This window comes from Ruegeria sp. CDSC051 (assembly GCF_059610665.1).
On sequence record NZ_JBXWOC010000001.1, the window covers coordinates 1 to 451,311 of the forward strand.

444 protein-coding genes, 2 tRNA genes, 1 pseudogene and 2 riboswitches (1 of these 449 only partly in view) are annotated in these 451,311 nt (G+C 57.0%); of the genes and pseudogenes, 234 read left to right on the top strand and 213 right to left on the bottom strand.

The window, feature by feature from the left end; translation table 11 throughout:
• Positions 1–254: pseudogene (gene glyA / locus AC2FH0_RS00005) on the bottom strand (serine hydroxymethyltransferase); the annotation flags it as partial.
• Between the two features lie 165 nt (positions 255–419).
• Between glyA and AC2FH0_RS00010 the strand changes: the two are divergent.
• A complete protein-coding gene (locus AC2FH0_RS00010) occupies positions 420–1,181 on the top strand; it encodes an NAD kinase (protein ID WP_142632779.1) in 762 nt (253 codons plus the stop codon).
• 262 nt (positions 1,182–1,443) lie between these two features.
• Here AC2FH0_RS00010 and AC2FH0_RS00015 read toward each other — a convergent pair whose 3' ends face one another.
• From AC2FH0_RS00015 to AC2FH0_RS00025, 3 genes are all read right to left on the bottom strand, one after another.
• Positions 1,444–2,883: an amidase family protein gene (locus AC2FH0_RS00015; RefSeq protein ID WP_496788223.1), complete on the bottom strand. Its 1,440-nt coding sequence runs from the start codon at positions 2,881–2,883 to the stop codon at positions 1,444–1,446.
• A gap of 73 nt (positions 2,884–2,956) precedes the next feature.
• On the bottom strand, positions 2,957–4,846 hold the full coding sequence (gene prpE / locus AC2FH0_RS00020; protein WP_496708666.1) for a propionate-CoA ligase PrpE: 1,890 nt from the start codon (positions 4,844–4,846) through the stop codon (positions 2,957–2,959).
• A gap of 265 nt (positions 4,847–5,111) precedes the next feature.
• Positions 5,112–7,385, bottom strand: a complete 2,274-nt coding sequence (locus tag AC2FH0_RS00025; RefSeq protein ID WP_142632785.1) for an NADP-dependent malic enzyme — start codon at positions 7,383–7,385, stop codon at positions 5,112–5,114.
• Between the two features lie 186 nt (positions 7,386–7,571).
• Here AC2FH0_RS00025 and AC2FH0_RS00030 point away from each other — a divergent pair, with 186 nt between their 5' ends.
• From AC2FH0_RS00030 to upp, 7 genes are all read left to right on the top strand, one after another.
• Positions 7,572–8,264: a hypothetical protein gene (locus tag AC2FH0_RS00030; protein ID WP_496692455.1), complete on the top strand. Its 693-nt coding sequence runs from the start codon at positions 7,572–7,574 to the stop codon at positions 8,262–8,264.
• Positions 8,239–9,330 carry a cupin domain-containing protein gene (locus tag AC2FH0_RS00035; protein WP_142632789.1) on the top strand — a complete coding sequence of 364 codons (1,092 nt, stop codon included), beginning with the start codon at positions 8,239–8,241 and terminating at the stop codon, positions 9,328–9,330. Before AC2FH0_RS00030 ends, AC2FH0_RS00035 begins: the two co-directional genes overlap by 26 nt.
• A 102-nt stretch (positions 9,331–9,432) precedes the next feature.
• Positions 9,433–9,825, top strand: coding sequence for a cytidine deaminase (locus AC2FH0_RS00040; protein ID WP_142632791.1), 393 nt, complete (start codon positions 9,433–9,435; stop codon positions 9,823–9,825).
• Positions 9,826–9,829: 4 nt separating this feature from the next.
• A complete protein-coding gene (locus AC2FH0_RS00045) occupies positions 9,830–11,137 on the top strand; it encodes a thymidine phosphorylase (protein ID WP_496788225.1) in 1,308 nt (435 codons plus the stop codon).
• The gene (locus AC2FH0_RS00050; protein ID WP_496788227.1) at positions 11,134–12,345 is read left to right on the top strand and encodes a phosphopentomutase; all 1,212 of its coding nucleotides are present in this window, start codon (positions 11,134–11,136) and stop codon (positions 12,343–12,345) included. Before AC2FH0_RS00045 ends, AC2FH0_RS00050 begins: the two co-directional genes overlap by 4 nt.
• Positions 12,342–13,328, top strand: coding sequence for an adenosine deaminase (locus AC2FH0_RS00055; RefSeq protein ID WP_496788229.1), 987 nt, complete (start codon positions 12,342–12,344; stop codon positions 13,326–13,328). The genes AC2FH0_RS00050 and AC2FH0_RS00055 overlap by 4 nt, the downstream gene beginning before the upstream one ends.
• Positions 13,325–13,957: a uracil phosphoribosyltransferase gene (upp, locus tag AC2FH0_RS00060; RefSeq protein WP_142632797.1), complete on the top strand. Its 633-nt coding sequence runs from the start codon at positions 13,325–13,327 to the stop codon at positions 13,955–13,957. Before AC2FH0_RS00055 ends, upp begins: the two co-directional genes overlap by 4 nt.
• 6 nt (positions 13,958–13,963) lie before the next feature.
• Here the strand turns inward: upp and AC2FH0_RS00065 are convergent, their stop codons facing one another.
• Positions 13,964–14,977 carry a hypothetical protein gene (locus tag AC2FH0_RS00065; protein ID WP_496692449.1) on the bottom strand — a complete coding sequence of 338 codons (1,014 nt, stop codon included), beginning with the start codon at positions 14,975–14,977 and terminating at the stop codon, positions 13,964–13,966.
• A gap of 152 nt (positions 14,978–15,129) precedes the next feature.
• Here AC2FH0_RS00065 and AC2FH0_RS00070 point away from each other — a divergent pair, with 152 nt between their 5' ends.
• The 3 genes from AC2FH0_RS00070 to AC2FH0_RS00080 all read left to right on the top strand — a co-directional run bounded on the left by AC2FH0_RS00070 (position 15,130) and on the right by AC2FH0_RS00080 (position 17,625).
• Entirely contained in the window at positions 15,130–16,065 is a 936-nt protein-coding gene (locus AC2FH0_RS00070; RefSeq protein WP_496696044.1) for a DMT family transporter, read from the top strand.
• Positions 16,062–16,709 carry a sulfotransferase family 2 domain-containing protein gene (locus tag AC2FH0_RS00075; RefSeq protein WP_496696042.1) on the top strand — a complete coding sequence of 216 codons (648 nt, stop codon included), beginning with the start codon at positions 16,062–16,064 and terminating at the stop codon, positions 16,707–16,709. The genes AC2FH0_RS00070 and AC2FH0_RS00075 overlap by 4 nt, the downstream gene beginning before the upstream one ends.
• A 187-nt stretch (positions 16,710–16,896) precedes the next feature.
• On the top strand, positions 16,897–17,625 hold the full coding sequence (locus AC2FH0_RS00080) for a Hint domain-containing protein (RefSeq protein ID WP_496692446.1): 729 nt from the start codon (positions 16,897–16,899) through the stop codon (positions 17,623–17,625).
• A 67-nt stretch (positions 17,626–17,692) separates the two neighbouring features.
• Here AC2FH0_RS00080 and AC2FH0_RS00085 read toward each other — a convergent pair whose 3' ends face one another.
• From AC2FH0_RS00085 to AC2FH0_RS00120, 8 genes are all read right to left on the bottom strand, one after another.
• Positions 17,693–19,894 (bottom strand): 3-hydroxyacyl-CoA dehydrogenase NAD-binding domain-containing protein, encoded by a 2,202-nt coding sequence (locus AC2FH0_RS00085; RefSeq protein WP_496788231.1) that lies wholly within the window; start codon positions 19,892–19,894, stop codon positions 17,693–17,695.
• Positions 19,887–20,375, bottom strand: coding sequence for a cupin domain-containing protein (locus tag AC2FH0_RS00090; RefSeq protein ID WP_142632807.1), 489 nt, complete (start codon positions 20,373–20,375; stop codon positions 19,887–19,889). Before AC2FH0_RS00090 ends, AC2FH0_RS00085 begins: the two co-directional genes overlap by 8 nt.
• Complete coding sequence (locus tag AC2FH0_RS00095; protein ID WP_142632809.1) at positions 20,375–21,586, bottom strand: acetyl-CoA C-acetyltransferase; 1,212 nt, start codon at positions 21,584–21,586, stop codon at positions 20,375–20,377. Before AC2FH0_RS00095 ends, AC2FH0_RS00090 begins: the two co-directional genes overlap by 1 nt.
• 10 nt (positions 21,587–21,596) lie before the next feature.
• Positions 21,597–22,235: a glutathione S-transferase family protein gene (locus AC2FH0_RS00100; RefSeq protein WP_142632811.1), complete on the bottom strand. Its 639-nt coding sequence runs from the start codon at positions 22,233–22,235 to the stop codon at positions 21,597–21,599.
• A gap of 79 nt (positions 22,236–22,314) precedes the next feature.
• Positions 22,315–22,527 carry a hypothetical protein gene (locus AC2FH0_RS00105; RefSeq protein ID WP_142632813.1) on the bottom strand — a complete coding sequence of 71 codons (213 nt, stop codon included), beginning with the start codon at positions 22,525–22,527 and terminating at the stop codon, positions 22,315–22,317.
• 51 nt (positions 22,528–22,578) lie between these two features.
• Positions 22,579–24,360 (bottom strand): acyl-CoA dehydrogenase C-terminal domain-containing protein, encoded by a 1,782-nt coding sequence (locus AC2FH0_RS00110; protein WP_496788233.1) that lies wholly within the window; start codon positions 24,358–24,360, stop codon positions 22,579–22,581.
• Between the two features lie 48 nt (positions 24,361–24,408).
• Positions 24,409–24,810 (bottom strand): MerR family transcriptional regulator, encoded by a 402-nt coding sequence (locus AC2FH0_RS00115; RefSeq protein WP_142632817.1) that lies wholly within the window; start codon positions 24,808–24,810, stop codon positions 24,409–24,411.
• A 298-nt stretch (positions 24,811–25,108) separates the two neighbouring features.
• The gene (locus AC2FH0_RS00120; protein WP_142632819.1) at positions 25,109–25,477 is read right to left on the bottom strand and encodes a MerR family transcriptional regulator; all 369 of its coding nucleotides are present in this window, start codon (positions 25,475–25,477) and stop codon (positions 25,109–25,111) included.
• A 113-nt stretch (positions 25,478–25,590) separates the two neighbouring features.
• Here AC2FH0_RS00120 and AC2FH0_RS00125 point away from each other — a divergent pair, with 113 nt between their 5' ends.
• Genes AC2FH0_RS00125 through AC2FH0_RS00135 form a run of 3 tightly spaced genes read left to right on the top strand, consistent with a single transcriptional unit; the run spans position 25,591 to position 27,851 of the window.
• Complete coding sequence (locus AC2FH0_RS00125) at positions 25,591–26,010, top strand: PaaI family thioesterase (RefSeq protein ID WP_142632821.1); 420 nt, start codon at positions 25,591–25,593, stop codon at positions 26,008–26,010.
• Positions 26,010–26,528, top strand: a complete 519-nt coding sequence (locus tag AC2FH0_RS00130; RefSeq protein ID WP_271948008.1) for a PaaI family thioesterase — start codon at positions 26,010–26,012, stop codon at positions 26,526–26,528. The genes AC2FH0_RS00125 and AC2FH0_RS00130 overlap by 1 nt, the downstream gene beginning before the upstream one ends.
• A gap of 6 nt (positions 26,529–26,534) precedes the next feature.
• A complete protein-coding gene (locus AC2FH0_RS00135; protein WP_142632825.1) occupies positions 26,535–27,851 on the top strand; it encodes an MATE family efflux transporter in 1,317 nt (438 codons plus the stop codon).
• Here the strand turns inward: AC2FH0_RS00135 and arsC are convergent.
• Genes arsC through AC2FH0_RS00155 form a run of 4 tightly spaced genes read right to left on the bottom strand, consistent with a single transcriptional unit; the run spans position 27,848 to position 30,007 of the window.
• On the bottom strand, positions 27,848–28,189 hold the full coding sequence (arsC, locus tag AC2FH0_RS00140) for an arsenate reductase (glutaredoxin) (RefSeq protein WP_142632827.1): 342 nt from the start codon (positions 28,187–28,189) through the stop codon (positions 27,848–27,850). The two genes, AC2FH0_RS00135 and arsC, sit on opposite strands and share 4 nt — an antisense overlap.
• Entirely contained in the window at positions 28,186–29,244 is a 1,059-nt protein-coding gene (locus AC2FH0_RS00145; RefSeq protein ID WP_496788235.1) for a quinone-dependent dihydroorotate dehydrogenase, read from the bottom strand. The genes arsC and AC2FH0_RS00145 overlap by 4 nt, the downstream gene beginning before the upstream one ends.
• Entirely contained in the window at positions 29,241–29,672 is a 432-nt protein-coding gene (locus tag AC2FH0_RS00150) for a DUF1330 domain-containing protein (RefSeq protein ID WP_496692442.1), read from the bottom strand. The genes AC2FH0_RS00145 and AC2FH0_RS00150 overlap by 4 nt, the downstream gene beginning before the upstream one ends.
• Positions 29,669–30,007 carry a DUF952 domain-containing protein gene (locus AC2FH0_RS00155; RefSeq protein WP_496692441.1) on the bottom strand — a complete coding sequence of 113 codons (339 nt, stop codon included), beginning with the start codon at positions 30,005–30,007 and terminating at the stop codon, positions 29,669–29,671. Before AC2FH0_RS00155 ends, AC2FH0_RS00150 begins: the two co-directional genes overlap by 4 nt.
• Positions 30,008–30,114: 107 nt before the next feature.
• On the opposite strand from AC2FH0_RS00155, the gene AC2FH0_RS00160 reads away from it, so the two are divergent.
• Positions 30,115–31,692: a bifunctional metallophosphatase/5'-nucleotidase gene (locus AC2FH0_RS00160; RefSeq protein WP_496788237.1), complete on the top strand. Its 1,578-nt coding sequence runs from the start codon at positions 30,115–30,117 to the stop codon at positions 31,690–31,692.
• Positions 31,693–31,757: 65 nt separating this feature from the next.
• On the opposite strand, the gene AC2FH0_RS00165 is transcribed toward AC2FH0_RS00160, so the two are convergent.
• Complete coding sequence (locus AC2FH0_RS00165) at positions 31,758–33,416, bottom strand: tetratricopeptide repeat-containing sulfotransferase family protein (RefSeq protein ID WP_496788239.1); 1,659 nt, start codon at positions 33,414–33,416, stop codon at positions 31,758–31,760.
• Positions 33,417–33,471: 55 nt separating this feature from the next.
• On the opposite strand from AC2FH0_RS00165, the gene AC2FH0_RS00170 reads away from it, so the two are divergent.
• On the top strand, positions 33,472–34,137 hold the full coding sequence (locus tag AC2FH0_RS00170; RefSeq protein ID WP_281994370.1) for an SOS response-associated peptidase: 666 nt from the start codon (positions 33,472–33,474) through the stop codon (positions 34,135–34,137).
• 44 nt (positions 34,138–34,181) lie between these two features.
• Positions 34,182–35,234, top strand: a complete 1,053-nt coding sequence (gene mnmH, locus AC2FH0_RS00175) for a tRNA 2-selenouridine(34) synthase MnmH (protein ID WP_496788241.1) — start codon at positions 34,182–34,184, stop codon at positions 35,232–35,234.
• Here mnmH and selD read toward each other — a convergent pair.
• Genes selD through AC2FH0_RS00210 form a run of 7 tightly spaced genes read right to left on the bottom strand, consistent with a single transcriptional unit; the run spans position 35,225 to position 43,320 of the window.
• Positions 35,225–37,384 (bottom strand): selenide, water dikinase SelD, encoded by a 2,160-nt coding sequence (gene selD, locus AC2FH0_RS00180; protein ID WP_496788242.1) that lies wholly within the window; start codon positions 37,382–37,384, stop codon positions 35,225–35,227. The genes mnmH and selD overlap by 10 nt on opposite strands.
• A 5-nt stretch (positions 37,385–37,389) precedes the next feature.
• On the bottom strand, positions 37,390–37,776 hold the full coding sequence (locus tag AC2FH0_RS00185) for a Na+/H+ antiporter subunit G (RefSeq protein WP_496692435.1): 387 nt from the start codon (positions 37,774–37,776) through the stop codon (positions 37,390–37,392).
• Positions 37,777–37,783: 7 nt separating this feature from the next.
• Positions 37,784–38,053, bottom strand: coding sequence for a K+/H+ antiporter subunit F (locus tag AC2FH0_RS00190; RefSeq protein ID WP_142632846.1), 270 nt, complete (start codon positions 38,051–38,053; stop codon positions 37,784–37,786).
• Positions 38,050–38,550: a Na+/H+ antiporter subunit E gene (locus tag AC2FH0_RS00195; protein ID WP_496692434.1), complete on the bottom strand. Its 501-nt coding sequence runs from the start codon at positions 38,548–38,550 to the stop codon at positions 38,050–38,052. The genes AC2FH0_RS00190 and AC2FH0_RS00195 overlap by 4 nt, the downstream gene beginning before the upstream one ends.
• Positions 38,547–40,091, bottom strand: a complete 1,545-nt coding sequence (locus AC2FH0_RS00200) for a monovalent cation/H+ antiporter subunit D (protein WP_496692433.1) — start codon at positions 40,089–40,091, stop codon at positions 38,547–38,549. Before AC2FH0_RS00200 ends, AC2FH0_RS00195 begins: the two co-directional genes overlap by 4 nt.
• Positions 40,088–40,447 carry a Na+/H+ antiporter subunit C gene (locus AC2FH0_RS00205; protein ID WP_142632852.1) on the bottom strand — a complete coding sequence of 120 codons (360 nt, stop codon included), beginning with the start codon at positions 40,445–40,447 and terminating at the stop codon, positions 40,088–40,090. The genes AC2FH0_RS00200 and AC2FH0_RS00205 overlap by 4 nt, the downstream gene beginning before the upstream one ends.
• Complete coding sequence (locus tag AC2FH0_RS00210) at positions 40,447–43,320, bottom strand: monovalent cation/H+ antiporter subunit A (protein WP_496700641.1); 2,874 nt, start codon at positions 43,318–43,320, stop codon at positions 40,447–40,449. Before AC2FH0_RS00210 ends, AC2FH0_RS00205 begins: the two co-directional genes overlap by 1 nt.
• 226 nt (positions 43,321–43,546) lie before the next feature.
• On the opposite strand from AC2FH0_RS00210, the gene AC2FH0_RS00215 reads away from it, so the two are divergent.
• Together AC2FH0_RS00215 and AC2FH0_RS00220 are read left to right on the top strand one after the other, a co-directional pair.
• A complete protein-coding gene (locus tag AC2FH0_RS00215; protein ID WP_496788243.1) occupies positions 43,547–44,020 on the top strand; it encodes a rhodanese-like domain-containing protein in 474 nt (157 codons plus the stop codon).
• Positions 44,017–44,832 carry a CE1 family esterase gene (locus AC2FH0_RS00220; RefSeq protein ID WP_496788245.1) on the top strand — a complete coding sequence of 272 codons (816 nt, stop codon included), beginning with the start codon at positions 44,017–44,019 and terminating at the stop codon, positions 44,830–44,832. Before AC2FH0_RS00215 ends, AC2FH0_RS00220 begins: the two co-directional genes overlap by 4 nt.
• Here AC2FH0_RS00220 and mdoH read toward each other — a convergent pair whose 3' ends face one another.
• The 7 genes from mdoH to AC2FH0_RS00255 form a co-directional block, all read right to left on the bottom strand.
• The gene (gene mdoH, locus AC2FH0_RS00225) at positions 44,833–46,701 is read right to left on the bottom strand and encodes a glucans biosynthesis glucosyltransferase MdoH (RefSeq protein WP_281971812.1); all 1,869 of its coding nucleotides are present in this window, start codon (positions 46,699–46,701) and stop codon (positions 44,833–44,835) included. It abuts the gene before it with no gap.
• Positions 46,698–48,197, bottom strand: a complete 1,500-nt coding sequence (locus AC2FH0_RS00230; RefSeq protein WP_281971813.1) for an OpgD/OpgG family glucan biosynthesis protein — start codon at positions 48,195–48,197, stop codon at positions 46,698–46,700. Before AC2FH0_RS00230 ends, mdoH begins: the two co-directional genes overlap by 4 nt.
• Positions 48,194–49,411 carry an OpgC family protein gene (locus AC2FH0_RS00235; RefSeq protein ID WP_281994375.1) on the bottom strand — a complete coding sequence of 406 codons (1,218 nt, stop codon included), beginning with the start codon at positions 49,409–49,411 and terminating at the stop codon, positions 48,194–48,196. Before AC2FH0_RS00235 ends, AC2FH0_RS00230 begins: the two co-directional genes overlap by 4 nt.
• A 34-nt stretch (positions 49,412–49,445) precedes the next feature.
• A complete protein-coding gene (locus tag AC2FH0_RS00240; protein ID WP_271947985.1) occupies positions 49,446–50,816 on the bottom strand; it encodes a tetratricopeptide repeat protein in 1,371 nt (456 codons plus the stop codon).
• 181 nt (positions 50,817–50,997) lie between these two features.
• Positions 50,998–52,182, bottom strand: coding sequence for a CaiB/BaiF CoA transferase family protein (locus AC2FH0_RS00245; RefSeq protein ID WP_142632866.1), 1,185 nt, complete (start codon positions 52,180–52,182; stop codon positions 50,998–51,000).
• On the bottom strand, positions 52,169–53,788 hold the full coding sequence (locus tag AC2FH0_RS00250) for a thiamine pyrophosphate-binding protein (RefSeq protein ID WP_496788246.1): 1,620 nt from the start codon (positions 53,786–53,788) through the stop codon (positions 52,169–52,171). The genes AC2FH0_RS00245 and AC2FH0_RS00250 overlap by 14 nt, the downstream gene beginning before the upstream one ends.
• A 77-nt stretch (positions 53,789–53,865) precedes the next feature.
• Positions 53,866–54,324 (bottom strand): DUF302 domain-containing protein, encoded by a 459-nt coding sequence (locus AC2FH0_RS00255; protein ID WP_271947979.1) that lies wholly within the window; start codon positions 54,322–54,324, stop codon positions 53,866–53,868.
• A gap of 68 nt (positions 54,325–54,392) precedes the next feature.
• Between AC2FH0_RS00255 and AC2FH0_RS00260 the strand changes: the two genes are divergently transcribed.
• Positions 54,393–54,806 carry a DUF1636 domain-containing protein gene (locus AC2FH0_RS00260; RefSeq protein ID WP_271947977.1) on the top strand — a complete coding sequence of 138 codons (414 nt, stop codon included), beginning with the start codon at positions 54,393–54,395 and terminating at the stop codon, positions 54,804–54,806.
• Here the strand turns inward: AC2FH0_RS00260 and AC2FH0_RS00265 are convergent.
• The 9 genes from AC2FH0_RS00265 to cbiE form a co-directional block, all read right to left on the bottom strand.
• The gene (locus tag AC2FH0_RS00265) at positions 54,803–55,297 is read right to left on the bottom strand and encodes a hypothetical protein (RefSeq protein ID WP_496749456.1); all 495 of its coding nucleotides are present in this window, start codon (positions 55,295–55,297) and stop codon (positions 54,803–54,805) included. The two genes, AC2FH0_RS00260 and AC2FH0_RS00265, sit on opposite strands and share 4 nt — an antisense overlap.
• A gap of 66 nt (positions 55,298–55,363) precedes the next feature.
• Complete coding sequence (locus tag AC2FH0_RS00270) at positions 55,364–56,062, bottom strand: CbtA family protein (RefSeq protein ID WP_496692423.1); 699 nt, start codon at positions 56,060–56,062, stop codon at positions 55,364–55,366.
• A 4-nt stretch (positions 56,063–56,066) separates the two neighbouring features.
• Positions 56,067–56,237 (bottom strand): CbtB domain-containing protein, encoded by a 171-nt coding sequence (locus tag AC2FH0_RS00275; RefSeq protein ID WP_142632876.1) that lies wholly within the window; start codon positions 56,235–56,237, stop codon positions 56,067–56,069.
• A 37-nt stretch (positions 56,238–56,274) separates the two neighbouring features.
• Positions 56,275–56,483, bottom strand: a riboswitch (cobalamin riboswitch).
• A 43-nt stretch (positions 56,484–56,526) separates the two neighbouring features.
• Positions 56,527–57,270, bottom strand: coding sequence for a precorrin-6A synthase (deacetylating) (gene cobF / locus AC2FH0_RS00280; RefSeq protein WP_496788247.1), 744 nt, complete (start codon positions 57,268–57,270; stop codon positions 56,527–56,529).
• Positions 57,263–57,991 carry a uroporphyrinogen-III C-methyltransferase gene (gene cobA / locus AC2FH0_RS00285; RefSeq protein ID WP_496788248.1) on the bottom strand — a complete coding sequence of 243 codons (729 nt, stop codon included), beginning with the start codon at positions 57,989–57,991 and terminating at the stop codon, positions 57,263–57,265. Before cobA ends, cobF begins: the two co-directional genes overlap by 8 nt.
• Positions 57,988–59,310: a cobyrinic acid a,c-diamide synthase CobB gene (locus AC2FH0_RS00290; RefSeq protein WP_496788249.1), complete on the bottom strand. Its 1,323-nt coding sequence runs from the start codon at positions 59,308–59,310 to the stop codon at positions 57,988–57,990. Before AC2FH0_RS00290 ends, cobA begins: the two co-directional genes overlap by 4 nt.
• Entirely contained in the window at positions 59,297–60,091 is a 795-nt protein-coding gene (cobM, locus tag AC2FH0_RS00295) for a precorrin-4 C(11)-methyltransferase (RefSeq protein WP_496788251.1), read from the bottom strand. The genes AC2FH0_RS00290 and cobM overlap by 14 nt, the downstream gene beginning before the upstream one ends.
• Positions 60,088–60,456, bottom strand: coding sequence for a cobalamin biosynthesis protein (locus AC2FH0_RS00300; RefSeq protein WP_496696105.1), 369 nt, complete (start codon positions 60,454–60,456; stop codon positions 60,088–60,090). Before AC2FH0_RS00300 ends, cobM begins: the two co-directional genes overlap by 4 nt.
• Positions 60,453–61,652 carry a precorrin-6y C5,15-methyltransferase (decarboxylating) subunit CbiE gene (cbiE, locus tag AC2FH0_RS00305; RefSeq protein WP_496788252.1) on the bottom strand — a complete coding sequence of 400 codons (1,200 nt, stop codon included), beginning with the start codon at positions 61,650–61,652 and terminating at the stop codon, positions 60,453–60,455. Before cbiE ends, AC2FH0_RS00300 begins: the two co-directional genes overlap by 4 nt.
• Between cbiE and AC2FH0_RS00310 the strand changes: the two genes are divergently transcribed.
• Positions 61,651–62,400, top strand: a complete 750-nt coding sequence (locus tag AC2FH0_RS00310; protein ID WP_496708649.1) for a cobalt-precorrin-6A reductase — start codon at positions 61,651–61,653, stop codon at positions 62,398–62,400. The genes cbiE and AC2FH0_RS00310 overlap by 2 nt on opposite strands.
• On the opposite strand, the gene cobJ is transcribed toward AC2FH0_RS00310, so the two are convergent.
• The 8 genes from cobJ to AC2FH0_RS00350 all read right to left on the bottom strand — a co-directional run bounded on the left by cobJ (position 62,373) and on the right by AC2FH0_RS00350 (position 72,093).
• Positions 62,373–63,125, bottom strand: coding sequence for a precorrin-3B C(17)-methyltransferase (cobJ, locus tag AC2FH0_RS00315; RefSeq protein WP_496708648.1), 753 nt, complete (start codon positions 63,123–63,125; stop codon positions 62,373–62,375). The genes AC2FH0_RS00310 and cobJ overlap by 28 nt on opposite strands.
• Positions 63,122–63,850 carry a precorrin-2 C(20)-methyltransferase gene (locus AC2FH0_RS00320; protein WP_496692416.1) on the bottom strand — a complete coding sequence of 243 codons (729 nt, stop codon included), beginning with the start codon at positions 63,848–63,850 and terminating at the stop codon, positions 63,122–63,124. Before AC2FH0_RS00320 ends, cobJ begins: the two co-directional genes overlap by 4 nt.
• A complete protein-coding gene (locus tag AC2FH0_RS00325) occupies positions 63,847–64,476 on the bottom strand; it encodes a precorrin-8X methylmutase (protein WP_496788254.1) in 630 nt (209 codons plus the stop codon). Before AC2FH0_RS00325 ends, AC2FH0_RS00320 begins: the two co-directional genes overlap by 4 nt.
• Positions 64,476–65,603, bottom strand: a complete 1,128-nt coding sequence (gene cobG / locus AC2FH0_RS00330; RefSeq protein ID WP_496708645.1) for a precorrin-3B synthase — start codon at positions 65,601–65,603, stop codon at positions 64,476–64,478. Before cobG ends, AC2FH0_RS00325 begins: the two co-directional genes overlap by 1 nt.
• Positions 65,600–68,893, bottom strand: coding sequence for a cobaltochelatase subunit CobN (gene cobN / locus AC2FH0_RS00335; protein ID WP_496788255.1), 3,294 nt, complete (start codon positions 68,891–68,893; stop codon positions 65,600–65,602). Before cobN ends, cobG begins: the two co-directional genes overlap by 4 nt.
• A 3-nt stretch (positions 68,894–68,896) precedes the next feature.
• The gene (gene cobW, locus AC2FH0_RS00340) at positions 68,897–69,952 is read right to left on the bottom strand and encodes a cobalamin biosynthesis protein CobW (RefSeq protein WP_496788257.1); all 1,056 of its coding nucleotides are present in this window, start codon (positions 69,950–69,952) and stop codon (positions 68,897–68,899) included.
• 2 nt (positions 69,953–69,954) lie between these two features.
• Positions 69,955–70,329 carry a DUF1636 family protein gene (locus AC2FH0_RS00345; RefSeq protein ID WP_142632902.1) on the bottom strand — a complete coding sequence of 125 codons (375 nt, stop codon included), beginning with the start codon at positions 70,327–70,329 and terminating at the stop codon, positions 69,955–69,957.
• A 94-nt stretch (positions 70,330–70,423) separates the two neighbouring features.
• Positions 70,424–70,630: riboswitch (cobalamin riboswitch) on the bottom strand.
• A 482-nt stretch (positions 70,631–71,112) separates the two neighbouring features.
• Positions 71,113–72,093, bottom strand: coding sequence for a hypothetical protein (locus AC2FH0_RS00350; protein WP_496708643.1), 981 nt, complete (start codon positions 72,091–72,093; stop codon positions 71,113–71,115).
• A gap of 494 nt (positions 72,094–72,587) precedes the next feature.
• Between AC2FH0_RS00350 and AC2FH0_RS00355 the strand changes: the two genes are divergently transcribed.
• The 5 genes from AC2FH0_RS00355 (at position 72,588) to AC2FH0_RS00375 (ending at position 77,034) form a co-directional block, all read left to right on the top strand.
• A complete protein-coding gene (locus AC2FH0_RS00355) occupies positions 72,588–73,457 on the top strand; it encodes a hypothetical protein (RefSeq protein WP_496788258.1) in 870 nt (289 codons plus the stop codon).
• Positions 73,458–73,609: 152 nt separating this feature from the next.
• A complete protein-coding gene (locus AC2FH0_RS00360; protein WP_496788259.1) occupies positions 73,610–73,933 on the top strand; it encodes a plasmid mobilization protein in 324 nt (107 codons plus the stop codon).
• Positions 73,933–75,477, top strand: a complete 1,545-nt coding sequence (locus AC2FH0_RS00365; protein ID WP_496788260.1) for a relaxase family protein — start codon at positions 73,933–73,935, stop codon at positions 75,475–75,477. Before AC2FH0_RS00360 ends, AC2FH0_RS00365 begins: the two co-directional genes overlap by 1 nt.
• A complete protein-coding gene (locus AC2FH0_RS00370; protein ID WP_496788261.1) occupies positions 75,461–76,009 on the top strand; it encodes a hypothetical protein in 549 nt (182 codons plus the stop codon). The genes AC2FH0_RS00365 and AC2FH0_RS00370 overlap by 17 nt, the downstream gene beginning before the upstream one ends.
• Positions 76,006–77,034: a TrbL/VirB6 family protein gene (locus AC2FH0_RS00375; RefSeq protein ID WP_496788263.1), complete on the top strand. Its 1,029-nt coding sequence runs from the start codon at positions 76,006–76,008 to the stop codon at positions 77,032–77,034. The genes AC2FH0_RS00370 and AC2FH0_RS00375 overlap by 4 nt, the downstream gene beginning before the upstream one ends.
• A 377-nt stretch (positions 77,035–77,411) precedes the next feature.
• Here AC2FH0_RS00375 and AC2FH0_RS00380 read toward each other — a convergent pair whose 3' ends face one another.
• Positions 77,412–78,179 (bottom strand): hypothetical protein, encoded by a 768-nt coding sequence (locus AC2FH0_RS00380; protein WP_496788264.1) that lies wholly within the window; start codon positions 78,177–78,179, stop codon positions 77,412–77,414.
• Positions 78,180–78,862: 683 nt separating this feature from the next.
• Here AC2FH0_RS00380 and AC2FH0_RS00385 point away from each other — a divergent pair.
• From AC2FH0_RS00385 to AC2FH0_RS00395, 3 genes are all read left to right on the top strand, one after another.
• Positions 78,863–79,834: an ABC transporter substrate-binding protein gene (locus AC2FH0_RS00385; RefSeq protein WP_058274113.1), complete on the top strand. Its 972-nt coding sequence runs from the start codon at positions 78,863–78,865 to the stop codon at positions 79,832–79,834.
• A 67-nt stretch (positions 79,835–79,901) separates the two neighbouring features.
• The gene (locus AC2FH0_RS00390) at positions 79,902–80,930 is read left to right on the top strand and encodes an ABC transporter permease (protein WP_496788267.1); all 1,029 of its coding nucleotides are present in this window, start codon (positions 79,902–79,904) and stop codon (positions 80,928–80,930) included.
• A gap of 12 nt (positions 80,931–80,942) precedes the next feature.
• Complete coding sequence (locus tag AC2FH0_RS00395; protein WP_074738238.1) at positions 80,943–82,001, top strand: quaternary amine ABC transporter ATP-binding protein; 1,059 nt, start codon at positions 80,943–80,945, stop codon at positions 81,999–82,001.
• Positions 82,002–82,034: 33 nt separating this feature from the next.
• On the opposite strand, the gene AC2FH0_RS00400 is transcribed toward AC2FH0_RS00395, so the two are convergent.
• Positions 82,035–82,958, bottom strand: coding sequence for a LysR substrate-binding domain-containing protein (locus tag AC2FH0_RS00400; protein ID WP_074738240.1), 924 nt, complete (start codon positions 82,956–82,958; stop codon positions 82,035–82,037).
• Between the two features lie 237 nt (positions 82,959–83,195).
• On the opposite strand from AC2FH0_RS00400, the gene AC2FH0_RS00405 reads away from it, so the two are divergent.
• The 6 genes from AC2FH0_RS00405 (at position 83,196) to AC2FH0_RS00430 (ending at position 91,315) form a co-directional block, all read left to right on the top strand.
• Complete coding sequence (locus tag AC2FH0_RS00405) at positions 83,196–84,800, top strand: fatty acid--CoA ligase (RefSeq protein WP_496788268.1); 1,605 nt, start codon at positions 83,196–83,198, stop codon at positions 84,798–84,800.
• Positions 84,797–85,483 (top strand): dimethylsulfonioproprionate lyase family protein, encoded by a 687-nt coding sequence (locus tag AC2FH0_RS00410; RefSeq protein ID WP_282170680.1) that lies wholly within the window; start codon positions 84,797–84,799, stop codon positions 85,481–85,483. Before AC2FH0_RS00405 ends, AC2FH0_RS00410 begins: the two co-directional genes overlap by 4 nt.
• 11 nt (positions 85,484–85,494) lie before the next feature.
• A complete protein-coding gene (locus tag AC2FH0_RS00415) occupies positions 85,495–87,615 on the top strand; it encodes a 3-hydroxyacyl-CoA dehydrogenase NAD-binding domain-containing protein (protein WP_496788270.1) in 2,121 nt (706 codons plus the stop codon).
• A complete protein-coding gene (locus tag AC2FH0_RS00420; protein ID WP_496788271.1) occupies positions 87,612–88,796 on the top strand; it encodes an acetyl-CoA C-acyltransferase in 1,185 nt (394 codons plus the stop codon). The genes AC2FH0_RS00415 and AC2FH0_RS00420 overlap by 4 nt, the downstream gene beginning before the upstream one ends.
• Before the next feature lie 128 nt (positions 88,797–88,924).
• Positions 88,925–89,944, top strand: coding sequence for an AraC family transcriptional regulator (locus AC2FH0_RS00425; protein WP_496788272.1), 1,020 nt, complete (start codon positions 88,925–88,927; stop codon positions 89,942–89,944).
• A gap of 192 nt (positions 89,945–90,136) precedes the next feature.
• Complete coding sequence (locus AC2FH0_RS00430; protein WP_496788273.1) at positions 90,137–91,315, top strand: acyl-CoA dehydrogenase family protein; 1,179 nt, start codon at positions 90,137–90,139, stop codon at positions 91,313–91,315.
• Between the two features lie 369 nt (positions 91,316–91,684).
• Here AC2FH0_RS00430 and AC2FH0_RS00435 read toward each other — a convergent pair whose 3' ends face one another.
• The 5 genes from AC2FH0_RS00435 to AC2FH0_RS00455 form a co-directional block, all read right to left on the bottom strand.
• The gene (locus AC2FH0_RS00435; RefSeq protein WP_496788275.1) at positions 91,685–91,978 is read right to left on the bottom strand and encodes a hypothetical protein; all 294 of its coding nucleotides are present in this window, start codon (positions 91,976–91,978) and stop codon (positions 91,685–91,687) included.
• Positions 91,979–92,766: 788 nt separating this feature from the next.
• Positions 92,767–94,551 (bottom strand): response regulator receiver domain, encoded by a 1,785-nt coding sequence (locus tag AC2FH0_RS00440; protein WP_496788277.1) that lies wholly within the window; start codon positions 94,549–94,551, stop codon positions 92,767–92,769.
• A complete protein-coding gene (locus tag AC2FH0_RS00445) occupies positions 94,526–97,522 on the bottom strand; it encodes an ATP-binding protein (protein ID WP_496788278.1) in 2,997 nt (998 codons plus the stop codon). Before AC2FH0_RS00445 ends, AC2FH0_RS00440 begins: the two co-directional genes overlap by 26 nt.
• On the bottom strand, positions 97,519–98,655 hold the full coding sequence (locus AC2FH0_RS00450; RefSeq protein ID WP_496788279.1) for a DNA cytosine methyltransferase: 1,137 nt from the start codon (positions 98,653–98,655) through the stop codon (positions 97,519–97,521). The genes AC2FH0_RS00445 and AC2FH0_RS00450 overlap by 4 nt, the downstream gene beginning before the upstream one ends.
• Positions 98,656–98,699: 44 nt before the next feature.
• Positions 98,700–99,032, bottom strand: coding sequence for an Arc family DNA-binding protein (locus AC2FH0_RS00455; RefSeq protein ID WP_496788280.1), 333 nt, complete (start codon positions 99,030–99,032; stop codon positions 98,700–98,702).
• Positions 99,033–99,130: 98 nt separating this feature from the next.
• Between AC2FH0_RS00455 and AC2FH0_RS00460 the strand changes: the two genes are divergently transcribed.
• Together AC2FH0_RS00460 and AC2FH0_RS00465 are read left to right on the top strand one after the other, a co-directional pair.
• On the top strand, positions 99,131–99,277 hold the full coding sequence (locus tag AC2FH0_RS00460; RefSeq protein WP_496788282.1) for an Arc family DNA-binding protein: 147 nt from the start codon (positions 99,131–99,133) through the stop codon (positions 99,275–99,277).
• Between the two features lie 239 nt (positions 99,278–99,516).
• Complete coding sequence (locus AC2FH0_RS00465; protein ID WP_496788283.1) at positions 99,517–100,593, top strand: tyrosine-type recombinase/integrase; 1,077 nt, start codon at positions 99,517–99,519, stop codon at positions 100,591–100,593.
• A gap of 62 nt (positions 100,594–100,655) precedes the next feature.
• Here the strand turns inward: AC2FH0_RS00465 and AC2FH0_RS00470 are convergent.
• A tRNA-Cys gene (locus tag AC2FH0_RS00470) sits at positions 100,656–100,729 on the bottom strand.
• 228 nt (positions 100,730–100,957) lie between these two features.
• Here AC2FH0_RS00470 and AC2FH0_RS00475 point away from each other — a divergent pair.
• The 3 genes from AC2FH0_RS00475 to AC2FH0_RS00485 all read left to right on the top strand — a co-directional run bounded on the left by AC2FH0_RS00475 (position 100,958) and on the right by AC2FH0_RS00485 (position 103,917).
• On the top strand, positions 100,958–101,611 hold the full coding sequence (locus tag AC2FH0_RS00475) for a protein-L-isoaspartate O-methyltransferase family protein (RefSeq protein WP_142635071.1): 654 nt from the start codon (positions 100,958–100,960) through the stop codon (positions 101,609–101,611).
• A 95-nt stretch (positions 101,612–101,706) separates the two neighbouring features.
• On the top strand, positions 101,707–103,125 hold the full coding sequence (locus tag AC2FH0_RS00480) for a TolC family outer membrane protein (RefSeq protein WP_496692410.1): 1,419 nt from the start codon (positions 101,707–101,709) through the stop codon (positions 103,123–103,125).
• Positions 103,126–103,200: 75 nt separating this feature from the next.
• Positions 103,201–103,917, top strand: a complete 717-nt coding sequence (locus tag AC2FH0_RS00485; RefSeq protein WP_271947944.1) for a hypothetical protein — start codon at positions 103,201–103,203, stop codon at positions 103,915–103,917.
• Between the two features lie 3 nt (positions 103,918–103,920).
• On the opposite strand, the gene AC2FH0_RS00490 is transcribed toward AC2FH0_RS00485, so the two are convergent.
• Both AC2FH0_RS00490 and AC2FH0_RS00495 read right to left on the bottom strand, forming a co-directional pair.
• A complete protein-coding gene (locus AC2FH0_RS00490) occupies positions 103,921–105,378 on the bottom strand; it encodes a cobyric acid synthase (RefSeq protein WP_496788284.1) in 1,458 nt (485 codons plus the stop codon).
• 204 nt (positions 105,379–105,582) lie between these two features.
• Positions 105,583–105,903, bottom strand: coding sequence for a DUF6280 family protein (locus tag AC2FH0_RS00495; protein WP_108785849.1), 321 nt, complete (start codon positions 105,901–105,903; stop codon positions 105,583–105,585).
• Positions 105,904–106,121: 218 nt separating this feature from the next.
• Here AC2FH0_RS00495 and efp point away from each other — a divergent pair, with 218 nt between their 5' ends.
• The gene (efp, locus tag AC2FH0_RS00500) at positions 106,122–106,685 is read left to right on the top strand and encodes an elongation factor P (RefSeq protein WP_142632922.1); all 564 of its coding nucleotides are present in this window, start codon (positions 106,122–106,124) and stop codon (positions 106,683–106,685) included.
• A 62-nt stretch (positions 106,686–106,747) separates the two neighbouring features.
• Here efp and AC2FH0_RS00505 read toward each other — a convergent pair whose 3' ends face one another.
• Together AC2FH0_RS00505 and ygfZ are read right to left on the bottom strand one after the other, a co-directional pair.
• A complete protein-coding gene (locus tag AC2FH0_RS00505) occupies positions 106,748–107,686 on the bottom strand; it encodes an ABC transporter transmembrane domain-containing protein (RefSeq protein WP_142632924.1) in 939 nt (312 codons plus the stop codon).
• 106 nt (positions 107,687–107,792) lie between these two features.
• Entirely contained in the window at positions 107,793–108,530 is a 738-nt protein-coding gene (gene ygfZ, locus AC2FH0_RS00510) for a CAF17-like 4Fe-4S cluster assembly/insertion protein YgfZ (protein ID WP_496701424.1), read from the bottom strand.
• A gap of 73 nt (positions 108,531–108,603) precedes the next feature.
• Between ygfZ and AC2FH0_RS00515 the strand changes: the two genes are divergently transcribed.
• Positions 108,604–109,278: a TIGR04283 family arsenosugar biosynthesis glycosyltransferase gene (locus tag AC2FH0_RS00515; protein WP_496701422.1), complete on the top strand. Its 675-nt coding sequence runs from the start codon at positions 108,604–108,606 to the stop codon at positions 109,276–109,278.
• 838 nt (positions 109,279–110,116) lie between these two features.
• Here AC2FH0_RS00515 and AC2FH0_RS00520 read toward each other — a convergent pair.
• Positions 110,117–110,986, bottom strand: coding sequence for a MurR/RpiR family transcriptional regulator (locus tag AC2FH0_RS00520; protein WP_142632930.1), 870 nt, complete (start codon positions 110,984–110,986; stop codon positions 110,117–110,119).
• Between the two features lie 156 nt (positions 110,987–111,142).
• Here AC2FH0_RS00520 and AC2FH0_RS00525 point away from each other — a divergent pair, with 156 nt between their 5' ends.
• From AC2FH0_RS00525 to AC2FH0_RS00560, 8 genes are all read left to right on the top strand, one after another.
• Entirely contained in the window at positions 111,143–111,898 is a 756-nt protein-coding gene (locus AC2FH0_RS00525; RefSeq protein WP_496708610.1) for an N-formylglutamate amidohydrolase, read from the top strand.
• Between the two features lie 8 nt (positions 111,899–111,906).
• The gene (locus tag AC2FH0_RS00530) at positions 111,907–112,479 is read left to right on the top strand and encodes a TRAP transporter small permease subunit (protein ID WP_496677919.1); all 573 of its coding nucleotides are present in this window, start codon (positions 111,907–111,909) and stop codon (positions 112,477–112,479) included.
• Positions 112,476–113,795 carry a TRAP transporter large permease gene (locus AC2FH0_RS00535; RefSeq protein ID WP_281971849.1) on the top strand — a complete coding sequence of 440 codons (1,320 nt, stop codon included), beginning with the start codon at positions 112,476–112,478 and terminating at the stop codon, positions 113,793–113,795. Before AC2FH0_RS00530 ends, AC2FH0_RS00535 begins: the two co-directional genes overlap by 4 nt.
• A 52-nt stretch (positions 113,796–113,847) precedes the next feature.
• On the top strand, positions 113,848–114,882 hold the full coding sequence (locus tag AC2FH0_RS00540; RefSeq protein WP_142632938.1) for a TRAP transporter substrate-binding protein: 1,035 nt from the start codon (positions 113,848–113,850) through the stop codon (positions 114,880–114,882).
• 146 nt (positions 114,883–115,028) lie between these two features.
• Positions 115,029–116,714 carry a Na/Pi cotransporter family protein gene (locus AC2FH0_RS00545; RefSeq protein WP_142632940.1) on the top strand — a complete coding sequence of 562 codons (1,686 nt, stop codon included), beginning with the start codon at positions 115,029–115,031 and terminating at the stop codon, positions 116,712–116,714.
• A gap of 57 nt (positions 116,715–116,771) precedes the next feature.
• A complete protein-coding gene (locus AC2FH0_RS00550; RefSeq protein WP_271947924.1) occupies positions 116,772–118,133 on the top strand; it encodes a glutamine synthetase family protein in 1,362 nt (453 codons plus the stop codon).
• Positions 118,134–118,263: 130 nt separating this feature from the next.
• Positions 118,264–119,646, top strand: coding sequence for an aldehyde dehydrogenase family protein (locus AC2FH0_RS00555; RefSeq protein WP_496788286.1), 1,383 nt, complete (start codon positions 118,264–118,266; stop codon positions 119,644–119,646).
• Positions 119,643–120,788 (top strand): iron-containing alcohol dehydrogenase, encoded by a 1,146-nt coding sequence (locus AC2FH0_RS00560; RefSeq protein ID WP_496788287.1) that lies wholly within the window; start codon positions 119,643–119,645, stop codon positions 120,786–120,788. Before AC2FH0_RS00555 ends, AC2FH0_RS00560 begins: the two co-directional genes overlap by 4 nt.
• Before the next feature lie 210 nt (positions 120,789–120,998).
• Here the strand turns inward: AC2FH0_RS00560 and AC2FH0_RS00565 are convergent, their stop codons facing one another.
• The 3 genes from AC2FH0_RS00565 to AC2FH0_RS00575 form a co-directional block, all read right to left on the bottom strand.
• Positions 120,999–121,838 carry a hypothetical protein gene (locus AC2FH0_RS00565; RefSeq protein ID WP_496788288.1) on the bottom strand — a complete coding sequence of 280 codons (840 nt, stop codon included), beginning with the start codon at positions 121,836–121,838 and terminating at the stop codon, positions 120,999–121,001.
• Between the two features lie 10 nt (positions 121,839–121,848).
• Positions 121,849–123,807: a DNA topoisomerase IV subunit B gene (parE, locus tag AC2FH0_RS00570; RefSeq protein ID WP_496700591.1), complete on the bottom strand. Its 1,959-nt coding sequence runs from the start codon at positions 123,805–123,807 to the stop codon at positions 121,849–121,851.
• A gap of 214 nt (positions 123,808–124,021) precedes the next feature.
• The gene (locus tag AC2FH0_RS00575; RefSeq protein ID WP_496788768.1) at positions 124,022–124,462 is read right to left on the bottom strand and encodes an NYN domain-containing protein; all 441 of its coding nucleotides are present in this window, start codon (positions 124,460–124,462) and stop codon (positions 124,022–124,024) included.
• 385 nt (positions 124,463–124,847) lie between these two features.
• On the opposite strand from AC2FH0_RS00575, the gene AC2FH0_RS00580 reads away from it, so the two are divergent.
• Positions 124,848–125,456, top strand: a complete 609-nt coding sequence (locus AC2FH0_RS00580; RefSeq protein ID WP_496788289.1) for a carboxymuconolactone decarboxylase family protein — start codon at positions 124,848–124,850, stop codon at positions 125,454–125,456.
• A 3-nt stretch (positions 125,457–125,459) separates the two neighbouring features.
• On the opposite strand, the gene AC2FH0_RS00585 is transcribed toward AC2FH0_RS00580, so the two are convergent.
• A complete protein-coding gene (locus AC2FH0_RS00585; RefSeq protein WP_496677910.1) occupies positions 125,460–126,335 on the bottom strand; it encodes an alpha/beta fold hydrolase in 876 nt (291 codons plus the stop codon).
• 110 nt (positions 126,336–126,445) lie between these two features.
• On the opposite strand from AC2FH0_RS00585, the gene ppk2 reads away from it, so the two are divergent.
• The gene (gene ppk2, locus AC2FH0_RS00590; protein ID WP_281971857.1) at positions 126,446–127,372 is read left to right on the top strand and encodes a polyphosphate kinase 2; all 927 of its coding nucleotides are present in this window, start codon (positions 126,446–126,448) and stop codon (positions 127,370–127,372) included.
• 104 nt (positions 127,373–127,476) lie between these two features.
• A complete protein-coding gene (locus AC2FH0_RS00595; RefSeq protein ID WP_496705857.1) occupies positions 127,477–128,841 on the top strand; it encodes an MATE family efflux transporter in 1,365 nt (454 codons plus the stop codon).
• Between the two features lie 7 nt (positions 128,842–128,848).
• On the opposite strand, the gene AC2FH0_RS00600 is transcribed toward AC2FH0_RS00595, so the two are convergent.
• Both AC2FH0_RS00600 and AC2FH0_RS00605 read right to left on the bottom strand, forming a co-directional pair.
• Positions 128,849–129,250, bottom strand: a complete 402-nt coding sequence (locus AC2FH0_RS00600) for a hypothetical protein (protein WP_271947903.1) — start codon at positions 129,248–129,250, stop codon at positions 128,849–128,851.
• An 11-nt stretch (positions 129,251–129,261) separates the two neighbouring features.
• Positions 129,262–130,464 (bottom strand): pyridoxal phosphate-dependent aminotransferase, encoded by a 1,203-nt coding sequence (locus AC2FH0_RS00605; RefSeq protein WP_496788291.1) that lies wholly within the window; start codon positions 130,462–130,464, stop codon positions 129,262–129,264.
• Between the two features lie 92 nt (positions 130,465–130,556).
• Here AC2FH0_RS00605 and AC2FH0_RS00610 point away from each other — a divergent pair, with 92 nt between their 5' ends.
• From AC2FH0_RS00610 to AC2FH0_RS00620, 3 genes are all read left to right on the top strand, one after another.
• Positions 130,557–130,946, top strand: a complete 390-nt coding sequence (locus AC2FH0_RS00610) for a helix-turn-helix domain-containing protein (protein ID WP_142632968.1) — start codon at positions 130,557–130,559, stop codon at positions 130,944–130,946.
• 32 nt (positions 130,947–130,978) lie between these two features.
• A complete protein-coding gene (locus tag AC2FH0_RS00615) occupies positions 130,979–131,203 on the top strand; it encodes a succinate dehydrogenase assembly factor 2 (RefSeq protein WP_496788769.1) in 225 nt (74 codons plus the stop codon).
• A 77-nt stretch (positions 131,204–131,280) separates the two neighbouring features.
• A complete protein-coding gene (locus AC2FH0_RS00620) occupies positions 131,281–131,778 on the top strand; it encodes a MarR family winged helix-turn-helix transcriptional regulator (protein WP_271947897.1) in 498 nt (165 codons plus the stop codon).
• Here the strand turns inward: AC2FH0_RS00620 and AC2FH0_RS00625 are convergent.
• From AC2FH0_RS00625 to AC2FH0_RS00635, 3 genes are read right to left on the bottom strand one after another with little or no spacing between them, the layout of a single operon-like run.
• Entirely contained in the window at positions 131,772–132,500 is a 729-nt protein-coding gene (locus AC2FH0_RS00625) for a DUF1194 domain-containing protein (protein ID WP_496788293.1), read from the bottom strand. The genes AC2FH0_RS00620 and AC2FH0_RS00625 overlap by 7 nt on opposite strands.
• Positions 132,497–133,201, bottom strand: a complete 705-nt coding sequence (locus tag AC2FH0_RS00630; RefSeq protein ID WP_281994409.1) for a DUF1194 domain-containing protein — start codon at positions 133,199–133,201, stop codon at positions 132,497–132,499. Before AC2FH0_RS00630 ends, AC2FH0_RS00625 begins: the two co-directional genes overlap by 4 nt.
• Complete coding sequence (locus AC2FH0_RS00635) at positions 133,198–133,626, bottom strand: VOC family protein (protein ID WP_142632976.1); 429 nt, start codon at positions 133,624–133,626, stop codon at positions 133,198–133,200. The genes AC2FH0_RS00630 and AC2FH0_RS00635 overlap by 4 nt, the downstream gene beginning before the upstream one ends.
• A gap of 175 nt (positions 133,627–133,801) precedes the next feature.
• Between AC2FH0_RS00635 and thyX the strand changes: the two genes are divergently transcribed.
• Positions 133,802–134,713 carry an FAD-dependent thymidylate synthase gene (gene thyX, locus AC2FH0_RS00640; protein WP_281971864.1) on the top strand — a complete coding sequence of 304 codons (912 nt, stop codon included), beginning with the start codon at positions 133,802–133,804 and terminating at the stop codon, positions 134,711–134,713.
• A 435-nt stretch (positions 134,714–135,148) separates the two neighbouring features.
• Here thyX and AC2FH0_RS00645 read toward each other — a convergent pair whose 3' ends face one another.
• The gene (locus AC2FH0_RS00645) at positions 135,149–135,355 is read right to left on the bottom strand and encodes a cold-shock protein (protein WP_142632979.1); all 207 of its coding nucleotides are present in this window, start codon (positions 135,353–135,355) and stop codon (positions 135,149–135,151) included.
• A 216-nt stretch (positions 135,356–135,571) separates the two neighbouring features.
• On the opposite strand from AC2FH0_RS00645, the gene AC2FH0_RS00650 reads away from it, so the two are divergent.
• Together AC2FH0_RS00650 and AC2FH0_RS00655 are read left to right on the top strand one after the other, a co-directional pair.
• Positions 135,572–135,889: an ArsC/Spx/MgsR family protein gene (locus AC2FH0_RS00650; protein ID WP_142635075.1), complete on the top strand. Its 318-nt coding sequence runs from the start codon at positions 135,572–135,574 to the stop codon at positions 135,887–135,889.
• Positions 135,890–135,930: 41 nt separating this feature from the next.
• On the top strand, positions 135,931–136,299 hold the full coding sequence (locus AC2FH0_RS00655; RefSeq protein ID WP_496788294.1) for a hypothetical protein: 369 nt from the start codon (positions 135,931–135,933) through the stop codon (positions 136,297–136,299).
• 1 nt (position 136,300) lies between these two features.
• Here AC2FH0_RS00655 and AC2FH0_RS00660 read toward each other — a convergent pair whose 3' ends face one another.
• The 5 genes from AC2FH0_RS00660 to thrS form a co-directional block, all read right to left on the bottom strand.
• Positions 136,301–136,819: a hypothetical protein gene (locus tag AC2FH0_RS00660; protein ID WP_496695928.1), complete on the bottom strand. Its 519-nt coding sequence runs from the start codon at positions 136,817–136,819 to the stop codon at positions 136,301–136,303.
• Positions 136,816–137,577 (bottom strand): HvfC/BufC family peptide modification chaperone, encoded by a 762-nt coding sequence (locus AC2FH0_RS00665; protein ID WP_496695926.1) that lies wholly within the window; start codon positions 137,575–137,577, stop codon positions 136,816–136,818. The genes AC2FH0_RS00660 and AC2FH0_RS00665 overlap by 4 nt, the downstream gene beginning before the upstream one ends.
• On the bottom strand, positions 137,574–138,431 hold the full coding sequence (bufB, locus tag AC2FH0_RS00670; protein ID WP_496695924.1) for an MNIO family bufferin maturase: 858 nt from the start codon (positions 138,429–138,431) through the stop codon (positions 137,574–137,576). The genes AC2FH0_RS00665 and bufB overlap by 4 nt, the downstream gene beginning before the upstream one ends.
• Positions 138,432–138,505: 74 nt before the next feature.
• Positions 138,506–138,808 carry a BufA1 family periplasmic bufferin-type metallophore gene (locus AC2FH0_RS00675; RefSeq protein ID WP_142632987.1) on the bottom strand — a complete coding sequence of 101 codons (303 nt, stop codon included), beginning with the start codon at positions 138,806–138,808 and terminating at the stop codon, positions 138,506–138,508.
• A gap of 220 nt (positions 138,809–139,028) precedes the next feature.
• Complete coding sequence (thrS, locus tag AC2FH0_RS00680; RefSeq protein WP_496708598.1) at positions 139,029–140,987, bottom strand: threonine--tRNA ligase; 1,959 nt, start codon at positions 140,985–140,987, stop codon at positions 139,029–139,031.
• A gap of 218 nt (positions 140,988–141,205) precedes the next feature.
• Here thrS and AC2FH0_RS00685 point away from each other — a divergent pair, with 218 nt between their 5' ends.
• From AC2FH0_RS00685 to AC2FH0_RS00700, 4 genes are all read left to right on the top strand, one after another.
• A complete protein-coding gene (locus AC2FH0_RS00685) occupies positions 141,206–141,955 on the top strand; it encodes an alpha/beta fold hydrolase (RefSeq protein WP_282021849.1) in 750 nt (249 codons plus the stop codon).
• The gene (locus AC2FH0_RS00690) at positions 141,955–142,935 is read left to right on the top strand and encodes an alpha/beta hydrolase (protein WP_496692389.1); all 981 of its coding nucleotides are present in this window, start codon (positions 141,955–141,957) and stop codon (positions 142,933–142,935) included. The genes AC2FH0_RS00685 and AC2FH0_RS00690 overlap by 1 nt, the downstream gene beginning before the upstream one ends.
• Positions 142,936–142,963: 28 nt before the next feature.
• Positions 142,964–143,578: a hypothetical protein gene (locus AC2FH0_RS00695; protein WP_496692460.1), complete on the top strand. Its 615-nt coding sequence runs from the start codon at positions 142,964–142,966 to the stop codon at positions 143,576–143,578.
• Between the two features lie 84 nt (positions 143,579–143,662).
• Positions 143,663–144,379: an alpha/beta fold hydrolase gene (locus AC2FH0_RS00700; RefSeq protein WP_142632994.1), complete on the top strand. Its 717-nt coding sequence runs from the start codon at positions 143,663–143,665 to the stop codon at positions 144,377–144,379.
• Here AC2FH0_RS00700 and AC2FH0_RS00705 read toward each other — a convergent pair.
• Together AC2FH0_RS00705 and phaZ are read right to left on the bottom strand one after the other, a co-directional pair.
• On the bottom strand, positions 144,370–144,954 hold the full coding sequence (locus tag AC2FH0_RS00705) for a DUF6151 family protein (protein ID WP_496692388.1): 585 nt from the start codon (positions 144,952–144,954) through the stop codon (positions 144,370–144,372). The genes AC2FH0_RS00700 and AC2FH0_RS00705 overlap by 10 nt on opposite strands.
• A gap of 5 nt (positions 144,955–144,959) precedes the next feature.
• Positions 144,960–146,231, bottom strand: a complete 1,272-nt coding sequence (gene phaZ, locus AC2FH0_RS00710) for a polyhydroxyalkanoate depolymerase (RefSeq protein ID WP_271947865.1) — start codon at positions 146,229–146,231, stop codon at positions 144,960–144,962.
• A 111-nt stretch (positions 146,232–146,342) separates the two neighbouring features.
• Here phaZ and AC2FH0_RS00715 point away from each other — a divergent pair, with 111 nt between their 5' ends.
• The 3 genes from AC2FH0_RS00715 (at position 146,343) to phaR (ending at position 149,417) form a co-directional block, all read left to right on the top strand.
• Complete coding sequence (locus tag AC2FH0_RS00715) at positions 146,343–148,145, top strand: PHA/PHB synthase family protein (protein WP_496788296.1); 1,803 nt, start codon at positions 146,343–146,345, stop codon at positions 148,143–148,145.
• Between the two features lie 134 nt (positions 148,146–148,279).
• Positions 148,280–148,726, top strand: coding sequence for a phasin family protein (locus AC2FH0_RS00720; protein WP_142633002.1), 447 nt, complete (start codon positions 148,280–148,282; stop codon positions 148,724–148,726).
• A 136-nt stretch (positions 148,727–148,862) separates the two neighbouring features.
• Positions 148,863–149,417: a polyhydroxyalkanoate synthesis repressor PhaR gene (gene phaR / locus AC2FH0_RS00725; protein ID WP_496749494.1), complete on the top strand. Its 555-nt coding sequence runs from the start codon at positions 148,863–148,865 to the stop codon at positions 149,415–149,417.
• A 62-nt stretch (positions 149,418–149,479) separates the two neighbouring features.
• On the opposite strand, the gene AC2FH0_RS00730 is transcribed toward phaR, so the two are convergent.
• Positions 149,480–150,694 (bottom strand): DegT/DnrJ/EryC1/StrS family aminotransferase, encoded by a 1,215-nt coding sequence (locus AC2FH0_RS00730; protein ID WP_496788297.1) that lies wholly within the window; start codon positions 150,692–150,694, stop codon positions 149,480–149,482.
• Between the two features lie 212 nt (positions 150,695–150,906).
• Here AC2FH0_RS00730 and AC2FH0_RS00735 point away from each other — a divergent pair, with 212 nt between their 5' ends.
• Positions 150,907–151,884 carry a formylglycine-generating enzyme family protein gene (locus tag AC2FH0_RS00735; RefSeq protein ID WP_496788299.1) on the top strand — a complete coding sequence of 326 codons (978 nt, stop codon included), beginning with the start codon at positions 150,907–150,909 and terminating at the stop codon, positions 151,882–151,884.
• A gap of 20 nt (positions 151,885–151,904) precedes the next feature.
• On the opposite strand, the gene AC2FH0_RS00740 is transcribed toward AC2FH0_RS00735, so the two are convergent.
• The 6 genes from AC2FH0_RS00740 to AC2FH0_RS00765 all read right to left on the bottom strand — a co-directional run bounded on the left by AC2FH0_RS00740 (position 151,905) and on the right by AC2FH0_RS00765 (position 159,397).
• A complete protein-coding gene (locus AC2FH0_RS00740) occupies positions 151,905–153,209 on the bottom strand; it encodes an NAD(P)/FAD-dependent oxidoreductase (RefSeq protein ID WP_496788300.1) in 1,305 nt (434 codons plus the stop codon).
• Positions 153,210–153,215: 6 nt separating this feature from the next.
• The gene (locus AC2FH0_RS00745) at positions 153,216–154,574 is read right to left on the bottom strand and encodes a glutamine synthetase family protein (RefSeq protein WP_496705872.1); all 1,359 of its coding nucleotides are present in this window, start codon (positions 154,572–154,574) and stop codon (positions 153,216–153,218) included.
• Positions 154,574–155,254, bottom strand: a complete 681-nt coding sequence (locus tag AC2FH0_RS00750; RefSeq protein ID WP_142633014.1) for a type 1 glutamine amidotransferase — start codon at positions 155,252–155,254, stop codon at positions 154,574–154,576. The genes AC2FH0_RS00745 and AC2FH0_RS00750 overlap by 1 nt, the downstream gene beginning before the upstream one ends.
• Positions 155,255–155,312: 58 nt before the next feature.
• Positions 155,313–156,632 carry a glutamine synthetase family protein gene (locus tag AC2FH0_RS00755; RefSeq protein WP_496708590.1) on the bottom strand — a complete coding sequence of 440 codons (1,320 nt, stop codon included), beginning with the start codon at positions 156,630–156,632 and terminating at the stop codon, positions 155,313–155,315.
• Between the two features lie 110 nt (positions 156,633–156,742).
• A complete protein-coding gene (locus AC2FH0_RS00760; RefSeq protein ID WP_496788301.1) occupies positions 156,743–158,929 on the bottom strand; it encodes a molybdopterin cofactor-binding domain-containing protein in 2,187 nt (728 codons plus the stop codon).
• A 3-nt stretch (positions 158,930–158,932) separates the two neighbouring features.
• Positions 158,933–159,397, bottom strand: a complete 465-nt coding sequence (locus AC2FH0_RS00765) for a (2Fe-2S)-binding protein (RefSeq protein WP_142633020.1) — start codon at positions 159,395–159,397, stop codon at positions 158,933–158,935.
• Positions 159,398–159,536: 139 nt separating this feature from the next.
• Between AC2FH0_RS00765 and AC2FH0_RS00770 the strand changes: the two genes are divergently transcribed.
• The 5 genes from AC2FH0_RS00770 (at position 159,537) to AC2FH0_RS00790 (ending at position 163,676) form a co-directional block, all read left to right on the top strand.
• Positions 159,537–160,148, top strand: coding sequence for a TetR/AcrR family transcriptional regulator (locus AC2FH0_RS00770; protein ID WP_496788303.1), 612 nt, complete (start codon positions 159,537–159,539; stop codon positions 160,146–160,148).
• A gap of 126 nt (positions 160,149–160,274) precedes the next feature.
• Complete coding sequence (gene dusA / locus AC2FH0_RS00775) at positions 160,275–161,270, top strand: tRNA dihydrouridine(20/20a) synthase DusA (RefSeq protein ID WP_496788304.1); 996 nt, start codon at positions 160,275–160,277, stop codon at positions 161,268–161,270.
• A gap of 38 nt (positions 161,271–161,308) precedes the next feature.
• Positions 161,309–162,133 carry a sulfite exporter TauE/SafE family protein gene (locus AC2FH0_RS00780; RefSeq protein WP_281971883.1) on the top strand — a complete coding sequence of 275 codons (825 nt, stop codon included), beginning with the start codon at positions 161,309–161,311 and terminating at the stop codon, positions 162,131–162,133.
• Between the two features lie 23 nt (positions 162,134–162,156).
• On the top strand, positions 162,157–162,912 hold the full coding sequence (locus AC2FH0_RS00785; RefSeq protein ID WP_496788305.1) for a hypothetical protein: 756 nt from the start codon (positions 162,157–162,159) through the stop codon (positions 162,910–162,912).
• Positions 162,913–162,947: 35 nt separating this feature from the next.
• On the top strand, positions 162,948–163,676 hold the full coding sequence (locus AC2FH0_RS00790) for a SpoIIAA family protein (RefSeq protein ID WP_281994425.1): 729 nt from the start codon (positions 162,948–162,950) through the stop codon (positions 163,674–163,676).
• Positions 163,677–163,933: 257 nt separating this feature from the next.
• On the opposite strand, the gene AC2FH0_RS00795 is transcribed toward AC2FH0_RS00790, so the two are convergent.
• Genes AC2FH0_RS00795 through ccmI form a run of 3 tightly spaced genes read right to left on the bottom strand, consistent with a single transcriptional unit; the run spans position 163,934 to position 165,868 of the window.
• Positions 163,934–164,167, bottom strand: coding sequence for a DUF1289 domain-containing protein (locus tag AC2FH0_RS00795; protein WP_142633031.1), 234 nt, complete (start codon positions 164,165–164,167; stop codon positions 163,934–163,936).
• A 16-nt stretch (positions 164,168–164,183) separates the two neighbouring features.
• The gene (ruvX, locus tag AC2FH0_RS00800; RefSeq protein WP_142633033.1) at positions 164,184–164,648 is read right to left on the bottom strand and encodes a Holliday junction resolvase RuvX; all 465 of its coding nucleotides are present in this window, start codon (positions 164,646–164,648) and stop codon (positions 164,184–164,186) included.
• Positions 164,645–165,868 (bottom strand): c-type cytochrome biogenesis protein CcmI, encoded by a 1,224-nt coding sequence (gene ccmI / locus AC2FH0_RS00805; RefSeq protein WP_142633035.1) that lies wholly within the window; start codon positions 165,866–165,868, stop codon positions 164,645–164,647. Before ccmI ends, ruvX begins: the two co-directional genes overlap by 4 nt.
• Positions 165,869–166,063: 195 nt before the next feature.
• On the opposite strand from ccmI, the gene AC2FH0_RS00810 reads away from it, so the two are divergent.
• The 4 genes from AC2FH0_RS00810 (at position 166,064) to AC2FH0_RS00825 (ending at position 171,343) form a co-directional block, all read left to right on the top strand.
• Positions 166,064–167,308 (top strand): sarcosine oxidase subunit beta family protein, encoded by a 1,245-nt coding sequence (locus AC2FH0_RS00810; protein WP_142633037.1) that lies wholly within the window; start codon positions 166,064–166,066, stop codon positions 167,306–167,308.
• Positions 167,309–167,396: 88 nt separating this feature from the next.
• The gene (locus AC2FH0_RS00815; protein WP_142633040.1) at positions 167,397–167,726 is read left to right on the top strand and encodes a sarcosine oxidase subunit delta; all 330 of its coding nucleotides are present in this window, start codon (positions 167,397–167,399) and stop codon (positions 167,724–167,726) included.
• A gap of 43 nt (positions 167,727–167,769) precedes the next feature.
• A complete protein-coding gene (locus tag AC2FH0_RS00820) occupies positions 167,770–170,784 on the top strand; it encodes a sarcosine oxidase subunit alpha family protein (protein WP_496788306.1) in 3,015 nt (1,004 codons plus the stop codon).
• Complete coding sequence (locus AC2FH0_RS00825; RefSeq protein WP_281994429.1) at positions 170,777–171,343, top strand: sarcosine oxidase subunit gamma; 567 nt, start codon at positions 170,777–170,779, stop codon at positions 171,341–171,343. The genes AC2FH0_RS00820 and AC2FH0_RS00825 overlap by 8 nt, the downstream gene beginning before the upstream one ends.
• 60 nt (positions 171,344–171,403) lie before the next feature.
• Here AC2FH0_RS00825 and AC2FH0_RS00830 read toward each other — a convergent pair whose 3' ends face one another.
• Together AC2FH0_RS00830 and AC2FH0_RS00835 are read right to left on the bottom strand one after the other, a co-directional pair.
• Positions 171,404–171,799 (bottom strand): hypothetical protein, encoded by a 396-nt coding sequence (locus tag AC2FH0_RS00830; RefSeq protein ID WP_142633046.1) that lies wholly within the window; start codon positions 171,797–171,799, stop codon positions 171,404–171,406.
• 100 nt (positions 171,800–171,899) lie between these two features.
• Positions 171,900–172,661, bottom strand: coding sequence for an FkbM family methyltransferase (locus tag AC2FH0_RS00835; protein ID WP_496707907.1), 762 nt, complete (start codon positions 172,659–172,661; stop codon positions 171,900–171,902).
• 102 nt (positions 172,662–172,763) lie between these two features.
• Here AC2FH0_RS00835 and AC2FH0_RS00840 point away from each other — a divergent pair, with 102 nt between their 5' ends.
• From AC2FH0_RS00840 to AC2FH0_RS00850, 3 genes are all read left to right on the top strand, one after another.
• The gene (locus AC2FH0_RS00840; protein ID WP_142633050.1) at positions 172,764–173,363 is read left to right on the top strand and encodes a superoxide dismutase; all 600 of its coding nucleotides are present in this window, start codon (positions 172,764–172,766) and stop codon (positions 173,361–173,363) included.
• A gap of 4 nt (positions 173,364–173,367) precedes the next feature.
• On the top strand, positions 173,368–174,249 hold the full coding sequence (locus AC2FH0_RS00845) for a metallophosphoesterase (protein WP_496701366.1): 882 nt from the start codon (positions 173,368–173,370) through the stop codon (positions 174,247–174,249).
• A gap of 210 nt (positions 174,250–174,459) precedes the next feature.
• A complete protein-coding gene (locus tag AC2FH0_RS00850; protein ID WP_496692372.1) occupies positions 174,460–174,912 on the top strand; it encodes a host attachment family protein in 453 nt (150 codons plus the stop codon).
• Positions 174,913–174,948: 36 nt separating this feature from the next.
• On the opposite strand, the gene AC2FH0_RS00855 is transcribed toward AC2FH0_RS00850, so the two are convergent.
• The gene (locus AC2FH0_RS00855) at positions 174,949–175,512 is read right to left on the bottom strand and encodes an LOG family protein (protein WP_496692371.1); all 564 of its coding nucleotides are present in this window, start codon (positions 175,510–175,512) and stop codon (positions 174,949–174,951) included.
• A 126-nt stretch (positions 175,513–175,638) separates the two neighbouring features.
• Here AC2FH0_RS00855 and AC2FH0_RS00860 point away from each other — a divergent pair, with 126 nt between their 5' ends.
• From AC2FH0_RS00860 to AC2FH0_RS00870, 3 genes are all read left to right on the top strand, one after another.
• The gene (locus tag AC2FH0_RS00860) at positions 175,639–176,916 is read left to right on the top strand and encodes a LysM peptidoglycan-binding domain-containing protein (protein WP_496700559.1); all 1,278 of its coding nucleotides are present in this window, start codon (positions 175,639–175,641) and stop codon (positions 176,914–176,916) included.
• Between the two features lie 77 nt (positions 176,917–176,993).
• Positions 176,994–178,799, top strand: coding sequence for an ABCB family ABC transporter ATP-binding protein/permease (locus tag AC2FH0_RS00865; protein ID WP_496688505.1), 1,806 nt, complete (start codon positions 176,994–176,996; stop codon positions 178,797–178,799).
• Positions 178,800–178,850: 51 nt separating this feature from the next.
• The gene (locus AC2FH0_RS00870; protein WP_496708582.1) at positions 178,851–179,255 is read left to right on the top strand and encodes a DUF2147 domain-containing protein; all 405 of its coding nucleotides are present in this window, start codon (positions 178,851–178,853) and stop codon (positions 179,253–179,255) included.
• Between the two features lie 32 nt (positions 179,256–179,287).
• On the opposite strand, the gene AC2FH0_RS00875 is transcribed toward AC2FH0_RS00870, so the two are convergent.
• Both AC2FH0_RS00875 and AC2FH0_RS00880 read right to left on the bottom strand, forming a co-directional pair.
• Positions 179,288–183,067, bottom strand: a complete 3,780-nt coding sequence (locus AC2FH0_RS00875; RefSeq protein WP_496788308.1) for an efflux RND transporter permease subunit — start codon at positions 183,065–183,067, stop codon at positions 179,288–179,290.
• On the bottom strand, positions 183,064–184,296 hold the full coding sequence (locus tag AC2FH0_RS00880) for an efflux RND transporter periplasmic adaptor subunit (protein ID WP_271947728.1): 1,233 nt from the start codon (positions 184,294–184,296) through the stop codon (positions 183,064–183,066). Before AC2FH0_RS00880 ends, AC2FH0_RS00875 begins: the two co-directional genes overlap by 4 nt.
• A 225-nt stretch (positions 184,297–184,521) precedes the next feature.
• On the opposite strand from AC2FH0_RS00880, the gene AC2FH0_RS00885 reads away from it, so the two are divergent.
• The 5 genes from AC2FH0_RS00885 (at position 184,522) to AC2FH0_RS00905 (ending at position 189,797) form a co-directional block, all read left to right on the top strand.
• A complete protein-coding gene (locus AC2FH0_RS00885) occupies positions 184,522–185,193 on the top strand; it encodes a hypothetical protein (protein WP_142633066.1) in 672 nt (223 codons plus the stop codon).
• A gap of 38 nt (positions 185,194–185,231) precedes the next feature.
• Positions 185,232–186,554, top strand: a complete 1,323-nt coding sequence (locus AC2FH0_RS00890) for a PQQ-like beta-propeller repeat protein (RefSeq protein WP_496788310.1) — start codon at positions 185,232–185,234, stop codon at positions 186,552–186,554.
• Between the two features lie 48 nt (positions 186,555–186,602).
• Positions 186,603–188,066, top strand: coding sequence for a ribosome biogenesis GTPase Der (gene der, locus AC2FH0_RS00895; RefSeq protein ID WP_142633070.1), 1,464 nt, complete (start codon positions 186,603–186,605; stop codon positions 188,064–188,066).
• A 165-nt stretch (positions 188,067–188,231) separates the two neighbouring features.
• Positions 188,232–189,218, top strand: coding sequence for a fatty acid desaturase (locus tag AC2FH0_RS00900; protein WP_496788311.1), 987 nt, complete (start codon positions 188,232–188,234; stop codon positions 189,216–189,218).
• A gap of 39 nt (positions 189,219–189,257) precedes the next feature.
• A complete protein-coding gene (locus AC2FH0_RS00905; protein WP_496708576.1) occupies positions 189,258–189,797 on the top strand; it encodes a helix-hairpin-helix domain-containing protein in 540 nt (179 codons plus the stop codon).
• A gap of 57 nt (positions 189,798–189,854) precedes the next feature.
• On the opposite strand, the gene serS is transcribed toward AC2FH0_RS00905, so the two are convergent.
• Complete coding sequence (serS, locus tag AC2FH0_RS00910) at positions 189,855–191,147, bottom strand: serine--tRNA ligase (protein WP_496692364.1); 1,293 nt, start codon at positions 191,145–191,147, stop codon at positions 189,855–189,857.
• Positions 191,148–191,219: 72 nt separating this feature from the next.
• Complete coding sequence (locus AC2FH0_RS00915; protein ID WP_496692363.1) at positions 191,220–192,881, bottom strand: mechanosensitive ion channel family protein; 1,662 nt, start codon at positions 192,879–192,881, stop codon at positions 191,220–191,222.
• A gap of 202 nt (positions 192,882–193,083) precedes the next feature.
• Here AC2FH0_RS00915 and yajC point away from each other — a divergent pair, with 202 nt between their 5' ends.
• The 10 genes from yajC to AC2FH0_RS00965 all read left to right on the top strand — a co-directional run bounded on the left by yajC (position 193,084) and on the right by AC2FH0_RS00965 (position 200,047).
• On the top strand, positions 193,084–193,371 hold the full coding sequence (yajC, locus tag AC2FH0_RS00920; protein WP_142633080.1) for a preprotein translocase subunit YajC: 288 nt from the start codon (positions 193,084–193,086) through the stop codon (positions 193,369–193,371).
• Between the two features lie 33 nt (positions 193,372–193,404).
• Positions 193,405–195,066, top strand: coding sequence for a protein translocase subunit SecD (secD, locus tag AC2FH0_RS00925; RefSeq protein ID WP_142633082.1), 1,662 nt, complete (start codon positions 193,405–193,407; stop codon positions 195,064–195,066).
• Position 195,067: 1 nt separating this feature from the next.
• A complete protein-coding gene (gene secF, locus AC2FH0_RS00930) occupies positions 195,068–196,042 on the top strand; it encodes a protein translocase subunit SecF (protein ID WP_496676195.1) in 975 nt (324 codons plus the stop codon).
• A complete protein-coding gene (locus AC2FH0_RS00935; RefSeq protein ID WP_496676192.1) occupies positions 196,035–196,781 on the top strand; it encodes a sulfite exporter TauE/SafE family protein in 747 nt (248 codons plus the stop codon). Before secF ends, AC2FH0_RS00935 begins: the two co-directional genes overlap by 8 nt.
• Positions 196,782–196,790: 9 nt before the next feature.
• Positions 196,791–197,144 carry an Mth938-like domain-containing protein gene (locus AC2FH0_RS00940; protein ID WP_142635082.1) on the top strand — a complete coding sequence of 118 codons (354 nt, stop codon included), beginning with the start codon at positions 196,791–196,793 and terminating at the stop codon, positions 197,142–197,144.
• Positions 197,145–197,257: 113 nt separating this feature from the next.
• Complete coding sequence (gene ccmA / locus AC2FH0_RS00945) at positions 197,258–197,872, top strand: heme ABC exporter ATP-binding protein CcmA (RefSeq protein ID WP_142633088.1); 615 nt, start codon at positions 197,258–197,260, stop codon at positions 197,870–197,872.
• Positions 197,869–198,525, top strand: coding sequence for a heme exporter protein CcmB (ccmB, locus tag AC2FH0_RS00950; protein WP_496705895.1), 657 nt, complete (start codon positions 197,869–197,871; stop codon positions 198,523–198,525). Before ccmA ends, ccmB begins: the two co-directional genes overlap by 4 nt.
• A gap of 61 nt (positions 198,526–198,586) precedes the next feature.
• The gene (locus AC2FH0_RS00955) at positions 198,587–199,360 is read left to right on the top strand and encodes a heme ABC transporter permease (protein WP_496788312.1); all 774 of its coding nucleotides are present in this window, start codon (positions 198,587–198,589) and stop codon (positions 199,358–199,360) included.
• Positions 199,357–199,515 (top strand): heme exporter protein CcmD, encoded by a 159-nt coding sequence (gene ccmD, locus AC2FH0_RS00960; RefSeq protein WP_185956600.1) that lies wholly within the window; start codon positions 199,357–199,359, stop codon positions 199,513–199,515. The genes AC2FH0_RS00955 and ccmD overlap by 4 nt, the downstream gene beginning before the upstream one ends.
• Positions 199,508–200,047 (top strand): DsbE family thiol:disulfide interchange protein, encoded by a 540-nt coding sequence (locus tag AC2FH0_RS00965; RefSeq protein WP_142633094.1) that lies wholly within the window; start codon positions 199,508–199,510, stop codon positions 200,045–200,047. Before ccmD ends, AC2FH0_RS00965 begins: the two co-directional genes overlap by 8 nt.
• A 199-nt stretch (positions 200,048–200,246) precedes the next feature.
• Here AC2FH0_RS00965 and acnA read toward each other — a convergent pair whose 3' ends face one another.
• Positions 200,247–202,937: an aconitate hydratase AcnA gene (gene acnA, locus AC2FH0_RS00970; protein WP_496692359.1), complete on the bottom strand. Its 2,691-nt coding sequence runs from the start codon at positions 202,935–202,937 to the stop codon at positions 200,247–200,249.
• A 227-nt stretch (positions 202,938–203,164) separates the two neighbouring features.
• Here acnA and AC2FH0_RS00975 point away from each other — a divergent pair, with 227 nt between their 5' ends.
• Positions 203,165–203,866 (top strand): DUF1223 domain-containing protein, encoded by a 702-nt coding sequence (locus AC2FH0_RS00975; protein WP_142633098.1) that lies wholly within the window; start codon positions 203,165–203,167, stop codon positions 203,864–203,866.
• Here the strand turns inward: AC2FH0_RS00975 and AC2FH0_RS00980 are convergent, their stop codons facing one another.
• From AC2FH0_RS00980 to purB, 4 genes are all read right to left on the bottom strand, one after another.
• Positions 203,867–204,790, bottom strand: coding sequence for a lysophospholipid acyltransferase family protein (locus AC2FH0_RS00980; RefSeq protein WP_142633100.1), 924 nt, complete (start codon positions 204,788–204,790; stop codon positions 203,867–203,869).
• A 106-nt stretch (positions 204,791–204,896) separates the two neighbouring features.
• Positions 204,897–205,988 (bottom strand): flagellar motor switch protein FliG, encoded by a 1,092-nt coding sequence (locus AC2FH0_RS00985; protein ID WP_496692357.1) that lies wholly within the window; start codon positions 205,986–205,988, stop codon positions 204,897–204,899.
• Positions 205,989–206,057: 69 nt separating this feature from the next.
• Positions 206,058–206,603, bottom strand: a complete 546-nt coding sequence (locus AC2FH0_RS00990) for a tetratricopeptide repeat protein (protein ID WP_142633104.1) — start codon at positions 206,601–206,603, stop codon at positions 206,058–206,060.
• Positions 206,604–206,785: 182 nt separating this feature from the next.
• Positions 206,786–208,090, bottom strand: coding sequence for an adenylosuccinate lyase (gene purB / locus AC2FH0_RS00995; protein WP_271947679.1), 1,305 nt, complete (start codon positions 208,088–208,090; stop codon positions 206,786–206,788).
• Here purB and AC2FH0_RS01000 point away from each other — a divergent pair.
• From AC2FH0_RS01000 to AC2FH0_RS01020, 5 genes are all read left to right on the top strand, one after another.
• The gene (locus AC2FH0_RS01000) at positions 208,081–208,512 is read left to right on the top strand and encodes a hypothetical protein (RefSeq protein ID WP_496688471.1); all 432 of its coding nucleotides are present in this window, start codon (positions 208,081–208,083) and stop codon (positions 208,510–208,512) included. The genes purB and AC2FH0_RS01000 overlap by 10 nt on opposite strands.
• The gene (locus AC2FH0_RS01005) at positions 208,509–208,931 is read left to right on the top strand and encodes a DUF6314 family protein (protein WP_496788313.1); all 423 of its coding nucleotides are present in this window, start codon (positions 208,509–208,511) and stop codon (positions 208,929–208,931) included. Before AC2FH0_RS01000 ends, AC2FH0_RS01005 begins: the two co-directional genes overlap by 4 nt.
• 75 nt (positions 208,932–209,006) lie before the next feature.
• The gene (locus tag AC2FH0_RS01010; RefSeq protein WP_142633110.1) at positions 209,007–209,594 is read left to right on the top strand and encodes a biotin transporter BioY; all 588 of its coding nucleotides are present in this window, start codon (positions 209,007–209,009) and stop codon (positions 209,592–209,594) included.
• A gap of 136 nt (positions 209,595–209,730) precedes the next feature.
• Positions 209,731–210,288: a hypothetical protein gene (locus AC2FH0_RS01015; RefSeq protein ID WP_496788315.1), complete on the top strand. Its 558-nt coding sequence runs from the start codon at positions 209,731–209,733 to the stop codon at positions 210,286–210,288.
• A 10-nt stretch (positions 210,289–210,298) separates the two neighbouring features.
• Complete coding sequence (locus tag AC2FH0_RS01020; RefSeq protein ID WP_271947672.1) at positions 210,299–210,637, top strand: hypothetical protein; 339 nt, start codon at positions 210,299–210,301, stop codon at positions 210,635–210,637.
• Between the two features lie 6 nt (positions 210,638–210,643).
• Here AC2FH0_RS01020 and AC2FH0_RS01025 read toward each other — a convergent pair whose 3' ends face one another.
• Positions 210,644–211,858, bottom strand: a complete 1,215-nt coding sequence (locus AC2FH0_RS01025) for a bifunctional alpha/beta hydrolase/OsmC family protein (RefSeq protein ID WP_496788317.1) — start codon at positions 211,856–211,858, stop codon at positions 210,644–210,646.
• Positions 211,859–212,090: 232 nt separating this feature from the next.
• Here AC2FH0_RS01025 and AC2FH0_RS01030 point away from each other — a divergent pair, with 232 nt between their 5' ends.
• Complete coding sequence (locus AC2FH0_RS01030) at positions 212,091–212,273, top strand: hypothetical protein (protein WP_496688461.1); 183 nt, start codon at positions 212,091–212,093, stop codon at positions 212,271–212,273.
• A gap of 4 nt (positions 212,274–212,277) precedes the next feature.
• Here AC2FH0_RS01030 and dddP read toward each other — a convergent pair whose 3' ends face one another.
• Positions 212,278–213,621, bottom strand: coding sequence for a dimethylsulfonioproprionate lyase DddP (dddP, locus tag AC2FH0_RS01035; protein ID WP_496788319.1), 1,344 nt, complete (start codon positions 213,619–213,621; stop codon positions 212,278–212,280).
• A gap of 122 nt (positions 213,622–213,743) precedes the next feature.
• Here dddP and AC2FH0_RS01040 point away from each other — a divergent pair, with 122 nt between their 5' ends.
• Positions 213,744–214,487: a heme-dependent oxidative N-demethylase family protein gene (locus AC2FH0_RS01040; RefSeq protein ID WP_496692349.1), complete on the top strand. Its 744-nt coding sequence runs from the start codon at positions 213,744–213,746 to the stop codon at positions 214,485–214,487.
• 37 nt (positions 214,488–214,524) lie between these two features.
• Here the strand turns inward: AC2FH0_RS01040 and AC2FH0_RS01045 are convergent, their stop codons facing one another.
• The 5 genes from AC2FH0_RS01045 to AC2FH0_RS01065 form a co-directional block, all read right to left on the bottom strand.
• Positions 214,525–215,439 carry a hypothetical protein gene (locus AC2FH0_RS01045; protein ID WP_246097123.1) on the bottom strand — a complete coding sequence of 305 codons (915 nt, stop codon included), beginning with the start codon at positions 215,437–215,439 and terminating at the stop codon, positions 214,525–214,527.
• Positions 215,440–215,636: 197 nt separating this feature from the next.
• Positions 215,637–216,425 carry a lytic murein transglycosylase gene (locus AC2FH0_RS01050; RefSeq protein ID WP_496692348.1) on the bottom strand — a complete coding sequence of 263 codons (789 nt, stop codon included), beginning with the start codon at positions 216,423–216,425 and terminating at the stop codon, positions 215,637–215,639.
• Between the two features lie 65 nt (positions 216,426–216,490).
• Complete coding sequence (locus AC2FH0_RS01055; RefSeq protein WP_496692347.1) at positions 216,491–217,135, bottom strand: MSMEG_1061 family FMN-dependent PPOX-type flavoprotein; 645 nt, start codon at positions 217,133–217,135, stop codon at positions 216,491–216,493.
• Positions 217,136–217,240: 105 nt separating this feature from the next.
• Positions 217,241–218,647 carry a type I glutamate--ammonia ligase gene (gene glnA, locus AC2FH0_RS01060; protein WP_142633127.1) on the bottom strand — a complete coding sequence of 469 codons (1,407 nt, stop codon included), beginning with the start codon at positions 218,645–218,647 and terminating at the stop codon, positions 217,241–217,243.
• A gap of 35 nt (positions 218,648–218,682) precedes the next feature.
• Positions 218,683–219,021: a P-II family nitrogen regulator gene (locus AC2FH0_RS01065; protein ID WP_142633129.1), complete on the bottom strand. Its 339-nt coding sequence runs from the start codon at positions 219,019–219,021 to the stop codon at positions 218,683–218,685.
• Positions 219,022–219,190: 169 nt separating this feature from the next.
• Here AC2FH0_RS01065 and AC2FH0_RS01070 point away from each other — a divergent pair, with 169 nt between their 5' ends.
• The 3 genes from AC2FH0_RS01070 (at position 219,191) to tig (ending at position 223,889) form a co-directional block, all read left to right on the top strand.
• On the top strand, positions 219,191–220,978 hold the full coding sequence (locus AC2FH0_RS01070; RefSeq protein ID WP_496692346.1) for an NAD(P)H-hydrate dehydratase: 1,788 nt from the start codon (positions 219,191–219,193) through the stop codon (positions 220,976–220,978).
• A gap of 271 nt (positions 220,979–221,249) precedes the next feature.
• A complete protein-coding gene (locus tag AC2FH0_RS01075) occupies positions 221,250–222,374 on the top strand; it encodes a porin (protein ID WP_496708571.1) in 1,125 nt (374 codons plus the stop codon).
• Positions 222,375–222,557: 183 nt separating this feature from the next.
• On the top strand, positions 222,558–223,889 hold the full coding sequence (gene tig / locus AC2FH0_RS01080; protein WP_271948081.1) for a trigger factor: 1,332 nt from the start codon (positions 222,558–222,560) through the stop codon (positions 223,887–223,889).
• Between the two features lie 97 nt (positions 223,890–223,986).
• Here tig and AC2FH0_RS01085 read toward each other — a convergent pair whose 3' ends face one another.
• The 6 genes from AC2FH0_RS01085 to rpsF form a co-directional block, all read right to left on the bottom strand.
• On the bottom strand, positions 223,987–224,844 hold the full coding sequence (locus AC2FH0_RS01085; protein ID WP_142633135.1) for an acyl-homoserine-lactone synthase: 858 nt from the start codon (positions 224,842–224,844) through the stop codon (positions 223,987–223,989).
• A gap of 96 nt (positions 224,845–224,940) precedes the next feature.
• Positions 224,941–225,642 carry a helix-turn-helix transcriptional regulator gene (locus AC2FH0_RS01090; protein ID WP_185956601.1) on the bottom strand — a complete coding sequence of 234 codons (702 nt, stop codon included), beginning with the start codon at positions 225,640–225,642 and terminating at the stop codon, positions 224,941–224,943.
• Between the two features lie 191 nt (positions 225,643–225,833).
• Positions 225,834–226,310, bottom strand: a complete 477-nt coding sequence (locus AC2FH0_RS01095; RefSeq protein WP_281994455.1) for a transglycosylase SLT domain-containing protein — start codon at positions 226,308–226,310, stop codon at positions 225,834–225,836.
• 152 nt (positions 226,311–226,462) lie between these two features.
• The gene (gene rplI, locus AC2FH0_RS01100; RefSeq protein ID WP_496701325.1) at positions 226,463–227,083 is read right to left on the bottom strand and encodes a 50S ribosomal protein L9; all 621 of its coding nucleotides are present in this window, start codon (positions 227,081–227,083) and stop codon (positions 226,463–226,465) included.
• Between the two features lie 12 nt (positions 227,084–227,095).
• Entirely contained in the window at positions 227,096–227,323 is a 228-nt protein-coding gene (rpsR, locus tag AC2FH0_RS01105) for a 30S ribosomal protein S18 (protein WP_005608650.1), read from the bottom strand.
• Between the two features lie 28 nt (positions 227,324–227,351).
• Complete coding sequence (rpsF, locus tag AC2FH0_RS01110) at positions 227,352–227,705, bottom strand: 30S ribosomal protein S6 (protein WP_142633142.1); 354 nt, start codon at positions 227,703–227,705, stop codon at positions 227,352–227,354.
• Between the two features lie 285 nt (positions 227,706–227,990).
• Between rpsF and AC2FH0_RS01115 the strand changes: the two genes are divergently transcribed.
• Together AC2FH0_RS01115 and AC2FH0_RS01120 are read left to right on the top strand one after the other, a co-directional pair.
• Positions 227,991–228,509 (top strand): hypothetical protein, encoded by a 519-nt coding sequence (locus AC2FH0_RS01115; protein WP_496691047.1) that lies wholly within the window; start codon positions 227,991–227,993, stop codon positions 228,507–228,509.
• A gap of 126 nt (positions 228,510–228,635) precedes the next feature.
• A complete protein-coding gene (locus AC2FH0_RS01120; RefSeq protein WP_281971916.1) occupies positions 228,636–229,208 on the top strand; it encodes a YceI family protein in 573 nt (190 codons plus the stop codon).
• A 58-nt stretch (positions 229,209–229,266) separates the two neighbouring features.
• Here AC2FH0_RS01120 and AC2FH0_RS01125 read toward each other — a convergent pair whose 3' ends face one another.
• Positions 229,267–230,493, bottom strand: a complete 1,227-nt coding sequence (locus AC2FH0_RS01125) for a cytochrome b/b6 domain-containing protein (protein ID WP_496784886.1) — start codon at positions 230,491–230,493, stop codon at positions 229,267–229,269.
• 171 nt (positions 230,494–230,664) lie between these two features.
• On the opposite strand from AC2FH0_RS01125, the gene fabD reads away from it, so the two are divergent.
• The 7 genes from fabD to mltG all read left to right on the top strand — a co-directional run bounded on the left by fabD (position 230,665) and on the right by mltG (position 236,984).
• Positions 230,665–231,603, top strand: coding sequence for an ACP S-malonyltransferase (gene fabD, locus AC2FH0_RS01130; RefSeq protein ID WP_496691049.1), 939 nt, complete (start codon positions 230,665–230,667; stop codon positions 231,601–231,603).
• Between the two features lie 27 nt (positions 231,604–231,630).
• The gene (fabG, locus tag AC2FH0_RS01135) at positions 231,631–232,368 is read left to right on the top strand and encodes a 3-oxoacyl-[acyl-carrier-protein] reductase (RefSeq protein ID WP_496788321.1); all 738 of its coding nucleotides are present in this window, start codon (positions 231,631–231,633) and stop codon (positions 232,366–232,368) included.
• A 209-nt stretch (positions 232,369–232,577) separates the two neighbouring features.
• Positions 232,578–232,811: an acyl carrier protein gene (locus tag AC2FH0_RS01140; RefSeq protein WP_005982462.1), complete on the top strand. Its 234-nt coding sequence runs from the start codon at positions 232,578–232,580 to the stop codon at positions 232,809–232,811.
• A gap of 177 nt (positions 232,812–232,988) precedes the next feature.
• The gene (locus AC2FH0_RS01145; RefSeq protein ID WP_496691339.1) at positions 232,989–233,489 is read left to right on the top strand and encodes a GNAT family N-acetyltransferase; all 501 of its coding nucleotides are present in this window, start codon (positions 232,989–232,991) and stop codon (positions 233,487–233,489) included.
• A 120-nt stretch (positions 233,490–233,609) separates the two neighbouring features.
• On the top strand, positions 233,610–234,353 hold the full coding sequence (locus tag AC2FH0_RS01150) for a 1-(5-phosphoribosyl)-5-[(5-phosphoribosylamino)methylideneamino]imidazole-4-carboxamide isomerase (RefSeq protein ID WP_496691050.1): 744 nt from the start codon (positions 233,610–233,612) through the stop codon (positions 234,351–234,353).
• 204 nt (positions 234,354–234,557) lie between these two features.
• The gene (gene fabF, locus AC2FH0_RS01155; RefSeq protein WP_496691051.1) at positions 234,558–235,823 is read left to right on the top strand and encodes a beta-ketoacyl-ACP synthase II; all 1,266 of its coding nucleotides are present in this window, start codon (positions 234,558–234,560) and stop codon (positions 235,821–235,823) included.
• Positions 235,824–236,984: an endolytic transglycosylase MltG gene (gene mltG / locus AC2FH0_RS01160; RefSeq protein WP_496708569.1), complete on the top strand. Its 1,161-nt coding sequence runs from the start codon at positions 235,824–235,826 to the stop codon at positions 236,982–236,984. It begins immediately after the preceding gene.
• A gap of 33 nt (positions 236,985–237,017) precedes the next feature.
• Here mltG and AC2FH0_RS01165 read toward each other — a convergent pair whose 3' ends face one another.
• A complete protein-coding gene (locus tag AC2FH0_RS01165; protein ID WP_142633162.1) occupies positions 237,018–238,280 on the bottom strand; it encodes a DEAD/DEAH box helicase in 1,263 nt (420 codons plus the stop codon).
• Positions 238,281–238,597: 317 nt separating this feature from the next.
• Positions 238,598–239,134 carry a winged helix-turn-helix transcriptional regulator gene (locus AC2FH0_RS01170; RefSeq protein ID WP_496788323.1) on the bottom strand — a complete coding sequence of 179 codons (537 nt, stop codon included), beginning with the start codon at positions 239,132–239,134 and terminating at the stop codon, positions 238,598–238,600.
• Positions 239,135–239,174: 40 nt separating this feature from the next.
• Between AC2FH0_RS01170 and AC2FH0_RS01175 the strand changes: the two genes are divergently transcribed.
• The 20 genes from AC2FH0_RS01175 to AC2FH0_RS01270 all read left to right on the top strand — a co-directional run bounded on the left by AC2FH0_RS01175 (position 239,175) and on the right by AC2FH0_RS01270 (position 254,829).
• The gene (locus AC2FH0_RS01175) at positions 239,175–239,552 is read left to right on the top strand and encodes a VOC family protein (RefSeq protein ID WP_496688437.1); all 378 of its coding nucleotides are present in this window, start codon (positions 239,175–239,177) and stop codon (positions 239,550–239,552) included.
• Between the two features lie 206 nt (positions 239,553–239,758).
• A complete protein-coding gene (locus AC2FH0_RS01180) occupies positions 239,759–240,103 on the top strand; it encodes a hypothetical protein (protein ID WP_496688435.1) in 345 nt (114 codons plus the stop codon).
• Positions 240,012–241,382: a DNA-packaging protein gene (locus AC2FH0_RS01185; RefSeq protein WP_496788326.1), complete on the top strand. Its 1,371-nt coding sequence runs from the start codon at positions 240,012–240,014 to the stop codon at positions 241,380–241,382. Before AC2FH0_RS01180 ends, AC2FH0_RS01185 begins: the two co-directional genes overlap by 92 nt.
• A gap of 104 nt (positions 241,383–241,486) precedes the next feature.
• Positions 241,487–242,098, top strand: a complete 612-nt coding sequence (locus tag AC2FH0_RS01190) for a hypothetical protein (protein ID WP_496700538.1) — start codon at positions 241,487–241,489, stop codon at positions 242,096–242,098.
• A 197-nt stretch (positions 242,099–242,295) separates the two neighbouring features.
• A complete protein-coding gene (locus tag AC2FH0_RS01195) occupies positions 242,296–243,459 on the top strand; it encodes a phage portal protein (RefSeq protein WP_496788328.1) in 1,164 nt (387 codons plus the stop codon).
• A complete protein-coding gene (locus AC2FH0_RS01200; protein ID WP_496691057.1) occupies positions 243,452–243,670 on the top strand; it encodes a GTA head formation protein, RCAP_rcc01685 family in 219 nt (72 codons plus the stop codon). The genes AC2FH0_RS01195 and AC2FH0_RS01200 overlap by 8 nt, the downstream gene beginning before the upstream one ends.
• Positions 243,671–243,684: 14 nt before the next feature.
• Positions 243,685–244,242, top strand: coding sequence for an HK97 family phage prohead protease (locus AC2FH0_RS01205; protein WP_496700536.1), 558 nt, complete (start codon positions 243,685–243,687; stop codon positions 244,240–244,242).
• Between the two features lie 35 nt (positions 244,243–244,277).
• Complete coding sequence (locus tag AC2FH0_RS01210) at positions 244,278–245,456, top strand: phage major capsid protein (protein ID WP_496788330.1); 1,179 nt, start codon at positions 244,278–244,280, stop codon at positions 245,454–245,456.
• A gap of 173 nt (positions 245,457–245,629) precedes the next feature.
• On the top strand, positions 245,630–246,229 hold the full coding sequence (locus AC2FH0_RS01215) for a head-tail connector protein (protein WP_496691059.1): 600 nt from the start codon (positions 245,630–245,632) through the stop codon (positions 246,227–246,229).
• A complete protein-coding gene (locus AC2FH0_RS01220) occupies positions 246,226–246,564 on the top strand; it encodes a phage head closure protein (RefSeq protein WP_142633184.1) in 339 nt (112 codons plus the stop codon). Before AC2FH0_RS01215 ends, AC2FH0_RS01220 begins: the two co-directional genes overlap by 4 nt.
• Positions 246,561–246,974, top strand: a complete 414-nt coding sequence (locus tag AC2FH0_RS01225; protein WP_142633186.1) for a DUF3168 domain-containing protein — start codon at positions 246,561–246,563, stop codon at positions 246,972–246,974. The genes AC2FH0_RS01220 and AC2FH0_RS01225 overlap by 4 nt, the downstream gene beginning before the upstream one ends.
• 20 nt (positions 246,975–246,994) lie before the next feature.
• Positions 246,995–247,408: a phage major tail protein, TP901-1 family gene (locus AC2FH0_RS01230; RefSeq protein ID WP_142633188.1), complete on the top strand. Its 414-nt coding sequence runs from the start codon at positions 246,995–246,997 to the stop codon at positions 247,406–247,408.
• Between the two features lie 2 nt (positions 247,409–247,410).
• Positions 247,411–247,731, top strand: a complete 321-nt coding sequence (locus AC2FH0_RS01235) for a gene transfer agent family protein (RefSeq protein ID WP_496708563.1) — start codon at positions 247,411–247,413, stop codon at positions 247,729–247,731.
• On the top strand, positions 247,728–247,937 hold the full coding sequence (locus AC2FH0_RS01240) for a rcc01693 family protein (protein WP_496708562.1): 210 nt from the start codon (positions 247,728–247,730) through the stop codon (positions 247,935–247,937). Before AC2FH0_RS01235 ends, AC2FH0_RS01240 begins: the two co-directional genes overlap by 4 nt.
• Positions 247,924–248,586 carry an RcGTA-type gene transfer agent tail tape measure protein gene (locus tag AC2FH0_RS01245; RefSeq protein ID WP_496688416.1) on the top strand — a complete coding sequence of 221 codons (663 nt, stop codon included), beginning with the start codon at positions 247,924–247,926 and terminating at the stop codon, positions 248,584–248,586. Before AC2FH0_RS01240 ends, AC2FH0_RS01245 begins: the two co-directional genes overlap by 14 nt.
• Before the next feature lie 15 nt (positions 248,587–248,601).
• The gene (locus AC2FH0_RS01250; protein WP_281971926.1) at positions 248,602–249,234 is read left to right on the top strand and encodes a DUF2460 domain-containing protein; all 633 of its coding nucleotides are present in this window, start codon (positions 248,602–248,604) and stop codon (positions 249,232–249,234) included.
• Complete coding sequence (locus AC2FH0_RS01255) at positions 249,234–250,121, top strand: phage/gene transfer agent baseplate hub protein (protein WP_496788332.1); 888 nt, start codon at positions 249,234–249,236, stop codon at positions 250,119–250,121. Before AC2FH0_RS01250 ends, AC2FH0_RS01255 begins: the two co-directional genes overlap by 1 nt.
• Positions 250,118–250,564 carry a C40 family peptidase gene (locus tag AC2FH0_RS01260; RefSeq protein ID WP_496700530.1) on the top strand — a complete coding sequence of 149 codons (447 nt, stop codon included), beginning with the start codon at positions 250,118–250,120 and terminating at the stop codon, positions 250,562–250,564. Before AC2FH0_RS01255 ends, AC2FH0_RS01260 begins: the two co-directional genes overlap by 4 nt.
• Positions 250,565–254,527, top strand: a complete 3,963-nt coding sequence (locus tag AC2FH0_RS01265; protein WP_496788334.1) for a baseplate multidomain protein megatron — start codon at positions 250,565–250,567, stop codon at positions 254,525–254,527.
• A 5-nt stretch (positions 254,528–254,532) separates the two neighbouring features.
• Positions 254,533–254,829 (top strand): DUF7742 family protein, encoded by a 297-nt coding sequence (locus tag AC2FH0_RS01270; RefSeq protein WP_496691065.1) that lies wholly within the window; start codon positions 254,533–254,535, stop codon positions 254,827–254,829.
• Here AC2FH0_RS01270 and AC2FH0_RS01275 read toward each other — a convergent pair.
• Positions 254,810–255,148, bottom strand: coding sequence for a TraR/DksA family transcriptional regulator (locus AC2FH0_RS01275; RefSeq protein ID WP_496701292.1), 339 nt, complete (start codon positions 255,146–255,148; stop codon positions 254,810–254,812). The genes AC2FH0_RS01270 and AC2FH0_RS01275 overlap by 20 nt on opposite strands.
• 84 nt (positions 255,149–255,232) lie before the next feature.
• On the opposite strand from AC2FH0_RS01275, the gene cysE reads away from it, so the two are divergent.
• Entirely contained in the window at positions 255,233–256,042 is an 810-nt protein-coding gene (gene cysE, locus AC2FH0_RS01280; protein ID WP_496676121.1) for a serine O-acetyltransferase, read from the top strand.
• A gap of 61 nt (positions 256,043–256,103) precedes the next feature.
• Here the strand turns inward: cysE and AC2FH0_RS01285 are convergent, their stop codons facing one another.
• The 5 genes from AC2FH0_RS01285 to AC2FH0_RS01305 all read right to left on the bottom strand — a co-directional run bounded on the left by AC2FH0_RS01285 (position 256,104) and on the right by AC2FH0_RS01305 (position 261,591).
• Entirely contained in the window at positions 256,104–257,408 is a 1,305-nt protein-coding gene (locus tag AC2FH0_RS01285) for a pyruvate dehydrogenase complex dihydrolipoamide acetyltransferase (protein ID WP_496691067.1), read from the bottom strand.
• A gap of 15 nt (positions 257,409–257,423) precedes the next feature.
• The gene (locus AC2FH0_RS01290; RefSeq protein WP_142633211.1) at positions 257,424–258,794 is read right to left on the bottom strand and encodes a pyruvate dehydrogenase complex E1 component subunit beta; all 1,371 of its coding nucleotides are present in this window, start codon (positions 258,792–258,794) and stop codon (positions 257,424–257,426) included.
• Positions 258,795–258,809: 15 nt separating this feature from the next.
• Positions 258,810–259,799 (bottom strand): pyruvate dehydrogenase (acetyl-transferring) E1 component subunit alpha, encoded by a 990-nt coding sequence (pdhA, locus tag AC2FH0_RS01295; RefSeq protein WP_142633213.1) that lies wholly within the window; start codon positions 259,797–259,799, stop codon positions 258,810–258,812.
• A 175-nt stretch (positions 259,800–259,974) separates the two neighbouring features.
• Complete coding sequence (locus AC2FH0_RS01300; RefSeq protein ID WP_185956602.1) at positions 259,975–260,274, bottom strand: FtsB family cell division protein; 300 nt, start codon at positions 260,272–260,274, stop codon at positions 259,975–259,977.
• Positions 260,275–260,400: 126 nt separating this feature from the next.
• The gene (locus AC2FH0_RS01305; RefSeq protein WP_496708557.1) at positions 260,401–261,591 is read right to left on the bottom strand and encodes a phosphoglycerate kinase; all 1,191 of its coding nucleotides are present in this window, start codon (positions 261,589–261,591) and stop codon (positions 260,401–260,403) included.
• 133 nt (positions 261,592–261,724) lie between these two features.
• Here AC2FH0_RS01305 and AC2FH0_RS01310 point away from each other — a divergent pair, with 133 nt between their 5' ends.
• Complete coding sequence (locus AC2FH0_RS01310) at positions 261,725–262,231, top strand: peptidylprolyl isomerase (protein ID WP_271947577.1); 507 nt, start codon at positions 261,725–261,727, stop codon at positions 262,229–262,231.
• A complete protein-coding gene (locus AC2FH0_RS01315) occupies positions 262,224–262,772 on the top strand; it encodes a peptidylprolyl isomerase (protein WP_142633219.1) in 549 nt (182 codons plus the stop codon). The genes AC2FH0_RS01310 and AC2FH0_RS01315 overlap by 8 nt, the downstream gene beginning before the upstream one ends.
• A gap of 59 nt (positions 262,773–262,831) precedes the next feature.
• On the opposite strand, the gene aqpZ is transcribed toward AC2FH0_RS01315, so the two are convergent.
• On the bottom strand, positions 262,832–263,518 hold the full coding sequence (gene aqpZ / locus AC2FH0_RS01320; protein WP_271947574.1) for an aquaporin Z: 687 nt from the start codon (positions 263,516–263,518) through the stop codon (positions 262,832–262,834).
• Between the two features lie 177 nt (positions 263,519–263,695).
• Between aqpZ and AC2FH0_RS01325 the strand changes: the two genes are divergently transcribed.
• Positions 263,696–264,469, top strand: coding sequence for a hypothetical protein (locus AC2FH0_RS01325; protein ID WP_496691068.1), 774 nt, complete (start codon positions 263,696–263,698; stop codon positions 264,467–264,469).
• A 77-nt stretch (positions 264,470–264,546) separates the two neighbouring features.
• Here AC2FH0_RS01325 and AC2FH0_RS01330 read toward each other — a convergent pair whose 3' ends face one another.
• From AC2FH0_RS01330 to AC2FH0_RS01345, 4 genes are all read right to left on the bottom strand, one after another.
• Positions 264,547–265,047 carry a bactofilin family protein gene (locus AC2FH0_RS01330; protein ID WP_271947570.1) on the bottom strand — a complete coding sequence of 167 codons (501 nt, stop codon included), beginning with the start codon at positions 265,045–265,047 and terminating at the stop codon, positions 264,547–264,549.
• Positions 265,037–266,362: a DUF5930 domain-containing protein gene (locus AC2FH0_RS01335; RefSeq protein ID WP_496708555.1), complete on the bottom strand. Its 1,326-nt coding sequence runs from the start codon at positions 266,360–266,362 to the stop codon at positions 265,037–265,039. The genes AC2FH0_RS01330 and AC2FH0_RS01335 overlap by 11 nt, the downstream gene beginning before the upstream one ends.
• 210 nt (positions 266,363–266,572) lie before the next feature.
• Entirely contained in the window at positions 266,573–267,445 is an 873-nt protein-coding gene (locus AC2FH0_RS01340; protein ID WP_496788336.1) for a ferritin-like domain-containing protein, read from the bottom strand.
• Between the two features lie 28 nt (positions 267,446–267,473).
• The gene (locus tag AC2FH0_RS01345) at positions 267,474–267,935 is read right to left on the bottom strand and encodes a peroxiredoxin (protein ID WP_496705946.1); all 462 of its coding nucleotides are present in this window, start codon (positions 267,933–267,935) and stop codon (positions 267,474–267,476) included.
• A 68-nt stretch (positions 267,936–268,003) separates the two neighbouring features.
• Between AC2FH0_RS01345 and AC2FH0_RS01350 the strand changes: the two genes are divergently transcribed.
• The 4 genes from AC2FH0_RS01350 (at position 268,004) to AC2FH0_RS01365 (ending at position 274,551) form a co-directional block, all read left to right on the top strand.
• On the top strand, positions 268,004–271,387 hold the full coding sequence (locus AC2FH0_RS01350; protein ID WP_496788338.1) for a YhdP family protein: 3,384 nt from the start codon (positions 268,004–268,006) through the stop codon (positions 271,385–271,387).
• A gap of 44 nt (positions 271,388–271,431) precedes the next feature.
• Entirely contained in the window at positions 271,432–272,478 is a 1,047-nt protein-coding gene (queA, locus tag AC2FH0_RS01355) for a tRNA preQ1(34) S-adenosylmethionine ribosyltransferase-isomerase QueA (RefSeq protein ID WP_496788342.1), read from the top strand.
• Between the two features lie 111 nt (positions 272,479–272,589).
• Positions 272,590–273,864, top strand: a complete 1,275-nt coding sequence (locus AC2FH0_RS01360) for an MFS transporter (protein ID WP_496784913.1) — start codon at positions 272,590–272,592, stop codon at positions 273,862–273,864.
• A gap of 108 nt (positions 273,865–273,972) precedes the next feature.
• A complete protein-coding gene (locus tag AC2FH0_RS01365; RefSeq protein ID WP_142633241.1) occupies positions 273,973–274,551 on the top strand; it encodes a DUF924 family protein in 579 nt (192 codons plus the stop codon).
• Here the strand turns inward: AC2FH0_RS01365 and AC2FH0_RS01370 are convergent.
• Positions 274,548–274,982, bottom strand: a complete 435-nt coding sequence (locus AC2FH0_RS01370) for a hypothetical protein (RefSeq protein WP_496788344.1) — start codon at positions 274,980–274,982, stop codon at positions 274,548–274,550. The two genes, AC2FH0_RS01365 and AC2FH0_RS01370, sit on opposite strands and share 4 nt — an antisense overlap.
• 214 nt (positions 274,983–275,196) lie before the next feature.
• On the opposite strand from AC2FH0_RS01370, the gene lpdA reads away from it, so the two are divergent.
• Entirely contained in the window at positions 275,197–276,591 is a 1,395-nt protein-coding gene (gene lpdA / locus AC2FH0_RS01375; protein ID WP_271947557.1) for a dihydrolipoyl dehydrogenase, read from the top strand.
• Positions 276,592–276,700: 109 nt separating this feature from the next.
• Here lpdA and AC2FH0_RS01380 read toward each other — a convergent pair whose 3' ends face one another.
• A complete protein-coding gene (locus AC2FH0_RS01380; protein WP_496688386.1) occupies positions 276,701–278,086 on the bottom strand; it encodes a M20/M25/M40 family metallo-hydrolase in 1,386 nt (461 codons plus the stop codon).
• Positions 278,087–278,410: 324 nt separating this feature from the next.
• Between AC2FH0_RS01380 and hemA the strand changes: the two genes are divergently transcribed.
• From hemA to AC2FH0_RS01400, 4 genes are all read left to right on the top strand, one after another.
• Entirely contained in the window at positions 278,411–279,634 is a 1,224-nt protein-coding gene (gene hemA / locus AC2FH0_RS01385; protein ID WP_496788345.1) for a 5-aminolevulinate synthase, read from the top strand.
• Between the two features lie 128 nt (positions 279,635–279,762).
• Positions 279,763–280,974 (top strand): helix-turn-helix domain-containing protein, encoded by a 1,212-nt coding sequence (locus AC2FH0_RS01390; RefSeq protein WP_496701273.1) that lies wholly within the window; start codon positions 279,763–279,765, stop codon positions 280,972–280,974.
• A gap of 70 nt (positions 280,975–281,044) precedes the next feature.
• On the top strand, positions 281,045–282,166 hold the full coding sequence (ispG, locus tag AC2FH0_RS01395; protein WP_142633254.1) for a flavodoxin-dependent (E)-4-hydroxy-3-methylbut-2-enyl-diphosphate synthase: 1,122 nt from the start codon (positions 281,045–281,047) through the stop codon (positions 282,164–282,166).
• 305 nt (positions 282,167–282,471) lie between these two features.
• Positions 282,472–283,893 (top strand): pectate lyase family protein, encoded by a 1,422-nt coding sequence (locus tag AC2FH0_RS01400; protein ID WP_496708549.1) that lies wholly within the window; start codon positions 282,472–282,474, stop codon positions 283,891–283,893.
• 39 nt (positions 283,894–283,932) lie between these two features.
• Here the strand turns inward: AC2FH0_RS01400 and AC2FH0_RS01405 are convergent, their stop codons facing one another.
• The gene (locus AC2FH0_RS01405) at positions 283,933–284,691 is read right to left on the bottom strand and encodes a DsbA family protein (protein WP_142633258.1); all 759 of its coding nucleotides are present in this window, start codon (positions 284,689–284,691) and stop codon (positions 283,933–283,935) included.
• Positions 284,688–286,070, bottom strand: a complete 1,383-nt coding sequence (locus AC2FH0_RS01410) for a M48 family metalloprotease (protein WP_142633260.1) — start codon at positions 286,068–286,070, stop codon at positions 284,688–284,690. Before AC2FH0_RS01410 ends, AC2FH0_RS01405 begins: the two co-directional genes overlap by 4 nt.
• On the opposite strand from AC2FH0_RS01410, the gene AC2FH0_RS01415 reads away from it, so the two are divergent.
• The 3 genes from AC2FH0_RS01415 to AC2FH0_RS01425 all read left to right on the top strand — a co-directional run bounded on the left by AC2FH0_RS01415 (position 286,069) and on the right by AC2FH0_RS01425 (position 291,104).
• Positions 286,069–287,232 carry a pyridoxal phosphate-dependent aminotransferase gene (locus tag AC2FH0_RS01415; protein WP_496701265.1) on the top strand — a complete coding sequence of 388 codons (1,164 nt, stop codon included), beginning with the start codon at positions 286,069–286,071 and terminating at the stop codon, positions 287,230–287,232. The two genes, AC2FH0_RS01410 and AC2FH0_RS01415, sit on opposite strands and share 2 nt — an antisense overlap.
• A gap of 66 nt (positions 287,233–287,298) precedes the next feature.
• Positions 287,299–288,519, top strand: a complete 1,221-nt coding sequence (locus tag AC2FH0_RS01420; protein WP_496788346.1) for an N-acetylmuramoyl-L-alanine amidase — start codon at positions 287,299–287,301, stop codon at positions 288,517–288,519.
• A gap of 95 nt (positions 288,520–288,614) precedes the next feature.
• The gene (locus AC2FH0_RS01425) at positions 288,615–291,104 is read left to right on the top strand and encodes a penicillin-binding protein 1A (protein ID WP_496691081.1); all 2,490 of its coding nucleotides are present in this window, start codon (positions 288,615–288,617) and stop codon (positions 291,102–291,104) included.
• Here the strand turns inward: AC2FH0_RS01425 and AC2FH0_RS01430 are convergent.
• Positions 291,098–291,931, bottom strand: coding sequence for an aminoglycoside phosphotransferase family protein (locus AC2FH0_RS01430; RefSeq protein WP_496788348.1), 834 nt, complete (start codon positions 291,929–291,931; stop codon positions 291,098–291,100). The two genes, AC2FH0_RS01425 and AC2FH0_RS01430, sit on opposite strands and share 7 nt — an antisense overlap.
• A 77-nt stretch (positions 291,932–292,008) precedes the next feature.
• On the opposite strand from AC2FH0_RS01430, the gene prfB reads away from it, so the two are divergent.
• From prfB to AC2FH0_RS01450, 4 genes are all read left to right on the top strand, one after another.
• Positions 292,009–293,136 (top strand): peptide chain release factor 2, encoded by a 1,128-nt coding sequence (gene prfB / locus AC2FH0_RS01435; RefSeq protein WP_142633271.1) that lies wholly within the window; start codon positions 292,009–292,011, stop codon positions 293,134–293,136.
• A 14-nt stretch (positions 293,137–293,150) separates the two neighbouring features.
• Positions 293,151–293,843 carry a M50 family metallopeptidase gene (locus AC2FH0_RS01440; RefSeq protein ID WP_496691084.1) on the top strand — a complete coding sequence of 231 codons (693 nt, stop codon included), beginning with the start codon at positions 293,151–293,153 and terminating at the stop codon, positions 293,841–293,843.
• Between the two features lie 94 nt (positions 293,844–293,937).
• The gene (locus AC2FH0_RS01445; protein WP_496788350.1) at positions 293,938–295,332 is read left to right on the top strand and encodes an amidase; all 1,395 of its coding nucleotides are present in this window, start codon (positions 293,938–293,940) and stop codon (positions 295,330–295,332) included.
• Positions 295,333–295,361: 29 nt separating this feature from the next.
• Positions 295,362–296,141 carry a DUF2189 domain-containing protein gene (locus tag AC2FH0_RS01450; RefSeq protein ID WP_496695758.1) on the top strand — a complete coding sequence of 260 codons (780 nt, stop codon included), beginning with the start codon at positions 295,362–295,364 and terminating at the stop codon, positions 296,139–296,141.
• Positions 296,142–296,157: 16 nt separating this feature from the next.
• Here AC2FH0_RS01450 and AC2FH0_RS01455 read toward each other — a convergent pair whose 3' ends face one another.
• The 4 genes from AC2FH0_RS01455 to AC2FH0_RS01470 all read right to left on the bottom strand — a co-directional run bounded on the left by AC2FH0_RS01455 (position 296,158) and on the right by AC2FH0_RS01470 (position 299,906).
• Complete coding sequence (locus tag AC2FH0_RS01455) at positions 296,158–297,000, bottom strand: helix-turn-helix domain-containing protein (RefSeq protein WP_496691086.1); 843 nt, start codon at positions 296,998–297,000, stop codon at positions 296,158–296,160.
• A gap of 186 nt (positions 297,001–297,186) precedes the next feature.
• Positions 297,187–297,747, bottom strand: coding sequence for an acetolactate synthase small subunit (gene ilvN / locus AC2FH0_RS01460; RefSeq protein WP_142633282.1), 561 nt, complete (start codon positions 297,745–297,747; stop codon positions 297,187–297,189).
• Between the two features lie 6 nt (positions 297,748–297,753).
• Positions 297,754–298,146: a hypothetical protein gene (locus tag AC2FH0_RS01465; RefSeq protein ID WP_142633284.1), complete on the bottom strand. Its 393-nt coding sequence runs from the start codon at positions 298,144–298,146 to the stop codon at positions 297,754–297,756.
• Between the two features lie 8 nt (positions 298,147–298,154).
• The gene (locus tag AC2FH0_RS01470) at positions 298,155–299,906 is read right to left on the bottom strand and encodes an acetolactate synthase 3 large subunit (protein ID WP_496688368.1); all 1,752 of its coding nucleotides are present in this window, start codon (positions 299,904–299,906) and stop codon (positions 298,155–298,157) included.
• Positions 299,907–300,328: 422 nt separating this feature from the next.
• Here AC2FH0_RS01470 and AC2FH0_RS01475 point away from each other — a divergent pair, with 422 nt between their 5' ends.
• Positions 300,329–301,174 carry a HalD/BesD family halogenase gene (locus tag AC2FH0_RS01475; RefSeq protein ID WP_496788352.1) on the top strand — a complete coding sequence of 282 codons (846 nt, stop codon included), beginning with the start codon at positions 300,329–300,331 and terminating at the stop codon, positions 301,172–301,174.
• A gap of 78 nt (positions 301,175–301,252) precedes the next feature.
• On the opposite strand, the gene AC2FH0_RS01480 is transcribed toward AC2FH0_RS01475, so the two are convergent.
• Both AC2FH0_RS01480 and AC2FH0_RS01485 read right to left on the bottom strand, forming a co-directional pair.
• Positions 301,253–301,900 carry a response regulator transcription factor gene (locus AC2FH0_RS01480; RefSeq protein ID WP_142633290.1) on the bottom strand — a complete coding sequence of 216 codons (648 nt, stop codon included), beginning with the start codon at positions 301,898–301,900 and terminating at the stop codon, positions 301,253–301,255.
• Positions 301,897–303,330 carry a cache domain-containing protein gene (locus tag AC2FH0_RS01485; RefSeq protein ID WP_496788353.1) on the bottom strand — a complete coding sequence of 478 codons (1,434 nt, stop codon included), beginning with the start codon at positions 303,328–303,330 and terminating at the stop codon, positions 301,897–301,899. Before AC2FH0_RS01485 ends, AC2FH0_RS01480 begins: the two co-directional genes overlap by 4 nt.
• Before the next feature lie 245 nt (positions 303,331–303,575).
• Here AC2FH0_RS01485 and AC2FH0_RS01490 point away from each other — a divergent pair, with 245 nt between their 5' ends.
• From AC2FH0_RS01490 to AC2FH0_RS01500, 3 genes are all read left to right on the top strand, one after another.
• Positions 303,576–304,658: a TRAP transporter substrate-binding protein gene (locus AC2FH0_RS01490; protein ID WP_142633295.1), complete on the top strand. Its 1,083-nt coding sequence runs from the start codon at positions 303,576–303,578 to the stop codon at positions 304,656–304,658.
• Between the two features lie 119 nt (positions 304,659–304,777).
• Positions 304,778–305,704, top strand: coding sequence for a TRAP transporter small permease subunit (locus AC2FH0_RS01495; protein ID WP_142633297.1), 927 nt, complete (start codon positions 304,778–304,780; stop codon positions 305,702–305,704).
• Between the two features lie 17 nt (positions 305,705–305,721).
• Positions 305,722–308,076 (top strand): TRAP transporter large permease, encoded by a 2,355-nt coding sequence (locus AC2FH0_RS01500; RefSeq protein ID WP_281971950.1) that lies wholly within the window; start codon positions 305,722–305,724, stop codon positions 308,074–308,076.
• Between the two features lie 134 nt (positions 308,077–308,210).
• On the opposite strand, the gene AC2FH0_RS01505 is transcribed toward AC2FH0_RS01500, so the two are convergent.
• The 4 genes from AC2FH0_RS01505 to AC2FH0_RS01520 all read right to left on the bottom strand — a co-directional run bounded on the left by AC2FH0_RS01505 (position 308,211) and on the right by AC2FH0_RS01520 (position 310,424).
• Positions 308,211–308,600 carry a VOC family protein gene (locus tag AC2FH0_RS01505; RefSeq protein WP_496691094.1) on the bottom strand — a complete coding sequence of 130 codons (390 nt, stop codon included), beginning with the start codon at positions 308,598–308,600 and terminating at the stop codon, positions 308,211–308,213.
• 6 nt (positions 308,601–308,606) lie between these two features.
• Entirely contained in the window at positions 308,607–309,431 is an 825-nt protein-coding gene (locus AC2FH0_RS01510) for an arginyltransferase (RefSeq protein WP_496688360.1), read from the bottom strand.
• Between the two features lie 75 nt (positions 309,432–309,506).
• Complete coding sequence (locus AC2FH0_RS01515; protein ID WP_142635100.1) at positions 309,507–309,938, bottom strand: RDD family protein; 432 nt, start codon at positions 309,936–309,938, stop codon at positions 309,507–309,509.
• Positions 309,939–310,001: 63 nt separating this feature from the next.
• Complete coding sequence (locus AC2FH0_RS01520; protein ID WP_496691095.1) at positions 310,002–310,424, bottom strand: DUF2852 domain-containing protein; 423 nt, start codon at positions 310,422–310,424, stop codon at positions 310,002–310,004.
• Positions 310,425–310,706: 282 nt separating this feature from the next.
• Here AC2FH0_RS01520 and AC2FH0_RS01525 point away from each other — a divergent pair, with 282 nt between their 5' ends.
• Genes AC2FH0_RS01525 through AC2FH0_RS01540 form a run of 4 tightly spaced genes read left to right on the top strand, consistent with a single transcriptional unit; the run spans position 310,707 to position 315,535 of the window.
• Positions 310,707–313,496, top strand: coding sequence for a [protein-PII] uridylyltransferase family protein (locus AC2FH0_RS01525; protein ID WP_496788355.1), 2,790 nt, complete (start codon positions 310,707–310,709; stop codon positions 313,494–313,496).
• Complete coding sequence (locus AC2FH0_RS01530) at positions 313,483–313,755, top strand: hypothetical protein (RefSeq protein WP_281971953.1); 273 nt, start codon at positions 313,483–313,485, stop codon at positions 313,753–313,755. The genes AC2FH0_RS01525 and AC2FH0_RS01530 overlap by 14 nt, the downstream gene beginning before the upstream one ends.
• 38 nt (positions 313,756–313,793) lie before the next feature.
• Positions 313,794–314,996 (top strand): RSP_2647 family RNA methyltransferase, encoded by a 1,203-nt coding sequence (locus AC2FH0_RS01535; RefSeq protein ID WP_496701246.1) that lies wholly within the window; start codon positions 313,794–313,796, stop codon positions 314,994–314,996.
• Positions 314,993–315,535 (top strand): RSP_2648 family PIN domain-containing protein, encoded by a 543-nt coding sequence (locus tag AC2FH0_RS01540; RefSeq protein ID WP_496701244.1) that lies wholly within the window; start codon positions 314,993–314,995, stop codon positions 315,533–315,535. Before AC2FH0_RS01535 ends, AC2FH0_RS01540 begins: the two co-directional genes overlap by 4 nt.
• A 71-nt stretch (positions 315,536–315,606) precedes the next feature.
• Here the strand turns inward: AC2FH0_RS01540 and AC2FH0_RS01545 are convergent, their stop codons facing one another.
• A complete protein-coding gene (locus AC2FH0_RS01545) occupies positions 315,607–316,293 on the bottom strand; it encodes a M48 family metallopeptidase (RefSeq protein ID WP_496788356.1) in 687 nt (228 codons plus the stop codon).
• 171 nt (positions 316,294–316,464) lie between these two features.
• Between AC2FH0_RS01545 and AC2FH0_RS01550 the strand changes: the two genes are divergently transcribed.
• Complete coding sequence (locus AC2FH0_RS01550) at positions 316,465–317,949, top strand: inorganic phosphate transporter (RefSeq protein ID WP_496788357.1); 1,485 nt, start codon at positions 316,465–316,467, stop codon at positions 317,947–317,949.
• 36 nt (positions 317,950–317,985) lie between these two features.
• Here AC2FH0_RS01550 and AC2FH0_RS01555 read toward each other — a convergent pair whose 3' ends face one another.
• From AC2FH0_RS01555 to AC2FH0_RS01575, 5 genes are all read right to left on the bottom strand, one after another.
• On the bottom strand, positions 317,986–319,170 hold the full coding sequence (locus AC2FH0_RS01555; protein ID WP_281971955.1) for a vWA domain-containing protein: 1,185 nt from the start codon (positions 319,168–319,170) through the stop codon (positions 317,986–317,988).
• A gap of 3 nt (positions 319,171–319,173) precedes the next feature.
• Positions 319,174–319,344 carry a hypothetical protein gene (locus AC2FH0_RS01560; protein WP_185956603.1) on the bottom strand — a complete coding sequence of 57 codons (171 nt, stop codon included), beginning with the start codon at positions 319,342–319,344 and terminating at the stop codon, positions 319,174–319,176.
• A gap of 16 nt (positions 319,345–319,360) precedes the next feature.
• Positions 319,361–320,713, bottom strand: coding sequence for a DUF2927 domain-containing protein (locus AC2FH0_RS01565; protein ID WP_496788358.1), 1,353 nt, complete (start codon positions 320,711–320,713; stop codon positions 319,361–319,363).
• Entirely contained in the window at positions 320,710–321,159 is a 450-nt protein-coding gene (locus AC2FH0_RS01570) for a GNAT family N-acetyltransferase (protein WP_496788360.1), read from the bottom strand. Before AC2FH0_RS01570 ends, AC2FH0_RS01565 begins: the two co-directional genes overlap by 4 nt.
• A 115-nt stretch (positions 321,160–321,274) precedes the next feature.
• Entirely contained in the window at positions 321,275–322,120 is an 846-nt protein-coding gene (locus tag AC2FH0_RS01575) for an AAA family ATPase (protein ID WP_496705978.1), read from the bottom strand.
• A gap of 373 nt (positions 322,121–322,493) precedes the next feature.
• Here AC2FH0_RS01575 and dksA point away from each other — a divergent pair, with 373 nt between their 5' ends.
• Together dksA and AC2FH0_RS01585 are read left to right on the top strand one after the other, a co-directional pair.
• Positions 322,494–322,916, top strand: coding sequence for an RNA polymerase-binding protein DksA (gene dksA, locus AC2FH0_RS01580; protein ID WP_142633326.1), 423 nt, complete (start codon positions 322,494–322,496; stop codon positions 322,914–322,916).
• A 70-nt stretch (positions 322,917–322,986) separates the two neighbouring features.
• A complete protein-coding gene (locus AC2FH0_RS01585) occupies positions 322,987–324,138 on the top strand; it encodes an FAD-dependent monooxygenase (RefSeq protein ID WP_496708541.1) in 1,152 nt (383 codons plus the stop codon).
• 4 nt (positions 324,139–324,142) lie between these two features.
• Here the strand turns inward: AC2FH0_RS01585 and xth are convergent, their stop codons facing one another.
• Complete coding sequence (xth, locus tag AC2FH0_RS01590; protein WP_496691102.1) at positions 324,143–324,922, bottom strand: exodeoxyribonuclease III; 780 nt, start codon at positions 324,920–324,922, stop codon at positions 324,143–324,145.
• 290 nt (positions 324,923–325,212) lie between these two features.
• Complete coding sequence (locus tag AC2FH0_RS01595; protein ID WP_496691103.1) at positions 325,213–325,536, bottom strand: HesB/IscA family protein; 324 nt, start codon at positions 325,534–325,536, stop codon at positions 325,213–325,215.
• A 75-nt stretch (positions 325,537–325,611) separates the two neighbouring features.
• Here AC2FH0_RS01595 and AC2FH0_RS01600 point away from each other — a divergent pair, with 75 nt between their 5' ends.
• Positions 325,612–326,784, top strand: a complete 1,173-nt coding sequence (locus AC2FH0_RS01600; RefSeq protein ID WP_496788361.1) for a deoxyguanosinetriphosphate triphosphohydrolase — start codon at positions 325,612–325,614, stop codon at positions 326,782–326,784.
• Here AC2FH0_RS01600 and AC2FH0_RS01605 read toward each other — a convergent pair.
• On the bottom strand, positions 326,766–327,317 hold the full coding sequence (locus tag AC2FH0_RS01605; RefSeq protein ID WP_496701233.1) for a putative pterin-binding protein: 552 nt from the start codon (positions 327,315–327,317) through the stop codon (positions 326,766–326,768). The genes AC2FH0_RS01600 and AC2FH0_RS01605 overlap by 19 nt on opposite strands.
• 131 nt (positions 327,318–327,448) lie before the next feature.
• On the opposite strand from AC2FH0_RS01605, the gene argS reads away from it, so the two are divergent.
• From argS to AC2FH0_RS01635, 6 genes are all read left to right on the top strand, one after another.
• On the top strand, positions 327,449–329,194 hold the full coding sequence (gene argS, locus AC2FH0_RS01610; RefSeq protein WP_496788362.1) for an arginine--tRNA ligase: 1,746 nt from the start codon (positions 327,449–327,451) through the stop codon (positions 329,192–329,194).
• 87 nt (positions 329,195–329,281) lie between these two features.
• Complete coding sequence (locus AC2FH0_RS01615; RefSeq protein ID WP_496788363.1) at positions 329,282–330,346, top strand: SPOR domain-containing protein; 1,065 nt, start codon at positions 329,282–329,284, stop codon at positions 330,344–330,346.
• Positions 330,343–331,350, top strand: a complete 1,008-nt coding sequence (gene nagZ, locus AC2FH0_RS01620; protein ID WP_496788365.1) for a beta-N-acetylhexosaminidase — start codon at positions 330,343–330,345, stop codon at positions 331,348–331,350. The genes AC2FH0_RS01615 and nagZ overlap by 4 nt, the downstream gene beginning before the upstream one ends.
• Complete coding sequence (locus AC2FH0_RS01625; protein WP_142633343.1) at positions 331,340–332,134, top strand: segregation and condensation protein A; 795 nt, start codon at positions 331,340–331,342, stop codon at positions 332,132–332,134. Before nagZ ends, AC2FH0_RS01625 begins: the two co-directional genes overlap by 11 nt.
• Positions 332,127–332,774, top strand: a complete 648-nt coding sequence (gene scpB, locus AC2FH0_RS01630; protein WP_281994496.1) for an SMC-Scp complex subunit ScpB — start codon at positions 332,127–332,129, stop codon at positions 332,772–332,774. Before AC2FH0_RS01625 ends, scpB begins: the two co-directional genes overlap by 8 nt.
• Before the next feature lie 64 nt (positions 332,775–332,838).
• A complete protein-coding gene (locus AC2FH0_RS01635) occupies positions 332,839–333,081 on the top strand; it encodes a hypothetical protein (protein ID WP_496788366.1) in 243 nt (80 codons plus the stop codon).
• On the opposite strand, the gene AC2FH0_RS01640 is transcribed toward AC2FH0_RS01635, so the two are convergent.
• The 8 genes from AC2FH0_RS01640 to AC2FH0_RS01675 form a co-directional block, all read right to left on the bottom strand.
• Positions 333,082–334,161, bottom strand: a complete 1,080-nt coding sequence (locus tag AC2FH0_RS01640; RefSeq protein WP_496788368.1) for a 2'-deoxycytidine 5'-triphosphate deaminase — start codon at positions 334,159–334,161, stop codon at positions 333,082–333,084.
• A gap of 61 nt (positions 334,162–334,222) precedes the next feature.
• Positions 334,223–334,299: transfer RNA gene (locus tag AC2FH0_RS01645), tRNA-Pro, on the bottom strand.
• A 61-nt stretch (positions 334,300–334,360) separates the two neighbouring features.
• On the bottom strand, positions 334,361–334,960 hold the full coding sequence (locus AC2FH0_RS01650; RefSeq protein ID WP_496705992.1) for a MerR family transcriptional regulator: 600 nt from the start codon (positions 334,958–334,960) through the stop codon (positions 334,361–334,363).
• 18 nt (positions 334,961–334,978) lie between these two features.
• Complete coding sequence (ihfA, locus tag AC2FH0_RS01655) at positions 334,979–335,281, bottom strand: integration host factor subunit alpha (RefSeq protein ID WP_037316145.1); 303 nt, start codon at positions 335,279–335,281, stop codon at positions 334,979–334,981.
• A 96-nt stretch (positions 335,282–335,377) separates the two neighbouring features.
• Positions 335,378–336,349: a beta-ketoacyl-ACP synthase III gene (locus AC2FH0_RS01660; protein WP_271947477.1), complete on the bottom strand. Its 972-nt coding sequence runs from the start codon at positions 336,347–336,349 to the stop codon at positions 335,378–335,380.
• Between the two features lie 21 nt (positions 336,350–336,370).
• Positions 336,371–337,459, bottom strand: a complete 1,089-nt coding sequence (gene plsX, locus AC2FH0_RS01665; RefSeq protein ID WP_496788370.1) for a phosphate acyltransferase PlsX — start codon at positions 337,457–337,459, stop codon at positions 336,371–336,373.
• A gap of 22 nt (positions 337,460–337,481) precedes the next feature.
• Positions 337,482–337,688, bottom strand: a complete 207-nt coding sequence (rpmF, locus tag AC2FH0_RS01670) for a 50S ribosomal protein L32 (RefSeq protein ID WP_037316137.1) — start codon at positions 337,686–337,688, stop codon at positions 337,482–337,484.
• A 206-nt stretch (positions 337,689–337,894) separates the two neighbouring features.
• Positions 337,895–338,431 carry a YceD family protein gene (locus tag AC2FH0_RS01675; protein ID WP_271947473.1) on the bottom strand — a complete coding sequence of 179 codons (537 nt, stop codon included), beginning with the start codon at positions 338,429–338,431 and terminating at the stop codon, positions 337,895–337,897.
• 85 nt (positions 338,432–338,516) lie between these two features.
• Here AC2FH0_RS01675 and AC2FH0_RS01680 point away from each other — a divergent pair, with 85 nt between their 5' ends.
• The 3 genes from AC2FH0_RS01680 (at position 338,517) to AC2FH0_RS01690 (ending at position 341,676) form a co-directional block, all read left to right on the top strand.
• A complete protein-coding gene (locus AC2FH0_RS01680; protein ID WP_271947471.1) occupies positions 338,517–338,993 on the top strand; it encodes an outer membrane protein assembly factor BamE in 477 nt (158 codons plus the stop codon).
• Positions 338,994–339,091: 98 nt separating this feature from the next.
• Positions 339,092–339,826: a GNAT family N-acetyltransferase gene (locus AC2FH0_RS01685; RefSeq protein ID WP_496700494.1), complete on the top strand. Its 735-nt coding sequence runs from the start codon at positions 339,092–339,094 to the stop codon at positions 339,824–339,826.
• Positions 339,827–339,867: 41 nt separating this feature from the next.
• A complete protein-coding gene (locus tag AC2FH0_RS01690; protein ID WP_496788371.1) occupies positions 339,868–341,676 on the top strand; it encodes an ABC-F family ATP-binding cassette domain-containing protein in 1,809 nt (602 codons plus the stop codon).
• Between the two features lie 81 nt (positions 341,677–341,757).
• On the opposite strand, the gene AC2FH0_RS01695 is transcribed toward AC2FH0_RS01690, so the two are convergent.
• On the bottom strand, positions 341,758–342,513 hold the full coding sequence (locus AC2FH0_RS01695) for a 3-hydroxyacyl-CoA dehydrogenase (protein WP_271947465.1): 756 nt from the start codon (positions 342,511–342,513) through the stop codon (positions 341,758–341,760).
• 197 nt (positions 342,514–342,710) lie between these two features.
• On the opposite strand from AC2FH0_RS01695, the gene AC2FH0_RS01700 reads away from it, so the two are divergent.
• On the top strand, positions 342,711–343,466 hold the full coding sequence (locus AC2FH0_RS01700) for a hypothetical protein (protein WP_496788372.1): 756 nt from the start codon (positions 342,711–342,713) through the stop codon (positions 343,464–343,466).
• An 81-nt stretch (positions 343,467–343,547) separates the two neighbouring features.
• On the opposite strand, the gene tyrS is transcribed toward AC2FH0_RS01700, so the two are convergent.
• Positions 343,548–344,795 (bottom strand): tyrosine--tRNA ligase, encoded by a 1,248-nt coding sequence (gene tyrS / locus AC2FH0_RS01705; protein ID WP_496788374.1) that lies wholly within the window; start codon positions 344,793–344,795, stop codon positions 343,548–343,550.
• 231 nt (positions 344,796–345,026) lie between these two features.
• On the opposite strand from tyrS, the gene AC2FH0_RS01710 reads away from it, so the two are divergent.
• The gene (locus AC2FH0_RS01710; protein ID WP_496788376.1) at positions 345,027–346,103 is read left to right on the top strand and encodes an anhydro-N-acetylmuramic acid kinase; all 1,077 of its coding nucleotides are present in this window, start codon (positions 345,027–345,029) and stop codon (positions 346,101–346,103) included.
• On the opposite strand, the gene AC2FH0_RS01715 is transcribed toward AC2FH0_RS01710, so the two are convergent.
• A complete protein-coding gene (locus tag AC2FH0_RS01715) occupies positions 346,069–346,959 on the bottom strand; it encodes a fatty acid desaturase (RefSeq protein WP_281994507.1) in 891 nt (296 codons plus the stop codon). The genes AC2FH0_RS01710 and AC2FH0_RS01715 overlap by 35 nt on opposite strands.
• Before the next feature lie 3 nt (positions 346,960–346,962).
• Positions 346,963–347,382 carry a cupin domain-containing protein gene (locus AC2FH0_RS01720; RefSeq protein WP_496788378.1) on the bottom strand — a complete coding sequence of 140 codons (420 nt, stop codon included), beginning with the start codon at positions 347,380–347,382 and terminating at the stop codon, positions 346,963–346,965.
• Between the two features lie 85 nt (positions 347,383–347,467).
• Between AC2FH0_RS01720 and AC2FH0_RS01725 the strand changes: the two genes are divergently transcribed.
• The 6 genes from AC2FH0_RS01725 (at position 347,468) to AC2FH0_RS01750 (ending at position 353,066) form a co-directional block, all read left to right on the top strand.
• Complete coding sequence (locus tag AC2FH0_RS01725) at positions 347,468–348,886, top strand: protein adenylyltransferase SelO (protein WP_496788380.1); 1,419 nt, start codon at positions 347,468–347,470, stop codon at positions 348,884–348,886.
• 127 nt (positions 348,887–349,013) lie between these two features.
• Positions 349,014–349,718, top strand: a complete 705-nt coding sequence (locus AC2FH0_RS01730) for an endonuclease/exonuclease/phosphatase family protein (protein ID WP_142635102.1) — start codon at positions 349,014–349,016, stop codon at positions 349,716–349,718.
• Positions 349,719–349,791: 73 nt separating this feature from the next.
• Positions 349,792–350,205, top strand: coding sequence for a Fur family transcriptional regulator (locus tag AC2FH0_RS01735; protein ID WP_142633379.1), 414 nt, complete (start codon positions 349,792–349,794; stop codon positions 350,203–350,205).
• A gap of 136 nt (positions 350,206–350,341) precedes the next feature.
• Positions 350,342–351,223 (top strand): DMT family transporter, encoded by an 882-nt coding sequence (locus AC2FH0_RS01740; RefSeq protein WP_496708532.1) that lies wholly within the window; start codon positions 350,342–350,344, stop codon positions 351,221–351,223.
• Between the two features lie 124 nt (positions 351,224–351,347).
• Positions 351,348–352,625, top strand: coding sequence for a phosphopyruvate hydratase (gene eno / locus AC2FH0_RS01745; protein ID WP_496708531.1), 1,278 nt, complete (start codon positions 351,348–351,350; stop codon positions 352,623–352,625).
• Positions 352,626–352,898: 273 nt separating this feature from the next.
• On the top strand, positions 352,899–353,066 hold the full coding sequence (locus AC2FH0_RS01750) for a hypothetical protein (RefSeq protein WP_185956604.1): 168 nt from the start codon (positions 352,899–352,901) through the stop codon (positions 353,064–353,066).
• Between the two features lie 52 nt (positions 353,067–353,118).
• Here the strand turns inward: AC2FH0_RS01750 and AC2FH0_RS01755 are convergent, their stop codons facing one another.
• The 3 genes from AC2FH0_RS01755 to mazG form a co-directional block, all read right to left on the bottom strand.
• Positions 353,119–353,568, bottom strand: a complete 450-nt coding sequence (locus AC2FH0_RS01755) for a GNAT family N-acetyltransferase (protein ID WP_142633385.1) — start codon at positions 353,566–353,568, stop codon at positions 353,119–353,121.
• Positions 353,565–354,506, bottom strand: a complete 942-nt coding sequence (locus tag AC2FH0_RS01760) for a nucleoside hydrolase (RefSeq protein ID WP_496788381.1) — start codon at positions 354,504–354,506, stop codon at positions 353,565–353,567. Before AC2FH0_RS01760 ends, AC2FH0_RS01755 begins: the two co-directional genes overlap by 4 nt.
• Before the next feature lie 63 nt (positions 354,507–354,569).
• Positions 354,570–355,427, bottom strand: coding sequence for a nucleoside triphosphate pyrophosphohydrolase (gene mazG, locus AC2FH0_RS01765; RefSeq protein WP_282027368.1), 858 nt, complete (start codon positions 355,425–355,427; stop codon positions 354,570–354,572).
• 66 nt (positions 355,428–355,493) lie between these two features.
• On the opposite strand from mazG, the gene AC2FH0_RS01770 reads away from it, so the two are divergent.
• The 4 genes from AC2FH0_RS01770 to AC2FH0_RS01785 all read left to right on the top strand — a co-directional run bounded on the left by AC2FH0_RS01770 (position 355,494) and on the right by AC2FH0_RS01785 (position 359,120).
• Positions 355,494–356,657 carry a M20 aminoacylase family protein gene (locus AC2FH0_RS01770; RefSeq protein WP_496788384.1) on the top strand — a complete coding sequence of 388 codons (1,164 nt, stop codon included), beginning with the start codon at positions 355,494–355,496 and terminating at the stop codon, positions 356,655–356,657.
• 12 nt (positions 356,658–356,669) lie between these two features.
• On the top strand, positions 356,670–357,635 hold the full coding sequence (gene speB / locus AC2FH0_RS01775) for an agmatinase (protein ID WP_142633391.1): 966 nt from the start codon (positions 356,670–356,672) through the stop codon (positions 357,633–357,635).
• A gap of 63 nt (positions 357,636–357,698) precedes the next feature.
• Entirely contained in the window at positions 357,699–358,646 is a 948-nt protein-coding gene (gene speB, locus AC2FH0_RS01780) for an agmatinase (RefSeq protein ID WP_496691120.1), read from the top strand.
• A 69-nt stretch (positions 358,647–358,715) separates the two neighbouring features.
• Positions 358,716–359,120: a DUF1499 domain-containing protein gene (locus tag AC2FH0_RS01785; protein ID WP_185956634.1), complete on the top strand. Its 405-nt coding sequence runs from the start codon at positions 358,716–358,718 to the stop codon at positions 359,118–359,120.
• Here AC2FH0_RS01785 and AC2FH0_RS01790 read toward each other — a convergent pair.
• Complete coding sequence (locus AC2FH0_RS01790) at positions 359,061–359,348, bottom strand: hypothetical protein (protein ID WP_142633397.1); 288 nt, start codon at positions 359,346–359,348, stop codon at positions 359,061–359,063. The two genes, AC2FH0_RS01785 and AC2FH0_RS01790, sit on opposite strands and share 60 nt — an antisense overlap.
• A gap of 63 nt (positions 359,349–359,411) precedes the next feature.
• Here AC2FH0_RS01790 and prfA point away from each other — a divergent pair, with 63 nt between their 5' ends.
• The 3 genes from prfA to AC2FH0_RS01805 all read left to right on the top strand — a co-directional run bounded on the left by prfA (position 359,412) and on the right by AC2FH0_RS01805 (position 362,122).
• Entirely contained in the window at positions 359,412–360,467 is a 1,056-nt protein-coding gene (gene prfA, locus AC2FH0_RS01795; RefSeq protein WP_271947444.1) for a peptide chain release factor 1, read from the top strand.
• Positions 360,464–361,309: a peptide chain release factor N(5)-glutamine methyltransferase gene (gene prmC, locus AC2FH0_RS01800; RefSeq protein WP_496788386.1), complete on the top strand. Its 846-nt coding sequence runs from the start codon at positions 360,464–360,466 to the stop codon at positions 361,307–361,309. Before prfA ends, prmC begins: the two co-directional genes overlap by 4 nt.
• A 237-nt stretch (positions 361,310–361,546) precedes the next feature.
• A complete protein-coding gene (locus AC2FH0_RS01805) occupies positions 361,547–362,122 on the top strand; it encodes a DUF4167 domain-containing protein (RefSeq protein WP_496691122.1) in 576 nt (191 codons plus the stop codon).
• 58 nt (positions 362,123–362,180) lie between these two features.
• On the opposite strand, the gene rsmA is transcribed toward AC2FH0_RS01805, so the two are convergent.
• The 5 genes from rsmA to lptG all read right to left on the bottom strand — a co-directional run bounded on the left by rsmA (position 362,181) and on the right by lptG (position 368,573).
• Positions 362,181–363,023, bottom strand: a complete 843-nt coding sequence (gene rsmA / locus AC2FH0_RS01810) for a 16S rRNA (adenine(1518)-N(6)/adenine(1519)-N(6))-dimethyltransferase RsmA (RefSeq protein WP_496788388.1) — start codon at positions 363,021–363,023, stop codon at positions 362,181–362,183.
• Positions 363,024–363,107: 84 nt separating this feature from the next.
• Positions 363,108–364,070: a 4-hydroxythreonine-4-phosphate dehydrogenase PdxA gene (gene pdxA, locus AC2FH0_RS01815; protein WP_496788390.1), complete on the bottom strand. Its 963-nt coding sequence runs from the start codon at positions 364,068–364,070 to the stop codon at positions 363,108–363,110.
• Positions 364,067–365,320: a peptidylprolyl isomerase gene (locus AC2FH0_RS01820; protein WP_142633410.1), complete on the bottom strand. Its 1,254-nt coding sequence runs from the start codon at positions 365,318–365,320 to the stop codon at positions 364,067–364,069. The genes pdxA and AC2FH0_RS01820 overlap by 4 nt, the downstream gene beginning before the upstream one ends.
• A complete protein-coding gene (locus AC2FH0_RS01825) occupies positions 365,311–367,473 on the bottom strand; it encodes an LPS-assembly protein LptD (protein WP_496788394.1) in 2,163 nt (720 codons plus the stop codon). The genes AC2FH0_RS01820 and AC2FH0_RS01825 overlap by 10 nt, the downstream gene beginning before the upstream one ends.
• On the bottom strand, positions 367,473–368,573 hold the full coding sequence (gene lptG, locus AC2FH0_RS01830) for an LPS export ABC transporter permease LptG (RefSeq protein WP_496691125.1): 1,101 nt from the start codon (positions 368,571–368,573) through the stop codon (positions 367,473–367,475). Before lptG ends, AC2FH0_RS01825 begins: the two co-directional genes overlap by 1 nt.
• Positions 368,574–368,819: 246 nt before the next feature.
• Here lptG and AC2FH0_RS01835 point away from each other — a divergent pair, with 246 nt between their 5' ends.
• Genes AC2FH0_RS01835 through AC2FH0_RS01845 form a run of 3 tightly spaced genes read left to right on the top strand, consistent with a single transcriptional unit; the run spans position 368,820 to position 371,825 of the window.
• Positions 368,820–370,286 carry a leucyl aminopeptidase gene (locus tag AC2FH0_RS01835; RefSeq protein ID WP_271947431.1) on the top strand — a complete coding sequence of 489 codons (1,467 nt, stop codon included), beginning with the start codon at positions 368,820–368,822 and terminating at the stop codon, positions 370,284–370,286.
• A gap of 4 nt (positions 370,287–370,290) precedes the next feature.
• Positions 370,291–370,749, top strand: coding sequence for a DNA polymerase III subunit chi (locus AC2FH0_RS01840; protein ID WP_142633423.1), 459 nt, complete (start codon positions 370,291–370,293; stop codon positions 370,747–370,749).
• A gap of 29 nt (positions 370,750–370,778) precedes the next feature.
• Positions 370,779–371,825, top strand: a complete 1,047-nt coding sequence (locus AC2FH0_RS01845; RefSeq protein ID WP_496788396.1) for an aldo/keto reductase — start codon at positions 370,779–370,781, stop codon at positions 371,823–371,825.
• A gap of 70 nt (positions 371,826–371,895) precedes the next feature.
• On the opposite strand, the gene AC2FH0_RS01850 is transcribed toward AC2FH0_RS01845, so the two are convergent.
• The gene (locus tag AC2FH0_RS01850) at positions 371,896–372,882 is read right to left on the bottom strand and encodes a GlxA family transcriptional regulator (protein WP_496695666.1); all 987 of its coding nucleotides are present in this window, start codon (positions 372,880–372,882) and stop codon (positions 371,896–371,898) included.
• 131 nt (positions 372,883–373,013) lie between these two features.
• On the opposite strand from AC2FH0_RS01850, the gene bcoG reads away from it, so the two are divergent.
• From bcoG to AC2FH0_RS01870, 4 genes are read left to right on the top strand one after another with little or no spacing between them, the layout of a single operon-like run.
• Positions 373,014–373,928: a 3-dehydrocarnitine:acetyl-CoA trimethylamine transferase BcoG gene (gene bcoG / locus AC2FH0_RS01855; protein ID WP_142633428.1), complete on the top strand. Its 915-nt coding sequence runs from the start codon at positions 373,014–373,016 to the stop codon at positions 373,926–373,928.
• Between the two features lie 7 nt (positions 373,929–373,935).
• Positions 373,936–374,493 carry a lipocalin/fatty acid-binding family protein gene (locus tag AC2FH0_RS01860; RefSeq protein WP_496788398.1) on the top strand — a complete coding sequence of 186 codons (558 nt, stop codon included), beginning with the start codon at positions 373,936–373,938 and terminating at the stop codon, positions 374,491–374,493.
• Complete coding sequence (locus tag AC2FH0_RS01865; protein WP_496788399.1) at positions 374,490–375,956, top strand: carnitine 3-dehydrogenase; 1,467 nt, start codon at positions 374,490–374,492, stop codon at positions 375,954–375,956. Before AC2FH0_RS01860 ends, AC2FH0_RS01865 begins: the two co-directional genes overlap by 4 nt.
• Positions 375,953–376,711 carry an SDR family oxidoreductase gene (locus tag AC2FH0_RS01870; RefSeq protein WP_496700478.1) on the top strand — a complete coding sequence of 253 codons (759 nt, stop codon included), beginning with the start codon at positions 375,953–375,955 and terminating at the stop codon, positions 376,709–376,711. Before AC2FH0_RS01865 ends, AC2FH0_RS01870 begins: the two co-directional genes overlap by 4 nt.
• 1 nt (position 376,712) lies before the next feature.
• On the opposite strand, the gene AC2FH0_RS01875 is transcribed toward AC2FH0_RS01870, so the two are convergent.
• Positions 376,713–376,895, bottom strand: coding sequence for a hypothetical protein (locus AC2FH0_RS01875; RefSeq protein ID WP_142633436.1), 183 nt, complete (start codon positions 376,893–376,895; stop codon positions 376,713–376,715).
• Between the two features lie 79 nt (positions 376,896–376,974).
• A complete protein-coding gene (locus AC2FH0_RS01880; protein WP_142633438.1) occupies positions 376,975–377,844 on the bottom strand; it encodes a helix-turn-helix domain-containing protein in 870 nt (289 codons plus the stop codon).
• A 107-nt stretch (positions 377,845–377,951) separates the two neighbouring features.
• Between AC2FH0_RS01880 and AC2FH0_RS01885 the strand changes: the two genes are divergently transcribed.
• Genes AC2FH0_RS01885 through AC2FH0_RS01895 form a run of 3 tightly spaced genes read left to right on the top strand, consistent with a single transcriptional unit; the run spans position 377,952 to position 379,956 of the window.
• Entirely contained in the window at positions 377,952–378,155 is a 204-nt protein-coding gene (locus tag AC2FH0_RS01885; protein ID WP_142635106.1) for a DUF2061 domain-containing protein, read from the top strand.
• Complete coding sequence (locus tag AC2FH0_RS01890) at positions 378,148–379,032, top strand: fatty acid desaturase (protein ID WP_496788401.1); 885 nt, start codon at positions 378,148–378,150, stop codon at positions 379,030–379,032. The genes AC2FH0_RS01885 and AC2FH0_RS01890 overlap by 8 nt, the downstream gene beginning before the upstream one ends.
• Positions 379,033–379,053: 21 nt before the next feature.
• Positions 379,054–379,956, top strand: coding sequence for an EamA family transporter (locus tag AC2FH0_RS01895; RefSeq protein ID WP_496788403.1), 903 nt, complete (start codon positions 379,054–379,056; stop codon positions 379,954–379,956).
• On the opposite strand, the gene AC2FH0_RS01900 is transcribed toward AC2FH0_RS01895, so the two are convergent.
• From AC2FH0_RS01900 to AC2FH0_RS01910, 3 genes are all read right to left on the bottom strand, one after another.
• Positions 379,953–381,326 (bottom strand): DEAD/DEAH box helicase, encoded by a 1,374-nt coding sequence (locus AC2FH0_RS01900; RefSeq protein WP_496691135.1) that lies wholly within the window; start codon positions 381,324–381,326, stop codon positions 379,953–379,955. The genes AC2FH0_RS01895 and AC2FH0_RS01900 overlap by 4 nt on opposite strands.
• A 184-nt stretch (positions 381,327–381,510) precedes the next feature.
• Positions 381,511–382,452: a glycosyltransferase family 2 protein gene (locus AC2FH0_RS01905; protein WP_496788404.1), complete on the bottom strand. Its 942-nt coding sequence runs from the start codon at positions 382,450–382,452 to the stop codon at positions 381,511–381,513.
• A gap of 18 nt (positions 382,453–382,470) precedes the next feature.
• Complete coding sequence (locus AC2FH0_RS01910; protein ID WP_281971993.1) at positions 382,471–384,078, bottom strand: peptide chain release factor 3; 1,608 nt, start codon at positions 384,076–384,078, stop codon at positions 382,471–382,473.
• 109 nt (positions 384,079–384,187) lie between these two features.
• On the opposite strand from AC2FH0_RS01910, the gene AC2FH0_RS01915 reads away from it, so the two are divergent.
• The 8 genes from AC2FH0_RS01915 (at position 384,188) to AC2FH0_RS01950 (ending at position 391,588) form a co-directional block, all read left to right on the top strand.
• The gene (locus tag AC2FH0_RS01915) at positions 384,188–384,550 is read left to right on the top strand and encodes a SnoaL-like domain-containing protein (protein ID WP_496788406.1); all 363 of its coding nucleotides are present in this window, start codon (positions 384,188–384,190) and stop codon (positions 384,548–384,550) included.
• A gap of 74 nt (positions 384,551–384,624) precedes the next feature.
• On the top strand, positions 384,625–385,404 hold the full coding sequence (locus AC2FH0_RS01920; RefSeq protein WP_496788771.1) for an SDR family oxidoreductase: 780 nt from the start codon (positions 384,625–384,627) through the stop codon (positions 385,402–385,404).
• Between the two features lie 2 nt (positions 385,405–385,406).
• Positions 385,407–386,519, top strand: coding sequence for a YhaZ family DNA alkylation repair protein (locus AC2FH0_RS01925; protein ID WP_496788409.1), 1,113 nt, complete (start codon positions 385,407–385,409; stop codon positions 386,517–386,519).
• 90 nt (positions 386,520–386,609) lie between these two features.
• Entirely contained in the window at positions 386,610–387,656 is a 1,047-nt protein-coding gene (locus AC2FH0_RS01930; protein ID WP_496788411.1) for a methyltransferase domain-containing protein, read from the top strand.
• An 80-nt stretch (positions 387,657–387,736) separates the two neighbouring features.
• Positions 387,737–388,822 (top strand): ABC transporter ATP-binding protein, encoded by a 1,086-nt coding sequence (locus tag AC2FH0_RS01935; RefSeq protein ID WP_185956606.1) that lies wholly within the window; start codon positions 387,737–387,739, stop codon positions 388,820–388,822.
• A gap of 121 nt (positions 388,823–388,943) precedes the next feature.
• Positions 388,944–389,726 (top strand): 5'/3'-nucleotidase SurE, encoded by a 783-nt coding sequence (gene surE, locus AC2FH0_RS01940; protein WP_271947395.1) that lies wholly within the window; start codon positions 388,944–388,946, stop codon positions 389,724–389,726.
• Positions 389,723–390,373, top strand: a complete 651-nt coding sequence (locus AC2FH0_RS01945; RefSeq protein WP_142633458.1) for a protein-L-isoaspartate(D-aspartate) O-methyltransferase — start codon at positions 389,723–389,725, stop codon at positions 390,371–390,373. The genes surE and AC2FH0_RS01945 overlap by 4 nt, the downstream gene beginning before the upstream one ends.
• A gap of 63 nt (positions 390,374–390,436) precedes the next feature.
• The gene (locus AC2FH0_RS01950) at positions 390,437–391,588 is read left to right on the top strand and encodes a peptidoglycan DD-metalloendopeptidase family protein (RefSeq protein WP_496712948.1); all 1,152 of its coding nucleotides are present in this window, start codon (positions 390,437–390,439) and stop codon (positions 391,586–391,588) included.
• Positions 391,589–391,651: 63 nt separating this feature from the next.
• On the opposite strand, the gene AC2FH0_RS01955 is transcribed toward AC2FH0_RS01950, so the two are convergent.
• Together AC2FH0_RS01955 and AC2FH0_RS01960 are read right to left on the bottom strand one after the other, a co-directional pair.
• Positions 391,652–392,323, bottom strand: coding sequence for a helix-turn-helix transcriptional regulator (locus AC2FH0_RS01955; RefSeq protein WP_496693449.1), 672 nt, complete (start codon positions 392,321–392,323; stop codon positions 391,652–391,654).
• 21 nt (positions 392,324–392,344) lie between these two features.
• Entirely contained in the window at positions 392,345–392,650 is a 306-nt protein-coding gene (locus tag AC2FH0_RS01960; protein ID WP_142633465.1) for a hypothetical protein, read from the bottom strand.
• 218 nt (positions 392,651–392,868) lie between these two features.
• On the opposite strand from AC2FH0_RS01960, the gene AC2FH0_RS01965 reads away from it, so the two are divergent.
• The 4 genes from AC2FH0_RS01965 to AC2FH0_RS01980 all read left to right on the top strand — a co-directional run bounded on the left by AC2FH0_RS01965 (position 392,869) and on the right by AC2FH0_RS01980 (position 395,423).
• Positions 392,869–393,084 carry a twin-arginine translocase TatA/TatE family subunit gene (locus tag AC2FH0_RS01965; protein WP_142633467.1) on the top strand — a complete coding sequence of 72 codons (216 nt, stop codon included), beginning with the start codon at positions 392,869–392,871 and terminating at the stop codon, positions 393,082–393,084.
• Positions 393,085–393,090: 6 nt separating this feature from the next.
• Complete coding sequence (tatB, locus tag AC2FH0_RS01970) at positions 393,091–393,549, top strand: Sec-independent protein translocase protein TatB (protein ID WP_281971998.1); 459 nt, start codon at positions 393,091–393,093, stop codon at positions 393,547–393,549.
• A complete protein-coding gene (tatC, locus tag AC2FH0_RS01975) occupies positions 393,546–394,463 on the top strand; it encodes a twin-arginine translocase subunit TatC (RefSeq protein WP_281971999.1) in 918 nt (305 codons plus the stop codon). Before tatB ends, tatC begins: the two co-directional genes overlap by 4 nt.
• A 117-nt stretch (positions 394,464–394,580) precedes the next feature.
• The gene (locus tag AC2FH0_RS01980; protein ID WP_281972000.1) at positions 394,581–395,423 is read left to right on the top strand and encodes an ATP-binding protein; all 843 of its coding nucleotides are present in this window, start codon (positions 394,581–394,583) and stop codon (positions 395,421–395,423) included.
• 60 nt (positions 395,424–395,483) lie between these two features.
• On the opposite strand, the gene AC2FH0_RS01985 is transcribed toward AC2FH0_RS01980, so the two are convergent.
• From AC2FH0_RS01985 to AC2FH0_RS02015, 7 genes are all read right to left on the bottom strand, one after another.
• Positions 395,484–396,128, bottom strand: a complete 645-nt coding sequence (locus AC2FH0_RS01985) for an SDR family NAD(P)-dependent oxidoreductase (protein ID WP_496701166.1) — start codon at positions 396,126–396,128, stop codon at positions 395,484–395,486.
• Positions 396,129–396,170: 42 nt separating this feature from the next.
• Entirely contained in the window at positions 396,171–396,419 is a 249-nt protein-coding gene (locus tag AC2FH0_RS01990) for a hypothetical protein (protein WP_496788413.1), read from the bottom strand.
• Between the two features lie 252 nt (positions 396,420–396,671).
• Entirely contained in the window at positions 396,672–398,195 is a 1,524-nt protein-coding gene (gene purF, locus AC2FH0_RS01995) for an amidophosphoribosyltransferase (protein ID WP_281994533.1), read from the bottom strand.
• A 616-nt stretch (positions 398,196–398,811) separates the two neighbouring features.
• Positions 398,812–399,417 (bottom strand): CvpA family protein, encoded by a 606-nt coding sequence (locus tag AC2FH0_RS02000; RefSeq protein ID WP_496788415.1) that lies wholly within the window; start codon positions 399,415–399,417, stop codon positions 398,812–398,814.
• A gap of 41 nt (positions 399,418–399,458) precedes the next feature.
• Positions 399,459–400,820 (bottom strand): DNA repair protein RadA, encoded by a 1,362-nt coding sequence (gene radA / locus AC2FH0_RS02005; RefSeq protein WP_142633484.1) that lies wholly within the window; start codon positions 400,818–400,820, stop codon positions 399,459–399,461.
• Between the two features lie 121 nt (positions 400,821–400,941).
• Positions 400,942–401,721: a DNA repair protein gene (locus AC2FH0_RS02010; RefSeq protein ID WP_142633486.1), complete on the bottom strand. Its 780-nt coding sequence runs from the start codon at positions 401,719–401,721 to the stop codon at positions 400,942–400,944.
• 148 nt (positions 401,722–401,869) lie between these two features.
• Positions 401,870–402,322: a paraquat-inducible protein A gene (locus AC2FH0_RS02015; RefSeq protein WP_271947376.1), complete on the bottom strand. Its 453-nt coding sequence runs from the start codon at positions 402,320–402,322 to the stop codon at positions 401,870–401,872.
• A gap of 118 nt (positions 402,323–402,440) precedes the next feature.
• Here AC2FH0_RS02015 and AC2FH0_RS02020 point away from each other — a divergent pair, with 118 nt between their 5' ends.
• Entirely contained in the window at positions 402,441–402,851 is a 411-nt protein-coding gene (locus tag AC2FH0_RS02020; RefSeq protein ID WP_281994537.1) for a hypothetical protein, read from the top strand.
• Here AC2FH0_RS02020 and AC2FH0_RS02025 read toward each other — a convergent pair.
• From AC2FH0_RS02025 to alr, 3 genes are read right to left on the bottom strand one after another with little or no spacing between them, the layout of a single operon-like run.
• Positions 402,848–403,594 carry an ABC transporter ATP-binding protein gene (locus AC2FH0_RS02025; RefSeq protein WP_282021912.1) on the bottom strand — a complete coding sequence of 249 codons (747 nt, stop codon included), beginning with the start codon at positions 403,592–403,594 and terminating at the stop codon, positions 402,848–402,850. The genes AC2FH0_RS02020 and AC2FH0_RS02025 overlap by 4 nt on opposite strands.
• Positions 403,591–404,373, bottom strand: a complete 783-nt coding sequence (locus AC2FH0_RS02030) for an MlaE family ABC transporter permease (RefSeq protein ID WP_496691147.1) — start codon at positions 404,371–404,373, stop codon at positions 403,591–403,593. The genes AC2FH0_RS02025 and AC2FH0_RS02030 overlap by 4 nt, the downstream gene beginning before the upstream one ends.
• Positions 404,370–405,404 (bottom strand): alanine racemase, encoded by a 1,035-nt coding sequence (gene alr, locus AC2FH0_RS02035; RefSeq protein WP_496691148.1) that lies wholly within the window; start codon positions 405,402–405,404, stop codon positions 404,370–404,372. The genes AC2FH0_RS02030 and alr overlap by 4 nt, the downstream gene beginning before the upstream one ends.
• Before the next feature lie 232 nt (positions 405,405–405,636).
• Between alr and AC2FH0_RS02040 the strand changes: the two genes are divergently transcribed.
• Complete coding sequence (locus AC2FH0_RS02040) at positions 405,637–406,179, top strand: GNAT family N-acetyltransferase (protein WP_496788416.1); 543 nt, start codon at positions 405,637–405,639, stop codon at positions 406,177–406,179.
• A 3-nt stretch (positions 406,180–406,182) separates the two neighbouring features.
• Here the strand turns inward: AC2FH0_RS02040 and AC2FH0_RS02045 are convergent, their stop codons facing one another.
• The 6 genes from AC2FH0_RS02045 to AC2FH0_RS02070 form a co-directional block, all read right to left on the bottom strand.
• The gene (locus AC2FH0_RS02045; RefSeq protein ID WP_142633499.1) at positions 406,183–407,673 is read right to left on the bottom strand and encodes a replicative DNA helicase; all 1,491 of its coding nucleotides are present in this window, start codon (positions 407,671–407,673) and stop codon (positions 406,183–406,185) included.
• A gap of 225 nt (positions 407,674–407,898) precedes the next feature.
• The gene (locus AC2FH0_RS02050; RefSeq protein ID WP_142633501.1) at positions 407,899–408,579 is read right to left on the bottom strand and encodes an orotate phosphoribosyltransferase; all 681 of its coding nucleotides are present in this window, start codon (positions 408,577–408,579) and stop codon (positions 407,899–407,901) included.
• Positions 408,580–408,706: 127 nt separating this feature from the next.
• Entirely contained in the window at positions 408,707–409,888 is a 1,182-nt protein-coding gene (locus AC2FH0_RS02055; RefSeq protein ID WP_496788418.1) for an ammonium transporter, read from the bottom strand.
• A 148-nt stretch (positions 409,889–410,036) separates the two neighbouring features.
• Positions 410,037–410,516 (bottom strand): CinA family protein, encoded by a 480-nt coding sequence (locus AC2FH0_RS02060; protein WP_496695626.1) that lies wholly within the window; start codon positions 410,514–410,516, stop codon positions 410,037–410,039.
• On the bottom strand, positions 410,513–411,010 hold the full coding sequence (locus AC2FH0_RS02065; RefSeq protein WP_282021915.1) for a phosphatidylglycerophosphatase A family protein: 498 nt from the start codon (positions 411,008–411,010) through the stop codon (positions 410,513–410,515). Before AC2FH0_RS02065 ends, AC2FH0_RS02060 begins: the two co-directional genes overlap by 4 nt.
• Positions 411,007–412,137, bottom strand: coding sequence for a bifunctional 2-C-methyl-D-erythritol 4-phosphate cytidylyltransferase/2-C-methyl-D-erythritol 2,4-cyclodiphosphate synthase (locus AC2FH0_RS02070; protein WP_496788420.1), 1,131 nt, complete (start codon positions 412,135–412,137; stop codon positions 411,007–411,009). The genes AC2FH0_RS02065 and AC2FH0_RS02070 overlap by 4 nt, the downstream gene beginning before the upstream one ends.
• Before the next feature lie 184 nt (positions 412,138–412,321).
• Here AC2FH0_RS02070 and dusB point away from each other — a divergent pair, with 184 nt between their 5' ends.
• The 5 genes from dusB (at position 412,322) to ntrX (ending at position 419,573) form a co-directional block, all read left to right on the top strand.
• On the top strand, positions 412,322–413,305 hold the full coding sequence (gene dusB / locus AC2FH0_RS02075) for a tRNA dihydrouridine synthase DusB (RefSeq protein ID WP_496788422.1): 984 nt from the start codon (positions 412,322–412,324) through the stop codon (positions 413,303–413,305).
• Positions 413,302–414,369 (top strand): two-component system sensor histidine kinase NtrB, encoded by a 1,068-nt coding sequence (locus AC2FH0_RS02080; protein WP_496700460.1) that lies wholly within the window; start codon positions 413,302–413,304, stop codon positions 414,367–414,369. Before dusB ends, AC2FH0_RS02080 begins: the two co-directional genes overlap by 4 nt.
• 42 nt (positions 414,370–414,411) lie before the next feature.
• Positions 414,412–415,779, top strand: coding sequence for a response regulator (locus tag AC2FH0_RS02085; protein ID WP_282021919.1), 1,368 nt, complete (start codon positions 414,412–414,414; stop codon positions 415,777–415,779).
• Between the two features lie 99 nt (positions 415,780–415,878).
• A complete protein-coding gene (locus AC2FH0_RS02090; RefSeq protein WP_281972011.1) occupies positions 415,879–418,167 on the top strand; it encodes a sensor histidine kinase NtrY-like in 2,289 nt (762 codons plus the stop codon).
• Positions 418,164–419,573, top strand: coding sequence for a nitrogen assimilation response regulator NtrX (gene ntrX, locus AC2FH0_RS02095; RefSeq protein ID WP_142633520.1), 1,410 nt, complete (start codon positions 418,164–418,166; stop codon positions 419,571–419,573). Before AC2FH0_RS02090 ends, ntrX begins: the two co-directional genes overlap by 4 nt.
• Positions 419,574–419,584: 11 nt before the next feature.
• On the opposite strand, the gene AC2FH0_RS02100 is transcribed toward ntrX, so the two are convergent.
• Positions 419,585–420,064 carry a hypothetical protein gene (locus tag AC2FH0_RS02100; protein WP_281972012.1) on the bottom strand — a complete coding sequence of 160 codons (480 nt, stop codon included), beginning with the start codon at positions 420,062–420,064 and terminating at the stop codon, positions 419,585–419,587.
• Positions 420,065–420,160: 96 nt separating this feature from the next.
• On the opposite strand from AC2FH0_RS02100, the gene trkA reads away from it, so the two are divergent.
• The 4 genes from trkA to hflX all read left to right on the top strand — a co-directional run bounded on the left by trkA (position 420,161) and on the right by hflX (position 424,712).
• On the top strand, positions 420,161–421,537 hold the full coding sequence (gene trkA / locus AC2FH0_RS02105) for a Trk system potassium transporter TrkA (protein WP_142633524.1): 1,377 nt from the start codon (positions 420,161–420,163) through the stop codon (positions 421,535–421,537).
• Complete coding sequence (locus AC2FH0_RS02110) at positions 421,537–423,075, top strand: TrkH family potassium uptake protein (protein WP_142633526.1); 1,539 nt, start codon at positions 421,537–421,539, stop codon at positions 423,073–423,075. The genes trkA and AC2FH0_RS02110 overlap by 1 nt, the downstream gene beginning before the upstream one ends.
• Before the next feature lie 126 nt (positions 423,076–423,201).
• On the top strand, positions 423,202–423,441 hold the full coding sequence (gene hfq / locus AC2FH0_RS02115; RefSeq protein WP_010440340.1) for an RNA chaperone Hfq: 240 nt from the start codon (positions 423,202–423,204) through the stop codon (positions 423,439–423,441).
• Positions 423,441–424,712: a GTPase HflX gene (hflX, locus tag AC2FH0_RS02120; RefSeq protein ID WP_496691157.1), complete on the top strand. Its 1,272-nt coding sequence runs from the start codon at positions 423,441–423,443 to the stop codon at positions 424,710–424,712. The genes hfq and hflX overlap by 1 nt, the downstream gene beginning before the upstream one ends.
• A gap of 52 nt (positions 424,713–424,764) precedes the next feature.
• Here hflX and AC2FH0_RS02125 read toward each other — a convergent pair whose 3' ends face one another.
• The 4 genes from AC2FH0_RS02125 to hemB all read right to left on the bottom strand — a co-directional run bounded on the left by AC2FH0_RS02125 (position 424,765) and on the right by hemB (position 429,615).
• A complete protein-coding gene (locus tag AC2FH0_RS02125) occupies positions 424,765–425,157 on the bottom strand; it encodes an SgcJ/EcaC family oxidoreductase (RefSeq protein WP_496691158.1) in 393 nt (130 codons plus the stop codon).
• 106 nt (positions 425,158–425,263) lie between these two features.
• Complete coding sequence (locus tag AC2FH0_RS02130; RefSeq protein ID WP_496788424.1) at positions 425,264–427,726, bottom strand: penicillin acylase family protein; 2,463 nt, start codon at positions 427,724–427,726, stop codon at positions 425,264–425,266.
• A gap of 173 nt (positions 427,727–427,899) precedes the next feature.
• On the bottom strand, positions 427,900–428,475 hold the full coding sequence (locus AC2FH0_RS02135; RefSeq protein WP_496691160.1) for a lipid-binding SYLF domain-containing protein: 576 nt from the start codon (positions 428,473–428,475) through the stop codon (positions 427,900–427,902).
• Between the two features lie 147 nt (positions 428,476–428,622).
• The gene (gene hemB, locus AC2FH0_RS02140) at positions 428,623–429,615 is read right to left on the bottom strand and encodes a porphobilinogen synthase (RefSeq protein ID WP_496691161.1); all 993 of its coding nucleotides are present in this window, start codon (positions 429,613–429,615) and stop codon (positions 428,623–428,625) included.
• A gap of 119 nt (positions 429,616–429,734) precedes the next feature.
• Between hemB and AC2FH0_RS02145 the strand changes: the two genes are divergently transcribed.
• The gene (locus AC2FH0_RS02145) at positions 429,735–430,262 is read left to right on the top strand and encodes a component of SufBCD complex (RefSeq protein WP_142633539.1); all 528 of its coding nucleotides are present in this window, start codon (positions 429,735–429,737) and stop codon (positions 430,260–430,262) included.
• An 18-nt stretch (positions 430,263–430,280) separates the two neighbouring features.
• Positions 430,281–433,736, top strand: coding sequence for a transcription-repair coupling factor (gene mfd, locus AC2FH0_RS02150; RefSeq protein WP_496691162.1), 3,456 nt, complete (start codon positions 430,281–430,283; stop codon positions 433,734–433,736).
• On the opposite strand, the gene AC2FH0_RS02155 is transcribed toward mfd, so the two are convergent.
• The 5 genes from AC2FH0_RS02155 to AC2FH0_RS02175 form a co-directional block, all read right to left on the bottom strand.
• Positions 433,733–434,401, bottom strand: a complete 669-nt coding sequence (locus AC2FH0_RS02155; protein ID WP_496691163.1) for an SH3 domain-containing protein — start codon at positions 434,399–434,401, stop codon at positions 433,733–433,735. The genes mfd and AC2FH0_RS02155 overlap by 4 nt on opposite strands.
• Entirely contained in the window at positions 434,398–436,062 is a 1,665-nt protein-coding gene (locus tag AC2FH0_RS02160) for a hypothetical protein (protein WP_496788426.1), read from the bottom strand. Before AC2FH0_RS02160 ends, AC2FH0_RS02155 begins: the two co-directional genes overlap by 4 nt.
• A gap of 57 nt (positions 436,063–436,119) precedes the next feature.
• Positions 436,120–437,328: a multidrug effflux MFS transporter gene (locus AC2FH0_RS02165; protein WP_496788428.1), complete on the bottom strand. Its 1,209-nt coding sequence runs from the start codon at positions 437,326–437,328 to the stop codon at positions 436,120–436,122.
• A 75-nt stretch (positions 437,329–437,403) separates the two neighbouring features.
• On the bottom strand, positions 437,404–438,063 hold the full coding sequence (locus tag AC2FH0_RS02170; protein ID WP_142633547.1) for a DsbA family oxidoreductase: 660 nt from the start codon (positions 438,061–438,063) through the stop codon (positions 437,404–437,406).
• Positions 438,060–439,577 (bottom strand): class I adenylate-forming enzyme family protein, encoded by a 1,518-nt coding sequence (locus tag AC2FH0_RS02175; protein WP_496788430.1) that lies wholly within the window; start codon positions 439,575–439,577, stop codon positions 438,060–438,062. Before AC2FH0_RS02175 ends, AC2FH0_RS02170 begins: the two co-directional genes overlap by 4 nt.
• A gap of 65 nt (positions 439,578–439,642) precedes the next feature.
• On the opposite strand from AC2FH0_RS02175, the gene AC2FH0_RS02180 reads away from it, so the two are divergent.
• The gene (locus AC2FH0_RS02180) at positions 439,643–440,266 is read left to right on the top strand and encodes a helix-turn-helix domain-containing protein (protein ID WP_142633550.1); all 624 of its coding nucleotides are present in this window, start codon (positions 439,643–439,645) and stop codon (positions 440,264–440,266) included.
• On the opposite strand, the gene AC2FH0_RS02185 is transcribed toward AC2FH0_RS02180, so the two are convergent.
• Entirely contained in the window at positions 440,255–440,491 is a 237-nt protein-coding gene (locus AC2FH0_RS02185) for a hypothetical protein (protein WP_142633552.1), read from the bottom strand. The two genes, AC2FH0_RS02180 and AC2FH0_RS02185, sit on opposite strands and share 12 nt — an antisense overlap.
• A 561-nt stretch (positions 440,492–441,052) precedes the next feature.
• The gene (locus AC2FH0_RS02190) at positions 441,053–442,879 is read right to left on the bottom strand and encodes an extracellular solute-binding protein (RefSeq protein ID WP_496788432.1); all 1,827 of its coding nucleotides are present in this window, start codon (positions 442,877–442,879) and stop codon (positions 441,053–441,055) included.
• A gap of 291 nt (positions 442,880–443,170) precedes the next feature.
• On the opposite strand from AC2FH0_RS02190, the gene AC2FH0_RS02195 reads away from it, so the two are divergent.
• Together AC2FH0_RS02195 and AC2FH0_RS02200 are read left to right on the top strand one after the other, a co-directional pair.
• Complete coding sequence (locus AC2FH0_RS02195; protein ID WP_142633555.1) at positions 443,171–443,944, top strand: 3-hydroxybutyrate dehydrogenase; 774 nt, start codon at positions 443,171–443,173, stop codon at positions 443,942–443,944.
• 18 nt (positions 443,945–443,962) lie between these two features.
• The gene (locus AC2FH0_RS02200) at positions 443,963–444,988 is read left to right on the top strand and encodes a patatin-like phospholipase family protein (protein WP_496691168.1); all 1,026 of its coding nucleotides are present in this window, start codon (positions 443,963–443,965) and stop codon (positions 444,986–444,988) included.
• Here AC2FH0_RS02200 and AC2FH0_RS02205 read toward each other — a convergent pair whose 3' ends face one another.
• From AC2FH0_RS02205 to AC2FH0_RS02220, 4 genes are all read right to left on the bottom strand, one after another.
• Positions 444,989–445,666, bottom strand: a complete 678-nt coding sequence (locus AC2FH0_RS02205; RefSeq protein WP_142633557.1) for a DUF502 domain-containing protein — start codon at positions 445,664–445,666, stop codon at positions 444,989–444,991. It abuts the gene before it with no gap.
• Between the two features lie 64 nt (positions 445,667–445,730).
• Entirely contained in the window at positions 445,731–446,645 is a 915-nt protein-coding gene (locus AC2FH0_RS02210) for a pseudouridine-5'-phosphate glycosidase (protein ID WP_496788433.1), read from the bottom strand.
• Entirely contained in the window at positions 446,642–447,535 is an 894-nt protein-coding gene (locus tag AC2FH0_RS02215; RefSeq protein ID WP_281972023.1) for a PfkB family carbohydrate kinase, read from the bottom strand. The genes AC2FH0_RS02210 and AC2FH0_RS02215 overlap by 4 nt, the downstream gene beginning before the upstream one ends.
• Positions 447,536–447,591: 56 nt before the next feature.
• Positions 447,592–448,212, bottom strand: a complete 621-nt coding sequence (locus AC2FH0_RS02220) for a thiamine phosphate synthase (protein WP_496788435.1) — start codon at positions 448,210–448,212, stop codon at positions 447,592–447,594.
• Positions 448,213–448,365: 153 nt separating this feature from the next.
• Here AC2FH0_RS02220 and AC2FH0_RS02225 point away from each other — a divergent pair, with 153 nt between their 5' ends.
• The 3 genes from AC2FH0_RS02225 to AC2FH0_RS02235 all read left to right on the top strand — a co-directional run.
• Positions 448,366–449,109 (top strand): RNA methyltransferase, encoded by a 744-nt coding sequence (locus tag AC2FH0_RS02225; RefSeq protein WP_281972025.1) that lies wholly within the window; start codon positions 448,366–448,368, stop codon positions 449,107–449,109.
• Positions 449,110–449,171: 62 nt separating this feature from the next.
• A complete protein-coding gene (ctaA, locus tag AC2FH0_RS02230) occupies positions 449,172–450,317 on the top strand; it encodes a heme A synthase (RefSeq protein ID WP_496788437.1) in 1,146 nt (381 codons plus the stop codon).
• A gap of 5 nt (positions 450,318–450,322) precedes the next feature.
• Positions 450,323–451,311 carry the 5' portion of a carboxypeptidase M32 gene (locus AC2FH0_RS02235; RefSeq protein WP_496788439.1) on the top strand. It continues 481 nt past the right edge of the window, so only the first 989 of its 1,470 coding nucleotides appear in the window; it begins with the start codon at positions 450,323–450,325; its stop codon lies off the right edge, out of view.

Below are 451,311 nucleotides of genomic sequence, written 5' to 3' on the forward strand. Positions count from 1 at the left end.
GCCATATTTTCAGCGATATCAACAAATTGACACCCGCCATAGTAACGCCTGCCGGGGTATCCTTCGGCGTATTTGTTAGTCATCACCGAGCCCTGCGCTTCCATCACGGCAGCAGAGACGATGTTCTCGGACGCGATCAATTCGATCTCGTCGCGCTGACGGCCCAGCTCGGACGTGATCGAGCCGAACAGCTCTGGGTCGCGCGCTGAGAGAGACTGGGTGAAAAAACCGGTATCACGTAGATTGGCGTTCATGGGGGCTCCACAATGCTGGGATTTCTTGCGGATTTCCTATCGGAAACGGGACATCGGCAAAAGGCTTAAAGCGACGATTTGGCCAGCGGTGGCGTCAAGTCTGGTCTATAGGGGAAAGGTATGATTGTTTCGGAACCAAATGTGCAGCACTGGAAACCACAATAGATGATTCAAAGAATCGCTTTTCTTGCCAGCGACGCCAAGGTGGCTCAAACCGCACGCGACAAACTGGTCAGGCGCTATGGCAATGCGGCGCCGCGTGATGCAGGTGTAATTGTCGCGCTGGGTGGGGACGGCTTTATGCTGCACACTTTGCACAACATGCAGCACCTCGATACGCCCGTATATGGCATGAATCGTGGAACAATCGGGTTCCTGATGAACGAGTTCCACGAAGAAGATCTGATGGACCGTCTTTCCGCCGCTGAAGAAGAGGTCATCAACCCGCTGGCGATGCGCGCGATGGATCAGTCCGGAAAGATCCATGAGGCGCTAGCCATCAATGAGGTCTCTTTGCTAAGGGCAGGCCCTCAGGCGGCGCGGCTGAGGATCAGTGTGGACGGTCGCGTGCGCATGGATGAATTGGTTTGCGATGGCGCTTTGCTGTCAACGCCAGCAGGATCGACGGCTTATAACTATTCCGCGCATGGGCCAATCCTGCCGATTGGATCGGATGTTCTAGCCCTGACAGCGATTGCAGCCTTTCGTCCGCGACGCTGGCGGGGGGCGCTGCTGCCCAAAATCGCCCAGGTGCGCTTCGATGTGTTGGATGCGGATAAGCGGCCGGTCATGGCGGATGCGGATTCAAATTCATTTCCGGATATTGATTGGGTCGAAATTCGATCTGAACCGGCGATTCGGCACCGTATCCTGTTCGACCCGGGCCACGGCCTGGAAGAGCGTCTGATTTCGGAACAGTTCACCTAAATGAAAGGCCAGGTACGAATTAATCGCGCTTGTGTGAACCAGTTCACACGAATCCGATTAACATTAAGGTAGTGTGAACTTGCCTGGAGAACACGCCATGGTGGAAGTGAGTGGCCATCAACGGCGGTTTCGAAATGAACGTGCAGTTTATGTGCGGGCGAGGGTAGGTGGTGCTACGCTCGTTATCGGATTTCTAGGCATATTTTAGAAAGCGGACCCCGGGTACAAAACCCCGGGGTCTATTTTTTTGGACAACGTCTATTTAGAAGGACGTCCCCATTTTCTTCCACAATGGCAGGCACATTTGCCCTACCCGGTCTTCTATCGCCGCGGCGGCGTCTACGGCCATATCCTCGCGCCATCTGCGGGCTGCGATCTGGATGTTGATCGGCTGCGGCCCACGCGGCAGCTCGGCCAGCCGCGCCGGAACACATGCCGCGGGCAGGCCGATGAAGTTCATCGCATAGGAATAGACCGCACAGCCCAGAACTTCATGCACGCCCTCGGCGCCCTCGGTATCTCGGTCCGGTTTGAAGAACGGCTGTGGCAGGAATGGTGACAGGACCAGAGGATAGTTTTGCATGAACAGAGACCACTCGCGCGCATAGTGGCTGCGCTTGGCCAGCATTTCGATAAGGTCTGTGCCAACTATGGGTGGGAATTCCTGAAAGTAGACCTCGAATATGTCGCGGATTGTTTTTGATCCCGCAGCCTCGATATCGGCTTTCAACAAGGTCAGAACTTCACCCATCAGGGCGCGGTACCCACCACGACCAGCTTCAAAGATATCGGGTGGTGCGACCTCTTCCACTACATAGCCTGCATCGATCAATGCATCGCATGCAGTATCCAGAGCCTTGTCGACTTCGGGATGCAAATCGTATCCAAAGGTCTGCTTGGTGAAGGCGACCTTGATCGGGCCGGTTTGGTCCTCACCCCGCCACGGCATCGGCACGTGAAACGGATCGCGCGGATCGGGCGCGATCAAGCTGGGCATGGACAGGTGCAGGTCCGCTGCGGAGCGCGTGATCAGTCCCTGCACCGACATCGATTGTGCCAGTATGCCCCGTTCTGCCGATTGGCTGGGATTCCACGCCGGAACACGACCCAAACCCGGTTTGACGGTGACCGCCCCATTGGCGGCGGCAGGAAATCGCAGACTGCCCCCTATATCGTTGCCATGGGCCAGCGCACCGATCCCAGCCATCACAGCCGCGCCCGCGCCACCAGAAGATCCCCCGGGCGAGATATGACGCCCCCAGGGGTTATACGTGCGGCCGTGCAGTTCGTTGTCTGTGTCAGCACGGAACGAAAACTCGGGCGTGTTGGTGCGACCGATGACGATGGCGCCCGCCTTTTGCAGGTTGGAAACAACCGGCGCATCATCCGGGGCGATCACGTCTTTCAGGGCAACGACCCCATTCGAGGTCGCATGTCCTTTTTGATCGACGTTGATTTTGATGGTGACCGGCACACCATGCAGGGGGCCGGGCTGCTCTCCGCCACCGACCGCCTTGTCCAGATATCGCGCACGGTCCAGCGCCTGCAGGCTCAGATCTTCGACAACCGCATTCAGCGCAGGATTGACCCGTTGCATCCGGTCGATGGAGGCTTTGACGGCCTCTTCCGCGCTGATTTCCCTGTTGCGCGTCAACGCGGTCAGATCTGTGGCGTTCAGACGCCAGATGTCGGTTTCTGTCATGGGGCCTCACTGTCTTGGTCAGACAGTAGAGGCCCGGTGTCAGGTTGCAAGAGGCGGCAGGCGCACCGATTTTCTACTGGGCGTAGCCGATGGATTTCAGCGCCTCGGTGATCTCGTCCAGAATCGCCGGGTCGTCGATGGTGGCGGGCATCTTGTAGTCCTTGCCATCCGCAATCGAGACCATGGTCCCGCGCAAGATCTTGCCCGACCGCGTTTTGGGCAGCCGGTCAACAACCACGGCCAGTTTGAAGGCAGCGACCGGTCCGATCTTTTCGCGCACCAGCTTGACGACATCCTGAACGACGTCACCGTGGTCTCGATCACAGCCCGCGTTCAGACACAGGAAACCAACCGGCATCTGGCCTTTCAACTGGTCCGACACGCCGATCACGGCGCATTCGGCAACGTCAGGGTGCGCGGCCAGAACCTCTTCCATGCCGCCGGTGGACAGACGATGGCCCGCGACGTTGATCACGTCATCGGTGCGCGCCATGATGTAGAGGTACCCGTCCTCATCAACCATGCCCGCATCGCCGGTTTCATAATATCCGGGAAAGTGATTCAGGTACGAGCTTTTGAACCGGTCTTCGGCGTTCCACAGCGTTGGCAGAGTGCCAGGCGGCAGGGGCAGCTTTACCGCAATCGCGCCCAGCTCTCCGGGTTTCATCGGATGCCCGCCTTCGTCCAGGATCTGCACGTCGTAACCGGGCATCGGCTTGGCAGGTGAGCCCAGCTTGGTTGGCAGCTCTTCAATCCCCAGCGGATTGCCCGCGATGGTCCAACCGGTTTCGGTTTGCCACCAATGGTCGATGACCGGAACGTTCAGCGCGTCTTTGGCCCATTCGATCGTGTCGGGATCCGCCCGCTCTCCGGCCAGAAACAGGGCTCGCAGGCAAGAGAGGTCGTATTCAGGGATTAATTCCCCCTTGGGATCTTCACGTTTGACCGCGCGGATTGCAGTGGGAGCAGTGAAGAAACTGCGAACATTATGCTCGGATATCACCCGCCAGAAGGTGCCCGCGTCTGGGGTTCCTACCGGCTTGCCCTCGAACACTATCGTGGTGTTGCCGTGGATCAGCGGCGCGTAGCAGATATATGAGTGGCCAACGACCCAGCCGACATCAGAAGCCGCCCAGAACACGTCGCCGGGATCCACGTTATAGATGTTCTTCATGGTCCAGTTCAGGGCGACCAGATGGCCGGCCGTCGGCCGTACGACTCCTTTGGGCGCTCCGGTCGTGCCCGATGTATACAGGATATAAGCTGGATCATTGCCATCGACAGGAACACATTCCGCAGGCTCAACACCGTACTGGAACCCGTGCCAGTTGAAATCACGCCCCTCGATTAAATGCGCAACCTCTTGTTCGCGCTGGAATATCACGCAGAAATCGGGCTTGTGGCTGGCAAGTTCGATGGCACCGTCAAGCAGCGGTTTATAATGCACCACACGGCCCGGCTCCATCCCGCAAGAAGCGGCGATGATTGCTTTTGGTTTGGCGTCATCAATACGGACCGCCAATTCGTTGCTTGCAAAGCCACCAAACACAACCGAGTGCACCGCACCCAGTCGGGCACAGGCCAACATCGCCTCAAGCGCTTCGGGGATCATCGGCATATAGATGATAACCCTGTCGCCCTTTTCGACACCTTTTGCCCGCAATGCCCCGGCCAAAGTAGCGACCCGATTGCGCAGTTCGACATATGAGATCTCGCGCTTGGTGTGGGTGATTGGGCTGTCATAGATGATGGCCGTCTGTTCACCGCGACCATTCTCGACATGGCGATCAACCGCATTCCAGCAGGTGTTGACCCTGGCATCACAGAACCATTCATAAAGAGGAGCATTGTCGTCAAACAAAGCCTTGCTGGGTGGCCGAACCCAATCAATTCCTTTTGCAGCTTCCATCCAGAATGACTCCGGATCGGATTTCCAGCTCTGGTAAACGTCCTGATATGCCACTTTGGTCTCCTCCGAAAAATCCCTGCACCGTGTCTAGGGCGGGGTATAGGGGGCAGACAAGCGGTCGAAGTGACGGGGCGTCACTTTATCGCAAAATATTTGCAGATGTATAAGAATTTCCCTGCTAATTTTTGCAAACCTGTTGGCAATTTATGGATTTTGCGCGCCGAATTCACATTTTTGCAAAACTGCAAATGTATTGGTGCAAATATGAAGGAATCAGTCCGGGCACCTGTTTCGGTGCCCGGAGGGGATCCGTGACCCTTTACCCGTAATGAGCGACAGGTGTTCCTGCGATCGCCGCCATGTTCAGTAACCCGCGTGCGGTGATCGAGGGGGTCACGATATGTGCCTTGTTGCCCATACCCATCAGGATCGGGCCAACTTCCAGCGCGTTGGCCTTCATCTTCAGGATGTTGCGCACACCGCTGGCGGCATCTGCGTGGGCAAATATCAGGACGTTGGCGACACCTTCTAGACGTGAATGCGGGAAGATGCGCGACCGCAGTTCAGGGTCAAGCGCTACGTCCAGATTCATCTCACCCTCATAGGTGAAATCGCGCGGCTCCGAGTCCAGAATCTCCAAAGCGGCCCGCAGGCGCTTGCCCGAGCCTTCGGCCTGATTGCCGAATTGAGATTGCGAACAGAATGCGATTTTTGGCTCCAACCCGAAACGCCGGACATGACGGGCCGCGCCCAGGGTGGTTTCGGCAAGCTCTGCAGGCGTTGGTAATTGCCGCACATGTGTATCGGCAATGAACAAGGGGCCGTCCTCAAGAACCATCAGAGACAAAGCGCCATGTGCGCGCAGGTCGCCATTGGCCAACACCTGTTCGACATAGCTTAGGTGCCAGCGGTATTCGCCAAAGGTTCCGCAGATCAGGCTATCGGCCTCGCCACGCTGGACCATGATCGCCCCAATGGCTGTGCTGTTGGTGCGCATGATGGCCTTGGCCAGATCAGGGGTGACACCGCGGCGCTGCATGATCTGGTGATATGAGGTCCAGTAATCATAGTAGCGATTGTCATGTTCCGGGTTCACGATCTGAAAATCCTCGCCGGGACGCACGGTCAGGCCCAGGCGCTCGCATCGCGCTTCGATGACTTCGGGACGTCCGATCAGGATCGGTGTCTCCGTGGTTTCTTCCAGAATGGCCTGAGCGGCGCGCAGCACACGTTCGTCCTCGCCCTCGGCAAATACTATTCGGCGCGACGCAGCTGCTGCGGCCTCGAAAACCGGGCGCATGATCAGGGCGGATTTGAAAACCGTCTGGTTCAGGCGCTCTTTATAGGCCTCCATATCTGGAATCGGACGCCTGGCAACGCCACTGTCCATAGCCGCCCGGGCCACTGACGAGGACACAACAGCGACGAGGCGCGGGTCAAAAGGTTTTGGGATCAGATAGTCAGGTCCGAATGTCAGTTGCTCGCCCTTATAGGCGGCGGCGGCTTCTGCACTGGTCGTTGCCCGGGCCATATCAGCGATACCGTCTACGCAGGCGATCTGCATAGCGTCGTTAATTTCGGTCGCACCAACATCCAGGGCGCCCCGGAAGATGAAAGGAAAGCACAGAACGTTGTTCACCTGATTGGGAAAATCACTGCGACCCGTTGCGATGATCGCATCGGGGGCCACTTCGCGAGCTGCGTCCGGCAGAATCTCGGGCGTCGGGTTGGCCAGCGCGAAGATGATTGGTCTGTTGGCCATTTTCGCGACCATTTCGGGTTTCAGGACATTCGGTCCGCTAAGCCCCAGAAACAGATCGGCATCCCCGATCACGTCATCCAGCGTGCGCAGATCAGTCTTTTGCGCGAATTGGCTCTTGTGCGGGTTCATGTCCTCGGCTCGCCCTTCATAGACAAGCCCGTGAATGTCACACAGCCAGATGTTTTCGCGTTTCACACCCAGCTTCACCAGCATGTTCAGGCAGGCGATCCCAGCCGCGCCTCCGCCGGTCGAGACGATTTTGATATCCTCGAACTTTTTCCCGGCAACGTACAGCGCGTTCTTGGCAGCGGCGCCCACGACGATTGCGGTGCCGTGCTGGTCATCGTGAAAAACGGGGATGTTCATCCGCTCGCGGCACAGTTTTTCGACAATAAAACAATCGGGTGCCTTGATGTCTTCAAGGTTGATCGCACCGAACGTGGGTTCCAGCGCGCAAACGATATCGGCCAGCTTTTCGGGGTCGGATTGGTCAACCTCGATGTCGAAACAGTCGATCCCTGCGAATTTCTTGAACAGAACCGCTTTGCCTTCCATCACCGGCTTTGAAGCCAGAGCGCCTATATTGCCCAGGCCCAGCACTGCTGTTCCGTTCGAGACCACGCCAACAAGATTGCCCCGCGCAGTGTAAAGCTCGGCGTTGGATGGGTCGGCCTTGATTTCCAGGCTGGCCTCGGCGACGCCAGGCGAGTAGGCGCGCGCCAGATCCCGACCGTTGGCCATGGGTTTCGTAGCCCTGATTTCGAGCTTTCCAGGCTTTGGGTGAGCGTGATAATCAAGCGCGGCCTGTCGCAGGTTGGGAGTGTCAGACATAGGCAATTCATCTCCGTTCCGAATTTGGTTGAAGGGTTAAACTATTTCTGGCGCCTTGGCTACGTGACGTCACTTCATAAATGGATTTTTGCCAAACACGGCCGTAGGTTGAATTTTGTTCCAATATGGTTACGGTCTCGCATCTTCATATTCGGCACCGCTTCCACAGGAGATCGAAGGCCCAAGATGACCCCGGAAAAACAATCTCAGTCGATACCCGTCACAACCGATACCAAGCGGTCCTTTGGGCTGGACCAGCCGCTGTTTCGTGCAGCGATTGGTGTTGCGTTGCTGATCTTGGTGGTCCTCTGTATCTGGCCAGTGCAGGCGATGTCCCTCAGCCATGAGGGCGGCCCGTTCGAATCCATTTCGGCCGCGGCGCTTGTTCTGGCCGGGGGCATTGCGCTTTTCCGGTATCGCGGGATTTCCCGTCTCTATATCGGTCTCGTCTGTTTGCTGCTGGCAGAGCGCGAACTAGCTGCGGATATCTATGCCGTAGATAGCCTGCCATATGGGATTCTGAATGGGCTGGACACGCTGCTTGATATGAACGCGGTTCGCGTCATCCTGGCTGTTTTGGTTCTGGGAGGCTTGCTCTGGCACGGGGTGCCAAACGGGTGGCGTGCGTTCAAGCAACGGGTCCCGTTTCTAATGGTGTTCTTTCTGGCCGGTATGTGTGCGGTGGTTGCACAGGGGTTGGAAGAGGTCAGTGGCGCACTGAAAGACGACCTGTCGGACCAGATGATCATGCGTTTGTTTGTGTTGGAAGAAACGCTTGAGATGTTCTTTTCGATTGGCATTTTGGCTTCTGTTCTGATCGGATGGCCCAAAGCCACGACCGAAGAGAACTTGAATGACCAGCAATCAGACCAAAGCTGAGATTCGTCTGCCGACGCAGGAATTACGTGACGACATCCCGTTTTTTACCAAGGTACTGGGGATGCGGATGGATATGATCTATCCGGCTGATGATCCTCGGGTCGCCGTGTTCTCGGGGCATGGATTGCGATTACGGATCGAACAGGATGCACCCGAGGCGCCCGGAATGTTGCGCATTCTGACCGAAAATCCGGATGAGTTTGCGGCTGGCCAGCGCAGTTTGGTCGCGCCGAACGGGACGCGTGTCGAAATTGATGAGCTGAACCCGCCGATGGTGATGCCGGATACCGTGCATTCCTTTGTCGTGCGCAGACTCAAGGATCAGGCCCCGTGGGTCATCGGGCGCGCCGGAATGCATTATCGCGATTTGGTACCCGATCGCTTGGGCGGGTCGATCATTGCCAGCCATATCCGCATTCCTGATGGCGGTCCGGTTCCAGACATGGTGCATTTCCACAAGGTCGGGTTTCAGTTGATTTTCTGCATCCATGGCTGGGTTGATGTGGTTTACGAGGATCAGGGCGACAAGATGCGCCTGACCGCCGGCGATTGCTTTATCCAGCCGCCCGAAATCCGTCATCGTGTGTTGGAAGCATCGGACAATGTGCAGGTGATCGAAATTGGTGTTCCTGCCGAACATGTCACCGAAATCGACCACGAAATGCAGTTGCCGACCCCGCAATACCGCCCGGATCGCGAATGGCAGGGCCAGCGCTTTGTCTACAACCGGGCCGAGGGGGCAGAATGGGGGCCGTTCCGTTTGCCGGGCTACATCTGTCGCGACACCACGATTGCCCAGAACACGATGGGTGTCGCAGGCGTTCAGGTGGTGCGTCGGGGGCAGGGTGACACCGCCTGGGCTACACATGATACCGATATTCATTTCACTTTCGTTATGAACGGTGAGTTGACGCTCGAAGGCGAGGGGCGCGACCCCTATCGGCTGGAACAGGGCGATGCCTTTGTCATCCCACCGGGTATGCGCACACGCCTGTCTGATCCGACCGATGATGTTGAACTGCTTGAGGTCACGCTGCCTGGCGTGTTCAATACGGTTCTGGATTAAGCATTTTGGCTCAGGAATTCTGCGCTCGGGGCTTCAATTCCCCGGGGGCTTTCATTTAGGGTATGACTTTCTGACCAGATGATCAAAAAATGGGGAATCGCCATGAGCTTGAAAGACGCAGCCTTGTCCGTGCGGGAAAACGCCTATGCGCCTTATTCCAATTTCAAGGTCGGCGCGGCGATCCGGTCCCTGTCGGGGCAGATCTACTCCGGTTGCAATGTGGAAAACGTGGCCTATCCCGAAGGCACTTGCGCCGAGGCCGGAGCCATTGCCGCTATGGTCGCTGCTGGCGAGCAGGAACTGACCGAGGTTTACGTGGTCGCGTCGTCTCCTCAGCCAGTACCGCCGTGCGGGGGGTGCCGCCAGAAACTGGCCGAGTTCGGCAAGCGTGACGTCAAGGTGGTATTGGCCAGCTTGGACGGGGCGGAGTTGAAAACCACTATCGGGGATCTGCTGCCAGGCGCATTTGACGCCTCGCATATGGAGGATGTGTGACCCCATGGACGCCCGCTCGATCATCGCAAAGTTGCGCCGCAAGGATATACCCTCCGCCGAGGAACTGCACTGGTTTGCGCAGGGGCTTGCCGATGGTGGGGTCAGTGACGCGCAGGCAGGGGCCTTTGCCATGGCGGTTTGCATGGGCGGGTTGGGCGCGCAGGGCCGCGCCGATCTGACCATTGCGATGCGCGACAGCGGCGATGTCCTGAACTGGGATGTGGAAGGTCCGGTAATCGATAAACACTCGACCGGGGGTGTGGGGGACAGCGTCAGCCTGGTACTCGCCCCCGCACTGGCCGAGCTTGGGGCCTATGTGCCAATGATTTCTGGCCGGGGACTGGGACATACGGGCGGCACGTTGGACAAACTTGAATCCATCCCCGGTGTGACCACCCAGATCAGCCAGGACCGACTGGTGCAGTTGTTGAACGAAACGGGGGCAGCCATTGTCGGCGCCACCGGGCAAATCGCGCCAGCGGACAAACGGCTTTACGCCATTCGGGATGTCACGGCGACAGTTGAAAGCCTCGACCTGATCACCGCGTCGATCCTGTCGAAAAAGCTTGCAGCCAGCCCGGATGCACTGGTGCTAGACGTTAAGGTTGGCAGTGGGGCCTTTATGAAAACCCTTGATGACGGGCGCAATCTGGCACGGGCGCTGACGGAAACCGCCAACGCTGCAGGGTGTCGGACCTCGGCAGTCATAACCGATATGAACCAGCCGCTTGCCTCTGCGCTGGGCAATGCACTTGAGGTGGATGAGGTCATGAAGGTATTGACCCAAGCGCCTGACGCGCCGTTGGCTGTGATCTCTGCCGAACTGGGTGGGGTTCTGTTGGCTGACGCCGGTATGTTTGCCACTTCGGAAGAAGGCCGGGACAAAATCGCCAAGGTCATCCGCGATGGCCGTGTCGCAGAACGGTTTGGCCGCATGATGGCCGCAGTTGGGGCACCCATTCACTTTGTCGACGATTGGTCGCGCTATTTGCCCGAAGCCAGCGTGATCCTCGAAGTGTCCGCTCCCGCTGCGGGCTATGTAACCACGATAGACGGAGAGGCTCTGGGCCTTGCGGTTGTCGAATTGGGTGGCGGACGTCAGGTTGAAAGCGATGTGATCGACCCTGCGGTCGGGCTGTCAGATCTGGTGCGACTGGGCGACCGGGTCGAAAAAGGCGCGCCATTGGCTGTCGTCCATGCCGCCCGCGAGGATGCCGCGCGACGTGCGGCTGATGCTGTTCAAAAGGCGATCACGCTTGGAACGGGTAAACCAGTGGTGCCAACCCTTGTCCACGAGAGGATCACGCCATGAGCCGCGCCTTCCTTGTGGTGATGGATTCTGTGGGTATCGGCGGTGCGTCCGATGCTGATCAGTTCTTTAATGGCGACATGCCGGATACTGGGGCAAACACTCTGGCCCATATCGCGCAGGCTTGTGCTCAAGGTCAGGCGGAAGAGAGGCGATCCGGGCCTTTGCATCTACCGCATTTGGATGCGCTGGGGTTGGGTGCTGCGGCACGGCTGGCCTCGGGTGCGGAAACGCCGGGTTTGCTGGCCCAGCCGACAGGTCTGTGGGGCTGCGCCTGTGAGGATTCTCCGGGCAAGGACACGCCATCGGGGCATTGGGAGCTAGCAGGGCTGCCTGTGCCGTGGGACTGGCATTACTTTCCCAATACAACACCATCATTTCCGGCTGATCTGAGCAAGGTCGCAGCCGAGGCCGCCGGAACCGAAGGGGTTTTGGGGGATTGCCACGCCTCGGGCACCACGATCATCGCCGAATTGGGGGCCGAGCATATGCGAACCGGTTGGCCGATCTGCTATACCTCGGCCGATAGTGTCTTTCAGATCGCCGCGCATGAAGAAAGTTTCGGCCTAGACCGTCTGCTTGACCTCTGCCGCGCGCTGGCCCCACGTTTGCACCAGATGAAAGTGGGGCGTGTGATCGCACGGCCCTTTGTCGGCTCGCCCGAACAAGGGTTCACCCGCACGACCAACCGCAAGGATTTTGCCATCGTGCCGCCCGCTCCGGTGCTGACGAACTGGTGTCAGGATGCGGGCCGCCGTGTTCATGCAGTGGGCAAGATCGGCGATATCTTTTCCATGCAGGGAATCGACACGCTGCGCAAAGGGTCGGATGCTGACTTGATGGGTCATCTGTCCGATCTGGTCGATGAGGCCGAAGAGGGCAGCCTGACATTCGCTAATTTTGTCGAGTTCGACAGTCTCTATGGCCATCGGCGCGACATCAGCGGCTATGCCCGCGCGCTGGAATGGTTTGACCAAGAGATAGGTGCAATTCTGACCCGGTTGCGCCCCGATGACCTGATGTTGTTGACCGCTGATCACGGCAACGACCCAAGCTGGATCGGCACCGACCACACGCGTGAGCAAGTACCTGTCCTGATTGCAGGGCAGGGTGCGGGGCAGATCGGTCAGGTCAAATTCGCCGACATTGCCGCCAGTATCGCACATCACCTGAATATCCCGGCACAAGGGCCGGGGCGGAGCTTTCTATGACTGTCGCTGACCTACCCAAGATCGAACTGCACTTGCATCACGAAGGTGCCGCGCCGCCTGCCTTCATCCGTCAGCTGGCGCATGAAAAGCGCATCGACCTGAGCGGGATTTTCAAACCTGACGGGTCATATGATTTCCGGGATTTCGCCCATTTCCTCAGCGTATATGAGGCCGCCTGTGAAGTGCTGAAATCGCCCGAGGATTTCCGCCGTCTGACGTTGGCTATTCTTGAAGAAAGCGCGGCGAACGGGGTGGTGTATTCGGAAAGCTTTCTGAGCCCCGATTTCTGTGGCGGTGGCGATTTGGTGGCCTGGCGCGACTATCTAAGTGCCATTCAGGATGCCGCTGATGAAGCCGAGCGGAAATACGATATCACTCTGCGCGGCGTGGTGACCTGTGTCCGGCATTTCGGACCCGAACAGGCCAAGCTCAGTGCATATTGTGCCGCTGAAACAGCTGGCGACTGGATTACTGGGTTCGGTATGGGGGGCAATGAATCCATGGGGGTTCAGGGCGACTATAAGTGGGCGTTTGACTGCGCGCGCGAGGCTGGACTACGCCTGACCACCCATGCCGGAGAGTTCGGCGGGCCGGATAGTGTCCGCGATGCGATCCGTGATCTGGGAGTTGAACGCATCGGCCATGGCGTGCGTGCGATCGAAGATCCCGACCTTGTGCATGAGATCGTTGATCGTGGTGTGACGCTCGAGGTTTGCCCGGGCTCGAACGTGGTTCTGGGCCTGTTTCCCGACTTTGCCAGCCATCCGATTTCCAAGTTGCGCGAGGCAGGTGTCAAGGTCACCGTGTCCACCGACGATCCGCCGTTTTTCCATACCACAATGCGGCGTGAATATGAGATGTTGGCCAAGGCCTTTGGATGGGAGGTCGAGGATTTTGCCGCTGTGAACGAAACTGCCCTGAATGCGGCTTTTTGCGATGAAGCGACCCGTGCGCGGGTCAAGAAAAGACTGGAGATATCATGAGCGAACACCTGACCGTCGTCGACCACCCGTTGGTGCAGCACAAATTGACGCTCATGCGGGACAAGGGCACTTCGACCGCCGAATTCCGTCAGTTGCTGCGTGAGATCACCTTGCTTCTGGCCTATGAGATCACGCGCGAAATGCCATTGACCACCCGGCACATTGAAACCCCGATGGAAGAGATGGACGCCCCCATCCTGGCAGGTAAGAAACTAGCGCTGGTTTCTATCCTGCGCGCCGGTAACGGAATGCTGGACGGAGTTTTGGAACTGATCCCCTCGGCCCGCGTCGGCTTTGTTGGCCTGTACCGCGATGAAGAGACGTTGAAGCCCGTCCAATATTACTTCAAAGCGCCCGAGGGGTTGAAGGACCGTCTGGTCATTGCCGTCGACCCGATGCTGGCAACCGGCAACAGCTCGGCCGCTGCGATTGATTTGCTGAAAGAGGCGGGCGCGACGGATATCCGGTTCCTGTGCCTGCTGGCCGCCCCCGAAGGCGTTGCCCGCATGAAAGAGGCACATCCGGATGTTCACATCGTCACCGCCGCACTGGACCGTGAGCTGAACTCAAAAGGCTATATCATGCCGGGTCTGGGCGATGCGGGCGACCGGATGTTCGGGACCAAATAAGCGGGCTTATCCGCCGCATATATTCTGCAGACGGACCCATTCGCGATCTGGCAGTATCTGTTGCAGGGGCTGGCCCGCCATCGGGTCGGCCTCGATCAGGCCCAGCACGGTTTCACCTGTGACGTCCGTCGCATAAGCAAAGGGGACTGAGGGCAAAGCTGCCTCGGCAAAAATTTCCAGCAGGTTCTCGTCGGGTACAGCCGGACGGGGTTCTGATAGAACTTCTTCGGTATAACTGTCGACAATCTGAGGTGTCAGCTCACCGGTTGTCAGCAGGCGGAACGCAGATCTGATGCCAGTACGGTCCAGCAGATCATCCAGTGGGTCCTGTGCCTGCACACGTGCACGTTCCGCAAGGATGTACCCGGCCACGACCGAGGGGTCTTCGTGATCTTCGACCAGAGATCGGTTCAACAGGACAATTCCACCCGGCAGGGTCAGGCTGGTCTGTACTCCGGCGGGTAGGATAACAATTGCGCGCACGCCCGTTCTTGCCGCCAGATGATCCAGTGCTTCCTGAGTGCCCTCGGACACGCAGGCGCGGCCTGACACTCTTTCGATGCGCCTCAGGATTGTGTCGCCGATGTCGATACGTTTGATTTCGGGAACGACGGATACGACATGGTTTTGTAACGCTGACGGTAACCACAACAGCATGAGCGCGGCCACAGCAGCCACAACCCCGGCCACGCTGAACCACCGCAAACGCCCGGGGTGGGGGCGTGACCAGTCGATGGCACGCTGCAGACGGTCAATGGCTTCGATCATCGTGGTTTCGGATTGGGCCAGTTCCAACGTCTCTTGTGGGTCGCCATCCGGGTGGTAAATTGCAGGGAAAACACCGGGGTTCTGGCGCTCTAGCGCAGCCAGCGACCAATGCGTCAGGGCCCGGTCGTTGAAATCCGATATCGTCAGCGTCGCTTCACCAATCGACACAACAACCTCGCGCCGCTGAACATCGGGCGAGGGGCGCCACAGACCGGTGGCTTCGATCCGCTGGAACTGTTTCAGTGCCGTCATCGGGGTGATGTCTGCTCGTTCTTAATTGGAGCCAGCTTAACACGCTAAATTCAACCGGCGCAAACCTGTTGCGCGACGTTCAGGAAATGTGCTGGATACCTAGACGAGCGGAATATTCTGTTACCGCTCTCCATCATGCCGCGGGGAAAATGATGCAGGCGGACACCCAGACTTCACCGGTTTTGGCCTCGGTGCTGATGGTCAGTGCTATGGCAATCATCGGCGTGATTGACAATGTGGTCATCTTGGTGGCCGAAACGATCGGTCTGTGGCAGTTCCATTTCAGCCGGGCACTGCTCATGCTACCGCTGATAATGGGCCTGTCACTGCTTGGGCTGGGCCGCTTGCGCCCGATTAGGCTTGGCCCCGTGATCCTGCGTAGTGTTCTCATCACATTGGCCATGTTGTTCTATTTTGCCTCGCTTGCGCTGATGCCGATTGCTCAGGCGCTGGCAGGGTTGTTCACGTCGCCGATCTTTGTGCTGTTGATTACAACCGTCGCCATGAAGCAACGGATAGGCCCATGGCGTATTCTGGCCGTTGCAGTAGGGTTTGCCGGGATTTTGTGCGTGTTGCAGCCGAATCCCGGCGAGTTTGATGCAAAAACGCTGTTGCCGGTCGCCGGAGGGCTGTTCTACGCGTTCAGTTCAGTCATCACCCGAAGCCACTGCGCGCAGGAGAGCACGACGGCATTGCTGGCGGCAATGGTGGTGACTTTGGGACTGGCTGGAGCGTTGGGACTAATCGTGTTTTCTCTTTTCCCAGTGGCTCCGGTCGCTGGGCCGGACGGGTTCGTCACCCGAGGTTGGGTCTGGCAGATGGGACCGGCACTTCCATGGATTATTGCGCAGGCTGTTGGTTCAACGATTGCGGTATTCATGCTGATCAAATCCTATCAGATCGGTGAGACCTCTTATGTGGCGGTGTTTGAATATTCGGTGATGATATTTGGACCCTTGTTCGCCTGGAGGGTCTTTGGGCAGAATATCGGTGTTCTGCAGATCCTCGGCATATGCCTGATCGCAACGGCCGGAGTTCTGCTGGCCTGGCGGTCCACGCGTCCCGCCGCTACAGAGGCCGCATCGTGATCATTTCGCGCGGTCGCTCTTATATCTTCGTCCACATTCCCAAAACTGGAGGGACATCTTTGTCGCTGGCTTTGGAACAGCGCGCGATGAAGGATGATATTTTGCTGGGAGATACGCCCAAGGCAAAGAAACGCAATAGGCGGATCAAACAGCTATCGGCGCGTGGCCGCCTTTGGAAACATTCAACCCTCGCCGATATCGAAGGTGTTCTTTCACCGGATGACTTTTCGGGGATGACAGTCTTTACTCTGGTCCGAAATCCCTGGGATCGGCTTGTCAGCTATTATCACTGGCTCAAGGTGCAAGGCTTTGATCATCCCGCAATCGCGCTGGCCCGCGCCCATTCGTTTGAAGGATTTGTCTGCCATCCCGCGACGCAACAGTCGCTCCGTCAGCATCCGGCGCGGCACTACGTGACGCGAGCCGATGGTATTGAACAATGCCAGCATTTCATCAGGCTCGAAGCCTTTGATCAGGGGGCAGAGCCTCTGTTCGACCATTTGGGGTTTCGGATCACGCTGCCGCATTTGAACCGATCAGAGCGGTCACAAGACTACCGCAGCTATTATTCAGCCGCATCACAGGAGGCCATCGCCGAGGCTTGCGCTGAAGATATAGACAGATTCGGATACTCTTTTGATTAGATGACAGAAATATCGTTTCCCTGCGGGACTTAATACCGGGCGATTACAGATCGTTGTTCCGTTTTTAGCGTTGTCCAACGGGGTTTGGGACCCAAATCAGGCTCAAATGTGTCAAAATTTGGACGCGTGATCGGTTTGGATGCTAATGAATATCTATTGTTTTTGGTGCCAGCAGGGGGGGAGGCACGTGTTTGAAGTAGTGAGTGACATGGGTATTTCAGATGTTCCGGAAAGCCGGACACAATTCGAAACCAGAGTAGAACTGAACGCGCGCCGTGGCGGCTTGATCCACGGGACCAGGGTTGCAACTGTCGACGGCTGGACGCCGATTGAAGACATTCAGCCTGGTGATCTGATCCGGACAGTCGAGAACGGCTTTAAGGTAGTAAGGCGCATTTCTGTCGATACGATTTCGGTTCCTACTGAAGAAAGTCGGATCGAGTATTTGCCAGTCCGCGTACCCCCAAGTGCCGTCGACAGCCCAGGTACGATTTGGATCATGCCTGAACAGGGTATAGCATTGGAGCATGGCACCGCAGATCTGACTGTTGTGGCAGCACGAAAGTTGAGCGGTTTGTTCCGCATCAAGTCGGACGTCCCGGCATCATCATTCGATGTCAGCGCACTGTTCTTTGACGAGGATGAAGTGGTCTATATGGAAGGCGGCATGCGCGCCTTCTGCCCGTCAGGGCGTTTCGGCGGCCACAGCGGCACAAGTGCGGGCTATCAAATTGCCGAAAGCGAAACAGCGGCGGATTTGGTCGAAGAAATACGAACCGAGGGCCGCGTGGCAGCCCTTGCCAACCCGTTGGGTGCGCTGCCTGCACCCATCTCGCTGGAACAAGTTGTCCCTTTGAGACCCAGCAGGGGTGCGCGTCGCCCGGGTCGTCCGGGCCGACCTCTCCCAGTGATCTGAACGGCAGACCAACCAAACACGACAAGCAGGGTGCTGGCGTAAGGTCTCTTACGCCAGCACCAACTGTTTAGGCAGCCTTGGCTTCGGGGTTGAAACGCCCGTAGAAGCTTTGGCCTTTATCTGCCATCTCACGCAGCAGCGGCGGGCAGGTAAACCGTTCCCCATATTGTGCGGTCAACTGATCGCAGCGCTCGGCCGCATAAGGGGTGCCGATGATGTCCAGCCAGCTCAGTGGGCCACCTGACCAAGGTGCAAAGCCCCAGCCCAAGATTGCGCCGACGTCACCCTCGCGGATGTCTTCCAGAACGCCTTCTTCCAATGCGCGGACAGCCTCCAGAACCTGAGCGAACATCAGGCGTTCCTGCACTTCGATCACGTCGGGCTGATCCTCTGCCAGCGGATACTTGTCCTGCAGACCCTTCCAATATTCGACGCGCTTGCCTTTTTCGTCATAGTCGAAGAAGCCCGCGTTTGCCTTGCGGCCCAGACGGCCCTGTTCTTCCATCCAGAAGATCAGATCATCGGACGGGCTTTCAGGATATTCGTTGCCCATCGCGGCCTTGGTCGCGCGTGCGATCTTGGCACCCAGATCAATCGAGGTCTCATCAGTCAGCTGGATCGGCCCGACAGGGAAGCCCAACTGGCGTGCCGCGTTGTCGATCAGAACCGGGCTGACGCCTTCGGTCACCATCCGGGCACCTTCATTGATGTAGGGAATGATGCAGCGGTTGGCGTAGAAGAAGCGGGCATCGTTGACCACGATCGGCGTCTTGCGGATCTGGCGCACATAGTCCAGTGCCTTGGCCACTGCGCGATCACCGGTTTCCTTGCCTTTGATGATCTCGACCAAGAACATCTTTTCGACGGGCGAGAAGAAGTGGATGCCGATGAACTGATCCGCACGCACCGAAGCTTTGGCCAGGTCGCTGATCGGCAGGGTCGAGGTGTTCGAGGCAAAGATGCAATCCTCGGGAATGATCGCCTCGACCTTTTTGGTCATCTCGGCCTTGACGCCCATGTCTTCAAAGACAGCTTCGATGATCAGGTCGCAGCCCTTCAGATGATCAAGGTCAGGGGTCGCGGTGATGCGGCCCAGCATGGCCTCTTTCTTTTCAGCCGTAACCTTGCCGCGCTTCATACCTTTGTCCAGGAACGTCTCGGTATAGGCTTTGCCTTTGTCTGCTGCTTCCTGATCGCGGTCGACCAGAACAACTTCCATACCGGCCTGCGCCGATACAAGTGCGATACCCGCACCCATCATGCCAGCGCCCAGAACACCGATCTTCTTGACTGACTGATCCGGTACGCCCGCAGGACGCACGGCGCCTTTTTCCAAGGCTTCCTTGTTCAGGAACAGTGATCGGATCATGGCACCCGAAGACGGGTTCATCAGAACGGAGGTGAACCAACGGGCTTCGATCTTCAGCGCGGTGTCGAAATCAACCAGTGCACCTTCGTAAACAGCGCTTAGCAACGCCTTGGCGGCAGGGAACGCACCCTGGGTTTTGCTATTCACCATAGCCGAGGCGCCGACGAAATTCATGAAACCAGCAGGGTGGTAAGGCGCGCCACCGGGCATTTTGTAACCCTTGGCATCCCAAGGCTTCACAATGTCCGCATCTTTGGCGTTCAGCACCCAATCTTTTGCTGCGGCAACTGGATCCTCGGCGATCTCATCGATGTAGCCTGCACTTTTCGCCTTTTTGACGTCCAGCATCTTGCCTTCCAGCAACAGCGGAGCGGCTGCAATCGCACCGACCTTGCGGACCATACGGGTGGTGCCACCAGCGCCCGGGAAGATGCCAACCATGATTTCAGGCAGGCCGTATTTCGCCTTTGGGTTCTCGGCTGCAAAGATGCGGTGCGTCGACAGCGGTAGTTCCATGCCAATGCCTGCGGCTGTACCGGGCAGGGCGGTTGCAATCGGCTTGCCGCCTTTCTTGGTCTTGGGGTCCATGCCCGCCAGCTCGATCTTGCGCAGCACGCCGTGCATATTCATGGTGCCTTCGAACAGGCCCTTGGCGGGGTTGTTGCCCGCCTGTTCTTTCATCACCGCAAGCAGGTTCAGGTCCATGCCACCGGCGAACGAACCTTCTTTCCCGCTGGTGATAACGATGCCTTTGATCTCGTCATCGGCAAGTGCCTGATCGATGCAATCGCTCAACTGTGCGAAGCCGTCAAAAGACATCACGTTCATGGACTTTCCTAGGACGTCCCAGGTGATAATGGCGACGCCGTCCGCGTCTTTGCTCAGAGTGAAATCAGTCATTGTCATCTCCAATCTGGTCAGCCGTTAGCGGGCTGCCATCTTTCCGGGTGAAGGAGAATCCGTTCTCATCATCCTTCACCATCATGTCTAAGTCGCTGTAATAGCCGGTCTCGTTCGGGGTCCGTGTGCCCACCACCAGAAAGGTCGCAGGCGCATCGGTGTTGTTCACAAGGTGATGGCCGTTGGCTTCACCTGCGGGCCATGCGGCGCAATCGCCGGGCTGCATTTCATGCTCGCCATCGTCGTCGATCAGCGTACAGGTGCCGCTTAGCATGATTGCAAACTCGTCCTGCTCCATATGGTAGTGACGCAGCGAGGACATGCCTTGCGGTTCAAGCCGTACGATGTTGACCCCGTACTGGGTCAGCCCGCCCGCATCACCGAGGCGCTGAACAAAACGGCCTGCGGTCGCCTCGGCCAGCTTGCCGGGATAGGCCGAGCCGCCCTGAAACGGAATCTGAGAGAGATCCAGCTTGGGCATCAGACGCGCTCGATGATCGTTGCTGCACCCATGCCAGATGCGATGCAAAGCGTGGCCAGCCCGGTTTCCTTGTCCTGACGTTCAAGCTCATCCAGCAGGGTGCCGATGATCATCGCGCCGGTCGCGCCCAGCGGGTGGCCCATTGCGATCGAGCCACCATTGACGTTGACCAAAGCCGGATCGACATCGAATGCCTGCTGGAAGCGCAGAACAACCGAGGCAAAGGCTTCGTTCACTTCGAACAGGTCGAGATCGCTGATTTTCATGCCGTTGTCGGCGAGGATTTTCTCGGTCACCGGAACCGGACCGGTCAGCATAATGGTGGGGTCGGTGCCGATCTTGGCCGTGGCCTTGATGCGTGCGCGCGGCTTCAGGCCGTATTTCTCGCCGAATTCCTTGTTGCCGATCAGAACTGCCGCCGCACCATCCACGATGCCCGAGCTGTTACCCGCGTGGTGGATATGATTGATCTTTTCCAGATGCGGGTATTTCAGCTTTGCGACGTTGTCGAAGCCGGGCATTTGCTCGCCCATCATCTGGAATGCGGGGTTCAAGCCACCCAGGCTTTGCATGTCCGTGCCGGGGCGCATGTATTCATCATGGTCCAGAATGGTCAGGCCGTTCTGATCCTTAACGGTGATGACCGATTTCGAGAACCGGTTGTCGTCCCACGCAGCTTTTGCACGGCGCTGCGATTCCATCGCCAGCGCATCAGCCTGATCGCGTGTGAACCCGTATTCGGTCGCAATGATATCAGCTGAGATACCCTGCGGAACGAAATAGGTGTTCATCGCCAGTGAAGGGTCAGCCGCAATCGCAGCGCCATCGCTGCCCATCGGAACACGGCCCATCATCTCGACCCCGCCTGCAATATAGGCGTCGCCCGCGCCGCCTTTGACCTGGTTGGCAGCTAGGTTCACAGCTTCCATGCCCGAGGCGCAGAACCGGTTGATCGCCAGCCCGGGGATCGATTCATCCAGATCAGAACCCAGCACTGCGGTTCGTGCCAGACAGCCGCCCTGTTCCATAACCTGGGTTACGTTGCCCCAGATGACGTCCTCCACGGCGTGGCCCTCTAGATTGTTCCGCTCTTTTACGGCGTTCAATGTCAGCGAGGACAGGCGCGCCGAAGTCAGCTCGTGAAGGCTGCCATCCTTGCGGCCTTTGCCGCGCGGGGTACGCAGGGCGTCATAGATATATGCGTCGGTCATAGTTTTCTCCTTAAGCTCGATCCGGCACAGAGCCGGGCATCAGGTCGTAGGGGTGTTTCCAGCCAGGCTGCTGGGACAAGCGTGTCAGCCAGGCGTCGATATTTGGCCATTCGGTGCGGTCAAAGCCGAAGGGTTCAGGATAGTAGAGATAGCCACAGCAGCTGAGATCAGCATTGGTTACGCCGTCCCCAACGATCCAGTCGCGACCGTTCAGATGTGCATCCAGGACTTGATACGCAGCCTTCAGACGACCCTGGTTGAATGCGATCACGTCTGGGTTGCGATGTTCTTCCGGCAGAAAGTTGATCAAAAAACGGGTCAGGCCTGCCATCGAGCTGAGTTTGTGATTGTCCCACAGCACCCAGCGCAGTACCTCGTATTTCTCTTCCTGCGTCTTTCCTCCGAACATACCTGTCTTTTCAGTTATATAAGTCTGAATGGCCCCGGACTGACTGGTGCGAAAGTCGCCATCAATCATGACGGGCGCTTCACCCATTTCGTTGACAGTGGCACGAAATTCGGGAGTGCGCGTCACTCCTTTGAAGAAGTCGACTTCGACGGCTTCCCATTCTAACCCTGATAACTCCAGAGCCAGCGCCGCCTTGTACGAGTTTCCGCTGACGCCGAAACAATGCAGTTTGATGGTCATCATTTGCCTCCCTTGGCACATGAGTCAGTGCGATGTGCTGTATCATGTAGCCCGCCCTTTTTTGGGCGGGTCTGTTTTCTTATCGTTTGCGCTCTTCAAGTTCGGAATTGAAGATACGCAAACGGTGCGTCAGGCTCTCTTCGTCGATGACACTGTTGAAGTTCTCGAACAGGAATGACAGTGCCTCACCTTCGTCCAGACCAGCCTCGCGCGCGAACCCTCTGAGTTTGCGATAGCCGTCTTCGGTCATGGCGACCGGGAAACGGCGAGTCAGGCGAAATCGTTTTGGCATATCGAGCCTTTCGAATGGCCGGCCCCAAGATGGTTTGGGGCCGGTCAGAGATCAGAAGTTTGCCGCGTCCAGGCCCATGACAGTATCCGCACCGCTCTGGATGCGTGTCAGATGAAGACTGGTGGCTGGCAAGCGACGCGCCATGTAGAACTGGCCGGTGGTAATCTTTGTCTCGTAGAACTCGGTGTCCGAAGTCCCGGCTTCAAGTGCGGCATAAGAGGCTTTTGCCATCTGTGCCCACATCAGGCCCAGGCAGACATGACCGAACATGTGCATGAAGTCATTCGACCCAGCCAGCGCATGGTTGGGGTTCTTGGTGCCGCTTTGCATAAAGTACATGGCAGCGGCCTGCAGATCCTTGGAGGCCGCTTTCAGCGGTTCGATAAACGCCGTATCATAGGCTTCGTTCTGACCTGCGTTTTCCTTGCAGAAGTTTTTGACCATTTCGAAAAACGCCATGACGTGTTTGCCGCCATCTTGGGCAAGTTTACGGCCCACAAGGTCAAGCGCCTGAACGCCGTTTGCGCCTTCGTAGATCATCGCGATCCGGGCGTCGCGGGTATATTGCGACATGCCCCATTCTTCGATGTAGCCGTGGCCGCCATAGACTTGCTGGGCCTTGACCGTCATGTCATAGCCTTCGTCGGTCAGGAACCCTTTGAGGACCGGCGTCAGCAGTGAGATCAGGCCATCGGCGTCATCGTCACCAGAGCGGTGGGCCTTGTCGATCATGGTGGCTCCCCACAGAACAAAGGCACGGGCACCCTCGGTAAAGCTCTTCTGATCCATCAGGCTGCGGCGGATGTCGGGATGCACGATCAGCGGATCGGCTGGACCGTCCGGATTTTTCGCGCCGGTCACATCGCGGCCCTGCAGGCGGTCCTTGGCATATTCCACCGCGTTCTGATAGGCCGCGTCGGCCTGGGACAGACCCTGCATGGCTACACCCATACGAGCTTCGTTCATCATGGTGAACATCGCGCGCATGCCTTTATGCTCTTCGCCCAAAAGATAGCCGGTTGCCTCGTCATAGTTCATGACGCAGGTCGAGTTGCCGTGGATGCCCATCTTTTCTTCGATGTTGCCGACCGATACGCCGTTGCGTTCACCCAGGCTGCCATCTTCGTTCACCATGAATTTAGGAACGATGAACAGGGATACACCCTTGATGCCTTCGGGGCCGCCCACGATCTTGGCCAGCACCAGGTGAATGATGTTGTCGGCCATGTCGTGTTCACCAGCCGAGATAAAGATCTTCTGACCGGAAATCTTGTAGGAGCCATCCGCCTGCGGTTCAGCCTTGGTGCGCATCAGACCCAGGTCGGTGCCGCAATGCGGTTCGGTCAGGTTCATGGTGCCGGTCCAATCGCAGCTAACCATGTTCGGCAGATAGGTTTCTTTCTGCTCTTGGGTGCCGTGCGCCAGAATGGCCGAGGCTGCGCCGTGGGTCAGACCTTGATACATGGTGAACGCCTGGTTCGAGGCGGAAAACATCTCGGCCACGGCAGAGCCGATGACATAAGGCATGTTCTGGCCGCCGAATTCTTCGGGCATGTCCAGGCCGGTCCAGCCGCCTTCCTTCATCTGACCGAATGCGTCTTTAAAGCCAGTAGGGGTATATACCACACCGTTTTCCAAACGACATCCTTCGGTATCACCGATTGTATTCAGCGGGTGCAGAACATTTGTCGCCACCTTACCGGCTTCTTCTAGAACAGCGCCGGTAAAATCAGGTTCAAGCTCGCTATAACCCGGGATGTCCGATCCCGATACATTGAGCACTTCGTGCAATACGAACTGCATGTCTTTGGTTGGTGCATTGTATACGGGCATTGGGAACTTCCTTAGTTTCGCTTGTCCGGTGGGTGGGTGCCGCCGGGGTTATTCTGCGGCCTTTTTGTCGCTCTTGATCGAGGCGATCACTTTCTCGCCCCATCTCAACTGTTCTTTTAGATCGTCAATGGCCTGGGTCAGCTCTTCACGCCGGGATTCCATATCGGCAAGCCGCTCGCACGCGATCTCATAGGTGCGGGTCATCTGTGTAACCTGCTGATCACCTACGTGATACAAATCAAGAAGCTGGCGAATTTCTTCCAGGCTGAAGCCAAAGCGTTTGCCTCGCAGGATCAGCTTGAGACGCGCCCGGTCGCTTTTGGTGAACAGTCGTTTCTGCCCTTCGCGGATCGGAAACAAAAGTTCCTTTGCCTCGTAAAAACGTAATGTGCGCGGCGTGACATCATAGGTCTCGCACATTTCACGAATGGTCATCAGATCTTCGGTCATGGTTTCTGCACTCTTGTAACTGGCCTTCGTTAAGCTGATTTGCGCAGTCGATGCGCGTCTTACAGCACGTAGATGCCGTTCACGTAACGCGAACGCTGCGTCACAAATAAGTTGACGTAACTTCCGTTCGCGTCAAGGTTTCTACTGCAGGGAATTTCAGGACGTCACGTCAGATCACCTTCCAGATGCAATTTTCCAAACACGGGAAAGCATGCTGAAAGGGTAAAAGAGCCCAGGAAGGGTCTGTTTTTGGCTTTGGCAAATCCGATAGTAAACGCGATCAACTGGGCAGCAATGCCTAGTCTAACAATTTCGCGGTCTGGTCACGCATTTGTTCCAAGGCATCTATGGCTTCATCCAACTGTTTTTTCTGATTGTTCAGTTCGACAAGCTGATGTTCGGCCATTTCGATGAAGGCCTTCATCTGTGCCTGATTCCCCTGATCTTCGTAGATCAGCAGCCACTGGCGGATATCTTCCAGTGGAAATCCGTATTTCCGTCCCCGCATGATCAGCGTCATCCGAGCGCATTCCCTAGGCCCGTAAAAGCGAGTTCGGCCTTCGCGGTCAGGCTGCAGAAGTTCGATATATTCATAGTAGCGCAGGGTACGTGGAGTCACGTCAAACTCGGCGCACATCTCTTTGAATGACAAACGGTTGTCGGGCATTCCTGGTCTCCTTCGAAACAGCGTAGGACGTGGCGACTTCAAGCGCAACAGGCGGGCTTGCTCTTTTGCTAGCCTGACGCTCATAAAGGGAGAAACAGAGAGGACACAAGTAGATGGTCGACAAAGCTGCTATAGCACGACAGTTTATTGAGGCCATTCCGCATGCCAAAGCTTTGGGTTTGACACTCACCAAAATGGGTAATGGCGAGGCCGAGATTTCGATGCCCTACAAGGCCGAATTGATCGGTGATCCACGCACGGGTGTGATCCATGGCGGGGCGGTTTTTGCCCTGCTTGACACCTGCTGCGGTTCCGCGGTCATGTGCCATCCTTCTTCGCCCGGCGCCACCGCGACAATAGATCTGCGGATAGACTACATGCGCCCGGCGACGCCAGGGCAGAGCATTACGACACATGCTGTCTGTTATCATATCACCAGAAACGTGGCCTTTGTCCGCGCAACTGCGATGGATGAGGACAAGGACCTGCCCGTGGCAACCGCCACCGGTTCATTCACAGTGGAGAGCCGATGATGTCCCGACCTCGGCCCGAAGCCATGCAGCTTATCGAACAGCGTCGCGATGCAGCACTGAAGGCAATCGTGGATGGTGTTCCATATATTCAGTTTCTCGGAATCGAATTTGACCGGCGGGGAAATGAGTTGACCGGGGTACTGAACTTTGACCAAAAGCTGATCGGAAACCCGATGCTTCCGGCGCTTCATGGTGGTGTGACGGCTGCCTTTCTGGAAGTAACCGCGGTTATCACCCTGAGTTGGGAGTATTTCTTTCCCCGGATCGAAAACGGCGAATTGGATGCCAGCACGGTCTTTCAAGATGAAACCATCATGTTTCCAAAAACAGTCGATTTCACCGTTGATTACCTGCGATCGGGCTTGCCTCGGGATGCCTATGCGCGTGCCTTTGTTCGCCGATTAGGGCGCCGGTATGCGTCGGTTCGTGTCGAAGCGTGGCAGGACAATCATCAGCGTCCTTTCGCACAGGCCAGCGGGCATTTTCTGATGCCGCAGTCCAAATCGAAAGCTGAGTAGATTTCCATGCAAGACGCCTCGGCACCCATCACGCACAGGCGCGTGCTTAAAATTGCAGCGCCCATCGTCCTGTCGAATGCCACGGTTCCGATCCTTGGGGCCGTGGATACTGGCGTAGTCGGGCAGATGGGTCTGGCTGCGCCGATTGGCGCTGTTGGGATGGGGGCCGTGATTCTGGCCTCGATCTACTGGATATTCGGCTTTCTGAGGATGGGGACCACCGGCCTGGCGGCGCAGGCGCGCGGGGCAGGTGACACTGCAGAAACCGGTGCGCTGCTGATGCGGGGCATATTGCTGGGCAGTGCGGCAGGTATGGTTTTCATATTGGCCCAGGTCCTTTTGTTCAAAGGGGCTTTTGCCCTTTCCCCCGCCAGCCCCGAGGTTGAGGCGCTGACCCGCGACTATTTGCGGATACGCATCTGGGGTGCGCCGGCAACGATTGCGCTGTTCGCCATCACTGGCTGGTTGATTGCGATTGAACGTACGCGTGGGGTCTTTGTCCTGCAGGTCTGGATGAACGGGTTGAATATTCTGCTGGATCTGTGGTTTGTGCTTGGTCTGGGTTGGGGCGTCGAGGGGGTGGCCATCGCGACGCTCATCGCCGAGTGGAGCGGGCTGGCACTGGGTCTCTGGCTGTGCCGCAGTGCTTTTACCGGGAATCAATGGCGTGACTGGCCGCGAATTTTTGATCCCACGCGTCTGCGTCGGATGATGCAGGTGAATGGTGACATCATGGTCCGTTCGGTATTGCTGACCGGCGCCTTTACCACATTCCTCTTCGTCGGGTCGGATCTGGGGGATGTTAATCTGGCAGCCAATCAGGTCTTGCTGCAGTTTCTCGAAATTACCGCCTTTGCACTGGATGGGTTCGCCTTTTCCGCCGAAGCACTGGTCGGCGGCGCCATTGGCGCGCGGGATCGGCATCAGGTGCGCCGAGCCGCGGCCATGGCTTCGCAATGGGGGGTAGGGGGTGCATTTGTACTTGGTGCGGTTTTCTATCTGGCCGGGCCAGCGTTGATCGACCTGATGTCAACTGCACCTGAGGTGCGACTAGCCGCACGCGAGTATCTGGTATGGGCGGCGCTGGCGCCGGTGATTGGTGTGGCAAGCTGGATGTTTGACGGCATCTACATAGGCGCGACCTGGACGCGCGCAATGCGCAATGCGATGATCCATTCGGTTGCGATTTATGTTTTGGCCCTGTTCATATTGGTGCCTGCGCTCGGCAATCACGGCCTTTGGGCCGCGCTGATGATCTTGAACATCGCGCGTGCCTGCACGCTGGGATGGCGATACCCCAAGCTTGAGGCTTTGGTCGCCTAAAGAAGGTCCAGAAGGGATTCCGTAGGGCGACCAATGGCTGCGTTGTCCCCTTTGATTGCAAGCGGACGCTCGATCAAAATCGGATGGGCCGCCATTGCTGTGATCAGGTCATCCTGAGCGGTATTCTTGGTTAGGCCCAGTTCCTTGAACAGCTTTTCGCTAGTCCGCATCAGGTCGATGGCGGGGATATCAAGGCGTGTAAGTACGGCCCGGATTTCGTCTGCCGAGGGCGTATCCTCAAGGTATTTGCGAATTTCGACCTGCGCTCCGTTTTCCTCAAGCAAAGCGAGCCCTGCGCGAGACTTAGAGCATCTGGGATTGTGCCAGTATTCGATCATAACCAGTCCTGTCTTTTGCTTCCAACGGCCTGCGCAACGGTTTCAAACCCGTCGCGCGCCAGCAAGTCATCCAAACCTCGCGCGATTTCCGCCGCAAGTGAGATACCACCGAAAACCATCGCGGTGTAGAATTGCACGGCCGAAGCACCGGCGCATATCTTGGCATAGGCCTGTTCTGCTGTGCTGATGCCACCAACACCGATCAACGGAATCTGACCGTCGGTCAAATGGCTAAACCGGGCAAGAACGCGGGTGGATTTTTCGAACAAAGGTGCGCCGGACAGGCCGCCTGCTTCGTCTCTGTGTGCGCTGCGCAACCCATCGCGCGACAAAGTGGTGTTCGAGGCGATGACCGCATCAACGCCCGATTCATGGGCCACTTCGGCGATATCCCGCAGCTCATCCTCGGTCAGATCGGGGGCGATCTTGAGGAATACTGGTAGAGGGCGCGACAGGGTGTTTCGGGTTTCGATTACGCCGCTCAACAGAGCGCTCAGCGCCGCTTTGCCTTGCAAATCCCGCAGCTTTTCAGTGTTCGGAGATGAAACGTTGACCGTAGCGAAATCCAGATGCGCCCCACAATGGGCCAGTACCTTGGCAAAGTCGCCGGGTCGATCATCGCTGTCTTTGTTCGCACCAAGGTTCAGTCCGATCACCGCATCCCTGGGGCGCGCCGCCAGACGACGGGCCATGGCCTCCATCCCTTCGTTGTTAAAGCCAAAGCGGTTGATGGCAGCCTGGTCTTCGGTCAGGCGGAATAGGCGCGGCCTGGGATTGCCGGGCTGCGGGCGTGGGGTAACGGCACCGACTTCGATGAACCCAAACCCGGCGCGAGACAGGGGGCCAAGAACCTCTCCGTTCTTGTCGAACCCTGCGGCCAGACCAACCGGATTGGGCAGATCCAGCCCGGCGATTTTGGTCCGCAAACGCGGCGAGGTGACCGGCCCCGGCGCAGGCATAAGCCCCGCTTTCAGGGCCTTGATCGACAGGGTATGTGCGGTTTCCGGATCCAGCCGGTGCAGGGCAGCCAGCCCCAGCTTTTCAGTCAGTTTCATCCAAACATTTCTCCGCCTTCGGTCGGCGCGCACCGGATCAGGCGAGAGGTCTTCACCGCAGCCTGACGATGCACGACCGCCTGTTTGTAATCAGGGTCGGATATCATTTCCAGAAAGGCATGGGCCGATGGGTAACGCGCGATAAATACCGCGTCCCATAGCTCATCCTTTGGGCCAATCAACGTAGTCTGAAACGCGCCGCGCCAAATGATCTTTGCCCCAAGGCGGGCAATGATCGGCCCGGTTTCGATCCCATAATTTCGATAAGCCTGAGCGCCCGACAGACCGCTTTTGGCCAGTTCGTGCCCCGATGGATATTCGGCCCGGCTGCGGAACCTCACCAGGTTCAGCATCTCGATCGGGTGGTCACGATCCAGCACCTTGAAGGCTTCGAACTGGGCGCGATCCGGGTCGATATATTCCGTCATTTCATGTCGTCCGGGAAGCGATGCGCGTTGCCGTCAAAGGGCAGGGGGCAGGACCAAGCTATGTCGGTCATGCGGATCTGACGGTAGAGATGCGGAAACAGAGCGCCCCCGCGCGAAACCTCCCACTTCAGTTCCTCGCCCATCGCGTCAGCATCGCAGGCCAACAGCGTCAAACCTTCGGCGCCGGCAAAATGCTTGGCAGCGGTTTCCGCAGCTTGTTCAGCTGTCGAAAAGTGGACAAAACCGTCCGAAACATCAATCGGAGCACCATCCGTGGCGCCATCGGTCTGCAGCGCCGTCCATTCGTTGGCGCGGAAAATCTTGTAAATCAGCATAGAACGGTCATGCCCCGCGCTGCGGCTAGATTCAAGCCGGATTTCCCCCTTTGACTCTTTGCTGAAGGCGGCGCAACATCTTGGCAATTAACAAAGGGAGTTAAAATATGTTCACCCGTTTCCTAGCCTCGGCTGCTGTGCTGGGTTTGACTGCAGGAATGGCCGCCGCCGAATATAAACTGACCATTCTGCACACCAACGACTTTCATTCGCGTATCGAGCCGATCAACAAATATGACAGCGGCTGTAGTTCAGATGACAACGCCGAAGGTAAGTGTTTTGGCGGATCTGCCCGTCTCGTTACAGCAGTGGAAGAAGCCCGCGGACGTGCCGAAAACTCGATCCTGGTAGATGGCGGCGATCAGTTTCAGGGCTCGTTGTTCTATACCTATTACAAGGGCAAGGTCGCGGCCGAGTTCATGAACAAACTGGGCTATAACGCTATGACCGTGGGCAACCACGAATTCGATGATGGCCCGGAAGTCCTGCGCGGCTTTATCGACACGGTTGATTTCCCGGTGCTGATGTCGAACGCGGATTTTTCAGGCGAAGAATTGCTGAGTGGCAAGATCAAAAAGTCTTCAGTGATTGAAGTCGGCGGAGAAAAAGTCGGCCTTGTTGGCCTGACGCCGGAAGACACGCATGAACTGGCCTCTCCTGGCCCGAACATCACATTCTCGGACCCGGTTCCCGCGGTTCAGGCCGAAGTGGACAAGCTAACCGCGGAAGGCGTGAACAAGATCATCGTTCTCAGCCATTCGGGATATGCTGTCGACCAGCGTGTTGCACAGGAAACGACAGGCGTTGACGTAATCGTAGGTGGGCATTCCAATACATATTTGTCCAACGTTTCTGACAAGGCTGTTGGCCCCTATCCGACAGTGGTCGATGGCGTGCAGATCATTCAAGCCTATGCCTATGGCAAATTCCTGGGCGAGCTGAATGTCACTTTTGATGACGACGGAAATGTTGTCGCGGCGGCTGGTGAGCCGCTGATCATGGACAACAACGTGGCCGAAGATCAGGCCTCGCTGGACCGTATCGCGGAACTGGCCGCTCCTTTAGACGAAATCCGCAATAAGGTCGTGGCCAGCACGTCTGAGGCGATTGAGGGTGACCGTTCGATCTGTCGTGTTCAGGAATGTCAGATGGGCAATTTGGTCGCTGATGCCATGCTTGCGCGGGTTGCAGATCAGGGCGTTCATATCGCGATTGCGAACTCTGGCGGCTTGCGTGCTTCGATTGACCCCGGCGATGTGACCATGGGTGAAGTTCTGACCGTGCTGCCGTTCCAGAATACGCTTTCAACCTTTGAGATCAGCGGACAAGGCATCGTTGACGCGCTTGAAAACGGCGTGAGCCAGGTAGAAGAGGTCAAGGGCCGCTTTCCGCAGGTTGCCGGTCTGACCTTTGTTTGGGACGCATCGGTGGCACCAAACGAAGGGCGCGTATCAGAGGTCATGGTATCCAACGGCGATGGGCTTACCCCGATTGATCCGGCGGCGACTTATCTTGTCGTTACCAATAACTACGTCAGAAATGGCGGTGACGGGTACAGTATGTTCGAAGGCGACGATAAAAATGCCTATGACTTTGGCCCGGATCTGGCGGATGTCACGGCGGAATACCTAGCCGAAAACGCGCCTTACCAGCCTTATCTGGACGGTCGCATCAAGCAAAAGTAAGGCGACCAGAGCGAAACGAAAAGGGCCGCACCTTGGGATGCGGCCCTATTTCATTCAGCTAACCTTCAGCCTTGATCAATATCGTATTCCGGCCAAAGCCCTGTATCAAAACCCGCAAGCATGGGCTGGATATGTTCCGACACAGATCGCCATCCCCCAATGGATTTGGTTGAGATTTTGTTGCGAACCTGGTCGATACTGGCAGTCCGGACCTGTTTGGTATTCTCTTCCGGATGCATCATCGTCTCGGTCCATTCGAGGTCGCAGAAAGCGGCGACCTGCTTGCTATAGGTTTCGGGGTCCGCGACAAGCTTTTCATATGGAACGGTCAGGATCTTGTCGCCAAAAACAGCTTCCCAATGCGCCATATAGCGACGATACAGGTTGGCAGAATGGGCAATGGTTTCAAGATTCGAGGCATAGTTCATGCCCCCCGCAGGGAACCGGCGGATCCATTTCGAAAGACCGACATCGCGCGGATCACGCAGCATGTTTATTATCTTGGCGTTTGGGAATGCTGACAACAGGAAGCCGACCCGCTGAAAATTGTGGGGCATCTTGTCAACAAAAGCGGTCGAGCCATCGGGGATCGGCGGCATCAACTCTCGGAACTCTTTGGCATATTTCGCTGCGGCAGTGGAATCGAAGGTCTTGCGATGTTGTGCGTAGTCGCGCGAAAGATCGGCCCCAACCGTCAGTTCGCCGCAGCCAGCAATGTCTGGCGCGGAGCTCAGCATCATTTCCATGAGCGTCGTGCCAGAGCGCGGCTGGCCCAGAACGAAGATCGGAACCGGCTGATCGGTTTGTTCGGACCAAGGAACTCTTCCTCCTACAGGGAACAGGCCAGTGATACGTTCGAACTTCTGTTCTTCCGCCTCTAAATCATAGGGTTTGACATTGTGTTGGATGGCATTGGCACGTGCAAATTGCGGCAGTGCTGCGCCAAGGCTATCGGCTTTTTGGATCAGGTGGGCCTTGGCAAATTCCAGTTCCGACAGCTCGTGTACGCTTTCGGATATCGCTGCTTCTACCGCCTCCATCAGTTTCGGGGCGTCCTCTTTGCTGGACATTGTCGAAAGCTGAAGAAGGGTGGCAACATGGAAAGGTTCTTTGGCGTAGATGCCCTGCAGAATATTGGCGCATCCCTTTTTGTCGCCACTCTGGTGCAGATTTACGGCTTTTTGAAAGGCTATCTTTTCGTTGTCCGGTGCCAATTCATACGCCTTGGTTATATCGCGTGAGTTGTGCTCGATATAACCGATGCGGCCATAGGCGCGGGCACGAGTCGACAACAGGCTGACATTTTCAGGGTCGCTTTGAAGTTTTTTGGTCACGTGATCAATGATCAGGCGCCAATTCTGTCCTTTCAGCGTAATCTCATCAATGACCCGGTTCAGTTCCTTGCTGGCTGGGAATTTTTCGGCCTTGAGTTCGGCATATTCCAAGGCTTTGGCCATCTGGCCGGTTTGCATAAGAGCATTGGCGAGGTTTTCGACGAATTGCGGATCGTCAGGTTTCATCCGCGCGGCTTCGACAAAATGCGGGATCGACCTTTTATACTGTTTCATCTCGGTCAGAACAAAACCGGAAATGGCATGAAAATCCGAGTCGGTCGGAAACTTTTTTACGCCAAGTTGAGCCTTTTTCAGCGCAGCCTGGAATTTGCCTTCTTCCAGCGCTGCGACAGCTTTGACTTTTAAGGTTTTCGCCGTTTGATTTTGCATATGACCCCGTGAGAACCTGTGCCTGTAGAAAACGATTGTTGAAAGTTCATTACCTATGTGCGGACGGTTTGCAATAACCCTTCCAAATGATGCCATGGCCCAGTTGTTTTCTGCGCGCCCGGCCAATGCTCTGCCTGTTGTCCCGAATTTCAACGTTTGTCCGACATGTCAGGTGCATGTGGTCAGGGCAGGCGAAACCGGGCGTCAGTTGGATGCCTTGCGTTGGGGGTTTTTACCACACTGGTACAAGTCCAAAACCGCTGGGCCATTGTTGATCAATGCCCGCGCCGAAACGCTAGCTGAAAAACCGGCGTTCAGGGTGGCCTGCAGAGAACGCAGATGTCTGATCGTTGCCAGCGGGTTTTATGAATGGACCAAAACCGAGAGCGGAGACCGGCTGCCTTGGTATATTTTCAGAAAAGACGGGGCCCCGATTGCTTTTGGCGGGGTATGGCAAGATTGGGGACCCGAGGGCGACCAGAAGGGAACATGCGCTATCGTTACGACACCAGCGAACCGCAATCTGGGCATAATTCATCACCGCATGCCCCTGATTGTTGAACCTGAAAACTGGCCTTTATGGCTGGGTGAAGTGGGCAAGGGGGCTGCGCGGCTGTTGTCTCCGGGGCAGGAAGATATTCTTGGCTTTCATCGTGTCGATCCGGGCGTCAATTCCAATCGGGCCAGTGGACCGACGCTTGTCGATCCCATCACAGGTTGACACCGTGCCTTTCCATCCGGTTCAACGCGGGTTAGATCGTTGACATGGTTCTGAAAATCACCAGCCTTCAGCAGTTATACGCGCATGAGTTCGACACAACCATAGACGTGCGCAGCCCGGCTGAATTTGCCGAGGATCATTTGCCCGGGTCTATCAACCTGCCAGTTCTGGATAACGACGAACGGGCGCGCGTCGGGACGATCTATGTCCAGGAAAGCCCGTTTCTGGCCCGCAAGCTGGGGGCGGCTCTGGTTTTCAGGAATGCGGCCAACCACATTGAACACAGCCTGTCCCATCACGAAGGGGGGTGGAAACCCCTTGTATATTGCTGGCGCGGTGGGCAGAGATCTGGTTCGTTTACCTGGATGCTACAACAGATTGGCTGGCGGGCCGAGGTTGTCGAGGGCGGCTATCGGGCTTATCGCCGCTTGGTGAGCCGGTATCTGTATGACGATCCGTTGCAGTTTCAATTCGTCCTTCTGGATGGGTATACGGGCACAGCAAAGACCGAGCTGCTTACACACCTTCAGGAACGTGGTGTCCAGGTTCTGGATCTCGAAGGGCTTTCCAATCACCGGGGGTCGTTGCTGGGGGCAATGCCGGGCGGACAACCCAGTCAAAAGGCATTCGAATCCGCGCTGGCCGCAGAACTTTGTGGTTTTGACCCCACCCGTCCCGTCGTAGTCGAAGCGGAATCGTCCAAAATCGGCTCTTTGATCCTGCCGCCGAGGCTTTGGTCCGGCATGTGTGCGGCCGTGCGCATTCAGATTGATGCCCCGATAGAAGCGCGCGCGGAATATCTGGTCTCGGCATATGACGATGTCCTCAGCGATGCCGAGCGGTTGAAAGATCTCCTGTCGCCGCTGAGGTCTCACCGTGGGCATGAGGTGGTGGATGGGTGGTTTGCGCTGATTGACGGCGGTAACAAGTTGGCCCTTACACGGTCACTTATGGAACAGCATTACGACCCAGCTTATGCCAAGTCCGCGCGCGTACACAGCACCGAGATTGTGGCCTCGATCCAGGTTCCCTCGCTGGCAAGTACCGGTCTGAAAGAGGTCGCTGTGCGGGTCGAACAGGTCCTGGATCAGCTCTGAAGTTTTAAACCCGGCGTATCGTCGATCATGCCGATGATTGATGCCGGATATCCAGCCGCACGTAGGTCTGCACACAGGCCTGGCGCGTCATCGGCTTGGACAGCGGCCAATAGCCCTCCGGCGGTTTGAGGGTCGAAAAGAAGATCAGCCTTGGGTCCGTTGGCGAGTTCAGGCGCAATGGCGCGGTTGTCTTCGAAGATCGTGGACCGAACACCGCTTGCGCTAAGCTCCACAGCCCCGGCCATCACGGGAACCGCATCCAGAGCAATTACCGCACCGCAGCCCGAGGCACCGCAAATACCTTGCAGATGCCCTGCCAGACCAAACCCGGTCACATCGGTCATAGCATGGGCGCTGAACAGAATGCGCGCGGCTTCGCCCTGGGGCTGGACCATGTGGCGGAACGCCTCGGCGACCCAGATGCCATTGGCCAAACCGGCCATTTCGGCGGCCATGATCACGCCGCTGCCAATCGGCTTGGTCAGGATCAAAGCGTCGCCCTTGCGGGCTCCGGACAAGATGATCGGGTCGTTTTCGCACAGGCCGGTCAGAGTGAACCCGATGGTCATCTCATCCCCCATCGAACTGTGGCCTCCGACGATTTCGGCCCCGGTTGCGCGGATGACGTCACTGGCGGTGGCCATGATTTCTGACATTGTACGTTGTTGCAGTGCGGGTGACATCCGAGGCAGAATAATCGTTGCGGTGGCGGCCTGCGGTGCCGCACCCATCGCCCAGATATCACCCAATGCGTGAATGGCCGTGATCCGTGTCATCAAAACCGGATCATTGGTAAAGCTGCGCAAATGGTCCGAGGTCATCACCTGTCGCGCGCCGCCGGTGAGAAGCAAAGCCGCATCGTCACCTGAAAGCGGTATAACGTCTTGCCGATCGGGGGGCGGCAAATCAGACAGAACACTGCGCAAAGCGCGACGCCCAATCTTTGCGCCGCACCCACCGCACATGGGCTTTTCACCCAGGACTTCGGGCACGCCCAAAGCGTGGTCGCGGGGCAACTCTGCTGCTTTCATCTGCGGCAGATTCCGGAACTTATTCATGAAATTCTGGTCGATATGGTTCTTCCATTTCCACATCAACGGACCACTGAGCGAGGTTCCCAATCGCTCGGCCAATGCGGATTTCCCACCCAGCGATATCAGCTTGAGGTAATCTTTTTGCGGATGATAGGGGCGCATCTTTCCAACACCCAGTGAGGCCCGAAGATTGTCATAAAGAATCGGGGCTTCTCGGACGGCATAAACACCTGCTTTTGGTCTGGGGTTTTCTGACAGATGGGCACAATCGCCGGCTGCGAACACAAAAGGATTGCTGGACTGCAGCCTGCTATTCACCGTGATATATCCATCGTGAAGATCCAGCCCGGACTGCGCCATCCAACCATAGGGTTTGGCCCCCGCCGCCCCCGTCACGAATTCAGCCGCAATCTGGCGCCCGTCCTCCAACCGGATGTGATCCGCATGAATTTCAACGATGGCGGCCTGTTCGATCACGTCGATGCCAAGGTCAGCCATCGCATTGCGAATGACCGAGGCCGCCTTTGCGCCAATCGCGGTCAGGGCCCGAGTATTGTCGATCAGGGTCAACCGGGCGCTGCGGTTTGCGGAACGCAGAGCGTGGGCCATCGCCATGATCAACTCGACCCCGGCAACACCACCACCGATCACGGCAACCGAGGCGGCGCCTGCGCCAGATTGGTACTCGGCCCATTTGGTGGCAAAAGACGCTAACGGTTTTGCGGGGACCGCATGGTCGGAAAATCCAGGCAGGGCCGGCATGTCGGATGTAATGCCAACATTAACCGAGGTTACATCATAGGCGACGGGCGGTCGGCCGGGCACATGTACCTCTTGCCGGTCAGGGTCTAACCCTTCGACGGCACCCAATATCACCCGTGCCCCGGCAAAGCGAGCCAGGCGCACCAGATCAATATCCAGATCACCCCGGCGATAATGACCGGCAACGAAACCGGGCAGCATCCCTGAATAGGGGGCTGAAGGCGCGGGGTTGATGACCGTCAGGCGCGCGCCAGGCAGAGGGTTCATCCCCCATTTTCGCAACACCAGCGCGTGCGTATGACCGCCGCCGATAAGAACCAGATCGCGGGTCAGGGGCAGCGGAGGTCTATACATAGGTATCAGGTGTTTCTGTGATCAGGAACGTCTTCGACCTGTTCGACCGCATGTGTGGCCCAGATTCTGTCCTCACCCGCGTCCGGCAGATCCTGGGGCTTTTCATGGCGGTGAATATGCCATTTGGCAATAAACAGGGCCGTGATCGGAGCAGTCAGGAACAGAAACAGCGTGATCAGCAGCTCGTGCAGAGACAGGTGATGTTCGATCAATACGGAATGGATGATTGAGGCGATCAGAACGCCACCCACCCCAAGCGTTGTCGCTTTGGTGGGGGCATGGAGCCTGGACATCGGGTCCTTTAGCTTGATCATTCCGTACGATCCGACAAAACCAAATATGCCTGAAACAACCAGGAAGAAGGCGACCAGAAACTCAAAAATTACCGACATGTCGCCCTCACTCGATGATATTGCCGCGCAGCATAAAGCGCGCGTAGGCAACGGTTGAGACAAAGCCGAGCATTGCGATGATCATGGCGGCCTCGAAGAAAATCTCGGTCCCCAGAAATAGCCCGTAAAGCACCATAAGGGCGATTGTGTTGATCACCATCGTGTCCAGCGCCAGAACCCGGGTGCCCACTCCATCGGCCGTAATGATCCGCCACAGGCACATCATGATGGCTGCGCCGAAACAGGCAAAGGCAAAGTAGATTGCTAGCTCGATCATTCGAAAATCTCCTTTAGCCTGCGCTCGTATCGTTGCTTGATTTGATCGCGTACTTCGTCCGGGTTTGGCGCATCGAGGCAGTGTACCAGTAAGTTGTGACCCTGCGCTGACAGATCGCAACTGACGGTGCCGGGGGTCATGGTGATTGTCCCGGCCAGAACCGTAATCGCTTCGGGTGTGCGCAGTTCCAGCGGAATGCAGACCCAGTTCGGTTCACGGTCGGAATCCCGTTTGAACAGGATGATCCTGGCAACTGTCATATTGGCGACAACAATGTCCCATAGAACCACCAATATGTATTCGGTGATCATCGGCCAATTCCGAAGAACGGGCCGGTCTGGCCAGTACGGCTGTGTGACGAAGGGGATGATAATCCCCAGCACAAGGCCAAACACCAGTGAATTCAGCGATGGTGTGTTTGCCAGCAAAATCCACACAACCGTCAGCAGGAAAGTCAGATGCGGGTGCGGGAATATCCGGTGAAGCAGTTTTTTCATTCTTCCACCCCTAACACGGCCGAGATGTAATTTTCGGGTGCAAACAACTGTTCCGCTGTGCTGGTAGCGTAGTTCATTGCAGGCCCGGCAAACAATGTCAGCATGACCAGACCGATGATCAAAGCAAATACCGACGTAAAGGCCAACCCGGGCGAAGGTTCCGGGGCTGCCTGAAAGGCGGTCTCGCCGTCAGTTGTATCGGCTTGGTCGGTGGTCAAGCTGGCGTCATGGCTTTTCCAAAAGATCAAAGTTCCGGCGCGGGCCAACCCTACTATGGTTACGAATGAGCCGATCAATACCACAGCCCAGACCGTATTTGCGTCTGGTGCATCTCGCGCGGCGTCCAGGACCAGCAGTTTGCCAATGAACCCGGAAAGGGGCGGCATCCCGGCCAAAGCAATCGCACCAATAAAGAACAGTGCGGAAATCAGTCCGGTCTGTGCCATTGGGTGCTTTGGGGCAATTGCGCCTCCGCGCCGCTCGATCACCAGATCAGCAATCAGGAACAACAGTGCCGTCGCCAGTGTCGAATGATAAATATAGAACAAAGCGGCAGCAGTGGCCGTTTCGGTGAACAGGGAAATTGCGATCAGCAGGGTACCCATTGACGCGATGGCGCAAAAAGCCACAAGGCGCGCGATGTGTCGTGAGCCCAATATGCCGATTGTACCAACCGCCAAAGTTACCAAAGCGGCAGGTTGCAGCCAGTTGATCACAAGATCATGCGCAACCAAAACCTCGGGGCCAAAGCCAAGCGTGTACATGCGCAAGATCGAGTACGCCCCGACCTTTGTCATGATCGCAAACAGCGCGGCAACTGGCATAGGAGCATTCGCATAGCTGGCCGGTAGCCAGAAATGCAGCGGCAGAACTGCAGCCTTAATGCAGAATACCAGCAGCAACAGGGCAGCACCCACTCTTATCAGAGCGGTGTCTTCGAGCGGAAGCTCGGCAATCCGTACAGCCATATCCGCCATGTTCAGCGTGCCGGTCACTGAATAGAGCGTGCCAAGGGCAAACAAAAACAGCGTTGAGCCCAAAAGGTTGTAGGCGACATATTGCACGCCTGCCTTGAGCCGAACGGCTCCACCGCCGTGCGTCATCAAACCGTAGGACGCGATCAGCAATACCTCGAAGAACACGAACAGGTTAAAGGCGTCACCTGTCAGAAAGGCACCGCATACGCCCATAAGCTGAAAGTGGAATAAGGGATGAAAGTGCTTGCCGCGTGCATCCCATCCGGAGGCAATCGAATAAAGCACTATCGGAAGGGCTAAAAGCGCGGTCAGCAAGACCATCATGGCAGATAACCGATCCAGCACCAGCACGATTCCAAAGGGCGCTGGCCAGTTGCCCAACTCATAGACCAGAATGTCTCCACCTGCGGCCTGTGCGGTGATTGTCAGGGCGATGCCAAGCAGTGCCACGACACCGGCGACCGAGAATATGCGCTGCAAATCAAGGTGGTATCGCAGGACCATGATGATGAACGGAGCCAGAATCGCGGGCAGGACGACTGGCGCAACGATCCAATGGTTCATGCGTCTTCTCCCGGCGCGTCCGTATTGTCATGCGCGGCCATGTCGATGTGGTCATCCTTGGCCGACAGGTAAGCCGAAAGCGAGATCATCACGATCACCGCAGTCATCCCGAATGAAATCACGATGGCGGTCAGCACCAGGGCCTGCGGCAAGGGATCGGTATAGGCGACCTCTTCATATTTGTTCAGAACAGGCGGCGCGTCCAAAGCCAGCCGCCCGGTGGCAAACAAAAAGACGTTCACCGCATAGGTCAGCAGCGACAGGCCCAGAATGACCGGAAAAGTCCGGCGACGCAGGATCAGGAAAATCCCGGCGGCGGTCATCACGCCAACCGCAGAGGCTACGAGCGCTTCCATCAGACCTGCTCCTTTTCTTCTTGTTCTTCTTCAGGCGGATCGTCCCGCAGCGGGTTGATATCCATCGGGAATTCCTGCGCCATGCCGGGCTGCCAGGCCAAGCGGGACAGGCTATCCAGTGCCAGCATCACCGCGCCCAAAACCGCAAGGAACACGCCGGTATCGAACAGCATGGCGGTTGCCCATTCGAACTCTTCCAGCGGCGGCCAGTTCAGATATCCGAAATCGCTGGTCAGGAAGGGACGTTCATTGAACCATGCGCCAATTCCAGTTGCTGCGGCGATCAGAACGCCCCAGCCGATTGTGCCGTGATAATAGAACCGTTGCCGTTCGATGGCCCAGGTATAGCCGCTGGCCATATATTGCATCAGATAGGCGATGGCGACGACCAGGCCGGCGATGAACCCTCCTCCTGGTTGGTTATGGCCGCGGAAAAAGATATAGGCCCCGACCATCAGCGCGATCGGCATCATCACTCTTGTCGCCACGACCATCATCAACGGATGAGAGTCACCCGATTGCGGCCAGTGCGGTTTACGGTTCAGCAAATACCCCCGGACATTGGTTTCCAGAACCGCCTCGGTCAGGGCAAAGATGATCAGGGCGGCAATGCCCAGAACGATGATTTCGCCGAAGGTATCAAAGCCACGGAAATCCACCAGGATCACGTTGACCACATTGGTGCCTCCGCCGCCCTTATACGAGTTGGCCAGATGGAATTCGGAAATGCTCGGGAAACCGAAATCCCGCAGCATCAACGCGTAGATCAACGCACCTGATCCGATGCCTGCCACGACCGAAATTGCCGCATCCCGCCAACGCCGCGCCGCGCTGCTGTCCCAGGGTGTGTCCGTGGGCAGGAAGTTCAGCGACAGCAACAGCAGGATCATCGTCACCACCTCGACCGAGATCTGCGTCAGGGCCAAATCAGGGGCGGACAGATAGTTGAACGCCATCGAGACGATCAGGCCAACGACTCCGATCAGCACCAAGGACAGCAGCCGGTTGCGGTGGAACCACATGATGGCCAGCGTCGCGGCGATCAGGCAGATCCAGCCAATGAACGGAATGATCTGAACGGGTAGGGGCGTGCGTGTTTCAACGCCAATAGATCCGGTTGCGAATGCGTAATATCCCAGCCCAACCGTAAAGACGATCAGGATGGCCGCATACCGGCTGAGGACCCCATTATGCAGAGTATCTGTAACCCAGCGGCTGGTTGTCGTAAGCGCAGCGATCACTGCGTCAAAAATGGTTTTCGCCTCGGGTCTGGGCAGCGCATTCCAGATAAACTCACCGCGCCGATGCTGTGTCAGCAAGGCCAGGCCACCCAGCGTGGCGAAGGCGGACATGTACAGGGCAGGCGTAAACCCGTGCCAGAGCTTCAGCGAATAATAGGGCAGCTTCTCGCCCCCGATTACCGCACTTGAAACAACCGCCACCAGCGGACCTACGATAGCGTTGGAATAAAGACCGATCAGGACGACAAGCACGACCAGGAAAGCGGGTGCAAGCCAAAGCCCGGCCGGTGGGTCATGTGGATGGGTTGGGTAATCGTCGCGTACTGGACCAAGGAACACGTGACCAACAAAGCGGAACGAATAGGCTGCAGAGAACAAGGCCGCCAGCAGCGCCAGTCCGGGCACAAGATAATGCGAATGCAGCCAGGTTGTGTGGACCGTTTCCTCCAGCATCATCTCCTTGGACAGAAACCCGTTCAGCGGAGGTAGACCGGCCATGGAAAGTGCGGCAATCGTCCCGATGGTGAAGGTGATTGGCATCAAATGGCGCAATCCGCCCAGTCGCTTGATGTCGCGGGTCCCGGCCTCGTGATCCACGATCCCGGCGGTCATAAACAGGGCTGCTTTGAACGTCGCATGGTTGATGATGTGGAAGATGGCAGCAACGGCGGCAATCTTGGTTCCAAACCCCAGCAGCATGGTTATCAGACCCAGATGCGACACGGTCGAAAACGCCAGCAGCGCCTTGAGATCATCTTTGAACAGGGCGATGCAGGCCCCGATCAGCATGGTTACCAGGCCGGTTGTGGACACAATGTAGAACCACGCATCAGTCCCCGCCAGAACGGGCCACATGCGGGCCATCAGGAACAACCCTGCCTTCACCATCGTGGCCGAGTGCAGATAGGCTGATACTGGCGTAGGGGCGGCCATCGCGTGTGGCAGCCAGAAATGGAAGGGGAACTGTGCCGATTTGGTGAAACACCCCAGCAAAATCAGGATCAGCGCTGGCATGTAATAGGGTGAAGACTGGATCAGCTCTTTGTTCTGGAGAATGACGCTTAGGTCATAAGAGCCAACGATATTGCCCAGGATCAGCATCCCCGCAATCATCGCCAAGCCGCCAGAGCCGGTCACAGCCAGCGCCATACGCGCGCCCTGTCGTCCCTCGGGGAGGTGTTTCCAATATCCGATCAATAGGAATGAACTAAGCGAGGTAAGTTCCCAGAATATCAGCAAAAGCAGGATATTGTCCGACAGAACGATTCCCACCATCGCTCCCTGAAACAGCAGCAAATAGGTGTAAAACTGCCCCATCGGGTCTTCGCGCGAGAGATAGAACCGGGCGTAGAGGATGATCAGCAAACCGATGCCAAGGATCAGCAGCGCGAACAGAAACCCAAGGCCGTCCAACATGAAATTGGCGTTTAGGCCCAGTGCCGGAATCCAGTCGAACCGGGCGGTAACGACCTCGCCGCGCATCACGGTTGGGATGTGAATCAACAGCCCCATCAGCGCCAGAAAAGTGGTCAACCCAGCGGCCGAGGCTGCTGCGTTTCGTCCAGCCCGGATCAAAAGGGCTGGGAATACAGCTCCGAGGAAGGGAAGGGCCGCGATGAGGAATAGGGACAACTGCGATACTCCGGTCTGGGCGGTCAAAAGTGCTATTGATTTTGTAAGGATAATTCGCGGAGTGTCCAGCGATTGCAAGCCATTCTGCCTGTTCAGGGGCCCCAAGGCAGAGGATGGTACAGGTAAAGCGGCGATGACACGAACTTGAACAGGCAGGTTAATTTCGACACGGAACTGGATAAGCTGCTGTGATACATAGGACCGCATCGGATCAGGAGGGATTACAGTGGCTGCTGGGGCAAACCGGACACGGCGAAAGGTTCTGCTGTTTGGTGCGGCTGCTGTTCTGGGCGGTTTTGCAATCCGCGAATACCGCCTGATCCCACAGAGCTATGCGGGCGGTCGGATCAGTGTCAGGGATGCGCATCAGCAAGCTAGGCTTGGAGATATATTTTTGGTGGACATCCGTACCCCACGCGAATGGGATGCCTCAGGCGTGGGCGAAGGCGCGCATCCCCTAGACATGCGTCGCGATGATTTTGATGAGGCGCTGCTGCAGATTGTCGGCGGAGACCACGATGCCCCGATCGCCCTGATCTGCGCGCGCGGTGTGCGCTCGGCCCGGCTGAGCAACCGGCTGTCCGAGGCGGGGTTCGCAAATATCATCGACGTGCCCGAGGGTATGTTAGGCTCAGCAGCAGGGCCGGGCTGGGTTCGCGCAGGCCTGCCGGTTCAACACTATGATGGGAAAGCAGAATGATCCGAAGCTTGTTTCTGTCGGTCGGGATGGGCGTGATCGCGAATGCAGGAATGGCCGCCTGTGTCGATCAGGAAGACATGTGCGAAACGCCGTCGGGTGGGTACCATATCGAACTTCCCGAAACCGAAAACCCACCGCTGGTGGTGTTTCTGCACGGTTATGGCGGGACTGCGACCGGAACGCTGAAGAACCGCAGCTTGGTTGATCCTCTGCTTGCGCGCGGATATGCGGTTATGGCACCGGAGGGGTCCGAGCGTAACGGCCGCCAAAGCTGGAATTTCTTCCCGGGTTGGGAAGGGCGTGACGAAACGGCTTTTCTGCGCGAGGTGGTTCAGGATGCGTCGGACCGGTTCGGGGTCGATGATGACCACGTCGTGTTGGGCGGGTTTTCTGCGGGGGCCTTCATGGTCTACTACCTCGCCTGCGCGGCGCCGGATACGTTTTCGGCCTATGCTCCGGTTTCAGGTGGGTTTTGGCGACCGCATCCCGAGGCCTGCGATGGCCCGGTGCGCATGTTTCACACCCATGGCTGGATCGACAATGTAGTCCCGCTGGAAGGGCGTCTTTTGGGCGGTGGTCGATTCCATCAGGGCGATATCTTTGCCGGTCTGGAAATTTGGCGGGTCGCAAACGAATGCGCCGATACCAAACCCAGCGGATTTTCCACGACCGGGCAATTCATGCGTCGCAGATGGACCGGATGCGCCGATGGCGCGATGTTGGAATTCGCACTTTTCCCAGGTGGTCACAACGTGCCGCAGGGATGGTCGGATATGATGGTAGAGTGGTACGAGGGCCTGCCGGGTGGTTGATCACTCGGCAGGAGTCATGACGGTTTTGCCTTCGACCAGGCGCTTCAATTCATCCCTGTGGAGACGGGCGGACCGGGTGATTGCCGGTTCCTGAACATCTTCTTTCATTCCGACCATGCGCCGCGCCGGTGAGGTTGAAACGCCGCTGAGTGCGGAAAGCGGGATGGCAAAGGCCAGGCTTATGGCAATCGGAGCCAGCCAGATTGACACCAGACCCGATAGGATGCCGGCGCCCAAGGCTATACCGCTGATAGTTTCCAGCGTGTGACATAAGATCAGCGTCCGTAGGCCATAGCTGCCACCATCCCGTGCCTGAGGAGACCAGCCTTTTTGAATACCAAGAATTGTCCGGAAGACGGCGATCATCTGTTGCACCATAAGGATCGGCGCATAGAGGATCGACAGGATGACTTCCGAGATGAATGAGGTCATGAATTTACCTGCGCCACCGAAATCCGCATAGCGCACACCGCTAAGTGGCAGGGCAAGCACGCCAAGTACCTTGGGGGCCAGCAACATAGCATACATGACCAGAATGATCAGCACGTGGCGGGTTTCCGACATCTCGGGCCATTGCGGGAACAGCGGATTGTCGGGGCTGAAATAATGCAAGACCGAGGCATCCTCGCCCTGACCGATCAGCGCCCACATCACCAGCAAGGCAAACCACAGCGGCGACATCAGATATCCGACTGCTCCATGGAACATGTGGAACCGCGACACAGCGCGGAATCCGGTTGAGCCCAACAACTTCAGGTGTTGCAAATTGCCCTGACACCAGCGCCGGTCACGCAACGCGTGGTCGATCAGCGTTGGTGGGGTTTCTTCATAGGATCCTCGGATGCGCGGTAGGAACCGCACGCCCCATCCGGCGCGACGCATGAGGCCGGCCTCGACGAAATCGTGGCTCATGATCAGTTTTTCCTGACCATTCATTGCGCGCAGTCTTGGCAGCCCCGCGCAGTTGGCAAAAGCCTTGGTGCGGATGATCGCGTTATGGCCCCAATAGTTACCTTCCTGACCACACCAGCGGGCTAGACCTTCGGCGAAGGCGATACCATAAACACCATTGGCAAATTGCTGCATCCGAGCAAAAACCGACTGAGCGCCAATTAACTGAGGGTAACTCTGGATCAGGCCCGCACCGGGGTCTCGCGCCAGAGAATCTGTCAGGCGCAGGATGGCGCGGCCGGTCATCAGGCTGTCGGCATCCAGCACGAGCATCGCATCCCAATCCGCACCCCAACGGCTGACCCAATCTGCGATATTTCCGACCTTGCGGTCTGTGTTCTGTTCTCGGCGACGGTAATACAGTTCCAGTCCCGGCGCGAGGGTGGTGCGCAACGCTTCGACGCTGGCTTGTTCCTGTGCCGCGATCTCGGGGTCGCGGGTGTCAGAGAGGATGAACATCGCATAGTGGTGCTGACCATCCCGCGCGCGCAGGTCTTCCAGCATGGTTCGGGCGTTGCCCAGCACGTTCCAGGGTACTTCATTATAGACCGGCATAAGAAGCGCGACGCGCAGCGCCTGTGGGCGGCCCTGACGTTTGGGCTGTTCCTGCCGCGACAGGGAAATCATACCCAACAACACGGTGCAGACCGTGAAAGAGATCCAGAAAAAGTTGAATGAGATCAGAGCCAACAGAATCGCTTCGATCAGATTGATCCCTTCGGCTCCGAACCAGTCTGTCATGACCCAAAGCAAGCCCAGCGTAGCCGCCATCGCAGGCGAGAACGCCAGCGCACGCCAGAATCCCGCAGATGCCTGCCTGCTGCGGGGCGCCTGAGCGTCACGGAACCCAGCGCTGAAATTCTGCTCCGGCATCGCCAGGGGTGCCTCAGGCGGCATGATATGCAGATCGTTGCTCATGATGTCCAACGATACAGCCAGACTTCGGAGGCAGGCTGCTTGTCTTTCAGCAACTGTGCGCGCAGTTCCACATGGTTCCGGTCTCCCGGCTCGAAGGAAAAGGCCAACCGCAGGCCGCCAGTATCGGGGTTGCGCTGCAGGACGCCTTCCGAGGTCTCTGCATGGGGCGAGTCCACAAAGATCGTCATCGCCTCAGGTTCGTCGAATAGCTCGCTGGCCTCAAAGTCAATCACTGCAAGACGGCCGTGACCAAATGTGTTGTCACCCATCGCGGTGTTGATCACGCGTGGCATCGGGGTGCGCTCTGGTTCCTCACCCCAGATCAGGCGGTAGGACAGGTCCACCTGGCTTCCGGCCGCATAGGGCTCCATCGGACGCCAATAGGCGACGATATTGTCGTAGATTTCCTGATCAGCCGGGATTTCGACCAGAGTGACCGCGCCTTTGCCCCAATCGCCAGTTGGCTCGACCCAGAGGCCGGGGCGTTTGTGGTAACTCGCTTCAAGATCGGCATAATCCGAGAACGCGCGTTTCCGCTGCATCAGGCCAAACCCGCGCGGGTTCATGTCAACAAAGGACGAGAACTGCAGGCGGGTCGGGTTTGCCAAAGGCCGCCACAGGACCTCGCCAGCGCCGTTGCGGATCAACAACCCGTCGCTGTCATGCACCGCAGGGCGGAAATCGTCGAAACGGCTGTGATTGGTCTGATCGAACAGGAACATCGACGTGCCGGGTGCAATGCCGACATGGGTCAACTCGGTGCGTGGGAACAGCGTCGCCTCGACCTCCATCACGCAATCCGCGCCGGCCGTGACGTTGAACCGATAGGCACCGGTCACGCTGGGGCTGTCCATCAGGGCATGAACCACCATGTTGCGCTGACCGGGCTTGGGACGTTCCAGCCAGAAACGGATGAATTCAGGGAATTCCTCACCGTCCGGGTCGCCGGTTTTCAGGGCCAAACCGCGGGCCGACAGGCCATAGACCTCGTGCAGGCCGATGGCGCGGAAATAGCTGGCGCCTTGAAACACACAGAACTCATCGGTTTTTCCGGGGCGGTGCATTTCAGTCCGCAGGCGCAGGCCCGAAAAACCCAGCGTGTCGTCGACGGGCAACTGAGGGACCTCGGTCGACTTGTCAAACATCGACAGATCGAAGGCTACGGGTTTTGCCATGCCGTTTTCGACGGTCGAGACCTGAACCGTACGCGGAAAATAAAGCCCGGGCGTAAAGAAATCTACGTTGAAAGGCGTCTCAGATTCGAACCAAAGCGCACGATCCAGGCGGAACCGGATCGAGCGGTATTGCTCATAGGTCAGGTCCTGCCATTCCTGCGGGACCATCTTGCGCTCGGCAAAGGGCTTTGCGGCCAACTCGCGCGCCAGCGAGATCACGTCACTGCGGTCAAACGGGACCTCTCCGCCCACGGCAAAGGTGGCCGGGGCGAAGGCAAGCGCCGAAGTCGTGGCCAGAAATGCGCGACGTGTGAATTTCATTTCTTTGATTTCCAGGGTTGTGACTTAAACCACGCAGCCAAATAGGCGACGCTGATGATCATGGCAAAGCCAATCATATTAGCGACAAAGACAGTGGCAAAATCCCGCCCAAACAAATCGAGCCCAACGCCGATAAGTCGTGCTGCTGCCATGGAAAATACGAATACGGCAAGTGATTGCTGACCCACTTTGGTGACCAGGGTCAGCACGATTTGCCAAGCTTTGGCGCCAGCGCTCTGACCGGTTGCGATCAGGCGGTGTCCATGCTCGCCAGCAGCGACCCAGCCCAGATAGGCCAGCGACAGGAAATGCATGTAGCGAAACAGACCGAAATCGGTCTTGTCGCGGAATTCCTTCGTGATGGGCCAGACTTTGCGGATTTCATCGGCCAAGTCCGGGGCTGCGGCATTCACCCATGTGAACACTTTCCACGACCCGAAGGGCATTGAAAAGATCAGGAACAGCGCCGCTGCCCAGATCAGCGTTTTTGACACCGGAGGGGCTGGGATCCAGCCGCGCATGAATGCAAAGCCAGTAAAGAACAGCAACTGCCAGCCAAAAGGGTTAAAGAACCACTGACGATCGGACCAGGGCTCGGCAGGCAGGTCCAGAACGTCGGTCTGCGCCACGAGCCAGATAGCAACGGATGTGGCTGCAACCGCCCAGAATCCGATGCGGGACAGGCCCATGAACAGCGGCATCATTGCGAGTACCACCAGATACATGGGTAGAATGTCGAAATAATTCGGCACGTAGGTCAGGGTGAACAGGCCGACGATCTGCGGCGCAGGATCATTGAAGAAATGCTGCAGGTTCAGGGACGAGATGTAGTTCTTCTCAAACAGGCCTGTTTGATTCAGCGCAGCCATCGTCATCGCGACAAAGAAGAACAGGCCGATATGCGCCCAGTAAACCTGCCAGATCCGGTATGATACCCGCGCAGTGCCCATCCACCAGCCCTTGCGCAGGAACGCGCCGCCAAAGGCGATGGCCGAGGCCATGCCCGAACAAAAAACAAAAATCTCGGTTGCATCCGAAAAACCAAACCGGGCAGGGATCCACTTGGCCCAGGGGTCGTTGGGAATATGCGCAATCAGGATGATGAACATCGCAATTCCGCGATAGAAATCCAGACGCGGGTCGCGCGTACTAACAGGGGCGGCCGAGGTGGCTGCCACAGGTGCAAAATCAGAAGCGGGCGATAGAGTCGCCATACGAGTTCTGTCCTTCTTCAGTCTTTTTGTTTTGTTATTCTGCCGGAACGCTTTGTGCGTCTTGGTTATCGCGGGCCGCATCGATCAATGCGCGGCGCGCCATAGCATAATTGTCCTCACCCCCGGCCCGCTTGGCACGGCGGTCGTCTAGAATGCGCTCGACAGCATCCAAACGGCCGGCACGCAGGCCGGAATCAATAGTGATGCGCTCGAATACATCACGTTGGGCGTGGCTACCACCGGCCAGTTGCATTCCGTCCCGTGCATTCGACAGGAAATCAAATGCTTCGCCGTAAAGGCCGTCGCCAAAAGCTTCAAGCCCTTTGGCTGCGGCAATACCGGGATCCGACATCCGGATCGGAGTGTCGCCCTGATTGCGCTGGGCATCTTTCTGGATGCGCTGCAGCATTTTGCCGGTCGCTTCGGTCCGGTTGTCGCCGGTCAGGGCCAGCAGATAGTGAAGATCGGCGAAGATCAGGCAGCCATCTTCGGTCCGGGCGGCGCTGAGGTCGGCCAGTTCCTCCCAGCGGTTTCCAACTTTGACGCCCTCAAGCTCGAGCCGGGACAAAAGCGACGTGGCATTCGATATGTCACGGTAATCGTCGGTTTTGTCCTGCCGGACATACTGGTCATACAGTTCCATAACCTGATCGACCTGGCCCAGGTCCAGATGCATCAGCGCCTTGTGCCACCAGACATGATAGCGGAAGTTGTTGCAATGCGCCCAGGCATCCTCGCGTCCGGCCAGCCAATCAAGACCTTGCTGCGCATTGCCGGTCATCTCGTGCACATGGGCCACTGCGTGCAGGCCCCAGGCATCATCCGACACCATCCACAGGGCCTGACGTCCGGCGATTTCGGCTTTTTCATAGGCCCCGGTTTCCTCAAGCGCGAAGGAATGGCACCCCAGAAGATATCCGCGACCGGCGTGGTCGGGTTCATAAGCGGGCAGGACACGTTCGATCGACCGTCGCATACCAGCGGCATCTCCCAAGACAAACCGTGTTGCGTGGCTGAGTTTCATCGCCAGCGAGTCCTGTGGGTGGAGGCGCAGAATTTCTTCAAACTTCTGGATTGCATGTGAGGGCAGGTCGGACAGGTAAAGGGCCAACGCGTCGACATAAAGCCGCTCGCGCTCAGTTACCGGTTGGCGATCCATAGCGGTGTTGGCAGCATTCAACGCTTCCGCTGCAACTGGCATCATCTCGCGCCGACCCAGCAAGACCAGGAACAGGCCTTTGATGGCGTGACCAAGCGCGAAATCGGGCTCAAGCTCTAGCACTTTGCCCAGATGCTGGGGTGTGACAGCTGAATGCGCCATGAAACCAAGCAGAACACCATTCCACGCCTCGACACTGGCCGAATGGCAAAGAGTGTTCATCTGTCCGAAAACATCTTGTTTCATGCGCGGGATCCAATCCATTTGCGATTTATTACTTTATTCGATTTAGCAGAGAGTCAGGCGGGGTCGTATCAGTATCGGCCCTGCTCTCGAATTGGTGAAAAGCTGTGTGTGGAAAACGTGAAAAAATCCGCCGATTCAACGGCATGTTTCAGCAATATGCCGCCTAGTAAGGCATTGTGTTTCAATCTTCAAATGGGTTCTTAGCGTTCAAGACTGCTGCAGTGTCCGCTCCGAACTGTGGCGGAGCCGTCCGGTAGGTAACCGGTGTCCGCGACAATTTCAGCGGGTTTCCGATCAGTTTTACCTCGGCCGGGGCAGCCTGCATCGCGATCTGCATTTGCCGCGCCGCGACCTGCTCGGTGTCAAAAACCTGATCCAGGGTCTGGACCGGCCCAACTGGTACTTTGCGTGCCTCAAGTTCTGCGATGACGGTTGTTGTGTCATATGACTGAACCGCAGGGCGCAATAGGGCGTTCAACGCATCCCGGTTTTCCAGCCGCGCCGGGTTCGTCGCAAAGCGGACGTCATCCGCCAGATCAGGTTGGTCGATGAATTCGCAGAACCGGCGGAACTGACTGTCATTACCTACAGCAAGGATCACATGGCCATCAGCGGTTTCATAAACGTCATATGGAACAATATTTGGATGACCATTCCCACGGCGTTGTGGCACATTGCCGGATGTCAGATAATTCACGCCTTCATTGATCAGCCACGCAATCTGGGAATCGACCAGAGCCAGATCAATTTGCTGTCCCTCTCCGGTCTGGTCCCGATGGCGCAATGCTGCCAAAATGCCAACGCAGGCATACATACCGCACATGACATCAGCGATACCAACGCCAACTTTCATCGGCGCCCCTTGGGGATCGCCGGTCAGAGACATGACACCGCCATAGCCCTGCGCCATCAGATCATATCCGGGCTTTGATGCGTTAGGCCCATCCTGCCCATAGCCTGAGATCGAACAATAGACGAGGCTAGGGAATTCCTGCGAGAGCGATTTGTAATCCAGCCCGTATTTCGCAAGCCCGCCGGGTTTGAAATTCTCGATCAGGATGTCCGCAAACGAGGCCAGCCGCCGAATTTCCGCCTGACCTTCGGGTGTGGTGATGTCGATGGCGACCGATTTCTTGTTGCGGTTGGCTGACATGAAATAGGCACTAAGATCCGATGGAACCCCGTCGGCATCAGCGACATAGGGTGGGCCCCACTGGCGCGTGTCGTCCCCTTTAGTGGCTGGGTTTTCGATCTTGATAACGCTGGCACCCAAATCGCCCAGCAACTGTGTGCAGGTCGGTCCGGCCAGAATGCGGGACAGGTCCAGAACCTTGACGCCCTTCAGCGGTCCTTCAGATCCGGCCATCATATCCTCCGCGGTCAATCTCAGCAGCGATTACGGTGAACCTATCAGACTTGGTTGCCGCTTCCAGAGCATCCCTCAGTTCGGCGCGGGTGCGCACCGTGTGACCATTCCCACCGAAGGCCCGGCCAATAGCTGCAAAGTCGTGGCGGTCGAAATCGACGCCTACGTTCCCCATTTGCCGCTGACGCTGTTTCACTTCGATCAGGGCAAGGCTGGCGTCGACGAACACCAGGAAAATCGGGTTACCACCCATCTCGGCAACGGTCGACAGTTCTCCGGCGACCATCAGGAACCCGGCATCACCGGAAAAGCTGATGACCGGGCGCGTGGGTTCGGCCAGCTTCAGCCCGATGGCCATTGGCAGAGCGCAGCCCATGGTGCAGAGCGCCGAAGACTGGATCAGCCCGCGTTCTTCGGAACATCCCCACATCTGGCTGAGAAGGATGCGATGTGCGCCGCTGTCAGCGGTGGCCAATGTCTCGGCAGGAAGAGCCGCGCGGGTTTCCGCAATTACCGCGGCGGGACCCCATACGTCATCAGTAGGGAAGGCTCGCGCCAGGGCGGCCCGAACCTGTTCGGGCTCACCGCCGGGCCAGGTGGCGCGGGCAGGGTTGCCCTTTGCAACGGCCTCGAGGGTCGCGCCGGTATCAGCCACCAGGTTCAACCCGGCCTGATGCATGTAGTGATCGTTCGGAACCGCCGAAATGTCGATGACGCGCTTTTCTTCGGGGTCCCATATCTCGCGCCAGCCAGGGCGCATTTCGATCGGGTCATAGCCCAGACACAACACTAGATCGGCCTGTTCAACCAGCGGCACTAGATGGGTGTCGGCCAGCGGCGACAGGCCCGCGCCGCCAAGGCACAGTGGATGATCCTCGGGAATCACGCCCTTGGCCTTGTAGGTTGTCACAAAAGGAATGCCAAAATGTTCAAGGAACGCCTGCACCACATTGCGCGAGTCGTCATATAGAACATCCAGGCCGATAATCGCGATGGGCCGTTCGGCCTGTGCCACCCAGCGGCGGGCTTTTTCAACGCAATCCCCCTCGGGCGCGACGGCGGCAGGTTTGACAAGACGGCGGCGTTTGACATCGGTCACAGGCGCATCCGCAACCGAAATCGGCACGTCGATATGCACCGGTCCTGTGCGCGGCTGATTGGCCAGCGATACCGCTTTGTCTGCGATAATATCCGCGCCTTTGGCGGTCAGCATGAACGTCCCTTTGGTGATCGAGCGATAGACCCGTGCGTGATCCATGACCTGATGGGTGTATGTCAGCGCCTCATCTGCGTCGACACAGCCGGTCAGCACGATCATTGGCACCCGGTCCTGCAACGCATTGGCGACCACATTGATCCCGTTCATCGCGCCTGGACCGAGTGTGGCCACCAGAATGGCCGGGGCACCGTCGCGGTGATGCACCGCCTCGGCCATAAAGCCGGCCGCGTTCTCGTGTTTGGTCAGGTGAAAGGTTATTCCCGCCTTTTCCAACGCATCCACTAGGGTCAGCACCTCGCCACCTGGCATGCCAAAAGCGTGGCGGCAGCCAGCCTCATAAAGCCGTTGGGCCAGAATGTCCGCAGCGCGGGGCGACGAGTCCTGCATCAGTAAAGCTCCGAAAACTGTTTCAACGCAGATTGCGGAGGACAGACCCGGACGCAAGGCGCATCACGCCAGTGTGACTATTTGACAGCGGCTTCGGCCACGATCTGAAAGGTGTCATCCAATTCCTGGGCAATGTCCCTCAGGGGGTCTCCGCCCTCATAGATATAGGGCGCGAATACAAAGCTGGGCGTTTTATAGGATAGGGTGGCGGTGCCGTCCTCGTTTTCGGTCACGTAAAACCGGATCGGTGCTTCGATCATTGCGCGCACCGAGGTTTCCAGCACGCGCACCGCATAGTCATTGTTGAAGGCGCCGATCACCAGATTGCCTGGGATTGTAATTCCCCGCGCGGCGGCGGCTTTGGTGGGGCCGGCCTGCGTGACCACGATCAGACCGTTTGCCTTAACCGCCGATTTGGTGTCCGAGACTAATTCATCATAGCTTTTGCCCGTTGGATACACGGCCCATCCCGAGAGCGGTTCGTCGGCCCAGGCGGGCAGGGCCAGCAGGGCGAAGACGGTCCAAAGCAGTTTCATCCAGAGGCCTCCTTTTAAGGTGTCTGCAGGAATCCTGCCAGAAATGTGAGAACGTCGCACTCACAATCTTGTGCGCATTCGGGATTGCGCCGCGCCGCTTAAAGCCGCAGAAACGGGCGCAGGACGAAGGGAAAGGTCTGGATCGGATGCGCCTGATGATCTGCAAAACCTGTGGCACCGCACGCGATCGGGCGGCCGAGGTGCAGGCTGTGCAGGACGCACTGAAAAGGGCTGGATTGACGGATCAGGTCGAAGTGAGCGAACACGCCTGTTTCAGCGGCTGCGCGGAACCCACGGCGCTGGCTATACAGGCGCAGGGGCGCGCATCTTATGTGTTTTCGGGTGTCGATGTGGTGGCGGATGCCGCGGATATCGCTGAAACTTGCCGTACTTACCTGAACAGCCCACAGGGCTGGATCGAAGACGCCCGACCCTGCGGGCGGCTTCGGATGTGTTTGCGTGCGCGTATTCCGGCGCTTTAGTCGACCTGAACCGTAACCGCAGCACGAACCGGCACGTTATCGACCGAAAGCGGGCTATGGCTGTTGGAATTCAGCGAAACCGAAACCTCGACCTCGCCTTTGGGCAACTGATCAATATGCATCCAACTGCCGTAAAGCCGGGCGAGCTTTTCTCCGTTGATGTAAACATGCGCGTGCCCTTCGCCTGCCATGTCAGCGGTAGATGCGTTCTGCGGTGCGAAGGTAAAGTTTTTTGGCATGACATGCAGGTTCCAGCCAGACATAGGATCCTGTGTCAGAGCGATGTCCAGTGTAGGTGCATCTGCGCCTGCCGGTAGGTTCAGGGCCGTGGAATGATCGTGGGCCATGGTCTCAGTGTGTGAGGCTCCGTGAAGAGACGGATCAGAATGGTCGTGGCCATCAAATGTGACGCCATTTGCAGCAGCGATTACAAATCCTGCACCGCCACCAAAGACCAGACCGATCACGAATAGAGCAAGTGAACGGGTCATTGTATTTCCTTGAAAACATAGGGAAACGCGCCAAGTTTACCCCCAGCGCGTTCAATCGAAGTGCGATCAGGCCGTTGCTTCGGAAGGTTGCGCTTCTTTCTGCCAGAAATAGCCAGCGAACGCGCCAACCAGAACCCATGCAACCAGACCGATTCCAAAAGCTCGTGCCGCGAACAACGCGCCAATTTCAGTCGGCACAGGGCCGGTGAAAACATCGGGCTCGGGTGCACCGATAAGATGTGGCACCAACAGAAGTACCGCGGCGATCACATAGCTGATCAGGTTACCTCCAAAGGCGATCAACCACATGGCGACAAGGGCTGCTGCAACTGTTGCGAACCACCAGACCTGACGTGCATAGACATCGGCTGCCGCGACACCCGGCACTTCGGGCGCCAGGGTGAAACCTGGTGCAAGGTGGAAGGCGATAAATCCGGCCAACCCCCAAAGGACGCCGGTCCGGCCATCAATCTGATGTCCTTGACCTTCGGCTACCGACATCAGCGCAACCATCACCAACGCATAGCCGGTATAGGTCAGCATGGTAAAGATGACACTCAGCGCATCACGCGTCAGTTCAGAGAACATGCGCGGCAGTTCGGGATGAGCCGATACGGTCTCGGCCCCGAAATGCACCAGCTCTCCGGATTCATAAAGCTCGGCATGCAACAATACTGGTTGCACAAATACCAACTGCAGCAAGGCGGCAATCAGCCCCGCTGCAGCACCAGCGAACAACGCGCTGGTCAATATACGACTGAACACGGTCTTAGTGGCAGGGGAAGCCGGTCGCGTGACGCACGTCATGCGCTGCATCATGCAGGGCCGCTGCCTGAACGTGACCGGTCAGCGTGATGAGACCCAGACCCAGAACCACTGCAAACATGACCGGAACAAAGCCTGTACGCGCGGCGGATGCTGTTTTCGTTTGTGTTGCCATTTTGTATTCTCCTCTGCCGCCGCACCCGACGGCCGGTGTTTCGTTTTTGCGCCTGGCAGGTCTCCTGGCTTGCGGGTCGATGCCTCTGTTCGCCTTCCCCCCGGAGAACCGGGAGTGGCTGGTTGAACAGGGGCTCTCCGCTTACAGTCGCGGGGGCGGCTTTGGAGTTGACCACCGAGGCAGTCGCACCAAATTCCCTCTTAGCATCCGGATTTCTCCGGCAGGACCAGACACCCCCATTTAGCCGCTATAGCTGTGGCGGTGCAATCATCATTTGCGACGTATTGTGTCAGATTATGCGCTTTTTCAGCAAATAAATATCCATGATCCAACCATGGTCGGCACGGGCAAGGGCGCGGCGGTCCAGAATCTGCTGCGCAACCTCGGCCAAAGGGCCTTTGATCAGGATTTCCTCTTTCATGCCGACATATGCGCCCCACCAAATGTCCAAGTCTTCCATGTTCAGGTTTTGGAAGGAACATTCGCCATCCAGCATCACCGCCACGTTTTCTGCGGTTTCCGGCCATCCTTCGTCCCGGATGCGACGACCAGTTGTTACGATATAGGGCGCGCCCAGTTCGTTGATCGGAATCGCATGGGCCGCCGTCAGCGCTTGCAGCGCGGTTATGCCGGGAATCACCCGTGTTTCTGGCTGAGGGGTCAAACGTGCCGCGATTCGCAGCGAACTGTCATACAGCGACGGATCCCCCCAGATCAGCAGCGCCACATGGCGGGCCTTCGGGTGGGCTGCGATGGCCTCCTGCCAGCGCAATGCAATCGCGTCGTGCCATTCGTCCACTCCGCGTAAATAGCCATCATCGGCACGGCGTTTGGGAATGTCGAAATACGCGATTTGCGGAGGGGTATCCGCGACCTGAGCGATGATCTGCTCGCGCAGCCCTGCCAGATCGGCCTTGTTTTCGCCCTTGCGGGGGATCAGGATCAGGTCCGCCGAGCGGATCGCCTGCGCCCCTTGAAATGTCACATGATCCGGGTTGCCGGTGCCAATACCGATCAGCGTCAAGTCAATCATTTTCGAACTCTGCCAGAGGTCCATACAGGATCAGGGCCGGGGCGGTGCCGATCTCGGTTTCCAACTGCTGCGACAAAGCACCGATGGTCGAGCGTTGCAGTTTTTGTTCGGGGGTCGAGACGGATTCGGCCATCAATGCAGGCGTGTCCAGCGGCAGGCCGCGCGAATGCAGGGCGCCAACCAAAAGGGGAAAGGTGCGCTTGCCCATAAACACGACGGTCGTAGCCTGTGGATCAGCCAGTGCTGCCAGGTTCAGATCTTCGGGCAGTTTGCCACTGACATCGTGGCCGGTGACGAATTGCACGCGCCGCGCGGTCAGTCGCCGGGTCAGCGGAATGCCCGCCGCTGCCGCCGCCGCTACCGCCGAGGGGATGCCGGGGATGATTTCATAGTCGATCCCGGCCTCTTGCAGGGCCACCAGTTCTTCTTCAAGCCGGCCGAACATGCCGCCATCACCGGATTTCAACCGCACAACATGCTGACCGGTTTGTGCATATTCGACCAACAAGCGGCTGACGTGATCCTGCTTGGGCGAGGGGCGCCCGGCGCGTTTGCCGACACCAACCAGGTCAGCATCCTCGCGCGCGTGGCTTAGGATCGGGCCGCTGCTGAGGTCGTCAAACAGCACCGCATCAGCTTTCTGCATCCTGTCTACCGCCTTCAGCGTCAGCAATTCCGGGTCGCCGGGGCCTGAACCGATGAAGGACACAAAACCACTCATGCCGAGGCCTCGGCGATCAGATGAAAGAATGTCCCGGTGACATTGTCTCGCACCGATCCGGTTTGCGGGCCTTCCGCGCCTTCGGCGTCGAACACGCGCGCCAGCGGGGCGTCAGGCTGTTCGATGATCGAGGAATAGTGGAACTCATGCCCGCGTAGCGCTGTGCCTTCGGTAAATCCGGCCATCGAGGCCAGTAATTCCGCCTTGCGATAACCCAGGTTGAACTTGCGCTTTTCATAGGAGGTCACAAGGCCCAGAAGGCCCGCCATTTCGTGCCGGACTCCGTCTTTGTCGATCAACGCCTGACCCAGCGCCATGTAGCCCCCGCATTCGCCATGCACAGGTCTTGTCTCGGCATGTTTGCACAGCCCAGTCTGGAAGGTGTTGGCGGCGGCCAATGTGCCTGCGTGCAACTCGGGATACCCACCCGGCAGCCAGACCAGATCGGCATCCGGGGCAGGGGCTTCATTCGCCAGTGGTGAAAACGGTAGGATTTCTGCACCCGCCGTGCGCCAGCCTTCCAGCAAATGCGGATAGGTGAACGAAAACGCAGCATCCCGGGCCAGTGCGATCCGCTGCGCCGGAGGGCGGGGCAGCACGGCTGACGATGGCCTATTTGGGCTTGAGGAAGCCGCCCGCTTGATCGCCTCCAGATCGACATGTTCACGCAGGAACGCAGCATAGCCGACAATGGCGCTTTCCAGATCGGGATGTTCCACTGCCTGGATCAAACCTAAGTGCCGCTCGGGAAGTGTCAGGTCTCCGCGTCGTGGCAGAACGCCCAGAACCGGCAGGCCTGCACGTTCCATACCCAACCGGGTCAGACGCTCGTGGCGCGGGCTGGCGCAGCGGTTCAAAATTACCCCGGCAAAGGGCAGGTCGGGGTTGTACATCCGAAACCCCAGCGCCGTGGCTGCAGCTGATTGCGCCTGACCGCCGACATCCAGAACCAACACCACAGGCCAGCCCATACGCTGCGCGGTTTCCGCGCTAGATCCATGGCCAATCTCACCGGGTTTGGCGACACCGTCGAACAGACCCATCGATCCTTCGGCTACGACGATATCCGCGCCGTCAGCCTGTGCCGATATTGCGTTCAGCAGAGGATCGCCCATCGCCCAGCTGTCCAGATTGAACGAGGCGCGCCCAGCCGCCGCCCGGTGAAAGGCCGGGTCGATATAGTCAGGGCCGCTTTTGAATGGTTGGACGGTCAGGCCATCCTCGGCCAGCGCACGCAGCAGGCCCAGCATCACGGTGGTCTTGCCAGTCCCCGAAGACGGCGCCGAAATCAGAATACCCGGAGGGTTAGTCATCACCATGGCTCCAGCTTGACCAAGGGCTGTCCGCGCTTTGCGGGCGATAACGGCGGTCGTAATCCTTTGAATACAGGCAGCTTTCGTCGAATCCTTCACCAGCCAGTGCCCGGCCAACCATGATCAGCGCAGTGCGCGAGATGCTCTCGTCCAACGCGTCTTTTAGGGTTGCCAGCGTCGCACGGATGATCCGCTCATCGGGCCAGCTGGCACGATAGACAACGGCCACCGGGCAGTCGGACCCATAGGCAGGTGTCAGATCGGCGATCACCGTATCCAGATTGCCGATCGACAGGTGGATGGCCAGTGTCGCCCCGGTGCGGGCAAAGTTTTTCAGCGTCTCGCCCTCGGGCATCGACGATGCGCGTCCCGGTGTCCGGGTCAGGACCACTGATTGCGCAAGTCCGGGCAGGGTCAGTTCCGTGCCAAGTGATGCGGCCGCAGCGGCAAAAGACGGCACGCCGGGGGTCACGCTGACCGGGATGCCCAGCTCTTTCAGGCGGCGGATCTGCTCGCCCATCGCGGACCAGACCGACAGGTCGCCGGAATGCAGTCGCGCAACATCCAGACCGGCCTGATGTGCGGTCTCGATCTCGGCCATGATTTGATCCAGATCCATCGCCGCCGTGTTCACGATCTTGGCGTCGTCGGGGCAATGGCCCAGAATTTCCTCTGGCACCAGCGAACCCGCATACAGGCAGACCGGGCAAGCGGCGATGATATCGCGCCCCCGCAGGGTCAGCAGGTCGGCGGCGCCCGGTCCGGCGCCAATGAAATGAACGGTCATGTCTGTCCTCCGATGGCGATGGCGCAGGTGGCCAGCCGGTCGTCTGAAATCTGTCGGGGTGAGATCAGCCGCGCACCAGTTCCGGCGGCGGCAAGGGCGGATGCTTCGGCGACGCTGCCGGTGCCATAGGTGGCGCGGCTGCGGGTCGAGCAGGTGAGGGTGCGCTGCCCGGCCAGATCGGCGGGGGGAATGAAATGCAAGGGCAGGGCAATGGCCGAGGCAAAATCTGTTAGTGCGGCGTGGCCTTCCTTGTCGGCTACCGTGGCAAGCGCGTCCACAGCGTGACCGGCACTCGCCTGATCATAGGCGGCGCGCAGGCTGTTCAGCGTAGCGGCCGAGGAAAAACCGATGCCTGCGACGATCATAGCGTGACGCTCCATTGCACCACCGGATAGGCCGATTTCCAACCGCGCCGCGGCCCCAGGGCTGAAGCCTGTGCCAGTTCGACCCGTAGCAGCTCACCGCCCAGCCTATCCTGCCACTGCGCTAGTAGAGCTTCGCTTTCCAAAGTCACCGCGTTGGCCACCAGCCGCGTGCCGGAGGGCAGGGTTGTATGCAGCCATTGCAGCAGCTCACTGCTCAGCCCGCCGCCAATGAAAACCACATCGGGCAGGGGCAGGCCGTCCAGCGCATCCGGGGCGGTGCCATGCACCACCTGCAGCCGGTCCTGACCCAAAGCGTCGGCATTGCGGCGAATACGCTCGGCGCGGTCTTCGCGGGGTTCGACCGTCGTGGCGCTGAGCGTTGGGTCACACATCAGCCATTCGATGCTGATTGACCCGGTGCCGCCGCCAATGTCCCACAGATGCTCGTCCCGCTGCGGGGCCAGCGCCGATAGGGTCAGCGCACGGATAGGGCGTTTGGTGATCTGGCCGTCGGTCTCAAAAATCTCATCCGGTTTGCCAGAGGCGCGCGGAAAGGCTTGTCCACCGCCAGCAACCTCGAGCCCGACGCAGACCGGGTGATCGAACCCACCCAACAGCGCCTCGGTCAGCGAGACACTGCGCGCCCGTTCGCGCGGGCCGCCCAGGGCCTCCATCACATGCAGGTGTGTGTCGGCAAAGCCGGTGTCAGTCAGATAGGTGGCAAGTTCCGTCACGGCCTTACCATCGCGCAACAGCAGAATCGCGCGCAGGCCGGGGGCCAGATGCGGGCGCAGCCGGGTCAGCGGGGCCGCGTGCAGACCAAATGTCTGCGTGCTTTCCAGCGGCCAGCCCAACCGCGCAGCGGCCAGCGAAAACGTCGATTGGCCGGGCAGGGCGGTCCATTCCCCGGCCTCGAAATTCCGTGCGATCACGGATCCGGCACCGAACCAGAACGGATCGCCCGAGGCCAGAACCACTGTTGATCGCCCGCGAAAACCGGTCAGGATCGGCAGACCATCGGCAAAGGGCATGGGCCATTCCACCTGCTGGGCCCCGAAATCGGGAACCAAGAACAGGTGTCGCGGTGGCCCCATGATGATTTCGGCGCGTTCCAGCACTTGACGGCTTGCGGGGGGCAAGCCATCCAGTCCATCTTCGCCCAAACCCAAAACGGTCAGCCATGGAGCTTCAGACATGTCCAACCTCCTGATATTGGGCGGCACGACCGAGGCCAACGCGCTGGCAAAAGCCATAGCTGAGCGGGGTATTCCCGCGACCTATTCCTATGCAGGACGTGTGGACAACCCGCGCCCGCAACCTCTGCCGGTACGTGTTGGCGGGTTCGGTGGGGACGAAGGGCTGGTGAAATATATCCATGACCACAGCATAAGCCACGTGATCGACGCGACCCACCCTTTTGCCGCCGGGATGAGCCGTAACGCGATTGAGGCCTGCCATGAGGCACAGATTCCGCTGGCGGCGCTGACACGGCCCGAATGGACCACGCAACACGGCGACAACTGGCAGCGTGTCCCGGATATCGCTGCAGCCGTGGCCGCCTTGTCCGGTGATCGGCAGCGCGTGTTTCTTGCGGTCGGGCGCATGCATCTCGAAGATTTCGTCAGCCAGCCCCAGCACCATTACCTGTTGCGGCTGGTGGATGAACCCGATGTCCTGCCCTTGCCGAATTGCGAGGTTGTCGTGGCGCGCGGACCCTTTGCCGAGGCTGATGACCGGGCGTTGATGCAGCGCCACGGCACGCAGCTGGTGGTATCCAAGAACGCGGGCGGCGCCGGCGCGCGCGCCAAACTGGACGCCGCGCGGGCGCTGGGCGTACCGGTGCTGATGATCGACCGTCCAGCCCTGCCGCAGCGGCTGGAACTGTCGAGCGTTCCGCAGGTTCTGGACTGGCTGGCTCATTCCGGGGTGAACCTCGGCGTATAGACGATCGGGTCACTGTCGCGTTCGATCACGCGCGTCAGGGATGAGCCGACGATCACGACGGTTTGCATATCGGCCATATCGGGCGTGGCCTCGGCCAAAGTCGAAATCCGGATCGCCTCATCCGCACGCGAAACAGCGCGGGCGAACAGGATCAGCCGTTCGGGTTCGCATTCCTCACGCAGAATTTCCAGTGTTTTGACAAAGCCTTCGGGGCGGGATTTCGAGCGGGGGTTGTAAAACGCCATCGCGAAATCCGCTTGTGCCGCCAGTCGCAGGCGCTTCTCAATCAGAGGCCAAGGTTTGAGGTTGTCACTCAGGTTGATGGTGCAGAAATCATGCCCCAGCGGGGCACCTGCACGTGCTGAGGCCGCAAGCATCGCGGTGATCCCGGGCAGCACCTCAACCGGTAGGTCACGCCATTCACGGGGGCCGTTTTCCAGCGCTTCGAACACCGCTGCTGCCATGGCAAATACACCCGGATCGCCCGAGGATACGACCACTACGCGCTTCCCTTCGGCCGCCATTTGCAACGCATGCTGCGAACGGTCGATCTCAACCCGGTTGTCGCTGGCATGCAGCGTCAGGCCGGGGCGTTCGGCGATGCGCGCGACGTAAGGAATGTAGCCGACGACATCCGTCGCCTCAGCCAGCGCAGCGGTCACTTCGGGCGTCACCAAAGCCTCGTTTCCTGGCCCGAGTCCTGCGATCTTGACCCAACCGCTCATGGCCGCCGCCCTTGTCCGTGAACGATGATGATCGAGAAATACGGAGTGATCCCCTCGCAATTTTCCGACAATTTGCACACGCGTTGATTGGGCATCTGAGCGTATTCCACGATCCAAGCACGGTCATACAAACCGGCCGTCTTCAAGGCCCGCTTCACTTTGTCGATATTGCGCCCGATCTTCATCACTACCAGCGCGTCGGTTTGCGCCATCCGATGTGCAAGATCATCCTCGGGCAATGTGCCTACCAGCACGGTCAGAACATCATCGCCCCATGTGATCGGATCGCCAGTTGCGGTCCATGCGCCGGACATTCCGGTGATCGCAGGCACGACTTCTACTTCAGCTCCGCTGCGTAGGCGATTGTAAAGATGCATGAATGATCCATAGAAAAACGGATCTCCCTCACACAGGACCACCACGTCTTCGCCCTGATCCGACAGTGTCTTCAGATGCGCGGCACAATCTTCATAAAACGCCGAGAGCAGCTCATTGTACCGCGGATCACTCAATGGAATTTCTGTGGTCACGGGGTATTCCATCGGGAATTCCACCGCGCCTTCTGGGATCATGCCATTGACGATCTTGCGGGCCTGACCACTGCGACCCGGTTTGCGGAAAAAGGCCACGTGACGTGCTGTGCGCAGTAGGCGGTCGGCCCGGACGCTCATAAGGTCCGGATCGCCGGGGCCGAGGCCCACGCCGTATATCTTGCCCGCGTTCATTCGGCGCGGCTCGCGATGGCGTTGATGGCTGCGACTGTGATGGCACTGCCGCCGAGGCGGCCCTTGACGATGCAGGACGGCACTGGCTGCGCCTCCCACAGAGCGTCTTTAGATTCGACCGCACCGACAAAGCCCACCGGGCAGCCGATGATGGCCGCAGGGCGCGGGCAGTCGGGGTCTTCCAGCATGTTCAGCAGGTGGAACAGGGCGGTGGGCGCATTACCGATGGCCACCACGGCGCCTTGCAGATGCGGGCGCCACAACTCCAGCGCAGCGGCGGACCGGGTGTTGCTCATCTCGGCAGCCAGCGGACGCACACGTTCGTCGTGCAGGGTGCAGATCACTTCGTTATCGGCGGGCAGGCGGAACCGGGTCACACCCTCGCTGACCATGCGGGCGTCGCACAGGATCGGTGCGCCGTCTTCCAACGCGGCACGGGCCGAGGTCACAAAACCGGTTGAGAAATGCACGAACTCTTCCAACCCCACCATACCTGCCGCGTGGATCATCCGAACGGCGACCTGTTCCTCATCGGCGTCGAACCGTGCCAGATCGGCCTCGGAACGGATGGTGGCAAAGCTTTGTTTGTAGATCGCCGCGCCGTCGGTTTCGTATTCATAGGGCATCAGGAGAAGTCCATGGTCATAAGTGTTTCGGGGCTTAACCCGCGCAGGTTTGGCTCATCTCCCGCGCGGCCTTGTTTGACAAGATCAAATCGACCATCGTGGCCGACCAGGGTGACATCAGCTGGTCCCATGCGCGCGCATCCTTTAGCACAGCCCGAGACATGCAAGTGGCCGGGAATACGCGAGGCCAGCGCGCGGGCGATATCGCGGGTCTCCACCTGCGCCTGCGGGCAGAGCGGGGCGCCGGGGCAGGCGTCAGTGGTCATCAGCGGGTCGGTGCCATCGGTGACGAACGCTGGGGCGGGTATCGCCGCCCCGCCTTCCATCAGGAACAGCCGCCAAGGGGTGACCCGCAGCGCAGAGGCACCGCAGGTCTCAATCAGCCCCGCAAGCCCGCGCGCTGGCAACTGACCGAACGCGGCTCCGTAAAACGCACCCAGCTCCACGATGCCCGGTTCAGGCAGAGCGCCAACATCACCCGGTGCGCTGCCTTGGCATTCTGACGGCAAATCCTGTGACGCAACCAAGCGGGCCATGCGCCGGGCCTCGGGAGTTTGGTGATCCGCGAACCATTCGGCCAGCGCGATCAGGTGGTCGATGGCGATTTTTTCGGTCACGCGACGCCCTGTTTCGGCGCCATCAGCGCGTAGGATCAGCCCGTCGGGGCCTGTCTCCAGCCGGATATCCGCCGAATCCCCGACCAACAGGCGATTTGGTCCGGTGTCGATGGCAAACCCAAACTTGGCTGGTAGCGACGGCAATTCACCCAACCGGTCGATCAGTTCCTGCGTCAGTCGTGCGGTAAGATCGCCGGATTGGTAGAGCGGCGTCACCAGAATATTGCGCCGCACCTCGATACCCGGTTCCGCATCCAAAAGGTTCAGCGCAGCGAGTTCTTCTAGCAAAGGTTGGTGATCGGCCTCGGCCACACCGCGCAGTTGCAGATTGGCGCGGTTGGTCAGGTCAATTGTGCCATTGCCAAACCGGTCGGCAAGTTCGCACAGGCCTAACATCTGCGCAGCCTCAAGGCGAGCCAGCCGCGGCCGAACCCGCACGACCAACCCGTCCCCCGACATCATCGGGCGATGGGCGCCGGGGCACCAGCCCTGAACGATCGGTGCACTCATCCCAACCCCTCCAGATCGGCTCGGATCGAGTTTCGGCGCGTGTTCCACAGGCCAGCCTCGAGCAGCGCACGGAACCGATCCTGCATGGCCTGATGCGCCTGTGGGTTCTTCTCTTGCAGAAAGGCATCAACCTCGGCGTTACCCAGTGTGGCATCGTGGTAGATGTCAAACAGATGCGGTGCAACGGTTCCCGACAGATGGGCAAAGCTTGCCATATGATCCAGCGTTGCCGCGATCTCGGCGGCGCCGCGGAATCCGTGCCGTTGCATTCCTGCGATCCAGTCAGGATTAGCCGCGCGCGCGTGGACAACGCGGCTGATTTCCTCAGAGAGGGTTCGGGCGCGGGGGGTGTCTGGGTTGGTATTGTCCAGATGGTACAGCTGCGCAGTACCGCCAGTGACTTTCTTGGCGGCGGCAAAACCGGCCTCATGCGTGGCATAGTCATTGGCCAACAGCAGATCGGTTTCGGTCAGGTCCTGAAGGTGAACAAAGCTATCGGCGTGGGCAACGCGTTGGGTTATACCATCGACATCCCGTGCAATTTGCTCGCCCTCAAGCGCAAAGGAACTGGCGTCCAGCCAAGCCTGACCGGCCTGTGTGCGCGCTTCGTCCGTATAGATTTCGGATAGCTGCGTCATGTTCAGGCCATAGCTGCCGGGGGCGGGGCCATAGACACGGGCGGCCGGTGCCTGCCCGGCATATGGGTTCCAGTCTCCTGCCTCGTCCCGTTCACACAATGCTCGCACTGCCTGGCCATACAGCGCAGAAAGCGTCGGGAATACATCGCGGAACAGGCCCGAGACACGCAAGGTCACGTCTAGCCGTGGACGGCTGAGATCAGTGATTGGCAGCACCTCGATACCGGAAACCCGCTCCGACCCCTTGTCCCAAACCGGTTTCACACCCAGTAGGTGAAGCGCCATGGCGAATTCTTCACCCGCAGTGCGCATCGTGGCCGAGCCCCAGAGGTCGACAATCAGCCCCTTGGGGTAATCGCCTTCTTCCTGCAGATGCCGTCGCACTAGTTCCTCGGCCAGTTTGACACCTTGGGTATAGGCCGCGCGTGTTGGAACCGAACGCGGATCGGTGGTGTAAAGATTTCGCCCTGTCGGCAGCACGTCCGAGCGCCCGCGATAGGGTGAGCCAGACGGGCCAGCCTCGATCCGTTTCCCGGCCAGTGAGTCCAAAAGTGATTGACGTTCCGCATGCGCCGAAGGCGTGGCATCAAAATTGCCGGTCACTTCGGGGACGCGGCCAAAGACGTGCAAGCCGTCGCCGAACTGGCTTTCTTTGATGTCGCAGACAAATCGGTCGATACGGGTGATCGCTTCGGCGGTACAGGTTGCCTGATCCAGACCCAGATCGCTTTCCAGACCAATGGCCTGCGCCTCATCCCGTATGTCTTCTTGTAGTCGGTCGCGGCGTTTGGGGTCCAGCCCGTCGGCGTTCGAGAATTCGTCCAGCAGGGATTCCAGCCGCACCATACGGTCCGGCGTGTCACTTGTTCGCATCGGGGGCGGGATATGGCCCAGTGTAACCGCCCCGATCCGGCGCTTGGCCTGTGCGGCCTCGCCGGGGTCATTGACGATAAAGGGGTAGATCACCGGCAGATCGCGGACCAACGCCTCGGGCCAGCAATTTGCCGACAGAGCAACGGATTTACCAGGCAACCACTCCAGCGTGCCATGCGCGCCGATATGGATCAGCGCATCCGCGCCAAGGCCCTTACGCAGCCAGAGATAGAAGGCAACATAGCTGTGGCGCGGGGTGCGCGAAAGATCGTGATAGTCGTCTTCGCGCAGCTCGGGCGTGCCGCGTTCCGGTTGCAGCGCGATCAGTGTCTTGCCCCGGTTCAAGGCAGTAAAGTGGAACGCACCATCGGCAAAAACCGGGTCGTCCTCAGGCTTGCCCCAAACGGATTGCAAATCCGTTTGCAACTGTTCCGGCAAGTCTGCCAGCGCGGTCTGATAGGCCGCAAGCGGCCAAGACAGTCGCGCATCCAGAAGCGTCTCGGCAATCGGCGCGCCAGGTGCGGTGTCATAGCCTTCAGCCTGCAGATCGGACAGCATCGCCTCGGCCGAGGCCAATGCATCCAGGCCAACCGCATGGGCCATCTGCCAGTCCTTGCCGGGATAAGTCGACAGCACCAACGCTGGGACCTGATCGGCTTTGGGTTTATCGGTCAGGCCCAGCCAGCCGTCGACCCGGTCAATGATCGCCTCAATCCGTTCCGGCTCGGGGCAGTGAGCAAAACGGGAATATTCCAGATACGGGTCGCGCTTGCCCGGTTCCTTGAACGAAGCGATGCCCGCCGAAATGCGGCCATCCACCTCGGGCAGGACCACATGCATTGCGAGGTCGGCGGGGGACAGTCCGCGTTCGGCATCGGCCCAGGCCTTGCGGCGTGCGGTGGACAGGGCGACCTGAAATACCGGCACATTGGCGGCGTCCAGCGGGGACGTTCCCGAGGCGCCTTTGCCCGAAAAGGACGTGGCGTTGATGATTGCCGAGGGGGCCAGCGCTACGACCTGTTCGCGCAGCCAGTCAGCGGCGGTAGGGGCTTTGAGCGACGGCGCAAATAGGCCAACAGCCTGAAACCCACGCGCACGCAGACGGTGGATCAGGGCCGCGACCGGGGCAGTGTCTGCCGAGGTCAGATAGGCGCGATAGAAGGTCACGAGGATGCGCTTGGCATCACCGGCGAATGCGGTATCCGCCGGGATCACACCGCGATCCGGGCACCATACGCCACATTCCGGGATCGTCTTGGCCCCCACCACCGGGCCAGAATAAAGCCCCGCGGCCAGTGCCATTTGCGCCAGCGCAGCCTGCGCTGCGACCTCACCGCCTGTGTCGCAAAGATGCGCCAGCCGCCGCAGGGTTGAAACGGGCAGGGTAGAATAGTCATCCAGCCGCGTATCTTCACGTCCATCCGCAGGCAGCACAGCAACGGCCATGCCCTTGGCGTGGGCCAGTGCCAGAACCTGCTGCAACCCGTAGGACCAGTAGGGCACGCCACCGATCAGGCGGATCAGAATGCCTTTGGCGCCCTCCAGCGTCTGCTCGACATAGGTGTCGACAGAAAGCGGGTGCTTCAGCGCCGTCAGATTGGCCAGCCGCATGGTCGGCATCCGACCTTCGGGTCCACCACCACGATGCCAGCCTGCCGCGAAAGCGCCAAGGTCACTGTCGGAAAAGGACAGCACCACCAGATCCGCCGGGCTCTGGCCCAGATCGGTTGGGGTCTCCGTTTCCTCTAACCCGTGGCTTTCGCGGAAGACGACGTGCATGGCTTACTCGGCGGCCTCGGTTACACCCACGAGGATTTCGCGGATTTCAGCCTCTTTGATGTCGTCATGCTCGGCGATGACCACCAGACGCGAGCGACGCTCTTCACCTGGCTCCCACGGGCGGTCGTACTGATGACGCACACGGGCCCCGACTGCCTGCACCAAAAGGCGCATGGGTTTGCCGGTAACAGCGGCATAGCCTTTGACCCGCAGGATGTTCAGTTCATTCGCCAGACGTTCGATATTGGCGACCAGCTGGGCCGGATCGGTCTGTTCCGGCAGCTCGACAATGATGCTTTCGAAATCATCATGCTCGTGATCGTGGTGGCCATCGTGATGGCTGGGACGTGCCTCCATGTCATCTTCGGCAGCGGCCTCAAGCCCCAGCACAACACGTACATCCACAGCGCCTTCGGCCACTTCGACCACGGGCAGCGGGCGCGGAGCCTCTGCCGCGATGATTTCCTTGGCCTTGGCGACCCCCTCGGGGCCAGCAAGATCAGGCTTGGTCAGCAGAATGATGTCGGCGCAGGAGATCTGGTCCTCGAACACCTCGGATAGCGGCGTTTCGTGATCAATCGAGTCATCGGCCAGGCGCTGGGCATCCACCGCAGCGACATTCGGGGCAAAGCGACCGGCGACCACAGCTTCGGCATCGGCCAGAGCAATTACGCCATCCACGGTGATTTTCGAGCGGATATCCGGCCAGTCGAACGCTTTCAGCAGCGGCTTGGGCAAGGCCAAGCCAGAGGTTTCGATCAGAATGTGATCGGGGCGCGGCTCTAGCGCCATCAGCGCCTCGATGGTCGGGATGAAATCATCTGCCACGGTGCAGCAGATGCATCCATTGGCCAATTCCATGATGTTTTCCGCCGGGCAATCGGGGATCGCGCAGGATTTGAGGATATCGCCATCGACGCCAACATCTCCAAACTCGTTGACCACAATGGCCAGGCGCTTGCCCTGCGGGTTCTGCATCAGATGACGCACGAGCGTGGTCTTGCCCGAGCCCAGAAAGCCGGTGATCACAGTGACGGGCAGTTTTTCGAGATTGCTCATATCTAAGCTCCAATCGGGGGAATGCGGGCCGCACAGTTTTTGCGGAAATGTTCAGGACGTTCGCGCCATTTAACGAGGCCATCTTGGGTCGCGAGATATTTGGTCGCGCCTTCAACAATGGTCTCGACATGATCGGTTTCATCGAGATGCTCATAGACAAAGGTCCAACGTTTGGGTCCGCCACGCAGCACAATCGAGCAGCCCTGATCGCAATTTGAAAGGCATTCTACTGCCTTCAAAGTGACGCCATCAGGAAGTTCTGCCTGCTCCAACGCCTTGTGCAGCAACGCCCCAGGACGATCTGCATCATTCTCGACGGGCAGGCCGCGGCGGCAGGTCGTGCACACCAGCAGTTCAACAGGTGTGGTCTCGGTCATGTCTCTCATCCCCCCAAATCCTCTTCGCGGGGGACGGGGTTTCATGCGGGCCACGTATTGCGACATGGGCCCGACACCGGATCACCCCGTCCGGTTTCAACTTCGGATGTTGGCAGGTCTCCCGGCTTGCGGATGTCAGAGGCTGGCCTCTGGCAGATGTCCCGCCTTCCCGGCCTGTCTGGCCAGTGGCTTTGGGCACCCTCTCCGGTCACGGTCGCGGGGGCGGCTGCGTTTGACGGTTGACCGCTGACGCATTCCCTTTTCATCTGCATGTGCAGACACCAACGGATGGGACATGCGGCACGGGCAGGGGGCTTGTCAAGCGCGGCAGACGCACGGAAATCATCGAGAATGGAAAAGCGACCTGCCAATGCCTGTCAGCGGCATGTTTGGTCAGCCATATGCAAAATGACCGCAGGCGAACTTGGGCTTTGCGCCTCGAAGATATCCAGACGAAAGGATTCGCGGGCCCGTTACTTCAAAGGGCATATCGCGTGGAATCGATAGAGCGGTCAAATTTACCGGCCGAGCCAGTGAGTTCACCGCCTTCTGATCAATCCGGTGTCAAGCTTCACTCAGCAGAGCACTGCCGTGGCGAGACGGCGTGTCGCAGGCTCGAAAAGCCGAATGCGAAGCAACTGTTTGAAAGTATTGGAGGCGAGTACCTGTTTTGAAATCGAACCCTGTCAGAATTAATAGATAATAAAAACAGATACTTAAACCCATCTCGCATTCTTCGTAACCAAGAAATGTTGCGGGATTTGTTGCGGGATTTTGGTCAGCTCATTTAGAGATCCAAATTTTGTCGTGCTGCTGTGGGTAAGTGTTTGCTGACGCTTTAACTTCGGACGAAACATAGCCTCTTTGAACCCGCTTTAAACCAGTCCAAAACTTTCGAATTTCCAATATGCGAGAGTTCTTTGAGTAGTCGACGTAATGATCTTCATTCTGACCGTCTTTTCGTCTCATAATGGAGGCGTGTTTAGGATAGTCGCCTTTGGCGATCTGTAACACATGGTCGGCGGAGTGGAGCGTGTTTAAAGCACCTTCCAAGACAGCCTCGGTAGCTGCCCTGAAGTCTTCGTGACAAAGTGCGAGGCACGAAATGAACCCTCGTGCAAAGAACTTCAAGTCCAAATGCTTAAAGCCCAATGCACTAACTTCATCTCTAGTGCGTCGTTTGAGTCTGTCAGAACTACAGAAGTCCTCGACCGAAATCTTAGGGTCAGTTGTAATTCGTAGGCGAGTCGGTGTGTCATCTCTGACGTTGTCCGTTGGTGACTGATTAAAGTCGCCGAATGCGAGAGTTCCCAGAGGCAAACGGTTGTGCAAAGCATGATTGCGAAGCTCGTACATAACTCGGTACTCAAGGCTGCCATCAAAAACAGAACTGAAGCTGCTTTGAAGGTCTATTTGTCTTCCAACAAGTTTAGAAAGCAAAGACATGCGCCTATGCAATTGTTCCTCGTAGACTCTAGACGCCGTAAGTACTGAGATCAGCTTAAGGTTCACATTTTGCCTAGCGTCGTCGAAGAAGTGATCAACGTCTCGTTGCATGTCCTTCTCGAAAAGATACCTAAGTCCGACGCTGATCAGGCTTTCTTCAAACTCGATGAAGGCATTTGCCAATAGGGTAAATGTGTCTTCTACGTCCCAAATTGGCTTGATGACATTCTTGGCATGAAGGATTTCATTGAAACGATCTTCGTCAATTTCGACAGCCATTCCCCCAATAAAACCTTCCGCGAGAAGAAACTGTGCCATGAAAATACCTGTTGCTGTCTAAGCGTTTGCGACCCAAAAATCCGCTCCATTTTAAATGAGAGCGAAACACGGATTTAGAGGGAACAAGTCCCCAAAAAGTCAACAAGAAACGTGTTGCGGGAAATGTTGCGGGATTTTGCAAAAAGTTAACGTGCGAAAGCCGGGCAACTATTTGAAATCAAACAGTATCAGATGGTTAGGTTTTTTCGGTGTTAACTTTTATGGAGGCGAGTACCGGAATCGAACCGGTGTACACGGATTTGCAATCCGTCTGGTGGCTCTGAATATATTGAAGTTTACTGTAAACGGCCCCGATTTGTTCACGGTCAAATATCAAGGAGTTACCGGGCAGGTGTAAACCGAATTCTGCCGTTCCCCGGACAAAGAAAAGCCGTTGAGTGGATGGCGACCCACCTCAACGGCCATAACAAAGTCTTCGTCCCATCAGCCTACTTCAAACGGTATTTCATCTCAAGTCTTCCAGAGTTGCTGGCATGAGCTGGAAGGTAGCAAACCTGTGCGCGGAGAGGAAATTCGGCAGTCCCGTGCGCAAGCAGATCATTATGTTCCTGGCCGATAAGGCAAGCGACGATGGATCGGGGATCTGGTGTTCGAAAGGCACCGTCCAGCGCCACACTGAGCTGGGCGAGTCGACAGTCAAGCGAACGATCACCGAATTTTTGCGTGAGGGCGTTCTAGTTGAGATCGGACGGCGTCCCTGCAAGAACGGCTATACGGTGATTTATCGGATCGTTCTGGGTGTGGTGAACGGCCTGGAAACGATCTCCGAACCGAACGACGAGCCCGAATTTTCAACAGGGTCCACAGCGGACGGGGTTCCGCATGGCCCCGGAACGGGGCCGGCTGCGGACGGGGTACCGGGTCCAGAGCGGACCCCAAACCATCCTAAAACCATCCAGAAACCACCTACGCGCGCCGACGCGCGCGAGGTGGTGGATCAGGATTTCGAGAATGCTTGGAATGCCTACCCTGCGGATCGGCGGCGGGATAAGGCCACCTGCCACCAGCATTTCGAACGAGCCATTGAGGAGGGCGCGACAGCAGACGAGGTTGCCGGTGCGGTCAAGGACTATGCCACCGAGACCAAAGGATACACCCGCTCGAAGGTCTGTTTCTCGGATAACTGGTTTCGCGAAAACCGCTGGCGGCGGCATGTCGAAGAAATGCGCGGTGCGCAGGTCGAGGTAGCGAAGCGCGAGGAAAAGCATTTTCGGCAACTCGCCGGTTGGGTCAAAGACCGCCATTGGATGTGCAAGCACATCACGCGCAACCAGGCTGAAGAGTTGCTGTCGCGCGGGTTGGTTTCAGGGCCAGAGCTTCAGGGAGCGGAGGTGGCAATGTGACATCTGCCTTAGGTCAGTCTGAGCAAAGAGCAAGGCGACCCAGTTCTAGGTCTGCGACCTGCGAACCGGGACCTTGCGAGGGGCGGCGAGCCTCCCCTTCGAACCCCAACCAGACCACGCAGAGCGCGGTCTCCTCAGAGAAGCAAGAAGCGGTGTTTTTTTATTGCTCCTCCGAGGAAAAGGCGCTGATCCGGCAAGCGGCGGCGGATCGCGGGCTGTCGATGTCTGCCATGCTTCGGCAGCTTGCCACCGGTGTGGCCCCTAAGCGGCGCAAACCCGCGCCACGTGTCGATCCAGCACTTGTTCTGGCTGTGTCCCGCTATGGTGGGAACCTCAACCAGATTTCGCGTTGGCTCAACACGGTAACCCGCGCAGGCTCAGCCAGAGATGTCGATGCCTTGCATGTGGCGGCGGCCTTGATCGGCATTGAGAGACGATTGGCGGAAATTATCGCTCAGCACAGGAGATCGTCCTGATGCTGATCAAATTCTTCCCCAACGGCAAAGGCAGCGGCGTGGGGCCCGTCCAGTATCTGACCGCACGCACGGTGCTTGCCTATGACAACAACCGGGATCTGATCCGCGATGCCTCGGGGCGGCCCACGTTCGTGACCCGTGAGCCCTTGCCGGAGATCGTGCGCGGCGATCCCCAGGGCATGATCGACCTAATTGATGCCTGCCCGCACAAATGGACTTACCGTGCCGGCGTTGTAAGCTTCGCTCGCGAAGACACCCCGACCGAAGCACAGCAGCAGGACGTGATCGATCGTTTCGAGGAGATCGCTTTCGCCAGCCTTGATGCCGATAGCTATGCCTGCCTTTGGGTGCGACACACCCATGAAGATCGTGTTGAGCTGCATTTCTGTACACCGCGTATGGAGCTGCACAGTGGGCGCAGTCTCAACATCGCTCCACCCGGCTATGAGCGTGCGTTCGACAGTCTGCGCGACCTGATGAATATGGCTCACGGCTGGGCCGATCCCATGGATGTGGATCGGGCGGCCGAGGTCAAGTCGGTGTCTGAGGCCCCGGACCGCGCCGCCGGGCGCGACGGGCTCCATGTCTGGATTAGCGACCAGATTTCCATGGGCCTGATCAACGATCGAGCTGAGATGATTGCCGTTCTGACAGATGTTGGCTTCGAGGTCCCCCGTGCGGGAAAAAACTATCTGACCGTCAAAGACCCCGAAACCCAAGAGCGGTTTCGGCTGAAAGGAGAGATTTTTCATGAAGACTGGCGTGCCGAAACAACGTCTGAGCGAGAAACTGAACGAGGATATGGAGCGGATCAGAACAGAGAACGCCGCCTTGATAGATTCTCAATTGAAGAGCTTCAGGAGCGATTTGAAAGCCACTGCCGAAAGCGCGCTAGCTATAATCAAGACCGATACAGAAGGGTATCTTCTGCGGGTGAGGAAACACCTGCTGAGGCAGAGCGCGAACAAAGCACACTCGGAAGTGAGGGCGTTGATCTGGCCGGTGTTGGTGGCCTGTTGCCTGATGATCAGTTCGTCGACGGCCACGTGGTCGGTGCTGAACTGGTTGACGCCATCAATGGCGTCGATGGGAATCAGGAAGGTCGAACGACCAGAGGCGACTTATTTGATTCCACTAAACGACAACGCGGTGCTGACCGGATGCACGCTCGCAGCTCAAACAGTGAGCTGTCTAAAAATCAGCAAGGACTGAGCAATGGATGGTCTTACACCGCTAGAACGCGAATTGCTGAGCTACGTCGAGCGGTTGACGAAAGCCTCCGAGGCATCAGCGAGGGAATTGGTCACCTCAGGGAAGGACCTCGGGGAGGAAGTGGATTGTTTGCGCAACTCCGTGATCGCGTTGCTCAGATCACAGATCTCATTGGTCGAAGCCTTAAACGGTTGGATGCGGGATGCCTCGGGCACGGAGCAGACCTCGCCGAAGCTGAAAGACAGCATGGAGCACGTACAGAGAGCGCAGAAGCAACTCACGACACGATGAACTCCCAAAATGGGGAGGACCTTCATGGACTTCGCCACTGATCTGCAGGGAACAAAGAACACGGCACCTTCAACAGGCAACAGGCAACACGAAACACGAAACACGAAACACGAAACACTGCGGAACATAGATTGCCGGGTCAACACTCAACACAGGAGTAACTATATGATTTTGAGAATTTTTCTGATTTGGCTTGTTGGTGCGGCATTGACCGCAACCGCCGACACCCCGCAGCTCCTGGTCAATCAGGAGGATCTTGAGGTTGACCGCTTCGGTTGTCAGATCTTGCAGCGCCCGGAACATCTGACGTTTATCACATTCCGAGATGCTTGGCGTTCGATTGCCGCAGACAAGCTCTATGATATCCATCGCTATGGCGCGTCATTGAAAGAGCAGAGCTGCGATTGTGCAACCTTGCGACCGGATTGGTCCATCATAGAGGAGGATTATCAAACTCTGGGTTTCGCTGATGGGGAAACAAGCACTTATGACGATTGGGTGGATACCGATTATTTTCCGGTAATCTCAGATCTCCGCGAGGCAGTGCAAAACCTTTGCGGGGAGATTGAATGATGGGGATTGTCAGTTTCATTGTAGATGCAGCCGACCAAGGTCTCGAAACCGTAGCAGCCTCTCAGTTTGCCGCAGTAGCAGGCGGCCTCGGAACAGTAATCCTCGTCGTTGCCACGTTCGCCATGATTATGTTGTTCATCAATATAGCCTTGCAGATCAAGCCGATGGTCGCCAGCGAGGTATATCCCCTTCTGTTCAAAATTGCGTTGATCAATGCTTTTGCCTTCAATTGGGTGAATTTCAACTATGTCAGTGGCCTCATCTTTGATGGGCTCGACAACGTCGCTGGCATGCTCATCGGGTCTATAACCGGCGATAATGGCTCAGGTGCTGGGTATTTCGCCGACCGTTTCGATCAAATGATTGATGATCTTGCCGACTATGCCAATGAAATCGGGTCGAACCTAAATTGGATGACTGGAGCGGTTTTGAGTGAGGTTCTTACCGTTCTGCTTTCAGTTCTTGGCGGTGCGGCAGCGCTGGTGCTTGTGCTGGCCAAAATGGTGGTGACATTGTTGATCGGCATCGCCCCAGCGATGATAATGATGTCACTGTTCAGAACTACTCACGACTACTTCCAGCGTTGGTTGGCGGCGCTTGTCAGTTGGTCGTTCTATCCCGTTGTGATAGCGGGTGTTTTTTCAGTAATATTCGGCCTTATGCGCGTAATGCAAAGCGCTTTGGGTGGGGCTGGGAATACAACCAACATCGGTGCAGCCATTCCCTTTCTTGCGTTGATTTCACTGTCGCTGGCGATGATCTGGTTTATCCCGACTATCGTTCGAACGCTTTCGGGCGACATTAACGCCGGTATCGTTGGTTCGTTTGCGGGAGGCATGGGTCAACGTATGACTCGACCGCCACAAATGGGTATTCGACAAAAACCAGATGTCATCCACCGAAATATGGAGCGAGGGAATTCGCCGACCAGTGATGCGGCGCCTCGCACATCAGAACCGCAAAGCACAGGAACAGGTGCTAAGCTGCTGCGGATGAAAGAAAGGGCGGATCGCCTAAGGCGTTGACAAGTTAGCGCCAGATTGGACCTCCGATATTTAAGGTCTGCGGTCCAATCTGGCGCTAGCTATCTCCATAACCTTCCCTCAGAAAAGTCACGCGTGTACTATGGTAACTCCTCTTGGAAGAGCACCTCGATTGCCAATAGTTAAAAAAATGGGATTTCGACATGGGAACAATTGGTCAAAGCCTTATCCGAGGAGCGAATGAAGCCTTGGCGATTGCCAAGGGGGAAATGTGTGCAACGACCATTCTCCAAGTCAAATTAGTCCAGGCCAGGTTCAACAATGAGGACGATCATGATTTGCAGAAAACATGTCGCCCTGACGGAGCAGATCCTGAGCACCGGTGAGAAGTAGAAACGATGATGGTTCTCTGGCTGTGCTTATCTGTTCCAGCGAGTCTCCGTAGCGAGGTACTCCCAGATTACAGTTTTAACTGTCACGGCGTCGGACCAGTCTATTGAATAGCGGTAACGACCTGCTTCAACTGTGATCCAGCCGCCGATCATGGCTTCTTCGTCAAATAATTGAACCATCATACGGCTTCCAACCTCCGGCCAAACAGAGAGCTCAGTGCCAGTGCCAACGGTCTCAAAGGTGGTGCGCTGCTCGGGACTCAGATGCTCCAGCGGCGTGAAGGCAACATAGTCCGGTGTTTCGAAAAGCGGTTCCCCTATCTCGTGATAAGCGTGGCCACGGGCGTTCTTGACGATGACGCTCCGCACTTTGTCAAAATCGGGGTAAAGCGTGAATGGCTGGAGGTTGTCGAACAAAGGAAGCTGACCGTCTGGCCTACTCTTAAGGGATCGGACTACGTGTCGGTTGCTTCGCAGAATTGATGCTGCTTCCGGATGCGTTGCCGGATCGGGATATAGGTTTCCCGCCATGACCGCATGCAGCACACATAAAAGATAGTTTTCATCAGTTGAGAAACTGGAATTGCAGGGCTGGCATATTGTAACCTGTGGCAGATAGCCGAACTGATCTTCAGAACCCCGATCGTAGGCTGCGCCGCGTTTGCGGATTGCTTTTGTAAGGAGCGACTTGGTCGGGACGTGATCACGGTTGCTTTCAGTGTTCGCAATTCGGGCACCGCAATGGATGCACCAAGTCTTCAGCCGATCATCTGTGAAATCTTCAATCTCACGCAAATATCCTATCTCCGTCGTCAGTTCAGCCAGCTATTAGCACACTTGGAGCGGTCGTTTCCAGCGTAGGGCAATTCAGTTTGGGTCGTACACAAATGGAGGCGATGAGAACATTTCTATCATTTTGGGGCAATGATCGAAAGAAGCCAGATTTGTCTGCAGCGCCGCATTTGTCGGGCGACACATAGTTTTGCCATTGGCCGCAAACTAAGCCATTGATCCTGAAGCGGCGTGACTTTCTCCGGTGCAGGGGTTCTACCATTGACGGCTCTCAGTTTGCCCATCACAGGCTGGAACCAACAAGGCTGTCATTGATTAGCCGCGCAGAGAAAGCTCGCTGAGAGCCCAAATCTACCGATGCTGCAGCTAGTTCGAATGGGCGTGATGAGCACAGAACGGACGTCCCCGGGTTTGATCACTCCTCCTGCCGACTCTTGAGAAGAGGCAATTATACACACGCATAAGCCACCTATGGATTTACATCTAAAGAAGCTTTCGTTGGAACGAAGGTCACTAAATTCGAGCCTGGCTTCAACTTTCCACCTGTAAACAATTGTACATGATCTAAAATTCTTTTCAGTTTTTTGCTATTAGGCCTGTCTGTACAAATCATCGCTACAAACAAGGCGAATTTTGGCTTGGAGCGTTTCTCTGCCCCTGTTTCGCCGATAACAAGGAGGAAAGAAATGTTCAAGATTTCAGCGGGTCTCGGGTGCGTATTTGCTGCGGCAATCACCGCTTCGGCGGCCCAGGCAAACGAATGCGGCGAAGTATCACTGATGCAGGCCGATTGGGGGTCAGCGCAAATTGTGACCGCGGTCTCGAAGTTTCTGATGGAGCAAGGCTATGGTTGCGAAGTGACCACGGTTCCGCTCTCGAGCAACCCTGCGCTGGCATCCGTTTCCGAGACAGGAGAGCCCGATATTCTGACTGAAATCTGGACAAACGGCGCGCCGGCTTACCAAGGGCTGGTTGACTCAGGTGCAATCATTCCTGTGACCGAAGTTCTATCAGATGGCGGTGTCGAAGGGTTCTTTGTTCCGAACTACCTTGTGGAGGAGCATCCGGAACTGGCAACAATTGAAGGCATCGCAGCCAACCCCGAACTCGTCGGAAATCGCTTTCACAACTGCCCCGAGGGATGGACCTGTCTAAATGTCAGCACCAACCTGATGAAGGCAGGCGGGCTGATTGATGCAGGCATTGAAAACTTCGTGCATGGATCAGGCGAAACCCTTGCGGCTTCGATCGCTGCCGCCTACGAAAACAAAGAGCCATGGTTCGGCTTTTATTGGGCACCAACATCGGTACTGGGCAAATACCCGATGACTCTGGTCGATATGGGCCCCCATGACCCTGAAAAGCACGCCTGCAACATCACAGCGGAATGCGCGACGCCAGAAATGAGCGCCTTCCCCCGCAGTGAAGTCGTTACAGTTCTGTCGAAAGAATTCATGGCCGAAAACGCAGCAGTGTCTGACCTGATGACAAATCTGTCCTTCACCAACGCACAGATGGGCGAAACGCTGGCATGGGTTGAAGACAACAATGCCTCCTACGATGAAGGCGCGGTGCATTTCCTAACAACCTACAAGGATGTCTGGGGGGCGTGGCTTAACGATGCTGCGCGCGACAAACTTTCCGCATTGCTGCAGTAAACTGCATGGACAGGGGCATCCTCAGCGATGCCCCTAACGCACTGAAGTTGATCGGAAAGTGGGATAAATGGCCTTCTATGACAAGTTATTCAGCGCATTGGGTTTGAGCGAATGGTGTGGCACGTCAGATGACAAAGCGCCTCTTTCGCTGGCGGACCTTGCGGCGCAAGCAGGAGGAGAAGAGGCCTCTGGGCCGCTCGTTCCAATTCCCTCATTTGATAATCTGCACGAAAGCTGCAACCGCATATGGCAGTCGCGCGATGTAACCAACGGGATCGAAGAAGGGTTTCTGGCAGCCAAACCGGTCCTGAAAACCGTTCTGGACCCGATCACACAGCCATTGAGCTGGATATTGGATGGCGCACTTTGGCTGTTTGAAGCGACGCCATGGTTCATCATGGTCCCGCTTCTGGTGGCGATTTCCTGGTACGCGTCACGTTCGCGCCCTGTGACGATCTTCGTGGCCGCCTCGATTATGATGCTGGCCCTCGTAGACCACTACGATGTGGCGATGCAAACCCTGTCGATCGTCTTTGTGTGTACGACGATTTCGGTGCTGTTCGGTGTGCCCATTGGAATTGCCATGTCGAAATCCGACCGATTGCAAAAAGGCGTCGTTCCGTTGCTCGACCTGCTGCAGACCCTGCCGACATTCGTGTACCTGATCCCTCTGATTTTCTTGTTCTCGGTCACGGAATCCAAACTGTACGGGATTGCGATCATCCTTTACGCGATTGTGCCGGTGATCCGTTTGACCGACCTTGGCATCCGGCTTGTCGACAGGGATGTGATCGAGGCGGCCAATGCCTTTGGCATGAAGGACCGCCAGAAACTGATGCGGGTGCAACTCCCTTTAGCGCTGCCCAATATCATGGCCGGAATCAACCAGACCATCATGATGAGCCTTGCCATGGTCGTGATCGCCTCTCTTGTTTCGGCCCCTGGCCTTGGCGTGAACGTGTTGCGCGGTATCCGGAACCTTGAACTGGGTGTGGGCATCGTCGCTGGCATCGGCATCGTGCTGCTCGCAGTGATCCTTGATCGCGTGTCCAAAGCAGCTCTCACACGGGTCGATAAAACCCAAGTCAAACACTAAGGAGCCTGTTCGATGACACAACCAATGGTCAGCCTGTCCGGGCTCTATAAAATCTTTGGCACCCGCGACAAGGACGTGTTGCAGCATGTCAAAGGAGGCATGGGCAAGGAAGAATTGTTGGCACGGCACGGGCACGTATTGGGTCTCAACAACATCAACGTCGATATGCAGGCGGGCGAAATCACAGTTGTCATGGGCCTGTCAGGCTCGGGCAAATCCACGCTGATCCGCCACCTGAACCGATTGATCGAACCCACTGCGGGCGAGATCATCGTGCAGGGTGAGGATGTGATGCAACTGTCCGAGGACGGGTTGCGCCATGCTCGACAGGAAAAGATGTCGATGGTGTTCCAGAAGTTCGCGTTATTGCCGCACAAAACCGTGCTGAAGAACGCAGGCATGCCGCTCTCGGTGCGCGGCGAGGACGAGGCGACTTGCGACCGTGAAGCCGCCAAGTGGCTGGATCGCGTGGGTCTGAGCGGGTTCGAGAACCATTATCCAGCGCAATTGTCCGGTGGGATGCAACAGCGTGTGGGCATTGCCCGGGCGCTGACCGCGAACACACCGATCATGCTGATGGACGAGGCTTTCTCGGCTCTTGACCCACTGATCCGAACCGACATGCAGGACCTGCTGCTCGAGCTGCAAAAAGAGCTGCACAAGACCATCATCTTCATCACTCACGATCTAGATGAGGCGTTGAAGCTGGCCGATCACCTTGTGATCCTTAAAGACGGCTTTGTCGTGCAGCAGGGCGAGCCGCAGCATATTCTGTTGAACCCCAACGATCCTTACATCGAAGACTTCGTGAGCGACATCAACCGAGCACGGGTTCTGCGGGTCCGCTCGATCATGACCCCGCTGGACGGTGGCCAAGTGCCAGAAGATGCCCATGGCGAAGTGGACGTGAACGACACGCTCGAAAGCATGATCGCGCGGTCCGGCGGGGATACGTCACACGCCTATGTCGTCAAGGATGGGGAGAAGACAGTCGGCTCACTGGATATGACTGAACTGGTTCGCGCACTCGTCCCTCGCGTCGCATCCGAAGCAGGCGCACGTCAGTCCTGACGCGCGCTGACGACAAAGCTGGAATTCATCAGATCAGGCCCGAAATAGCCGCATGGTTGGGTCGGCTTCGATCTGTTCGAACAGCCAGTCAACAAACGTATCGAGCTTTGGGTTGGGTGCACGTTCTTTTTGCGTCGCCAGATACCAGCTGCCTGGCTCGGGCACCGAAATATCAAACGGTTTGACCAGGCGCTCCCTTTCAAGGTCACGCGTGCAAAACGGTGCTCTTGCGACGCTGATACCGTGATTTTTTAGAACAGCTTCACGGACCAGCGGGTAATTGTCGAAAACAGAGCCAAATTTCATCGTTTCGCGATCTAAGCCCGCCGCATCCAACCAGCAGTCCCAGTCATCCGGCTCATTCCATGTGTTTGGGACACTCAGCAACAGGAAATTTCTTAGCTCTTCCAGCGGCATTCCACCGCTTGCGGCTTTCAAGGCCTCCGGAGCACATACCGGGTAGATATCCGTTTCGAACAAGGGGCTATAGTCAAACCGTTTGTCAAATGGTGGCGCGTTGAACACGCCCACATCGAACCGGTGCATGTCATAATCACCGTCTTCAAAGGTAGAGACGATGCGCACGCGTGTGTCCGGATTATCCTGAAGAAAGTCTGCCAATCTGGGCTGTAACCACATTGTATTGAAACTTGCGTAGGACTGAACGAGCAACACGTCCGGTTCCTCAGGTGTCTGGATGCGCCGAGTGGCTTTGATGATTCCCTGAATGTGTTCGCGTATTGGCGGGTAATATTGCTCGCCAGCCGGTGTTAGCTCGACCGAACGGCTTGTGCGTTCCAGTAGTTTAACACCGATTGTTGTTTCTAATGCTTTGACCTGGTGGCTGACTGCCGCATGCGTCACACAAATCTCGTCAGCGGCCTTTCGGAAACTCTTGTGACGCGCCACCGCCTCAAAAGCGCGCAGTGAAACCAGCGTGGGCATGTGAGTGGTCATTGCTGCATCTCCTCGATGAAATCAATTCTGCTTACCCTCAAGCAGAGTTATCCGACGACGGGCGCGAATATAGCAGGGTATTGATACTCTTTTTCATAACCTGTCAGGGGGTAGCACGCAATTCGCGGTGCGATGTGATCGGTTAGAATTTCTTGATGAAAGGAAATTTCTTTCAATTCTTCAACTGGGTGAGAAATGCCAGATTAGCAGATAGAGATGTTATGGGATTCCACCTTCATGCCACCACTTTCACCTTCGCCAAATGCATATGGCTATCCGTTGCTGATTAAACACTTGCTGGCCGGATCCCAGCTCGCGTCAGCCAGCCAAGAGATCGTCAGCGGCACCGAAATGCGACTGAGCTACGCGGACTTGGGCAAACGCGTGCGCCAACTTGCCAATTCTTTAGAGGCGAGCGGGATACATGAAGGCATGCGCGTCGGTGTCATGGATTGGGATACGCACCGTTATCTTGAGTGTTTTTTCGCGATCCCGATGATGGGCGCGTCCCTTTTCACGATCAACGTGCGTCTGTCTCCTGCTCAGGTTCTTTATACGATCAACCATGGGCAACCGGATCTGATCATCGTGCACCGCGATTTCATGCCGCTCATTGAGGGTATCAAATCGGGCTTTGATCGGGACATCATCATCGTGCCGATTGGAGACGGAGAAGGGTATGAAGAGTGGATAGGCGAGGCCCCAGGCTGCTTTGACTTCCCGGACTTCGATGAAAACCAAACGGCAACCCTGTTTTATACGACCGGGACCACCGGCAATCCCAAGGGGGTGAGCTATTCACACCGGCAGTTGGTCCTTCACACATTGGGCTTGATCGCAGGTTTCGGCGCATGGCCCGGGAATGCCGGATTTCATCGCGGCGACGTCTACATGCCGCTGACGCCCTTGTTTCACGTCCACGGCTGGGGATTTCCATATGCCGCAACGATGCTGGGGCTGCGTCAGGTCTATCCCGGTCGATATGACCCTGACACAATCTTGCGATTGATTGCAGACGAAAACGTCACCTTTTCACACTGCGTGCCCACGGTTCTGTCAATGGTGCTCGACCATCCGGGCTGCCCACAAATTGACCTGGACAGATGGAAAGTGATCATTGGCGGGGCCGCTTTGCCGCGAGGCCTGCAGGACCGCGCCGCGGCGGCAGGCATATCCTTGCATGCGGCCTATGGGATGTCCGAAACCTGTCCGTTTCTGACGGTGGCCGATTTGTCCAGCAATGACCCCGAGATGCAGGCGCAAACCGGCTTTCCCGGCCCTCTTGTCGACCTTCGTGTTGTGACACCGGATATGCAGGACGTCCCACATGACGGCGAAACAACCGGCGAAGTTGTTGCTCGGGCTCCCTGGTTGACACAAGGCTATCTGGATAATGCGCAAGCCTCGGATGAGCTTTGGGACGGTGGGTATCTGCATACCGGGGATGTTGGGTATATCCGCGAGAATGGATCGCTGCAGATTACTGACCGCCTCAAGGATGTGATCAAGACCGGCGGCGAATGGATATCCTCACTGGCACTGGAAAACATAGCATCGTCTTGCAGCGGCGTTGAGGACGTCGCAGCAATCGGGCTGCCGCACGCGAAATGGGGCGAAAGGCCAGTGTTGGTTGCTCAAGCCGCAAAGGATGCCGACCCGGATCTTGTGCGCTTGAGAGTCATGGAAGAAATCCAGTCGCGTGTCGGTGAAGGCGAGATCTCAAAATGGGCAGTTCCAGACGAGATAATCTTTGTCGACCGCCTACCTAAAACCAGTGTCGGCAAGCTCGACAAGAAACTCGTGCGGAAAGATATTTCAACGCGCTCGGAATTTAAATCATGACAGACAAGCAACGCCGTATTCAGGCGCTTATCGGGTCCATTGTCACCTATCTGCAGGCTCACAGAGCTGCCACGCGCGGCATTGATCTGACGTTGGACAAGCTGGCAGCCATGGACCTGAAGGGTGAGAGGCTCATGGATTTACCTCCCCAAGGAACCCGGCACGATGAGGTACTGAAGAACGCCATCGCCGGGATTGTCGCCCCCGAATTGCAGGAAATCGCAGGTTGTCTGAAAGCGGCCAAGGATGATCTGATCTGGCGCGAAGACAACGCCCAATTCTATCCCCCTGGTGCCGAATTGGGCGAGGGATACACAAAGTGTAACCTACATACTCTGCTGATTGGGCCAGACGCATGTGGACATCACCATCCCGATTTCAACCTTGGCATTTTCATGCTGGGTCCAAGGACGCTGTATCGCGACCACAACCACGACGCGCCAGAGCTGTACCTGAACCTGTCCGAGAAATCTGGTTGGCGATTTGGCACCCGTGACTGGCAGGATTATCCGGCTGGATCACTTATCTGGAATGCGGCGGGCGATCCCCACGCCACCCGGGTCTATGACCAGCCATTCATCTCCGTCTTTGTCTGGCTCGAGAACGTGAATTCACCCTGCAATGTAATCCACTTCGACGATTGGGCAGAGATCGAACAAGATCTTGCCAAACAGTCCAATTGAGGTTTCCAAACATGATTTCCATTAAACACACCGAGGGTGTCGCTTTCATTGAGCTGAATGCCCCGCCAGTGAACGCTCTTGGCCTCAAGATGCGGCAGGCGCTTTCTGCGGCCATTCACGAGTTGGATGCAAATGAGCAGATCAAAGCTATCGTTCTATGCTCGGCTCTGCCGCTCTTTTGCGGCGGCGCTGACATCGTCGAGTTCCGTACTGGGGCAGTTTGGGACAAGCCGGACCTGCCAGACCTGTGTGAAACGATTGAAACCAGCAAAAAACCCATTATCGCCGCGATAGCAGGCCCAGCGATGGGGGGTGCGCTGGAGATTGCGCTTGCCTGTGATTACCGTGTCGCCACGCCGGACGCCGTGATGGGCCTACCTGAGATCAAACTGGGGCTGCTGCCTGGTGCCGGCGGCACCCAGCGACTACCCCGGATTGCCGGGCTGGAAGCGGCAACGCAAATGATCCTCTCGGGTGATCCCGTGAAAGGCGAATATGCCCTGTCTTGTGGGCTGGTCGACGCGCTGCTTGAAAACAAACAGGATTTTCGCGCGCATGTTTTGGGTTTTGCCACCCGTGTCAGCCATGAGGGCGATCCAAAACGCAGTTGTGCGGATATGACCGTCACACACCCTGATCCGAAGGGATATCTGACGGGTTTCCGAGACCAGATAGCGCACACGTCCAAAAACCTTGTCGCCCCTGAACGATGTTTGGTGTCCATCGAGACCGCGTGCGAAATGCCGCTGGCCGAGGGGTTGGCACAAGAGAAGGCGGGTTTCGCTGAACTGCTCGACACACCTCAATCGCGCGCGGGGCGGCATCTGTTCTTTGCAGAGCGTGAATGCACCAAGGTTCCCGGCGTTACCCGTGCTGACCAACCACGTAGCATTTCATCGGTCGCCGTGATCGGTGCCGGAACAATGGGGCGCGGCATTGCCATCGCCTTTCTGCAGGCGGGGTATCCGGTCACGCTTCTGGAAACCACACAAACTGCGCTGGAACAGGGGCTGGATCAGGTCAGGGAGCATTTCCAACGCGCGGCCCAAAAAGGGCGGCTTAGTGCCAATCGGGCAGAGGCAATCGCCGCCAACGCCACTGGGACGCTTAGCTATGCAGACCTTGCGAAGGCCGACCTGATCATTGAAGCGGCGTTTGAAAGCATGAATGTCAAACGCCAGATTTTCGAAGCGTTGGGCCAGCACGCTAAACCCGGCGCGATACTGGCCTCAAACACATCGACGTTGGATCTTGATGAAATAGCTGCGGTCACGTCCCGTCCGGAGGATGTGATTGGTCTCCATTTCTTCAGCCCGGCGAACGTCATGCGCTTGCTAGAGGTGGTGCGGGGCGCCAAGACCGCTCCCGATGTCATTGCAACGGCAATCATGGTCGCAAAGAAGATCCGAAAGCTCCCTGTCACGGTTGGCGTGTGCTACGGCTTTGTTGGAAACCGGATGCTGGAACCATACTTCCGCGAAGGATCCCGTCTGCTTCTAGAGGGGGCGACACCGAAACAGGTGGATAACGTCCTTGAAGGCTTCGGCATGGCCATGGGCATTCATGCGATGGCAGATCTGGCCGGAGTCGATGTGGGCGCACGCGTGCGTCAGGAACGGCGTAGTGAAATCGCGCATGACCCGACATACCAGGTTGTGCAGGACAGGTTGTTTGAACTAGGCCGACTGGGTCAGAAAACCGGGCGTGGAAGCTATGTCTACGAGGGACGGACACGGGTCGAAGACCCTGAGATGGTTCAAATCAGTTCCGAGCTGTCGGACCTGCATGGCGTGAAACGCAGGGACATCGACGATCAGGAAATCCTTGAGCGATGTCTCTATCCCCTGATCAACGAGGGCTTTTTGATCCTTGAAGAGGGCATTGCAACGCGCCCGGGTGATTGCGACCTGATCTGGGTCAATGGCTATGGCTTCCCAAACTGGCGCGGCGGCCCGATGCACTATGCCGACGAGATTGGATTAAGCCAGATTCTGGAACGCATGACCCACTATCGGCAGTCGCTTGGCGCCTATGGCGAGATGTGGTTCACGCCTGCGCCTTTGCTGGAACAACTTGCAACCTCGGGCGTGACACTTGACGCACATTTTGATGCCAAAAAGGAAAAATCATGAGAGAAGCCGTTATCGTCTCAACCGCCCGAACCCCCATTGGGGTTGCCTTCAAGGGTGCGCTGAACAACATCAAATCCCCTACCATGATGGGGCACGCCATTCAGCACGCTGTTGAACGTGCAGGCGTGGACCCCGGTTCGATCGAAGATGTCGTCATCGGATCGGTCCTTACGGCGGGGACAGCAGGCATGAATGTCGCTCGTTTGTCGGCGCTGGCGGCGGGCCTTCCCAATACGGTGGCAGGACAGACGATCGACAGGCAATGCTCCTCCGGGTTGATGGCCATTGCGACGGCTGCAAAGCAGATCATCGTGGATGGTCAGAACGTTGCCGTGGCTGGCGGGCAGGAGAATATTTCCGCCCTGCAGAATGCCTATCTGAAATGGGCGGGCGATGAGAAAGATCCAAACGTTCTCGCCCAATCTGAGCATGCCTACATGCCGATGCTGATGACGGCGGAAAATGTGGCGCGGACCTATGGGATCAGCCGCGACGTCCAGGATGAATACGCCGCACTTTCGCAAGGTCGGACCGCCCGGGCTCAGGCGGCTGGCGCGTTTGAAGATGAGATCGTCCCGATCACTGCGATTAAGCGGGTCAAGAACCGCGAAACCGGAGAGGAAACCGTGGAAGAGGTGACCTTGTCAAAAGACGAGGGCAACCGGCCGGGTACGACGGCCGAAACACTCGGGGCATTGAACCCGGTTGTCGAAGGAGGACTGATCACTGCCGGAAACGCAAGCCAGCTTTCTGACGGGGCCTCGGCTTGTGTGCTCATGGAAGGCAAAATGGCTGAGCAACAGGGTCTCACACCGCTGGGTATTTATCGCGGCATGACTGTTGTAGGAAACGCACCGGAAGAGATGGGGGTCGGCCCGATCTTTGCAATTCCAAAGCTGCTGAAGAATGCAGGTCTTCGCATCGAAGACATCGGCCTTTGGGAGCTTAACGAAGCCTTTGCCTGCCAGGTTCTGTATTGCCGTGACCATCTTGGGATCGATCCCGAAATCTACAACGTGAACGGCGGTGCAATATCGATTGGCCACCCCTACGGCATGACAGGTGCGAGACAAGTCGGGCATGCTCTAATTGAGGGGAGGCGTCGTGGCGTGAAATACGTGGTGACCTCCATGTGTGTCGGCGGAGGCATGGGCGCCGCAGCACTGTTCGAAGTCGCCTGACCCCACTGAAATGAGTTCAAGCAGAGCGTTATCTGGTTGAGACATTGACATTCTGTCATCTGCGAGGGTCGCCATCTGCAAGCCTGCGTTTCATGTCGACCGGAATTGGTGATGCTTCCTGAGGCGTTATGACCAATGTCGCGCCAACGATCCTTTCCACGGTTTCCAGCCAGTTTGTCGATGACTGGCTGGCGGCGCTGCGTGCCCTGTGCCCAGAGGCGCAGATGGCTTCGCTGCTGAGCCGGTCCGGTCTGAACGCGGATACGCGCTCGCCGAATGGTCGCGTCACGCTGGATCAGATCGTTTGCCTCTATCAACTTGCCGCAGTTGAGACCGGTGATGAGATGATGGGGCTTTGGAGCAGACCCGTCCGGCCGAGGGCCCTACAACATCTTCTGACCACTGTCAGGGAAGCCACGTCTCTTGCATCGGCGCTCTACCGGTTTTCAACGTTCTGGAACTTGTTGCTGGATGATTATCAGTTTGATCTGGAGGACGCCGACAACGCGTTGGTGCTTACCCTGAAACCACAAGGCGAAGTGCCGCTTCAGCGGTTTGGACATATGCTGATCCTCAAACTTGCCCACGGGCTCATGTCTTGGCTGGCAGGGCATGAGGTTCCGGTTAAGGCCGTTGATTTCGCGTTTGATCGCCCGGACTTTGATCAGGATTACGCGATTATCTTTCCTGCACCGCTGCGGTTTGGCCAACCCGCCACCGCCATCGCGTTTGATCCGAATGTAATGGGCCCTGTGCAGACTCGAAGCACAGCTGATCTTGACCGGTTTTTGCAAAACGCGCCGCGAGACTGGATTTTTACCTCTTCCCGCGAACACACCCAATCGCTGCGGGTGCGCACGTATCTGGGTCAGACAGGTTGGGATTCGGCGACCTTAACACAGACTGCATCCGCAATGCACATGACCCCGCGCACCCTGATCCGCAGGCTACACGCGGATGGCACGTCGTTTCAGGCCATAAAGGATGCCCTGCGGCGCGACATCGCAATCCGTGATCTTCAGGCGGGGCGCAAAAGCGTTGAAGCCATCGCACATGATGTCGGATTTTCGTCGGCGGCCAATTTCCACCGGGCCTTTCAACGCTGGACCGGAAGCACGCCCAGCTCATACCGCAAATCACAAACATAAGCTGCCATTTGTCACTTTTGGACAATTATCTGTCAGCGCACGAGATAGAGCTTAACGGGCTGGCTCGCTAAATCTTGCCGCATAGAAGCATTTTCAGCTGAAGTTTCGCCTTCATAGCTCATCAGTCTGGCCATCCACTATTGCCGGGTTGTGGCGTCATCTGAGAACAATCGCCATTGAAAGGATCCACCAATGTCAGACAAACTCGCCACCATACTCCAGGCCGCACGCGACCACGCCGAGCAGGTCATCCTGCCCAATGTGGACGCCTGGAACGCCACGAAGACATGGCCCCGTGATGCGTCGGACAAGGCCGGGGCCGCTGGCCTGACCGGGCTCTACGCCCCCGAAGAGTTTGGCGGCCAGGGCTTGCCACTTTCAGAGGGCATTCAGGTCTACGAACAGCTGGGGCTCGGAGATGGCGCTTATGCTTTTGCCCTGTCGATGCATAACATCTGCACCTTCGCGGGCTGCGGCTATGGCACAGATACCTTCAAGGAAAAATGGGCACGGGATCTGACCTCGGGCCGCAAACTGGCGAACTTTGCACTGACCGAACCGCAATCCGGATCGGATGCCACAAACATGTATTCGCGAGCCGTGATCAATGACGACGGCACATGGACGATCAGCGGTGCGAAGGCATGGGTCAGCCTGGCGACCGAGGCTGATATCTATTTCACCGTGGTCAAAACCAGTGACGCACTCGGCCACAAGGATATGGCGATGATCGCCATTCCCGCCGACGCGCCGGGCCTCAGCTTTGGACCGCTCTATGATACCCCGTCCTACAGCTTCCTGCCTCTGGCCGAGATGTACATGGACAAGGTCGTGGTGAGTGGAGACAACATCATCCTGCCCATTGGCCAGGGCCTGCAAGGTTCACTCATGGCGATCGACATCGCCCGCGTCTCAATCGCGTCAGGATGTTGTGGATTGATGCAAGCCGCATTGGATACGGCGCTGTCCTATTCCAAGAACCGCAAGATGTTCGGTGGCAAGAACCTCGATCTGGACGGGATCCAGTGGATGCTGGGCGAAGTTGCGACCGATCTTGAAGCCTCGAAACTGCTTTACCGCAAGGCGGCAAAGGCCCTTGGCACGCCCGAGGGCCCACTGATGGCCGCCCATGCCAAACGGTTTGTGCCAGATGCCGCAGTGAAGGCTGCAAATACCTGCACGCAAGTGCTGGGCGGCATGGGGCTGTTGCAGCCTTATGGTCTGGATCGTTTGTCCCGTCTTGCACAAATGCTGCGGATCGTGGACGGGACGACGGAAATCAGCCGCGTGGTCATCGGGCGGGCCTTGCAGAAACGTGCGGCAAGCTTGCCTGACCTGCCAGTACCGAAAGGATTTGGTGAAACCGGCTGAACGTCCCACCCCCCGGTGAAGCGGAACCAACCTGAAAATCTCCTCACTGATCGGTAAAATCGAAAGATCGGCCGCACACGTGCGGCCGGTTACTCGAGATTGCAGACCTTGGTGCAAACGCAGCGAATTCACCCTTTGTTCGCCTATTGTGAGTTCATCCAAGCGAAATTGAATGTCTGCAATCAGTGCCAAGGCCATCAGCCCTGGGGTTTTGCGCGCATGGAACGACTATGGGTGCCAAAATGGCAAAACTATGTACCGTCTGACACCAAATTTGAGCTCATTACTCTTGAAACAATGTAAATGATTTCATCTTCCCTAAAATCGCCGCCAGGCACGGGGGCAGACAGCCCCCAGCAGCTCCAAGCGTCAATCCTGATTGGGCAGATAGTCGTCGTAGTATTCGGCCGAAACCAAAACAAATTTTCGCCCCTTGTCGTCGATAAAGTGCACAGGTTCATTGGTTCCAACATGTAAGACGTCATGGGTCTGCCGCGTTAGAAATCCAACCGAAATCGGCTTCTCCATTGATGAGGGATTGACGCCAACTTTCAGAGCGATCGCGTGGCGAACTAGGGTTTCCGGATCGATGCCTTCCTCGCCGGCGATCTGCTGCGGTCGCTCGAGAAGTGCATCTGGAAGCTCTATGGTAAGGTTAGGCATTCAACTGTCCGCTAAAATTCCGTCATCGGCGAACCTGTATTGCGGTTTCAGATGACAATGTGATCGTATGGACCAGTATATACAAATTCGAAAAGAGGTTAAGGTTGGTTGAACCAGATTTTTTGCTGTTAAATGTGAAGCTTGCGAAGCTTATGAATGCCGTCAGGGCGGAGCGATCGAAGGCCTATTGTCTTTCAATTTGGAGTGATTTCATTCGCATCCGGGACGGGTTTCGGTGTGTCGACTGTCATTCAGCAGATCGGTTGTCAGCACATCATATCTTTAGAAAAGTTTTGGCCCCACCAGCACAATTCGACCCAGGAAACGGGATAACACTATGCAGAGAGTGCCATAAAATCTGCCATGCAGGCTTTAACCGGCGGCCTAATTTATCTCTACCAGTAGACGCAGAGGGTGGAGAAAAGCTGGATTCCATGGAACGATTATACGGTGTCCTGCACCAAGACTCTGTGGAACGAGGCTTGGTTTATGAGCCATTCTACTCAATCAGCGACATAGTTATTTCGACATTGAAAAAGATGCAGGGCTACACGGAGGATGATTGCTTCCCAGGTTCAACACTTCAGCAGGCATATACGATCCTCGCTACATGTGAGAAACAAACCCGGGACGCTATCTTGGCGGCTAACGGGTTCACCGTTGACTCCGATCCATTTTTGCCGGGTACAATGCAAGTTATCTGGAAATAAGCTGTCAGATACAGCTCATTGAAACGGATTGTGCATCCCGAACAACCTCGGTCGCCCGAAACTGCTCGAAATCTGGTTTCATCCTGAGAAGTCAAGGCCCACCCGGGTCACCGAGCTGCCAAGTCGATGAATCAAGTTCAATGCATACTCGTAACGCAAATGGCCAATGATCTTTGTCTCGTGGCTAATTATTTTCAGATTAAGGGTTGCCGGGTCTTGCTCAGCACGGGAGACCACTAACTCCATGTTAGCTGACAAATTGCCTGAATCTTCGGCAAAGAATACGCCGACACTAGGCATCGCGGATGCGTCTGGTGCGATGGAGTAGACCTTCACGTCGTCTGCATCCTGAAAAAACACGAAACGGTTAGACTGCACGAATTCTGGCAGTACGTTCATTTTTAGTGGATGCAGCTTTACAGCACTAAACCGGAGCCTGTTGCCTTGCAAGGCACATTGACTTGCTGGGATTTGCGTCGGGACTGTGTCACACAGTGGGGAAACACATACCCATAGTTCACTCTTAACCTCGAAGACGTGACCAGTCTGTACATGCCAGCCACGAGGTTCTTGTGTGCATGCAAGAGCGTTATGCTGCAGACGTGCCCTAATCTGTTCGGTTTCGTCGCCGATATCGATACCGTAGCGAAATTTCACGCGCTCTAAGTTTTCTGCTACTGTTGGCTGCCTATCATCGTTCGTCAGACGAAGTGCAAAGTCCCTAACGCTTGGTAGAAGCTGGGCCAAAATTCCATCAACATGTCGCTTGGAAACTTCATCGACCTTAGTTTTCAGAGCCTTGTCATCAGAATTTAAGATGTCGGTATACCAAAGAGCTGACGAATGGTCGTCACTCAGTGCTCTATCTTGCATTTGAACACCGCTTTCTTCCAGATCAGCCTGCATCTTGGCCAAAACCAATCTCGAAGGCTTTGGGGACCAGTCATAAAGTGCTGTTCGAAGGCTATCCAACAATGGTATTTGGTCAGGTTTATAAGAGAACGTCAAAAACACCTTGTCTGACCGGATCCATTTAATATCGCTGGTGTCCTTGAAGCGAATAGGTCCAATGTCGAAGGGGCACATCAACTTTTGTTCGATGGATTTCTTTTCAAACTCGAGTAGGGCAGACTGGGCGAGAATTTTGTGATGTCTTTGATCTAACCCAGTATCCTCAAAGAGTTTTGCAAGTCTGGCAAATTGCCCCCCAGCCGATGATAAACTCCGGAGAATTTTCGGCTCCTGCAAATAGCGTGCATACTGTTTAAAACCTACTGCTGCTTCCAATTTTGCAGCAAAATTTTCGACATGCGTCGCCGCTTCATAGGCTGCCTCAAGTCGCGTTTCCTCAGCGTCTGTCAACTCTTCCATAGATGGGGTGAGAAGGCCCAAAAGGTAATTTTTGAACACTGCTTCAAGATCCTGTTGTGTGTTCACAACAACAAGATTGAAGTGGGAGTTCTTCATGAGTTCTCGGGCAATATTCAATGATCTTACCCAGTTTTCTCCATTATCAGGATCTAGCTGGTAGTCCAAAATCAACAGGTCAGTTTGATGAAGGTGTGAAGCACCTTGAATTTCGTCCTCCGCAGAGAGTGTTTGCGCATCATGGATATCAAGAATGTATTTCTTCTCTTGGGACCTAAACTCGTCTACCACACGTTTAATAGGCTCCGGATTTGACCACCAAGATTTTTTACTCGAAAATTCCTTTTTGGTTTCGGTACGAGCTAGCGAACCTTCCAGAATCTCTTCTAGTGTTGGGTAGTCATCATCAACGATCACGACGGAACGGATAGGGGCGACAAATGCCTCCTCGACAAAACCCATATATCTTTCATTCATTTCCAGCTTCCAGGCCATTGAATTTTATTACAAAATTTGCGCCGTTAAGAACTATATCTTCCGACCTAGTTGAGTACGCGATTGAGTGTCCACCAGCAACGAGATTGGCTTTCGACAGATACAGGCCCACGCCGCGGCCCCCGTGAATTTTGGTGGTAAAAAATAGTTTGAATAGGTTGTTGATGTCCTCGGGTTGGATGCCTGGCCCATTGTCTGAGACAATGACTTTTTCGTCCCTCATATCTATGATGATTTTCCTTGCGGTAGTGTCGCTGGTGCCAAGCCAATAGATGCTGTTGTTCACTAGGTTTATGAAAACGGGCAACAGGCGAGAAGGTTGATCAAAAATGCGGATTCCTTTGAACTCAGGCGTCGGTTCAAATTGTATCTCATTGCGTTTTAGTGTTGGGGCAAAGAACTCTGCAATGTAAGTCGCTATTTCTTCGCCGGTAATCCATCGCTCAACTCTGACCCCAGACAATCGCAAAGGAGATAGGAACCGAAGCTGGTCGGTTAGCCCTTCATATCCAACTCTAATATCTCCGACAGCCTTGCTGTTCTTAAGCTCGTCCGGCAATTGAGAAAGTCCTGAAGAAATGATGTCGTCAAAATCTTGAAGGTCGTGACCAGTTATTTCTACTGCGATTCCGAGTTGAGCCAGGCTGTTTAACCTATCAAGTTCCGCTCTTGCATCTGCTAGATCCTCCATGCCGGTGGTAGCTAGGTGCTCGAGATCTATGCTCTCCTTAAGGCTTTCAATAGCCCTAAGATAGGGTTCAAAGATTGCCTCGTTTTCTTCCGAAAGGTTGTCCTCTAACTTGGTGAGTTTGCTAGCTGCTGAATGAAACGTTTCGCGTTCGATCTTGAAAAGCTGTAAAATTGCTTCTGCATCATCCATGAACAACGACTTTCGTTGATCTACTAAGTTAGTAATCCGCTGGAATTCGGCAGTTTGAAGCGAGCGGATTGTGTTTCTCCATTGGTTTAACTGCCCACCAAGCCGATTCCGGGATTTCTCTGCTTGTCTTTCGAGAACAGAAAGTGGATCCGTTGGTCGAAATTCCTCTACTTTTTCAGATACTTCTTGCGTGATTCTGGCATGCAGGCTTTTGGCTTCGGCGGCTTGCGTTCGGTACTTAGAGTATTGTTCTTTTTGTCTTGGAGTCATCGAGCGAGGCGCACCGAGGATAGTAGCGGGTGGTAACCGCTTTTTTAGCTCTGCCACCATGTCTTGCGCAGCATTGAGTTCTGCATCTGAATCAATTGTGATGCTTTGGGCGCTTTCGTGCAGGTCTTCGAGAAGCCCAGGTAGCAGAGCGGATTGTTCCTTTAAGTTTTTCTTGAACCCTCGGCTGTTCTTTTCCCTTAACTTTTGCCGGTTTTCAGCGTCGCGTTCTTGTTTTTTGGCCTCGCGGACCTCTGGCAATAACTCTTTACGAACCGCGGCATCCGTACCGAAGTACTTCCGCGCCGACTGCATTAAAATGTTATCAACAAGGTCTTTCAGCGCTTTTGCCGCGCGGTTGTCCAAAATCCCTTCCCGACCCGCCTTGTCGAGCAAATTTGGGTTTCCCTGCCTTTTGATGGCTAAACGGCCAAACATTTGCCTGTGATTCCAGAATTCTCTTCCAGCGTGCCTCGTTCGACGCTCTTCGATTTCAAAAAAATCGTTGTCGGGCCGGCCATAAGGTAGGACACGCAGACCGTCTCGGAAAATCATGAAACCTGCATAAAGTTCAGCTAACTCCTTGATGCGGTCATGTTCGGCTTTTTCATGGGTGGATTTGCTGTACTCAAATTCCATAGCCGAAATGTAAATATCAAAGCTGCCCAAGCGTGTGTTAGCGCGTTTTGGAATCTCTACATCTGTTTTGGGTAAGATTTTCACTTTGTCGGGGAGAATGCGCCCGAAAGCTTTGACGGTACCGCTGAAAACGCCGTCCTCATCCACCGTACCAGATAGACAATGTTCGAGTTTTTCGACTTGGCGACGCGAAATTCCCTTCTCCCGGCTAATAACGACGGTCGGGAAAAGGTTTTTCCAAACGGTTACCTTGTACGAGAATTGGCGATAGAAATCTGGTAGTTTTTTTTCTTCTAGATCAACGTATGGATCGATAAAATTCGCCAACGTCTCAGCGAAGTTCTTTCGTGTTCGTTTGATCGATTGGTTGTAGGGTTCTGAAGCCAGTTGAGCCTTTAGATCGTAGTTGATGCCCGAGACCATCAATGCCGTGCCACTGTCTACATCATCACTATTCCCTACCCAATCAGTCAAGTGCTCTGTCGAAAACTGGGCGCTTGAGATCGAGTTGATAATGTCTCTTGAGTTGTTTTCCTTTTGCCGTTCTGGAAGTTTATCGAAGGCACGCCAAGCGTCAATTATGCGTTTTATCTCAACGTCCTGGGCTTCTTTCTCTTTTTGGTTAGCAGTCTCTTTAGGTTTTGGTGTGAGGTTTTCTAGCAAAGCTTCGGTTAACGAAGGAAGTTGATTAAAAACATCCTCTAAGCTTGAGACCTCGATTGTGGGAATGATTACATCCCCTAGATTGAGAAATGGATTTTCAAAGAGCCGCCAATCCAGCAACGAAGCGATGAAATCTTGCTCTACTCTCTTCGAAATTAGAAGCATTGTTGGGCCCAAGTTGGCACATGAAAGTCTGCCGATACCTTTTTGGCCTTGTTTTTCGCGCTTTTGGAGTCCCCTGCGGTCAGACAAAGGAACCTCTTCAGCAGTCGCTTTGGATTCAGTTCCGATGACAAGCCATCGCTCGAAAAAATCAACTTTGTTCATTCCGTGACCATTGTCTGAGACAACGGCAACGGGGTTAGATGAGTTTTCGAAAATATCTAAAGAAACCTCGGTCGCATAAGCATCGAATGCGTTTTTCCAGAGCTCCGAAATCGCCGTAGGGCAATCGGCAATTTGTTCCCGTCCAAGATGATCGACGGTTCTGGCCCTCATTTTGAAAGATGATTTTTCTATCACGGGTGCATCTCGCATAGCTCGCCCACGTTATTTCCTTGCTTAAGCTCACTTTCCCTCAGATATGCTGCTATGGCTGAAATTAGAGCCTCACCAAGTTTTATCGGGACAGCGTTTCCAATTTGTTTTCCGGCGGCGGTAAGGCCTCCAACAAATTGAAATGAATCTGGGAAGGTTTGAATTCGTGCCGCTTGCCGAACCGTTATTCCATGGTGTTCTGTCGGGTGAACAAACCTCCCCTTTGAAGGGTTTATACAAGCGGTAGTCATAGTCGGAGCGGGTTTACGAGGGTCTATCCGGCCGTACACATCTTTGTGCCCGTCGTGTGCTTTGTGACAAGGTAAGACACGTCCAGAATCTCTACGTGAGCCTCCGTTCAAAGGTGTGCGGCGGAATACTTCGATGAGCTCTAGACCGTGCTTCATATGGATGTCGTTGGGGTCATCCGATGCAGATGGTTCAAATGCGTGTGAGCAAGTTAGCCACTTTTTCAAGTTTACATGATGCCCGTCTGCGTGATGCGTTTGAGCGGGTGGCCAGACAAAGGAACCCGTATCAACTGGCTCTCGCATTCCAAGGATAAAAACTCGCTGACGCCTTTGCGGGACGCCGTAATCTCGCGCGTCTATCTTACAAGGAGGAAACACACTGTATCCGCTTTCCTTTGCCAGTTTATAAAAGGCCTCAAGATATTCTGCATGACGCGGCCATAACAAACCGGGGACATTCTCCATTAAGAAAGTTTTCGGCTGAAGAGCTTTGATGAAATCAAAATACCTATAGATGAGCGCGTTTCTTGGATCGTTCACACCAGCGCCATTAATGCGATGTGTTGAAAATCCTTGGCAAGGCGGACCGCCTAGTAGGATGTCGCATTCACTTCCGTCTTTAAAATGCGCCTTTGCTAATGTAGCTGGATCTATTTCTCGGATGTCCTGTGAGTACAATTTGGTGGCGCGCAGTGCGTTAGTCTTGCAGAGGTTTTGCTCATAGGATGCAGATGCATGACGGTCATTCTCAACGGCGAAAACGACTTCACAACCAGCGTTTTGGGCTGCCAAGGAGAAGCCTCCGGCGCCACAGAACAAGTCAACGACTTGGATGGTTGGATTTGTAATTTCTTGCCAGCTTTGCATTGTTGCCTCTTCAGGACCATCTTAATTATGATGGCTTCTCGATCTTATTTGTTAACCTGTGTCTCGCCTTCGGCAGATTCCATTCGTGCTTCCAGGTCGGCAGCAACGGCTTCGTAAAGGGCCGCTTGTTTGTCACGTAAGGAACCGGGTTTTGGTGTCCGCCTGCGAATTCTTGCGGCCAACCAAAACAGAATTTTTGCAGCGGGATCTGAAATCTTCTCGGGTTTGGGTAGGGGGTATTTTTCCTCTAGTAGAGCTACTACTTCTGCATTCATGCTGCGGTTATTGTTGTCGGCAGCCAGTCGTATGCGTTCGCGCAGCCCTTCAGGAAGGCGGACGATAAATTTGTCCTGATTCTGCGTCTTCTGCTCTGTCATAGTGGCACATTGCCATAATAATCCCTTGATGCAATGATGGCTATATGCCACTATATGGCTGATAGCCATAGGTGATGCGAATGAATTGTCGAAAGCCCATGCAACTCAGGTTGCCGCAAGAATTGAAGGACTGGATCAAATCAGAAGCCACGCAGAATGGGAGCTCGCAAAACTCCGAAGTCATTCGGGCAATTCGTGCAGCCAAGGAGGCGCGCGCTGTATGGGAGGCGCAGACAAATGAATAGCAGTATTCAGTTGATCTCAACTAAGGAACTCGCCGTCTCGTTTGGCTACGATGTACCATCGACCGCTTTTTATGAGTTTTGCCGCCGAGTCGGTATTTTACCTGTGCCCGGTAGGCGAGGGCGGTATGATCCTAAGCTCGTTAGAGCGAAGCTAGATGTTGCACAGGGCATGCAAACGTCCATCGTTGCCGAACGCGACGCCCAGTCGATCAGCTTAGTTGCTCAGCGGAGGGCACGTCTTGCCCAAAGGTAAGCTGCCAAAAGGGGTGCATCGCGTGCGGCGCAAAGTTGTAGGCGGCATTAAGTACCACTTCTATGCATGGCGAAAAGGCCCGAAGTTCTGGGAAGATGTCGTTCAGTTTCCTAATGACCCCGCTTTTTTTCATGCCTTTACCGAGGTTACTAAGCAGCCAGAAGCGGGTGTCATGATGATCAAGCATCTTGTTGAAGATTTTTTGTCAAGTGCAGCTATGCCTAAAGCTTCACGGTCTCAAGCCGATATCAAACTCTGGCTAAGCAGATTTGGTGAAGAATTTGGCGACGACCCCGTTGCAATGTTTGAGGAGCGGGAGTCTCGAGGTGAGGTTAACACTTGGCGCAAACGTTGGATACACTCTCCGAAACAGCATGATATGGCAGGTGCCCACGCGGCCCGTTTGCTAAACTGGGCCGTTGAAGAAGGGCGGCTCGGGGAGCACTATTGTCACAGCTTGAAAAAGCTATATAGCCCCGATCGAACGGAGATAATATGGTCGAGTGCTGACGTAGCGCTTTTCAACAAGCACGCACCCGATTGGGTGCGGCGCATACTCGCTGCCGGGTGTGAAACAGGTCTTAGAGTTGCTGACCTGGTTGAGATCAAACTGGCTCAGTTCGAGGACACCACGACCGGCCAGAGACTTCGTTTCCGCACAAGCAAACGAGGTCGCGTTGCCTATATTCCCGTGACACAGAATCTGGCCAAACTAATTGCTGAGACTCCTGTGGGTCAGGAAAGGCTGTTGGTTTCGGAGCTCGGGAGGCCGTTGACACCTCGATGGGCCTCTAACCAGATCACCAAATGGCGACGCGAAGCCGAAGTTCCTCCTTGGAAAGATGGCCGTGAGAAAACCTTGGCCGACACGCGCGGAACGGCGGCGACTAGGCTTCTTAATGCCGATCTATCGTTGCGCCAAATTGCGACGCTCATGGGTTGGTCTGTTCGCTATGCCGCGCAGGTTATCGAGTTATACGCTCGGGTGAGTCCAGATGAGAGCGATGCGGTTTTGTCCAAGCTTGAAAAGGCAAAACTGCGAGAAAAGAATCCAAAACTGTAAACGCAACTGTAAACGGTGAGACCAAAACACTGATAGGAGGAGACTAAGTGCTTGAAATCAAATGGAGGCGAGTACCGGAATCGAACCGGTGTACACGGATTTGCAATCCGCTGCGTCACCACTCCGCCAACTCGCCTTTTCAAGTAATATCAAATACTTGCCGTGGTGTGACAGGCGTTTTAGCAGCTTTAATCCGGGGCGTCCAGTGGGTTCGGTCTAAATTTGACGAACTGAAAATTGGATCACCCAATCGGATCACTCTAAAATCTTCACGACAGACGAAAGTTTCCGCTTGCGGGCCGTTGCTGGTTTGCCCGGGATGTGGCACAAGCCCAGCAACCTTGGGAAATGAATGAGCGATCCAATGACAGATTTCGCAGCCCGCCGCCGCACCATGGTCGATACGCAGGTCCGGCCTTCGGACGTTACCAAGTTCCCGATCATTGATGCCATGCTGTCCGTCAAGCGCGAGAATTTTGTGCCAGACGCGCAACGCGAAGCCGCCTATGTCGAGGGTTTGATAGAACTTGAGGCTGGACGCTGCATTCTGGAACCGAGAACACTGGCCAAGATGCTGGATGTGCTGAACATTACCAATGATGAGGTTGTTCTGGATATTGCTCCGGCGCTGGGATATTCGACGGCTGTTGCAGCCCGTATGGCGCAGTTGGTCGTAGCGGTGGAAGCGGATGAAGCGCTAGCTGCCGAAGCGCAAACGCTGCTGATGGAGGCTGACGCGGATAATGTGGTTGTTCACGTGGGGCCGCTGGATGAGGGCGCTGCCGAGCATGGGCCTTATGACGTGGTCATGATCCAGGGCGGCGTAGAAGAGGTTCCGTCTGCATTGATTGACCAGCTTAAGGATCATGGGCGTATCGCCTGCCTGTTCATGGAAGGTGATCTTGGGACAGTCCGTATAGGCCACAAATCAGGCGATCGCGTTACCTGGCGCCAGGCATTCAACGCCAGTGCACCTGTTCTGAAAGCCTTCTCGGCCGAGAGTGCATTTTCGCTATAGTCGGCGGGCAGATTTATCTGCTGCCTTGATTAGTTCAACACAAAGACGCAAACTGCCCTCAGGGCTGCGTTATTTTGATTTGAGAGGATTTCGCCATGCGTTTTGCAGCAGGAGGAAAGCTGGTCAGGACTCTGGCAGTGACTGCGGGTATTGCTCTGGGCACGTTGCCCGGTAAGGCGGTTTGGGCCGATAACCTGACCGATGCGTTCATCGGAGCTTATAATACCAGCGGTTTGCTGGAACAGAACCGGGCGCTGCTGCGGGCTGCGGACGAGGATGTGGCGATCGCGCTGTCGGCTTTGCGCCCTATTATCAACTGGACCGTCGCGGTTAGCCAAGACTATACGCGCAGCAGAAACAGTGGTGTTACGAACAGTGTTGATCCTTCGAACTTCTTCTCGGGCCTGACGCTGAGCCAGCTTTTATACGATGGCGGAGCCTCGATTCTGGGCAAGCAATCAGCGCAGGAAACGGTGCTGTCGACCCGGCAGGCGCTGATCGATATCGAACAGCAGGTCCTATTCCGCGCGGCGACCGCTTACCTGAGTGTTCTGCTGCAGGAAGAGACCGTATCGATTCGTCAAAACAACGTTGAACTGTCCGCAGAAGAGCTTCGCGCCTCGCAGGATCGTTTCGAAGTTGGGGAAGTTACCCGCACAGACGTCGCATTGTCTCAGGCTCAGCTTGCAAGCTCGCAGGCCGATCTGGCGAATGCGCGCGGCGATCTGAGCACTGCTCAGGCGGAATATGTGAACGCAGTTGGCAAACTGCCGGGCCGTACTGCTGGTCAGCCCAGCCTGCCAAACTTGCCCCGGTCCCAGAGCGAGGCCGTCAGCCTGGCCCAACGCAATCACCCATCCATTCTGTCCGCCCAGCATCAGGTGCGCGCCCTTGATCTGGTCGTGCAGCAGCAGCGCGCGGGCCTGGGTCCGAATGTCAGCCTGAACGCTGATGCGGGCGTCACCGAGAGCTATGATGACGACGATTATGTGAATGATGCGAGTATCTCGCTGAACTTCAGCCAGCCGATCTATGCGGGTGGTCGACTCGCGGCAAGCGTGCGCCGCGCAATGGCCTCGCGGGATGGGTCACGTGCCAATCTGCTGAATGTGCAAAAGAACATTACGCAGGGTGTGTCTGATGCCTATGTTCGGTTTCAAACTGCAAGCGCAAGCCTGAGGGCCTCTTCGGAACGTGTACGCGCCTCGGAAGTTGCGTTTGATGGTATCCGCGAAGAGGCAACTTTGGGTGCGCGGACCACTCTGGACGTGCTGGCTGCTCAGCAGGATTTGCTGGACGCGCAGCTTGCCGAAATTGCTTCCAGAACCGAGCGATCTCTGGCGGCTTATCAGTTGCTGCAGGCCCAAGGTTTGCTCACGGCCGAGCGTTTGGGTCTGGCGGTTCAGATTTACGATCCGACCCTTTACTATAATCTGGTGAAGAAAGCCCCCGCGCAGGTCAGCAAGCAGAGCAAAGATCTGGATCGGGTCCTGAAAGCACTGCGTCGGGACTAAACACCCAATACTGCCTGTTGTGAGGTCTGCATTGTTTGGCTACACTCGGACCTGAGGTTAGAGCGGTAGAAAACAATGACAGACAATGTCGTGAACTCCGGGATCGAAGACGTACTGTCATCGGTCAAGCGGCTGGTCAGCGAAGAAGGTCGAAAAGTTCCCGATCTGGTGCGTTCCAAGTCAGAGCGAAAGCCAGGGCGGCTTGTTCTGACTGATGCGCTCAGGGTTGGCGAGCAAACAGGTGTCGAGACGCAGCCTTTCAAGCTGGATGCTGAGTACAGCGCTGAAAAATCGGTGAAACCGATGCTTTTGCGCGCCTGCGATGTTGTTGCGGGTGATGAAGCGGAGTCGGCTACAGAGCATTCACCTGATCCAGTTGCGGAAGAGGGCATAGCCAAAAGTCTAAGTGCCAAAATTGAGGCGCTGGAAGCCGCGATCGCCAGGACCGAAGATCAGTGGGAGCCCGACGGTGACAGCGTAGATGCCTATTCAGGAACGCCAAATCAACCGTTGGAATGGCAACCCCAAGACGAAGCCCCAGATGCAGAGACTGAGACTGTTGAAAAGGCAGTGTTTGTACGGGACCCAGAGGTATCGGCTGCCGCGGATACAACAGGTTCAGAAGCAGATGCTGCCATGTCCCGGCTTGATGACGATGGCTTGCGCTCTTTGATTGCGCAGGTTGTTCGTGAAGAACTGCAGGGCGTACTGGGTGAACGCATTACGCGGAACGTTCGAAAAATGGTTCGCCGCGAGATCTACCGTGCGTTGGCCGAGCAAAAAGCCGAGTGAAAGTCAGCCTTTAATCGGCGTTTCAGCCAGTTCCAGCAAGCGATCCAGATCCATATGTCGTTCCAGATGGTCGGCCAGACGATCAAGCGTATCTTCGACACCGTCCTCATAGTGCAGGGTGGAAGAGACTCCTAAAAGCTGTAGGTAGTCGGCCCGAAATTGATCGGATGAGAATATACCGTGTAGGTAGCTTCCGCGTATCCGGCCAGTCCGATCAGTTGCGCCCTCCGGGCGGCCCTCGACCTCCAGCCAGGCGCGGGTGCAATCATTGCCTTCGGTGCGGCCCATATGGATCTCATATCCGGTTAGCGGTTGGTGCCCCGGCAGGGCGCGTGCAGTCCGCAGGGTCACCTTTTTCTCGCCGACCATAACGGTATCCACATCCAACAGCCCCAATCCATCGACTGTACCTGGCCGCCCGTCCACACCATCGGGATCAGCAATGGTGTTACCTAGCATTTGGTAGCCACCGCATAATCCCAACACGTGACCGCCACGTCGCACATGGGCATAAAGGTCGATATCCCAGCCCTGCGTACGAAAGTAAGCCAAATCGCCAATGGTTGATTTGCTTCCGGGAAGCAGGACCAAATCCGCATCGCCGGGCAGCGCGCGGCCAGCGGGCACGATCTCGACCGTGATGCCGGGTTCTGCCGATAGCGGATCAAGATCATCAAAATTGGCCATCCGTTCCAACTGAGGGACTGCAACCTTGCAGGAACCGCCACTGTGCGACCGGATATCCATCATATCTTCGGCTGGCAGCTTCCAGGCATCGTCGAACCAGGGCACAACACCGATACAGGCCCAGCCTGTTCGAGCGGCGATGTCATCCCGACCTTCGTCGAAAAGGGATACATCGCCCTTAAAGCGATTGATGGCAAAGCCTCGGATCATTGCCAGATCGCCAGCATCCAGCACGGCCTGAGTCCCGACGATCTGAGCAATTACCCCACCTCGGTGAATATCGCCGACAAGTACGACCGGCACACCCGCGGCGCAGGCGAAGCCCATATTGGCAATATCACCCTGACGCAGGTTGGTCTCGGCCGGGCTTCCGGCCCCTTCAACCAACACCAGATCAGCGTCGGTGCAGAGCCGGTCAAAACTCTGGCGCGCGGCTGTCATCAGCTTGGATTTATCCTTGCGGTAATCGCCAGCCTGCATCGTTCCGGCGCGTTTGCCCTGAATGATGATCTGCGCGCCTGTATCTGTTTCAGGCTTCAAAAGGACCGGGTTCATATCCGTATGTGTGGCGCGTCGTGCCGCCAACGCCTGTAGGGCTTGCGCGCGCCCGATCTCGCCACCATTTTCGGTTACTGCGGCGTTATTCGACATGTTCTGCGGTTTGAACGGCGCAACCCGCAGGCCTCGGCGCGTATAGGCGCGTGCCAATCCGGCCACCAGAACCGATTTTCCAACATTGCTGCCTGTGCCCTGAATCATGATGGCGCGAACCATGCCGAGTCTCCTGTAAGCTAACGCGCAGATGACCTGATTTAACGGTGAAGGGAAAGCCCCGGATGACGTGGCATTGTCATCATTTTTCAGTCATCGGGTGAGGGCGCAGTTTCGCACCGGAATTCATATTCGGGGTCTATGCAACAAAAAAACACGCCTCCATCAATAGGAGGCGCGTTTTTTCAAACAGACTCGTGTCTGTGATCAGGCGGCTTCGGCCTGTTGGGCGGCGTTGCGGCGCTCGCTTTCTTCGCGCGAAAGAGCGACCGAAGTACGCACACCGCGACCAACGAAATCCATCAATCCGCTGACAACCCGTTCATTTGGGTCGATACCCGCGCAAGACAGCACTTCGCGCCCATCGCGCGAGCGTGCCCAGCGGGCGATCTGTTCTGGGCCATTGCCATACTTTTTGTCGTCGGCAATAGCATCATCCAGCGCAGCCAAAACGACAGCTGCGAAAAGTTTACGAGCACGGTTGCCTTGCTCATTGTTAAAGGCGGTGCCGTCAACGAAATCTCTCATCTCGTCTTCCTTGTTGTTCTTGCTCTTGCATTTTCGGCGTGACGGTTCTTATGACCTATTAAGTGCGATTCGGATACACCTAATGTGCATAGTTGCGTTGCGTCACGCGCATAGCTTGCTGCGGCTGCAGCACAAGGTGTCGTTGTCTTGTCAGGTGCGGCCACGCCAGATATAGGGTGCGCGACTGACGCATCAACCGTTTGTGAAGGATTTATGTAATGCCCAAGATAAATGGGAACGAAATTCGCCCCGGCAATGTGCTTGAGCATAACGATGGGCTATGGGCCGCTGTCAAAGTTGATCATGTAAAGCCCGGTAAAGGCGGGGCTTTTGCACAGGTCGAACTGCGCAATCTGCGCAATGGTTCCAAACTGAACGAACGTTTCCGCTCAGCTGACAAGGTCGAGCGTGTTCGCCTGGAACAGAAAGACCAGCAGTTTCTATACGAATCCGACGGCATGTTGGTGTTCATGGATTCCGAGACCTATGAGCAGATCGAACTGTCCGCTGATCTGTTGGGTGATCGCCGCCCGTTTCTGCAGGACGGCATGACTATCGTCGTAGAATTTTACGAAAGTGAGGCACTGAACGCCAAACTGCCACAGAAAGTGACGTGCAAGATCGTCGAGACCGAGCCTGTGGTCAAAGGTCAGACTGCTGCGAACTCGTTCAAACCGGCCGTCCTGGACAATGGTGTAAAAGTCATGGTGCCACCGTTTGTGGGCCAAGATGAAATGATCGTGGTGAATACTGAAACCATGGACTATTCGGAACGCGCCTAACTGCACTTCTGCTTCAAGACACCGAGAACCGCGACAGCCTGCGCTGCGCGGTTCTTTTGTTTTCACTCTTTGACGCGCCGGTATTTCTCGGGGTTCGGGCCAAATAGTTCGAGCATCAGTTCGAATTTGATCCGATTTGCGCTGACCTGGCGATAATAGGCGATCAGAAAGGCCGTGGGGCCTTGAATACGGCTGAGCCCACTGGTGGCGGCAACAACTGTGCCGACATCGGTTCTGCCCTGAAGGACAAGCCAGCCACCCAGCATCAGAACCCCAACCGTCCCGGCGCCGTTGATCACGCTTAGAAGAAATTTGGCCGAGAGCTTCCAGATGAACATCTTTCGGCGAGTTTCGTAGATTTTGTCGAATTCCGCTTCGATCTCGTGCGCGGCCGCGTCAATCTTTTCTGCTGTCAAACTGTCGGTGGCACGGCGCAGGATACGAACGCGTTCGGCGACAAAGACGTTCACTTTGCGTTGCGAAACCAGAACGATGATGATCTGCGGCGCGACCATCGAAAAAGCGATCAAACCCAGCCCCGGCTGTGTAGACGAGATATAGCCAATCACGCTGATCAGAGTGCCGATTTGGACCACCGGGTCGGAAAAGGCACCGCCTGCGAATTTACCCAGCTCTTCTGCTTCGGCAGAAATGGCGGTAGTCATGGTCCCCTTGCGCATGGTCTCGCCGGTTTCATCCAGATCGGCGGACCGGACCAGCAGCCTTTGCCGGATCAGGCGGATCATATCCTCGCCCAGTGTTCCCGCCCGATAACCGAGCAGCCATTTCAGCCCCAGGCTCAGCAAGATAACCACCATCATGCCCGCACCAAGCAGGATCATCCGGTCCACGGATACATCGTCCGAGGTCAGGTGGTTGATGATATCGCGCTGAAACTCCAGCGGGACCGCTGCCAGAGCGGCAACCGCAATAGACAGGATGATAAGGATGATCTGCCGGGCGGAACTGGCACGCCAAATTGCTTTATACAGACGAAACATCAACTCACCCGGATCGCTGAACCAAACCTAGTTTGGCAGCCTGTGCCGGGCGGATCAAATGGTTCCGGGGCTGGCGGGACCATGGCTAGGCTGTATTCGAGAAATTTCATTCCTTCAGGCGCACGGTCGCGTCGCCCGCCTGCATATCGCCCTTGGCCCTGTCGAGCCTGAGATATGCGATCCCCTGGCCATCCGCTTGGGTAAACAGGCGTCCCACGGATTTCCCGTCAGCAGCTATTTCGGTTCCGACAGGCGTGGTGCCTGCGACAAGTACCGTGCGCAGCCCTTTACGCAGCTCGGTCTTGTGTTTCATGCGCGCGGTCACTTCCTGACCGACATAACACCCTTTTTTGAAATCAACGCCGTTCAGTAACTCGAACCCTGATTCCAGAATATAACTGTCTTCGGTCAGTTCGATTCCGGTTTCGGGAATGCAATGGAGCACGCGGATCGCGTTCCACTCGGTTCCGTCCTCGCCTTCCGCATCTTCGGTATATGCGCGCCAGCCCATATCTGAATGGCGCGGATCGGGCAGGGCCCCATCGGGTGCCAGGCCAGTGCCGCGTTGCAGATTCAGGCCGCTGGCTTCGATCGTTAGGTCGGCGCGCAGCTTGTACATGCTCAGACGTTTGATCAACCCGTCGGCAATAACCTCGGCGACGTCCAGCAAGATATCGTCACCCTCGCGTTTTAGAAAGAAATCGGCCAGATACTTGCCTTGTGGGGTCAGCAGCGCCGTATAGACCAGACCCCGATCAAGCCCGGCAATGTCATTGGTCACCAGCCCCTGCAAGAAGCTGTCAACGTCGGCACCGGTTAGGCGCAGAATGCGGCGATTGGGCATGGCAGAGTCCTCGTCTTTCCCATGGTGCTCGTGATATATGAGAAGTCGCTCATAAGACCAGAGGATATCCGACGTGCCGGCACCGATCAGTATTGTAATTCCAACCCTGAACGCGGCCGAAACCTTGCCTGCTACACTTGGAGCGCTGATGGAGGGGCTGCGCGCAGGGTTGATCCACGAATTGATTGTGTCGGACGCAGGCTCTACTGACAAAACCCATGAAATCGCCGAGAATGCCGGGGCCAGGATCGTGACCGGAGAAGCCTCGCGCGGGGGGCAGCTGCGCCGTGGCTGTGCAGCCGCCAAAGCCGAATGGCTGTTGGTACTTCATGCGGATACGGTTTTGCAGGACGGGTGGAGCAATGTTGTGCGGGATCATTTGCCCTCGGGGCGACCTGCGGCGTTCAGACTGGCCTTCGTGGCCGCGGGGTTTGCGCCATCCTGGGTTGCCGGATGGGCCAATCTTCGTAGCCGGATCTTTGGGTTGCCCTATGGTGATCAGGGCTTGCTAGTCCGGCGTTCTGAATATCAAGATGCAGGCGGCTTCCCGGACCAGCCCTTGATGGAAGACGTGGCGCTTGCCAAAAAGTTGCGCCGCATCACGCTGTTGTCCGCCCGCGCTTTTACGAGCGCGGACCGGTATGAACGGGCAGGGTGGTTGCGTCGTGGTGGTCGGAATCTGTGGACTCTGATCCGCTATCTTCTGGGCGCTGATCCCGAGCGGTTGGCGCGGGCGTACCGGCAGTAAGCGTCGTTCTGAGTTCGACAATGGATTTGCCCAGCCGGAACGGGGCGGCGAAACTGACAAGGCACAGCGCAATGATCTGAAGCACCAGAATATGCCCGTTTTCCCGCAAATACTCCCATTCATCCTTAAGCTTGCCGACCTGAGTGACAAGGTCATCGTAACTTTGGGCCAAGATCAAATAGTCGCCTGCGATTGCGGGAACTTTCCTGCGCAGATTGTCGATAGCTTCCTGTGTCGGGTCATCCAGCGTTGTGAACACCAGAAACTGGTCGACGTCGAATGAGTGCACCTTCGATGTCATCGCGCGCATGTCATCACGCTCTTCCTGGGCCTGCCGTCCAAACAGGAATTGTAACCCCCTCAGAGGGGCGACTTCGTTTGTTACGGCAATAAACAAGGGCAGGTCAGCGTTGCTTGCGGTTGAGGCTGAAAGGAACTCAACTTTTTCGCACAGCGCTCCGATATCCTTGTCATAGGCCGGGTCGCAGAACCGCAATCGAAACCGCGCGGCGTCGCGGTCAAAGGCAAGTGTTGCGGCATAGGCAACGTCAATCTGCCGGTCCAGACGGGAACTGTCCGCTGTATAAAGCCCGGCCATCACCGCAACCAATGCGCCGACCCCGCCCAGAACCACCCAGACCAGATCAGCCAGTTTCCATGCGCGATGCCCGGCTGGTTTGCGAAACAGGAACGCTGTGCCAACTGTGCCGATCAGAAAAAACAGAATCAGCAGCGGCAGCTGGTTTTCGGTAATAAATGTCATGGAAACAAAGTGACCAACCGCCGGTCAAGTGGCAACACTCCTCACGGGCAGTTGTAGTTTTGGAACAATCCGAAGCTAAGAGCCCGAACTTTGACCGAATTTCCGAAACAGCTTGGTGCGATCAAAGGCCTGTTCCAGTTCGACCGTGCGATCTTTGACCGAATCCCAAAGCCGTTCCTGAACTTCGGCTATGGCGCATTCCATCAGGGTCAGTATCGCAGCCATCGAATCCCAGGCAGAAGGCACCGAGATGCGCGCCGCGAATGTGTGTTTGGCCAGCCGGTGGATTGGCGAGCGCCACTGATCGGTCAACAGCACGATTTCGGCCCCGCGCTCGTGGCAGAGCTGACCAATCAGTAGGCTCGCATTCTCATAGCGCCGGACATCCAGCGCGATCAGCACATCCCCTTGACGCACGTCCAACAGATCATGGGTCCAGGATGCGGCGACCGGCAACAGGCGGACATCCGGTCGGATCATTTGCAGGTGCAGATACAGGTATTGCGCCAGTGTTCCGGTAATGCGGCCACCGGTGATGAAAATACGCCGGTTCTGATCGCTCAGCAGGCTGCAGAAGCTATCGAATTCGTCGGGGTCGATCTCGTCGATTGTGCGCTTCTGGTTGGCCAGAGAACGCTGGGAATAGCGGTTGAGGATATGTTCTTCGGGCAGGTCATTCTGCCAGACATCACGTTTGGCTACTGGCCCCGAGATCATTTCTTTGACCTCACCACGCAGCGCGGCCTGAAATTGAGGATATCCGTCAAAACCGGTCTTTTGCAGCATCCGTGCAACCGTAGTGGTCGAGACTGAGGCGGTACTGGCCAATTCGGTAATACTACCCAGCCCGGCCATCGGGTAATCATCCAGCAGAACACTGACCAGTTGCCGTTCAGACGGGGTCATCTTGTCCCGATGGGCCAGAAGCCTGTCTGTCACCCGCACTGGCGTGTCCTCCTATTATGCGACCAGACCATAATGTGAATAATTTTTCAGCAAGATCAAGCTTGGAAAAATTTATACAGAAAAAATATTGACAGGATGATGCGGTCTGTGGAAATTTTTCCACAATGTCTCATTTTGGAATCGCAGGACGGTAGATTGGACTTCGGCAAAGTTGTTCATACGGATTTGGCGGGCAATGCGCCTGTGGTCGTGCTGGTGTGCGAACATGCGTCTAATCGTATCCCGGCTTTTCTGGGTGATATGGGGTTAAGCGCTGAAGCACGCGAAAGTCATATTGCCTGGGATCCAGGCGCACTGGCCGTGGCGCAGGCTATGGCCAAACGCATGTCAGCACCTTTGGTCCATGGCGGGGTGTCTCGGCTGGTCTATGACTGCAATCGCCCGCCCGAGGCGGCGGGTGCAATGCCGATCCGCAGCGAGGATTACGAAATCCCGGCGAACATCAACATGTCGCCCGAGCAGCGAATGGTCAGAATCGAAAACGTGTATCAGCCGTTTTGCGCCGCTCTGTCGGATTTGATCGATCAGCACAGCGCTTCACTTAGGTTGATGGTGACAATCCACAGTTTCACGCCGATCTATCTGGGGCAGAAACGGCAGGTCGAACTGGGTATTCTGCACGGTGTGGACAACCAGTTTGCCACAGCGATGATGGCTGACGGAGCTATCGGCAGCCCCTTTATCATCAGGCTGAATGAGCCTTATTCTGCGGCGGATGGAGTAGCTCATACACTGGATACCCAGGCGCTGCCCCACCGCTTGCTGAACGTGATGATCGAGATCCGCAATGACTTGATCCGCACGCCTAAGCAGCAGGCAGAGATGGCCGATTGCCTGGTGCCCTGGATTGCGCGTGTTCTGTCCGGTTTTCAGGAAGGGGCGTCAGCGTGATCAAAGCGATGAGCGCATATGTCCGTATCGTGGATGCGATCAACTATCGGATCGGGCGGGTCATGATGTGGGGCCTGTTTGTCATGATGGGTATCCTGTTGTGGTCTTCGATATCAAAGACCTTCTTCCTACCGTCGCTCTGGACACTTGAAATGGCACAGTTTGCGATGGTGACCTATTACATCATGGGTGGGCCATATTCGATCCAGCTAGGGTCGAATGTGCGCATGGACCTGTTTTACCACAACTGGAGCCCCCAACGAAAAGCGTGGTTCGATGCATTTACCGTGCTTTTGCTGATCCTCTATCTGGGTGTGCTTTTCTATGGCGGGTTGGGATCGACGGCGTATAGCCTTGGTTATTGGGGCGACGAACCCGTTTCCTACTTCACCGGACTGCTGACCGGCAGTGAAGAGATCGGTCGGCTTGAACGTTCGTCGACTGCGTGGCGGCCGTATATCTGGCCGGTCAAATCCATCATGGTGTTGGGCTTCTTCCTGATGTTGCTGCAGGCAGTCTCGGAATTTTTCAAAGACATTGCGCGGATCAACGGGCAGGAAATCGGGGTACAGCGGGCATGAGCCAGGAATATATCGCCATCTTCATGTTCGCGTTGATGATGCTGATGCTGTTCACCGGTCAGCGCGTTTTTGGTGCGATCGGTGCGGTTGCGACGATCGCGGCGCTTTCATTGTGGGGAACCGGAGGGCAGGACATCACGTTTTCAGCCGCGATGAAGCTGATGAAGTGGTATCCGCTGCTGACCCTGCCAATGTTCATTTTCATGGGCTATGTGCTGAGCGAAAGCAGGCTGGCGGATGACCTGTATCGCATGTTCCATGTCTGGATGGGGCCGGTGAATGGCGGGCTTGCCATTGGGACGATTGGTTTGATGGTCTTGGTTTCTGCCATGAATGGCCTCAGCGTGGCCGGGATGGCCATTGGAGCCACGATTGCTTTGCCTGAACTATTGAGACGCGGGTACGACAAAACCATGGTGACCGGCGTCATTCAGGCCGGGTCCAGTTTGGGTATCCTTGTACCACCTTCGGTGGTTCTGGTGCTGTATGCGATGATCGCCCGTCAACCTGTGGGACAGTTATGGCTGGCGGGGATCGTGCCCGGCCTGATGATGGCTGGCATGTTCATTCTTTATATATGGATCCGCTGTCGCATTCAGCCCGAGCTTGGCCCAGCGATGAAAGACGCGCACGAGGTTCCGCGGGCCGAGAAAATCCGGTTGCTGGGCGCGGGTGCGTTGCCGCTGATTATCTTCGCTGCGATGATGGTGCCCTTTGTGAACGGGTGGACGTCACTGGTTGAAAGTTCGGCCATCGGAGCGCTGGCGGCATTGGTGGTTTCGGTGGCCAAACGTCGAATGACCTGGGCGATTTTTGAAACCTGTACCAAGCATACGCTGGCGATATCGTGCATGTTCATGTGGATCATCCTTGCAGCACTTGGTTTTGGCGCGGTTTTCGACGGGCTTGGTGCGGTGAAGGCAATCGACAACTTGTTTACCGACCAGTTGGGCCTGTCACCCTGGATGATCCTGATCTTGATGCAGCTCAGCTTTATTGTCATGGGCACGTTTCTGGACGACACCGCGATGCTGGTGATTGTGGCACCGCTTTATGTACCGCTGGTTGGTGCGCTGGGCTTTGACTTGATTTGGTACGGGGTTCTGTACACGATCACCACACAGATCGCCTATATGACACCGCCTTTCGGCTATAACCTATTTCTGATGCGCGCGATGGCCCCACCAGAAATCACGCTGAGGGATATCTATGGCTCGATCTTTCCGTTCGTCGCCGTGATGGTTCTGGCGCTTACGATTATCATGATCTTCCCGGAACTGGCTCTTTGGCTGCCCGGCTATGTCTATGGAAATTAACAAGAATGCCTTTCGAAGAGGCACGAAGCACTTCAACAGAGAGGAAATTGACATGACGACAAGACGTAAGTTTCTGAAAACCGCCGGGGTAGGGGTCGCAGCCGCACCTCTGGCCGCACCGGCGCTGGCTCAAAGCACGATCACGTGGCGCATGCAGACCTATGCCGGTCCTGCGCTGGCTGCGCATGTGATCGACCCGGCAATCGAGATGTTCAACAAGATTGCCGGTGACCGGATGCAGATCGAGCTGTTCTATGCTGACCAGCTTGTTCCGACAGGCGAACTGTTCCGTGCCATGCAGAAAGGTACCATTGATGCGGTACAGTCCGATGATGACTCGATGGCGTCGCCCACCGATGTCACAGTGTTCGGCGGCTATTTCCCGTTTGCCTCGCGCTATTCCCTGGATGTACCGGTTCTGTTCAATCAGTACGGTCTGAACGAAATCTGGGACGAAGAATACTCGAAAGTCGGGGTCAAGCACATCTCGGCTGGCGCATGGGACCCGTGCCATTTCGCCACCAAGGATCCAATCAACAGCCTGGCGGACCTGCAAGGCAAGCGTGTCTTCACTTTCCCTACAGCGGGTCGCTTCCTCAGCCAGTTCGGTGTGGTACCAGTTACACTGCCATGGGAAGATATCGAGGTCGCCGTACAGACCGGCGAGTTGGACGGCATCGCATGGTCGGGCATCACCGAGGATTACACTGTCGGCTGGGCGGATGTGACCAACTACTTCCTGACCAACAACATCTCAGGCGCCTGGGCCGGGTCTTTCTTTGCCAACATGGATCGCTGGAACGAGTTGCCGGAAGATCTGCAAACCCTGTTCCGTGTTTGCTGTGATCAGTCGCATTACTACCGCCAGTGGTGGTACTGGGGCGGCGAGGCCAGCTTGCGGGTCAATGGCGACAAGATGCAGCTGACCACGATCCCAGATGAGGAATGGGCACAGGTCGAAGGCGCGGCAATCGCATTCTGGGATGAGATTGCGGCAGAATCTGAGATCAAGGCGAGGGTTGTTGAGATATTCAAGCAATACAACGCCGACATGCTCAAGGCCGGACGGCCTTATCGTTACGGATAATAAGCAACTTCCCGACGCGGGTAACTCCTCTCGCGTCGGGTTTGGACATCACCTGGCGACACCTCTTATGTTCATATCAATCCCAATAACAGAGATGCGAAACCGGATGCACAGTGCTGCTGACCGGTCGGACGGGGTATGAACACATGGCCATCGCTGGTTTTCTGATCGAGATTTTTGCCGCAACCATGTTGCTGCTTTTCGCCGTTCGCTTGGTTCGTACGGGGATTGAGCGGCGATTTGGCGCGCTATTTCAATCGCTTTTGACCCGACATTCAAACAGTTTTGTCGCCGGTGGCGCGGGTATGGTTCTGGCCACGATCCTGCAAAGTTCAGCCGCCGTGGCGGTTTTGCTGACAGGGTTTGCGGCGGCCGGAATGGTCAGTTTTGGCATCGCCCTGGCGGGGGTTTTGGGGGCCGATCTGGGATCGGCTCTGGTCATTCAGATACTGTCTTATGATTTGGGATGGTTGCAGCCGGTGTTGCTGGCGCTGGGCGGGTGGCTCTACCTCAAATCCGATCGGGCAAATGTTCGCCTGATGGGGCGGATTGTTCTGGGTGTGGCCTTCATTTTGGTATCACTGCAATTTTTGCGCGATGCAGTTGATCCGATCCGTGAAAGTGCCTTTTTGCCGGCTATCGCGGGCTATCTTGAAAGCGACTATTTCAGTGCCTTCATCGTTGGGGCTGTGCTTGCCTTTGTCATGCACAGCTCGGTTGCGACAATCCTGATGTGCGTGACGCTGGTACAGATCGGGGCAATCCCATTCGCGGCGGGTTTGTCGTTGGTATTGGGGGCAAATTTGGGCTCGGCCTTTATTCCGATCTGGTTGACGCGCGACCAGATCGTTTCGGCCCGCCGGATACCGATAGCCAACCTGTTGCTGCGCGGCAGTGCGGCGCTTGTGATGCTGTTTGCTGTCAACGTCACCGGGACCCATGCCGCATTGATGATCAGCGGACCGGGGCAATCGTTGATCTTTGCCCATATCGGTTTCAACCTCGTGGTGTTTCTGCTGGCAACCGGGTTCGTCACCCGGATGGAAGCGCCGATGGCTTTGCTCATGCCCGAGACCGACCCTGAATCTGGTGTGGCAGATCAGTTCTCGGGTGCTCTTAATCCGCTAGGCGACCCCAGTGCCACAGGCCCTGATGTTGCGATGTCCTCGGTGCGACACGAATTGTTGCAGATGGTCACGCAGGTCGAACGCATGTTCCGCCCGGTGCTGGATATCTATGAGCGTGACGACATTGATACCATTGCCGCTCTGTCGCAGCAGGATGAAATGGTAAACGCCCAGTTGACGGAAATCCGACGCTTTGTCGCGCGGTTGCCGCGGCAGAATATGAGTAAGTCTCAGATCAAAGCCGCCCGTGGTCTGGTGGAATACGCTATTCGGCTCGAGGCCGCTGGAGATGTCGTGTCGAACAGAATGACGCGTTCAGCAAAGATTAAACACATGGAAAGGGCCGAGTTTTCCGCCCAGGGGTGGAAAGAACTCAAGGATTTACACGCCACCATTCAGGAGAGTTTTTCGCTGGCGCGACACGTTTTGTTGGTGGACGACGTCGACTGTGCCCGCCGCCTTGTTCTGGACAAGGCCGAGATCAAAAGGATGTCCCGCGACAGCCGCAAGGCGCATCTAAAGCGGCTGGAGCGTGGTCAAACGGAAAGTTTCCAGTCCAGCGATCTGCATCTGGAGGCACTGCGCGCTATGCGCGATCTGCACGGCCATATCGCGGCCATCGCCTATCCGATCCTCTACAAAAGCGGACAGGTTCTGGAAACGCGGCTGGTTATGGAAATGGAGAAAGAAGCGGCCGAAGACTAACGGCCGTCGATGGGAACAGGGGCGCGGTGGGCCCGATTGTGATGAAGGATGAACATGATGGGCCATGATGTTGTGTTGGCGGACCTCAAAACCAAGGTTGAAGCAGGTGAAGTAGACACCGTTCTTGTTTGCATGGTGGACATGCAGGGGCGGCTGATGGGCAAACGGTTTCACGCCGGTCACTTTGTGGCAGGCGCTTGGCAAGAGACCCATTGCTGCAATTATCTGTTGGCGACAGATCTGGAAATGGGCACGCCTGACGGATATGCATCGACCAGCTGGGAGCGGGGCTATGGCGATTACGTCATGAAACCTGATCTCAGCACTTTGCGCCCGGTGCCGTGGCTTGAGGGCACGGTGATGGTGATGTGCGATGTTCTGGATCACCACACACATGAAGAGGTCCCGCACGCGCCCCGGTCGATCCTGAAGAAACAGGTCAAACGCCTGAAAGCCATGGGTTACGACGCGATGTGCGCCACCGAGTTGGAGTTCTTTTTGTTTGAGAAGAGCTTTGATCAGATCCGCAAGGAAGGCTTTCGCGATCTGGCGCCGATCTCGGGCTATAATGAGGACTATCATATCCTGCAGACCACCAAGGAAGAGCATGTGATGCGTCCTATCCGCAATCATTTGTGGAACGCGGGCATCCCGGTCGAGAATACGAAGGGCGAGGCCGAGACCGGTCAGGAAGAGTTGAACATCAAATACGCCGCCGCCATGGAAACGGCCGAGTATCACTCGATCGCCAAGAATGCGGTGAAGGAAATCGCCTGGCAGCACGGGCATGCGGCCACGTTCCTGCCGAAATGGCATCATGACAAGGTTGGTAGTTCATCCCATGTGCATCAGTCGCTGTGGTCTGAGGGAAGGCCAATCTTTTTCGACGAAAAAGATCCGCTCGGCATGTCGGCAGTAATGAAAAGCTATATGGCCGGGTTGTTGAAATACGCTGCCGATTATACGTGTTTCATGGCCCCCTACATCAACAGCTACAAGCGTTTCCAAAAAGGAAGTTTTGCGCCGACGCGGATCATCTGGTCGGTCGACAACCGCACCGCCGGTTTCCGACTGTGTGGTGATGGAACCAAATCGGTTCGCGTGGAATGCCGTATTCCGGGTTCGGATATGAACCCGTATCTGGCGATTGCTGGTATGTTGGCGGCGGGTATCGCGGGCATCGAGGAGGGGTTGGAGCTTGAACCACCAACCAAAGGCGATGCGTATCAGAGCGAGTCCGGCATGATCCCCGGCAACCTGCCCGCTGCGCGGGATGCCCTGCTTGGCTCAACCATGTTGCGGGCCGCTATGGGGGACGAAGTTGTTGATCACTATGCGCGCGCCGCCGAGGTGGAAATCGAGGAATTCGAAAGCGTGGTTACTGATTGGGAAATTGCCCGCGGGTTCGAACGGGCCTGAGGGTGGACGAAGTTGGGGGCCCTGCCTGCCGCTATTGGTGCTTGAACCAATGGCGCATCAATGACGGCCCCCGAGGTTTGTGTTGGCCAGATAGAGCAGGAGATTCTGCTTTTTAGAGGATGGAATGGAGATGGGGCAGATGTTGAAATGCATCTCGCCGATCGATGGATCGGTTTATGCTGAGCACGAAACCTTATCGCGCGAAGCAGCGTTTGAGGTGGCTGCGCGGGCCAGGGAAGCGCAAACAGCCTGGGCAGCACGCCCATTACAAGAGCGAATTGATCTTGTGATGGCGGGTGTCGCCGCTGTTGGTGCGATGAATGACGAAATCGTGCTCGAATTGGCCCATATGATGGGGCGCCCAGTGCGCTACGGCGGAGAGTTCGGCGGGTTCAACGAACGCGCCTGCCATATGGCCGAGATCGCGCAGGGTGCACTGGCCGATATTGCGGTGGGCGAGGATGAGGTCTTCAGGCGCTATATCAAACGCATTCCGCATGGGGTTGTCTTTGTCGTGGCGCCCTGGAACTACCCGTACATGACTGCGATCAATACGGTGGCCCCGGCGTTGATTGCGGGCAATACCGTGGTGCTGAAACACGCGACCCAGACCTTGTTGGTGGGTGAGCGGATGGCGCAGGCTTTCCATTCGGCAGGTGTTCCTGAGGATGTGTTCCAGAATGTGTTCCTGAGTCATGATGTGACTAACGATTTGATCGCTGGAAATGCGTTTGATTTCGTGAACTTCACCGGCTCGGTCGGTGGTGGTCAGGCGATGGAACGTGCGGCGGCGGGCACATTCACCGGGGTCGGTACCGAGTTGGGCGGCAAGGATCCAGGCTATGTCATGGACGACGCCGATCTGGACGCAGCTGTTGATACGCTGATCGACGGTGCGATGTTCAACGCGGGCCAGTGCTGCTGCGGGATTGAGCGAATTTACGTGCACGAAAGCCTGTATGATGCGTTCGTTGCTAAAGCGGTTGAGATTGTTCAGGGCTATAAGCTGGGCAATCCGCTGGATGCAGAGACGACGATTGGACCGATGGCCAGTGTACGCTTTGCCGATGAGGTCCGCGCGCAGATTGCCGAGGCAGTCGCGGATGGCGCAGTTACCCATATCGATACTTTCCCCGAGGATGATGGGGGGGCATATCTGACCCCGCAAATCCTGACCAATGTCACACACGACATGCGGGTGATGCGGGATGAGAGTTTCGGCCCCGTAGTTGGTATCATGAAAGTGTCGTCGGATGACGAAGCCATCGCGCTGATGAATGACAGCGAGTTTGGTCTGACCGCCAGCCTCTGGACCCGCGATGTGGACCGGGCCGCGCGGGTCGGTGACCAGATTGAAACTGGCACCGTCTTCATGAACCGCGCCGATTATTTGGATCCGGGCCTGTGCTGGACCGGTTGCAAGAATACCGGGCGTGGCGGTGGTCTTTCTGTCATCGGCTATCACAACCTTACCCGCCCCAAATCCTACCATCTGAAGAAGGTGACACCATGAGCCTGTCTGGAAACTGGTCCTATCCGACCGCGATCAAATTCGGCGCTGGCCGCATCAAGGAACTGCCCGAAGCCTGCGCTGCGGCCGGAATGAAACGCCCTCTGCTGGTCACGGACAAGGGGTTGGCTGATCTGCCGATCACCTCGGCGACGCTGGATATTCTTGAGGCTGCGGGTCTGGGGCGTGGCCTGTTTAGCGAAGTGGACCCGAACCCCAATGAGAAGAACCTTGAGGCCGGCGTTGCGGCGTATCGGGCAGGCGACCATGACGGGGTAATCGCATTTGGCGGTGGCTCGGGGCTGGATCTGGGTAAGATGGTGGCCTTCATGGCCGGTCAGACGCGCCCGGTCTGGGATTTCGAAGATATCGGCGATTGGTGGACCCGCGCCGATGCTGATGTCATTGCTCCGATCATTGCGGTTCCGACCACCGCTGGCACCGGGTCAGAGGTGGGGCGCGCCAGCGTCATCACCAATTCGGAAACCCACGCGAAAAAGATCATCTTTCACCCTAAGGTACTGCCAACCGTGGTGATCTGTGACCCGGAACTGACCGTGGGGATGCCGAAATTCATCACCGCGGGCACCGGTCTGGACGCCTTTGCCCATTGTGTTGAGGCGTTCTCTAGCCCGCATTACCACCCGATGTCACACGGCATCGCGCTGGAGGGGATGCGGCTGGTCAAGGACTACCTGCCGCGCGCCTATACCGATGGCACTGATATTGAAGCCCGTGCCCAAATGATGAGCGCGGCAGCGATGGGCGCGACCGCCTTCCAGAAGGGCCTCGGTGCGATCCACGCGATGAGCCACCCGATTGGCGCGGTATTCAACACCCATCACGGGACGACCAACGCAGTCTGCATGCCCGCGGTGCTAGAGTTCAACGCCCCCGCCATCGCCGACCGGTTCCAGCAGGCCGCGGCCTATCTGGACATCGACGGAGGGTTCGACGGTTTCCGCGCCTTTGTGCAACAGTTCAACGACAGCCTGGGCATCCCGCTTCGGCTGTCCGAACTGGGCGTGACCGAGGCGTCGACCCCCGAGCTGGTACAGGGGGCGATCATTGATCCGTCTTGTGGTGGCAATCCGATTGAGCTGACTGAGGAAAACCTGATGGGTTTGTTCAAAGCGGCGCTTTAGACGGGCCACTCCGTCGCAGCATCACAGCGCGTGTGGTGAAGCCTCAAGTTATCCACCCAATGCTTTGATGCAAAGCATCAAGTACGCGCCCGACCCGCCCCCACGGGCGGGCGCGACGGTAGAGATTAGGTTAGATGAGTGTTCAAACCAGATTGGATGCGAGAGTAAGATGGGTGCAAGCAAACTAATCTATGTCGCTAGCTACCAAGTCTATTCTTGCGAGGCATTACGCTGCACGCCTGGAAATTCACTTTGGAAAAACTCGCAGTCAAACAGGCTGGAGTTTATCGGAATGATCTTGAAAGTTTTGAAGTCTCCAGGATTTTCGATTTCATCGAAAACCGGTTTAATGTTTAGCGTACCCACTTCACTGCCAAGATCAACTATCGTGTCCAGCGCGGATTGCGCCCCTTCGCAGTCATTGAAAATGCTGGTGAACTTGTAACTCAATGGAAATGGCACGCTTTCGACAATTTGAGTACCGCCGTTTGCCGCAACAACATAAGATGGTGTGGTGTAGTTCAACGCAGACACTTCAGCATGTTTGTGTTTCTTGGTAATTTCGTCGACGATTGGACCGTCAAGATAAGACTGCGAGCCAATATACTTGCCGGAGGGGCCAAATATATTTATGTAAAAGTAGGCTTCGCCCGTCAGATCGTATGAAACTACCTTATCGCTCATAAAGTTTACGTCTAGGTAGAGGCGCAAATACTCTGTATCTGGCGCAAGTTTTGAGCGCGAACTTGTTATATAGTGGGTTGGGCGCGCCAATCCTGTGAGTTCTTCGATGTATTTCTCGGATCTTTCTATCATTGCTTGCGCGCTAGTTTCGGTGCGCTTAATAGCATCTACGGCACGTTCGGCGCTTCTGTCTGAAAAATAGAAACCACTAAAACCAACTAGGCTCAAAAAAACCGTAATTATTATTCCAAAAATTCGAGTTGTGGTCCGCTCGCCTTGAAGCATCTGGTTCAATGCGTTCTTTATTTCTTCAAGTCGCGCATTCAGAATGTCGATTTCAGTCTTTTCGTTCTTATCGCTTTCCATCTTTCATTCCTCAAACATCCAACTCCTCCACAAACCGCGCGTTCTCCTGAATGTATTGGAACCGCAGTTCGGGTTTTTTGCCCATCAGACGCTCGACTAGGTCGCCGGTCTCGCCAGGTTCGTCCTCGTCGATGGTGACCCGGATCAATTTCCGGGACGCGGGGTCCATCGTGGTTTCTTTCAGGTCTTTGGCGTCCATTTCACCCAGACCCTTGAAGCGGGAAACGTCGATCTTGCCTTTGCCGCCCAGACCTTTTTCCATCCATGCGTCGCGCTCGGCCTCGTCCAGGCAATAGACGCGTTTGGCGCCTTGGGTCAGGCGGTAGAGCGGCGGGCAGGCGAGGTAGAGGTGGCCCGCGTCGATCATGGGCCGCATCTGGGTAAAGAAGAACGTCATTAGCAGCGCCGCGATATGCGCGCCGTCGACATCCGCGTCGGTCATGATGATGATCTTATCATAGCGCAGGTCATCGACGTTGAAACGGGTGCCAAGCCCGACACCCAGCGCCTGGGTCAGATCGTTGATCTCGGCATTGGTGCCCAGCTTGGAACTGGCCGCGCCCAACACGTTCAGGATTTTGCCGCGCAGGGGCAGCAGCGCCTGTGTTTTGCGGTTGCGACCCATCTTGGCCGAGCCGCCCGCCGAGTCGCCCTCGACGATGAACAATTCGGTGCCGTCCCGTGTTGAACTGGAACAGTCCACCAGCTTGCCGGGGAGACGAAGTTTCTTAGTGGCGGACTTTCGCTGTGTTTCCTTCTCGGCTCGCCGGCGCAGGCGCTCCTCGGACCGTAGAATGAGGAAGTCGAGGATCGCTCCGGCGGATTTGTTATCCGCGGCCAGCCAGTTGTCGAAATGGTCACGGACCGAGTTTTCGACCAGCCTCTGAGCTTCGACCGTGGCGAGGCGGTCTTTGGTCTGGCCAACGAATTCAGGCTCGCTGATGAAGCAGGACACCAGGGCGCAGCCGCCGGTAACCAGGTCGTCGCGGGTGATCTGCGCGGCCTTTTTGTTGTTGATCAGCTCGCCGTAAGCTTTGATGCCCTTGAGGACCGCCGCCCAGAAGCCCGCCACATGCGTGCCGCCTTCGGGGGTGGGGACGGTGTTACAGTAGGATTGGATGAACCCATCGCGTGAGGGGGTCCAGTTGATCGCCCATTCGACCTTACCAGCGGCATTGAATTTTTCCCGAAAGTCCACGGTGCCGGCAAAGGGCTGATCGGCATAGGTGGACGAGCCGTTCATCGTTTCCTTCAGGTAATCCGACAACCCGCCGGGAAAGTGGAACGTCGCCTCGGTCGGGGTTTCGCCGTCATCGATGGCGGTTTTCCATCGGATTTCGACGCCCGAGAAAAGGTAGGCCTTGGAGCGGATGGATTTGAACAGCCGCGCCGGTTTGAACTTGTGGTGGCCAAAGATGTCGGGATCGGCGTGGAAGGTCACCGTGGTGCCGCGCCGGTTGGGCGCTGCGCCAACCTTTTCAACTGGTCCCTGAGGTACTCCGCGCGAGAAGCGTTGTTCGAACAGCTGTTTGTCGCGGGCCACCTGAACAACCATGGAATCCGACAAAGCATTGACCACAGATGCACCAACCCCATGCAGACCGCCCGAGGTCTGATACGCCTTACCCGAGAACTTGCCGCCCGCGTGCAATGTGCACAGGATGACCTCAAGCGCGGATTTGTCGGGGAATTTCGGGTGCGGATCGATCGGAATGCCGCGCCCATTGTCGCGCACGGTCAGGGCGTAATCTGCGTGCAGTTCGACCTCGATCCGGTTGGCATGGCCTGCCACCGCTTCGTCCATCGAGTTGTCGAGGATTTCAGCGACCATATGGTGCAGTGCACGCTCATCCGTGCCGCCGATATACATGCCGGGGCGTTTGCGAACTGGTTCAAGACCTTCGAGCACCTCAATGGATGAGGCGTCATAGGTATTGGTCGCTTCGGGCGTCAACAGATCGTCGGGCATATGGGCTGCTCTTGTTTTTGAGTTTCCCCCATTATGGCAGGTGATGTGGTCCGGGGGAAGAGGGACGCGAGGTGTTGTGGATGGTTTGGGTCTTGGAAGCGCGAGGAGTAGGAGCGATGCTTTGGAATTGGACGTTCTGTGGTGTCTGTCTTTAGCTAAGTACAGACATACAAGCGAATACGTCAGGCAAAGCTACCCGCAAATTGGTGAGGTATCAAAGGGACAACCAAAGCATTCCGTCCTTGTAACCGCCGCGTATTGGTTTTCTGTCGTTTAGAACATCTTGGTAGTCATCAGCCCAATCGCGGAATCGGTCATTCGTAACGATGCTGGCTTGATAATCCCTGGCGGCTTGCAAGACTAATGGGTCTGCTGGTGTTCCTTTTGGAGCGACCATAACGCGATCTCTCGGTAGCCTAAGCTTGGACGCCAGATATTTGTCACTCATGTATCGATCAGAAATTTTGTATCCCACATTCGCATCAAAGACCACTCCGGGCGTTAGCCCTGCTTTGGTCAGTGCGATCGTGACCTCGCGAACGGTCTCGATACTTGGAACATCGTCCTTCCAGTGCATGACGTTTGATCCGTCAACGACGGCCCACTTTCTTGCTTTTTGAAAGCGCTTCAGCCAGTTTTTGAGTAGCAATACCACACTTGCCAATGAGCAGGGCCCAGCCAGCAATACCCAATCGGTGAGCCCGGGTTGCGTCAATGCGACGACGGTGCCTATCCCGGAGAGCACGAAGACAGTACAGAGTATGCGCAATTCCAAAATCTCTTTCGCAAAATTGATAGTCTATGTGACTGAAGCGAATAAAACACCGAAATGAAAATTGTAATATAGTGGGGCCCGGGGCGACGTGGTGTTGGGTTTGGCGCTATGTGCACCCCAAAACGTTGTATAATAATCCCGAACCTTGTGTATCTATCTGGTTCGATGCCCCGAGGTACTAAAAGCTCTGCTTTTTACCTCGCAACGCTCAGTTTTCGCTTCTAGTCTTTTCGCGAAGCTGAACAACAGTAACAAGGCATGCTAAATGAGCTGGATCAAAACCATTCCTTTCGAACAAGCTACGGGCAAGCTGCGCAAGCTGTATGAGCGGGTGACCGGCCCCGACAACAATGTCGACAACATCATGATGGCGCATTCCTTGCGGCCGCATTCGATGGAAGGACATATGGCGTTGTACAAGAATGTGCTGCACCATTCGGCCAATCAGATTCCCAAGTGGTTTCTCGAAACTCTGGGTGTCTGGGTCAGTTCTCTGAACAACTGCGGGTACTGTGTCGAGCATCATTTCAACGGGTTGCAAAGGCTGTTAGGCGACGAAGTGCGCGGTAATGCAATCCGTGCCGCGATCGAAGCTGGGACACCTGAAAGCGCACCATTGGAGGCTGCTCAGGTTGCGGCCATGCTGTATGCGCGCAAGCTGACGCAGGCCCCTGCAGAATTGGTGGAAGGTGACATCGCCGCCCTACGCAAGGCGGGGTGGGATGATGGAGAAATCCTCGAGATCAATCAGGTCTGCGCCTATTTCGCCTATGCTAACCGCACCGTTCTGGGGCTGGGATGTTCTACCGATGGTGACATTCTGGGGCTGTCCCCCAATAACTCGGCTGATCCTGCCGATTGGGGGCATAAATAGGCCTCAGCCGTCTGTCCACTCAATGATTGCCTGTGCCATTGCTTCGGGCTTCTGGTGGTGTAACCAGTGATCCGTGCCCGGAATATCGACTCGTGTGAGGTCGGGCGCGAAATCTTCCAGACCGTCTGTCGCCTCGGGCAGCAGCGCTTTGTCATCGGAGCCCCATAGCAAAAGATGTGGGCAACGAACCATCAGCCGCTCGACCGGAAGCCGGGGCAGGTCTGTGCAGGGCTCGCCCGGTTTCGCCACAACCAGCGGAGAGGCCCGATACCAGTTCAGCATGGCATTCAGACGACCGGGACGGGCCCATTCAGTGCGATAGTCCTCCATTCGGGCATCGGACAGCCAGTCCAAGCCCATCCCGTGGCGAAAGAAACTTTCCAAGCGGGTAAAATTGTTCGCGGCAAAGTGTGTTGCGGCATCAGGGGCCCGTAGCGCGTTAATATATTGAGAGGCCGCGGATTGTGCGCCGCCCGATGCCATAGCCCGTTGGAAGGGCACCGGGTGAACGCCGTTTGCGATGATCAGGCGACCGACGAGATCTGGGCGGAACATGGCCAGGCCATAGGCGACCGCGGCGCCCCAGTCATGGCCCAGAACACTGATTGGCGTATCCAGACCTTCGACAAGTGCGATCATATCCGAGACCAGCTCGGACGTGGCATATTGGCCGACACCCTCTGGTGCCCAGCTTTGGCCGTAACCGCGTTGATCAGGGGCAATGCAATGGAAATGAGATGCCAGATGTGGCGCCAGATCGGCCCATGCCCCACCATATTCCGGAAAGCCGTGCAGCATCAGCAAGGGTGGCAGGTCGGATGACCCCCAACGGCGAATATGAAACCTCTGGCCATTCAGGATCTGAAATCGGGTTTCCATGTTTCTTGGCCTTTTCGCCGTATAAGTGAATTTGGTTTGACCCCAATCAAAGCGCGAAAGCTTCGGTTCTGCTAGCCGTTTTTTCGAACAGTGAAAAAAGGAGAATATGAATGGATGCAGCTGCGCAACCCGAGCAAAATCTACCACGCGTGAATGACGAAACATCTGTTGCAGGTGCTGTTTCCGAGCCAAGCCCGGAAAAGATCCGCAAGGCATTCGAAAGCGGAAGATATCCCTATCATCGCAAGATGCCCCGGCGGGTCTATGAGGCCGAGAAGGCCAAACTGCAGGCTGAGTTGCTTAAGGTTCAGCTGTGGGCGCAGGAAACCGGTCAACGGTTCGTATTGCTGTTTGAAGGGCGCGATGCGGCTGGTAAGGGCGGTACAATCAAACGGTTTATGGAACACCTGAACCCCCGTCAGGCGCGCGTGGTCGCCCTTAACAAACCCACCTGGGAAGAAAAGGGTCAATGGTACTATCAGCGCTATGTGCACGAGCTTCCCACCGTTGGTGAAATGGTGTTCTACGACCGCTCTTGGTACAACCGCGCCGGGGTCGAGAGGGTGATGGGGTTCTGTTCTCCGAACGAGTACCTAGAGTTTATGCGCCAGACGCCAGAGCTTGAACGGATGTTGGTGAGGTCGGGAATTCAGCTTTACAAATACTGGTTTTCGGTCACGCAACCCGAACAACAGCGGCGGTTTCAAAGCCGTGAGACCGATCCGTTGAAACAATGGAAACTATCTCCGATCGACAAGGCAAGCCTTGGAAAATGGGATGACTATACCGAGGCTAAAGAGGCGATGTTCTTTTATACAGACACCGCTGATGCGCCCTGGACTATCGTGAAATCGAATGACAAAAAACGCGCTCGTCTTAACTGTATGCGCCACTTTCTGTCGACACTTGATTACCCGGACAAGGATCACGGCATTGTTGGCGAGCCCGATCCTTTGATCGTGGGTCAGGCGCATCATGTGATCCACCGATCCGAGCATATTCTGGGCAACGCGTTGCATCCTGACGCCCGCTGCTAGGCCTAAGGTTCGGGGCAGGGCACCTGTCCCGGATCCATGTCTCACTCTGAAATTTCTCTGTTCCGGTCTTGTCCCGGCCTTTCGCCGGGCCTATGGCTGGTGGAATGAATAAGGTGATGACATATCAAGGCCATTTCCGTGCCATTGCCGTCCTGGGCCTGCCATTGGTTGGCGGGCATCTGGCGCAGTTCGCAATCGGTCTGACGGACACGATCATGCTTGGCTGGTACGGGGTCGAAGCTTTGGCGGCGGTCACGTTGGCCAGCAGCTTTTACTTTGTCCTGTTCCTGTTCGGGGGCGGGTTCGGTCTGGCCGTTATGCCAATGGTGGCAACAGCCGCTGCCGAAGACGATGAAACCAGCATTCGCCGTTCGACCCGCATGGGGCTCTGGTTGTCGTTGCTATATGCAGCAGTGGTAATGCCATTGCTGTGGTGGTCATACCCGATCTTGATCGCCACAGATCAGGATCCACAGGTGGCAGAAACTGCATCGGAATACCTGCGGGTTGCAGGCTGGGGTCTGTTCCCCGCTCTGGTGGTAATGGTCTTGAAGTCCTACCTTGCGGCGTTGGAGCGAACCCAGGTTGTTTTGTGGATCACTGTTGCAGCTGCGGTGGTGAACGGTCTGACCAACTATGCTTTGATCTTTGGCAACTGGGGTGCGCCTGAACTGGGCGTGATGGGCGCCGCTATCGCTTCGGTCGTGACGCAGACCGTGTCGTTAATTGCGGTTATCATCTATGCTGTAAAAGTTCTGCCCGAGCATAGCCTGTTCCAAAGGTTTTGGCGGCCCGACTGGGAGATGCTGCTGAGCGTTCTGAAGCTAGGCATACCCATCGGGCTGACCCTGCTGGCCGAAGTGTCTCTGTTCGCGATGTCGGCCTTTATGATGGGCTGGATCGGTCAGGTGCCGCTGGCGGCGCATGGGATCGCTCTGAACCTCGCCTCGGCGACATTCATGGTGCATCTGGGCCTGTCCAACGCCGCCACGATCCGGGCGGGCAATGCGCTTGGCCGCAAGGACCGCGCGCATCTGGAAAAAGGTGCCGTCGCCGTGACTGGGATGTCCCTTGTGGTGTCTATCCTGACAATCATCCTGTTCCTGACCTGCGCCGAGCCTCTGATTTCCGTATTTGTGGAACCGCAGGATCCGAAACGCCCCGAGATTCTGGCCATAGGTACCGGGTTGCTGGCCATGGCTGCGTTGTTCCAGCTGGTGGACGGTGCACAGGTGATCGCGCTGGGCTTATTGCGCGGATTGCAGGATGCCAAGGTGCCAATGGTCATGGCGGGGCTAAGCTATTGGGTCGTCGGAATTCCGGCGTCCTACTATTTTGGGTTCATCCGCGGCATGGAGGGCGTCGGTGTCTGGTTGGGCCTTGTGCTGGGTCTTGCCTGTGCCGCCGTACTGTTGATGGCGCGCTTCTGGTTACGATCAGTGCGTATGATCGCTGAACCGGCAGCGTGAAGGCAAATTAGCCTTTGTTCAGCCGGTCGGCTTTCTTCCGAACCAATACGCTGCGCAGATCATGCATCGCCAGTAGTAGCCGGTCCGTAACGTCCTCGAGCTGTTGGTCAGTCGCTTTGGACTGGGCCCACTGTGTGGTTAGGTTCAGATAGTCCACCGCGCGGTGAATATCGTCGATATCGCGCTGCGCCAGAAGATCTTTACGTTCTGCCATCCAGCGCTCGATTTCGGCCTGATCCGCCTCAGTCAGAGCGCGCTGACCCTGCGGCTTCACCTCTCCATTGCGGATGTTGATGACCGCGATCTGGTTCATTTCAATCCGACGTTGGCGGTTTTCCGTGTCGATCCGGAAAACCGCGGCACCGTTTTCGCGTATGCGGAAATAGTACTCAGGCAATTCGGCAGTCATAAGGTCTCCGATCAGGTCAGCGAAGCACAAAACCTCTGAATGCGCGTGCAGGCTTCGGTCAGCGCTTCATCTGACGTAGCATAGCTGACGCGGAAGTTGGGGGACAACCCAAACGCAGCGCCGAAGACGACTGCAACGTCAGCCTCTTCCAAAAGTGCGGTTGCGAAGGCTTCGTCTGTGTCGATCAAAGTGCCAGCAGGCGTGGTCTTTCCGATCAACCCGGAAATGGAAGGGTAGACGTAAAACGCACCTTCCGGAGTTGGGCAGGTCACTCCTTCGATCTGGTTCAGCATGCTGATGACCAGATCACGGCGGCGTTTGAACGTTTCATTGTTCGGGGCCAGAAAGGACTGTGTACCGTTCAGCGCCTCTACCGCCGCCCATTGGCTGATCGAGCAGGGGTTCGAGGTCGATTGCGACTGAACCTTGCGCATTGCCGCAATCAATTCGGTAGGCCCTGCTGCATAGCCAATCCGCCAGCCAGTCATCGCATAAGCTTTGGATACACCATTGCAGGTCAGGGTGCGGTCATAAAGCCTGGGCTCGACTTCGGCCGGTGTGCAGAATTCAAACCCGTCATAGGCCAGATGCTCGTACATATCATCTGTCATTACCCAAACATGCGGGTGCCTGATCAGGACATCGGTCAAAGCTCTCAATTCCGCCCGGCTATACCCTGCACCGGTTGGGTTGGACGGAGAGTTGAAGATGAACCATTTGGTCTTTGGGGTAATAGCTGCCTCAAGCTGTTCAGCGGTTAGTTTGAAACTGTTCTCCAAGGTCGTTTCAACTGTCACAGGCGTTCCCCCGGCCAGAAGAACCATATCGGGATAGCTGACCCAATAGGGCGCAGGTATGACCACCTCATCGCCCGCGTTCATGGTAGCCATCAGAGCGTTATACAACGTCTGCTTGCCACCGGTTCCGACCGAGATCTGAGCAGGCGTATAATCCAGTCCATGATCACGTTTCATCTTGGCGCAAACCGCCTGCTTCAGCTCTGGTATGCCATCGGGCGCGGTGTATTTGGTCTTTCCAGCGGCGATGGCCGCCACCGCAGCATCCTTGATGTTCTGGGGCGTGTCGAAATCTGGCTCCCCGGCGCTTAGGCCAATTACGTCTCGTCCGGCTGCCTTTAATTCGGCCGCCTTGGCTGTCATCGCGATTGTTGGAGATGGTTTTACGCGTGACAGTGTCGCAGACAGGAAACTCATGGTCGGCCTCAGTTTGTATGTTTAGCCTGACTGTCATAGGGTGCGCCCGAACGACGATCAAGCGATATAAAACAAGAGATTTGGAGACCCCGATGAACGACGAAAATGACTGGTACGGACCCGACGCGGCGACATTCGGAGACCGGCTGGCAGGGGCGCGTGAAGCAGCGGGGATGACGCAGGCACATCTGGCCCGCAGGCTGGGTGTCAAGAAGTCTACGATTGCCGCCTGGGAAAATGATCTGTCTGAGCCCCGGGCCAACCGACTGTCGATGATGGCAGGCATGATCAACGTTTCGATCATGTGGCTTCTCACCGGCGAGGGCGACGGGATGGACGCCCCTGTCGAGGCTGGAGAAAACGCACCTGACCTGGCCGGAATCGTATCCGAGCTTCGATCAATCCGAGGCGAGATGCGCGCCAGCGCCGAGCGGGCTGCAAGGCTGGAGAAACGTGTGCGCATGATGCTGGAGGCGGAATAGTGGCCGAACCGCGCAATGTCAGGATCAAACGGATGAAAATGCGTTCCATGCGACGCGGCATCAAAGAGATGGATCTGATTCTGGCTGCCTATGCAGACCGCAATCTGGACTCCATGGATCCAACAGGGCTGGATGTTTACGACGCCCTGTTGCACGAGAATGATCAGGACCTGTATCAATGGGTCACCGGTCAGGTCCTGCCACCTACCCAATTCTCGGACCTTGTTTCCGAAATTGCACAAACCTTTCAAAAATAAAGATTATCCGGCTTAACTGATTTTTCGGCTTTTCGCTTCATTCTGCCTGAAACTGCGCGAATGAATCGGAGGATCGTATGAGTTTGGAAATGCAGGTCTCCGCGCCGGGGGTCAAAGGCTTCATGACCAGCTATCTTGAGGCACTTGCTCTGGTTGAGCGGCTTCATCGTTTGTTGTTGGACGTCATCAAAGATGAGTTTGAACGGGTCGGTGTTCTTGAGATCAACGCGGTTCAAGCGTTGCTTTTGTTCAATATCGGAGATCATGAGGTTACCGCTGGTGAATTGAAAAGCCGCGGCTACTATCAAGGCAGCAATGTCAGCTACAACCTCAAAAAATTGGTCGAGATGGGGTATATGCACCACCAGCGTTGCGAAATAGACCGCCGTTCGGTGCGTGTCCGGTTGACGCCACAGGGCCGGGAAATCCGCGATATCGTCTCCGAGCTGTTTTCGAGACATGCCGAAGGCCTACAATCGCGCGGCGTGCTTGGACAGGAAGGGATCGAAGACATTACCGGAGCATTGCGGAGGGTAGAACGGTATTGGACGGACCAGATCCGCTATATCTACTGATGCTTGGTCGGCCTCTGTCCCGCATCCGATAAGGTCAGGCCTTCAAGTTCGCGGATCAGTTTACGGGTCATTGCTTCTTCGTAATCGTCAAAGCCCAGGGCAACCTCAACAAAGGCGCCGGGGCCAAGGATGACCCATGCTTTGAAATAGGCCAGCAGCTCTCCGACCTGAACATAGCGGGTGCTACCGACGTCAGGGTCGTCGGCACCGATGACCAGTCCATTGATCGTGATACCGTCGTCAGAGAGCGTCTGTTTCGCATTTCTTGGATGCAGGCCGATATTGTGCTTTCCGTCCCCCGACAGATCCAATGTCCGCTTCCAGCAATCGGGTTTCTGGCCCAAAAGCTCGGCACCGAATAGCATGGCGGACCCGACGGCGGTTCCTTGCGGAGCGCCGCTGCGTTTCACATGGTCGAGCAGGGTGGCTATGCGCTCCAGATCGAGGTCCGATTGTACTGCGGTCCAGCCCAATAACAGGCGTTGGTGGCCGGGTTCGCTCCACTCATAAATCGCGATGTGTACCGGGTTTGCTGTGTTTGAAAGAAAGAGTTGCTTAATCTCGGGCCTGCGCAAAGCACCTGCCAAGCCGCCAAGCTGCAACCGGTATTCCGAGCTGTCGACTGATCCCGACACATCCAGGCCCAAAGCCAAAGCATGGCGGCATTCTGATGCCGCAGAGGTGGCCAATATGCTGACTATCGTTGCAAGCGCACGTATCATCGCTGGCCGGGGCCCGACAATGCGCCGATCTGCATACCTTTTAGTTCGCGTTCAAGTTTGCGCCGCATGGCGCGTTCGAAATCCTGGAACCCGTCGGCGATTTCCAGAAACGCGCCGGGGCCGTACAGGACGTTGTTTTCAAAGAAGGGAATCAGGTACAGTTCGCCTTCGAAATCAGCGGCATTAATGACCAGGCCATTCACAATCGTATTCTCAAAGGGAAAATGCCGATAGGCGGAATCCGGGCCATATCCATCGTTGTTCGAACCGTCACCTGACAGATCAATGGTTTGAAAAAGACATGTCGGGGCCTGCTGCATCAGCGTCGCCCCAAAGGCCAGCGCATACCCCATCGCCGTGGCCGAGTCGCTGTCTGATCGGACCGATTGCTGTATCGTGGTCGCTGCCACCAGCAAATCGGTCTGCGTGTTGATCATCGTCCAGCCCAGTATGATGTGCTGAACGTCCCGGCCGCTCCATTCATAAACAGCCAGCGCGACCGGCATCGACGAGGAAAAGAAGGCCTCGGTCACCTCGGGGGCAACCAACGCTGCGGCAAGGCCCTGCCTTTGCAGCGCGTCCTCTTCTGCGCTTACCGATGTTGAAATGTCCATTGCCAGCGCAAGCGCAAGGCGACAGGGCTCGGCCCGCAGGGGGCTGGCTAAAAAGGCTAGGCCCAGTGTGATCAACCAGCGGATCACCAGTGCCCGGTGCTTTCCATGCTGGCCCAGGGTTCGGCCGGTTCCAGCGCATCACCGTTTTGTAGCAACTCGACCGAGATATTGTCGGGTGACCGCACAAACGCCATTCGGCCGTCGCGCGGTGGCCGGTTGATCACGACTCCATTGTCCTGCAGGTGCTGGCAGGTTTCATAAATATTGTCGACTCCATAGGCGAGATGGCCGAAATGGCGGCTGTCGTTGGGCAGATCGTCATCCCCATCCCAGTTATAGGTCAACTCGATTGGTCGATCCTCTTGCCCAGCGGGAGCCATGAAGATCAGAGAAAACCGCCCCTGTTCGCTGTCATAGCGGCGCGTTTCCTTAAGACCCAGCAACTTGTAAAACGCCATGGATTTGTCCAGGTCCTTCACGCGAACCATGGTGTGGAGGTAAGTGAGACCCATTGCGGGTTCCTTTCTGTTCCGGTGATGCCCTGCACCTTAGCGCGCGTACATCACGTGTCGAGAGGCCGCACGGACACAATTCTGAAAATGCAAATGTGGGCGCACATATCGCGGTTCCTGTCTTTTGATTGGCGATATATAGTGGCAGGCGACTCATTGCTGGAAAGGAAATTTCATGCCGCTGTCCTCTGACCAACTGGCCGAGATCGAAGCGCAACGGGCGCAATCGCATCCAACACGCCGTGTTGTAGCTGCGGGGATGGAGGAACACCTGTACACGGCGCATCAGGTTCTGGACCACGGTTTTGTGCGCGTGATCGACTATATGGGTGATGACGCAGCGATTTGTCAGGCCGCACGCGTGTCCTATGGCAAGGGCACCAAATCAGTGCAAAATGACGAAGGGTTGATCCGCTATCTGATGCGGCACTGGCACTCGACCCCGTTTGAGATGTGCGAGATAAAGTTGCACGTCAAGTTACCGGTTTTTGTCGCGCGACAGTGGATTCGGCACCGGACAGCGAATGTGAATGAATATTCGGCGCGCTATTCGATTTTGGACCGTGAATTCTATATCCCGGCACCCGAGCACGTGTCCGCGCAGTCCGAGATCAACAATCAGGGTCGCGGCGATACGTTGCAGGGCGAAGAAGCCGCCCGCGTCCTTGAGATATTGAAAGCTGACAGCGCGCGTTGTTATGACAATTACGAGGCGATGATGGGTCAGGACGGGCAGCAAGGGCTTGCGCGTGAACTGGCGCGGATGAACCTTCCGGCGAATATCTACACGCAATGGTACTGGAAGGTTGACCTGCACAACCTGTTCCACTTCCTGCGTCTGCGCGCGGATCCTCATGCCCAATACGAAATTCGTGTTTACGCCGATGCCATGTGCAAGATCGTCGCTGATTGGGTGCCGGCCGCCTATAAGGCGTTTGAAGATTACCGCTTGGGTGCGGTCAATCTTTCCGCGCAGATGGTCGACAGCCTGCGTCGGATGTTGGCCGGAGAGACGGTCACGCAGGAAAACTCGGGCATGACCGGGCGGGAATGGCGTGAGTTCGAGGCGATCATCAAGGAAAGCTGAGTGCGCTTGCCGTCTGTCTATACGGGGCGTCATGAAATGGTTGCGATCGTTTCATGACACTTTCAGTTTTGATCAAAACCGGTTGTCTGACCCTGTTCCTGCCTTGCGTGGCACAGGCCGAGGCCCCCCATCGTCGATGGTGATTTGCGAACCCACGGCTACATGCACCAAAAACTTGCGCTCCAGTTCACCTCTGAGCGGGCAAGAGCCAGGATGTGCAATCCTGAACAACTGATGGAAGTGTGGACTAGATAATCCGGCAACTGGACGATGGAGGTCACCTGTGCGACCAGTACGTCCTGTATCGTGCCATGTGGCAAAATTGAACCACGCGCCCCGAAAGCAGCAGGGCGCGAGAATAGGCACTTCACTTTCGATGGCCAACGGCCTGAAATTGGCCGTTGTCCTGATTTTCGTACCCGCAGTAACGGGATTTTACAGTGGCTTCAAATCTGAAGCCATTTGTCGGCCGTCACGTCCGTCTTCAAGTTCGTAAGCGACCTTCTGATTGTCAGCGAGTCCGGTAAGACCAGATCTTTCAACGGCCGAGATGTGAACAAATACGTCCTTGCCGCCTTCATCAGGGGCAATAAACCCATAGCCTTTGGTGGTATTGAACCATTTCACGGTGCCAGTTGGCATTTCCCGTGTCTCCTTCTACTTGCACGTTGTCCCACAAAATTGGTGGGGGTAGCGATTGACGTAACCGCAACACATCACCGTCTCGTCCACACGACACGGCCCGAATTACGTGTTTCGTCTTTTTCAACATTGCACGGTGAAGTAAAAAATCAAGAAATACCGGAATACACTGGCGAATTTGCCCATTATCAAGATCGAAACAGGAGCAGCTCGAAAATGCGCGTATATGGATTGAAGACTTGCGATACTTGCCGTAAGGCTTTGAAATCGCTTGAGGGTTCGGATTTTATCGATGTTCGCGCGCAAGGTGTGCCGGATGCGGTACTGGCGCAGGCCCTAAAACGTTTCGGCGAGGCTTTGCTCAATACCAGGTCGACAACGTGGCGCGGGTTGGATGCAGAGCAGCGCAAAAAAGAGCCGCTGGAACTCTTGCAGGAACACCCAACCTTAATGAAGCGACCGCTTGTTGAGAAGGACGGTGCACTTTATCTGGGCTGGACGGCTGAAACGCAGGCAGCCCTTGGCGTTGGCTGAGTGGGTACTTATGTGGTTGGTCGCAAGCTAGAGGGTTCTAAATGCGTAACGCAGCGATGATTTTAGGGGTAGTTGCCGGTCTGATCGGCATGTTGGTCGGGTTTGTTGGCTATGGATATGTCGAGTTGATCGACAGGTTTGGCGAAATCGACGGGATCGCCGAGCAGGTGGACAATGCGCAGTTGATCCGAACCGCGGCGATCCTTGCGCCTTTATTTGCTATTGCGGGCGGGGCGATGGCACATGCCCGCGCTCTGATTGGTGGCGTGTTGCTGCTGATTTCTGCGGCTGGGATGTATTATGCGTTCGGGTTCAATGTGTTCACCATGTTCCCGGTTGCCTTTGCCGCCGTGGCGGGTCTCCTTGGGCTGGCCGCGGGTAAACCGGACGAGCCCAAGGCACATTTCTGAGTTACTTCAGGCGCAGGATGCGATCGATCGAGATCGGGCCTGCGCCGTTTATCGCGATGACCAGAAACAGGAAAGTCCACATCACGCGCTGATCCATCAAGGTAAGTGCGTTGTCGAACAGGCCTCCCAATTTGACGCCATGACCGGTCACGTCGACAATGGTCTGGACCCAAACAAACCCAATCATCCCAAGGGCTGCCACCCGGGTCAGCAGGCCGACCAGCAACAAGGCTGGCAGGACAAATTCGGCGACTGTTCCCAGAAAGATTACGACGCGTTGGAAAAAAGTCATCTGGGTTACGTCATAAAGTACGGCCTCTGCCGCTTTGGGGAAAATCTGCCCAAACGCCCCCGCTGACGGAGAGAAAATCGACCCGTCGATTTTCAGGGTGGCTGAGTTCCAGTAGTAGACAAGCAACACGGCAACAAAGACAAGACGCGCCAGGGTTGGTGTCAGCCAGTTGGCCGAGCTGTCGATCCGTCCCAGGACGTTGTTATGAAGAGAGATCAGGGCAGTCATGTTGCCAGCCTTTCAATAGTCACAGAAGTGATAGCGCCGCCCTGTAACAGCAGCGCCAGAGTGGCCCCAAGATCAAAATCCGGGGTGGTTTCGGTAGTGTTTTCAAATGCCTGTCCGATTGTGTTTCCGGCCTTCATCGCGGCGATCCAACCCGCCCCGCCTTGCGGCAGGGCCTGAGGAACAGGATCATATTCGCGGCGCGTGATCAGGGTATCTTCAGCACCAGCTTGGGGTTTCGGTGCGCCGTCTTCGGTATTGAACCGCCATATCGAAAAGATGGGCCAGTCCGAGCGCAAGATTTGCATCGAAGGTGCGAATTCCAATCGGGCCCGGAACAGATCTTCGGGTGGCACGGCTAACGCGTCGTCCGACGCTGGCACGCTGTCCGCCGCGTGGTAAGATCGGCGAAGGGCCAGTTCCAGTCGCGCCACATCGGGCAGGTACCCGATATGCGACAGCTGATCCATCCCGGCCAGGAAATCCGGAAACGCTTCGCCATAGAACATCATCAACGGCGAGGTCGGTGGGTGGCTGCGCAGAAAAAGCCCGGCCAACCCGTCCATGTTTTGCGAACCCAGCAACTTGGCGATCACCGGGAAGGCCTGATGCATGGCTTCGGTCAGCGAAACGGCAACATTGTTGCGATAGACACTGAAACGCCGTCCCGCCGGCTGATCCGACGCGTCTACAAGGCCCTCAGGCACCGACATGGCTGGATCCAGCAAAGCAAGGTGAAACTCTTCTTGCGACACGCTCATGCTGGAATGCGGTCCAGTGCCGCTTGGGCGCGATCGGCTTCTGCGCGCAAGACAGGCCAATCAGGGACGTCGGTATCCCATTCCACAAGAACAGGTTTTGGTCCCGATTGTTCAAGCACATAGTTCAGAAGCGCCCAAACCGGATCAACCACTTCTCGTCCGTGGCTATCGATCAGCAAGGGAAGCCCGTGGTCGTCTTCATCCTCATCATGCCCGCCAAGGTGGATCTCACCAACCTTGTCCAGCGGATAGGCGTCGATATAGCTCTGCGGTGAGAAGTCGAGATTTGTCGCCGATACGAAAACGTTGTTCACATCCAGCAAGAGCCCGCATCCGGTGCGGCCCGAAATTTCGCGCAGGAAGTCTGGTTCGGACCACGTACTTTCATCAAATGCTAGATAGCTTGACGGGTTTTCAAGCAGCATCTGTCGCCCAACGACATTCTGAACTTGGTCGATGTGATCGCAAATCCGTGCAAGGGTTGCGTCGGTATAGGGCAGGGGCAACAGATCATTCAGGAAGTGGCTGTCATGTGTCGACCAGGCCAGATGTTCGGAAAAGCTGGCGGGGTTGAGCCAGCCGACGAGGTGTTTCAAGCGGGCCAAGTGGTCTGTATCCAGCGGGCCTTCTCCGCCGATGGACAGGCCAACGCCGTGGACGGAAATCGGGAAGTGTTCCGACAAGTGCCGCAGCTGTGCCAGCGGTCGGCCACCATCGCCCATGTAGTTCTCGGCGTGGATTTCCAGCCATGCGACCGGTTGCGGGTGATCCAGAATCTGCTGGAAATGCTGAGGCTTATAGCCGACGCCTGGTGCCGCAGGCAGCCTGTTCGATCGGATTGTGCTGTCCAGCATCTGGTAACCTCGCGGTCTTGAAAAAAGAGGCGGGCGATTCTTGCCCGCCCCTCAGATTTGGCAAAAACTCAGGCTTATGCCGGTAGGTCACGCTCCAGCGGCTCGAGCGATCCCTTGCGGGCAGCGCCGTCAGCTGACTGAGGCAGGTCGATATCGGCGCAGGTGCCGGCATCTACCAGCGTCCAGGCATTGCCCTGATAATCAACAGTCGAGGTGCCCGCGCACGTGGTGCCGGGACCGGCGGCACAATCGTTCTGACCGGCCAGAGAAACGCCATAGCACTTTTCTTTGGCTTGTGCGGATGCGGTTGTGGCCATGCCTGAAACGGCTGCGGCTACGGCGCTTGCGATGACAAGGGATTTAGCGGTGTTCGACATCTCGGTTATCCTTTTGATGACTGCGTATGTCTGTGTTCGACAATGACAAAGGTAATGGGTTGCAGGTCACAGTTGAATTCACGAGCCTGTGTCTCACGAGCCCGTCAATGACTGTCATGACATCTTGCAAACTAATAGTTTGTTTTAGAAGAGATAAAACACAAATGTTTCAATCCGACCCCTCAGAGGGGCCGGATTTTGTGCAATTTGCCGCTGATTGTTACAGCAGGTCGGGCGGCGTAGCGGCCCGCGACAGTTCATTTGTTACAGCCTCAAGCGGCTGCACTTGTGTCTGTTTCTCACCAAGACGACGGACACTGACTGTGCGGTCCTCAACTTCACGGTGACCGACGGCCAGAATGACCGGAACTTTGCCGACCGAGTGTTCACGAACCTTATAGTTGATCTTTTCGTTGCGGATGTCCGCCTCGGCTCGGATACCTGCGGCCTTGAGTGTCTCAACCACTTCCTGCACGTAACCGTCAGCCTCGGAGGTGATCGAAGCGACCACGACCTGACGCGGGGCCAGCCAGAAGGGCAATTTGCCCGCGTGTTCTTCGATCAGGATGCCGATGAACCGTTCGAACGAACCCAGCGTTGCACGATGCAGCATGAAGGGGCGGTGCTTCGATCCGTCCGCGCCAATGAAATTGGCGTCCAGCCGCTCGGGCAGGTTGGGGTCCACCTGAAGGGTGCCGCATTGCCAAGTACGGCCGATCGCGTCGGTCAGGGTGAATTCAAGCTTGGGTCCGTAGAAGGCGCCTTCGCCTTCGAGAAGCTCATAGTCGTATCCTGCGGCCTTGCAGGCGTCACCCAGGGCTTTTTCGACCAGATCCCAGCTTTCATCCGACCCGATGCGCTTTTCCGGGCGCGTCGAGAGCTTGATGGTCCAATCATGGAAACCGAGATCGGCATAGACCTTCGACAGAAACGCGATGAATTTTGCAGTTTCAGATTCGATCTGATCTTCGGCGCAGAAGATATGCCCATCGTCCTGGGTAAAGCCGCGCACCCGCATGATACCATGCAGCGCGCCAGAGGGTTCGTACCGCGCGCAAGACCCGAACTCGGCCATGCGCAGAGGCAGATCGCGATAGGATTTCAGACCCTGATTGAACACCTGCACGTGGCAGGGACAATTCATCGGCTTCAGGGCGTTCACGGCCTTTTCACGGGCATGTTCCTCGTCGACTTCGACGATGAACATGTTTTCCTGATACTTGTCCCAGTGGCCCGAGGCTTCCCACAATTTGCGGTCAACAACCTGCGGTGTGTTGACTTCGACATAGCCGTCACGCTCCTGCATGCGGCGCATATAGTCCTGCAGGGTGGTATAGATCTTCCAGCCATTCGGATGCCAGAAGATCTGGCCGGGAGCTTCTTCCTGCATGTGGAACAGGTTCATTTCGCGGCCCAGCTTGCGATGGTCACGCTTGGCAGCCTCTTCCAGCATGTGCAGGTGCGCTTTCAGCTTTTCCTTGCCGGTAAAAGCCACGCCATAGATGCGTTGCAGCATCGCGCGGTCGCTGTCACCGCGCCAATAGGCCCCGGCGATGGACATCAGCTTGAACGCATCGCCCGGAACCTGGCCGGTATGCTGAAGGTGCGGGCCACGGCACAGGTCCTGCCAGTCGCCATGCCAGTACATGCGCAACGGCTCGTCGCCCGGGATGGCGTCGATCAATTCGACCTTATAGGGCTCGTTGTTTTCGGTGTAGAAATCAATCGCGCGCTGACGGTCCCAGACCTCGGTGGTCACGGTGTCGCGCTTGTTGATGATTTCCTTCATCTTTTTCTCAATCGCGCCGAGATCTTCGGGCGTAAATGGCTCGGCCCGGTCGAAATCGTAGTACCAGCCGTTTTCGATGACGGGGCCGATGGTGACTTTGGTATCGGGCCAGATTTCCTGCACGGCGCGGGCCATGATATGGGCGAGGTCGTGGCGGATCAGCTCGTTTGCCTGATCTTCATCTTTCATGGTGTGCAGGGCGATTTCGGCATCAGATTCAATGGGCCATTGCAGATCCCAATGCTGGCCATTCACCGTGGCTGAGATGGCCTTTTTGGCCAGTGAGGTCGAGATGTCGGCGGCCACCTGCGCAGGGGTTACACCCACTTCATAGGATCGTGCATTGCCGTCAGGAAAAGTGAGAGAGATTGACTGTGCGTCCAAGGCCATGGCTGGCTCTCCTCGTCGGTTTGGCGCCCACTGAACGCCCGGTTGCGGGTTATGTTGTGTTCGCTTCATTTGTCAGGTGGGGGTGAACCTGTCAAGGGCCGGCGCGAGGGGTCAACCCCTCGCGCTCCCCGAGGTATTTTTGGCCAGATGAAGGGGTATCTGGGAATTGCACTTAGGGGTGGGGCGTGCATGATATCGGAAAAAGAAAAGAGGGTGTCATGGCAGCGACGAATTTTCTGGAAACGGCGCAGGGACGGCGGCTGGCCTATCACAAAAGCGAGGGCACCGGGCCGACCATCGTGTTTCTGGGCGGGCTCAAATCCGATATGGAAGGCACCAAGGCGGTGCATTTGGAGGCCTGGGCGCAGGGGCGAGGCCATTCATTTCTGCGGTTCGACTATTCAGGTCACGGTGAAAGCGGGGGCACGTTCGAAGAAGGATGCATTGGTGACTGGCATGAGGATACGCTGGCCGCGATCACGGAATTGACGGATGGGCCGCTGATTGTTGTCGGCTCGTCCATGGGGGGGTGGCAGGCGCTTCTGTTGGCCAAAGCGCTGCCAGATCGGATTCAGGGAATGGTGACCATCGCTGCTGCGCCGGATTTTACTGAGGACGGGTATTGGGCTTCATTCTCGGAAAACCAGAAACAGGCACTGGAAACTGTTGGCCATGTCGAGCTGCCTTCGGACTATATGGAGCCTTACATCGTGACCAAACGGATGATCGAAGATGGTCGCCAACATTTGGTCCTGCGCAAGCCTCTGCATATGCCTTTTCCCGTGCGGTTTTTGCAAGGTACCGAAGACACAGCGGTTTCAACCGGAACAGCAGTGCGCCTGATTGAACATGCGTTCGGGCCCGATATGCGCCTGTCATTGATCAAGCACGCCGATCATCGCTTTTCGGATGGCCCATGCCTTGGGTTGATCGAACAAGCCGTTCTCGATGTGATGGCAGCCCAATAATGCGGATATTGGGTCGCGTTTTTCTGACATTGATCGTTGCGTTTGGCCTGATCTATTGGCTTGGCCCGCGTGAGAAGGTTGATCTGGCCCCAACATTTGACGCGCGCAAATTCGGTGAAGGGGTGCAGGTCTATTTCGAAAGTGTGGAATCTGCATTCGCCGACATCATTCCGGGGGTCGAAAAGCGAGTTATTTGGCAAGAGGGCTATAAAGAGCAGCGAACACCTGTTTCGATTCTATATCTGCACGGGTTTTCGGCATCATCCGAAGAGATCCGACCGGTTCCCGATCTGCTCGCCGAAACGTTGGGCGCCAATCTGGTCTACACGCGGCTGCAGGGTCATGGTCGCGGCGGGGATGCAATGGGTGAGGCGACGGCCTCGGGTTGGATGCAGGATCTTGCTGAAGGGCTGGCTGCTGCACGGGCGGTTGGGGATAAGGTCGTGGTGATTTCGACATCAACCGGCGGCACGTTGGCAGCGGCGGCCGCACTGAATGAAGAGCTGAGCCAAAACGTTGCAGGGATCGTATTTGTTTCTCCGAATTTCGGCGTTAAAGCGGCCGGAGCATGGATACCCGGATTGCCTTGGGCGCGCATTTGGTTGCCCCTGATGATGGGTGAAACCCGGGGCGTCGCAGGGGTGAACCCGGAAATGAACAAATTCTGGTCGGCGGTCTACCCTTGGCAGGCTGTGGTGCCGATGACAGTGCTGGTGGATGTGGTCTATGCGCAGGATTTTTCAGACGCAAAGGTTCCCGCGTTGTTCTGGTTCTCGAATGAAGATCAGGTCGTGCGTGCCGACCTGACCCACGAGATTACCAAGGCATGGGGCGCCCCTGCGTCGGTTGAGCTGGTAACAATGGGGCCCGGGGACGATCCTAATTCCCATGTGATCGCCGGGCGGTTGATGTCTCCGGGGCAGACCGACGAAGTGGTGGCTGGTATCCTGAGATGGCTGAAAACCTTGGGGATCGAGTGAGGAAGAAATAATGCGCAGACCAGGCAGTATGTGGAGCCTTGAAACCCTCGGTCGTGTGCGTCTGTCCCGTCATTTTTTCATGCGCGATTTTCTGTATTCGGAAATAGGCAATTTTCACGAAAAGCAGAATTTTCCTGACGATCCCGACCTTGCCATCGAAACCGGAAAGGCGCTTTGCGAAACCCTGCTGGACCCGCTTGAGGAGACCTTTGGCCGGATTGCCGTACGATCCGGCTATCGCTCGGCATCATTGAACCATTTCGGTAATGAAAACCGGCTGAATTGCGCGCGAAATGATAACCCGCTTGAATGTCACATCTGGGATCGCGCTGTGGGTGATGATCGGATTGCCGGGGCATCGATCGTGATCCCATGGTTTGCGGATCAATATGAGGCGGGGCGGGATTGGCGGGATTTGGCGTGGTGGATGCACGACCATCTTGAATATTCTGAAATCTGGTTCTTTCCAAAACTCTGTGCTTTCAATCTGGTCTGGAGGCCTGTGCCTTATAAGCGCATCGACAGTTATATTGCACCGCGGGGCTGCCTTCTGCGCCCAGGAGGCGCGCCTGGCGATGGTGACCTTGAGCGGCAAAAACGATATGCGGACTTCCCCGCTTTTCGCAGTATCCGCTACCCCTGAACTTTAACTTGCCGAACCATACAAAACCTCTCATCCTGAAACTAATGACGACGATTTGAGTGACTTTTCCAAAGGAGGCGTTGTTTGATCGAGCCGTTGGTTCTTTTGCCCGGTTTGATGTGTGATGCGCGGGTATTTGAGCATCAGATGCGCGCCCTGTCACGTGATCGCGCCGTGACGGTCGCTTCGGTTTCGACTGCTGAACGGATTGAAGAGATCGCGCGGGGCCTATTGGTTCAGTTGCCACAACGCTTTGCATTGGCGGGCCTAAGCCTGGGCGCCGTAGTCGCTTTGGAAATTGTCCGATATGCACCCGAGAGGGTGTCGCGCTTGTGTCTGATGGCTTCGGATGCGCATTCGGAATCGCCCCAGACCGCAGCCGCGCGGGAGGAGCTGTTGGTCGCCGCCAAGATGGGTCGGTTAGAGGAAGTGATGCGTCGGCTGATTGGATCGGATTCGCTGGCCCCGGGGCCTCGACGTATTCCCATTCTTGCTGATGTCATCTCGATGGCGTTGGATTTGGGCCCGCAGGTGTTCGAGCGTCAGATTCGCGCGCTGCAGCGTCGCCCGGATCAGCAGGGCAACCTGCGCCGGATCACGGCCCCGACTTTGGTGCTATGTGGGGCGCATGACACGGTTGTTCCGGTGCGAAGGCATGCGTTCATGGCGGACCTGATCCCAAATGCAGAACTGCACGTCATCAAGGATGCAGGACATTTGCCTACGTTGGAATCGCCTGAAAATGTCACCGAGGCGCTGAAGACCTGGCTCAGCGTGAAGCCTGCGCTGGACTACGCGTAGAGCGCTTTACGCTGTTCTTTGCTGAGAATGACCGGGGTTGAGATCGTCTGGCCCGTATTCTGATCAAAGAACGGGGTGTCCCTCCAACTGCCAGAAAGCCGGGATTTTAGTACCCGCGTAACAATCCCGGCGACAGCGTAACCCAGTCGCTTGTGTTTGTGTTTTCCATCGGCCTGCGGAATGAACCCTTGGGTCGTAACCGGCCCTAAACAGTCCGGATCGGAAGCTCGTTTCACATCAAAGCCCGCAAACGGAAATTTTGGAGTATTTGATGTCGTCGCCAGCGGTGCATTGCAGCAGCTGGCATACCAGCGCAGCATCCCCTTGGGGCCAAGGCGCATCGCGGCCAGGTGTTCGATGCCGCCGTCGATCCTGATTTCTTCAGGGGCCATTTGAAAAATGTCCACCGGTTCCGGCGCAGGGTCCGGTTGCCCGAAATATATCTGCGCGGCCCGGCAATCACGGCAAAAGCAGACTACATGCGTTCCGTACTGAACGCCTCTGGCTGTAATGCTGCCAAAGAGTTTTCCACAGTTGCAGGCGAAAGCCGTCTGTTTGGCGACTTTCTTTCCCATCGGCGTTAGGCTACTTTGTTGCGGTTGGCCGCTTTGCGCGAGGGTTTGCGGGCGTTGGCGTTCATAAATTCGATCACCAATGGGCGGATATTGTCGCGCCAGCTGCGGCCGGCGAAGATGCCATAGTGACCTGCGCCAGGTTCGACATGGCTGGCTTTTTTCGAATCCGGCAGCCCTGTACACAGCTCGAGCGCAGCAATGCACTGGCCAGGGGCCGAGATGTCGTCATTCGCACCTTCGACTGTTTTGACTGCAACGTTTGTAATTTTGCCGATATCCACCTTGTGCCCTGCAACAACAAACTCGTTGCGGGCGATTTCGCGGTTTTTGAAGACGCGTTCGACGGTCGAAAGGTAGAACTCGGCGGTCATGTCCATGACGGCGAGGTATTCGTCGTAGAATCTGTTATGGGCATCGTGATCCGAAGCCTCGTCCCGCATAACCCTCTGGATCTGCTCGGAGAACGCCTGAGAATGCCGGTCCGAATTCATCGACATGAACGAGGCCAGCTGCAGCAGGCCGGGATACACCATGCGCCCGACGCCCTTATACTTGAAGCCGACGCGCTGAATCATGGTTTCTTCCAGCTGCCCCATTGTCACGCGACGGCCAAAATCGGTCACGTCGGTAGGTGTGGCATCCGGGTCAACAGGTCCGCCGATCAATGTCAGCGTGCTGGGTTGGGCTTTGGGTTCGACCTCGGCCAGATAGGCTGTGGCGGCCAGAGTCAGCGGCGCCGGTTGGCAGACGGCTACAACATGGGTGTCCGGTCCCAATTCTTTCATGAAATCGACAAGGTAAAGTGTATAATCCTCTACATCAAACTTACCTTCGGACACGGGGATATCGCGCGCATTATGCCAGTCTGTGATATAAACTTCGCAATTTACCAAGAGGCTTTTTACGGTGGACCGAAGCAAAGTGGCGTAATGTCCAGACATCGGGGCGACCAACAGCACCTTGCGGGGCTGTTCGGCGCGGCCATTGACACGTATATGTATCAAATCACCAAAAGGGCGTTCGATCACCGGGACAATATCGACCAGATGATCCTTGCCGTCTTCGCAAGTGAATGTACGGATTCCCCAGTCGGGTTTTACAACCATGCGCTGGAACGTCCGCTCAGTCACCTCGCCCCAGGCGGCCATCATGCTGAACGCAGGGTTGGGCACCATCGAAAACAGCGGATAAGAAGCCATGGCACTTGCCGTAGCACCCATCCACTGATTGGTGTTGCGCATCGTTTCCATCAGATCGTAGGTCATCATGTAGCGCATGAAATGGGCCTCCTGAGTGTCAGCCTGATAATTCGGACCATTCGTCGCTTTGCCCCCCGACGCCCACGACGTTATTCTGCATAGCAGCGAGGTTAGGGTGGAATTGTTAAAATGACAACAAGTGAAGATAACGCGCCAGAGCTGTCCGAGGAACACCTTGAACGGATTAGAGAAAATATGACGAAAGTCGAAGAATTGTCGAAAAGGCTGATCGATGTGATGGCTGGCAAAGAGGCGCACACTCCCGCTTTGGACGGTCCGAATCAAGATCTTTTCGCAAGAGCAGCAACTTCGTATTTCGCCGAAGCGTGGCAGAATCCCGCCAAGCTTCTGGAACATCAGGTCGCCTTCTGGGGACAATCCGTTATGAACTTTGCTGAGGCTCAGCAGGCGCTGGCCGCCGGCGGGGTCGAGGACAGCGAACCCGGACCCAAGGATAAAAGGTTCTCAAACCCTCTTTGGGACACCAACCCCTATTTCCGGTTTATTCGCCAACAGTATCAGACAAACGCCGATGCAATCGCGCAGGCGGTTGCTTCGGTCGACGATCTGGACGGCAAGGACAAGCAGAGGCTGCATTTCTTTTCGCAACAGATCATTGACTTGATGTCTCCGACGAATTTCCTGGCCTCCAATCCCGACGCGCTGGAAAAGGCGGTCGAGACGGAAGGGCAATCGCTGATCAAAGGGCTAGAGAATCTAGTTGCGGACCTAGAAGCCAATAATGGTGAAATGGTTGTCAGACTGGCGGATGAATCCGCGTTCAAGCTTGGCGAGAATATCGCGACAACTCCGGGCGACGTGGTCTATCGCAACAGGCTTATGGAGTTGATCCAGTACAAACCCACGACCGAGACCGTACACGAAACCCCGATCGTTCTGTTTCCGCCCTGGATCAACAAATACTATATTCTGGACCTTAAGGCGCAGAACAGCCTCATCAAATGGGTGACCGAGCAGGGCTATACCCTGTTTGTTGTAAGTTGGGTTAATGCGGATGCTTCTCATGCCGAGGTCGGTATGGGCGACTATGTCGAAGAGGGATTTCTGACCGCCATCGAGACCGTCAAGTCGATCTGTAAGGTCAAGCAGGTCAATGCGGTGGGATATTGCATTGCCGGCACCACGTTGAGCTTGACGCTGTCCCTGATGAAACAGCGTGGCGACAAATCCATCAAATCGGCGACCTTCTTCACAACCTTGACCGATTTCGGTGAACAGGGGGAATTCACGCCGTTCCTACAGAATGACTTTGTCGATGGCATTCAAGAACAAGTAATAAAAGACGGTATCCTAAAAGCATGGGTCATAGGTCGTACCATGTCGTTCCTGCGATCGAATGACCTGATCTACGGCCCCGCCATTCGAAGCTATATGATGGGCGAGACCCCACCGGCGTTTGATTTGCTCTACTGGAACGGGGATGGCGCAAATCTTCCGGGCAAAATGGCAATCGAGTATTTGCGGGGGCTTTGTCAGAAAAATCAATTTGTGACCGACGGTTTCGATTTGCTTGGGCACAAACTACATATCCGCGACGTTGATGTTCCTTTGATGGCCATCAGCTGTGAAACCGACCATATCGCCGCCTGGAAAGATTGTTATCGGGGTGTGCAGCAGATGGGGTCACGTTCGAAGACGTTTGTCGTTTCGGAATCCGGTCACATAGCAGGCATCGTGAACCCGCCGAGCAAGAAGAAATACGGCCACTACACCAACCCTGATCTGAATGCGGATGCCGATACATGGATGAAAGAGGCCGATTTTCATAAAGGGTCCTGGTGGCCGCAGTGGGAAGCCTGGCTGAAGAAGAGATCCGGCAAGCAAATCCCCGCGCGCCAAGCGGGCGATTCGGGATACGTTTCCCTGGCCGAGGCACCAGGAACCTATGTTTTGGTGAAGGCAACAGATTGATTTTTAACAGTTTAGAAAAATATTGCTGCAGTGCAGCAAGAAAAAACTTGCAATGCTGCGATGCAGCAACGATATTGTCCTCAAGCTGATGAAGCCCGGGGTTGGCCCGGATCGGCAAGCAAAGGATTTGGACAATGGCAAAGACTCAAGACTTTACCGCGACCCTGAAAGACATGATGGGTGCATTCCCTGTTGACACCACCGCTCTGGAAGGTGCGTTCAACACCACCGCGACCCTGAACGAAAAGCTGTCGGGCGTTGCTCTGGAAGCGGCTGAGAAATCGGCTGAGATTTCGAACAAATGGACCAAGGAAACCCTGGCCAAACTGTCCGATATGTCGAAAGCGAAATCTGACCCTGCAGATTACGCAAAAGCTGCAACCGACTACGCAAGCGCGTCGGCTGAAGTTGCTGCTGAAAACCTGGCTGCTTTCGCTGAAATCGCGAAAAAAGTTCAGTCGGAAACCGTTGAGCTGCTGATGGCTGCTGGCAAAAACGCTGCAGAAGACGCAACTGCCGTTGTCAAAAAAGCAACCAACGACGTGTCCACTGCTGCGAAAAAAGCAGCTGGCGCCAAGTAAGGTAAGATAGCGAGGTGCACCCACTCCTCCCATTTGGTGCAATCGCGTTGGGCGGGTCGAAAGACCTGCCCTTTCTTTTTGTTCTGCACTCGCATAATCTCTGCTGCAATGCATCATTCCTTGGGGAGGGTAGACGGTGTCAGAACAAGAAAAACCGTTGCTAATCAAACGATATGCCAGCCGTCGGCTGTATAACACTGAAACCAGTGACTATGTCACGCTCGAAGATATTGCGGCATTCATACGTGACGGTCGCGAAGTTCAGATCATAGACCTGAAGACTGGGGATGATCTGACACGGCAATATCTGCTTCAAATCATTGCCGAGCATGAAAGCCGCGGTGAGAATGTCCTGCCGGTGAACGTGCTGAACGATCTTGTGCGCAGCTATATGTTGCCGGGCGGAGGAGTGATGCCGCAATTCCTGCAAAGCTCGTTCGAAATGCTGCGCGAAAGCCAAAGCAAAATGATGGAAAACATGTCTGCGATGAATCCGATGACCCAGATTCCGGGTTTCGACGCACTGCAAGCGCAGCAAAAGGCATTTCTGAAGGCGATGACCAGCGGCATTTCCGGCAGTTGGTCCGGTCCCGAAAAGGATAGCGAGGCCAAACCCCAGTCGAGTGAGGATCTGGACGACATCAAGAAGCAGTTGGCGGAGTTGCAGCAAAAGCTGTCTAAACTGAACTGAATTTGTCCACACAATGAAATAGGCCCGCCGCTGGCGGGCCTTTTCGTTTGAATTCAACTTGTTCAGGTTCCAAATGCGATTTTCGGGGCGGTAATTTCCCCTACTGAAGCCAACAGAATATCAGCGATCACATCCAGTTCCGCGCGTGTCAGGCGTACAGGCAGGCGCACGTCGCAAGCTTTCATCAGCATGTTTCGCGTGTGTGGCAGTTCGATCTGTTCCGGCAGGAATTGCCAGTTCCAAAAGGCACGGGCGTTGTCTTCACTCAGGCCGAATACCTGAACTTTCACCCCGCGTGCTTCGGATGCTGCGGCAAAGGCGCGGATATCATCATCGCTTAGGTCAACCAGATTGAACTGGATCGAGTCCGGCGCCCGGCGCTCTGGCACCAGCGGGGCAGGCACGTTGATATAGGGCGATGAGTTCAGGCGCTCTGCCACATAGTCGTGGTTTTGCAACCCATCGCGGACACGGCGTGCCAATTCAGGCATCTGGGGACGGATTACTGCAGCGCTCAGGTTGCTCATCCGCAGGTTATACAGCGGCAACTGGTTCTGCCAGCGGCCAAAGGCCTCTTGGAGTTCCGATGAGTTGTCGCCACGCGGACCTTTGTGTTTCTTCCAGTTATGTTCGTAGGCGCCGGACATGATCACGGCACGCGCCACCAGATCAGCGTCGTCGGTTATCAGAATGCCACCTTCGCCCGCATTGATCATCTTGTAGGACTGAAACGAGAAACAGCCGATCTTGCCAATCGTCCCAATATTGCGGCCATGCCAAGTTGTCCCCAGCGAATGGGCTGCGTCCTCGATCACCGGAATGTCGCGCGCGCTGCACAGAGTCATGATCGCGTCCATATCCGAAGTATGTCCGCGCATATGGCTAATGATCACGGCCTGCACGTTATCCAGTTTGGCGGCAAAGTCATCCATGTCGATGCGATAATTGTCACCCACCTCACACAATACGGGGATGCAATCCGCATGTATGACCGATGAGGGCACCGCCGCAAAGGTAAAGCCCGGTATCAGCACCCGCGCGTCCCGCGGCAAACCCAGCGCCTTGAGCGATAGGAACAGTGCCGCCGAGCAGGACGATACAGCCAGCGCGTATTTCGTGCCCAGCAGTTCCGCGAATTCCGACTCGAGCAGCGCAACCGGAGCGTCCTGCGGCGCAGTGTAGCGGAACAGGTCGCCTGACTGCATCAGGGCATCAATGGCGTCGCGGGCGGCCGCGGGGATGGGTTCGGCGTCATGGACGTTCGGAGGCAGCGTCATATTTGGCATTCCTGAATTCTATCTTTGGGAAAGATAAAGCTAATGAAGTGTCAATCCAAGCCCTTAATCTTCAGGGTGGCGAAATTTCACTATTCTGTCGTAGTCAGAGAGACACTGGTTGGCTTACCCCGCGTAGCGGGAAATTCTTTTGAACTTGCAACTTTGGGGGAAGTAAGGTGGCAATGGATCTTCTTTGACGTTGTTCTCGTATGATGGGTTGGATCACTGCATTGACTATCATTCGTTTGGCCCTCTGGGGCGCGCTTTCAACTTTCGCTTCAGCGGTTCACGCAGATTATCTTCTGTCGGATGGCACTGAAGTTGCGCCGCTTGAGATGTTTCAGGAATGCGATGTTTGCCCTGAGATGATTGCCTTGCCTATGGGTGAGTTCATGATGGGTGGACCGCCGGGAGAATCGAAACGAAACTTTCATTGGGATGAAAAAGGGCTTCGCCCCGCGACACCTGAAGAGCCGTATATTGCACATCATGAAGGTCCGGTTCACAAGGTCACGATAGATATGCCCGTCGCCATGGGGCGGAATGAAGTCACGCATGATCAGTGGATGGCTTGTGTGATTGATGGCGGTTGTGGTGGGTATATCCCGCGAGACTGCATTTTGCAGCGTGACGGTCCCTGCGTTGAAATCAAGGGAAATCATCCGGTTGTAGACGTATCCTATCAGGATGCCGTGTCCTACACTGGGTGGCTAAACGACAAAATTGGTGCGGATGTTTATCGTCTACCTACGGAAACTGAATGGGAATATGCCGCTCGTGCTGGGACACAAACACCTTTTGCGCAAGGAGAAGAGGTTTCGACGGATCAGGTCAACTTCCACGGCAAACCAACGGAAGAAATGTTGGGGGTGAAGCGACCTGATCTGGCCCGCCGCGGCTATCCGGTGCCCGTTGATGCGTTGGATGCAGCCAATGCTTGGGGATTGCGTCACATGTCGGGGAACGTTGCGGAAGTTACAATGTCCTGCTGGACGGAAACGCACAAAGAGTGGAATAGATCCAGCGTTTACCTGAAAATGGCACTTGCGCCGGGCTGTGAGCGTCGTGTTTCACGCGGTGGCACATATTGGATCGCGATGGATTTTTCTCGCGTTGCGGCCCGAGGCGGTGGCTCAGATGATGTCGGCTCTACGTCTAAAGGGTTCCGCGTTTTGAGGGAGTTGAAATAAACCCTCTGAGTGCCTTGCAATCACAGGCCAAGCCGGTCCCGCAGGGAGAACCATGTCATCGCCAGCACCAGCAACGGGCTGCGTAGGGCTGCGCCGCCCGGAAAGGGCAGGGCGGGTACGCGGGACATGGTGTCGAACCCTTCGGCTTGGCCCTGAATGGCCATCGCCATCAACTGCCCGGCATGGGTCGCCGTGCCGACCCCATGGCCAGAATAGCCCGAGGCCGACAGGATATTGGGCGCAACCCGTGCCAGGTAGGGCATCCGCCGCATGGTGATGCCCAGAGTACCGCCCCAGGCATAGTCGATCTTTACATCGCGCAGATGCGGGAAAATCTCGGTCATCGGCTTGCGCACCTTGGAGGCGATATCTGTCGGGAAGCGGTAGCCATAGCTTTCCCCGCCGCCGAATAGCAGGCGGTTGTCGGCGCTCAGGCGGAAGTAATTTACCACGAACTTGGTGTCGGCGACGGCGACATCCCGGGTCAGGACACGGGCGGCATCGGTGTCCAAAGGCTCGGTCGCGGCTATGAAATTGTTGATCGGCATGACGCGCGACGCCACCTTGCCGTTCAGATCGCCGAGATAGCCGTTGCAGGCCAGAATGACGTGGTTGGCCGTCACCTTTCCCTGCGGGGTTTGCACGATGGCTGGATCGACTTCGTCGATCCCGGTGACCTCGGTACCCTCAAAGATGCGCACGCCGGCCTTGGCTGCGGCATCAGCCAGCCCCAAGGCAAAGTTCAGCGGGTGCAGATGGGCCGCCCCCATGTCCAGATAACCTCCGCGATAGGTTGGGGATGGGCACAAGCCATGCGCTGCGCCTTCGTCCAGCAGCTCCATTTGGTCATAACCATATCGCGCCGACAGATGCGCGGCGTGATCGTGGAGGTCTTGCTGATCCCCGGTGCTGAGGCCCAGAACCGCCACGCCCGGTTTCAGATCACAGTCGATTTTGTGCTTTTCGATCAGCGATTTGACCAGATCCTTGGCATCTTCGGCCAGACCCCACAGCTTGGCGGCATCGTCATCGCCGACCAGGCGTTCAAGGTCTTCCTGATCCATCCGCTGGGCGCTGCCCAGCTGCCCGCCATTGCGGCCTGACGCTCCGAAACCAACGCGATGCGCCTCAAGCAGCACGACGTCGAACCCGGCCTCGGCCAGATGCAGCGCGGCGGACAGTCCGGTATAGCCGCCACCGACCACGCAGACATCCGCTTTGGTATCCCCAGCAAGCGCGGGAAAACGGTCGAGTGTGTTGGCCGTCGCGGCATACCAGCTGGCCGGATACTCGGCCTTGTGGTCGTTGGAATAGAGGAGATTCATCGCGGCTTAAACGTTCATGAGCAGGTGCTCACGCTCCCACGGAGAGATGACCTGTAGAAATTCTTCATACTCGGCACGTTTGACAATGCCATAGACGCGGGCAAATTCCGGGCCCAGAACTTCGTGCAGGGCGGTGGCCTGATCAAACAGGTCCAGCGCATTGCCCATGACCTGCGGGATATCACCGTCACCTTCGTAGGCGTCGCCATAAAACTGACGGCGCGGACGTTCCTGCTGGGTCAGGCCGAGATAGCCGCACGCGAGCGACAAGGCGATGCCCAGATAAGGGTTGCAGTCCATGCCTGCGATACGATTTTCAACGCGCCGCGCCTCGGGGCCGGACAGGGGAACACGGATGCCGGTCGTGCGGTTGTCACGAGCCCATTCCAGATTGATCGGCGCGGCATGGTCTTTCACATAGCGGCGGTACGAGTTCACATAAGGTGCCATGACTGCCAGGCCTGCAGGCAAGTGGTTTTGCAGCCCTGCAATGAAGTTATAGAATGCATCCGTTTCGCCGCCCTGAGGTCCGGAAAAGATATTCTGTCCGGTTTCGATCTCGGTGATCGAGTGGTGGATGTGCATGGCCGATCCGGGCTCATCCGCAATCGGTTTCGCCATGAAGGTCGCAAAGCAGTTGTGTCGCAACGCGGCTTCGCGGATCAGGCGTTTGAAATAGAACACTTCATCTGCCAACTTGACCGGATCACCATGGCGCAGGTTGATTTCAAGCTGTCCGGCGCCGCCTTCCTGGGTGATGCCGTCAATCTCGAATCCCTGATGTTCGGCAAAGTCATAGATGTCGTCGATCACCGGGCCGAATTCATCCACCGCGGTCATCGAATAGGCCTGCCGCGCGGCCGCAGGACGACCCGAACGGCCCATCATCGGTTTGATCCCTTGCGCGGGGTCGACATTGGGGGCGACCAGAAAGAACTCCATCTCTGGTGCGACAATCGGTTTCCAGCCTTTGTCGTGATACATTTTTACGACGCGCTTCAACACGTTGCGTGGGCTGAACGGGATCGGCTCTCCGTCCCGGTCATAGGCGTCGTGGATCACCTGCAGCGTCCAGTCACCCGTCCAAGGAGCAGCGGAAGCAGTCGAAAAGTCAGGTTTAAGGATCATGTCCCGTTCAATGAAGCCGTCCTCTCCGGCGGCTTCGCCCCAGTCCCCGGTGATAGTCTGGTAAAAGATACTATCGGGTAGATGGAAGTAGGACTGGCGTGCAAATTTGGTGGCCGGAACCGCTTTCCCGCGCGCGATGCCGGGCAGGTCAGAGATGATGCACTCGACCTCATCCAATCGGTGACCTTCAAAATAGGTACGGGCTGCCTGTGGCAGTTGTTTTGTCCAATCGGCCATCAGGCCCTCTCTTTCTTCAAAAACTCTGCCATGAACTGTCCGATCTTCGGACTGTCGTCGCGGGTGGGCAGGCGGTCGGCGGCGGCCTGCATTAGATTGTCTGGAACGACTCCTTTGCCGCGTGTGTCCATCAGCCCTTCGATGAAGCTGTCGCCATACTCCGGGTGGGCCTGAACGGTCCAGATCGTGTCGCCATAGGCCAGCATGGCATTCTGGCAAAAGGCGTTCGAACCGGTTACTTGTGCACCGGCGGGCAGCTCTACCACCTGGTCCTGATGCCAGGCATTCAAAGTGACGGTCTGTCCGTCCAAATCGTAGTCCGTCCGCCCCACGGCCCAGCCCTGTTTGAACTTTTCAACTTTCCCGCCAAGGGCTTGCGCAATGACTTGATGACCAAAGCATATGCCGATCAGGGGTTTGCCGCTTTGATGGATGTCGCGGATCAGCGCTTCGAGCTTGCGGATCCAGGCATGGTCCTCATAGGCGCCATAGCGCGAGCCGGTGATGATCCATCCATCAGCATCGTCAAAACTTTGCGGAAAGTGATCGTCGACAACAGCATAGGTCACAAACTCAAAGCCGTTGCCATCCAGCAGCGCGCGAAACATGCCGTCATACTCACCGAACTGATCGTGCAATTCGTCAGGGGGGTGGCCGGTTACAAGGATACCGATTTTCATGGGTCACCAAATTTGATCAAATTTATTCTAGCTGAGCAGAACGAAGCGAGCAAGGGGCTCAAACCGCCTCGAGATAACTTAGCCAATGCTCCTCGGGTGGGCGTTCGTTAAAGCGCAGGATCTCTTGTCGCTTTGTCATGGCGAGATTGCTGATCAGCGGGGCGGGAAAGATGCGCGCAACTTGCGGATCGGTTTCAAGGGCGGTGATGGCTGAAGCCCAGTCGCCAGCGAGTTGCGGCAGGCCGTCGATCTCATATGCGTTGCCCGTGATCGGAGCTGGCGGTTCAGTTCCGTCCTCGATGCCGTTCAGCGCCGCACCGAGCACGGCGCTCAGCATGAGGTAGGGATTGATGTCACCACCAGCAACGCGATGTTCGATCCTGCGGGCAGAGGGCGCGCCGCCGGGAACGCGCAGCGCGGCAGTGCGATTTTCATAAGCCCAGCATGCCTCAGTTGGGGCATGGGCGCCGGGGACAAGCCGCGTGTAGGAGTTCCCGTGCGGTGCAAAAATCAGAGTTGAACCAGGCATTGCGGACAGACATCCGGCTATGGCCGAGCGCAAAAGATCAGTGCCTTCAGGCCCGCCATTGTCAAAGATATTTTGCCCATCCTGGTCGACGACCGAAAAATGGACATGCATCCCATTGCCCGCATCCTGGGCATAGGGTTTGGCCATGAAAGTTGCGGTAAACCCATGTTTGCGTGCAAGGCCACGAGTCAACACCTTGAAAAGCAACGTATCATCTGCGCAGCGCATGGCGTCCTGATGGTTCAGGTTGATTTCAAACTGGCCAATCCCGCTTTCGGAAATGGCAGTTTGAGCCGGGATGCTCATTGCCTCGCATCCGTCATAGAGGTCTGTGAAAAAGGCGTCGAACGCATCCATTTCCGCCATGGACAGGACTGCCTCGTCGACCAGCCGTCGCCCCGTCAAAGGATTGATCGGAGGCACCGGTCGTGCACCTGATGAGTCCAATAGCGTGAATTCCAGCTCGGTCGCCGCAACAACAGACCAGCCACGCTCGGCATAGCGTTGCAGCACCGAGGTCAGAGCATGGCGAGGGTCGCCGGCAAAGGGCGTGCCCTGATCGTCATACAGGGACATCAATACCAGCGCTGTTTCGGTTTCAAGCCAGGGAACTGGGACGGAGCCACGCTCGGTTGGCAGTAATATGCCGTCCGCGTCGCCTGATTCAAACACAAGCGGGCTATCCTCGATATCCGCGCCCCACAGATCAACATTCAATGCCGAAAAGGGCATCCGCACCACACCTTTACTCAGCTTGTCAGCATAAGAAGGAGGCACGCGTTTGCCGCGCAGCTGACCGTTAAGGTCGCAGGCCGCTACGCGAAAACTGTGTAGGGCGTTCAGGTCCATCGGCGTCTCCATCACTCTGGTACCCCGAGGTTTAATCGACACAAAGCGCCTTGTCACGAAATTTGATCAAATTATCCCCGCGCCGTTTTTTTCGGCGCGGGGTCGGGACCTTATGCAAAGCTTATGCCGTTCTCGGCCATCGGCAGATCGGCAATCAAGGTCCCCGACATTGCCTTGATTGCGTTCGCGAGCGCGGGGGCCGAAGGCGGCGTGCCGGGTTCGCCCACGCCCGTGGGGGCTTCGGCCGAGGGCAGGATGTGGACGTCGATTGTAGCTATATCGCCGATCCGAAGGGGCTCGTAATCCGGGAAGTTGTATTGATCCACGGAACCGCCGGTCAGTGTGATCTGATCGCGCATCACATGCCCGATGCCATAGCCAATCCCACCTTCCATCTGGGCACGCACCACGTCGGGGTTCACCGCGATACCGCAATCGACAGCACAGGTAACCTTTTCGATCTTGATGCCGTCATCCGGATCGCCCGAGATTTCGACCACCTCAGCCACATAAGAACCAAAGGATTTGTGCACCGCAATACCTTGCGCGCGACCGGCAGGGACGTTGCCCCAATCTGCTTTCTCGGCCGCAAGTTTCAGAACTGAGGCCTTGCGCTGTTGGTCTGCATTACCCGCATCCGCCAGATGTGCGAGACGGAACTCAACCGGGTCACGGCCCGCGGCGGTGGCGGCCAAATCCATCATTGTTTCCATCGTATAGGCAGTGTGGGTATGTCCTACCGACCGCCACCATAGGACTGACGTGGCCTTGGGTGTGTCGGTCAGTCCAAGCGCCATCCCCGGAATATCATAGGGGCTGTCTGCGATGCCCTCGATCGAGCTGTGGTCGACGCCGTCATGCACTGCAACCGCTTCGAACGGGGTGCCCTTCATGATCGACTGCCCAGCGACCTGATGCTGCCATCCGACGATATTCCCCTCCGCATTCAACCCGACACGGACTTTGTGGCCGAAGGCCGGGCGGTAGTACCCGCTGCGAATGTCGTCTTCCCGCGTCCAGACCAGTTTGACCGGGCGCGAGCGGTCGGTGACAACAAAGGCCAACGCGGCCTCAACCTGATAATCCGCATCCGGTGTTGCGCGACGCCCGAAAGACCCGCCGGCCAGCATCGTTCTGATGTGGATTTTCTCGGGTGGCAGCTGAAAGATTTGCTGATACGCCATGTGCGGACCGGTTGGCATCTGAGCGCCATCATGCAGAACGATGTCACCCTCTGCTGTCTGTTCGATTGTGCAGTTCAGTGGCTCCATCGGAGCATGGGCGAGGAGCGGGTAGTAAAAAGTTTTTTCTACGACCGTATCCGCCGCGTCGATCGCCGCCGAAACCGAGGCAACATCTGCCTTGTTCACGTTATAGGTCGGCTGGGCATTCAGCGCGTCCATGATCTCGGCCTTGATCTGATCCGAGTGGCGGGTTTCAGCGCCGGACATGTCCCATTCGACCTCAAGCGCGTCACGCGCCTGAATCGCGGCCCAGGTGTTTTCGGCATAGACCGCAACGCCTGCCTGATTGGGCAGTGTGGTGGCGCTGATATAGCCTTTGACCTCTTTCGAGGCGCTGTCGTCAAAGCTGATGACAACACCACCGCGCGACTCCGGACGTTTGATCATCGCAACCATCTGGTTGGGCAGGTGGACATCCATGGCGTACATCGCCTGTCCGTTGCCTTTGATTGCCGAGTCCTTGCGACGCACGGCCTCGTTTCCGATCAGGCGGAATTCCGAGGGGTCTTTCAGGCGTGGCTCGGTCGGCGCTTCCATCTGCGAAGCGGCTGCCACGAAATCGGCAATCGGTGCAGATTTCTCGTCTGCTTTGACGATGCCTTCCTCAATGGTGATGCCTGATGCATCTACGCCCCATCTTTGGGCGGCGGCGTTGATCAGCATCTCACGGGCAGCAGCGCCAGCCTGGCGGTATTGCAGCCAGGAATTCGCCATCGCGGTCGAGCCGCCGGTGCCCTGGAAGGGGCCGAACAGCAGGTTGTTATAGACTTGGGGGTTCGACGGCGCGAATTCGTATTTAATTTGGTCCATAGTGATGCCGATTTCCTCGGCGATAAGCGTCGGAAGGCCGGTCGCGGGGCCCTGACCCTTTTCGAAGTGTTTGACGATGGCGGTCACAGTGCCGTCGGCGTCAATCTTAACAAATGGGTTGAGCTGCGTCGTCTCGGACGAGGCCGCAGCCAGAACGCCATCGGGGCGGGCGCCAATCAGCAAGACGGCACCGGTAGCAGCAGCGCCTTTCAGAAAACTACGGCGAGAGGTGTTGATGGTCATGGATCAGGCCTCCAGAATTTCGGATGCGCGCTGGATACCGGCGCGGATGCGTTGATAGGTGGCACAGCGACAGGCGTTGCCGGACATGTAATCGTCGATTTCTTCAACGCTGGGCTTTGGATTCTCGGACAGCAATCCGACCGCCGACATCACCTGACCCGACTGGCAATAGCCGCATTGAACCACGTCCAGCTCGACCCAAGCCTGCTGGACAGCAGCGCCGATATCATTTTCGCCCACCGCTTCGATCGTGGTGATTTCGGCACCTTCGACATCCTCGATATATGTTTGGCACGAGCGCACCGGCTCTCCGTCCAGATGCACGGTGCAGGCACCACAGGACGCGACACCGCAGCCGAACTTGGTTCCTGTCATCTTCAGTTCGTCCCGGATTACCCATAGCAGGGGCGTGCCGGGCTCGGCCTCAACCGTGTGGGTCTGGCCGTTCAGTTTCAATGTCAAAGCCATTGGGGGGATCTCCTGTTGGGCTGGCTACCTGAATCGGTAAACTGGCGGGTTTACCTTAGGCAGGGGGCAGGGCGTTGTAAACCCGAGAGTTTACCTAGCGTTTGACCGGCTCATATCAAAGGGTCTATAGCTTTGGAGCATGAATGACCTCAGCGCACCGAAAGCATCAAAGCATGCCCAGATCATCGAGGCTGCCGTAGCTGAATTCCAGGAAAAGGGGTTCTCGGCGGCCAGTATGGATCGGATCTCGGCACGGGCCGAGGTCTCCAAGCGCACACTGTACAAGTATTTCGAAAGTAAGGAAAACCTGTTCCGCTCGATCGTGGTTGAGCTGTCGAACCGCTTCTCTGAGGTGTTGGATATTAGATACGAAAAGGGCCGGGATATCCAAGAGCAACTGACCGATCTGGCCTGGGCCGAGGGGCGCATTCTGATGTCACCCGAGGTGATGGCGATGTCGCGTATGGTGATCAGCGAAACCTTGCGCAATCCCGACCTTGCGGTCGCCGCGCAGGGTAAGCTGGACAAAACCGCTATTTTCTCAGCCATGCTGAAAGAAGCAGCGGAAGATGGTCAGCTACGCATCGATAACCCCGACATCGCGGGTCGTGAATTCATCGGTTTAATCAAAAGCCGCGCATTCTGGCCCATGGTTTTTTGCGGCTCCGTCCTGAGCCAAGATGAAATGGCAGATACCATTCAGCGCAGCGTCGAAATGATGATTTGCCGGTACGGTGTCGACAATCGGTAACGCGGTTGGCAGACACAAGGACGGCCCCTTTCGAATATGCTAAACCCCGGGCTGCCCGATTCGATGGGCAGGAATTTGCGGTTTCGATCCGTCTGATTGGATACCGGGTGCGACGAGGACTCAGCATTGAATGACAAGGTAAGACAAGCCGCACGCCTGAGCGTCGCCCCTATGATGGATTGGACGGACAGGCATTGTCGCTATCTGCATCGGTTGCTGAGCACCGAGGCGCTGCTGTACACTGAAATGGTCACAGCGCCTGCGTTAGTTCGGGGTGGTGCGCTGCATTTGCTGGACCACAACCCGCAGGAGCATCCCGTGGCCCTGCAACTGGGAGGGTCGGACCCTCAGGAATTGGCACAAGCGGCCCGGTTAGGGGCGGATGCTGGTTATGATGAGATCAATCTGAATTGTGGCTGCCCGTCTGATCGAGTGCAATCTGGCACTTTTGGTGCGGTGCTGATGAAATCCCCTGACCGCGTTGCGGATTGTGTTGCCGCAATGCGCGAAGCCGTGGACGTAGATGTCACGGTCAAATGCCGCATTGGAGTCGACGACCAACAGCCCGAAGACATTTTGCCTGAGTTTCTGAGCCAGATCAGGCAAGCGGGATGCACACGGGTCACGATCCACGCGCGCAAAGCCTGGCTGCAAGGGCTCAGCCCCAAAGAAAACCGGGATATTCCACCCTTGGATTATGATCTCGTGCATCGGATGAAGGCGGAATTCCCGGATATGCACATCTCGATAAATGGTGGCATTGCTGATCTGGAACAGGCGCGCGGGCATCTGGACGCAGGGCTGGATGGTGTCATGATCGGGCGTGCTGCGTATCATCAGCCGTCAGATGTTCTGTCCACAGCAGATCCTGTGATTTTTGGGGTCGGTCAGGCCGCCGACCCGTTTGCTGTTGTCCGGAAAATGGTGCCTTATATCGAATGCCATCTTGCTGGCGGGGGGCGCTTGCACCAGATTACGCGACATATGCTGGGCCTGTTCGCAGGACGGCCGGGTGCGCGGGCTTGGCGGCGGGCTCTGTCTGAAGGTGCGGTGCATGACGGGGCGGGCCCCGAGGTTATGTTGCAGGCACTGGATCATGTCGCGCCTCTGACCGAGGCCTGAATGGTGGCAATACGGCAAAAGGTCGGTTGGGGGGAATGATGCCCGAAGTAATGTTGCTTGCTCAGATGCTGGTTCTTCTGCTGGTGATCGGAGCGCTGGCAGGCGTTTTGGCGGGTCTGTTGGGTGTCGGCGGAGGCATCGTGCTGGTCCCTGCTTTTTTCTATGCGTTTCAGACCCTTGGGTATGGCGGCCCGCAGTTGATGCAGCTGTGCCTCGCCACCTCACTGGCAACGATTATCGTAACCTCACTGCGGTCGGTTCTGGCACATAACAAAAAGGGTGCCGTTGATTGGGATATCCTGCGCAGTTGGGGTCCGGGCATCGCCATCGGTGCGGTGTTGGGCGTGATGGTGGCATCCGCTCTTCGGACCGAGGCATTGCAAGCCCTGTTCGGTGTATTGGGTATGGTGATTGGTGCCTATCTTGGTCTGGGTAAATCCGAATGGCGGCTTGGAGACGCCATGCCCAAGGGCCTGAAACGCGCTCTCCTGTCGCCCTCGGTCGGCTTCCTATCCGTTCTGATGGGTATCGGCGGCGGCAGCTTTGGCGTGCCGTTAATGAGCTTGTTCAACACGCCAATTCACCGGGCTGTGGCCACGGCTGCCGGATTTGGCGTGATCATCGCTGTGCCCTCGGTCATGGGGTTCCTGTTTCTCGAAATTGCCCCTGAACACCGCCCGCCCTTTACCATCGGCGCCGTCAATCTGATTGCCTTTGGGATTGTGGTCGCCATGACCATGATCACTGCGCCTTGGGGCGTTAAGTTGGCCCATGCGATGGATCCAAAGCCGCTCAAGCGGATATTCGCGGTCTTTCTGACTCTGGTCGCCCTGAATATGTTGCGCAAGGCGTTGGGTTTTTGAGTTCTTTCGAGGAAAAGGGTTGGGTGAAATTTCCCCACGACCGGGCTATTCTGGACTGGGTATCTTATGCGCTGCCTGCAGCACGCGCTGCTGCGACGGATCCGGAATTCGCGCATTGGCTGGACTGTGAAGGGACCTGGTTCATTGGGGTCGACGCGCTGAACAACGACACCGAGGGCAGGGTCCAGGGTTCCCCGGTTCTGACCGGGGCCGTCATGGATTTCATAGTGTCGCGTTATGGGTCGTTGCCATTGCACAAAGCCCAGGTCTCGGTCATTTTCCCCGGCTACCCGTTGCCCCGGCGCGGAGAGGGCGAGGCTGCTGCCCAGTATCGAGCAAAGCGGGATGCGGCCCATGTGGATGGTTTACGCCCGTCCGGCCCGGACAGGCGCCGAAGGGTCGAGGAACCGCATGCGTGGATACTGGGCATTCCATTGACTGATGCCAGCGAGAATGCGTCCCCGATGGTTCTTTGGGAAGGTAGCCACAAGATCATGCAGGCTGCATTTGCGGATGCACTTGAAGACAAGCGCCCGGACACTCTGGATCAGGTGGACATAACAGATGTTTATCAGGCTGCCCGTCGTGAGGTCTTTGATACTTGCCGTCGCATCGTATTGCCCGCACGTCCGGGCGAGGCCTATCTGCTGCACCGCCACTGCCTGCACGGGGTAGCGCCATGGGGCAGCGGGGCTGAGGCTGGGTCGGATGGCCGGATGATCGCCTATTTTCGGCCTGAATGCGCTGGCGGTGTGGCCGAATGGATCAAATCCTCCTAACGTTCTGTCATTATACAGGTTTGGAGGATTTTTTGATGATTGCTGTCCACAAAAACTCTGACGGAGCATTGATTGAAATCGAGCTTTCCGGCGAAGTGACAGGTACGGACTATTCCACAACATTGATCCCGGCGATTGAGGCCGCACTGGCCGAACACGACACGGTGCGGTTGTTGGCGATCGTGCAGCCAGAGTTCAAAGGGTACGATCTGAATGCGGTTTGGTCGGATACAAAATTGGGCCTCAGCCACTGGCGCGGCTTTGACCGAATTGGAGTGGTGGCGGATCAGGGTTGGGTTCAGACCAGTATCCGGCTTGCGGCTCCGCTTTTCCCTTGCCCTGTGCAGGTATTCGATCACGCGAATATTGAAGAAGCGCGCCGATGGTTGCGCGAATCTCTGGGCTCTATTCACGTTATTGATCTGGGCGGCCCCTGCGTGCAGGTCAGCCTGATGGGAAAACTCGACCCTGACGAATTCAAAAAGGCCGAAACCGATCTGGACTACATTTTGCGGGAGAAACAGGGGTTTCGCCTGCTGATTGATCTGTCCAAGTTTGACGGATGGCAGGGCCTTACGGCGCTTGCCTCGCATTTTCGGCTGGCCCGGGGGCATATTGGTAATCTGGATCGGGCAGCGGTTGTTGGCGACAAAGCCTGGCAACATCTGGCCCAACGGGTGGCCAGCCACATCCTTGGCACACGCACTCAGTTCTTTCCCGCCGAGGAAATTCAGAACGCCAAAACATGGCTTGCGTCTGGGTAGAAACGCAGCGGCTTGAGCCTGCTGTGACATTTACGTCAGGGCATAGAAATATCAGCGAGGATTTTTCTTGATCGATTGGTCAAAAAAGACGTACACAGATCGAACTCCTCTGCCGAGCCACTGCAGAGGATCGATTGTTGAAACGCGCCGCTGTGGGTTGCCACTCACTCACCAGCTGTCAACGAACTTGACCCCCTCGTAGTTCAGACCAGCCCGCAGCGGTGCAGATTCAGCAATCACATCCTTTTGTGGAAATCTCAGGCCTTGTTGAGCCGCCCCGCCCGGCCGCCGCGCCGTTTGGCAAGCAGCGGTTTGCGAGACGGTAGGTCTGCCATGATATCGGCGCGCTCAGAGCTGTCCATTTTCGACCAGCGAGAGATTTCGTCGATCGTGCGGTAGCAACCGGTACAAATACGCTCGGTCGGGTGCACAACGCAGATCTGGATGCAAGGGCTTTCGACCTCGTTCCTTTTCCAAACCATGTTCGACATCAGCGTTTTCCGATCCTTAAAGAAAGCGCATTCTGTCCAGCGCGCCTTGCAGAATATAGCCTGCCGCGACGTGGTCGATAACCTGTCCGCGACGCTTTCGTGTCGTATCCGCCTCAAGCAGTGCCTTTTCTGCCGCAACCGTGCTGAGCCGTTCGTCCCAGAACCCGATCGGAACTTCGGTCAAACGGGACAGGTTTCGGGCAAAGGCACGGGTGGACTGGCAGCGCGGCCCTTCGCTGCCATCCATGTTTTTCGGCAGACCCAGTAGGATGCCCCCGATCTCACGGTCGGCGATGATTTCCAGCAGACGGGCAGAATCCAGAGTGAATTTCTTGCGCCTTACGGTCTCCAGCGGGCTTGCAACACCGCGCATCCGGTCCGAGACTGCAACCCCGATAGTCTTTTCTCCCAGATCGAGACCGATCAACGCGCTCATAGGCGCAAGCGCGCCTGCAAATTCCTCAAAAATGTCATGGATCATTGGGTCACCCCAGCCTGAGCTGCTGCCGCACCAAGGATAGCCAGTGCGTTGTCATTGTCCGAGAATACGGATTGGGCTTCGGCGTAGATCGCGGTGGCCCGGTCGATGTCGCCAACCACCCCAAGGGCACCGATCAGTCGGGCCCATTCTTCGGGGGAGCCGCCTTCGGTTGCAAGCCTGTCTGACAGTTGCTCGACCATGCCAAGGATCATCTCTTGTCGCTCTTGTGCGGTCAGAGATGCAGCGGCCTCGATGTCATCCTCACCGGGGCCTGGGTTCCCTGCTGGTATAGGGGCGGCATTGAACACACCCGCACGAAAGGCCAGATCGTCCATCTGTGCGCGAATGGCCGTTGCCCAGGGGGCATTTGTCGGCGCGCTTCCAAGTGCATCCACCCAGATCCTGTAACCGATATCAGGTCGTCCGACCTGTACCATCATCTGTCCCAGGTAATACAAGGCCGGACCATGGCGTGGATCACGCTGCAATGACTGTTTCAATGCGTCTTCAGCTTCGGGCGAGATATATCCGTTGGTAGCAAGGATCATCATCTCGGCAAGATGCGAATAGGCATCTGCGGGTGCAGTATTCCCGGACAGTTCGATTACACGTTGCTGCGCTTTGTAGGCGGCATGGAAGTTACCTGCGTTCGCCTCGTGCTGGGCAAGAAGGATATGTCCTTGTAGGTCATCAGGACGACCGGAAACGGTTTCGCGTAGTTGCCCGAGAAGAGAGGCATAGCTTTCGTCAAGCTGTGGCAGTGGTGCGGGTGGCGTGGCGGCCTCTGCCTCGGCCTGACTGGGGCGCTCTGTGCGCAGGGCATCAGCCATTTCTAGCCGCAATGACAGGGGCTGATCGGGGAGCCCGGCTGCACCAAGCTTCAGATACATCCAGGATCCTCCGCCAACCAGGATGGCCGCGACAAATATGGATGCCGCAACCGAGATCCATTTGGACGGCCCTTGCGGTTCAGACAAAGATTGCATCTGCGCATCAGCCGCAAGAATGCGGCGTGAAATTTCCGTGCGAACTCGCTCAGCATCTGCGTCAGCGATGACACCACGGGCCAAGTCTCGATCTACGCTGGCCAACTGTTCACGATAGACCTGCAAGTCATACGCAGTGGATGGTTCGCGCGTATCTCGCCTACGCAGTATCGAAATCCCAAGAAAAACCGCTATCAGGACGGCGGTGGCTATGATGAGGGCCCAGAAGGTCATGATAACTCCAAGATGGCTGTCCTGACTTAGACCTGTGGCGGGGCGGAAAAAAGGGACAAATGGCCGCGAGGGGGCTTCATGTCGCAATAATAAGGGCGATGTCGCAATAGTGCGATATTATGGCGTTGCACGGCAGGGGCCAAAGGCGGTTACACGGCATACCTGCGCCAATCACCGAACCGGATGGATTCGCTTATGAAACACTATTCAGCCTTTGCTGTGGCGCGCGAAGCGCTGCGCTATCATACCGGATGGGAACGCGCCTGGCGTTCGCCCGAGCCCAAGAAACGCTATGACGCCGTCATTGTGGGGGCGGGTGGCCATGGTCTGGCAACCGCCTATTACCTGGGTAAGAACTATGGCATCCAGAATGTCGCTGTGATCGAAAAAGGCTGGTTGGGCGGTGGTAATACCGGTCGGAACACAACCATCATCCGCTCGAACTATCTGCAGGATCCGTCTGCCGCGATCTATGAAAAGGCGCGCAGCCTTTATGAGGATCTGAGTCAGGACCTGAACTATAACGTAATGTTCAGCCCGCGCGGCGTGATGATGCTGGCGCAGACCCAGCATGAAATCCGCGGCTATCAGCGCACGGCTCATGCGAATGCGCTGCAGGGTGTAAAGACTGAATGGATCACACCTGAACGGGTCAAGGAACTGGTACCAATCATCAATCTCGAAGGCCCGCGCTATCCGGTTCTGGGTGCGCTGTGGCAGGAACGCGGTGGCACCGCCCGTCACGATGCGGTGGCTTGGGGCTATGCGCGCGCTTGTTCCGCCATGGGCATGGATATAATCCAGCAATGCGAAGTGACCGGGGTTCGGTCACAGGATGGTCGTGTTGTCGGTGTCGACACCACCAAGGGTGCGATCGACTGTGACAAGCTGGGAATCGTGGTTGCGGGCCATTCCGGTCAACTGGCCGAAATGGCGGGCTTCCGTCTGCCGCTTGAGGCGATTGCTCTGCAGGCGCTGGTGTCTGAGCCGATCAAACCCTGCATGGACGTGGTCGTGATGGCCAACACGGTGCATGGCTACATGTCGCAATCCGACAAGGGAGAGATGGTGATCGGTGGCGGCACCGACGGGTTCAACAACTACACCCAACGCGGCAGCTTCCACCATATCGAAGAAACTGTGCGCGCGCTGGTCGAGACCTTCCCGATGATCTCACGCCTAAAAATGCTGCGGCAATGGGGCGGGATCGTGGACATGACCGGTGACCGGTCTCCGATCCTGTCGAAAACACCGCTTGGGAACTGTTTCATCAACGGTGGCTGGGGCACCGGTGGCTTCAAGGCCATTCCGGGGTCCGGCTGGGGCATGGCACAGCTGATGGCCACGGGCCATTCACCGCTGACCGAGGCGTTCTCGTTGGATCGTTTCAAAGAAGGCCGCTTCATCGACGAAAGCGTCGCGGCCGGGGTGGCGCACTGATGCAGATTTTCCGGCGAAAAAACTCGCGCGCCCGTTACTCAGATTTCGCATGCAGCATGGTCTCGCCTGCTGCCGAGAGGATGAACATATGCTGATCCTGAATTGCCCCTATTGCGGCGTCGATGCCGAAGAAACCGAATTGGCCGCCGGTGGCGAGGCGCATCTGAAGCGTTTCGGTCCGGGCTCGTCGGATGGTGACTTCCACGATTACCTGTTCATGCGTGAAAACCCTAAAGGCGTTCATTTCGAACGCTGGCGCCATGCGAATGGATGCGGCAAGTGGTTCCACGCGGCGCGCTGCACGCAAACGCTCGAAGTTTTCGGCACCTACTCTGCCCAGGTGTTTGAGCCGCCCAAAGAAATTCGCGAGGCGATCACCGCCAAGCGCCCTGGCTGGACGTGGAGAGAATACAAATGATCCGCGCCACCACCCGTAATTCCGCCTGCGAAAGGTCCGCATCATGAGCACCCGTCTCGCAAATCAAGGCCGGCTGATTGACCGGTCGAAACAGGTCACATTCTCCTTCAACGGCACTTCGATGCAGGGCTACGAAGGCGACACGCTTGCCTCTGCCTTGCTGGCTAATGATCAGATGATGATGGGCCGGTCGTTCAAGTATCACCGCCCGCGTGGTGTTGTCGCCAGTGGTGCGGAAGAACCCAACGCTCTGGTCGGTCTGGGGCAGGGCAATCGGTTCGAGCCGAACCAGCGCGCCACCACGACCGAGCTGTTCAACGGTCTGACCTCGATTTCTCAGAACCACTGGCCGAACCTGGAATTTGATATCGGTGCGATCAATACGCACCTGTCGCGGTTCCTGCCGGCTGGCTTCTATTACAAGATGTTCATTCATCCCAAACCGTTCTGGAAACACGTCTACGAGCCGTTCATCCGCCAATCTGCCGGTCTGGGCAAAGCCCCCGACAAGGACAGCCGTGATGCGGATACCTATGAGCATTTCTACAACTTTGTCGATGTGTTGGTGATCGGTGGTGGTGTGGCCGGTTTACAGGCTGCCAAAGTGGCTGCTCAGACCGGTGCAAAGGTCATGTTGATTGAGCAGACCGCGCATTGGGGTGGCCGTGCCCCAGTTGATGGCGGCACAATCAATGATGAGCCTGTGGATAAGTTCGTGGAACAAACTGTTTCCGAACTAGAAACAATGAACAACGTCATCTTGCGCAATCGCTGCATGGGTGCAGGGGTCTATGACCATGGCTATGTGCTGGGCTATGAACGCCTGACGGACCATAAGCCTGGCGCACAAGGCCCGCGCCATCGCCTGTGGCGTATTCGGGCGAAACAGGTCGTGACTGCTACCGGAGCGATTGAGCGTCCGTTGTCTTTTGCGGGTAATGATGTGCCGGGTGTCATGCTGGCCTCGGCCATGCGGGACTATGTCGTGAACTGGGGTGTGACACCCGGTGAAAAGGTGATTGTGGCCACCAATAATGACGACGCCTACCGGACTGCGATAACCTTGAAACAGGCCGGTGTGGATATCTTGCTTGTGGTTGACGCAAGGGCTACCTTGGGCCCTCTGGCTGAAGAGGCGCGCCAACTGGGTATCCGCGTCGATGTGGGCAAGGCTATTGCCAAAGTCAAAGGCGGCAAACGCGTCAAGAAAGTTGCCATTTGCAATCAGGACGGCATCGGTGGCGCCCGTGAAGAGGTCGAATGCGACGCTGTTGCGATGTCAGGCGGCTGGTCTCCGGTCGTGCATATGTGGTCGCATTGCGGCGGCAAGCTGATCTGGGACGATGCCAATGCGCATTTCCGGCCGGATCCTGCACGACCCCCGCTTGGGGCCGATGGCGAAGGGTTCGTCGTAGCCGCCGGGGCATCGAATGGCCCGATGGCGCTGGGCGATGTGCTGGCCGATGCCGATGCAGCTGGTAAGGCCGCAGCCAAAGCGGCTGGATTCAAAACCAAACGCACCAAAGCGCCTGTCGGGGAAACTACGTCCGAGGCACCTATGGCTGCGGTCTGGTTGATGCCTGCGAACGCGGATATTCAACTGCGGATGAAGTCCTGGCTGGACTTCCAAAACGACGTCAAAGTTTCGGACGTGCAACTTGCCGCGCGTGAGGGGTATGAGAGCGTTGAACATACCAAGCGTTACACCACTCTGGGCATGGCAACGGATCAGGGTAAACTGAGTAACATCAACGGATTGGCGATCCTAGCCGATGCGTTGGACTCCGAAATCCCGAAGGTTGGAACAACAACGTTCCGCCCGCCTTACACCCCAATTTCAATGGCATCTATCGGCGGTGAGGCACGTGGTGAGGTGTTCCAGCCAATCCGCCAGACTCCGATGCATAACTGGCACGACAAGAACGGCGCCGATTGGGAGCCGGTCGGCCATTGGCGCCGGACCTATGCCTATGTTCGCCCGGGTGAAACCGTGCATGACGCCGTGAACCGTGAGGTGAAAAACACCCGCGAGAACCTCGGCTTGCTGGACGCCTCGACCCTGGGTAAGTTGATCGTCAAAGGGCCGGACGCAGGCAAGTTCCTGGACATGATGTACACCAACATGATGTCTACGCTGAAGATCGGCAAATGCCGCTATGGCCTGATGTGTTCCGAAAATGGCTTTCTGATCGACGACGGTGTTGTTGCTAGGATCGACGAAGACACATGGTTGTGCCACACCACCACCGGCGGGGCCGAACGTATCCACGGTCACATGGAAGAATGGCTGCAAACCGAATGGTGGGACTGGAAAGTCTATGTTGCCAACGTGACCGAGCAATATGCGCAGGTCGCCGTTGTTGGCCCCAACGCCCGCAAGGTGCTTGAAAAGCTCGGCGGCATGGATGTGTCGAAGGAGGCGCTGCCCTTCATGGAGTGGCGCGATGGCAAGATCGGCGACTTTGATTGCCGGGCCTATCGCATCTCGTTCTCGGGTGAGCTGTCGTACGAGATCGCCGTCCCTGCATCCCAAGGGCAGGCCTTCTGGGATGCGCTGACAGAGGCAGGCAAGGAATTCGGCGTGATGCCCTATGGCACCGAATGTCTGCACATCCTTCGGGCCGAGAAAGGCTTTATCATGATCGGCGACGAAACCGATGGAACCGTGATCCCGCAGGATCTGGGGCTGCATTGGGCGCTGTCGAAAAAGAAAGAGGATTACCTCGGCAAGCGCGCTCATTTGCGCAGCCATATGGCCGATCCCGAGCGTTGGAAACTGGTGGGTCTTGAGACTGTGGATGGTTCTGTCATCCCGGATGGGGCTTACGCAGTGGGCGAGGGCGTCAACGCCAACGGTCAGCGCAACATGATCGGTCGTGTGACCTCAACCTATTATTCAGCCAACCTGGGCAAAGGTATCGCCATGGGCTTGATCAAGCATGGTCCTGACCGCATGGGCGAGATTGTCGAGTTCCCGGGCACCGATGGCAAATCCTACAAAGCAAAGATCGTGGATCCGATCTTCTTCGACAAGGACGGGGAGAAGCAGAATGTCTGAACCCATCAGCGCACTGAACCACGCCAGCTATGAGGGCATCGCCAAGGTTGAAGAATGCGGCCTGCAGGGCATGATCACCCTGCGCGGCGACCTGTCCGACAAGGTTCTGGCCAAGGCCGTCAAAGACGCCACCGGTCAGAAAGTACCCGGCCAGCGCGAGGCATTTGTCGACGGAGACTGCGGTGTTTGCTGGATGTCCACCGACGAATTGCTTGTGCTTGTCCCATATGCCGAGGTCGAGGCCAAACTGGCCGCGATGACCAACGCGCTGAGCGGTGTGCATGCCCTGGCGGTCAACGTCTCGGATGCCCGCGCGGTGTTCAGCATCTCGGGCGCGAACGCTCGCGAAGTTCTGGGCAAACTGGCCCCGGTAGATCTGTCGGCTGACGCCTTCCAACCCGGCCAAATCCGCCGTTCGCGCTTGGCGCAGGTTGCCGGTGCGTTCTGGCTGGATGACGCCGAAACTCTCCGCGTCGTCTGCTTCCGGTCAACCGCAGACTACGTGTTCAAACTGTTGAAGGTCGCAGCGCAGCCGGGCAGTGAGGTCGGGGTTTATTAGGTTCCGAAGCTAGGAAAAAAAGCCCCGGATTTTCCGGGGCTTTTGCGGTTTAACCGAAGCTTAACCATCGATCACTTTGCATTTGCCTTGCCCTGAAGGCTTGTTGACAAAGTTGGCATTCACCCAGTTGCCTCTCAGTTTCACGGTGTTGTCAGAAGGGTCAATGCGGGCCGTGTAATTTACCCGGACTTTTTGGCCGCCAAACTCTGTCAACTCAACGCGCCAATCCAGCTTGTAACGCTTCTTTCTATCAATTTTCAGCTTAGCGGACTGCATTTCGTTGTGCCCGCTGGCTGTTTGCGCACTAACGCCGTCCTTATCAATAACAAAGATATAGCGGGGCGCGACCCACCCGGTTCCGTCGCGGTCGCGAACGGCACAATCGTAAGTAATTGTTTCCGCCGCCGCTGCCTGTGCAAAAACGGTAAAAATGGATGCTAAGAAAAGATATTTCATGGTTCCTCGTTTACTCGGTCTATCCAGAAGGGAAGACACCAAACAACGCGAGAGTTTCAAGCGCATATGCAACTAATGCACGAAAAAAATACTGCACCTTCTATTCATGCAACACAACGGCGCGATACCGCTTCAACTCTTGAGGTTGCAGCAATTCTTCGACCTTTAGCGGGCGCCCGTTTTCGTCTTGAATTTCGGTGTAGAATGAAAGGCTTTCAAGGAGTTGAGATGTCCGTGTAAGCCGGTCTTCCTCGGCCAGAAGGGGCGAGTGGAGCGAAAGATAGAGGGCCGGGCGATGCTTTTTCAGAAAGGGCAGAAGGCTCGGCAGAACCGCAAATTCTGCCCCTTCGATATCCATCTTGACCAAGGAGACACGGGACAGGTCATTTACGGCCTCGAACTGATCCCACTCGATGGTCAATGCATCTGTCCCATGCACCCCGTCATGCAACAGTGAACTGGTGGAATCCCCGGGTTCACCGCGAACGGATGCCATACGGGCCACGCCGAATTGATCCGACAATGCGACGCCAAATGCCGAAACATTGCGAATGTCGTTCAGGTCCAGATTCCACGCCAGATGCCGAAACGCGGTGGGGTCTGGTTCGAAACACCAGACGTGGCGGGCTTTGCGGGCACCGTACAGCACCGTTGGGCCGATCCATGCCCCGATGTCCAGATAGTCGCTGTCCGGCGTTAGATATCTATCCAGCACGGCAAAAGTCTCGGGCTCCCACGCGCCGGCCGAGGCCTTGCGCCAGAACTTCGAGTGGTAGGGATCCAGCCGGAAAGGCTCGCCATTCAGGCTGCCCGCATAGTATCCGCGGGCGCGGTAAAACATCTTGCGCGCCTGAGTTAGCATCGCGGACCTCCGGGTTTTATGATCTCTGCCCTTGACCTGCGGCACTTGCCAAAGCATTTAACCTTTGGAAACCGCAACATTCATTTTCAACAGGGGGCCGAGATGGCTTTTGAACTTCCTGATCTTCCTTATGCACACGACGCGCTGGCAGCCAAGGGCATGTCCGCCGAAACATTGGAATTTCACCACGACCTGCACCACAAGGCCTATGTCGACAACGGCAACAAGCTGATCGCCGGTACCGAGTGGGACGGCAAGTCGCTGGAAGAAATCATCACCGGCACCTACGACGCAAATGCCGTCGCGCAAAACGGCATCTTCAACAACATCAGTCAGCTTTGGAACCACAACCAGTTCTGGGAGATGATGGGCCCCGGCGACAACGCCATGCCTGGCGAGCTGGAAAAGGCGCTGGTCGAATGCTTTGGCTCGGTTGACGAGTTCAAGTCGCAGTTCAGCGCAGCTGGTGCCGGTCAGTTCGGCTCGGGCTGGGCGTGGCTGGTCAAGAATGCGGACGGTTCGTTGGCAGTGACCAAGACCGAAAACGGCGTGAACCCGCTGTGCTTTGGTCAGACTGCTCTGTTGGGTTGCGACGTGTGGGAGCATTCCTATTACATCGACTTCCGCAACAAGCGTCCGGTGTACCTGTCGAACTTCCTCGACAATCTGGTGAACTGGGAAAACGTCGCTTCGCGGATGTGATCCAGTGACCCGTAGAGGGTTCATAAAGGGCCTGCTGGCAGTGATGCTGGCAGGCCTTTTTGCTGCCACGTATGGTTTCTTCATCGAACCCGCGCTGCGCCTGCGTGTTCGTAAGTGGCGGATCCGGCGCGCGGACTGGACCGCACCGCCGCTGCGGATCGCGGTTCTTGCTGATCTGCATGTGGGTGAGCCCTATGTGGGGCTGAAAAGAATCCAGCAGATCGTCCGGCGCACCAATGCCTTGTCTCCCGATCTTATCCTGTTGTTGGGTGACTACGCCGCCGGGCATAGGATAAATCTAAAACCTGTGAAAATTGCCGATCTGGCGCCAGTGTTGTCCGGATTGCAGGCAAAGCATGGTGTCTATGCGGTTCTGGGAAATCACGATTGGTGGGATGACCGGTCAGCCCAAAAGCGCAGGGGCGGGCCGAATCTGTACGGCGATGCGCTGAGGCGGAATGGTATCCGGGTGCTTTCAAACGAGGCCTTCAAACTGGATGGTGCCGGGATTTGGCTTGCAGGCCTCGAAGATCAGTTGGCGATTTATACGGGCAATGGTCGATACCAAGGGCTGGATGACCTGCCTACGACGCTTAGGCAGATCACGGATGATGCCCCGGTGGTGATGATGGCGCATGAACCGGATATCTTCCCCAAAATTCCTGATCGCGTGGCCCTGACCCTGTCAGGTCATACTCATGGAGGGCAGGTACGGCTGTTTGGCTGGTCGCCGGTGGTGCCCTCGAAATTCGGCAATCGCTATGCCTATGGTCACGTGCGCGAAGGCAATCGTGATCTGGTCGTGTCCGGGGGTATCGGATGTTCGATCCTGCCCGTGCGTTTTGGTGTAACGCCCGAAATTACGGTCATCGAACTGTCCTCCTAACCGGTGAAAACTCGCCTATAACCGCAGTTTCGCGGTCCGGCCGGATTGTAAGACGGCGCGCAGTGCTTACTTTAAGTGTGGCGGAGGAGAGAGCCGCAAATCACTTTAAAAAAATTCCAGGCGGCGCGGCGAAAAACAAAGCTGCGTAAACGGTTAGCCGTGCCTGAAACCCGAGGGATGGTCTCAGAAAAACCAAAACAGGAGATCACAATGGTCGCACTATCGCAGGGAACATGGATTGTCATTGCCGACGGGGAAAAGGCGCTGTTCATGGAGAATATCACGGATGCCGAAGACCCCAATCTGGTGGTTGTCTCGGTCGAAGAAAGCGACGGCTCAGGCGTCAGGCCTTCGGATCGGGCAGGGCGACGCTCTGACAACGGGCCCAATCAGAAATCAGCCGTTGAGGAACCCAAGTGGAAATCGCAGGCCAAGTCTCTGTTCGTGCAGGATGTGGCAAATCTGTTGAATCGCAAAGGCCTGAAGGGGGCATATAAGCGCCTGGTACTGGTCGCCAGCCCTCATGTTCTGGGGCTTCTGCGCCGCCGCCTGCACAGCGAAGTCCTAAGGAAAGTGGTGGCCGAGGTTGATAAGACCCTGACCAACCACCCGCTGAACAAAGTGGAACAGGTTCTGATCAGCCGTCTAAAACCCGCCACCTAGGTCTGCGGCAATCTGCGGGCGGGTCACACCGCCCGACTAGCCCTTATGCGGGACCAACATCGCTCTCAGGGTCGACATCGCCGTTTCCGGGCTGTCGACCCACGCTATGAAATCGGCCAGAGATGTGTCCGCAAATCCCTGGCCGATGACCTGCTGCACAAGATCATGGAGGGCATCCCAATATCCATCAACATTCATGACCAGAATGGGCTTGTCGTGCAGACCCAACTGTCGCCATGTCAGGGCTTCGAACAATTCGTCCAGTGAACCCGGACCACCCGGCAGGACAACCACCGCATCGGCATTCATGATCATGACCTTTTTGCGTTCGTGCATCGTTTCGGTGATCACGAACCGGGTCAAGTCTGTCTTGCCAACCTCGCGCTTTAGCAGGTGAACGGGAATCACGCCGAACGTGTCCCCTCCGGCGGCTTGGGCCGCACGCGCGACCTCGCCCATCAGACCCACATCGCCCGCGCCATAGACCAGTCGCCAGCCCTCCTGCGCCAGAAGCTGACCAAAGGAGCGGGCTGCGTCGGAATAGCTGGTTTGGGCGCCATTGCGTGACCCGCAATACACACAGACGGATTTCTGAGACATCGAGAGGCTTCTCCGGGGTTGTATCTGGGGTTTTGACCCGTGATAGCGGTATTGATAGATTGGCTCAACCGTCAGGCAGAATGCGTTGTAGATAAGGCATTTGCGCTGCGGAGTGAAAGGAAGAGTATGGATTCCAATTCGGGAAGCGAGAGCCCCAGATCTTTCACCTGGGGGGTGATCGCCGGTTTGCTGGTTCTGTTGGGCGTCGGCGGTGCATATTTTTCCGGCGCGTTTAACGGCACGTCTCTCGACCCAACAGCGCAGGAAGATGTGGCTGAGGATGCGTCTGAGAACGCGTCCGTTGCCTCGGACACAGAAGAAACCCCGCAGGCCGATGCGACGACTGATACGGATACGGCAGCAGCCGAGGCTCCGACCGAAGAGGCTGACGAGACCGCTGAATCGGCTGAGGAGGTTGCTGAACCGGCTGAGGAAGTTGCCGAAGTTACGCCTCCGGCCTTGGATCAGATCTTTGTTGAGCCTGACGGGAATGCTGTTCTGTCCGGAAATGCAGAACCCGGCGCCAAGGTGCGGGTATTGCTGGACGGTGAGGCAGTTCACAGCTTTACCGTTGATGACAGCGGGCAGTTTGCCGAATTCGTGTCGATCCCGTTTTCCACGGCCGCACGCGGTCTGACACTGGAAACCGATGGGGTCGATCAACCGGTCCGCTCTGATGACTATCTGATTGCGGCTTTGCCCGAACCCGAACCAGAGGTCGCATCGGTTGATACGGCGGAAACCACCCTCGCCGACGAATCCGCAGGCGGCGATGAAACCGAGGCGGGGCAGGTCGCTCAAACCGGCGACACATCTTCTGAAGAAACGGCAGATTCCACGCAAGGACAACAGGTTGCGATCCTGCGATCGGGGGAAGACGGGGTCGAGCTTGTCCAACCTGCGACGCCTCAGAGCACCGAACCTGATCAGGTCGCGTTGGATACGATCGGGTATTCAGACACGGGTGAGGTCGAGCTGACCGGCCGCGTGGCTGATGGTTCCGCGGTACGCGTGTACCTGGACAACCAACTGGTCGCTGATATGCAGCCCACGGATGATGGAAAATGGCGCAGCGAGATCGAAGGCATTGATCCCGGTGTGTATACGCTGCGTGTGGATGAGGTTGCCTCGGACGGCACGGTTAAAAGCCGTCTGGAAACCCCGTTCAAGCGTGAGCCTCTAGAAGTTCTGAGCGTGGCCGAAGTGGACGATGGGCCTGCACCCTCTCAGGAAACACCGGCCATCCGTTCGGTTACAGTACAAAAGGGTGATACGCTTTGGGCTATCTCTCGGGAACGATTTGGCGATGGTGTCTTGTATGTCAAACTGTTCGAGGCCAACCGAGGCGCGATCCGCGACCCGGATCTGATCTATCCGGGGCAGGTATTCACCATTCCGGAATAATCCTGTACCTCTGACCTTCCGGGGTCAGGGGCACTCTCTGACCGCAGTTCCGGTACGTGAAGAGACGAGTAGCCCCGATGAATTCCGACAATATCCCAAAATTGGACGCGCGCAGCTCTGGCTGGCGTACAATCCGGAAAGTTGCGCCTTATCTCTGGCCCGAGGATGAACCCTGGGTTAAGCGCCGCGTTCTGATTGCTATGGGCATGTTGGTTCTGGCCAAGTTGATCGCGGTCTACACCCCGATTTTGTACAAAGGCGCGGTTGATAGCCTGGCGGGCGAGGGCGTTCCCCCCGTAGCGCTGGGTGCTGTTGGGTTGACGGTGGCATATGGTGTTGCGCGCATGATGACTGTTGGTTTGCAGCAGTTGCGGGATGCGGCCTTTGCTCCTGTCGGGCAGCGAGCATTGCGCGCACTGGCATTGGAGACTTTCCAGCATATCCACCAGTTGTCGATGCGCTATCACGTGACGCGGCGCACGGGCGGTCTGAGCCGTATTATTGAGCGCGGCGTAAAGGGGGTCGAATTCCTCTTGCGTTTCCTGCTGTTTTCCATCGGACCTTTGATCCTTGAACTGCTGCTTGTTGCGATCATTCTGATGTGGTTGTTTGATGTCTGGTATCTGGTGGTCGTCGCGGCAACGATCGCACTGTATATCTGGTTCACATTTGCTGTGACCGAGTGGCGCGTGAAACTGCGCCGCGAGATGAATGATCAGGATACCGAGGCGAACCAGCGCGCCATCGACAGCCTGCTGAATTTTGAAACCGTCAAGTATTTCAATGCTGAAACGCGTGAAGCTGAACGGTATGATGTGTCAATGAAAGCCTATGCGGGGGCGGCTCTCAAGACGGCGTATTCTCTGGCGTTTCTAAATTTCGGGCAGTCCTTTCTGATCACCTGCGGATTGATCGGTGTGATGGTCTTGGCAGCCATCGGGGTGCAGGCTGGGACGCTGACCGTGGGCGATTTCGTCATGGTCAACGCCTATATGATCCAGATTACCGTACCGCTGAATTTTTTGGGTACGGTGTATCGGGAAATCCGCCAATCTCTGGTCGATATGGGCCAGATGTTTGACCTGTTGGAACAACCCGCCGAAGTGGTCGACAAGACCAATGCACCGGATCTGGATGTAACAGGGGGTGAGGTTACCTTGCATGATGTACAATTCGGATATGATGCTGAGCGGGAAATTCTCAAAGGTGTTTCCCTAACCATTCCTGCGGGCCAAACCGTAGCGATTGTGGGTGCGACGGGGTCGGGTAAATCCACCATAGGTCGGTTGCTGTTCCGGTTCTACGATGTCACCGGGGGCGCGCTGAAAATTGATGGGCAGGATGTGCGCGATGTCACGCAGACCAGCCTGCACGCGGCAATCGGAGTGGTGCCACAGGATACCGTGCTGTTTAACGATACCATTCGCTATAACATTGCCTATGGACGCGACGGGGCCACGCAGGAAGATGTCGAAGCCGCCGCCCGGGCTGCCCAGATCCACGATTTCATAGTCACGTTGCCCGAAGGCTATGACACCACAGTCGGTGAGCGCGGGCTAAAGCTGTCGGGTGGGGAAAAGCAGCGGGTCGGTATTGCCAGAACGCTGCTGAAAAACCCGCCGATCCTTTTGCTGGACGAGGCGACATCGGCGCTGGACACAGATACCGAACAAGACATCAAGGATGCTTTGGCCCATGCGGGCGAGGGGCGTACGGTTCTGACGATTGCCCATCGCCTGAGCACAATCGCCGAGGCAGACAGTATTGTAGTGCTAGAGCGTGGCAAAATCCTGGAGCAAGGCACGCATGATGAGTTGCTGAAACGTGAGGGGCGTTATGCCCAGCTTTGGAATCGCCAGCAATCGGATATGCAGGCGGCCTGATAGGCGGCCCAAACTATGTTACACTACAGATCACTCATCTGAGGTTTTGTTATGCATAGATATTTCCGCAAGTTCATTGTGCCAGCCATAGCGGCAGTTGCCACACTTACACCGGTCTATGCGCTTGGAGACCCCATCATCGGAATTTGGAAGACCGAGCCGGACCGGAAGAACCTCGTCTCTGACATCAAAATTACAGCCTGCGGTGACAAGTTCTGTGGTCAGATTTTATCTGCATATGACGCCAGCGGAAAAGCAGTACAGACGCCGAATATCGGAAAGAAACTGTTCTGGGATGTCGGCAGCCAAGGCGGTGGTAAATATGGCGGGGGTGAATTCTGGGTGCCGTTAGTGGATGTTGATGCAGTTCCGCAAATGACGCTGAAGGGTGACACTCTGATGGTCAAAGGGTGTGAACATCACATTTGTGCGCATCAAACCTGGACGCGCGAGTAAAACAGGGCTGGATTGCCCAACCCTGTTGCTCTTTATTCGGCTGCTTTCAGCGGTGAACCGGTCGGTTCTTTCCCGGAACTGTCAGCGCTCGGATCGTCGGTACGCAGCTCATCATCCCAGACCATTTCGGTTGCCTGAGCATTCATCGCGGCTTTACCGATGGCCATATCCAGCGCCACCTGGCTGGATTTTCCTGCTGTAGCGCGGGCCAAAATCTTACCCAACCAGATGGCATAGGTTGTCACCCAGACGCGCATAGCCAAAAGCGAAGGCGTCACGATCAGCGTCAGTACCGTCGCGATACCAAGGCCAAAGACAACTGCGGTTGCCAGCTGTTTCCACCACAGCGCTGTGGGGCTGTTGATCGAATACCCGCCATTGATAAAGTCCAGCGACAGCCCGAACATCATCGGGGTAAGGCCAGCCATCGTGGTGAGTGTGGTCAACAGAACCGGACGAATGCGTGCCTCGGCGGTGCGTATGATCGCCTCGATCCTTGGCATGTACTGGCTATATTCCTGATAGGTGTCGATCAGAACAATGTTGTTGTTCACCACGATCCCCGCCAGAGCCACAATACCCGTTCCTGTCATGATGATCGAGAAGGGCTGTTGCATCACCATCATACCGATCAGAACACCTGTTGTGGACAGTACCACTGCCAGCAGAACCAAGATCGAATTGTAGAACGAGTTGAACTGCGCGAGCAGAATAACGAACATCAGCCCCAACGCGCCCATAAAGGCATTCACAAGAAACGCCCCGGATTCGGCCTGATCCTCCTGATCACCTGTCCATGTCCAGCTGACGGAACTGCCAAAAGGATCGGTTTCCAGCCATTCCGTCAACACAACAATCCGTTCGTTCGGGTTAATCAGACTGGTGCGCGCGTCACCGGATTCGATCAGCGTGCGCAAATCATCGGTGCTTTCTGCCTCGGTCAGCATGATCAGTTCGAACTGAGTCCCATCGGGAAATGCCAATGCGGTAGCTGTGGGGCTTTCATCCTCTGCGAGTTCACGCACCACTGCCAATCTTTGATCGGCCCCATCCGGGCCTGTGACCACAACATTGCTCAGGCCGGGCTCAACATCCGCCTTCACGTCAAAATAACGTTCCTGATCGACACGGTTGATTTCGGCCAGTTTGGCGACTGGTTTGCGCGAGACAAAGTTGGACAGTGGCACCAAACCATCGACCGTGCGGACCTTGAGCGTGTCAAGTGTTGACAAGACACGATCCTGATCAGGCAGGCGAACACGGATTTCGATTTCATCATCCACGTTGTCCGGGCGCATTTCGCCCAGCAAAAGGCCACGCGTAACAAGCTGTACCATCGCACCGACGGTGGCTACGTCTGCGCCAAATCGGCCTGCTTTGGCGACATCAACGTCAATCTGCCAGTCGATGCCGGGCAAGGGCAGCGTGTCCTCGATCTTGATAAGGCCCGGGGTGGCGTCGAATACCTCACGCGCGGCCAGGGTGGCTGATGTCAGCTCTTGCCAGCCATCCGCCTTGATCCGCAGATGGACAGGTTTGGAAGAGCCTGGCCCTTGCTCAAGCGGCAAGGTCTCAACGATGATCCCCGGTAGTTGCGCAAGCTCCCTGTTCAACTCTTCCAGAACATAATCGCCGTCATAGTCTGGCGCCACTGTGTGCCGGTCTAACAATCCTCCGAAAATCGGTTCCGAGACGTTCGGTCTGTCTTCCCAAGGGATGATTTCGAACTGAACCTGACCAACGGTATCCGCCGGGGATTGGCCACCGGGTCCACCGGTGTCCAGACCACCTTCACCAGCGAATGCAAAGACGTTGATAACAGCCGGGTGCGCACTGATAATCTCTTCTGCGGCGAGTACCATCTGGTCCTTTTCGGCCAAAGAGATATTGCCGCGCGCACGGACATAGGCCGTGGCCTGTTCTGGTTCGCTTTCAACGAAGAATTCAACTCCGCGGTTGTTTTCCCCAAAGGCCGTCATGACCAGATACACGGCGAAGCCAATCACAAGGATTGAGACAAGCGGCATGACCGGGTTGCCCACAAGGAACTTCACCACATGCCCAAAACGTGTGTGTTCGCGGCTGGTCTGCACATGCTCAACCGGGGCACGTTCGATTTTTGCCGCGCTCAGGGTGACCGACCCGGCAAACGCACCAAGCATGAATAGGATCATACCAAGAACCGAACTGCCTGAATCGACCAGGTAATTCGGGTTCAGTGTCTGCATCGCCCCCAGGAAGATCAGGTATAACGACGGGGGAACCATCGCTGCCCGAATCCACCAGGCTGTTCGCGCCCTCAGCCAGTTCGACGACCGGTCAAACACGCGGCTCAGGCGGCCGGAAACGCCGCCCATCACGGGCAGGTAGATCAGTGCAACGATTAACGACGCCGACAGAACAAATATCAGCGTAACTGGCAGCATCCCCATGAATTCGCCCGGAACGCCGGGCCAAAAGAGCATAGGCAAGAAGGCGCATAATGTGGTAGCTGTCGAGGATACGATCGGCCAGAACATCCGTTGTGCGGCTTCGACATAGGCATGCATGGGACCCACGCCCTCGTTGATCCGCTTGTCGGCATATTCAACCACCACGATGGCCCCGTCGACCAGCATTCCGACCGCAAGAATCAAACCGAACATGACGATGTTCGAAATGCTGACCCCCATCACCGCAAGGAATGCAAAGCACAGCAGGAATGAGGTTGGAATCGCAAAACCCACCAGCAGGGCGGCACGGGTGCCAAGCGAGGCCAGAATGACAATCATAACCAGCGCAATAGCGGTAAGAACCGAACCCTCAAGCTGGCTGACCATCGACCCTACGATCCGGCTCTGGTCGTTCGAGGTGCCCAGTTTGATCGCCGCCTGCATCTCGGCTGGCCATTTGGATTGGGCCGCTGCGATAGAGGCTTTGACCTCGTCGACCGTGTCGATCAGGTTATAGCCTTTGCGTTTGACGACCTGCAGTGCCACGGTGGCCTCGCCGTTGAAGCGGGCGGTGCCTTCGCGATCTTCGAAAGTATAGTTGATTTGCGCCAGCTCGCCCATGGTCACGACGCGGTCGCCATTGACCTTGACGGGTAGGTCATACACGTCCTGGGCGGTCTTGAAAGACGAAGGGATCTTGACCGAGAAAGTGCCTTGATCGGTTTCCACCTCACCAGCGGCGATCAACTGGTTGTTGTTCTGAACAACATTGATCAGCTCGGCGGCGGTAACGTTATACGCTTCCAGCCGCAGCGGGTCGATGATCACCTCTAGCAATTCGTCTCGATTGCCGGCTATCCCAGCCTCAAGCACGGAATCCAATGCTTCCAGATCATCCTGCAAATCTTTGGCGACACGGGCCATTGTTCTTTCAGGAACAGCCCCGGTCAGATTGACAATCACAATCGGGAATTCAGAAAAGTTGATCTCGGTCAGGGTATATTGCTCAGCCCCTTCAGGAAAATCGGCCTGGGCGCTGTTCATGGCGTCGCGGACATCGGCCATGATCGCCGTCTTGTCCCATCCAAAATCGAATTCCAGCGCGACACCGGCATAGCCTTCGGCAGCCGTCGACGTCATTTCTTTGAGACCGTCCAGATCAGCCAGCTCGGTTTCCATCGGCTTGACCAGCAGGTTTTCCGAGTCTTCGGCGGAAATGCCGGGGAACTGAACCGAGACGAAAAGCGCAGGGATTTCGATATCCGGCTCACCTTCTTTCGGCAGGCCAACATAGGCGTATCCACCTACGATCAAGGAAATCGCGATAAATGCCAGAACCATTCGGGCTCGGCCAGCGGCCCAGCTTACTATTCCGGTCATTGCACTGCATCCCGATAAGTTGGCTCAACCATCACGCCGCGAGTCACGAATTCTTGCCCGACAATGATGATGTCCGCCGTTTCCGGCAACCCGTCGACCCAGACACCTTCGGAGGTGTCGCGCAACAAAGTGACCGGCAGGAAATCCACAATGTTCCCATTTCCAACGGTCCGTACACCAACTTTTCCATCGTTATTCAGCGTCAGTGCGGACTGAGGCAACAGATGTGCCTTGGTCCCTTCAGCCGAGATTCGGATGTCCGCAGTCTGACCGTCCCGAATTGTCAGGTCGGGGTTAGGAACGGTAATCTCGACCTCAAAGGTCCGGGTGGTCTCATCGGCCGACCGGCTAAGGAAGGTGACCCGCCCAGAGACCTGAAGCCCCGAGATCAGCTGGGCCGAAGCCTCGGACCCTACGATGATCCGGTTCACATCTGCCTCGGGAACAAACCCGACCAACTTGATTGGGTCCAACTGGATCACAGTCGCACACAGCGACCCTGGTTGCATAAGGCTTCCAAGCTCAGCTGTGTCACTTTCTAAAAGACCCTTGAATGGAGCTTCGATCGTCTGGCGTTCGATTTCACGTTCGGCGGCCTCGACTTCGGCTGATGCCGCTTCGATACCGGCGCGTGTTGCTTCCAGCCCGGCTTCGGCGCTTTTGATACCAGCCTGGGCTGTACTCATTTCTGCCTCGCTGGAAATCCTGCGGGTTTCCGACCCAAAACCGGTCTCTGATAGCTTTCGTGCGGCTTTCAAGTTGATTTCGGCTTCGGCCACGCGCGCATGTGCTTCCAGCAGACGCGCTTCGGCTTCGGGCACCCGGCTTTTGGCTTCAAGCTTGGCGGCTGCTGCTTCGGCCAGGCTTGCCGGACGGGTGCCTGGATCCAGCTCACATAACAAATCACCGGCTTCGACAAAACTGCCCTTGCGCTTGGGTTCTGATACGACAGTTGACGTCGTTTCGGCCAGAACTTCGACCTCGCGGTTTGCTCTGGTTTGTCCACGCAGGGTCACTGCACTGTCTACTTCGCGGGCGACAGAGCGCTGTGCAACTACACGGATTACGTGCCGATCCTCTGCGGGAATTTCAGAAGATTCTGCCTCGGACGTAGTGCCCGGGTTTGAATCATCGCGGCCGGCGAATGCTAATAATGCATCCCTTTCGAATACCAAATAGAATAAGGCAACAATCACCAAAAAGGCGTTTACGAATGAAATCAAACGCATACAGGGTCTCTCCCAGAATTCTTTGCCGACTGTCCCTCGGCGCGCATGCTTAGAAATGGGGGCGGGGCCTCATCTTTTCCACACTAAACTGAATAGTTCGGTTCACTTTTTTCTGCAAGGGTATCCGCAGGTGGGGGAATTGTATGAAATCGGACCCTTGGCTTGGCAATGGCAGCGGGGTATGACATTGCCCAATATCACAGAACACAAGCCCGGGGAGCAGGGATGAGCGACGTCGACAGTTTCATTGATGAGGTGACCGAAGAGGTGCGCCGCGACCGTCTGTTCTTGCTTTTGCGCCGTTGGGGTTGGGTTGGCGTAGTGGCGGTTGTTCTGATCGTTGGTGGTGCCGCGTTCAACGAACTGCGCAAGGCGCGCGCAACCAGTCAGGCACAGGATCTGGGAGATGCGATTCTGGCCGCTATGGCACAGAATGAGTCCGCCGATCGTGCCGATGATCTTGCCTTGGTACCTGCACCAACACCCGGTGGAGATGCGATTGTAAAGATGCTGCTTTCTGCCTCGCAGACCGAAATCGAGTCGGGGCAGGGCGCTGTTGAGAGTCTGAACGCCATTGCGGTTCAGGGTGATCTGCCTGAAATTTACCGGGCCATCGCGACCTTCAAGGCTTTGCTGCTGCAAAGCGAGACAATGCCGGTAGCAGACCGGCGTCAGCAATTCGAAGCGCTGGCCGTGCCGGGAGCCCCATTGCGGTTGCTGGCAGAGGAGCAACTGGCACTGATCGAAGTGTCCGAAGGTCAAGTCGATGCCGCCATTTCCCGTTTGCAGGCAATGCGGCAGGACGCTGAAATCGGCGTAGATCTGCAGCAACGTGCAACACAGTTGATTGTTGCGCTGGGTGGTGAACCGGAACCGCTGGTCGCACGGCAAAGCTGAACCGGTAGAAAATAAATGACAGGCAAGTTCGGAGTATCATGGTGATTAGTCTCTTCCCCCGTATTGGGTTGCCGGTCGCGGTTGTTTACCTGACATTGCTGGCGGCTTGTCAGGAGCCCGAGGTCATCCTGCCCGGAGCTCGTGAGGACATCCGACCCACATCCGACAATGAAACGGTTGAGACCCAGGGGGCAAAGCCAATCAGCCTTCCTGCCCAGACGGCCAATGCCAACTGGTCACAAAGCCCGGGAACCGCTGCGTATCGGACGACAAATGCCTCTTTGCGCAATACGCCGCAGAAACTGTGGTCAACGTCGATCGGTGATGGAGATTCGCGCAAGCAGCGCATCACGGCCGAACCGGTCGTTGCAGGTGGTTTGGTCTACACGCTGGATTCCGGAGCGACCGTTTCAGCGGTCTCACCGCAGGGGCAGGTTGCCTGGAGTACAGATCTAATCCCTGGCACCGACGGGGATTCAGATGCAACTGGCGGTGGATTGGCCTATGCCAATGGCGTTCTTTATGTGTCTTCTGGTTTTGGTCGCCTGACCGCTCTGGATGGCAAAACCGGTGCCATTCGTTGGCAAAAGCGCCTGAATGCTACGGGCAGCGGCTCACCTCTGATCAATGATGGCCTGCTGTATCTTGTCGCCGGAGATGAAATCGGATGGACGATTGATACAAAAGATGGGCGCATCCTCTGGCAGGTTCAGGGCACCCCAAGCGTTGGCAATGTGTTGGGCGCGCCTGCGCCGGTGATTGCCTCGGATTTCTCGGTGTTTGCATTTGGCTCGGGCGATATAGCTGCAACGTTCCGCAGAGGTGGTATTCGCCGCTGGAACGCGTCGGTTGCTGGTGGGCGTCGAGGGCGCGCCGCAGCGCAGATCGTTGACGTAACAGGCGGCCCGATGGTGGTCGGCGATACCATCTATATCGGCAACCATTCAGGCCGCACCGTGGCATTCGATTCCACTTCGGGTGAGCGGAGATGGACCGCGGATGAAGGCGCCGTTGATACGGTTTGGCCGGCTGGAAACAGCATCTTCCTGATTAGTGATCGCAGTCAGTTGGTGCGTCTGGATGCCTCGGATGGCTCGATTGTGTGGGCGCAGGACTTGCCTGGATTCGTCAAGGACAAGCCTGGTCGGCGTGGCGCAATCTATGCGCATTACGGGCCGATCATGGCTGGTGGGCGTATCGTTGTTGCATCGAACGATGGTTATCTAAGGTTCTATAACCCGCTCGACGGCACGCTGGTTCACCGCGTCGAGGTTCCCGGCGGTGCCACTACGGCGCCAGTTGTTGCCGGGCAAACCTTGTACGTCGTTTCGACCAAAGGTGAACTGCACGCTTTCCGTTGACGACAAGATGCGCTAAAGGGCGCGTCTGAGTCTTGAAAGTTGAGTAACATGTCCCTGACCCTCGCTATCGTGGGGCGCCCCAATGTGGGCAAATCCACTTTGTTCAACCGCCTCGTCGGCAAACGACTGGCATTGGTCGACGACCAGCCCGGTGTTACGCGCGATTTGCGCGAAGGCGAAGCGCGTCTGGGCGATCTGCGCTTTACCGTTATTGATACGGCGGGTCTTGAGGATGCGACAGACGACAGCCTTGAAGGCCGGATGCGACGCCTGACCGAGCGCGCCGTGGACATGGCTGATGTGTGCCTGTTCATGATCGACGCGCGTGTGGGGTTGACGCCCACAGATGAGATGTTTGCCGAGATTCTGCGCAAACGATCGAAACACGTGATCCTTGCGGCCAACAAAGCCGAAGGTTCGGCGGCTGATGCCGGTGTGCTCGAAGCTTATAATCTGGGTCTGGGCGAGCCGGTCCGCCTGTCGGGTGAACATGGCGAGGGGATGACCGATCTTTACGCACATCTGATGCCTCTGGCGGATGCTGCTGCGGAAAAAGCGATCGAAGAAGCGCCCGTAACTGATATCGAGCTTGATGAAGACGGCGAAGCCGTAACCCCGTTGATCACCGACGCCAAGCCGTTGCAAGTTGCCGTTGTTGGTCGCCCGAATGCCGGAAAATCCACCCTGATCAACAAGATCGTTGGCGAAGATCGCTTGTTGACCGGACCCGAGGCCGGGATCACACGCGATGCAATCAGCCTGCGGATCGACTGGGCCGACCCCGAGGGTGAAAGCACGCCGATGCGGATCTTCGATACGGCGGGGATGCGCAAAAAAGCCAAGGTACAGGAAAAACTTGAGAAGCTTTCTGTATCGGATGGTTTGCGTGCAGTAAAATTTGCCGAGGTTGTGGTGGTGTTGCTGGATGCGGCGATTCCGTTTGAACAGCAGGATCTGCGCATCGCGGATCTGGCCGAACGCGAGGGCCGAGCCGTCGTTGTCGCCATTAACAAATGGGATATCGAAGAGGACAAGCAGGAAAAACTGCGAGATCTGAAAGAATCTTTCGAACGTCTTCTGCCGCAGTTGCGCGGCGCGCCACTGGTCACGGTTTCGGCCAAAACAGGGCGGGGGCTTGAGCGCCTGCGAGCTGCTATTCTACGCGCCCATGATATCTGGAACCGCCGTGTGCCGACTGCTGCTTTGAACCGTTGGTTGATCGCAATGCTGGAACAGCACCCGCCGCCAGCGCCGCAGGGTCGCCGGATCAAGCTGCGGTATATGACTCAGGCCAAAACCCGCCCCCCTGGATTCGTGGTTATGTGTTCGCACCCCGACAAGATGCCTGAAAGCTATAACCGTTATCTGGTCAACGGCCTGCGTGAGAGTTTCGATATGCCCGGGACCCCCATCCGACTGACCTTGCGCGGACAGGGAGACAAGAACCCTTATAAGGGACGGCGTAAGAAAAACGCAGGTGCCTTGGCCAAACATTTGAAGGGACGCGCGTAACTGCGCCAATCTGTTGCATTTTTCATCTCGGGGCGTGACAGCTCTTTGATGGCGCGCTAGCATTCGCTGGCGCGCTTTTGTTTCCAAGCGTGTTGCTTGTTTGCGGGAAGACCGCACCCATTTTTAGAATCACATTGCAACGGGCCATTGTGGGGAGCCGACGGAATGGATTTGAGAGAATACACACGTCAATACGCGGTTCAGGACAATGGATTGGCCGCGATCAGCTACTTTGGGACTTTCGCGGTCTATTTCTCATCGTTGGCATTAGCCATCATCTATGTGGACCGCTGGTACGTCATGATGCCTGCCGGGGTGGTTTTCGCGTTTTCCGCTGTTCGCCTTTACGTGCTGCAGCACGATTGCGGGCATCATTCGCTATTTGAAACGCGTGCACAGAATGAATGGGCAGGGCATGGGCTTTCCCCGTTCACTTTCGCTCCATTCGAAGTGATGAAGCAAAACCACAACCTGCATCATTCCGGCATCGGCAATCTGGAACATCGTGAGACCGGCGAAATTCATACCATGACCGTGAGGGAATGGAATGCGGCGAACTGGTGGTCGCGGCTGTATTATCGCCTATACCGCAACCCGTTTGTGCTGGTACCGGTCGGAGCACTGTTTACTTATTTCATTCGCTACCGCTGGCCCAAGAATACGATGCGGTTCGGCGTCAAAGGCGTGCTGCTGCACAACCTGTCGATCCTGATTTTCCTGGGCCTGCTGTATCTGATCGCCGGTGCGACCGGTATTTTGGTTTGGGTGGCCTTTTCCTTCCTTGGCGGGATGTTGGGAGTTTTCCTAGTCTATCTTCAGCATAATTTCGAAGACACATACTGGGACCGTCGCCCAGATCTGGATCCGAAATTGGCTGCGCTGCAGGGGTCGTCGGCGCTGGATTTCGGCTGGTGGTTTGATAATGCGGTGGCCTGCATCACATTGCACGACATACACCACTTCAACGCGCGCATCCCGTCTTACCGGCTGCGGGAATGCCACTATAACCTGCCGTCCGAGTATACGCCGCGTCGGATCAAATTCCCCGAGGCGGTAGCGGCTTTGAATCTGAAACTGTGGGATGAGGACACTAAACGGCTTGTGCCTTTCCCGCCCAAAGATCAATCCCGGGGGCTGGCCCGTAGCAGCTAGCCGGTATTCCGGCCCGATGTGAGAAGGAAAGGAACTCTGATGACCGCAGTGACCGATGTAAAGGGTGTAGGCGAGGCGCTTGGGCAAGCGTTGATTGCCAATGGCTTCAAGACCGCAGAAGACCTTGCGAGCGCGAAACCCGCAGAGCTCGTCAAAGTTCCCCGCATTGGTGTGGCACGGGCACCGGTTCTTATAGCGGCGGCGAAAGCAGCTGTTTCAGCCAAAACCACGACTGCGCGCGCGGCAACCAAGCGCCCAGCTGCTCGTAAGGGCGTTATTGCTGCCGCCCGCAAGCGGGCTGAGGAATCCGCCCAGAAGGCTGCTGAAGAGAAAGCCGCTGCTGAAGCCAAAGCGCGAAAAAAGGCCAAGGCAAAAGCCAAGGCTGAGAAAGCTGCCAAAAAACTGCTGGAAATGGAGGCCGCATTCTCAAAGGCAAAGGACAAGGTGAAAGCCAAAGCCAAAAAGGATAAAAAGTCCAAAAAGGACGACAAGAAAAAAGATCAAAAGAAACAGGACGCCAAAGAGAAAGTCGGCAAGAAGAAGAGTAAGAAAAAAGATAAGAAAAAGGCGAAGAAGTAGACCTCCTCCGCCTTTTGATTTTCTCAGGACCGGCGCAGTTGGTTAGCGCCGGTTTTCTTATGCCAGTGTGCCGTCCCGCTGTAAGGTCAGTTTACCGCCAAGATAGGGGGCCAGAACCTTGGGCAAGGTCACGGTACCATCGGCGTTCTGACCATTTTCCAGCACGGCGATCAGGCAACGACCGACAGCTAGACCGGAGCCGTTCAGTGTATGGACGTATTCCGGTTTGCCACCCGCTTCGGGGCGGAACCGCGCGTTCATGCGGCGGGCCTGAAAATCACCACAAGTCGAGACCGAACTGATCTCGCGATAGGTATCCTGTCCGGGCAACCACGCCTCGATGTCATAGGTACGGCGCGCGCCAAAGCCCATGTCGCCCGTACACAGGATCACGGTGCGATAGGGGATGCCCAGCTTTTCCAGAATACCCTCGGCACAGCGCAGCATGCGTTTTTGTTCGTCGTCCGATTTGTCCGGATGGGTGACCGAGACCATCTCGACCTTTTCGAACTGGTGCTGGCGCAGCATCCCACGGGTGTCTCTGCCAGCGCTGCCAGCCTCGGACCGGAAGCACAGGGAATGCGCGGTATAGCGGCGAGGCAGATAGCTTTCTTCGATCAGCGTTTCATTGACGATATTGGTCAGCGACACTTCGGAGGTTGGGATCAGCCACCAGCCTTCACGGGTCTGATAGCTGTCCTCGCCAAACTTCGGCAGTTGCCCGGTGCCCTGCATCATTTCGGACAGAACCAGAACCGGGCCGTTGACCTCGGTCAGTTCGTTTTCGTTGATATGTGTGTCCAGCATGAACTGTGCCAATGCGCGGTGAATGCGGGCTACGCCACCGGACAGCAGCACAAAACGCGAGCCGGACAGTTTCGCGGCGGTCTCAAAATCCATACCGGTCTGGACGGCTTCGATCTCAAAATGCTCTTTGGGCGCAAAATCCAGTGTGGGCGGAGTGCCCCAGCGGTTGACTTCGACATTGTCGTTTTCATCCGCGCCTTCGGGCACATCTTCGGCGGGCAGGTTGGCGATGCGGATCAGTTGATCGGTCAGAAGGGCGTCCAGATCCTTGGCCTCGGTCTGCATCTGGGCAATCTCGGCCTTTTTCTCGGCGACCAGCGCGCGCAAGCGCTCGAACTCGACCTCATCGCCACGCCCCTTGGCCGCGCCCACCTCTTTAGAGGCTTTGTTCTGCTCGGCCTGAGCGGTTTCGGCGGCCAGAATCTTGGCACGGCGGCTTTCGTCCAGGCGCAACAGGTCCGACGACACCGGCGCGTCCCCACGGCGCGCAAGGGCGGCGTCGAAAGCGGCTGGGTTTTCGCGTATGGCGCGGATGTCGTGCATGGTTCAGGTCCTTAAATGCGTGAATCACTGAACCTGCTTATGCACCATATGAAAGGCAGGGTGTAGCACCGGTTAAGACTTATCCGTTCCCTCGTGTGCTTCATGTGCCAGATGGCCATCCCAGCCTTCAGTGGGGATTTTCGGCTCGGGTGGATCGGCGATGTAAGACGGGGTCATAATCTGCACATTGTTCTCATTGAACACAGCCACAATATTGCGATGCAGGTCTGACCGAATTTTCGGGATGATGCTGCCCCGCGTAGTATAGCCGTTGATCTGATAATTGATCGCATAGTCGGCCAGAGCGGTCCACAAAACGAATGGTTCTGGCTTTGCCTTGATTGCCTTTGTCCGGCGCGCGGCTTCGATCAGCATCGCTTCGACCTTCTCCGTAGGCTCCTCATAGCCGATACCAACAGTCGTATGCAGCAACAGCCCGCTACCATCTGTTTTCTTTGAAAAGTTGATCACATCCGAATTCATCAACTGCGCATTTGGGATCGAGATCAACTCGTTCTTGATCGACTTCAGGTGGGTCTCCATCAGCTTGATCCGTACAACGTCGCCGATGTGGTCGCCGATCTGGATGCGATCGCCGATCGAGGTTGAGCGGCGGTAGATCACAAACAGCCCAGCCAGCATGTTGGAGACCACCGAATTCGCGCCAAGCGATAGCATCGCACCCACCAGAATAGTCAGCCCCTGAAACGCTGCGGAATCCGAGCCTGGGATATAGGGTACTGCAAACACCAATGCGATCAGGATGACCAAAACGCGGGCAATGTTGAATGTCGGGTTTACCCAATGGCTTTCAAAATCGCCCAGTTCGAATGTGCCGGCCTCGACCGCGTCAAAGAACACGCGCATCCCTTTGATGATATACATCGCCAACCAGGCGATCAGCGCCAGCATGATAAGGTTGGGGATATAGCTGACCACTCCTTTGAAGATCAGCAGAACCGGTTCGGTCAGATAGGTCAGCAACAGCTGAGCGAAATACCGGGTTTCGGCAAAGGAAAGCAGAACAAAAGACAGGTAGTAGTAAAAGCCCAGAAAGAAGACGACCAGCAATATGAAGTTCAGACCGTAACTGACGAGGGCTGCAATGGCTTCGGCTTGAACGCTTTTGGCTGTTGCCGTTTCCACGTCCTTCAGATGGCGCGATACGAATTTCAGCGTACGCCGTCTGATGCGCCGGTGCAGCCACAGAATAAAGGCGATGAATACGGCAAACCCCAGCGTCCAGCCCAAAGCCTCAAGCGCGCCGGATACACGCGCCTGTTCGGTTCGGTTTGCGCGGTAAGCGACAATCGCATCATGGATGGCCGAGCCATGGAGATAAGTGATGACGTCCAGCTCCATCTGGTCCATTTCGGCATCGGCGACGGTGACCGTCGATACCGGCACGCCATCAACCAGAATACGCGTGCCCAGTTCCGTATCCTCATAAGTGATAGTAACTTCGGGATTTTCCGAGGACAGGGCCACTTGAATAATGTTGTTCTGAACGGTCTCGGCCCGTTCGGGCGCGGGCAGGGCGCTGGATCCGCGCAGGAAAAACAGGCTTTCGCCGTCGATGATGACCGGCGCTTTGAAATTCTCTGATTGTTCAGAGGTTTCAGGCGTTTCGATTGGCGCATCCTGTGCTAGCGCCATCGCTGTGCTGAACATAATCCAGACAAGCGTGAACCAGATGCGCGAAAGCGTGCCAAGCGTTTGGATTAATTGAATCATCGGTCCTCCTGCCGGCCAACTATATCCCAGCCGAGCCCGGATCAAAGGACCGATCTGCGACCCCGGTGTATTTCTTTGATCATTATGAGACAATCATTGTAAAAACCTGTGCTGCCATTCCTTGCAAACAGGTGGTTCAGAGAATAGGTTCTCGCAAAATTTGCGGAGCATTTTCGCAGTACCAAACCAAAAGGAATATCCCATGGAAGGTGGCGCAATCGCCCAGTTTCTCCCGCTGATCCTGATTTTTGCGATCATGTATTTCCTGCTGATCCGTCCACAGCAGAAGAAAATGAAGGAACATCAAGCCATGGTCGAGGCCGTGCGCCGGGGCGATCAGGTCGTTACCCAGGGTGGGCTGATTGGTAAAGTGGCCAAGGTCAAAGAAGGCGACAACGAGATCGAAGTCGAAATCGCCGAGGGAGTCAAAGTCCGCGTGGTTAAATCGACCATTTCGCAGGTTCTGAACAAGACTGAGCCGGCGAAGTAACTTCGCGATATAATCCCTTGAAAAGGCAGGGTAATGCTGCAAATTGATACCTGGAAGCGGGTTCTGATCTGGCTGGTCTGCGTGACTGGCTTGCTGATGGCCCTGCCGAATGCGTTTTATACGCGCGTTGAACAATCCAATGACGCCAAGGCGGCGATTGAGCTTGGCGTCGACACTCCTGAAATGCAGGCCGAGGCGGCGCAATGGCCGAACTGGCTGCCGTCTTCGCTGGTCAATCTAGGGCTGGATCTGCGTGGAGGCGCGCATCTTTTGGCCGAAGTTCGGGTGGGTGACGTCTACGAATCCCGCATGGATGCGATGTGGCCGGAAATCCGGGATGCGCTGCGGGATGAACGTGCCACTGTGGGCACCATCCGTCGCCAGGACTCGGCGCCTGCTGAGATTCGCCTTCGCATCAGTCAGCCCGAGGGCATGTCCCGCGCGCTGGAGGTTGTCCGCGGTCTGGCCCGTCAGGTGCAGACCCTCAGCGGTGTAGGGGCCACGGATATCGAGGCTCGCGCCGAAGGTGATACGATCATTGTGCAACTTTCTGAGGCCGAGAAGCTGGCCTCAGACGACCGCACCGTGCGTCAATCGCTGGAAATCATTCGCCGCCGGATTGACGAGGTGGGCACCCGCGAGCCGACCATCCAAAGGCAAGGCACCGACCGTATCCTGATCCAGGTGCCAGGTATCGGCAGCGCAGGAGAGTTGAAAGAGATCATCGGCACGACCGCGCAACTGACCTTTAACCCCGTCGTTGGGCGCGGAACCGACCCCGATGCGGTAGCGGGCGTTGGCGAAGAGGTGGTGCCGTCGATTGACGAAAATGGCGTCTATTACACGTTGGATGCCGCGCCTGTTGTAACGGGCGAGGAACTGGTCGATGCGCAGCCCGCGTTTGACCAGAATGGCCGCCCGGCGGTGAGTTTCCGCTTTAACACCTCAGGCGCGCGCAAATTTGGTGATTACACGCTGGAAAACATCGGGGCACCCTTTGCCATCGTACTGGATGACGAAGTGATCTCAGCCCCGGTGATCCAAAGTCATATCCCCGGTGGGTCTGGTATCATCACCGGTAATTTCACCGTTGAGGAAAGTACAAATCTGGCTGTCCTGTTGCGCGCAGGGGCACTGCCCGCCGGGCTGGAGTTTCTGGAAGAAAGAACCATCGGTCCCGAGCTGGGCCAGGACAGTATCGACGCGGGTAAGGTGGCAACCATCGTGGCCTTTGTCGCGGTGCTGACATTCATGGCGCTCAGCTATGGCCTGTTTGGTATCTTCGCCAATATTGCGCTGATCATCAACGTTGGCCTGTTGTTCGGTCTGCTTTCCCTGATTGGGGCGACGTTGACCCTGCCTGGGATCGCGGGGATCGTTCTGACGGTAGGTATGGCGGTGGATGCCAACGTACTGATCTTCGAGCGTATCCGAGAGGAACTGAAATCTGCCAAAGGTCCTGCCCGCGCGATTGAGCTGGGTTATGAAAAAGCGCTGTCGGCCATTCTGGACGCCAACGTGACCACCTTCATTACCGCTGTAATCCTGTTTGCTATGGGCAGCGGGCCAGTGCGCGGGTTCGCAATCACTTTGGGTCTGGGTATTCTGACCTCGGTCTTCACCGCGATCTTCGTGACGCGCCTGATGATCGTGATTTGGTTCGAACGCCGCCGTCCGAAAACGATCGAGGTTTGACATGAGACTGAAACTCGTACCCCAGAATACCTCGTTCGATTTCTTCAGTCGTTGGAAGATCTGGCTGGGTATCTCGGCCTTGATGATGATTGTCGCGTTTACGTCCTTCATGCTGCAGGGCCTGAACTTCGGCATTGATTTCCGTGGAGGGACCACCATTCGGACCCAAAGCGCGCAGGAAATCGATGTCGGCACATATCGTGACGCTATTGCGCCGCTTGGACTTGGCGACGTGACGATCACCGAGATTTTCGATCCGAGCTTCGGGCCAGATCAACATGTCGCGATGATCCGCATTCAGGCGCAGGATGATGCTGAGGCTGTCAATGCGGCCACGATTAAACAAATTGGTGAAGCTCTTGCCGCAGCGGACCCTGGGTTGAAACTGCCCTTCGAAAGCGTCGAATCTGTTGGACCCAAAGTCTCGGGAGAGCTTATCCAGACCGCCGTGATCGCGGTGGTGCTCGCCATTGGGGCGGTGCTTGTCTACATCTGGCTGCGGTTTGAATGGCAGTTTGCGCTGGGGGCTGTCGCTGCGCTGGTGCATGACGTCATCCTGACTATCGGCATCTTTTCCGAACTGCAGATCCGCTTTGATTTGGCGATCATCGCTGCGCTGCTGACCATCGTGGGCTATTCGTTGAATGATACGGTGGTCGTGTTCGACCGGGTGCGCGAGAACTTGCGGAAGTACAAGAAGAAGGACCTGAAAGAGGTTCTGAACCTTTCGATCAACGAAACGCTCAGCCGGACAGTCATGACCTCTGTCACCACCTTGCTGGCGTTGATTTCGCTCTATGTTCTGGGCGGGGATGTGATCCGCGGGTTTGTCTTTGCTATGATCTGGGGTGTGATCGTAGGTACCTATTCGTCCGTCTTTGTGGCATCAACCATCCTGCTGTGGCTGGGCGTCAAGCGCGACTGGTCCAAGCCATCAAACACTTCTGGCAACCAGTTTGCCAACATCGATGCCTGAGTATTTTGGCCAGTCCCCCACAGGGCTGGCCATCATAGTATTTGCTGCCTTTCTTGGCGGTGTAGTGCGCGGCTTTTCCGGATTTGGAACCGCCCTGATTTTCCTGCCTATCGCAACCCCATTCCTTGATCCTTTCAAGGCGCTGACCTGCCTGACAATCATGGATATTCTGGGCCCGCTGCCCAACCTTCGCCGGGCCTGGCGCGAGGTCGACAGGGGTGATCTGGTCCGTCTGGTGGGAGGGTGCGCACTCGCTCTGCCATTGGGGCTGTGGTTGCTGACCACGGTCGATCCACATGTATTTCGCTATACCGTTAGCCTGTTGGCGTTTCTTATGCTGGCTATTCTGGTGTTCGGTCTGCGCTATCACGGTCATGTCAGCCGCAAAATGGTTTTGGGAATAGGAGGCGCTGGTGGGTTTTTGGGCGGTGTCGCGGGCCTGCCGGGACCGGCCGTTATCTTGTTCTATATGTCTCGACCTCTGCCCGTGGCCGTGATCCGTGCGACGATCCTGTTATACCTGTTCGCCTTTGATTTTCTGCTGCTCGGGTACCTGACTGGCATGGACCGTATCACGCTGCCTGCTGTGATATTGGGTCTGGCTCTGGCGGTCCCCAATCTGGCTGGTAATTGGCTGGGTGGTTGGATGTTCCGGCCCGAGCGGGAAAAGCTGTATCGTGCCGCAGCGTATCTGGCGATAGCGCTTGCAGCCTTGTCGGGCTTACCGCTTTGGGGCTAGATGCCTCCTATGCGTATGAATGAAATCTCTTATGACAATGCGGCCCCTGTTGACGGATATGGTCCTGGGTTTTTCCGCATCGGTGGTCAGGTCTATGACGGGTCGGTGCTGACCGGCCCGGCAGGATCAGCGAAATGGGGCGGGTACGACGACAGGGATGGTCTGTTGAAATTGGCGGGTCAGGTCGATGTGCTGTTTATCGGAACCGGCGCTGAGCTGGCCCATATTCCTTCTGATCTGCGCGCCGCCTTGGAAGATTCGGGGATCGGGGTTGAGATCATGAACTCTCCGTCCGCGTGCCGCACATACAATATCCTGTTATCCGAAGGGCGCCGTATTGCGCTGGCGCTGCTACCGGTCTGATCGGATTCTTTTCCTCTGGCCTTGCGCTAAGATGCCACCCAAATACGTTGCTGTGGGTATGCTGCGGCAAATCCCGCCTTTTGCCTCTGACGGCAATAGGATAAGCGGGATTCATGACATTGACCGTGACCGACCTGTCGATCGCCCGAGGGGGCGTTCCTGTGCTGGAAAATCTCAGCTTTTCGCTGGAGCCCGGAAAGGCGCTTATCCTGCGCGGGCCGAACGGGATCGGTAAAACAACGCTGCTGCGAACGCTGGCAGGCCTGCAGCCTCCGCTTGAGGGGCAGATCGACGGGGCTGAGGACCGGATCGCCTATGCCTCACATTCCGACGGACTCAAGCCGACTCTGACCGTGGTGGAAAACCTGTCGTTCTGGGCGCAGGTCTTCGGCAGTCACAGCATTCAACCGGCCCTGGACGCGTTTGCTTTGACTGAGCTGTCGGATCGCCATGCAGGCAATCTGTCGGCAGGCCAGAAACGTCGATTGGGGTTGGCGCGGATGTTGGTCACCGAACGACCGATCTGGATGTTGGATGAACCCACTGTGTCGCTGGATAAGAATGCAGTGCAGATGTTTGCTGACGCGGTGCGCGCGCATCTGGGGCAGGGTGGGTCTGCCCTGATTGCCACCCATATCGACCTTGGTCTTGACGGAGAGGTCCTGGATGTGGGGCCCTACAAGGCTAAACCGAAACCTGTCGATGATCTCGACGGAGGTTTCCTGTGATCGCCCTGCTTTTACGTGATTTGAGACTGGCCTTCCGTGCGGGCGGAGGGTTTGGCCTTGGCCTGGCGTTTTTTCTTATCGTCACCGTGCTGGTGCCTTTTTCAGTTGGCCCGCAATCCGCGTTGTTGTCCACGATTGCACCTGGCGTGCTATGGCTGGGGGCACTTTTGGCCTGCCTTCTGTCACTTGACCGGCTACTTGCGCTGGATTGGGAGGACGGCTCGCTCGACCTATTGGCGACGGCGCCCCTGCCGTTAGAAGCGGTCGTAACGATCAAGTCTTTGGCGCATTGGCTGACTACGGGCTTGCCACTGGTTCTGGCCGCGCCCTTCCTGGGCGTTCTGCTTAATCTGCCTTTGCCCGGCTTTTTCTGGCTTGTCGCCTCACTTTTGATTGGCACGCCCGCGATGAGCGTCATCGGAACCTTTGGCGCCGCTCTTACGGTCGGCTTGAAACGCGGCGGATTGCTGCTGTCGCTTCTTGTGCTGCCTCTTTATGTACCGACATTGATCTTCGGGGCCGAGGTCGCGCGCCGCGGCGCAACCGGAATGGAAACGCAGACACCCTTGTTGATGCTGGCTGGGATCACTGCGGCGACGATTGCCCTGTTACCTTTTGCCAGCGCCGCCGTGTTGCGCATTAACCTACGGTGACACAGTGTAACTTTGACGGATGTCAATTGAGAATGAACCCGACTCGGACTAGATAAGGCCCATGTCTATCGCAGCCAAAGCCAATACCCTCTGGGAATATGCCAATCCGCGCAAGTTTCTTGCCACCAGTGAACGGGTGATGCCGTTCTTCTGGGGCGCGGCTTTGGTTTGCATCGTCATTGGTCTGGTGTGGGGATTTTTCTTCACACCCGATGATTACAAGCAGGGATCGACCGTCAAGATCATTTACCTGCATGTGCCCGCCGCGCTGATGGCGATTAACTGCTGGCTTATGATGCTGGCGACCTCTCTGGTTTGGCTTGTTCGCCGTCATCATGTCAGTGCGCTGGCTGCGCGCGCGGCCGCACCTGTGGGCATCGTGATGACATTGATTGCGTTGGCAACCGGGGCGATTTGGGGGCAGCCCATGTGGGGCACCTGGTGGGCCTGGGATCCACGTCTGACCTCATTCCTGATCCTGTTCCTCTTCTATTTGGGCTATGTCGCCTTGTGGGAGGCGATCGAAGACCCTGATACGGCTGCCGATCTGACCTCGATCCTGTGTCTGGTGGGGTCGGTCTTTGCTATCCTCAGCCGTTATGCGGTGAATTTCTGGAATCAGGGGCTGCATCAGGGCGCTTCTGTCCTGCGGGCTGGTGCCGTGACCGGAGCTGATACCGAAGAGAAGGTCAGCAATATCTATTTCTATCCTCTGCTGCTCTGCATTATCGGGTTCGTGTTGTTGTTCATCGCCTTGGTACTTTACCGCACGGGTACTGAAATTCGCACGCGTCGGACCAAGACTCTGCTGGCGCGGGAAAGGGCAAACGGATGATCCCTGATCTTGGAAAATATGCCGATACGGTGCTCTGGTCCTATGTGGTTTCCATCGGGCTTTTGCTGGCGCTGGTTCTGGTCAGCGTGATGCGGGGCCGCAAGAGCCAGGCTGAATTGGAAAAAGTTGAACAGAGGATAAAGCGCAATGGCTAAGATCTCGCCCCTGATGATTGCGCCTCCGTTGATATTTGGTGCCTTTGCTGTACTTGCCGGTATTGGCATGTTCCGTGATGATCCAAACGCTTTGCCCTCGGCCCGTGAGGGCCAAACCGCGCCACCGGTTGTATTAACAGATTTTGCAGGCAAGCCACAATTTGACGATGCAACGTTGCGCGATGGACAGATCAAGCTTGTGAATTATTGGGCCAGTTGGTGCGCGCCCTGCCGGGTAGAACACCCGAACCTGCAGGCCCTGTCGGATGAAGGCATTCCTGTCTACGGTATCAATTATAAGGACAAGCTGGAAAATGCCGAGGCATTCCTGAACGAACTTGGTGATCCCTATACGGGTATCGGCCGGGATGAACAGGGACGCATGGCGCTGGACTGGGGCGTTTACGGCGTACCGGAAACCTATGTGGTCGACGGCGACGGAACCATTATCCTGCGCTTTGCTGGGCCGATTACCCAGCGCGTCATCGAAGGAACTATTCGGCCCGCTTTGGAAAAGGCTAAGGCCGATTAACGCGGCAGGGTGAGGGAAGAAACACCAGTCTTCTGAATGATCTGGTCACACTCATCCATCTTGGTGCTGTCACCGTAGCCCCTCTGGTTGGGCAGAACCAAGTGGGAGGTCGGTGAAAAAGCCAGGCACAGCATCCTGGCGCAAATGGAACGTAAAAAGGGCGCCCGACCGGGCGCCCTTTTTAGTTTGCTCAGAGATCTTAGTCGGCCTTGGCCAGGTTCCGCAGCACGTAATGCAGCACGCCACCGTTTTCGATATATTCGATTTCGGGCGCGGTATCGATGCGGCACTTAAGGGTTATGGTTTTCTCAGAACCGTCACCGTAGGTGATGGTGCAGGGCACCTCCTGCAGCGGCTGGATCGTATCCAGACCGTGGATCGAGACGGTTTCATCACCCTTCAAGCCCAGCGTTTTGCGCGAGTCGCCACCGGTGAATTCGAACGGTACAACGCCCATGCCAACCAGGTTCGAGCGGTGGATACGCTCAAAGCTTTCGGCGATCACCGCTTTGACACCCAGCAGAGCTGTGCCTTTGGCCGCCCAGTCGCGCGACGATCCGGCGCCGTATTGCTCGCCACCGAATACAACCAGCGGCGTGCCCTGTTCCTGATAGGCCATCGACGCGTCATAGATTGAAGTCTGCTCGCCATCGGGGCCTTTGGTGTAACCACCTTCGACGCTGTCCAGCATCTCGTTCTTGATGCGGATATTGGCAAAGGTGCCGCGCATCATGACCTCGTGGTTGCCACGGCGCGACCCGTAAGAGTTGAACTCGCGCGGTTGAACCTGACGGTCGGTCAGATACTTGCCAGCCGGTGTTGTCGTGGCAAACGAGCCTGCAGGCGAGATATGGTCAGTGGTGACCATATCGCCCAGAATGGCCAGAACCTTAGCGTCTTCGATGTTCGAAATTGTGCCCGGCTCGGTCCCCATGCCCTGGAAGTAGGGCGGGTTCTGGATATAGGTCGAGGTCGGTGGCCAGTCATAGGTTTCGGCATCGGTGGTATCGACCGCTTGCCATTTCTCGTCGCCTTTGAAGACGTCTGCATATTTCGACAGGAACGCCTCACGGGTGACCGTCTGTTCGACCAATTCCGCAACTTCTTGCTGGGTTGGCCAGATGTCTTTCATGAAGACATCGTTGCCGTCCTTGTCCTGGCCAATCGGCTCGGACGTCAGGTCGATATCCATCGTACCGGCCAGCGCATAGACCACGACCAGCGGCGGTGAGGCCAGATAGTTGGCGCGGACGTCCGGGCTGATACGGCCTTCGAAGTTGCGGTTACCCGACAAGACCGACGTGGCTACCAAATCGCCCTCGGCAATCGCCTCAGAGAGCTCTTTCTGGATCGGACCCGAGTTGCCGATACAGGTCGTGCAGCCATACCCAACAAGGTTAAACCCGATCTTGTCCAGATCTTCCTGCAGGCCAGCGGCCTCAAGATAGGCAGATACAACCTGCGATCCCGGTGCCAGCGAGGTCTTGACCCAGGGCTGACGGTTCAGGCCCAAGGCCGCGGCTTTGCGGGCCACCAGACCAGCGCCGATCATCACATATGGGTTCGAGGTGTTGGTGCAGGAGGTGATCGATGCGATCACAACTTTACCGGATTCTAGGGTATAGTCTTCGCCTTTGACGGCGACTTCCTTGCCCATGGGTCGCTTGAACGTATCGGCCATTTCCCTGGTGAACGCCGCCTTGGCACCGGTCAGAGCAACATAATCCTGGGGTCGCTTCGGGCCCGAGATCGCGGGAACGATGGTGCGCATGTCCAGCGACAGGGTGTCGGTGTAGATCGGCGCGTAATCTGCGTCGCGCCAGAAGCCGTTTTCCTTGGCATAGGCTTCGACCAGCGCGATGCGATCTTCGTCACGACCGGTGTTACGCAGATAGCGCAGCGTTTCACCGTCAATCGGGAAGAAACCACATGTCGCGCCGTATTCCGGGGCCATGTTGGCAATGGTTGCCCGGTCGGCCAGCGGCAGACGGTCCAGACCTTCGCCGAAGAATTCGACGAATTTGCCCACAACACCCTTTGCGCGCAGCATTTCGACGACCTTCAGAACCAGATCGGTGCCGGTGGTGCCTTCAACCAGATCTCCGGTCAGCTCAAAGCCGACAACCTCGGGGATCAGCATCGAGATCGGCTGACCCAGCATAGCGGCTTCGGCCTCGATCCCGCCGACGCCCCAGCCCAGAACGGCCATGCCGTTGACCATGGTGGTGTGGCTGTCAGTGCCGACCAGCGTGTCGGGATAGGCAACCTCATCCCCGTTCTGATCCGTGTCGGTCCAGACGGTCTGCGCCAGATATTCCAGGTTCACCTGGTGACAGATCCCGGTTCCGGGGGGCACAACGCGGAAGTTGTTGAAGGCACCCTGACCCCATTTCAGGAACTGATACCGTTCCATGTTGCGTTCGTATTCGCGGTCAACGTTCATCTGGAACGCGCGCGGGTTGCCGAATTCGTCAATCATGACCGAGTGGTCGATGACCAGATCAACGGGGTTCAACGGGTTGATCTTCTGCGCGTCGCCGCCCAGAGCCTTGATACCATCGCGCATGGCGGCCAGATCGACCACCGCCGGAACGCCGGTGAAATCCTGCATCAGCACGCGGGCAGGGCGATAGGCGATCTCGCGGGGGTTCTTGCCACCTTTGGCGCCCCATTCGGCAAACGCCTTGATGTCGTCGACCGAGACGGAAAATCCGTCATCTTCGAACCGCAACATGTTTTCCAACACCACCTTCAGGGCGGCGGGTAATTTCGAGAAATCACCCAGGCCGGCCTCTTGCGCGGCGGGGATCGAGTAATACGAGATGGACTTGCCATTCACGCTCAGGCTGCGGCGTGTCTTGGCGGTATCCTGTCCGACTTTGATGGGCATCTGTGGCCTCCCTCTCAAATGACGTGGAATATGGGATTCGCTGAGGGCTATCTGCATCACCCAAGCGCGCGGTTCAAGGTCCAACAGACCAGGTGCGGCAATTTTTGTATACCATTGCACACATTTTTGCGAAAACCTTGTGTCACCGGTCTCAAGAAACCTTGATTGGTGCTTGATCAGCGTTCCGTCTAAACCAGTAATGCACCCCATGAAACCCGAGAGCAAACATGTTCAAATCTGCAACCGCAACCGCGTTGGCGTCCCTGTTCCTGGCTACTTCGGCCATTGCAGAAAGCGGACCCGTAGTGGTGGAGCTGTTCACCTCGCAAGGATGTTCGTCCTGCCCCCCGGCTGACCGGATCATGCACGATCTGGCCAATCGGGATGACGTCATCGGGTTGGCGCTGCATGTGGATTATTGGGACTATATCGGATGGGAGGATGAATATGCCGACCCCACCCATACTGAGCGTCAGCGCAGCTATGCCGGAAATTCCGGGCGTACGGTGATCTATACGCCTCAGATGGTAGTGAATGGTCAGCAGGATATTGTAGGGGCAGATACGGCAAAGCTGGATTACCTGATAGGCGACCATTCCAAGGCCGCTCCGCTGGCGTCGGTTTCGGCCTCGCGTACAGGAGATAACGTAACTGTCGACGTTTCCTCGATCAGTTTGCCACCGGATCAGGTCTATGACATCCGGGTGGTGCAATACACGCCGATGCGCCATGCCTCGATCCGGCGCGGAGAGTTGGCCGGACAAGAACTGGATTATGCCAATGTGGTCGAGGCCTGGACAGTAGCCGGGCAATGGGACGGGACAGCGCCTAAGACCTATAAGGTATCTTTGACGTCAGATTTGCCGGCCGTTGTGTTGGTGCAAGGGGTTGGCCATGGGCCGATTATTGCGGCAGCACGCGTTCGCTGATCAGGGCATGTCTTTGGCTTGGACGCCTAGCCCGTTCCAGGTTTTCCAGCGACGATGAATCCAGAACCACTGACCCATATGCTGTCGGACAACCGCCTCGAGGTCATCATTGGTGAACTGGGTCATCGTCTTTGGATCCGTATGTGGGACCGGTTCGTGCAGGATGATTTCGAAATCAACCCCATTGGGCTGACGCACCGCATAGCACGGAATCAGGACGGCTTTGTATTTCATTGCCAGTTCAGCATTCAAAACCGACGTCACGGCCGGTTTGCCGAAAAAAGTCAGCTCTTCCCCGCCATGTGCGTGCAGGTCTGACACAATAGCGATGATCCCGCCTTTTTTGAGTGTCCGCACCATTTCGACCATCCCGCGACGGCCTTGTTCGAACATCGGGGCGCCGGTTTTGTAGAACGCATCGACATACATGTCGTTGAAGTAGGGGTTCGCCATTCGACGGTAGAGGCAGCCAATAGGCTGACCGCTGCGTTCTTGAAGGGCGATACGCGCGGCCAGGTAATGGCCGAAATGCGCAGTGATCATCATCACAGGTCGCCCCTCCGCCAAGGCGGAATCAAAGGCGGCAAGACCCGTACCCGTGACTTTGGCAAAGCGTTGGCGTTCTGTGAAATCCTCGGGCGAGAAGTGCTCCATGATCGCGCGCCCGGCGTTGTCAGGAACGGCCTTGCAGATGCGTTTCACTTCGGATTCAGTCAGGTCCGGGCAGGTGAGTTTCAGATTGCTGCGTACTCTTTTCGAGAACCCGACCAACGGTGCAAGGTTTCTCGCTATGGCGCCCATTGTGGCAATGCGTGTCTCATAGGGCAGCAACCGTAACGCTTTGATAACGCCTTTCAGGAACATGCCGGATACATAGTATTTGCCAAGCTCGGACCTGCTTAGTTCAGACTTTTCAACGGGCATCAGAAGGTCTCGGCGTCTGTTGTGAATTGCCGGGTCAGACATACAAGCCGATCGCGGTAACCACAAGCTTTCTGCTCGGCCAGAGATTTAGGCGCGCTTACTCTCTTTATTCGTCACCGTCATCATCCCGGAGCGTGATGGTTCCCTCATCGACAAGTGTCCGGATGGCGCCAATGATCTGGGTCATCGCCTCCTCGGCATCGGGTTGTTTGATTTTTCCGACCTCATCCATTTCTTCGCGCAGGTTTTCGGCCATACGCGACGACATGTTGGACAACAGGTAGTCAACCGATGCCCTGTCTCCTTCCGTTTCTGCACCGGCGAGCGCTGTAACCAGGACGGGTTGTTCCACACCGCGTAGAATGGTCGGTACATCGCGGGGCAGAATGCGAGACGGAATATGGGCGAAGGTAAAAATGGATTGGCGAACTATGGTGGCAAAATCGGCGTCTTCTTCTTCTAATGCGCTCAGCAGGCCGTCCCGGGTCGAGGCAGCGGACTGATTCAGTATCGCGCCAACGCGGGCACCCGGTCCGTCGGCAAACGCTGTGGCAGGGCGCTGATCCATCTGAGCCGCCAGCGACCATCCGATCCGCTCGACGGCCTCTGGGCTGACATTTGCTGTTTTCGAAACCGCATAGGTAATACGCCGAGCAACTGGGCCGGGAAGGTGCCCTAGCAGTTGCGCAGCTTTGGCGGTTTCAAGTTTCGATAGCATCACGGCCGCAATCTCAGTGCTTTCGGCCTGCGCCATTTCGGCCAGATCTTCTGTAGGGATCTCTCGCAATCGCTGCCAAGGATCGCCGATCTGGCGTATGCCGGCCACTTTACGCAAACGCGCCGCAGTTGCCGGGGCGATTTTGCCGTTCACCACATCCAAAGCGCCCGCCAGACCATGTGGAAAGGACAGGCCAACACTGTCCAGCGCATCTGCAAATTCACCGGCAACTGCGTCCAAGGTAACCCGGTCGACAAGGCCCATTTTGCCCAGTTGGTGGGTTAGCTTTTCCTGTAAATCGTCGGGGAGCTCTTCCAGCGGAATGTCCGCCCCATCATTCAGCAAGAGACGCACAACCACCGCCGCCTTTTGTCGGCTGCTGAGGCTGCGGGCCACCAAGCGAAGGTCGTCATCGTTTTCTTTGGCCAGCTGGGCAGAAGCCCCCGGGGCCACCTGTACCAATGTGTTTGTGTTCTGCATCTGCCTGCGGTGCCAAAGTTCCTGTTCCACAGGCAGATTACAGAGAGTCGGGTAAAGAAAGGCTGAAGCTTAGTAGTTGTAGGTCAGTCCGGTGCGGATCGCCTCGCGCAGGGAAACCTCTGCCCAGGTTCCTTCGCCGCCACGTGCTTTGATTTCACGCCACTGCGCAATCGCCAGATCAGTTTTACCCTCGGCGACAAAGCCTTGCGCCATATAGGAACGTGCCAGGATATTGTCGGGATTTGCGTTAATTGCACCTTCATAGAACAGGTTCGCCAGTTCCAGCTTGCCCATCTTCCGATAGGTAAAGCCCCAATAGGTCATGACGCGATCGTCATTTTGGTCCATCACGCGCAGCACGCCTTGGGCGTTTTTGAACTGCCCGTCATAGGCCAGTTCACGCACGGCGTGGTACAGCTGATCCTGAGTGAAATTGGTGTTGCTGGGCTTTACGCATTTGCCCGCGGCCTCATCATAGACCCGTCCGAACAGACATTTCTTGGTGGTGTTTGTTGTTTTTGGCGGCGTCGATCCCCCGCCGCCACCTGCGGCATGAACCATGGGGGCAAATGTAAGGGCCTGAATTGCAATAACCGAAGCTAGGATGAGGCGCATAATTGGTCTCCGTTCGTAGGGCTGCTCAGAATAAGCATAGCGCGTTCTATACAAAAGCTAACAACTGATCGCGCGAATTTATTCACAAGTTAGAAAGCGGGAATGATCCTGCCGTGATCAAGCAAAGAAAAACCCGCACAAAAATTTTGTGCGGGTCAGTATTGCAGAGTCTTTACGAAATTTTACTCGCCAAACACCCGGGCAAAGATCGTATCGACATGTTTGGTGTGATAGCCGAGATCGAATTTCTCTTCGATCTCCTCCTTGCTCAACGCGGCGGTCACGTCAGTATCCGCCAGAAGTTCTTCTTTGAAGTCTGTGCGGTGTTCCCAGACCTTCAACGCGTTGCGTTGAACCATAGCATAAGCCTCTTCCCGGCTGACCCCTGCCTGCGTCAGCGCCAGCAGAACCCGCTGGCTCATCACTAGACCGGGGAACTTGTTCATGTTCTCCATCATGTTCTCGGGGAAGATCAGCATTTTGTCGATCACGCCCGTCAGTCGAGCCAGAGCAAAATCCAGTGTGATCGTGGCGTCCGGCCCAATCATGCGTTCCACCGAGGAGTGTGAGATGTCGCGTTCGTGCCAGAGCGCCACATTCTCCATCGCCGGGATCACCGCCGCGCGCACCATGCGCGCCAGCCCGGTCAGGTTCTCGGTCAGTACAGGGTTCTTCTTGTGCGGCATCGCCGACGACCCTTTCTGCCCCATCGAGAAGAACTCGGCCCCCTCAAGAACCTCGGTCCGCTGCATGTGACGGATTTCAATGGCAACGTTTTCGATGCTGCTGGCGATCACGCCCAACGTGGCAAAGAACGCTGCATGGCGGTCGCGGGGGATGACCTGCGTGCTGATCGGTTCGGGCACCAGTCCCAGCTTGTCGCAGACATGCTCTTCGACCTGAGGGTCGATATTGGCAAAGGTGCCGACCGCGCCGCTGATCGCACCTGTTGCAATCTCGGCCCGTGCGTCGCGCATGCGGGACAGGTTGCGATCCATCTCGGCATAGAAGCGCGCGAATGTCAGGCCCATTGTGGTGGGCTCGGCGTGGATGCCGTGGCTGCGGCCGATGCGGACAGTGTCCTTATGTTCGATCGCGCGGCGTTTCAGAGCGGCCAGCAAACTTTCGAGGTCGGCGATCAGGATGTCGGCAGCGCGGGTCAGTTGAACGTTGAAACAGGTATCCAGCACGTCCGAGCTGGTCATGCCCTGATGCACGAAACGCGCCTCATCACTTCCGACATGCTCGGCCAAGTGGGTCAGAAAAGCGATGACATCGTGTTTGGTGACGGCCTCAATCTCATCAATGCGGGCCACATCGAATTCCACATTCTTGGCCTTCCACACGGCCTCGGCGTTTTCACGCGGGATCACGCCCAGATCGGCCATGGCGTCACAGGCATGGGCCTCGATCTCGTACCAGATGCGGAACTTCGTCTCGGGCGACCAGATGGCGACCATGTCGGGGCGGGAATAACGTGGAATCATTGGCAGCGGCACCTTTTTATGATTTGGCAGAGGTCGTTGCGGCGCGGTTTAAACCCAGCCGCCCTACGGAACAAGGCGCGAGTGCGGTGATGAGACGGTTTGCCCTGATTTTATCCCTTTGGCCTGGTGTTGCGGCAGCGACAGAGTTCTGGCCGCTGACGGGTGATGAAATTGCCGAAGCCTTGTCGGGCAAAAAACTAACTTATGGCGACGGCATCTGGCAAACATTCGACCAAAGCGGGGTGACCCATTATTTTTCGGGTCGTCCCAGCACCGGAAAGTGGGCCGTGCAGGGCGATCAGTATTGCTCGGTTTGGCCGCCTTCGGATATCTGGGCGTGTTATGATGTTCTGCAAAGCGGTGTCATCATTCGATTTATTGACGGCGCAGGCGAGATCACAGACGGGTATTATCCCGAATGACCTTTCCAAACGAACTGACCGACTTCGAAGGGGACTGGAGCCTGTCACGCACCATTCGGGATGCGCGGGCCGGGCAGGTGGTTTTGGCCGATGGCTCTGCGCGATTCACCAGGTCCAAAGACGGTCTGATCTATGACGAGACGGTAACTCTGCGCATTCCGGGCCAGCCCGAGATGATGGGAACGCGCCGATACCTGTGGCAAGACAAGGGCGAAAGCGTTGCGGTGCATTTTGATGACGGGCGTTATTTCCACGCTCTCAAGCTGGGCCAGGCGCAGGCTGCGGATCACCATAATTGCCCGCCGGACAGCTATGACGCAGTCTATGATTTCTCGGGCTGGCCCTGCTGGAGGGTCCGTTGGACCGTGTCCGGCCCCCGGAAATCATACGAAATGAATACGGAATACATGCTGCGGTAGCGTAATCATCTTGCAGATGCGGCGCTGACAGGGCATTCCTGTTGCAGAATCTCGGTCCGTTTAGGGAGAAACAACATGAATGCGAACGTATTGGCCAATGCATTTGGCCCTCGTGAAGGGACGGCGCTGCGCGTCAAACAGGTGGTTTTGGTTGCTTTGGGCATCGTTGCCTTGGCAGTCGCCGCCAAGATTAAAGTGCCGATGTGGCCGGTTCCAATCACCATGGGTACATTTGCGGTTCTGACCATCGGCACCGCCTATGGCGCACGGCTGGGTCTGGTAACTATGATGGGCTATCTGCTGATCGGCGCGCTGGGCTTTGACGTATTCGCGGGCTCTTCGGCTGAAAAATTCGGCCTTACTTACATGATGGGTGGCACAGGCGGCTACCTAGTCGGATATGTGCTGGCAACCCTGATGCTGGGTACGCTGGCCGCGCGCGGCTGGGACCGTTCGGTCGTGAAAATGGCGCTGGCGCTGGTACTGGCCAACGTTCTGATCTATGTCCCCGGCCTGCTGTGGCTGGGCCAGCTCTATGGCTGGGACCAGCCGATCCTGGCATGGGGCCTGACACCATTCCTGGTGGGTGATGCGATCAAGCTCGCGCTGGCCGCGCTGCTGATCCCCGGCCTGTGGAAGCTGGTGGGCGACGCCCGCACCTAAACCACAGTCAACCTGGTTGACATGAACCGCGCCCGGAGCGATCCCGGCGCGGTTTTTTGTTGCGCCAACAAGAGGCTGGACAAAACCGGTCGACACAGTTCAAGCTGTAGCAATAGAAACAACAGGTTATTCAGATATGCCTAATCTATTGAGGGCTGTAACCCTTTCCTGCGCGGTTGTTTGCGCCGGGGCAGGGAGTGCAAAAGCCGAAACACCGATCACCTATACTGATGAAGGGCGCGCCTTGTTCAGCTTTGCGGTACCAGATTTTTGGTCGGTTCGTACTGGCGGCCCGCGTGAGGTCGATGACACCGAGCTGAACGATCCCCGCACGGTTGCCCGGGTCATGGGGATCAAACCGGTAACGGATGACAGCGTATGGATTGGATTTGTCTCGCCATCTGGTGTGTCATCCATCGACGGTGGCCTGCGATACCTTCAGGATATCGACAAGTTTCTGGTCAAAGATCCGATCGTTTCGGAAACAGTCGCAACCCGGATCGGAGGTCTGCCAGCGCGGGTTATCCGCGGTACCGGCACCCGTGATCGGCGGGGGATAAATTTCACGGCCACAGTGATTGACTTGCCGCGTGATCGCGTGGCTGTCGCAGTGGCCGTATTAAGAGACGGCGCCGACCCTGGCTATGTGGACGACCTGAATGCCGTATTCGCGTCATTCCGGTCGCTTCAGTGAGGAGGTTTGGATGACTCGTAAGCTGATGAAACGGTCGATCGCCGCGCTGGTATTCGGTTTGACCAGTATCACCTTGTCTGCCTGCGACGGCGTGACGGTTGGTGTGGGATACGGATATGATCCGTTCTATGACTCGATGCTTTGGAACGACTATTATCACGACGTTGATGTGGACATTGATGTAAATCGTCCACCGCAGGGTAAGCCTCCGGTCAAACCCAAACCTCCGGTCACCAAGCCCCCGGCGCGCCCACGCCCCCCTGTCGCCAAGCCGCCGGCACGTCCACCGGTTGCCCGGCCACCAGTTGCCCGGCCGCCTATTCACCGCCCGTCACCGCGGCGGCGCTGATGCGGATCACGACAGCAATTCCGTCGTGATTTTCGCTGTTCCTTCAAGTGTCCTGTGAACAGGGCACTTGTCGGCGATTTCAAGCAGACGTGCCCGCTGATCCTGATCCAAGGGGCCCTCGAGCCGGATTTTGCGGCGGAACAGATCGACCTTGTTGTCAGTGATCAGACCCGCATCCTGTGCGTGGACTTTGTCATGGCAAACATCGACAGTGATGTCTGTTAGTGGCCAGCCCTTGCGCCGCGCATACATCCGGATTGTCATCGAAGTACAGGCTCCAAGACCCGATGACACAAAGCCATAGGGCGACATACCGCGGTCGGTGCCTCCATATGAGGCCGGTTCGTCTGCTACAACATGATGCTTGGGGCCGGACTGAATGTCTTGCTGGAATCCGTTGGGATCGGCCTCAGTCACCCGCACTACGCCTTCGGGCGCACCCGGTGGTGGGGCAGGCGGGCGCAGCACCACATAGCGCGTAACCCAAGCCGCTATTACATCTGCAGCATATTCCGCATCCGCCGCGCGTGTAATCAGGTGATCAGCGTCGTCCAGCGTCACGAAGCTTTTGGGATGTTTGGCTGCCAGAAAGATCGCGCTTGCATTGTCGATACTAACCGTTTCGTCGCGTGGCGCATGAAGTATCAGCAGCGCGGCCTTCAAATCCGCAATCGCAGGGGTTAGCGCGGATTGGGCGATATCTTCGACGAACGCTTTGCCAATACGGAACGGGCGACCACCCAAAGTGACCTCGGCCGATCCCTCTTGTTGGATTTCCGACAGTGCGGCGTCGAAATGGTGCGAGACATGCCCTGGATCGGCAGGCGCGCCCAGCGTCACAACGGCCTTAACACTCGAAATACCAGCTCGGGCGCGCAGAACCGCTGCCCCTCCGAGAGAATGCCCGATCAGCAGAGACGGGGACATGTTCCGTCCAGCCAGATACCGTGAGGCGGCGATCAGATCCTCAACATTCGAGGTGAAGGTGGTGTTTGCAAATTCGCCGTCTGAATGACCCAAGCCTGTGAAATCAAACCGCAATACCGCGATACCCATCGCTGCCAGACGGGCTGCGATCCTGCGCGCGGCCGGGATATCTTTTGAACAGGTAAAGCAATGGGCAAACAATGCCGTAGCAAGGACGGGCCCGTCCGGCAGGTCGAGGCGCGCAGCCAGTTGGTGGCCGTCGTGACCGGCAAAGGTGATGCGTTCGGTGGGCATGGCAGTTCCTTACGTCATGAGGTGCCTCAATATTGTGGCCGCCAGCGAGGGGTCTCAACCCCTATGTAAGAAGCGTCACGGGAAGGTGAGACTGGGTCAGGGGCCGGCGGAGTTCTGGTGCGATAGATTTCATCAACTTTTGTGATGCATTACCAGTCAAACATTCACTTTAATAAAGCGAACGCCACCCTCATCTTGAGCCTGTCGAACACAATCAGCCACGGAGGCAACAATGGTACATCTCACTTCTCAGCCACATGGCACAAATCTTCGCGTAGATTTACTGATCGTTATCGCCGTAACTGCGGTCATCAGTTTTGCCGCGGGTCAGAACTGGACACAGCCGACATCTTTTGCCAGCACCGAAATCGAGGACTGGCATGGGAACGTCAAACGGTCAAACTGGCCGAACTGAGGGGTCAGGCCAGCCCCATAAGCTGTGGGTCAAAGGAATAGGTGGACAGGTTTTCATACCCATCCTCAGTGATCAGAACCTGGTCTTCGAGTTTGATTGAGAAATCTCCACCTACCTCGCCAACCGCAGCTTCGACGCATAGAACCATGCCCGGTTCCAGCGGATAATCATAAGCGCCGGCGACGGCCTTGTCCGGATAGGCGACCAGAGGCCACTCGTCACACAGGCCAACGCCGTGCATCAGGCAGCCGTATTTCTGGTCCTGAAACTTGCTATCCAACCTATGGCTGTTGGCGGTCAGTTCAGGGATCATAACGCCGGGTTTCAGCATCTCCATATTTGTCATGATATGCTCATGCGCGTGCTGCATGGCATAGACCATATCCGGGCGGGGTTTCTCGTCCCCGATCCACCAAGTGCGCGAGATATCGATGCAGATGCCGTAAGACCCGATCAAATCGGTATCGAAGGCGATGATTTCATTCTTTTGCGTGATCCGGGGACCACATTCCTGAAACCAAGGGTTGGTGCGCGGGCCTGACGCCAGCAGACGGGTTTCGATCCACTCACCCCCTCGCCGGATGTTTTCGGCATGCAGAATGGCCCAAATGTCGTCTTCCGAGGTTCTTCCGTTTCCCACATTGGCGCGAGCGAATGCCTCCATCTCGGCGACCGAGGTCTCGCAGGCGTGATTGGCACAACGCATCGCCAGAATTTCGTCCGGGCCTTTCACGGCGCGGGACTTTTCAGTGACTTCCTCGCCTTCCATGATCTCGAACCCCTGGGCCTCAAGGGCGCGCAATCCGTGCAGCATGATCTTGTCCACAGCCAGCCGCTTGTTACCGCCGCCATGCGCATCAATCAGCGCCCGCATTTCGTTCGAGAGTACATCCGCGGCAACATCGACCTTGTCGCCGCGATCGAAATAGAACAGGTCGGCGCCCGACCGCTGTTCCTTCACTAATGGGTTGAATTGGCTTAGAAAAGGTGAGTTTTTATAGTCCCAGATCACCATATACCCGTCGGCACATAACAGCACTGCGCGGAAGGGGTTATGCGTGTTCCAGAGCTGCATGTTGGTGCTGTCTGTGGCGTATCGAATGTTCAGAGGATCAAACATCAACAAGCCACCATAGCCACGATCAACGATGGCCTTGGTCAGACGTTTCCACCTATACTCACGCATCCTCTCAAGGTTCGGCAAGGACAGGCCGGCGGCTTCCCATTCGGCGAAGGCCAGCTGTGTGGGACCGATCTCGATCCGGTCCAAATCATTGGGAGTGCCGTCCCCAAGCGCTGTGCCTTTGGTGGGGTCGATCTTGCGGATATCTCTATGGTGACGGTTCATAGTAGCCCTCCCTGCCTGTCTATCGAGCGTGAAGAAGCATTCTTTCAGCGTCTTGATAATTTGCGACCGCCATCCGTCGCTTTTTGACCGACAAGTCGAAGTACCGATGTTAGGTCGGGCTCATGACGACCATTTTGCAGACCTCTACTCCCTATGATCCTTTGAAACCCCGCCCGCTGCCGGGTATTCAGCCCGCCAGTATGGAAACTTGGTTGCATCAGGACGAAGCGTTCGCGGCCCAGATGGAATATCGGGAAGCGTTGCTGAAAGAGCGTCACGCTGATGTTCTTGCGCTGGCGCCCGAAGCCGAACCCGCCGCACAAGAAGTCTTGGACCTGGTGTTGCAATATGCGTATCCCGGATGCTCAGACCTCGTCACGAGAGCCGATGGGCAGAAGGTCCAGATTGATCGGCAGGCCCCAATGGAAACCCTTTGCAGACTGGTGCAGGAGGATATCTGTATCTTGCAAAAGCAAGGGGACGAACATGTTTTGACTGGCGCGGTTTTGTGTTTTCCAGCCAGTTGGCGACTGTCAGAAAAATTAATGCGTCCCCTGATCGACATCCATGTACCGGTCAACAGCTACGACGAAAGCATCGCGCGCCGTGTCCAGCGGTTGTTTGATGGAATTCAGCCCGATAAGCCGCTCTGGCGGTTTAATGCGCTGTGGTATGAGGATGCCGATCTGCATCAGCCTCGAAGCGCTACAGAACCGCGCGAGGTCAGTTCACCCGGAGCCGCGTGCTATTTGCGCAGCGAGCGGCAAACATTGTTGCGGCTGCCGAAAACGCGGGCTGTGGTTTTTTCGATCCACACCTATGTTCTTGAGGCTGGAAGCCTTCGCCAAAAAGAAAACCCCACCTGACGGCGGGGCTTCCTAGGAGGGTCTTATTGGAATTAGTCTACATGCCTAAAGCAGTTGCCACACCGGCAAAGGCACCGCTGGTGCTGAGCGCTGATATTGCAACCGAATAGGCAAGTACCTGAGTATTCAGGCGGAAATCTTCACCTCGGATCAGGTTGACGGCAGCCATCGAGGCCGCGATCGGGACCGACACGCTGGCCACGGCACCCGTAAGTCCCCAACTGGTAAGTCGCAGGATATCATTGGGTTTCTCGTGGTCGAGGGGGGGAGTGTCGGTCCGATCATCCGGTTTCTGCTCGATCGGTTCTGTCCGAAAAGCAATGCTAAGCAACTGCTCGTCTGACAGCTGGATTGGCCGCGCATGTGAGGTCTGCGTTTTGTTTCTTGGCTCATCCAGATCTTCTGTCTCCGTTAATTCAAGACCTGCAAACGGCCCGGAAACGGATTCGAAAATTTGTTTTCTGTCCCGCTGTTTAACGGGCGCCAGAGTGTCAAAAGCACTCATGAATTGTTCCATGGTCAGGACTGTATTCGGAGACAGCCATTCCACGCGCTGAGTCGCACAGATATCAACCATACGATACAGGATCACAACAAGCATAAGCTCCGAGATCTCGCTGTCGTCCAGCAAGGCGGAAACAGGGGTAATTGTGACCGTCAACCGGTTTTCGGGCAGGGTCACCCGGGGTTTCGAGACGGTCCTCAGACCGGCCGCACGGTCCCGCCGTTCAAACCGGTCTTCTGTTTCAGCCAGTTGGGTATCCAGCGTAAGGCGCACAAGGTACTGACTTGAGACGATGCTCGCCTCGGTCGTGTTCAAGATCGTTTTGCGCTCAACAAGATGGCCGTAATCTTCCAGGGTCGCCGCCACGATGGCACCAAACCGCTCGATCGCGCCATTGGTCTTGCCTGTGAACTGCAGGCCGCCGTGATAGCTGTGCTTCGGAGTCACTGCGCATTCCTTTGTGCATTCCGTCAGATGACTCAAATTATCAACAGATAAGGGAAAGAATTGGGCGGAAATGGAAAAAAATGTGAAATCGGCAAGATTGATTACGCATTGGAAACCTAGGCATTTTAAGGGCTATTTAGCGTCTGTGGCGACAATGTGTCTGAATTGCGGTCGCCCTACATGACAGACCGACACAATCATCCGTCGATTCGAGCAGCCATGATTGCGATGGATTCTTGGTACACCGTCGCGGCATTCCACTGTTGAATGACCGCAAAATTCGGTTGGCCCGGTTGATATCCGCGTCCGGGCTTCCAGCCCTTTTTACGCAGGAAATTAGCGGTCGAGGCCAGCGCATCGGTCATATTGTAGAAATCGACCTGACCGTCACCCGTGGCATCCACACCGTATTCCAGGGCATTGCCCGGCAGAAACTGTGTATGTCCCAGCTCACCATGCTTGGCACCAACAGTGTTGGTCGTAATGCTGCCTTGATCGACCAGCTTCAGTGCTCCGATAGCGTGGGGGACGAAGAACTCGGATCGGCGACAATCATAGGCCAAAGTGGTTATTGCTGACACAACCTGGCTGTCACCCATGAAATTTCCAAATCCTGTTTCCATTCCGTGAATAGCGATCAGAACGCCTGCTGGCACCCCATACTGGCGCTCGAGCGTCGCATAGAACTGAGGGTTCCTGGCTTTGCGCTTACGGCCCTGCGCTACGATGGTATCCGCGCCGCGGATCTGCATGAATTTGTCCAGCGAGTATTTAAAACTCTTTTGGTTTCGGTCCGCGGCAATGGTTCGGGTGGCGTATTGGCTTTGGCTCAGCGCCTGCAATCCCTTCTTTTTTACTCCCGCGCGCCGAGCTTGCTTTGCGAAATCCCGCTTCCAGGTCTCAAATCCATTTCCGGTGTTGCCACAGGGAGCCGCTGCCGCAAAGCCAGGTAGAGAAATTGCCAAAATAAGAGCAAGCCGAAGCATCTTGTAATCCGATCCAATGAAATGACAGGGGCAGCCTAGGCAGGGAAGCCGCACACGAAAAGGGGTTAATAAAGGTCGAGTTCCCCGGTGCCCTTCAGGCTATCAAACCATTCATCCGGCGTTTTGTCGATTTTGGCGTGCTTGACCATCATGGCGTTCATATTGGGAAGCCCTGATGAATCTGGCCAGTTTTCAGGTTGCCACATATCCGACCGGATGACGCATTTAGGGCAATGTGCAAAAGCGGTCTCGATATGAATCATAAGGGCTAGCTTAGGCGCGCGATTATTCACTGCCATACTGTTCAGCAAGTCCGGGTCAATACATATGCGCGCGGTTCCTCGGATGCGCAAAGTCTCCAACTTGCCAGGCACTAGGAAGATCACACTAACACGCGGGTCCTGTATTATATTGTGAAACGTGTCAGTCCGCTTGTTGCCTGGGCGGTCGGGAATGGCGATCAGAGTGTCTGAGATCAGCCGAACAAACCCTTCGGGATCCCCACGAGGAGAAATATCCAGATAACCACCCGGATTGGCCGAAGCTATCAGGCAGAAGGTCGACTTGGCGATAAAGTCGCGGCACATGCCGTCCAGCGCGGCTTGTTCCTTGGCGATGATCTGGGGAAGGGGCGCGCCGGTGATGCGCTCCAGTCCCTCTTTCGAAGTGACGAAATCCGAGAACGGGGCGAATGCGGTTTCGGCTGACATGCGATCTCTCCTAACCGGGGTAATGGCAAGTGTGAAAGATCGGGCCAAACGAAACAAGGGGCGCCCGATGGACGCCCCTATAGAGTTATCGTCGAAAATGCTGGATTAGCAGCTGTAATACATGCCGTATTCAACCGGATGCGGCGTGTGTTCGTAGGTTTCGACTTCGTCCATCTTCAGTGCGATGTAGCCGTCGATCTGGTCTTTAGTGAACACGTCGCCCTGCAGCAGGAAGTCGTGATCCGATGCCAGGGCTTCCAGAGCTTCACGCAGTGAACCGCAAACCGTCGGGATGTCGGCCAGCTCTTCGGCCGGCAGATCGTACAGGTTCTTGTCCATGGCTTCGCCCGGATCGATCTTGTTCTTGATGCCGTCCAGACCAGCCATCAGCAGCGCGGCAAACGCCAGGTAGGGGTTTGCGGCCGGATCAGGGAAGCGGGCTTCGACGCGCTTGGCTTTCGGGCTTTCGGTCCATGGAATACGGACACAACCCGAACGGTTACGAGCCGAGTAAGCACGCAGGACGGGGGCTTCAAATCCGGGGATCAGACGCTTGTAGCTGTTGGTCGCCGGGTTGGTGAAGGCATTCAGTGTCTTGGCGTGCTTCAGGATACCACCGATGAAGAACAGTGCCTCGTCCGACAGATCAGCATACTTGTCGCCAGCAAACAGAGGCTTGCCGTCCTTCCAGATCGACATGTTCACATGCATGCCGGTACCGTTGTCGCCTGCGATTGGCTTCGGCATGAAGGTCGCCGATTTGCCGTATGCATGCGCCACGTTGTGGATGATGTATTTGAACTTCTGCAGCTCATCTGCCTGTTTGGTCAGGCTGTCAAAGATCAGGCCAAGCTCGTGCTGGCACGACGCAACCTCGTGGTGATGCTTGTCGACCTTCATGCCCAGACGCTTCATGGTCGACAGCATTTCCGAACGCAGATCCTGGGCTTCGTCGATCGGGTTGACCGGGAAGTAACCGCCCTTAACCCCCGGGCGGTGGCCCATGTTGCCCATTTCGTATTCGGTGTCGGTGTTCCAGGATGCATCAGTTGCATCAACTTCGTAAGATACTTTGTTGATGCTGTTCGAAAAACGCACATCGTCGAACAGGAAGAATTCTGCTTCTGGGCCCATATAGGCCACGTCGCCGATACCGGTTGCTTTCAAGTAGGCTTCGGCTTTCTGGGCGGTGCCGCGCGGGTCACGCTCATAAGCTTCACCGGTGTCGGGCTCGACAACTGAGCAATGCACGCAGATGGTTTTCTCTGCGTAGAACGGATCGACATAGGCGCTGTTGGTATCGACCATCAGTTTCATGTCCGAGGCTTCGATGGACTTCCAGCCAGCGATGGAAGAGCCATCGAACATGAAGCCTTCTTCGAGGAAGTCTTCATCTACCTGATCGGCCACCAGGGTGACGTGCTGCAGTTTGCCGCGCGGGTCAGTGAAGCGGACGTCGACATATTCGGCGCCTTCGTCCTTGATTAGCTGAAGAACTGCGTCCTTGCTCATTCTCTTGATTCCTCTGAATTGAAGATTTGGTCTTGTTACAGTGCGTCCGAACCGGTTTCGCCGGTACGGATGCGAATTGCTTGTTCGACGGGTGAGACAAAGATCTTGCCGTCGCCGATCTTGTCGGTTTTGGCGGCGGAAACGATGGCTTCGATGGCGGCATCGACCAGATCGTCGTCCAGCACAACCTCGACCTTCACCTTGGGCAGAAAGTCGACCACATATTCCGCGCCGCGATAAAGTTCAGTGTGACCTTTCTGACGGCCAAACCCCTTGACCTCGATCACGCTGAGGCCCTGGACTCCGACGTCCTGCAGCGCCTCTTTCACTTCGTCCAGTTTGAACGGCTTGATGATCGCTTCGATCTTCTTCATACCGGGCTCCCTTTAACTCTTGTCAGGATGGCACTGACCACGTCTAAGATCGGGCGGCAATGTGAATGAGAAAATGGCGATGCCGGGTTGCATGGAAATTGGATGGCCGGTGAAATTTTGAACAGTTTGCACAAAAAATAGTCGAAATTGAATCGCGCGAGGGTTCAGCATGACAGACTTACTGACTGCAGCACAGATGCGGGCGATCGAACAAGCGGCCATTGAGTCCGGTGATGTGACCGGTCTTGAGCTGATGGAACGGGCTGGGCAGGGTGTTGTCGAGGCGATTTTCGAGGAGTGGCCAGAGTTGGACAAGCGAGGGGCCAGCCCCTCGCGTTCCCTGACGTATCCGCGGCCAGATGAAGAGGATCCGTTGCGGGCAGTTGTCTTGTGTGGGCCAGGAAACAACGGTGGGGACGGGTTCGTCGTGGCCCGGCTTTTGCGGGAGCAAGGGTGGGAGGTCGCGGTGTTTCTGTATGGTGACCTAGAGAAGCTGCCGCCGGATGCGCGGGTGAATTATGAGCGGTGGCTGGAGCTGGGGGAAGTTATACCTCTGACTGAAAAGGACATGCGCAAGGGTGGTTCTGCCGATCTTTACGTTGATGCTCTGTTTGGGACGGGGCTGAAGCGCGGCTTGGACGGAGAATTGTTCAAGGTCGTTCGGCATCTTTCTGGTGTGAACGGGGAGCACTATACCGACCGCCTGGTCAGCATAGATGCCCCATCCGGCTTGTGTTTGGACAGTGGGCGGGTGTTGCATCAAGAGCCATTGAACCTATGGCCTCGCGAATTTTTGGACGGTGTACCCGCAGAGATGCGAAACAAGGTAGCTCCTGCGGGCGGCGCGCGTGCTTTGCATGACCGTTTTGCTTGGTTGACAGTGTGTTTCGACAGCCCAAAGCCTGGGCATTTTCTGGCGCAAGGACCGGATTTGTGTGGCAAGCTTGTTGTGAAAGACATCGGTATTTCCACACAGCGTTGCCGCTTTAACGGTGAACCATACGACAGTGCGTTCACATTAGGTCCCAAGCCTTTTCGCAGGGCGAGCCGACCTGCTTTTCTAACCCTTGCCGAGGCACCTGGCCGCGTGAAGGACGAGCGAACATGGGTTGGGTTGCCGCTTTATCGCTTGCCCAAATTCAAACAACAACACAAGTATTCCCATGGACATGCGCTGATCCTGTCCGGTGGTTCTGGCAAGACCGGCGCGGCGCGATTGGCGGCGCGGGGTGCTTTGCGGATTGGGGCCGGGTTGGTGACATTGGGTGTTCCTCCGGCGGCACAGATGGAAGTTGCGGCGCAGGTAACCGCGATCATGTTGCAGCGGGTTGAAGATGATAATGCACTGTCGGAAACCCTTGAAGATGAGCGCTTGAATGCTTTGTGTCTTGGCCCCGGTTTAGGTCTGGAGCGAGCACGGCATTTGGTGCCTGTTGCCTTGGCCTCAAAACGAGCGACAGTTCTGGATGCGGGCGCACTGACGGCGTTTGCAGACGACCCGCTGACGTTGTTCGACATGCTGCATGACGGTTGCGTGTTGACCCCGCACGGGGGCGAGTTCGCGCGGCTGTTCCCGGATATCTCGGAAAAACTGAAAGCGGTTCCCATCAAGGGTCCGGCCTATTCCAAAGTGGACGCCACCCGAGAGGCTGCCAGGCGGGCAGGGTGCGTGGTTTTGTTCAAGGGACCCGATACCGTGATTGCGGAGCCGAACGGGCAATGCTCAGTGAATTCGGCCGTTTATGAACGTGCGGCGCCCTGGTTGGCGACAGCCGGGGCCGGGGACGTGTTGGCGGGGTTTATCACCGGGTTGCTGGCGCGGCGGTTCTCGTCCTTGCAGGCCGCGGAAACTGCGGCATGGCTGCATGTGGAATGTGCGCGATCCTTCGGGCCGGGGTTGATCGCCGAAGATTTGCCCGAACAGTTGCCACGGGTTTTGCGGGAAGTAGGTCCTTAATCGCCTCGGCGAAAATCCGCCGCTGCAGTATTCGATGTCCCAAAATGAGCGTATGGTGAAATTCAGGTCAGGCGTCAGTATTGCGGCAAGCGGTCTGGGTGACTTGGATGACATATATTCTATCGTTTTGAAGTAGATCAAATTAACACCCTTCAGCTGCGGTTATATTCGCACAAGATGCGTGAGCTGAATGGGCCCGAGACAGGGGATCATAGAGAAATCGCGCACAAGCGAGCAGTGCCCGTAAATAGATCCATTATGGTGAATGACTATGACCCAGAAAGTATCGATAAGCACGATTGCGACTTGCCTGACCGCTGCATCGGCCATCCCAGCAGCGGCGGAGCTTAGATATAACAACAACAGCGGCGGTTATGTTGAGCTGTATGGCCAGTTTAACCCCGTAATTGTCTCAGTTGACGACGGGGATGAGACGGAAACCCGTTTGCTGGACAATGATCTGTCCAACAGCCGTGTAGGGCTGTTTTTGATGCAACCCTACGGTAGCAATGAGTTTACCTTCCGTTTCGAATCCGGTCTGGGCCTGCCGAGCACGGGGAGCGCCAACCAGGATGGGACAAATGCCGATGGTTGGAACCGTGAAGATATTCGGCACGTCGATTTTGCGTTGAAGGGCGGCTATGGTAAGTTTTCTGCCGGGCAGGGCAGCATGGCCTCGGATGGAGCGGCCGAATCCGATCTATCCTATGTTGGCACGGCGCTCTATTCGTTCACCAATGATGAGAATGGCGCCTTCTTTTATCGTGAGTCTGATGGAATGCTAAGCGGCATTACCGTTGGTGACACATCTGATAACTTCGATGGTTCAAGGCGCGGGCGCATTCGCTATGACACGCCAGATTTAAACGGGTTTTCGGCAGCGATAGCCTATGGTCAGAACATCCTGTCCAGCAGCGATGACGATGATTACTACGATGTGTCGGTGTCCTATGGAAATACCTTATCCAACGGGGTGGAGATTGCTGCATCCCTCGCCTACGCCGTGCGCGATTACGATAGCAGATCCGGGGAGAGAAAAGACACAATCGGGTCCGCCTCGGTTCTGCTGCCCAGTGGTTTCAGCGTAACCGCAGCTTTGGGTACAAGAGATGACACTTCCAGCGGTGCCAGTGACCCGAATTATTGGTATGCGAAGCTTGCGTATGAAGACGATTGGGTGTCATGGGGTAAGACTGGTATCGGCATCGACTATTTCGACGGATCTGATTTTTCGATCGACGGCTCGAGTACGAAGGCTTGGGGTATCGCTGTGGTACAGCGCATCGACAGTATCAATACCGATGCCTATTTGAAATACCGTAACCATGATTTCGATGACACCACGAGTTTCGATGACAACGAGGCTTGGGTGCTGGGTGCGCGCTGGAAGTTCTGATCCCGCGAACAATTCCTCAAGAACGCTCCGGCCAGGTCCGGGGCGTTTTTTTGGTCAAATCGGCGGCAAAACAAGGCTGATCCGGGCTTTGCCCCTTGCACGCGGGCGGCTGGGCAAATAGAAGGCCTCAAATTTGCCCGGCGCGCCGTTTTGCGCGCCCCGAATCCTATGGGGACTACCATAATGCAGGTTACCGAGACGCTGAACGAAGGTCTGAAACGCGGCTATAACATTGTCGTATCCGCAGCTGAGTTGGACGACAAAGTTAACGAGAAACTGGTCGAAGCACAGCCTGAAGTCGAGATGAAGGGCTTCCGCAAAGGCAAGGTACCGATGGCACTGTTGAAAAAGCAGTTCGGTCAGCGTCTGCTTGGCGAGGCGATGCAAGAAAGCATCGACGGTGCAATGAACCAGCATTTCGAAGACAGCGGTGAGCGTCCGGCACTTCAGCCTCAGGTGAAGATGACCAATGAGGATTGGAAAGAAGGCGACGACGTACATGTCGAGATGTCTTATGAGGCCCTGCCTGCCATCCCTGAGGTCGACTTGAAATCGGTTGAATTGGAAAAGCTGGTTGTCAAAGCCGATGACGCGGCCGTTGAAGAAGCGCTGGGCAACCTGGCCGAAACCGCGCAGGATTTCAAATCCCGCCGCAAAGGCTCGAAAGCCAAGGACGGCGACCAGATTGTGTTCGATTTTGTTGGCAAGGTTGATGGCGAAGAGTTCGAGGGCGGATCCGCTGAAGACTATCCGTTGGTTCTGGGTTCCAACAGCTTCATCCCCGGTTTTGAAGAGCAGCTGGTTGGCGTAAAGGCCGAGGAAGAAAAAGACGTGAACGTCACCTTCCCCGAAGAGTACGGTGCCGAGCATCTGGCCGGCAAAGACGCTGTGTTTACCTGCACCGTCAAGGATGTGAAAGAACCCGTCGCCGCCGAGATCAACGACGAGCTGGCCACCAAATTTGGTGCAGAAGACTTGGAAGCGCTGAAAGGCCAGATTTCAGAACGTCTGGAAGCGGAATATAGCGGTGCTTCGCGGGCGGTGATGAAGCGTGCTCTGTTGGACGCATTGGACGTGAAGGTTTCGTTTGATCTGCCACCGTCGCTGGTAGATGCCGAGGCCAAGCAGATCGCACACCAGCTGTGGCACGAAGAAAACCCGGAAGTGGAAGGCCACGACCACGATGAGATCGAGCCGACCGACGAGCACAACAAGCTGGCCGAACGCCGCGTGCGTCTTGGCCTGTTGCTGGCCGAGCTGGGCCAGAAGGCCGAAGTTGAAGTCACCGATGCCGAGATGACCCAGGCGATCATGAACCAGGCGCGCCAATACCCTGGTCAGGAACGCCAGTTCTTTGAGTTCGTGCAGCAGAACGCTCAGATGCAGCAGCAACTGCGCGCGCCGATCTTCGAAGACAAAGTCATCGACTATATCGTCGAGCTGGCCCAGGTTGCGGATAAAGAAGTCAGCAAAGACGACCTGCAGAAAGCCGTAGAGGCATTGGAAGAGGAGTAATCCTCTTCTGCCCATAGAATTCTTATGGGCACAAAAAACGGAGCCGTCTGAAAAAGACGGCTCCGTGTGGGTGGCTTTATGCTATGAGGTGAGGGGGTCAGGCCTCATGAGCAAAAGCACGGGGGGTCCTTAGCAGAGCAGTTTTCTGCTCAGGGGTGAACCGATCCGAAACTGCTTCGATCAGGTTCAATACAGCTTCGGCTTCGGCTTTTGTGGTTGCCGAATTCATCTGTTCGACAAAGTATTTTTCCATCTGGCTTAGTGGTTGGTGGTCGTAATTCGCCACACCTGTATCTGCCGGTGTTTTGTTTCTGGCATACAGATCTATTGCCTGCTCGTCCGTCAGGAATACATCGTGAGCGATGTTCGCATATTCCCGAATTCCGGAAATTCTCTCATCTGAGCAGTCCATCAAAGCGGCCATGGCTACGACTTTACCCATGGGCTTAGCACTGCCGAGGTAGTCATAAGGCGCGTTACCGGACCTTTGCAGAACGCGGTTCATAACTGGATCAATCACCGCGATCGAGTCAAGAACGCCAGCCGCTTTGGCATATTCGAAAGAGCCAATCATAACTTCGCTGGTCACATAGGATACAGAATTTTCACCGCGCCCTCGGCCCAGTTTTTTAGTATCGACACAGAACCGGGTGGCTTCCCAGACTTGCGCGCTCCGAATTGGAGGTTCTCCATCCAGGATCGAATGGAAAACATCGGACAGCATATGCGGTCCTTTGGTTTGCAGTAGTCTCATGCACCCGACAACGTCCCCCTCGTCGTCGATGCTGACTACATGTGCTGGATGCAGATCATCGAAGTGGTCGCGCTCGCGCCCATCCTCAATATTGACCTCCCAACCAAGGCGATCGCCGAAAACACGAGCGCGCAGTTTGAACATGTCATCCAAGACATCTTTGAACTTATGTTGATTAATACCATCAATAACGATGATCATTTCCATCCCCCTACAGTCTGGTTACCGTAGGGATTAGGTTAACCAAGAAATAAGCGCAGACTATTAGGGATTTCCCGTAGAAGTGCTTTTTTTTGATTAACCAGGGGCAATTAGGCCCAGGCCGATCGCACGACCAATAGCCTGTGAGGTGGTCAGTGCGCCCAACTTTTCACGCCCGGACCGCATATGAACTTCGACGGTACGGTGTGAAATAGACAAAATATCACCGATATCTTGTTGCGACTTTCCGTCAGCTACCCATTGGAGGATTTCCTGTTCGCGTGTGGACAGCGTGGGCAGGTAAAGAGCTTTGGCCAGCAAGCCAGATTGCATAACAGTATCGTGGGCTTGAACGGCAGCAAGTTGCAGATCACCCATGACATGTTTCTTTAGCTTATCCCATTCGGAATCCGAACAGTCCCGGGTAACGTTTAACAGTCCGCATTCACCATAAGGTCCACGAACAGGAACGGTTAACCCCCTGGAACTAATGCCAAAATCATGGGCGTCACGGAATACCGCGTTGAACTTCTCGTCCTGATCAAAGCGTCCCCAATCAACGGGTGCAATGCTTAGGACAGATTGATAAAGCGTCGGATCGAAGTGATGAAAGCCCTGGCTGCCATAGTGGATTTTCCACTCATCTGGATAGTTTGCATAGCCCTGCACATCACCTTTCACAGGGTTAAAGGTGGCATAAGACGCATAGTCGAAGCCAAGCTCTTCGCAGACGGCGTTTATAACGTCAGCGGCCGACTTCTCTGTGTGGTCGACCGCGGCCAAATCTATAAGTTTCACCTGTCCAACCCTTGTGGCGGCATATCTCTCCCCCAAGACATGCCAGACTTGTCCTTAGGGGTATACGTTGCGTCAACCACAGGGCATTGTGCAAGCAAATTGTTCGCCTTGTGTAGTCATATTGCGATGTAATGGCAACAGAATGGTCCGAAACAGCATGTCTCAGATGATTCGTTTCGGGGTAAATCCGGTTATTCCGGACGTAGCCCTGTTTCGACCAGCATCCCACGTGCCTTTGCTTCGGGATAGAACCCTTTTGCGTAAAGGAATATGGCGCGTTGCTGGTCCCCGTCGGACAATAGCCAAGCGCCCCGCAGATATTTCCCGGCAAATTCGAGATTTGTGTCTGCATCCAAAAGGCCTTTGGCGTTTCCAGTATATCCCATTGAACGAGCTGTGGCCGGCAGGATTTGCAGCAAGCCATAATAGGGCCGATTCACAGCCCAAGGTCGGTGGGTGCTTTCGCGAATTGCTAGCTTGTGCACCAATTCGCGCGGCACTTCGTAGTGGTCGGCCCATTTGTTTATGGAGGCCCGCAGTTCCGGTGTTTCGTTGGGATAGAGCGGAGGATCAAACGTGTTCTGGGTTGGGGTATCGGGCCCTCCGCACGCCGCAAAGGGTGCAATTATCAATAATGCCAATACACTGCGGCGCAGAAGAAATGTCATTGATCGTCTCCGAATAGTTATTATGCGATGATAGGAAACCTATTGATGACCGCAAGCAAAGGCCGGGGCCCAAGCTGGATTTCGCCGGGAGGAGGCATAAAAAAGGCCGCACAGATCGTGCGGCCTTTCTTGTTCAATTCGAAACCCGAGGATCAGGCTTTGGCTTCGTCTTCTCCGGCCGAAGCATCCTGAGCAACCAGATCGTCGTCGTCGGAAGCGGCGGAACCGATATCGTCGAACAGCTCGGCGATTTCGAATTCTGCGGCGGCTTCTTCTTCGGCGGCCAGTTCCTGAATCGATTTGCCCGATGCCTGTAGTTCGGCTTCTTCTTGCGAACGGGCAACGTTCATTTCGATTTTCACTTCAACCTCGGGGTGCAGTTTAACTGCGACTGTGTGCAGACCCAGGTCCTTGATCGGTGCAATCAAGGCAATCTGCTTCTTGTCGACAGTGAAACCTGCTTCGGTAGCGGCGTCTGCGGCGTCACGCGGGGTGACCGATCCGTACAGTGCGCCGGCATCCGAGGCCGAGCGAATCACGATGAATTGCTGTCCGTCCAGCTTTTCAGCCAGCGCTTCAGATTCTTTCTTGGATTCCAGGTTGCGGGCTTCAAGCTGCGCTTTCTGGGCTTCGAACGACGCGATGTTGGCGTCCGATGCGCTCAGCGCTTTGCCCTGAGGCAACAGGAAGTTGCGGGCATACCCGGACTTGACGTCAACGACGTCGCCCATCTGACCCAGTTTCGCAACGCGTTCCAGCAGGATAACTTGCATGTCAGTATCTCCTTACTTAACGGCGTAGGGCAGCAGGGCGAGGAAGCGGGCGCGCTTGATAGCACGGGCCAGTTCACGCTGCTTTTTCGCCGAAACGGCGGTGATGCGCGAAGGTACAATCTTGCCACGCTCAGAGATGTAACGCTGCAGCAGACGAGTGTCTTTATAGTCGATCTTCGGCGCGTTCTCACCCGAGAACGGGCAGACCTTGCGGCGGCGGAAAAATGGTTTTGCGGCCATGGTTTAGTGTCCTTTCTTCAGGCGTTAATCAACGGCGCTCGCGGCGGCCTTCGCGCTCGTCGCGCTTCTGCATCTGGACCGAAGGGCCCTCGTTGTGCTCGTCGACCTTGATGGTCAGAACGCGCATAACGTCGTCATGCAGGCGCATCAGGCGTTCCATTTCCTGAACGGCGCCAGCGGGAGCGTCGGTCTTGAGGAAGGAATAGTGACCCTTGCGGTTCTTGTTGATCTTGTAGGCCATCGTTTTGACACCCCAGTACTCGCTGTCGATGACGTTGCCGCCATTGTCAGCTAGAACGGTGCCGAAATGTTCGACGAGGCTTTCTGCCTGCGCGTTGGACAAATCCTGACGCGCGATCATTACATGCTCATATAGTGGCATGTGCACTCCTGTTTCTATCAAGGCGCATTTCATAGGCGGGGCCGTTTCGTCCTTCGCGACCCTGCCACGAGAGGCTGCGCGATTCATGTCGTTTGCGAAGGATGGCCCGATATACACGTTTGTACGCTGGGGGCAAGGCCTGCCACAGATGCCTTTGTGAAGTCGCGCTATTTCCTCTGCGCTGCCCAATTCCTGACGCTTTTCGGCTCAAAGTTGTTTTGTATACCGGAAATTAACCGGACTGACAAAAGTTGGAACGGCAACCTGAGAAACAGGGTACTGAAAATGACCGCGATTAACACAAATACCTTCGAGAAATCCGCCACAGGCGTAAGTTTTGAAAAGTCAGTGCCGGTGCTCATTAGCTTTGCACCAAATTGGAAAGCTCGGATGGTTCTGGCCCGTCTGGCCGGTGCGCTACTGATAGTTTCTGCCTTTTCCATGTGGTTGATGCCCAGCACGGCAATGGCCGCCGAAGTCTGGCCGATCAAATTGGCGGCCTCGCTGATGTTCCTTCTAGTAGGTGTCAGCCTTCTGACCATCGAAGTTCTGGACGCGCGTCCTGATGCGTATTTTGACCCGATCCGCCGCGAGGTCCGGGTATTGCAAAAGAATGAAAATGGCCGCCCGCAGACAGTTTTGCGCCGGAGCTATGACAGCCTGGGTGGTGCCCGTTTCATTGAAGACCAGATCGAGTTGTTCGATGTGGATGGCAGCCTGTTGATGAAATTGCCGCTTGAATCGGCGGATGTCAGCCGAGCGCTCAAAGGTCAACTTAGCGGAAGTGTAACAATTTTCGCCTGAGTTTTATTCTGTTCAATTAAGAACAGATATTGTGAAATAATATTACTTGTGTGCTGCCCTAGGGCAGCACATTTTCGTTGTCGAGCAACCCAAGAGGTTTGCATCTACAAAATTGCGGAGATTATCATGAAATCCACCCTTCTTGCAGCAGCGCTCGCGGTTTCGGCCACAACGGCATTTGCCGGCGCCGAAAAATACGTTCTGGACTCCAGCCACAGCCAGGTTCTTTTCAGCTATAACCACCTTGGCTTCTCGACCACCCATGGCATGTTCTCGGGGTTTGAAGGCGAGATCATGTTCGATCAGGAAAACCCGGCTGCATCCAGTGTTACAGTTTCCATGCCAGTGGTCGAGATGATTACCGGTTGGAAGCCACGTGAAGACCACTTTATGTCCGAGGATTTCTTTGGTGTGACCGAAGGAGAAATGGTGACCTTTACTTCTACTGGTATCGAAGTCACGGGTGAAAACACTGCCAACATCACTGGCGATCTGACTATGAACGGTGTGACCAAATCGGTTGTTCTGGATGCCAAGCTGAACCAGGTGGGTGAACATCCTATGGCAGGAAAGCCCTGGGCCGGTTTCGACGCAACCACCACCTTGGTGCGTAGTGAGTTCGACCTTGGTCAGTTTGCGCCATTCGTAAGCGACGAAGTTGAACTTCAGATTTCAGTCGAAGCCCAGAAGGCCGACTAATACGATTACAACGAGTTGAAACGAGGCCGCCGGAGTAACCCTTCGGCGGCCCATTTTCTTAGTTGCCACGTTTTGCTGTAAGATCAACTGATACTGTAACAGCAAAACCCAGCGAATCCTCGGTCGACTGCGAAGTGCCGATGTCGAAATCCAGCCGGTTCAGTTCAAGCTGTCCTGAAATAGCTGCGCTGTCACCCTGAAGGTCGAGGGTAAATGGCAACACTACGTCCACACTCTTGTCGCGAATGGTCAACGCGCCGCGCGCTTCGTACCCGTCCTCAGTTTTGAAGAGATCAGCTTTGAATTGAGCGGTTGGAAATTGCGCACTGTCGAAGAAATCAGCACCCATTGCCTGATCTGTGACGGTCCCGAGTTTGAGCGACGTTATCGCGATTGTGACATCTGCTGATCCGGCTAAGCCCGGCGTGGGCGGATCTTCGAAAACGATTGCAGCGGTCCAATCGGAAAAGCTGCCGGTTACCGGGCTGCCCAACTGGGTGATGGTAATGCTTAGATTGCCTTCCTGGACGTTCCAGTCGGACTGTACCTGGGTCAGTTCTGCGACCTCTGTGCCAGCTGTAGATTGGTGGTCAAACGCGCCGATTGACCATCCTCCGACCAGAACGGCACCCCAAATGGCCAAAGAGGCCAATGCGGGGGTCATTGAATGGCTTTGCTCTGGCGGTTCCGGTGCATCCGAGGCGCCCGGCATCATTCGGCGCAGCGTGCTGTCTTTATCGATAATGTGGTGTTTTAGCGCCCCGGCGACGTGCAGCGCGACTGAACCGGCCAGTGTCCAGACGAACAGCCAATGCAGGCTTCCGGTCAGCTCTGCCAGATACTCGGATTTTGGTACAAGGGGTAGGCCCTGTCCGAAGGGCCACAAAATCGGAGCGAAACCTTCGGCGGCAGCGTGATGGGTCCACCCGGTTAGTGGGGCCAGAACCAAAGATGCGTAAAGCAGCCAATGCACGGTTTCAGCTGCAAAGGCCTCGGGCTTGTTCTCGGCGTTCAATAGACCGGGTTTGGTCTGCGCTATCGCCCACATGATACGCGCGAGCGCGACAAAGAAAACAGTGACCCCGACGGTTTTATGGAGAGAAAAAAGGCTGGCGGCGCGTGCAATGTCATCTTCGGTTGTGGCTATGGCCGGATCATAAATCGCATGGGCCAATCCGTTGGCGACCCACCCCAGAGGGAATGCGGTGAAGATAAGTAACGCTGTCAGCCAGTGAAAAGTCTTGGTTACGCTTCCATAGCTTGAGAAGGTGTTTGACGAAGGCATCTGAGGCTCCGGAAGGTGGATCGTATGCAACAACCTACCGCTACAAGCCTAGGACACAATAGCAAGGGATGCACAGAGCCGGTGCCAAAGTGCAGAGATCAGGCAAAGCTTGTGCCGCGCGGTCTGTCGGTTTACACCCCGCGGCAACCTAACGTCATCCAAGAGGTTGCAATGACACGCGCATTTGTTTTCCCGGGGCAAGGTGCCCAGACTATCGGTATGGGCAAGGCTCTGGCCGAGGCCTATCCGGCTGCACAGGCTGTATTCGACGAGGTGGACGAGGCGCTTGGGGAAAAGCTGAGCGATCTGATCTGGGAAGGTGATATTGCGGACCTGACCCTAACCCAGAACGCGCAGCCAGCGCTAATGGCGACCTCGATGGCTGCGATGCGAGCCCTGGAGGCCAATGGGATTTCGATTGCGGATGCTGGTTTTGTCGCTGGGCATTCGCTGGGGGAGTACTCCGCGCTCGCTGCGGCAGGGGCATTGTCGGTCGCTGATACGGCGCGCCTTTTGCGCACCCGCGGGCAAGCGATGCAGAGTGCGGTTCCCGTTGGAGAGGGCGCAATGGCCGCTATTCTTGGATTGGATCTTGATGCTGTGCGCGCTGTTGCAGACCAAGCTGCGCAGGGTCAAGTTTGTCAGGCTGCCAATGACAATGATCCCACACAAGTCGTGGTATCAGGCGCAAAGGCTGCCGTGGAACGCGCCGCCGAAATCGCCAAAGAAAAAGGCGCCAAGCGCGCGGTCATGTTGCCCGTCAGCGCACCTTTCCACTGTGCATTGATGCAACCTGCCGCTGATGTCATGGCCGAAGCCCTGGCAAATGTCGAAATCAAAGCTCCTGCCGTGCCATTGATTGCCAATGTGCGGGCCGAGGCTGTCACAGATCCCGATCTGATCCGTGGGTTGCTGATCGAGCAGGTCACAGGTTCGGTTCGCTGGCGCGAAAGCGTATTGTACATGGTTGCGCAAGGCGTGAGTGAAACTTGGGAAATCGGGGCGGGCAAAGCTCTGTCCGGTATGATTCGCAAAATTGACCGTGCGATCGTTGGTAAAGCTGTCGGTACGCCTGATGACGTGCAGAATGTGACACAGGCCGAATCGTAAGACACCGAGCATCAAGAGGAAAACCGAATGTTTGATTTGACAGGTAAGAATGCACTGATCACCGGTGCATCGGGCGGGATCGGTGGCGAAATTGCGCGAAGTTTGCATGCGGCCGGTGCAACTGTGGCTTTGTCTGGAACGCGAGTTGAGCCGCTACAGGCTCTGGCCGACGAATTGGGTGAACGCGCCCATGTTCTGCCCTGCAACCTGAGTGATGCCGAGGCGGTGACAGCCCTTCCGAAGCAGGCTGCTGAGGCAATGGGATCGGTTGATATTCTGGTGAATAATGCAGGGATCACGCGAGACAATCTGTTCATGCGCATGTCCGATGAAGAATGGCAGAGCGTGATCGACGTCAACCTGACATCTACTGCCCGTCTGTGCAAAGGCGTTTTGAGGGGCATGATGAAAGCGCGCTGGGGCCGGATCATTAATATCTCATCGGTGGTGGGTGCGACAGGGAACCCGGGACAGGCCAACTATGCTGCATCCAAAGCAGGCATGGTGGGCATGACCAAATCGTTGGCCTATGAGGTTGCCAGCCGTGGAATCACCGCCAATTCGGTGGCACCCGGTTTCATTACGACTGCGATGACCGACAAACTGACCGAGGATCAGAAATCTGGGATTTTGACGCAGGTTCCTGCCGGTCGTATGGGTGACCCCTCGGAAATTGCTGCGGCTGTGCTGTATCTTGCAAGTGCCGAAGCCGGATATGTTACCGGAACCACCTTGCATGTGAACGGCGGTATGGCCATGTTGTGAGCGCGGATCGAGGTGGGCGCGAAAGCGTTTGCCTCGGGCGTTGTCTGTGTTATAGGCGGCGCACATATGCAGGGGCTGGCCGGATGGTCAACCTTCTACTTACCCGGTAATCGGGGACCTAAACCGCCCAGAACGGGCACATCAAGGCCAGCCTGAGCGGGCAAGGGCAGAACCGGGCACTATGCCCTGAAATGAAATGAGGAATAGACATGAGCGACGTCGCAGATCGCGTTAAAAAGATCGTTGTTGAGCACTTGGGTGTTGAAGAAGATAAAGTGACCGAAAACGCGTCCTTCATCGACGATCTGGGTGCAGACAGCCTGGACACTGTTGAGCTGGTTATGGCCTTCGAAGAAGAGTTCGGCATCGAGATTCCTGATGACGCAGCCGAAACCATCCAAACTTTTGGCGACGCCGTCAAATTCATCTCTGAAGCGTCTTAAGACCTTCTTTATCCGCTAAAACGGCGCTTCCGGGCAACGGAGGCGCCGTTTTTTTTGCCCAGCCGGAATTCGCGCTTGCCAGATAGCTATTGACCCGCAACCATTTACGCGAGGCAGGAAATTCTGAGCGGGCAGGGCATGCTACGATCCACCCCGATGATAAATACGGCACGTCTGATGCTTTGCGCTATGCGTCCCGACGACTTTAGTCGTTACGCTGAGATTTGGCGGAACCCTTGTGTTGTGCGCCATCTTGGCCGGGAACCGCTATCGCGGGGCGAAGCGTGGGAATCCTTTCTGAGGAATGCCGGCCACTGGCAGATGGCCGGTTTTGGCCAATGGGCCGTCTTTCGACAGTCGAATCGTCAGATGATAGGTCAAGCTGGCTTTTTCTATCGTAACCGAGGGTTAGGCGACGACTTCGACAGCTTTCCCGAGGCCGGATGGCTATTGGCACCAGAAGCCCAGGGGCAGGGATTTGGTTTTGAAGCGGCACAGGCCGCACATGACTGGTTTGACAGAATAATGCCTGGACCACTGGTTTCCCTGATTGATGCTGAAAACCACGCGTCGCAGAATCTGGCGGCAAAGCTGGGTTATGAGCTCATGGCCGAGCGCGACTATATGGGAAGTCAGGTGAACCTGCTGAAAAGAAACGGGCCGCCCAAACTGGCTTAACCTTTCTCTTTGATCGTGCCGCAAATTGCCTTTGGTTTGCCGAAACTGGAAATTCTCACCGATAGGGTTGAGGGTATGGTATCCTCTATTGACGTTGCGATTGAGCGGAGGAGCAAGCTCATGAGGATTTACCCTACGATGGAACTGCAGAACGGCCGCTGTGTCACACTGGACAAGGGTCGTCTGGATGAGGCCATGATTTGGCACGTGAATCCCGCAGAAACGGCACGCAGTTGGGCCGATGCTGGAGCCGAGTGGATGCACTTGACCGATTTTGACGCGATTGAAGGGCGCGATACCAATTCGGAGATGGTTGAAGAGATCATCCGTTCTGCCGAAATCCCTGTGCAGTTGGCAGGTGGTATGAGAACGCGCGAGCAAGTCGAGCACTGGATCGACAAGGGCGCAGGCCGGATTGTTATCGGCACTATGGCTGCGTGGGATCCAAATCTTGTGAAAGAATTGGCCAAACTCTATCCGGACCAAATCGTTCTGGCCGTAGACGTTTGGCAAGGCTTAGTGATGACCGACGGTTGGCGTAGTCAAAGTGCGTTTACACCAGAGGCCTTTATCGAAGCGTTTTCAGAGACGCCGTTTGCGGCAATTCTGGTCACTGATATCGATAGCGACATGGAAGACGTTGAGGCACAGCTGGGCCTGATCTCGGGGCTGGCAGAGACATCTCGCACACCGATCATCGCAAGCGGTGTGGTCCGCACGACAGATGATATCTCGCGGTTGGCTTATATCCCGAATATTTCGGGCGCCTTGGTTGGCCGCGCGCTGTTCAGAAAGACGCTCGAGCTTTCAGATGCGCTGAATGTTGCCAGCACAGCGCACGAACCGGTTGCGGCGTTTCAGTAAGATTTCTTCCAAAACAACAGGTTCCGCCCTTTCATGTCCAGTGAAAGGGCGGGCTTTCATCTGGCCAGGAGCCGCATTGCAAGAGTGTATACTGTAGGTGTTCCGCTCAATCTGCTTGTGTGATGATTGCGCCTTGCTCTTGCCCCCGCACCCCGGCCCGGGGTATGAGCGTTTCTCAAACAGGAAGCAGGCAAGAGGCATTTTATGCGCAGAGTCGTTGTAACCGGTCTTGGGTTGGTCACTCCATTGGCCAGCGGGGTCGAGGAAACATGGTCGCGGTTGCTGGATGGGGAATCCGGTGCAGGCCCGATCACGCAATTTGATGCTGAGGCAAGTGGGGTCACCACAACGTATGCCTGCGAAGTTCCGCGAGGCGACGGCACCGACGGGACATTCAATCCTGACGACTGGATGCCGCCGAAAGAGCAGCGCAAGATCGAAGACTTCATTCTGTACTCGATTGCAGCTGCTGAAATGGCCTGCAAGGATTCCGACTGGCTGCCCGAGGATGAAGAGGCGCGTTTGCGCACTGGCGTTCTTATCGGTTCAGGTATCGGTGGGCTGGGTTCCATCGCGGCAACGGCTAACCTGATCCGCGACAAGGGCCCTCGACGGGTGTCGCCTTTCTTTATTCCAGGCGCGCTGATTAACCTGGCCTCGGGTCAGGTGTCGATCCGCCATGGATTCAAAGGCCCGAACCATTCGGTTGTGACTGCATGTTCGACCGGTGCTCACGCTATTGGTGACGCAAGCCGCATTATCCGTGCCGGTGACGCTGACGTAATGGTTGCCGGTGGTGGCGAAGGGTGCATTTGCGAAATCGGTATCGCTGGATTCAACGCTTGCAAGGCGCTGTCGACCAAATACGCGGATAACCCCAAAGCAGCCAGCCGCCCCTATGACGTCGACCGAGACGGTTTTGTCATGGGTGAAGGTTCGGGCATCGTTGTTCTGGAAGAGTACGAGCACGCAAAAGCGCGTGGCGCGAAAATCTATGCCGAAGTTCTGGGCTATGGCATGTCCGGTGATGCCTATCATATCACCGCCCCCAGCGAGGACGGCGACGGCGCAGAGCGTTCGATGAACGCGGCACTGCGCAGCGCGGGGCTGGAGCCGAAAGACCTAGATTATATCAACGCGCATGGCACATCTACCATGGCCGATACCATCGAATTGGGTGCGGTCGAGCGTATGTTGGGCGAGCATTCCGCGAATGTGACGATGAGCTCGACCAAATCGGCCACTGGCCACCTGTTGGGCGCAGCAGGCGCGATCGAAGCCATTTTCTCGATCCTCGCAATCCGCGATCAGGTTGCGCCACCGACGATCAATTTGGACAACCCAGCGGTCGAGACGCAGATTGATCTGGCTCCGAATGCTAAGCGTGAGCGCAAGATTGATGTGGCGCTGTCAAACTCGTTTGGATTTGGCGGCACCAATGCAAGTGTGATCTTCGGAAAGGCCAGCTAAATGTGGCGCGCTTTGGCCTCCAACATGCTGACCATCCTGGTGGTCGGCCTGTTTCTTGCCGGTGGACTGATTTTATGGGGGCAGGCGCGATACAAGAATGCGGGCCCTCTGGAAGCTGCGATGTGCTTGCAGGTCGAACGTGGCTCAAACATGACGCAGGTCAGCCGACAGCTGGAGGATCAGGGCGCGATCAGCAGCGCTACGATATTCCGTATGGCGGCGGATTATACCGACAAGGCACCTCAGCTGAAGGCAGGCAGCTTTCTGGTCCGCGAGGGTGCTTCGATGGAGCAGATCATTGATGAGATTACGCGGAGCGGGGCCAGTACCTGCGGATCCGAGATTGAGTACAGGATCGGTGTAACCCGCATACAAACCCGTGTACGCGAATTGAACCCCGCAACATTGGACTTCGATGAAATCGCATCGTTCGATGTAGCGGAAGAAGAAATACCCGCGGCTTATACCCAAAAGCGCGAAGACTCAGACACACGGTACCGGGTCTCGATTGCTGAAGGTGTTACATCCTGGCAAGTGGTCGAGGGTCTTAAGCAGATCGACGCGTTGACGGGAGATATCCCTGAAATACCGGCCGAAGGGGCGCTGGCACCGGACAGCTATGACATTGTGCGAGGTGCCGATCGGGCGGCAATCCTGCAGTCGATGCAGGATAAGCAGCAACTGCGCATTAACGCCGCCTGGGAAGGGCGGCAGGATGATTTGCCAATCAAAACCCCCGAAGAGATGCTGATTTTGGCGTCAATCATCGAAAAGGAAACTGGTGTTCCGCATGAGCGTGGACAGGTCGCTAGCGTATTTCTAAACCGGCTTGAGCGAGGCATGAAGCTGCAGACGGACCCGACTGTAATCTATGGTGTCACCAAGGGGCAGGGCACGTTGGGCCGAGGCCTGCGCCGCAGCGAACTGCGCCGTGCAACGCCTTGGAACACTTATGTGATTGATGGGCTCCCGCCAACACCTATCGCAAATCCTGGTCTTGCAAGTCTTGAAGCCGCAGTTTCGCCCGAAGCGACTGATTTTGTTTTCTTTGTTGCAGATGGCACCGGCGGACATGCTTTTGCCGAGACACTGGATGAGCATAATCGAAACGTCGCCAAATGGCGTGAGATTGAGGCCGAGCGCCAAAGCACCGGAAACTAAAAAAGGCGCCGCGAATAGCGGCGCCTTTTAGATTTAGGCGGCGGAGGATCGACGCGGTCGCCGACGTTTTGGGCCTCCGGGATTGCCCGACTTGTTAGCTGCTTGCGGCTTTGGACCACGGCGACGGAACCCTCCGCCTTTCCGCGATTTTGCGGGTTCGGCGAACTCGGGCATTGTGCCGCTGGCGACCGGAACCTCAATTTTCATCAGTTTCTGAATCTGCTTCAGTTGATCCAGTTCATCCGGTGCACAGAAAGCGATCGCCTCGCCTTCGCGGCCGGCACGGGCGGTTCGGCCAATGCGGTGGACGTAGTTATCCGGCACTTCGGGTAGGTCGTAGTTGATGACATAGGCAACGCCCGGGATGTCGATGCCACGAGCGGCCACGTCTGTTGCCACCAAGACATTTATTTCGCCTGCGCGGAAAGCTTTGATCGCCCTGTCACGCTGTCCCTGACTTTTGTTGCCATGGATCGAGGCGGCGTTGAAGCCGTCGGCCACTAGGCCCTTCATCAGCTTCTCAGCGCCATGTTTTGTACGCGAAAACACCAGCGTCAGAGCTTCTTTATCCGCAGATAAAATCTCGCGCAGTTTGCTCGGTTTTTCCGCGCGGCTCAGGAAATGAACCGATTGGGTGATCTTGTCGGCGGCTTTACCCGGAGGGGACACTTGAATGCGTTGCGGGTTTGTCAGGTAGGCCTGGCTGAGTTCTTCCATCTGCTTGGGCATAGTGGCAGAGAACAGCATCGTTTGGCGGGGCGTACCCAACTGCGGTGCAATCCGGCGCAGAGCATGAATAAAGCCCATGTCGAGCATCTGATCGGCTTCGTCCAGTACCAGATGACGTACCGAGCCGAGGTCGACCGCTCTGCGTTCCATCAGGTCGATCAAACGACCAGGGGTGGCAACCAGAATGTCTGTGCCGCGTGCCAGAAACGAAATCTGCCTACTGATGGACTGACCGCCAACAACTGTCGCCACGCGCAGCTTCGTATTCGTGGTCAAATTGCGCAGGCTATCTGCGATTTGGTTGACCAGTTCACGGGTCGGGGCAAGGATCAGAGCCTTGGCGGTTTTCGGCGCAGGCTTGCCGGTCTGAGCCAGCAGGTGGTCGATCAGAGGTAGGCCAAAAGCCAGCGTCTTGCCGGTGCCGGTCTGGGCAAGACCCAGAATATCGTGCCCCTGCAATGCCATGGGGATTGCCTGGTTCTGAATCGGAGTGGGTTGTGAAAAATTGGCGCGTTTCAAAGCGTCGTTCAGGGCCGGGGCAAGACCCAGCATATCAAAGTCGAACAAATATCATTCCTTTTTTGCCCCTGGTGACTGGATCACCACGGACGACATAAATCAGCAGCGCAATATGCGATGCCAACAGGGTTACGCTAAGACTCTGGATGCACAGGCGTTTCCTGCGGCATCCGGCCGTCGCATTCAGAACCCTGCGTGAAGGGGAACTATGGGGTGAATCGAGCGCTGTGGAGCAGGTCGGACCTGCCAATGCTCACGCGTCAGCGCTTTGTTAAGGCGCTCATGCAGGTTGCGGGGCGGAATGTCAAGCTGTGCGTTATAGATCACATCCGGCGAAAAGGATCGTTGTGGGCTGTCTGCAACCTTTAAGCAGTGAGATTGACCGCTTGGTTGATCGCAAAACCTGTTCTTACAGCTCGATATGTAGGAAAGGGCATCCGCGCGGCAGTTTCAATGTCCCGCCGGATCCAGTCGAGCGCCTCTAGCTGTTGAAGGGACGACGACAGCGCCCGATCCGTGATCGATACCAAATCCGATTTGATGGCGGAAAAGCGGTGCGGAGTGCCGGTGAGTGCCAGGATCGGGACGGTCCAGGATTTACGGACGAGCTTGAACTTGGTGTCATCCGGAACGGCGTTTACGATTGCGCTGGCCATACTGGCGGTTTCGATCCCCGGCAGGGTTAATCGGAATTCAGGGCGCAATGGGTGCCCGTGGCCCGGATTCCTTTCGATCAGGTCAAGGCGTATGAGATGGTCCAGGCTTGCCGCTAAGGCAGTTCTTCCTGCGCTGGTGGCAGCAAGCAGAGCGGCCTGCCTGCCAGGAGTGCCGGAATGCATGAGTGCCAGAATATTCAGCGACCAAGCTCGGGAGGTCAGCTTGACAAGCAAATTAATGTCCATAAAGTATAGTTAATATAATTTAGCTCAAAAGGAAAGATTGATGCCCCTTGTTTCTTTGAAAAACACGATCACGCTTGCGATTTCGGTTCGGGACCGCCATGCAAGCGCCGAATGGTTCAGCGACAAATTGGGGTTTGAAATTGCCCATCACATAGATGAAGCGGGTTGGAGTGAGATGCGCACCAATGTGGACGGTGTCACATTGGGGTTAGGAGAGCAGGCCAAGCCTTCGCCGGGGAATTGCGTTCCAGTGTTTGAGGTCGCCGATATCACCACCGCCCGCAGCGCGTTAGAGGCTGCAGGGGTGGCCTTCGATGGTGCGACGGAAACGATCGAAGGGATGGTCAGCACGGCCACGTTTTATGATCCGGATATGAATGCGCTGATGCTGGCGCAGGATTTGACTGGCAGCGGCTAAAGACTCCGGCAGGGAAGAAAATATTAACCTGCACCGCACGTTCCCTGTTGCGTGGGTGTTGCGCAAATCATTGACTTTTCGGACTTAATTTGGTACGAACTGTGTCATGCTAGAAGAAGTGGGCAACGGCCTCGGGGTAACACCCGGCGGCCGTTTTTCGTTTCTCTCGTGCGGAGAAAACTCACGCATGAGGTCAATACGCAAACATGACTTTAATTACCCCGGAAGAGCGGATTTCCCAGACGGCTGACTTGTTGCAGTCACTTGAGACATCCATTCGCGATCTGCGCAAAGCAGCGGAAGAACTGCGCAGGCAGATCGGTGCCGGGGAGGATGCAGATCTTGCTGGTGCAGGCAAGCAACTGGGTCAGCTTGAGGGGCTGATCCGAAGTTGCCAAAAAGTGGAGACAAGCTTTGTCGAACAACATCACAGACAAGCCGGAATTGCCCAAGGGGGCTATGCGCTCGACCTTGATCGGGCACGATCTGAGATCGGGTGCAGGCTGGCTCGCCTCCGCGCCTGCTGCGGTGCAGGACAGATTTCTGAGTGAGATCGGGGAGGGGGGGCTATGCGCCCTCCCTTTCCTGTTTGAGTTCTGGGCTCTGCCGCATCAATTGCCGCCCGAGGGCGATTGGCGGTCGTGGGTGATCATGGGGGGGCGTGGGGCCGGTAAGACCCGGGCCGGAGCTGAGTGGGTGCGGTCTGTGGTCGAGGGGTCATTGCCGTTGGACAAGGGGGCGGCCTGTCGTGTGGCCTTGGTCGGCGAGACCTTTGATCAGGTGCGCGATGTGATGATTTTTGGCGATAGCGGGATTTTACAATGCTCGCCACCGGATCGTCGGCCTATCTGGAAGGCGTCGGAACGCAAGCTGATCTGGCCCAACGGAGCCGAGGCGCAGGCGTTTTCAGCGCATGACCCCGAGGGATTGCGGGGGCCGCAATTCGATGCAGCCTGGGTGGACGAGTTGGCCAAGTGGAAAAAGGCCGGGGAAACCTGGGATATGTTGCAATTTGCGCTGCGGCTGGGGGATCAGCCTCGGGTCTGCGTGACGACCACCCCGCGCAATGTGAAAGTGCTAAAGAGTTTGCTGGCGTCGCCCTCCACCGTGCAGACCCATGCGCCTACCGAGGCGAACCGGGCCAATCTGGCGGGGTCGTTTTTGGAGGAAGTGCGCGCGCGTTATGCGGGCACACGGTTGGGGCGGCAGGAGTTGGACGGTGTGCTACTGTCGGATGCTGAAGGGGCGCTGTGGACCGGATCGATGCTGGAGGCGGCGCGTTGTGCACAGGAGGCCGAGCTGGACCGCATCGTGGTGGCGCTGGACCCTGCGGTGACGGCGGGGGCGGCTGCGGATGCTTGCGGGATTGTCGTCGTTGGAGCGTGTTTGCAAGGGCCGCCCGAAGAGTGGCGCGCCTTTGTGCTGGCCGACCGGACGGTGCAGGGCGTCGGCCCGGCGGGCTGGGCGCAGGCGGCGATTGATGCGATGGATGAATTTGCGGCCGAACGGCTGGTGGCTGAGGTCAATCAGGGTGGCCAGCTGGTGGAAGAGGTCGTGCGGCAGGTGGACCCTCTGGTCCCGTACCGCGCGGTGCGGGCGTCACGCGGTAAGGTCGCGCGGGCCGAGCCTGTGGCGGCTTTGTACGAACAGGGGCGGGTGGCCCATGTGGCCGGGTTGGACGCGCTGGAGGAGCAGATGTGCCAGATGACCGCGCGCGGGTTTGAGGGGCAGGGCTCACCCGACCGGGTCGACGCGTTGGTCTGGGCGCTGCATGAGTTGGTTGTCGGGCCTGCGGGGGCGTATCGGCGGCCGAGGGTAAGGAGTTTGTGAGCTTAGCGATCAGGAAGGAATGACGACAACAGAGCTTTAACCAAGCTTTGCTATCAACTGTTTGCGGCTGGTTTCTGCAGATTTGACAGTTTAAAGGCTAAGCTATGCAAAAAGTCACAGTAACCAGTACCAACAGATTTGATTTAAAAGATATTCTCGCCCCCGGCGAAAAGTTGCTCTGGTCGGGTGAACCCGGATACGGACGCAAGTTCTTTCAGGCGGTAGGTGAGGAGCGGAAGATTCATGTTTTCCTGTTGGTCGCTTCGGTCGTCATGTGGGCTACTATTCCATTCATCAATGCCGATGCCGAGTTTGGCCGTTTTGAGGCGTATTGGATATACGGAGCAGTAACGTTCGCTTTCGTTGCCTTTTCGTTTAGCATCGCGAGTCAGCGGCACTACGTCCTGTATAACTTGGCCTATTTTGTTACGAACAGGCGGGTAATTGTTTGCCGGCGAGGTAGAAACTGGAGGCTAGGTGTCCGGCTCTATGTCGTTTCGTGTGAACATTCAGCGAAGTTTCCGTATTCAATAGTCGATAGTCGCCCTTATCCATCACTTGAAGTTGGCATTCTTCTTTCCGAACAGCAGGTGCAACCATTCGGGCTTGGGCTGTCCCATCCCGGCCATCCGATACTCTTTGGCAGGACATACTACCCTATACTGTTGGACTATGTTCCGGAGGCTGAGGAACTACTCACAATGATCCGATCTTGACGGCGTGATGTAGCGGATACCACAGGAGTGTCATGAGCATTAGATTTGACCTCGTTTCGGCTGCGTAGCCCCATCTCAATGCAGCTACAGCTATCCCGTTGCCCACCCTCCGTACGCCCCATTCCCAAGGCTTAAACTTCTTTCCGTCATAACTCCTTTCAACAAGCCGGGCAGAGCGGCGGCAGAAAGGAGCACAGATGGTATTCGATTTCTTGCGTCGTGGATCGGCTGATGAGGCGCCCGAGGCGAAGGCGAGCGCGGCGGGGCCTGTGGTGGCGTGGCAGACCGGGGGGCGCGTGGCGTGGAGTCCGCGGGATGCGGTGTCGCTGACGCGGACGGGGTTTGCGGGGAACCCGGTGGGGTTTCGCTCGGTCAAGCTGATTGCCGAGGCGGCGGCGGCGTTACCTTTGGTGCTGCAGGATCAGGCGCAGCGGTTTGAGACGCATCCGATCCTGTCCCTGATGCGCCGTCCGAATGCCGCACAGGGGCGGGCAGAGTTGATGGAGGCCTTGTTTGCGCAGTTGCTGCTGTCGGGCAATGCCTATGTTGAGGCGGTTCAGGCCGAAGAAGGGCTGCCGGTTGAGCTGCATGTCTTGCGATCCGACCGGATGAGCGTGGTGCCGGGAGCGGATGGCTGGCCCAAGGCGTATGATTACGCTGTGGGCGGCAAGAAACACCGGTTTGCGGCGGAAAACATCTGTCATATCAAATCGTTCCACCCGCAAGATGATCACTACGGGTTCTCGCCGATGCAGGCTGCGGCGATGGCGATTGATGTGCACAACAGCGCGTCTCGGTGGTCAAAATCGCTGCTCGACAATGCAGCGCGACCTTCGGGGGCGCTGGTTTGGAAGGGCGGTGATGGCCAAGGGGTGATGGCCGAGGATCAGTTCCGGCGTCTTTCCGATGAGATCGAGCAGAACTATCGCGGGGCGCGCAATGCTGGTCGTCCGATGGTTCTGGAGGGGGGCCTGGATTGGAAGCCGATGGGCTTTTCGCCCTCGGACATGGAGTTTCAAAAGACCAAGGAAGCCGCCGCCCGCGAGATCGCGCTGGCCTTTGGGGTCCCGCCGATGTTGCTGGGGATCCAGGGCGATGCGACCTATTCGAACTATCAGGAGGCCAACCGGGCGTTTTACCGCCTGACCGTGCTGCCCCTGGTGACGCGGGTGGCGGCGGTGGTGTCGGCGTGGTTGGCCGGCTTTACCGGCGAAGAGCTTATGCTGAAGCCCGATCTGGATCAGGTTCCAGCGTTGTCCTCCGAGCGGGATGCGCTTTGGGCGCGGGTCAATGGGGCTGAGTTCCTGACTGACGCAGAAAAGCGTGCTTTGCTGGGGCTGCCGGAGCGTGCGGATGGCTGAAGGATATCCGCCATTCGATTGCGCGCCAGGCTTGCGGCTGGCCGCGCATGAGCGGGTGGCCGAGATTCAGCATGCGCATTTGTGCCAGCGGCTGGATCAGATCGAAGAGATGATGGAGCGGCTGGAGAGGCGGTTGTGGTTGACGGTGTATGGCGTGGCAGCGGTGATCCTAGCGCAGGCGTTTCAGTCATTCCTTTCAGTAACGCCATGAATTCAGAGAGTTACATGGAGAAGTTTATGGATTTGGAGCATAAGTTCGCACGGTTCGGAGAGGGTCTTTCGGTGACCGAGGACGCGGTGATCGAAGGTTATGCCAGCCTGTTTGGACAGGTGGATCAGGGCAGTGACGTGGTGCAGAAAGGTGCGTATCGCGGTTCGCTTGAGAGGCTGGGCACAGCGGGTCAACGGGTCAAGATGCTCTGGCAGCATGACCCGGCGCAGCCCATTGGTGTCTGGGATGAGGTGCACGAAGATGACCGGGGCTTGTGGGTCAAGGGACGTCTGCTGGAAAGCACTCAGAAAGGTCGCGAGGCGGCCGAGTTGATCCGGGCGGGCGCAATGGATGGCCTGTCGATTGGCTATCGTACCAAGCGCGCCGTGAAGAATGACAAGGGCCAGCGGGTCCTGACCGAACTGGAGCTGTGGGAGGTGTCGCTGGTGACGTTCCCGATGCTGCCCAGTGCGCGGGTGGCGGCAAAGGGGGTGGACCCCGAGGCCGAGAACACCTGGCGCAGTATTGCCGAGGTGTTTGATCACGCCCGGCAGGAGCTGGCGCGAACCTAGCGCGCCGAAACCTCACCCCCAAAAAGGAAGTGCTGATGAGCAAGACCGAAACCCCGGCCTTGACCGGAGAGGGTGTGCCCCTGGTTCAGGAGGTGAAGCAGGCGATGACTGGCTTCGTGAACGAATTCAAGGGCCTGAAGGCTGAAGTTAAAACCAAATTGCAACAGACAGAAGAGCGACTGACCATGCTGGATCGTAAATCAACCATCGCGGCACGCCCGCATCTTGCGGCCTCAATCGAGGACGGTGCACCGCATCAGAAGGCCTTTGATGCCTATGTGCGTTCGGGTGAGGATGACGGCCTGCGTGGGCTTGAGATGGAGGTGAAATCCCTCTCGAGCGCTGTGAACAGTGACGGTGGGTACCTGATTGACCCGCAAACCGCCGAGATCATCAAATCGGTGCTGAAATCTACGGCCTCTATCCGCTCGATTGCTTCGATCGTAAATGTCGAGGCGAACTCGTTCGATGTTTTGATCGACCACACGGATATCGGTGCGGGCTGGGCAGATGAAAATGCTGCGGCGAGCGAAACCAGCACCCCGTCGATTGACCGGATATCGATCCCGCTGCACGAGCTGAGCGCACTGCCCAAAGCCTCGCAGCGACTGCTGGATGACAGCGCGTTCGATGTCGAGGGTTGGCTGGCCGGTCGTATCGCGGACAAGTTTGCACGCGCCGAGGCCTCGGCCTTTATCAACGGCGACGGTGCGGACAAACCCAAGGGTATTCTGAACCACGCCAAGGTCGACAACGATGTTTGGGATTGGGGTAACATTGGTTATGTCCCCACCGGCATCGATGGCGGTGTCGAGGCGGATGCCATTGTGGACGTGGTTTATGCTCTGGGTGCGCAGTACCGGGTCAACGGGACCTTCGTGATGAACTCGAAAACTGCTGGTCTGATCCGCAAGCTGAAAGACAGCGATGGCCGCTTCTTGTGGTCGGACGGTCTGGCGGCCGGTGAGCCGGCACGTCTGATGGGCTATCCGGTGCTGATCGCCGAAGACATGCCGGATGCGGGAACCGACAGTTTCTCGATTGCCTTCGGTGACTTCCAGGCGGGCTATACCATCGCCGAGCGCCCGGACCTGCGTGTATTGCGCGATCCCTTCAGCGCCAAACCGCATGTCCTGTTCTATGCGACCAAGCGCGTCGGCGGCGATGTCAGCGACTTTGCTGCGATCAAGCTGGTGAAATTCGGCACCGCCTAAAGCGGGCTGAATTCCTGGGGGGCCTTTGCCCCTCGGGGCGGCGGGCGCGGGTCGGGGTGAGATCCCCTGCGTTGTCTAGCTGCTCCCCTCCGTCCGAGCAACGTGGGGCGGCGCGTGCCCGTCAATTCCTGAAGTTACGGCCCCGGAGGGGTCCGAGATTGCGGAGTGAATGGATGATGTTGATCGAAGAAACCGCCATCGCGGATGCGGCGCTGCCGGTGGATCAGTTCAAGGCGCATTTGAGGCTGGGAACAGGCTTTACTGGTGCCAGCGTGCAGGATGAAGTGCTCAAGGGCTTCTTAAGGGCGGCGATTGCTGCGATTGAGGCGCGTACCGGGAAGGTACTTATCACGCGTGAGTTTTCCTGGAGCCTTAACAGTTGGCGTGACCCTGCGGGCGAAGTGCTGCCTGTGGCGCCGGTCTCGACCATCAATACGGTCAGTTTGACGGATGCAGCGGGTACTGAAACCGCCGTTTCGTCTGACAGATACAGATTGGATCGCGATAGCCAGCGCCCGCGGATACGCCCTGCCGGGGCTGTCTTGCCCGCTATTTCGACCGGCGGATCCGTGAAGATCGCGTTTATCGCCGGTATTGCCGGGGAATGGTCAAGCTTGCCGGCAGATCTTGGGCAGGCGGTTCTGCTGTTGGCCGCGCATTACTATGAATACCGGGATGAGACCACGTTGGGTGCCGGCTGTATGCCCTTTGGCGTGACCAGCCTGATCCAACGCTATCGTGTGGTTCGTTTTGGTGCAGGGGTGGCCCAATGAAGGCGCCCCGGCTGAATAGAAAACTGTTGCTTGAATCCTCCGTGCGCACCGCTGATGGCGCCGGTGGGTATCTGGAAACATGGGTCGCCTTGGGCTCGGTTTGGGCCGAAGTCACTGCGCGCAGCGGGTCAGAGCGAAATGTTGCAGGGTTGCCGGTTTCGCGTGTCGGCTACCGGATTGTGGTTCGTGGCGCGCCCGAAGGATCGACCATGCGCCCCTCGCCGGATCAGCGGTTTGCGGAAGGCACACGCCGTTTCGTTATCCGCGCCGTCGCCGAGCGGGACCTGCGCGGCCAGTACTTGATCTGCTTTGCGGATGAGGAGGTGGCGGTATGAGCTATGGCGTTTCAGCCGCGTTGCAGGCGGCAATTTACCAGAAATTGTCGGAAGACACACAGATCAGCACTCTTTCAGGTGGAGCGATCTATGACGCCGTTCCAGCGGGTTCAGTTCCGCAAACCTATGTGACGCTGGGCCCGGAAGAGGTGCGCGATGCCTCGGACCGGTCGGGGACCGGTGCGGTGCATCGGTTCACGGTGTCCGTCGTGTCCGAAGCTGCCGGGTTCGGTGCAGCAAAAACGTTGGCGGGGGCGGTTTGTGACGCCCTGGACAGTGCGGGGCTGACCCTGGATCGAGGCCGATTGGTCGGGCTGTGGTTCGAACGTGCCTCGGCCCGTCGGACCGGAACGGGCGGCGCGATCCGCCAGATCGACCTGAAATTCCGCGCCCGCGTGGAAGACGATTAAGCAATCAACGGAGAGAGCAAATGGCTGCCCAGAACGGAAAAGACCTGTTGGTCAAAGTGGATATGAACGGCTCAGGCCTGTTCGAGACCATTGCGGGGCTGCGTGCCACGCGGGTCAGTTTCAACGCGGAAAGTGTCGATGTGACCAGCCTGGAAAGCCAGGGTGGCTGGCGCGAGCTTTTGTCGGGCGCGGGGGTCAAGTCGGCCTCGATCTCGGGCTCGGGCGTATTCAAGGACGCGGGAACGGATGAGCGCGCGCGACAGCTGTTCTTTGACGGTGAGACACCGGGTTTTCAGATCATCATCCCGGATTTCGGGATTGTTGAAGGTGCGTTCCAGGTGACCGGCATCGAATATGCGGGCTCTCACAATGGCGAAGCGACCTATGAAATGAGCATGGCAAGCGCCGGTGCTCTGACCTTTACGGCGCTGTAACGATGGCCAATCCGTGGACAGGAGAGGTGGCACTGACCATCGATGGAGAGCAACGGGTTCTGAAGCTGACGTTGGGCGCTTTGGCGGAACTGGAACAAGAGCTGGGCATCGGGACATTGGTTGAACTGGTGCAACGGTTCGAAGGTGGCGCCTATTCCAGCGGCGATGTTCTGGCGCTTATCGTCGCCGGGTTGCGAGGAGGCGGGACCAATGTCACCCGCGCTGACCTGCTGAGTGCCGAGATTGAGGGTGGGCCAATGCACGGAGCCCGTGCTGCGGCCGAGCTGTTGGCAAGGGCCTTCATGGTGCCGGGGCAGGCATGAGCGGGTTCGACTGGCCCGCATTGATGCGGGCCGGGTTCCTCAGCCTACGCCTGACACCGGACCAATTCTGGAACCTGACCCCGGCCGAGCTGCGGCTGATGCTGGGGCAGGGCGCGGGCATGCCTTCGATGAACAAGATGGGTCTGGACGCGTTGTTGGCGGCCTATCCGGACAAGACAATAGGAGAGCGTGATGACGGATCGTGACGGGTTGGACGACCTGCAGGAACGCGGCGAGGCGCTTGGCGACTCGCTGGGTGATGCGGCGTCAATGGCCGCGGCATTTGATGGGCAGATGAAGCGCATCAAGGCGGCGTTTGAAGAAACGGGTAAGGATGTGGCGACGCTGGAGCGTGGCATGTCCGGCGGCCTGCGACGGGCGTTCGATGGCGTCGTGATGGACGGAATGAACCTGTCCGATGCGCTGGATGTGCTGAAAAACTCGATGATCCGCACCGCGTATTCGGCGGCGATCAAACCGGTCACGGATCACTTCGGCGGCCTTCTTGCCAATGGGATCGGCGGCTTTGTGAAGGGCATCCTGCCTTTCGCGGATGGCGGCAGTTTTAGTCAGGGACGGGTGATGCCCTTTGCCAACGGCGGAGTGATTAGCGGCCCGACTACGTTTCCCATGCGTGGCGGCACCGGGCTGATGGGCGAAGCCGGCCCCGAGGCCATCATGCCCCTGGCCCGCGGAACAGACGGGAAATTGGGCGTGCGCATGTCGGGCGGTGGTTCTGCGGTAAACGTGGTGATGAACATCACCACCCCGGACGTACAGGGTTTCCGTCGAAGCCAAAGCCAGATCGCGGCCCAGATGAGCCGCGCGCTGGGTCGTGGCAATCGCAACAGGTAGATCAGGGAGCAGATCATGAATTTCCACGAGGTGAGATTTCCGGCCAGCCTGAGTTTTGGTTCGGTCGGTGGGCCCGAGAGGCGCACGGATATTGTGACGCTGGCGAACGGGTTCGAAGAGCGCAATACCCCCTGGGCGCATTCGCGGCGTCGCTATGATGCCGGTCTGGGTATGCGATCCTTGGATGACATCGAAACGTTGATCTCGTTCTTCGAGGCGAGGCAGGGGCAGATGTTTGGATTTCGCTGGAAAGACTGGTCCGATTTCAAATCTGGTGCGGCTACGGGCGAAGTTGCCCAAGGCGACCAGATCATTGCGCAAGGTGATGGCGTAGCGACAGAATTCCAGCTGGTAAAGACCTATTCCTCGGGTGGATTCACTTATGTAAGGCCGGTCGTCAAACCCGTATTGGGAACCGTCCGCGTGGGCGTCGAGCAGGATGAGATGCGTGAAGGTGTCGACTTCGAGGTGGATCTGAACTCGGGGTTGGTCACGTTCTATTCGCCTCCGCCTGAACGGGTTGATATCACCGCCGGCTTTGAATTCGATGTGCCAGTGAGGTTTGACACCGACAAGATCCAGACAAGTGTCGCGAGTTTTCAGGCAGGGGACGTTCCGAACGTGCCAGTGGTCGAGGTGCGTGTCTGATGGCTGGTGACAAACAGGCACTGCAGGTCCATCTGCAGAGCGGTCTGACAACGACCTGTCGGTGTTGGGCGATTACGCGCACAGACGGTGTTCAGTTTGGCTTTACCGACCATGACCTGAAGCTGAGCTTTGAAGGCCTGGACTTCAATGCAAGTTCGGGTCTGACGGCAGCCGCGATCGAGCAGGCAACGGGGCTGTCCATTGATAACTCGGAAGCAATGGGTGCGTTATCGGATGTCGCAGTAACCGAAAAGGATATCGAATCCGGTCGCTTCGACGGGGCCGAGGTGCGGGCATGGCTTGTGAACTGGGCCGATCCATCGCAGCGAATGTTGCAGTTCCGCGGATCAATCGGTGAATTGCGACGGGCAGGTGGGGCTTTTCATGCCGAATTGCGGGGCCTGACAGATAAGTTGAACCGACCTTTGGGCCGGATTTACCAAAAGCCCTGCACAGCCGTGCTGGGCGACAAGGCGTGCGGGTTCAACACCGATGCCCTGGGATACTCGGCCGAAGCTGAGATCGTCGGTTTGACGGGTGGCAGTATTTTGCAGCTGCGAGGGGCGGAAACTCACCTTGAGACATGGTTCGAACGTGGTCGGCTTGATGTGCTGACAGGCCGTGCGGCTGGGCTGTGGGGGGCGGTCAAGAAGGACCAAAAGACCGACACAGGTCGATCGGTCGTTCTGTGGTCTGCAATCAGCGGTGGATTGGCCGAGGGCGACAGGGTGAGGCTGACCGCAGGTTGCGACAAGCGCATGACGACCTGCCGCTTGAAGTTCAATAATATCACGAATTTTCAGGGCTTTCCTGACCTGCCTTCCGAAGATTGGGTGATGGCGGTTCCCAAGAAAAACGGGGCAAACAGGGGGGGAAGCAGACGATGATCCCGACAAAGCAAAGCATTGTTGATGAGGCCAGAAGCTGGCTAGGCACCCCCTATGTCCATCAGGCGTCTGTAAGAGGCACCGGAACGGACTGTCTGGGACTACTGCGTGGCGTATGGCGCGCTGTGCTCGGGCACGAACCTGAGGCCGTCCCAATCTATAGCATGGATTGGTCTGAACCACAGGGCGAAGAGCGTATGTGGGCCGCAGCACGCCGCCATCTCATCGAGAAAGATCCGGCATGGTTTTCGGTCGGAGACGTGTTGCTGTTTCGTATGCGGGAAAGTGGCGTTGCCAAGCATTTGGGAATTGTCAGCACCTGTCGAGACATCCCTCGGTTCATTCACGCTTATTCCGGACATGGCGTTGTTGAAAGCGCCCTAAGCGACCCGTGGCGACGGCGGGTTGTTTCTTGTTTTGAGTTCCCCACGGAGGATATCTAAATGGCGACGATATTACTGTCTGCGGCGGGTGCCGCTGTTGGCGGGGCCATTGGCGGGACGGTTGCGGGGCTGTCCACGGCAGTTATCGGCCGTGCCATTGGTGCCACTCTTGGGCGTGTCATCGACCAGCGTTTGATGAGCCAGTCGGTCATGGGCAGCGGCAGCGAAGTTGTAGAAACAGGCCGATTGGACCGTTTTCGCCTTACTCAGACGGGCGAGGGCGCCGCTGTCGCCAACATCTTTGGTCGAATGCGTATCGGGGGGCAGGTTATCTGGGCTTCGGATTTTCTGGAAACCCGCAGCACCAGCTCTACCACGCAATCGGTTGGGGGTGGCAAGGGATCCCCCAAGCAGCCCGAGGTTACAACGACCACCAACAGCTACAGCTATTCAGTTTCATTAGCGGTCGCGTTGGGCGCGGGGCAAATATCTGACGTGCCGCGTGTCTGGGCGGATGGCGAAGAGATTGAGCGCAGCAGTTTGAATATGCGCGTCTATCCTGGCACCGACGATCAGCTGCCCGATCCGTTGATCGAAGCAATCGAAGGGACTGGAAACGTCCCGGCCTATCGTGGCACTGCCTATATCGTGATCGAAGGTTTAAAGTTGGGCGCTTTTGGAAACCGCGTCCCGCAGTTCTCGTTCGAGGTCGTGCGGCAAGAGCAGCCTGGTTTGCCTGATACCGAAAATTCCCTGTCACGTATTGTACGAGGCGTGGCGCTAATGCCTGGGACCGGTGAATATGCATTGGCGTCCCAGCAGGTGAATTACACAAAAGGCCGCGGCCGCAGTTGGGCGGCCAATGTGAATTCAACCTCTGGTTTGCCTGATCTCGTGACGTCCACACAAGCCTTGAAAAGTGAACTTCCGGGCTGTGAATCCGCCTCTTTGGTTGTGTCCTGGTTCGGAAGTGATCTGCGATGCGGTCAATGCAAGATACAACCAAAGGTTCTGCAAAATGGTATCGAAGGCAAAAATATGCCCTGGGGTGTCGCGGGGCTGACAAGGGCAACCGCCCAGATCGTTCGTCAGGAAAATAACGAGCCCGTCTATGGCGCGACACCAGCGGACGCGTCGGTCATTCAAGCGATCCAACACCTTAAGCAAGAGGGGAAGCGGGTCATGTTCTACCCGTTTATCCTGATGGATCAGATCGGTGGAAACGGATTGCCCGATCCGTGGTCAGACGCCAGCGATCAGCCCCACCTTCCCTGGCGCGGTCGCATCACCCTGAGCGTTGCGCCTGGGCGGGACGGGTCTCCGGACCAGATGGCAGAGGCCGATGTTCAGGTGTCCGATTTCTTTGGTCAGGCGCGAGCGGTTGATTTTGTTATCGGAAACGGCACGGTTTCCTACTCTGGCCCGCAGGACTGGGGGTTGTGCCGATTTATTCTTCACTACGCTGCATTGTGTAAGGCGGCAGGTGGGGTGGACTCCTTCTGTATCAGTTCGGAAATGCGTGGTCTTACCCAGATTCGTGGCCTAAACGGATTTCCGGCCGTTGAGCAGCTGCGCGTTTTGGCAGGGCAAGTGCGTAGTATTCTGGGGCCAGACACAAAGATCGGTTATGCGGCGGACTGGAGCGAGTATTTCGGCTACCAGCCATATGATGGCAGTGGGGACCGCTACTTCCATCTCGATCCGCTTTGGGCGGATGATAACATAGATTTCGTCGGTATCGACAATTACATGCCTCTGTCCGACTGGCGGGACGGTGAAGATCACTTGGATGCAGATGTCGGGGCAAAATCCATCTACGATCTTTCCTATCTGCGCGGGAACATCGAGGGTGGCGAGGGCTATGACTGGTATTATGCTTCGCCTGAGGAAGAGGCGGCACAAATCCGTACGCCGATCGAAGATGGTTTACATAACGAGCCTTGGATCTGGCGTTATAAGGACGTTCGCAACTGGTGGTCACAACCGCATCACGAGCGAATCAATGGTGTGCGTAGCGACAACCCGACTGACTGGTTGCCAGAGTCCAAGCCCATCTGGTTCACTGAGCTCGGTTGTGCGGCAGTAGACAAAGGCACCAACCAGCCCAACAAGTTTCTAGACCCTAAATCTTCAGAATCCGGGTTGCCGAAATATTCAAACGGGCTTCGGGACGACTTTCTGCAGACGCAATACCTCAGGGCGGTTCTTGGCTATTGGTCGGACGCAGATATCAATCCAGTTTCATCCAGCTATGGCGGCCCGATGGTGGACGTGTCCAATGCCTATGTCTGGGCGTGGGATGCGCGGCCCTATCCGACCTTTCCAAACCTGCGCAGCCAGTGGAGCGATGGGGCCAACTATGCCCGCGGCCATTGGCTTAATGGGCGTTCCGGCTCACGAACGCTGGCCTCTGTTGTAACCGAGCTTTGCCATGCTGCCGGTGTTACCGAGATTGATGTCTCGGGCCTTTACGGTTCCGTTCAGGGCTATGCGGTTGAACAGGTTTCGGATGCCCGTTCGGCATTGCAACCGCTCATGCTGCGGTATGGTTTCGATGCGCTTGAACGCGAAGGAAAGCTGATCTTTCAGATGCGGGATGGCGCACGTGCCCTGACCCTGAATGAAGAGCAGTTGGCCATCACTTCGGACATTGACGGACACGTGGAATATCGTCGCGAGGCTGAGGCGGAAATCTCTGGCCGTGTCAGGCTGCGCTTTGTTCAGTCTGATGCTGACCATGAAATAGCCTCGGAAGAGGCTGTGTTGCCTGATGATGAAACCCATTCGGTATCGGTAAATGAGATGCCGTTGTCCATGACGCGGGCCGAGGGGCGTCAAACGGTGGAACGCTGGCTGAGTGAGGCGCGTGTCTCGCGTGAAACGGCTAGGTTTGCATTACCGCCTTCGCTTTTGAATGTCGGGGCAGGGGATGTTGTGCGGCTTGTCAGTGGTGGGCAGGAAGCGCGCTATCGCATTGACAGGCTTGAACAGGCCGAAATGCAACTGGCCGAGGCTGTCAGGATCGAGCCCGGCGTTTACACACCGCCAGATGCCCCCGCTGATGAAGTTACAGCGAAGCCATTTGTCGCTCCGGTGCCGGTGCTGCCGGTATTCTTGGACCTGCCTCTGATCACCGGTTCCGAAGTGCCGCATGCGCCATATCTTGCGGCTGCAGCAGACCCTTGGCCAGGAAGCGTTGCGGTGTATGCCGCATTAAGCGATGAGGATTACGCGTTGCAACAGGTGATAACAGGGCAGGCCATAATAGGCTTCACCGCAAGCCCGATGCGAAGGGCCAGTACCGGACTTTGGGATGAAGGCGATGCCTTACGTGTCAATCTTGTAGATGGCGTCCTGGAGTCCCGTCCACGGTCTGCCTTGTTAAACGGCGCAAATCTTGCAGCGATTGGCGACGGAACGCCCGGCAATTGGGAGGTGTTCCAGTTCGCGGATGCTGCTCTGCAAGAGGAAGGTGTCTATACCCTATCTGGCCGGTTGCGCGGCCAGCTGGGGACAGATGCAATCATGCCCGATCTCTGGCCCGAAGGATCAATGTTCGTGTTGTTGGACGAACGTGTCTTCCAGACAGGGTTGTTGCGGTCGGAACGTGGCCTGACCAAACATTACCGTATCGGGCCTGCAACCAGAGGGTACGAAGATCCCTCTTACGAGCATCTGGTCGAGGCCTTTGAAGGCAATGGTTTGCGGCCCTATGCCCCTTCTCATCTTCGCGTGCAGCAATCCAGCTCGAGGGACGTGTTCTCATGGGTGCGGCGGACACGTCTGGATGGCGATGACTGGTCCGGGCTGGATGTGCCGTTGAATGAAGAAACCGAAGCCTACCTTGTTCAGGTCCGGCAGAACGGTAGCCTGATTCGGGAACAGGTCGTTGCCCAGCCGGATTGGAATTACACGTCGTCCATGAAGGCCGGTGACGCTGCAACTGGGTCTTATGAGGTGTCGGTTTCGCAGATATCTGCGGCTTACGGACCTGGATTGCCTGTCAGGCTGCAGGTCGGATAGGCGCGGTGCGGCCCGTATTGCACGGAGATGTCAGCACGGCGGCGCGTGTTTTGTTGAACGCGCCGCCCGATCAGCGTGACCGTTTATGCCGACGTATGATTGCCGAAGCTGAAACGGCTGATGGCCATGTAAGTAAAACAGGGCGGCTACACCCGTTGTTCGGCAACGGTTCGTTAATGGCTGCGGCCCGAAACCGGCGCCTTGCCGCCGAACCCTCATTCGATGATCTGCAGTATTGCCGGTGTTTTGAGACGGTGCTGCGTCATTTGATCCGGTTCCGCATCAACCAGAAGCACAGCTGACACATCTGGTTGCGGCGAGGTCCAATTCCAGTCGGCCATTTGGAATCGGCTCGCCGCAATCTTCGCAGAATCCGTATTCTCGACTTTCAATCCGCTTCAGCGCGGCCAAAAGGCGTCGGTATTCCAGGTCCCGATTGACTTGGTGCGCCTTGGCCATGGCCTGGTTCTGTAGCGCATCCATCCGGCTCAGACGACCGATAGATTGTTGATCCAGTTCAACAACAGATTGCGCATCTTTCCCGGCCTGCGACTGGCGCGCCAATTCGTCCAGCCTGACAAGGATTTTCTCGTTGATTTGCTTCAGGTCAGCCTCATTCATTTTCGTTGCTTTGCCGATCACGGGTTTGCGTTTGGCGTTTTAGCCACTAAATGGCATTCTAGGCGCAGCAAAGGATCAAAAGCCATGTTGGAAAAGCGCAGTCATGTCACACCCGTAGATCCCGTTTGGGATCGCATCACGACCGAGGCTCAGGCCGCGGTCGAGAATGAACCACTGATGGGTGGATTGGTGCACGCCTGTATTCTGCATCATCGCAGCCTGACCAGAGCATTGTCCTATCGCGTTTCCGCTAAACTATGCTCGAACGAAATGTCGATGATGGTTCTGCGCGAGATCGTGGACGAAGCTTATGCTGACGATCCCCATTTGATTGAGGCCGCCCGCGCAGATCTGATGGCGGTCTACGAGAGGGACCCGGCCTGCCACCGTCTTCTGCAACCGATCCTGTATTTCAAAGGTTATCAAGCGATGCAGGCCTACCGCGTCGCCCATTGGCTATGGCTCAAGGGGCGATATGATCTGGCCTATTTCTTCCAGATGCGGTCCTCCGAAATCTTCGGCATCGACATTCACCCGGCTGCCAAAATCGGCAAGGGGATCATGATCGACCATGCTCATTCCATCGTGATCGGTGAAACGGCCATCGTTGGCGACAACGTTTCGATGTTGCATTCGGTCACGCTGGGCGGGACCGGAAAAGAAGAGGAGCAACGTCACCCCAAGATTGGTGATGGCGTTTTGATCGGCGCCGGCGCCAAAGTCTTGGGCAATATCGAAGTGGGCCATTGTAGCCGGATTGCCGCCGGTTCGGTGGTGCTGCAAGAGGTGCCACCTTGCAAAACCGTTGCCGGTATTCCGGCCAAGATTGTCGGTGAAGCAGGATGTGACCAGCCCTCGATCTCGATGGATCATATGCTGGGCAAAGATCACTAGATCTGAAGGTTCTTAAAGAAAAAGGCCGCCCAGAAGAGGGCGGCCATTTTTTAGTCAGATATCAGGCCAGCATGACCATCGGGTTTTCCAGATTGTCGACGATCGCCTGCAGCAGCTGCGCACCGAGGGCACCGTCGATGACCCGGTGATCGACCGACATCGTAACCGACATGACCGTTGCAACCGTCAGTTCGCCATCGTCACCAACAACAGGTTTCTTTGCGCCAGTGCCGACGGCCAGAATGCCCGCATGCGGTGGGTTCACGATAGCGTCGAAATTGTCGATGCCGAACATGCCCAGGTTCGAGACCGCAAATGTGCCGCCCTGATACTCATGCGGGGCCAGCTTGCGTTCGCGGGCACGGGCAGCCAGGTCCTTCATCTCGGTTGAAAGCGCTGATAGCGACTTGGTGTCGGCGTCTTGCAGGACCGGCGTGAACAGGCCACCTTCGATCGCGACGGCAACGGCCACGTCCGAGGGTTTCAGCTGCAGAACCCGATCTCCCGCCCAGACGGCGTTGCATTCGGGCACCTGTTGCAGCGCATTGGCCAGGGCCTTGATGATGAAGTCATTGACGCTGAGTTTGACGCCACGGGCCTCAAGTTGCTTATTCAACTGACCGCGGAATTTCAGCAGTGCATCCAGCTTGATATCCCGGCGTAGATAGAAATGCGGGATGGTTTGTTTGGCCTCTGTCAAGCGCGCGGCGATGGTTTTGCGCATCCCGTCCAGCTTAACCTCTTCATAATCGCGGGATTCGTACATCCGCATGACCATATCCGTCGAGGGGCCGGTTGGCGCGGCTGTGGAGGCTGGTGCTGATGCGGCCTGTACAGGGGCAGCCGCCACAGCAGGGGCTGCGGTTGCGCTTTCGACATCCGCCTTGACGATACGCCCATGTGGGCCGGATCCACTGATTTGCGCTAGGTCGAGACCTTTTTGCGCAGCGATGCGACGAGCCAGGGGCGAGGCGAAGATACGACCGCCATCTGCCTTGACCGGCGCTGCCGGGGCGGGGACGGGCGCTTCGGACGCCGCTGGAGCGGAGGCCTCGTTGCCCGTGGCGGCTGGCGCCGCCGCCGGAGCCGCTGCAGGCGTTGCACTGATATCATCAGCGCTTTCGCCTTCTTCCAGCAAAACCGCGATGGCGGTGTTGACTTTGACCCCTTCGGTTCCTTCAGGGATCAGGATTTTGCCGATTGTGCCTTCGTCAACGGCCTCGAACTCCATCGTGGCCTTGTCGGTTTCGATTTCGGCGAGCAGATCTCCAGAGGAGACGGTGTCGCCCTCTTTGACTAGCCATTTGGCAAGCGTGCCTTCCTCCATGGTCGGCGACAGGGCGGGCATCAGAATTTCGGTGGGCATCTGTCTGTTGCTCCCTTACCGGTAGGTCACTTGTTTGACGGCTGCGATCACCTCGTCGGTGGTCACCAGCGCCAGTTTTTCGAGGTTCGCTGCGTAGGGCATCGGAACATCCTTGCCGGTGCAGTTGATGACAGGCGCGTCGAGGTAATCAAACGCTTCCTGCATCACCACCGATGAAATGTAGCTGCCGACCGATCCTTGTGGCCAGCCTTCTTCGACGGTCACAAGCCGGTTGGTCTTCATCACCGAATTGATGATTGCACCAGTGTCCATCGGGCGGATGGTACGCAAGTCGATCACTTCGGCACTGATACCGTCCTCGGCGAGCTTGTCTGCAGCTTCCAGTGCGAACTGCATGCCAATGCCAAAGCTGACGATGGTCACGTCTGTGCCCTCGCGCCAGATGCGGGCCTTGCCCAACGGAATGCTCAGGTCATCCACCTGCGGTACTTCGAATGAGCGGCCATAGAGGATTTCGTTTTCCAGGAAGATCACCGGGTTCGGGTCACGGATCGCGGATTTCAGCAAGCCTTTGGCGTCGGCCGCTGAATAGGGCATGACGACCTTGAGGCCGGGGATCTGCATATACCAGGCCGCATAGTCCTGACTGTGCTGGGCTGCCACGCGTGCGGCGGCACCGTTCGGACCCCGGAACACGATGGGACAGCCCATCTGACCGCCGGACATATAGAGCGTCTTCGCGGCCGAGTTGATGATCTGGTCAATCGCCTGCATGGCGAAGTTGAAAGTCATGAACTCGACAATCGGTTTCAACCCGCCAAAGGCCGAACCAACTGCGATCCCGGCAAAACCATGTTCGGTGATCGGGGTGTCGATTACGCGCTTGGCGCCAAACTCATCCAGCAAACCTTGCGAGATTTTATAAGCGCCCTGATATTCCGCGACTTCTTCACCCATGAGGTAGACGTCACCGTCATTGCGCATTTCTTCGGCCATGGCGTCGCGCAGGGCTTCACGCACGGTTTCGGACTTCATCTCGGCATCAGCTGGCCAATCTGGGGACAGATCTACCTTAGGTGCGGCTGGGGCAGAGACAGGAGCAGGGGCCTCAACCGCAGCAGGGGCGGCTTCGGTCGTCGCTGCGGCTGTGGGTGCAGCCGCGGGCAGGGCGGAGGCGTCTTCGCCTTCTTCGACGAGGATGGCGATAGGGGTATTTACTTTGACCCCTTCGGTGCCTTCAGCGATCAGGATCTTGCCCATGATCCCTTCATCAACGGCTTCAAACTCCATCGTGGCCTTATCGGTTTCGATTTCGGCCATGATATCGCCGCTTGATACGGTGTCGCCTTCCTTGACCAGCCATTTGGCCAGCGTGCCCTCTTCCATCGTGGGGGAAAGGGCGGGCATGAGAATTTCGGTTGCCATGTCTTAATCGTCCTCTCAGGCGTAGATATCTGTCCAAAGCTCGTCCAGCGACGGCTCGGGGCTTTCTTTCGAGAATTCAGCGGCTTGATTGACGATCTCTTTGATCTCTTTGTCGATCGCCTTCAGGTCATCCTCAGTCGCGTGTTTGCCGGAAAGCAGCAGCTCGCGGACATGTTCGATCGGGTCGCTTTGTTCGCGCACCTTCTGAACCTCTTCGCGGGTGCGGTACTTGGCCGGGTCGGACATCGAGTGTCCGCGATAGCGATAGGTTTTGATTTCCAGAATGTACGGACCTTTGCCCGCGCGGCAATGGGCGACAGCCTTTTCGCTGGCCTCTTTGACCGCTAGCACATCCATGCCGTTGACGATCTCGCCAGGGATGCCGAACGCCTCGCCCCGATGGTAGATGTCTTTGGTCGAGGTCGAACGTGCCTGGGACGTCCCCATGGCGTATTGGTTGTTCTCGATCACAAAGATCACGGGCAGTTCCCAGATCGCGGCCATGTTGAAGGTCTCATAGACCTGCCCCTGGTTTGCGGCGCCGTCCCCAAAATAGGTGAAGGTGACGCGGCCGTTTTCCTGATACTTGTCGGCAAAGGCCAGACCGGCACCCAGAGGAACCTGCGCCCCGACGATGCCGTGACCGCCATAGAAATGCTTCTCTTTCGAGAACATATGCATCGAACCGCCTTTGCCCTTGGACAATCCGCCCTCGCGCCCGGTCAGTTCTGCCATTACGCCGCCCGGATCCATGCCGCAGGCCAGCATATGCCCATGATCGCGATAAGAGGTGATCCGCTTGTCACCTTCTTCGGCGGCTGCTTCCAGTCCCACAACAACTGCCTCTTGACCGATATACAGGTGGCAGAAACCACCGATCAGACCCATGCCGTATAGCTGGCCAGCCTTTTCTTCGAATCGGCGGATCAGCAACATTTCACGGTAATAGGTCTTGAGTTCTTCCGCAGAAACGTTTGGTTTCTTTGTGGTTTTTCGCGCAGCCATTGTGGCGATCTCCCCCTCTCGGCAAGATAGTTTAGCGTTAAACTATCTAATAGAACATTTGAGGCTTTCTGGCGAGTGGAAATATTGCGCTGTTGTTTGACACGCGGAAAACCGTTCAGGTAGGGACGTATGCGTTACCACAGCAGGGATTTCCGACGAAGAATTTTGGTCCCGCTCAGCGGATGACAATCTCATCCGAGCGGATCATACCAAGGATCGAGCGCGCCTGCTGATCCAGTAAATCGAGGTCAAGATAGGTGTCTGAAAGCCTGCGGGTCAGATTTTCCATTTCGGCGATTTCGGTGCTCAACGCTGCAAGGTCGCGCGACAGAGCATCCCGTTCCGCTGCAATCTCGACCCGTCGAAACAGGCCATAGTCTCCCTGGACGGCAGCAAAGGTGAAATACACACCCAGCATGAAAGCCACCGAGAAAAAAGCAACTGAGCCCAAACCGGGCCGATGGGAACGGGACACTCTGTTTACCGCCGTATGAAGTCTGCCTCAATGTCGTGCCATTATGCTTGGCATCTGACTGCACTATGTCACAGGTGATTCGGCTTGTGAATCCCCCGATTCGCAAAATTACCCGTGCAGCTGAATTTATTGTTCCAGCGCGGCGACACCGGGCAGGGTTTTACCTTCCATCCATTCCAGGAATGCGCCGCCTGCTGTCGAGATATAGGTGAAATCCCGCGCCGCGCCGGACGCGTTCAGGGCGGCTACGGTATCACCACCGCCCGCGACCGAGACCAACTGGCCCGAACGGCTGAGCGCGGCAGCTTTCAGTGCGGCCGCATTCGTTGCGGCATCGAACGGTTCCAGTTCAAAGGCGCCCAAAGGGCCGTTCCAGATCAGGGTTCGGCTTTGGCTGATGACTTCAGTGATAGCGGCGACACTCTCGGGGCCTGCATCCAGGATCATGCCGTCTTCGGGGCATTGGTCTGCGGGCAAAACCTGATTCGGCGCATTGGCCTGGAAGGTTTTTGCAACAACCACGTCACACGGCAAAACGATCTGGCAACCAGAGTTTTCCGCCTTGGCAAGAATCTCTGCGGCAGTGTCTTTCATCGCGATTTCGGCCAGCGATTTGCCGACACTGATACCTTGTGCCACCAGAAAGGTGTTGGCCATGCCACCGCCGATGATCAGGTGATCCACCTTGTCGATCAGGTTGCCCAGCAGCTCCAGCTTGGTTGACACTTTTGCCCCACCGACCACTGCTGTTACCGGACGCTCGGGCGCGCCAAGAGCGCTTTCAAGTGCCTGCAGCTCGGCCTGCATCAGCCGACCAGCGCAGGCAGGCAGCAGGCGAGCGATAGCTTCGGTTGAGCTGTGGGCGCGGTGCGCAGCGGAAAAGGCGTCGTTGCAATAGACCTCGCCCAGTTTGGCCATGCCAGCAGCCAGATCAGGATCATTCTTGGTTTCCGCGGCATGAAAACGGGTGTTTTCCAACAGCAATACTTGCCCGGCTTGCAGTGTGTCTGCGACAAGCTCGGCCTCGGTTCCGACGCAATCGGCTGCGAACAGAACTTGCGCACCAAAGGCGCTTTCCAATGTGGGGATAAGTTGTTTCAGCGACAGGCTCTCGCGCCGCTCTCCGCCCGGGCGTCCGAAATGGGCTAGAAGGATAGGCTTGCCACCTGCGGCGAGAATATCGCGTACTGTGGGTACGATGCGCTGAATCCGGGTAGCGTCGGTCACGACCCCATCCACCACGGGCACATTGATATCCACGCGCACCAGCACGCGTTTACCGTTCAGGTCCATATCGTCCAGTGTTTTCCAGCCCATCGCGCGATCCTCGTGTTTGGCAACCGATCTAGGCGGTTCTTTTCCTGCATTTTGCCCTCAGGTCAATGCGTCACTTGGCTTTCGCGTGCGTGGCGCATAGGTATTTGCGCAAGACAAACGACAGGAGGGCCACATGGCCGAGATCAAGGATCCCGAAAACACAATCATCATCGAGCTGAAGGGCGGCAATGTCGTCATCGAGCTGCTGCCAGATGTGGCCCCGCAGCATAGCGCTCGGATGAAGGAACTGGCGCGCAGCGGTGAATATGACAACGTGGCATTTCACCGTGTGATCGACGGTTTCATGGCGCAAACCGGTGACGTGCAGCACGGCGATATGGAAGACGGATTCAACCTGCGCAGTGCAGGCACAGGCGGGTCATCGCTGCCGAATGTTCCGGCAGAGTTTTCGAAACTGCCGCATGATCGCGGCACGTTAGGCGCGGCTCGGTCGCAGAATCCGGACTCGGCCAATTCGCAGTTTTTCATCAACTTTAGCGACAACCATTTCCTGAACGGCCAATACACGGTCTATGGCCGTGTCATCGACGGGATGGAGCATGTGGACGCCATCGTTCGGGGCGAGCCTCCCGCAAGCCCGGATCGTATGATCAGCGTTAAGGTGGCTGCCGATGTATAAGCTGGCCGCCGCATTTGTCCTGTTGGCCGGTCCTGCACTGGCCACGGGCCTAGAGATCGAGATTGAGGGCGAGGGGGCCAATGGCACCGTAACCGTTGATCTGTTTGACGATATTGCCCCCAAGCATGTTGAACAAATTAGCGCCCTTGCCGCTGCTGGCCAGTATGATGGCGTGGTGTTTCACCGCGTGATCGACGGCTTCATGGCTCAGACCGGTGACGTTGAACACGGTCGGGTCGGTGGCGATATGCGTCGTGCCGGTACTGGTGGTTCGGATCGGCCGGATCTGCCAGCTGAGTTCTCGGACTATAACTTTGATCGTGGTGTTATTGGCATGGCCCGGGCGCAGGATCCCGACAGTGCCAACTCGCAATTCTTCATAATGTTTGAACCTGGGCCGTTCCTGAACGGTCAATATACGGTTGTCGGTCAGGTCACTGACGGTATGGACGTTGTTGATGCGATCAAGCGGGGCGAAGGCCCGAACGGAGCCGTAATCGGCCAGCCGGATGCGATGAAAAAGGTCACCGTGACCGAATAGATAAAAGGACCCCGGTGCCTGGTCAGGTGCCGGGGTCTTTTTGTAAGCGTGCGCTTGGATCAGTCGTCAGACATGGCCTTCCAGATCAGCGCACCAATCGCGCCACCAATCAGCGGGGCAACCCAGAACAACCATAGCTGAGCCAGCGCTGGCCCATCGGCAAACAGGGCAACACCGGTTGACCGTGCCGGGTTGACAGATGTGTTGGTCACCGGGATCGAGATCAGGTGGATCAGCGTCAGCGCCAGACCGATGGCAATCGGCGCGAACCCTGCCGGAGCACCGCTTGAGGTCGCGCCCAGAATGATCAGGATGAAAAACGCCGTCAGCACGATCTCGATCACCAAGGCGGACATCATCGAATAGCCCATGGGTGAAGCCTCGCCATAGCCATTGGACGCAAAGCCTCCAACCCCGGCGAAATCTGGTGCGCCGCTGACGATCAGATACAGAACAGCCGCTGCTGCAATGGCTCCGATGACCTGAGCAATCCAATAGGGCAGCAGGTCCTTAGCCGGGAATCGTCCGCCGATCATTAAACCCAGACTGACTGCCGGATTGAAATGCCCGCCTGAAATGTGGCCAACGGCAAATGCCATAGTCAGCACTGTTAGGCCAAAGGCGAAAGATACGCCCAACCAGCCGATACCGACATCCGCGACACCAGCCGCTAAAACAGCGCTGCCGCAACCGCCAAGCACCAACCAGAATGTACCGAAAAATTCAGCCATGAGTTTTGTTGACATGAAAAGTCCTCCGAAAACCAATGGGCTGTAGTGTAATCCAAAACGCAGAAATATCGAAGCTACTCATCACACATAGAAATTCGGCGGAGAATGAAGGGGTATTTGGGCGCGCTTGCCACGTCAAAAGTGGGCAGATAGACCTATGGGTGTGGCATGGAAATATGGGTTCAGCCTACGATGACGTCAAAGACGAATAAGCCGGTTAAGGCCAAGTTATTGCCGGATGATCCGTTCTTCCCGCTTATTCAGGATGCTTATCGCGTTTTTAAACGTCCAAAGCCAAGCAGTATCGAAGTCTGCGAAGGGTGCTGCATGGAACCGGATATCGAGGCTGATTTCTTTCACCCACCCATTCAGGAACTACCGTTGCACTATCTTCTGGACTGGTATTTTGCAGCGAGTGATCCGGAAGGGATTGCCAAGAATACCTGGGCCTATCTTTTGCCGCGTGTGCTAGAGGTCTTGGCCTGTGGCGAAGAGGTAAGCTCTGTCGGGATCGAAGTCAGCCTGAGCCGGTATCCGACGGGACAGGCCCGGAACTGGTCGTCCGAGGAGTGGCGTGTCCTGGACAATTTCCAGAAACGCTTTCTCCTGAAGGCGATCGAAGGGGGCTCAGAAGAATGTCTGGACGATACGCTCTGCATGTTTCGCCTCGGGGGTTGGCCAATGGATAGCCTTTTGGCGCAAGTAGCCGCAGTTAAAACGGCGACTTTGGCAGAACGGTTCTGGCAGGACTGGTGTTACGGGTATGCGCCCTCGGTTTGGATCACGGCCTTCTGGGAAAGCCCGGACGGCACGGCTGCATTTGATTTTTACACGTCTGAAGTCATGTATCGAAGAATGCAGCAGCTTGCCTTTGATGATGGCACGCCAACAGATTTGTCCGAAAAGGCGCTGATGGTCGCAGAAGTGATCGAGGCCAATGCGACCTGGAACCAACCTGATCAGTGAAAGCCTTTCGGTCAGAATTGCAAAAGAAAACGCCGCAGGCTGTCCCGCGGCGTTTGTTTCCTGTCAGTCTGTCAGAATTACTGTTTGACGTCTGCAGCCGGGTTAGCGCCCGGTTTTCCGCTGCGGCCAGGGTTCAGAGGATCGTCCTGACGCTGAACGGAGCCTTCGAAATGCGCGCCGCTTTCGATGGCGATTGTCTTGTGAATGATGTCGCCTTCGACCCGTGCGGTCGAGGTCAGGCGCACTTTCAGGCCACGCACGCGGCCAACGATACGGCCGTTGATGACAACGTCATCTGCAGTGACTTCGCCCTTGATAGTCGCCGTTTCACCGATGGTCAGCAGATGCGCACGAATGTCACCTTCCACCGTACCTTCGACCTGAATGTCACCCGAGGTTTTCAGGTTGCCGGTGATGTGCAGATCCGAAGACAGGACCGATGCGGGTGGCTTGGGTTTGGGCGCGGTGCTGGCCTTGGTTTCCGTCGGTGCAGGGGTTGCCGGAGTGGCCGGAGCGGCAGGCTTGGCGGCCTCTGGGGCATTGGTTCCGGGCTCGTTGATTTTGCTCTTAGAAAACATTTCTTGCAGCCTTGATGTAAGTCATTGGGTTAACTGGTTTTCCGTTTACGCGGACCTCATAGTGCAGGTGCGTTCCGGTCGACCGTCCGGTGTTACCCATATCAGCAATATGATCCCCGCGCGAGACCCTTTGGCCAACCTTAACCCGTAACTTGGTGTTATGAGCGTAAAGTGTCTCAATTCCGAAGGCGTGCCGGATTTTGACCAGACGCCCGAAACCCGATTGCCAGCCCGCATGGGTGACTACGCCGTCGGCGGTCGCAAAGATATCAGTTCCATGGGCACCTGCAAAATCGGAACCGTTATGCATGCGACGACCGCCCGTTTTTGGGTCACGGCGCGTGCCAAAGCCACTGGTAAAGCGGACAGCCGCTTTCACCGGGCTGGCAAACGGGGCCTTTTCTGCTGCGATACGATAGAGGTTCAGCTGGTCCATCTGTTGCAACAGAGTGTTCGCGCGGATCTCGTCGGGGGTCAGGTCCTCACCGCGCGTGCTGAAGGAAATTGGGGTGAGGGGGCCACCCATGCCGCTATAGCCACGCCGTACTTCTTCAATGATACGGTCAGTTGGCATACCTGCCTGTCGGAACATCTTGTCGAGCGGTTCAACCGAGATGATCATTGCTTCTTCTAGCTGACGGAAAATTTCGTCGCTGCGTTCCTGCATCAGCCGGATCTCAAGCTCGAGATCGTCCCGCTGATCCAGTGCGTTCCGGGCGTCGGCTGCGATCTGATCACGCTCTTGCGCGGTGCGGGTCAGAGCAACGGTCATAAATTCCATCTGTTCGGGGCTGGCAGTGTTTGCCAACATGAGCCCATCATCGGAATCTGATTGTTGCAGCGCCGCAAGCTCCTGACGGGCAGATTCCCGTTGTTTCATGGTGGTGCGCAAGGTGGACTGGATAACCTCGATCCCCGTTTCCAACTCACGGCGTCTGTTTTCGGACGCCAGCAGCTCGGATTGCATCGCAGAGATCTGTTCAAGCGCAGCGTTGAACCGGTCCTGAGCCATCAGAGCCTCATGAGCGCGCACGTCACGCTCTGCTGACAGGATATTCAGCCGCTCCTGATATGTCGCCTGATCGCGCTTGGCCTGTTCCCGGAAGTTGCCTGATCCGATGCTGTCCATCAACAGGATTGCCGTAGTGACCGCAGTCCAGCCAACAAACAGGGCAACACCAGCAACTGCAAAGATCTGTGTCTCTGAGCTGAGCCGGATGAACCGTGTGTCATTGTCAGATTTCAGAAAGACCCGGCGTTCCGGGAAGTGCTGCTCAAGCAGCGAATGTAGTTTGATTGCCAGACGTGTTCGCACGCGCCTTACCTCTCGATCCCCAAATTCGGGATCGGTTGTGAGTGGTCTCCGTCCCTTGGGGCAACTGAATAGAGGGGACGTCCGATTTGGGCAAGTTTGTTAACTAGTTCACACAACAAACAGGGTTAATCCCGCCAATTCTCGGCGAGAAATTGCCGATTACATCAACTGGAGGATGTTTCGAAGACCGCTATGACCGTGCATGCCAACCTAGCGGGCAGAGCCGGGCGGCGGCAGGCCTTCGGTCAGCGGCCAATAGAAATCCGGCGGTAATCCGGCTTCGGCCCGCTTTTCTTCGTTGAAGGGCGGTTTAAGAACGCCATGAAAATAGCGCCGGACCAGATCGTGAAAGATACCCTTTGGGTCAGCGTTCTCGCGTCCGCAAAGGAAATGGAACCACTTGGACCCGTAAGCAACATGCCCGACTTCTTCGGTGTAGATCACCTCGAGCGCGGCAATGGCCTGTTCAGCCTTTGCCTTGCGGAAGATGTCAATCATGCCGGGGGTCACATCCAGACCCCGCGCCTCAAGCACCATTGGCACTACGGCCAAACGGCCCATCAAATCTTCTGCTGTATCTTCGGCCGCGCGCCACATACCCGCATGGGCGGGCAGGGCGCCGTAATGACTGCCCATCTGTTCCAGGCAATCGCAGACCATTTCGAAGTGGCGCGATTCCTCTTCGGCGCATTTGACCCAGTCGTCGTAGAAACCGATAGGCATAGGGACATGGCCAAATCGGGCGATGATATCCCAATGCAGATCAACCGCGTTCAGTTCGATATGGGCGACCGCGTGTAGCAGGGCGATGCGCCCAGCCTCGGAGCCGGGGCGGCGCCTTGGGACATCCCGGGGGGACAGCAAATCTGGTTTGTCCGGTCGGGCGGGATTCAACGGCGGTGTTGCGGTGCCCACTTCAATCGCAGGAGCGTCCCCTGATCGCGCCGCAAACCAAGCTGCGGCATGGCGCTTGGACAGGGCGGTCTTTTCGCGCCCGTCAGCTGTGGTCAGAACTTCGGTCGCCATTTGGGTCAGTGTTTTCGACACCGGGATATCTCCGCTTTCAAGATTTGTGCGGGTCATAATCCGGATGACGACCGCGGTGAAGGGGTTACAGCGCGCGCACGGCTTCCAGTACCTCTTCCACATGGCCGGGCACTTTGACCTTTCGCCAGATGCGAGCGATCTTACCGTCGGCGTCAATCAGAAAGGTCGAACGCTCGATCCCCATCGACTTGCGCCCGTACATGTTCTTCTCGACCCACACACCGTAATCCTCGCAAACGGTCGAGCCTTCGTCGGACAAAAGTGGCGTCGTAAGACCGTGTTTGGCGACGAATTTGTCATGCTTAGCCACCGTGTCGCGCGAGATGCCGAAAACCTGGGCGCCGGCATCAGCAAAGGCTTGAAGTTGTTCCGAGAAACCGATGGATTCCTTGGTGCAGCCCGGCGTATCATCACGGGGATAGAAAAACAAAACGACGGCGCTGCCTTGCAGGTCTGACAGCGTAACCTCACCACCGCCGTCGCGGGGCAAAGTGAAACCGGGGGCGATGTCTGTAACGTCGGGCATTGGAAACTCCGCTAAAGGTTTTTAAGTGCTGCCTGACATCATGGTGCGGTGCAAGCAGGTAATAGGGCGTGGGTCGGAATTTGGCGCGGCAAGAAGATACACAAGAAGGCCCGGCCGGGAAACCCCGCCGCCGTCGGTCACGCCGCCGCATCGCTGCGTGGGGGATCGTCGGAACCTTCCTGTTGCTTTGCCTGCTGGCCTTTGGCGGCTGGTTCTTTCTGATTGGCAAACAGCTGCACGCACCCGACTGGATGCGGGCCCAGGCCGAAAAACGGCTGGATCAAAGCCTTGGGGGGATCAAGATCCGCTTTGGCGATGCTAGCTTTATCGTCAACGAAAACTGGTTGCCACGTTTGCGACTGACGGATGTGACCATAAGCGACGCGGCGGGACAACAGATCGCGCAAGTGGCGGATATGCGCACACGGTTGTCGATGCGGTGGCTGCTACGAGGGAAAATCCGGCCGCGCACGATTACCCTGCGCGATGCCCAAATCGCATTGACCCGCGGATTGGACGGGGCGCTTTCGTTGACAGTCGGTTCTGGCAGTGCACCGGTTCAGCGGGCGCGGACATTGATCGAGTTGATCGAGGAATCTGACGATGTCTTTTTGTCACCGCTGCTGTCGGGCCTGCGGTCGGTCGAGCTTGAGTCGTTGACGCTGGACTATCAGGATTTGCGCCTGTCGCGCGCCTGGGTTTTCGACGGCGGACATATTTCGATCATCCGTACCGGTGACGAAATGCGCATGTCCACCGGGTTCTCTGTTCTGACAGGGCGCGATTATGCCAGTTCGATTGAGGTAAATTATACCAGCGTACTTGGAACGCCCCAGGCAAGCTTTGGCTTTGCCATAACCGACCTGCCTGCCGAGGATATTGCAAGTCAAAGCCTTGCCTTGTCATGGTTACAGGTCCTTGACGCTCCGATCTCGGGCGCGGTGCGCGGCAGTGTTGATGGCAACGCGGCGCTGGGGCCGTTATTTGCGACCCTGAACCTTGCGGCAGGCGCGGTGCAAGCCAACCAAGAGACAAAACCGATTCCGTTTGAATCCGCCAGGGCTTATTTCAGCTATGACCCAAGGCGGCAGGAGCTGGATTTCGACGAGGTTTCTGTAGTCTCCGCCTGGGGGTCCGTTCAGGCCGAGGGAAGGGCCTTTTTGAGAGGTATCGATAATGGACTGCTGGAAAGCCTGACCTCTCAACTCCGCCTCAGCAGCATCGACATCAACCCGGCTGGGCTGTTTCCGGAACCCCTCAAGTTGGCGCGTGCCGACCTTGATCTGAAGATGAAGCTGGCCCCGTTCGAGTTGCGCCTCGGACAGATGACGGTTGAAGACGAAAACCTAACGCTGCGTGCTAGGGGTAATCTGAATGGTGAAGCCGAAGGTTGGTCGGGGTACCTCGAGGCTCATCTGGACGAGTTGGAGTCAGGCCAGTTGCTGAGATACTGGCCCCAATTACTTGCCGAAAAGCCGCGTAAATGGGTGTCCGACAATTTATATGAAGGCCGGCTCTCGGATGTCGATTTTGCATTGCGGTTGAAGCCGGACACCAAGCCGGACATTTACTTGGACTTCGGGTTCGACGACGCCAAAGTCCGCTTTGCCAAAACTTTACCTCCGGTCCAGGACGCTCAGGGGCAGGCCAGCCTGATCAACCAACGGTTTACCGTGACAGCCGAGAAAGCGGTTGTCATTGCCGATCAGGGCGGCCCGATAGACGGGTCAGGAACATCCTTCATTATTCCGGATACGTCGATCAAAAAGCTTTCGCCGGCGATTGTGCGCGTCAAGGCCAAGGGCTCGGCAACGGCCGCCTTGTCTTTGATGGATCGTCCCCCTCTGCAGCTGATGACAAAGGCAAATTTGCCCGTGGATGTGGCCTCTGGCGATGTGGAACTGTCAGGCACCTTATCTCTGCCGATGAAGAAGGGGCTGAAGTTCGATGAGACCCAGTTTCACTTTACTGGTAAGATTGGTGATGTGCACAGTGATCGCTTGGTCAAAGGTTTTGTCGTCAGCGCGCCTCAGTTGACTATTTCAGGTGACCAATCCGCTGTCGAAGTCGGCGGCGACGGATATTTCGGCGACGTGCCCCTGCAGGCAACCTGGCGCCAGCCTATTGGGGGTCGAGAACCGAAACCCAGTGAACTGAAAGGGCAGATCGAGATTTCGCCCCGGTTGGTGACCGAGCTGCGTGCCGGGTTACCAAAGGGTATGCTGACCGGAAAAGGCTTTGCCGACATAACCTTGGGTATCGGTGCCGGCCGCCCCCCGAAACTGACGGCGACATCGGATCTGGAAGGCGTTGTGCTGTCCATCCCCGAGCTCGGGTGGCGCAAAGGCGCTGGTACCAAGGGGTCGATGGATGTCGAGGCAACGCTGGGCGATCAGATGCGCGTGGATACACTTCGGCTGGATGCGGCGGGGTTGAGAAGCCTGGCCTCCATTAACTTCAAAAATGGTGCTTTCGATCGTGTTGAGTTCAGCTCCTTCGAGCTGGGGAACTGGCTAGCGGTTCCGGCGGAGCTGATTTCACGGGGGTCAGCCTTGCCCGATATCAGGGTTCTGGGGGGCGTGATGAATCTGGGGGGCGCGACCTTTGGATCCTCCGAAGGTGGTGGCGGTGGTTCCGGGCAGGGGCCCGAGCTGGATGTAGTATTGGATCGCCTCCAGATTACAGAGACGATCGCCCTGACCGGGTTCAAGGGAAAATTTGCGACAACTGGCGGTGTCAGCGGCGCGTTCACGGCGAATGTAAACGGCGGTGCTGCTGTGCGCGGACAGGTGACCCCGCGCGGAGGGCGCAGCGCCGTCAATCTGACCTCTGGTGATGCAGGCGACGTTCTGAGATCGGCCAAAATGATAACCCAAGCGCGCGGTGGCAAACTGGACCTGCAACTGGAACCGGTCGGCGGGGCCGGGAACTTCGATGTCATCATGAAGATCGTGAACACCCGAATTCATGACGCCCCGGCCATGGCTGCCTTGCTGAACGCAATCAGCCTTGTTGGACTTGTGGATGAAATGGCTGGGCAAGGTATCTTTTTCTCGAGCATCGAAAGCCGAATGCGGATTACTCCGATCGAAATCAAGGTTCTCAGCGGCAGCGCCGTCGGTCCTTCGATGGGATTGTCCTTCGACGGGACAATCGACACGGTTAGCGAAATGCTGAACTTGCGTGGCGCGATTTCCCCAATCTATCTGGTGAATGCGATTGGAAGTGTCTTCACCAAAAAAGGTGAAGGTGTGATCGCGTTCAATTATACTCTGACCGGCCCTTTGAAATCACCCTCTGTCTCGGTCAACCCTCTGTCAGGGCTTGCGCCATTGTTCTTGCGCAACCTTCTAAGGGAGCCCGCGCCGAAGGTTCAGGATGGGCCAAATGCACAGAAAGCCAAGCCGGATGAGCCCAAGCGCACCTTTGGATCGCCGCCAAAAGACAACTGAACAGGGATATAGCCGAATCTGATACGACCCTGTAAGGCGCGCCCATGAAACTCAGCGATTTCGATTTCCACCTGCCCGAGAATTTGATTGCCACCCGGCCTGCCAACCCGCGGTCTTCGGCGCGTTTGCTTGTGGCCGAGGGCGATGCAATCTCGGATGCGCATGTCTTTGACTTGCCAGATTGGCTGCGACCCGGTGACCGGCTGGTGTTGAATGATACGCGGGTCATCCCGGCACGCCTCAGCGGGCGGCGTCATCGCGACAGTGCGCAAGGGCCGGTGTCTGCGTCGATCGAAGCGACGTTGCTTGATCCGCAGGCAGACGGCACCTGGGCGGCGTTGATCAAGCCTCTCAAGAAGGTCAAGACAGGTGAGTTGATCCGGTTTTCGGATCAACTGAGCGCTGAGTTGGATAGGGTGGCGGACGGGCAGGCCTTTCTGCGGTTTAACCTTACGGGGCAGGATTTCGATGCTGCGCTGGAACAGGCCGGCGCCATGCCGCTGCCGCCCTATATTGCCGCCAAGCGCCCTGCCGATGCGCAGGACAAGACGGATTACCAGACGATCTGGGCGCGCAACTCCGGGGCAGTGGCAGCGCCCACCGCGTCGCTGCATTTTGACGAAGCGCTGATGCAAGCGCTTACCGCGCGCGGCGTTTCTGTTTCCTACGTTACGCTTCATGTCGGTGCCGGAACATTTCTGCCAGTCAAGGTCGAGGATGTGACGACCCATAAGATGCATGCAGAATGGGGCAGGGTCAGTGCGGAAGCCGTCAGTGAAATTCGTGAAACCAAAGCCATAGGTGGCCGTGTCATTCCGGTGGGCACAACCGCGCTGCGATTGATCGAAAGCGCTGCCCGCAGTGGACAGATCGTACCCTGGGAGGGCGATACTGACATCTTCATCTATCCCGGCTTTCAGTTTCACGTCACGGATGCGCTGATCACCAATTTCCATCTGCCGAAATCCACGCTGCTGATGTTGGTTTCAGCTTTGATGGGGCAGGATCGGATGCAAGAGGTTTATGAGCACGCGATTGCGCAGAACTATCGGTTCTTTTCATATGGGGATGGGTCGCTTTTGATCCCTTGAGCGGCGTGTTGTCGGGATCGTTGCTTTTCGATGTCGTAGACAAGCGGGTTCAAAGCCGTTTTTGATATTAAAACGAATCTCTAGTTCAGGTTAGCAATCTCGGAGGCCTCTATGCTTCAGGTCATTACCAGCGCGTGGTCACTTCTTCTTGGCATGGGCCTGCTTATGATTGGCAATGGCCTGCAGGGCACAATCCTGGGCGTCCGAGGCGAGATCGAAGGGTTTTCGACCCTTCAGATGTCTGTTGTGATGTCAGCTTATTTCGTAGGTTTCCTCGGAGGTTCTCGCCTTGCACCGGAGATGATCCGGCGGGTGGGGCATGTGCGAGTCTTTGCTGCGCTCGCTTCATTTATTTCGGCCGTGATGATCATGTATCCGATGTTGACCGAGCCAGTCGCGTGGGCTTTGGGGCGTGTCGTGATCGGGTTTTGTTTCTCGGGCGTGTATGTCACCGCCGAAAGCTGGCTGAACAACGCGGCCAATAACGAGAACCGGGGCCAGGCGCTTTCGCTTTATATGATCGTACAGATGACTGGGATCATCACCGCTCAGGGGCTTATGCTGGTTGGCGATCCTGCTGGTTACGAAACCTTTGTGATCGCATCCATTCTGGTTTCGGTTTCCTTTGCTCCGATTCTGCTGTCGATTTCACCGACACCGGCATTTGACACGACCAAGCCCATGACATTGCGTGAACTGATGGGGAAGTCGCCGTTGGGCTGCGTCGGCATGTTCCTGCTGGGCGGAGTGTTCTCGGCCCAGTTTGGTATGGCGGCGGTCTATGGCGCGCGCGCTGGGCTGACACTGGTTGAGATTTCGACCTTCGTGGCCGCCTTCTATATCGGAGCAATTCTGCTGCAATATCCGCTGGGTTGGTTCTCGGACCGGATGGATCGCCGGTTCCTGATCATGCTGGCGGGTATCATTGGTGCTTGCGGGGCGGCCACTGCGATGATGTTCGGGTCGACCTCATTTCCGTTCCTTCTGGCCTCGGCCTTTGTGATCGGAGGCATGTCTAACCCACTGTATTCGCTACTGATTGCGCATACGAATGACTTTCTGGAGCATGAGGATATGGCCGCGGCCTCTGGCGGACTGGTCTTCATCAATGGAATGGGCGCCATTGCCGGCCCGCTGATTACCGGGTGGTTGATGGGCGATGACGTGTTCGGACCGTCGGGCTTTTTCCTGATCATCTTTGCACTGCTTGCAGCCACTGCTGTCTATGCGATGTATCGCATGACACAGCGTGCGGCGATTCCTGTGGATGAGACGGGTACCATGTCTCCGCTTTACCCAACGGCCTCGCCGGTGGCGTTCGAATTGGCGCAAGAGGTGGCTATCGAAGCCGCCGAAGCCGATCAGGAAACGCAAGATGTAGCCTAGGACACGAAATTATGTCGCAAGTGTTGCAAATTTTTACTGTCACAAATCTGTAAATCAGCCTTAAATGACGTTACGTCCCTGGGGAGGGCAAAACGACGGAGCAAGGCAATGGTAGGGCCTGAAGAAGTATTGAGTTTTTGGCTGGATCAAGTTGGTCCAGATGGTTGGTATATTGAGGATGAAGCGCTAGACGCAGAGATCCGCGAAAAATTTCTTTCCACATGGGAAATTGCTAATGAGGGAAAGTTCTCTCTCTGGCTGACATACCCCAGCGGGGCACTGGCCTATATCATTCTGATGGACCAGTTTCCTAGAAATATGTTCCGCGGCAGTGGTAAGGCGTTCGCCACTGACAAGGCGGCCTTGTCGGCAGCGAAATGCGCCATCGACAAGGGCTGGGATCTGAAGATTGACGAACCCGCGCGGCAGTTCTTTTATCTTCCACTGATGCACTCGGAAAATCTGTGTGACCAAGAGCGTTGTGTACGCCTGATGTGCCAGAATATCGACGAATCCAAGTCAACCAACCTGCTGCATGCAAGGGCGCATAGGGAGGTGATCCGAAAGTTCGGCCGTTTCCCCTATCGTAACGAAGCATTGTCGCGCCCCATGACCGAACATGAGGCCGCCTATGTAAACATGGGCGGGTACGGATCCACCGTCCGAGAGCTTCAGGCCGCAGGTTAGCCTTCGACCGAACAACCTTTGATTGTGATAATACGGTCGGCCACAGTGTCGGCCGTTTTTTCTATTGCGGTGCTGATAAAGGCGTCAGGCGTTTCGGCAACCGCAACGATACGAGACTGCGCCGCCTGCAGCGTATCTTCGATTTGGCTCAGGCGGTCGAGCGTTTGCGAGACCCGTTGGGCGGTGGCGGTGTCGGCAAGCGCGCCATTGACTTGTATGGTCGCGAGTTCAGTGCGAAGTGCTGCCAATTCACTGCGCACCCCTTGAACCTCTTCGCGCAAAGGGGCGACGATCTGAACCTTCTGTGAAAAATCAGACATCAGGGACTGCGCTGTTGTGGCCAGCTTCCAGCCCAAAAACAAACACAAGGCCACCAGGATAAGCGTGGCGTTGATTAGGGCGAGGACCAGATCTTTCAGCGTTTTAGCCATGTTATGCCTTTCGCGTAGATGGATTTAGAATGGAGCAACTGGGATACTTAGCTATCTTCTAGCGTTTCGAACGGGTGCGGTATAGGCTCGAACCTCTGCAATCCGTATGGGTTTACCCTGCGTAGCTTTTGTCGCGGGGACTAAGTGTTGAAGGGTGGCTGGTATTAGTTTAATGGTAAACTAATTTGGAAATGACCTGCTCCGAGAGGGAAACATGGCAGCACAATCTTTTGATCTGATCGTAATCGGCGCTGGTCCTGGCGGGTATGTCGCAGCCATTCGCGCAGCACAGCTTGGTTTGAAAACCGCCGTGGTCGAGCGCGAACATCTCGGGGGGATATGTCTTAACTGGGGCTGTATCCCAACCAAGGCGCTGCTGCGGTCTTCAGAAGTGTTTCACCTGATGGAGCGCGCAAAGGATTTTGGGCTGAAGGCCGAGAAGATCGGATATGATTTGGATGCTGTGGTCAAGCGATCGCGCGGTGTCGCCGGGCAACTTTCGGGCGGTATCGGTCACCTGCTGAAAAAGAACAAAGTGACGGTTGTCATGGGCGAGGCGACGATTCCGGCCAAGGGCAAGGTCTCCGTCAAGACCGACAAGGGCAGCGAAGAGTTGACAGCCAAGAACATCGTTCTGGCAACCGGCGCGCGCGCCCGCGAGCTTCCCGGGCTGGAAGCGGATGGTGATCTGGTTTGGACTTACAAACACGCCCTGCAGCCGCCACGGATGCCAAAGAAATTGCTGGTCATCGGGTCGGGTGCAATCGGGATCGAGTTCGCTAGCTTCTACAATACGCTCGGTGCAGATACGACGGTGGTTGAAGTCATGGACCGCGTTCTGCCCGTCGAGGATGCCGAGATCAGCGCCTTCGCCAAGAAAGCCTTTATCAAACAGGGCATGAAGATCATGGAAAAGGCGATGGTCAAGCAGTTGGACCGCGCTAAGGGTAAAGTCACTGCGCATATCGAGGTGAAGGGAAAGGTCGAAAAGCACGACTTTGACACCGTGATTTCTGCCGTGGGCATCGTCGGCAATATCGAAAATCTGGGGCTTGAGGCTTTGGGTGTCAAAATCGACCGGACCCATGTTGTGACTGACGAATTCTGTCGCACCGGTGTCGATGGCCTGTATGCCATCGGTGACATTGCCGGAGCGCCATGGCTGGCGCATAAAGCAAGCCATGAGGGTGTCATGGTGGCCGATCTGATCGCCGGGAAACATGCCCATCCGGTCAAACCCGAAAGCATCGCGGGCTGCACCTATTGCCATCCGCAGGTTGCGTCGGTCGGCTATTCCGAGGCGAAGGCGAAAGAGCTTGGCTATGACATCAAGGTCGGCCGTTTTCCCTTCATCGGCAACGGCAAGGCAATCGCGCTTGGAGAGCCCGAAGGGCTGGTCAAAACAGTCTTCGACGCCAAAACCGGAGAGCTTTTGGGCGCCCACATGATTGGCGCGGAAGTCACTGAGTTAATTCAGGGGTATGTGGTCGGGCGGCAGCTTGAAACCACCGAAGAGGATCTGATGAACACAGTGTTCCCGCATCCGACTTTGTCCGAGATGATGCATGAAAGCGTTTTGGACGCTTACGGGCGTGTGATCCATATGTAACTCAGGGCAGCGGGTACCTCTGCCGATCTGCGGCACATTACCAAAAGTATCTTTGGCCAGATGAAGCAGCGAACCAAGCTTCATCTGGCCTTTTGATTCCCGGATTTGGTTATCGGGTCAAAGCGTCGAGAATGCGCGCCCAGGACCGGATGCCTTTGTGAAAGCTTTTGACGTCATATTTCTCATTCGGTGAGTGAATTGCGTCATCATCATTGGCAAAGCCCACAAGCATGGAATCCATGCCAAGTTCCGTGTCGAAGTAGCCAACGACAGGGATTGACCCGCCCATTCCGGTAAAGACGGCTTCGCGCCCCCATTCATCGGACAATGCGCCTCGGGCGGCTTCGAATTCGGGGCGGTTGATATTCATGACGGATGCGGGCGCGCCTTCAAGATCGTTGTCCCACTGTACTTTCGCGTCGGGTGACAGGCGGTCTTCTACATGCTTGCGAATCTGGTCACGCAAGGCGTCAGGGTTCATGTCACCCACCAGACGGCAGGTGATCTTGCAATGCGCCTGTGAGGGAATGACCGTCTTCGAACCGGCGCCGTTATAACCGCCCCAAAGCCCGTTTACCTCAAGCGTCGGGCGCGCCCATTGTTGCTGCAATGTCGAATATCCTTTTTCGCCGTGTGGCTGAGAATACCCCACCGAGTTCAGATAATCCGCCTCATCGAACCCGCAGTTTTCCCATTGGCGCAACTGTTCGGCCGGGACCTCATGAACCCCGTCATAAAAGCCTTCGACAGCGACGCGACCGGTTTCGTCGTCATAGAACGAGGCGACGATCTTGGAGAGCTCTCGCAGCGGGTTTAGCCCCGGTCCGCCGTAATGGCCCGAGTGCAGGTCGATCCGCGGACCGATGATGGTGAATTCGTCCTTGAGCATCCCGCGCAGCTGTGACGCGATTGATGGCACCCCACGCGACACCATCGAAGTGTCGCATACCAATGCCAGATCCGCTTTCAACTCGGCCACGTTTTCACGCAGGAACGGGACCAGCGACGGCGAACCGGATTCTTCTTCGCCTTCGAAGAAGAAGGTGATGCGGCAGGGCAGGGTGCCATGGACGGCCTTCCATGCGCGGCACGCTTCGACGAAGGTCATCAACTGTCCCTTATCGTCCGAAGAGCCTCGACCCCGGATAACTGGCCCATTTTCGGTTTCTTCAATGGCCGGATCGAACGGATCCCGGTTCCACTGGTTCAACGGGTCAACGGGTTGAACGTCATAATGGCCGTAGAACAGAACATGGGGCGCGCTGTTGTCCTCGCCTATGTGGCCCACCACCATGGGATGTCCGGTGGTTTCACGTTTTTCAGCCTGAATTCCTATGCTTTTCAGGTCAGATACCAGCCAGTCAGCTGCCTGGTTGACCTGTTGGTCAAAGGCCGGATCGGTTGAAATTGACGGAATGCGGAGCAGTTCCATCAGGCGGTCGATTGAGGTCGGCAGATCGGCGTCGATGCGGTTCAGAACAGCGTCCAGCGACATGAGAGGGCTCCTGCTTGATTTGGATTTTCCGGAACCCTATCAGCGCCACTTTTGCCGTCTAGCCCGCAAGGACAGGAATCTGGTATAATATCGGAAACCCGGATGAGATAATGTGCTGTGCCTGCGTCGTTTCCTCGCGTCCAGGGGGCGTAACTTTACTTGTCGGTCAGGGTCAGAGCGGATATTTGATGCAAATCAAATAAGCTTTCACTGTGCTTGCGGTATCAAGCAGGCAGTGGGAAATGCTCTGGTGCAGATTCGTATCCTGCGCAGAAGAAGACGTTCGGTCGCCGTAATATCGGTCGGGCAACTAAGGAGAAACCGGTGGATTATACTGCTCAGCTTGATTCAGCGATCGCAAGGCTGCATGACGAAGGACGGTACCGGACCTTCATTGATATCGAACGTCGCAATGGTCATTTCCCGCATGCGGTGCGCACGCGCCTCGATGGATCGCAGCAAGATATCACTGTCTGGTGCGGCAACGACTATCTTGGCATGGGGCAACACCCTGTGGTGCTGGAGGCAATGCACGAGGCCGTGGATGCCGCAGGCGCCGGATCAGGTGGAACCCGCAACATTTCGGGCACCACGGTTTACCACAAACGGCTTGAGGCCGAGCTGGCCGATCTACACGGCAAAGAAGCTGCGTTGCTGTTCACCAGCGCCTATATCGCAAATGACTCGACACTCAGCACTTTGCCGAAACTGTTTCCCGGTCTGATCATTTATTCTGATACATTGAACCATGCTTCGATGATCGAAGGGGTGCGCCGCAACGGCGGGTCCAAGCGCATCTTCCGCCACAATGACGTCGCCCATCTGCGCGAACTGCTTGAAGCGGATGATCCCGCAACGCCCAAACTGATCGCCTTTGAGTCGGTGTATTCGATGGACGGCGATTTTGGCCCGATTGAAGAGATATGTGATCTGGCCGATGAATTTGGTGCGCTGACCTATATTGATGAGGTCCACGCCGTTGGCATGTACGGACCGCGCGGCGGTGGCGTGACCGAGCGTGATCGTCTGGCCCATCGGATCGACATCATCAACGGCACATTGGCCAAAGCCTATGGCGTCATGGGGGGCTATATCGCGGCCAGCACTAAAATGTGCGACGCTGTGCGGTCTTATGCTCCGGGCTTCATCTTTACGACGTCCCTGCCACCTGCCGTTGCTGCGGGTGCCGCAGCTTCGGTTGCCTACCTCAAAACTGCGTCCGAATTGCGAGAGCAGCATCAGACGCAAGCAAAGATCCTCAAGCTTCGGCTCAAGGGGATGGGCCTGCCACTGATTGATCACGGCAGCCACATTGTGCCCGTGATTGTCGGCAACCCCGTGCACACGAAGAAACTCAGCGATATGCTGCTGGATGACTATGGAATCTACGTCCAGCCCATCAATTTCCCCACTGTTCCGCGTGGAACAGAACGCCTGCGTTTCACACCGTCCCCGGTTCATGGACCTGACGAAATGAACCGTTTGATCCAGGCGATGGACGAACTTTGGTCACATTGTGCGCTAAATCGCGCCGAACTTGCCGGTTAACCTAACGCTAAAGTGTGCAATTCGTATGCCGCGTGCTAAAATTACGCTAACAAAACTACGGCGCGAATCATTCTTTTAATGATTCGACCACGGCGTGAAACACGCACAGGCAGAATGGGGCAGCAGGGATGATTGGGCGCAGATCACAGCGCGGATCCGAAGGCGACACTGACGTCAGGCCCAAGGGCTTTGACGACTATGAGGTGCGGCTGGGTGACATGATGCGTGGTGAACGCGCAACAATGGGCAAATCCCTACTGGATGTGCAGCGCGAACTGCGGATCAAAGCCAACTACATTGCAGCCATAGAAGATGCCGACCCGGACGCCTTCGATACGCCCGGATTTATCGCTGGGTATGTGCGCTCTTATGCCCGCTATCTAGGGATGAACCCCGACGAAACTTTCTTTGCGTTTTGTAAGGAAAGCGGGTTTGAGGTCGCACATGGCATGTCGGCCGAGGCGTCGGTGGTTCGAAAGACCTCGGGCAGCTTGCCGGCTCGCGGTCCGATGGGGCGCGATCCGTTTATCTCGCCAAACACTCCCTATATTCCCGGACGGGAATCGTTGGTCAGCCAGATAGAGCCGCGTGCCATCGGGTCGTCTCTGGTTCTGTTGGCTGTGATCGGCGGTATTGGATATGGCGGATGGTCCGTCCTGAACCGGATTCAGCAAGTGCAGGTAAGCCCGGTTGAACAGGCTCCGGTTGTCTTGTCTGATTTGGACCCGCTTGAGGCGGCGCGTAGCACCACCGAAGATCAAGTCGCGCTGATCGACACCCCCTCGGCTGAGGCTCTGGATAGGCTGTATCGCCCACAGGCCCTGGATTTGCCGGTGCTCGTTGCCCGTGATGCACCAATTTCTACACTGGACCCGCGTACCGTTGGCACCTTCCAGCCGCCTGAGCCGCCCAAGGTTGAGGTTGCCGAAGTCCATACGGTTCTTCGCCCGGCATTGCCGCAGGTGGTTGAACAGATTGATACGACCCTGAAAATCGTCGCCGTTGATCCGGCGTGGATGCGGGTCACCGCTGCGGATGGAAGTATCATCTTCGAGGGTACGCTTGGAACCGTCGAACAGGGCAGTACATTCGAGGTACCGCTGACAGAAGAACCGCCTAACCTACGTGCAGGTGCCGCCGGATCTGTCTATTTCTCGATGAATGGTGACCATTTCGGCCCGGTCGGAGCACCAGGAACTGTCGCCAAAGGTGTCGTTCTGTCCAAGGATGCGGTTTCCGAACGCTATACGGTAGCTGATCTTGAGGCCGAGCAAAACGTCGCCCTCAAGCAACTGGTGGCGGAACTTCAGGCGCAAAGCTCTGCCGCACCGACAGAATGATCTGACCATTGCAGTGGCCAGTTAGGCTGACTATTTAAAGATCAACTCAGACAGTCTTGGACCCGTCCACATGTCCCTTAATCACGTGCGCCCATGGCGCAATATCTACCGCCGCAAATCTCGTCAGATCATGGTTGGAAACGTCCCCGTCGGAGGTGACGCTCCGATTGCGGTGCAGACTATGACCAATACGCTGACGACGGATGTTGCGGCGACTGTGGCTCAGGTGCAGGCCGCCGCAGAGGCGGGTGCGGATATCGTGCGCGTTTCGGTCCCGGATGAGGCCTCGTCCAAGGCGCTGAAAGAGATCGTGCGCGAAAGTCCGGTACCTATCGTGGCGGATATCCACTTTCACTATCGCCGTGGGATCGAGGCCGCCGAGGCAGGCGCAGCATGCTTGCGGATCAACCCTGGCAACATTGGCAATGAAAGTCGGGTGAAAGAGGTCATTCAGGCCGCGCGTGACCATAATTGCTCGATCCGGATCGGGGTGAATGCGGGAAGCCTGGAAAAGCATCTGCTCGAGAAATACGGCGAGCCTTGCCCCGAAGCGATGGTTGAAAGCGGGCTAGAGCATATCCGTATTCTTCAGGACAACGATTTCCACGAATTCAAGATCAGCGTGAAAGCCAGCGATGTCTTCCTGTCGGCCGCTGCCTATCAGGGCATCGCCGAGGCCACGGACGCCCCCATCCATCTGGGTATAACCGAGGCCGGAGGACTGGTTTCGGGCACCATCAAATCGGCGATTGGTCTGGGCAATCTGCTATGGATGGGCATTGGCGACACGATCCGCGTCAGCCTGTCTGCGGATCCTGTCGAAGAGGTCAAGGTAGGGTTCGAGATCCTGAAATCTCTGGGCTTGCGCCATCGCGGGGTTAATATCATCTCATGCCCCTCTTGTGCGCGGCAGGGGTTCGATGTGATCAAAACAGTCGAGGCGTTGGAACAGCGTCTTGAACATATCAAAACACCAATGAGCCTTTCGATCATCGGCTGTGTCGTGAACGGCCCGGGCGAAGCGCTGATGACCGATGTCGGCTTTACCGGCGGCGGTGCCGGATCGGGTATGGTGTATCTGGCGGGCAAGGCCAGCCACAAGATGTCCAACGATCAGATGGTCGACCACATTGTTGAAGAGGTCGAGAAGAAGGCCGCTGAATTGGACGCTGCGCAGGAAGCCGCTGAGTAATTTTCCAGCTTGATTGGCCGTTGAATGACCAGTTCGGCAGGCATGCAGGGTCAATTCATAGGGCCTGCACGTTGTTGGCCGCGTGTATCTGGTGGACCCCAATCCCAGACACCTCATTGAAAACACGACGCTGTTGGTCCACATTATTGTTAGGAATGAGATTTTTATTCCCGCTTAGATTTGTTGTTTTTGTTTCAAGGGTTTCTTAGTCGTATGCCAGTAAGTGATCGTTTGCAGAATAGATTGTCTCCTGCCTCTTCGGCCCTCGGTCTTTGCGGTCCGAACTCTTACAGGGGGCTTATGCAATGCGCCGTAACTTGAAAGCCTTCGGCCTGGGTGTAGTTATCGCCGGGTGTTCGGGTTTCATGGTGGCAGATAGCGTAGTGGCCGATCAGTCCGCATTTCCCGGTGCGGTGGGATATGGGCAGAACGCTACGGGTTGGCGTGGCGGCGAAGTGTTTCATATCACAACCCTGGACGATACCGGCCCGGGCAGCCTGCGTGAGTGCGTCGAAAATGATGGCTCCGGACGGGTTTGCGTTTTCGATATTTCGGGGACGATCACCGTAGACACCCAGATGAAAGTGGCTTCGAACACCTATATCGCCGGACAGACCGCGCCGGGACAGGGGGTGCAGATCAAACTTGGCAAGGTTCTGGATTCACCCCTGATGATTTTTGAGGCGCAGGACGTTTTGCTGCGGAACCTCAAGTTTCGGCCCGGACCCAGTTACAAGCCCTCGTCGAACGTGGACGGGCTTTCCATAGAGAGCAGTTCGAATATCTACGTTGACCGTGTCTCGATCCAATTTGCCACGGATGAGAATCTGGGCGTTGGAACGGAAAACCTGCCAAGCGAAGATATCACGATTGCCCGCAGCATCTCAGCCCTGGCTCTGGATAAGTCCACCCATACAAAGGGAAAGCATTCAAAAGGAGCTCTGCTGTGTTCCGATGATGGAACGGCAAGGCAATGTGGGCGGGTCACCCTGTATCAAAACCTGTTTGCCCATAACCGCGACAGAAATCCAGACATCCAGTCGTCACCATCTGGGCAAGTCGACATTATTAACAACGTGTTCTACGACGCGACCTCGCAATTCGGTGAGTTCTGGAACCATTACGGCGACACATGGATCGCCTATGTGGGAAACGTGGTCCTGCCGGGCCCCAGTACACGGAACAGGCCGCCCCCCGCCGCATTCGAGGTGTTCCCTTATGGCGCGGACAAAGGGTTCAGCATCTCGGTTTTCGAACAAGATAACCTGCATCTGGACAGCCGTATTGAGCTGCTATGCGACAGATCAGTGAAGGGCAAGATTGCGGATGATGCGGCGGTCGAATTCCTTGTGGCTGAACCTCACCAGCCGCTGTCGGTTGAACCTGCCGAGGTGAGCACGACATACGAAACCGTTCTTGGAACCGTGGGGGCCCGGCACGGGGATGACCAAGCTTTGGACAGTCTGGATGCGATGGTGATCGAAAACGTCCGCGGCTGTGATGGACATCGGATAAACGATCCGGGCGAGGTGGGCGGTTGGCCGGATTTGCCCATTGTTCACGCGGCAGTTGATACTGACCGGGACGGAATGTCTGATACTTGGGAAACAGGGCGGACTGGCCTGGACCCGAATGATCCCTCTGATGTCTGGGCGGACCGGGACGGCGATGGCTGGTCTAATCTAGAGGAATATCTAAGCCACCTTGCTGGCGACCCGATGCCCTGACGGAAAGGCCGGCTCCTGTTGTGGAACCGGCCTGCCAAATCAGCCTTGCTCGGCGCGAACGGCGTTCGCAATTTGCTGCATCTGATCTGCTTTCAGGTACCCGCGCAGCATTTCGCTGCCCAGCACAAACGAAGGCGTGCCCGAAATCTGCATCCGCTGCGCCAATTCACGGGTCTTTTGGATTTCCTCGGTGACCTGTTCGCTGTCCATTGCCGCCAGAATCGCGTCACTGTCCAAACCCAGCCCGTCCGAGATACGGCGCAAAGTAACCGGCGACGGTTCCCCGGTGAATTCGAGCAGGGCATCGTGAACCTGCTTATAGGCATCGTCCCCGGCAACATGTTTAGCGGCAACGGCAAAGCGGGATGAGATCATCGACGCGTCTCCGAGGATCGGAAACTCTTTGATCACAAGCCGAATATTGCCATCCTCGGCCAGCAGGCTGGCCACTTCGGGCACCGCACGGCGGCAATATCCGCAGCGATAGTCCATGAATTCGACCAGAGTAATATCTCCGTCCGGATTGCCGCCCACCCAGCTGTACCCGTCGTTGAAAAGCTCGTCAGCATTGCTGGCGACAAGCTCTTTATCCGCCTGCGCTTCTTCAACGGCGTTGCGTTGTTCCAGAATGTTGATCGCTTCGATGATGACTTCGGGGTTTTCCAGAAGGTATTCGCGTACCTGCTCTCCGAATTGTTGTTTTTCGGCGTCGGTCAGCTGGCTCAGGTCCAGGGCCTGCGCCGATCCTGCGATCAGGGAAAGCCCCAGAAGGGCTGGTGCAGCGTGTCTGAGGATCATTTCCGTTTCCTTTTCGAATTACTCTTGTTTGCTTGTTCAAACGCAATCAACACATCTTGCGCCCGTTGCCAACCCGGTGATCCGACCGGCAACTGCGCAACCGCGCGTTTCGCGTGAATACCGGCGTCATCCAAACGGCCCTGCAGGGCATATCTTTCGGCTGTAACCGCCGATGCCATGCCAGTATTGCCTGTTTTGGCATAAGCTGCACCCAGGTCTTGCATCAATCTTGCGTTACGAAAATCTCTGGCCCGCGCTTTTTCAAGAATGGCCAAGGCTTCCACTGTCTTACCTTGAACCAACAGGGACCGCCCGTATCCGGCCAGGATAAGTGGGTTATTCGGCGCCAATTCAACGGCTTTGCCATATGCTGCTACCGCATCAGCCACTTGACGGTTTTCAAGCATGATCTGGCCTTTGAGGTCATAGTAATAGGGGTCATTGGGCCGGATTGCCAATGCACCATCAATCGCAGCGCGCGCTTTGGTCAGATCACGGTTTTGATGGTGGGCTGCTGCCTTGCGCATCAGTCGTATGTCCTGGGCGGTTTCTTCTTTGGCGCGCCGCATCGTCCATGTGGGCGAGCGGATGAAGGCCGATAGTTTACCTTTCGCCCTTGCGAACCAGTAATCGGCATTCTGGCTGGGTTTGGCTTTATCGCCGAACTCTTCCAGAAACGCCTCGGCGGCACGCAACCTCTCGCGGCTGGTGGGGTGTGATCGCATGTATGGGTCCTGGTTGACCGTGTTTAACAGCTCTTGCCCCGCGAATTTACGGTGCAGAGACACCATGCCACTGGGCGAGATACCGGCCCAACGTAAATAGCTTGCTGCGCTGCGATCCGCCGAGGACTCTTCAGCGCGGGTGTGGCCAAGAAAGCTGCGCAGAGCTGCCGAATTAGTACCGGCCGCAATTCCGAATGCAGCCTCGCCGCCGCCAGCAGCTGCAGCAATCAGAGCCAAAGCCGTCCCAAGCCCGGCTTTTTGCCGTGCTGCATTCAGGTTTTCGTAACGGCGCGATAGATGCCCGTTGGCGATATGGGCCGCCTCATGTGCGATAACCGCCTGCAACATCTCGGGGCTTTCGACTGAAAGGATTAACCCATAGTTCAGATAGATCGCATTGTAATCCAGAACGAAGGCGTTGAACGTGCTGTCATTGACCACCAGTATCTGGACCCGGTTGGTATTTAGACCGGCGGCGCGCAGAACGGGAAAGGCCAGCTCTCGCAGACCGTGTTCAACATCTGGATCACGGATCAGGCTTTGGGCCTGAACAGCGCCTACGAGCCAAGTCACTGCAAACAGCAACAGGGCCGGGATTGACGCCAGCCTGGATACGCGTTCAAAAGCCATGATTGCAACATGGGAGATGGCCATGCGAAACTCAACCCGGTCCGGGGTCGATCCGTTCATCGTGATGGACGTGATGGAGGCTGCCCGCAAAGCCGAAGAAGCTGGCCGCCACATCATCCACATGGAGGTCGGCCAGCCTGGAACCGGCGCACCCAAAGGGGCGACCGAGGCATTGGCTAAGGCAATGGAGCAAGGCCCGCTGGGATATACCGTTGCATTGGGTCTGCCAGCACTGCGCCGCCGGATCGCGCAGATGTATGGCGAGTGGTATAATGTCGATCTCAATCCCGAACGGGTGGTGATAACCCCCGGTTCGTCAGGCGGATTTCTGTTGGCGTTCACCGCGCTGTTCGACAGCGGGGATCGCGTGGGTATTGGGGCCCCCGGCTATCCGTCATATCGGCAGATATTGCGGGCCCTGGGGCTGGTCGCGGTTGATCTGCCCACCGCTCCGGAACACCGCCTGCAGCCGGTGCCAGCCGATTTCGCCGGGCTAAATTTGCAGGGGCTGATGGTGGCCTCGCCCGCCAACCCGACAGGAACCATGCTGAACCATGCCGCAATGGGTGCGCTGATCGACGCCGCACACAGCCAGGGCGCGTCTTTCATCAGTGACGAGATTTATCATGGTCTGGAATACGAAGCCAAAGCCGTCACCGCGCTGGAGCTGACAGATGAGTGCTATGTGATCAACTCATTCTCTAAGTATTTCTCTATGACAGGTTGGCGTGTGGGCTGGATGGTTGTACCCGAGGATCAGGTGCGCGTCGTCGAACGGATCGCGCAGAACATGTTTATCTGCGCGCCCCATGCCAGCCAGGTGGCGGCGCTGGCTGCGATGGATTGTGATGAAGAATTGCAGGCAAATTTGGATGTCTATCGGCGGAACCGCGCGCTGATGTTGGACGGTCTGCCCAAAGCCGGTTTCACCAATATCGCGCCACCTGATGGGGCATTCTATGTTTACGCCGATGTGTCTGACCTGACCGACGACAGCCGTGCCTTTGCGGCTGAGATTTTGGATAAGGTCGGCGTGGCGGTCACTCCGGGGCTGGATTTCGATCCTCAGCGCGGGCATGGCACTATCCGTTTTTCCTATGCACGTTCGACCGGGGATATCGAAGAGGGGCTTCGGCGACTTCAGCGTTTCACGGCTGATCGGGGCTTGATTTCTGCCCAAGCCTAAAGCGTTCACATCCAAGTGCGGGTCGGGTAGGCTGCGCTTCAATCGATCTCGGGAAAACTTGAGGCCATGAGCAGAATTATCTACGCCATCGCGCTGATCTGGGCGCTAGGCAGTACCGCAGTTGCGCAGGATTTCAGCGCACTCGCCCGTGTTTTGCCAGACCAAAGTTCGATTGTTGATGACGGGCGGTCCGGTGTAAGCATCCAGCTTGGGCTTAGCCAGGGGGTGCCTTATCGCGTTTTTACCCTGCGCGACCCGTATCGGATGATCCTGGATTTCCAGGAGGTAGACTGGACCGGTCTTGATCGTGACCGCTTTCTACAGACTGGTCGTATCAGCGGTGTGCAGTTCGGCTCTTATGTACCGGGCTGGTCCCGCATGGTGCTAGAGTTGGGCGCGCCTCTGGCGGTTGAGACAGCGGATATGCGAGTGGACTCTGCGACTGGGGCCGCGCATTTGACGCTTGGGCTGCAAGGGACAGATTTCGACAGTTTCGCAGCCAGCGCCGGAACGCCGCGTCAATCCGGATGGGATTTGCCCGAACCAGCAGAGACATCGGTCGCTCCGGTGGGGCAGGGCAACGGAACTTTGCGTGTCATGCTGGACCCCGGGCATGGAGGAATTGATCCCGGCGCCGAAGTTGACGGTGATGATGAGAAAACCCTGATGCTGACCTTTGCCCGAGAGCTGCGCGAGATGCTATTGCGCACGGGCGGATATGAGATTGAGATGACGCGGACCGATGATCAGTTCGTTTCTCTTGAACGTCGTATTGCATTGGCACACCGCGCAGGTGCAGATGTGTTCATCTCTTTACATGCCGACATTCTGACAGAAGGGCGGGCTCATGGCGCAGCCGTTTACACGCTGTCGCAAGATGCCTCGGATGTGGCAAGCCACAAACTGGCCGAGCGGCACGACCGCAGTGATTTGATTTCGGGCGTCGATCTGAGCGGTGCGGATGATCAGGTTGCAGATGTTCTGCTGGACCTTGCGCGTCAGGAAACCAGGCCGCGTACGGATGCGTTGGCACAAATGCTGGCAAATGGAATGACGCAACAGGGTGGTCCGATGAACAACAAGCCAATTCGCACAGCCTCATTTTCGGTTCTTAAGGCAGCGGATATTCCTTCCGTTCTGATTGAGCTTGGCTTCCTTTCCAGCCCTAGAGATTTGAAAAATATACGAAATCAGGAATGGCGCATGGGAATGGCGCGCGGTATTCGGGATGGGCTAGAGAAATGGCGCCAGGACGATATGGTAAAACGATCCCTGATTGGACAGTGACCCCGCGGCGCAAACCGGCTATTATTGGCCATGGTGTTTTGACCCTGCACAGGTGCGACACTATATAGGCGGCACCGCGAGCAAAAGGCAGTAACGTGATCCGTTTCATTCTTTCGATTTTCGGGGCGATATTCAGCCTCGTGACCCTGGGTATTTTTATGGCTGCGCTGGTTATCGGCGCGGTGTTCTGGATGTATGGGCGCGACCTGCCCAGTCACGAATCCCTGGCGCAGTACAAACCGCCCACGATCAGCCGGATTTATTCTGGTGAGGGTCAGCTGATCGACGAATTTGCGCAGGAACGCCGTCTGTTCACCCCGTCAGAAGAAATCCCCGAACTGGTTAAGCAGGCCTTTATTTCGGCCGAAGACAAGAATTTCTATAACCATAAGGGCTATGATCCGCGCGGGATTATTGCCGCTGGTGTCGAGGCAGTGAAATCCAAGGGCGAGAATGTACGGGGTGCATCGACGATCACACAGCAGGTAATGAAGAACTTCCTGTTGTCGGGGGACCGTCGGGCCGAGCGCAAGATCAAAGAGATCATCCTGGCCACACGGCTTGAGAATACGCTGGATAAGGAACAGATCCTAGAACTCTACATGAACGAGATTTTTCTGGGCCAGAACTCGTATGGTGTAACCGCAGCAGCGCAAACCTATTTCAACAAGACCCTTCAGGAATTGGCTCCGCATGAGGCCGCCACTTTGGCAGCTATGCCCAAGGCGCCGTCGGATTATCACCCGGTTCGGCAGAAAGAACGCCTTGTGAACCGGCGCAATTATGTGCTGCGCGAGATGAACCAAAACGGTTATATCGACACGGCGACCTATGAGGCCGAGGTTGAGATGCCTTTGCGGTCTGTCCAGAATGGTGATTTCGAAAGTTTCCGCACCGCCTTACCGCCGCGGGATTACTTCACCGACGAAATCCGCCGCCAGCTGAGCGAAGATTTCGGCGAGGGCGAGTTCTTCACAGGTGGTTTTACTGTCCGCGCCTCTGTGGACGAGGAAATGCAAGTCAAAGCCGCGCACGCCCTGCGCGAGGCGCTGCAGAAATACGACCGGTCTCGTGGAAAATGGCACGGGACCGACGAAGTGATCGCCGAAGAAATACTGGCGGATGAGGTGCAGTGGCGTGAGGCCTTGGCGATTTTGGAAATCCCCCGTGATGTGGTTCTGCCAACGCAGTGGTATCCCGCAGTAGTACTGGATGTCGGTGAGCAGGCCCTGACCGTCGGCATTGAAAATGGTCCGGCTGACGGCATCATCCCGCGCTCGGACATCAAGTGGATGCAGGGCAGCTTCTTCGACAACTTCAAACGCGGTGACGTCATTCTGGTGATGGCCGGGGAAGAAGGCCAATGGTCGGCCCGTCAGGTCCCCGAGGTTCAGGGCGGCTTTGTTGCGATGGACGTGAACTCGGGCCGGGTTTTGGCGATGCAGGGCGGATTCTCGTATCAGGATTCTGTGTTCAACCGTGCCACGCAGGCGCAGCGTCAACCCGGGTCAAGCTTTAAGCCTTTCGTTTATGCTGCTGCGTTGGACAGCGGGTATAGCCCTGCGACCATTGTGGTCGACGCTCCGATCGAAGTGAACACACCGCAGGGCCTGTGGCGACCCAAGAATTCGACCAACAAATTCTACGGGCCGACGCCACTGCGTACCGGGATTGAACAGTCGCGGAACCTGATGACCATCCGTCTGGCGCAAGAAGTCACGATGCCCGTGGTTGCCGGATACGCGGAACGCTTTGGCGTTTATGACCGGATGGGTGCTTTCCTGGCCAACTCGCTGGGGTCCGAAGAGACGACGCTGTACAAGATGGTTGCGGCCTATGCGATGTTCGCAAATGGCGGCGAGCGGGTTGAACCCACTCTGGTTGACCGTATTCAGGATCGGTTCGGCAAGACAATCTATCGCCACGATGACCGCCAGTGCCTGGATTGTAATTCGGCCTGGCTGGAACCTGATGAATCCCCCACGATCGAGACCAACCGCAGTCAGGTCATGGATGCGATCACCGCTTATCAGCTGACGTCGATGATGAAAGGTGTCGTGGATCGTGGCACGGCATCCCGTGTTGTCAATCTGCCGGTGCCCACCGCTGGGAAAACCGGGACAACCAATGAATCCAAAGACGCCTGGTTCATCGGCTTTACTTCGAACATCGTTGCTGGCTGCTATATCGGCTACGACCGTCCGCGCCCGATGGGCCGGGGCGCTTATGGCGGCACTTTGTGCGGTCCCGTGTTCCAAAGCTTCATGGAGACAGCTGTCGATAAATACGGCGGAGGTCCGTTCGAAGTGCCACCGGGTGGTCACTTTATAAAAATTGACCGGTTCAGCGGTGCACGTTTGCCATCTGATGCGTCCGGAGACTTTGTCGTGGCCGAGTATTTCCGCGATGGCGCCGACGGCTTTATCGACCGCATCTATGACGGTGGTTTTGCGATGGGTTCCGACCTGCCGCTGTTTGAAGAGGTCAACAGCTCGGGTCGTCAGGTGACCACGTCGACCGGCGACACCATCACCGTTGGCCCAAATGCCAGCCAGGGCGATTTGCAGGGCGGCGGGCTTTACTGATCCGCCGCGCGCAACAACAGATTCAAGAGCGTTGCCTCGGGCGTAGCTGAAACTATCCCATGGCCGCGCCACATGATGGATAGCGCACCTTTTGCAGCGGCCCATTGGGCAAGACGTTTCCGCGACACACCTAACGCACCGGAGTAAAGCTGGAGGCAACGTTCGATCTGGTCGCGGCTGCGAACCAGATCGGGCATGCCTTTGGGGTGCCGCAATGCGTTTGCAAGTTCAAAAGCAGGATCGCCCAGATACCCCTTTGCATCAATTACCCGTGCCCCTGAAGGCGTTTGAATTACGTTATCGGTGTGAAGGTCACCATACAGCGGCACCACCTGCGGTTGGCTCGTCAGAAGGTTTGATGCCAGTTCCGTTGCGCGGATCACATCGCGTTGTAGCGCGTCGGGGCAATCGCGGGCAAACGTGCAGTCAAACAGTGGATTGAATACCTCGTGCAATGGTCGCAGCTCGTCGAACGCAACCGTGGGCTTTTGGTGAAGGCGGTGGGCCATCTCCGAGAAAACCTGCAGCGCGCTTTCAGCGTTTCCGTCACGCGCGATGTCACCCAGTGTCGGACCCTCCAACCACTCCATCAATACGGCTTTGCCCGCTTCGGCATAAATGGCAACCGCGCCACGATCCCGCCAGAGCGACAAAAGCCCGGTCGAAGCAGCTTCGTTCCCGCGATCTGCGCGGTGGTATAGCTTTAGCGCGGCCGGCCCATAATCCCGCGCGTGAACTTTCCAGACTAACGCATGCTGGGCTTCGGCGATCAGTGTGGCACGGCATAATCCCCAGCAATCCATGATATCACCCGGAACAATATGCATTCAGGTCTCCGCTGTCTTGTGGTGGCCCCACGCTCTTGCTATCACGCAGGCCTGATTGAGCAAGTTGGGACGTAACCATGCGCGCCGAAACCCAGAATACCGTGGCGGAAATTGAAAAGTCGCTAGAGCTGCTGGCGCAGCGCATGGACTATGAAACCGCACCCCATCGCCTTGAGGAATTCAATGCCCGGGTTGAGGATCCCAACCTGTGGGACAACCCCGAGAATGCGCAAAAACTGATGCGCGAGCGGCAGATGCTGGTCGATGCTATTGAAATCTATGAGTCCATCAAAACCGACCTCAGCGACAATATGGAGTTGATCGAACTGGGCGAGATGGAAGAGGACGAAGAGGTCGTCACCGACGCCGAAGAGGCGATCAGAAAGCTAAAAGCCAAAGCCGCCAAGAAAGAGCTTGAGGCGCTGCTGGACGGAGAGGCCGACGGCAACGACACTTTCCTTGAGATCAATTCGGGCGCAGGCGGCACCGAAAGCTGCGACTGGGCTTCGATGCTGGCGCGGATGTATGTCCGCTGGGCCGAGAAAAAGGGCTATACGGTCGAGTTGCAATCCGAGACCTCGGGCGAAGAGGCGGGCATTAAATCCGCAGCGTACAAAATTTCTGGCCACAACGCCTATGGCTGGCTGAAATCGGAAAGCGGTGTGCATCGGCTGGTGCGAATTTCACCTTATGACTCGGCGGCCAAACGGCATACCTCGTTCAGTTCGGTCTGGGTTTACCCGGTGGTGGACGACAATATCGAGATCGAGGTCAACCCGTCCGAGATTCGCATCGACACCTACCGGTCCTCGGGGGCAGGAGGCCAGCACGTGAACACCACGGACTCGGCCGTGCGGATCACGCATATCCCGACCGGGATCGTTGTTACATCATCCGTGAAATCCCAGCACCAGAACCGTGATATTGCGATGAAAGCACTGAAATCCCGCCTGTACCAGCAAGAGCTGGACCGCCGCAATGCTGACATCAACGCAGCCCACGAGGCCAAGGGCGATGCGGGTTGGGGCAACCAGATCCGGTCGTATGTTCTGCAGCCCTACCAGATGGTCAAGGACCTGAGGACCAACCATGAAACCTCGGATACCAAGGGGGTTTTGGATGGGGATCTTGACGGGTTCATGGCCGCCACACTGGCCTTGAACGTGGCCGGAAAAAGCCGCTCCGAAGCGCAGGGCGAAGGCTGATAGCAGCGCGTTCGATGCCCATGATGAAGCTGATCAAAGGACATTGGCAACTGATTGCGCTTGTCGCTTTGGTGTTTGTGTTCTGGTCTACGCCGGTTGTGGTGCCTCTGAAGATACTCATCGTTTTCCTGCACGAGCTGTCGCACGCGATAACCGTCGTCCTAACCGGTGGTTCGGTCGAGAGCTTCTCGATCTCACCGCAGCAGGGTGGTCTTGTCACAGCGCGTGGTGGGCAAAGGTTCTTCAGCCTGTCCGCCGGTTATCTCGGGTCGCTGGCGCTAGGGATGGGGTTGTTGCTGATTGCATTGCGCACGCATTGGGACCGGGCGGTGCTGGGTGGATTTGGCGGAGTGATGCTGTTGGTAACAGCGCTTTATGTCCGCGATCCCTTTGCCATGGCGTTTTGTGCAGGTGTTGGGGCGGTAATGATCGGCATGGCGTTCTATCTAAGTCGGCCGATCTGTGATCTGGCTTTACGCGTGATCGGGCTGACCAGCGTGATCTATGTGCCTTATGATATCTTTGATGACACGATCCGGCGCTCGGGTGTCCGCTCGGATGCCTACATGCTGGCCCAAGAATTCGGCGGCACAACCATGATGTGGGGCGGGATCTGGCTTGTGTTAAGCGTCCTTTCCATCCTATTGTGCGTAAAACACTTTCTTGGGCACGACAGCAATTTGCATTTTGAGTCTCGATCCAAGTGACCTCGGGTGGTCTTTGGTAAAAAGATGCATTCAAACTGAGGGTTTAAATGAGGATACGCTCCGGCTAGGCTGACCAAAAAGGTGGAGCCCAGGGATGGATCTAGGCCAAATAACAGCTGCCGAATTGTTGAGCGCATTGTCCTCTGGTCGTTTATCGGCGGCTGAGCTGATGCAACTGACGCTAGAGCGGATCGGCGCAGTGAACGAGCGCCTGAATGCAATCGTGGCGATGCGTGATCCTGATGATTTGATGGCCGAGGCCCGTGCTGTTGATGCCAGACCAAACCGTGGTCCGCTGCATGGTCTGCCGATTGCCGTCAAAGACTTGGTGAATGTTGCGGGCGTCGTTTCGTCCCAAGGATCACCAATCCTGAATGGGTTCATTCCGGAAACAGACGATCTGTTAGCCCAGCGGATGAAAGAGGCCGGGGCAATCCTGATCGGTAAAACCAATACTCCGGAATTCGGATTGGGCTCACATACGTTCAACCCTGTATATGGCGTCACATGCAACCCATATGACCCCGAGCGTACCTGCGGCGGTTCATCCGGTGGGGCTGCAGTCGCGCTGGCGTCTGGCATGGTGGCGCTGGCCGATGGGTCTGACATGATGGGCAGCCTGCGCAACCCTGCGGCATGGAACAACGTCTATGGCTTCAGGCCCAGTTGGGGGCGGGTGCCAAACGAACCCGACGGTGACGGGTACTTGCACCAGCTTTCTACATTGGGCCCGATGGCGCGGAGCCCCGAAGATATTGGTCTATTGCTTGATGTGATCAGCGGCACTCATCCGTCCCAACCTTTGGGCCATCCGGGGGAAAGCGTGTCTCCGGTCCAACCCACAGACCTGACCGGAATGCGTATCGGGTGGTTGGATGACTGGGGCGGAGCCTTTCCATTCGAACCTGGTATCCGCGAGATTTGCCGTGACGCGCTCGAGGTGTTCACTCAACTCGGGGCCAAGGTCGAACCCCTCGCACCACCCTTTGACGCAGACCAGATGTGGAATAGCTGGATTACATTGCGTTCGTGGAGCGTGGCCGCCGGTCTTGCGTCTCTGACAGAACACCGCGCGTCACTGAAGGATACTGCGCAATGGGAACTGGACCGTGGTCTGGCGCTGACAGCGATGCAGGTCCATCGTGCCAGTGTTGTGCGAACCGAGTGGTTCCGACGTGCGACCGAAGTTTTCCAGGACTATGATGCGCTTATCCTGCCGTCGGCCCAGGTCTGGCCATTCGACTTGCAGCTTGCATTTCCCACCGAAATCAACGGCACCCGGATGGATACCTATCACCGTTGGATGCAGGTCGTGGTGCCGGTCAGCCTGATCGGACTGCCTTGCCTCTCGGTTCCTGTTGGATTTGGATCCGAAGGCTTGCCGATGGGGATGCAGATCTTTGGTCCGCGCGGAGCGGATTCTCGTATTTTGTCCATCGGATCTGCATATCATTCTGCCACCAGTTGGCCGCAAAAACGACCCGCGTGAAAATCGACCGGATACGAAGGATAAAAGCCATGGACAAACAGTTTGGTGTTCCGAACATGGGGCGGGTAGATGTCGAAATGCTGCACGAGGCCCTAAGGCGAGGCTGGAGCGATTTTCGCCGCGCTCCGCTCTTTGGGCTGCTCTTTTCCGGGTTCTATGTATTGATGGGCTGGCTGATGGTTTGGGTCACTCTCACGACCGGAACGACCTATTGGCTGATTTTGGCCGCAATCGGTTTCCCGATGCTGGGCCCCTTTGCCATGGTGGGGCTGTATGAGGTATCGCGGCGCATTCAAGAGGGTGAAGGTTTGGATTCTCGGGCCATATTTGGCGTAATCCTGGGTCAAAGCCGCCGTCAGTTACCTTCGATCTGCGCCATCATCGTTGTGATGTTTCTGTTCTGGTTCTTTCTTGGCCACATGATCTTTGCCCTTTTTATGGGGTTATCGACCATGACCAATGTGTCTTCGTCCCTTGAGGTGTTCCTTACATCAAACGGGTTGACGATGTTGGCGGTTGGAACAGCTGTTGGCGCGATTTTTGTGACCATCCTCTACATGATCACGGTGCTTTCAATTCCGATGCTTTTGGACCGAGAACTGGATTTTGTGACTGCAATGATTGCCAGCTATAGCTATGTGGCCGCAAACCGCAGATTGATGCTGGGGTGGGGCGCGCTGATTGCGGTTCTGACGTTTGCCGCAATGATTCCCTGGTTTTTCGGCTTGTTGATCGTACTGCCGCTATTGGGGCACGCCAGTTGGCACCTTTACTGGCTGATCTCTCAGGGCGGGGAAAGTGCGGGTTAACACGGCAGGATCGTCGTCAAGCGCGGGCCATGGCTTCTGGTCGGCGTGCAATGCGCGCGGCGGCCAGGACTGTCGAGGTGTCGTCCCCTAGATGTCTGAGCAATATCCGCCGTGTCGTCGTTGCGGTAGCTGTAGTTTTTGACAGGCAAATTGCGACACCGCGCCAACAGTTTGTTTGATTTTCAATTCCACGTGTCACCAGATAGATCCTGCTTTTCTGAGACGCACGACAGGACATGAGCATATAAATCTGCCGCCCGGCACAGGCCACGATACCTTGTACTTCGCGCTCTGCGACTGATGCTCCGGGTGTCTCGGAAATTGGTTCAAACCCTCTAACCAAAGTACATTGCGGTAACCTTCTGGCGTGAAAAAGCCTGTGTCTCAGGGGTTTTGTGCCATCAAGTTCTGTCTCGGTCGCATAATAGAACCCGCCGGGAAACAGAATTTCAGTCAGGGTGGCTGGGGTGGATCCCAGAAACTCGGTCAGGGCGACGGCAGCCGGGTGCTTGGACGGTTGGTCAATCTGATCCAAGGGATGGAGCAAAATCCGAGCATCAACATCAAAAAAGCGGCATATTCGGTCAAGGACATCGGGTCGGGGAAAGCTTTCGCCGCCAAGATAGCGATTGAACTGAGTTCGGTTCACTCCAAGCTGGCGGCACAGCTCGGAAACTGAATTATATTGTCCAGCAAGAGTTCGCAGATTGGCGCCGAACATCCTGCGTAGGTCGTCGGGGCTGCGGCTGTCGTTCGTCATTTTCGTCCCGGTACTTGTGTGTATTCCGAATAACCGCGACACAACTGGCCAACAAACCAGGCGCTGTCTGAAATCGTACAGATGACCCAGCGGACGCATCCCAACGCCGCGCTACCCTTGAAGGCTAACGCGATGATGCACAGACGCAATAGGTTAATTCTGATTTAGCTTAAACTTTTTAGGCAAATGTGACGTTGATGTTCACGTTTGGCGTATTGTGATCTTGCAAATTGGGTATTGCCGATACCCCGCCGCCAACTGGATTCGCCGGCGGGGCAGTTTTGGTCAATCGCCGCGCAACAGGGCTGCAACGCCGGTCCGGGCGATTTCGATCAGACCCAGTGGGCGCATGAGATCGGCAAAGGCGTCGATCTTGTCAGGTGCGCCGGTGATCTCAAAAATGAATGAATTCAACGTGCTGTCCACGACATTGGCACGGAAAATATCGGCCAGACGCAGCGCCTCGACCCGCTTGTCGCCGTCGCCGACCACCTTGATGATGGCCAATTCCCGCTCGACCGACGCGCCTTCGACCGTCAGGTCATGCACGTCGCGTACCGATACGATCCGGCCCAGCTGCGCCTTGATCTGTTCGATCACCTGCGGGGTGCCGGTGGTGACGATGGTGATGCGGCTTAGGTGGCCGGTATGGTCCACTTCGGCGACGGTCAGGCTTTCGATGTTATAACCACGACCCGAGAACAGGCCGATGACGCGGGCTAGAACCCCCGGTTCATTCTCGACCAGAACTGCGATGGTATGGCGTTCCTGTACGTCGGAAAACGTGGGTCTTAGGTTATAGGCCGAATGGCGGGTGGAGCCTTTTTTGATATGTAGGGCAGACATGCTGAGCTAGTCCTCTTCGTAGCGAAGGTTCGATACACCTTCGGCATTCTCCAGAATTTTCCAAATTGCGCCACGCAATGCATCCACCTTGGGGGCTGCGTGGTATTTCTTGAACATCTTTCTCACATGCTCGGTCTTTGGTGAGAATTGAACCAGATGGCCATCACCATAGTTTGAGCAGCCGAAAACCAGGGCAAACGGCTCGTCGTGATCAATTTCGTGATACCATCCCCAGTCCTCGGCACAGGCGAAGGAAACCTCAAACCCGGATGCGGCAAGCTCTTCACTCAGAAAGATGCTGAGTTCCTTGCCAAACACATCAGGATTAATGAAATCATCAGCTTCTTCGTTCAACTCGTCCGGCGTAGGCTGGAAGCGCGTTGCGTCAAAACTGATCATCTGCGCTGTCATACCAGAACCGAACCTTTGCTATCGATCACGCCCTGCGTCTCGGCCTCGCCCAGCAGCATCTCGTTATGGGCCTTGCCCGACGGGATCATGGGGAAGCAGTTCTCGTGCTTTTCGACCAGACAGTCGAAGATCACGGGGCCGTCATAGTTGATCATCTCCATGATCGCATCGTCCAGATCGGCGGGGTCAGAACACAAGATACCCTTGGCGCCAAACGCCTCGGCGAGCTTGACGAAATCAGGCAGCGCTTCGGACCAGGAATGCGAATACCGTTCGCCATGCAGCAGTTCCTGCCACTGGCGCACCATGCCCAAGCGTTCGTTGTTCAGGATGAACTGCTTCACCGGCAGGCGATACTGCGTAGCGGTGCCCATTTCCTGCATGTTCATCAGCCACGAGGCCTCACCGGCCACGTTGATCACCAGCGCGTCGGGATGTGCCATCTGAACACCGATCGAGGCCGGGAATCCGTAACCCATTGTGCCCAGACCACCTGAGGTCATCCAGCGGTTGGGATCTTCGAAGCCAAGGTATTGAGCGGCCCACATCTGGTGTTGGCCAACCTCGGTCGTGATGTAACGGTCATGTTTTTTGGTCAGTTCTTCAAGGCGTTGCAGCGCGTATTGCGGTTTGATGGTCTTTTCGCTGTTGGTATAGGCAAGGCAGTTCACCTTGCGCCATTCGCCGATCTGTTCCTGCCATTTCGCAATAGCTGCGGTGTTGGTCTTGCGACCGCGCGATTTCCAGACCTTGAGGATGTCCTCAAGCACGTGGGCCACATCGCCAACAATCGGGATATCAACGCGGATCACCTTGTTGATCGAAGACGGGTCGATGTCGATATGCGCTTTTTTGGAATCGGGCGAGAACGCGTCGATCCGTCCAGTGATGCGGTCATCAAAACGAGCGCCGATATTGATCATCAGATCGCAATCATGCATCGCCAGATTGGCCTCATACAACCCGTGCATGCCCAGCATGCCCAGCCAATTCCTGCCAGACGCCGGATAGGCGCCCAGACCCATCAAGGTCGAAGTGATCGGGAAATCTGTTGCGTCTACCAGTTCCCGCAGCAACTGGCTGGCTGCCGGGCCCGAATTGATGACGCCGCCGCCAGTGTAAAACACTGGCTTTTTCGCGGTTTCAATCGCAGCAACCAACTCGGTGATCTCTTCCAGATCGCCTTTCAGAACAGGTTGATAGTGCGAGGTAGATGGTTTCGGTGCACTGTATTCTCCGGATGCAAACTGGACGTCCTTGGGAATGTCGATCAGGACCGGGCCAGGGCGGCCCGAGGTGGCGACATGGAACGCCTCGTGCAGGGTATCGGACAGCGAATTCGTGTCCTTTACCAGCCAGTTATGTTTGGTGCAGGGGCGGGTGATGCCAATGGTATCAGCCTCCTGAAAGGCGTCCGAGCCGATCATGAAGGTCGGAACCTGTCCGGTCAGAACAACAATCGGGATCGAGTCCAGAAGCGCATCGGTCAGCCCGGTCACCGCATTGGTAGCGCCGGGGCCCGAGGTCACAAGCGCAACGCCGGGCTTGCCGGTCGAGCGGGCATAGCCTTCGGCGGCGTGAACCGCACCCTGTTCGTGACGCACCAGAATGTGGCGAATGTCGTTTTGCAGAAAGATCTCGTCATAGATCGGTAGCACGGCGCCGCCGGGGTATCCGAATACCGTGTCCACGCCCTGATCCTTGAGGGCCTGAACTACCATCTTTGCGCCGGTCATCTCACGTGTCATCTGCTTTGCTCCATTGGCGACATGTGTCTTGCGTTTCGCATAAAAAAAGCCCCCGAGATTTTCGGAGGCGCATGGGTTCGATTATGGTTTACCGTTACCGGCCCATGCGCGTGGTTCCTACGATTACGACTAGCGTTCTCATCGCCAGAGGCTCCTTTTTGCGTGGGTTGGACATTATGGGCGGTGGAAAGGGGCGTCAACAGGCAATTGCACCAATTTTCTAACTTCTGGGTGGTATTTTGCGACATTTTATTGCGCATTTTGACGCATGTTCGGAACTTTCGGGATTTTCGCCCCTTTGCAATGCTTGGCGAGTGGCACGGAAGTGTCGAAATGCGTCATGCCGATGTCCGAAACGGGCATGATCGTGATTTTAGGCTGAGTCACGCTGGACTTAATTGCAGTGGCGAGGGAGGCCGAACATGTTGCAGGATCTGGTTGATCTCGGGCGATACCCGATAGACCGCCCCGGTTCATGGGCATATGAGCAGCTGATAGGTGATCTGAGGCGCGAGCTGGATCGGGACGGCTGTGCTGTTCTTCCAAGTTTCGTACACGAGGATGGCGTGGCGCGTTTGCTGAAAGAAGCCGATAAGACTGCCGTAGGTGCACATAGGTCATTTAGCCGAACGAATGCGTATTTCACCAAAGACGACCCGGCATTGGCGCCAAGCCATCCGGTGCGTCGATTTTATGATCGGTCGAATGCCTTTGTGCCAGCGGACAGTTTTTCCAAATCCGGACCGCTGCGACGTATTTATGAGTTCGCTGGTTTTTTACCTTTCATTCGAACGGCATTGAACGAGTCCGAAGACCGGTTCTTTCGCTACGATGATCCTTTGGCTGATGTCATCATCAACGTGGTCGAAGAAGGGCAGGGGTTTCCCTGGCATTTTGACACCAACAACTACACCGTGACGCTGGCCATTCAGAATGGAGAATTCGGTGGTGAATTCGAATATGCCCCCAACCTGCGAAGCGCCGAGGATGAGAATTTCGCGGCTGTTTCTGCAGTACTGGACGGTGATCGGAAACGGGTGCACCAGTTGGTGTTGAACCCAGGGGATCTGCAGATTTTCAAAGGGCGCTATTCCTTGCACCGGGTCGCTCCCGTGAAAGGAGAGCGCAGACGATATGTCGGGATCTTTTCTTTTGTCGAAACCGAAGGCATGTGCGGTGGGGTGGAACGGACCCGTCAGTTATATGGGCGTGTTCTTCAGCATCACCATGACAAGGAAGGAGTCCGGCGTGACGCCCTTCTGGATTGACGGTAACTAAGAGTGCTCTCGCCCGTTGCCCGCCTGCCTGCGGAGGCTAGGCCGAGCAGCGCGTGCCGCGCTACGGGATCAGAACCCTGGGCTGGTGCCCTGTAGAACGCCGTGCTCCAGCGCATAGCGGGTCAGGCCGGCAGTTGAGGATATGCCCAATTTTCGTTTGATGTTCTTGCGATGGGTCTCGACCGTTCGCACTGAGATATCAAGGGTTTGGGCGACTTCTTTGTTCGACTTACCCTGTGCCAGCTCCAACAGGATCGTCTGTTCGCGCCCGGTCAAAGCCTCGCGCGTTGTGTCGCCTTTGGGTTTGAGGGAACCGCTTGCGCCCGTGCACAAGTATTGTTCACCCCGCATGACGGCGTCGATGGCCTTTTTGATTTCATCCGTTGGGACGTCCTTGAGCACGTACCCTTTTGCACCGTGGCTGAGAGCAGTCGAAATATATTCGGGGCTGTCATGCATGGACAGGATCAGAATGCAGGTGTCCGGTATGCGTTCAAGGATGATCTCGGTTGCGCTCAGACCGCTTAGCCCGGGCATATTCAGGTCCATCAGGATGACGTCAGGCTTCAGATCGGCAACCTGATCAACCGCTTTCTTTCCGCTGCTGAGTGTCCCGACCACGGTGATGTCGTCATAGCTTTCGAGGATCGACTGGATCCCCTCGGCCACCATTGGATGATCGTCGACAATCAGGACCCGGATCGTCTGGTCGCTCATGTACCGGCCTTTCGGTTCGGAGTTGCGTCTTCCTGTGGCGGCAACAGGTGGCTGAGTGGCAGGCTGACCTCGATCACTGTGCCGCTGCGGTGGCCGCGTGATGACAGAATTCGCAGCGATCCGTCAAGTTGCTCGATCCGTTCCTGCATGTTGCGCAACCCAATCCCGGTACTGCCCCGACCCGGAGCGTTGCGCAATCCGCGGCCGTTGTCGGTTATTCGCATGGTTGCGCCTTTCTTGTGCCCGCGCAGATCGATGGTGACATGGGTGGCACCGGAATGGCGTTCGATATTGGTCAGGGCCTCTTGGGCGATGCGGTAGAGGGCGATCTTGCTATCCTGATCCAGCCGGTTGCGGAAAACAACGGTCGAGAAATCGGTCTCGATCCCGGTTCTCTCGCGGAAATCATCTGTCAGAGCCTCAAGCGCGGGGCCGAGGCCCAAATCGTCCAGCACGCCGGGGCGCAAGTCGCGACTGATGCGGCGGACCTCGCTGATGGCGGTTCCCAGATGCTCGATCCCCTTGTCCAGTGGATCATGCGCGCCCACATCATCGCCGCGCGACAGGCGACGGCGGGCGTTGTCCAACGCAAAGCGCACGCCCACAAGGATCTGACTGATCCCGTCATGAAGCTCGCGTGCCACACGGCCGCGCTCTTCCTCTTGCGCGTCGAATACCCGCTGGGTCAGCTGTTTCAGTTTGGCATCGGCCAGACGTCTTTCGCGGATGTTGAGCAACATGCCTGAGGCAAAGACAATCAGAACAGCGGCCAGAACAATGGCACCGATATACATGAAGGTACGCTGCACGCGCGCTTCAACCTCGGCCCGTGCGCTGGCAACTGCGGCAACAATGTCATCGATGAATACCCCGGTGCCCACGACCCAGCGCCAATCCTGAAGGCCGACGACATAGGCGATCATTTGCGCTTCTTCCCCGGTCGAGGGCTTTTGCCACATAAAGCTGTGCCAACCCGCACCCTGACGAGCAAGGCGAATGAACTCATTCACCACCGGTGTGCCGTCGCTGTCGGTCAGACCCTCCCAATTTCGGTTGATGAACTCAGTCTGACGGGGGCTTACCAGATTGGTGCCGTCATAGTCATAGACGAAAAAGAACCCGTCCTGCCCATAGATCATGGCCGACAGGATTTGCGCGACCTGAGTTTTGGCGGCTGTGTCATCCGGAGCCGCGCGCCCGTAGATATAGGCAAACCCATTGCGCGCCTGAGTGACATAGTTGCGCAGCTCTTCCTTCTTGGCCTGAATCAAAGAGCGTTCCAGTGCTTCAATTTCGCGCTCGGCAGTGGCGCGCGCCTCATAGGCAACCATCACCGCAATCGCGGCCACCGCCACGACCAGCGGGATCGCCGCCACCAGCGACAGCTTTTGAGCATAGGTCAACGAGACCAGTTGTCGAAGTCTTTGCATGGACGAATCGATACGCAAGCCACAGCAGAATTGCAAAAAGATTGGGCCTCTGGCGGGAAAACGGCACCAAAAATCCCTGTTTTGCTATGATTGGACCGTTATTGCCTGTGCAATTCGCGCAGAAAGCCGCGTTTCTACGCAGTAGTAGGTATTCCCTTTCACTTCCTTGTGACTAGTCTTGCCGCTGTTGAATACGACAGGCCCGGACAATCCGGGTCATGATTATGAAGGGGAGGATCACTCATATGGACCGTCGTTCATTTCTGAAAACATCCGCACTGGGCGGCTCGGCTGCTGCAGCGACCACGCTGGCGGCACCGGCCTATGCACAGGGCAAGCGCACGCTGACCATGGTCACATCCTGGGGCCGTGGCCTTGCAGGTGTGTTCGACAGCGCGCAGCGTTGCGCCGACAGCATCACCACCATGTCGGACGGCAACCTGAACGTTGAGATCAAAGCAGCCGGTGAGCTGGTTGGCGCGTTCGAAGTGTTTGACGCGGTATCATCCGGTCAGGCCGATATGTACCACGCGGCAGACTATTATTTTGTGGGTCAGCATCCGGGCTATGCATTCTTTACCGCTGTTCCGTTTGGTATGACCGCCCAGGAACTGGTGAACTGGTACTACCATGCCGGTGGTATGGAACTGCATGACGAGCTGGGCGAAATCTTTGGCCTGAAATCCTTCCTGGCTGGTAACACCGGTGCGCAGGCGGGTGGCTGGTACTCGAAAGAGATCAACAGCCCCGAAGATTTCAACGGCCTGAAGTTCCGCATGCCGGGGCTGGGCGGTAAAGCTCTGGGTAAACTGGGCGCATCCGTACAGAACATTCCGGGCTCCGAAGTGTATCAGGCGCTGTCATCCGGCGCGATCGACGGAACCGAGTGGATCGGTCCGTGGGCTGACGAAAAAGCCGGTTTCCAGGAAATCACCAAGACATACTATACCGCGGGCTTCCATGAGCCGGGTGCGGGTCTTTCGCTGGCAACCAACCGCGAGGTCTATGACAGCCTGTCTGCCTCGCAGCAGAAGATCATCGAGATCGCCGCAGGTGAATGCCATCAGTGGAACCTGGCGCAATTCCTGGCCAACAACGGCGCGGCGCTGCAGCGTCTGCAGGCAGGTGGCGTCAAGGTCATGGAGTTCCCGGACAGCGTTTGGGACGCGTTTGGTGCCGCAAGCCAGGAAGTCCTGGACGAGAACATGGGCGACGAGCTGTTCAAGCGCATCCACGACAGCGCGATGGAATCCATGGCCGCGTCTTCGGCCTGGAACAATCTGTCGTCGGGTGTCTACACCTCGCAGCGCGACCGCGTTCGCGGCTAAGTCACTTCGATCCTTGAAATCGGTTCCCCCGCATGTCGGGGGGGCCTTTCCCGTTGCGCATCTGACGGTCGGACAAACTGTAACTCTCGAATGTGCAACTGACGCGACCTGGGGACAACATGCAGGACGAAAACGGTATCTCGTTCTTCGGCGCCCTGTGGAATGGACTGATATGGTTCATTCAGAGCATTGCCGAAGCCTTCATTAATTTCGGATACGCCATCACGCATCCGCAACTCTGGCTGGACTGGTCGGACAAAGAAGCAGTCATGCGCTTTGTCTATTACGGCGGGTCGGTCGAGTTCTTCTTTGTGGTTTTCACGCTGTTTCTGGTGTTGACGGCCATTGGTCTGTACTACCGCAACTTCATGTGGGCGATGGTGCGCGGGCTTGAAGGCTTTGCCAACACGACGGGGCGTTTCTTCGCCTGGGCAGGCCTTTTGATGGTGGTTCAGCAGATCATCATCGTGTTCATGCAGCGGGTCTTTACCCGCCCGGATATGTCCTTTGGGCTGGGTATCCCGTTTCAGATGGATATCAGCTGGTTCGCGGAAGAGCTGAAACTGTATAACGCCATGGTCGTGTGCCTGTGCTGCACCTACACCTTTGTACAGGGCGGCCATGTCCGCGTTGACCTGATCTATGCGGGCATCAGCCACCGCGCCAAACGTGTGGTCGACATGTGTGGTGCCATACTGTTCATGATGCCGATGGCGGTGCTGACCTGGATGTATGGCTGGTACTTCATGTGGCGGCATCTGATCGTGCCGAAGCCCTCGGCCAGTGATACTTTGGACCGGCTGGTGGCCAAGTCCCGCGCGCTGCGCTGGAACGTGGAAACCATCGGGTTCAGCCCCAACGGATTCAACGGCTATTTCCTGTTCAAGATCCTACTTATCGCCTTCGCAGCGATGGTGTTCTTGCACGCGATTGCATTCCTGTACCGCTCGTATCTGGAATATGTGGAAGGCCCGGAAAGTGTTGGAAAATACCTCGACAAGGACAGCCTTGGCGAGGGTGAAGAAGCCTACGAAGGCGCGCATTAGGGACGGAGAACCAGACAATGCTATTCGGACTTGATGGCGTCGAGATAGGCCTCATTATCGTATTTTTCTGCCTCTTCGGAGGTATTCTATCCGGTTTTCCGGTGGCCTTCGCCATCGGCGGGGCAGGAGTGATCTCATTCGGCATCATCGCCGCATTGGACAGCGCAGGTTTGCTGATTCACCAGGCGATCGACACCGGCTCTGCGGCGTATCAGGATCTGGTCAGCACGGGGGTTAAACCCGATACCATATCAGTGTTCCGCTTCCCGGACTTGCCAAGGATTGCCGAGCCTGTTTTTGTCTCGGGCTGGGAAACCGCTCTGGACCGCAACGTGTCGTTCATCGTGAACCGCATGAACGAGCGTGTTCTGGCCGGTCAGTCCATTGAAACCCTTCTGGCGGTTTTGATGTTCGTGCTGATGGGCATCACGCTTGAACGGTCGAAGATCGCCAATGATCTGCTGACCACAATGGCGCGCGTCTTTGGACCGTTGCCAGGTGGTCTGGCCGTTTCGATTGTGGTCGTGGGGGCGTTTCTTGCGGCCTCAACCGGGATCGTGGGCGCGACCGTTGTAACCATGGGCTTGCTGGCGCTGCCAACCATGCTGCGCAACAACTATTCGCCTGAATTGGCGACGGGTGTCATTGCGGCTTCAGGTACGCTGGGGCAGATCATCCCGCCCTCGATCGTGATTGTTCTGCTGGGAACGCTGGCCGGTGACTTGTATTCGACGGCTCAAGAGACCCGCGCGGTTGACGCAGGATGCACGGACGCACTGACCTATCTGGGTGAGCCTGCGGTTGTCTCGGTCGGTACTTTGTTCCAGGCCGCCTTGCTGCCAGGGATCATGTTGGCGCTGCTATATGCGCTTTATGCCTTTGGCTATGCGCTGCTCAACCCGCATAAGGCGCCTGCGGTGCCCATGACCGGCGGCAGCGGAGAGCCCATTACCCGTTCAGAAGGTTTCACCTGGTTGTTGGGTGCGCCTGTCGCGCTGATCGTGGGTACAGTTCTGCTGGGCAATCTGGGGGTTATCGGCAGCCAGAACGTCTCGGTCTCGGCCTTCTCAGATATCGGGCAGGGCGCATCGCTGCGGACCAACGTTTCCGAAACTTGCAAAGCCTCGATGATCGAGCTGCATGGTCAATCCGCCTGGGATCAGGCCGTGGCCGAGCAGACGGCCATTGATGACGCAGGTGGTGCCGCAGAATCAACTCGTCTGACCGAGGAAGAACTGGCCACGGCGCAGCAGGAGAAGATTGCCAACGCCGCTCCGATTGGAACGGGTGTTGCGGTGATGGTTCTGTTGCTGGGCCTGACCATTGTGCTGGGTCGGGGTATTGCTCCGTCACGGTCGCCACAGCCGCTGATCCTTGGGTCCATTGGTCTGATCCTGATGTTGCTTGTCGATATTCTGTTCGTGTCGCCAACAACCTCGTCAGGGTTGACCTTTGTGATGCTGGCGTTGCCCTTTGCCTTGGCCATCTATGGCTGCAAAGAGGCTGCGGCGCGCTGTGCCACCAATGATCTGATCCGGGTGGTCTTTCCTCCGCTGGTTCTGATCATCGCGGTGCTGGGGTCGATCCTGGGTGGGGTGACCAACCCAACACCGGCGGCGGCATTGGGCGCGGGTGGTGCGATCATGCTGGCGGCCTATCGCAAGCTGCAAGATCAGGAGCGGTCTGGCAAGGTTATCATCTGGGCCACCTTCGCCGTGGTCATTGCCCTGTTGATGGGGGTCAATTTTGATCTGCGCATCAATCAGAGCAGCGCCTCGGCCGAAACCTGGATTGCCTTCATCATAGCCTATGCGGCCTATCTGTATGCCCTGTTCGGTTTGCTGTTCGGCTGCTGGGTTCTGTATTCCAGCGGCGTGCTGACCCCGGTGGTGCGGGAAACCGCCAAGGTGACCTCAATGGTGTTCACCATTTTGATCGGGTCTCAGTTGCTGAACCTTGTGGTGATCTCGTTTGGCGGTGAGCATTATATCCAGCAGTTCCTCAAGAGCTTTGACAATGAATTCACGGTCTTCCTGATCGTGATGCTGGTGCTGTTCTTCCTTGGGTTCGTACTGGATTTCCTGGAAATCATCTACATCGTGATCCCGATTGTAGGCCCGGTAATCTATGGCGGGTCTTTTGATCCGAAATGGGTGACGATCATGGTGGCGGTGAACCTGCAGACCTCGTTCCTGACGCCACCTTTTGGATTTGCGCTGTTCTATCTGCGCGGGGTCGCGCCGAAAGAAGTGACCACCGGCCACATCTATCGTGGGATTGTACCGTTTGTGCTGATCCAGGTGGTAGGTATCGGAATCCTTTGGTTCTTCCCTGCGATTGTGACCATCGTGCCGGATCTGATCCCGAACTGATCGAAGTTAGGTGTTTAAAGGAAAAGGGGGCCTGCGGGCCCCCTTTGCTTTGTTGGTAGGTAAAAGGGGCCAGCCCCTTCTTGGCCTGTGGCCAATTCAGCCCCGAGGTATTTTGGGCCAGATGAAGATGAGGATCAGGTGAATTGGATCAGATCCCAGCGGTTGCCGAATGGGTCCTGCCAGACCGCTACGGTCCCATAAGGTTCATGGCGCGGGGATTCTTCGAAATGGACGCCTTTGGCCAGCATGGCCTTGTGGTCGCGGTCGAAATTGTCGGTTTCCAGAAAGAAGCCGACCCGGCCACCTGTCTGGTTGCCGATTGCGGTTCTCTGATCTGCATCGGCGGCCCTGGCGAGAAGAAGTGAGCCCCCGGTGGATCCGGGTGGGCTTACGCGGACCCATCTTTTTCCAGCGCCCAAGTCGATGTCCTGCGTCAGGGAAAAGCTGAGTGTATGCGTGAAAAAGGCGATGGCATCATCGTAATCCGGCACGACAAGCGTAACGGCGTGGAGGCTTTGTTGCATCAGGTTTCAGCCTTTGGTCGGGTGACGATCAGGCAATTGGATGCTGGCAACCTGTTCGGCGATGGGGGCTGTGGACAGCGGGTGGTGGCCGTCATGTGCAATGTCATAGGGATCCTTGACCCGTTTCCATTCGCCCTGACTGTACACTTCCAGCCCTGCAAAGCGGGATTTGTATCCCATTTTCGGGCTGCCAGGCACCCAGTAGCCAAGATAAATATAGGGCAGACCCGCCTCGCGTGCGATGTCGATGTGATCTAAAATCATGTACGTGCCCAGTGAATTCTGAGGCTGTTCCGGGCTATAGAATGAATAGACCATGCTCAGCCCGTCATCCAAGACATCGGTCAAACTGACAGCGATCAGATTGCCGGATTCCGGGTCTGAATATTCGACCACTCGGCTGCGTATGGGGGTCTCTTCGATCATGGCTGCAAATTCGAAGACGTCCATATCCGCCATGCCGCCATCCGCATGTCGGGTGTCAAGATAGGTGCGGAACAGGTCATACTGTTCGTCGGTAGCCCATGGGGAATTCGCCCGGCGTCGCAGATATGAGTTCCGCCTGACCGCGCGTTTCTGGCTTTTGCTGGGTTGAAAGGCCGAAACGTCGATCCGCGCGGACAAACACGCGGCGCAATCGGTGCAGGAAGGGCGGTATAGGACGTTTTGAGACCGTCGAAACCCTTGCTGGGAAAGGGAGTCATTCAGTTGATTCGCGCCTTCGCCTTGCAGGGCTGTGAACAGCTTACGCTCCATCTTGCCCTCAAGATAAGGGCAAGGCTGAGGGGCCGTAACGTAGAATTGCGGCGCGATTGGCAGCGTGTGTCGCATGAATGTCCTATGTTTCCTGAAACGGGATGATAACAACCGTTCCCGGAGCCGCCAAGTGATTCACGCGACAGTCTTTTAAGCGCGACGGTTAATCATAACCGTGCCTAGAAGAGTGTCAGTCAGGCCCTGGCCGCGCGCGCCGGTCAGCATCATGATGACTGAAATGATTTGCAGCACCGGAAATGCCATGCTGACAAAATAACCGGCTGTGTGTGCGACCGCTTTACCTGTGTCCATTCGTTCACCAAAAGCGTCGCGCAGTTCGACCCCCATGAAACGCATACCCAGAGTGGCCGAGCCGTTGGCGATTGTGACGACGCGATAGACAAAACTGACCACCGCATAAATCAGGGCGAGTATCAGTACGCCGAGCCCGAGGGTCAGGACGATGGCGACGGTACAAAGCAGTGAAATAAAGGCGATATCGAACAGCCAGGCCAGGAACCGTTTGGTCGTGACGGACTGGTAAAACTCGGGCTGTCGGTTCGGGTCTGGCAAGGAGTGCATACGGGTCATTCCGGTAGATGTTTCAAATACCCTGTCCCGATTGTCGGAACAGGGCAAGGTCGATCAGGCGTTATCGCCGGATTCGTCGCTTTCGCGGTTCTCGCGGACGCGTTCATCCATGAACTGGTCGAATTCGGCCTTGTCTTTCGCTTCGCGCAGGCGATGCAGGAACGCTTCGAATTCCTGTTGCTCACGCTCCAACCGAGCCAGAGTATCGGACTTGTAGGCGTCGAATGCGCTGTTGCCCGAGGGCTTCATTGCGCTCATGTGGCTGTGCCAGGATTTGCGACGGCTGCAGGACTTGTTGAACATACGTTTGCTCCAGATCATGTAGGCCAGAAGGGCCAGGCCAAGGGGCCAGAAAAAGATGAAGCCAAGGACCATGGCTGCGATCCAGGCCCCTTTGCCTTTATCGTCAAGCCAGGCTTCTGCGCGGCTGAGCCATCCCGGGTTTTCAGGGACGGCGTGTTCGGTCAATGCGGTCATTGGTGCTCTCCGGGTTAGATGTAAATTGTTTTCACATTGAATAGATGGGGGCACCAAACCCAGTTACAAGAGGTCAATGTGAAAATGATTTACATTTCTGAATTTCGGATGGTTGACCTGACATCTGAACAAGCGCAATTTCAGTCTAACGCACCACGGTTTCTTTCAAACATTGACTGGGTTGTCTGCTGCGGCGCTGTTTTGAGTTAAGCGCCAGATTGTTGCAATGTCGGGTTAGAAATTTGGCCACAGAAATACTAAAACCACGTCATCGGAGATGAAATGACAGGACTTCTTGCCGTCAACCGTGTACCGCGCGCCTTTGATCATTCACTTGGTTCCGAAGCGCGCGAAGCAGTGGGTGGCATAACACCTGAGCAGGGGGAACTGATCGCAGGGGCTGCGGGCTCCAGCCCCTATCTCAAAGGCCTGATTGATCTGGAAGCCGACTGGCTACCGCAAGCTTTGGCTCAACCGGACGCGATGCTTGCATCCATTATGGAAACCGCAAGGGCCTTGCCTGCGGATCAACTCAGGCCGGGGCTGAGGCAGGCCAAGAGGCGTTTGGCGCTGTTGACCGCCCTGGCGGATCTGGCAGGGGCGTGGCCGTTGGAAAAAGTTACAGGGGCACTAACCGATTTCGGGGCCATGGTAGCGGATGTTGCCGCCAAGGCCGAGATTGCAACCTTGATCCGGCGAGGTAAATTGCCGGGGATGACCGAAGATGATGTCGCCTCTGCCGCGGGAATGATCATTTTGGCCATGGGCAAGATGGGTGCGCATGAGTTGAACTACAGCTCTGATATCGACCTGATCGTTTTGTTTGACGAAACGCGCTATGATCCGGACGATTTCTATGAAGCGCGGCAAGGGATGGTCCGGGCGACACGGAATTTCTGCGCCACACTCAGTGACAAGACAGCGGATGGATATGTATTTCGCACCGATCTAAGGCTGCGGCCTGACCCTGCGGTGACGCCAGTTTGTCTGGCTGCGGAAGCTGCCGAAAGGTACTATGAAAGTCTGGGCCGCACTTGGGAGCGCGCCGCATATATCAAAGCGCGTCCCTGCGCTGGCGATATCGCTGCGGGGCAGCGTTTTCTGGATACGCTCCGCCCCTTCATCTGGCGAAGGCATCTGGATTTCGCGGCTATTCAGGATGCCCATGACATGCGCTTGCGTATCCGCGAAAACAAAGGGACAGGCGGTGCGCTGACCATTCCGGGTCATGATATGAAACTAGGGCAAGGCGGGATACGTGAGATTGAATTCTTCACTCAGACCCGACAGTTGATTGCCGGAGGTCGCGATACGGACCTGCGCGTGCGTGGTACTGTTCCGGGTTTGGCGGCTTTGGCCGGCAAAGGGTGGGTGCCCGAGGACGTGGCTGAAAAGCTTACCGATCACTACCGCGCGCATCGCGAAGTCGAACACCGCATTCAGATGATCCATGATGCGCAGACCCATAAGATTCCGCAATCCTCGGACGGGATTGAGCGGATTGCATGCCTGATGGGGATTGATAGCGCCGATCTGACTGCGGATCTGAAACGGCGGCTGACCGAGGTTCATGAGTTGACCGAAGGTTTTTTCGCCCCCGGCCCGACAGCCCGTGCACCTTTGCCAGAAGTTGAATTTGACGAAAGCATATTGGCGCGCTGGACGACCTACCCATCACTGCGTTCTCAGCGCGGGGCGCGGATTTTCGAACGGCTGAAACCCGAGCTGCTGACGCGTCTTGCCAAAACCGCCCAACCGGATGAGGCGCTGCTGGCACTGGACGGGTTCCTTCGCGGGTTGCCTGCGGGCGTGCAGCTGTTTTCTCTGTTCGAGGCCAACCCGCAGCTTATCGACCTGCTTGTCGATATAGTAGGCACGTCGCATGCATTGGCCGCGCATTTGTCGCACAACGCCTCGGTCTTTGATGCGGTGATTGGCGGCAGCTTCTTTGACGACTGGCCGGGCCAAGCCGTGCTCCAGGACGAACTGGAACAAGAGCTGTCGCAGGAACAAGACTACGAAAGCCAGCTTGATCTGGCGCGGCGCTGGTGCAAGGAATGGCATTTCCGGATCGGCGTTCACCATCTGCGCGGGTTGATCGACGGCGTGCAGGCGGGGCAGCAATATGCCGAACTTGCAAGCGCGGTGATCGCTGCGATCCTGCCATGTGTTGTGGAGCAGTTCATCAGCAAACACGGGCCCGCACCTGGTCGCGGTGCCGCTGTGCTAGGCATGGGATCCCTGGGGGCAGGGCGGATCAACTCGCAATCTGACCTGGATATGATCGTGATCTACGACCCGCTGGATCAGGACATGTCCGAGGGCCCACGGCCTCTTGCCACGCGGACCTACTATGCCCGGTTCACGCAGGCACTGATCACGGCGCTGTCGGCCCCTATGTCGCAGGGGCGACTTTATGAGGTCGACATGCGGCTGCGCCCCTCGGGCAATCAGGGGCCGGTGGCGACCAGTTGGGCCAGCTTCACGAACTATCAGCAGAATGAGGCCTGGGTGTGGGAACACCTTGCCCTGACACGCGCAAACCCCGTCGCCGGTGAGCCCTCACTGGCCGACGATATCGAGAGCTTTCGAACAGAGCTTGTTTCGCGCTCCCGCGATCAGGCGCAGGTTTTGCGCGAAGTTGCCGAAATGCGCGCGCGTCTGGCAGCCGCGAAAACCCCCGCCGGTATTTGGGATGCCAAGAATGGGGCCGGACGCATGATGGACATAGAGCTGATGGCCGAAACAGGCGCTTTACTGTCCGGTGTTGCAAAGCGCGATGTACATGCCGGGTTGGACGGTGCAGTCGCAGCCGCGCTTTTGGATGTCGCTCAGGCGCAAACGTTGAAGGATTGCTACGATCTATGCTGGTCTGTGCAATGCGCAGCTCGGCTGTTGTCAGGTAAGGTTATCGAGGCCGATAAAATCGGAGAGGGCGGTTCCGCCTTCCTGTGTCGGGCCACCGGGTATGAGCAGGTAGAACAGTTGCAGGCCGCGTTGCAGGAAAGCTACGATATCGCCGCCGAAATTATCGGCCGCGTGATTCAGGAGGATAAAGATGCCGCGCAATGACGATCCGAACGATCACAAAGGCCTGATCCGCGAGGCCTATCGCATCGATGGCATCACATTGCCCGAATGTCGCAGTATCTTTCTGGACTGGGCGTTAAGCCTTCCGGAGGGGCGTGATCAGAGGCAAGCCCTGTCTGACCTGCACGCCATCTATGCCAAAGATGAGGCCGATCACCCAATGACACAGGTGCTGACCGAAGGGTTGCAATCTGCTCAGGCGCCGAAACGGCGCGGTGGTTGGCGGTCTCGCAACCGCTAGGGCTTTCCCCTCGGCGCGTTCGCGACTATGAGGTCGCCATGACCCAAACTGCAGTCCGTCCCCGTATCCGCCTGAAACCCAAAGCCAATGCGCGCGGCCTGCGCCATGGCTTCCCGTGGGTCTATGCCAATGACATTGTCACCGACCGTCGCACGCGCAAAATCCCTGCTGGCGCGCTGGCCGTGCTCGAGGATGAAAATCGCGCGCCGATCGCGTTGGTGGCGGTCAATCCTGAATCGAAAATCATGTGCCGTGTGCTGGACCGCGATCCTGACGCCGAGCTGACGGCTGATTGGTTCGAAACCCGTCTGCGCCGCGCGCTTGATATGCGCGAACGCCTGTTTGACTCGCCCTTTTACCGCCTGATCCATGCCGAGGCCGATGGCTTTCCGGGTGTCATCATCGACCGGTTCGGTGAGGCCTGTGTGATCCAGCCCAATGCTGCCTGGGCCGAGGCGCATCTGGATATGTTGACCGATGCACTGACCGCCGTGACCGGCGTGACGATCGTGCTGAAAAACGCCTCGGGCCGGACACGCGGTCTGGAAGGCTTGGATGATGTCAACCTGACCTTGCGCGGCACTGTCCCGGATGCGCCTTTGCCCGTATTGATGAACGGTGCAACCTATATGGCGGATTTGGCGGGCGGTCAGAAAACAGGCCTGTTCTATGACCAACGCCCCAATCACGCCTTTGCTGCGCAGCTGGTTCAACCCAAGGCACAGGTACTGGATGTATTCAGCCATGTCGGAGGGTTCGGGTTGGCGATGCTGGCGGGTGGCGCCGGACAGGCGCTGTCGGTCGATGGGTCGGCTGCGGCATTGGAGTTGGCCGCAAAAGGGGCCGAGGCTTCTGGCTTTGCCGATCAATTCGACACGCGCCAAGGCGATGCCTTTGATGTGTTGGCTCAGTTGAACGACGAAGGCGCTAAATTCGACGTCGTTATCTGTGATCCTCCCGCATTTGCACCATCAAGGCAGGCGCTGGATGCAGGGCTGCGGGCTTATGAACGCATTGCGCGATTGGCCGCCACACTGGTCAAGCCGGGCGGATATCTGGGCTTATGCTCTTGCTCGCACGCTGCTGATCTGGGCCGCTTCCGCGACGCCTCATCCCGTGGCATCGGGCGCGCCGGGCGCTCAGCCCAACTGATCCATACGGGCTTTGCCGGGCCTGATCACCCGCAATTGCCGCAGCTGGCTGAAAGCGGTTACCTCAAGGCCGTGTTCTACCGGTTATGAAGGCTGTACTCGATACCTGCGTCATCTATCCAACGGTGATGCGTGAGATGCTGTTGGGCACCGCCCGACTAGGTCATTTCACCCCTATATGGTCGGCGCGCATCCTCGAGGAATGGGCCCGCGCCGCACGCAAGCTGGGCCCCGAGGGCGAGGCGCAGGCCCGTGCCGAGATTGCCCTGACGCAGGTCAAATGGCCCAAGGCAGAACGCCCAGCCAATGATGGTCTGCAGGCTCGGCTCTGGCTGCCGGACGCAGCAGATATCCACGTTTTGGCCACTGCAGTAGCCGCGTCAGCGGATATCATCGTCACGGTCAACGCCAAGGATTTCCCCAGAAATATTCTTGCAGAAGAAGGGCTTGAGCGGCGTGACCCTGACAGTCTGCTGTATGGTTTCTGGTATAGCGACCCGCAAGGGCTGGACCAGCTTGCACAGCAGGTACTGGCCGAAGCAAACCGCCTGTCAGGCGATACATGGACTTTGCGTGGATTGATGAAAAAAGCCCGCCTGCCGCGTCTGGGCAAAGCGCTCGCCAGCTAAGTGGGATCCCTGCTTCATCTGGCTAAAATTACCTCGGAGAGCGCGAGTGGCTGGCCTCTCGCCGCCGAGCCTCAGCCACGCGCCCATCGCTGCTCAAGCACTTCCAGCGCCGCAATCCGCTCATCCGTTTTGGGATGGCTCATCAACCAGGCGGGTACAACGCCCGCGCGTTGCTGCGTCAAATCCTCAAGCTTGTGAAACAGAGACTTTTGCGGGCCGATGCCGATTCCGGCTTTGGTTAGCAGGGCGGCGGCATATTCATCTGCTTCATATTCATCCCCACGTGACAGGCGCGACGCCAAAAGCGCAGTCAGCGCATTTGCAATCATCGCACCGATGAATGGGATGAACCGGCTCAGAAGCAGCATCAAGGCTGTCCGCAACGCATTCTGTCCAGAAAAATCAATCATCCGTCGCCGTGCATGACCCAAGGCCACATGCCCCAGTTCATGTGCGATGACGCTCGCCATCTCTTCGGCGGAAACCTCGCCATTGAGGAACTTGCGATAAAACCCGCGTGTGATGAATATTCGTCCATCCGGCGCCGCAAGCCCGTTCACCGGGTCGATTTCATATATATAGACCGGAACCCTCTCGATCCCCAGCGCCGCCGCCAGCCGGTCAGTGATACGCTTGAGGGCGGGATCGGCCAGTTCGGTCGATTTCAGGTCAAGCTCGCGATGAGTGCGCCAGACCGAGATCCGGTACATCACCACGGCATACAGAACCGCCAGAAGAATCGGAGTAATTCGGAGCATGGTTCTGATATGGGGATAAGCAGACACAAGGGCAAGGCATCAGCGTTTCCGTGGGCCTGAAAGGTCTCCAAGCTACCATGACGCAGTGGAAACTGGGTTCATTAGGATTCTAACTGTTGAAAAACGCCGCCTGCCGCCTTATCCGCACGGGAACTCGTCGGAGAATACACAATGTCCAACAATGACCACGAAGCCCGTCACCTGGAAACGCTTGACCGCGACCTTAGACGCTTTTCTCGGCTAGAAGTGGCAACCTCCCAGGTGGGTCGCCCATTTGTCGGGTCTGGCATCGCGCTTTCTTTTATCGTTGTCGCAGGTCTTGTGGCAGCCTTCCTGTTCGGACAAGGCAACAACACGCTGATCGTAGTGCTTGCGGCAATGTTTGGGGCTTATATGGCGCTGAATATCGGGGCCAATGATGTTGCCAACAATATGGGACCGGCGGTCGGGGCCAATGCGCTGACCATGGGAGGCGCCATCGCGATTGCTGCCATATTCGAAAGTGCCGGCGCGCTGATCGCTGGAGGCGACGTTGTTTCCACGATCGCGAAGGGCATTATCGCTCCTGAAAGCATGGGAACGCAGACTGTATTCATCTGGGCAATGATGGCGGCTTTGTTGTCTTCGGCGCTTTGGGTCAACCTGGCGACCTGGGTCGGAGCGCCTGTGTCCACGACCCACTCGGTTGTCGGAGGCGTCATGGGGGCGGGGATCGCCGCAGCCGGTTTTGGCGCAGTAAGCTGGGGGACGATGAGCAAGATCGCGGCCAGCTGGGTTATCTCGCCGATGCTTGGCGGTCTGGTCGCCGCAGGATTTCTCTGGTTCATCAAGTCGCGGATTATCTATCAGGACGACAAGATCGCCGCGGCCCGGAAATGGGTGCCGATGCTGGTTGGTATCATGGCAGCGGCTTTTGCCAGCTATCTGGCGCTGAAGGGGCTCAAGAAGATCGTCAAGATCGACCTCGGCACGGCTTTGTTGATCGGAGCCGCCTGTGGTGGGCTGGTCTGGGCCGTGATGATTCCGGTTATTCGGCGTCAATCCGAAGGTCTGGAGAACCGCAATAAATCCCTCAAAGTATTGTTCGGCATCCCTCTGATCGTATCCGCCGCATTGCTGAGCTTTGCACATGGGGCCAATGATGTGGCCAATGCCGTTGGGCCTTTGGCAGCCATCGTGCAAGCCTCTGCCTCGGGTGATTTCACCCAGGCGATTAGTATTCCCTATTGGGTCATGATCATCGGCGCCTTTGGCATTTCGTTTGGCCTGTTCCTGTTTGGGCCAAAACTGATCCGAATGGTTGGCAGCCAAATAACCAAACTTAACCCGATGCGTGCCTATTGCGTTGCGCTGTCCGCAGCCATCACCGTTATCGTGGCCAGTTGGCTGGGTCTTCCCGTAAGCTCGACCCATATTGCAGTGGGTGCCGTCTTTGGTGTCGGCTTCTTCCGTGAATGGGATGCTGAAAGACGGCTGCGTAAAGCCCGCATTACAGTGCCTGAGCGGTCGGTTCTGGCACCGGAAGAACGCCGCCGGCGCAAGCTGGTGCGCCGCTCGCACTTTATGACGATCATAGCAGCCTGGATTATTACCGTGCCCGCGGCGGCTGTGTTGTCGGGTGTTCTGTTTCTGGGCATTCAGGCCATCGCCGGGTAATTCCGGCCTTGGCAGAACCTGATCCGCGGGCTGGCGTTATCGCGTCAGCTCGCGCATTCCTTTTTCCAGCCCGGCCAGAGTCATCGGCACCATCCGATCCTGAAAAATCTCGCGGATCATTCCGATTGAGTGGGTATATTCCCAATACTTCTCAGGCACTGGGTTAATCCACAGGTTCGATGCCCATTGGTCGCGTGCCCGCTGCAGCCAGATCTGGCCAGCCTCCTGGTTCCAATGTTCATTGGCACCGCCGGGATAGGCGACCTCATAAGGGCTCATCGAGGCGTCACCGACGAAGATGCATTTGTAATCGGGACCATAGGTGCGCAACACCTCATGGGTCGGCGTCTGCTGGTCCCAGCGGCGGATGTTGTCACGCCAGACACCTTCGTACAGGCAGTTGTGGAAGTAGTAATATTCCAGATGCTTGAATTCGGTTCTTGCGGCCGAGAACAGCTCTTCCACCACTTTGATATGTGGGTCCATTGAGCCTCCGACGTCCAGAAACAACAGAACCTTGACGGCATTGTGCCGTTCGGGCCGGGTTTTGACGTCTAGATATCCATGCTCGGCTGTTGCGCGGATGGTGCCGTCCAGATCAAGCTCTTCCGCCGCACCCTCGCGGGCCCAGCGGCGCAGGCGCTTCAACGCGACCTTGATGTTGCGCGTGCCCAGTTCGACCGTGTCGTCGAGGTTCTTGAACTCACGCTTGTCCCAGACCTTGACCGCGCGCTGATGGCGGCTTTCCTTCTGACCGATCCGCACGCCTTCGGGATTGTACCCATAGGCCCCGAAGGGCGAGGTTCCGGCGGTGCCGATCCATTTGTTGCCACCCTGATGGCGGCCTTGCTGATCCTTGAGCCGCTCTTTCAGCGTCTCCATCAGCTTGTCGAATCCGCCAAGGGCCTCGATCTCGGCTTTTTCCTCTTCGCTGAGGTGCTTTTCCGCCATCTTCGCCAGCCATTCGGCAGGGATGTCGACGGCTTCGAGGACCTGTTCGAACCCGATCTGTTCCAGCCCTTCAAAGCTGGCGGCAAAAGCGCGGTCGAACTTGTCGATATTGCGTTCGTCCTTCACCATCGACACGCGGGCGAGGTAATAAAACGCCTCGACATCATAGGTTGCCAGCCCCTTTTTCATACCCTCCAGAAAGGTCAGATATTCCCGCAGGGATACGGGGATACCGGCTTTGCGAAGGTTTTCGAAAAAGGGAACAAACATGGGCTACACCACAAAGCGAACCAGAACCAAGGACAGGATAAGCCCGACCAGCGCAAAGGCGATTCCATATCCGGCTGCATATTGCGCGATATCAGCGCCGCTGCCGTTGCGTTTGCGCGCGGTCAGCGCCCCAAGGAGCGCACCCAGCACCGCCAGTCCCAGAACCACTATCATGCGTTAATCGCCCCCGTTAATTGACTGGTCCTTCTGCGACGTCCTGCATAAGCGACCGGGCCACTACATCCGAGCCAAAGCCGTATCGTGCCCATCTCAGACTGTCCAGTCTGACGGAACGTGCCTCTGTGGAACGGCCGACTTCATTCAGGACCTCGGCTTTCAGCAACAACAACGTTGCAAGCTGCGAGGCGTTCTCGGCCCGTGTCATCACGTTGATAGCATCGTCGATTTCGGGCAGGAACTCTGGCCCATTGCCCTGCGAAAGCGCAAAGGCGCCCAGTTGGGTCGTGATGTAGGATTGATGCAATTCCGTGCCCGGTGTAGAGCGCAGAAACTGCAGGGCAATATCATATTGGCGCAACGCCTCTTGCGGATCATCGAACTGTTCCATGCGGCCCATCAGGTAATGAGGGTAAGCGCGCCGGTGATCGGTCCAACCTTGTTCCTTGCCAATTCGGGCTGCCTTGCGGGCCTGTCTCATGCGCGATTGCTGGCTGCGATTGGATTGCAAGGATTTCTGAATTGCTGAAATCCAGGCTCGTGGAGTTTCCGACATGGGCTGTACCGGCACCGCATCACCGCGCGGATTCAGACGCGAGAGAATTTCGGGTATGGCCGTTTCGACCTGTTCACGTGTCATACCGCTGTGCAGTTGGGATGAATATGCGGCCTTCAGGATCAACATGTCGAACCCGGTCAGGACCGTGTGGATATTGTCATCGTTGAATACCGAGTCCGGAAGGCGATACAGGTCATTCAGCGGGCCAAGCGCCTGTGCGATCTCTTCGTGCAGGCAGTCACGTTTTTCCTGCGGACTTGCATCGGCGGGAATGAAGATGCCCAGTCGCTGACGGCTGCTCAGTTTGGTCCAGCTGCTTTTCTGTTTGAACCGATCCCGGCGGTACTCCGCAAGGCTTGAGGCATTGGGTACCACGAAACATGCAGCCTGAGGCAGGATGGCCTGAATCTCTTTTTGACTGACCGCCGCGATCGTGATGTTGGCCTGACCGTCCTTGATCTGTTTGATGTCTATCCCGGCTTCAGTGCGCAGACGGGTCAGCAGGCGGCCCAGATCCTTTTGAAGCGAGGGCGTCGCAGCCCCGGTCAACCGCACCGTGATCGGGGTTTCGAACCGCGTAAAAACAGGCAGTGCCGTACCCCCTTCCAGTGCGAAATGCAGAGAGATGAAATCCGCTGCCATGTTTTCATTCGACCGCGCCGGAGGCGAGGGATATGCACGCGTAAAGGACTTGGCAGGGGGCAGGGGTGGTTCGATGTCCACAATCTCGGGTGGGCTTTCGGCAGGCTCAATCGTGGCGCATGCGGTCAGGACAAAGCTGATCAAGATTGCGAGCCATCGCGTCATGGGCGCTGATACTTGATGAAAGGTGTCTGTTTGCCGATCCTGTCATAGAGCTTTCGCGCGGTATGGTTGAAATCCTGCGTCAGCCAATAGACAGACGGTGCACCTTGCCGGTCTGCTTCGTCGTAAACGGCCTGAATCAAAGCGCGACCGATCCCCATGCCGCGCGCCTCGGGGCGGGCGAATAGATCCTGCAAGTAGCACACGCTTTCTTCCTTCCAGGCATGGCGGTGGAACAGAAAGTGAGTCAAACCGACAAGCCCTCCGTCGGCCTGCGCGACGAAACAAGAAAAATCGTTCGGATCATCCCCCAGCAGTCGCGAGAAAGTGCTGTCATAGACGGAATCCGGAACCGTGGTTTCATAAAACGCCAGATAATCCCGCCACATATCCGCCCAGTCCTCGCGATCAGTCGGATGCAAGGCTCGAATTGTTACTGTTTCTGGCATTGCTGAGTCCCGTTGGGTCTGATGGTAAATTGCCCGGACATGCCGGGCAACCTGAGACCAATGCTTGCATCCGAGACTTGCTAAGGCAAGCGGCGATCACCGAGGGTTTACCGGCTCAGCGTTTGTTGCGGGCCATGAATGCCAGGCGTTCGAACAGGTGCACGTCCTGTTCATTCTTAAGCAGCGCACCGTGCAGTTTGGGCAGGGCATTGGCGCCATCGCGCTTGAGATCTTCGGCGGTCAGGTCCTCGGCCAGCAGCAGCTTGAGCCAGTCCAGCACCTCTGAGGTTGATGGCTTTTTCTTCAGGCCCTGAGTTTCGCGAATCTCATAGAACTGGGTCAGAGCCGTTGACAAAAGCGCATCTTTGATGCCGGGATGATGTACCTCGACGATGCGGCGCATCGTGGCCTCATCAGGGAACCGGATATAGTGAAAGAAACACCGGCGCAGGAAGGCGTCGGGCAGTTCCTTTTCATTGTTCGATGTGATGATGACGATCGGACGGTTCTTGGCGCGGATCGTTTCGCTGGTCTCGTAGACGTGGAACTCCATCTTATCGAGCTCTTGCAGCAGATCGTTCGGAAACTCGATATCGGCCTTGTCGATCTCGTCGATCAACAACACGACCTTTTCATCGGTTTCAAAGGCCTGCCACAATTTACCCTTGCGGATATAGTTCGACACGTCGTGCACGCGCTCTTCACCCAACTGGCTGTCGCGCAGACGACTGACGGCATCGTATTCATACAGTCCCTGCTGCGCGCGGGTGGTGGATTTCACGTTCCACTCGATCATCCGAAGCCCCAACGCTCCGGCCACCTGCTTGGCCAACTCGGTCTTGCCAGTTCCCGGCTCACCTTTGACCAGCAAGGGACGTTCCAGCGTCACGGCGGCATTTACCGCAATGGTCAGATCGTCTGTGGCGACGTATTCGGCTGTTCCTTGGAAACGTGCGGTCATTGGCCCCCCATCAAGTGTCGCGCGAAATGCGCCCTTGGGGTTACCGCGCAGCAGAAATTTTGACAAGCCAGGTCGCTGCGTCGCATGAAGGGAAATTGCCGAGTAACTACAATGCTTTTGGTTGATTCGTGCGCTAACATCCGGTGCCGTCTTTTTGGAGTTGCCCTGAAATGGTCAGTTAATTTTCACAGAAAAACAAGGTTTTGTTGTTTGGTTGGACGTATTTAGATCACGCGCAATGGCGCGGCGCCGGGGCGACGTTTGCATAGTGACAATTACTGCGCTGTCAGATAAACGCTCCGCAGAAGGGGATTGCCGCATGTCAGGTAATGAGAGAGTGACCGGCGTTGCAGGCCACACCGAGGGAGCAAAAATGAAGCAGGAAGTTTTTCTGCCTGAAGATTACCGTCCAGCTGAAGACGAACCATTTATGAATGACAGGCAGCTAGAGTATTTTCGTCGCAAGCTGCTGGATTGGAAAAACGAACTAATGGCTGGCAGCCGCGATACGATCGAAGGGCTGCAGGACAATACCCGTAACATTCCGGATGTCGCTGACCGCGCAAGCGAAGAAACCGATCGCGCGCTGGAACTGCGCACCCGCGATCGTCAGCGCAAGCTGGTTGCCAAGATCGATTCTGCCATGCGCCGGATTGATGAAGGCGAGTACGGCTATTGCGAGATGACCGGTGATCCGATTTCGCTGAAACGTTTGGATGCGCGCCCAATCGCGACCATGACGCTTGAGGCGCAGGAACGGCATGAGCGTCGCGAAAAGGTCCACCGCGACGATTGATCGCTGGGAAAATCTGATAACATAGACGCCGGGGCCTTTTGCTCCGGCGTTTTTGCGTTAAGCCGGTGACATGAACATCAGCGGATCGAAATTCGGCATAGTCGGAGGTGGCATTGGCGGCCTCGCGGCTGCTTTGACCCTGCGACAGCGCGGCGCCGTGGTGACCGTGTTTGAGCAGGCACCAGAATTGACCGAGGTTGGCGCGGGCCTTCAGATCAGCGCCAACGGGATGGCTGTGCTGCGTGCGCTGAAGGTTGTTGCGGACACGCCCGAGGCTGGGCTTTTGTCCCATGGAACGGTCCTTCGTGATTACCGGGCAGGGCGGCTGGTCTGCAAAATCGTGCCACCCTCTGCCGGGCCTACCTATTATTACCATCGCGCTGACCTGCTTGATCTTCTCTACAAAGCGGCGGTTCAAAAAGGGGTAGAGTTTCACCTTGGTGCGCGTGTGGAACGGGTGCGAAAGCACCCGTCCGAGGCCGAAATTATCCTCGATACGGGGGCGAGATTTCGGGTTGATTGTGCAGTCGCCGCGGACGGCGGCCAAAGTGCAATTCGTGCTGACCTGACTAGCAGGGAAACACCGAAATTCACACATCAGGTTGCCTGGCGCGCGACGATTCCATGGGACCGACGCAACAAGAACCCTTGCGCTGTGCTAACCATGGGGCCGGGACGGCATGTAGTGACGTATCCTTTGCGCGATCAGACCCTGATGAACATCGTGGCAATCGAAGAGAGGTCTGACTGGCAGGAAGAAGGCTGGCGTCTGCGCGGTGACCCCGAAGAGCTGAAGGCGCGATTTGCAGGTTTTGGCGGCTTGGTCAAAGAGATTTTGCAAGAGGTTCAGGACCCGAATATCTGGGCATTGTTCCTGCGCCCTGTTGCTGAATGCTGGCAGAATGGGCGTGTGGCGCTTTTGGGCGACGCAGCTCATCCGACGCTGCCTTTCATGGCCCAAGGTGCTTGCCTTGCACTAGAAGATGCCTGGGCTCTGGGGCGGTCTTTCGAAGAACAATCCGGCGTTTCGCAAGCACTGGCCTCCTATGAAGCGACCCGTCGCCAGCGGGCAACTCGGGTGGTCGCTGCCGCTGGAGCCAACGCGCGCAACTTCCATCTACGTGGCCCTATGCGTGTCGGGGCGCAACTGGCGTTGATGGCAGTTGGATCGCGGTTGGGCCGAAAATATGATTGGATCTATGAGTTCGATGCCACGGCTTAGCCGATTACAGATCTAGATCTATCCAAACCGGAACATGATCTGACGGTTTTTCGTGCCCCCGAATTTCGGAATCGATTTTGCAATCGCGCAACAGGTCAGCGGCCTGAGGGGTCAGAAGGAAATGATCAATACGAATCCCGTCATTTCGGTTCCACGCACCCGCTTGATAATCCCAGAATGAATAATGTTCCGGACCTTGCGTGCCAGCGCGAAAGGCCTCGGTGAAGCCGAGATTCAGAATTTTCCGAAATGCGGCCCGGCTTTCAGGGCGAAACAATGCATCCTCGCGCCAGGCATCGGGACGCGCTGCGTCTTCGGCCTGGGGAATGATGTTGTAATCACCTGCCATCAGCGCGGGCTCTTCACCGTTCATCAGATCGCGGGCGCGATGATAGAGCCGTTCCATCCAGGCGAGTTTATACTCATATTTCGGCCCTGGGGCGGGGTTGCCGTTCGGCAGATAAAGCCCGCAGATACGCAGCGCCTGTTTGCCGACGACCGTGGCCTCGATCCAGCGGGCCTGTTCATCCTCATCATCACCGGGCAAACCCCGCGAGACGTCCTCGAGCGGTAGCTTTGACAGAATGGCAACGCCGTTAAAGCTTTTCTGACCGTGCGTTTCCACGTTGTACCCGCGCGCCTCAAAGATCTCTCTGGGGAAGTTATCGTCGACAGACTTGATCTCTTGCAGCAGCACAACATCGGGCTGGGCATCATCCAGCCAACGCGGCAATGCTTCGGCCCGCGCCTTGATTCCGTTGATGTTGAATGTGGCGATTTTCATGCGCGACCCTCCGACAGTCCTTGGCAACCTATCGCCCAGAACGGGCCCAACGGCAAGGCGGAGAACAGGTTTGCGAGGCGCTGCCTCGCGCTCCGAGGTATTTTTGGCCAGATGAAGAAACGGACCGTTAACCAGAATCTCCGAAAATCAGCTGGCGGTACAGGCGGAGGCGCCGATGACCGCGCCGGGTGAAGCTCTCCGGTCTAGAAATCGGAGAGCGGATCCCTGCTTCATCCGGCTAGAAATACCTTGGGGGTGTGGGGGTGTGGGGGTGAAGCCCCCACGGGTGATCACATTGAAAACGAAGTGCCGCAGCCGCAGGAGGAGGTGGCGTTTGGGTTTTCGATCACAAAGCGTGCGCCGATCAGTTCTTGCGTGAAATCAATCACCGCATTTTCAAGAAACGGCAGTGAGATTGCGTCGACAATGACCTTCTGCCCCTTACCCTCAAGAACCAAATCGTCCTCTTTGGGTTTGTCCAATGCAATTTCGTACTGAAAGCCCGAACACCCGCCACCTTCGACAGCGACACGCAGGGCTTGACCCTGATCGGCCGCGCCGATCTCGGCAAGGCGGTCAAAGGCGCGTTCTGTAACTATCGGGGGCAGATTCATGCCAAACTCCAAAGGTTTATTTCTTAACCACTCTACCATATAGAAAGCCCAAGGACAGGCGACAAGGACAGGCCGTTGGACAGAGCAGGTTTTGCCTCGAATCCCGACCGCGCAAGAGGGCGGTTGGTGCCAGAGGAAGAAAGCAGTTTCCGGTCATGCTTTCAGCGCGACCGGGACCGGATCATTCATGCCAGCGCCTTTCGGCGGCTCAAGCACAAGACCCAAGTTTTTGTTGAGCACGAAGGGGATAGCTATCGGACCCGGTTGACCCATTCGATTGAGGTCGCGCAGGTGGCGCGGACGATTGCCGGGGCCTTGGGTTTGAATCCAGAACTGACTGAAGCGGTTGCCCTGGCCCATGATCTTGGCCACACGCCGTTCGGACATACTGGCGAGGATGCTTTGCATGAGATCATGCAGCCGTATGGTGGGTTCGATCATAACGCGCAGGCCATTCGGATCGTGACCCGGCTTGAGCGTCATTATGCCGAGTTCGATGGGTGCAACCTTACGTGGGAAACCCTTGAAGGTATTGCGAAACACAACGGCCCGGTGGAAGGGGCTCTGCCCTGGGCGTTGGCGGAGTGCAATGCGGCCTTTGATCTGGAGCTGCACACGCACGCAAGCGCTGAGGCGCAGGTGGCGGCATTGTCAGACGACATCGCCTATAACAATCATGACCTGTTGGACGGGCTGAGGGCGGAGTTGTTCAGCGACGAGGACATTCAGCGACTGCCGATCGTGGGCGACTGTTATGCGGAGGTGGATCGCAAGTACCCGGGCCTCGACCCCTATCGCCGTCGGCATGAGGCGTTGCGGCGGGTGTTTGGGGTTATGGTGTCGGACGTGATCGACACGTCTCGGGCTCTGATCGCAGGGTCCGGTGCCCGGAGCGTCGAAGAGATCCGGCATCTTGGCTATCCGGTCATTCAGTTCTCAACAGGCCTTTGGGCGCAACTGAAGGAAATTCGCGCTTTCCTGTTTTCGCGGATGTATAGGGCGCCGTCGGTGATGACGGTGCGCGCCGAGGTCAGCAAAGTGGTCGAGGATTTGTTTCCAATCTACCTTGGCGATCCGAAACAGATGCCCGCGCGTTGGCACGCGGACATTGAAGAGGCTGAGGATGAGACTGCCTTAGCCCGGATCGTATCGGACTATATTGCCGGGATGACCGACAGGTTTGCGCTACAGGATCATGCCAGACTGACTGGCCACCCGATACCGGCGGATCACTCGACCCCGATATAGGCCAAAGCCCAGACTTGTTGGCCCGTCTGATCCTGCGCCGCCTCAGCATCGTCGGTGGGTGGGAAGACGATCATCGTTGGGCCATACCCTCCGATCCCCATGGGGGCGCCGTCGGCGTGGGTCGCAAGGATGGGCTGATAGGTCGAAATGCTTTGCCAGGGAATTTCTGCCTGGTACCCGTCCATTGCCATTGGTTTGGCCGTTTTACCTTCGGCACCGGCCATGACCATCACATCAGACAGAAGCGGGCCGCTAAAGGTAATGTCGCGTTGGTTGGCCTCTGTGCCGTAGGGAATTGTGATCTCGACCTGATCCAAACTATCCAGCAATGCCGCGTCAAAGCCAGCTGCCCCGTCATGGGTGACCTCCAGATATCCCAGCAAGCCGCCGTCATTCTCGCCGCGCGCGGGCAGGTTGGTTTCCCCAACCGCGCCGCCAAGGGTGACCAGCACATGGCCTTGCGGGGCAGGCATTTCAGCAAAAGCCGGAAGGGCGGTCGACAAAATCAGACCAAGGGGCAGGGCAAAACGCATGGGATTCTCCGTTTAGGTGTATCTGACAGACCTTAGCGGGGAGGGGTCTTTATCCAAGCGCAAATTGAATGCCTCCATTGACCTTGCGGTGTTGCGTGGTAAACCGCCGGGCAAGCAAAAGGACATTCGAAATGAACCTGTTTTCCGAGATCCGCAGCCTTGTGCTGGACGCGTTGGCACAGATGCAGTCCGAAGGCGTGCTGCCCGAAGGGTTGAGCTTTGACAACGTGGCGGTCGAGCCTCCACGTGATGCGGCGCATGGCGATATGGCAACGAATGCGGCGATGGTGCTGGCAAAGCCCGCCAAGATGAAGCCGCGCGACATTGCCGATGCGCTGGCTGGAAAGCTGGCAGAGGATGATCGGATCACAAGTGCAGAGGTTGCCGGGCCGGGGTTCTTGAACCTGCGGTTGGCGCCATCAGTCTGGCAGGGTGTTCTGGCTGCGGTGCTGCAACAGGGCACGGATTATGGCCGCTCGACCATGGGGCATGGGCAGAAGGTGAACGTGGAATACGTCTCGGCCAACCCTACCGGCCCCTTGCATGTGGGTCATACGCGGGGCGCGGTGTTTGGCGATGCGCTGGCAAGCTTGCTGGCCTATTCCGGCCATATCGTGACCCGTGAATACTATATCAACGATGGCGGTGCGCAGGTCGATGTGCTGGCGCGCTCGGCCTATGAACGATACCGCGAGGCCAACGGGCAGAGCCCCGAGATCGCCGAGGGCCTGTATCCTGGCGACTATCTGATCCCGATTGGCGAGGCGTTGAAAGAGAAATACGGTGACAGCCTGATCGACAAGCCGGAAAGCGACTGGCTGGAGGATCTGCGCGAGTTTTCGACCGAAGCGATGATGGACCTGATCCGTGCCGACCTGAAGGCGTTGGGCGTTGAGATGGATGTGTTCTTCTCGGAAAAGTCGCTCTATGGCACGGGTCGGATTGAAGCTGCGTTGCAATCCCTGACCGACAAGGGCCTGATCTATGAGGGCGTGCTGGAACCGCCCAAGGGCAAAAAGCCCGAAGATTGGGAACCACGTGAGCAGACCCTGTTCAAATCGACCGAGCATGGCGACGACGTGGATCGCCCGGTCAAGAAATCGGACGGGAGCTGGACCTATTTTGCCCCGGATATCGCCTATCACTATGACAAAGTGACCCGTGGGTTTGACGCGTTGATCGATGTGTTCGGCGCCGACCACGGTGGCTATGTCAAACGGATGAAGGCCGCAGTATCCGCTCTGTCCGACGGCAAGGTACCGCTGGATATCAAGCTAACCCAGTTGGTGAAACTGTGGAAGAACGGCGAGCCGTTCAAGATGTCCAAGCGGGCAGGGAACTTCGTCACATTGCGTGATGTGGTCGATCAGGTTGGCCCGGATGTGACCCGCTTCGTGATGCTGACCCGCAAGAATGACGCTGCCCTGGATTTTGACTTTGACAAGGTGTTGGAACAAAGCCGCGAGAACCCCGTTTTCTACGTCCAATATGCCCATGCCCGCGTGATGAGTGTTCTGCGCCGTGCAGCTGAGGCCGGGATCGACGCGCAGGACCCAGCGCTTAAAAGCGCCGATCTGGGTAAGATCGTCCATGCCTCTGAGCTGACTGTTGCCAAGAAGCTGGCCGAATGGCCGCGTCTGGTTGAGATCGCCGCACGTACCAATGAACCCCACCGCGTTGCCTTCTATCTGTATGAACTTGCAGGGGATTTCCACGCGCTTTGGAACAAGGGCAACGATGAAACCCAGCTGCGGTTTATTCAGGATGGCGATGTTGCCACAAGCCAGTCAAAAATCGCACTGGCCCGGTCCGTTTCTGTTGTGATTTCAGCAGGCTTGGGTATTCTTGGCGTTACCCCGGCGCAGGAGATGCGGTGAACAACACCGTCCGAACCGCCGGTACGAGGTAGGCAAGAAATGACCCGCGCGCCTTATTTTCGGCGCTAAACGGGCGGTGAGGCGGACATGGCAAGTTACGATTACCCGGGGCAAATGCGCCCCGAGCAGATGCATTATACGAATCAAGCTCATCCTCAGGATGGGTATGACTTCCCTAATGACTTGCACGGATATGACGAAACGCCCCATTCCGCGGGTTTGGGTCGTATTGTTAGTGCTCTGGGTGCTGTTGCATCTTTGGCGCTGGTCGCTGGCATCGGTGTTTGGGGTTACAATTTGGTAATGCGCGATGTCAGTGGCGTACCGGTTGTTCGGTCCTTAGATGGACCAATGCGTATTCAGCCGGATAGCCCGGGTGGCACCCCTGCGGATCATCAGGGTTTGGCCGTGAACACGGTTGCGGCAGTGGGCACAGCAGCGCCGCCTGCTGATCGGCTGATCCTTGCACCGCGCCCGGTTTCCCTGACAGATGAAGATACTCCGGTGGCACCGTTGCAACCGACACCTGTCGTACATGTGGTCGATGAAAACGTCTCTGACCGGACGGCCACACAGATGCGCCAGGGCGCGGTTGATACACTGGTTGCTGAACTGGCGGGAGAGGCGGAAAATTCCGATCAGGTTGGCGAGCAAAGTTTTCAGTTGGCCTCTTTGACCATCCCCGAGGAAGAGCCTGCTATTGATCCGGCTGATCTGGCTGCATCGCAACCGGACCCAGAACTGGCGGCTTTGCCTGGTGTGCGCCGGTCGCTGCGCCCGGTCCTGCGCCCCGCTGGCGGTGTGCGCAGCGCAATTACGTCAAACAGCACTACCGAAGACGCGATCAACGCGGCGGTCAAAGCTGCGGTCGGCTTGGATGTGGATCCCGAAACCCTGACCAAGGGCACCCGTATGGCCCAGCTTGGGGCCTATGAAAATTCGGATGTCGCGCGCTCGGAATGGGACCGCATGAATGGACGATTCAGAGATTATATGGATGGAAAACAGCGTGTTATACAGAAAACCTCAAGCGGTGGGCGAACTTTCTATCGTCTTCGGGTTCTGGGGTTTGACGATCTGAGCGACTCGCGCCAATTCTGTGCAGCTTTGCAGGCTGAAGGCGCCGATTGTATTCCGGTTGCCGCACGGTGAATTTCGGCGCAGTCATTACGGACGCTGAAGGTCTGCGCCTGACGTCTGACGAGAAAAAACTGTTCCAAGAGATGAACCCATTCGGGTTCATTCTTTTTGCCCGCAATATCGAGTCTGCGGATCAAGTGCGCGCCCTATGCGACGATTTCCGCGAGGCTGTGGGGTGTAACTGCCCGATCACTGTTGATCAAGAGGGTGGACGCGTGCAACGACTGCGCACACCGCTGGCCCGAGAATGGATGCCGCCGTTGGATCACGTGGCCCAGAGCGGAGAGCAGGCCGAACGTGCTATGTATCTGCGCTATCGCCTGATTGCGAATGAACTGTTCGAGCTTGGGATCGACAGCAACTGCGCGCCCATGGTGGATCTGGCCCGGAACGAGACGCATCCGTTCCTTAAAAACCGCTGCTATGGATCTGATCCCAAAATGGTTTCTCGGATCGGTCGTGCGGTTGCCGAGGGGCATTTGGATGGCGGTGTATTGCCGGTGCTCAAACACATGCCGGGTCATGGTTTGTCCACGCTGGACAGCCATCATGACCTGCCCCATGTCGATCTGGCGCAAGAGGACTTGACCGAGGCCGATTTCGGCCCGTTTCGGGAGTTGAACGATCTGCCCATGGGGATGACGGCGCATCTGGTCTATGACCGGATTGACCCTCAACCTGCTACGATTTCTCGGACCATGATCAGCCTGATCCGCAAAACGATCGGGTTTGGCGGGCTGATCATGACGGATGATATCTCGATGAAGGCCCTGAGCGGAAATCCAGAAGAGATTGCCAATCAGGCGCTAACTGCAGGGTGCGATGTGGTTTTGTACTGCAATGGCTCTTTTGATGCCCGTGCTAAGGTGCTGAGCACCGCCGGAAAGATGTCCGAACAGGCACAGAAACGCGCTGAACGGGCGTTGGCGATGCGCAAAGCCCCGCAGGAACTTGACATCCAAGCCGCCGAAGCCGAACTTTCTCGCCTAATGGGCGGGCAGGTGTATGTCGGATAATCTTTTTAGCGAAGACCCCGTCTCGGTCGCGGATCGCCTTGCGGCAGAGGCATTGATCGTAGACGTCGACGGGTTCGAAGGCCCGCTCGATGTGCTGCTGATGCTGTCCCGCACACAAAAGGTTGATCTGCGCAAAATATCGGTTCTGGCGCTGGCGCAGCAATACTTGTCCTTCGTGGAAAAGGCGCGGGCGCTGCGGATCGAATTGGCCGCCGACTATCTGGTGATGGCGGCATGGCTGGCCTTTCTGAAATCGCGCTTGCTGCTGCCTCCGGATCCGAATGACGAAGGCCCCTCGGGCGAAGAACTGGCCGCGCATCTGGCGTTTCAGCTAGAGCGGCTTCAGGCCATGCGCGATGCTGCCGCCCGATTGATGGGGCGCGATCAGCTGGGGCGCGATTTCTTCAAACGTGGGCAGGGCGAGGATGTTACGCGCATCCGCACCGTGACCTATTCCGCCACGCTGCTGGACCTGATGCAGGGCTATGCCCGCATTCGCACCCGTGATGAATTCCGCCCCTTTGTCATGGACCGTGACGCCGTATTCACGATGGAACAGGCGCTGGAACGTATGCGCCCGCTGATCGGCTTTGCCGGGGCCTGGACGGATATGGAGACCTATCTGCCCGAGGGCTGGGATGCCGACCCGGTGCGCAGGCGGTCCGCGACGGCGGCTACTTTTGCGGCCTCACTTGAGTTGGTGAAAGAAGGGCATATGGAAATACAGCAGAGCGAAACTTTTGCTCCGATACAACTACGCAAGAGGACCCAATCCCGTGACTGACGCGCCTCAGGAAGAAGGTACCGGCACCCTGTTCGAAGCCCCGCCTATGGCCGAGCAAGAACGCATGGTTGAGGCCGTGTTATTCGCCAGTGCCGAGCCGGTGACGATTGCCGATCTTGAAGTGCGAATGCCCCATGGCAGCGACGCGTCACAGGCGGTGGAAATGCTTAAGAAACGCTATGAAGGGCGTGGTGTTCGTGTGGTTCAGGTTGGTGAATCCTGGGCCATTCGCACTGCCCCAGACTTGGGTTTTCTGATGCAAAAAGAAACGGTTGAAACCCGCAAGCTCAGCCGGGCCGCGATCGAAACGCTGGCGATTGTGGCATATCACCAACCCTGTACACGTGCCGAGATCGAAGAAATTCGCGGCGTATCGGTCTCGCGCGGGACCATCGACCAACTGTTGGAGATGGAGTGGATCAGACTGGGTCGTCGTCGCATGACGCCGGGCCGTCCGGTGACTTTCGTGGTGACTCCGCAGTTTCTGGATCACTTTGGGCTGGAGAACGCCCGCGATTTGCCGGGGTTGAAAGAATTGCGCGCTGCCGGTTTGCTGGAGAACAGACCGCCTCCGGGAACGATCCCACTGGGAGAGGGGCAGGAAGACGAAGATCAAACCGAACTGTTCGAGGAAGAGTGATCACGCGGCCCTTTTGTTGCCGCACAAATCGACTATTTAGAAGCCTGGAAATCGGAGTTGAGCAATGAATGCCAATCGTATCATTGACATGATCGTGCGACAGGTCATGCGGCGGCTTGTCACCAAAGGGGTGGACAAGGGGTTCGACATGGCCAGCCGCGTAGGCCAGAAGTCGGGGCAAGAGCAGCCGCCGCACGAGAGCTCAGGTGCCTCTGATCAGTTGCAGGCGGACGGAAACCGCCAACGTCAGAACATGCGTCAAGTCCAACGCGTGGCCAATCAGATGCGCCGGTTCATCCGGTTCTGATCAGGTTACAGCCTTGAAATGCTTGGACAGTTTCAGCCCCTGTCCCTGGTAATTCGAGGCGATGCCCGCCCCGTAAAGCTGCGTGGGCATCTCTGACATCCGCTCATACACCAACCGTCCGACGACTTGGCCGTGCTCCAACACAAATGGGGCCTCGTGACAGCGGACTTCCAACACTCCGCGTGATCCTTCGCCACCTGCGGCGGCATGGCCAAAACCGGGATCGAAGAAACCGGCATAATGCACCCGGAATTCCCCGACCATCGCCAGATAGGGGGCCATTTCAGCCGCATACATCGGCGGGATATGCACTGCCTCGCGGCTGACCAGAATGTAGAACGCACCTGGGTCGAGGATGATGCGCCCATCAGTGGTACGCACTTCTTCCCAATATTCTTGCGGGTCGTATTCGCCGATCCGGTCCAGATCAATGACACCGGTATGAGGTTTGGCGCGGTAGCCGACCAAATCAGTGTCGGGCAGCCGCAGGTCCACCGAGAACCCAAGCCCGTCCTGAATGACAGCGGGGCCATCGACCAGCGGGGATTCGGCGTGCAGGGCGCTTAGATCTGTATCGCTCAGCACGGCCTGTCCCTCCCGGAACCTGATCTGGTTCAGCCGCATTCCCGGACGCACCAGAACCGAGAATGAGCGGGGGCAGATCTCGGCATACAAGGGGCCGGTGTAGCCTGAAGGCACCCGGTCAAACTCGGTCCCGCCATCGGTGATCGTGCGCGTCAGAAGGTCCAGCCGCCCGGTCGAGCTTTTTGCATTGGCGGCCGCGCTCAGCCCCTGGGGCAGGGCCAGCGATTCCATCAACGGCACTAGATAGACACAGCCCTTTTCCAGCACAGCACCTTCAGAGATATCGATGCGGTGCATCTCAAATTCCGACAAACGTTCGGCTACGGTGCGACCTTCGCCTGCCAGAAACGAGGCACGTACCCGGTAAGCAACTGTACCTAAACGCAAATCAAGGCTGGCGGGTTGAATCTGGGCGGGGATGACCTCTGGGCTTGCGGTAATCTCACTGCGAGCGATCATCGCCTCTATCTGCTGGTTCGGGCATACGCCGGTCATTCCGATCCCCCCTGATGCCAGAGCGGGATCTGGCCTGTGTGCCATAAACGTCGGTGTGATTTGGTCGGGCTAGCAGGACTCGAACCTGCGACCTTCCGTCCCCCAGACGGACGCGCTACCAGGCTGCGCCATAGCCCGACGTTGAGGTGTTCATAAAGACTTTCCCGGCGGGGGCAAGAGGAAATCATCGCCTTTTTTCTTATCCCGCCGATCGGTTTTCTATTCGGTTCAACACGCTGCGCAGCTCTTGCGCGATGGGCGCTATCTGGCTGAGCAACTGGTCATCGAATGCGTCTCGGGTCCAGGCCAATGTCGCGATTCCGCCCAACAATGGCGAGGCGTCGGGATAAGACGACTGGGCTTGCGTCCGAGGTTCCGCATTTGGCGAATTGGGAGCAGGTTGCGGTTCGGGTTTTTGCGCGTCGCCAAGATCCAGATGTATCTGCTCTTGCGGGGGGGCTGGCTTGGCCGTGAATGGCACAACGACATTTGCATCGGGTGCGGGTTCAAGATTCGCCATTTCATCCAGGCCCTGGGACACTGAAGAAACATGCGCCACGCCCTGTTCACGCAAGATGCGCTGTACGCCTTTGATGGTGATCCCATCCTCATGCAAAAGCTTCTTGATGCCGCCCAGCAGGCGCATGTCGTTGGGGCGATAATATCTGCGCCCGCCCGCCCGTTTTACCGGTTTCACCTGATTGAAGCGGCTTTCCCAGAATCGCAGAACATGCGGCTGCACACCCAACCAGTCCGCAACTTCACTGATGGTGCGAAAGGCGTCTGGGGACTTGCTCATATTCGTGCCGTCCTGATCTTATTTGCGGTTCCCTGCGGCGACGCGATCTTTCATCAGATGCGACGGGCGGAAGGTGAGAACACGGCGAGGCTGAATTGGAACCTCTTCGCCTGTCTTGGGATTGCGGCCGATACGAGCTGTCTTGTCCCGAACACTGAACGTTCCAAAAGACGAGATCTTCACCTGTTCACCGCGCACCAATGCGTCGGACATATGGTTCAGAACGCTCTCGACCAGTTGCGCGCTTTCATTGCGTGAAAGGCCAACTTCACGAAATACGGCCTCGCTCAGATCCATTCGGGTCAGTGTTTTGTCGCTCATGCCAATTCCCCTGTTGCTATCAGAGCATAGGGTCAGGGCAAATTCGCTGTCAATATCAATGAATTGCGGGCGAGTGTGTAAGCTGAATTGCGCTTGTTACCACCGCAAGAGGACTGAGCCCCAGGCCAATCCACCTCCGATTGCCTCTGTGACCAGCAGATCACCCTGTTTGAACTGCCCACGCTGTTTCGCAACAGACATTGCCAGGGGAATAGATGCGGCCGAGGTATTTCCGTGGTCCTGCAGGGTAACGACAACGTGTTCCATAGGAACGCCCAATTTCTTGGCTGTGCCCTGGATGATTCTAATGTTTGCCTGATGCGGTACGATCCAATCCACATCTTTATGACTTAGCCCAGCCTTCTCTAGGCAGGTTTCTGCGGTAGAGGTCAGTCGTTCAACTGCCTGCCGAAACAGCTGGTTTCCTTTCATCCGCAGATAGCCTGTGGACTGGGTCGAGACGCCTCCATCCACATAGAGCAGGTCCTTATAGCGCCCGTCCGAGTTCAGGTCGGTTGCCAGAATGCCCCGATCGTCCGAGGTTCCTGCGCCCTCATGCTGTTCAAGGATTATTGCCCCGGCGCCGTCGCCGAAAAGCACGCAGGTCGACCGGTCGGTCCAGTCCATGATACGAGAGAACGTCTCGGCGCCGATGACCAGTACGCGTTTGGCCTGGCCTGATACGATCAGCGCATTGGCATTGGTCATGGCATAGACAAATCCGGCGCAAACCGCCTGTACGTCAAAGGCGAAGCCTTTGGTCATGCCAAGCTGCGATTGAACCATTGTTGCGGCAGAGGGAAACGTCAGGTCAGCGGTCGATGTTGCAAGAATAATCGCATCAATATCATCTGCCTCCAGACCCGCATCGGCCAATGCGGCACTGGCAGCCTTTGTGGCCATAATCGAAGTGGTTTCGTCTTCCGCTGCAAAATGCCGGCGTTCGATTCCGGAACGGGTCCGTATCCACTCATCAGACGTATCGAGCGTTTCTTCGAACTCGGAATTCGGGACGATGCGCTCTGGCAAATAGTGCCCGACACCAACTATAATTGAACGGCCTGCCATGCTGGGGTACTGCCTTTTTTGTTATTCACCGGCCTTCGACGGCGTGTCTGCGGCATCTTGTGCAAGCTCGACTGTCGATGCAACCCGTGCTGCCAATTTTTCGGCGAAGCCGGACTCGGCCAGGGTAAAGGCCAGCTTTACAGCGGCTGACACGCCGGTCGAGTCTGCACCACCATGTGATTTGACGACGGTTCCGTTCAGGCCAAGGAAAACCCCACCATTCACGCGCCGAGGATCAATTCGTTTCTTCAACCGCTGCAAAGATGTGATTGCAAGGATCGAGGCCAGTCGTGAGAGCGGAGAATATTTGAACGCCTCGCGCAGAAGATCTCCGATCAGGCTGGCTGTGCCTTCTCCGGTCTTGATGGCGACGTTGCCTGTAAACCCGTCTGTTATAATGACATCGGCTTTGTCTCCCGGGATGTCGCTGCCTTCGACAAAACCCACAAAGTCAAAGCTGGCCTGATCCGCAAAATCCGAGATCATGCCATGCGCTTCTTTTAGCTCGGCGCGCCCTTTATGTTCCTCGGTGCCCACATTCAAAAGGCCGATCCGGGGACGTTCCAACGCCATGCCGTTTCGGGCATAAGAGGCACCCATCAAAGCATATTGCAGCAGGTCCTTGGCGTCCGCGCGCACATCGGCGCCTACGTCCAGCATTACATTGAAACCCTGCGAATTGCGCGAGGGCCACAAAATAGCGATTGCCGGGCGGTTTACTCCCGGCAGCTTACGTAGACGCATCATCGACAGGGCCATCAATGCGCCGGTATTACCACAAGAGACCGCGCCATGGGCTTCACCCTGACGTACCGACTCCAGTGTGGACCACATCGAGGTTTGCTTGCCGTGTCGGACGACCTGGCTGGGCTTGTCCTCCATCGTGACCACATCGGGACAATCACGAAAAACGACGCGCCCGTTCAGGACACGCCGTTTTGCGACAAGTTTGCGCAACATGGCCTCAGGCCCGTGCAAGATGAACGCGATATCGGGGTTCTTATCCGCCGATTTGGCGATCCCCGCCACAACAGCAGCGGGCCCCGAATCTCCGCCCATTGCGTCAACCGAGATGGTAATCCGTCCGGCGTGCGTGGGCTGTTCTGTCATGCTTGGCCTGCGCTTTTAGGGCTTAGGCCGCGTCTTCGTCCAGGTCGATTTCGTCGGCCTGAGCGACGACTTCGCGGTCATCATAGTGGCCGCAGGACGCGCAGACGTGGTGCGGGCGCTTCAGCTCACCACAGTTGGCGCATTCGTTCGGGTTTGCAGCAACCAGAGCGTCGTGCGCGCGGCGGTTGTTGCGACGCGACTTGGAAACTTTGTTCTGTTGGACAGCCATGGTCTCAACCTTTGTCTACTAAGGGCCGGCAGATTCGCTGCGGGCCAGGTTTCATTCTTCGTTTTTCTCGTGGTTTGACGCGCGTTTAGGGGACGGGCCCCGCGATGTCCAACCCAAATTCCGATGAGCGCGCGAAAATACTGCGATTCTCAGCATGTTCAAGCGATTTTTCTGAGCGCCTGCTATGACAGGATTTCAGGCCCGTGTCACTCGTCTTTTTTCAGTGCATCGCGCAGCCCGGCCAAGCCCGCAAAGGGTTTGACATCTTCATCCGTTATTGCCTGTTTGCCGGGTTCGGTAAAGCCCGCCTGTTCCAATTCCGCACCTTCTTTCCGGGGATACTGGGGCAGGGCAAGCGCCAGCGCTTCGGACATGACCTCGGTCAGAGCGATTTCAGTCCCTAGCGGTTCAGATTCGTCACCCTCCGGGATTTCGAACTCTTCCTCGTCAGGGTTTGTCCAATCTGACAGAAACATCCGGGTCACCGGAATGTCGATCCGCGTGGTAACCGGTGTCAGCGTCACGACACAGGGTTGAATCACGGTTGCCCCCAGTTTTCCTGAAAGCGCCCAATCACGCTTTCCATGCGCACGCACCTCGCCGACAAAACTCAGCTTACGCAGCCCAAGCAGGCTCAACTCGTTCTTTAAGACATCCAACTCCTGTGCGTCAGGGCGAATTTCAAAGGGCGTCGGTGCGTTCTGAGGCAGGTCGGCGACCCGTAAAGATGTCTGGTTGCTCATACGTGGCCCTTTCGTGTGTTGAACCGGGGTGGCGGTTTGATGTAATCGGATAGGGGCCGCACGGTCCCAAGGCAAGAGGGTGTGAATGTTGAAAGTTATGAGCAGGTTGAAACCAGCGTCCAGAACGCTCGTATTTGCGGCCTGTCTGACCGCTGCTGGTGCGTGTGCTCCGGTCTTCAAGAAACACGGATATGTCCCCACAGCCGAGGACCTGGCCGAAATTCAGGTGGGTGTCGATACACGTGAAAGCGTACTCGAATCCGTTGGCGCGCCCAGTACTTCAGGCGTTGTTCGCGATTCCGGCTTTTATTATGTGACATCACGCGTTCGTCATTATGGTCCGAAACGACCGAAAATCGTCTCGCGCGAGCTTGTGGCGATCAGCTTCGATGACCGGGGTGTTGTGCGCAATATTGAACGCTTTGGCCTTGAGGATGGAACCGTCGTGACGTTGGATCGTCGTATTACCGAATCCTCAGTTCAGAACCGTGGGTTCTTGCGGCAGCTGCTTGGCAATATCGGCAACTTCAACCCGGCAAACATTCCTGGCGCGACCAACTAATTCATAGTCACGTCTTGTCAACTTCACAGGGCGGTCACAAATCCTGTGTTATTGACCCTGCAAGACGAAACAGGTCAGCAACCCAGGAGGATGCGACCATGGCACTATTGCTCGGCAAGGGCCGGTACCGTGCGCGACAGGCGCAAACACCGCAGGATGTCGCGGCGGCACAATCTCTGCGCACACTGGCATTCGGGACCGATCAGACGGATCAGGATGCGTTCGACAGCCGCTGCACGCATATTCTGGTCGAGGACATGCGCAGCAACGGCAAGCTCGTCTGCTGCTTTCGCATGCTGATGATGGAGCGCGGCGCAGAGATCGGCCAAAGCTATTCTGCCCAGTTCTATGACCTCTCGGCGCTTGAAGGGTTCAAGGGACGTATGGTCGAGATGGGGCGCTTTTGCGTCGTTCCCGATCGAAACGATCCGGACATTCTGCGCGTTGCCTGGGGCGCGATGACCGCATTTGTCGATCAGAATAATGTTGAGATGCTGTTTGGCTGCTCATCCTTTGCTGGGACAGAGACTGCGGAATACCTTGATGCGTTTGCGATGCTGAAACACCGCCATCTGGCCCCGAAACGCTGGTTGCCACGGGTCAAGGCCCCGGATGTGTTCAAGTTTGCTGCGCGCTTGCGTCGGCGCCCGGATGCGAAAAAGGCCATGATGCGCATGCCCCCTTTGCTGCGGACCTACCTGATGATGGGCGGCTGGGTCAGTGACCACGCCGTTGTTGACCGGCACATGAACACTCTGCACGTCTTTACCGGCCTCGAAATCGGTGCCATCCCACCGGCGCGCAAGCGTTTGCTGCGGGCGGTTGTCGGGTAATCGCCGTTGACGGCTCGGCGCTGCCGGTTTAGCTGGCGGGCATGGCAAGAATTCCTTTACTGCAGATGTCCGGCATTTCCCTGACTTTCGGGGGCGATCCGATTTTTTCAGAGCTCGATCTGGTGGTTCAGCCGGGCGACCGCGTCGCGCTGGTTGGGCGCAACGGGTCCGGCAAGTCGACCTTGATGAAGGTGATGGCCGGTCTGGTCGAAGCGGACAAGGGTGAGATCGTCATTCCCCCGGGAAAGTCAGTCGGTTACATGGAGCAGGACCCCGGTATGGAGGGGTTTGCCACGCTGGGCGACTATGCCTCAAGCGTGTTGGAACCGGGTGAGCTGTATAAGGTTGAACGCGCAGGCGAAGGGCTGAAATTCGACCCGGCGCGCGCTGTTGAGACGGCCTCGGGCGGTGAACGTCGCCGTGCCGCGCTGGCCAAGCTGATGGCCGAAGCCCCGGATTTGATGCTGCTGGACGAGCCGACCAACCATCTTGATATCGAAGCCATTGCCTGGCTCGAGCGTGAGTTGGGATCGACGCGGACGGCCTATGTGCTGATCTCACACGACCGCGCCTTTCTGCGCGCGCTGACCCGCGCGACGCTGTGGATCGACCGCGGCGCGGTTCGGCGGCAGGAACAAGGGTTTACGGCATTCGAAGCTTGGCGCGATAAGATCTGGGAGGAGGAGGACCAGCAGCGCCATAAGCTGAACCGCCTCATCAAATCCGAGGCGCGATGGGCCGTCGAAGGCATCAGCGCCCGCCGCAAACGCAACCAGGGCCGGGTCCGCGCCTTGCAGGATCTCCGGTCCGAAAAAGCCGCACAGATCAAACGCCAGGGATCGGCCGCGATGACGCTTGAGGCCGGACCGAAGTCAGGTCGAAAAGTGTTTGAAGCCAAAAGCTTGTCCAAGTCTTTTGGCGATCATCAGATCGTGCGCAACTTTGATCTGTTGGTACAGCGGGGCGACCGCGTGGCCTTTGTTGGCCCAAATGGCGTCGGCAAGACAACATTGCTGAAAATGCTGTTGGGGCAAGAAACCCCGGATGAGGGGTCGGTCACTCTGGGCACCAATCTTGAGATTGCGGTTTTCGACCAGACCCGCGCCCAGCTCGACCCTGAAATGAGCCTGTGGGACAGCTTGACAGGCGACCCCGAGATGCGTGTTTCCGGCAAGGCTGATCAGGTGATGGTGGGTGGCCAACCCAAGCATGTGGTCGGCTACCTCAAGGAGTTTCTGTTTGACGAGGGGCAGGCCAGAGCAGCCGTTAAGTCACTGTCAGGTGGGGAAAAAGCCCGTTTGCTGCTGGCAAAGCTGATGGCCAAACAGTCGAACCTGCTGGTATTGGACGAACCGACCAACGATCTGGATGTGGAAACACTGGATCTGTTGCAGGAACTTCTGGACGATTATGACGGTACCGTTTTGCTGGTCAGCCACGACCGCGATTTCTTGGACCGTGTGGCCGCAACGACCATCGCGATGGAGGGTAACGGCCGTGCAACCGTCTATGCCGGGGGGTGGTCGGACTACCTCGCTCAGCGCGGCGAGGTGTCTGATAAGAAAGAAGTAAAAACAAAAACTTCCAAGCCAAAGGTAAAGCAAGAAGCGCAGCCGAAACTGGGGCTATCATTTTCAGAGAAACACCGTCTTGAGAAATTGCCTGCCGAGATTGAGCGGCTTGAGGCGGAAATCGGAAAGCTTGAAGAGCTGATGTCCGATCCTGAGCTTTTCAGCCGTGAACCTGTTAAGTTTCAGAAAGCGACCGAGGCTTTGGTCGAGCGGCAAGAAAAGCTGGCCGCAGCCGAGGAAGAGTGGCTGATCCTCGAGGAAAAGGCCGAGGGCGCCTAGATCAGCTTTCGCGCTGTGGCCGGCTATCCGACCACAGTTCATTTGAGTGAGCCGTTTTCATCGGTAGGTGATCAGCCACGCTCAGCGCATTCGCAGCGCGCCGTCGATACGGATGACCTCGCCGTTCAGATAACCCATTTCGACGATGAACCCGGCCAGTCGCCCGTATTCGCGGGGGTCGCCAAGGCGCACAGGGTTGGGAACGTCAGAGGCCAGTTGTTGCTGCACCTCTTCGGGCAGACCGGCCAGCATCGGAGTCATAAAGATTCCGGGTGCGATGGTCATCACGCGGATTCCGGACGAGGCCAGATCCCGTGCCATGGGCAGGGTCATACCTACCACACCACCTTTCGAAGCCGCATAGGCAGCCTGACCCTTTTGCCCATCAAAGGCCGCGATTGAGGCTGTATTGATGATGACACCGCGCGCGCCATCCGGTTCTGGGTCGTTCTTTGCCATTTCCGCGGCTGCAAGGCGTGAAACGTTGAATGTACCCACAAGGTTGATGTCGATCGTGCGCTGAAATGCATCAAGCGGGTGCGGGCCATCCCTGCCTACGGTTTTCATGCCAACCGCGATCCCGGCGCAATTCACTGCCGCGTTGATTGCTCCCATCTTCTTGCGGGCATGGGCGATGGCCGCGGCCACGGATGTTTCATCGGTTACATCCGTCTGGGCGAAATGCCCGCCAATTTCTGTTGCGACCTGGCTGCCTCGGTCTGCATCCCGGTCCAGAATGGTTACCTGTGCATTGTTTTCTGCAAAAAAGCGGGCCGTTGCCTCACCCAGCCCCGAGGCGCCTCCGGTGACAATGGCTGCGGTGGTCGACAGGTGCATCTGGATTTCCTTCCAAAAGATATGAACATACGTTCATTTAATATCAGCAAAGGGACAGTGTCCATAGGGGGGCGTCGGGCAGGCGGCCCTTCCTCAAGGCTTTCTCAGGTCAGCTTCAGGCGTTCTTAATGTTGAAATCTCAAATCGACACTGAACGCAATCGAGCGTCTGGGTGGCGCATTTGAGGAGGACAAACTATGCGAATTGGAACCAAATCAGGGCTTTCCGCTTTGGTTGCCGCTCCGTTTCTGGGGATTATGGCGGCTGGAAGTGCGGCCGCTGCACCAGAGGTCTGCAACTGGAAAACGGCGCGGGATGCTGCAAACAGCGGCGATTATGCGACCATGTGTGAGTGCACGCAGGTAACCCCCAGCTTTCTGGAGCGCTTGCAGAAACGAGCGGATTTCGAAACCACATTGCAAAATACATCCGCGCAATGCCCGGAGTTGGCCGCCTTGTTGACCGACTTTCCGACAGCATCGATCGTAAGCGCGGCAAATGCGGGCGAAGACCGCAGTTCGGACCCAAGCAGTCCGGTCACGCCGGTTGGCGGCGGTGGAACAGGGTCCGGCGGGTCGGGCGGTAACGGTCCCGGCAACGGCGGCGGCGATGATCCGGGTGGCGATAACCCGGGCGATGATCCGGGTAACGGTGGTGGGGATGATCCCGGTGACGACAACCCAGGTGATGATCCCGGCAATGGTGGTGGCGATGGCCCCGGCAAACCCGGAAATGGCAATGGTCCCGGCAAAGGGGGTAATGGTCCGGGTAAAGGCGGTAACGGCCCCGGAAATGGCAATGGAAACGCTGGGAACCCCGGCAATGGCGGGGGCAATAATGGCGGCTCTGGCCCCGGCACCGGAAACGGTGGAGGTAACAACGGCCACGGCGGAGGCCACGGCAATGGCGGCGGCGGCCATGGAAACGGCGGAGGCAAAGGGGGCAAGCGATAAGCCTGCTAGTGACGGATTTGCTCATGCCGAAACAGAAACGGCCACCCAATTAGGTGGCCGTTTTTCTTTGAGAGGTCTTAGTTATCCCAACTGAACCAGCGCGTGCCTCTTCTTGCCCGCACTCAGTTTGATGGGCGAGGACAAGGCGCCTGCGTCGATCATCAGACCCGCGTCTGTTAATGAAGCGTCGTCCAGTTTGGCGCCGTTTTCTGCAATCAGGCGCTTGGCCTCTTTGCCAGATTTCGCCAGGCCAGACTGTACGATCAGTTGCACGATGGATATCGGCAAGTCTGCTTCGCCGACCGTTAGGGTCGGCAGATCGTCCCCGACGCCACCTTTTTCGAACACTTCGCGAGCGGTGGCCTCGGCATTTGCCGCAGCCTCGGTCCCGTGCAGCAAGGAGGTGACCTCGTTTGCCAGGCGGATCTTGGCCTCGTTGATCTCGGACCCCTGCAATGCGCCAAGGCGGTCACACTCATCCACAGGCAGTTCGGTGTACAGCTTAAGGAACCGCCCAACATCCGCGTCGGTGGTGTTGCGCCAGAACTGCCAGAACTCATAGGGTGAGCGCATCTCGGCATTCAGCCAGACTGCACCGTCTTGCGATTTGCCCATCTTCTTGCCATCGCTGGTGGTCAGCAAGGGTGAGGTCAGGCCATAAATCTCGTTATCCAACACGCGACGGGTCAGGTCGATACCGTTGACGATATTGCCCCACTGATCGCTACCGCCAAGCTGTAGGACACAGCCATAGCGACGGTTCAGTTCAAGGAAGTCATAGGCCTGCAGGATCATGTAATTGAATTCGAGGAAGGACAGCGATTGCTCGCGGTCCAGCCGGGATTTCACCGATTCAAAGGCCAACATCCGGTTGACCGAGAAATGCCGGCCGATGTCGCGCAGGAAGTCGAGGTAATTTAGGTCGTCCAGCCACTCTTCGTTGTTCAGCATCAGTGCTGCGTTTTCTGCGCCGGTATCATAGTCGATATAGGCGGCAAACACCTTTCTGATGCCTGCGATATTGGCGTTGATCTGGTCCGGGCCCAGCAGGGGGCGTTCATCTGACCGGAAGGACGGATCGCCCACCTTCGTGGTGCCGCCGCCCATCAGGGTGATCGGCTTATGACCTGTTTTCTGGAACCAGCGAAGCATCATGATCTGGATCAGGCTGCCCACATGCAGGGACTTTGCCGTTGCATCAAACCCGATATACGCCGACTGACACCCGCTGATCAGCGCCTCGTCAAGGCCCTGATAATCGGTGCAGTCAGCCAGAAAGCCGCGCTCGATCATCGTGGCGATGAAATCCGATTTGGGGTGGTAGGTCATATCGTGCCCTTTGGGTTAATGTTGCGGGGCAGTGTATAGGCGGTGGGGATGACAAGGAAAAGGCACCTTGTCCAAGAAAAACACGCGGCTTATGTGATCTGGCTTGCCTTGGGTTTGCGTTAACGTGCAGGTTGTGGGCAACGCGACGACATAACGGGCGCGAACAGGCGAAAGAGGGCTGGCGTGGGTCGGGCAATTAGCAAATCAGGCGTATTGACTGCATTGGGTGCAATGTCGGGGACCTCGCTGGATGGCGTGGACGCGGCGGTGATCAAAACGGACGGTTACAGAATTCTTGGCTTTGGGCCCACCGGATACCGCGCCTATTCAGATGCAGAGCGGAAAACGCTTCGTGCTGCATTGGGGCAGTGGCATGGCCATGATGTGGATACCGCGGCGGAATTGGTCACGCTTGCCCATGCCGAAATACTGGCCGACTTCGATGAGATTGACCTGATCGGGCTTCATGGTCAGACCCTAGCGCATGAACCAAGCGGGCGCGGCACGTTGCAGGTGGGTGACGGCGATGGCCTGACGCAGGCCTTGGGTGTACCCGTTGTCTGGGATTTCCGCAGCGATGATGTGGCGATGGGGGGCGAGGGCGCTCCGCTTGCGCCCTTTTACCACTTTGCCTGTGCCAAGTGGATTGAGGCCAACCAACCGCTTTGTTTTCTGAACCTGGGCGGGGTCGGGAACCTGACCTATGTAGATCCCAGGTTTGATGGCCCTGAAATACCAGGTGCGCTCTTGGCTTTTGACACCGGTCCGGCCAACGCACCGGTTGATGATCTGATGCAGGAACGTCTGGGTCTGCCCATGGATCGCGACGGCGCGGTTGCGCGCGGCGGTAGGGTCGAGGCCGGAGCACTTGAACTGTTTCTGGCAGAGCCTTTCTTTAACAGGATGCCGCCGAAATCGCTGGACCGGAACGACTTTGCCGAGATGATCCGCCTGGTTCAGGAATTATCAGATGCTGATGCAGTTGCCACGCTTACCGGCATGTGCGCCGCCGGAGTTGCGCAAGGGATCGAGCATTGCCCGGAACCGCCGTCGCGTGTGTTGGTGACAGGAGGGGGACGGCATAACCCGGTCCTGATGGAGATGCTGCGCGTTTCGCTGGATTGTCCGGTGGAGCCGGTCGAAGCGGTTGGTCTGGATGGGGATATGCTGGAAGCACAGGCCTTTGCCTATCTTGCTGTCCGTGTCGCGCGCGGGCTGCCGACCTCTTGTCCCGGCACCACAGGGGTTAAGGCACTGGTCGGGGGCGGGATGGTCAGCGTTCCATCGAGCGAACGTAGTCTGACGTAAATTCTGAATACCCGTCAGAGGTCGATTTCAAATGTGCCTTGGTCCAGTCATGCAGCGTCGGCAGCTGGTGAAACGGCACGTTTGGAAAGGCGTGGTGTTCGGCGTGATAGGGCATGTTCCAAGCCAGATATCGGACCAATCGGTTGGTGAACATAGTGCGCGAGTTTTCAAGCATATTCGCCACCGGCGGGCAGAGACCGTGTTCCGCAAGCAGGTACAGCCGAAGAACGGGCTGTGCCACCAAGACCGGCAACAGCCATAAGCTGACCACCAAAGGTGACACCAGCAGGCTTGCCCCTGCAAGCGCGTAAATGGCCAGCAGGACACGGGCCTCAATCCGCATGGCCTTATGTTGGCGATGCGGCAAATAGGGCGCCTCGATCCGGCCCATTGCGTTACTGATCACAACGCGCGCCATTCCAGACCAATAGGGCCAACCGCTCAGATAGATCATCAGGCTCGGCAAGCTGTCGGGCCGCGGTTTGCCCCCCAGTTCGGGGTCTTTGTCCGGGTGGTTGGTCCATTTGTGATGCGCGAGGTGAAAGTATCGAAACCAGGTAAAGGGCAGGGCGATTGGGATTGAGACAAGATGCCCAACCGCATCATTCATCCAGCCAGTCCGAAACGGTGTTTTGTGGGTGCATTCATGGCTGAGGGTGAACAGAAACACCAGCAGCACGCCTTGCGGCAGGATCAGCAGCGGCCAGAGCGGGATTTGCACGGCGATGCCTGTACTCGTTGCGCTCAGCACCAATAGATACAGCACCAAGTGCCTCAGACCCGCCGCGTCAGACCGCATCTGCAGCCGGTCTTTGGCCTCGGCCGGGAGTGATGCGATGAGGGCGCGGTGATCCATCGGTCAGCCTCGGGGGATGTCGAACCCTGGGGCGGCGAGTTCGAACCCGTCGAATTCAAACCCCGGGGACACGGTGCAAGAGACCAGCGTATAGGCCCCGCTGCTGCGCGCGGCCTGCCAGTGATCCTTGGGCACGATCAGTTGCGGCGCACCCTGTGATAGATCCGGGGTCAGCAAGTGATCAACCGCCGGACCAGTTTCGGTTGCGCTGAGCGACAGCACCAAGGGTGCCCCTGCGTGATACAGCCAGATCTCGGTCGCATCGACGCGGTGCCAATGGCTGGCCTCGCCCTCGGGCAGCAGGAAATAGATGCAGGTTCCGGTCGCACGGCTCTGGTTCTTGGCGCGCCAGGTTTCGCGGAACCAGCCGCCCTCGGGGTGGCGTTGCAGGTTCAGGTGTTGGATGATCTCTTGTGCGGTCATGGGGCCTCGGGTGTTTCTGAGAGATTATGCACGGGTTTGAACGATCCGCTATGGTATTCGTCCCGATCAGGAATATGTTTGGGCAATGACCCTGATGATCCCCTTCGACAACAGTTACACCCGTTTGCCAAACAGCTTTTATGCGCGGCAAGCGCCGGTGCCGGTCCGTGCGCCTCGCTTGATTGCTTTCAACTCCGATCTTGCGCAGATTCTGAGAATCACGCCCGGCGAGGTGCATGAAATGGCCGAGGCCTTTTCCGGCAACGTCCTGCCAGAGGGGGCAGAACCGATTGCACAGCTCTATTCAGGGCATCAGTTCGGAAATTATAACCCCCAGCTTGGGGACGGGCGCGCGGTTTTGCTGGGCGAGACAGTTGGGACGGATGGCGTTCGACGGGATATCCAGTTGAAGGGATCAGGCCCGACGCCGTTTTCCCGACAGGGTGACGGACGTGCATGGCTGGGTCCGGTGCTGCGCGAGTATGTGGTGTCCGAGGCGATGCACGCGCTGGGCATCCCGACTACAAGGGCGCTGGCCGCCGTTGAGACTGGCGAGGTCATTTTTCGAGAAGGTCCAATGCCTGGTGCGATCCTGACCCGTGTCGCACAAAGCCACCTGCGCGTAGGTAGCTTTCAGATCTTCGCCGCGCGTGGACAGTTGGACAGTCTGCGTCGACTGACAGATTATGCCATCCAGCGCCATTACCCGCAGGCCGACGGCCCGATGGGTCTTTTGCGCGCTGTTGTCGACGCACAATCGCAGTTGATTGCCGCATGGATGAGTGTGGGATTCATCCATGGGGTGATGAATACTGACAACTGCTCGATTTCAGGCGAAACCATTGATTACGGCCCTTGCGCCTTCATGGATAACTATCATCCCAATACCGTCTATAGCTCGATCGACCGCATGGGTCGCTATGCCTATTCCAACCAACCCGAAATCGCCGTTTGGAATGCAGCGCAGCTGGCGACCGCGCTGATCCAGCAGTTCGAGGATAAAGAGGCCGCCGTTGCTGAGGCTACCGAGATCGTCCATGCGATGCCCGACCTGATACAGCAGCACTGGCTTACAAAGTTCCGGGCCAAGATCGGTCTTGTGGCGCAGGAAGACGGCGATCTTGAGATGATCTCGGACTTGCTGAATTGCATGGCGCAGAACCAGGCGGATTTCACCAATACCTTCCGGGCGCTGGGCGGCGATCAGGCGCGGGATCAATTCACCGATCCGCAGGCCTTTGATCAATGGGCAGACGGTTGGCGGTCGCGGCTGTCTCGTGAAAAAAAACCTGCTGAGGTGATTTACAAGGCCAATCCGGCCTTTATCCCGCGCAACCACCGGGTCGAACAGATGATCCAGGCGGCGGTGCAGGGGGATTTTGACCCATTCCACCGGCTGAACAATGTGATGTCCCGGCCCTATGAGGATCAACCCGGCGCTTTGGATCTGACACGGCCACCGGCACAGGATGAGGTTGTTCAGGCGACCTTCTGCGGGACATGAGTTCCTCACACCTGTTTTCGCAGTCAGCTACGTCGGTGTTTCGCCATGCGCTTGCTTTGGTGAAGCCGGCTTGCAATCAACGATGAGCAGCGCAATCCTGCGATCTCAAACGAACTTTCAGGAACCCATGTCTCAGACCGCAATCCTGCGCATCGCCAGCTATAATATTCAGAAATGTGTCGGACTGGATCTACGCCGACAGCCCCAGAGGATTCTTCAGGTCATCGAAAGCCTGCAGGCCGATATTGTCGTCTTGCAAGAGGCCGACAAACGATTGCCTCCGCGCCCTGCGGCCCTGCCGCATTTCATGCTGGACGAAGCGGGATGGCAGATCGTTGATTTGGGTGGGGCTGGCAGCTTGGGGTGGCATGGGAATGCGGTAATCTGGCGGGGTGATGCGATCCGTGTCCGGCAGACCGGGCATCACGAATTACCGGGGCTGGAACCGCGTGGAGCTGTCAGGGTTGAGTTTGACACACCAATCGGTCCGCTTCGGGTGATGGGCATGCATCTGGGGCTCTTGCCCGCCTCACGCCGTCAGCAAATCACCCACCTCAGACGGTGCGATGCGAATCTTGAGGATTTGCCAACTGTCTGGGCTGGGGATTTCAATGAATGGTCCCGACAGCCGGTTCTGGATCACCTGGCCCCGGATATGCACTTTCTTCCACCATTCCCCAGCTTTCCAGCGGCACAGCCGCTGGGCGCGCTGGATCGGATCGCGCTCGGCGCGGGGCTTGAGGCTGTTTTGCATGGCGTGCATTCGGTGCGACCCGCGCACATCGCCTCGGATCACTTGCCAATCTGGGCCGATCTACGGCTTGTAGCTTAGCCGGTAAATCCCCTGTAGCGCCGATCACGCATACGGTTTAATACAGAGAACCGAATATATGCCGAGGGTTCCTATGTCCGACACGATCATCGCCCGTTGCGAAGCCAAAGGCCTGCGTATGACAGGACAGCGCCGCACGATTGCACAGGTGCTGCAACAAAGCGATGATCATCCCGATGTCGAAGAGCTCTATTCGCGCGCCTCGCAAGTTGATTCTGGTATTTCCATCGCCACCGTCTATCGGACCGTCAAACTGTTCGAAGAGGCCGGGATTTTGGAGCGTCTGGAATTCGGTGATGGTCGCGCGCGGTACGAGGATGCCGAGCGGGACCATCATGATCACTTGATCGACATGCAGTCAGGTGAAGTTATCGAATTTGTAGACCCTGAGATCGAAGCGCTACAAGAAAAGATTGCAGCTAAGCTGGGCTACAAGCTGAAAGGGCACCGGCTGGAACTGTACGGCGTTCCGCTGGACCACGACTGATCCATCACAAAAAACGAACGGCCTGCGCACGGGAATTCATGATTCCCAGGCGGATATTGCTTGCCTGACCGCCCGGCATCGGCTTTTGCTTGGATATGACCGGCTGAACGCGCCGCAATATTCTACGGACAAAACTATGAACAACGTGAACGGCATTTTGCTGGTCGTCGGCGCAATGGCGGCCTTTGCACTTGAAGATATGTTCATCAAACACCTGTCGGTCACAGTGCCAACAGGACAGATCATGGTCATTCTGGGCCTTGCCTGTGGTTTGGTTTTCGCAGCGATGGCCCTGTTCACCCGCAAGCACATCTTTGATGTCGCCGCGTGGCAGACCTTGCCCCTGATCCGCGCGCTCTGCGAAGGGCTGGGAGCCGTGGCGTTTGTGACCGCGCTGTCTCTGGTCGATTTGTCGACGGTTGCGGCGGTGTTTCAGGCCATGCCCTTGGTCGTGACCATGGGGGCCGCGCTGTTTCTAGGTGAGCAGGTAGGTTGGCGACGGTGGAGCGCGATTGGCGTCGGGTTCATCGGTGTCCTTATGATCATCCGTCCCGGTCTGGACGGTTTCCAGCCGGAAACCTTGTTTGTGGTGGCCAGCGTTGTGGCCATTGCCGCCCGCGATCTGATCACGCGCAGACTGGACGCACGTGTGGCCTCAGCCGTGGTGGCGATGCAGGCTTACGGCGCGGTGACGCTTGCCGGTCTGGTGCTGATCTCAATGGCTGGCCAGCCGGTCGTAGCCATGAGCCAGTCGGAAATCGGGCCGTTTCTGGGCGCGATTGGATTTGGAGTGCTGGGGTATTACGGCATCGTAAGCGCGATGCGGATTGGCGATGCCTCGGCCCTGACCCCGTTCCGTTACACCCGACTGGTGTTCTCCATCGCAGCCGGAATGCTGATGTTCGGGGAGCGCCCGGATATGATGACGGTTGCCGGTGCCTCGCTGATCCTGGGGTCGGGGCTCTATACCTTCCTGCGCGAACGGCGTCTGGCGCGGTCACTGGCTGTCGCGGCCTGACGGATCGTCGCAGGTTTGCGCAAACAGGCTCTCAGACCTGTGTTAGCGATAACATGAGTGGTTTACTTTTTGCCCTGTACTGATATGAGGCTGGCAACTGATTGCAGCCACAGGGACGGGCCTCATGAGCACCATCATCGACATCCATGCACGCGAAATTCTGGACAGCCGGGGCAACCCAACAGTCGAAGTGGACGTGATCCTGGAAGACGGCACCATGGGCCGGGCAGCTGTCCCATCGGGCGCCTCGACCGGTGCCTATGAGGCGGTCGAAAAGCGCGATGGCGACACATCGCGATATATGGGCAAGGGCGTGCTTGAAGCGGTGGCGGCCGTGAATGGCGAAATCGCCGAAGAACTGGTTGGGTTCGACGCGACCGAGCAGGTGGCCATCGACCAGACCATGATCGAACTGGATGGCACCGAGAACAAAGGCCGTCTGGGCGCAAATGCTATCCTGGGCGTCTCGCTGGCAACGGCCAAAGCCGCAGCCGATTTCACCACACAGCCGCTGTTCCGCTATGTCGGCGGCACCTCAGCCCGTATCCTGCCGGTGCCAATGATGAACATCATCAACGGCGGCGAACATGCCGACAACCCGATCGACATTCAGGAATTCATGATCATGCCAACCTCGGCCGCGAATATCCGCGACGCGGTGCGCATGGGGTCCGAGGTGTTCCATACTCTGAAGAAAGAGCTGTCGTCGGCAGGTCTTGCCACAGGTGTCGGCGACGAGGGCGGCTTTGCCCCCAACATCGCCAGCACGCGCGAGGCACTGGATTTCATTCTGAAATCCATCGAAAAGGCGGGCTACAAGCCGGGTGAGGAAATCCATCTGGCTTTGGATTGCGCCGCGACCGAGTATTACAAAGACGGCAAATACATCCTGTCCGGTGAGGGCAAGAGCCTGACCTCGGAAGAAAATGCCGACTATCTGGCGGCGCTGGTCAACGACTATCCGATCATCTCAATCGAAGACGGTATGTCCGAGGATGATTGGAATGGCTGGAAGGCCCTGACCGACGCCATCGGCGACAAGGTGCAACTGGTGGGCGACGATCTGTTCGTCACCAACCCCACGCGACTGGCGGAAGGGATTGAACGCGGTTGTGCCAACTCGATGCTGGTCAAGGTGAACCAGATCGGAACGCTGACCGAGACGCTGCGCGCCGTCGATATGGCCCATCGCGCACGCTATACGAATGTGATGTCGCACCGCTCGGGCGAGACCGAAGATGCCACGATTGCCGATCTGGCAGTGGCCACGAATTGCGGTCAGATCAAAACCGGATCACTGGCACGGTCAGATCGGTTAGCCAAGTATAATCAACTGATCCGTATCGAAGAATCTCTGGGTGAGATTGCCGAATACGCAGGGGCCTCAATCCTCAAGCGCTGAAACCTGTAAGCCTGAATTTTGATTGCCTGGCCTGTGGAAATGGGCCGGGTTTTTTTGTGTTGGATTGTAGGTTTTGCCCATCTCTAAATCTCAAATCGGCACTTTGGTATGATTGGATCAGAAGAAACTTGGGGGGTTATGAATAGTATTATCTATATATATTAATGGCTTATAGAAGACTCCTGCGCTGGCGGCCCTTATGTGTGAACTTTTTCCTTTTTGTTCTGTAGTGCGCATTCGTATCATATTGAAATAACAGATAAGGGGAACACTATGAATGGTTCGAAACTTCTTCTGGTAGCGTCTGCACTCAGCACTGTATTTCTGGTTGCTTGCTCGGAGCCTGGAACATATCCGATCACCGGTACGGCAGTGTCCCCTGACGATCCGGTGGCAAACCTTGAAGCTCCGGTTTACATCCGTCGCGGTGAGGCCCGGTAGGGCCTGTCAATCTTTCGCGGGTGGCCTTGTTGTTCAGCCACACAGAAATGGATCAAAGGGTTTTGCTCATCAGCATATAGCGGTCACGAGGCTTGAAACCTGTGCGTAGATACAGTTTCTGTGCCGTCTCGTTCGTACGATCGACTTCAAGATGCAAGGCTGTGAGCCCCGCGCTCGCCAACGCTTTGGGCAAATCCAGCAAGACTTCAGACGCAATTCCGCGCCCTCGCACGGCAGGACGAATATAGATCTCATCCACGAATCCATCCATGCCGCCGAATTCAACCGACCACCCAAAGGTCAGGATGACATAGCCCAAGGGTGCGCGACCGGGGCCAATCAGGTAGATGCACCCAAAAGGTATTCCCTCGAGAAGAGGGGCAAGCGCATTGCGCGTCTGATCGGCATCCTGGGTAATGCCTTCTTCGGCGTGAAAGGCGGCGACCAGACCAACCAGACGTTCCAGATCCTCGGGGCGGGCAAGGCGAAGTGCGGCGCTCATAGTCGGGCCAGCCGATCCGTGAGCAGATCAAAAAACCCGCCAGCGTCAATTTCTCCGATAAACAGGGCGTTGGGTTTTCTGTCGGTAACACCCCACCAATCGGCAACTGTCATGCCCAAGGTCAGCTTTGATTGGGTCTCTACCTCGACATTCACCAGCCGCCCGGTAAACAGTTCGGGCTTGATAAGATAGGCTGTCACGCAAGGGTCGTGTAGCGGAGCACCTTCCGAGCCGTATTTGTTCTTGTCGAACCTTTCAAAGAAATCGGTCATCTCGGCCACCGCGACACCGGCCTTGTTTCCTATTGCACGGAAGGCATCGTTGCGCGTCTTGGTCACCAGAGCTTTATGCGTGACATCAAGCGACATCACCACAATGGGACGTCCGGATTTGAACACAATATCAGCGGCTTCTGGATCGACGTAAATGTTAAATTCGGCGGTTGGGGTGATGTTTCCTACTTCGAAATATGCCCCTCCCATCAAAACGATCTCTTGAACCCGATCCACGATGTCAGGCGCTTTGCGGAACGCAGTGGCGATGTTGGTCAATGGCCCAAGGGGACAGAGCGTAACGGAGCCTGGTTCTTGCGCGCGCAACGTGTCGATGATGAAATCGACGGCATGTCCTTCGGACAGCGGCATCTGCGGATCCGGCAGAACCGGCCCATCCAAGCCAGTTTTGCCATGCACATGCTCTGCTGTGATCAGGGGGCGCTCTAATGGGCGGTCGCATCCGGCATAGACGGGGGTCTGGGTATGGCCAGCTAATTCGCAGACAATACGCGCGTTTTTGGCGGTTAGCTCTAAGGGTACGTTGCCAGCGACTGCGGTAATGCCCAAAACCTCAATTTCGTCGGGGCTGGCAAGCGCCAGCAGAATGGCGACGGCATCGTCCTGTCCCGGATCGGTGTCTATAATGATTTTGCGAGCGGGCATGATCGTCTCCGGAGGTCGTGAAGGTGGGACACTCGCAAGTGTCCGAGAGCTTGTCTAGCGGTTTTACGTTCCGGCCTCGGCCTTTGCCGGCGGGAGTTTGCCATTGGCCCGATGTTCCTCGACCTTTACCTCGTCCCAAAGCGCGTCCATCTCTTCCAGCGTGCTTTCTGTTGGGGTTTTTCCCCGTGCAGCCAGGCGCGACTCGACCTGCTCGAACCGGCGGGTGAACTTGGCGTTGGTCCGACGCAGGGCGGTCTCGGGCTCGACCCCAAGATGGCGGCCCAGATTGACCATAACGAATAGCAGATCGCCGAACTCATCCTCTAACGCATCCGCATCCATGCGGTCGCGTGCCTCTTCCAGCTCGGCAGCCTCTTCGGTTATCTTGGCCAGCACATGGCTGGCATCGGGCCAGTCGAATCCAACACGGGCGGCACGTTTCTGCAATTTGAGAGCACGCAGCAGGGCGGGCAGGTTGGCGGCGACACCGTCCAACGCGCCTTGTTGTTCTTTACCAGCACGCTCGGCTGCTTTGATGGCTTCCCAGTCCAGTGTTTGCTGCTCTGCCGATTTGTCGCGGGATTCGTCGCCAAAGACATGCGGGTGCCGGGCGACCATCTTATCCGACATGGTGCGCACCACGTCCTGAAAGGTGAAATGCCCGGCTTCTTCGGCCATTTGTGCATGAAAGACAGACTGGAACAGCAGATCCCCAAGTTCGCCCTTCAGCTCATCATAAGCCTCACGTTCGATGGCATCAGCGACCTCATAAGCCTCTTCGATTGTGTAAGGAGCGACCGTGCCGAAATCCTGCTCGATATCCCATGGGCAGCCGGTTTGAGGGTCGCGCAGTCGGCGCATGATCTCTAACAAGCGTTCGATGCCAGCATCGCTGTCATGGATCAGAGGATTTTCGGCCATTGCGAACCCTTTCGTTCCGGTGTCAGATGCATCCATTCCGCAGTCACGATCAGGAGTCCACCCCAGATGCCCGTCGTCAACCGAATTGCCGATTTCTCTGCCGATATGGCCGCATGGCGCCAACATCTGCATACGATCCCCGAGCTTGCATTCGAATGCCACGAAACCGCGGCCTTTGTCGCTGATCGACTCCGTGAGTTCGATGTGGATGAGGTGCACCAAGGGATCGCCACCACTGGGATCGTTGCGATCATCAATGGCCAGGGTGAGGGGCCGACGATCGGTCTGCGCGCTGATATGGACGCTCTGCCTATCCCCGAGGAAACAGGGGTCGCGTACCAATCAACCAAGCCCGGAAACATGCATGCCTGCGGTCATGACGGGCACACCACGATGCTGTTGGGCGCGGCGCGCTATCTGGCGGAAACCCGAAATTTCCGTGGACGCGTGGCGCTGATCTTTCAACCGGCCGAAGAAGAGGGTGGTGGCGCGGGCGTCATGGTCGAAGAGGGGATTATGGACCGGTTCGACATTTCCCAAATCTATGCATTGCACAATGCGCCTGGAATTCCCGAAGGATCCTTTCAGACAACCCCCGGGCCGATCATGGCTGCTGTTGATACGTTCGAAGTTCACATTCAGGGCCTTGGTGGCCATGGTGCCATGCCGCATGAAACCCGGGATCCGGTGATGGCGGCCTGCGGTATCGCCCAGGCGATTCAGACCATCGTCAGTCGTAACAACTATGCTTTGGACAGTCTGGTGGTCTCGGTCACGCAAATCCATACCGGCACCGTGAACAACGTGATCCCCGATACCGCCTATATCAACGGCACCGTGCGAACCTTTGATCCGACGGTGCAGAAAATGGTGATGGAGCGGATGGAGCAGATCGTGCAGGGCCAGGCCCAATCCTATGGGGTCGAGGCGCGGCTGGATTATGATGTGAACTACCCCGCCACCATCAATGACCCCGACAAGACCGGTTTTGCCGCCGGAATCGCGCGTGACATTGCCGGTGATGACCGCGTGATGACCAATGTCGACGCGATGATGGGGGCCGAGGATTTTTCATACATGCTGCAGTCGCGCCCCGGCGCTTACCTGTTTCTGGGGCAGGGCGAGGGGGCCGGGCTGCATCATCCGAAATACAACTTCAACGACGATATCGCGCCAGTTGGGGCGTCTTTCTTTGCGCGGATCGTCGAAAAGGCCCAGCCTTTGGGCTGACAGGAGAAAGACATGGCACTGGAAGATTCAAAGAATTTCGTCGACGAGGCGTTTACCAATCCTGAACTGAAAGGCGTCTCGTACGAGAATACTTTCGGGGGGGCGATGTCATTTTTGCGCCGCTTGTATACCAAGGATCTGACCGGGATTGATATCGCCGTAACCGGCGTGCCATTTGATCAGGCGGTGACGAACCGCCCCGGTACGCGTCTTGGGCCACGCGCCATCCGCGAGGCCAGCACGTTGCAATCCCCGGATGAGCCTTATGGCTGGCCGTTTGATGCGCTAAGCGAATTGGCAATCGTGGATTACGGGGACATGGCTTATGACTACGCCAATATACCTGCCTTTCCGGACACATTGACGGACCACATTCGCACAATTCTCAACGCTGACGTGGCCTCGGTGACGCTTGGAGGGGACCACTATATCAGCTTTCCGATCCTGAAGGCCTATGCCGAGAAATACGGGCCGATGTCCTTGCTGCAATTTGATGCGCATACGGATACATGGGCTGATGACGACATGTCTCGCGTGGATCATGGGACCATGTTCTACAAGGCGGTCAAATCAGGGATAGTGGACCCTAAGCGTTCCGTTCAGGTGGGTATTCGTACGACGAACGAAGATACTTTGGGGGTCAACATCATTGACGCTCGGGAGGTGTACGAGTCCGGTCCCGCCGCCGTGGCGCAAAAGATCAAAGGCATTCTTGGTGACAACCCGGTTTACCTGAGCTTCGATATCGACGGTCTGGACCCGGCCTTTGCGCCTGGCACGGGAACGCCGGTTTGGGGTGGACTGAGTTCGATTCAGGCCCAGATCATCCTGCGCGACATTGCTGGGATTAACATCAAAGGCGGGGACGTGGTCGAGGTTTCGCCGCCCTATGACACCTCAGGTGCGACAGCGATTGCAGGCGCACATGTGGCGACCCAAATCATTTGCCTGCTGGGATGGAACAAGCTGAAGCCTTAACCTTTGGTTAGCCATCTTTCCGGTATCAGGTTAGCAGCAGGGCAGGACGGAAGACATAACGGTATGACACAATTCAACCAACCAATCAGCGGTAACGATCTGGCGCGTTTTTCCGGCCCAAACACGTTTATGCGCCTGCCGCAGGCGGATACATTGGCCGGATTGGATGTGGCCGTAATAGGCATACCGATGGATATCGGCACCTCTTGGCGGTCGGGGACACGGTTCGGACCGAAACAGATCCGCAGCGAAAGTGCGATGCTGCGGCCTTACAATATGGCCACCTTTGCGGCGCCCTTCGACAGCCTGCAAATCGCCGACATCGGCGATTTGGCGATCAACACCTTTTCGCTGTCCGACAGCCTGAAGATCATCAAGGAGAGCTATGACGCGATTCTGGCGCAGGGTGTGACACCTGTGGCGATGGGGGGCGATCACTCGATCACCTTGCCGATCCTTCGGGCGATAGCCGCGAAACACGGGCCTGTGGCGCTGGTCCATGTGGATGCCCATGCGGATGTAAATGATGAGATGTTTGGCGAAAAGGAAACCCATGGCACAGTTTTCCGGCGCGCCTATGAAGAAGGGCTAATCGTGCCGGACAAAACCTTTCAGATCGGCATCCGAGGCTCTGGCTATGCGGCATCGGACTTTACCGAGGCCAAAGGGTGGGGCTTTCGCCAATACCCCGCATGGGAGCTTTGGCAGCAGAACCTGACGGTCATGGGCGCGCAGATACGCAATGAGATCGGGGATCATCCGGTCTATATCACCTATGACATCGACAGTCTGGACCCGTCCTTCGCCCCCGGAACCGGCACGCCCGAGATCGCCGGGTTAACCACACCGCAAGCGTTGCAACTGATCCATGCCCTGGGCGGGGCTAATGTCGTTGGGTGTGATCTGGTCGAGGTTTCTCCGCCGTACGATCCCTCTGGCAATACGGCGCTGACCGCTGCCAATCTGCTGTTTGAACTGCTGTGCATATTGCCAGGCGTGACGTCACGGTAGGGATCATGGCAGTCTCTTGTTTGCTATGCGGAACTGCATATGGTTCCGCAATCTAACAGAGTGGAAAAGATGAAAATGGCGCTGTGGCTGATTGCTGGTCTGATTGTCCTTGTGGGGGCGTATATACGGCTTGCGCCATCTGATCCCGCCATTTGGCACAATACCCCCGTCGGCGACGCGAACAGGGACCTCCGTGGTGGCGTCGTGCGAGTACTTGAAACGGGGCCGGACGGGTTGGCGCAGTTGAACGAAATCGCAATGGCCTCACCACGTACAAAGGTTCTGGCCGGGTCAGTTGATGACGGGATGGTCACCTATATCACCCGTACCAAAGTGATAGGTTTTCCAGATTACACAACCGCCCAGCAGAACGGCGATACACTGCGCATCTATGGCAGGTTGCGCTTTGGACGCTCAGATTTTGGGGTAAACCGAAACCGCGTTGATGGCTGGCTCGCGCGGATGCAACCCTGAGGACAAGCATCCTTCCTGTACCTCGCGCCACATCGGAACGTTCAGTGACATCTGACATTGTGCAGTGAAAATGCGACCGTCGACCTGCAGGCAGATCATCTCGCCCAATTCAACGCGTGACCCGGATTTGTCAGTGCAATAGCAGTCCTGTACCTTGCCGCCGGGACCGACGACATCGGCCATCACGGGCGTCGCAAAAAGCGATAGAACCAGAACCAACCGTCTCATGCGGGGCAGCTTAGCATACGGACAGCCCTTGACCATAGCCCCGGATTAAGAGACACCGCCCGGATGATCCCCGAAGAACGCCTTGAACAGATAACTCAGCGATTCCAATACCTCGAAGCAGCCATGGCGGATGGTGCTTTGGGCGGCGATATTGCTGTGCTGGCCAAGGAATATTCGGACCTCAAGCCGGTGGTCGATCAGATCATGGCATGGCGCCAGCTGGTCACTGACCTTGCCGAGGCCGAGGCGATGCTGGCCGATCCCGATATGAGGGAGCTGGCCGAAGAGGAAATCCCCAACCTGCAGGCCCAAATCCCCGGTGCCGAAAACGCCCTGCAACTGGCCTTGTTGCCTAGGGATGCCGCTGATGCGCGTCCGGCCATGTTGGAAATCCGCCCTGGAACCGGCGGTGATGAGGCCGCGCTTTTTGCGGGCGATCTGCTGCGCATGTATCAGCGGTATTCCGAAGCGCGCGGTTGGAAATTCGAGATTATCGAGGAGCAGGCGTCGGATCTAGGCGGCATCAAAGAGGTGGTTGCCCATATTAAGGGCGACAACGTCTTTGCCCGTTTGAAATACGAATCTGGCGTTCACCGGGTGCAGCGGGTGCCGGAGACCGAAAGTGGCGGGCGCATTCATACCTCGGCGGCGACCGTGGCGGTTCTGCCCGAGGCCGAAGATGTCGATATTCAGATCGACGCCAATGATATCCGTATCGACACGATGCGCAGCTCGGGTGCGGGTGGGCAGCACGTGAACACCACCGATTCGGCCGTGCGGATTACACACTTGCCCACCGGGCTTGTGGTGACCAGCTCCGAGAAATCTCAACACCGCAATCGCGAGATCGCGATGCAGGTTCTGAAGACTCGACTCTATGATCAGGAGCGTCAGCGGATTGACAGCGAACGCTCGGCAGATCGGGCGAACCAGGTCGGGTCTGGCGACCGGTCGGAACGGATTAGGACCTATAATTTTCCGCAAGGCCGCATGACGGACCACAGGATCAATCTGACGCTGTACAAGTTGGATCAGGTGATGCAGGGCGATCTGGATGAGGTAATCGACGCATTGACCGCGGATGATCAGGCGCGTCTCCTGGCCGAGATGGCGCAATGACCGGCGGCCAGACAGCGGCTCAGGCCATGGTGGCCGCTACGGCAAGATTGCGTGCGGCTGGTGTGGCTGATCCGGCGCGGGATGCGCGGGTTCTACTCGCCCACGCCGCCCGGATCGAAGCAAGTCGCGTGACACTGATTACACCCGAAGAGCTTTTACCGGATATTGCTGAGCGATACGAGCAGCTGATCTCGCTTCGGGCCATTCGTGTGCCCGTTTCTCATCTGTTGGGGGAACGTGAGTTTTACGGCCGTCGGTTCAAAGTTAGCCGGGACGTGCTGGATCCACGCCCGGAAACAGAGGTTCTGATCGAGGCCGCGCTGAGCGAACCCTTTGACTATGTCCTCGATCTGGGGGTTGGATCGGGGTGCATCCTGATCACATTGCTGTCCGAACGCACCAGTGCATCGGGTATTGGTGTGGATCTGAGTGAGGCGGCCTGCCTACAGGCCAGTGCAAATGCCGTGCAACACGATGTTCAGAACCGGATCGAAATTAAGCAATCCGATTGGTTTGGAGACATTGAAGCTAAATTTGACCTGATTGTTTCAAACCCGCCCTATATTTCCCTTCCGGAAATGGACACCCTGGCACCTGAAGTGCGGGACCATGAGCCGCGGATGGCATTGACAGACGAAGGTGACGGCTTGGGGGCCTACCGCAGGATTGCTGCCGCCGCCCCGGATTTTCTATTGCCCCATGGTCGGTTACTTGTCGAAATCGGACCCGAGCAAGGGCAGAGCGTCGCATCTTTGTTTGACGCAACAGGATTGACAGACGTACGGATCATTCCCGATCTGGACGGTCGCGACCGCGTCGTTTTCGCCAGAATGCCTTCATGACGGAACATTCTGAGGCCGAAATGCGCCGATTGATATAAAAAAGGTACAAAAATTGGGACAAAGCTCTTGTCTGCACGCTCTGGACGTGTTTACTCAGGTGTAGTCAGAGAGGTTGACGCTGTTACAGCGGGCCCCTGACGCCAAGCCCAAAAAAGCCGACATCGTGTCATAGCTAAGCCCTTGAGCAGTGCAAGACGCGAACTGATCGGCAGCGAACGACAAGGCTGACTAAAGTAGATGAGATCTTCCAAATCCCGCTCTCGGGCAAAGAATAACCGCAATCGTCCTTCTGGCGGCAACGTCGTAAACCGAGTTTTCGACAGTTCGGGCCCAGAGGGCAAAGTGCGTGGCACGCCGCAACAGATTATTGATAAATATAATCAGCTTGCACGCGATGCTCAGTTGTCTAACGACCGTGTAGCTGCCGAAAACTTTCAGCAGCACGCCGAACATTACCTGCGTTTGCTTAGCGAAGCCCAGCGTGAAATGGATGCACGCCGTGAGGAGCAAGAGCGTCAGAATCGCGAACGCCAGGCTGAACGAGATCGTGAGCGTGCCGAGCGTCAGGAACGCGAAACTGTCCGCCAGTCGGATCCCGCTGAGGCACCTCAACCTGATGTGATGGGGTTTGCCGCTGACGCAGCTGCTCCGGAATCCGGGCTTGTAGAAACGCCTGAAAGCAAAAGCCCTGAAGAGGCCGAGAAAAAAGAAAAACCGGCCCGTCGACCTCGGGCGCGCAAGCCCAAAGCCGCACCTGCTGCGACTGAGGACGCGCCCTCTGGCAACGGTGATACGCCTGAAGCGGCAGAGTAAATCAGCCAGTATAGAAAAGAAAAACCCTGCGGTCTGTTAGGCCGCAGGGTTTTTTGTTTCAGGATCTTTTGACTTCGCGGGCCAATGCGCAGAACGCTTCTAAAGGCACTTGTTCCGCACGTTCGGTGGGTTTGATCCCGGCGGTTATCAGGCGGTCTTCGATATCGGGTGCGACGCCTTTCAGTGAAGCCCGCAGCATCTTGCGGCGCTGATTAAATGCGGCGGCAACCACGCGGGACAGGGTGGCAGAGTCAGCCGGATATCGTGGTTGCGGCAGGGCGGTCAGGTGGACCACAGCGCTTGAAACCTTGGGGGGCGGGGTGAACGCGCCGGGTGGCAGTGACATGGCGATGCGCGCGTCGGCCCGCCATTGGGCAAGGATGGCCAAGCGGCCATAGGCTTTTCCGCCGGGCTGGGCGACGATCCGTTCCGCCACTTCGCGCTGAAACATCAGGGTCAGGCTTTGCCAGAACGGAGGCCATTGCGGCGGGGTCAGCCAGCGGACCAGCAACTCGGTGCCGACATTGTAGGGCAGGTTCGCCGCCACACGGATCGGAGGGGTCAGATGCGTAAGCGGATCAATCTCAAGCGCGTCACCGTTGATGACCTCAAGCTTGCCGGGATAGGCGGCGGCGATGTCATTCAGGGCAGCGATACAGCGGGTGTCTTTTTCAACTGCAACAACCTTGCGCGCACCTTCTGAAAGTAGCCCACGGGTCAGCCCGCCGGGGCCGGGGCCGATTTCCAGAACATCGCATTCCGCAAGATCTCCGGCCTGCCGCGCGATCTTGGCGGTCAGGTTCAGGTCCAGCAAAAAGTTCTGGCCCAGCGACTTGCGAGCCGAGAGTTGATGCGAGGCGATAACCTCGCGCAGAGGGGGAAGGTTGTCGATAGTGCTCATGATCCGATCACCGTGGCGCGGTTTGATAGGAGAGCGCCAGAGAATTTTTACCTCTGGCCGGGATATTTTCAGCCTGCTGAAGGATCAAGAGCTTTGTGCCATCTGCTGGGCAAGTTTCAGCGCTTCGATCAGGCTGGTGGGGTTTGCAAGGCCTTGCCCCGCAATGTCCAATGCAGTCCCGTGATCGGGTGAGGTTCGGATAAATGGAAGGCCTAGGGTAACGTTCACACCGCGATCGAAATCCAGCGTCTTGATCGGAATCAGAGCCTGATCGTGATACATGGCGATGGCGGCGTCATAGCGCGCGCGCGCTGCGGCGTGGAACAATGTATCCGCGGGGTGCGGGCCGGTGATGGTATACTCTTTGCGGGGCAGCTCTGTGATCAGCGGCGCAATCCAGTCCAGTTCTTCTTGTCCCATCTTGCCGCCTTCACCGGCATGCGGGTTGAGGCCCGCGACGGCTATCCGCGGGGTGGCAATACCGAACTGTGATTGTAATCCCTGAGCTGTGATTTCGATGGTTTCCCGCAAAAGCTCGGGCGTAAGCTCGCAAGGAACGCGTGAGAGCGGGATGTGGATGGTTGCTGGTACAACGCGCAGTTGGTCGCTGGCCAGCATCATCACAACACGTTGGGACCCAGCCAAGGCGCCCAGAAATTCCGTATGGCCGGGGAATGAGAAACCTGCTCCGTCGATAAGTGCTTTCTTGTGGATCGGTGCGGTACATAGCGCCGATGCAGAACCGGACTGAACCAGCACTACGCCGGTTTCAATGGCAGTGACAACTGATCTGGCGTTGGCTGGATTAGGGTGCCCAGACCGGTTGGGGGCTGGAAAGTCCAGTTGCAGTACGGGCAGGGCAGAGCCACAGATCTCGACCGCCTGAGAGGCGTCGCTGATCTGTACCGACGGTGTCTCGGGCGGCAAATGCGCGGCATCTCCAATATAGAAGAAAGGGCAGGCGGTTCTAAGGCTGGCCCAGGCTTTTGCGGCGATCTCGGGCCCAATTCCGGCCGGATCGCCGCAGCTGAGCGCGATTGGCTTCATTGTTCAACAATAGTTGCGTCGGCACGCATTTGCCCCAACAGGCTTTCTGCAAGTGTTTGCAGCCTTTGCTGGGTCAGAGCATTGGCGACATCTGCACGCGTTGTCTCTTCGCCAAGGTTGCGGGTACGTGTGCACAACATCACAAAAGCCAGTGTTTGGCCGTTGTTGCGGGTCAACGTGGTTGAAACTTCGTTCAGGTCCAGTTTGGCCAGTTCCAATGCGATATCGCGCGGGATTTCCGACGGTTTGCTGACATTCCGCTCTAAGACTTCTGCTGGCTTGTTTTGCACGATACCGTACAGATCATCGCAAGTGTCTATTTCTTCTTTCAGCTTTTCGGCTGCGGCCAGTGTTTCCGCACTACGACCACCGGGCATGTAATAGACAGCATAGTCGATCTCGGAATAGGTGGGCGTACTCGCAGCGGTCTCACGCAAACCGCGCATCTGAAACAGTGCAACGGCATTGGGCAGCGGAATGGGCTGGGTGACGTCACCATTTTTGAGCCCGATGATGACCGGCTGCAGCGCCGGGGGCAGATCGGTCAAGTTCAACCAGTCAAGGCGCCCCCCATTGGTGCGAGTTCCGGCCGCCGAGTACTGTGTTGCGGCGGTTGAAAAGGAATCATAGCCCTCGATCAAGGCGATCTCTTCGGCCAGCAGTTGAACCTGTGGCAGGTTTTGTTGGTTCACAGGAATAATGATTTCCGAAAGAAGGACTTGCAGGCCGCCACTTCCAGATTGTCCAAGTGCGCGATTGATCTCGTCTTCCGATGGTCTCGCCTGCGACAGAAATCGCGCGCTGACGAATTCACGCCAGGAAATCTGATCCTCGATGAAATCCCGAACCGTCTCACGGTCAACACCGGCATCCGCCAGAAGCTGCAGGAATTCGTCGCTCGAAAGCTGACCGCGGGCTGCAAATTGGTCTATTCCAACCTGAACGTCTTCGGGGGCGACCACGATTCCAGCGTCGCGCATCGCCTGTTTGCGCAGGCGGTCGTCTATCAGAGCTTTGCGCACGTCTTCCTCGGTTGCGCCGGGAACACCCAGAATCGAGAGGAATTGCAGGCGCTGTTCCAGCTCATACCAGGTCACGATGTCTTGATTAACCTTTATGGCAGGCGAGAACAGGTTCTGCGCCACTGCCTTTACAGGTGCTATGGCAATCGAAACTGCAACCAGTGCCGGAGCAACCAGCCCGATATGGCTGGAACGAAAGAAACGTGAAAAACCTGTTATCAACTGCATCTTCTCTTGTACTGTTTGCCGCCACCTTCGACAGAATATCCTGTCAGAGCTACGGTAAAGCCGAATTCGGTCGAAGGCTCAATACTTGATGACGAGGTATAGCGCCTGCTGACCGACATGTTAACCTGAACACACTCGTTCCGATACGTGATACCCAACCCATATCTGATCGGTTCAGATTCGCTCAGGTCATACCGCGCCTGAGCACGGGTTTGCCAGTTCTGATCGATGTCGTACCGCCCGCGCAACCAGATCTCAGAAATCTCATCGTCGACATTTTCTGCGGGATCGGGTTCTTGCCAGACGTAGCTTCCGCTGAGGGCCGTTGTTTCCTTTTGCCATGCAGCACGCAACTCGGCCTTGGCAAAGCTGAAATCTCCGTTCACCAAACCTCGCCCGGCCAGAGACCACCCATTGGACGTTTCAAGTTGTCCGGCGATCAACACATCGGACGATGTGCCCTGAAGGCCCGATGTAAGGTTAAAGTCGGGATCAGCATCCGCACGAAAGACCTGACCGATCGTGGCACGCGCTTGCCAGCCCCTGGAGCCATAACGCGCCCAATTCACCCCAACAACGCCGCTGACCCCATCTTCGCGCCTGTCCTCGGCAGGGAATCGGGACAGGGATAACAGGTTACCCTGGTCAAACTCCTGAAACGTACTTTCGTCGATAGGAACATCATTGTCGGAGACATGCGTCCACCCGATCTGCGCGATGGGTTCCAGCAACTGGGTTGCGCCCGACGCCTCGCGGCGAGTCATTGGAAGGCGCAGCGTCAGTGCGGCGCGCGGGGTCGTGCGGGTCACCTGATCGGGATAGGCGCTGTCGTGGCGGATATTGAACGTGTCGATTGACGCGCCTACTTGGGCATCTGCACGCAGCCCCCAGCCCAGTATCCAGCTGCGCAGCCATTCGGTATCGAAGGTCGCTCGGGCAACATCGCGTCCGATAACGTCCTCATTGCTCGTTCTTTCATGGGCATGGCCGATGAAAGCCATCCGCACCTCTCCTCCGACAGCTGCCGGGAAGAAGCGTTTGCGATAGTTCAGGTCGAAGATGCGAGAAGGAATCTGATCCTGATCCTCGCTATCTCGCAAGGTTTTATAGTGGTTTAGGCTGGTCCGGAAAGCGGTATCGCGCTTGATCCTTTCCAGGGCAATTTCGCTGCGCAGACGGTCAAAGTCGGGCAGGCCGTAATCAGCCAGATAGGAATCGTCGGACGTGGTTCGGATGTTGAAGGTCAGGCGATAGTCGTCCGGCAGATCAAACCAGCCGTTGGTAAAGAAATATCCGCGCGCCTCGTCCCGTTGAAGGTCATCGCGAGTATGCGCGCCTTCGATTTTGATCCGTCCGTTCTTAAAGGCCTGACGATAGCGATAGCCCAGAGTTCTGGTCTTACCGGAAAGGTAAGGTGTCAACGTGAGGTCCTTGTGATCTCCAAGCTTGAAGAAATAGGGAACCTTTATGCCTGTGCCCAACTGCGAGGTGGTGCGGACCGATGGGACCAGAAAACCAGTCGCCCGGTCCAGCGTTGGATCGGGGAGACGCAGGTAAGGGAAATAGAAGACCGGCACATCCAGCACCCGGAATTGCGCACCTTCGAAATAGAGCTGTCGTTCCAACTGATCATGGGTCACCTTGCGGGCACGGATTTGCCAGAGCGGTGGCCGCCCATCCGTGCAGACATGGCAAGACGTCGCCGAGACTTTGCTGAACTGGGTGTATCTGCCGCCAGCACGTGTCGCCTGCACCGAGGCAATTTGCACCTGTTGGTCGAACACCATTCGGGCGCCGATCAAAAGGCCGTTGAGCAAACCCCGGTCGAGTTCTGCGGAATCCGCCAGAACTGTCGTTCGATTGCCCTGATCAATCCGGATCGGTCCTTCCAGTGTAAGCTCACCGCTTTCACGGTCATACAGAATGCGACTGGCCGTCATTTTGACGTCGCCCTGAAAGGCTTCGACATTGCCTTCGGCGATCAGCACACGCTCTGGGGTTATGAAAATCTTGTCGGCGACAAGTAAGGCTGGTGGCTCTTGCTGGGACGCGTTCGTCGTTTGATCCTGTTTCGGCAAAGTCTGGGCCATGACATCCGAAGGCAAAGACAATGCAACCGCACCCGAGAGCAATAGCAGAGCGAATTTGCGCATCAGCCATCCTCCGCATGCAACAGCAGGCCAAGAGAAAGAAGGATGGCCGCAAATGGCGGGGCCCAGGCTGCAACGAAGATAGGCAACTGACCGTTTTCTCCCAATATTTGCGCGAAATTACGGACGAAATAGATGGCGAAGCCCAGTAGCACGGCCGTCAGCACCGCTATTCCGGTGCCGCCGAACCGGACATGTCGCATGGTAAAGGCCGCGCCAATCAAGACCATTGCGACCAGAAACAGAGGCCTCGCCAACTGGACCTGAAACCAGACCTCGTACTGCTTTGTCGAAAATCCGGCTTCGCGCAGGTCTCGGATCAACTGGGGCAAATCGTAGACAGACATCGAATCCTGTTTGCCCAACCTGTCCAGAATGCGCTGACGCGTCAGGGTGGTCGGAATCTCCAGACGATCATGCTCTTTCGAGCCAGCTTCGGGATTGATGCCGTTCATAAGCGGCCAGATCTTGGCATCCTGTAAAACCCAATAACCGTCTTCCAACTCGGCCTGTTTGGCAGAGATTTGGCGTGTCGGCTGACCAATCGCGTCGAATGTTATTATGGTGACGTCCTTCAACAGCAAGGTGTCGCCGTTTGACGTTCTGCGCGCGTGGACAACCGATTGACCCTCTTCTGTAGCTTGCCGTAACCACAAACCCTCACTGCTGATCGAAAGAGCTGAGCTGGTGCGGTTACGGTAGGAATCGGAAAGCCGTTGGAATTCTTCGGAAGTTGCGGCAGCAAACGGATTAAGCACCGCAACTGCCAAGGCTCCGATCAACAGGGCCAGAGTTACAGGTGCAAGCAGGACGCGAATTCCAGACCGCCCGATCGAGCGCGTCACCACCAATTCCGAGCTGCGCGCCAATCCGATGAACAACGCAATCGTGGACAGGATGATCAGCAGGGGCAGCATTTCACCGATGGCGGCGGGCGTATTCAATAGGGTCAGATACAAAAGCCGGCCAAATGACAGATCGACCTCATCAAAGCGCCGTACCTGTTCAATCAGATCGATCAGAATCATCAGCGTCAAAAAGATACAGCCAATGACCAGAAAGCTCTGGGTGAACCGGCGGGCAAAATATCGATCCAGGATCACCGATGCGCCCTCGGCATCACTGCGTTGCCTGCAGCGGGGGCCTTGAAGTCAAGAGAATCAGCGGTACATGCGCCAGCGCGCAACGGCCTATGCCTGCCCCGATTTGCCAATTCGCCCTCCCGCTCTCCGACCCTGCCGGAACTTTTTCCGCGACTGTAATGCAAATGCCCGGCGGGGAAAACTGCTATCTGGTCAATGCGGTCGCCGCGGGCTAGGTCTTGGGAAACAGATTTTCAGGAGTTCCCAATGAGCAGTCTTGTTCCAATTCAGTTTAAGGCTTTTGACGTGGACGTGATGGCGCAGACCAAAGGGCGCGTCGTGATTATTGTCTCGGATGAAGGCAAGATGAACCCAGCCGCACGCCGCGCCAACCGTCTGACCCGGGGCGCAGTCGCGCGACTTGTCGAAAGCGACCGGTTCGAAAAGGTGAAATCCGGCGATGTAGTCTCTCTTGCCTGGCCAGGCGGAATGGCCGCTGAAGCGCTTGATATACTCGTGCTGTCGCGCCGTGCCGATGCTGCAGAGGCACGCAAGGCCGGGGCGAAGCTGGCCAAATTGTCTGATCACCAGCCCTTGTTGGTCATGGCCGGAAATCAAGCCCGGACCGAAGAACTGGCATTGGGAATCGTTTTGCGCAGCTATGATTTCGATGCCCATAAAACCCGAGATTCGGATGAAGCCGGATCAGTAACAATCAGTCATCAGAAACATGATGAGGTCGAAGCCGCATTCGCACCGCTGTATGCAATTGCCGATGGCGTTCGGATGACACGGGACCTGACCAATGAACCCGCCAATGTGCTGACAACGACCGAATTCGCGGATCGTTTGTCCGAAATGAAGGCGCTTGGCCTGGACGTCGAAGTGCTCGACGAAGACAAGCTGGCCGAATTGGGTATGCGCACCTTGTTAAGCGTCGGGCAGGGTTCGGTCAGCCCGTCCAAGGTTGTGGTGATGCAGTGGAATGGAGGCGACAAGGATGATGCGCCGCTGGCGCTGGTGGGTAAGGGCGTCGTGTTTGACACCGGCGGCATTTCCTTGAAACCCGCTGCAGGCATGGAAGACATGACTATGGACATGGGTGGGGCAGGTGTGGTCGCCGGCACCATGCGGGCGCTGGCCAAGCGCAAGGCCAAAGCCAATGTCGTGGGCCTTGTCGGGCTAGTGGAAAACATGCCTTCGGGCAATGCCACGCGCCCCGGCGATGTCGTCAAGTCGATGAAGGGCGACACGGTCGAGGTCATCAATACCGACGCCGAGGGCCGTTTGGTCCTGTGCGATGTGATGTGGTACGCGCAAGAGCGGTTTGCCCCCGTGGGCATGATCGACCTGGCAACATTGACCGGCGCGATCATCATTGGGCTTGGGCATGAGAATGCAGGTGTCTTTTCGAACAATGACACGTTCTGCAACGCCTTCCTAAAGGCTGCCGGGGCCGAGGATGAGGGCGCATGGCGGATGCCGCTGGGCAAAGCCTATGACGAGCAGCTGAAATCGCGCATCGCCGATATGAAGAATGTCGGTGGACGACCTGCCGGGTCCATCACTGCCGCGCAGTTCCTGCAGCGGTTTGTGAAGGACGAAACCCCCTGGATCCATCTGGACATTGCTGGGGTGGCTTCGATTGCAACCGAGACATCCTATGCGCCCAAAGGGGCCACCGGTTGGGGTGTCCGCGCACTGAGCCGGTTCGTGCAGGACAATTTCGAATAATCCAATGGGCGCCGTTTATTTCTATCACCTGACCCGCCAACCGCTGGAAAACACCTTGCCCGTGTTGCTGGACAAGGCGCGGCAGGCCGGGTGGAAGATAGCCGTGCGGGGAACTGATCCCGCACGGATGGATTGGCTGGACGAAAAGCTGTGGCAGGGCCCCGAGGAAGGGTTCCTGCCACATGGCCGCACCGGGGGGCCGCATGACAGGGACCAGCCCATATTGCTGACGACAGGGGCCGAGGCCGCAAATGATCCGGCTTGCGTGATGGCCGTCGATGGCGCGACGGTTGAACCCGAGGAAGTGAACGCGCTGGAACGCGTGTGCATCCTGTTCGATGGGAATGATGATCAGGCTCTCCAACATGCCCGCGGGCAATGGAAAACACTGACCGGGGCGGGCTGTTCGGCGCAATATTGGTCCGAGGAATCGGGCCGGTGGGAAAAAAAGGCCGAGGCATAGGGCCTCCGCAGATTTCAGGAGAATGAGCGATGGAAATGAAGCCCCTGGGCCGGACTGGAATCATGGTGACAGACCTGTGTCTGGGTACGATGACATTTGGTACGCAGACATCCGAGGCCGACGCGCATACTCAGATGGACATGGCACTTGATGGGGGCATTAATTTCGTCGATGCCGCCGAGATGTATCCGGTGAATCCCATCTCGAAAGAGACGGTGGGCCGGACCGAAGAAATTCTGGGCAACTGGAACGCCGCCAACCCGTCACGGCGTGGTGACTATGTTCTGGCAACCAAGCACTCAGGGGCAGGGTTCGCACATGCGCGCGATGGCGCACCGATTTCACCGCAGACAATCCCCGAGGCGGTTGAAGGTTCCTTGCGCCGACTGCAAACGGATTGCATCGACCTTTATCAGTTTCACTGGCCGAACCGCGGCAGCTATATGTTCCGGCAAAACTGGACCTATGCGCCTTCGGGGCACAATACCGATGAGGTTTTGGACAATATGCACGAGTGCCTTGTTGCCCTGAAGGAACAGGTCAACAAAGGAAATATCCGAGCGTTTGGCCTTTCGAACGAAAGCGCCTGGGGCACCGCTCAGTGGTTGCGGATCGCCGAAGCCAACGGCACGCCCCGCGTGGCATCTGTTCAGAACGAGTATTCTTTGATGTGCCGGCATTTCGATACAGACATGGCCGAGCTGAGCGCACATGAGGATGTGGGGCTGATGGCCTTTTCACCGCTTGCCGCCGGTTTTTTGACCGGGAAATACCAAAACGGCATGGTGCCCGAGGGTTCGCGGATGTCATTGGTGCCTGAGGTGGGAGGACGCCATCGCAGACGGGCATTTGAGGCGGTTGCGGCCTATCTAGAGATCGCGGACCGCCACGATCTGGACCCGGTCCATATGGCGCTGGCCTGGTGCCGGACGCGGCCCTTCATGATGTCGGCCATTTTCGGCGCAACAACGGTGGCGCAGCTTGGGCATATTCTCGACGGTAAGGAACTTCGCCTTTCCGGGGAAATTCTGACTGAAATCACCGACGCGCATCGCGCGCATCCGATGCCGTTCTAGGGGGCGCTGCCCTCGTCTCCGCAGGCGGAGCCTCCCCCGCGGTATTTTCAATCAGATAAAGCGGATCCGCTTAGTGATGTGTGGGTTGTGTCCTGTCTTGCCGTAGGTCCCGGGCCGAAAGGCCGTGCGCTGTGCGAAAGGCGCGGGCAAAGCTGGATTGCGAGGCGAAACCCGTTGCCAGGGCCACATCCATCAGTGACATATCGGTGTCCGTCACCAATCTGCGTGCCTCGGCCAGTCGGAGCTGCAGGTAATGGTCCTGTGGCGTGGTGTTCAGGCGCAGGCGGAACTGCTGTTGCAGGGTGCGTGAACTGGTGCCCAGGGTTTCGGCGATATCTGCCAATGGCATAGGGTCGTCCAGTGCGGATTGCATCAGCGTATTGGCTTTGGCGGTCAAAGCTGTGTGGCGATGCGGCGCCCCGGTGCGGCTTTGTGGTTTTGTGGGATTAGGCGCACCGTCATAGAGGAACAGACCCGAGACGCGGGCGGCAAATCCGGCGCCATGGCGGGCGGCGATGATATGCAGCATCATCTCGACCGCTGGGATTGCCCCGCCCGAGGTCAGGCGGCCTTCAGAAACGGTAAACCGGTCAGGGCGCACGTCCACTTCGGGGAAGCGGGCAGAGAAGTTCTCCAAATCTTCCCAATGGGTGGTGGCGGCGTGGCCGTTCAGCAGGCCTGCCTCGGCCAGCAGCCAGGGACCGCCATCAATTCCTGCCATTGTGGCGCCGGTCTTGGCGATGCGGCGTAGGCCGGCCAGCAGGCTGGGTGTGGCATGGCGGGCCAGTTGGAACCCGGCAACGACAATCATCAGATCGCAGGATTGCAGCCGGGCCAAAGGTACACCCGGAACCGAAAGCGCACTGGTCAGCATGGCCGGTTCAGCAGTGGCTGTCACATAATCCCAGTCAAAGGCCGGACGATCCGCCAACCGATTGGCGGCGCGCATTGGATCAACGGCCGACGCAAAGCTGAGCGTGTTGCATTCGTCCAGCACCAGCACAGCCGTTTTTAGGGCACGATGTTCGGGCTGCAATATGTTTTTTGCGGATTTCATCAAGTTCGATTCGCATTCTGACAAGTGTTTGACCAAAGCTGCGCCAAACTCGGGGGCGAAAGCAAATCGGAATCCGTGGAGAAGCCTGGGGAAAACTCAGGGTTAACCGGGTATAAGCTGGGGAGAACGCCATGCCTTTGGAAATGAACCGCGAAGTCTTCATTACCTGCGCCGTCACAGGATCGGGTGGGACGCAGGATCGCAGCCCGCATGTGCCGCGTTCGCCAAAGCAGATCGCCGACAGCGCGATAGCTGCAGCCAAGGCAGGGGCGGCGGTGGTGCATTGCCATGTGCGCGACCCTGAGACCGGAGCGCCTTCGCGTGATCTGGCACTGTATCGTGAGGTCACAGATCGCATTCGCGATGCCGAGGTCGACGCCGTGCTGAACCTGACTGCTGGCATGGGCGGCGACATGGTGTTTGGCGGTATCGAAAACCCGCTGCCGCTGGCCGAGGCGGGAACTGATTTGGTTGGCGCGACCGAGCGTGTGGCCCATGTGGCCGAATGCCTGCCGGAAATCTGCACCCTCGACTGCGGCACCATGAATTTTGCCGAGGCCGATTATGTGATGACCAACACGCCGGGTGCGTTGCGCGCGATGGGCCAGATGATGACCGATCTGGGGGTAAAGCCCGAGATTGAGGCCTTTGATACCGGTCATCTGTGGTTTGCCAAGCAGTTGGTGAAAGAGGGCGTTCTGGAACCGAACGCTCTGGTTCAGCTGTGCATGGGCGTTCCTTGGGGTGCGCCGGATGATCTGAACACCTTCATGGCGATGGTGAACAACGTGCCGGATGACTGGACCTTCAGCGCCTTTTCACTGGGTCGGAACGAGATGGCCTATGTGGCTGCCTCGGTTCTGGCGGGCGGCAACGTGCGCGTCGGGCTGGAGGACAACCTGTGGCTGGACAAAGGCGTGTTGGCCGAGAACTGGCAGTTGGTCGAACGCGCGGGCAGCATCATCGAGAACATGGGCGCGCGCGTGATTGGCCCCGCAGAAGTGCGTGAGAAGCTGGGCTTGGTGAAGCGCGCGCCGAAAAGCTAGGCGCGCCATGTTCCGCCGAGTTCTTTCATGGGTAGTCGGATGTTTGCTCGTTGGATTGATTCCATCGTGTGGATTGGTAGACAATGAGGGCTTTCAAGCGCATCAAGCTACTTTTCAACCCGTCGAAGCGGTGAACTGGTCGATCTTTGACGAACCGTATTTTGAGGTTGCTGCGTCCAGACGCAAAAGCAAGGGCAAGCAGCGGCATTTTGTGAGGTTGGAGGGACAGCCATACCCTATCTATCAATTGCGCGACCCGGACCGGACCGAATGTTTTGGGTACATCGCAGGAGCAAGTGATTGCTTTGAAAACCACCTGAGCGTGCCCACTCGGCGCTCCGAGTCGGCATTTGAATATGACATCACAGCCGCAAGCCCGGCAAAGTTTCAAATCATCTACGTGGGTGACGGGGAGCAGATGGTTGTATTGGCCCGCACAGATAGGTCGTTTGCAGTTGTACTGAGCCGAAATTTTACGATCACACAAAATCAACTGACGATTGCGCGTGACGTACTGAGCGAAAATGGGTTTGACCCTCAAGAGTTGAAAGTAGTGAAGCGATGACCAAAACAGCAGCAATCATTGGCGGTGGGGTAATCGGTGGTGGATGGGCCGCGCGGTTCCTGCTGAACGGCTGGGATGTCCGGGTATTCGACCCGGACCCGGAAGCCGAGCGTAAGATCGGAGAAGTTCTGGACAATGCGCGCCGCTCGTTGCCGGGGCTAAGCGATGTGCCGTTGCCTCCCGAAGGGGCGCTATCGTTTCATGAGGAAATGGCCGATGCGGTGCAGGGTGCCGCTTGGATTCAGGAAAGCGTGCCGGAACGTCTGGATCTGAAGCTGAAGGTTTACAAGGGCTTGCAAGAGGCTTGTGATCCGGGTGCGATCATCGGGTCCTCAACCAGCGGGTTCAAGCCGTCAGAGTTACAGGAGGGCGCGCTGCGCCCCGAACAGATCGTGGTGACGCATCCGTTCAACCCGGTCTACCTGCTGCCGCTGATCGAACTGGTGCCAACTGGTGCGAACCCGCTGGAGATGATCGAACGGGCGCAAGAGGTCCTGAAATCGGTCGGATTCTTCCCGCTGCACGTCAAGAAAGAGATCGACGCGCATATCGCTGATCGGTTCCTTGAGGCCGTCTGGCGCGAGGCGCTGTGGCTGGTCAAGGACGGTGTCGCCACGACCGAGGAAATCGACGAGGCGATCCGTATGGGGTTTGGCATCCGTTGGGGGCAGATGGGTCTGTTCGAAACCTATCGTGTCGCCGGCGGCGAGGCTGGGATGCGGCATTTCATGGCGCAGTTCGGCCCGGCACTGAAATGGCCCTGGACCAAGCTGATGGATGTGCCCGAATTCACTGACGAGCTTGTCGACCTGATTGCGGATCAGTCGGATGCGCAATCCGGCATGCATTCGATCCGCGAGCTGGAGCGTATCCGCGACAACAACCTTGTGGGGATGATGCGCGCGCTCAAGGCGCAGAACTGGGGCGCGGGGGCGGTGCTGAACCAGCATGACGCGCTACTGAAACCGGGCGCGCTGCCATCATTGGAGCAAGCGGATCTGAGCCAACCGATCCTGACTCTGTCTCGTGCCGTGCCTTTGGATTGGACCGATTACAACGGTCATATGAACGAAGCCAAATACCTTGAGGCCTTCGCCGCCGCCACCGACCGGTTCATGGAAATCATAGGCTGCGATATGGAATATATCTCGTCCGGGGGCAGCTATTTCACTGCGGAAAACCACATTCGATACATGAATGAGGTCCATGCCGGCGCAAAGATTGAGGTGCGCACCCAGATGCTGTTGGGGCAGGGCAAGAAACTGCACGTGTTCCACAGCATGTATAGCGGTGAGACGCTGCTGGCGACCGGGGAGAGCTTTTTGCTGCATGTCAGCCTGGAAACACGCCGCCCCAGCCCGCCATCGCCCAGCATTGAGGCCGCTATGGCCCGCATCGCCGAAGCGCAGGCCGGATTGCCTTATCCCGAAGGGGCCGGGGTTGCGATCCGGAAACCCTCATGACCTGCCGGGTGTTGGTGACGGCTGGCGCTTCGGGTGTTGGTCGGGCTATGGCAGAGGCGTTTGATGCGGCCGGGTATGATGTCTGGATCACAGATATTGATCGGGCGGCGCTAGATGGCGTGCCGGATCATTGGACAGCCCACCATGCTGACGTGTCGGACGAGGGCGATATGCATGCCGTGTTCGCCGCGATTTCTGATGCGGGTGGTCTGGATTCGCTCTGCGCCAATGCGGGAATTGCCGGGCCAACCAGCGCTATCGAGGATATTGACCTCAAGGACTGGCGCAGCTGCGTAGCGGTCAATCTGGAGGGGGCGTTTCTGGCGGCCAAATACGCCGCGCCGCTGATGAAATCCGCCCGGGCGGGCAGCATCATCCTGACCTCATCCACTGCGGGGCAATATGGCTATCCCTTTCGTGCGCCCTATGCCGCGGCCAAATGGGCGGTGATCGGATTGATGAAAACACTGGCGATGGAGCTTGGCCCTCACGGCGTCCGCGCCAATGCGATTTGTCCCGGCGCGGTGGAGGGCCCAAGGATGGAAGGCGTTCTGGCACGCGAGGCGGCGACCAAGGGCATGAGCCGGGACGAGGTCTATCAGGGCTATGCCTCGGGCACGTCCATGGGTCGTTTCGTCGAAGCGCAGGACATCGCCAATATGGCTGTCTTTCTGGCCTCTGGCGCGGCGCGGTTGGTGTCGGGTCAGGTGATCGCGGTGGATGGCCACACGGTTAATCCTGACCCGAAGTTGTAAGCTAGCCCTGGTTCGGGCCGCGGATCTGGCGGATGGTTTGACGAACGGCTTGCCAATCGCGGGCTTGCTGGGCGTTTCCGGCAGCCTCGCATTCGCGCATTTTCATTGCGGCTTCTGCCTCGGCCTGGTCACCGTGCGCCGTGTATAAAGCCCGTGCATATTGGGCTGTTTTCAGTGCGTCCATTCCTGTGGTCCTCCGTCTGTGGTCGGAATGCCCGAAAGTTCGCGCCCGGCGACGATACCACAGGTTGTACGGGGATGCATCACATGTCGCGGGAAATCGCTGCTCTGAGCTGTTGCAGGTGCTCTGGAAAGTCCCGCGCGGTCACGACTGCCTCGCGAACCAGAGTGTCGAAATGGCGGCTGAAAATTTCAATCCGGTCGCGATCGCGAAAGGCCATGTAATGGCTTCCTGCGTAAAACACGCAAAGAAGGGGACCGAAAATCGTTACGGGAGCCGAATACAGCCGTTTGGCATCGAACAGATAGATACGCAGCCGTGGGTAGAGCTGTTCACACAACTCCAAAAGGTGGTCAATCTGATCCAGCCGCTTGCGAAGGCTAAGACCTTGATAATAGCCGGTTGCATGCGCAAAGCTGTCGATTTCGTACATCGGCATTGCGATCTCGTAATCGGACTGGGCGCTGCGCATCCAGGTCAGTCGATCTTCGGACGCACCTATGGCCTGATCTGCCGTGCGCCCCAGATGCGGTGCGTATTCCCATTCCAGAACGGTGCGGGTCTTGAGCATGTCGGGCAAGGTCGCAGGAACATATCTGATTTTGTAACCCGCTGCCTCTTGGTGCCACTCGAATATGCGCTCATCTACCAGGGCGCGGGGGGCCTCAGTCATGCTCAGCGACAAAGCCAGCAACTCGGCCGCGCTTTCCGGCCGGTCAGACAGGCTCAGCAACCAGTCCGCCGAAACACCCAATGCTGTCGCGCAGCTTCCTACAACATGGGCATTCGGCAACCGTGCCCCGTGATCAGTCAACAGTTGCGATACGGTTGAGCGGTCAACACCGATCTGGCGCGCGAGGGCGCTTCGGCTGATTTGGCGTTCTTCCATTGCGCGGGCAAGGCGCAAACGGAATTGAGCGGCGCGGTCGCGTTTGTCTATTTTATCCTGCATGTGGTGATAAATATCACGTTTGATGAGTTTTGTTAATCATATTCAGAATGTTCAACCTAAGCGGCGGGCCGTATTTCTTAAGCCATAACAATATTATGGGTGACAGAATGGAAACACGACGCAGATCGGTCGTGAAGGCGGTTTTGTGGAACGTGATGGGCCTGATCATCATGTCGGTGGTTGGGCTGGTTGCGACAGGGTCCGCCGCGATTGGCGGAACTCTGGCCGTAGTAAACACGGCGATCGGGCTGACACTCTATGTGGTTTATGAGAGGGTCTGGGCGGGCATTTCGTGGGGGCGCAATGTCTGAGCGCCCGGGTCCGGAATGGGGCACTTTCACGCTGATGCTGGCCTGTTATGCTGCCTGGTTGGCCGTGATCTTCTTCCTGCCCATCTGGTTGGCGGTTCCAGTGATGGGCGCGGTGGCCGCGTTACATTCATCATTAACGCATGAGGCGCTGCATGGGCATCCTTTTCGCGCCAGATGGCTGAACGAGGCGCTGATGGCGCTGCCCTTGACCTTATTCATCCCATATCAGCGGTTCCGAGACCTGCATTTGGCGCATCATCGGGATGCAACGCTGACCGACCCCTATGATGATCCTGAATCAAACTATCTGGACCCAAAAGTTTGGTCGGGGCTAGGTCATTCGCACAGGCGGTTGTTATCGGTGAACAATACTCTGTTGGGGCGGATCGTTTTGGGCCCAGCAATCGGACAGGTTGCCTTTGTCAGGGACGAGTTGCGAGGGGCCGCGCGTGGCGAATGGGACATATTGCGCGCATGGGCTTTGCATATGGCGGGCGTGGTTGTGGTTATCTGGATCGTGACCTTGTCGCCCATGCCGGTCTGGGCCTATGTCCTGTCCGCGTATTTGGGGCTTGGCCTGGTCAAAATACGCACTTTTCTGGAACACCGTGCGCATGAAGATGTGGGGGCAAGAACCGTTATCATCGAAGATCGCGGGATACTGTCTTTTCTGTTTTTGAACAACAATTTACATGTAGTTCATCATCTGAACCCGCGTACCCCCTGGTATCAACTTCCGAAGATCTACCAGCAGGATAAAGAGGGCTATCTGGCCACGAACAAGGCCTATGTATACCCTTCATATGCCGATGTTTTCCGGGCGTATTTCTGGAAGGTAAAAGACCCGGTGGCGCATCCGCTCTGGCCAAAGGGTTGATTTGCGGCCACAAAAGGCGGCATGAGCCTCTGGATACCTGTCACTATCGCCGCCGCAACGTTTCAGACGGTGCGGTTCATGCTGCAAAAATCGCTGAGCAGTGTAAAGCTGACGGCCGCCGGGGCGACATTTGCCCGGTTTGCCTATTCAATCCCGCTGGTTCTAATCGCTCTGATCGCGGCGCTGCAGTTGACGGGGTATTCCTTGCCGCCGCTGACCGCCCGGTTCTGGGTGTTTGCCACCATTGGAGGAACGGCTCAGATCCTTGCCACGATCTGTGTCGTCGCCTTGTTCAAACAGCGCAATTTTGCTGTCGGCATAACTTTTAAGAAAACCGAAGTAATCCAGACCGCCATCGTTGGATTTCTGGTCCTGGGCGATCAGGTCTCGTCCTGGGCGCTTGGTGCGATCTTTCTGGGGCTGACGGCTGTGTTGCTGCTGTCGAAAAGTCCCGGAGGAGACGGGGCGTGGTGGCGACATCTGACGAACCGGGCCTCGCGGCTTGGCCTGGGATCAGGTGTGCTGTTTGCGTTTTCCTCGGTCAGTTATCGGGGTGCCTCGCTTGAACTGGGCGAGATTGATGCGTGGTATCGGGCACTTGTGACGCTGGCAGTCGTTGTCTCGCTCCAGTTCGTCAGCATGGGCCTGTGGCTGTTGTGGCGAGACAGGGCCGAGCTGCGCGCCGTGTGGCAGACACGCCGAACAGGCGTATTTGTCGGACTGACCAGCCTGTGCGGATCGTTCTGCTGGTTCTTGGCATTCACCTTGCAAAACGCCGCCTACGTCAAGGCTCTGGGGCAGGTCGAGCTAATCCTCAGCTTGTTCGCGTCGATCTTGTTTTTCCGCGAAACCATCACCCGGCGCGAGATCGCCGGGATGACGTTATTGGGCGCATCAATTCTGGCGCTGGTTTTGTCTATTTAACCCGTGCGGCGTTCGTCGAAGCTGAGCGCGATAAAGCTGGGCAGGTGATCGCCCATTCCCACGACTGAAGGACCGTTGTCAGCGCGCCGTCCACGGCCTCTGACTTCTTTATCCTTCTTGCGATCTTCTCTTTTATCGTCGCGTTTGGGGGCCTCTGTTGGTCGGACCTCAGTTGGCCGGGCCTTTTTCTCGGGTTTTGGCCTCTCGGGTTTCGGCTCTTCCTTTACCGGATTGTCCAAGCGAGGAATTTCTTTTTGAATCAGCTTCTCGATCGCGGCCAGTGCTTTTTCATCGCGACCCGAACAGATAGTGATCGCTTTGCCTTCGCGTCCGGCGCGACCTGTACGACCGATCCGGTGCACATAATCCTCGGGGTGGCCGGGGACATCGAAATTGATCACATGACTGACAGAGGGCACATCCAATCCGCGCGCGGCAACGTCCGAGGCGACAAGCAGGCGTAGTGTTCCGTCACGGAAACCGTCCAGTGTTTTCGTCCGTTGTGACTGATCGAGATCGCCATGGATCGCGGCAGCATCATAGCCGTATTTCTTCAGCGATTTCGCACAGATATCCACATCGGTCTTACGATTGCAGAAGATGATCGCGTTGGTGCATTTTTCGCCCTCGGAGTCGATCAGCGAACGCAGGACCTGGCGCTTGGCGCTGGCCTCGCGGTCACGGCGACCACCTTTGAACATAACCACACTTTGCTCGATGGTTTCCGAGGCCGTCGCCTGACGGGCAACTTCGATCCGGGTTGGGGCCGACAGGAATGTATCGGTGATCCGCTCAATCTCGGGCGCCATGGTGGCTGAGAAGAACAGCGTTTGGCGTGTGAACGGCGTCAGCGAAAAAATGCGTTCGATATCGGGGATAAAGCCCATATCCAGCATTCGGTCGGCCTCATCCACCACCATGATCTGGACGCCGGTCAACAATAGTTTGCCGCGTTCGAAATGATCCAGCAGGCGACCTGGTGTGGCGATCAGAACGTCGACGCCACGGTCGATCAGCGCATCTTGTTCCTTAAAGCTGACGCCGCCGATCAACAGCGCTTTGGTCAGCTTTACATTTTTGGCATAGGTATCGAAATTCTCGGCCACCTGCGCGGCCAGTTCCCGCGTCGGGCACAGCACCAGCGACCGCGGCATGCGCGCACGTGCGCGGCCACGGGCCAGCAACGTGATCATCGGTAGCGTGAAGCTGGCGGTTTTGCCTGTACCGGTCTGGGCGATACCCAGAACGTCCTTGCCCTCAAGCGCGGGTGGGATTGCGCCTTCCTGGATCGGTGTTGGCGTTTCGTATCCGGCTTCCTCAATGGCTTTGAGGACCTTCGGGTTCAGGTTCAGTTCGTTAAACTTTGTCATGTATGTCCGGTTGTTGCGGACACTAAAACCTGGCCCGCGCGTAAAGAATGTGCCGGGCCCGGATGGCCATGCGATGTTTTGTGCATTTCGGCTTGGCGGGACATAACAAAATCACGGGGCAGGGTCAAATGAAGTCACTTTTACGCTGCAACACCGGCTGACCATGCGGATTTATCGCAACAATTCAGGTACTTCCGGGGAAATGTTTCGCGACTTTTCCATCCAAATCCAGCGGACGGTGCTTAATCAGCCCAAACTTTTCGAGGCGGGTGCGAACTTCTTGGTCGGCGCCGCTGATTTCATCATAGAAAGCCCGCAGGCCTTGAGCCCCATCTTCTTCTTCGATCCAGCTCAGTAATTCATTCATGTTCATTCCGCCTTGTTCGCGCGGAACATTGGGTGACATGCCTGGCTGATACGAGCCCTTTTCGAACCGGAACCGATAATGGGCTAGCCAATGATCCCAGTCAGGTGCATGACGGTGGCATAGATCTACCTGGGGCAGCTCGACCTTGGTCGGGAGGATTTCGCCATCCTGAAACAGATTGTGAATCCGGAAATTGATCTTAGGTAAGCCTTTGCGAACAAAAAGTTTACCCTGAACATGGCTGAGGAATCCAGCAAGTACAAATCCGCCAAAATTCGGATATAGTGCCTGAACGATCCCATCACGGCCCTGACCAGCGGGGATATAGGCTTTGTACAGGTCTCCGGTTCCGCCCACGGGCTCGATCGGACGAACGCGCACCGCTGGGATATGTTGCGGAATCTCCGCTAATATCGCGCCAAGGTCGGATTGCGGCCAGAGGAACTCGTCCAGATCAATATGGGCAAGCCAGTCGACCTCAGCCTTTCTGTAAGTAAAGCTGGCATTTGCGGTTTGCCGGACCTGATGTTTGTCGGGCCTCTCGCGCTTTCGGTTCGCCCAGTACCCTTCGTCGCAGTTGCGTATTTCGATCCGTGGGTGGCGGTTCAGGGCGTTGAACGCAGCCGGGCAGGGCTCGTCCAGATACAGATACATCCGGTCGGCCCCGAGATCGATGTGATAGGCCGCAAACCGAAGTATGTCCGGGGCCGAGCCCCGGATCGTTGATACAATGCCCCAGCTTAGGACATCATCCGGCATATGAAGCTCGTGACCCTGTCACGCCATCATCTCTTTGGTGGCGGTCAGGTTCAGGTCGGGATAGTCCCGCACGACCCGGTCGATGTCCCACTGCAGGCGAGTCAAATAGACGATGTCGCCGTCATGATCATGAGCGATGTGCTGCTTGTTGGCATTGACGAATTTCTCGACCTCAGCCTTTTCACCACTGACCCAGCGGGCGGAGGTGAACTGAGACGCCTCGAACCGTACTGGCAGGCCGTATTCCATCTCAATCCGGCTGGCCAGAACCTCGAATTGCAGCGCGCCAACGACGCCAACGATAAAGCCCGATCCGATCGACGGTTTGAACACCTTGGCCGCGCCTTCCTCGGCGAATTGCATCAGGGCTTTTTCCAGATGCTTGGCTTTCATTGGATCGCCTGGTCTCACGGTCTGCAGCAGTTCCGGCGCAAAGGAAGGGATGCCGGTTACCCGGATCGCTTCGCCCTCGGTCAGCGTATCGCCGATGCGCAGCTGGCCGTGGTTTGGGATGCCGATGATGTCTCCGGCCCAGGCCTCTTCGGCCAGTTCCCGGTCGGATGCAAGAAACAGCACAGGGTTCGAGATTGCCATCGGCTTTTTCGATCGAACATGGGTCAGCTTCATGCCGCGTTTGAAATGGCCCGAGGCCATGCGCACAAATGCCACCCGGTCGCGGTGCTTGGGGTCCATGTTTGCCTGAACCTTGAAGACAAATCCGGACACTTTCTTTTCTTCCGGTGCGATCTGGCGGGGTTCCGCGGACTGTACCTGTGGCTGTGGACCATAGGCGCCGATGCCTTCCATCAGTTCCTTGACGCCGAACGAGTTGATCGCCGAGCCGAACCAGATCGGGGTCATGTGGCCTTCCAATACCGCTTGGGGGTCAAGCGCGGGCAGCAATTCGCGTGCCATCTCAACCTCTTCCAGCAGCTTCTCAAGCAGGTGCTCGGGCACATGTTCAGCCAGCTTGGGGTCGTCCAACCCGTTGATCTGGATGCTTTCGGCCACTTTGTTACGGTCAGCGCGGTCCATCAGCTCCAGCCGGTCGCGAAGCATGTCGTAACAGCCGATAAAGTCGCGGCCGACTCCAATCGGCCAGGCAGCGGGCGTGACGTCGATGGCCAGCATTTCCTGAATTTCGTCGATGATCTCGAACGTATCGCGGCTTTCGCGGTCCATCTTGTTACAGAAGGTCAGGATCGGCAGGTCGCGCAGGCGGCAGACCTCAAACAGTTTCTGGGTCTGGCTTTCCACACCTTTCGCGCCGTCGATCACCATCACGGCCGCGTCCACTGCGGTCAGAGTGCGATAAGTATCTTCCGAGAAATCGCTGTGGCCGGGCGTGTCCACCAGATTGAACCGGAAGTTTCCATAGTCGAAGGACATGGCCGAGGCCGAGACCGAGATCCCGCGATCCTTCTCCATCTGCATGAAATCCGAACGTGTCCGCCGTGCCTCACCCTTGGCGCGTACCTGACCGGCCATCTGGATGGCGCCGCCATACAGCAGGAACTTTTCCGTCAGGGTCGTCTTGCCCGCATCCGGGTGCGAGATGATGGCAAATGTCCGGCGCCGGGCGATCTCGGGCGGCAAGGTGGGTTGGTTCGTGGCGGTATCAAGCATAGTCGCGCGTATAGGCGGGGAATTCTGCCGAAGCAAGACAAAGAGGCTGGTTCGAATCGTCTGCTTGTGGCAATAAGAACATATAGTGAACAAATAATGGAGAGGATCAATGAATTTGAAAGAAATCGCCGATGAGCTGGTGGCGGGATGCCGGGAAAACCGGGCCAAGGCCAATCTGGATAAGCTGTATGCGGCAGATGCCGTTTCGGTCGAGGCCGTCGATGCATCCGGTATGGGACGCGAGGCGCGTGGGCGCGACGCGATCCGTGGCAAGCACGATTGGTGGGAGAGTTCGACCGAAGTGACGGGCGGAAACGTCAGTGACCCGATGGTGCATGGCGAAGACCGTTTTGCCGTGATCTTTGAGGTGCAGGGCAAGTTCAAGGAAAGCGGTGAGAGCTTCGATATGCGCGAAGTTGCGCTGTATCACGTCGCGGATGGCAAGATCGTCCGGGAAGAGTTCTTCTACTAACCCCTTGTCATCAATCTGTCTTCCCTGTCTGCTGGGTGAAAGACATGCGGATAATCACAGATGGGGAGGAACAGATGGATCTGGGAATAGGTGGAAAGCGCGCGCTGGTCTGTGCCAGCAGTAAAGGTTTGGGTCTGGGCTGCGCCGAGGCTCTGGCGGCGGCTGGTGTGAATCTGGTGATGAACGCGCGAGGGGCCGACGCGTTAGAGGCTGAAGCCGCGCGTTTGCGCTCGGAATTTGGTGTCGAAGTGCAGAGTGTTGCGTGTGATGTGACCTCAGAAGAGGGGCAGGCGCAGGTGATTGCTGCCGCGCAGGGCGTTGATATTCTTGTGACAAATGCTGGCGGTCCGCCTCCGGGCCTTTGGTCGGATTGGCAGCGCGAGGACTTCATCAAGGCGTTGGATGCCAACATGCTGACCCCGATTGCCTTCATGAAGGCCCTGTTGCCCGGCATGATGGATAAGGGCTGGGGCCGGGTGGTGAACATCACCTCGCAATCCGTACGGGCGCCGATTGCCGTTCTTGGCCTGTCTAATGCGGCACGGACCGGGCTAACCGGATATGTGGCCGGAACGTCCAGGCAGGTCGCGCCGCATGGTGTGACAATCAATAGCCTGTTGCCGGGGATACATGCGACGGATCGAGCGGATTCTCTGGACGGTGGTGTGGCTGCGCAGCAAGGCATTTCCGTTGACGAGGCACGCGCGCAGCGTGAGGCAACCATCCCCACGCGCCGCTATGGCTCGCGGCAGGAGTTCGGGGCAACCTGCGCGTTTCTGTGTTCGCAGCATGCGGGCTTTATCGTCGGGCAGAACATCCTGTTGGATGGTGGCGCGACCAATCTGACGATGTGACCATGGCGCAAGGATTTTCACTGAAGGATCAGCTGTTTAATGCGGAAAAAACCCGTTATCTGGCGGGGCTTTTTGCCGATGCTGATCCAGGGTTCGATGCACAGGCGTTTCAAACGCAGGTGATGTCACGCCTTCTCGAGCTTGAGTTGAAAGAGCGGATGGCGTGGATCGCCGAATGCCTGCAGCAACAGGTTCCGGGTGAGCTGCCAACTGTCGCTCCGACCCTTTTACGGGCCTTGCCGCCGCCGCTGGATCCGAACAAGACCGACGACGATTTTGGCGATTTCATCTTTGCGCCGCTGGGGGATTGGGTCGTGAATGTCGGCCTTGACCACCCCGACCTCGCGCTGGACGTGCTGGCTGAACTGACGCAGAGGTTTTCGATGGAATGGGCCATTCGCCCCTTTCTCAATCGCCACCCCGAACACGTCATGGAGCGGCTGGAGGATTGGTGCGGACATGACAGCTATCACGTGCGGCGTCTGGTGTCCGAAGGAACCCGCCCGCGTTTGCCATGGGGGCAGGCGGTGGGGCTGGAATTGACCGATCCGCTGCCTCTGCTGGATCGGCTGCATCAGGACCAAACGCGCTATGTGACGCGGTCGGTGGCCAACCATCTGAACGACATCTCCAAAAAAGACCCGGATCTGGTACTGGACCGCCTGCAGGGCTGGTCTCGTTCACAGCGTCAAGACGCGGACGAGCTGCGGTGGATGACCTCTCATACCCTGCGCGGTCTGGTTAAGGCCGGGCACCCACGCGCGATGAAGATGCTGGGATATGACCCTGATACCGATATACAGGTCTCGGTTATGGTAAATGGGCAGGCAAAGATTGGCGGCGCGCTTGAGTTTGATGTTTCATTGGCTGGTGAGGTGAACCAACCCGTTTTGATTGATTATATCATCCATTTTCAAAGACCTGGCGGCAAAAAATCGGCCAAAGTTCACAAGCTGAAACAGGCCGCGCTAAGGAATGGAAACCTGACCTTGAGCAAAAAGCACAAGCTCAAAGGCGATGCGACCACGTTCAGGCTTGTTCCCGGCGCACATCTTCTGGAGATTCAGGTGAATGGCCGGGTGCGCGCGGATCTGGATTTTGAGCTGCTGGGCTAGCTCAACCTTTCGTCAGATTGCTCGGCTTTTTATTGCACGGTGCGCGGTGCTGGGTTAGCTCAACATCAGTCAGATCAGGGGATGACAGCGATGAAGCATGAATCGGTGCAGAACTATTATGGCGAGGTCCTGCAAAGCAGCGCGGACCTGCAGACCAACGCGTGTTGTACGCCCGACGATATGCCGGATCATCTGAAAAAGATCCTCGCCAAGGTCCATGATGACGTGCTGACCCGCTATTACGGCTGCGGGCTGATCGCGCCGCTGGATCTTGAGGGGATGAGCATCCTCGATCTTGGCTGTGGCGCGGGTCGGGATGTATACGCCCTGTCTGCTATGGTAGGTGAGAAAGGCCGTGTGGTGGGCGTTGATATGACACCCGAGCAGTTGGATATCGCTCGCGCGCATCAGGAATATCACGCCGAAACCTTTGGGTATGCCCAAAGCAACGTGGAATTCCATCACGGCTACATAGAAAAGCTGGATGAACTGGACTTAAAGGCGGGGTCTTTCGATATCATCGTTTCGAACTGCGTGATCAACCTGGCCACCGATAAGGAGGCCGTTCTGCGCGGCGCGCATCGCCTGCTTAAGGACGGCGGAGAGATGTATTTCTCGGACGTTTATGCGGATCGTCGCGTACCGCAGGCAATGGCCGAGGATGAGGTTCTGTATGGCGAGTGTCTGTCCGGTGCGCTGTACTGGAATGATTTTCTGTCGATGTCTCGCAAAGCCGGTTTCGGCGACCCGCGTCGAGTCACGCACCGCTCCTTGACCATCGAAAATCCGGTTCTTGAGGACCGCGTGGCACCGCTCAAATTTCTGTCAGCCACCTATCGTCTGTTCAAGTTACCTGCGTTGGAACCCGCCTGTGAAGATTATGGTCAGGCCGTGATCTATAAGGGCACTGTCCCCAATGCGGCGCACATGTTTGAGCTGGATGACCACCACGCAATCGCGACGGGTAAGGTGTTTCCGGTGTGCGGCAACACATGGATGATGCTCAAAGACACGCGGTTTGCGCGGCATTTCGAGTTCATCGGTGATTTCTCAACCCATTACGGCATCTTCGAAGGCTGCGGTGGTGAAAGCCCATTTGAGGCGACCGGGCAGGCCGAAACGGGCGGCTGCTGCTGATCCCTTGCACCCAAAGGGAGGTGTTGCTATCCCCGCCCAAGCCCGATTGATTTGATCGGGTAAGGCTACGGGGTCCATCGGTGACAGTAAACGCAACTCCTCCGCGTCTGGAAATTCGCAATCTGGTCGCCCGGTACGAAGGTCGGGTGGTGGTTGATGACGTCTCGCTGACCGTGCAAGCGGGGCAGGTGACATGCCTGTTGGGGCCGTCAGGGTGCGGCAAGTCAACGACGCTGCGGATGATTGCCGGTGTCGAGATGCAAGAGACAGGCCAGATCTATGTCGATGGCAAGCTGATCTGCGATACGGTGTTCCGTGTCCCGCCTGAGCGGCGCGAGATTGGCCTGATGTTTCAGGACTTTGCCCTGTTCCCGCATCTTAGCGTAGCTGACAATGTTGCCTTTGGCCTGAAGGGTAGCAAAGATGAAAAACGCGCACGCGTGGATGAGTTGCTGGCCAAAGTCGACCTGATGCGGTTCGCAGACAGCTTTCCACATCACTTGTCGGGCGGTGAGCAACAGCGGGTGGCCCTGGCGCGCGCATTGGCCCCACGCCCCCGGATCATGTTGATGGACGAGCCGTTTTCGGGGCTCGATAACCGGTTACGCGATGGAATTCGGGACGAAACTCTGGCGATCCTCAAGGAAGAGGACGCCGCTGTGCTGTTGGTTACCCATGAACCCGAAGAAGCAATGCGTATGGCCGATGAGATCGCCCTGATGCGCCGTGGCAGAATCGTTCAACAGGGTGCGCCTTACAACGTCTACACCCGTCCTGCGGACAAAGCTGCAGTTGCATTCTTTAGCGATATAAATGTGTTAGGCGCGCAAGTTAACGGAGCTTTGGCCGATACGCCATTTGGTCAGTTTCTTGCTCCGGGTGTGCCGGATGGAACGAATGTTGAGATTGTATTTCGGCCTCAGCACGTCCGTTTGGATTTTGATCGCAATGGCAAAGGTCCACTGCCGACACCGACGGACGGGGTAGCCGCGCGTGGTGTGGTCGAACGGGCGCGTTTTCTGGGCAACGAAAGCTTAATTGAATTCCGTATGGACTATGATGATTCAATCTTGAAAGCGACCGTTCCCAACGTGTTTGTCCCGCAAGCGGGGCGGGTCATGTGGCTGACCATTCGCCGCGATCGGTGCTTTGTATTCCCCAAATAGGGTCTAAAACTGCAGTTTAGGCGCAAGTGGTGCGTGAAAGCCTCAGATTGCGCCTGCGGGTTGCTTGCCGCAGTGCGGAGCTGGGTCTATCAAGGAAAAAACGCTGCGGTGGATGGGGCATATGCGTATTCTTCTAACGAATGATGACGGTATCAATGCGCCGGGACTTATCGCACTCGAGGCGATTGCTGCCGATCTGGCCGGACCGGATGGTGAAGTCTGGGTCGTTGCGCCCGCTTTCGAGCAATCCGGCGTGGGGCATTGCATCAGCTACACGCACCCGATGATGGTTGCCAAGCTGGGAGAACGCCGTTTTGCTGCGGAAGGATCACCAGCTGATTGTGTCTTGGCCGGTTTGCACGATGTGATGAAGGACGCACCACCCGACCTGGTATTATCTGGTGTGAATCGTGGGAACAACTCGGCCGAGAATACGCTGTATTCTGGCACAGTCGGGGGCGCGATGGAGGCGGCCCTGCAGGGGGTTCCGGCTATTGCCCTGTCTCAATATTTCGGTCCGCGCAATTTGGGGCTGGATGACCCGTTCGAATCCGCGACCCGATTTGGTGCCGAGCTGGTTCGTAAGATACTGGGGGCGACGCCGGCAGAACAAGGCGATTACCGTTTGTTTTACAACGTCAATTTCCCCCCAGTGCCTGCGGATGAAGTACTGGGCACCCGGATCGCCCCTCAGGGTTATCGGCGTGACACACATTTCTCGGTCGAGCCGCACAGCTCACCTTCGGGGCGGCGGTTTCTGTGGATCAAGGGCGGGTATCAACACAACCCGACTGCACCTGGGACGGATGCTGCCGTCAATCTGGCAGGCTATATCTCGGTCACACCAATGCGTGCGGATCTGACGGCACATGACGCGTTGGAAGCGTTAAAGTCGATCGAATGAGCGGACTGGACCCTGAAACAACCATGCAGTTCCTGTTTGCCCTGCGTTCGCGCGGGGTGACGGATGCACGTGTGCTGGCAGCAATGGAGCAGATAGATCGCGGCAGATTTGTCAAAGGCCTGTTTGCAGAACGCGCCTATGAGGATACGCCGCTGCCGATTGCGTGCGGCCAGACGATCAGCCAACCGTCTGTCGTTGGGCTGATGACGCAGGCGCTGGAAGTACGTCCGCGTGATACCGTGCTCGAGATCGGGACCGGATCGGGCTATCAGGCCGCGATCCTGTCGAAACTGGCACGCCGGGTATACACGGTCGAGCGTCATAAGCGACTTGTGCGCGAAACCGGCCAGTTGTTCCGTGATTTGGGGCTGACAAATGTGACGGCAATGTTGTCGGATGGTTCGTTTGGTCTGCCCGAGCAAGCCCCGTTTGATCGTATCATCGTGACCGCAGCTGCCGAGGACCCGCCCGGGCCGCTCTTGGCGCAGCTCAAAATCGGCGGTATCATGGTTTTGCCGGTGGGGCAGTCGGATACGGTCCAGACATTGATCAGGGTCCGACGCACCGAATCCGGTTTGGACTATGACGAATTGTTGCCTGTCCGTTTTGTGCCCTTGTTAGAAGGGCTTGGGAAGGATGGAGCTTAAAGGAATATTCTGCAAAATGCGCCGGAACCCCGATGAACAGGGGCAGGTGTCGAGGACAATAAAATGAGAGCAGTTTCCAAATCAGCAATGCGCCGCTGTGCGTTAGGAGTGGCTAGCCTTGCAATCCTGGCTGGGTGCGAAGGGCCGCTGGACTATGATCTTCGCGGACAGGTAGGCGGTTTTTCCACCGCCGAAGCAGCACAGTCGGCGACGACCAACCGGCCCGCTCCGGATGCCAGGGGTGTCATCACATATCCGACCTATCAAGTGGCGATTGCTCGCCGCGGTGACACTGTCAGAGACTTGGCCGCAAGGGTTGGTTTGCCTGAAGGAGAGCTGGCGCGTTTCAATGGTCTAATGCCTACAGATACCCTGCGCGAGGGCGAAGTTGTGGCACTGCCCCAGACGGTCGGTTCCGCAAGCTCTGTCGATATAGCGACGATAGCTGGTACGGCAATCGACGAGGTCCCCGCAAATGGCTCGGTCCGTACATCAACGCTTGAGCCCGCAAAACCTGCGGCGGCACCGGCACCAACCGGTCCCGAACCGATCCGCCACAAGGTGAAACGTGGTGAAACGGCATTTACAATTTCACGCCTCTATGACGTTCCCGTTGAGGCGCTGTCAGACTGGAATGGATTGGATTCCGATTTTACCGTCCGCGAAGGCCAGTTCCTTCTGATCCCGGTGAAAAGCCAATCCGCACCGCGCAAAGCTGCTGTGCCTGCAACGAATGTGACACAGCCCGGCCAGGGGTCTCCGACACCGACGCCGCCCAGTGCTACGCAGCCCTTGCCTGACGAAACCATTTCCCCGGCCACTCCGGCACCTGATGTGACCGCCGAGGCACCAACAAACCAAAGCAATTCGGCGCTTGGGCTTCCTGTGAACGGTACGATTATCCGCACCTATCAAAAGGGAAAGAACGAGGGGATCGACATCGCAGCGGCCGCAGGATCGCCTGTAATGGCGGCAGAGGCGGGAACTGTTGCGGCGATCACTGCTGATGCAGATCAGGTTCCGATCATCGTTGTTAAACACAACAGTGATCTGCTGACCGTCTATGCCAATGTGGCAGATATCACGGTCAAGAAAGGGGATCGCGTGCGACGAGGGCAGAAGATTGCCTCGCTGCGGAGCGGGGACAACGCCTATGTCCATTTCGAAGTGCGCAAAGGCTTCGAATCTGTAGATCCAGAGCCCTATCTGAAATGATAAGAATGGCCCCGTCAGGGCCATGCCGCTGGCAGGGATAATCCCAACCCGATGACGGCAGGGTTAAGCGTATGGGTCGTAATCGCTCAGACGCTTTCCCGGCTCGTCTGCAAAAATCTCGGGCAGGGGAAGGACGGTTTCGATCAGGTCAATTCGGAAGACCCGGAAACCATCGCGGAGTTCACACCAGGAAGTCAGCGTCCAGACTCGTCCCCAATACTCCATATGCAATGGCCGAATGGTGCGCTCGGTCAGCACGCCGTCGATCCTGCGGTAACTCAGACGTAATTTTTGTCGTGATTTGATGGCGGCGCGGATCGGGGCCATATGCGCCAGCCCGCGTGCGGCATCGGCAAAGGGGTATACCGCAAATTTCCAGCTGTCAGCCTCGGCAATCACCTGGGTCGGCAGCACGGCGTCGATCTTTTCAGCCAAAGACTCGGCGGCGGTTTTCAAGTCGGGGTCGGCGGCCTCGGCCACGATTGCCATGCCAAGGTTCAGCGCTTCCAGTTCGGCCGGGGTCAAATTCAGCGGGGGCAGGGTGATCTGCTCACGCACCATATAACCCACGCCGCGCTCACCTTCGACCGGAACGCCCGAGGCGGCCAACGTATCCATGTCGCGATAGATCGTGCGGACCGACACCTCGAGCCGATCCGCAATGTCCTGCGCACGGTGCAGTTTGCCGTCGCGCAGGATCTGGATGATGTCGAACAGGCGGTCAGTGCGGCGCATGACACGCCGTTCTGACCGCGATCAGGCGGTCATGTTCCATAGCACGTTCTCGTGGCGCATCTGCATGCCTTCGGGGTTGATCGCGGCGATCAGTGCGGGCGCAAAACCCTGCTGCGGGAACTGCGCAGCTGCGTCCTGTGCGGCCTTCATATCGGTCCAGATCACGTAGTCAGTCCAGCGCCCGTCTTCGCCTTGACTGAGTTGACGATGGGCAAACCCCGGAGCTGCGCGTACAAAGGCTTCGGACGCTTGGCTGAGTTTTACAAACTCTTCCGGGGTTGTCCCGTTGGCGAGGGTGAAGGTGACGATTTCTGCAACATGGGTCATGTGAATCTCCGTTGACCAGGTTTCGATACCGCCTACCTAGCCCCTACCAACTGACACAAACCTGTCAGTTGATCAATCCGAGGCCGTAAAAAACATCGGATCGGATCAAATTTGAACGCAGATTTGAACAACTCACTTTTGCAGGCGGGCCAGCGGGCGTAGACACGGACCCAGATCACATTTCCGGCGTACGGCGCCGACGTTAAAGGAGAAGAGAGATGCTCAACAATATTGGCCTTCCCGGCATTCTGCTGATCGCAGTTGTGGTTCTGGTGCTATTCGGCCGTGGCAAAATCAGCTCGTTGATGGGCGAAGTGGGCAAAGGCATTACGTCATTCAAGAAGGGCGTCAAAGAAGGCGCAGAGGAACTGGATCAGGACGCATCCGAGCTGGCCAAGGACGTCACGCCCGAGACCGACAAAGACAAGGTCTGATCCGGTATGTTTGATCTGGGCTGGACCGAGCTTCTGGTCATCGGCGTCGTTGCCCTGATCGTTGTGGGGCCAAAGGATCTGCCGGTTTTGTTCCGTAATGTCGGTCGTTTTGTCGGCAAGGCCCGTGGCATGGCGCGCGAATTCAGCAGTGCCATGAACGATGCGGCGGATCAGGCCGGTGTAAATGACATCAAAAAAGGTCTCAACGCGGCCACTAACCCTGTAGGCAGCGCCATGGATGGTGTGAAAGAAGCCGCGCAGGACCTGGCCAAAAGTATCGACCCCACCAAGTTTGACCCCGATAGCGAGACCGGTAAGCTGGCCGCCGAACGGGCCGAACAGGCCAAGAAAATCCAGGCCTCGACCGCACGCGCTGCGGCCGAGCGGAAGGCGAAAGAAGCCGCCGACGCGCTGGCCAAGGCTGAAGAGGCCGAAGCCGCGCTGAAAACCGAAGGCAAATCATGACCGACACAGACGAGATCGAAGACAGCTCGGCCCCATTGATCGAGCATCTGGCGGAACTGCGCACGCGGTTGATCCGCGCGGTCATTGCCTTTGTAATTGGCATTGTCCTGGCCTTTACGGTCGCGGAACCTATCCTGCAATTCCTGGTCCAACCAATCGAGGCAACGCTGCGCGATCTGGGCGATCCGTCTCCGACTTTGCAATATACCTCGCCACAGGAATATCTGTTTACGCTGTTCCGAATTTCGATGGTCTTTGGCTTCGCGCTGGCCTTCCCGGTGATTTCCTATCAGCTGTGGCGCTTTGTGGCACCTGGTCTGTACCGGTCTGAGAAGGGCGCTTTCCTGCCATTCCTGGTCGCCTCACCGTTCATGTTCCTGCTGGGGGCATCTTTTGCACAATTCGTGGTAACGCCGCTGGCCATGCAGTTCTTTTTGGGCTTTGCGGATGTCAGTTCGATTTTTGCCAATCTGTTGTCGGCGACTACCGGAGATGTTCCGGAAGAGATCGTGGTTGTGCCCGAAACCACCGAGGGCGTGAAGATCACGTTCTTCGGCAAGGTGAATGAATCGCTGGATATCACGCTGAAATTCATCCTTGCCTTTGGTCTGTGTTTCCAACTGCCTGTGCTGCTGACCTTGATGGGTAAGGCCGGACTTGTCAGCGCCGAGGGTTTGGGCAGTGTCCGAAAATACGCCATGGTAGGTATTCTGGTGCTTGCTGCCCTTGTGACACCGCCAGACGTGATCACTCAGATCATCCTGTTTGTCGTGGTCTATGGCCTCTATGAGGTGTCGATCTTCCTTGTCGCCCGAGTTGAGAGAAAGCGCGAGGCCGAGTTGCGCGCAGAAGGATACTATGACGGCGAAGAAGAGGCGGATGCCGATATCATCCACGAAGAAGACGGCAAATAAAGCTGCGATCAAGCAATGAACAGGCGCGCCCAGCCCGGCGCGCCTTTTTCATGCGCCGCTCTTGTCGCGCCGGGCGGAACATGGTTTGAGACCCTGCAGACACGACCGGAGGCCCCAATGGATGACCAAGCTCTGAACCGTATTGCCGACGCGCTGGATCGCATGGCCCCGGCGCCTCTGGCCGCGCCCGATTTTGCCGCAGCTCCGGCTTTTGTCTGGCATGTCGAACCCGACCGCCTGGAACCGGTTAAGCAGGTCAATCGGGTCGATTTGGATCTCTTGGTGGGTATCAACCGGTCTCGCGATACACTATTGGACAATACACGCCGCTTTGCCGCTGGATTTAAGGCCAACAATGCGCTGCTCTGGGGCGCGCGTGGTATGGGCAAATCCAGCCTTGTCAAAGCGGTCCACGGCACCTTGCAGAACGAACATCCTGATCTGAAACTGGTTGAGCTGCAGCGCGAGGATATGGGCTCGGTCGCGCGGCTGCTGAACCATCTACGTGCAGCGCCGCATCGGTTCATCCTGTACTGTGATGACCTGTCCTTCAGCCACGATGATCAGCACTACAAATCGCTCAAGGCAGTGCTGGACGGTGGCATCGAAGGTCGCCCGGAAAATGTGGTGTTCTACGCCACCTCAAACCGCCGCCACCTGATGCCGCGGGATATGATCGAAAATGAACGTTCCAGCGCCATCAACCCGTCTGAGGCCGTAGAAGAGAAGGTCTCACTGTCGGACCGGTTCGGGCTATGGCTGGGTTTCCATCCTTGCGATCAGGACGAATACCTTGCCATGATCGACCGCTATTGTGCTTCTTACGGCGTCTCGGTCGACGCAAACACCCTGCGCGCCGAAGCGATCGAATGGCAAGCCACACGTGGCGCGCGCTCGGGCCGTGTGGCATGGCAATTCTTCGTCGATCTGGCCGGAAGAAACGGTGTTCACATCGCGTAATCCGCCGGCTTCATCTGGCTAAAAATACCTCCGCCGGAGGCATGGCCCAATGGGCCATTCCTATAACAGAGCCAGAATGCGCGCCGCTTCATCTGCGGTGCTGGTCAACCCATCCCGATCCTCACCGGGATGAAACCGGGCACGCACGGCAGTAGGCATGGCAGCCGGTTCCACGATGCTCACACGCGGCCCGGTGCGCTCAGTTTCCAGCGCCCAGCTACGGGCCAGAGCCATCTGCGCCGCCTTGGTGGCACCGTAGATGCCATAGAATTTCTCGCCCGCCTTCGGATCATCGAAAAATACCGCATGGCCGGCCTCACCCAGCAAAGGCGTAACATAGGGGATCAGGACCGACGTGGCGGTTGCGTTGGTGTTGATGGCTTTGGTCCATTCCTTGGGGTCAATGAAATGGGTCGGCGTCAGGGCCGAAGTGTGAACCGCAGTATGCAGCCACAGGTCCACCTTGCCCCAGCGATCATGGATGCCACGACACAGTGTCGCCATCGCATTCGGATCGGCAATATCCATCGGAGCCAGGGTGGCTGAACCGCCCTTTACTTTGATGCGGTCGTCCAGTTCTTCCAACCCGCCGGTGGTGCGGGCGACAGCGACGATGTGGTACTCTGGTGCCAGCGCCTCGGCCAGGGCAGCGCCCAGCCCGCGTGAGGCCCCGGTGATGAGGGCGATTTTAGTCTGATCGGTCATGACTGCGGTTTGAACCCAAGCGCGCAGCGCGTCAAGACAGGATTAGCTGCCCGGGATCGCTATGCGCGTCGTCTGACCGCTTTGTCGCAGCATGATGCCCTCGGCATCAATGGCCACAACCGTCCCGGATGAGACACGGCTGCCAAGCTTGACCTCTTTGACCCGGCCAGAAGACATCCGCATCAGCGCGCGCATGTCGGCTTTTGGCCCAAACACCCCAAGCAGGGTGACAGACTTCTTGCTAAGCGCGCCCTGTTGCGTGGCCGCGCTTGTGACGGTTTTGTTTGACATAGAGTGCGGCTGCGGCACACGGCCCCAACCCCTTTTGATGAGTGGTTGGAGGCGGACTATCAAACGCAACAAGGGAACAAAAGGTCCGGTGAATTGTCCGTTCCGTCACTTTCAAAAGGTAGTCGGTGAACCCATTGCGATTGCATTTCCTTCGCCAAAAAGTTGTGCGCGGAAACTAAGCGAATTTACACCGATGCAGGTCGGAAACCGCCCGGCTTGAACCGGGCAGAGAGCTACCGATTCGCCGGGAACTTACCCCGAAGCCAGCTTGGCCGCGTTCCAGGATCCGCCGGGTACCTGCATGTCTTCACGTTTTTTACTAACGCGTGAACTGCTCTCGAGCGTATCCAGATAGTCTTTGCTGACGCTTCCGGTGATGTATTTTCCGTCAAAACACGAACAGTCGAACGCTTCGATTTCTGGATTTCCTTCCTTGGCGGCCCAGATCAGATCGTCCAGATGCTGATAGATCAGGGCGTCTGCACCCAGCTCTTGCCGGATTTCCTCGACCTCTTTGCCATGGGCAATCAGCTCATGTTTGGTGGGCATGTCGATGCCATAGACATTCGGGTATTTCACCGGCGGTGAGGCGCTGGCAATGTAGACCTTCTTGGCTCCAGCTTCGCGGCACATTTGCACAATCTTCTTGATCGTGTTCCCGCGGACGATGGAATCGTCGATCAACAGAACATTGTGGCCGTCAAACTCCAGCGGAACCGCATTCAGTTTGCGGCGCACGGATTTCTGACGTTCGGCCTGACCGGGCATGATGAACGTTCGTCCGACATAGCGGTTCTTTACCAGTCCTTCGCGATAGGGGATGCCGGTGATCTTGGCTGCCTCAAGCGCGACCGGGCGGGCGCTGTCTGGGACCGGGATGATCCGATCAATCTCAAGCCCTGATTCCTGGATCTGTTTGGCCAGAGTCTGCCCCATACGCATCTGCGTTTTATAGACAGAGACGCCGTCCAACAGAGAATCCGGACGCGCGAGATAGACATATTCAAAGATACAGGGTGTCAGCTTTCCTTCAACCGCCTGGAATTCGTGCATGTTGCCGTCCAGGTCGATCAGGATCGCTTCGCCAGGGCGCAGGTCGCGCATCTTGTTGAAGCCGTTGATGCCAAAGGCCACATCTTCCGAGGCAAACGCAAAGTCGTCGCCACCGCTTTCGGTTTCGCGGATGGCCACCGAGAGCGGGCGAATTCCGTGCGGGTCGCGGAAGGCCAGCATTCCGACACCTGCAATTAGGCAGATCACCGAATAGGCGCCCTGTACCCGTTCCATCGTCATCTTCACACCGGCAAAGATGTTCCGAATGGGCTCGGCGTTGCCATTGACCTTGATTGCGTCAGCGACCTTGTCCGCCAGAACGTTCAGCAGAATTTCCGAATCTGACGTTGTGCGCAGGTGGCGGCTGTATTTTCCAGTGACCTTCTCACGCTGTGCGGCAGTGTTGGTAATATTGCCGTTATGAACCAGGTAGATGCCATACGGGGCATTCACGAAGAACGGCTGCGCCTCGGCCGCACTGAGCGACCCGGCAGTCGGATAGCGCACATGGCCAATGCCGACCTTTCCAAGCAGGGTATCGGCGTCCTGAGCGTTAAACACGTCCTTGACCAGCCCGTTGGCTTTCTTTTCGCGGAAGAACTCTCCGGTATAAGTGACGATACCCGATGCATCCTGACCCCGGTGCTGCAGCATCAGAAGCCCGTCATAGATTTCCGCAAACACATCATGTGTTCTGCTTGCGATCCCCAAAATCCCACACATGTACGGGCTCCAAATTACTATGACGATTTAAGTTGTGGCGGTGTTCGGAACATCAGCATGGCGGTGTCTTTGCCTGATACTTCCCATAGATCTTGGGATGCAGACGCGCCCTGGTCGCAAGCGGCAGGCGCGAAAGAAAACAGATACAGCAAGATCGGCAGCTCCGATTCCATGTCAGTTCGGACTTCACATAAAGCCTTACGGAGGCTGTGTCATCAAAGGATCACATTTGCGATTTGACGCAGGTGGAATTTGCCACAATGGCCGAACAAAAGGTGACAGGTTTCGCAGCTTGTGCTGTCATAGAGGAAACAATCCGAAACAATAGTTTCTTCAAGCCAAGCGGATTTCAGACATGTGGCAAAACAATCAAGGTCAGAAAAAGCAAGAACCGGTAAAACGCCGGTGCCACCGATGCCGTGGAATGGGGCGCGCACCCTGTCAGATTTGCGGAGGCGCAGGTGAAGTGATCAAAAGTCGGGACATTTTTGGCAAGCCCATCATGTCCCGTTGCGAAGGGTGCTTTGGGCTGAAAAACATCAGATGCACCGTTTGCGCCGGAGAAGGGTTTGTCTAAGCCGAATTGAAAAAGCCCGGCTTTGACCGGGCTTTTGCTTTATTCCGCTGCAGGTGCTGCAGGTGCGGCAGGTGCGTCGGATGGATCGGCGCTTTCACCACAGCTGGCTACCAGTTCTTCATATTGGGATGTTACCCACCCCAGCGCGGCTTCGGGGTTTTGCTCTTCGATTTTGTCGCTGAATTGTTCGAACACTTTGGCTGACCGGCTTTCATCGACGATGGTGTAGGATTGGCCCGTCATGACTGTGTCATAGACGAAGAAGGCAATCGCCACCAAAAGGATGCCGCGCGCGATTCCAAAGAAAAACCCAAGTGCCTGATCCAAGCCGCCCAGTGCAGACCGTTGCACAAGAGATGAGAACAGTGGGGTAAATATACTAACCACGATCAGGGCAATGGCAAACACGCCAGCGAACCCGGTGATAACCGACAATTCACAACTGTCGCGCAGGAAATCTCCGACAACGGGGATTTCTTTGACCAGTGGAACGGCCTGTGGTGCGAAAATGAATGCCAAAACTGCCGCTGCAACCCATCCCGCGATCGCGAGAATTTCCCGCAACAGGCCACGGGAATAGGCCAGCAGACCCGATATAACGATGATCAGGGCAACTACCCCGTCAATTATTGTAAAACCTTCCATGGCCCTCGCCCGTAATTTTTTCTGCCCCTCAAGGCGTTACCTTAACCTGCTCCGAAGGTTTCGCCAACAAACCCTACCAAATCAGAGGGCCGGGTGAGTGTCAGACCTGCCACAGTACCGGTTTTCCCGCCTGCCGGAGCTATGGCGGATGTGAAACCAAGTTTTTGGGCTTCTTTCAACCTGTTTTCTGTCTGAGGGGCCGGTCTAAGTGCCCCGGACAACGAGATTTCTCCGAAAACGACGGTGTCCGTTGGCAGGGCCGTGTCCTCGCGCGCGCTGAGTAGCGCTGCAGCAACGGCAAGGTCCGCGGCTGGCTCGGTGATTTTAAGCCCGCCTGCGACGTTGAGATAGACATCGAGCCCGGCAAAGGGGATGCCGCAGCGGGCTTCGAGCACGGCAAGGATCATTGCCAGCCGTCCGCTATCCCATCCGACGACGGTTCGGCGAGGCTGAGAGTGGGGGGATGGGGCAACCAGCGCCTGAAGCTCAACCAGAACCGGCCGTGTCCCTTCGATACCAGCAAATACGGCCGATCCGGGGCTGGGCTTGCCGCGTTCAGATAGAAACAGGGCCGACGGGTTTGTGACTTGTGCCAGACCCTTGCCTGTCATCTCGAACACGCCAATCTCATCGGCTGGACCAAACCGGTTCTTGACCGCACGCAGAATGCGGAACTGATGCCCGCGTTCGCCTTCGAAATAAAGAACGGTATCAACCATGTGTTCAACCACGCGGGGGCCAGCGATCTGACCATCTTTAGTGACATGGCCAACCATGATGATTGAAACTCCGTGTCGTTTCGCAAACGTGGTCAATTCATGTGCTGCGGCGCGGACTTGTGACACTGAACCCGGTGCGCTGTCGACGTTGTCGGCCCACATGGTTTGAATTGAGTCGATGATTGCGAGACCGGGTTTCTCGGCTTCCAGCGTGGTGAGGATGTTACGCAGGTTGGTTTCGGCGGCCAGTTGCACGGGCGCATCTTCAAGCCCTAACCGGCGCGCGCGCATCCTAACCTGCGCGCTGGCTTCCTCGCCCGAGACGTAAATGGTTTTCACACCTGCACGCGAGAACCGGGCCGCGGCCTGCAGCAAAAGGGTGGATTTGCCGATGCCCGGATCCCCACCTACCAGCAAGGCCGAGGCGGGGACGAGTCCGCCTCCCAGCACGCGATCCAGCTCCTCGACCCCGCAGAGTGTGCGGGGTGGGGGCGTTTCCTCGGTCGACAGGTCCGTGAGTGTGATAGACTGGCCGCGCTTACCACCGAGGGATTTTTTGGCCGGGCCAGCCGAAAGGGGTACGTCTTGCGTGATGGAATTCCATTCACCGCAACCGTCACAGCGCCCGGACCACCGTGAATGAGTGGCACCGCAGGCCGAGCATGAAAAAGTTGTCTTTGCCATGGCGCCCTTGGTGCCCGAGGAATGGCGGTTCTTCAAGCCCTCGTGGGCCTTCATCTCCACCGGTACCGCGCCATATCCTCAGGCCCGTTTGGGCCATCGTCCATGGCGGGCGCTGTCGCGCCTATTCGGCGGCGCGAGGTGGCGACATAGCTATGACGCTCGACGGCTTCGATGCACCGTCCTTGGGCTGCTGCAGTTGCGCTGACAATTCCGGCAACAGTTCGAAAAGTTCGTCGCGCAGGCGGGTTAGCTGAGAACGAGCGATGGATTCTTCGATTTCAACATCATGGGTCCACTGGCGCAGCTCGTGCTGAATGGTTTGCGCCTCTTCCAGCCGTTGCTGAAACAGTTCGATCTCTTCCTGGCGTTGCTGCAGGAATGTGCGGGCACGGGCGATGCGGGTATCCCCGTAAGTTTCGGCCAGTTCTTGGCTGATCTGGCTCATTTGCGCGGCCAACTCCAGAATCTCTGGTTCGAGCGATTGTAGGTTGGGATGTTGGCGCAGGAAGGCCATCCGCTCTTTGACCGCATCAAATTCGGACGACAGGATAAATGCCCCGCTGCGGTCCTGCGCATGGGCCAGCTGATAGGCATGGGCGATGTCGTGCATGTTCAGCGCAAATTTACGGTGCGCGTTTTCCAGGGCCATCATCCGGGCATTCGCAGGAAGGTAGAAGGCCAGCATCAGGATCAGAGCGGTCAGGCCAATCTGAACATAGATCCCGGCGTCGATGATGGTACCGCCTGCCAGTCCGGCTTGCATGGAAAGCCATGGCAGCACGCCCAGGGCGGATAGCATAGTGGTTGCGACGGCCAGAAAAGCCGCGGAACAAATCAGAAAAAATGTCAGTCGTAAAAATGCGTTTTGAAACTGTAATGTTAACGTGTGGAGTGCGGTCATGTTCGACGATCTCCTTCTCAAACCGATACATATCGGGCCGAAGCGGACAAAGGTTGAACATAATTTTTGATCCGCTACGGACCGATCACTACAAGAAACTGGCTGCTCGAAATATTAAGATGATACTCAGATAAGTGTTTTCAATCAATTAGGTCTGATGATTTCGTGATCTGGATGTCATCTCGGTAATAATACCTAGGGCGATTGAGGCCAGAATACAGGCCGTAAACAGGTAAAGCCCCCATGCGGTTTCGATGGTCGCGTAAGAGATGCCTTTGGCCAGAGTGATATAGAGCGCGATCAGGAAAATGTCGGCCATCGCCAGCTTGCCGAGGATGTTCAGCGCCGGCTGAACGCGCGCATCCAGCAGGTCCCATTGGATCAGGGCGGTGCCGATGGTTTTCAGATAGGGGGCAAAAAGGGCAAAGACGGTGACGATCAGCGCGAGGAAGATATCGGACTTCCAAAGGGACTGGAGCCCGGTGATGACGCTGATTTCGCTGAGGCCGAAGATGGGCAGAAATCCCGCGCGCATCAGCGGAGCGAACCACGCGATGGGGTAGAGGATCAGCAGAGAGAGGGTGACGAGGCGGAGGGTCATTATAGATACTCTTCGGAACTTTTCGATGAGGTGAATATTTAACCTCAGTCTGTATTGTGCCTATACCGATATCCGAAACGCTATTGATACACATCACTTTGTTTACGAAAAAATTTATATGGCTGAACCTGTTATAAAAATTGTCGAAGGCCCGTCCCCAACCCAGAAGGGGGTTAGCGAGGCTATAACTGTTGGCCTCGCGGGGGTTCTTTCAGCGGGAAGTGTCGCTGCAGACATTATGCCATTTGATCGCGAACAGTTGTTTGGCGTAATGCATTTTCGCCTCCAGGAAGCGCTGCAGGCGCAACGCAGGGCGCGTTGGTTCGGTGGAAAAATTTACAATCGATTTTCAGGGCAAGATCCCAATTACGTTCTGTTTTCGGGAACTCATCTGGGTCAAACATTGGCGCTTGCCCGGATTCAGACGCCAGATTTTGTGGTCCCGCGTGGGAAATATTTGCTGCGGCTAGATTATGTAAAAGAAGCCTACGAGAACTTGAAACAAGAAAGGAAAGGTGCGCCTGTCTAACGCACCGCCTCAATCGGCCCCTCTGCACTCCCGCTGATGAACTGCTCCACATAGGGATCACCCGAGGCATCCATCTGACCCACGGGACCGGTCCATTGGATCACGCCTCCGTGCAGCATGGCGACGTTATCGGCAATCGCGCGGACCGAGCTCATATCGTGGGTGATGGTCATCGCGGTGGCGCCCATTTCGGTAACGATCTCGCGGATCAGGTCGTTGATGACGCCGGACATGATGGGGTCAAGGCCGGTGGTGGGCTCATCGAAGAAAATGATTTCGGGCTCGGCGGCGATGGCGCGGGCCAGGCCCACGCGTTTTTGCATGCCACCCGACAGCTCGGCCGGGAACCGGTCGGCAACATCGGCTTTTAGGCCCACGCGGCGCAGTTTCTCGATGGCGATCTCGCGCGCCTCGTCCACGGGACGTTTGAGCGAACCGCGCAGCAGGCGGAAGGCGACGTTTTGCCAGACGGGCAGCGAGTCGAACAGCGCTCCGCCCTGAAACAGCATTCCGAACCGGGCCAGAAAGGCATCGCGGTCGCCTTTGGTGGCGTCTTTACCGTCTACATAGACCGTGCCGCTATCGGGTTTGATCAGGCCAAGAACGCATTTCAGCGCCACCGATTTGCCTGTGCCCGACCCGCCGATGATGACCATCGAGGTGCCCTTGGGGATCTCAATATTGACGCCTTTGAGGACCTGATTGGACCCAAAGGCTTTATGTACATTCTCCATCCGGATCATATCGAGAAGAACACCCCTGTCAGAACGAAGTTTGCAGCCAGAATCATGATTGCGGCAGCCTCGACCGAAGATTTGGTCGCAGCGCCAACGCCCTGCGCGCCCCGGCCCGAGTTCATACCGTAGTAACAGCCCATGGTCGCAGTGATCAGGCCAAAGGCCGCGCCCTTGGTAAGCGAGGAGACGATGTCATGAAATTCGAGGAAATTCATGGTGTTTTGCAGGTAGGCCGCGGCGTTGAAGCCCAGGCTTTGGGTCGCCACGATATATCCGCCCGCAATGCCGATCACATCGCCAACCGCAACTAGAATCGGCACTGTGATGACGGCGGCCAGCACCCGCGGCGCGGTGAGGTATTTCATCGGATGGGTGGACAAAGTTACCAGCGCGTCGATCTGCTCGGTCACTTTCATGGTCGCGATTTCGGCGGCGATGGAGGATGTGACCCGCGCCGCAATCATAAGACCGCCCAGAACAGGCCCAAGCTCGCGCACCATGCCAATCGCTACGATTTGTGGCACCACAGCTTCGGCATTGAAACGCGCACCACCTGCATAGATCTGAAGCGCCAATGCACCGCCGGTAAATATCGCCGTCAGGCCAACCACCGGCAGGGACATCCAACCGATATTCATCAGAGCGACCGCAAATTCGCGCGGATAATAGGGGGGGCGGAAAATATGTGAAATCGCGTCTGCAAAGAACAGAGCGACCTTGCCGAAATTTGCAAGCAAAGACAGGGCTGTACGTCCCAACCCGCCCAGCATTGAAAGAGGGTTCATTCGATATAGCCCCGAGAGTAGCGTGCGCCTAGCGATGTCAAAATTTCATACCCGATGGTGCCTGCGGCCTCGGCCAGATCATCCACTGTCTGATGCCCGTTCAGAATGCGCAGGCGTTCCGGATCCTCGGGCAGATCCGTTACGTCGATGGTGATCAGATCCATCGAGATCCGGCCAACAACGGGGCAGGGCTGGCCTCCTACAAAGGCGTCGATGCCACCGCCGATTGCACGATGCAGCCCGTCCGCATACCCGGCCGCAACCGTGGCAATACGGGATTTGCGCCGCGCGACCCAGCTGTTGCCGTACCCCACACTTTCGCCGGGATCGACCTCGCGCACCTGAATGACCGGAAGGTCGACGGTGACGACGGGTTTCGCATCGGCAAAGGGTTGTCCGCCATACATCCCGATGCCGGGACGGCAAAGGTCGAAGTGATAGTCGCTGCCCAGAAGGATACCGCCGGTGGCCGCAAGCGATCTGGGGGCCGCACTTCCATCGGTCAATTCGTGGAACACGCGCAGTTGGTGGCGATTCATCGGGTTGTCAGGCTCATCCGCACAGGCGAGATGCGACATCACCAGCGACGGATTAAGCGGCTCAATCTCGGTGCGCAACGCGGCCCAGTCCGCAGGCTCAATCCCCAAGCGATTCATGCCGGTATCCAACTGGATTCCAAAGGCGTGTTCAGGCAAGGCCTGACGATGGCGGCGGAACTGTTCGGACGAATTCAGCAATGGCGTCAAATTGTGTTGGAGCAGTAGGTCGCTGTCGCCTTCCATATGCCCGGAAAAAACACTTATCGTTGCGTCGGGCCCGACAGCCTCGCGCACGGCAGCGCCTTCTTCGGCAGCCGCGACAAAGAAATTTCTGACACCTTCTTCAGCAAGTGCGGCAGAGACAGGACCAGCGCCCAGGCCATAGGCGTCGGCCTTGACCACGGCACCCGTTTCACAGGACGTCTTTGCATCAAGCGCCTGCCAGTTGCTGGCCAGCGTATAAAGATTGATCGTTAAGCGTGCAGTACTCATGCGTCTGTTCATGACATTGGATCGCGTCAGGTCAAGGGGGGTCGCAGCGATAATTGACCTGTACGTTGCGCATAACGGCACCTTGAGGCCGGGAAGCGGGTTGAAACAGCGTAAATCTGCGTATTGAACATCTGAGGGCGCCAAATCACTATTGTGCGCACATCGTGGTCAACCATGATCGGGTCAAGGTGATCGTTCACTAATGCCCAAAGGGGCCTGTTGGGATGAAAACATGATTGAACTCTCGTTTGGGTACAAAAACCAGACCAGTAGGTTGCCTGATTTCTTTTATGATGTGTTCTCTGCCTCTGAGGGGGGCGAGGAAGGACAGGCCATTCAATCTTTGATCAGGGAATTGCTGAAAACCGAGCCCGATCAGGATCTGCAGGGATGTGTTGCGACTGATGGGGGCGATCTTCTGGGATGTATCATATTCTCGCGCCTGACCTTTGATCAGGATCCGCGACGGGTGTTTCTGATGTCGCCCGTGGCCGTGCGGACGGATCGGCAACGGGGTGGGGTCGGGCAGAAGCTGATCACCTTTGGTCTGGACCAACTGCGGGCCCAAGGCGTCGATTTTGCAATAACCTACGGAGACCCGTCGTATTACGGCAAAACCGGTTTCCTGCCCATTTCTGAGGCATTCGCGCAGCCGCCAATGCCGCTTAGCCAGCCGATCGGATGGCTAGGGCAATCTCTGTCTGGTTCACATGCTGATCCGATAGTGGGGCCGTCACGCTGTGTCAGCGCGTTTGACCGACCTGACCTTTGGTGACGGTCAGTAGCCTTCGATCTGACCGTCCTGCTGCCAGGGTTTGACGAGGTTCCCAAAGCGGGTGAACTGTGCTTCGAAGGACAGCTCGACCGTACCGATGGGGCCGTGGCGCTGTTTGCCAACGATTACTTCGGCCTTGGCGTGCAGGCGTTCCATGGCCTGCTTCCACTCTTCCATCTTCTCCAACTCATGATCGCCGGGCTTTTCACGTTCTTTGTAGTATTCCTCGCGGAACACGAACATCACCACGTCGGCATCCTGTTCGATCGAGCCTGATTCCCGCAGGTCGGACAGTTGAGGGCGCTTGTCGTCTCGGTTTTCAACCTGTCGGGATAGCTGAGACAATGCGATGACCGGGATGTTCAGTTCCTTGGCAATGGCTTTCATGCCCATCGAAATCTCAGCGATTTCGTTGACGCGGTTTTCGGCCATGCCGCGACACAGCTGCAGATAGTCGATCACCAGCAGGTCCAGACCGTGGGTCCGTTTCAACCGCCGCGCACGGGCGGCAAGCTGCGAGATCGGCAGGGCCGGGGTGTCGTCAATGAACAGCGGGCAGGCTTCCAACTCCTTGGCTGCATCAACAAAGCGGCGAAACTCACCCTCGGTCATGTCACCCTGGCGGATCTTGTGGCTCGAGATTTCCGAGGCTTCGGCCAGAACCCGGCCCGCCAACTGCTCGGCGCTCATTTCCAATGAGAAGAACCCGACAACGCCGCCGTCAATCGCGCCTTCGGTGCCGTCGGGTTTCAGCCCGCGCTTGTACGCTTTGGCCACGTTGAACGCCACGTTTGTCGCCAATGAGGTTTTCCCCATCGACGGACGCCCGGCCAGAATGATCAGGTCTGACGGGTGCAAGCCACCCAACTGCTTGTCCAAATCGGTCAGACCGGTGGAAATCCCGGCCATTCCACCACCGCGCTGATAGGCCTCGTTGGTGACGTTGACAGCCTCGGTGACCGCCTTGAGGAAGGATTGAAACCCCTGTTCAGTCTGGCCTTGTTCAGACAGCTGATACAACTGCTGTTCAGCCTCGACGATCTGTTCCTTGGGCTCGCTCGCCACATCGACCCGCGCCGCCTTGTCCGAGATATCGCGGCCAAGCCGGATCAACTCGCGCCGGATGGCAAGATCATAGATCATCTGGGCATAGTCATGCACCGCAAACGCGCTGATCGAGGCCCCGGCCAGCTTGACCAGATAGGCCGGACCGCCCAGTTCCTTCAGGCCTTCATCCTCGGCCATGAAAGATTTCAGCGTGACGGGCGAGGCCAGCGCGTTCTTGGCGATACGGGTCGCGGCGACCTCGTAAATACGCGCATGGACCGGATCATAGAAATGCTCGGCCCCGATGATCGAGGCGACCCGGTCATACAGATCATTATTGGTTAGGATCGCACCCAGAAGCTGTTGTTCAGCCTCAATAGAATGCGGCATGGTATCGGCGTTTTGGATCTGTGCCGCTGCCTGCTCGATGCTGCTTATCTCGTTCATTTTGTCCCCGCTGCCCGTCCCGAGGTTCTATACGCGAAACGCCATTGCAAGCTATCTGGAAATACCTGTGGCTAACTGGGGGTAAGGCCTAGGGATAACTTTCCAGACAGTTTGGACGATGTGGTGTGCTTGGCCTATTATGTAGGAAAGCGGGGAAAAGTCACCAGATATCGTATATGCTCAGCCGATTCTTTGGCGCTTATCCCCAATCCATCCACAACAGGTTTAGGAAGGTTTATTGGCCTCTTGCCAGCCGCGCGGGTCGTTCAGGAAGGCTTCGACACCGTCAAGTGTTTCCGTATCAAAGGCTTTCTGTGCTTTGGCCTCGGCCAGAACATCCCACCAGGTGCACAGCGAATGCAGTTTCACCCCATGATCGCCCAGAGTTTTCTCGGTTTCCGGAAAGATGCCATAATAGAAGATCACCGCCGTATGCCCGCAGGTCGCGCCGGTTTCGCGGATCGCATCAACGAAGGACAGTTTGGATCCGCCATCGGTGGTCAGATCCTCAACCAGCAACACACGCTCACCCTCGTTCATCGCGCCTTCGATCCGGGCGTTGCGGCCATAGCCTTTGGGCTTTTTACGCACATATGTCATCGGCAGGGCCATGCGTTCAGCGACCATCGCGGCAAAGGGAATGCCCGCAGTTTCGCCGCCAGCGATATTGTCGAACGCTTCAAAACCCGCATCCCGCATCACTGTAACGGTCAGGAAATCCATCAGAGTAGACCGGATGCGCGGGTAAGAGATCAGCTTGCGACAGTCGATATAGGTCGGGCTGGGCAGGCCGCTGGCCAATGTGAACGGCTCGCGCGAATTGAAGTGAACGGCCTTGATCTCCAGTAGCATCCGCGCGGTCAGACGGGCGATTTCGGTGCTGTCGGGAAAGGAACTGGGGATCATGGCGGGACCTCTGAGCTGAAAAACCTTCGGGGCTGATAGCCTGCTGCCGCCGTCAGAGTCGAGAGGGCAGGCAAAAGAAAAGCGGGCCCGAATGGGGCCCGCTGTCAGCTTGCACAAAGTGATGCGCTTAGCTGCTCATGTCATAGGCGCGTTCGCCGTGGACCGACAGGTCAAGGCCGTTGGTCTCGGTCTCGGCATCCACACGCAGCGGCGTGATGGCTGAGACCAGCTTGATCAACACAAAGGTCACCACCGCGGTAAAGATACCCACGATTGCCAGACCGCCCAGCTGTGCGGTCCAGGTACCCATGCCGAACAGGGCGATCATGATTGTGCCAAAGATGCCGCCAACGCCATGCACCGCAAACACATCAAGCGTGTCGTCGATGTTCAGCTTGTTGCGGATGATAAAGACCGCTTCCTGACACAGGATGCCCGCCACGCCGCCAATGATCAGCGCCTGAACCGGGCCGACAAAGCCCGACGCCGGGGTGATCGAGGCCAGACCAGCGATGGTCCCGGTCACAAGACCCACCATCGAGGCTTTGCCAAAGCGGATTTTCTCCCACAAGGCCCAGGTCAGGGATGCAGTGGCCGCCGAAAGATGCGTCACGGTCATCGCCATCGCCGCACCACCATCTGCCGCCAGTTGCGAGCCGCCGTTGAAGCCGAACCAGCCGACCCACAGCATCGCAGCGCCGATCATGACATAGCCTGGATTATGCGGGGGCGTTGTGCGGTGAAGGCGCGGGCCGAGTACGACAGCAATGATCAAAGCGGCCAGACCTGCCGTTTCATGCACCACGATGCCACCGGCGAAATCTCGCACACCAGTCTCGCCAAAAATGCCGCCATCGCTCAGCATTCCGCCGCCCCATATCCAATGGACCACGGGCGCATAACACAGCAGCATCCACAGGGCAGAGAAGGTCAGAACAAAGCCAAAGCCAACCCGCTCGACATAAGCACCGACGATCAGGGCGGGGGTGATAATGGCAAAGGTCATCTGGAAGGCAAAGAACAGAATTTCGGGCAGGGTGCCGGCCAGGCTGTCGGCATCAACACCATTCAGAAAGGCCTTGTCCAACCCGCCCCAAATCCCGCTTTCACCGGGGCCGAAGGCGATGGAATATCCTGCGACCAGCCAGAGAATGCTCATCAAGCAGGCGATGCTAAAGCAGTGCATGAACACGCTCAGCACGTTGCGGGCGCGTACAAGGCCGCCATAGAAGAGGGCCAGGCCCGGAAGTGTCATGAACAGGACCAGTGCGGTTGCTACTATGATCCAGGCGGTATCGGCTCCATTCATCAGCCACTCTCCTTTTCAGAATGCGTGGCGGGGCTTGAAGCGGATTGCGACTGGGGAAAAAAGAGGCAGAGCCCAAAAAAGCAGCCTATTTCAGGGGCCTTTTTTGAAGAGTTGATTAATTGGGCGTCAAATTGTCGAGCATGCCCGATTATTGGGCAGTGCTGAAAAGTGCCTTTGACAGCAGTGCCAGCGCGTGATCCCGCGCAGCGCGGCGCACCCGATCGCGGCCCAATGCGCCGAATTCGACGGTTTCTGTCATGGGTGGGATGCCGTCACCGGCCACACCAAAACATACCCGGCCTTCGGGTTTAAACTCGGACCCGCCCGGGCCTGCAATGCCGGTAACCGACACTGCCAGATGCGCCTGTGAATTCCGCAAGGCACCCTCGGCCATTTCGCGCGCGACCTGTTCAGAAACCGCGCCATGGGCATCCAATGATTCCTTGCGGACACCCAACATTTGCTGTTTGGCAGTATTTGTGTAGGTCACAAAACCGCGCTCAACGACCGCAGAGCTGCCGGGGATGTCGGTCAGAGCCGCAGCGACCATCCCGCCAGTGCAGCTTTCGGCGGTGGTGATCATCACCCCTTTCGCTTTGGCGCTTTCTAGCAGGTCGGAAACGGTCACAACCCCAGAACTCCGTGGCTGAACCCGGCGGCCAACATGATGCCTATGGCCGCGAATACCCCGGCAATCACATCGTCCAGCATAACGCCCATCGGATCACCGCGCCGGTCGGCCCAACCCACGGGGCCGGGTTTCAGGATGTCGAACAGGCGGAACAGTACAAACCCAGTTACCCAACCTGGCCACAGCGCCGTAATGTCGATCCCGTGCGCCCAACTGGGATAGGATATCGCCCAAAGCGCGAGGAACTGACCTGCGACCTCGTCAATCACAATCTCGGAAGGGTCGTGGTCTTCTTGCCCGGCGGTCATCACCCGCGTGGCCCACAGACCGCCGAAAAACACTGCGACTGTCGCGACCACCAGTAAGGGGAAACCGCCCAGAGTATGCAGAACCCATACCAAGGGCAGGGCAACCAAAGACCCCCAGGTGCCGGGGGCGGGTCGCAGATATCCGACGCCACAAACAGTGCCAATCAGTTGTGCAACGGTCATGATTTCACCAAACAAGCTGTTGCAATAGAAGCAATTCCTTCACCACGCCCGGTAAAACCCAAACGCTCGGAGGTTGTGGCCTTGACCGAAATCTGATCCTGGCGCAATTCCATGATCTTCGCCATCTCTGCCCGCATGGCCGCGGCGTGAGGCCTGACCTTGGGGTATTCGCAGACCAGCGTGCAGTCGACATTCGAGATACGATATCCCATCTGCCCGGCCAACTCGACCGCGTGGCGCAGGAAAATTTCGCTTGCCGCGCCTTTCCATTGGGGATCTGAGGGCGGAAAGTGCTGTCCGATATCCCCTTGTGCCAATGCTCCGTAAATCGCATCGGTGACTGCGTGCATACCGACATCCGCATCAGAATGGCCCTGAAGCGATCGGTTATGCGGAACTTTGATACCGCACAGGAATACGTGATCCCCGTCACCAAAACGATGCACGTCGTAGCCATTCCCCAGCCTTACATCCATATCCGTTCCCAATATGCGTTCCGCCCTGGCAAAATCCTCGGGTCGGGTGATTTTCAGGTTGTCCGTATCGCCCGGCACGATGCAGACGTCCAGCCCGGCGGCGCGCGCGACTTCCACGTCATCCGCTGAACCTCCGGGATGCGCGGTGTGGGCAGCGACGATTGCGTCATAGTGAAATCCCTGCGGGGTTTGCGCTGCATGCAACCCGGATCGATCCTGCGTGCCAGTGACCATAGTGTCGCTTGCTGTCCACAAGGCGTCCGTCACCGCAAGGCCAGGTGCGGCACCGGGGAAATTGTCCAGAGCGGCCAGAACGGCACCAATGATCTCGGTGCTGACACAAGGACGTGCGACATCGTGGATCAAGACGCGGGTCACATTCATCCCGTTCAACGCCGACAACCCGCTGCGCACCGATCCTGCTCTGTCTGACCCGCCTTCAGCGAGGATCAGACCGGCGCTTTCAAATTCTTCCCAGGCGGGGGCATCCTCCTTCGACAGCACAAGAACGATGTGATCGACTTGCCCGCGAAATCGGTCGATGGTCCAGTCGGCCACCCGACGACCTGCCAGATGGCGCCACTGTTTTGGTGTGCCGCCTCCGGCGCGTTGACCGCGTCCTGCGGCGACAATGATAGCTGCGGTCGTCATGTGTCGTGCTCTCCGACGAGTTAAGGGCAATGTTTAGGGTGCGGTGAAAGCAGAGGCAATCACTCGGTTTCATCTGCTTAAAAAATAGGCAAACGATGATTTTGCATGCTTGTTCATGGCGGTTTTGTTGTTCATATGCACTCAATTCGATATCAAAGCTGCAACTGCTCAAGGATTAAGCACGTTGACTCTGCGACTTGCCGACAAAGATTTGAACCCGCCCGTACTACTGGCGCCCATGGCCGGAATCACTGATCGCCCGTTTCGCGATCTGGTGATGCGCTTTGGTGCCGGTATGGTGGTCAGCGAAATGGTGGCTAGCCAGGAAATGGTGCAGGCCAAACCCGGTGTGCGCGAACGGGCCGAGCTGTCTGCGGATGTGGAAAACACTGCTGTCCAGCTTGCCGGACGCGAGGCGTATTGGATGGCCGAGGCGGCCCGCCAGGTCGCTGATCGGGGTGCGCGCGTGATTGATATCAATATGGGCTGCCCGGCTAAGAAGGTGACAAATGGATATTCGGGCTCGGCCCTACTGAAGACGCCTGACCACGCGCTGACATTGATCGACGCCGTTGTCAGCGCCGTGGACGTGCCCGTGACGCTGAAAACCCGGCTGGGATGGGATGACAAATTGCTGAACGCGCCCGATGTGGCAAGGCGGGCGCAGGATGCGGGAATACAAATGGTAACGATCCACGGTCGCACACGTTGCCAGTTCTACAAAGGGCATGCCGATTGGAGCGCAATCCGGGCGGTCAAAGAAGCGGTCTCGATTCCGGTGATTGCGAATGGTGACATTGTTGATTCTGGCGCTGCACGCATAGCGCTGGATCAGTCCGCCGCCGATGGGGTCATGGTTGGGCGTGGGGCGCAGGGTAAACCGTGGCTCCTGGCGCAGATGGGGCATGAGTTATACGGGGCAGAGGCGCCAATCATTCCCGCTGGTAGTGATCTGATCGACATGGTTCGTGCCCATTATCAGGCCATGCTGGGGTTTTATGGTTTGGATCTGGGCCTGCGCGTCGCTCGCAAGCATCTCGGCTGGTATATGGATGAGGCTGGAACACCGGCCCCGTTGCGCCGGGCGGTGCTGACATCGCGCAACACGGATGAGGTGATGCACCTGCTGAGTGTTGCGCTTGACAGTGATGCAGAGGTGGCGGCATGACCTCGGATCACAGCATCTGGACCTCGCTGCCCGTTCCTGCCTTTGTCATAGATGCAGATGACCGGATCGCAGACATAAACTCCGCCGGTGAAGGGTTCCTGAATGCCTCACGCAAATCCGTGATCGGGCATCCCGTCTGGGATCAGATTGCCGTGGACGCTCCATTAGAAGAAGCGTTTCTGAGAGCGCGTCAGCACGGTACGCCACTATTTGTAAACGATGTGGATGTAGGGTCAGGCAACCGTGCTCCGTTGCAATGTGCGCTTCAGATCGCGCCGCTTGTCGGACACCCGGGGTCAATGATCATGATCATCACGCCGCGTGAACTTGCTGGGCGTATGACCCGTGGAAACACAGTGAAATCTGCTGCGCAATCGGCGATCGGCATGGCCGAGATGCTTGCGCATGAAATTAAGAACCCTCTGGCAGGAATTACCGGCGCGGCGCAGCTTCTCAGCATGAATATCTCGCAGCAAGATCTTGAATTAACAGATCTTATTGTCGAAGAGAGTCGTCGTATCGTAAAACTGTTGGAGCAGGTTGAACAATTCGGAAATCTCTCTGAGCCCGATTTCAAACCGGTCAACATACATGACGTGCTGGATCGGGCACGGCGGTCGGCCCTGTTGGGTTTCGGTGCCCATATGACGATCATCGAGGATTACGACCCGTCGTTGCCACTTGCTTATGGCGACCCGGATCAGTTTCTGCAGGTCATCTTGAATTTGTTAAAGAATGCCTCGGAAGCCGCTGACCCTAAAGGGGGAACCATACGTTTAAGGACGTATTTTGAACATTCTTTCCGCCTGCGACGCAGCGACGGGTCAGGTCATTCTCTGCCACTGCAAATCGAAGTGACCGATGACGGCCCCGGTCTGCCGGAGAAGATTCGGGGCGAGATATTCGACCCGTTTGTGTCGGGCAAGGAAAACGGCACCGGCCTGGGGCTGGCGCTGGTCAGCAAGATCATTTCGGACCACGACGGCTGGATTTCGGCCGAGTCGGTTCCGGGACGAACGGAATTTCGCATCTCTCTGAGGCGCGCGCCGCGTGACGCGAAATAGTCAATAAATCGCCGGAAAGAGCAAGAATAAGGAAAGCACCTGATGGATGGAACAGTACTGGTTGCAGATGACGACCGCACAATTCGGACCGTTCTGACACAGGCCCTGACACGCGCTGGGTGTAAGGTGCATGCAACCTCGTCGTTGACCACTTTGATGCGTTGGGTGGCCGAGGGCAAAGGCGACGTGGTCATATCCGATGTAGTTATGCCGGATGGCAATGGGCTCGAGATGTTGCCAAAAATCGCACAGGACCGACCGGGATTACCGGTCATCGTGATTTCGGCGCAAAACACGATCATGACGGCGATCCAGGCAGCCGAGGCGGAAGCTTATGACTATCTGCCGAAACCCTTCGACCTGCCGGATTTGATGAAGCGTACCGCGCGCGCGCTGGAACAGAAACAGCGCACGCCGTCAGATGCCGGTAACACGTCCCAAGAGCGTCCGGAAGAGCTGCCTCTGGTGGGGCGGACACCAGTGATGCAGGCGCTGTATCGCTTGGTGGCGCGGGTGATGAATACCGATCTGTCGGTCATGATTTCGGGCGAGAGTGGAACGGGCAAGTCGTTGATCGCCAAAGCGATACATGATTTTTCCGATCGCAGGACGCTGCCATTTGTAACGGCCACTGCCGCCGACCTGCTGGATCTTGAAGGCCCGGCGCGCGTCATGGCACGGGTGCGGGGCGGTACGCTGCTTATCGACGAGATCGCGGATATTGATGACGAATTACAGGCGCGTCTCGTTCGGATGATGGACACTCCAGGCGATCATGTTCCTCGGTTCATGGCTACGAGCCAATCGGACTTGACCGAAGCCATGGAGAACGGGCGCGTCCGGCAAGACCTGTATTATCGCCTTTGCGGTGCGACAGTGCATGTCCCGGCCCTTCGCGAAAGGGTTGATGATATCACCTTGCTTGCGGATCATTTCCTGGCGCGTGAAGAACGCGAACATGGCGCGAAACGCTGGTTCAGTCCGGATGCGGTCGAGCTGGTACGGCGCTATTCCTGGCCCGGAAATGTACGGCAGCTTGAAAATGCGGTCCGTCGATTGAGCCTGACCAGCCGCGCCGATGAAATCTCCAAAACCGAGGTCGAGTCGGTGCTTGGCAGCCAACCCGAAGCCGAGCCGGTGCTGGGCAATGGAGAACGCGAAAAGCTCTCGGCTTCGGTCGAACGCCACCTGCGCCGCTATTTCGATCTACATGGAAATATGTTGCCACCTCCGGGTCTGTATCAGCGTATTTTGCGTGAGGTTGAGGCGCCTTTGATTGAACTGGCCCTGGATGCGACTGGGGGAAATCAGGCAAAATGTGCTGATCTTCTAGGGATTAACCGGAATACGCTGCGCAAAAAGATAACAGAGCTCGATATTCAGGTGACACGGCGGCGCAAACTGATGTAATATCGCCACACAAAGCGTGGCATCCGGGTTTCGACCGGGCAACGACCACGACATATGGCGGTAAGTCGCGCAAGCGGCACATCAGGATGAGGGCAGACGGTGGCAACCCGAGCACAGAGCGGGCTGATTTTATCAGTCAATCGGTGGCGAAAATCCCGAAGGCTGCGCAATTTTGGAACTTTGGGTCTGGTTTTGCTGGGCCCGGTGCTGGCTTTGACCACCTATCTGGTCATTGGTCCATTCGATCTGGGGGCAACCGCGCCCTCATTGCGCCTGATCCTGCTTGCGGATCTGGTCTATGTTCTCGTGGTTGCGGCGCTGGTTCTGGGTCAGGTAGGCAACCTGATCGCAGCACGCCGGGCCAAATCCGCGGGGTCCCGTTTGCACCTGCGACTGATCGGAGCCTTCACACTGTTGGCTCTGGTGCCGACTGTCACGGTTGCAATCTTTGCCGGTCTGACGGTGAATATTGGTCTTGAGGGTTGGTTTTCCGACCGCGTAAGGCAGGTTGTCGGATCCTCGCTTACTGCTGCGGAAGCTTATGAACAGGAACACCGAGAGGGCCTGACGCAGGACGCCGTCGTATTGGCGCTTTTTCTGGACAATGCCCGGACGCGTGATTTCTATATTTCCGATGCTGAACTGCGAGAGGTTCTGGCGCAAGGGCAGGCGCAAATCCAGCGCGGTCTGCGTGAGGCCTATGTCATTGATGGAAATGGTGAAATCCGATCCCGGGGGGATCGCTCTTATCTGTTCAACTTCGAAAAGCCGACCTCTGAACAGATGGCCCAGGCGACTGAGAATGAATTGCTGATCATTGCCGATTGGCAAAACAGTGAATTTCGGGCGCTTGTGCCTTTGAAGGCTTATCTTGATCGGTATCTCTATGTCAGCCGGGAAGTGGACGGGCAGTTGCTGACGCTGCTGGACGATACCAAGGAAACAGTTCAGTTCTATCAACAGCTTGAAAGTGAACGCGGACGAGTATTGTTTGAATTCGGCCTGCTTTATCTGGGTTTTGCCGTGATCCTGATCCTGGCTGCAGTGTCGCTGGGAATGTGGTTCGCCGAGCGTCTCTCGCGCCCGGTTGGACGCCTGACCACCGCTGCGCAGCGTGTCGGGGCAGGCGATCTGGGCGTTCAGGTTATCGAAGAAGCCACCGATGACGAAATTGCGATGCTGGGCCGTTATTTCAATCAGATGACCCGACAGTTGAAAGGGCAGCGCGATACCCTTTTGGAGAACACACGGCAGATCGAACGCCGGCGTCGGCTGTTCGATTCGGTTCTGACCTCGGTCACATCCGGTGTTGTTGGTGTCGACCCCGATGGTTGCGTGACGTTTGTGAATCGATCCGCCGAACGCCTGTTGGATTGGTCCCGTGGAGAGGAACATCTTGCCATTGGCATTGCGGTGCCCGAATTCATGCCTTTGTTCGAAAGCCTCAAGGACAGCGGGCAAGAGGCTGTGCAGGGTGAAATCAAAGTCACGCGAAAAGGCCATTTGGAAAACCTGTTGGTCCGCATGGCGATCCGCCGCGGCGAAGATGGCGGGCTTGAAGGATATGTGGTTGCCTTTGACGACGTGACCGATCTGGTCAGTGCACAGCGAATGGCAGCCTGGGGTGATGTGGCGCGCCGCATCGCACATGAGATCAAGAACCCCTTGACCCCGATCCAGCTGAGCGCCGAGCGGATCAAACGAAAGTTTTCGTCCAAACTGGATGAGGATGATTGCGATATCCTTGTATCCATGACTGATGTGATCGTTCGCCAGACGAATGACCTGCGGCGGATCGTGGATGAATTTTCAAAGTTTGCGCGCATGCCGGAACCGGATCGGCACGAAGAGAATCTGGTGGGGTTGGTGCGCGAGGCTGTTCTTTTGCAGCAAGCCGGTCAGCCGGATGTCGAAATCGAAGCGATGCTTCCAGATCAGCCGATTTCAGGTGATGTAGACGCAACAATGCTGAATCAGGCGCTGACCAACCTGATCAAGAATGCAGGCGAAGCGATTGAAACACTGAAACAAAAAGGGGCACCTGAGAACCTCAAGCCTCAGATCAAGGTTACTGTGATCGGCGACGATGCGGGCACGGTAATTACCATTGCCGACAACGGTATCGGCTTGCCGGAAGATCGTGCTCGGCTGTTTGAGCCTTACGTGACCACACGCGACGAGGGCACCGGGTTGGGGCTGCCGATCGTCAAAAAGATTATCGAAGAACATGGCGGGGTGCTGACACTTGAGGACGCCCCCGTATTTGACGGACAGGACCATTTTGGCGCAATGGCCGTGATCCGTTTGCCCGGGAGCAATATTTCCTCAAATTCAGCGCCGAAAAAGCAGGCAATTGATACAAACAAACTGAAAGCAGGCCAAAGATGAGCGACATTCTGATTGTAGATGACGAGCGTGATATTCGCGAGCTTGTGTCCGATATTCTCGAGGACGAAGGCTATTCTACCCGGCTGGCTGGCAACTCGGACGAGTGTATGGCAGCCATCAATTCCGAACCCCCGGGGCTTTTGATCCTGGATATCTGGCTGAAAGACAGCCGGATGGACGGGATTGATATTCTGAAGACTGTAAAGCGCGACAACCCAGACATTCCGGTGGTGATCATTTCGGGCCACGGGAATATCGAAATCGCTGTCGCTGCGATCAAGCAGGGGGCGTATGACTTTATTGAAAAGCCCTTTAACATCGACCAGCTGATGGTTGTGATCCGCCGCGCGATGGAAACCTCGCGCCTGCGCCGCGAAAACGCCTCGCTAAAGCGGAAAGAGGTCACAAGCTCGGATATGATCGGCAAATCGGCCTCGTTCCGGGCAATGCAGAGCCAACTGGACAAGGTAACCAAGTCCAACGGGCGTGTGATGCTGACAGGCCCTGCCGGTTCAGGCAAGGAAATCGCCGCGCGCTATATCCATGCAGAATCGAACCGGGCAAATGCGCCCTTCGTGACCGTGAACTGTGCCGGGATCGAGCCGGAGCGCGTTGAAGAGGTTCTGTTCGGCCGTGAAACCACCGAACGCGGGGTTGAGGCAGGCCTGTTGGAAGAGGCCCATGGTGGCGTCGTCTACTTTGATGAAGTGGCAGATATGCCCATGGGAACCCAGTCAAAAATCCTGCGGGTTCTGGTTGATCAACAGTTTCAACGGGTTGGAGGTACCGACAAGGTCCGGGTCGACCTGCGGGTGATCTCTTCGACCAATCGTGACCTTGATGCAGAAATCGCCGCTGATCGTTTTCGGGAAGAGCTTTACCATCGTCTGAATGTTGTGCCTATTTCGGTGCCTTCGCTAGAAGATCGGCGCGAGGATATTCCGGTTCTTGCCGAGTTTTTTATTGAAATGTGCAATGAATCCCAGGGCCTGCCGGTGCGCGAGATTTCAGACGAAGCTGTCGCGTTGCTGCAGACCATGACCTGGCCGGGCAATGTGCGTCAGCTTAAGAACCTGATCGAACGGGTACTCATTCTGGGTGACGGTACGGGCCCGATCGAAGCGCGTGAGCTGCCAAACGAAGAAGAAAAAGCCGATGAATCAGGTCGCGTCGTGCTGTCCGGGGCATTGGCGACCTTGCCGTTGCGCGAAGCTCGCGAGGCGTTCGAGCGTGAATATCTGCTGACCCAGATCAACCGGTTCGGGGGCAATATCAGCCGCACCGCCAGCTTTGTCGGCATGGAACGCAGCGCGCTTCATCGTAAGTTGAAATCTCTGGGCGTAGTGACCTCGAACAAATCGGGCGCGCGGGTCGCGCAACTGGACGAGGCTGAACCGGCGGAGTGATCCGCCGGCCTTTACCCTGCCTGACCTGGGGTAATGATCTGAAACGTTCCGTTGTCGAATTTGACGAAACATGAATCGGTGCTGAGCGGTGGCAGCTGTGTTGTTGGGAGCGCAGCAACACGCGACTTTACGCCCTGCTTGCAAGGCGGAAGGCTGACCGGGCGATAGCCTTTCTGCGCCATGCATTGTGCTTCCAGCTTGTTGCGCAGCCCTTTGTTAACATCGACCGTATAGATCTGACCGGGCTGCCACCAGCCTCCGGTGCGATGACACCTTCCCCGACCATCGCAGTAGGTGCGACCTGGCCAATAAGTTGGTGCCCCTTGTCGCACCTGATTGGCAACGGGGGCGTCTTTGAGGGACTGAACCTGACATCCAGTCGTTTCCGACTGCATTTGCGAAACTGTCTCGCCCTCTTGATAATACAGGGAAAGCGGCCCACACGCAGTTAGCAACAGAGTCAAAGAAATCGTGAGAGCTATTGTTTTCATACGCTTACCTTGCCTCAGCTTTGCTTGTGTTACAAACTAATTGACCGTCTGGGGGGCATCTGTCATTCAAAGATTTCAGGCAGAAGGGCCAATAGCATGAAGGTCATCATTTGCGGTGCGGGTCAGGTTGGCTGGCAGATTGCACGGCATCTTTCAGGCGAGTTGAACGACGTTACTGTGGTTGACAACAATCCTGATCTGGTGCGACGGGCGACCGAAACCTTGGATGTTCAGGGGATTGCGGGATTTGCAAGCTATCCGGATGTTCTGAACCGAGCGGGCGCGCGCGATGCGGATATGATTATTGCTGCCACCCATTCGGACGAGGTGAACATGGTCACCTGTCAGATGGCACATTCGGTTTTCTCCATTCAGCGCAAAATCGCCCGGCTTCGGTCGAAATCCTATCTCGAGGCGATTCATTCGGATCTGTATCGCCGCGATCACCTGCCGATTGATGTGGTGATCAGCCCCGAGCGCGAGGTTGCCGCAGCGGCGATGCGCCGGTTGTCTGCCCCATCCGCATTTGACACCGAGATGTTCATGGACGGCAAAGCGCAGTTGCTTGGCATACGCATCGCCGAGGATTGCCCGATCGTGAACACGCCATTGCGGCAACTGACCGATCTGTTTTCGACGCTCAGCTCTATCGTGGTGGGTGTCCGGCGCGAGGGTACGCTGTTTGCCCCGGAATCCGAGGACCAGCTGTTTGTCGGTGACGAATGCTATGTCTTTAGCAATGTCAAAGACGTGGACCGGACGATGGAGGTTTTCGGCAAGGCGCAAAAACGGCAGGACCGGGTGGTGATTGTCGGCGGCGGTAATGTCGGTCTTGAAGTTGCTCGGACTTTGGAAGAACGTGAAAGCCGCGTGCGTGCCAAGATAATTGAACGAGACCGCCACTGTGCGGAAGTGGCAGCCGAAGCGCTTGAGCGAACGATTGTCCTTCACGGTGATGGTCTGGACGCGGCGCTGCTGCGCGAAGCTGGCATCGAACGCGCAGATGCAATGTTGGCCGTCACGGATGATGACCGTGTAAATATGTTGGTTGCCGTGCGTGCCAAGGCCGAAGGTTGTGCTCTGGCGATTGCACTGATCAATGATCCCAGCATGGTTGCCCTGATGGGGCCGCTGGGTATCGACGCCTATATCAACCCCCGCGCCACCACCGTCAGTTCGATTCTGCGCCATATTCGGCACGGACGCGTGCGGCAGGTCTATTCCATCGGCGATGCCGAGGCCGAAGTGATCGAGGCTGAAGTACTTTCAACCTCGCCCATGGCCGGGCAGAGGCTGCGCGACATTGATTTCCCCGAAGGTGTGCTGGTTGGCGCAGTGCGTAAGGGCGATGAGATGTTGCGCCCCACCGGTAGTCTCAGGATTGAAGAAAAGGATGTGGTGGCGATTTTTGCCTTAGCCAAAGACGTGCCCGAGGTGGAACGGCTGATGCAGGTCTCGATCGATTTCTTCTGATGGCGCATGCACGGAAAAAACAGGTTAGCCTCATTCGGCGATTGCCGCTGTTTCTTCTGCTCTGGGGTATTTTTGCTGCCGCTATGTGGATGCCTGCCATATTTGCGCTGGTGCTGGATGATCACGAAACGTCCCGGTCGTTCTTCTATTCCGGGTTGCTGGGGTTGTTCGTGGTCGGGATCATCTCGCTGGCAACATCCAACAGAATGCCGCGCCGAGGGACATTGGGCCAGTTGGCGGTCTTGTTAGGCTGTTTCACCGTATTGCCCTTGTTTCTTGCGATCCCTCTGCATGATGCGTTGGGTAATACGAGCTTTCTGAACGCCTATTTCGACATGGTCAGCGCATTGACCACTACCGGGGCTGATTTGTTTCCTGATCCAGACCGGTTGTCGGCGCCGTTACACCTTTGGCGGGCTCAGGTCGGATGGATGGGCGGGCTTTTGATGTGGATTTCAGCGGCCGCGATCCTCGCGCCGTTGTCGCTGGGCGGGTTCGAGGTGACAGCCCGTGGTCAACCCGGTCGCCCGGTTTCAGGCGTGGCGCAAAGCGAGATGGTAGACCCGCGCGGGCGTCTTATCCGCGTCACGCTGACTTTGACGCCGGTTTATGTCGGGCTGACCGCTGTCATTTGGCTGTTGCTCGTGATCGCAGGAGAGCAGGGCCTGACCGCCATCTGTCATGCGATGTCGACCATGGCCACATCGGGTATCTCACCGGTTGGTGGGCTTGAGGGAGCGCAGGCCGGCGTAACCGGTGAGGCCATTCTGTTTCTGTTCCTGTTCTTCGCTTTGTCGCGGCTTACCTTTTCCTCGGACACAGCTACCTCAGGATATTCGCGGCTGGATAAGGACCCCGAGTTCCGGATCGGGCTCATGATCGTTGCAGGCGTAGCGGCGCTGCTTTTCTTCAGGGTTCTTGCCGGCGTCAGCGAAATTGGCGGCCAGATGGAACCTCTTCAGGCGTTGAGCGTAATTTGGGGCATGATTTTTACGGTCTTGTCATTTCTGACAACCGCGGGGTTCGAAAGTGCAAACTGGGATGATGCCCAGCAAATTTCCGGTCTGGGCACCCCGGGATTGATCCTGATGGGGCTTGCGCTGATCGGCGGTGGAGTTGCAACAACGGCGGGCGGGGTAAAGCTGTTGCGGGTTTTTGCTCTGTACCTTAACGGCGCGCGTGAAATTGACCGTTTGATTTATCCGTCTTCGGTCAGCGGAGTAGGTGGTGGAAACCGCCGCATCCAAAGCGATGGGGCCTTTATCGCTTGGATATTTTTCATGATGTTTGCCCTGACAGCTGCTGTGTTCAATGTGTTGCTTGCTGCCATGGGTACGGGGTTCGAACACGCTATGGTGCTTAGCGTTGCCGCGCTGAGCACGACAGGGCCGTTGATCGAATTGGCAACCGATGTTCCTATCCGATTGATCGACCTTTCGGGCGGTGCCAAGCTGACCATGTGTGCCGCTATGGTGATCGGCAGATTGGAAACGCTGGCGATTATTGCCTTGATCACACCCGCTCTATTGAGGGGTTAAGAAACAATAACCATGCTAGTGACTGATTTTTCATCTGGAATATCGGTTAACGACACTCCATACTCCGCCGGAGGGAGCGCGTTGGTCCGCAGCGCGTAGCAAGAACAATGGCGAGATTATAAGAATATGGCTTCGGACAGACAGAATCTGCAGGACGCGTTCCTGAATAATGTACGGAAAGCAAAAGTCCCGGTCACAATTTTCCTGATCAACGGTGTGAAATTGCAGGGTGTGATCACCTGGTTCGACAACTTCTGCGTATTGTTGCGCCGCGACGGACAGTCGCAGCTGGTCTACAAACACGCGATTTCGACCATCATGCCATCGCAGCCGATCAGCCTGTATGAGGGCGAAGACGCCTCTTGATGGAACATGAAAGGGTGCGCACCCGAGCGTGGGTGCTGCATCCGGAAATCAAATCAGATGAACAGCGCCGCGTTCCAGGACCGGCGCTGGCAGAAGCGGTGGCGCTGGCCGCTGCATTGCCCGACCTTGATGTGATCGGATCCGAAGTTGTGCGCTTACCTCGAGCGCAGGCCGGTTTTCTGTTCGGTAGCGGCAAGATCGAGGAACTGGCCGAACGGTTGCACGAGAACGAAGTCGAGCTGGTTTTGATCGACGGATCGGTTACGCCCGTTCAGCAACGCAATCTCGAAAAGGCGTGGAAGGTCAAGATCCTCGACCGGACCGGGCTGATCCTCGAAATCTTCAGCGACCGTGCGCGCACCCGTGAGGGCGTTTTGCAGGTGGAAATGGCCGCGCTGAGTTACCAGCGGACCCGGCTGGTGCGTGCCTGGACCCACCTGGAACGGCAGCGGGGCGGATTGGGCTTTGTGGGTGGCCCGGGTGAGACCCAGATCGAAGCGGACCGCCGGGCCATTGATGAACAACTGGTGCGGCTGCGGCGTCAGTTGCAGAAGGTGGTCAAGACCCGCACGCTGCATCGCGCGGCGCGGGCCAAGGTGCCATATCCGATTGTGGCGTTGGTAGGCTATACAAACGCGGGCAAATCAACCCTGTTCAACCGCCTGACCGGGGCCGATGTCATGGCCAAGGACATGTTGTTCGCCACGCTTGATCCCACCATGCGTCGAGTCGAACTGCCTGACGGTCCCGAAGTGATCCTGTCGGACACGGTGGGGTTCATTTCGAACCTGCCCACCGAATTGGTCGCCTCATTCCGGGCCACGCTGGAGGAAGTGTTGGGCGCTGATATCGTGGTTCATGTGCGCGATATCAGCCACGATGAATCTGAGGCGCAGGCGAAGGATGTCGAAACTATCCTGACTTCACTGGGTATTGACGATACGCGGCCCCGGATTGAGGTCTGGAACAAGATCGACCTGCTGTCCCCGGATGAGCGCGAAGCCGCGATGGCGCGGGCAGAGCGGGATCAGGGGATTTTCGCGATTTCAGCCGTCACCGGCGAAGGGATCGCCCCGCTTTTGGCGGAAATTGCCGTCACGCTGCAGGGCGTACGTTCTGAGGTAACGCTGGAACTGGGATTTGCCGAAGGCAACAAGCGCGCGTGGTTGTTCCGCCAGGAGGTCGTGCAGTCCGAAAAGCAGACCGAAGATGGCTTTGTGATCGACGTGCTGTGGACAGAGAAACAAGCTTCGCAATACGCAGCGCTTTGAACCCTGACTGGGGAAGAACTTTCCTATACCCATCGAACAAAGTGGTCCGTGATCAGCCGTCAATCTGGCGCTGAAAATCCTCGGCATCGAACCAACCCAAAGAGTTCTGGACCTGGTTGGTGTCGGTCATTTCCCATTCTTCCCAGCCCCGCGTCACGACGTGATTGCCGGTTTTGGAATGGTGCCCTTCAAGTGTCCAGACAAATATTGCGTGGCTTCCCGCCCAGCGAAACATGTCGCAGCGGACCTCAAGATCGGGGAAATCAGTGTAAAACCCGCGCGCCATTTCAGCCACCGCGGCGCGGCCTATGATCGGTTCTCCACGGTTGATCGTGATCTGTCCATCGGGCGCATAGAAACTGGCAACGGCCTCGGGGTCGCCCGAGCTCCAGGCGATCGCATAATCCCGCGCGAGATTGTTCAGCTTATCCCGGATACTGGCCATTTGGTCCCCCGCACACAAATCCTAGGCCTTTGGATCGTATGCCAAACGCCATTCAGCGTCCACGCGATGGAAAATAAACGGGCGAGGTCTTGCCGAAGCACGGAACTTAGCGGGGGATAAGGGTGGTCACTCCGACGGCGGCTGCATGTGCCAGGTCAAGGTCCAGGGACATCGGGATGTATTCACCCCGACGCCAAAGCTGGGCCTGATCGTCATAGTAGCGTGACAGGAAGTGACCCGACTGGCCCGTAGCCGTGATAAAGACCGAGCTGTCGGGATCCGCAAAATCATATACGCCACGATAGCCTGCACCGTGCACGTTCTGAAACGGATCAGGGCCTTCGCCCGATGTTCTGCCACGCAGCAGGGTGTTGTCGCCACCACTGGTGGACTGTCGGATATTCACAAAGAATCGCAGCACCGGAACCGATCCCAGAACCGGGTGGTCATGCGTCGCCTGATGCGCGTCACCCCAGCGTAGAGATTCCAGTGATCCTCCGTATTTTTCGGAAATCCAGATCAGCGCATCGTCCAGTGCCATGCGCGCCATATCGGTGCAGGTCTCTGTCGGCGCGCTCTGACGCACATTACACCAAGCCGAAGCTCCGTCGATGTCGCGATAGACACGTTCGATGAACAGTGGTTCGACATGTTTGTATTCAGCCGCCAGGGGGCCAAGCTCATCTGCGATCAACCGGATTTGCAGTGCCCGAACCCAAGCAGCATAGATCAGGGGTTCTGGCAGGTGTTCATTCATCTCGCCATTCCACTCGGCCAAAAGGTTCAGCGCGATCTGGCGCTGGCGTTCCTGGGTGCCTTCGGGGGCAGAGGCGCCGGTGTACCACAGATCAGCCCCGATCAGCGGAAGTAGAGAGCGCGCGGTAAAGCTGACGGTGTCCAGCTGTGCCTCGATAAAGCTGTCGCGCGTGTGTACCTCGCGCGATTGCATTAGCCGTTCCCAGCGATGGATGCGCTGCGTATCCCCCCATTCATATGAGACATGTTCGGGAAATGGCCGGTCGATGATCTTGTTGTTTGTGTTGCCCAGAATGCCGCCCGCAGGTGCGACGAATTCGGGGTTGTCAGCATAGGGCAGGCGGCCTTGCCACCGGTTTTCGGCCAGCCAGCCAGGCGTCGGAATACGTCCGCGGCTTTGGTTCTGTGCGGCACGGCGCGGCATTGCACCGATCAGCTTCATCCCGATGGTGTCCTTGTCGACCAGTGACAGGTTCTGAGATGGCGCCATGAACAGCTCGGCTGCGGTGATGGCTTGTCGGACAGTGTCCGCATTCATCAGCGCCATTGAGGCTGACATGGATGTGTCCTGTGCGCTCAGGGCTGTCCAGGACAGCGAGGCGACATGACCCGGCGGCGTGATCGTCCCAAGATCGTAATGGGTGCCCGGCAGAACCGGTCCGTTCTCGGTCCAACGCAGGGTCAGAGTGATTGGGGCTTCGTCTTTGATCTCGATGATCGAAGGGCGGCTGCGAAAGGTCTTGTATCCTTCGGGGGTCAGGTATTCCTCGGGGTTTTCTGGGTTCAACTGCTCGATATGGATGTCCTGATCATCCAGATAGGATGAGGTCAAACCCCAGCCCAGTCGATCACTGCGTCCAGTCATCACCGCCGGGATGCCGGGGATCGTGGCACCGATCACGCCGCCTTTGGCCAGTTCCAGACGGGCCAGATACCAGATGCCCGGCGCTGTGAAACCCAAATGCGGGTCATTGGCCAGAAGCGTCCCTCCGCTGGAAGATCTTGTGGGCGCGGCAGACCATGCGTTCGATGCTCCGGCCAATCCGCGCTTTGGAAAGGGCGAGATGGGCATGTCCGGCATCGACGATCCGGCCGCATATCTGGGCAGGTTGGGAAACAGAGCGGCGTATTCGGGCAGAGCGGCGATTCCCGGCCCGGGAACATCAGGCAGAATATCCGCCAGTCGGGCCTGGTCATCCAGCATAAGCGATGTGCGCGCGCGCAGCACTTCATCCTCAAGATGGCCAGAAAGTTGCAGGCTCATGAGTTTGATGACGGCCAGGCTGTCGCCTGGTTGCCAGGGCGATACAGGCGCATTGAACAAAAACATCTCTGGCGCACCACGGCCCAATGCGTTTTCGTTAATCTCGGCAAGTCGTGCATTCACCCCGGCGGCATAAGCGCGCAGGGCCTCTTTGGTATAGTCGTCCTGGGCTTGTACCGACCGGTGTGCAAGCCCGTACAGATCAAACCGTCGCAACAGCTTGTCGATATGAACAGTGCGAGCGCCAAAGACTTCGGACAATCGTCCCTGCGCTGTCCGGCGCAGAACGGTCATCTGCCAGAGGCGATCCTGTGCATGGGCATAGCCAAGCCCAAAGAAGACATCCGGGTCTGATGCGCCCAGAATATGGGGAACATTCGCAGTATCCCTGACAACCTCAACCGGCGCAGTCAGGCCATCAACTTTAACGGTCTGATCGTAATCCGGCAGGGATTGACTGGCCAGAAAATACACCAGCATCACAACCGCCAATGTCAGCAGAACAAGACCCGAGGCGATACGCACTAGCCAGCGAAAGACAATTCCCATCAGCGGTCACATTTCCGTTCACTCTATGATTGCGCAGACACTAGAGGATGGCCGCACGGATCGAAAGAGGAACCGCATGAGAACATGCGTGTCTACCGCGGTTTGAATGAAAAACCCCGCCTCGGGCCAAAGGCCGAAAGCGGGGTTTCTTGAAGGGGGAGGGTAGTCCGGTATCAGGGAATGATGCGGGTGTATTTCGTGCCTTCGACCGTCGCGCCGAACTTTAGCCCTGCCTGTCCGAAGACCGCCGCCAGAACCGGCGAACGCAGGGTGGTGGTGTCGGTCGACAGAGAGTCGCCCGTCGCATCGACCACGTAGCCGACTTCGGCCCCGGCGGTCCATCCGTTGGAACGGCGGAAATCGTTCAACGCATCCTGTGTCATGAAGAACAGGACATGCGCATATTGCTGGGCACCGATTTGCAGGCCAGCGGTTCCCGAAATTGCGGAATAGTAATCAACTGTCGCGCCCTGAATGCGTAGCGCGCCTGTGCCGTAGGCACCGCCAAAGACGATTAGTCCGGCATCGGTTATCAGAGGCATGACCAGCATGCCGTTGGCCTTGTTCGCGATTTCGAGCGTGTTGGGGTAGGTGGCGTACATCTGGTTCAATGTCGCATCCACACGGGCGTCAATCGTCGCTGCGTTGGAACTGCCGACGCCATTGCCGCAGGCGGCGGTCACTGACAGACCGGCCATGCCAAAAGCAAAGCCACGACGGCTTAATCGAGTAGGTTTGGAACTGCTCATGTTTTTTATCTCTGTATAAATGCCTGATTGTCGGGTGCTCCCGATCTTGTCCGCAAGAATACGCCGATTGTCGCCTCGTGTCACGGGAAAGCTGCCGGGTGACCAAAAATCGTCGGCGAAAAATCGCGGAAACGCGGGGGATTAGCCCTACAGGATCCGGGCGGCCTGAGGCGCGAAATAGGTCAGGATCCCGTCGCAGCCCGCCCGTTTGAACGCAAGCAGACTTTCGAGCATGACCTTCTCTCCGTCGATCCAGCCGTTCTGAGCCGCGGCTTGTATCATCGCGTATTCGCCTGAGACTTGATAGGCATAGGTCGGCGCGCCAAACGTGTCCTTGACCCGGCGGCAGATGTCCAAATAGGGCATGCCGGGTTTGATCATGACCATGTCTGCGCCTTCGGTCAGGTCACGCTCGATCATGCGCAGCGCCTCGTCCGAGTTTCCGGGGTCCATCTGATAGGTCTTTTTGTCCCCCGTCAGCGCGCCCGAGGCGCCCACTGCATCTCGGAACGGTCCGTAGAACGCACTCGCATATTTGGCCGCATAGCTGAGGATCATCACGTTGTGATGGTCTGCGCCTTCCAGGGCGCGCCGCATTTCACCGATCCGGCCATCCATCATATCTGACGGTCCGATGATGTCGGCGCCCGCATCTGCTTGCGCCAGCGTCATCTTTACCAGCGCCTCGATCGTTTGATCGTTTATGATCTCACCATCGACCACATAACCGTCGTGGCCGTTGATATTGTATGGGTCCAACGCCACGTCCGTCATCACCGCGATATTGGGTGCGGCTTTCTTGATGGCGCGAATGGCTCGGTTGGACAGGTTATCGGGGTTCCACGCTTCGGCGCAATCTTCGGTCTTTAGGGATACGTCGGTGTAGGGAAAGATGCAGATTGCCGGAATTCCCAGGGCCTGCGCTTCGACCGCAGCCTGTGCGATTAGATCGACCGAGCGGCGCATGACACCAGGCATCGAGGGGACAGGCTCTTCAATACCTTCGCCGTCTCGGACGAAAACCGGCCAGATCAGATCATCGGTGGTCAGTGTATTCTCGCGGACCAGCGCCCGCACCGCCTGTGATTGGCGTGTTCGACGAAAACGGGCCAGAGGATAGGGGGCAATGGTCGGTTTCATGACGCGCTCTCCTTGTAAATTCCAGCATTGGGTGGCATGAATTCCGTGTAGTCTCAAGGGTAACGATGGACGCGTCTTTGCGAAGAAGGTCCCTGAAGACGGAAATTAAGGGCTGACGCGTGGACTTATACTCTTCGATTTTTGAACTCATCGACATGCGCAGCTTTTCGAATCTCTGGTATTGGATCGGGCTTGCGGTGTTGTGGTCATCGGCCAGCCACTGGGCCATGGGCGTGCCGTATGACCTTGTTGTGCGCGCACGGCGGGTAGGCGGGCAATCGGAACAGGATTTGATGGATATCGTCCGCATTAACGGAAACCGATTGCTCTATATATTGGATGTATCCGGCCTCGCGATATTAGCGTTTAGTTGTTTTCTGTTCACGGGTCTCGCCACTTTGGGGTTCTATTACGGTGTCGAATTCGCGCAGGCCGTGTTTTTGTTGCTGTTTCCGATTTGTCTTGTCGTGCTGATCAATGTATCAGCCGCGCGGAAACTGCGCCGGGAAACACCCAGTCTGGAGTATATTTCCAAGATTCTTACGCGCTGCCGGATCTATACCCAGATAGTTGGTATGATTTCGATCTTGATCACTTCGCTTTGGGGCATGTACCAGAATTTTTCCATCGGCGTCCCGGGTTGGTAAAATCAGAAAGGCTTGGCGATGTCGGGTCCGAACCAAGTAATCGTTGGCGGCGCCCCCGAAGGGTTTGACGCGCAGCTTGTCCTGAATGAGCTGGCGCGCTCGGGCGGGCCGGTGTGCCATGTTGCGCGTGATGACAAACGGCTTGAGGCGATGCGCGCGGCGCTTGCCTTTTTTGCGCCTGACATGCCGGTATTTGTGTTCCCGGGTTGGGATTGTCTGCCATATGATCGGGTATCGCCCAATGCCGATATCTCGGCTGCGCGTGTGGCGACCCTGGCCGCGCTGGTACACCAGATGCCGCAGCAATACGTGCTGCTGACAACTCTGAACGCGGCAACCCAACGCGTGCCCGCCCGTGCAGTGCTGCGAGAGGCGGCGTTTACCGCCCGCGTCGATCACCGCATTGATGAAACCGCGCTGCGGAATTTCCTTGTGCGCATGGGCTTCACGCAAAGCCCCACGGTGATGGAGCCCGGCGACTATGCCGTTCGAGGGGGCATCATCGACATTTTCCCGCCCGGCGAATCCGGGCCGGTGCGGCTGGACCTGTTCGGGGATGTTCTGGATGGAGCACGTCGGTTTGATCCGGTGTCGCAACGTACGACCGAAAAGCTGGCTGTTGTGGAGCTGGCGCCAGTGTCCGAGGTCATTCTAGATGACGCCGCCATCACCCGGTTTCGGCAGAATTATCGCATCGAGTTTGGTGCGGCGGGCACCGATGATCCCCTGTACGAGGCCGTCAGCGCAGGCCGCAAGCATCAAGGCATCGAGCATTGGTTGCCGTTCTTTCACGAAAAGCTTGAAACGCTGTTTGATTATCTGCCTGGTGCCACAATCTCGCTGGATGATCAGGTCACGCCTGCGCGTTTGGCACGTTGGGAAACCATTGCGGATCAGTACGAAACGCGGCGGCTCGCACTGGAGAACCGGTCGCGCATGGACACGGTGTATAAACCGACACCACCGGGCCTACTGTATCTGGATGACACTGCTTGGGAACAAGCTGTCGGCGATAGGCGCGTTCTGCAATTCAATGCATTGCCTCAGGCCCTTGGGCCCGGGGTGATCGATGCTGGTGGTCGGATCGGGCGCAACTTTGCCCCGGAACGCCAGCAGGAAAACATCAGCTTGTTCGGAGCACTGGCCAGCCATATCACCGACAAAATGGCCAAGGGGCCGGTTCTGATTGCCTCTTATTCCGAAGGGGCCCGCGAACGTCTGACTGGGCTGATCGAGGATGAAGGCCTTGCCGAGGCGATCCCCGTGCCCGACGGTACGCGCATCGGCAAACGCGGGCTGCATCTGGCCGTCTGGGCGCTGGAGCACGGGTTCGAAACGCCCGACCTGACCGTGATCGCCGAACAGGATGTGCTGGGCGATCGGCTGATCCGGCAACCCAAAAAGCGCCGCAAGGCCGAGAATTTCCTGACCGAAACTCAATCCCTTAGCCCGGGTGATTTGGTTGTCCATGTGGATCATGGCATCGGGCGTTATCTGGGGATGGAAGTCGTGACGGCGGCCGGTGCCGCCCATGAATGTCTGCTGCTGGAATACGCAGAACAATCCAAACTGTACCTGCCAGTCGAAAATATCGAACTGCTGTCGCGATACGGTCATGATGAGGGTCTGCTGGACCGATTGGGTGGCGGCGCGTGGCAGGCCAAGAAGGCCAAGCTGAAAGAACGTATCCGCGAGATGGCGGATAAGCTGATCCGCATCGCTGCCGAACGGGCCTTGCGCAAGGCCCCGATCATGGACCCGCCTCCGCACGCGTGGGAGGAGTTCAGTGCGCGCTTTCCCTATCAGGAAACTGACGATCAGCTGCGCGCAATCGGTGAGGTCATGGAAGACATGCATTCCGGCGCGCCGATGGATCGTCTGATTTGTGGCGACGTGGGCTTTGGCAAGACCGAGGTCGCAATGCGTGCCGCTTTCGTTGCCGCAATGTCGGGCGTGCAAGTGGCGGTGATCGCACCGACAACGCTGTTGGCGCGTCAGCACGCGGCCAGCTTCAAGGATCGCTTCCGGGGCTTCCCGCTTGAGGTGCGGCAGCTGTCCCGCTTCATCTCGGCCAAAGAGGCGCAACAGACCCGTGATGGGTTGGCGCGCGGCACAGTGGATATTGTAATCGGCACCCATGCCTTGCTGGCAAAAGCGATACGGTTCAACAATCTGGGTCTGCTGATCATCGACGAAGAACAGCATTTCGGTGTTGGCCACAAGGAGCGTCTGAAACAGCTGCGTAGCGATATCCATGTCCTGACCCTGACCGCGACGCCGATTCCACGAACGCTGCAACTGTCCCTGACCGGCGTGCGTGACCTGTCGATCATCGGCACACCTCCCATCGACCGGCTGGCGATCCGCACCTATGTCAGTGAGTTCGACGCGGTCACGATCCGCGAAGCCCTGCTGCGTGAACATTACCGTGGCGGGCAGAGTTTCTATGTCGTCCCGCGCATCTCAGACCTACCCGAGATAGAGGAATTCCTGAAAGAGCAACTGCCCGAGCTGACTTATATGGTGGCGCATGGGCAGATGGCGGCTGGGGAACTCGACGATCGGATGAATGCGTTCTACGACGGGAAATACGATGTCTTGCTGGCCACCACGATTGTGGAAAGCGGGCTGGATATCCCGACTGCAAATACGATGGTTGTGCATCGGGCGGATATGTTCGGCCTGGCGCAGCTCTATCAGATCCGCGGCAGGGTCGGGCGGTCGAAAACCCGCGCCTATGCCTATCTGACAACAAAACCGCGCGCCCGTCTGACTGCCACGGCCGAAAAACGCCTGCGCGTTCTGGGCTCGCTCGACACGCTGGGGGCGGGGTTCACGTTGGCGTCTCAGGACCTTGATATTCGAGGGGCGGGTAACCTGTTGGGCGAGGAACAGTCGGGCCAAATGCGCGATGTGGGTTATGAACTCTACCAGTCGATGCTGGAAGAGGCGATTGCCAAGATCAAAGCCGGTGAGATGGAAGGCCTGTCGGATGCAGATGACCAATGGGCGCCGCAGATCAATCTTGGCGTCCCTGTCCTGATCCCAGAGGATTATGTGCCCGATCTGGATGTCCGCCTGGGCCTGTATCGCCGTTTGTCGTCGCTGTCGACCAAGGTGGAATTGGAAGGCTTCGCCGCTGAATTGATCGACCGCTTTGGCACGCTGCCGAAAGAGGTCAACACCCTGATGCTGGTCGTGCGCATCAAGGCGATGTGCAAACGGGCGGGGATTGCAAAGCTAGATGGCGGGCCCAAAGGCGCGACGATCCAGTTTCACAACGACAAATTCGCCTCGCCTCAGGGGCTGGTCGAGTTCATCCAGAACCAGCGCGGGTTGGCCAAGGTCAAGGATAACAAGATCGTCGTGCGCCGCGATTGGAAGAAGGACAGCGACAAGATCAAGGGGGCCTTTGCCATCGCCCGCGATCTGGCGGAAAAACTTGTGGCCGAAAAGAAAAAGGCCAAAGCCTAGTCACCGCTGACAAAGGTGCACAGCTGCCAGTCGCCCGCGTCGGATTGCGCCAATGCAGCCCGGAACCCGGTCATAGGCCACAGGAAATCGCTGTGCATATAGCCCTGGCCGCCGTCTGTCAGCAGAACCCTCTGGTACTGCGCGATGGGGGAGAAGTCGCGGATGATGACGACCTCATAGCTGATGAGGTCCAGTATCGCCGCGCCTCGATTTGGTGCGTTGCGCAGAGTTACATCCTGAGCGGTCACAAAATAGGCCAACGCCGGATCCAGCGAAGCGGGTAGGGTGAGCTGCCATTGGTGGGGCATCCAGAACTCGCCATCTTCGTTGAAATAGCCAGGCTGTGTCAGGGTGTTTTCCAGATCGGACCAAAAGGTTTCAACGACCTTTTCCCTGTCATCATCATCTTGCTCTGACGTTGCCGGTCCGGGAGTAAGATACTCGCGCAGCTCGTCCGGGCCGCCATTGCCGCCGTGGCTAAGGTAAATATCCGGGCAGGCAACAGACAGCACGCCTTCGATGTCGCGCTCGGCTACCATGTTCAGCAGGTTTGCCCGGAACGAGACGAGGGTGACATCCCGCTCGGCCTCGTCGACCGGCGGAAAGGATTGTCGATCCGCCAGCGCCGGGCTGCAGAGCAAAGCGAGCAAAAAGGCGTATCTCATTCGGCGGCCCTCATGGCGGCTTGAGCACAGAAACAGGACGCGCCAACAGCCCGGTCCGCACGAGCCAGAGCCAAATCCAGCCGTTGCCTGATCTGCACGATCTCAACCGTCTCACCGCGCGCCTTCAGGCAGTCATGCAGGCCCTTGAGGCTCCAGACATTGTCAGGATGGACAGAGGCACGGCTGAGCGTACCGCCCAACCCCAAATCCTCGCGGTATATGGCCTCGGCTTCGGCGGTATGCCCTTGTTCGAACAGCAATGCACCCAACGCGTGACGAGTGGGCTGCATCCATCCCCATGGCTCGTCATAGGGCAAGGTGTCGTCCAGTTCGACCGAGCGGCGCTGATGGGCGTAGGCCGCATCGTAGTTTTCCAGGCGATACTCGATTTCGCCACGCAGCATTTCGCGGGCAATGTCCAGCAGGTCGATCACGCGGTTATTGTGCAGCAATCGCGTTTCTGGCACGCGGGCCTTGGCAGCGAGGAACAACTGCTCTTCGGCTTCGGCTTCGCTGACCTGCCCTGTGGCGGCAAAAGCAATGGCTCGGGCATAATGCGTGGTTGCCGTGAGAGTGCAGTACAGATCGGGGTCCGAGGGCAGCTCAAGCGCCATTGCCTCTTCCCAACGGCCAAACCGGATGAGGATATGGGGGCCCATCGACATGTAACTTTCGAAGAAATCCGCCATGGGCGGGCTTTCTATGCGCAGCATGTCTTCGGGTGTGGTGTCCCACAATCCCTGATTGGCCCGCAGAGCCGGTTCCATCTGTCCCAGAAATAGGGCGCCATATATGACAAAATGATAATTGTGCTGGCGGTAGCCGGTGTAGATGTTGAACGCGCCTTCGCGTTCGTAATATTTCAGGTCGGCCTCAACGGCTTTTTGGTTCCAGTGGACGACGTTCTGGTAATGGCCGCACAGCACATCGATATGGGTGGGCATATGCACCAAATGGCCCGCATCGGGAACCAGCGTCCGCAGAACATCCCCCGCTTTCAGCGCTTTTTCCGGGGTCGGAGACATCTCCATCAGGTGGACATAAAGATGCAGTAACCCGGGATGAGACATCGCTGCTGGATCATCAGCCATCGCCTCCTCCAGCGTTTTTTGCGCCTCGACCGTGGCGGCCCCTTCGGCGGGCTGGCCGGTCGTCAAATCCCACATTTGCCAGGGAGTGAGGTTCAAAAGCGCTTCGGCATAGATCGTGCGCAGGTCCAGATGAGCGGGCTGCGATGCAAACGCTGCGCGCATGGCATCGGCAAAATCGTGATCCCAGTTGTGCATGTCGTCAATGGCTTCGCGCTGGGGATAGCGGGCGGGAAGCGCGCGGATCAGCGCTTGTTCAACCGGCGTACATTCGCCCGCAAGAGACATGGCCAGCTGCGTCGCATCATAGGCCAGCGTCAGCGCCTTTTGCCGGCCCGCGTCATCGTGCAGGTCCCAAGGCATGTTGTAATTCGGCCCCGCCGCATAGGCGACGCCCCAATGGGCCATGGCGCAGTTCGGGTCATGCTCTAGCGCGCGCTGAAAACAGACGACGGCCTCTTCGTGGTTATAGCCATAGGTCCAAACCAGCCCCCGGTCGAACCACAGTTGCGCATCGGGCGAAGAGGTGCTTACCGGACAGGAATGGGTGCCCAGATCGTAGTAGTCGCTCATTGAAAATCTCCCCTCGAAACAAGGGGAGGATAACGTGTTTCACGCGCTCTGCACAGATCAGGCGGGCAATCTGTCTTCTATCCGGCCCATATACAGCATCAGGCCGAACCCCATCGTGCACATAGTCAGGACACCTATTGCCAAGGGAAGGATCGATCCGTCAAACAACTGTCCCAGGGGGGCTGCCACTGCAGCGGCCAGAACGGTTGATACCGCGCCTATGACTGACGCTGCCATGCCCGCAATATGGCCCATCGGCTCCATCGCGATGGCATTCAGGTTGCCCATCGTCATACCGGCCATGAAGAACACGGCAGTCTGCCAACTGACGAAAAGCGCAAATGAGGCGCCATCAGAAAGGTCCAGACCGTTCATTACCATGACAAAACACGTAAAGACGATCTGTGCGCCCAAAGTCCAGGTTACAATCCGGCGCATCCCCAATCGGATGACCAAAGTCGCGTTCAACAAACTGGCCGAGCCAGCCATCAGAGCAACGAAACCAAACCAGAAGGGGAAACTGTCGGCTCTGTCGTAGATGATGTCATAAACAGGTTGTACCATCGTCAGCATGGTGAACAGCATCCCAAGGCAAAGCGTTTGCACCATGATCGAAACCCGCACAGTCGGGTGTGCAAACATCTGCCGCGCGGCATCAATCATGAGCGGCAGGCGCAGGGGACGGCGATTTTCGGGTGCCAGAGGTTCGCTCAGACGCAGGCCCATCCACGTGATGGTGATCAAAGAGAACAACATGAACGAAGCGAAGATGCCACGCCACCCGGCCAGAGCGATCACCCCGGCACCCATCATGGGCGCGATGGCGGGAACCAGCGTAAAGATCATCATGGCAATCGAGACGATGCGGGCCATCTCACGGCCGGAATAGAGGTCACGGATAATGGCCATTGCCACCACGCGTGGGGCCGCGCTGCCGATGCCTTGAAAGATGCGCGCAATCAACAGCATCTCAAGCGAGGAGGTGGCCCAGGCAACTGCGGCAGACAGGATATACAGCGCAGAGCCGACGTAAATTACCGGCTTGCGCCCGAATACATCCGACAGAGGGCCGGTGAAAAAGGTGCCGATCCCCATGCCCAGCACAAATGAGGTCAGGATTAACTGCGCCTTGTTTGCATCACCTGGGCTGAGTTGCGCGCTGATCTGCGGCAGGGCGGGCAGCATCGAGTCGATAGAAAACGCGATTGTCGCAAACATCATTGCGATCAAAGCGACAAATTCTCCGCGCGGCATGCGATTACTCATGGGGCTCTCCTGACCCGTTCGCGCTATCACAGCGGATTGGGCACGGCCAGTGGTCAGAATGCACAGGAGGCTGTGCTATTTTGCAGGGGAAGCCTCGATTTGAGACATGATTTCACCGATCACGCGTTCCCACATTTCCGGTGGTTGCGCGCCGGGGACAGCATGTTGGTTGGCAACGATAAAAGTCGGTACCGACGTCACACCCATCTGCCGGGAATGCGCGTCACGGTTGCTGATGTCTGTGCGGTCGGCGTCGGATTTCAGCAGCTTCATGACGACGGCGGCGTCCATCCCCTGACTGTCGGCAATATCCGCCAGAACCTCGTGGTCGCCGATATCGCGACCCTGTACAAAATAGGCCTGAAACAGGGCATCAACTATAGCGTTCTGCTTGTTTTCGATCCCGGCCCAGTGGATCAGCCGATGAGCGTCCAGCGTGTTCGGGGTACGCTTCATCCCCTCAAAGTCGATGCCCAACCCTGCGTTTTCGGCATGCTCGACCACCGGGGCATACGCACGGATGGCTCCGTCTTTGCCGCCGAATTTGCGCTCCAAGTATTCGCGCCGATCCATGCCTTCGACCGGCATATCGGGGTTCAGCTGAAAGGGGTGCCATTCAATGATGAATGGATGGTCCGGAGTTGCAGCCAACGCCTTGTCCAGATGAGTCTTGCCAATATAGCACCAGGGGCAGATCGGGTCAGACATGATGTCGAGCTTGACGGTCTGGGTCATGTATTGGTCGCCTTGAAATAGGCCGGCAGCGCCCGGCGCAAAAGTTTGCCATTGCCGCCAGTTGGCAGCTGAGGCAGATGGATAAAGGCGCGCGGTTGCTTATAGCGCGCCAGATTTGTCTCGACATAGGCGCGCAGGGCGTCCTCGTCCAGCTTTTCCGGCCCGGTATAGAATGCCACTATGACAAAACTGTCCTGCTTGACCTCAACGGTGGCCGCGCCGACCTGCGTGATGCCGGGATATCGGGACAATGTGGCCTCGACCTCGATCGGTGAGACCCGGTAGCCGCCTGCATTCATCATATCATCGTCTCGGCCAAGATAGGTGATCTGACCATCAACTGCCATTGCACCCTGATCGCCGGTCAGAAACCACTCGCCTTGCATCCTGGCCAGCGCTTCGTCCGGCGCGTTGAGATAGGTCAGCATTAGGCCGGGGTCTGATCGGTGGATGGCGATGGTCCCTTCTTTCCCCTGTGGAACCGGCCCGTCTGGACCCAGAATTGCCACACGCCGCCCCGGTTGTGGTTGCCCCAGTGCATCGCCACGTGCCGGATAGGCTGGGCTTGAAGAGATGAAGGTCGAGCATTCGGACATTCCAAAAGCTTCATACAACTCGCGCCCTGTGATCCGTGTCCATTTCTGGTGCAGATGCCGTGAGAGTTTTTCACCAGCGCAAAGGCCGTGCCTCAGATCGGGAAGGTGCAGATCGTTTGCTTCGTTCAAAATTTTCCGAAACACGCCCGGAGCTGCTGCAAAAATCGTGGCACGGTGATTGCGCAGCATATCGGGTAGGGTCGACAGATCGGTGCCGGGTTCCGGTATTAACGCTGTCGCGCCAATGGTCCAGGGATCCATCAGTCCTGTCCCCAACGTATAGGTCCAGTTGAACGCACCTGCATGGCACAATCGATCCGTTTCCTGCAGGCCGTACCACCCATCCACCATCATCTGCCGCGCCCAAATTGCACGATGGGCATGTGCAACGGCCCGTGGCTTGCCCGAGGTACCAGAAGTATAGACCACATAAGCCATGTCTTCGGGGTCGCCCATCCGAAACTCGGCCTGAGGTAGATCGCGCATCTCGCGCAGTTGGCTCAAAGATATCAGGTTCGGGTGATCCGCGCTGGCGATATCGGGATCGCGCAGTATGGCGGCGGGCTTCAGATCTTGGATGATCTTTGCCGTTTCTGGCTGCGTCAGCTGTGACGATGTCGGCACGGGTACAATGCCGACCGCGATTGCACCCAGATAGGTTATTGGGAAATCAACCGTGTTCCCCAAACGCATCAAGACCAGATCGCCCGGTTTCAGACCGGCCCGCAGCAGACCTGTACCGGTTGCAAGGATCGCGCGTTTCAACGCAGCAAAGCTCCAGGTCTGCGCCGACGTTGCGCCAAGTACCGACAAGGCAATCTTGTCGCCATTGCGATCTGCTTGACGCAACACGTGCGCGGCCAGATTGAAAGGGGTGGGGCAGGCCTTGGGCGGGCCTTGATCGAACAGGGAAAGCATGGCGTCTGGCTAACGCGGCAACTGCTGCGTTGCAAGCGGGACAGGCTGGCCCTATAGAGTGGCGCATGAGAACCAAAGAGCAGACATCTCTGATCCGAATTGCCCGAAACTCGGGCGAGCATACAGAGGTTGAACCGCTGGACCTTGGCGTCCGTGTGCGTGAATTGCGCAAGGCGCGTAACTGGACTTTGGAACAAGCGGCCAATCAGGCGGGATTGGCGCGTTCAACGCTCAGCAAAATCGAAAACGGGCAGATGTCGCCTACATATGATGCGCTGAAGAAACTGGCGATCGGGCTGGAAATCTCTGTTCCGCAGCTGTTCACGCCGCCACAGCGCGAGCAGGTGATCGGGCGTATGGCCGTGACCCGGATGGGACAAGGTACCAGCCACGCAACCACAACATACGAGCACGAACTGCTGGCTGAGACGCTTACGAAAAAGCAGATGCTGCCCTATCGCGCCCGTGTACGTGCCCGGTCGATGGATGAGTTCGACGGGTGGGTCCGCCACGATGGCGAAGAATTCCTGTACGTGCTGACGGGTGTTGTTCGCCTGTATACCGAGTTCTACGAACCCGTTGAAATGCGCCGCGGTGACAGCGCCTATTACGACGGCAGCATGGGGCATAATGTCGTTTCGGTCAGTGAAGAAGACGCGATGATCCTGTGGGTGACGTCACTTACCTAGATGTTTGGTGACTTCACGGGTTAGCGCTTCGGTGAACAGGAAATCCTCAAGCTCTTCATGTGCTTCGTTCACCGTCAGATGATGACGTTCGGCCAGATAAGCCTCGAATTGCGCACGGTCGCGCCCGACCGCATCCATGTCTCGGTCGCGCAAATTGGGAAACCGCCGTTTTGCACGGGCGTACATTTCATTCCAATCTTGCGTCAGATCGTTCCACTTAAACATCTATTGGGCTTTCTGTTTGTCTGGCTACAGATCTGCTCGGCCCTGAATTCAGGGTACGAATGGTGTTTGCAGGTAGGGCTATGGCAAAATGTCGCACCTTGAGCGTGCGAAGTTTAAATCAGTTAGGCCCGCCACAGGAAATCTGAGACGGGCCTACGGACCAAATAGTTTTGAGTGAGTGGAGGCTGGTCCGAAAATACTGTTCCTGATGTTGCAACACAGCTATGTGTCGGTAATGTTTGGCGTAATTCAAATTGGATACATTTGTACTAGTCGCAGGCTATATCTTTCGAACCCGTTACGTAAAGCCCCTTGTTGAAATTTTTCAAATTTGTCTGAAACTAGGGATCGCATCAATTTATAGCGGAATGCCCACAGCATTTACCTGCATGTCGTGGTACTGTGGGTCTGTGCCAGAATCCGCCGAAGGATATGAGACCCACACAGCAAACGCCGAACGGGTCTTATTGCATCACATCTGCAGCGGTTGCGATCCTCTGGAAAGAGATTGGCACGGACAGTTAGCAATTAGGAAAGGACGGGGCCGCCTCTTTTGAGGCGCTATTCCTCGTACCACCAGACCTGCGGCATGTATTCCGGCCCGTCACCGTATATGGGCAGGGTTTCCGGCTGTTTCAGCTCACGCGCATGTGCAATCCGGCCGACGTCAAAGCTCCAGATCGGGATGACATACCGGCCAGCGGTTAGAACGCGATCCAGCGCGCGGGTCGCAGACACGAAATCTTCGTGGCTTTCAGAGGCCAGCATCGTATCGATCAAACCGTCCACTGCTGGCGACTGAACCCCCATCAGGTTACGTGTTCCTGCCGTGTCGGCATTTTCACTGCCCCAATACAGGCGTTGTTCGTTGCCCGGCGACAGGGAAAGAGCCCGGCGAAATGGGGTCATGTCAAAATCATGGGCATCCATCCGAGAGGTGTATTGTGCGTCGTCGATTTTTTCGACTGTAAGCTCGATGCCAAGCCGTTCGAGCGTACGCGCATAGATTTCGGCGATGGTTCCGACATTCTGGACAACGTTGAGGCTGCCCTGGCTGATGACCATGTCAACGATGAACGCTTCGCCATCTGCGTTTCGCAGTACGCCATCCTGAACCGTCCAGCCAGCCTCTTGCAGAAGCTTGGTTGCCTTGCGCAAATTGGCCCTGTTGCGTTCCGAACCGTCACCTACCGGCAGCTCGTAACCTTCCAGCGTACCGGGCAACAGTGTATCGACGTATGGCTGCAGCAGTTCAGCCACCTGACCGGTGGCAGTACCGGGCTGCATCGCCAGATCCGAGCCCGAGAAATACGAGGTTATCCGCGGTTGCGCGCTTCCGGTGACGGTGTCGTTGATGAATTCGAAATTGAAAGCCAGAGTCAGAGCCTCGCGCACGCGCCAATCATCGAAGGGTGGCTTGCGCGTATTCATGACAAATCCGGTCATGCCCGAAGGCTTGCGATGCGGGATTTCGGTTTTCACCACATCGCCGCGCTGTACCGCGGGGAAGTCATACTGGTTGTTCCACTTATCGGCGTTAAACTCGCGCACGGCTGAGAGCTCGCCTGCTTTGAAGGCCTCGAATGCGACTGTGCCATCCCCGTAGAACTCGATCCGCATCTCATCCAGATTCATGGTGCCGCGCCGAAACGGAATGTCAGCGCCCCAGTAATCCGGATTGCGACGCAGGTTCACATACCGTCCGGCTTCGTACCCGTCGATGACATACGGTCCAGACCCCAGGGGGATGTCTTGCAGCGGCGCGTCGGCAAAGTCCTTACCCTCCCACTGTGCCTTCTGAAGGATCGGGCGCATCCCGGCGATCAGCGCAAGCTCGCGGTCGGGGTCGTTAAACGTGATGCGGACGGAACGCGGTCCGGTTTGTTCGATACTGTCGATCTTTCCCCAAAGGCCGCGATATCTCAGATGCCCTTCGGTTCCCAAAGTCTCATATGACCATATGACATCCTCGACAGAGACCGGTGATCCATCCGAGAATCGGGCATTCTCTCGCAGGGTAAATTCGACCCAGGATCGGTCTGGAGCCGTCTCAACTGATTCGGCTAACAACCCGTAAAGAGTGAAAGGTTCGTCCCAGGAACGCCCCATCAGGCTTTCATGGGTCCAAAATCGCAACTGCCAGGGTGACGTGCCTTTTTGCACAAACGGGTTAAGACTGTTATAGCCGCCGGTATTTCCAAATACGACTTTGCCGCCTTTGGGTGCATCAGCGTTGACATAGGGTAGCGACACAAAATCCGGTGGTAGGGCAGGGTCGCCATACATAGCTATGCCATGGGTCGATTCTGCATGGGCTGCTGCAACGGCAAAAACACTAACGATTCCCGCGATCATAGGGCGAACGGGGCGAAGAAAATCGGGGCTCATTTTGGAAACAATCCTGCTCTGGCCTTATTTTGTTGGGATTCACCGTACCGATGATTTTTCATATTATCAAACTTTTAGCTTGGACGAAGGCGTGGAATTGCTTATAAAGGGCGTACTGCTCGATAGGTTTCTTGCCTGTATGAAACCTGCCTCAATAACTTAACGCCCGCTTCGTGCGGGCGTTTTTTTTGTGCGATTTTCGCTGATACAGCGCGCCCAATCTTTCCCCGTTTTCTTTGCAGGTGCAGCATGGCACTGTGCCGTCAACACGGAATCTGACGGAGAGCACCCATGAGTCTTTCGGGCAAAACAGCAATCATCACAGGATCGAATTCGGGCATCGGGCTAGGCATCGCCCGCGAGCTGGCCAAGGCCGGGGCAGATGTGGTGCTGAATTCGTTTACTGACCGCGACGAAGATCATGCTTTGGCCGCAGAGATCGGGCAGGAAACCGGAACCAACGCGCGCTATATCAAAGCGGACATGTCCAAGGGTGACGAGTGTCGGGCGCTGATCGAAAAGGCTGGAGCCTGCGATATCCTGGTCAACAATGCCGGCATTCAGCATGTGGCGCCGATTGATCAGTTTCCAACCGACAAATGGGACGCGATCATTGCGATCAACATGAACTCGGCCTTTCACACCACTGCCGCCGCGTTGCCGATGATGCGCAAGGCGGGCTGGGGACGGGTGGTGAATATTGCATCGGCCCATGGGTTGACGGCATCGCCTTTCAAAGCCGCCTATATCGCGGCCAAGCACGGTGTTGTCGGGATGACCAAAACCGTAGCCCTCGAGACCGCACAGGAGCCGATTACCTGTAATGCGATTTGCCCGGGATATGTGCTGACGCCGCTGGTCGAAGAGCAGATACCCAATACGATGAAAGAATACGATATGAGCCGTGAGGATGTCGTGAAGAATGTCCTGCTAAAGCGGCAACCTTCGAAAGAATTCGCTACGGTCGAACAACTGGGCGGTACGACGATCTTTCTGTGCTCGGATGCGGCGGCGCAGATCACCGGCACGACGATTTCAGTTGATGGCGGGTGGACCGCGCTCTGAGCCTTGGGGAGTAGGGCAGTGAAACGTATCAATCTGGCTTTGCAGGGCGGCGGCGCGCACGGAGCGTTCACTTGGGGTGTGCTGGATCGTCTACTGGACGAAGATGATATCGAAGTCGCGGCGATCACGGGAACATCGGCAGGCGCACTGAACGGTGCGGCCTATAAGTCTGGCATGGTACGGGGCGGCCGGGAGGGCGCGCGCACCAATCTGGATGCGCTCTGGGCCCGTATGGGGGCCGTCGATGATACGAACCTGACCAACTGGATGCGTGCGTTTGAGCCCTCACATATCGCACAGTCCATCGAAAATTCGCTGCCGTTTGCTGTAGGCGACGCCTGGTCGCGGTTGGTATCGCCTTATGCCTATGGGCCGTTCTACCGTAACCCCTTGGAGCCCGTGGTTAAGCGCTTTGATTTCGATGAAATATGCGCTGCCGAAGGTCCGCGTCTGTATGTCTGCGCGACATGCGTGCGCAGCGGAAAGATTCGGGTGTTCACAGGGGATGAGCTGTCGACTGAGGCCATCCTTGCGTCCGCCTGTTTGCCAACCTTGTTTCAGGCGGTCGAGATATTCGATCCAAAATCGGGCCGGACCGAGGCTTACTGGGATGGCGGATATACCGGTAATCCAGCTCTGTATCCCTTGTTCAATTCCGATCTGCCCGAGGACGTGGTGATCGTGAACATCAACCCCCTGGAACGGGAAGAAATCCCCAAGACGCCGCAGCAAATCCAGAACCGGATCAATGAGATCGGCTTTAACTCATCGCTGTTTCGGGAACTGAGGGCCATAAGCTTCGTTCAGCGCTTGCTGGAGGATGGCAAGCTGAAAGCGGGCGAAATGAGCCGCGTTCTGGTTCACATGATTGCCGATGACGCGTTGATGAATGACCTCTCGGTCGCGACCAAGACAGTGCCCAACCCTGTGGTCCTGCATAAGCTCAAAGAAGCTGGCCGCAATGCAGCTGATCAGTTTTTGACAGATCACAAGGCCGATTTGGGTGCACGCAGCACGGTCAATCTGCCGGAAATGTTTGGATAGTCATTCTGGTGGCTGGGTCGGGTCTTTGTCGTTCGGGTAAACAAGACCGGCCGAAATCACCAGTTTGGCGGCATCTTCGATCGACATGTCCAAAAGGATGACGTCCTCTATCGGAAAGAACAGCAGGAACCCCGATGTCGGGTTGGGTGTCGTCGGAATGAACACGCTGTACAGATCGCCACCCGCTTCTGCGCGTTCGTTGACTTCTCCCTTGGCGGTGGTCGAGACGAACCCGATGGCCCAGATGCCACGGCGCGGATATTGAACCAGACAGGCTTTTTCAAATGACCGTTCAGTCTGGGCAAAGACGGTCTCGGAAATCTGCTTGATGCCTGAATAGATGGACCGGATGACTGGCATCCTATTCACCAGGCTTTCGGTGAACGAGATAAAGGATCGGCCCAGGATGCCCTTGGCAACCCAGCCAACCACGACGGTGAACACCAGAAAAAAGATGACACCTACACCGCGCAGGTTGATGCCAACATATTGTTCAGGCTGGAATTGGTGGGGAACCAGCGGCAGAACCGCACTGTCGATCCAGCCGACAACAGACCAGATCAGCCAGATCGTCAACCACACCGGCGCAATAACGACGATGCCCGTCAGAAAGGACGCGCGCAGCCGTGAGAACAGGCCGGGCTGTCGGTTGGGTTCTTCGTCAAAAGGAGTGTTCATTACGGTCCTGAGTGGCTTGCGAATTTAGTTAAGCAGTCCTTGGCCTTGGTACAATAGCTATATGTTAATCCGCCTTGGCGGACAGGGCGCGGGCGATCCCGGCTGCCAGACGGGCATTGTTGCGGACCAATGCGATATTGGCGGTCAGAGAACGACCTTCGGTCTGCTCATAAATCCGTTGCAACAGGTAGGGTGTGACCCCTTTACCGCTGATCCGATGCACATCTGCATCCGCCTGTGCCGAGGCGATGATCGGGGCCAGTTCCTCGGATGGGATCTGATCGGCCTCCGGGATCGGATTGGCGACAAGTTGGCCGCCGGGCAGGCCAAGCGCGCGTCTGGTCGCATGTGCGTGCGCGATGTCTTCCGCACTGTCCATGCGCAGAGGGGCTGCCAGCGGGGATTTTGCCGACCAGAAGGCCGGAAATTCGTCCTGGCCATAGGCAATGACCGGAACGCCCAGTGTTTCCAGAACCTCAAGCGTCTTGGCCAGATCGAGGATGGCTTTGGCGCCTGCGGCAACAACCGTGACCGGGGTATGGGCCAATTCGTGCAGGTCAGCAGAGATATCGAACGAGGTTTCAGCCCCTTGGTGGACGCCTCCAATACCGCCGGTGGCGAAAACGTCGATCCCGGCGTGATGGGCGGCGATCATGGTTGCGGCGACCGTTGTTGCACCGGTGCCACCGGTTGCCATGCAGGCTGCCATATCGGCACGGGACAGTTTGGCGACCCCATGCGCTTGGCCCAGCGCTTTCAACTCTTCGGATTCCAGACCGACGTGAAGCGTACCATTGATCACCGCCATGGTGGCTGGCACAGCGCCCGCGTCTCGGATGTCTTGTTCAACCTGTGCCGCAACCTCGATGTTCTGCGGGTAGGGCATACCGTGGGTGATGATCGTGCTTTCCAGCGCAACGATAGGTTGGCCTGCGTCTTTGGCGGCGCGGACCTCGGCAGAATATTGAATGTTGATCACAGTGGGGTTTCTCCGGAAACGTAAGTTGCGGCGGCATGCAGGGCACGTGACAGGGCCTCATCGCTTGGGGCACCGGTGGCCTCGGATGCGATATGCGCCGCCATGAATGTATCACCAGCGCCGGTCACACGGGTGACCAGAACGGATGGGGGTTTTTGGGTCAAGATTTCCTCGGCGCTGGCAACGGTTGCTGAACTGCCGCCATCGGTCACCAGCACGCGCAGCGCGCCGCGATCCAGCAGCCCCTTGGCGGCGCTTGCCGAATCCGCGAATTCGCGCTGGCACAGGATGCCAGCCTCTTCGAGGTTCACATAAAGCGTCGCGCGGGCATGTTTGAGGAAAGGCAGCAGACGATCGGCCTTGCCGGGAGAGGCCGGTGCCACGCGCAGGTCGGCCCCGGCGAAGGCTGGGCTTTGCGCGATTTCTTCCAAAAGCGACAGCGTCAGGTTGCCATCCAAAGCAACAGGACCATCAAATGGCATTGTCTCTGTGCCTAATGGGCCTTGCATCAGGGGTTTCAGAATTTTTGCCCCTGCAGCCTCAAGTGAATGGGCGTCCGCAATCGCGGCAATTAACCCATTGGCGCCCTCGACAGCCATATATCGGTCGGTCGGCAGGTCCTGCGAGCGATAGATGTGATCCGTTACCATCCCCAGCCGGGCGCAAGCATTGACCAACTCGTCGCCTTCGGGATCGCGACCAATAGCGGTCAGCAGGGTGGGCGTCATGCCAAAGCGCACCAGCGTCATGGCAATGTTCATCGCCACGCCTCCGGGCAGGCGGGTGATCCTGCCGGGAACATCCGACCCCTGCCGCATGGCGCTGGCAGAACGTCCGATCACGTCCCACAGGACAGAACCGATACAAAGAATTTCGCTGTTCTGAGTCATGTCGACGTCATGCCGCAGCCCCGGCGTGGGTGCAAGGGTTAACGCTCACACCCGGTTCAGCCCATGGCGGCGATCAAAGTTTTCAGTGCGGCGGCTGGGTCTTCCTGTGGCCAGATTTCATCCCCGATGCCAAAGAAATCGGTGCAGGGGCCCAGGTCGCGGATCAAATCCGGTGTCAGGCCGCCTTCTGCCACAACCGGCACTTCGATCATCTCGGACCACCACTGGAACAGATCATGCTCGACCACGGTTCCGTCACCCAAGGAGGACGTGCCAACCGGGCCAAAGGCCACATAATCCGTCCCGGCCTCACCAGCCGACATGCCGTCATGGCTGGAGGTGCCGCAGAAGCAGCCGACAATGGCATCGGCACCCAATTCCTTACGCACATACCGGACCGAGCGCGCGCCATCATCCAGATGCACCCCATCCAGACCCAGACGCTGCGCCAACAGGACGTGGTTGGAAATCACCAGCGCCACGTCCCGCGTATGCGCAACCTCGCGGCAGGCATCAGCGGCACGGGCAATAGTATCCTCGTCATTTCCCGCAAGGGCCAGACGGATGCAGGCGATTTCGGTGCTGTCCAGAACGCGGGCCAGTTGGTCGGGGAACGTGCTCAACGTGATGGTCGGCGGGGTGATCAGGTAAATCTGCGGCTGCTCGGCGGTGTCCATCGGCGCGTCCTTAGCTTTAAGTCTTTTGCGCGGTTTAGCGGATTGCGGGCCGGAAGCAAACTTTTATGCCTGTTTCAGGTAGAATTGGCGCCGCCAATGGCTTGCCCTGCGTTGGCGCGACGATTACAGCAGGCGCAGTTTTCGGAGACAACCATGCCAAGCGACAAATCCCAGCCCTCATTTGTGCTCGTGCGCCCGCAGATGGGTGAAAACATTGGTGCCGCCGCGCGGGCGATGTGGAATTTCGGGCTGGACCGGATGCGGATCGTGGCCCCACGTGATGGCTGGCCAAACCCCAAGGCGGTGGCGATGTCCAGTGGGGCGGGCCGTCTGCTGGATGAGGCGCAGCTGTTTGACGATTTGGCTGGCGCACTCTCCGACAGCACCTATGTCTTTGCCACCACGGCCCGCCAGCGCGGGTTGACCAAGCCGGTCTTCAGCCCCGAACGCGCTATGCAGATCGCGGCCGAAAAGGTCGCTGCGGGCGAAAAAGTCGCCGTGCTGTTTGGCCCGGAACGGGCAGGGCTTGAGAATGAGGATATTGCGAAGGCCAATGCCATCATCTCGGTCCCGGTGAATCCGGAATATGCCTCATTGAACCTTGGGCAATGCGTGTTGCTGACCGCCTATGAGTGGATGCGCCAGACAGGCGACGTCGTGCATGAGGCAACCGATCTGGGCAAAGGCGACTGGGCCACAGGCATCGAGGTCGAAAAACTGGTCGAACATTATGAAGACCGGCTGGAAGAGGCGGGGTTCTTTTACCCGCCTGAAAAAGCCGAAAGCATGAAGACCAATCTGCGCAATCTGTGGTCACGGATGCGGATGACGCGGGCGGATGTGCAGATGTTGCACGGGGTCATGCGTCAGATGGTCCGTTGGAAAGACAAAGGGTAAGGCTGGACCTCGTCCCATGGTGGTCCTAGCTTGCAACGAAATTCAAGACACATGAGGAACGCATGAGCGGCAAGCGCAGCATCTTCGAAGAGGTCTCAGACTCTGAAAAACAACAAGCGGTTCAACCTGGTATGATTGACCGGGGCCGCGGTGGTGCGCGTAAGGCTATCCGGGCCTGGCTGATGATCCTGTTTGCGCTTGTGGTTGTGATGATTGCGGTGGGTGGGCTGACCCGCCTGACCGATAGCGGGCTGTCGATCACCGAATGGCGCCCGCTCACCGGGGCTGTCCCGCCGATGACCGAAACCGACTGGCAGGCCGAGTTCGACAAGTACAAGCAAATCGACCAGTGGCGCATCCAGAACCAGTGGATGGAGCTTGCGGATTTCAAGTCCATCTATTGGTGGGAATGGGGCCACCGGCAGTTGGGCCGTGTGATCGGGCTGGTATGGGCACTTGGATTTTTCGGGTTCCTTATTGCCCGCAAGATACCAACGGGCTGGACCGGCAAGCTGATGATCCCCGGTGCTTTGGGTGGGATTCAGGGAGCGGTTGGCTGGTGGATGGTTGCGTCAGGCGTGACGCAGGGCGAGGGGATGATCGCCGTTGCCAGCTATCGCCTGGCGATCCATCTGGGTCTGGCCTTTGTGATCTTGGGTTTCCTCGCCTGGTATATGTTCGAACTTGGCCGGGATGAGCGTGACCTGATGCAAGCCCGCCGCGCGAAAGAAGCCAAACTGTTTTCCCTGTCTACCGGCCTGATGCATTTCGCATTCCTGCAGATCCTCATCGGTGCACTTGTCGCAGGTATCGACGCTGGGCGGTCTTATACCGACTGGCCATTGATCGGCGGGCAGATTTTCCCGCCGGACGCGGCGATACTGGAACCGATGTGGCGGAACTTTTTCGAAAGCCCCGGGCTTGTGCAGTTCATCCATCGTTGCACGGGTTATCTGCTGTTCATCTTTGCCATCGTTGTCTGGCGGCGTGGCAATTCCAGTGCGCATCCGCAAACGCGCTTTGCCTTCAACACGATGTTCGCAGCCTTGTCGCTGCAGGTGGTTGTCGGGATAATGACCGTGATCTACGCGGCCCCCTGGCAGATCGCCATTTTCCACCAGTTCATGGCCGTGATCGTGTGGACTCTGATCCTGCGTGCGCGCTTCCTGACAGCCTATCCCATCGCAACTTCGATCCGCGGAGCCTGACCCAGATGACTGCCTATGATGAACTGATGGCCTTCCAACGTGAAATTTCGGCCCTTGGTCAGATTGCCGGGCGTCTGGGATGGGATCAGGAAACAGTGATGCCGCGCGGCGCAGCACCGCAGCGCGCAGAAGAAATGGCCGCGATCGAATCTGTTTTGCATGCCCGACGGTCTGATCCGCGTGTGGCAGAGTGGCTGGAGCAGGCCGAGCCGCAGGACGATGTCGCCCGCGCGCAACTGCGCGAGATCCGCCGGTCCTATGAGCGGACCGTGAAAGTGCCCGCCGATTTGGCCAAGACCATCGCACGCGTTACCTCAGCCGCGCAGGGCACATGGGCACAGGCACGCGCCGATGAGGATGTGGCGGCCTTTTTGCCCGTACTGGAAGAGGTTGTGGCGCTCAAACGTCAGGAAGGTCAGGCCCTGGCACAGGGCGGCGATGTCTATGACGCCATGGTCGAAGATTACGAGCCCTATACGACCGGCACTCAGATCGCTGCGATCTTTGACCAGATGCGTCCGCGTCTGGTGGCATTGCGAGCAGCCGTACTGGATCAGCCCGGACCGGCCGCCCTGACTGGGACGTTTGGCTCAGCGACCCAGATGCGCCTGTCACAGAAGCTGGCCACCGGATTCGGTTACGACCTGAACACTGGCCGGGTCGACAAGGCCGTTCACCCGTTCAGCTCGGGCAGCGGATTGGACGTGCGGATCACCACGCGCACCAGCGAGACCGATCCGTTCAACTGTTTCTATTCAACCATTCACGAGGTCGGCCACGCCGCCTATGAACAGGGCATCGACCCAGCCTACCTTTTGACCCCGCTGGGGCAGGGCGTGTCGATGGGCGTGCATGAAAGCCAGAGCCGGATTTACGAAAACCAACTGGGTCGATCACGCGCCTATACTGGCTGGCTGTTTGGCCAGATGGTCGAGGCTTTTGGCAATTTCGGCGTCGCCGATGCCGATGCGTTCTATGCCACGGTCAACCGGGT

Excerpts from the sequence above, each read along its gene's own strand:
- AC2FH0_RS00460 (WP_496788282.1), top strand. The coding sequence starts at position 99,131 with ATGCAACTCAGGTTGCCGCAAGAATTGAAGGACTGGATCAAATCAGAA.
- AC2FH0_RS00195 (WP_496692434.1), bottom strand. The coding sequence starts at position 38,550 with ATGAAAAAACTGCTTCACCGGATATTCCCGCACCCGCATCTGACTTTC.
- AC2FH0_RS01275 (WP_496701292.1), bottom strand. The coding sequence starts at position 255,148 with ATGAATGAGGCTGACCTGAAGCAAATCAACGAGAAAATCCTTGTCAGG.
- AC2FH0_RS00475 (WP_142635071.1), top strand. The coding sequence starts at position 100,958 with ATGACAGATTTCGCAGCCCGCCGCCGCACCATGGTCGATACGCAGGTC.
- speB (WP_142633391.1), top strand. The coding sequence starts at position 356,670 with ATGGCACTGGAAGATTCAAAGAATTTCGTCGACGAGGCGTTTACCAAT.
- AC2FH0_RS00245 (WP_142632866.1), bottom strand. The coding sequence starts at position 52,182 with ATGGCCGGATCTGAAGGACCGCTGAAGGGCGTCAAGGTTCTGGACCTG.
- rpsF (WP_142633142.1), bottom strand. The coding sequence starts at position 227,705 with ATGCCACTATATGAGCATGTAATGATCGCGCGTCAGGATTTGTCCAAC.
- AC2FH0_RS00420 (WP_496788271.1), top strand. The coding sequence starts at position 87,612 with ATGAGAGAAGCCGTTATCGTCTCAACCGCCCGAACCCCCATTGGGGTT.
- AC2FH0_RS00905 (WP_496708576.1), top strand. The coding sequence starts at position 189,258 with ATGACCGCAGTGACCGATGTAAAGGGTGTAGGCGAGGCGCTTGGGCAA.
- AC2FH0_RS00345 (WP_142632902.1), bottom strand. The coding sequence starts at position 70,329 with ATGACCGAGACCACACCTGTTGAACTGCTGGTGTGCACGACCTGCCGC.
- AC2FH0_RS02205 (WP_142633557.1), bottom strand. The coding sequence starts at position 445,666 with ATGAACACTCCTTTTGACGAAGAACCCAACCGACAGCCCGGCCTGTTC.
- cbiE (WP_496788252.1), bottom strand. The coding sequence starts at position 61,652 with ATGTCTGAAGCTCCATGGCTGACCGTTTTGGGTTTGGGCGAAGATGGA.
- AC2FH0_RS00430 (WP_496788273.1), top strand. The coding sequence starts at position 90,137 with ATGTCAGACAAACTCGCCACCATACTCCAGGCCGCACGCGACCACGCC.
- AC2FH0_RS01410 (WP_142633260.1), bottom strand. The coding sequence starts at position 286,070 with ATGGCCATCTCCCATGTTGCAATCATGGCTTTTGAACGCGTATCCAGG.
- AC2FH0_RS01440 (WP_496691084.1), top strand. The coding sequence starts at position 293,151 with ATGCCCATGATGAAGCTGATCAAAGGACATTGGCAACTGATTGCGCTT.
- AC2FH0_RS00490 (WP_496788284.1), bottom strand. The coding sequence starts at position 105,378 with ATGGTTCGCGCCATCATGATTCAGGGCACAGGCAGCAATGTTGGAAAA.
- AC2FH0_RS00820 (WP_496788306.1), top strand. The coding sequence starts at position 167,770 with ATGAGCACCCGTCTCGCAAATCAAGGCCGGCTGATTGACCGGTCGAAA.
- AC2FH0_RS00530 (WP_496677919.1), top strand. The coding sequence starts at position 111,907 with ATGAGCGCATATGTCCGTATCGTGGATGCGATCAACTATCGGATCGGG.
- AC2FH0_RS00730 (WP_496788297.1), bottom strand. The coding sequence starts at position 150,694 with ATGACGCTGCCTCCGAACGTCCATGACGCCGAACCCATCCCCGCGGCC.
- AC2FH0_RS01290 (WP_142633211.1), bottom strand. The coding sequence starts at position 258,794 with ATGGCAACCGAAATTCTCATGCCCGCCCTTTCCCCCACGATGGAAGAG.
- ccmI (WP_142633035.1), bottom strand. The coding sequence starts at position 165,868 with ATGACCTTCTGGGCCCTCATCATAGCCACCGCCGTCCTGATAGCGGTT.
- aqpZ (WP_271947574.1), bottom strand. The coding sequence starts at position 263,518 with ATGTCAACAAAACTCATGGCTGAATTTTTCGGTACATTCTGGTTGGTG.
- hfq (WP_010440340.1), top strand. The coding sequence starts at position 423,202 with ATGGCTTCGGACAGACAGAATCTGCAGGACGCGTTCCTGAATAATGTA.
- AC2FH0_RS00505 (WP_142632924.1), bottom strand. The coding sequence starts at position 107,686 with ATGTTTCGTCTGTATAAAGCAATTTGGCGTGCCAGTTCCGCCCGGCAG.
- AC2FH0_RS01685 (WP_496700494.1), top strand. The coding sequence starts at position 339,092 with ATGGCACTATTGCTCGGCAAGGGCCGGTACCGTGCGCGACAGGCGCAA.
- AC2FH0_RS00810 (WP_142633037.1), top strand. The coding sequence starts at position 166,064 with ATGAAACACTATTCAGCCTTTGCTGTGGCGCGCGAAGCGCTGCGCTAT.
- AC2FH0_RS00090 (WP_142632807.1), bottom strand. The coding sequence starts at position 20,375 with ATGCCCAAGCTGGATCTCTCTCAGATTCCGTTTCAGGGCGGCTCGGCC.
- AC2FH0_RS00485 (WP_271947944.1), top strand. The coding sequence starts at position 103,201 with ATGACAGACAATGTCGTGAACTCCGGGATCGAAGACGTACTGTCATCG.
- lpdA (WP_271947557.1), top strand. The coding sequence starts at position 275,197 with ATGGCAGCACAATCTTTTGATCTGATCGTAATCGGCGCTGGTCCTGGC.
- AC2FH0_RS01960 (WP_142633465.1), bottom strand. The coding sequence starts at position 392,650 with ATGACCCATGTTGCAGAAATCGTCACCTTCACCCTCGCCAACGGGACA.
- AC2FH0_RS01455 (WP_496691086.1), bottom strand. The coding sequence starts at position 297,000 with ATGCGTCCGCTGGGTCATCTGTACGATTTCAGACAGCGCCTGGTTTGT.
- AC2FH0_RS01790 (WP_142633397.1), bottom strand. The coding sequence starts at position 359,348 with ATGAGACGGTTGGTTCTGGTTCTATCGCTTTTTGCGACGCCCGTGATG.
- AC2FH0_RS01740 (WP_496708532.1), top strand. The coding sequence starts at position 350,342 with ATGAACAACGTGAACGGCATTTTGCTGGTCGTCGGCGCAATGGCGGCC.
- eno (WP_496708531.1), top strand. The coding sequence starts at position 351,348 with ATGAGCACCATCATCGACATCCATGCACGCGAAATTCTGGACAGCCGG.
- AC2FH0_RS00765 (WP_142633020.1), bottom strand. The coding sequence starts at position 159,397 with ATGGCTTTGACATTGAAACTGAACGGCCAGACCCACACGGTTGAGGCC.
- AC2FH0_RS00695 (WP_496692460.1), top strand. The coding sequence starts at position 142,964 with ATGTGGAGCCTTGAAACCCTCGGTCGTGTGCGTCTGTCCCGTCATTTT.
- AC2FH0_RS01390 (WP_496701273.1), top strand. The coding sequence starts at position 279,763 with ATGATTGGGCGCAGATCACAGCGCGGATCCGAAGGCGACACTGACGTC.
- AC2FH0_RS00625 (WP_496788293.1), bottom strand. The coding sequence starts at position 132,500 with ATGATACGTGCGCTTGCAACGATAGTCAGCATATTGGCCACCTCTGCG.
- AC2FH0_RS01985 (WP_496701166.1), bottom strand. The coding sequence starts at position 396,128 with ATGACCGATCAGACTAAAATCGCCCTCATCACCGGGGCCTCACGCGGG.
- AC2FH0_RS02220 (WP_496788435.1), bottom strand. The coding sequence starts at position 448,212 with ATGGACACCGCCGAGCAGCCGCAGATTTACCTGATCACCCCGCCGACC.
- AC2FH0_RS01915 (WP_496788406.1), top strand. The coding sequence starts at position 384,188 with ATGAATTTGAAAGAAATCGCCGATGAGCTGGTGGCGGGATGCCGGGAA.
- AC2FH0_RS01315 (WP_142633219.1), top strand. The coding sequence starts at position 262,224 with ATGTATAAGCTGGCCGCCGCATTTGTCCTGTTGGCCGGTCCTGCACTG.
- AC2FH0_RS00010 (WP_142632779.1), top strand. The coding sequence starts at position 420 with ATGATTCAAAGAATCGCTTTTCTTGCCAGCGACGCCAAGGTGGCTCAA.
- pdxA (WP_496788390.1), bottom strand. The coding sequence starts at position 364,070 with ATGAAGCCAATCGCGCTCAGCTGCGGCGATCCGGCCGGAATTGGGCCC.
- AC2FH0_RS00100 (WP_142632811.1), bottom strand. The coding sequence starts at position 22,235 with ATGACCATCAAACTGCATTGTTTCGGCGTCAGCGGAAACTCGTACAAG.
- AC2FH0_RS00395 (WP_074738238.1), top strand. The coding sequence starts at position 80,943 with ATGACACAACCAATGGTCAGCCTGTCCGGGCTCTATAAAATCTTTGGC.
- AC2FH0_RS00085 (WP_496788231.1), bottom strand. The coding sequence starts at position 19,894 with ATGACTGATTTCACTCTGAGCAAAGACGCGGACGGCGTCGCCATTATC.
- fabF (WP_496691051.1), top strand. The coding sequence starts at position 234,558 with ATGCGCAGAGTCGTTGTAACCGGTCTTGGGTTGGTCACTCCATTGGCC.
- cobN (WP_496788255.1), bottom strand. The coding sequence starts at position 68,893 with ATGCACGTCGTCTTCCGCGAAAGCCACGGGTTAGAGGAAACGGAGACC.
- glnA (WP_142633127.1), bottom strand. The coding sequence starts at position 218,647 with ATGAGCAAGGACGCAGTTCTTCAGCTAATCAAGGACGAAGGCGCCGAA.
- AC2FH0_RS02175 (WP_496788430.1), bottom strand. The coding sequence starts at position 439,577 with ATGCTTTCCCTGTTCGATCAAGGCCCGCCCAAGGCCTGCCCCACCCCT.
- AC2FH0_RS00155 (WP_496692441.1), bottom strand. The coding sequence starts at position 30,007 with ATGCTGATTTACAAGATTTTCCGCGCCAACGAATGGACGGCGCTGCAG.
- AC2FH0_RS00795 (WP_142633031.1), bottom strand. The coding sequence starts at position 164,167 with ATGTCGAACATGGTTTGGAAAAGGAACGAGGTCGAAAGCCCTTGCATC.
- surE (WP_271947395.1), top strand. The coding sequence starts at position 388,944 with ATGCGTATTCTTCTAACGAATGATGACGGTATCAATGCGCCGGGACTT.
- AC2FH0_RS02155 (WP_496691163.1), bottom strand. The coding sequence starts at position 434,401 with ATGAGATACGCCTTTTTGCTCGCTTTGCTCTGCAGCCCGGCGCTGGCG.
- AC2FH0_RS01955 (WP_496693449.1), bottom strand. The coding sequence starts at position 392,323 with ATGCGCCGCACTGACCGCCTGTTCGACATCATCCAGATCCTGCGCGAC.
- plsX (WP_496788370.1), bottom strand. The coding sequence starts at position 337,459 with ATGACAGAACAGCCCACGCACGCCGGACGGATTACCATCTCGGTTGAC.
- AC2FH0_RS00585 (WP_496677910.1), bottom strand. The coding sequence starts at position 126,335 with ATGGAAACCCGATTTCAGATCCTGAATGGCCAGAGGTTTCATATTCGC.
- AC2FH0_RS01925 (WP_496788409.1), top strand. The coding sequence starts at position 385,407 with ATGGCGCAAGGATTTTCACTGAAGGATCAGCTGTTTAATGCGGAAAAA.
- AC2FH0_RS00955 (WP_496788312.1), top strand. The coding sequence starts at position 198,587 with ATGTCTATCGCAGCCAAAGCCAATACCCTCTGGGAATATGCCAATCCG.
- AC2FH0_RS00600 (WP_271947903.1), bottom strand. The coding sequence starts at position 129,250 with ATGACTGCCGAATTGCCTGAGTACTATTTCCGCATACGCGAAAACGGT.
- AC2FH0_RS01950 (WP_496712948.1), top strand. The coding sequence starts at position 390,437 with ATGAGAGCAGTTTCCAAATCAGCAATGCGCCGCTGTGCGTTAGGAGTG.
- AC2FH0_RS01125 (WP_496784886.1), bottom strand. The coding sequence starts at position 230,493 with ATGCCTTCGTCAAACACCTTCTCAAGCTATGGAAGCGTAACCAAGACT.
- AC2FH0_RS00830 (WP_142633046.1), bottom strand. The coding sequence starts at position 171,799 with ATGAAATATCTTTTCTTAGCATCCATTTTTACCGTTTTTGCACAGGCA.
- AC2FH0_RS01240 (WP_496708562.1), top strand. The coding sequence starts at position 247,728 with ATGAGCGGGTTCGACTGGCCCGCATTGATGCGGGCCGGGTTCCTCAGC.
- AC2FH0_RS01095 (WP_281994455.1), bottom strand. The coding sequence starts at position 226,310 with ATGACATTTCTTCTGCGCCGCAGTGTATTGGCATTATTGATAATTGCA.
- AC2FH0_RS01020 (WP_271947672.1), top strand. The coding sequence starts at position 210,299 with ATGACTCGTAAGCTGATGAAACGGTCGATCGCCGCGCTGGTATTCGGT.
- AC2FH0_RS01570 (WP_496788360.1), bottom strand. The coding sequence starts at position 321,159 with ATGCCAGAAACAGTAACAATTCGAGCCTTGCATCCGACTGATCGCGAG.
- cysE (WP_496676121.1), top strand. The coding sequence starts at position 255,233 with ATGTTGGAAAAGCGCAGTCATGTCACACCCGTAGATCCCGTTTGGGAT.
- mazG (WP_282027368.1), bottom strand. The coding sequence starts at position 355,427 with ATGGCCGAAAATCCTCTGATCCATGACAGCGATGCTGGCATCGAACGC.
- ispG (WP_142633254.1), top strand. The coding sequence starts at position 281,045 with ATGTCCCTTAATCACGTGCGCCCATGGCGCAATATCTACCGCCGCAAA.
- thyX (WP_281971864.1), top strand. The coding sequence starts at position 133,802 with ATGCCGCTGTCCTCTGACCAACTGGCCGAGATCGAAGCGCAACGGGCG.
- AC2FH0_RS01820 (WP_142633410.1), bottom strand. The coding sequence starts at position 365,320 with ATGCAGTTGATAACAGGTTTTTCACGTTTCTTTCGTTCCAGCCATATC.
- AC2FH0_RS00170 (WP_281994370.1), top strand. The coding sequence starts at position 33,472 with ATGTGCGGACGGTTTGCAATAACCCTTCCAAATGATGCCATGGCCCAG.
- ntrX (WP_142633520.1), top strand. The coding sequence starts at position 418,164 with ATGAGCGACATTCTGATTGTAGATGACGAGCGTGATATTCGCGAGCTT.
- AC2FH0_RS01420 (WP_496788346.1), top strand. The coding sequence starts at position 287,299 with ATGAGCAGAATTATCTACGCCATCGCGCTGATCTGGGCGCTAGGCAGT.
- trkA (WP_142633524.1), top strand. The coding sequence starts at position 420,161 with ATGAAGGTCATCATTTGCGGTGCGGGTCAGGTTGGCTGGCAGATTGCA.
- AC2FH0_RS02110 (WP_142633526.1), top strand. The coding sequence starts at position 421,537 with ATGGCGCATGCACGGAAAAAACAGGTTAGCCTCATTCGGCGATTGCCG.
- AC2FH0_RS01265 (WP_496788334.1), top strand. The coding sequence starts at position 250,565 with ATGGCGACGATATTACTGTCTGCGGCGGGTGCCGCTGTTGGCGGGGCC.
- AC2FH0_RS00320 (WP_496692416.1), bottom strand. The coding sequence starts at position 63,850 with ATGAACGCGGGCAAGATATACGGCGTGGGCCTCGGCCCCGGCGATCCG.
- AC2FH0_RS00980 (WP_142633100.1), bottom strand. The coding sequence starts at position 204,790 with ATGCCCGTTGAAAAGTCTGAACTAAGCAGGTCCGAGCTTGGCAAATAC.
- AC2FH0_RS00415 (WP_496788270.1), top strand. The coding sequence starts at position 85,495 with ATGATTTCCATTAAACACACCGAGGGTGTCGCTTTCATTGAGCTGAAT.
- AC2FH0_RS00375 (WP_496788263.1), top strand. The coding sequence starts at position 76,006 with ATGATGGGGATTGTCAGTTTCATTGTAGATGCAGCCGACCAAGGTCTC.
- AC2FH0_RS01140 (WP_005982462.1), top strand. The coding sequence starts at position 232,578 with ATGAGCGACGTCGCAGATCGCGTTAAAAAGATCGTTGTTGAGCACTTG.
- xth (WP_496691102.1), bottom strand. The coding sequence starts at position 324,922 with ATGAAAATCGCCACATTCAACATCAACGGAATCAAGGCGCGGGCCGAA.
- AC2FH0_RS00605 (WP_496788291.1), bottom strand. The coding sequence starts at position 130,464 with ATGAGTTTCCTGTCTGCGACACTGTCACGCGTAAAACCATCTCCAACA.
- AC2FH0_RS00205 (WP_142632852.1), bottom strand. The coding sequence starts at position 40,447 with ATGGAAGCGCTCGTAGCCTCTGCGGTTGGCGTGATGACCGCCGCCGGG.
- AC2FH0_RS01415 (WP_496701265.1), top strand. The coding sequence starts at position 286,069 with ATGCGAAACTCAACCCGGTCCGGGGTCGATCCGTTCATCGTGATGGAC.
- AC2FH0_RS01565 (WP_496788358.1), bottom strand. The coding sequence starts at position 320,713 with ATGACGCGATGGCTCGCAATCTTGATCAGCTTTGTCCTGACCGCATGC.
- AC2FH0_RS01190 (WP_496700538.1), top strand. The coding sequence starts at position 241,487 with ATGCAAAAAGTCACAGTAACCAGTACCAACAGATTTGATTTAAAAGAT.
- AC2FH0_RS00055 (WP_496788229.1), top strand. The coding sequence starts at position 12,342 with ATGACTGTCGCTGACCTACCCAAGATCGAACTGCACTTGCATCACGAA.
- AC2FH0_RS01720 (WP_496788378.1), bottom strand. The coding sequence starts at position 347,382 with ATGACCGCACAAGAGATCATCCAACACCTGAACCTGCAACGCCACCCC.
- AC2FH0_RS00120 (WP_142632819.1), bottom strand. The coding sequence starts at position 25,477 with ATGCCCGACAACCGTTTGTCATTCAAAGAGATGTGCGCCGAGTTTGAC.
- AC2FH0_RS01085 (WP_142633135.1), bottom strand. The coding sequence starts at position 224,844 with ATGATCATCGTTATTGATGGTATTAATCAACATAAGTTCAAAGATGTC.
- AC2FH0_RS01690 (WP_496788371.1), top strand. The coding sequence starts at position 339,868 with ATGGCAAGAATTCCTTTACTGCAGATGTCCGGCATTTCCCTGACTTTC.
- AC2FH0_RS00455 (WP_496788280.1), bottom strand. The coding sequence starts at position 99,032 with ATGACAGAGCAGAAGACGCAGAATCAGGACAAATTTATCGTCCGCCTT.
- AC2FH0_RS01730 (WP_142635102.1), top strand. The coding sequence starts at position 349,014 with ATGTCTCAGACCGCAATCCTGCGCATCGCCAGCTATAATATTCAGAAA.
- AC2FH0_RS00220 (WP_496788245.1), top strand. The coding sequence starts at position 44,017 with ATGATCCGAAGCTTGTTTCTGTCGGTCGGGATGGGCGTGATCGCGAAT.
- AC2FH0_RS00135 (WP_142632825.1), top strand. The coding sequence starts at position 26,535 with ATGCAAGACGCCTCGGCACCCATCACGCACAGGCGCGTGCTTAAAATT.
- pdhA (WP_142633213.1), bottom strand. The coding sequence starts at position 259,799 with ATGGCTGCGCGAAAAACCACAAAGAAACCAAACGTTTCTGCGGAAGAA.
- AC2FH0_RS01405 (WP_142633258.1), bottom strand. The coding sequence starts at position 284,691 with ATGATCCTCAGACACGCTGCACCAGCCCTTCTGGGGCTTTCCCTGATC.
- AC2FH0_RS00255 (WP_271947979.1), bottom strand. The coding sequence starts at position 54,324 with ATGAAACTGCTTTGGACCGTCTTCGCCCTGCTGGCCCTGCCCGCCTGG.
- hflX (WP_496691157.1), top strand. The coding sequence starts at position 423,441 with ATGGAACATGAAAGGGTGCGCACCCGAGCGTGGGTGCTGCATCCGGAA.
- AC2FH0_RS02215 (WP_281972023.1), bottom strand. The coding sequence starts at position 447,535 with ATGACTCAGAACAGCGAAATTCTTTGTATCGGTTCTGTCCTGTGGGAC.
- AC2FH0_RS00040 (WP_142632791.1), top strand. The coding sequence starts at position 9,433 with ATGAGCTTGAAAGACGCAGCCTTGTCCGTGCGGGAAAACGCCTATGCG.
- AC2FH0_RS01330 (WP_271947570.1), bottom strand. The coding sequence starts at position 265,047 with ATGTTTTCTAAGAGCAAAATCAACGAGCCCGGAACCAATGCCCCAGAG.
- AC2FH0_RS02160 (WP_496788426.1), bottom strand. The coding sequence starts at position 436,062 with ATGAGCGACTACTACGATCTGGGCACCCATTCCTGTCCGGTAAGCACC.
- AC2FH0_RS01905 (WP_496788404.1), bottom strand. The coding sequence starts at position 382,452 with ATGCCGGATGATGTCCTAAGCTGGGGCATTGTATCAACGATCCGGGGC.
- ruvX (WP_142633033.1), bottom strand. The coding sequence starts at position 164,648 with ATGATCCATGACATTTTTGAGGAATTTGCAGGCGCGCTTGCGCCTATG.
- fabG (WP_496788321.1), top strand. The coding sequence starts at position 231,631 with ATGTTTGATTTGACAGGTAAGAATGCACTGATCACCGGTGCATCGGGC.
- AC2FH0_RS00935 (WP_496676192.1), top strand. The coding sequence starts at position 196,035 with ATGCCTGAGTATTTTGGCCAGTCCCCCACAGGGCTGGCCATCATAGTA.
- AC2FH0_RS00825 (WP_281994429.1), top strand. The coding sequence starts at position 170,777 with ATGTCTGAACCCATCAGCGCACTGAACCACGCCAGCTATGAGGGCATC.
- AC2FH0_RS00875 (WP_496788308.1), bottom strand. The coding sequence starts at position 183,067 with ATGACCGGAATAGTAAGCTGGGCCGCTGGCCGAGCCCGAATGGTTCTG.
- ygfZ (WP_496701424.1), bottom strand. The coding sequence starts at position 108,530 with ATGCCCAATCGCCGCATTCTGCGCCTAACCGGTGCCGACGTTGACAGC.
- AC2FH0_RS00310 (WP_496708649.1), top strand. The coding sequence starts at position 61,651 with ATGTCCAACCTCCTGATATTGGGCGGCACGACCGAGGCCAACGCGCTG.
- AC2FH0_RS00790 (WP_281994425.1), top strand. The coding sequence starts at position 162,948 with ATGATTGCTGTCCACAAAAACTCTGACGGAGCATTGATTGAAATCGAG.
- AC2FH0_RS01860 (WP_496788398.1), top strand. The coding sequence starts at position 373,936 with ATGTTCCGCCGAGTTCTTTCATGGGTAGTCGGATGTTTGCTCGTTGGA.
- AC2FH0_RS01845 (WP_496788396.1), top strand. The coding sequence starts at position 370,779 with ATGGAAATGAAGCCCCTGGGCCGGACTGGAATCATGGTGACAGACCTG.
- AC2FH0_RS02010 (WP_142633486.1), bottom strand. The coding sequence starts at position 401,721 with ATGACCGCACTCCACACGTTAACATTACAGTTTCAAAACGCATTTTTA.
- AC2FH0_RS01065 (WP_142633129.1), bottom strand. The coding sequence starts at position 219,021 with ATGAAGAAGATCGAAGCGATCATCAAGCCGTTCAAACTGGACGAAGTG.
- AC2FH0_RS00565 (WP_496788288.1), bottom strand. The coding sequence starts at position 121,838 with ATGGAAAGCGATAAGAACGAAAAGACTGAAATCGACATTCTGAATGCG.
- AC2FH0_RS01025 (WP_496788317.1), bottom strand. The coding sequence starts at position 211,858 with ATGCCCACCGAACGCATCACCTTTGCCGGTCACGACGGCCACCAACTG.
- AC2FH0_RS01615 (WP_496788363.1), top strand. The coding sequence starts at position 329,282 with ATGGCAAGTTACGATTACCCGGGGCAAATGCGCCCCGAGCAGATGCAT.
- AC2FH0_RS01210 (WP_496788330.1), top strand. The coding sequence starts at position 244,278 with ATGAGCAAGACCGAAACCCCGGCCTTGACCGGAGAGGGTGTGCCCCTG.
- cobF (WP_496788247.1), bottom strand. The coding sequence starts at position 57,270 with ATGATTGACTTGACGCTGATCGGTATTGGCACCGGCAACCCGGATCAT.
- AC2FH0_RS01870 (WP_496700478.1), top strand. The coding sequence starts at position 375,953 with ATGACCTGCCGGGTGTTGGTGACGGCTGGCGCTTCGGGTGTTGGTCGG.
- AC2FH0_RS00675 (WP_142632987.1), bottom strand. The coding sequence starts at position 138,808 with ATGTCGAACACCGCTAAATCCCTTGTCATCGCAAGCGCCGTAGCCGCA.
- mltG (WP_496708569.1), top strand. The coding sequence starts at position 235,824 with ATGTGGCGCGCTTTGGCCTCCAACATGCTGACCATCCTGGTGGTCGGC.
- AC2FH0_RS01930 (WP_496788411.1), top strand. The coding sequence starts at position 386,610 with ATGAAGCATGAATCGGTGCAGAACTATTATGGCGAGGTCCTGCAAAGC.
- AC2FH0_RS01605 (WP_496701233.1), bottom strand. The coding sequence starts at position 327,317 with ATGCGTTTTGCCCTGCCCCTTGGTCTGATTTTGTCGACCGCCCTTCCG.
- AC2FH0_RS01450 (WP_496695758.1), top strand. The coding sequence starts at position 295,362 with ATGGACAAACAGTTTGGTGTTCCGAACATGGGGCGGGTAGATGTCGAA.
- AC2FH0_RS01220 (WP_142633184.1), top strand. The coding sequence starts at position 246,226 with ATGAAGGCGCCCCGGCTGAATAGAAAACTGTTGCTTGAATCCTCCGTG.
- argS (WP_496788362.1), top strand. The coding sequence starts at position 327,449 with ATGAACCTGTTTTCCGAGATCCGCAGCCTTGTGCTGGACGCGTTGGCA.
- AC2FH0_RS00160 (WP_496788237.1), top strand. The coding sequence starts at position 30,115 with ATGTTCACCCGTTTCCTAGCCTCGGCTGCTGTGCTGGGTTTGACTGCA.
- selD (WP_496788242.1), bottom strand. The coding sequence starts at position 37,384 with ATGTATAGACCTCCGCTGCCCCTGACCCGCGATCTGGTTCTTATCGGC.
- ppk2 (WP_281971857.1), top strand. The coding sequence starts at position 126,446 with ATGGATGCAGCTGCGCAACCCGAGCAAAATCTACCACGCGTGAATGAC.
- AC2FH0_RS01175 (WP_496688437.1), top strand. The coding sequence starts at position 239,175 with ATGCCCCTTGTTTCTTTGAAAAACACGATCACGCTTGCGATTTCGGTT.
- AC2FH0_RS00265 (WP_496749456.1), bottom strand. The coding sequence starts at position 55,297 with ATGACCCGTTCACTTGCTCTATTCGTGATCGGTCTGGTCTTTGGTGGC.
- mnmH (WP_496788241.1), top strand. The coding sequence starts at position 34,182 with ATGGTTCTGAAAATCACCAGCCTTCAGCAGTTATACGCGCATGAGTTC.
- AC2FH0_RS01825 (WP_496788394.1), bottom strand. The coding sequence starts at position 367,473 with ATGCGCAAATTCGCTCTGCTATTGCTCTCGGGTGCGGTTGCATTGTCT.
- serS (WP_496692364.1), bottom strand. The coding sequence starts at position 191,147 with ATGCACGACATCCGCGCCATACGCGAAAACCCAGCCGCTTTCGACGCC.
- secD (WP_142633082.1), top strand. The coding sequence starts at position 193,405 with ATGCTGCAAATTGATACCTGGAAGCGGGTTCTGATCTGGCTGGTCTGC.
- AC2FH0_RS00840 (WP_142633050.1), top strand. The coding sequence starts at position 172,764 with ATGGCTTTTGAACTTCCTGATCTTCCTTATGCACACGACGCGCTGGCA.
- AC2FH0_RS00645 (WP_142632979.1), bottom strand. The coding sequence starts at position 135,355 with ATGCCAACTGGCACCGTGAAATGGTTCAATACCACCAAAGGCTATGGG.
- ccmA (WP_142633088.1), top strand. The coding sequence starts at position 197,258 with ATGACATTGACCGTGACCGACCTGTCGATCGCCCGAGGGGGCGTTCCT.
- AC2FH0_RS01325 (WP_496691068.1), top strand. The coding sequence starts at position 263,696 with ATGACGTCAAAGACGAATAAGCCGGTTAAGGCCAAGTTATTGCCGGAT.
- AC2FH0_RS01595 (WP_496691103.1), bottom strand. The coding sequence starts at position 325,536 with ATGAATCTGCCCCCGATAGTTACAGAACGCGCCTTTGACCGCCTTGCC.
- prfA (WP_271947444.1), top strand. The coding sequence starts at position 359,412 with ATGATCCCCGAAGAACGCCTTGAACAGATAACTCAGCGATTCCAATAC.
- AC2FH0_RS00760 (WP_496788301.1), bottom strand. The coding sequence starts at position 158,929 with ATGACCATCAACACCTCTCGCCGTAGTTTTCTGAAAGGCGCTGCTGCT.
- AC2FH0_RS01755 (WP_142633385.1), bottom strand. The coding sequence starts at position 353,568 with ATGAGCGCCGCACTTCGCCTTGCCCGCCCCGAGGATCTGGAACGTCTG.
- AC2FH0_RS01340 (WP_496788336.1), bottom strand. The coding sequence starts at position 267,445 with ATGACCCGCACAAATCTTGAAAGCGGAGATATCCCGGTGTCGAAAACA.
- AC2FH0_RS00560 (WP_496788287.1), top strand. The coding sequence starts at position 119,643 with ATGAGCCTGTCTGGAAACTGGTCCTATCCGACCGCGATCAAATTCGGC.
- rpsR (WP_005608650.1), bottom strand. The coding sequence starts at position 227,323 with ATGGCCGCAAAACCATTTTTCCGCCGCCGCAAGGTCTGCCCGTTCTCG.
- arsC (WP_142632827.1), bottom strand. The coding sequence starts at position 28,189 with ATGATCGAATACTGGCACAATCCCAGATGCTCTAAGTCTCGCGCAGGG.
- purF (WP_281994533.1), bottom strand. The coding sequence starts at position 398,195 with ATGTGTGGGATTTTGGGGATCGCAAGCAGAACACATGATGTGTTTGCG.
- AC2FH0_RS00860 (WP_496700559.1), top strand. The coding sequence starts at position 175,639 with ATGGATTCCAATTCGGGAAGCGAGAGCCCCAGATCTTTCACCTGGGGG.
- rsmA (WP_496788388.1), bottom strand. The coding sequence starts at position 363,023 with ATGAGCACTATCGACAACCTTCCCCCTCTGCGCGAGGTTATCGCCTCG.
- AC2FH0_RS00705 (WP_496692388.1), bottom strand. The coding sequence starts at position 144,954 with ATGGGAAAGAAAGTCGCCAAACAGACGGCTTTCGCCTGCAACTGTGGA.
- AC2FH0_RS00425 (WP_496788272.1), top strand. The coding sequence starts at position 88,925 with ATGACCAATGTCGCGCCAACGATCCTTTCCACGGTTTCCAGCCAGTTT.
- AC2FH0_RS02070 (WP_496788420.1), bottom strand. The coding sequence starts at position 412,137 with ATGACGACCGCAGCTATCATTGTCGCCGCAGGACGCGGTCAACGCGCC.
- AC2FH0_RS01945 (WP_142633458.1), top strand. The coding sequence starts at position 389,723 with ATGAGCGGACTGGACCCTGAAACAACCATGCAGTTCCTGTTTGCCCTG.
- AC2FH0_RS02030 (WP_496691147.1), bottom strand. The coding sequence starts at position 404,373 with ATGAACCCTCTTTCAATGCTGGGCGGGTTGGGACGTACAGCCCTGTCT.
- AC2FH0_RS01495 (WP_142633297.1), top strand. The coding sequence starts at position 304,778 with ATGCAGGACGAAAACGGTATCTCGTTCTTCGGCGCCCTGTGGAATGGA.
- dksA (WP_142633326.1), top strand. The coding sequence starts at position 322,494 with ATGAAGCAGGAAGTTTTTCTGCCTGAAGATTACCGTCCAGCTGAAGAC.
- AC2FH0_RS00150 (WP_496692442.1), bottom strand. The coding sequence starts at position 29,672 with ATGACGGAATATATCGACCCGGATCGCGCCCAGTTCGAAGCCTTCAAG.
- AC2FH0_RS00045 (WP_496788225.1), top strand. The coding sequence starts at position 9,830 with ATGGACGCCCGCTCGATCATCGCAAAGTTGCGCCGCAAGGATATACCC.
- AC2FH0_RS00440 (WP_496788277.1), bottom strand. The coding sequence starts at position 94,551 with ATGGCCTGGAAGCTGGAAATGAATGAAAGATATATGGGTTTTGTCGAG.
- AC2FH0_RS01510 (WP_496688360.1), bottom strand. The coding sequence starts at position 309,431 with ATGCGACACACGCTGCCAATCGCGCCGCAATTCTACGTTACGGCCCCT.
- AC2FH0_RS00915 (WP_496692363.1), bottom strand. The coding sequence starts at position 192,881 with ATGATTCAATTAATCCAAACGCTTGGCACGCTTTCGCGCATCTGGTTC.
- AC2FH0_RS01075 (WP_496708571.1), top strand. The coding sequence starts at position 221,250 with ATGACCCAGAAAGTATCGATAAGCACGATTGCGACTTGCCTGACCGCT.
- AC2FH0_RS01225 (WP_142633186.1), top strand. The coding sequence starts at position 246,561 with ATGAGCTATGGCGTTTCAGCCGCGTTGCAGGCGGCAATTTACCAGAAA.
- AC2FH0_RS00880 (WP_271947728.1), bottom strand. The coding sequence starts at position 184,296 with ATGCGTTTGATTTCATTCGTAAACGCCTTTTTGGTGATTGTTGCCTTA.
- AC2FH0_RS01675 (WP_271947473.1), bottom strand. The coding sequence starts at position 338,431 with ATGAGCAACCAGACATCTTTACGGGTCGCCGACCTGCCTCAGAACGCA.
- AC2FH0_RS00065 (WP_496692449.1), bottom strand. The coding sequence starts at position 14,977 with ATGACGGCACTGAAACAGTTCCAGCGGATCGAAGCCACCGGTCTGTGG.
- AC2FH0_RS00250 (WP_496788246.1), bottom strand. The coding sequence starts at position 53,788 with ATGCAGGACTCGTCGCCCCGCGCTGCGGACATTCTGGCCCAACGGCTT.
- AC2FH0_RS01910 (WP_281971993.1), bottom strand. The coding sequence starts at position 384,078 with ATGCTTGATACCGCCACGAACCAACCCACCTTGCCGCCCGAGATCGCC.
- AC2FH0_RS00870 (WP_496708582.1), top strand. The coding sequence starts at position 178,851 with ATGCATAGATATTTCCGCAAGTTCATTGTGCCAGCCATAGCGGCAGTT.
- bufB (WP_496695924.1), bottom strand. The coding sequence starts at position 138,431 with ATGCTGGACAGCACAATCCGATCGAACAGGCTGCCTGCGGCACCAGGC.
- AC2FH0_RS00105 (WP_142632813.1), bottom strand. The coding sequence starts at position 22,527 with ATGCCAAAACGATTTCGCCTGACTCGCCGTTTCCCGGTCGCCATGACC.
- AC2FH0_RS01900 (WP_496691135.1), bottom strand. The coding sequence starts at position 381,326 with ATGACAAAGTTTAACGAACTGAACCTGAACCCGAAGGTCCTCAAAGCC.
- AC2FH0_RS01115 (WP_496691047.1), top strand. The coding sequence starts at position 227,991 with ATGACCGCGATTAACACAAATACCTTCGAGAAATCCGCCACAGGCGTA.
- phaZ (WP_271947865.1), bottom strand. The coding sequence starts at position 146,231 with ATGCGCTACATGATGACCTACGATCTGATGGAAACGATGCGCAACACC.
- AC2FH0_RS01560 (WP_185956603.1), bottom strand. The coding sequence starts at position 319,344 with ATGATAGTGGTTCTGGGACTGGCGGTGCTGGGTGCGCTCCTTGGGGCG.
- AC2FH0_RS00550 (WP_271947924.1), top strand. The coding sequence starts at position 116,772 with ATGGGCCATGATGTTGTGTTGGCGGACCTCAAAACCAAGGTTGAAGCA.
- AC2FH0_RS00770 (WP_496788303.1), top strand. The coding sequence starts at position 159,537 with ATGAATGACCTCAGCGCACCGAAAGCATCAAAGCATGCCCAGATCATC.
- AC2FH0_RS01920 (WP_496788771.1), top strand. The coding sequence starts at position 384,625 with ATGGATCTGGGAATAGGTGGAAAGCGCGCGCTGGTCTGTGCCAGCAGT.
- AC2FH0_RS01070 (WP_496692346.1), top strand. The coding sequence starts at position 219,191 with ATGACAGACTTACTGACTGCAGCACAGATGCGGGCGATCGAACAAGCG.
- AC2FH0_RS00900 (WP_496788311.1), top strand. The coding sequence starts at position 188,232 with ATGGATTTGAGAGAATACACACGTCAATACGCGGTTCAGGACAATGGA.
- AC2FH0_RS01150 (WP_496691050.1), top strand. The coding sequence starts at position 233,610 with ATGAGGATTTACCCTACGATGGAACTGCAGAACGGCCGCTGTGTCACA.
- AC2FH0_RS00435 (WP_496788275.1), bottom strand. The coding sequence starts at position 91,978 with ATGCCTAACCTTACCATAGAGCTTCCAGATGCACTTCTCGAGCGACCG.
- AC2FH0_RS01050 (WP_496692348.1), bottom strand. The coding sequence starts at position 216,425 with ATGCTTCGGCTTGCTCTTATTTTGGCAATTTCTCTACCTGGCTTTGCG.
- AC2FH0_RS00865 (WP_496688505.1), top strand. The coding sequence starts at position 176,994 with ATGAATTCCGACAATATCCCAAAATTGGACGCGCGCAGCTCTGGCTGG.
- AC2FH0_RS02130 (WP_496788424.1), bottom strand. The coding sequence starts at position 427,726 with ATGGGAATTGTCTTTCGCTGGCTAGTGCGTATCGCCTCGGGTCTTGTT.
- AC2FH0_RS01145 (WP_496691339.1), top strand. The coding sequence starts at position 232,989 with ATGCTTTGCGCTATGCGTCCCGACGACTTTAGTCGTTACGCTGAGATT.
- tig (WP_271948081.1), top strand. The coding sequence starts at position 222,558 with ATGCAGGTTACCGAGACGCTGAACGAAGGTCTGAAACGCGGCTATAAC.
- prfB (WP_142633271.1), top strand. The coding sequence starts at position 292,009 with ATGCGCGCCGAAACCCAGAATACCGTGGCGGAAATTGAAAAGTCGCTA.
- AC2FH0_RS02165 (WP_496788428.1), bottom strand. The coding sequence starts at position 437,328 with ATGAGTAATCGCATGCCGCGCGGAGAATTTGTCGCTTTGATCGCAATG.
- AC2FH0_RS02045 (WP_142633499.1), bottom strand. The coding sequence starts at position 407,673 with ATGAACGAGATAAGCAGCATCGAGCAGGCAGCGGCACAGATCCAAAAC.
- secF (WP_496676195.1), top strand. The coding sequence starts at position 195,068 with ATGAGACTGAAACTCGTACCCCAGAATACCTCGTTCGATTTCTTCAGT.
- AC2FH0_RS00495 (WP_108785849.1), bottom strand. The coding sequence starts at position 105,903 with ATGAGAGATTTCGTTGACGGCACCGCCTTTAACAATGAGCAAGGCAAC.
- cobA (WP_496788248.1), bottom strand. The coding sequence starts at position 57,991 with ATGAGTGGTTTTGTGTCCTTCATCGGTTCAGGCCCCGGCGACCCGGAA.
- AC2FH0_RS02190 (WP_496788432.1), bottom strand. The coding sequence starts at position 442,879 with ATGAGCCCCGATTTTCTTCGCCCCGTTCGCCCTATGATCGCGGGAATC.
- yajC (WP_142633080.1), top strand. The coding sequence starts at position 193,084 with ATGGAAGGTGGCGCAATCGCCCAGTTTCTCCCGCTGATCCTGATTTTT.
- cobG (WP_496708645.1), bottom strand. The coding sequence starts at position 65,603 with ATGAGTGCACCGATCGTTCAGGGCTGGTGCCCCGGCGCCCATCGCCCG.
- AC2FH0_RS00540 (WP_142632938.1), top strand. The coding sequence starts at position 113,848 with ATGACGACAAGACGTAAGTTTCTGAAAACCGCCGGGGTAGGGGTCGCA.
- AC2FH0_RS02080 (WP_496700460.1), top strand. The coding sequence starts at position 413,302 with ATGACCTCGGATCACAGCATCTGGACCTCGCTGCCCGTTCCTGCCTTT.
- AC2FH0_RS00755 (WP_496708590.1), bottom strand. The coding sequence starts at position 156,632 with ATGGACCTGAACGCCCTACACAGTTTTCGCGTAGCGGCCTGCGACCTT.
- AC2FH0_RS01750 (WP_185956604.1), top strand. The coding sequence starts at position 352,899 with ATGAATGGTTCGAAACTTCTTCTGGTAGCGTCTGCACTCAGCACTGTA.
- AC2FH0_RS02135 (WP_496691160.1), bottom strand. The coding sequence starts at position 428,475 with ATGAGCAGTTCCAAACCTACTCGATTAAGCCGTCGTGGCTTTGCTTTT.
- AC2FH0_RS01310 (WP_271947577.1), top strand. The coding sequence starts at position 261,725 with ATGGCCGAGATCAAGGATCCCGAAAACACAATCATCATCGAGCTGAAG.
- hemB (WP_496691161.1), bottom strand. The coding sequence starts at position 429,615 with ATGAAACCGACCATTGCCCCCTATCCTCTGGCCCGTTTTCGTCGAACA.
- AC2FH0_RS02195 (WP_142633555.1), top strand. The coding sequence starts at position 443,171 with ATGAGTCTTTCGGGCAAAACAGCAATCATCACAGGATCGAATTCGGGC.
- AC2FH0_RS00545 (WP_142632940.1), top strand. The coding sequence starts at position 115,029 with ATGGCCATCGCTGGTTTTCTGATCGAGATTTTTGCCGCAACCATGTTG.
- efp (WP_142632922.1), top strand. The coding sequence starts at position 106,122 with ATGCCCAAGATAAATGGGAACGAAATTCGCCCCGGCAATGTGCTTGAG.
- AC2FH0_RS01895 (WP_496788403.1), top strand. The coding sequence starts at position 379,054 with ATGAGCCTCTGGATACCTGTCACTATCGCCGCCGCAACGTTTCAGACG.
- AC2FH0_RS00110 (WP_496788233.1), bottom strand. The coding sequence starts at position 24,360 with ATGCCCGTATACAATGCACCAACCAAAGACATGCAGTTCGTATTGCAC.
- AC2FH0_RS01650 (WP_496705992.1), bottom strand. The coding sequence starts at position 334,960 with ATGAGCAAGTCCCCAGACGCCTTTCGCACCATCAGTGAAGTTGCGGAC.
- AC2FH0_RS01505 (WP_496691094.1), bottom strand. The coding sequence starts at position 308,600 with ATGCAACAAAGCCTCCACGCCGTTACGCTTGTCGTGCCGGATTACGAT.
- AC2FH0_RS01485 (WP_496788353.1), bottom strand. The coding sequence starts at position 303,330 with ATGCAAAGACTTCGACAACTGGTCTCGTTGACCTATGCTCAAAAGCTG.
- AC2FH0_RS00660 (WP_496695928.1), bottom strand. The coding sequence starts at position 136,819 with ATGACTGCCCTGATCTCTCTTCATAACAACGTCCTGGGACGGATCGAC.
- AC2FH0_RS00200 (WP_496692433.1), bottom strand. The coding sequence starts at position 40,091 with ATGAACCATTGGATCGTTGCGCCAGTCGTCCTGCCCGCGATTCTGGCT.
- AC2FH0_RS01360 (WP_496784913.1), top strand. The coding sequence starts at position 272,590 with ATGCTTCAGGTCATTACCAGCGCGTGGTCACTTCTTCTTGGCATGGGC.
- AC2FH0_RS02125 (WP_496691158.1), bottom strand. The coding sequence starts at position 425,157 with ATGGCCAGTATCCGGGATAAGCTGAACAATCTCGCGCGGGATTATGCG.
- AC2FH0_RS01530 (WP_281971953.1), top strand. The coding sequence starts at position 313,483 with ATGCCGCGCAATGACGATCCGAACGATCACAAAGGCCTGATCCGCGAG.
- AC2FH0_RS00985 (WP_496692357.1), bottom strand. The coding sequence starts at position 205,988 with ATGCAGAACACAAACACATTGGTACAGGTGGCCCCGGGGGCTTCTGCC.
- AC2FH0_RS01835 (WP_271947431.1), top strand. The coding sequence starts at position 368,820 with ATGAGCAGTCTTGTTCCAATTCAGTTTAAGGCTTTTGACGTGGACGTG.
- AC2FH0_RS01010 (WP_142633110.1), top strand. The coding sequence starts at position 209,007 with ATGAATGCGAACGTATTGGCCAATGCATTTGGCCCTCGTGAAGGGACG.
- AC2FH0_RS01585 (WP_496708541.1), top strand. The coding sequence starts at position 322,987 with ATGAACATCAGCGGATCGAAATTCGGCATAGTCGGAGGTGGCATTGGC.
- AC2FH0_RS02015 (WP_271947376.1), bottom strand. The coding sequence starts at position 402,322 with ATGACCCTCCGCCTCGTCACCCTCTCTCTGCTGATCCTCTACCCCATC.
- AC2FH0_RS00400 (WP_074738240.1), bottom strand. The coding sequence starts at position 82,958 with ATGACCACTCACATGCCCACGCTGGTTTCACTGCGCGCTTTTGAGGCG.
- AC2FH0_RS01680 (WP_271947471.1), top strand. The coding sequence starts at position 338,517 with ATGTTGAAAGTTATGAGCAGGTTGAAACCAGCGTCCAGAACGCTCGTA.
- AC2FH0_RS02040 (WP_496788416.1), top strand. The coding sequence starts at position 405,637 with ATGATTGAACTCTCGTTTGGGTACAAAAACCAGACCAGTAGGTTGCCT.
- AC2FH0_RS01260 (WP_496700530.1), top strand. The coding sequence starts at position 250,118 with ATGATCCCGACAAAGCAAAGCATTGTTGATGAGGCCAGAAGCTGGCTA.
- AC2FH0_RS00190 (WP_142632846.1), bottom strand. The coding sequence starts at position 38,053 with ATGATCGAGCTAGCAATCTACTTTGCCTTTGCCTGTTTCGGCGCAGCC.
- AC2FH0_RS00815 (WP_142633040.1), top strand. The coding sequence starts at position 167,397 with ATGCTGATCCTGAATTGCCCCTATTGCGGCGTCGATGCCGAAGAAACC.
- AC2FH0_RS01480 (WP_142633290.1), bottom strand. The coding sequence starts at position 301,900 with ATGAGCGACCAGACGATCCGGGTCCTGATTGTCGACGATCATCCAATG.
- AC2FH0_RS00350 (WP_496708643.1), bottom strand. The coding sequence starts at position 72,093 with ATGGCACAGTTTCTTCTCGCGGAAGGTTTTATTGGGGGAATGGCTGTC.
- AC2FH0_RS00030 (WP_496692455.1), top strand. The coding sequence starts at position 7,572 with ATGACCCCGGAAAAACAATCTCAGTCGATACCCGTCACAACCGATACC.
- AC2FH0_RS00390 (WP_496788267.1), top strand. The coding sequence starts at position 79,902 with ATGGCCTTCTATGACAAGTTATTCAGCGCATTGGGTTTGAGCGAATGG.
- AC2FH0_RS00325 (WP_496788254.1), bottom strand. The coding sequence starts at position 64,476 with ATGCCCTATGAATACGAAACCGACGGCGCGGCGATCTACAAACAAAGC.
- AC2FH0_RS02085 (WP_282021919.1), top strand. The coding sequence starts at position 414,412 with ATGGATGGAACAGTACTGGTTGCAGATGACGACCGCACAATTCGGACC.
- acnA (WP_496692359.1), bottom strand. The coding sequence starts at position 202,937 with ATGCCCATCAAAGTCGGACAGGATACCGCCAAGACACGCCGCAGCCTG.
- AC2FH0_RS01005 (WP_496788313.1), top strand. The coding sequence starts at position 208,509 with ATGACCTTTCCAAACGAACTGACCGACTTCGAAGGGGACTGGAGCCTG.
- AC2FH0_RS00355 (WP_496788258.1), top strand. The coding sequence starts at position 72,588 with ATGAGCTGGAAGGTAGCAAACCTGTGCGCGGAGAGGAAATTCGGCAGT.
- AC2FH0_RS02020 (WP_281994537.1), top strand. The coding sequence starts at position 402,441 with ATGGCTGAACCTGTTATAAAAATTGTCGAAGGCCCGTCCCCAACCCAG.
- AC2FH0_RS00685 (WP_282021849.1), top strand. The coding sequence starts at position 141,206 with ATGGCAGCGACGAATTTTCTGGAAACGGCGCAGGGACGGCGGCTGGCC.
- AC2FH0_RS00365 (WP_496788260.1), top strand. The coding sequence starts at position 73,933 with ATGCTGATCAAATTCTTCCCCAACGGCAAAGGCAGCGGCGTGGGGCCC.
- queA (WP_496788342.1), top strand. The coding sequence starts at position 271,432 with ATGAAACTCAGCGATTTCGATTTCCACCTGCCCGAGAATTTGATTGCC.
- AC2FH0_RS00555 (WP_496788286.1), top strand. The coding sequence starts at position 118,264 with ATGGGGCAGATGTTGAAATGCATCTCGCCGATCGATGGATCGGTTTAT.
- tatC (WP_281971999.1), top strand. The coding sequence starts at position 393,546 with ATGACCGACACAGACGAGATCGAAGACAGCTCGGCCCCATTGATCGAG.
- upp (WP_142632797.1), top strand. The coding sequence starts at position 13,325 with ATGAGCGAACACCTGACCGTCGTCGACCACCCGTTGGTGCAGCACAAA.
- AC2FH0_RS01400 (WP_496708549.1), top strand. The coding sequence starts at position 282,472 with ATGCGCCGTAACTTGAAAGCCTTCGGCCTGGGTGTAGTTATCGCCGGG.
- AC2FH0_RS00780 (WP_281971883.1), top strand. The coding sequence starts at position 161,309 with ATGCCCGAAGTAATGTTGCTTGCTCAGATGCTGGTTCTTCTGCTGGTG.
- AC2FH0_RS01430 (WP_496788348.1), bottom strand. The coding sequence starts at position 291,931 with ATGCATATTGTTCCGGGTGATATCATGGATTGCTGGGGATTATGCCGT.
- AC2FH0_RS01015 (WP_496788315.1), top strand. The coding sequence starts at position 209,731 with ATGCCTAATCTATTGAGGGCTGTAACCCTTTCCTGCGCGGTTGTTTGC.
- AC2FH0_RS02225 (WP_281972025.1), top strand. The coding sequence starts at position 448,366 with ATGCCAAGCGACAAATCCCAGCCCTCATTTGTGCTCGTGCGCCCGCAG.
- AC2FH0_RS02180 (WP_142633550.1), top strand. The coding sequence starts at position 439,643 with ATGAGAACCAAAGAGCAGACATCTCTGATCCGAATTGCCCGAAACTCG.
- AC2FH0_RS00130 (WP_271948008.1), top strand. The coding sequence starts at position 26,010 with ATGTCCCGACCTCGGCCCGAAGCCATGCAGCTTATCGAACAGCGTCGC.
- AC2FH0_RS00385 (WP_058274113.1), top strand. The coding sequence starts at position 78,863 with ATGTTCAAGATTTCAGCGGGTCTCGGGTGCGTATTTGCTGCGGCAATC.
- purB (WP_271947679.1), bottom strand. The coding sequence starts at position 208,090 with ATGATTCCACGTTATTCCCGCCCCGACATGGTCGCCATCTGGTCGCCC.
- speB (WP_496691120.1), top strand. The coding sequence starts at position 357,699 with ATGACACAATTCAACCAACCAATCAGCGGTAACGATCTGGCGCGTTTT.
- AC2FH0_RS00740 (WP_496788300.1), bottom strand. The coding sequence starts at position 153,209 with ATGAATCTCCTCTATTCCAACGACCACAAGGCCGAGTATCCGGCCAGC.
- AC2FH0_RS01230 (WP_142633188.1), top strand. The coding sequence starts at position 246,995 with ATGGCTGCCCAGAACGGAAAAGACCTGTTGGTCAAAGTGGATATGAAC.
- rpmF (WP_037316137.1), bottom strand. The coding sequence starts at position 337,688 with ATGGCTGTCCAACAGAACAAAGTTTCCAAGTCGCGTCGCAACAACCGC.
- AC2FH0_RS01120 (WP_281971916.1), top strand. The coding sequence starts at position 228,636 with ATGAAATCCACCCTTCTTGCAGCAGCGCTCGCGGTTTCGGCCACAACG.
- AC2FH0_RS01695 (WP_271947465.1), bottom strand. The coding sequence starts at position 342,513 with ATGCACCTGTCGACCACCGCAGCCATTGTCACCGGAGGCGCCTCGGGG.
- AC2FH0_RS01185 (WP_496788326.1), top strand. The coding sequence starts at position 240,012 with ATGCGCTCGACCTTGATCGGGCACGATCTGAGATCGGGTGCAGGCTGG.
- AC2FH0_RS00480 (WP_496692410.1), top strand. The coding sequence starts at position 101,707 with ATGCGTTTTGCAGCAGGAGGAAAGCTGGTCAGGACTCTGGCAGTGACT.
- AC2FH0_RS01470 (WP_496688368.1), bottom strand. The coding sequence starts at position 299,906 with ATGACACGTGAGATGACCGGCGCAAAGATGGTAGTTCAGGCCCTCAAG.
- AC2FH0_RS02025 (WP_282021912.1), bottom strand. The coding sequence starts at position 403,594 with ATGATCCGGATGGAGAATGTACATAAAGCCTTTGGGTCCAATCAGGTC.
- AC2FH0_RS01715 (WP_281994507.1), bottom strand. The coding sequence starts at position 346,959 with ATGGATCACCGCGCCCTCATCGCATCACTCCCGGCCGAGGCCAAAGAC.
- AC2FH0_RS01550 (WP_496788357.1), top strand. The coding sequence starts at position 316,465 with ATGTCCAACAATGACCACGAAGCCCGTCACCTGGAAACGCTTGACCGC.
- AC2FH0_RS01635 (WP_496788366.1), top strand. The coding sequence starts at position 332,839 with ATGAATGCCAATCGTATCATTGACATGATCGTGCGACAGGTCATGCGG.
- AC2FH0_RS01205 (WP_496700536.1), top strand. The coding sequence starts at position 243,685 with ATGGAGAAGTTTATGGATTTGGAGCATAAGTTCGCACGGTTCGGAGAG.
- AC2FH0_RS01725 (WP_496788380.1), top strand. The coding sequence starts at position 347,468 with ATGACCCTGATGATCCCCTTCGACAACAGTTACACCCGTTTGCCAAAC.
- AC2FH0_RS00965 (WP_142633094.1), top strand. The coding sequence starts at position 199,508 with ATGGCTAAGATCTCGCCCCTGATGATTGCGCCTCCGTTGATATTTGGT.
- prmC (WP_496788386.1), top strand. The coding sequence starts at position 360,464 with ATGACCGGCGGCCAGACAGCGGCTCAGGCCATGGTGGCCGCTACGGCA.
- AC2FH0_RS00750 (WP_142633014.1), bottom strand. The coding sequence starts at position 155,254 with ATGAAAATCGGTATCCTTGTAACCGGCCACCCCCCTGACGAATTGCAC.
- AC2FH0_RS00290 (WP_496788249.1), bottom strand. The coding sequence starts at position 59,310 with ATGGTGATGACTAACCCTCCGGGTATTCTGATTTCGGCGCCGTCTTCG.
- AC2FH0_RS00450 (WP_496788279.1), bottom strand. The coding sequence starts at position 98,655 with ATGCAAAGCTGGCAAGAAATTACAAATCCAACCATCCAAGTCGTTGAC.
- thrS (WP_496708598.1), bottom strand. The coding sequence starts at position 140,987 with ATGGCCTTGGACGCACAGTCAATCTCTCTCACTTTTCCTGACGGCAAT.
- AC2FH0_RS00655 (WP_496788294.1), top strand. The coding sequence starts at position 135,931 with ATGCGTAACGCAGCGATGATTTTAGGGGTAGTTGCCGGTCTGATCGGC.
- AC2FH0_RS01840 (WP_142633423.1), top strand. The coding sequence starts at position 370,291 with ATGGGCGCCGTTTATTTCTATCACCTGACCCGCCAACCGCTGGAAAAC.
- AC2FH0_RS01540 (WP_496701244.1), top strand. The coding sequence starts at position 314,993 with ATGAAGGCTGTACTCGATACCTGCGTCATCTATCCAACGGTGATGCGT.
- tyrS (WP_496788374.1), bottom strand. The coding sequence starts at position 344,795 with ATGACCTACCACCCCAAATCGGATTTCATCGCCACGATGATCGAGCGC.
- AC2FH0_RS01245 (WP_496688416.1), top strand. The coding sequence starts at position 247,924 with ATGACGGATCGTGACGGGTTGGACGACCTGCAGGAACGCGGCGAGGCG.
- cobM (WP_496788251.1), bottom strand. The coding sequence starts at position 60,091 with ATGACCGTTCATTTCATTGGCGCCGGACCGGGCGCCGCCGACCTGCTG.
- fabD (WP_496691049.1), top strand. The coding sequence starts at position 230,665 with ATGACACGCGCATTTGTTTTCCCGGGGCAAGGTGCCCAGACTATCGGT.
- dddP (WP_496788319.1), bottom strand. The coding sequence starts at position 213,621 with ATGAACCGTCACCATAGAGATATCCGCAAGATCGACCCCACCAAAGGC.
- AC2FH0_RS01195 (WP_496788328.1), top strand. The coding sequence starts at position 242,296 with ATGGTATTCGATTTCTTGCGTCGTGGATCGGCTGATGAGGCGCCCGAG.
- AC2FH0_RS00620 (WP_271947897.1), top strand. The coding sequence starts at position 131,281 with ATGAGTTTGGAAATGCAGGTCTCCGCGCCGGGGGTCAAAGGCTTCATG.
- AC2FH0_RS01055 (WP_496692347.1), bottom strand. The coding sequence starts at position 217,135 with ATGTCAGCCGAAACCGCATTCGCCCCGTTCTCGGATTTCGTCACTTCG.
- AC2FH0_RS01735 (WP_142633379.1), top strand. The coding sequence starts at position 349,792 with ATGTCCGACACGATCATCGCCCGTTGCGAAGCCAAAGGCCTGCGTATG.
- AC2FH0_RS01805 (WP_496691122.1), top strand. The coding sequence starts at position 361,547 with ATGAGATCTTCCAAATCCCGCTCTCGGGCAAAGAATAACCGCAATCGT.
- AC2FH0_RS00635 (WP_142632976.1), bottom strand. The coding sequence starts at position 133,626 with ATGGGTCTCACTTACCTCCACACCATGGTTCGCGTGAAGGACCTGGAC.
- ccmD (WP_185956600.1), top strand. The coding sequence starts at position 199,357 with ATGATCCCTGATCTTGGAAAATATGCCGATACGGTGCTCTGGTCCTAT.
- cobJ (WP_496708648.1), bottom strand. The coding sequence starts at position 63,125 with ATGAGCGGTTGGGTCAAGATCGCAGGACTCGGGCCAGGAAACGAGGCT.
- cobW (WP_496788257.1), bottom strand. The coding sequence starts at position 69,952 with ATGAGCAATCTCGAAAAACTGCCCGTCACTGTGATCACCGGCTTTCTG.
- AC2FH0_RS01525 (WP_496788355.1), top strand. The coding sequence starts at position 310,707 with ATGACAGGACTTCTTGCCGTCAACCGTGTACCGCGCGCCTTTGATCAT.
- AC2FH0_RS01710 (WP_496788376.1), top strand. The coding sequence starts at position 345,027 with ATGTCGGGGACCTCGCTGGATGGCGTGGACGCGGCGGTGATCAAAACG.
- AC2FH0_RS00235 (WP_281994375.1), bottom strand. The coding sequence starts at position 49,411 with ATGGCGACTCTATCGCCCGCTTCTGATTTTGCACCTGTGGCAGCCACC.
- radA (WP_142633484.1), bottom strand. The coding sequence starts at position 400,820 with ATGGCAAAGACAACTTTTTCATGCTCGGCCTGCGGTGCCACTCATTCA.
- AC2FH0_RS00050 (WP_496788227.1), top strand. The coding sequence starts at position 11,134 with ATGAGCCGCGCCTTCCTTGTGGTGATGGATTCTGTGGGTATCGGCGGT.
- AC2FH0_RS01885 (WP_142635106.1), top strand. The coding sequence starts at position 377,952 with ATGGAAACACGACGCAGATCGGTCGTGAAGGCGGTTTTGTGGAACGTG.
- AC2FH0_RS01200 (WP_496691057.1), top strand. The coding sequence starts at position 243,452 with ATGGCTGAAGGATATCCGCCATTCGATTGCGCGCCAGGCTTGCGGCTG.
- AC2FH0_RS00850 (WP_496692372.1), top strand. The coding sequence starts at position 174,460 with ATGGTCGCACTATCGCAGGGAACATGGATTGTCATTGCCGACGGGGAA.
- AC2FH0_RS00025 (WP_142632785.1), bottom strand. The coding sequence starts at position 7,385 with ATGTCTGACACTCCCAACCTGCGACAGGCCGCGCTTGATTATCACGCT.
- AC2FH0_RS00275 (WP_142632876.1), bottom strand. The coding sequence starts at position 56,237 with ATGGCAACACAAACGAAAACAGCATCCGCCGCGCGTACAGGCTTTGTT.
- AC2FH0_RS01770 (WP_496788384.1), top strand. The coding sequence starts at position 355,494 with ATGCCCGTCGTCAACCGAATTGCCGATTTCTCTGCCGATATGGCCGCA.
- AC2FH0_RS02000 (WP_496788415.1), bottom strand. The coding sequence starts at position 399,417 with ATGGAAGGTTTTACAATAATTGACGGGGTAGTTGCCCTGATCATCGTT.
- alr (WP_496691148.1), bottom strand. The coding sequence starts at position 405,404 with ATGAGTACTGCACGCTTAACGATCAATCTTTATACGCTGGCCAGCAAC.
- AC2FH0_RS00145 (WP_496788235.1), bottom strand. The coding sequence starts at position 29,244 with ATGAAACTGACTGAAAAGCTGGGGCTGGCTGCCCTGCACCGGCTGGAT.
- AC2FH0_RS02170 (WP_142633547.1), bottom strand. The coding sequence starts at position 438,063 with ATGACCCAGACCGTCAAGCTCGACATCATGTCTGACCCGATCTGCCCC.
- AC2FH0_RS00580 (WP_496788289.1), top strand. The coding sequence starts at position 124,848 with ATGAGCTGGATCAAAACCATTCCTTTCGAACAAGCTACGGGCAAGCTG.
- AC2FH0_RS01030 (WP_496688461.1), top strand. The coding sequence starts at position 212,091 with ATGGTACATCTCACTTCTCAGCCACATGGCACAAATCTTCGCGTAGAT.
- AC2FH0_RS01250 (WP_281971926.1), top strand. The coding sequence starts at position 248,602 with ATGAATTTCCACGAGGTGAGATTTCCGGCCAGCCTGAGTTTTGGTTCG.
- ihfA (WP_037316145.1), bottom strand. The coding sequence starts at position 335,281 with ATGAGCGACAAAACACTGACCCGAATGGATCTGAGCGAGGCCGTATTT.
- AC2FH0_RS00720 (WP_142633002.1), top strand. The coding sequence starts at position 148,280 with ATGGCAAAGACTCAAGACTTTACCGCGACCCTGAAAGACATGATGGGT.
- AC2FH0_RS01535 (WP_496701246.1), top strand. The coding sequence starts at position 313,794 with ATGACCCAAACTGCAGTCCGTCCCCGTATCCGCCTGAAACCCAAAGCC.
- AC2FH0_RS00885 (WP_142633066.1), top strand. The coding sequence starts at position 184,522 with ATGAGCGACGTCGACAGTTTCATTGATGAGGTGACCGAAGAGGTGCGC.
- AC2FH0_RS01180 (WP_496688435.1), top strand. The coding sequence starts at position 239,759 with ATGACTTTAATTACCCCGGAAGAGCGGATTTCCCAGACGGCTGACTTG.
- AC2FH0_RS00125 (WP_142632821.1), top strand. The coding sequence starts at position 25,591 with ATGGTCGACAAAGCTGCTATAGCACGACAGTTTATTGAGGCCATTCCG.
- AC2FH0_RS00410 (WP_282170680.1), top strand. The coding sequence starts at position 84,797 with ATGACAGACAAGCAACGCCGTATTCAGGCGCTTATCGGGTCCATTGTC.
- der (WP_142633070.1), top strand. The coding sequence starts at position 186,603 with ATGTCCCTGACCCTCGCTATCGTGGGGCGCCCCAATGTGGGCAAATCC.
- AC2FH0_RS00890 (WP_496788310.1), top strand. The coding sequence starts at position 185,232 with ATGGTGATTAGTCTCTTCCCCCGTATTGGGTTGCCGGTCGCGGTTGTT.
- AC2FH0_RS00855 (WP_496692371.1), bottom strand. The coding sequence starts at position 175,512 with ATGTCTCAGAAATCCGTCTGTGTGTATTGCGGGTCACGCAATGGCGCC.
- AC2FH0_RS01880 (WP_142633438.1), bottom strand. The coding sequence starts at position 377,844 with ATGCAGGATAAAATAGACAAACGCGACCGCGCCGCTCAATTCCGTTTG.
- bcoG (WP_142633428.1), top strand. The coding sequence starts at position 373,014 with ATGCCTTTGGAAATGAACCGCGAAGTCTTCATTACCTGCGCCGTCACA.
- AC2FH0_RS00975 (WP_142633098.1), top strand. The coding sequence starts at position 203,165 with ATGTTCAAATCTGCAACCGCAACCGCGTTGGCGTCCCTGTTCCTGGCT.
- AC2FH0_RS00300 (WP_496696105.1), bottom strand. The coding sequence starts at position 60,456 with ATGATCGTCGCAGGCATCGGTTTTTCCTCGGCCGCTACGCTGAACAGC.
- ilvN (WP_142633282.1), bottom strand. The coding sequence starts at position 297,747 with ATGTCTGCCCTACATATCAAAAAAGGCTCCACCCGCCATTCGGCCTAT.
- AC2FH0_RS00015 (WP_496788223.1), bottom strand. The coding sequence starts at position 2,883 with ATGACAGAAACCGACATCTGGCGTCTGAACGCCACAGATCTGACCGCG.
- mdoH (WP_281971812.1), bottom strand. The coding sequence starts at position 46,701 with ATGAGCAACGATCTGCATATCATGCCGCCTGAGGCACCCCTGGCGATG.
- AC2FH0_RS00165 (WP_496788239.1), bottom strand. The coding sequence starts at position 33,416 with ATGCAAAATCAAACGGCGAAAACCTTAAAAGTCAAAGCTGTCGCAGCG.
- AC2FH0_RS01850 (WP_496695666.1), bottom strand. The coding sequence starts at position 372,882 with ATGAAATCCGCAAAAAACATATTGCAGCCCGAACATCGTGCCCTAAAA.
- AC2FH0_RS02065 (WP_282021915.1), bottom strand. The coding sequence starts at position 411,010 with ATGACCGTTGCACAACTGATTGGCACTGTTTGTGGCGTCGGATATCTG.
- AC2FH0_RS01380 (WP_496688386.1), bottom strand. The coding sequence starts at position 278,086 with ATGTCGCTGGACGCTGTTCTGAACCGCATCGACGCCGATCTGCCGACC.
- AC2FH0_RS00240 (WP_271947985.1), bottom strand. The coding sequence starts at position 50,816 with ATGAAACAAGATGTTTTCGGACAGATGAACACTCTTTGCCATTCGGCC.
- AC2FH0_RS01760 (WP_496788381.1), bottom strand. The coding sequence starts at position 354,506 with ATGCCCGCTCGCAAAATCATTATAGACACCGATCCGGGACAGGACGAT.
- rplI (WP_496701325.1), bottom strand. The coding sequence starts at position 227,083 with ATGCAAGTTATCCTGCTGGAACGCGTTGCGAAACTGGGTCAGATGGGC.
- AC2FH0_RS00615 (WP_496788769.1), top strand. The coding sequence starts at position 130,979 with ATGAAAATGCGTTCCATGCGACGCGGCATCAAAGAGATGGATCTGATT.
- AC2FH0_RS01235 (WP_496708563.1), top strand. The coding sequence starts at position 247,411 with ATGGCCAATCCGTGGACAGGAGAGGTGGCACTGACCATCGATGGAGAG.
- AC2FH0_RS00940 (WP_142635082.1), top strand. The coding sequence starts at position 196,791 with ATGCGTATGAATGAAATCTCTTATGACAATGCGGCCCCTGTTGACGGA.
- AC2FH0_RS00070 (WP_496696044.1), top strand. The coding sequence starts at position 15,130 with ATGCAGGCGGACACCCAGACTTCACCGGTTTTGGCCTCGGTGCTGATG.
- AC2FH0_RS01625 (WP_142633343.1), top strand. The coding sequence starts at position 331,340 with ATGTCGGATAATCTTTTTAGCGAAGACCCCGTCTCGGTCGCGGATCGC.
- AC2FH0_RS01475 (WP_496788352.1), top strand. The coding sequence starts at position 300,329 with ATGTTGCAGGATCTGGTTGATCTCGGGCGATACCCGATAGACCGCCCC.
- AC2FH0_RS02100 (WP_281972012.1), bottom strand. The coding sequence starts at position 420,064 with ATGAAAACAATAGCTCTCACGATTTCTTTGACTCTGTTGCTAACTGCG.
- AC2FH0_RS00095 (WP_142632809.1), bottom strand. The coding sequence starts at position 21,586 with ATGACCGACGCATATATCTATGACGCCCTGCGTACCCCGCGCGGCAAA.
- AC2FH0_RS01215 (WP_496691059.1), top strand. The coding sequence starts at position 245,630 with ATGATGTTGATCGAAGAAACCGCCATCGCGGATGCGGCGCTGCCGGTG.
- tatB (WP_281971998.1), top strand. The coding sequence starts at position 393,091 with ATGTTTGATCTGGGCTGGACCGAGCTTCTGGTCATCGGCGTCGTTGCC.
- AC2FH0_RS01285 (WP_496691067.1), bottom strand. The coding sequence starts at position 257,408 with ATGCCCACCGAAATTCTGATGCCCGCCCTGTCGCCGACCATGGAGGAA.
- AC2FH0_RS01700 (WP_496788372.1), top strand. The coding sequence starts at position 342,711 with ATGCGAATTGGAACCAAATCAGGGCTTTCCGCTTTGGTTGCCGCTCCG.
- AC2FH0_RS02185 (WP_142633552.1), bottom strand. The coding sequence starts at position 440,491 with ATGTTTAAGTGGAACGATCTGACGCAAGATTGGAATGAAATGTACGCC.
- AC2FH0_RS01370 (WP_496788344.1), bottom strand. The coding sequence starts at position 274,982 with ATGGCTAAAACGCTGAAAGATCTGGTCCTCGCCCTAATCAACGCCACG.
- AC2FH0_RS00185 (WP_496692435.1), bottom strand. The coding sequence starts at position 37,776 with ATGTCGGTAATTTTTGAGTTTCTGGTCGCCTTCTTCCTGGTTGTTTCA.
- AC2FH0_RS00990 (WP_142633104.1), bottom strand. The coding sequence starts at position 206,603 with ATGCGCCTCATCCTAGCTTCGGTTATTGCAATTCAGGCCCTTACATTT.
- AC2FH0_RS00230 (WP_281971813.1), bottom strand. The coding sequence starts at position 48,197 with ATGAAATTCACACGTCGCGCATTTCTGGCCACGACTTCGGCGCTTGCC.
- AC2FH0_RS01515 (WP_142635100.1), bottom strand. The coding sequence starts at position 309,938 with ATGCACTCCTTGCCAGACCCGAACCGACAGCCCGAGTTTTACCAGTCC.
- AC2FH0_RS01445 (WP_496788350.1), top strand. The coding sequence starts at position 293,938 with ATGGATCTAGGCCAAATAACAGCTGCCGAATTGTTGAGCGCATTGTCC.
- AC2FH0_RS01980 (WP_281972000.1), top strand. The coding sequence starts at position 394,581 with ATGGATGACCAAGCTCTGAACCGTATTGCCGACGCGCTGGATCGCATG.
- AC2FH0_RS00690 (WP_496692389.1), top strand. The coding sequence starts at position 141,955 with ATGCGGATATTGGGTCGCGTTTTTCTGACATTGATCGTTGCGTTTGGC.
- AC2FH0_RS00610 (WP_142632968.1), top strand. The coding sequence starts at position 130,557 with ATGAACGACGAAAATGACTGGTACGGACCCGACGCGGCGACATTCGGA.
- AC2FH0_RS02050 (WP_142633501.1), bottom strand. The coding sequence starts at position 408,579 with ATGATCCCCAGTTCCTTTCCCGACAGCACCGAAATCGCCCGTCTGACC.
- AC2FH0_RS00835 (WP_496707907.1), bottom strand. The coding sequence starts at position 172,661 with ATGCTAACTCAGGCGCGCAAGATGTTTTACCGCGCCCGCGGATACTAT.
- AC2FH0_RS01465 (WP_142633284.1), bottom strand. The coding sequence starts at position 298,146 with ATGATCAGTTTTGACGCAACGCGCTTCCAGCCTACGCCGGACGAGTTG.
- AC2FH0_RS01875 (WP_142633436.1), bottom strand. The coding sequence starts at position 376,895 with ATGGACGCACTGAAAACAGCCCAATATGCACGGGCTTTATACACGGCG.
- AC2FH0_RS01545 (WP_496788356.1), bottom strand. The coding sequence starts at position 316,293 with ATGCTCCGAATTACTCCGATTCTTCTGGCGGTTCTGTATGCCGTGGTG.
- AC2FH0_RS00115 (WP_142632817.1), bottom strand. The coding sequence starts at position 24,810 with ATGACCGAAGATCTGATGACCATTCGTGAAATGTGCGAGACCTATGAT.
- AC2FH0_RS01255 (WP_496788332.1), top strand. The coding sequence starts at position 249,234 with ATGGCTGGTGACAAACAGGCACTGCAGGTCCATCTGCAGAGCGGTCTG.
- AC2FH0_RS00035 (WP_142632789.1), top strand. The coding sequence starts at position 8,239 with ATGACCAGCAATCAGACCAAAGCTGAGATTCGTCTGCCGACGCAGGAA.
- AC2FH0_RS01575 (WP_496705978.1), bottom strand. The coding sequence starts at position 322,120 with ATGACCGCACGTTTCCAAGGAACAGCCGAATACGTCGCCACAGACGAT.
- AC2FH0_RS01660 (WP_271947477.1), bottom strand. The coding sequence starts at position 336,349 with ATGGCAGGCCGTTCAATTATAGTTGGTGTCGGGCACTATTTGCCAGAG.
- AC2FH0_RS00650 (WP_142635075.1), top strand. The coding sequence starts at position 135,572 with ATGCGCGTATATGGATTGAAGACTTGCGATACTTGCCGTAAGGCTTTG.
- AC2FH0_RS01040 (WP_496692349.1), top strand. The coding sequence starts at position 213,744 with ATGACGACCATTTTGCAGACCTCTACTCCCTATGATCCTTTGAAACCC.
- AC2FH0_RS01490 (WP_142633295.1), top strand. The coding sequence starts at position 303,576 with ATGGACCGTCGTTCATTTCTGAAAACATCCGCACTGGGCGGCTCGGCT.
- AC2FH0_RS01990 (WP_496788413.1), bottom strand. The coding sequence starts at position 396,419 with ATGTCAAACAAAACCGTCACAAGCGCGGCCACGCAACAGGGCGCGCTT.
- AC2FH0_RS00745 (WP_496705872.1), bottom strand. The coding sequence starts at position 154,574 with ATGGCCGATTGGACAAAACAACTGCCACAGGCAGCCCGTACCTATTTT.
- AC2FH0_RS02055 (WP_496788418.1), bottom strand. The coding sequence starts at position 409,888 with ATGAATGGAGCCGATACCGCCTGGATCATAGTAGCAACCGCACTGGTC.
- AC2FH0_RS00715 (WP_496788296.1), top strand. The coding sequence starts at position 146,343 with ATGACAACAAGTGAAGATAACGCGCCAGAGCTGTCCGAGGAACACCTT.
- AC2FH0_RS01785 (WP_185956634.1), top strand. The coding sequence starts at position 358,716 with ATGAAAATGGCGCTGTGGCTGATTGCTGGTCTGATTGTCCTTGTGGGG.
- mfd (WP_496691162.1), top strand. The coding sequence starts at position 430,281 with ATGTCGGGTCCGAACCAAGTAATCGTTGGCGGCGCCCCCGAAGGGTTT.
- ctaA (WP_496788437.1), top strand. The coding sequence starts at position 449,172 with ATGAGCGGCAAGCGCAGCATCTTCGAAGAGGTCTCAGACTCTGAAAAA.
- AC2FH0_RS00735 (WP_496788299.1), top strand. The coding sequence starts at position 150,907 with ATGGGTTGGATCACTGCATTGACTATCATTCGTTTGGCCCTCTGGGGC.
- AC2FH0_RS01890 (WP_496788401.1), top strand. The coding sequence starts at position 378,148 with ATGTCTGAGCGCCCGGGTCCGGAATGGGGCACTTTCACGCTGATGCTG.
- AC2FH0_RS00370 (WP_496788261.1), top strand. The coding sequence starts at position 75,461 with ATGGACTTCGCCACTGATCTGCAGGGAACAAAGAACACGGCACCTTCA.
- AC2FH0_RS01555 (WP_281971955.1), bottom strand. The coding sequence starts at position 319,170 with ATGTTTGTTCCCTTTTTCGAAAACCTTCGCAAAGCCGGTATCCCCGTA.
- parE (WP_496700591.1), bottom strand. The coding sequence starts at position 123,807 with ATGCCCGACGATCTGTTGACGCCCGAAGCGACCAATACCTATGACGCC.
- AC2FH0_RS01640 (WP_496788368.1), bottom strand. The coding sequence starts at position 334,161 with ATGACCGGCGTATGCCCGAACCAGCAGATAGAGGCGATGATCGCTCGC.
- AC2FH0_RS01500 (WP_281971950.1), top strand. The coding sequence starts at position 305,722 with ATGCTATTCGGACTTGATGGCGTCGAGATAGGCCTCATTATCGTATTT.
- AC2FH0_RS00595 (WP_496705857.1), top strand. The coding sequence starts at position 127,477 with ATGAATAAGGTGATGACATATCAAGGCCATTTCCGTGCCATTGCCGTC.
- AC2FH0_RS00535 (WP_281971849.1), top strand. The coding sequence starts at position 112,476 with ATGAGCCAGGAATATATCGCCATCTTCATGTTCGCGTTGATGATGCTG.
- AC2FH0_RS00405 (WP_496788268.1), top strand. The coding sequence starts at position 83,196 with ATGCCACCACTTTCACCTTCGCCAAATGCATATGGCTATCCGTTGCTG.
- AC2FH0_RS01965 (WP_142633467.1), top strand. The coding sequence starts at position 392,869 with ATGCTCAACAATATTGGCCTTCCCGGCATTCTGCTGATCGCAGTTGTG.
- AC2FH0_RS01520 (WP_496691095.1), bottom strand. The coding sequence starts at position 310,424 with ATGACCGCATTGACCGAACACGCCGTCCCTGAAAACCCGGGATGGCTC.
- AC2FH0_RS01305 (WP_496708557.1), bottom strand. The coding sequence starts at position 261,591 with ATGGGCTGGAAAACACTGGACGATATGGACCTGAACGGTAAACGCGTG.
- AC2FH0_RS01345 (WP_496705946.1), bottom strand. The coding sequence starts at position 267,935 with ATGCCCGACGTTACAGACATCGCCCCCGGTTTCACTTTGCCCCGCGAC.
- AC2FH0_RS01865 (WP_496788399.1), top strand. The coding sequence starts at position 374,490 with ATGACCAAAACAGCAGCAATCATTGGCGGTGGGGTAATCGGTGGTGGA.
- AC2FH0_RS01365 (WP_142633241.1), top strand. The coding sequence starts at position 273,973 with ATGGTAGGGCCTGAAGAAGTATTGAGTTTTTGGCTGGATCAAGTTGGT.
- AC2FH0_RS00665 (WP_496695926.1), bottom strand. The coding sequence starts at position 137,577 with ATGAGCGTGTCGCAAGAAGAGTTTCACCTTGCTTTGCTGGATCCAGCC.
- AC2FH0_RS01170 (WP_496788323.1), bottom strand. The coding sequence starts at position 239,134 with ATGGACATTAATTTGCTTGTCAAGCTGACCTCCCGAGCTTGGTCGCTG.